The sequence below is a fragment of the Neorhizobium sp. PAMB6630 genome (genome assembly GCF_058242775.1).
Genome location: NZ_CM177836.1, coordinates 1,179,096 through 1,636,270, shown reverse-complemented (window position 1 = coordinate 1,636,270; position 457,175 = coordinate 1,179,096). Strand labels below are relative to the sequence as shown.

The window sequence follows — 457,175 nt, the reverse complement described above, 5'->3', positions numbered from 1 at the left end:
GAGCTGATGGCGGTGCCTGGAGGCGCTGACTGTGCGGCAAACCAGGTGCTCTACAACCTGTCCCGGCGCGGCATCGAATACGATCTCCTGCCGTGGTGCCAGGAACGGGACATCGCGCTAATGGCCTATTCGCCCATCGAGCAGGGCCGCCTTCTGCGCCACCCGGACCTCATCCGCATCGCCAAATCCTATCAGGCGACGCCGGCGCAGGTGGCGCTTGCCTTCGTGCTGGAGCGCGACCGGATGATCGCCATTCCGAAAACCGGCAACCCCGCCCGCGTCGAGGAAAATCTCGGCGCCATCGATCTCGACATCAGCGACGAAGACTGGGAAGCGCTTGACCGCGCCTTCCCGCCGCCGTCGAAAAAACAACCACTCGAAATGCTTTAACGGCTTGAATCAAAACCTGAAGACGCGGATTCGGATTACCCGGAACCCCGCACAACCTCTTGGTTATACTCAAGTCTCCGGCGCAACACCGGAGACCTTTGCACCGAAAAAGATCACATCCCCTGCGCGCCGCGGTTCATCGCGGCAATGCCGGTGCGGCAGACTTCGATGAGGCCGAGCGGCTTCATGATCGCCACGAACTGGTCGATCTTGGAGGATTTTCCGGTGATCTCGAAGATGAAGTGCGACACCGTCGCATCGACCACCTTGGCGTGGAAGGCATCGGCCAGACGCAGGGTTTCGGCGCGATCCTCGCCGGTGCCGGCGATTTTGATCAGCGCCACTTCCCGCTCGATCGGACGCTCCTGACCGAGCTGGCCGGCGCGCACCGTCAAGTCCACGACGCGGTGGACGGGCACGATGCGCTCCAGCTGCGCCTTGATCTGCTCCAGCACGCCCGGCGTGCCATTGGTGACGATGGTGATGCGCGACAGATGCGCCTCATGCTCCGTCTCCGACACCGTCAGGCTCTCGATATTGTAGCCGCGGCCAGAAAACAGGCCGATGACACGCGCCAGCACGCCCGGCTCGTTGGTAACGAGCACGGATAGCGTGTGGCGCTCCTGAAGCGAAGTCTCCGGCGAGATGAAATAAGCCGAGCCGGTGGGTTGTAGGTGTGCGTTCATGGGTAAAATCCTTGTCCTTGTCCCTTTGGCGGCGGATCAGACGAGCTGGCGGCCCTTGGCATCGATGGCGTTGGCGACGGCTTCGTCGGTCGCTTCATCGGGCAGCAGCATCTCGTTATGGGCCTTGCCCGAGGGGATCATCGGGAAGCAGTTGGCGAGGTTGGCGACACGGCAATCAAAGATAACCGGGCCATCCACGGCGATCATGTGAGCGATCTTCTCGTCCAGTTCCTTCGGATCGTCGCAATAGATGCCGGTGGCACCATAGGCTTCGGCCAGCTTGACGAAATCAGGCATGGCTTCCGTATAGGAGTTGGACAGGCGGTTGCCGTGCAGCAGCTGCTGCCACTGGCGCACCATGCCCATATACTGGTTGTTCAGGATGAAGATCTTGACCGGCAGGTTATGCTGGATGGCGCAGGACATTTCCTGGATGCACATCTGGATGGAGGCATCGCCGGCGATGTCGATGACCAATGCTTCCGGATGTGCCACCTGCGCGCCGATGGCCGCCGGCAGGCCGTAACCCATCGTGCCGAGACCGCCCGAGGTCAGCCAATGGTTGGGCGCTTCGAAACCAAAAAACTGCGCCGCCCACATCTGGTGCTGACCAACTTCCGTGGTGATGTAGGTGTCACGGCCCTTCGACGCCTCGTAGAGACGCTGGATGGCGTATTGCGGCATGATGACATCGCTGGAATTGGTGTAGGCGAAGGAATTGCGCGCCCGCCATTTCTTGATGCTGGCATTCCATTCGGCCGTCTGATCCGCGGCAGGCTTTGTCGGCAGCGCCCGCCACAGGCGAACCATGTCTTCCAGCACACGCCCGACATCGCCGACGATCGGGATATCGACGCGGACATTCTTGTTGATCGAGGACGGGTCGATATCGACATGGATCTTGCGCGAGTTCGGCGAAAACGCATTGAGGCGACCGGTGATACGGTCATCGAAGCGCGCGCCGATGCAGACCATGACGTCGCAATCATGCATGGCCATATTGGCCTCGTAGGACCCGTGCATGCCGAGCATGCCCAGCCAATGTTCGCCGGATGCCGGATAGGCACCCAGACCCATCAGCGTCGAGGTGATCGGAATGCCCGACAGCTCCACAAGTTCGCGCAGCAGACGCGAGGCTTCCGGACCGGAATTGATGACACCGCCACCGGTATAGAGAACCGGGCGACGGGCAGACGCCATCAGCTCGACGGCAGCGCGTACCGCATTGAGGTCCGCATCGATATGAGCGCGGTAGCTCTTCTGGGGTACGTGGTCGGCCTTCGGCGTATAGGTGCCCGTGGCAAACTGCACGTCCTTCGGGATATCGACGACAACAGGGCCCGGACGGCCGGTCTGGGCGATACGGAAGGCCTCATGGATGGTGGCTGCCAGTTCGTTGACGTCCTTCACCAGCCAGTTGTGCTTGGTGCAGGGGCGCGTGATGCCGACGGTGTCGCATTCCTGAAAAGCGTCCGAGCCGATCAGCGTGGTCGGAACCTGGCCGGTGAGGCAGACGAGCGGGATGCTGTCCATCAGCGCATCCTGCAGCGGGGTGACCGCGTTGGTGGCACCGGGACCGGACGTGACGAGCATCACGCCAACCTTGCCGGTGGCGCGGGCATAACCTTCGGCGGCATGGCCGGCGCCCTGTTCATGGCGCACGAGGATGTGCTTGATATCGTCCTGCTGGAAGATCTCGTCGTAGATCGGCAGAACGGCGCCGCCCGGATATCCGAACAGATGCTCCACGCCGTTATCCTTCAGGGCCTTCAGAACGATTTCCGCCCCTGTCATCCGATTGTCTGCTGTACCCGTCATGTCCTGGTCCGTTATCTCTTGTGTGTGAAACGAGGCCTTGGGGCCTGATTGAAGGCATAAAAAAAGGCCCCCTGGAGGAGCCTTCGGTAGCGCATGGGTGGCTATCGCCGGATGGTTACACCATCCTGCCCATGCGCCTTCCCACCACGATAAGTGCGTTCGATACGATCATGGGCTGAACTGTTAGCCATAAAATTGCCACCCGTCAACGCAGATGCGCAACAAAACGTCGCCAGCACCTGATAACCGCACGCAAAATCGGCAGGAAAACGGGTGGAAGGGCAACCTCCCGTTAAGCGCCCGCCCGTTAACGTCACCTGCCACGGGCGAAGGCCTGCCAAAGACCCCGATACGACCATTGAAACCATAGACCAATCCTTAAAGGGTCGCACGCTTGCGCCATGACGATCACCAGCACCCGGCCACTGCCCGCGATGACGATCGTCGCGATGGGCTGACGCCCGGAAACCGCTTTCTCGGACGCGTCGTGGCCTGCACCGGCGCCCACGCCACCATTGCCGCCGTGCAGGATGCGGGCTCGACGGAACTTGCCGAGCTTTGGTCTGTGGGCCGCCTGATTTCCATCAGTGTTGGCAAGAACCGTGTCGTCGCGCTCACCTATTCCATGGCAACGGATGCCGGCGGATGGGGCGAAAACCGCCGCAACGAATTCCGCGTCGAGGTGGAGCTGCTCGGCGAAGTGCGCGTAGGCGAGCATGGCGCGGAGAGCTTTTCCACCGGCATTTCCCGTTATCCGCATCTTGGCGCCATCGCCCACCGCATCCGCACCAGCGACCTGAAACGCATCTATGATGCCGGCCAGGCCGACAGCTGCGTGATCGGAACGCTGGCGCAGGACGAGACGATCGATGCGACAATCCATATTCCTTCCATGCTGTCGAAACATTTTGCCATCGTCGGCTCGACCGGCGTCGGCAAATCCACCGCCGTTTCGCTTCTCCTCCACAAGGCCATCGAAGCCGATCCGAAGCTGCGGGTGCTGATCCTCGATCCCCACAACGAATTTGCCGCAGCCTTTCCCGGCAAGGCCGTGGTCATCGATCCCGAAACGCTGGACCTGCCCTTCTGGCTGATGCGACTCGATGAATTTGCCGAAGTGGTGTTTCGCGGCCGCCCGCCGGTGCCGGAAGAACTGGATTTTCTGCGCGACCTGATCCCGGAGGCCAAGCGCGCCTTTCGCGGCAGTGACACCGGTTCGGCACGACGCATCAGCGACAAGGGCACACTGACGGCTGATACGCCGGTGCCTTACCGCATGGCCGATCTTCTCACGTTGATCGACGAACGGATGGGACGGCTCGACGGGCGTGAGGAAAAGCCGGCGCTGCGGGCCCTCAAGGTTCGTCTGCTGTCTGCCATCGGCGATCCCCGCTATCGGTTCCTTTTTTCCAGCAACACGATCAACGACACCATCCTCCAGACCATCGCGCATATATTCCGCATTCCGGGCGATGACCGGCCCATCTCCACCTTCCAGCTGGCCGGCATTCCGTCTGAAGTGGTGAATTCCGTTGCCTCCATTCTCTGCCGCATGGCGTTTGAGCTGGCGCTGTGGAGCGATGGCGCCATCCACATGCTGGTGGTGTGCGAGGAAGCCCATCGTTATGTGCCGGCGGACAGGGAGCTGGGCTTTTTGCCGACCCGGCAGGCGATTGCCCGCATTGCCAAGGAGGGCCGCAAATATGGCGTCTCGCTCGGCATCATCACGCAGCGCCCGGGAGAACTCGACCAGACTATCCTGTCGCAATGTTCCACCGTGTTTGCCATGCGGCTTTCCAACGAACGCGACCAAGAGATCATCCGCTCGGCACTGCCCGATTCGTCCGTCTCCACCACCAGCTTTCTCTCCTCCATTGGCAATGGCGAGGCGATTGCCTTTGGCGAAGCGATCAGCGTGCCGATGCGCATGAAGTTCTCCCGCGTCGCGTCGCACATCCTGCCGCAGGCGCGCGGAGCGGGCGAGCGGGGCAGCGACAAGACGCCCGATACGGTGGACCTGCGCAGTGTGATTGCCCGCATGCGCGCCACCGAGACCGGGCCGGACATTACCGATTTCCAGTCGGACATCCTGAAGCGTAAGGAAAATGATCGGGCGCGTGGCGCTGGCTTCGGCTCTGAGCCATGGTCCGGCGAAGCGGCTGACAGGCCTCTTGAGCCCTATCACCCGGACATGCTGCCCGGCGCACGGGTTGCGCCCTTTGCAGCGGACACACGCCTCATCCGCCGCGGTCTGCCAGAGAAACAGTCTGCCGGCGACGCGCTGCGAGAGACCCGTCTGCACAGACCGCTCACCAGCCGCACTGAAGACTGATAGCCTGGCTTTACGAGATCCGGTTCTATCCGCCGCCTGAAAAACGAAGGCTTACGCGAGCGGATCGAACCGCTGCCAGCTGTCATCCATCTGGTTGCGAAACCAGGTCATCTGGCGCTTGGCATATTGGCGCGTGAGCGCCGAGCCACGCTCGATCACATGGTCACGGCTCATCGTGCCCTCCAAAAGGGCTGCAATCTCGGAAACGCCGATGGCGCGCAGAGCGGGCGCATCGGGCGCTACATTCAAGGAAAGAAGCGCCCTTACCTCGTTAATGGCGCCGGTCGCCAGCATGATCTCGAAACGTTGGTTGATACGCTGGTGCAAGAGGCGCCGCTCCGGCAGGACGACGATTTTCTCCGCCCTGTCAGGATCGATCAACATCGGGCCTCTGGTTTGCTGGAAAGTGGCGATCGACTGGCCGCTGGCAACCACGACCTCAAGCGCCCGCACCACGCGCTGGCCATCGGTGGGTGAAAGCCGGGCGGCCATTGCCGGATCGCGTCGCTGAAGTTCGCCATGCAACGGTTCCGGCCCCTCCTGCAGCAGACGAGTGCGAAACCCCTCGCGGATCTCAGGCGGGATCTCAGGCATATCGGAAAGGCCTCCGGTCAGCGCCTTGAAATAAAGCCCGGTGCCGCCGACAAACACCGGCAGGCGCCCTTCATCGCGCAGGCGCGGCAGCAGGGCTGTGACATCGCGCAACCATTCGCCAGTGGAATAGGCGGCCGTGGCCGGAACATGGCCGTAGAGCAGATGTGGCACATCGCCGGTTTCTTCCGGGCCCGGGCGAGCGGTCAGCACCCGCAGCGTGTCGTAGACCTGCATGCTGTCGGCATTGATGACAACGCCGCCGTGACGCTCAGCCAGCTCAAGCGCAAGCGCCGACTTGCCGCCTGCCGTCGGCCCGGTTATCAGGATAGCCTCGCAATTGTCCCGAAGGTTTTTCATCATGGCTCTCGTTGCCACGCTCATCGCCCATCCGTCAAACCCCGTTCTTGACGGAAAGCTGGGGGAAAGGGCCGCCGAAGCGGTGAATGCCGCTGGTCTCTACTGGCTGGCAGACGGAATTGCCTGCGACGTGGCGCTGAGAAACGAGGCCGAAGCGGCGTCCTCGGAGGCTGCCCTGCGCGCCGCGATCGGCGACATGCCCGTCGATGTCGTGGTGCAGGATGTCGAGACCCGCCGCAAGAAACTGCTGATCGCAGACATGGATTCCACCATGATCGGCCAGGAATGCATCGACGAGCTGGCCGATGTGGTCGGGCTGAAGGACAAGGTCTCTGTCATCACCGCGCGCGCCATGAACGGCGAGATCGCCTTCGAGCCCGCCCTTCGCGAACGGGTGGCGCTCCTGAAGGGGCTGCCAATCAGCGTGGTGGACGAGGTGATCACTAAACGCATCACACTTACCTCCGGCGGGCCGGCGCTGATTGCCACCATGCGCGCCAAAGGCTTTTACACCGCCCTCGTCTCCGGCGGCTTTACCGTCTTTACCAGCCGGATTGCAAAGACGCTGGGGTTTGATGAAAACCGCGCCAATATCCTTCTGGAAAAGGACGGCATCCTCACCGGCGAAGTGGCAGAACCGATCCTCGGCAAACAGGCCAAGGTGGATGCGCTGGAAGATATCTGTGCAACGCTTGGCATTTCCGTGGACGACGCAATGGCCGTTGGCGACGGCGCCAACGATCTCGGCATGATCAACCTTGCCGGCTCAGGCGCTGCCCTCCACGCCAAGCCCGCCGTTGCCGCCGAGGCGAAAATCCGCATCGACCATTCCGACCTTACGGCCCTCCTCTACATCCAGGGTTATCGCAAACACGAGTTCGTCACGCCATGACCGGATCGGAACAGGTCATCGTCATTCTGGAAACACAGCGCCTTCGACTGCGCAACTGGCTGGAGGGCGACCGCGACCTGTTTCGCGAAATCAATTCCGATCCGAAGGTGATGGAGTTTTTTCCGTTTCGCCGCAGCCACGACGAGGCCGATCTGCTGTTTGATCGCGTCAACGCGATGATTCGCGAGGATGGGCTCGGCTTTTACGCGGTGGAACTGAAGGAAAGCGGGGAGGCCATGGGCTTTTGCGGTCTGGCGCCGGCCAACATGCCCGGCATCTTTCCGCCAGAGACCATCGAGATCGGCTGGCGTCTCGCCACCCGCTTCTGGGGCAATGGTTATATAACGGAAGCGGCAAAGGCCCTTATCGAGTACGGGCTGAAAGCCAAGGGGCTTGATGCGATCATTTCCTTTGCCGTTGCCCAAAACCACCGCTCGACGGCGGTGATGAAGCGCATCGGCATGACCCATTGCCCGGAGCTTGATTTCGATAGCCCCCGCGTGCCCGACAGCCACCCGCATCTCAAACGGCATGTGACCTATGCGGCGGTGAAGGACGGGCAAACGCGCTGAAAGAGCCGCCTGCCCGTCACATCAAGCGGATTATTCCAGCGGAAGCGCCACAAAGCGCAGTTCGCCATTGGCGCCGGCCACCATCATATGGGCGTTGCGGCGCCCCTCGCCCTTCAGTTCCTCGATACGCGAGGTGACGTCGCCGGGCGTTGCAACAAAATCCTGGCCGACCTCGACAATCACCTCGCCGGCCTTCAGCCCCTTTTCGGCGGCCACCGATCCTGCCGCGACATCGGTGATAACGACGCCCTCGACGCTTTCGGCAATGCCAAAACTCTTGTGGCGCGCCTCATCCAGCATGGTGATGGTCATGCCGAGCAATTCCGCGGGGTCTTCCGGCTTTGTCTGATCCGGTGTGTCGCTGTTCTTGCCTTCGGCAAGCGCCGGCTTGTCATCCTCGGCCTCCGCTTCGGCGCCGTCTTCCAGCTGTCCAAGCGTCACCTTGATCGTCTGCTCCTTGCCGTCACGCAGCACCAGCACATCGACTTCCTTGCCGACGGGGCTTTCCGCGACGGCCAGCGGCAGGTCGCGCATTTCCTTCACCGGCTTGCCGTCGAAGGTGAGGATCACGTCGCCGGCCTTCAGCACGCCGTTATCGACCGGTCCATCCTTGACGACCCCGGAGATCAGCGCACCGCGCGCGGTATCGAGCCCCAAGCTTTCGGCGATATCATCGGTCACCGGCTGAATGCGCACGCCGAGCCAGCCGCGCCGGGTTTCGCCAAAGTCGATCAGCTGCTGCACGATATTCTGGGCCAGTTCCGTTGGCACCGCAAAGCCGATGCCGATGGAGCCGCCGCTTGGCGAAATGATGGCCGTGTTAATGCCGATGACCTCGCCTTTCATGTTAAACAGCGGGCCGCCGGAATTGCCTTTGTTGATGGCCGCATCCGTCTGGATAAAATTGTCGTAAGGACCGGCATTGATGTTGCGTCCGCGTGCCGAAATGATGCCGACGGTGACGGACCCGCCGAGACCGAAGGGATTGCCGATTGCCATCACCCAGTCGCCGATTCGCATCGTCTTGGAATCGCCGAATCGCACGAATTTGAGCGGCACCTTTGGCTCCACCTTCAACACGGAAAGATCGGTCTTCGTATCGGTGCCGACCAGCTTCGCCTTCAACTTGTTGCCGTTCGGAAAAATCACCTCGATATCATCGGCGCCTTCGATGACGTGGTTGTTGGTGACCACATAACCTGACGCATCGATGACGAAACCGGAGCCCAGCGAATTGACCTTGCGGTTGCTATCCTTCTTGCCCTGTCCGTCGAAGAAATCGTTGAAAAACTCCTGAAACGGCGAGCCTTCCGGAATGACCGGCTGCGGACCTGCCCCGGTTCCGTCCGACTTGACGCTCTGCGATGTGGAAATGTTGACCACCGCATCGAGAAGGCCTTCAGCCAGATCGGCAACCGATGCCGGGCCGCCGGCAACCTTGGCAGATGGCCCGGCGGTGATCGTCGTCTGTGCCATGGCCGGCACGGCGCCCGATGTTCCAGCAAGCGTCAGCGCCATCACGGTCGCCAGGGAATGTCGCAGCGACAATCGAAGGGAGTTCACCATCAGGCATCCTTGAGCGTTAAAAGGGTGGCACTTCGCCAAAAGCATACGGCGGAAAGAGGGCGGTGGAAATTACCTTTTCGTGAGGCTCGCCTCAAGATGGTACCGAACAGGCGGACCATACAGAGAAAGGGGCGACCGAAGCCGCCCCTTTTAGAGTAATCGCCAACGTGCACTTGTCCCGCGTGGGACGCGCTTTCGTCAGTTTGCAGGCGCAGGTGCTGCGGGTGCCGCCGGAGCGCCAGCCGCAGGTGCTGCCGGAACAGCAGGACCCGCTGTCGGACCTGGTCCGCCCACCTGCGGGCTGCTCTGGTTGAAGTAGCGGAAGAACTGCGTATTCGGGCTCAGAACCATGGTCGTGCTCTTGTCGCCAAGCGCTGCCACATAGGCCCGCATCGAGCGATAGAACTCGAAGAAGCCGGGATCACGCGAGAAGGCATCGGCAAAGATGCGGTTCCGCTCGGCATCGCCCTCACCGCGCAGGATTTCCGAATCGCGCTGGGCTTCCGAGACGAATTCGACAACCTGGCGATCGGCAATGGCACGGCGACGCTGGCCCTGCTCGTTACCACGGGCACGGATCAGTTCGGCTTCCGCCAGACGCTCGGCCTTCATGCGCTGATAGGTCTGCTGGGAAACTTCCCGCGTCAGATCTGTGCGACGGATGCGCACGTCGCTGACGTTAAGACCCAGCGATTCGGCCGCGTTCTGCAGGTCGGTACGCACTTCCTGCATCATGGAGGAACGCTCATCGGAAAGAGCCGAGGAGAAATTGCGCAGACCATAGACGCGACGAAGAGCAGCATCGAGACGGGTGCGAAGCCGCGATTCCGCCGATTCGCGGTCACCGGAAACCGCTTCGCGGAAGCGACGTGCATCGGTGATCTTGTAGACGACGAAGGCATCGACTTCGTAGAAGGCGCCGCCGCGAACCTGAACGCGGATGTTATCGAGATCGAAGCGCAACGCGCGGTCTTCGATATACTGGACGCGGTCGGCATCCATGAAGGCAAACGGCATCTTGAAGTAGATACCCGGCTCTGTCTTCACATCCTGGATCTGACCGAAGCGCACGACGATGGCCTGCTGGCGCTCGTTGACCACGAAGACCGAGGAATAGACGAGAAACAGGATAACGCCGAGGCCGATGATAAAGATCGGGAGACGATTCGAACTCATGGGTTGCCTCCCTGCGCCGGAGTGGCTGCATTGTTCTGGCGCATCAGTTCGGTCAGCGGCAGATACGGCACAACACCCTGCTTTTCCTCCACGATGATCTTGTTGGCGTTCTTCAGAACGTTCTCCATCGTTTCCAGGAAGATGCGCTCGCGCGTTACTTCCGGTGCGTTCACATACTGATTGTAGATCGAGATGAAGCGCTGGGCCTCACCGGTCGCTTCGTTCACGACGCGATCCTTGTAGGCGGATGCCTCTTCGCGAACCTGGGCTGCCTGACCGCGTGCCTGACCAAGCTTCTGGTTGGCATACTGGTTGGCTTCCTCGACGAAGCGGTCTTCGTCCTGTTCGGCGCGCTGCACTTCTTCAAACGCATCGGCCACTTCGCGCGGCGGCGCTGCATCTTCGATCGGAACCGCGTTGATGGCGATGCCGGATCCGTAGGTATCCATGGTGCCCTGAATGATGTCGCGCACCTGCGTGGAAATTTCCTCGCGGTTATCGCGGAAAATATCCTGGGCGGGACGACGACCAACCACTTCGCGCATGGCGCTTTCGGCCACCTGCTGCAGGGTTGCCGCCGGGCTTTCGAGGTTAAACAGATAGGCACGCGGATCGTTGACGGTGAAGAGTACCGAGAACTGCACGTTGACGATGTTCTGGTCTCCCGACAGCATCAGGCCTTCGGTGGAATTGGCAACGCCACGCCCGCCAATATTCTGCTGCTGTTCGGTGACCTTAACGATCTCGACGGTCTCAATCGGCCAGAAATGGAAATGCAGGCCAGGACCGGAGATTTCTTCCTTCGGCTTGCCAAAACGCAGTTCGACACCGCGTTCATCCGGCTGCACCGTATAGATGGACTGGATACCGACAAAGGCGAGAATGATCAGGAAAACGATCAGAAACGCGCCGCCGTTGAAACCGCCGGGAATGAGGCCGCGCAAGCGATCCTGACTGCGGCGAATGATATCTTCCAGATCCGGCGGGCCGCCGTTTCCGCCCCCGCCGCCATTGCCACCGCCGCGCGGACGGTTTGGGCCTTGACCCCATGGCCCTTGGTTATTGCCGCCGCCGCCCCCCCAGGGACCGCCGCCATTCTGATTGCTCCAGGGCATCAAAACCTCTTTGTTCGTGTCACTCCCGCCCCGCTTGAAAACCGCGTCAAAAATGCGGCAATCGGGTTATGACCCGTTATAGGGATGGCGGAGGTCGCTTTCAACGCACGGCAGGCTCACATCCGGGTGTTAGGTAACGAAATGTTTCAGTTTGCCGCAGTTCGGCGATGATAGATGGCAAAACGGGTGGGAAAACTGTCTTTTTCGCCTGCGGGCACGACAGTCTCCTCCACCTTGTCGAAGAGAGCCGGATCGATCTCGGGAAAAAATGTGTCGCCATCGTCTATGACGGTTTCGACATGGGTGATGTAGAGCCGGTCCACTACATCCATGGCCTGCGCATAAATCTCGCCGCCACCGATCACGCCAATTTCTTCGGCCCCGGTGGTCGCCGCAATCTCGCCTGCCCTCTGTATGGCCGAATCAAGTGAGGTCACGATCTCCGCTCCCTCTATGACAAGAGCCGCATTGCGCGTTACCACCACATGCGGACGGCCCGGCAGTGGCTTTCCGCCAAAGCTTTCCAAGGTCTTGCGGCCGAGCACCATCGGTTTGCCGAGTGTCATCGTCTTAAAGCGCTTCAGATCCGTCGACAGCTTCCACGGCATGTCGCCATCACGGCCGATGACATTGTTTTCAGAGACAGCCGCAAAAATAGCGATCGGGATGGTGCGTTCCGTCATGCTGTCACCCTGAACTGAATTTTCGAAATCGATTGGCTATCAGACGCTTTGGAAGCGCCGATTCACAAGATCCGCCGTTGAAACAATAGCTTGCGCGGAAGAGCTGTGGCGACCCCTGCAGGACTCGAACCTGCGACCTACTGCTTAGAAGGCAGTTGCTCTATCCAGTTGAGCTAAGGGGCCTGAAAAGGCAACCGCGGCCAGCAGGCCGAAAGCCCTGGCTCAGTGAGTCCAGGGCTGGATGCGGTTGAAGCGGAAATTATCGGTGTAGGAGACGACCTGGCGCGTGGCTTCCTTCGGCGGAATGACCCGGTAATCGATACCGTTGCGCTCGGCGTAGGACTGAGCCTGCTCCAGCGTTTCGAACGTCAGGCGAACCTGCTGGTTCATATCGGATGAGGATGTGTAGCCGAGGACCGGATCGATGCGGCGGGGTTCTTCCTGGTCGAACTCGAGAACCCAGAGATGGGTATTTGCCTTGCCGGATTGCATCGCGGTCTTGGCAGGACGGAAAATCTTGGCCGTCATCGTCTCAACGCTCCCTTTCGCGCCTCTTTTTTACGTCCGTAAACGCTGAAGGCTTCGGTTGTGTTGCAGCGGCTCGTTACCTTTTGCGGAAACGAAAAACCCGCGGCAGCAGGTTTGAAGCGGCACGTCTACGATGCCGTTGGTCGGAGTGGAGAGATTCGAACTCCCGACCCTCTGGTCCCAAACCAGATGCGCTACCAGGCTGCGCTACACTCCGTTCAACGATGTTTGCGGGATACACGGTTCCCCCGTCAGCCGCAACAGCTAAATCGGAAGGAGATGAGGATAACTTGCAGACGGTTACGGAAGATTGCCAATCTGCTTGCTCAACACCTTGTCGCCCTTGTGGATTTTGCGCTTATCAGCCTCACCGCCGTTCAATTCCAGTACATATTTGACCGGCCCTTGCGACGAAATGATCGCCTCCGACAGCGGCACGGCCTGCTCATGGATATGGGTGATGGTGCCGGCATCGTCGATGAACACCATGTCGAGCGGGATGAGCGTATTGCGCATCCACATCGAAATGGCGCGTGCTTCGCCAAAATCAAACAGCATGCCCTCATTGGCCGCCATCTGTTTGCGATACATCAGCCCCTGCTCCCGCTGATCCGGATCAAGCGCCAGCTCCGCCGAGAATTCATGACGCTCGCCGGAGGACGTGACGATCGTCAGCGGCTGCTTGTCAAACCGCATCTGCGCCGATGCAACAGCCGAAAATGCCAAAAGCGCCATCATGGCGCTCGCAGCAAAGGTGGTCAAAACGGCCCGCATCAATGCGCCCTGGAGGCAACGGCTGGCCCATCCGGGTGGATTTCGGCGGCCATCAGCCCCTTGTCACCAGGCCCGAAGCGCACCAGCACCACCTGTCCGGGGCGCAGTTCCGTCAGGCCGTAACGGCGGAGCGTTTCCATGTGGATGAAGATATCCTCTGTGCCCTCGCCGCGCGTCAGGAAACCAAAGCCCTTGGTGCGGTTAAACCATTTGACCAGAGCCCGTTCCAGACCGCTCGTCGCCGTTACCTGCACATGCGTGCGCACCGGCGGCAGCTGCGACGGATGAACCGCCGTCGACTGATCCATGGAGAGGATCCGAAACGTCTGGTAACCACGGTCCCGGCGCTGGATCAGCGCCACGATGCGCGTTCCCTCCAGGATCGTCTGGTATCCATCCCGCCTCAGGCAGGTCACATGCAAAAGCACATCCTGCATGCCGTTATCGGGCACGATGAAGCCGAAGCCCTTTGCCACGTCGAACCATTTCACGACGCCAGTGATTTCGATAAGCTCTACCGGCTCGCCGGCGAGTTCTTCAAAAATCGCTACGCCCTTCGATGACATTCTGTCCGCCATTCTGTCAGCCCCTGGGTTACGCGTCACGGTCGCACGGTTAACTGATTCTGAGAGGATATGTTAACATTGCGCCGTTCGTCCAGCGCAAGACCCTGTCCGCATGTTTCGATTTTCTTTGTAGTGAAGACTCCTTGTCTGAGGCTGACCAGTGCGGCATATCCCGCATGCCGCCGCAGATCCCGTCGGCCAACCGTTCAGGAGGAATTTTTCATGCGTTATCTGCACACCATGGTCCGCATCAAGGACCTTGATGCCTCACTCGATTTTTACACCCGGATCTTCGGTTTGACCGAGGTGCGCCGCATCGAAAACGACAAGGGCCGCTTCACGCTTATATTCCTCGCAGCCGACGAGGATGTCGAAAGCGGCGAGAAGAACAAGGCGCCGCTGCTGGAACTCACCTATAACTGGGATACCGAGGATTATGCCGGCGGCCGCAATTTCGGGCACCTCGCTTATGAAGTCGACAATATCTATGAGACCTGCCAGCGCGTGATGGACATGGGTGTCGTCATCAACCGCCCGCCGCGCGATGGCAACATGGCCTTCATCCGCTCGCCCGACGGTATTTCCATCGAGCTTCTGCAGAAGGGCCCGGCGCTTGAACCTGCCGAACCCTGGGTCTCGATGCCCAATACCGGCAGCTGGTAACCCTTGCCTTGCAAGGCTGGCGCAACCGTTGCGCCAGCCTTCTGCCTCCGCTTCTATAGAGACCAGCATCCGCCACCGTGCCGGATGCCAAGCCTGACGCAGGGTTCATGCGCCATTCTGAAGTTCATATGGGAACAACAGAAGCTGGAATGCGCGAATGGCGAACCTCACTTTGACATCTGCCGCGGATCCTTTGCGCCGCATCGCCCTTGCCGCGCTCCTTGGCGCAGCCACGCTGTCGCTCAGCGGGTGTGTCGGCCTCACCGCAAAGGCAAAGCCTGTCGCCGCAAGCCAACAGCCGAAGACCGCCACAGAGGCCATGGCGCAGGCCGAACGCAGCAAGGCGCCGGCACCCGGCGATTATGTCGATCCGATGGTGGCAGTGGCCGGATCGCCGGCGACCAAACCGAAAAGCCACGCCTATCGGCCACCCTCGCCGCTTGCCGGTGAGCCGGCGGCGCCGGGCGACCCCATGATGCAGATGGCCCAGCTTGCCCCGGAACAGCAGAACCTTGGCGAGGTCATCAACCAGCCAACGACGGTTCAGGCCGGCAATAACAGCATCTTTGCGCTTGCAACGGCGCGCGTGGACGCGGCAAACGCTGCAAGCGGCGCTGCGGCCTATGCTCCCCCCGGCCGAATCAACCCGATGATGGGAAGCGTGTTCAGCGCACGCACCAGCGCAGAGACCGCTCCCCCAGCCCCCGTCACCGCGCGCCAGCCGGCAGCCCAACCGGTCGCCCAGCCGGCAGCCCGCGCCACCGGCACAAGTGCCAAGGATGGCTTGTGGTAGCGCCCGTTCACACCGCCCCCGAAGCCGCGCCCCTCCTTTAACCATTTGATAAGAAACAGCCTTTCGGCCATCCACAATTCTTACTACGCCATCCGATATTTTTGCGGGATTCAGCAAAATGCCGCTTGCACGCACGAAAACTGCCCCCTATAAGGACGCCACCACGAAGCGCACGCGCCCTTCGTCTATCGGTTAGGACACCAGATTTTCATTCTGGGAAGAGGGGTTCGACTCCCCTAGGGCGTGCCACTTCGGGTAATTTCACTACAGTTATGATGATTTGTGACGGCCTGCTCTTCGCGGTCCGCGAGAGCATTGCGCAGATGTTCCGTTATCCGAGCCGGCGCGGATAAAAAGCGTTGGCCTGCCGTCATTTTTCGCTTGCACGGAAAAAATCTGCGTCTATAAGGGCGCCACCACGAAGCGCACGCGCCCTTCGTCTATCGGTTAGGACACCAGATTTTCATTCTGGGAAGAGGGGTTCGACTCCCCTAGGGCGTGCCACTTCTTTTTGAAATCCCCTTCATAACCCGTTGGTTTGGCTGCGATCTTCAGCCTGGTTGCCGTCGTTTGGCGCCTGTTGAAAAATCGCTCGTTCCGTTGAAAAAACAATACGGAAATTGTGATTTTGACGCTTGCATGACAGCCGTCGCCCCCATATAAGGGCGCCACCACGAAGCGCACGCGCCCTTCGTCTATCGGTTAGGACACCAGATTTTCATTCTGGGAAGAGGGGTTCGACTCCCCTAGGGCGTGCCACTTCTCTTTTCATTTTCAGATAACGTGACGTTTCACACTGCCGGGTTTTTCGCGGCGGTAGATGTCGTGCCGCGTTCCCCAATCACATGGCCTTGGCGGCGTCGAGAATGCGCAGCTGCACGCGGCGGCTGCCCTGCCAGTGATCGGCGCCAAGACATCCTGCCACATGCAGCTGACTTCCCCTCGACGATAACAGCAATTGACCAAGCGGCGTTTCGGCGGCGCGAAAGGCGATGGCATCCAGCCGCGTGCCATCCATGGCCTGCAGCGTCGCCTTCACATGAGCCGTGCCGATCAGTCTCGCATCAATGATTCTATGGGCTGGCATGGCAAACACCGGCTGGCTGTGGCCGGATCCATAAGGCCCCGCCTGCTCCATCTGGTCGATCAGCTGAAGTGTTGCACCGGATGCGGCAAGCGCGCCATCGATCTTCAGCATATGGTTGGCCACGAGGTCGGGAATCACGGCACCGGCCACCTGTTCAAAATAGGCCCGCAGGCTGCCGAGCTTCGAGCGCTCCACCGTGAGCCCAGCCGCCATGGCATGCCCGCCGCCCTTCACCAGCAGTCCCTGGTCGACAGCAGCGCGCACCATCTTTCCCATGTCGAAGCCGGGAATGGAGCGGCCGGAGCCTGTGCCGCGACCAGACGAATCAAGCGCGATGGCAAAGGCCGGGCGCTTGAACTTTTCCTTCAGCCGGGCCGCCAAAAGCCCGACAATGCCGGGGTGCCAGTTTTCCCGCGCCGTCACCAGAACGGCAGCGTTTTCGCCGGTGCCGTATTCGGTAATCACTTCCGCTTCGGCCTCGGCCAGCATGGCCGCTTCCATCACCTGGCGTTCGCGGTTCAACTCATCGAGCTTTGCGGCGATCTCATCGGCCTCGGCCGGTTCATCCATGGTCAGCAGACGGCTGCCGAGCGCGGCATCACCTATACGCCCGCCGGCATTGATGCGCGGGCCAACGAGGAAACCGAGATGATAGGGCGTCACCGGCCCGCCAAGTCCCGCCTTGCGAAACAGGGCAGCAAGTCCCGCATTGCCCATGTGACGGGCCGCCAGCAGGCCCTTCACCACATAGGCGCGGTTCAGCCCCTTCAGCGGCACGACATCGCAGACGGTCGCGAGCGCGACGATATCGAGCCAGGCCAGGAGATCGAGCGTCTTTGCGCGGGGATCGCCTCGCTCGCGCAAAAGCCGGGCCGTGGCCACCAGAACGATGAACACAACGCCTGCGGCGCAGAGATGCCCCTGCCCTGAGAGGTCGTCGTTGCGGTTGGGATTGACCAGCGCCAGGCACGGCGGCAGCTGCGGTCCCATCTGGTGATGGTCGATGACCACGACATCGCATTTATCCTCGACGGCCGCCGACAGCGCCTCATGGCTTGTGGAGCCACAATCGACCGTGACGATGAGATTTGCGCCGCCTGCGATCAGCTGGCGGATGGCATTGGCGTTCGGGCCATAACCTTCAAAAATCCGGTCGGGAATGTAGATCTCGGCCTCGACGCCGAAATGATGGAAGAACCGCGCCATCAGCGCCGAAGACGCTGCCCCATCCACATCGTAATCGCCGAAGATCGCCACTTTTTCGCGCCGCGCCACGGCGTCCGCCAAGCGCGCTGCCGCCTTGTCGCAGTCCTTCAGCGTAAACGGCTCCGGCATCAGGCTGCGGATGGTGGGATCGAGAAAGGCCGGCGCTTCGTCCACGCCAACGCCCCTGCCCGCGAGAACGCGCGAAATCAGGTCCGGAATGCCATGAACCTGCGCCATCGCCAGCGCACGGTTCTGCCCGGCCTGATCCAGCCGCGACACCCAGCGCTGGCCGCTTGCCGAGCGTTCCACACCGAGAAACGCCCGCGATACGGGATCGACAGGTTCTGTCATGACAATTTGGCTGGCGGTCGCAGATACATGGCCCGCTTCTACTGCATAAATGCAAAGATCGGTATCAGTTAGCGCAGAAATTTATCGCCGCCCGCCGGCATGAGCGTCTCAACCCTTGCTCAGAGCACGGCCCAGACCGCCGATGCACCCAGGCAGATAGGCCATGACGCAAGCGCCACGGCAACAGCCCAGTTGTGATCGGCTTCCTCACGCGTCAGATCCTCGCCGTCGAGACCTTCTTCCGGCGGCCGGGGCAAAGGTTTGCTCCGACGCAGAATCGTCGCCGTATCAGGCACGACAGGCTGTTTGAAAGACAGAATAGACATCACAGGCGCCTCCCTTCGCTTATGAAGTATCGACGCAGTGTATCCCTAATAATGCCTGTGCGCCAGTCATGGCCCGGCCATGGGCGATTCGCATGAAAAAGGCGCCTCCCTTACGGGGTGCGCCTTTGAAAAGCTCGCAATTTGAACGATGTCAGAAAGCCTTCGGTCGCTCGATGCGGATCACCTGCGGTTCGCTGGCCAGATAACTTTCCGCCTTGATGCCGGCGACGGCCTTGCGGATCGACACTTCCGTCGTCGCGTGGGTGACGAGAATGATGGTCTTTGCGCCGTCTGCCGAGCCGCCATTGGCGCGCTGCACGATCGATTCCAGCGAAATGCCGTTATCGGCCATCTGTGTCGCGACATTGGCAAACACGCCGGTGCGGTCAGATACGGTGAGGCGAATGAAATAACCGCCTTCATGGCTCTGGATCTGCGCCTTGCGATAAGGTGCAAGCGCTGCCGCCGGCGTGCCGAGAACAGGCACACGCTGCGTGCCCGGCTGGCTTTTTGCAATATCGGCGATATCGCCGAGAACGGCAGAGGCCGTCGCATTGCCGCCGGCGCCGGGGCCTACCATCAGCAATTCGCCCAGAATATCCGATTCGATGGCAACGGCATTCGTTACGCCATCCACCTGCGCAATCACGCTGTCATGCGGCACCATGGTCGGGTGAACCCGCTGTTCGATGCCGCTCTCGGTGCGCTGGGCAACGCCGAGAAGCTTGATGCGATACCCGAGGTCGGCGGCCGCATGGATATCCTCGATCGAGATGTTGGAAATGCCTTCGAGATAGATCTCGTCGGCGGCAATCTCTGTGCCGAAGGCAAGCGTCGTCAGGATCGCGAGCTTATGCGCGGTATCATTGCCCTCGATATCGAAGGTCGGATCTGCCTCCGCATAACCAAGACGCTGGGCTTCCTTCAGGCAGGCCTCGAAAGTCAGCCCCTCCTTTTCCATCCGTGTGAGGATGTAATTGCAGGTGCCATTCATGATGCCGTAGACGCGGCTGACGGTATTGCCGGTCAACGATTCGCGCAGTGCCTTGATGACGGGGATACCGCCGGCCACCGCCGCTTCGTAGTTGAGGAGCACGCCCTTTTCTTCGGCGGCCTTGGCAAGTTCAACGCCGGAGCGCGCGAGAAGCGCCTTGTTGGCCGTGACCACATGCAGGCCGCGCGCAAGAGCTGCGCGAACCGAACGATCGGCCGCCCCTTCGGCACCGCCGATCAACTCGACGAAGACATCGATATCGGCCTTTTCCGCCATCTCTTCCGGCGTATCGAACCACTGGACAGCCGAGAGATCGAGGCCGCGGTCACGGGTCTTGTCACGCGCGCTGACGGCTGCAATCGTAATCGGACGCCCGCAGGTGACCGCCAGTTCGTTTGCCCGCATGACAAGGATTTTTGCGAGCGATGCCCCAACGGTGCCCAGACCCGCAATACCGATTTTGAGGGCGTCTGCCATGATCATGTTCCTGAAAAGTCGTTAAACGGGCGGCGCGAACGGCCGCCCTTTATAAAGTGGGTCTCAACGGTGGGCGTTGAGCGAAATGACGTTGTGCATGGTCTCGTCGGCCGTCGACATGAATTTCTTGATGTTGCGGGCGGCCTGGCGGATGCGGTGTTCGTTCTCCACCAGCGCGAGACGCACATATTCGTCGCCCTGTTCGCCAAAGCCGACGCCCGGTGCCACGGCCACATCGGCCTTTTCGACCAGCAGCTTGGAAAATTCGAGCGAACCGAGATGGCGGAACTTTTCCGGAATTTTCGCCCAAGCAAACATGGTGGCCGCCGGCGGCGGAACCTCGAAGCCGGCCTTACCAAAGCTTTCGACCATCACATCGCGGCGGCGCTTGTAGATGGAGCGTACCTCGGCAATGTCGGAACCGTCGCCATTCAGCGCATGGCTTGCCGCCACCTGGATCGGCGTGAAAGCGCCGTAATCGAGATAGGATTTGACCCGCGTCAACGCCGCGATCAGCCGCTCATTGCCAACGGCAAAGCCCATGCGCCAGCCGGGCATGGAAAACGTCTTGGACATCGAGGTGAATTCCACCGTCACGTCGATGGCGCCGGGCACTTCCAGCACGGACGGCGGCGGCTCGCCATCGAAATAGATTTCGGAATAGGCGAGATCCGAGAGCACGATGATCTCGTGCTTCTTGGCGAATGCGATCACGTCCTTGTAGAAATCAAGGCTTGCAACCTTCGCCGTCGGGTTGGACGGATAGTTGATGACGAGCGCGAGCGGCTTCGGGATCGAGTGGCGCACGGCCCGCTCTAGTGGCGCGAAGAAATTGTCGTCAGGTTCGACCGGGATCGAGCGGATCACGCCGCCTGCCATCAGGAAACCGAAGGCATGGATCGGATAGGTCGGATCCGGGCAGAGGATCACGTCACCGGGCGCGGTGATCGCCTGCGCCATGTTGGCAAAACCTTCCTTGGAACCGAGGGTGGCGACGACCTGCGTTTCCGGGTTCAGCTTCACGCCGAAGCGGCGGGCATAATAGGAAGCCTGCGCGCGGCGAAGGCCGGGAATGCCCTTGGAAGAAGAGTAACGGTGCGTGCGCGGGTCCTGCACCACTTCGCACAGCTTGTCGACGATGGCCTTCGGTGTCGGAAGGTCGGGATTGCCCATGCCGAGATCGATAATGTCCGCGCCGCCCGCTCGCGCGCTGGCCTTCAAACGGTTGACCTGTTCGAAAACGTAAGGCGGCAGTCTGCGGACTTTATGAAACTCTTCCATCGCGATCCTCGTGAGGGCATCCAGAGCAGTGAATAGGGGCAAGTATAAGAGGCAAAAGGGGTGCCTCCGATGGTGGTTGCTTTGCGTCCAAAAGGGCCGGAACGCAAGTGCTATTTGCTGATCTGGCTCTGCGTGTCGGCCGCATGATCGGCAGCAAGCTTGCGCAGTTCGGCAATGCGCGCCTGATAATCCGCCTCGGACACCGAACCATTGGCGCGGGCGGCGGCAAGCTTGGTCATCTGCTCCTGCGCCGTGGTGGCATCCGAATCATCGATCTGCTTGTTGGCGGCCGTCAGCGGACCGGCAAAGGTCGGATAGGTTCCGGTATCCTTCTTGGAGAGCGCTTCCGGGCGCGGCGCCTCCCTTGGCCCAACCACCGTTGCCTGCGGCGGGGTGTTGGGAACGCCGTCATCCAGCTTGAAGGAATTGCACCCGACAAGCGCAAGCGGCATCACCGACACACCAAGAAACAAAGGCATCCAACGAAGCCCTCGCGCTAGTTCCACCATTGACGCAACCCTAATCTGCACCAGCATACGGCCTGGACAGGCCGCTATCGCTGGCACTTGTATTCGTTTTCAGGCAGAATGTAAAAACCAAAACAACGATTATAACAGGGTGGAAAAGGGGAGAGAGACACCATGGATACGCGCGAGAAGGCGAGCCGCCCGGAGGGTGGTTCCAAGGGTTTCGATCCGAAATCGTTCGAAGCCTATGTGGTGAAGGATCCCCAGAAGCTTGCGGTCAATCTGGCCAAGGCCGCCGAAAACCTTGGCAAGGCGGCAACCGAATGGCTGGCCCCGCGCGAACGTGGCGAACGGGTGGACACGCTCGACCCGATGACGGACATGATCAAGACCCTGTCCAAGGTCATCGAATACTGGATGTCGGAGCCGCAGCGAACGCTGGAAGCACAGTCCCTCCTCCTCTCCTCCTACATGGGCATCTGGATGAATACGCTGAGCCGGCTGTCCGGCGAGGCCGGACCGGAAGAACCCGACACCCTGCGCAAGGACAAACGTTTTGCCGATCCGGACTGGCGCCAGAACCCGTTTTTCGCCTTCCTGCGTCAGGTCTATCTGGTCACGGCCGAATGGGCGGAAAAGCTGGTGGAGAAGGCGGAAGGGCTTGATGATCATACCCGCCACAAGGCAGCCTTTTACGTGCGCCAGCTGACGGCTGCCCTTTCGCCCGCCAATTTTGCCCTGACCAACCCGGAAGTCTATCGCGAGACCGTGTCCACCGATGGGGCCAATTTCGTGCAGGGCATGAAAATGCTGGCGGAAGACATTGCCGCCGGCCGCGGCGAGTTGCGCCTTCGCCAGACCGACACTCATAAATTCGCGCTCGGCAAGAACCTGGCGCTGACACCGGGCAAGGTGGTGGCGCGCAATGCGATCTGCGAGGTTATCCAGTATTCCCCGACGACGGAGACCGTATTCAAGCGGCCGCTGCTGATCGTGCCGCCATGGATCAACAAGTTCTACATTCTCGATCTCGGTCCGCAGAAGAGTTTTATCAAATGGTGCGTCGACCAGGGGCATACGGTCTTCGTCATTTCCTGGGTCAACCCGGATGAACACCATGCCAGTTTCTCCTGGGAGGATTACAGCGCAGACGGCATCGATTTTGCGCTGTCTGCCGTGGAAAAGGCGGCGGGCGAAAAAGAGATAAATGTCATCGGTTACTGCGTCGGCGGTACGCTTTTGTCGGCAACGCTTGCCGTCCACGCAGCGCGCGGCGACCGGCGCGTGCAGGCGGCGACCTTCTTCACCACGCAGGTAGATTTCACCCATGCGGGCGATTTGAAGGTGTTTGTCGACGAGGAACAGTTGGAAGCGCTGGAGGGCCAGATGAAAGCCGCCGGTTATCTCGCCGGTTCCAAGATGGCGAGCGCCTTCAACATGCTGCGCGCCTCCGAACTGATCTGGCCCTATGTGGTCGGCAATTACCTGAAGGGCCAGGAGCCGACGGCCTTCGACCTTCTTTACTGGAACTCCGATTCGACACGCATGACGGCCGCCAACCACGCTTTCTACCTGCGCAATTGTTACCTCGAAAACCGGTTGAGCAAGGGCGAGATGACACTGTTCGGCAAGACCGTCAGCCTCCAGGACGTCAGCATTCCCATCTATAATCTGGCCGCCCGCGAGGACCATATCGCGCCGGCAAAATCCGTCTTTGCCGGATGCACTTTCTTCGGCGGGCCAGTGGATTTCGTGTTGAGCGGTTCCGGCCATATCGCCGGTGTGGTCAACCCGCCGGACAGGAACAAGTACCAGTACTGGACGAACGGCAAGCCCATCGGCGCGCTGGAGGATTGGGTGGCGACCGCCAAGGAAACGCCCGGTTCCTGGTGGCCGCACTGGCAGGCATGGATGGAGGCACGCGATGCCCGCCGGGTTCCGGCACGGGTGCCGCCGGCCGACAAAACCCTCGGCGATGCCCCCGGCACCTATGTGCTGGTGCGCAGTTGACCGCCAGCCGATGATATTCGATCCCCCGCTCGTGCCTGCCCGGCTTGTCAGCCGCTACAAACGTTTCCTCTTCGACGCCGTGCTGGAGGACGGCACGGCGCTTACCGGCTCCTGCCCGAACACCGGCTCCATGCGTGGCCTGACGACGCCCGGTTCGCGCATCTGGCTGTCGCAACACGACAGCAAGACGCGCAAATACCGCCATATGCTGGAACTGGTGGAGGCCGACGGCACGCTGGTCGGCATCAATACCGGCTTGCCGAACCGATTGGCGGAAGAAGCAATCCGGGCGGGCCTCGTGCCCGGTCTTGCCGGATATGCCAGTCTGAAGCGCGAGCAGCGCTACGGCCAGAATTCACGCATCGATATGCTGCTGCTCGATCCCGCCCGGCCGCCGGCTTATGTGGAGGTGAAGAATGTGCATTTCACCCGCAGCCCAGGCCTTGCCGAGTTTCCCGATACGGTCACCCTTCGCGGCGCAAAACATCTCAACGAACTGGGCGACATGGTGGAGGCCGGATATCGCGCCGTCATGCTCTATGTCGTCCAGCGCAATGATTGCGACCGGCTGCGCATCTGCGAGGATCTCGATCCCGCCTATGCGCTGGCCTTTCGGCGGGCACGCGCCCGCGGTGTGGAGGCTTATGCACTGACCTGCCGCATAGAACCGCAAGGAATTTGGCCGGATCGCGTGATCGCGATGGACGAAGGGGGACAGGCTGTTTAAAAAACGCTGTATTCGAGACGAAAGTGGTTCAATGGTAACTTATATCGAGGCGGCATCGGCGCCGAAAAAGAACACGGGCGCAATCCGGCTTTATGAGCCGGCGACCGATTTTGCCGGCATGCGCAAGGCCTGCCAGCTGACGGCCCGGTGCCTCGATGAGCTGGCGGCCCTCGTCAAGCCCGGCGTGACCACGGCAGCGCTCGATCGTTTCGTGTTCGAATTCGGCATGGATAATGGCGCACTTCCGGCCACCCTCAATTATCGCGGCTATAAATATTCCGTCTGCACCTCGCTCAACCATGTGGTCTGCCACGGCATGCCCGACGACAAGCCGCTGCGCGACGGCGATATCGTCAATATCGACGTCACCTATGTGCTGGATGGCTGGCACGGCGATTCCAGCCGCATGTATCCCGTCGGCCAGGTGAAACGTGCGGCCGAACGGCTGATGGAAGTGACCTATGAATGCCTGATGCGCGGCATCTCAGTGGTGAGGCCCGGCGTGCGCACCGGCGCCATCGGTGAAGCGATCCAGGTCTATGCGGAAGCCGAACGCTGCTCGGTGGTGCGCGATTTCTGCGGCCACGGCGTCGGCCGCCTGTTCCACGACAGCCCGAACATTCTGCATTACGGCCGTGCTGATGAAGGCCCGGAACTGCGCGAGGGCATGATCTTCACCATCGAGCCGATGATCAATCTCGGCAAGCCGCATGTAAAGGTTCTCTCCGATGGCTGGACGGCGGTGACACGCGACCGGTCGCTGTCGGCGCAATACGAACATGCCGTGGGTGTCACGGCCACCGGCTGCGAGATTTTTACCCTGTCTCCCGGTGGTCTCGACAGGCCCGGCCTTCCTCCCCTCAACGGTTGATCGATGAAACACCCGCCCTTGCCGACAGACACTGATATGCCGCAGGTCCCGGCGGGCGGGCCGGAACACGGCGGTGATGCCGCGCCAGACGATCTTTTTACTGACGAGCGCGGCTTCTTTGCCGAACAGGCACAGAAATCCGGCGGCATGAAAAAGGCCGAGCCGGTCAAGGCGGATGACGACAAGCAGGCGCATTACCACGGCCACCGCGAGCGCCTGCGCAGCCGTTACCGCGAACATGGCGACACCGCGCTCGCCGATTACGAAATCCTCGAACTGCTGCTCTTCCGCCTCATCCCGCGCCGCGACACCAAACCGATCGCCAAGGCGCTGATCGACCGTTTTGGCAATCTGGCCGGCGTGTTCGGGGCGCAGACCTCGCTCCTGCAGGAGGTCAAGGGCGTCGGCGAAGCCGTGGCGCTTGACCTGAAGCTGATTGCCTCCGTTGGCCAGCGCATCCTGAAAAGCGAGTTGCGCGGCAAGCAGGTGCTCGCCTCCTGGTCCGCCGTCATCGATTATTGCCATGCCGCCATGGCCTATGAGGCGCGCGAGCAGTTCCGCATTCTTTTCCTCGACAAGCGCAACGCGCTGATTGCCGACGAGGTTCAGGGGCGCGGCACCGTCGATCACACGCCGGTCTATCCGCGCGAGGTGGTGCGGCGGGCGCTGGAACTTTCAGCCACCGCGCTGATCCTCGTCCATAACCATCCCTCCGGTGACCCGACCCCGTCGCGCGCCGATATCGACATGACGAAAACCATCATCGATACGGCAAAGCCGCTCGGCATCACCGTTCACGATCACATCATCATCGGCAAGGATGGCCATGCCAGCCTGAAGGGCCTGCGGCTGATCTGATCAGCCGAAAACCGAGAAAAGGTCAGCGCAGGCCGTCCCGGCCCTCGATCTCATGAGCCTGAAGGCCGCCGATGCGCGCCAGCGGCCGGCCGCTATCGGTCACCGCAACCGCCACCATGATTTCATCGGCGCGCGGGCTGTCGTTCAGCCAAACCTGCATTCCATCGAAATGCGAGCGCACATAGGCGGCATCCTTGTGGCCAAGTGGAATATCAAGGACAGCGCCCGGCCCGCCGCGACGCTTGGAGGATGGCACTAGCGCTGCCCCCTTCTCCACCGCTTCCCGCAGCGGCTTGCCAAGGGCCGGGTGCAAAATGGCAGCCGCATGTTCCAGCTCGCCATTCTCGCCCACCAGCGCTGCCTTGCCATAACTTTCCGCCGCCTGCGGCAGGATGCCGAGCGCCTCCACGCAGCGTTGCCCGAGAAGCCCGCCAAGTTCGGCACCGATCTCGATGAGGTCGCCCAGATCCTCCACGTAACGTCCGGCAAACGGATTGCGGATGACGGCGACGGCTGAGGCTTTTCGCGTCGGCGGAGAGACCGGGCGATCCATCTCGCGGTGCAGTTCCTCGACAAAAACCGCAAGCTTGCGGATTTCGGCTTTCATCGAAGCCCGTCCTCGCCCTTGATCTCTGCGGCCTTCAACCCACCGACGCGGGCATGGATGCGTGCCCCTGTCGTCATGACCAGCACGACCGCCAGTTCGTTGGCGCGCGGACCATCGGGCACGCCGACTTCCATCGCATCGAAATGCGAGCGCACATAGGAAGCGTTGATATGGGTGACCGGCACATCGAGCCTTGTGCCGGGGCCGCCGACCTTTTTGGTGGAGGCAACGATCGCCTTCGCATCTCCCAGCACCTCGCGCATGGCATAACCACCCGGCACATGCCAGAGCGCGCCATGCTCCAGTTCGCCGGCTTGGCCTACAATGGCGCCCTTGCCATAGCCTTCGATCAGCGCCGTATCGCCGCCGAGCACAGTAACCAGCCGTTTCGCCATCTCGACACCCAGTGGTTCGAGATCCTTCATGAAGCCTGCAATCTCTTCGTGATAGCGCCCGGCAAACGGGTTTTCGATAACGGCAATCACGGCAGCCCGCTTCAACGGCACGGCAGCCACCGGCCCGCCCTCGTGAAACACCTCCTCGACGACAATCAGGAACTTGCGGATTTTCGGTTCAGGCATGAGCGTATCTCTCCAGGCGTGCGGAATTGTTTGGCATTTGCGGGCACGGCCCCTCGCCCACGGTGCGAACGCGATTGCGCAGGAAAAGGGCGGCGCGATCAATCAGGCCTTGCGCCCTCAAGTGCTCGGCCATCACTTGCCCCCGGTCAAGCGCCTCGGCAATTTCGGCCTCGTCCAGATCACCGCAGGAGGTGACGACGAGACGATCGCCCAGATCGCTGTCCTCTACGAGGCGATTGGCGGGCGCGCGAACAATAGCGGGATGGCCGGGCAGATCGACGGCATTGGCAATGATGGTGGCGGCGGCATCGGCGGCAGCGGCGGCCTTTGCAAGCACGGTGACAGACGTGGCAATGCCCATGGAAAGGCTGCGCCCGCCCTGCCCCGAGGTTGCAATGCCGCGCACCGGATCACCGGCGCGGATGGTGAAGGTGCCAAGCCCTGCCCCGTCTTCGCGCGCCATGCCGACCCGCCATTCGGCATCGTGATCCAGATTGAGCGCAATATCACCGCCATTGTTGACATAAAGACGTGATGGCCGGTCGCCGGTCGCAAACCCCGAAAGCATCGCCTCCAGCACCTCCTCGGCCACGGCGCCGGCAACGGCTGCCATCGGCGTGATGAAATGCCTCTCCGACAAAGGCGTTACAGCCGCCATCATACGGCGTGCCACCGGCCCCTGCGGCTGAGGGCATCCGGGATAGGCTCTCGCCTTCAGGAGCGGCAGTTCGGCGACGAGGTCTTCCAGAACGCTGGAAAAGCGTACGGCGGCCTTCTGATAGGCCTGCGCCCGCAGAGCGCTTTCCAGTCCGGGCGGGCCACCGGCGACACCGATGACGAGATCAATTGGGCCGTGCTGCAGATGCAGCCGGCCATCGGGTGATCCGTCGAGATAGGCGCCGATTGCTCCGCTCATGACGTTTCGCCCCTTGCCCTAGTGGCCCCAACGGAAATTGCGTTCCGCCGTCGGCCATGCGCCGGCAGAGACGGGTGCGATCTTGCGTTCGGCCAGTTCCAGCGCCTGCTCGATTGGCACGATGGCCTCCATATGGCCGCCCAGCGCCGCGTAATCGGAAAGCCGCATCGTAAACTCGATGGGCGCCACAAGCGCTGGCGTTGGCACATAACCAAAGCTGTTGGACGGCATCTGCGTCACATCGGCCATGACGGTAATGCCGCCGCCCGGCCAGACGGTGGCCGGCGCCCCGCCACAGGAAACATGGGTCAGCGCCTCCTTGACCGAACGCGTCAGCCGCACCGGATTGGTGGTGACACCGGCGCGCAGGCTGCCGCCAGCCCCGCCCATGAACAGCACCGAGACCATGGCCGGCTCGCAGTTTTCCGCAACGATCTCCACCGTCTCGCGCACCGCGGACGGCAGGATGGATTGTGCCACCGGCACGAGATTTTCATCGAGAATATAATAGCCGTATTGCTCACCGGTGGTGGACACCATCAACAGCCGCAAGCCGGGATAGGCGACCTTCGGATCGAAATCGCCCAGGATCGACAGCGGATCGGAAATATTGGTGCCGCCCCATCCGGTACCGGGCTCCGCCACCTGAAAATAGCGTCCCGGTGTCGAGCGCCGGCCCTTGATGCGGATGCCTGTGGGGGCAATGTCGAGGAGCTTCCCGGCCTGGTGTTCGGAGAGGACGCCGGTGATGTGATCATCCACCACCACCACCTCGTCCACCATATCCTGCCATTGTTTTGCAAACATGCCGATGGTGGCCGAACCGCAACCGACGCGCATGCGGCTTTCCTCGACGCCGTTAATGACGGGCGCATGGCCCGCCTGCAGACAGAGCATAGCGCCGCCATCGATCTGCATCTCCACCCGCTCGCTATTGCAAAGCCGCATGAGCGTATCGCAGGTGATGCGGCCTTCCTTTTTGGAGCCGCCGGTCAGGTGATGAACGCCACCGAGCGACAGCATTTGCGAACCATATTCGCCGGTGGTGACATGGCCGACCGGCTCGCCCTCAACCCGCACCATCGCCGTTTCCGGCCCGATGAAACGGTCCGTATCGATCTTCACCTTGGCGCCGCAATAGGAAAAGATGCCCTCGGTAACCACAGTCACCATATCGACGCCATTCTGCTTCTGCGACACGATGAAGGGCGCCGGCTTATAATCCGGATAGGTGGTGCCGGCCCCGACGGCGGTGACGAAGGGCGTTTTTGCGTAAACGAGATCGCCCGACCAGTCTTCGCCGTCTTCACCCTGCAGGAAGGCAACGACCGGACCGCCCGATGTCATCGTCTGCTCGATCACCGTCAGCGGATCGACACGGATCAGTTCGCCAGCGATATTGGCATAACGGTCGCAGGCGCCGGAACGGCCATCGGCGATGTAACACATGACGGGACAGGCATCGCAGCGGATCTTGCCATTCACCGCGCTTTCCACGTGCTGCTTGACCATCTGGCGCTCCCGGCCGGACGCTTTCGCGGCCTTGCCCTGTTCTGTTCCCGCGTGCTTTGGCACATATTGTTTGTATACGAATGAATATCAGCGCAAATTTCAGACCTGTCAAGGCAAGGCCTCACAGCGTCCGGCTCTGCAAAAGGCCGCAACCGGCCCCACAGACGGGCGCCGCCTCGCGGCCATTCCATTGGCAGGCAAACAAGTCTAGCGCCGAAAGCTGATGTCGCAAACGAAATCTGGACGGCTCCGGCACTGGCCTTGAAGCAGCGGTTGCCGCCCGGCAAAGCGCGTTGACAATTCGCCCTTGCGGGATAAACCGGGGGCTTGATCAGGTTCGACGGGGTAACTGCATGGCCGGGGCCAAGAAAAGCGAGAGCGCTTCGCACGCATCCGCGTCCGACATGGAGACTTACAAGGTCGACCAGCAGATCGGCTTTTTCCTGCGGCAGGCAAACCAGCGGCATGTGGCGATCTTTTCGGCTCAGATGGGCGACCGGCTGACGACGACGCAATGGGCAGCGCTGACCAAGCTGCGCGAGATCCAGCCAACCTCCCAGAACCAGCTTGGCCGCGACACCGCCATGGATGTCGCCACCATCAAGGGCGTTGTCGACCGGCTGGTGAAGCGGGGTTATGTCAGCACCGCGCCGGACCCGCAGGACGGGCGCCGGCTGGTGCTGTCCCTGACCGGTGAAGGTGAGGCCGCCATTGCCCGCAACCTGTTGACTGCCGTTGCCGTGACCGAGGAAACGCTGTCGCCGCTCACCTCAGGCGAACGCATGATGCTGATCGAATTGCTGCGCAAGATCTGCTGAACCTCGCGTGAGGTATAGCGCCATCGCTCTTCCCAGGCGGCTTTTTCGCTCCGCGTTTCCCCATTGCGCAGAGCGCGGCGGCGGTCGCGTCATGGCTGCAAAATTCGTTTGCGTGCCAATGATTTCCGGCTATCATCCCTGTCATGGATGCGTACGACAAAAACCAAAACGGGAACGCCGCACTCCTCACCTCCCACCGGGCTGCCCGACGGGCTGACCCTCAAATGGGAACCAAGGGAAGAACTTTGCGCGCATTCCTGCCGAAGAGGCCGGGACAGCATGACGACACAGTCCGTGACGTTGATCATCAACGGCAGGAGCCGGGATTTTGCGCTCTCGCCGGAGACGCCGCTGCTTTATGTGCTGCGCAATGATTGCGGGCTGAACGGCGCGAAATTCGGCTGCGGCCTTGGCGAATGCGGCGCCTGCACCGTGCTTCTGGGCGACCGGCCCATCCGCGCCTGCACCACCCGCATCGGCGCCGTGCGCGGCCGGTCGATCACCACGCTCGAAGGGCTGGCCTCCGGTGGGCTGGATGATGACAGGACGCCGCATCCGGTGCAGCAGGCCTTTTGCGAGATGCAGGCAGCGCAATGCGGTTATTGCCTGAACGGCATGATCATGGCGACCGTCGGACTTCTGCGCAGCAATCCGCAGGCCGATGAAAAGGCGATCCGGGCGGCGCTGCGTCGCCAGCTCTGTCGCTGCGGCACGCATATGGAAATCCTCGCCGCCGTGCGGCTTGCGCGCGACCGGATGGCAGAGGAGACGGCCGAGGCCCCTCCCCGGCTTAAGACCTTGCAATCGCCACCCGCTCCTTTTCATCCGGCACCTGTTGCAGGGGCAGAGGCGGAGGCGTCCGCGCCATGACATCTGTTGCGCCTCCGCATTCCGATCCCGGCACGCTTTGTGAAAAAACCAGCAGCGCCTATCTGGAGGCAGACGACATCCTGCTGGTCACCCGCCCCGGCAGCGGCAACCAGCCGGACATCTATCTGGCCCTGACGGGCGATGGTGCCATCATTGCCTTCAACGGCCATGTGGATCTCGGCACCGGTATCCGCACGGCGCTGGCGCAGATCGTTGCCGAAGAACTGGACGTCGCCTTCGAGCAGGTCACCATGGTTCTCGGCACCACCTCGGCTGCGCCGGACCAGGGGCCGACGATTGCCAGCGAAACCATCCAGATCACCGCCAACCCCTTGCGCCTTGCCGCTGCCAGCGCCCGCCGCCACCTGCTGGCACTGGCCGCCGACCATATGGGATGCCCGCTTGAGGATCTGAGCGTTGAGGCCGGTCTTGTCGGGAACGGTCAAAACACCGTCTCCTATGGCGATCTCGTGCGCGGCCGCCATTGCCGCATCGAGATCGATCCGACAGCCCCGACAAAGCCGGTGGATCAATACCGCATTGTCGGCAAGCCACAGCCGCGCAACGATGTTGCGGCAAAAACCCTGGGTGACTGGACCTATGTGCATGATGTCCGCGTGCCCGGCATGCTGCATGGCCGCGTCATCCGCCCGCCCTATGTGGGTTATGACCATGGCGAAGGTGTCGGAACCAGCCTGATTGCGGTGGATGAGACCTCCATTGCCGGTGTCGAGGGGCTGGTGGCCGTGGTGGCGATCGGCGATTTCGTCGGCGTGGTCGCCACCCGCGAAGAGTTTGCCGCAGAGGCCGCGCGCCGCCTCAAAGTGCAGTGGAAGGTGCCTCCCATCCGGCCCGACCTCAACGATGTCGAGACGGCGCTCAAGAACAATCCCGGAAAGAAGCGCCTGCTGAAGGACGACGGCGATGTGGAGCGGGCGCTTCTCGGTGCCTCGCCCCTCATGCAGCGCACCTATGTCTGGCCCTACCAGATGCATGGCTCCATCGGCCCCTCCTGCGCGGTGGCAGACTGGACGCCAGAAAAACTCGTCGTCTGGTCCGGCACGCAGAACCCGCATTTCATGCGCCGCGATCTTTCCCGGCTGATGGACATGCCCGAGGAGGCCATCGTGGTCGAGCGCCACGAGGCGGCCGGTTGTTACGGCCGCAACTGCGCCGACGACGTGACGGCCGATGCCGCCCTTCTGTCACGCGCCACCGGCCGGCCGGTGCGTGTTCAGCTGACCCGCGAGCAGGAACATGGCTGGGAGCCTAAGGGCGCCGGACAGGTGATCGACGTGCGCGGCGGGCTCGACCTTGAAGGCGGCCCCATCGCCTATGATTTCGAGACGCGGTACCCTTCCAACCTCTCGCCGACGCTGGCCCTCATCCTCACCGGCAAGCTGGCAGCCGTGCCTGATGTGACGGAAATGGGCGACCGCACCGCCATTCCGCCCTATGCCGTCAGTAATATGCGCATTGCCGTGCATGACATGCCGCCGATTGCCCGTGCCAGCTGGTTTCGCGGCGTCTCGGCCATGCCGAACTCCTTTGCCCATGAAAGCTTCTTCGATGAACTGGCGGCCGCTGCCGGCGTCGATCCGGTGGAATACCGGCTGCGCTATCTCACAGACCCCCGCGGCGCGGATCTGGTGCGCGCCGTCACCGAAAAGGCCGGCTGGAAGCCGCGCACCCGCTTCGGCACCGAAGGCAGCGAGGGAGACCTGCTTTACGGGCGCGGTTTTGCCTATGCGCTTTATGTCCACGGAAAATTCCCCGGCACGCCCGCCGCATGGTCCGCCTGGGTGGCCGATGTCGCGGTCAACCGCCGCACCGGCGAGGTCTCCGTCACGCGCGTCACCGTCGGCCAGGATACCGGGCTGATGATCAACCCAGATGGCGTGCGCCACCAGATCCACGGCAATGTCATCCAGTCCGTCAGCCGCGTGCTGAAGGAAGAAGTGCGGTTTACGCAGACGGGCATCGAGAGCCTGGAATGGGGTGGTTATCCCATCCTCACCTTCGAGGAGACGCCTGACATCGACGTGCTGATGATTCCGCGCCCGGATGAGGAACCGCGTGGCGCCGGCGAATCCGCCTCCGTGCCGAGCGCTGCCGCCATCGTCAACGCCGTCTATGATGCGACGGGCCTGCGCTTTCGCGAGCTTCCACTGACGCCGGAGCGCGTGCTGGCCGGCCTACAAGGACGCCAGACACTCGAACACCGGCAGGCCGTGCAGAAAAAGCGCAAGCGGTGGCTGCGGCTCGGCGGTTTCGGGCTTCTTGGTGTCACGGGGTTCGCGGGCCTTGCAGCCGGTAGCCTTGCGGTGATGTCGCCGTGGCGTCCGGCCATCGATGCGATCAAGCGTCCCGATCCGGCGCTGTTTGGCGCGGCAAGCGTCGAGCGCGGCCGGCTGGTGGCGGCGGCCGGCGGCTGTGCCACCTGTCACGCGGATGAGGAAGGTTCAGCACTAGCCGGCGGGCGACGGTTCGACACGCCGTTCGGCACGGTGGTGTCACCAAACATTTCGCCGGACGAACGCCACGGCATCGGCGGCTGGTCCTATCCGGCCTTCGTGCGGGCCATGCGCGACGGCATAAGCCGCGATGGCAGTCATCTTTATCCGGTGCATCCCTATACGTCGTTCACCCATGTCAGCGACGGCGATCTGCAGGATCTCTATGCCTACCTGATGAACACGCCGGCAGCGCCCCAACCCTCGCAGCCATCCAGCTTGCGGTTTCCCTTCAACAACCGCAGCCTGATGGCCGGGTGGAACACGCTTTACCTGAACCGCACCACCATCGATTACGCCCCCGACAAGGGCGAGGCCTGGAACCGGGGCGCCTATCTGGTTGAAGGCCTCGGCCACTGTTCCGCCTGCCACAGCCCGCGCAATGCGCTCGGCGCCGAAGAGACCGGCAAGGCACATCTTTCCGGCGGGTTTGCCGATGGCTGGCAGGCGCCGGCGATCAACGGCGCCTCACCGGGACCGATCGGCTGGACTGTGGATGCGCTTTACGACTATCTGCGCACCGGCCATTCCGCCGATCACGGCAGCGCGGCCGGGCCGATGGCGCTGGTCGTGGGTCAACTCTCGGACTTGCCAGATGCCGATATCCAGGCGATAGCGACCTATCTTGCAAGCCTTCAGCCGCCGGCAGGGGCTGCCCAGACCTTGACAAGGGCGGATGTGATCGCAGCCTCGGAGGCGGCGGCACCGCAGGCAGCTCTTGCTTTTCCCGAGGGAGCGCGGCTGTTTGAAGGCGCCTGCAGCGCCTGTCATGACGGCAAAAGCCAGCTTGCGCATCTCTCGCTCAACAGCACCCTGCATGGCGCAACGCCCGATAACCTGATGCAGGCCGTGCTTGATGGCGTCGAGGCACCGGCAAGCCTTCGCGCACGCCCGGATGCGGACATGGAGGTGATGTCCATGCCGTCCTTCCGCGACAGTTTTGGCGATCGGCAACTGGGTGAACTCGCAGCCTATCTGCGAGCCCGCTTCGCGCCGGGAAAGCCGGCATGGCCGCAAACGTCTGCGAGCGTAGCTGGGATCAGGAGTAGCGCACCCATCGACTGATCCGGTCCTGCCCTGCCCGGCGACGCTGAACGGAAGGCTTCAGGATGTTTTATGGCCTTCGCCTGCCGCATGGCTGCGCGCCACCAGCATGGCAAGCGTTGCAAGGAACAGACAGAAAGCAAAAAAGCTCAGGCCCAGCCAGTGACGCTTTGCCAAATAGGAAACAGCCGCCAGCCAATCCGGCCGCACCTGCGAGGCCGTGTTGAAATTTTCGCGGCTGAAGGCGCAGAGCACGAAGGATGTGCCCGCCAGCACCATGTCATGATCGAGATCGGAGATCAGCGTTCGGGCGGCGTCTTTGGTCTGCGGTAACTGGGACATCCGCTCGACCATTGCCTTCAACCCCGCCATATCCGCATGGGCGCATTCGTTGAACGGGTTATCCTCGTCCGTCAGGCTTCCCGGCACCATGAGCCAGAGACAGTTTGCGGACTGCATCTGGTTGTGCAGCAGAAGCGCCGACAGTTCCGCATCCCCGGATGCTGCCCCGCGCGCCAAAATGACGATCCGGTCGCGGAATGGCGCAATCACCTGCATGGCCGCATGATCGATGGAGGGAATGGCAAAACCGGATTGATCCTCGGGCGCGCCAAAACCATGGGCCCGGGCGGTGTCAGGCGGACCCCATACGCCGAATGCCAAGACCAGCGCCATGCAGAGGCCTCTCATCACCGCCTGCCCTTCCTCACGTCCGCAGCAACCAACCCACCGGAGCGACCGCACCATCCTACGCCTCTTTCGGCGCGACGGACATCTTTTGGCATCGTCTACCTGCTCCGTCCCACGGGCGGCTCCGGTGGTGCCTCCGGTCCCTGCTCCGTGTGTGCGACCACTTTCGCCATCGCTCAAATCCTCGGCGTCGAAAGCAGCCAGAGGCCGAAGGCTGTGTAAAACACCATCAGGGCCGCAAACGGCAGTTCCAGCCAGAACACCCGGCGCTTGGCACGCGCCGTCTCACGCAGGCAATCAAGCATCAGCGCATGGGCGAGAATGACCGCCACGACGTGGCCGAGAGCGATGGCTGCCGTCTGGGTGTTGAAAATCGCCTGCACGCCCTCGAAGGTGAACAGGAAGGAGGTCGTCACATGATGATCCGCCGTGCCGAAAAGATCCCAGCCGCGGGCGAACGGGTCCGATAGCGCCACCATCAGGTTCTGCATTTCCACCAGCACCAGCGTCAGGTAATGCGACAGCTGGAAGGCAACGGAAATCGGGATGATGCTGTAGATCAACCGCCCGGCGACCGGCATCATGGAACGCGTGCCGGAAAGACGGCAGCCGAGAAAGACGCTGCCGAAGAACAGGGCCGAGAGCGCCGCAAAGGCCATGAGAATGCCAAGGCTCGACGACACCATCACGGCGCTGCGGCCCGGAAACTCCAGCGGGTTGACGCCGATGGCAGACAGCCAGACGAAGGTGCGCGAAAACCCGTCGAACGTGACCGTCGACAAGGTCAGCAGGATGAAAGCCATGCCGCTCAAAGGGAGCGGCGGCAGGTCGAACAACTGCTTTCCGGGCCAGCAGAGAAAGACGCGTAACTTTTGTTCAGGCGTGCGGAAAAAGCCGAGGGGCGCAAGCCGGCTGATGAAAAAGAAGGCCAGCGAAAACGGCTCGCCCCGCTGCCGCCATGGCTTTGCACCAAACACCAGCATGGCCAAAAAATTAAAGCACCAGTAGAGGCAAACGGCTGTTGCAAGCCGTGCCGGATCGCTGGGGCTCAAATCCACCAGCTCGAACCAGGCAAAGGCATAAAACTGCACGAGTGCCGGGGCGTAACCGAGACATGCCGGCAGCGGCAGAAGCGCCCGCTCTCCAGCCGGCCGTTTCGTCACGCGCCGCATGAGGTGGAGCGGCCCGCTCCAGGGATTTAGCACCCGCCAGAAATCGCCGAAAAGCCCGTGGGCGATGGTGAGACACACCCACCAGAGCGTCCAGATCACCGCTGGCAGCGGGTTGAGCAGCGGATCGCGGCTGCCAAAAAAACCTGCCAGCACCATCACCGCCATGATCAGGAAGGAGGCAAGGCTGATCCAGGCTCCTGATGGCGCAGCGACGGCTGGAAGCCTTGTTATTCCCCGGTAAAGCCAGCGGGTAAAGCCTTCCGGCATCACGGAAAACAAGAGGAAGGTGATCGCAACGACAAAGGCAGCCCCGGCGAGATAATAGCCCGTCGGCAACAGCAGCACGATACCGCCTTCCGCCCCATGCGCGAAAGCGCTAACCGGCAGGAGGCAGGCAAGAAGAACGGTCAGGCAGCGAGCGGCCGTCTTTATCAGCACATTTCGCCCCTGCCCCATCATCCGCCCTGCCTCGATCTCAATGGCCGACCCCCAGATAGGTCTTGAGGATCGAGGGATCGGCGCGCACCGCCTCGATGTCCATCTCCGCCTTGATTTCCCCGTGGTCCATGAAGGCGATGCGGCTGGCGACCGGCAGCACCGCATCGATGCGCTGCTCCACCAGAAGCACACCGACGCCTTCATCGCGCAGGCGGATCACCACGTCGCGAATGGTTGAGATCATGCTCGGCATCAGCCCTTCCGTCGGCTCGTCCAGCATCAGCACTGATGGTTCGATACAGAGCGCGCGGGCCATGGCCAGCATGGTCTGCTCGCCGCCGGACAGCGTGCCGGAGCGCTGGGAAAACCGTTCGCGAAGGGCCGGGAAATAGGACAGCGCCCGCTCCAGCGCGGCCGGCCTGCTCTTGCGCGTCATCAGCCCGATCTCAAGATTTTCGCGCACGGTCAGCTCGGAAAACAGGCGCCGCCCCTGCGGCACGTATCCGAGACCCGCCATCGGGATGCGGTTGGCGGGCAGGCCCGTCAGATCATGACCACCAAGCGAAATCCGCCCGCGCTTCGGCGGAACGATGCCCATGATCGCTTTCAGCGCGGTGGTTTTGCCGGCACCGTTGCGGCCGAGAAGGCACAAAACCTCGCCGGGGGAAACGGTGATTGAAAAGTCGCGCAGCGCCTGGCTTTGTCCGTAATAGGCATCGAAATTCTCGATCTTCAGCATCATGCCCCCAGATAGGCTTCTTGCACGGCCGCATTGTCGCGGATTTCGGCCGGCGTGCCCTCGGCCAGCAGCTGGCCGCGCGTCAGCACCGAAATCCTGTCGGCAAGCGCCATCACCACCGCCATGTTGTGTTCGATGAGCAGCACCGTGGCGCGTTTGGCAATGGTGCGCACCAGCACCAGAAAATTCTCGATTTCCGCGTCGGATAACCCTTGAGTCGGCTCGTCGAGGATCAGCAGCTTTGGCTGCAGCGCCAGCCCCATGGCGATTTCCAGCAGCCGCTGGTGCCCATAGGCGAGTTCGCCGGCGATCGTCTCCGCCCTGTCGGACAGCCCGACCGCCGCAAGCGCCGAAAGAGTTTCCGCCTCGAAATCAAAGGCCGGCATGCCCCCGCGCTGCATGCGCCCCTGCACCGCCATCCGCACATTATCCGCCACGCTTTTCGTCTGGTAGATATTGGTGATCTGGAACGTGTAGGCGATGCCGCGCTGGACGCGTTTATAGGCCGGCATACGCGTCACATCCTCGCCGGCAAAACGGATGGTGCCGCCGGAGGCTTCGGTGCGACCAGACAAAAGGCTGACAAAGGTGGTCTTGCCGGCCCCGTTCGGGCCGATGATGGCGCGGATCTCGCCTTCGTAAAGCGTGAAATCGACGCCATCGACAGCCTTCACGCCACCGAAATGGCGCTTCAGGCCCGAGGTCACGAGAAGCGGTGTCAAAGAAGCCATGGCGCCCACCTTTCACGGATCGTGCCGAGAATGCCCTTGGGAAACCAGAGGATGACGACGATCAGCACCACGCCGATCACCAGCAGGTAGGCGGATGTGAGTTCGCTGAGCTTGTCGATCATCGCGACCATCAGGAGCACGCCGAGGAGCGGCCCGAGCAGCGTTCCCGCCCCGCCAAGCAGGGTAAACAGCAGCGCTTCGATGGAATACTGGAAGGAGGCGAAGGTGGAGCCGATATAACCGAAGAGCAGCGCATAGGCCGCCCCCGCCGCCCCCGACATCGCGCCCGAGAGAACGAACATTTCGAGCTTTCCGGCAAGCACGTTAAAGCCGAGCATTTCCGTGCGGCCCTCGTTGTCGCGGATGGCGGTTGCCACCCGTCCCCGCGCGCTGGAGAGATAGGCAAACAGCAGCACGAGGCAGAGCGCCAAGAGCCCGAAAGCAAGGTTATAGCGGGTGATGGCGCTGGAGAGGTCGAGCGTTGCCCCGAACAGATGCACGGCGCGTGCCGAGAGAGGCAGCGAAAGCCCCTCCTGGCCATTGGTCCATTCGGCGAAATAGAGCACCATCAGGTAGGCGACCTGCGCAAACATCAGCGTGACGATCATGAAGGACACACGGATCGTGCGCAGCACCACAGCCCCGATGACGAGCGCCAGAAGCGCCGAGGCGAGGACGGCAAAGCCGAAGGCGACCGGCAGGCTCCAGCCAAAATGATAGACGGTCAGGCCTGCGCCATAGAGCCCTGCGGCAAAGAACATGGCATGGCCAAGGCTGAGCAACCCGATATAGCCCAGCAGCGCATTGAAGCCGAGGGCAAAGACGGCGAGCACCATCATGCGCGTTCCCATCAGCACATGATAATCCGGCAGCACGAATTGCAGGACAAACAGCAGAAGCAGAACGGCACCGGTGAGAGCGAGATTGTTGCGATAGGCGGATTTCGTCATCGCGCCGCCTTTCCGAACAGGCCGTTCGGGCGAAACACCAACACCAGCGCCACCAGAAGCGTCGAAACCATCTTGGCAAGCGTCGGCGAAAACATCACCGACAGAATGCCGTCGGACAGCCCGATCAGGATCGCCGCTACCACCGTGCCGGACATGCTGCCGAGCCCGCCGATGATAACGACGATGAAGGAGAGGAGCAGCGGATCGGCCCCCATCAGGTAATGCGCCTGCTGGATCGGCACGACCAGCACGCCGGCCAGCGCTGCAAGCCCGGCACCGGCGGCAAACACGAAGGCCGACACCCGGTCGACGGGAATACCGAAGGCCTGCGCCGTCTCGCGGTCGAACTGGGCCGCCCGCATGATGAGGCCGGCTTTGGTTTTCTGCAGCACGAACCAGATGGCGCTCATGATGACGATGGCAGCTGCGATAACGAACAGCTTGTAGCTGGAATAACCGAACCACGGAAAACGGATGGTGTAATAGAACGGCGGATCGACGGGGCGCGCATCCGGCCCATACACGATCAGCACCGTCTGCTGGAGGATGTAGAGAAGGCCGATGGTGGCAACGATCGTGGCTTCCGGATTATAATCCAGCCGCTTCAGGATCAGCCTTTCGCTCGCAAAGGCAATCGCCCCGACGATAACAGGGCTGATGACGAGCGCCACGGCAAAACCGATGGCCGGATGGCCGGTGACGAGGCTTGCGGCAAACCAGGCGATCACAGCGCCGAGCATGACGAATTCGCCGTGGGCGACATTGACCACCCGCATGACGCCGAAGACCAGCGACAGGCCGGCAGCCGTGATGCACAGCACCGCTGCCTGCACCAGCCCTTCAAGGGTCGCCAGAAAGAGATAAGGCCCAAGAGCCATGGGAAGGCTGCCTTTCCTGCATCAGCCCCCGAAGATGCTTTTCAGCGATCGCCGGGCGCAGTTAACCTTGCCCCGCCGGCCTATGTGCCGGCGGGGTTTGCGTGCAAGCGCAGAGCGCGGATCAGAGAGCCATCTTGGTGTAGTCGGCATCCGTATCGTAAAGGCCGTCCTCGATGGAGGTGCGATGCACCACCTTCAGCTTGCCGCCTTCAACCTTGGAAATGTTCTGCGAGCCAAAAACCTGGTGCGTCTTGCCGTTGAACAGTTTTGCGCCCTGCGGATGTTCGCGGCTTTCGGCAAGCGTGCTGATGGATTCCATCGCCGTCACCAGATCCTTCTTCTGCGCCTCGCCCTTGTAGTTGGAAAGCTCCATGGCCTGCTTCATCACGAAGAGCGTTTCCCAGATGGAGAACATGTGGGAATAGGTCGAAATGTCCTTGCCGTCCTTGACGCTGGCGCCATTGGCATCAACGCCAACCTTTTCGCGGAAGAACTTGTCGAACTCGCTCTGGTTGGCCTGCGCATAACGCGGATAGGCCTCCCAGAAATAGGAGCCTTCGAGGAAACCGAGTTGCGGCGTGGCGAAATCGACACCCTCAAGCGAATCGATGAAGCCAAAGATTTCCGGGCGTTGGCTGCCGAGATAATCGCCAAGTTCCTTGACGAAGGTGAGCACGGCCGGTCCGACCATGACGTGGTAGATCACCTCCGTCGACGGCGGGATCTGCGGGAAATAGCGGGTGAACGAGGTTTCCGTCGGCGGCACGGCGATCTTGCCGACCACTTCGCCGCCTTGCGCCTTGATGGCGGCGGTGAAGAAATCGCGGTGATCATGGCCGAAATTGTAGTCCGGATAGATCATCGTCACCTTTTTGCCAAGCGTGTCACCGATCCATGGCGCCATGGAGGTGACCTGCGAGCGCACGTCGGTAATGCCCGGCTGGAACGTGTAGCGGTTGAGTTTTCCAGCACCCAGAAGGCTTGCCTCCGAGCAGATGAAATAGGGCATCTTCAGCTCGCCGGCGCGGGGTGCAGCGGCCGCCACGACGTTGGAGAACAGGTGCCCGAACACCGCATCCACCTTGTATTGAGAGGCAAACTTTTCGATGACTTCCGTGCCGCGCTTGGGGTCGGTGCCGTCGTCCTCGACGATCAGTTCCACCTGACGGCCATTGATGCCGCCCATTTCGTTGACCACCTTGACGGCAGCCGTTGCGGTGCGCTCGTACCAGCGGCCATAGGAGGCGCCGATGCCGGTGCGGTGGATCGGCGCGCCGAGCTTGATTGTGCCGCTCTGGGCAAAGCCCGGGCGCAGGATGGCAGGACTTGCCAGCAGGGCGGCGGCACCGCCTGCGGTTTTCAGAATATTACGACGCGACAGCGCCAGAAATGTCTTGGAATCCCGATGCATGCTCATTCCCCTTTTTTTATGGATCAATCAGAACAACAAACGGAACTTTGGATAGTCCGCACCCTCCTGCGGACATCCTCATCCCAAAATGCGGTGGCGCGATATGCGGCGCACGATAGCAAAGACCATTGTCCGCACAAGAAAATAATAGGGTCTCCGATTAGCTCTCGGCGTGGACAGCGCGGGCGCAACTCAGCTGCCGAAAACTACTTCAAAATCTCATCGGAGACCAAGGCACGTTGCAAACTTTCGCCTCGTAAATCCATGATCGCACTCAATTCTCGTACTGTCTGGCGCGCCTCGCATCGGTCGCCGGTCCATCCACCGCGCCCTCCCCAGTCAGCACCACGCCGAACAACCGCTCGGCATCTTCCAGCCCATATCGCTGCAACCGGACATCGGTGGCCACAGCCTCGGGATCCCGTTCCATGGCGTTGCCATAACCACCACCGCCCGGCGTCTCAACCCGCACCCGGTCACCTGGTTTCAGCGGAATATCCTGCGCCTTCGACAGGTGCTCCGGCTGCATCGCGACACCGTCGCGCGTCACCGTCACCCGGTTGACCATGCCATCACCGCCGCCGAGTGCTCCCGGCGGGCCGAAACGTCCGTGATCCATCACGAAACTCGCCGTCGCATCGCCGCGCCGCAGCTCGATCTCGTAGTCCAACCCGAAACCGCCACGATGGCGCCCTGCCCCGCCGGAGCCTTCGCGCAGCGCATAACGATGATAGAGAACCGGATATTGCTGCTCCATGATTTCCACCGGCGGCGCCTTGGAAATGCCGATCGTGGAGCAGCCGTTCGCCAGTCCGTCATGATCGGCATTGCCGCCATAACCGCCGCCGGAAATCTGGTACATGACATAGCCCTGCCCCCGTTCCGGATCGAACCCGCCGAGCGCAAAATTGCCGGAACTGCCGGCAGGCGAAGCCGTGACACGATCCGGCAATGCCTCGACCAGTGCTGCAAACACCGCTTCGGCAATGCGCTGGCTGACCTCTGCCGCGCAGCCGGAGACAGGGCGCGGATACTGCGCATCGAGAAACGTACCTTCTGGGCGGATCACGTCCAGCGGCTCAAACGCGCCCGCCGAAATCGGCACATCGGGAAAGATGTGGCGCATGGCGAGGTAGACGGAGGAGAGCGTGGTGGCGAGCACCGAATTCATCGGCCCGCGACACGGCTTGGACGAACCGGTGAAATCGAAGGTGAGTTTGTCGTCTTTTGCCGTGATCGATAGGCGGATTTCGAGCGGTTCGTTCACCACCCCGTCGCTGTCGATATAGGCGGTCGAGCGATAGACACCCTCCGGGATCAGCCGGATATTGGCGCGCATCTGTTCGGCTGCCCGCCGGCGCAGTTCCTCGATCGCCGCCTCCACCACCGCATCGCCATAACGGTCGAGCATCCGCACGAGACGCTTTTCACCGACGAGAAGCGCTGCCGCCTGCGCCTTCACATCGCCGATACGCTGTTCGGAGACGCGGATATTGGAGCAGATGATCGCGTAGATTTCCGTATCCAGAACGCCCTGCTTGAAGAGCCGCACCGGCGGCAGCCGCAGGCCCTCCTGCTCGACGGAGGTGGCCGACGCCGAAAAGCCGCCGGGCACGGCACCGCCGGTATCCGGCCAATGGCCGGTATTCGACAGCCAGCAGAAGATCTTTCCATCGCGATAGACGGGCATGGCAAAACGCACATCCATCAGATGCGTGCCACCGAGATAGGGGTCGTTGACGATATAGATATCGCCCGGCTGCGGCGCTGCGGCCGTGCCGGCGGCAATCATCTCGATCAGCACCCGCGTCGAATATTGCATCGTGCCGACAAACACCGGAAGCCCGGTGGAGCCTTGCGCAATCAGCGCGCCATCGACGGCGGAATAGATGCCGTCGGAGCGGTCATTCGCCTCGGCGATAACGGGCGAGAAGGCGGCACGCGAAAACGACAGGTCCATCTCATCGCACACCTGCTGCAGGCCGGACTGGATAACCGAAAGCGTGATCGGATCGATCTGCATGGGTTTTAGCCTCCGACCGTGATGATGATATTGCCGTCAGGGTCCTGAGAGGCGGTATCGCCGGGCTCGATGAGAATGGTCGTGTCCATCTGCTCGATGATCGCAGGTCCCGCAATCACCGCATCCGCCGGCAGGTGATCGCGCCAGTAGACCGGCGTTTCGACAAAGCCATCAAACCAGACGGAACGGCTGCCGGTTCTTGCATCCCCAAGGGTCGCGCGACGGCCGGCAGCGTCGATCAGCGCGGAGAGATCGATCTCCTCGCGCTCGCCGATCACGGACGTGTTGACGTTGACGAGATTGGCGCGGATCTGTGGAAGCTCGACATGGAAGCGGGCGAAATAGGCTTCTTCGAACCGGCGCTGCAGATCTTCCCGCGTCGGCTCTCCATCGGGAAGCACCACCCGCAGCACATGTGTCTGGCCGATGAACTGCATGTCGACGGACCGGATTTCGCGGATACGCCTGACGCTGACGGCCTCCTTGCCGATGAGCGTTCGCCCCTCGGCGCTCTGGCGCGCAAAGATCGCATGCACCATATCGAGATCGGCGATCGCCAGCGGCCTGTTGACCGTCTGCACGAAATCATGCCGCAGGTCGGCCACCACGCAGCCGAGCGCATTCGTAATGCCCGGCCGCGACGGCACCAGGACTTTGGGAATACCAAGCTCGCGGGCGATGGCCGACGCATGCAGCGGCCCGGCACCGCCGAAGGCAAACAGCGCAAAATCGCGCGGGTCCTCGCCAAGGCTCACCGACACCATGCGCACCGCATCCGACATGCGGGCATTGGCGATGCGGATCACGGCGGCCGCCGCTTCGATCGCATCGAGCCCGAGTGGCTTGCCGATGGTTATGCCAAAGACAGTTTTGACATCCTGAAGGGTGACGCCTCCCGGCACCGTGCTGAGCCGGCCGGGATCAAGACGCCCGAGCAGAAGGTTGGCATCCGAAATCGTCGGTTTTTCACCGCCGCGCCCGTAGCAGATCGGGCCGGGGGTTGCGCCGGCGCTTTCCGGCCCCACTTGCAAAAGCCCCGCCGCCGTGATGCGGGCAATCGAGCCGCCACCGGCGCCGACGGTGCGCACATCCACCATCGGCACATGGATCGGCATGGCATATTCCACCTCGATCTCGTTGGAGACCGTCGGTTCGGCATTTCGGATCAGCGCCACGTCGGTCGAGGTGCCGCCCATGTCATAGGTGATGAGATTACCCATGCCGGCGCGGCGACCGGTATAGGCAGCCGCCATGACGCCCGAGGCGGGGCCGGACATGACCGTCTTTGCCGCCTCGTTGGCCACATGCCGGGCAGAGACCATGCCGCCATTGCCGTTCATGACAAGCACGTCATGCCGGTAACCGCGTGCCGCCAGCGTATCGGCCAGCCGCTCCACATAACGCCGCAGCAACGGCTGCACGGAGGCGTTGACGGCAGCGGTGACGCCCCGCTCATACTCCCGGCTCTCCGACAGAAGTGCATGGCCAAGCGTGATATTGCCGTTCGGCCAGATGTCTTTCGCGATCTCGCCGGCGCGGATCTCGTGGGCGGGATTGGCATAGGCGTGCAGGAAATGGATGACCAGCGCCTCGCACTCCATCTCGATCAGCCGCGTCAGCGCAGCACGAAGCGCATCTTCATCGAGCGCAACCACCACATCGCCGCGCGCGTCCATGCGCTCGGGCACTTCAAGGCGCAGGTCACGCGGAATGATCGGGCGGAAATCGCCCTTCATGCCATAGGCCTGCGGGCGCGTGCGCCGTCCAAGCTCCAGCACGTCGCGAAAACCGTTCGTCGTGATGAAGCCGGTGCGACAGAGCCGGCGCTCCAGCACCGCATTGGTGGTGGTCGTCGTGCCATGCACGATGAGATCGAGGCCAGCGATATCGGCCTCTGCCGCATCGAGCGCATGGATGACGCCAAAAGCCTGGTTGTCGAGCGTCGTCGCGACTTTTGCCAGCCGCACCGTGCCTGCTGTGGCGTCAAAAAGCACGAGATCGGTGAACGTGCCGCCGACATCGATGCCGGCGACAACCGATTGACGTGCAGGCGCAATCCCGGCGTTATCCGCCTGGGGCAAGTGCTGAGACACGGCTGTTCCTCGTATTTTTATTGTTTGTATACGAATGAGTTAAAGCCGGTTTTTGTCGCCTGTCAAGCGGCCATGCAGGCGGGCAAAACGACGAAGGCCGCAGCACCGCCGCGGCCTTCGATTTGTTGACAAACCTGTCTCGCACCACGACGTCATCCTCGGCTTTGTGCCGAGGATCTACTAAGATCTAACAAATCAAACGTTTGCAGATGCTCGGGACAGGCCCGAGCATGACGGAAAAAAGCTGAAAGCCCTTTGTCAGCAGTCTGAAGGCCGCGGCATCGCTGCGGCCTTCAGGTATCGCAGACTGACCGTCGTACTTCAGGCAACCTGCACGAGATGTCCGGCAGAAACTTCGCGGTACTGTCTTTGCGGCGGCTCGAAGCCGACAGGGCGGACGGGGCTCTTCAGCTCGTCATTGGAAATGCCCCGACGAATGCCGCGACGGGCGGGATCGGGCACCGGCACCGCTGCCATCAGCTTTTTCGTGTAAGGGTGCTGCGGGTTTTCGAACACGGCCGCACGGGGACCGATCTCGACGATTTCGCCAAGATACATTACCGCCACGCGATGGCTGACGCGCTCCACCACCGCCATGTCATGGCTGATGAAGAGAAAGGCGAGATCGAGGCTTTCCTGCAGGTCGAGCAGCAGATTGCACACCTGCGCCTTGATCGACACATCGAGCGCCGAAACGCTTTCATCCGCCACGATCACCTTCGGATCGAGCGACAGCGCCCGGGCAATGGCAATACGCTGGCGCTGGCCGCCGGAAAACTCGTGCGGAAAACGCCCCATGATATCGCCGGACAGGCCGACGCGATCGAGCAGATAGGCTGCCTTTTCACGCGCCTCTGCCCTGTTGCCGAGACGATGTTTCAGGAAGGGTTCGGCAATCGCCTGCCCCACGCTCATGCGAGGATTGAGGCTGGAGAACGGATCCTGAAAGATCATCTGGATGCTCTTGCGCATCCGCTGCAATTCCAGCGAGCCGAGACCGCGCACGTTATAACCATCGAGCTGGATCTCGCCTGAGGTCGGCTCGATCAGCCGCATGATCGAGCGGCCGGTGGTGGATTTGCCGCAACCGGATTCACCCACCAGCGACAGCGTTTCGCCCTGACGCAGATCGAAGGAGACGTTTTCAACCGCATGGATCGAACCGGTCTGGCGGCTGAACAGGCCCGAGCGCACCGGAAACCGCGTCACAAGGTTCTTCACCTCGAGGATCGGCTGCTGGGTGGACACGGTTCCCTTGCTTTCGACAGGTGCCACAGAAATCCCGGTCTTGGTGTCGACCACCGGAAAACGCAGGGGCGCTGTGCGGCCTTCCATCGAACCCAGTTTCGGCACCGCCGACAGGAGCGCGCGGGTATAGGGGTGCTCGCCGTGATAAAAAATCTCGGAGGTCGGGCCGGTTTCCACCGCGTCGCCACGGAACATCACCACGGTGCGGTCGGCAATTTCCGCCACCACGCCCATGTCATGCGTGATGAACAGCACGGCCATGCCTTCCTCGTCCTGCAACTCCTTGATGAGGTCGAGGATCTGGCCCTGGATGGTGACGTCAAGCGCCGTTGTCGGCTCGTCGGCGATCAGCAGTTTCGGGCGCGAGGCAAGCGCCATGGCGATCATCACGCGCTGGCGCATGCCGCCGGAAAACTGGTGCGGATATTCGTCGAAACGGGTGTTGGCGTTCGGGATGCGCACCCGCTCCAGCATGCGGATGGTTTCCGCCCGCGCCTGCGTCGCGGTCATGCCCTTGTGGCGCGTCAGCACCTCGGAAATCTGCCGGCCGATGGTGAAGATCGGGTTGAGCGAGGTCATCGGCTCCTGAAAAATCATCGAGACCTCGTTGCCGCGCACCGCCCGCATCTCCTTTTCCGAGAGCGCCAGAAGGTTGCGGCCGTTGAGGATCACTTCCCCCTCGATGCGGCTCGACCCTTCCGCCAGAAGCCGCATGATCGACAGCGACGTGACGCTCTTGCCGGAGCCGGATTCGCCGACGATGGCGAGCGTCTCCCCGGCAGAGACGTCGAAGGACACGTTTCTCACCACCGGTTTCCAGCCACCATCGGCACGGAAGGCGGTGGTGAGATCGCGCACGGAAAGGATCGGTTCTGCGGTCATGACGGGTTCCATGGCGTGGCAAAGGATGCGCTGTCGCGGCCGCTTGCGATGCGTTCGGCCTCGAGGCTTGCGATCTTGCGGTCGATTTCGCTGCGGTCGATCAGGCCATGCGGATTATCCCGCGTCGGCATGGTCTCGGCCACGTGGATGTAGCGCTCCTGCGCGACATCATAGAGCCGCCAGAGTTCTTCGAGCGGATCCGGATGGTCGTCGGCGCGAAGGCTGAGCCAGGCGTAATCCTGATCGCGGTAGATGGTCAGCGCTGCCGACTGCTTGCCGCGTTTGTCGCCGCCGGCCGCTTCGCCCGCCTCCATGGCGCCGAGCAACCGCTCGGCAAAGGGGGCGCTGGCCAGATCCTTGTAGGCGCCAAGCGTCTTTTCGATCACCTGCGGTCCCGCCAGCATATTGCCGGCAACCGATACATTGTCCTCGATGATATGCCCGGCCCAATCGATGCATTTGGTACCGGTGAAGACAGCATTACGGCCGGTTGCATCGATGAGGTGCAACTGCCGCTGCTGGGCGCCGTCGTCGCGCGCCGTCAGCGTCTCGATGATCTCCTGCGGGCTTTTGCCTTGCCCAAGCATGGCAAGCCCATCCGTTCCATAGAGCGGACTCACAAAAGCTTGCGTGGCGACGGCACCGATGCCGCCGCGCATATAGGGAACGGCCGAACCAACGGCAAAGAAGCGGCTGGCAACAGCAATGCCGAGATGGCCGGTTTCAGGATCGCGTGCAACAATGGACCAGGTCATGGCTCAGCGTCCCACGGCATAGGCTTGCATCAGGCGCGGCGTGGCGGCTGCCCGCAGCAATCCATCCGCGTCCCGGCGGGCCGCCGTCAGGCGTCCGACCGTCCAGTTGTCTGCAACCGTCACCTGATGGCCGCGACGGCGAAGGTCTGCAATGGTCGCTTCGCCAAAGCCTGCTTCCACCATGATATGGCCGGGCTCGGACGTGCGCGGATAAAACGAGCCGGGGAAATGCGTCGTATGAAACAGCGGCGCATCGATGGAGGCCTGCAGGTTCTTGCCGTGATGGACATAGCGCAGGAAGAAGGGCAGCTGCCACTGATCCTGTTGGTCGCCGCCGGGCGTGCCGAAGGCGAGCGTCGGGCGGCCCTGATGGAGCGCAAGCGAGGGGGTCAGCGTTGTGCGCGGGCGTTTGCCCGGCGCCAGCGACGTCGGCAGGCCATCCTTCAGCCAGAACATCTGCGCGCGGGAATTCAGCGCAAAACCGAGACCCGGCACGATGGGCGAGGATTGCAGCCAGCCACCTGACGGCGTGGTCGAGACCATGTTGCCCCAGCGGTCGATGACGTCGATATGGACGGTATCGCCCTTCTTTTCGGTGAGATGCGACATGGTGGGTTCATAGACCGCACCCTTGCCGGAAAATTCGGCGAGCATCGCCATGGTCGCGTCACGCTGGTGCTCGTAACCGGGCACCGTGCCCGGGCGCAGTTCCATCGAGGCTTCCGCCCCCATCAGCTTGCGGCGCTCGTTGTTGTAACCGTCCGAGAGAAGCGTGTCCGTCGGGATCTGACTGAATTCTGGATCGCCGTAATAGACCTCGCGGTCGGCATAAGCGAGTTTCATCGCCTCAACGATGTGGTGGACGAAATCCGGGCCGGTCGGGTCCATGGCGGCGAGATCAAAGCCCTTCAGCAGGGCGAGCGACTGCAGCAGCACCGGCCCCTGCCCCCAGGCTGGGGTCTTGGCGACCGTCCAGTCGTGGTAATCAAACGTCTGCGGCGCCTCGATGGTGGCGCTCCAGTTTGCCATGTCGTCGGCGGTCAGCACGCCCTTGTGGCGGATGCCGCTCGCATCCATCACTTCGGCCGTCTTCAGGTAGGTGTCGATGCTTTCAGCAACGAAGCCGCGATAGAAGGCATCGCGGACAGCCTCGACCTGCTCTTCGCGGCCGGATCTCGCTTCCGATTCGGAAATGATCCGCTTCCACGTCTCCGCAAGAACCGGGTTCTTGAAGTTCGAATGTGGCTCGGGCGCGGAACCGCTGGGAAGCCAGGTCTCGTGCGAGGTCGGCCATTCCTTGGCAAAGAAATCCGCCAGCCCCTTGATGGTGGCCGACACGCGCGGCAGCACCGGATGGCCGTGTTCGGCGTAATAGATCGCTGGCTCCAGCACTTCGCGCACGGACATGGTGCCGTAATCGCGCAGCATCAGCATCCAGCCATCGAAGGCGCCGGGAATGACGGTGGAGAGAAGGCCGTCACCCGGGATCAGCTTCAGACCTTCCGAGGTGTAGTGCTCAATGGTTGCGCCAGCTGGTGCCGGTCCCTGCGCGCAGATTACCTCCACCTTGTCGGTCTTCTTCGAGTAGATGATTGCCGGCATATCGCCGCCGGGGCCACAGAGATGCGGCTCAACGATCTGCAGCACGAAGCCGGTGGCAACGGCTGCATCAAAGGCGTTGCCGCCCTTTTCCAGAATGCTCATGCCGACAGCAGAGGCGATCCAGTGGGTGGAGGTGACGACACCGAACGTGCCGAGGATTTCGGGCCGAGTGGTAAAATCAGTCATATCGTTTGCCTTTGCACTCAGTGTTCGCGCGGGTCCAGCGCATCGCGCAGACCATCGCCCAGAAGGTTGAAGCCGATCACCACGAGGAAGATCGCGGCACCCGGCCACATGGCCATCCACGGTGCCTGGGAGAGAAAGTTCTTTGCCACGTTCAGCATGGAGCCCCAGCTGGCGGCCGGCGGCTGCTGGCCAAGGCCAAGGAAGGAGAGGCTCGCTTCGGCGATGATCGCCGTCGCGATGGTCAGCGTTGCCTGCACGATGATCGGTGCCGTCACGTTCGGCAGGATGTAGCGCACCATGATATCCATATGCCCGAGGCCAACCGAGCGGGCGCCCTCGACATATTCCTCCTGCTTGACCGACAGGACCTGTCCACGCGTCAGCCGCACAAAGATCGGCATGGCGGAAAGCCCGATGGCGATCATCGCATTGGTGAGGCTTGGCCCGAGGAAAGCGGCAAGCGCAATCGCCATGATGAGGAAGGGCATGGCGAGCAGCGCTTCGGTGATGCGGGAGATGACGAGATCCACCCAGCCGCCGAAATAACCGGCGAGAATGCCGAAGGGCACGCCGATGCCAACCGCAATCGCCACGGAAAATACGCCCGCCATCAGCGAGGCTTGCGCGCCCCAGATCATGCGCGAAAGAATGTCGCGGCCGAGATCGTCGGTGCCGAGCCAATGCGCGGCAGACGGCGCCTTGCGGATGGCCGACCAGCTTGTCGCCACCGGATCAGGAATGGGCAGGATGGGGGCAGCGGCAGCAAGGATCACGAAAAACAGGATGATGACGAGGCCGGCCAGCGCACTGCGGCTGGATTTCAGCTTTTTCCACGCCCGGCTTTCCTCGCGTTTGCCTGAAAGCGGCGCCTGTTCGATCATGGTCATAGGCTTGCCCTCAGACGCGGATTGAGGAGAACATAGAGAATATCGGCAATCAAGTTCATCAGGATAAAGCCAACGGCGGTACACATGACGACGCCCTGCACGACGGCATAATCGCGGTTGAACACGGCATCGACGATGAGTTTGCCAAAACCTGGAATGGTAAAGATCTGCTCGGTCAGTACGGCGCCTGCCAGCAGTTCGCCAAACAGCAGCGCCGTCAGCGTGATCACAGGCAGCAGCGCATTGCGAAAGCTGTGGCTGAGGATCACTTCCCGCGGCGACAAGCCCTTGGCACGCGCCGTGCGGATATAATCGGCCGAGAGCACGCCGAGCATGGCCGAGCGCGTATGGCGCATCAGGGTTGCGGCAAGAGCGGTGCCCAGCACGAAGGACGGCATGATCATCGTCTGCAGCGAGCGCACCGGATCGACGAAGATCGATTCGAAGCCCGAGGCCGGCAGCCAGCCGAGGTTTACCGAAACGAGAAGGATCAACATGATGCCGAGCCAGAAATTCGGCACCGACAGACCCGACAGCGCAACAAGGCTCGCGACGTAATCCAGCACCGTATTCTTCTTCACCGCCGCCAGAATGCCCATGGGCACGCCGATCACAATGGCAAAGATCATCGACATGATCGCAAGCTGGATGGTGACCGGCAGTTTCTGCGCGATCAGTTCCGTCACCGGCTGGTTGGTGCGCAGCGAAATGCCGAGATCACCTTGCAGGACGCCGCCGATCCAGTGGACATATTGTAGCGGGATCGGGTCGTTCAGGCGGTATTTTTCGCGCAGCAGTTCCAGCACCGCGGGATCACGCTCCTCGCCGGCCATGGCAAGGATGGGATCTCCAGGCAGAAGCTTCTGCAGCGAAAACACGAAGATGGAGATGATCAGCAGAGTCGGGATCGCGACCAGCAGACGTTTTCCGATATAGACAGGCATCAAGGCCATCCTTCACGGGGACAGGGTGGGATGGAGGGCGCCGCAGGCTGAACTCCGCGACGCCCGGAAGGCCGTTCGGCCTCCCTCTTGTCTTCTAAGTCAGGGCGATCAGCCCTTCTTCATGCCGACGAGGCGGATCATGCCATCCGGAGAAGCGGTGAAGCCGGTGACCGACTTTTTCATCGCCCAGATCCACGACTGATGGCCGAGATAGATGATCGGCATGTCGTCGTTGAGGATGACGCTGGCCGCATCATACTTTTCCTTGCGCACGGCTTCATCGGTGGAGGCACGCGCCTCGTTCAGCAGTTCGTCCACCTTCGGGTTGCAATATTTGGTATCGTTGATACCGCCCTTGCAGGTGATGAACTGGTGGATATTGCCATCGGGATCGACCCGGCCCGACCAGTCGGAACGCGACAGCTGGTAATTGCCGCGGGTCTGCTCATCGAGAAGCGTTGCAAATTCGGTCGACTTCAGCTGCACGTCGAAACCGGCTTCCGCCACCATCGACTGCACCACCTGCATCATCTGCTGGGCCACCGGGTTATTGGGGATCTGCATCTCCACGGGCACGCGGTCGAAACCGGCTTCCTTGATGAGCGCCTTTGCCTTGTCCACATCACGCGCCGGCACAGGCAGCGCCTTGTTGAACCACGGGCTGTTCGGCGGGAATGGCTGGTTGCCGCCGACGGCGGTGCCTTCATAAACGATCTGGTTCAGCGCATCGCGGTCGATGGCCAGCGAAAAGGCCTGGCGCAGGCGCTTGTCCTTGCCGAACGGATTGTCGGCGCGCGGGCCGTTGGCAATGTTGGCGTAAAGCGCCATGTAGCCGATGTTGACGACATCGGTATAGGTGAGCTTGCTGTCAGACTTGATGGCGGCCGCATCTGTGGGGGCGACGCGCTCCATGAAATCGAGGTCACCCGATTGCAGGTTGGCAAGGCGCACGGTCGAATCCGGGATCGGCAGGTAGGTGACTTTGTCGATGAAGACATTGTCCTTGTTCCAGTAGTCGGCGAACTTTTCCAAGACGATGCGGTCCTGCTGCACGCGCTCCACGAACTTGAACGGACCGGCGCAGACGGGCTTGGAGCCAAAATTGGCGCCGAGTTCCTTGGCAGCCTTTGGCGAAACGATCATGCCGGCGCGGTCGGAGAGCTGGGCGAGAAGCGTGACGTCAGGCTTTTTCAGGGTGAATTTCACCTCCAGCGGGCCTGATGCCTCGACCTTTTCGACCGACGACAGTTCGCTCTTGCGGCGCGATTCCGGCAGCGTCAGGTTGCGCTCGATGGTGGCAACGACAGCGGCCGCATCCATCGGGGTCTCGTCGTGGAATTTCACGCCCTCGCGCAGCTTCATGGTCAAAACCTTGCCGCCATCAGACCAGGCCCATTCGGTGGCAAGCTGCGGCACGATCTTCAGGTCCGGCGACACATCCACCAGCTTGTCGCACATGGCGGTATAGACGATGCGGCCGACGAAGGTGCGCGACTGCGCGGGGTCCAGCACGTCGGCATCGTCCTGCAGGCCGATCTTCAACTCGACGGCGGCGGCTGGCAGCGCTGTCAGCGCGGTGAAGGCAAGCGCCGTGGTAAGGCGCAGAAAACGGGACATGGTCATTCTCCTCTGATTTTTTGGGTCTGGATTCATGCATTCACGGGTGCCGGCTTGTCTCCGCCGGCTTTCCCAATACCGGGCAAACCGCCCGGGCCTTTTTCAGGACGCAACCTCCAACTCGCCGAGGGCGGCCGCGGGTTCGATGACATCAAGCGAGGTGGCGCGGATCAGCCGCTCCTGCAGCATCAAAAGATGCTGGCGCATGGCTTCACCGGCGCCTGCCGGATCACGGGCTGCAATTGCATCGATAATGCCGGCGTGCTGGGCATAGGCGATGGTGTTGCCGCCATCGGTGCGGGCGCGTTCGCGAATGTTCTGCCAGGCCTCGTTCTGGCGCACGTGATTGATCACGTCGAAAATCGTCAGGAACAGCTGGTTACGGGCGCTCTGGGCGATCTGGCGATGCAGGGCGCCATCCCAAAGCTCGCGCGCATCCGCATCGTCGCTCTCGGTGATTTTTCGCGCCAGTTCACGCATGCGAACCAATTCGGAGGGCTTGGCACGCAGGGCGGCAAGCTGTGCCAGCTGCGGCTCGATGCGCAGGCGCACCTCCATGATCTCCATAAAATCGGTACCGGCAACGATTGCCCCGACATCGCTGGCGAGAGCCTCCGGCCGCTGTCCGACAAAGGTCCCGGAACCCTGCCGCCGCCAGACAGCCCCTTCCGCCTCCAGCACTTCCAGCGCCTGGCGCACCGCACGGCGGCCAATGCCGAGAAGCTCGGACAGGGCGCGCTCAGTCGGCAGCTTGCCATCGGCACCGAAATCGCCGTCGCCAAGCAGGGCGCGCAATTTTTCCAGCGCATAATTGGCATTGTCGAGGGGGGGCTGGGTCGGTACCATTGCGTGAACCAATTTGCTATTGGTTCATCTTCAGGCAAAAAACACCGACAAGTCAAGCCAAAATCTGAGCATGTTTTATTTTGCTTAAATGTTGTGCATCTGCTCACAATATTTTTTGGGAACGTCGCGACCTGAAGAGAAATTGGTCAGATATCGACGTTATCATTTGACCGAAATCATTTGTTGCGCTGCAATAAGCATCTCACCTGAAGACGAGGCACCCCATGTATCAATACGATCTCATCGTTATCGGCAGCGGTCCTGCCGGACGCCGCGCGGCGATCCAGGCCGCCAAGCTCGAGAAAAAGGTTCTCGTCATCGAACAGGGCCGGCGGGTGGGTGGCGTATCCGTTCATACCGGCACGATCCCGTCAAAGACGCTGCGCGAAACCGCGCTCAATCTCACCGGCTGGCGCGAACGTGGCTTTTACGGCCGCTCGTACCGGGTGAAGCAGGAAATCAGCGCCGAAGACCTGCGCCGCCGCCTGCTCATCACGCTCGACCATGAGGTGGAGGTTCTCGAACACCAGTTTGCCCGCAACCGCGTGCAGCAGATGCGCGGCCGCGCCCAGTTCGTCGATCCCCACACGATCGAAGTGGAAAAGGTCGATGGCGAGGTGCTGCGCGTGACGGCCGCTTCCGTGCTGTTGGCCGTGGGTACAAAACCCTATCGCCCCTCCCATATTCCCTTTGACGGCGATGCGGTGATCGACAGCGATGAACTTCTGGAAATCAAGTCCGTGCCGCGTTCTCTGGTCGTGGTCGGCGCCGGCGTCATCGGCATAGAATACGCCACCATCTTCAGCACGCTCGATACGCAGGTCACCGTGGTCGAGCCGCGCGATTCGATGCTCGATTTCATCGACAAGGAAATCGTCGAGGATTTCGCCTACCAGCTGCGCGACCGCAACATGAAGCTGATCTTTGGCCAGACGGTGGAAAAGGTCGAGCGCGAGGACCCGAAAGGCAAATGCCGCGTGACGCTGAAAAGCGGGCGCGTGCTGCAGGCGGAAATGGTGCTGTTTGCCGCAGGCCGCGTCGGCGCCACCAGCACGCTCAACCTCGCCGCCTGCGGGCTTGAGGCCGACAGCCGCGGCCGCCTGAAAGTGGACCCGGATACGTTCCAGACCGCCGTACCGCACATTTATGCCGCAGGCGACGTGGTGGGCTTCCCAAGCCTTGCCTCCACCTCGATGGAACAAGGCCGCATCGCTGCCCGCCATGCGGTGGGCGCGGAGGCCAACGAGCCGCCGCAATATTTCCCCTATGGCATCTATGCCGTTCCGGAAATCTCCACCTGCGGCCTGACGGAAGAAGAAGTCATCCAGCGCGGCATTCCCTATGAAGCCGGCATTGCACATTTTCGCGAGACCTCGCGCGGCCACATCATGGGCCTCGATTCAGGCCTCCTGAAAATGATCTTCTCGCTGAAGACGCGCCGGCTTCTCGGTGTCCACATCGTCGGCGAAGGCGCGACCGAACTGGTGCATATCGGCCAGGCCGTGCTGAACCTCAAAGGCACGGTCGAATATTTCGTCGAAAACACCTTCAACTACCCGACGCTTGCCGAGGCCTACAAGATCGCCGGCCTCGACGCCTGGAACCGCATGGGCGAAGGGCCGAAGGAAGCCCCGGTCGCCACGTCGCAATCGCTTGACCCGGCACCCCCAGCCGACGTCCCGGCACCGGCCAAAAGCGCCTGACGAAATCCACCTGACACAATCAGGCCCCGCCGCCTCCATGAGGCAGCGGGGCTTTTTTTATGTCTTGCCCGCCGGATCGGCATAAAAAAAGCCGCCTCGCAGAACGAGGCGGCCCTTTTGAAGGGAAAAGCCGGCGACAGGCGCCGGCTTTCCGAAATGATTAGCGCGAATAGAATTCGACGACCAGGTTCGGTTCCATGATGACGGCGTAAGGAACGTCCGACAGCGTGGGGACACGAACGAAGGTGGCGACCATCTTGTTGTGGTCGGCATCGATGTAATCGGGAACGTCGCGTTCAGCGAGCGAAACGGCTTCGAGAACCGTGACGAGCTGCTTGGACTTCTGACGCACTTCGATCACGTCGCCAGCCTTGCAGCGGTACGAACCGATGTTGACGCGAACGCCGTTGACCGTGACGTGGCCGTGGTTGACGAACTGGCGAGCAGCAAACACCGTCGGCACGAACTTGGCGCGGTAGACGATGGCGTCCAGACGCGACTCGAGCAAGCCGATCAGGTTTTCGCCGGTATCGCCCTTGCGGCGGTTGGCTTCGTCATAGGTGGCGCGGAACTGCTTCTCGCGGATATCGCCGTAGTAGCCCTTCAGCTTCTGCTTGGCGCGCAGCTGCACGCCGAAGTCGGAAAGCTTGCCCTTGCGGCGCTGGCCGTGCTGGCCGGGGCCGTATTCGCGGCGGTTAACCGGGGACTTCGGACGACCCCAGATATTTTCGCCCATGCGGCGATCGATTTTGTACTTGGATGCAGCGCGCTTGCTCATCGCATTTCCTTTCACAGTTTGTCAGGCCGGACCTTGAGGGGCCAGCCTTCAGGAAACACGCCCTCCTAAGAAGCGCCTCTTTCAAGGTCACCTCTGACAGGTTTCTCACGGAGCGTCCGGAGACAACCACGGGACATGTCGTTGAAACACTGGACATTGCTATCCGGTGCTGGCGCGGTCTTTAGGGGCAAGTCATGAGATTGTCAACATCCGCGGCCGATGCGGGTGGGGACAGGGCTACCTGCGGCTTGGCACCATGCACATGACGGCACGGTGGCAACGAATGACGGAAAAAATTTGTTCCAGCCCTCTTGAACCACAATTTTGCCATCCCCAGATCTTGCCCAGCACCGGGCCCCTCTGACGTGGACTGCCGGATCGACCCGTGATGTCGGTGCTTCATCAATCAACTTGATCCGGCATGGATAAATGTCATGGATTTTCTCTGGGTTGATTTCCAGGGGGCCGCCGTCTGGATGTGGCTCACCTTCCTTTTCATCGTCATCGCTCTTCTTGCACTGGATCTTGGCGTTCTTCACAAGAAGAGCAAGGAGATCGGCATCAAGGAGAGCCTTCTGCTCTCCGGCTTCTATATGACGCTCGGCGTCCTCTTCGGCGGCTTCGTCTGGTACCAGTTCGGCCAGCAGACCGGCCTTGAATATTTGACCGGCTTCGTCATCGAAAAAAGCCTTGCGATGGACAATATCTTCGTCATCGCGATGATCTTTGGCTATTTCTCTATCCCGCGTGAATACCAGCACCGTGTCCTGCTCTGGGGTATCCTCGGTGTCATCGTTCTGCGCGGCATCATGATTGCGGCCGGTGCGGCCGTCGTCGAAAACTATGGCTGGGTTCTTTATCTCTTCGCGGCCTTCCTCATCATCACCGGCATCAAGATGCTGTTTTCCAGCAGCGAGCCTTATGATGTCGAGGCAAACCCGATCCTGAAAGTGCTGCGCAAGCGCCTTCCGATCACCGACCGCCTGCACGGCGAAAAGTTCTTCGTGCGTCAGACGGACGACAAGACCGGCAAGCTGAAGACCTACCTTACCCCGCTGATGCTGGCGCTGATTCTCATCGAATTCGCCGACCTTGTGTTCGCGGTTGATTCGATCCCGGCGATCTTTGCCATCACCACGGACCCGTTCATCGTCTACACCTCCAACATTTTCGCGATCCTTGGCCTGCGTGCCCTCTACTTTGCGCTGGCTGCCCTTATCCACCGCTTCGCCTACCTGAAATATGCGCTGTCGGTCGTCCTGATCTTCATCGGCTCAAAAATCTTCCTTGCGGACATGCTGGGCCTTGCCAAGATCCCGCCGCTGGTGTCGCTGAGTGTCACGATCGCCATCCTCGCCGCCGGTATCTTCGGCTCGCTCTGGGCGACCCGCAACACGCCGGCCACGATCGAAAACGGCAAGGTCGAGGCCGACACGTAAGGCTACCCTGCCCCAGCAAACCGCGCCGCTCACCCCGGCGCGGTTTTTTGTTGCCCAGCGTTCACGGCAAGACGTTCACGCCAAGGCGGATGCGGTCTATAGATTGGGCTCGCTCCCATGCCAAAACAGGATGCCGCCCATGTCTCTTCCCACCGATACCGTTCTTGATCGTTTCCTGCGTTATGTGGTGATCGACACCCAGTCGGATGCGACATCAACCACGCAGCCTTCGACGGAAAAGCAGAAGAACCTCGGCCGCATCCTTGAGCAGGAACTGAAGTTGCTTGGCCTTGAGGACGCGCATCTGGACGAGCACGGCAATGTTTATGCGACCGTTCCCGCCAATACCGATAAAGACGTGCCCGTCATCTGCTTCTGCTCGCACATGGATACGGCACCGGATTTTTCCGGCACCGGCGTGAAGCCGCAGATCGTAAAAAACTATCAGGGCGGCGATATCCGCCTCGTCGGTGACACCACGCAGGTGATCCGGGTTTCCGAGCATCCGGAACTTCAGGCACAGATCGGCCATGACATCGTCACCACCGATGGCACGACGCTTCTCGGGGCCGACGACAAGGCCGGCATTGCCGAGATCATGACGGCCGCGCAGTTTCTTCTCGCCAACCCGCAGGTGAAGCACGGCGCGATAAAACTTCTCTTCACCACCGACGAGGAGATCGGCCGCGGCGCCGACAAGGTGGACCTTCAAAAACTCGGCGCACGTTTTGCCTATACGCTCGACGGCTCGACCATCGGCGAGATCGAGAACGAAACCTTTTCCGCCGATGGCGTGACCATCACCATTTCGGGCGTTGCCATGCATCCGGGCACGGCGAAGGGAAAAATGGAAAACGCCATCAAGATTGCCAGCGCCATCGTCGCGCGTCTGCCGCAGGATCAGGCGCCGGAAACCACCGAGGGCAAGCAGGGTTTTATCCACCCCGTCGGCATCTCGGGCTCGATGGAAGGTGCCAAACTTTCCCTCATCATCCGCGATTTCGAGGATGAGGGCCTTGCCGAAAAGGAAGAGCTTCTGAAGGGGATCACTGAAGAGGTGATGGCCGCCTATCCCGGCTCCACCTACACGTTTTCGGTCAAGGAACAGTATCGCAACATGAAGCGCGTGCTCGACCAGCATCCTGAGATCATGGACAACCTCATCGCAGCCACGCGCCGCGTCGGGCTGGAGCCGAAAATCCACAGCATCCGTGGCGGAACCGATGGTTCGCGCCTCTCCTTCATGGGCCTACCCTGCCCCAACATCTTTACCGGCGGCCATGCCTATCATTCGCCGCTCGAATGGGTGAGTGTTCAGGATATGGAGACGTCGGTGAAGACGATTGTAGAACTGGTGAAGGTCTGGGAAGAGCAGGCGGCCTGAGGACCGCTGGGCAGCCAACGGGCTGCCCGTTTCCGCCAAAAAATTACTCGGCGGCGAACCGGTCGCGCTTCACCGGCTCATCATCCGTCGCATCGGCCATGCCGGGCGCGGTCTGCACGTCGAGATCCGGGAAGGCGACGATGCGTTTGCCGGAGAAATCCGAATGCAAGACGACAAGGCCCTGCTCCTCGAAATAACCGAGCAGCCGGCGCGCGCGCCGTGCCGAATGGGTGCCATAGGCTTTGGCGATGCGCATGTCAGACGGGCAAGGCTCGCCCAGCAGTGCCGCCTTCGCCATCATCAGGAACACGCCCTGCAGATCGTCGGACACGCGGGCCGAGAGATCAAGCGCCGTCTGCCAGCCGGGGCTTTGCGCGGTATCTTCATCGACGCCTGCGCGCGAAATCGCCACGCGGCGGCGAAACTCGCCCATCGCCATCGGCGGTCCCGGCAGGCGGCGCATGCGGGCGCGCACCAGAAATTCCTGGTAGAGAACGGCATCGGTGCGGTAGGCGGCCTGCGGATCGTCGATGATCTCGGACAAAACGGCGGCCATCCGCTCTTCGCGTTCATCGGCAGACAGTTCCGGCTGCGAGGGCCGGCCAGGGTCGGGCGCGACCGGGCTTGCCGCCGGCGTCGAGCGCGACAGTTCGGCCAGAATGTCGGTGGTCGGGCGGGGTGCGGGTGCGGCACGACGCACGATCGGACGGGTAAATTCTTCCGGGTCGGGCGTAAAGATCAGGTCTTCCACATCAGCGACACTATCAGGCAGTGGCATCAGTTTTGGCGAGGACGAACGCGCCGAGGTTTCCACGTCACCGATGACGATCGGCAGCGGCCGGCGCGACAGAGCAGGACCGAGGGCTACAAAATTGCCGCGCTTCAGGTCGCGGAACATTTCCGCCTGCCGGCGATCCATGCCCAAAAGGTCGGCGGCGCGCGCCATGTCGATATCGAGAAAGGTGCGGCCCATCAGGAAGTTGGAGGCTTCGGCGGCCACGTTCTTGGCAAGCTTTGCCAGACGCTGCGTGGCAATCACGCCGGCAAGCCCGCGCTTTCGCCCACGACACATCAGGTTGGTCATTGCCGCAAGCGACATTTTTCGGGCGTCTTCGGAGACATCGCCGCCGACGGAGGGCGCAAACATCTGCGCTTCGTCCACCACCACCAGTACCGGATACCAATGCTCGCGGTCGGCATCGAAAAGCCCGTTCAGGAAGGCGGCAGCGGCACGCATCTGGTCTTCGATATCAAGGCCTTCGAGCGTCAGCACGCAGGAGACGCGGTGCTGGCGGATGCGGGTGGCGATGCCGAGAAGTTCGGCCTCCGTGCGCTCGCCATCGACGACCACATGGCCATATTTGTCGGCGAGCGTGACGAAATCGCCTTCGGGATCGATGATCACCTGCTGCACCCAGGGGGCAGACTGTTCCAGCAGGCGGCGCAGCAGATGCGACTTGCCGGAACCGGAATTGCCCTGCACCAGAAGACGCGTCGCCAGAAGCTCCTCGATATCGAGCTTGGCCGGCTGCCCGCCGGACAGAGTTCCCATATCGATGCCTACCTGCACTGCCGACCTCATCTTATCTGCGGGATGCCCCGCTCATCAAAAAGGGCTTTAGCAAATATTCACCGAGTCGGCGCGCTGAAAGACGTCCCCATCAACAGGCAATTGAAGGATGCGCAATCAGGCCGCGCGCCTGAAGCCGAACGTCAGCAGCCCTGCCCCGATCATCAGCGAACCGCCGGTGCGGTTGACGATGCGCTGCACTTTCGGCTTGCGGATCGTGTCGCGCGCCATCGAGGCGAGGAGACCGTAGAGGGCAGCATTGAGGCTGGCGAGAACCAGAAACGTCGTCTCGAACACCACCATCTGGAAGAAAAGCGGCTGATCGAGTTTCAGGAACTGCGGCAGGAAGGCGACGAAAAACACAATGCTTTTCGGGTTGAGCGCCGTCACCACATAGGTGTGCAGGAAAATCTTCAGCGGCTTTTCGTCCGCCTCCTCGGTCTCGGCAGCCGCCAGCCGTTCCGACACCGGCGCCCGCCACAGCTTGATGCCGAGATAGATCAGATAGGCCGCACCGATCCATTTCAGCCCGGTAAAGAGAAACGACGAGGTGGCGAGAAGCGCGCCAAGGCCCAGCATCGATGCGGTCATGGCGGTGAAATCCCCGAGCGCCACGCCGGCAACCGTTGCCATGGCCACCTTGCGGCCGTGCGACAGCGCATAGGAAATCACCAGCAGGATTGTCGGGCCGGGGATGGCCAGAAGCACCGCGGATGCGGCCACGAAGGCAAGCCAGGTTTCAATCGACATCGTCGTTTCCCTCTCGATGAAACAGCAGCAAGCCACCGCGGCGACAAAAGTGCAAGCCCCTGCTCTTCACTGACATCGGCCACAGTGCGCGCCCCTTGGCGCTCGCACACTCCTGCCGTAAAATGGCAGGAGTGTTTGGAGCATCTGGGGGGCAGGCAGATCGATGGCGCGAACAGACAGGCTTCTCGATCTCCTGCAGATCCTGCGTCGGCACCGGCATCCGGTGAGCGGTGATGTGCTTTCCGAAGAATTAGGTATTTCCATCCGCACGCTCTACCGCGACATCGCCACGCTTCGCGGACAGGGCGCCGATATCCTGGGCGAACCGGGCATGGGCTATGTGCTGAAGCCGGGTTTTCTGCTGCCGCCGCTTATGTTTTCGCAGGACGAACTGGAGGCACTGGTGCTGGGTGTTCGCTGGGTGTCGAAACGAACCGGCGGCGCGCTCGGACAGGCGGCAGACAACGCACTTGCCAAGATCGCCGCCGTTCTGCCGCACGATCTCAGCGACCGGCTGGACGATCACCACCTTTTGGTCGGGCCGGCGCAACAACCCGGCACGGGCATGGAGGCCCTGACCCAGATCCGGCTGGCCATCCGGCGGGAACACACGCTTGCCATCACCTATGAGGATCAGGCCGGTGCTGTGACGCAGCGGGTGGTCTGGCCGTTTGCGCTCGGCTTTTTCGATCATGTGCGGGTGATGATCGCCTGGTGTGAAACGCGCCGAGATTTTCGCCATTTTCGCGCCGACCGCATCATCAGCCTTGAAGAGACAGGACAACGGTATTCACGCCGCAAGCCGGTGCTGCTGAAGGAGTGGCGGGCGTCGCAGGCCATCCCCTGAAATCAGTCAGGTCTCGCCACGACGGGCAAACACTCCTGCCAGTTTCTGTCAGCAGCTCGCGATAGATCCTCCCTCGTCACAACGAAGGAGACAATCATGAAACCCGCCAATTTCGTCCTGCTCTATTCTGCAGATCTGTCGGCAAGTGCTGCATTCTATCAACGCCTACTCGGACATGCCGCCGTCGAGCACTCCGCGACCTTTGCCATGTTCGTCTTGCCCGGTGGCTTCCGGCTTGGCCTCTGGAAGGCCGACTGCGTTTCCCCGAAAACATCCGGACAGACGGGAGCCTCGGAAATCGTCTTTACCTGCGACGGCGATGCCGAAGTCGAAGCGGTTCATGCCGACTGGCGCGCCAAGGGTGTTGCGATCCTGCAGCCGCCGGAAAAGATGGATTTCGGCCACACGTTCACCGCCGAAGATCCCGATGGCCACCGGTTGCGGGTCTATCACGTAGCCGCCAACCCGGCCTGAAGGCCGCCATCCTCAAGGCGCTGCCAGCGGTAGCGTATGTCTGGCGCTCGCTCCTCGTTGTCGCACCCATCGGTCTTTTCCACGATGACAAAGCCGTGTTTTTCATAAAAGCGGCGGGCACGGGTGTTTTGCTGGAAGGTCCAGAGGTCGAGCAGGTCATATTCAGCCTTTGCTTTTGCGAGAAGCGTCTGGCCAATGCCCCGCCCCTGCGCCTCGGGCAGCACATAAAGCTGCTCGACGGAGCCGGCCCGATAGGCAATGACGCCGACGAGGCGACCCGCCTCCTCTGCACCCCAGACATGACAGGTGGCAAACAGATGATCGCGCCAATAGGCGCGGTCTTCCGCCAGCGTGTGAAGGCCGGAAAGTTTTGGCAGTTGTGCATCGAAGGATGTTCGATGCACACGGGCCGCCTCGGCCATGTCGGCAAGGGTCAATGGTCGAAGGGTGATCACGATACTGCCTCCGAATGGATGGGCAGGACGCCCCGGCAGATGGCTGCCGGAGCATCCTCTCCCTTTACCACTTGACCATCCACAGGGGATGGCGCGGCAGCGGCAACCGTTCCCGCTCTTCGGGAAGGCCCATATCGCGGCGCATGCGATTGGAGAGATGACGGGTGCTGTTGATCCGTTCACGTCTCTTCCAGACCACGAGCACAACGGCGCCGAGGAGACGCCACACGCCAACATGCGACAGGAGATCATCGACTTTCGATGACAGGCTTTGTTCAACCAGTGATTGTTTAGTAGACATAGAGGTTCCGCCCCGACGCCATGAGGCCGCCAGGTCCTTTCGAGGTTTGAAAAGACGCGGGCGCTGCAGACGGGGAATCACACGGATTCCTGATGTCGGCAGGTCACGTCATGCAGGTTGGAGAAACGCCAAGCGGCTGGGATTAAAGGCCTTATTAGGCCTGAATGCCGTAATGTAGGTGCAGTCCCGCGACACGCGGGCACAACGTTACGGACACACCGCGAGAGAGGCGCATAAACGTTGAAATGGTATCCATTGGTCGCCTCCCTGAGTTTGAAATTGCGGATGGCGGCAAAATGCCACGGGTCAAAAAGCCAGGCAAGAGCGCAATTGAGAATTGCAGAGATTTACTCATATTTGTTGCGCAAACGCAACAAATGCCCCTTGCACTTCAGGAAAGGCTCAATCCAAAACCCTGCATCAGGCGGCGGGTCGAAAAATCCGGCTTGCCTGAGGTGAAGACGGCAAAATCGCCCTCCTCCGGATGCTCGGCCCCGTCAACGGCCGGCACGAGGCGGCGGGCCTGGCGGGCAATCGCCTCAGCCGGGTCCAGCCAGTCGACCGGCCAGGGGGCGAGACGGCGAAACAGATTGGCCATGAACGGATAATGCGTGCAGGCGAGCACAACGATATCGGTGCGAGCGCCGTCCTTTTCCACGAAACACGGCGCGATCTCCGCCCTGACGGCCGCATCGTCCAGCGCGTCACCGCGAATATAGGCTTCCGCCATGCGTGCGAGGTTTTCCGACCCCACCAGCCGCACATGGCACTGGCTGGCAAAGGACTGGATAAGATCGCGGGTATAGGCGCGCTTCACCGTGCCGGGGGTCGCCAGCACCGATACGAGGCCGGAGCGGGTTCGCTCGGCGGCGGGCTTGATGGCCGGCACGGTGCCGACGAATGTCATTTGCGGAAAGGCGTTTCTGAGCGCTGCACCGGCAAGCGTGAAGGCCGTGTTGCAGGCAATCACGCAGATTTCCGGGTCATAGGTTTTAAGAAGATCGGCAAACAGGGAAAGAATGCGCGCCCGAAGCGCCCCCTCCTCCCAGCCGCCATAAGGAAAACCCGCATCGTCAGCGACATAGATGAAACCGCGCTCCGGCATCAGCACGCGCGCTTCGCGCAGCACCGTCAGGCCACCAATGCCGGAATCAAACACCAGCACGGGTTTTGCCCGCGCGGGCTTTTCAAGCGCCGTTGCCTCACTCGGATGCAGTATCATTCCCGTCATCTGGCCCCTCAGCCGATTGCGGCCCCTTGCCCTTGGCCCAGCGCCGCGTGAACCGGTCGAGCGAGGTAAATGCGCCACGCAGAAGACTGATCTCCGGCTCGGTAAATCCCGGCCGCGACAGCACAGCCCGGAGATTGTCGATCATCTTTGGTTTTTTCGTGAGCGGATGGAAATAATTGCGCGCGTCCAGCGCCTCCTCCACCTGCTCGATCATGCCCAGCAGCTGCGATTTGGTGGCGGGCTTCTGGTCCACCTGCTGGAAAGGTGTCGCTTCCACATCCTCCATGCCGCTTTTCATCCATTCATAGGACATCAAAAGCACGGCCTGGGCGATGTTGAGCGAGGCAAAAGCGGGATTGACCGGGAAAGTGACGATCTCGTCGGAGAGCGCCACTTCCTCGTTCGTCAGGCCCCAGCGTTCGCGCCCGAACAGGATGCCGGTCTTTTCGCCGGCGCCAAACCGGGCGCGCAATGTTGCGGCAGCCGTGACGGGCGCGCGCACGGGCTTGAAGCCGTCGCGGTTGCGGGCCGTTGTCGCATAAACGAAGTTGAGGTCGGCGACGGCCTCTTCCAGCGTTGCAAACACCGTGGTGCCGGCGATCACGTGGTCGGCCTTGGCGGCGGCGGCTTGCGCCTTTTCGCTCGGCCAGCCATCGCGCGGATTGACGAGCCGCAGTTCCGCCAGCCCGAAATTGGCCATGGCGCGCGCCACCATGCCGATATTCTCGCCCAGCTGCGGCTCGACGAGAATGACCGCCGGGCCTTCGGCAAGAAGAATGCGTTCGCTATTGGTGCCTGCCATGGTCGTCCTGTCCGATCATCTAGTCTTGCGGGCGCAATATCGCCCGGGGCCGACAACTGCAAGCCTTAAGCCTTCGTGTCCGCCTTCAGCTGGACAGGCGCGACAGCGTGATGCCGATCATGTCGAGCCCCTGCTTTGCGCCCCGACTGAGGCTCGGCAAATGATCGAGAACCTGCCGGCGCGCCTTGAAGCCCTCGTAGAACGGCTTTGCCCTCACCTCGCGCGCGGACGGCAGCTTGGCGATCAACTCCTCGATCACGGCGCGGTCGCGTTCGGGCATGGCAAATTCCGGCAGCGTCTGGCCACGGGCAAACATGCGCGCCCAGTAGGTGCAGGCCAGAAACACCGCCAGCGTCTGGCGCACATGCCCGGGCTTGGTGACGATGGGCCAGGCAGCTCCGAGCGGGCGGGCAGCATGGGCCAGATCGGCATAAGCGATGTCCAGCCGGCGCGAGCGCTCGATCAGCTCCGGACCCGGCGCGTCATTGCGAGCCGCCGTCAGGAGATCGCCCAGAATGTCGTACCAGCGGGCCAGTGCAAGCTCCAGCGTTTCGCGGGTGCGCGAGGGAAACACCACGAAGGCAACCGCTGTGCCGGCCACCGCCCCGATCAGCGTTTCCTCGACGCGCAACAACAGAAGCTGATGGGTCAGCGTGCCGATCAGGCCATAGATCACGCAGATGACGATCGACAGGAAAAAGGTCATCACGGCATAGGAGGCCTGCAAGGCATAAAAGGCGAGGAAAATACCGATGCCGGCGGCGATAATGCTGCCCGTGAGATCGCCCTGCAGCAGCGAGGCGAGAGCGAGCCCGACGCCGATGCCGGCAAGCGTTCCCGTCGATCTCTGCAGTGCCCGGACTGCCGTATCGCCACGCGATTTGGTGTTGGTAAAAACAAGGAAGGCCGTCAGAACCGCCCAGAACCAGCGCTCGCGCGACAGCATCAGGCCGAACACCATGGCAATGCCGGAGGCGATCGTGATCTGGAGCGCAGCACGCACCAGCGGGTTCTTCAGCGAAAAATCGCGGGGCTGGCGCACCCGGCCTTCGCGCGTCGGCGACAGCGACCGGAACTGGTCGCGGGAACCTTCGGCAATGAGGGCCGCAAAGCGCACCCGCACCCGGTGCAACAGTTCGAAGATGGAAATGGTTTCGCTCAAGTGCCGGTCGGGCGTGTCATCCACGATCCCCGCCCATTCCGCAACCGCCTCTTCCTTGCCTTCCAGCACCGCATGGACAAGACCGAAGGGGGCCGAATTATAGACGCTCAGAACCACCGCACTTTCGGTTGCCAGATGCAGGTCGAAGATCGCCATGGCAATGTCCATGACGTTCTGGTCCGCCTCGTCCAACGTGCCTTCGCCGGTGCGCGGCAACAGCGCCTCGGCCATCAGGGATACTTCCTTCAGCCGCTCCTGCAGTTCCATCAGCTCGGTGCGGTCCTCGTCGAGCGTCACCTGCGCGCGCGCCAGAAGCGCCAGCCGCACCAGGATATCGTTGACGCGCCCCTGCATGGCAATCATCGCCTGCAAAAGGTCGCGGCCGCGATTGTCCGGCAAAAGCAGGGTGCGCACGCCGTGGCCGACCAGCACAGCCACCAGCAGCGCAAGCGCTGCCAGCGGCAGCTCGTCCAGCCCCGGCCGCAGATAGGCGCTGAGGAAATAGGAGGTGAAGGCGAACATGCCGATGGCAAAACCGCGCGGCCCATAAACCCGGGCAAGGCTTGCCACAAACACGATCGCCAGGAAGGCGAAATCCGAGAGGTAGCGGTGATCCTCCAGCGAACTGGCAAGCGCAATGCTGCCAAGGCTCGCAAGCCCGCCGAGAAGCCGCGTTACCAGCTGGCCACGCGGCGTGCGATCCCGCACCGCAACGCCCCCTTCGATGGAGAGGATGATGGCAAGGCCGAAGGCAATCGGCGGCAAGGGAAGCGCAAAACGATGGATGGCGACGAGGGCTGCCACCGAAAGCCCGATGCCGAGTGTCACTCGGCCGCCCATCCGGGCGCGCGACAGGGCCGGATCGATCGAATAGAGCCAGTCGATCAGGGAAATTCTCGATGCCATATCGTCTGTTGTGCCATGTCTTGCGGAAGGGGATGTGACCGAACCCCGCGACCTTGCGTTTTTTATGATCTTGCCAGCGTGCGGCAAGAGGGCCGGGAAAAGCCTATTGCTGCCCCTTGGCCAGGCTCTGCATTTCGGCAAGTACCGAATCACGCTCGTTCTCGGCGACCCGGTGGATATCGTCGATAACAGGCTTTCCGCCTTCCGTTACGACATCGAAATCGACCTCGCTCACCGAATTCTTGATATCCGCCTCGTCGATGCAGGTCCACTGCTTGAAGCGCACCTTGACTTCCGTCATGCCGTCCTTGGCCGGAGCCGGGACGATGGATACCTCTTCGAGCGGACAACCGTCCTGCGAATTGGTCACCACGTCATAACCGAAGGGGTCACCCGGCTCATTGTTTTCCGTGTCATAGGCCGGATGCTTTGAGGCCTCCTTGTAGGCTGCCTGGAACCGCTTGCTGAACAGTTTCGACAGCGGATCCGCATCGAAGATGAACTTCCACCCGGTATCAACGCTCTTCCAGTTGGTCTCGGTGATATCCATCACCTTGCGCACCGGATCGGTGACATCGGCAGCCCCGGCTGGGCCTGAAAGAGCGAGAATAAGAAGAGCGAGCGGTGCGGTCCGCATGTGCGTCATGTCCCTGGCTGGAGGTGCCTGGAGATTATCCGGGCGGGTTGATTTGGCAATGGCAATTGTTCCACCACGGCTTTGCGTTCGGCTGCGGCAATGCTATAGCGCACGAGACTTCCGTCCATCCTATCAGGGGCTTTGTCCCGCACATCGAAGAGGCTGATACATGAACAAGATCAAGGTTGCCAACCCGGTCGTCGATCTCGACGGCGATGAAATGACCCGCATCATCTGGCAGTTCATCAAAGAAAAGCTGATCCTGCCCTACCTTGATCTCGATATCGAATATTATGACCTCTCGGTGGAAAACCGCGATGCCACCAACGACCAGGTGACGGTCGATGCAGCCCACGCCATCAAGAAGCACGGCGTCGGCATCAAGTGCGCCACGATTACCCCTGACGAACAGCGCGTCAAGGAATTCAACCTCAAGGAAATGTGGAAGAGCCCGAACGGCACCATCCGCAACATTCTGGGCGGCGTCATCTTCCGCGAGCCGATCATCTGCAAGAACGTGCCGCGCCTCGTTCCCGGCTGGACGAAGCCCATCGTTGTCGGCCGTCACGCGTTCGGCGACCAGTACAAGGCAACCGATTTCAAGTTCCCCGGCAAGGGCAAGCTGACGATCAAGTTCGTTGGTGAAGATGGCGAAGTCATCGAAAAGGAAGTCTACAACGCGCCGGGCGCAGGCGTCGCCATGGCCATGTACAACCTTGACGAATCGATCCGCGAATTTGCGCGCGCTTCCATGATGTACGGCCTGATGCGCAAGTGGCCGGTTTACCTGTCGACGAAGAACACCATCCTGAAGGCCTATGACGGCCGCTTCAAGGATATCTTCGAAGAAGTCTACCAGGCCGAATTCAAGGCGAAGTTCGAGGAAATCGGCATCGTCTACGAACACCGCCTCATCGACGACATGGTTGCTTCGGCACTCAAGTGGTCCGGCGGTTACGTCTGGGCCTGCAAGAACTACGACGGCGACGTGCAGTCGGATACGGTGGCTCAAGGGTTCGGCTCGCTCGGCCTGATGACCTCGGTTCTCCTGTCGCCGGACGGCCGCACGGTGGAAGCGGAAGCTGCGCATGGCACGGTGACGCGCCACTACCGCCAGCACCAGAAGGGCCAGGAAACCTCGACCAACTCGATCGCCTCGATCTTTGCCTGGACGCGTGGCCTTGCCCACCGCGCCAAGCTGGACGACAACGCGGAACTGGCAAACTTTGCCGCGACGCTCGAAAAGGTCTGCATCGACACGGTTGAATCCGGCTACATGACGAAGGACCTTGCCCTTCTCATCGGCCCCGACCAGCCCTGGCTGTCGACCACCGCCTTCCTCGACAAGGTGGACGAAAACCTGCGCGCCGCCATGGCCGCCTGAGCCATTTCAGGTTCGACACTCTCTGGAACCCGGCCTTGCGCCGGGTTTCTTTTTACCCGACTTTTTCTTGTCACACGCGCATCATGCCGCCAAACTAGGGTCTGTGGGGATTCACAAATCAGCGCGAATGTGATTCACGCTTTGGATGGATCGTTTTGTACTGACAGACGCCCAATGGGCGCAGATAGAACCGCATTGTCTGGGAAAACCTATGGATCCCGGTCGCAGCGGCAGAAACAACCGGCTGTTCATTGAAGCCGTGCTTTGGATTGTGCGCACGGGCAGCCCATGGCGTGACCTGCCCGCTGCGTTTGGCAACTGGAGCACGGCATTCCGTCGGTTTCGCGACTGGCGTGAAGCCGACATTTTCAAACGCATATTCGATGCCCTCTCTGATGAACCGGACATGGAATACGCCATGGTGGATGCCACCATCGTCAAGGTCCACCGACACGGTCAGGGCGCAAAAGGGGGACTCAGAGCCAGGCCATTGGTCGCTCAAAAGGTGGGATGACAACCAAAATCCTGGCACTGACCGATGCTTTAGGCAATTTGGTCCGGTTCGAATTGCTGCCGGGCCATCGCTTCGACACGGTCGGCGTCGCGCCGCTCATCGATGGCATTGAGTTCGGTGCGCTACTTGCAGACAAGGCTTTCGATAGCAACAACATTTTGGCCGATCTCAACGAGCGCGGCGCGAAAATCGTCATCTCGCAACATCCACGTCGATCAGTGCCTCTCCAAATCGACACCGAAATTTACAAATGGCGACACCTGATCGAAAACTTCTTCTGCAAACTCAAAGAGTTCAAGCGCATCGCTATGCGAGCATGTAAAACGGACCAGAGCTTTCAGGCCATGATCTATCTGGCAGCGGCTGTGATCAACTCACGATGAATCCCCACAGTCCCTAGAACATAAAAAGAACAAAGAGAGGAAAACATCCATGGAACTCGTGCTGTACACCAACCCGATGTCACGCGGACGCATTGCGCGCTGGATGCTGGAGGAAACTGGGGAGCCTTACCGCGTCGAGGTGATCGGATACGGCGCCGAGATGAAGGGGCCGCAGTTCCGCGCCATCAATCCGATGGGCAAGGTGCCGGCGCTGACGCATGGCAAGACGGTGGTGACCGAATGCGCAGGGATCATCGCCTATCTCGCCGACGCCTTTCCGCAGGCGGGATTGCTGCCTGAGACGCCGGAGGAGCGCGGCGCTTATTACCGCTGGATGTTTTTTGCCGCCGGCCCGGTCGAGGCAGCCGTGACCAATCGAAATCTCGGCATCGAAGTTCCCGCCGACAAGCGGCGCATGGTGGGCTACGACACCTATGAGACGGTGATGGACACACTGGAAGCACTTCTGTCGCGCACGCCCTATATCACCGGCGACCGCTTCACCGCTGCCGATGTCTATCTCGGCTCGCAGATCAGCTGGGGCCTGCAATTCGGCACGATCGATCGTCGCCCGGCTTTCGCAGACTATGCCGCCCGCGTCGTTAAGCGCCAGGCCTGGAGCCGCGCCAACGATCTGGACAATGCGCTGGCCCGCGACATGGCGCCGCCGGCCGGGACCTGATGCTGCAAGAACCCTCCATCAAGAGACCCTGAGATGAGATTTGGCTACACAATCATCTATGTCCCGGATGTTGCAAAATCGCTGGCCTTTTTCAGCGAAGCCTTCGGCTTTGCCACGCGCTTCCTGCATGGCAGCGGCACCTATGGCGAGTTGCACAGCGGCGAAACCACCATCGCCTTTGCCGCGGATGCACTCGGCGACAGCAATTTTCCCGGTGGTCATGTCTCCGCACATTCCTCGCCAAAACCGCTTGGCATGGAAATCGCGCTGGTGACCGACGATGTCGAGGCCGCTCACGCAAGGGCGCTTGCCTGTGGCGCACAGGAACTTTCGGCACCCACGGAAAAGCCGTGGGGACAGGTGGTCTCCTATCTGCGCTGCCCGGACGGGTTGCTGATCGAGCTTTGCACGCCGGTAGCCTGATCGTGGTGTTCAGGCAATCGATGCATTGCCTTTGCAGTTGGACGGCGGGCCGGCTCGTGATAATGAGCCGGCCATGAACACGACCTCCTTTTCCCCCATTCACGTCATCGGCGGCGGCCTTGCAGGCTCGGAAGCCGCATGGCAGATCGCCGAAGCCGGCGTGCCCGTCGTCCTGCACGAAATGCGCGGCGTGCGCGGCACCGATGCCCACAAGGGTGACGGCCTTGCCGAACTCGTCTGCTCCAATTCGTTCCGCTCCGATGATGCGACGGCCAATGCCGTTGGCGTCATCCATGCGGAAATGCGGCTTGCCGGCTCGCTGATCATGGCTTGCGCCGATCGCCATCAGGTACCGGCCGGCGGCGCGCTGGCCGTCGACCGCGACGGTTTTTCCGATGCCGTGACGGCTGCGATTTCCGGCCATCCGCTGATCACGGTGGTGCGCGAGGAAGTACAGGGCCTGCCGCCAGCCGAATGGGACCTGACGGTCATTGCCACCGGCCCCCTCACCTCGCCGGCACTGGCGGCCGGCATCCAGAACCAGACCGGCAAGGATGCGCTCGCCTTCTTTGATGCCATCGCGCCCATCGTCCACCGCGATTCGATCGACATGGATATCTGCTGGTACCAGTCGCGCTATGACAAGGTCGGCCCCGGCGGTAACGGCAAGGACTACATCAACTGCCCGCTGGACAAGGACCAGTACGATGCCTTCGTTGACGCCCTCATTGCCGGCGACACGGTTGGTTTCAAGGAATGGGAAGGCACGCCCTATTTCGATGGCTGCCTGCCGATTGAAGTCATGGCCGAGCGCGGTCGCGAGACGCTGCGCCATGGGCCTATGAAGCCGATGGGCCTCACCAACGCGCATAACCCGACGGTGAAGGCCTATGCCGTGGTGCAATTGCGCCAGGACAATGCGCTCGGCACGCTCTACAACATGGTCGGTTTCCAGACGAAGCTGAAATATGGCGCGCAGGCGGAAATTTTTCGCATGATCCCCGGCCTGCAGAATGCCGAATTCGCACGGCTCGGCGGTCTGCACCGCAACACCTATATCCACTCGCCGACGCTGCTCGACCAGAGCCTGACGTTGAAGAGCCGACCCGCCTTGCGTTTTGCCGGCCAGATCACCGGCTGCGAAGGTTATGTGGAAAGTGCCGCCATCGGGCTTCTGGCAGGCCGCTTTGCCAGCGCCGAGCGCAAGGGCGAAACGATTTCCGCACCGCCTGCCACCACGGCCCTTGGTGCCCTGCTCAATCACATCACCGGTGGCCATATCGTCTCCGAGGACGAGCCCGGAAAACGCTCCTTCCAGCCGATGAACATCAATTTCGGCCTGTTTCCCGATCTTGCCCCCGGCTCCATCGTGCGCCCGGAAGGCCTGAAGCGTTTTCGCGGCAAGGACAAGACGATCATGAAACGCCAGCTGATGGCGCGCCGGGCGCTTGCCGATTGCGCTGCCTGGCTCGGCAAGCCGGTGCCTGTCGTGGAAGCACCAGTGGTCGAAGAAGAAGACGCTTCGGTCTGAGCCTTGGCGCGGCTACGGATGGCGGGTTAAACAACCCGCCTCAGACGCTGCTTTCCAGCTGCTGCAACTCCGGCGCCACGTAATTGCCGAGGAGCCAGAGCGACACTTCTGCCGCTTCCGCAGCGGTCGAGAAAACAAAACTGTCGTCATGCGCCGGCGCATCGAGAAACTGAAGGTTCAGTCCACGCTCATGATCCAACGGCGTCACCCGCACGCGCCCGGGCTCGATCAGATGGCAGGCGTAATGGGAACGGCGGTTGCGCATGATGCCCGCCTTGTTGTCGTGCAGACGCACGAAGATCGCTGATCCGTCTTCCGTCTCATGCAGGTTGCGAATGGCTTCCGTCGGATAGGCGCGGCCGAATTCGAGGATCGCCATGCTCGGATCATGCCGGTCCGCCTCCTCGCGCTCATTTGCCATGCGCGTTGCGTAATAGGCGATGAGAATGACCAGAAGGCCGATGATCGACCAGGTTGCCAGTGCCACGTTACTCTCCCGATGAGGCGTCACCAGCCCCGCTTAGCCCGCGAGGCTTGTGCGGACGTGACAGGAAGGAGAATGGATCAGATTCTCTTCAAGACAAGTGTGCGCGCCATGCGAAGTTGCCGGCGCCACTGGGCCGGCTGCAGATCGGCTGTCAGCACGCCCGCCTTCAGCTTCACGGCGCGACGCAACACCGGCTCGGCCATCGCAACCGGCAGGAATGCGGCAAGCACCGGCGCCGGAATCCGTCCGGCTCTGCGGGCTTTTTGAAGGTGATCGAGACCAAGACCCGCGAACGCCTCGATGGCATGACCGATGTTCTCAGCCGGCTCCCCCGCCAGAAACCGATCCCGGTTGAGCCCGGTGGCGGATAAAATATCCTGCGGCAGATAGACCTGGCCCCGCCTGATATGGAGCGGCATCAGCAGGAGAAGACCGGCGATGGCCTGCGCCACGCCGGCATGACCGGCGATTTCAGAGCTTGCCATGGCAGAGGGCGCATCAAGGACCAGACCGGCAAGCTGGATCAGTGCCGAGGCCGTTTCGCCAGCATACCCTTCCAGCGCATTTTTATCCGGCATCGGATCGTCGTAGAGGTCGAAGACACGCGCCTCGATCATCGCCAGCAGCACAGGCCGCGGCAGGTGATAACGCTCGACGGTTTCCATGAGGGCTGCGGCAATCGGATTGGCGCTCGCCTCGCCTTTCGCCTCACCGGCCAGGAGATCACGCCACCATTGCAGGCGAATTTCGCCGGCAAGCGGCTGCTGGATGACATCGCGCACACGGGCGATTTCGGCGTGGAAGGCGTAGAGGGCGGCAAGCGGCCCGCGTTTTTCCTCAGGCGACAGAAGGCAGGCGAGATAACGGTCCCGATCCGTCTCGCGCAGTGTCGACAGGCATATATCGAAATGGTCGCTTGGCGCAGACGTCACATCCGGTCTCCGGGCCTTAGAATTGCGCCTGCCTTTGCAGGCAGACCGCTCAGACGGCGATGAGGGCCGCAGCGACGGGCCGCATTTCACCGAGCATGATGTTGTACGTTCTAACCGCCGCTCCGGTTCCCATGGAATCGGAGGAAATGCCCCGCGCCCGGAAGGCCGCCTTCAGCGGTGCCGGCAGCGGGCGCAGATCTTTTCCCGTGCCGACGAGGAGAAACTCCACGCCAGCCTCCTGCAGCACACGTGAAAACGCGTCTGCCGTCAGTGCCGCCCCTTCCTCCATATCCCAGCCATAAACGCCCGAGGGGAGGCAGAGAAGAGATCCGCGATGCGACATGTCGGCAAAGCGGAAACCGCCATTGCCATAGGCATCGATTGGCGCGCGCCCGGGAAAATGGGCATCGCGGATTTCAGGAGGCCGGGCCAAGGATCAGGCGCTCGGCTTGCCGGACGGCAAGCTCTTGTCCGTCTTGGTCTTGCGGTTCTCGTCCGTATCGAAGGTATCGGTGCGAAGCTTGAAGGCAATCAGCACCGGTGCTGCGATATAGATGGACGAGAACGTACCGACAGCCACACCAAACAGCATCGCAAAGGTGAAGGACCGGATGACTTCGCCGCCGAAGATATAAAGCGCAGAGAGCGCGATCATCGTGGTGAGGCCGGTCAGAACCGTGCGCGACAGCGTCTGGTTGATCGAGATATCGATGAGGTCCGACAGTGGCATCTTTTTATAACGCCGCAGGTTTTCGCGCATTCGGTCGTAGACCACCACCGTATCGTTCAACGAATAACCGACAATGGTCAGGATGGCCGCGATACTGGTCAGGTTGAACTCGATCCCTGTCAGCACGAAGAGGCCAAGGGTCAGGATCACGTCGTGCATCGTGGCGATGATGGCGCCGACGGCAAACTGCCATTCGAAGCGGAACCAGATGTAGACGAGGATGAAGAGAAGCGCGATGCCGACGCCGAGCGTTGCCGTATAGGTGAGGTCACTCGAAACCGAGGGGCCGACCACTTCCACGCGGCGGAACTCGTAATCGGCTTCCAGATCGCCGCGGATACGAGCGAGCGCGGACTGCTCGGCATTTTCGCCGCCATCCTGCGCCTGCACACGCACCAGCACATCCTGCGGCGTGCCAAAGCCCTGGGCCTGCACTTCACCGAGGTTCAACTGGTCAAGGCGGGCACGAATATCGGCGATGTTGGCATCGCCCTGGCGGGCCTTCATCTCGATGATGGAACCACCACGGAAGTCGATGCCGAGGTTCATGCCAACGCCGACGAAGCTGACCAAGGCAGCAATGGACAGAGCCGCTGCGGCAAGGAACGTGTAACGGCGGATCGACATGAACGGCAGGCCGCGACCATCAAATACACCGGTGCGGATACCCTTCGGCAGCTGCTTCGGCTTTGCGCGGCGCACCCAGACGGCAAACAGCCAGCTGGTGAAGGTGAAGGCGGTAAAGACGGTCGTGACGATACCAACGGCAAGCGTAACGGCAAAACCACGCACCGGACCGGAGCCGAGATAAAACAGCACCACGGCTGCAATCAGCGTCGTCAGGTTGGCGTCGATAATGGTGGAAAAGGCGCGCTTGAAGCCGCTATCGATGGCCGGCAGCAGGGACCTGCCGCTTTTCACTTCTTCACGAATACGCTCGTAGATCAGCACGTTCGAATCGACCGCCATGCCCATGGTGAGCACGATACCGGCAATACCCGGTAGCGTCAGCGTCGAGCCGATCAGCGACAGGACCGCAAGGATCATCACGATGTTGATGGCAAGTGCCAGATTGGCGAGGAGGCCGAAGAAGCCGTAGAAGGCAAACATGAAGCCGGCAACGGCAACCGCGCCGATCACCGAGGCGACGACGCCGGCGCGGATGGAATCGGCACCGAGGCCCGGACCGACCGTGCGTTCTTCGACAACGGTCAGTGTTGCCGGAAGCGCACCGGCGCGCAGCAGGACGGCAAGGTCATTGGCGCCCTGAACCGAGAAATTGCCGGAAATCTGGCCGGAACCGCCGATAATCGGTTCGCGGATGACAGGCGCCGAGATCACCTGGTCGTCGAGGACGATGGCAAAGGGACGGCCGACATTCTGCTGGGTCGCCTGGGCAAACCGCTGCGAACCACGCGAATCGAAGCGGAAGGTGACGACCGGCTCGTTTGTCTGCTGGTTGAAGCTTGCCTGCGCATCGACAAGGTTTTCACCCGAAACCAGCGCACGACGCTCCACCAGATAGGGCACAGCGGGATCATCGGTCGAATACATGATCTGCGATGTGACGGGCGGGCGGCCGTTCAAAGCCTCCTGCACCGGCATCGTGGTATCGACCATATGGAAGGACAGCTTGGCGGTCTGGTTCAGAAGCGCCTTCAGGCGCTGCGGATCCTGAAGACCCGGCACCTGCACGATGATGCGATCATTGCCCTGGCGCTGGATCAGCGGCTCGGTGGTGCCAAGCTCGTCGACGCGGCGGCGTACCACCTCAATCGACTGCGTGACCGCAGACGACATACGGTAGTCAATGCCGGCATCGGTCAGCGTCAGGCGCAGCTGGCCATCGCCGCTGTCATCCAGCGACAGTTCCGTGATGCTGCCGCCAAAGGTGCCGGCCGAAACGGGCTGAAGCAGCGGCTGCAAGGCATCGCGCGCCGCCTGAAGCTGCGCCACATCCGTCACGCGGACCTGGATCTGCTGGCCGGTGCCATTGAGGCCGGTATAGCGCACATTGGCTTCGCGCAGCACGTTGCGCACGTCGCCAACGATGGTTTCCAGCCGTTCCTTGACGATATCGCTCCGCTCGATCTTGAGCATGATGTGCGATCCGCCCTGAAGGTCGAGACCGAGCGTCACCTTCTTGGTGGGGAACCAGCCGGGGAGCTTTGCCAACTGCTCGCTGCTGAACATGTTCGGGGCTGCGATCAGCAGGCTGACGGCAATCACGAACCAGATGAATAGGGTCTTCCAGCGGGAGAAGTATAGCATTGCGATCTCGATGTTCTGGCAGGGTCAGAGAGGCGTCCGCCTGAAGCGGACGCCGAGCCCGGGTAGACGGTCAGGCCTTCTCGGTCTTGACCGGCTCGCCCTTGACGCGGACTTCAGCCACGTAGGTGCGCAGCACGCGAACCTTGACGTTTTCGGCGATTTCCACTTCCAGTTCCGTATCGTCGATGACCTTGGTCACCTTGCCGGAAATGCCGCCGCCCAGAACGACCTGGTCACCGCGGCGGATGTTCGACAGGGTTTCCTGGCGCTTCTTCAACTGGGCGCGCTGCGGACGGATGAGGAAGAAATACCAGACCACCATCAACGGCGCGAAGAGGAAAAGCATTTCGAGGCCGGAGCCAAATGCAGATGCAGACGGGGCTGCGCCTTCGGCCTGGGCAAATGCTTCAGTAATGAACATCGATAACTCCCGGAATTGGATGACGGAGGTACCCCCGTCTCAAGCCGCCGGAATATAGTTGCGATCAAGGCGAATGCAACAGAAACGAAGGCTCAGGGCGTACCGAATTCAGGCCTCTTACCCTTTCGATGGGGAAAACGCCATGCTACCGCCGAGGAAAAGCGCAAACGCCGCCTGCCCTGACGCTTCCGGCCCGTGCCGCCGTACCAAGGAGATGAAGATGACCGTGGACGCAACTGCCGAACTGATTGCCGAGGTGCGCCGGCTGGCCGATGCGCTGGACCGTCTGGCCGGCCCCGCGCCCGCCGTCAACGACTGGGCCGCGGCCGACTGTTTCGTCTGGGTGCCTGCCAACCGATACCTGCAGCCGGTGGCACGCCCGAACCGGGTGGCGCTTTCCCTCATTCGCGGCGTCGATCACGTGCGCGACATCCTTCATGAAAACACGCTGCGGTTCGCGGAAGGTTATGAGGCCAACAACGTTCTTCTGTGGGGCGCGCGCGGCATGGGAAAATCTTCGCTGGTCAAGGCCGTGCATGCGGATGTGAAGGCTTCGACGGCCGCCGCCCTCAAATTGGTGGAGGTTCACCGGGAAGACATTTCCTCGCTCCCCGCCCTCCTCGACATTCTGAAGGTTTCGGACCAGCGTATCATCGTGTTCTGCGATGACCTCTCCTTCGATCACGACGACACCGCCTACAAGTCGCTGAAGGCGGCACTCGACGGCGGCATCGAGGGGCGTCCGGACAATGTTCTCTTCTACGCCACCTCCAACCGCCGCCATCTGCTTCCGCGCCACATGCTGGAGAACGAGCAGTCGACGGCGATCAACCCATCGGAAGCTGTCGAGGAAAAGGTGTCGCTGTCGGATCGATTCGGCCTCTGGCTCGGCTTCCACAAGTGCAGCCAGGAAGATTATCTCGGCATGATCGATGGTTACGCCAGCCATTTCGATCTGGGTCTGGCGCCTGAGACGCTGCATCACGAGGCGCTGGAATGGGCAACCACCCGCGGCGGTCGGTCGGGCCGTGTCGCCTGGCAATATATCCAGGATCTTGCCGGGCGCCTGCGCAAGCCGCTTCACCGGGCTTAAGCTCCCCCAAAAACGCGCATGAAAAAAGCCCGGACATGCCGGGCTTTCTCCGATCCCCTCGATACGCAAAACAACTGCGAGGGCAATTTTTATCCTTTGGGGCGGTTGAGCCCGTGGTCTTTCCTATTCCAGGAAGGTCATCGGGTTGACCGGCGTTGCATCCTTGCGCACTTCGAAATGCACCTGCGGGCGTTTTGCATCGCCGCTCATGCCTGATGTGGCAAGCGTCTGGCCGCGTTGGATTTTTTGACCGCGCGTCACGTTGATGTTGCCGGCGTGGCCATAGACCGTCACCTTGCCATCGTCGTGGCGAACCAGAACGGTGTTGCCGAGCTGCTTCAGGCCGTTGCCGGCATAGATGACAACGCCGTTTTCAGCCGCCTTGATCGGCGTGCCCTCGGGCACGGAGATGTCGATACCGTCATTGCGGTTGCCATCGACGTTCGAACCGTAGGCGGCAATCACGGCGCCGTTCACCGGCCAGCGGTATTTTTCGATGCCCGTCGCAGACGGTGCCGGCGTGCTGACATCGGCCTTGCTTTCCACGTCGGAAAGGCTCGCGGTCTGGGTCTGTGCCGGCTTTTCCGGTGCCTTGGCGACGGCTGCCTCGCGAGCCGGTACGGACACCGGTTCAATCTTGGCCGGAGCAGCCTGCGGGGCCGATGCCGTCTTCACGGCGTCACCGCCATTGGCGACCTTCAGTGTCTGGCCGATGCGGATGCCGCCATCGGTCAAGCCGTTCTCCGCCTTCAGGCGATCGATCGGCGTGTTGGTGGCGCGGGCGATCTTGGACAGCGTATCGCCGGGCTTGACCACATAGGAGCCCTTCGGCGGAACCGGCTGGCCACCACCAGACGGCGGGGTCAGCTTGCCGGCTTCGGCCTGCATCTTGTCGCGTGAGCTTTGCGCGCCCGGCAGCACGGCAACCTTATCGGCCGGCTCGCGGGACGGCGTCGGCACATTGCCGTCGTTCGGCAGATCGATGGAGCCGGAGGCAGCCCGTGCCGTGTTCGAACGTGCTGCATAGGTGGGGATGACGACCATCTGGCCGGCCGTCAGCTGCCCGCCATTGGCTTTCAGGATTTCCTTTTCCGGCACGCCGTAACGCTGCGACAGGACTGCTGCCGTCTCGCCGGGACGCATGGCGATGCGCGGCGCGTTGACGGTCGACCAGCCGGACGGGGAACCACTCTGGACAGTTTCGCTGGCGGCACGGCGCGATGCAGCAGCAGGTGCCGGCTGCACCATAGCCTGCTGGCGTGAAAGATCTTCGCGGGCCGGCGGCAGGTTGGAACCGCTGTCGCTTGGCGGTGCAAGTTCTGCACGCTGGATGGCAACCGGGGCGGCCGCACGGCGGGCCGGCGACGCACTGGCTGAACCATAACCGCCCTGCTGCGGATAGGCCTGCTGCTGCTGCGGATAGGAAGGCTGCTGGGCATAACCACCGTTCTGCGGTGCGGCAGAGGCCGTATAACCACCGACATCATCCTGCGGCGTCGGTGCCGGACCATAAGCCCCGCCCCCCTGGCGCTGCGGAATGGATGCCGTCGTGATGTCGTCGCTTCCGGGCATCAAGCCTGAGAAACGCGTGGCATCGGAACTGCACCCCGTTGCCGCGCTGGCAAGGAACGCTGCCACGGCGACGCGGACGGCTGACTTTCTCATATTCGATGAATTGTTCAAACGCATGACCCGACCCAAACGACGCAACTAACTTGACGATCATTAAAGCCCGTTAGTCTTACCGTCGGGTTAAGGCGCGGGTCCGTCCTGCATTTTTTTGATAAATTGATAACCATGAATCGGCTTTGACCGATCGGGACACCGCGGGCTGTGGAACAACGCGGCTTAGAGATGCAGCGCGATATGTGAGGCGAGCGGCAGGTAAGGCGCTGGAAACAGGTCTTCGCGCTCGAAGCGGCTACCGGTCTTGGTGAGACGCACCATCATGCAATTTTCGCCATCGGTCATCAGCGGCGCAACCATCGAGCCGCCATGCACCAGCTGTTCGGCATAAAAGCGCGGTATGCTTTCAAACGCGGCGGTGACCAGGATCCGGTCGAACGTGCCCTCTCCCTGCAGTCCGTGCGTGCCGTCTGCCTGACGAATGATGACGTTGCGAAGCCCGAGCGCTTCCATGCGCAACTGGGCGGCCTTCACCAGCGTGCGATAACGCTCGACGGTCAAGACGCGCTCCGCAATGCGCCCGATGACGGCGGCCATGAAACCGCTGCCAGTGCCGATTTCCAGCACCCGGTGGCCGGGTTTCACATGCAGTTGCGCCAGAAGCCGTGCGGCAAGATCCGCCCCTTCCATGAAGGAGCCGCAGTCGATGGGAATGCTGCGGCTGGAATAGGCATCACTGGAAAACTGCGGTGGCACGAACTGGCTGCGCGGCGTCTGCTCGATGGCCGTCAACAGATCAAGATCGGTGATGCCCTGCGCCCTCAGCCGCAGAACCAGCGCCGCAAACCCTTCTTTCTCGATCATCGCGGATTTCAAGCATCCACTCCCAGAGCCTGCAGAACCGCATCGCGCGCGCCATGATCGGTCAGATCGAGCTTCAGCGCGGTCACCGAAATCCTGTTCGCGCTCACCGCATGGATATCGGTGCCCGGTGCGAACTGTCCCGAACGGACCGGGTAACGCAGCCAGAAGTAAGGATTGCCGCGACTGTCCTCACGCTCTTCCACCACCAGGGCGAAATCCGTCCGGCCCTGGCTCGTCACCTCAACGCCGTCCACCTCATCCGGCGGAGAGGCGGGAAAATTGAGGTTGAGAAAGGTGCCGCCCGGAAGGTCTGCCTGCAGAAGCTTGCCGATCAGCGCCGGTGCATGGGTTTCGGCGATTTCCCACGGAATGGTGCGGATCTCGCCGTCACGGCGCACCGCCTGGCTCAGCGACAGCGAGCGGATGCCCTGGATCGTGCCTTCGATGGCGCCGGCAATCGTGCCGGAATAGGTCACGTCGTCGGCGATATTGGAGCCGGCATTCACACCCGACAGGATGAGATCCGGCTTGACGTCCAGCACATGACGGATCCCCATGATGACGCAATCGGTCGGCGTACCACGCACGGCATAATGCCGGTCGGCGATCTTTCGCAGCCGCAGCGGTTCCGACAGCGTCAGCGAATGGGCAAGACCGCTCTGGTCGGTTTCCGGCGCCACGATCCAGACATCGTCGGAAAGAGTGCGGGCGATGCGCTCCAGCACCGCCAGCCCTTCGGCATGAATGCCGTCGTCATTGGTCAGCAGTATCCGCATGGCTTTTGCGTCACGCGCTCCGTTCGATCCGGGTCAGGCCGCCCATGTAGGGAACCAGAACGTCCGGCACCGTCACCGACCCATCGTCATTCAGATAGTTTTCCATGACGGCAATAAGGCAGCGGCCGACAGCCGTGCCCGAACCGTTCAGCGTGTGAACGAATTTCGGCACCTTGTCGTCCTTCACCCGGTAACGGGCGTTCATGCGGCGGCCCTGGAAATCGCCGCAGACCGAGCAGGACGAGATTTCGCGATAGGTGTTCTGCCCCGGAAGCCAGACTTCCAGATCGTAGGTCTTGCGGGCGCTGAACCCCATATCGCCGGTGCAAAGCGCCATGGTGCGGAAATGCAGACCAAGACGTTTCAGCACTTCTTCGGCGCAGGCCGTCATGCGCTCATGTTCGGCAACCGCACTTTCAGCATCGGTGATCGACACGAGTTCGCATTTCCAGAACTGATGCTGGCGCAACATGCCGCGCGTATCGCGACCGGCAGAACCGGCTTCCGAGCGGAACGACGGCGTCAGCGCCGTAAAGCGCAGCGGCAGCTTTTCCTGCTCGAGGATTTCGCCGGACACGAGGTTGGTCAGCGTCACCTCCGCCGTCGGGATCAGCCAGCGGCCATCGGTCGTGCGAAACAGGTCTTCGGCAAATTTCGGCAGCTGGCCGGTGCCATACATCGCCTCGTCGCGCACCATCAGCGGCGAAGACACTTCCGTATAACCGTGCTCGCTGGTGTGGAGATCGATCATGAACTGGCCGAGTGCCCGCTCCAGCTTTGCAAGCTGGCCGGTCAGCACCGTAAATCGCGAGCCGGACAGTTTTGCCGCCCGGTCGAAATCCATCATGCCGAGACCTTCACCGATCTCGAAATGTTCCTTGGCCGGATGGTTCCACAGCGGCTTTTCGCCGGTAACGCGCGCCACCACGTTGTCATGCTCGTCGCGGCCGACGGGCACGTCATCGAAGGGAATGTTGGGCAGGCGCGACAGGACATCGTCCAGCGCTGCGATTGCCTCACGTTCCTGCTGTTCCAGCGCCGGCATCGTGTCCTTGAGGCTTGCGACTTCGGCTTTGAGTTTTTCGGCCAGTTCCGAATTCTTCTGCGCCATGGCGGCGCCGATATCCTTGGAGGCGGCGTTGCGGCGCGACTGCATGTCCTGCAGCTGCTGGATCACCGCGCGACGGGTTTCGTCCAGCGCAATGATGGCCTCAGCCTGCGGCTCGGCACCGCGCTTCTTCAGGGCCTCGTCGAGGCTTTCGGGGTTTTCACGGATCCACTTGATATCGAGCATCGTCGTTCCAGGTCATGAAGTAAGAGTTATGGCCGATGCGATGCGCCCGGCCGAAAGGAAAGTCCGGCCGAGATATCCTGTTCTGCCGGAACGGATCTTCAGGCCTCGTCGGACCGGGACGGTTCTGTCTTGGCGACACCGGACACCGCACCCGTCTCGGCCACAGTCTCTTCGGCGCGCTTGCGCTCGACCAGACGTGCAGCATAGATCGAAATCTCGTAGAGAAGGATTGTCGGCAGTGCAAGACCGATCTGGGACATCGGATCGGGCGGCGTCAGGACCGCGGCCACTACAAAGGCGATGACGATGGCGAACTTGCGCTTTTCGCGCAGCCAGTCGCTGGAGAGAATGCCCACCCGCGCCAGAAGCGTGGTGACCACAGGCAGCTGGAAGACCAGCCCGAAGGACATGACCAGCGTCATGATCAGCGACAGGTATTCCGACACTTTCGGCATCAGCGAGATCGCCACTTCTCCTTCGCCCGGCGCCTGCTGCATGGCGAGGAAAAACCACATCACCATCGGCGTGAAGAAGAAATAGACGAGCGCTGCCCCCATCAGGAAGAGCACCGGCGAAGCAATCAGGAACGGCAGGAAGGCTGCACGCTCATTCTTGTAGAGACCCGGCGCCACGAACTTGTAGAGCTGCGAGGCGATGATCGGGAATGCAATCACCAGCGCGCCGAACATGGCCACCTTCACCTGGGTGAAGAAGAATTCCTGTGGGGCCGTGTAGATCAACTCGGATTTGGCGAGGTCGAGGCCTGCCCAGAGCACCGCCCATTTGTAGGGAATGACCAGCAGGTTGAACAACTGCTTGGCAAAGAAGAAGCAGACCAGAAATGCCAGGAAAAACGCCGCCAGCGACCAGATCAGCCGCGTGCGCAGCTCCACCAGATGCTCGATGAGCGGCTGGGGCTTGTCTTCAATGTCGCCGGTCATGCTTCATCCTTGGATGTTGTCGGTTTTTTGCGAGCCCGCGCAACCGGCTTCGAAGCCGGTGGCTGATCGGCGGCCGGCTCTGCGGCAACGGCTTGCGCGGCCGGCTTTGCCGTGCGCCGTGGCTTTGCGGGCAAAGGCTTCGTTGCATCGAGGATCGGCGCCTCAACCACCTGTGCAGCCGTCTTTCTGGGTGCGCGCGGTTTTTTCACCACTGCCGCAGGAACGGCAGCGGGGCCGGCGGCCGGCGCACTCGTTGCAGGCGCGTTTGCCGAAGGCGTCGTGGTCTGGCTCGGTGTGACTGCAGCAGCGGAAGGGGCCGGTGCAGCGCTGGACACCGGTTGCGCCGGCGTGACAGGCACGATCGGCGGCGTCTCCGGCAAGGACATCGAGGGGGCAGGAATGAGATCCTCGACGGATGTCACGTCCGTGCCCTCAGCCTCGGCGGATTTGGGCACTTCCGTCGCCTTTTGCAGGTCACTGCGGATTTCGTTGCCCATTTCCCGCAGCGGGTTCATCGCCTCGCGCAGCGCATTGGCCGGATTGAAACGCTGGGCGTCAGAAATGGTCTGGCGCACATCGTCCATGTCCGCTTCCCGCAGGGCCTGGTCGAATTGGGTCCGGAAGTCGCCCGCCATCTTGCGCAGGTTGGATGTCATCTTGCCAAATGCCCTGAGCATGGGCGGCAAGTCCTTTGGCCCGACGACAACGATCAGCACGACCGCGATGACAAGCAGTTCTGTCCAGCCGATATCCAGCATTCACTACGCTCCTGGCGGTGCCGCGCCGGTGGCGCGGCTCCGAACGATTATTTCGTTTCTTCGCGCTGGTGATCGACAGTCTTGCCACTGACCGGCGGCGGGGGCGGCGCATCATTGGTATCGTCGTCGGCCATGCCCTTCTTGAAGCTCTTGATGCCCTTGGCAACATCGCCCATCAGGTCAGGAATCTTGCCGCGACCAAAGAAGATAAGCACGATGATCAGAACGATCAGCCAGTGCCAAACACTAAAAGAACCCATGCTACCACTCCATCATTTCGCGTCGCCGTCGATGTAAGACGTTTACGCTTGTTTTTCAAACAACAAAATATCGTCCGGCGCGACCTTTACACTCACGTCTACGAGACCATCCGGCAACTGGTCGGCGCGGATGCGGGCGCGAAGCGGCACATCGAGCCCATCGACGGCCAGCGTCAGAAGCTCGACGACGCCGAGAAAACGCCGGGTGAGAATGCGCGCAGAAAGCCCGTGGCCTTCCCCCGCAACAGAAATCTGCGAAATCCGCACCGCGATATCGACCGCAGCGCCCTCGGAAAGCCCTTTAGCTTCCCGCGTCCCAAGGGGAGTGGCGACTGCGCCATGGCGCACCCTGCCCTCCATCTGGTTGATTTCCGAAAAGAACGCTGCGGCAAACAGCGATTGCGGACGCCGGTAAAGATCCTGCGCGCGCCCCACCTGCACCAGCCGCCCCTGGCTCAGAAGTGCGATGCGATCCCCCATGCGCATGGCTTCTTCTGCATCATGGGTGACGACGATGGCCGTTGCGCGGCTCTGGCGCAGCACATCCAGCGTATCGGCGCGGATCGTATCCTTCAGGCGCGAATCAAGGCCGCTGAACGGTTCGTCCATCAGGAGAACGCCGGGGCGTGGTGCAAGAGCGCGCGCCAGTGCCACTCGCTGCTGTTCGCCGCCGGAAAGCGCATGCGGATATTTTTGTGCGTAATGAGCAAGGCCCACCCGCTCCAGTGCCACCATGGCTTCGGCCCGCGCCTGCGACGCCGGCAGCGCCGTCAGCCCGAATCGCACATTGTCGAGGACGTTCAGATGCGGAAACAGCGCATAGTCCTGGAACATCAGCCCGATGCCGCGCTTTTCCGGCGGCACGAACAGATCGGGGCCGGCAACCGCGCGCCCATCGATGAGGACGCGGCCGGAGACCTGCGCCTCGATGCCGGCGGCAATCCGCAGCAGCGTCGTTTTGCCCGAACCAGAGGGGCCGAGCAGGCAGAGAACCTCCCCCGGCTGCGCCTCGAGCGAGATATCGCGAACCGTTTCCTTGCCGTGGTAGCTGTGGTGGATATTCTCAAACGCAAGGCTGGAGGCAAAGGTCACGCCTGCGGTTCGGCGCACGGCAGGCTGTGCCATGGGGCCTCTCGCGCCATCCTCGGGCGAAACATCACGCATCGGCTGCAGCCCCTGTCATGCAATAGTCCGGCAGGCGCCCATAGCAGCTATTCCTCGTCCCCGCCAGAAGGCGACAAAAGGCCAAGCTCCTCCAGATCGAGCTGGGTGATCGGATCCTCCTCATCGGAGAGATCATCCGCCGACAGGGGGATCGGAATGCGGAAATCCGGGGGAATGCGGCCAGAGAGAAGCCCCGCACCCTTCAATTCCTCAAGCCCCGGCAGGTCGCGGATCTCTTCTAGGCCGAAATGATCGAGAAAACGCGGCGTGGTGCCAAGCGTCACCGGACGGCCGGGCGTACGCCGTCGTCCACGAAAGCGCACCCAGCCCGCCTCCATCAGCACATCCAGCGTTCCCCGCGATGTCTGCACCCCGCGGATTTCCTCGATTTCGGCACGCGTCACCGGCTGGTGATAGGCAATGATGGCAAGCACTTCGAGTGCGGCACGCGACAGCTTGCGCTGTTCGGTATCATCGCGACGTATGACGAAGGAGAGATCGGCTGCCGTGCGAAACGCCCAGCGGTCATCGACGCGGATAAGGTTGACGCCGCGCGGCGCATAAAGCCGCACCAGCTTCGCCATGATCTTACGCAGATCAATACCGCGCGGCAGGCGCTCCAGCAGGTATGACTCGGAGACCGGTTCGGACGAGGCAAAGATCAGCGCCTCTGCCGTGCGTTCTGCCTCGATCTCCAGGCCGGACGTGCCCGCCGCGTTCGGCGTTGGCGAATCAGAATCTGGTGCCGGCGCCTCGGTCAGCACTTCGCCCGCATCGTCCAAAACCTCATGCTCATCCGGTTGCTGCACGCCGCAATCCCCTATTCGCCGGTTTGGTCGTCGGGCGGGCCGCCGGTCGTGCGACCTGTGCCCCGGCGCATATAGATCGGCGCGAACACGCCGTCCTGACGGATCTCCAGCTTGCCCTCGCGCACCAGTTCCAGCGATGCAGCAAAGGCGCTTGCCGTTGCCGTCACCCGGTCGGCGGCCGGTAGGTAATCCATGAGGTAGCGCTGCAGCACCGTCCAGTCGCCGATTTCGCCGAGCATGGAGGTCAGCATCTCGCGCGCTTCCACCAGCGACCACACCTTGCGCCGCTCGATAGTGACCTGCATCACCGCCTGACGCTGGCGCAGATTGGCATAGGCATTGAGGAGATCGTAGAGATTGGCCTCGAAGGCAGCGCCATTGCGCTCCGGGATATGTTCTGGCGCGCCGCGCGCAAAGACGTCGCGGCCGAGGCGATTGCGGTTGACGAGACGGGAGGCTGCCTCGCGCATGGCTTCCAGCCGCTTCAGGCGAAAGGCAAGCGTTGCCGCCATCTCTTCGCCGGTCGGGCCATCTTCCTGGCGCACCTGCTGGGGAATGAGCAACTTGGACTTGAGATAGGCAAGCCATGCCGCCATCACCAGATAATCGGCGGCAAGCTCGATGCGCACCCGGCGGGCGCTTTCGACAAACGAAAGATACTGTTCGGCCAGCGCCAGCACGGAAATGCGGGCCAGATCCACCTTCTGGGTGCGAGCGAGATGCAGCAGAAGATCGAGCGGGCCTTCAAACCCACCGACGTCGATGACCAGCGCCGGATCGCTCAGCGCGCGCGTCTCGTCATCCTTCCAGAGCCTGTCCATGGGAGTGGCAGATTGCGATGTCTCTCCGGCCATGCCCTGCCCCTTCCTGCCCTTCGCTGTGGCAGCCTGCCTCAGGCAACGGCCGTGAGGGCTGCAAATTCCGCGCGGATTGCCTCTTCGCTTGCACCATCGGCCGGCTGGAACGCCGCCTGCACGGCCTTGGCGCGCTCCAGCGACTTGCCCTGTAGATTTGGCACTTCGCGCACCACCTGTTTCATTTCGTCCATCAGGCCGTTGCAATGCAAGACAATATCGCAGCCACCGGCGACAATATCGGCCGCCCGCTCGCCAAGCGTGCCCTTCAGCGCGTTCATCGAGCTGTCGTCGGAGAGAAGCAGTCCGTCAAAACCGATCGATCCACGAATGACCTCCTCGATGACCGTGCGCGAGGTTGTCGCCGGGCGTTCGGCATCGATGGCGGTAAAGACGATATGGGCGCTCATCGCCATCACCTCATCCTTCATGGCGCGGAAGGGCGCAAAATCCTGCGCCTCCAGTTCAGCGCGCGAGGCGGTGACGACAGGCAGGTCATGGTGCGAATCAGCTGTTGCACGGCCATGGCCCGGCACGTGCTTCATGACGGGCAACATGCCGCCAGCCTTCAACCCTTCGGAGGCTGCCGTTCCAAGGGCCGTCACCACGGCGGGATCGCCGCCATAGGAGCGGTTGCCGATGGCAGGCGTTGCCCCCTCCACCAGCACGTCGAGCACCGGCAGGCAGTTGACGTTGATGCCGAGCTTCATGAGATCAAAGGCGTGCAGGCGCGACATCAGCCAGGCGGCACGAAGGCCGGCCGCCTTGTCTGCGGCAAACAGTGCGCCGAGATCGGCCGCCGCCGGATATTTATCCACCATCGGCGGACGGATGCGCTGCACGCGCCCGCCCTCCTGGTCGATCAGCACAGGCGCATCGGGCCGCCCGATCGTGTCGCGCATCGCCGCGACGAGATCGATGATCTGCTGGGGTTCGGCAAGGTTGCGGGCAAAGAGAATGAAGCCCCAGGGGCGTTCGTTCCGGTAGAGCGCGATCTCATCTGCCGTCAGCGCAAGACCTGCACATCCAAGGATCATTGCTTTCGATTGGCTCATGCGGAAGGGTCCTCGGCTGGATGATGTGCAAGCATGGGGGAATGGTTCAGGTGGCGTCAACGTCAAACGGGGCGTTTCCGCCCCGTTCGTGTCTCGATTGCCAGGGTTTGGCGCCCATGATTACCGGGCGATCAGGCAGGTGCCGCCGGCAGCGCGGTAACGTTCGCAGAGCGCTGCGGCCTCGTCCTTGGTGGAGCCGGCGGCAATGCGCACCCGGTAATAGGTGCCCTTGCCGGCAATGTCTGCGCGGGCAATGTCATGGGCCCGCCCGGACACAACGCTTGCAAACTTGCTGGAGATATTTGCGTAGGATTTCTGCGCTTCCGCCTCACTCGGCAGCGATGCCACCTGGATATAGTAGCCACCGGCCCCCGAGGAGGCCGCAGGTGCTGAAGCCGGCGCGGAAGCCTGGATTGGGCGTGCGGCAGCATCGGCAGCGGTCGCCACGACATTCGTCGGCTGGCGCGAGGGCCGAGCCGTCGGAACAGGCGCTGCAAACTGCGGCGCAGGTGTCGTCTCAGACGCTGCTGCGTCCTGCGTGCCGGTGAGCGCGGTCGTTTGTTCCACATCGACGCTTGCCAGCTCGGTGGGTGCCGTACCCTGCGGCTGCGAGATGGGCGTGATGCCTGCCACCGATTTGGGCTCGGCGAGTGCCGGTGATGCAGCAACGGTTTCGGCCCGGACCGGACGTGCCGGCGTCGATGCCTGCGCCGGAACGTCCGACACCTGCTCGACCAGCGTTCCATCCGGACGCACGATCATGGTCTTCACCCGACGTGGCATCACGGCAAGCTGGTCACCGGCCTGCTGGCCGGACTGTGCCGCGGCCTGCTGCGGCAGGAGGCGTGGATCCTGAGTGTCGCCCACCTCCGTCGATGCCGTTTCAGCGCCGTCTTCCTCGCCTTCCATCGGCAGGTTGTCGGGCATCAGCGTCTTCTGCACCACGTCCATCGGCTGCTCGTCGGAGGAAATCAGCGAGGACTGTTTCGGGTCGTTCAGTGCGCCGCCGGCAACACGATCATAAACCGCCTTGTCCTGGTTCGGCACTGTCTTGCCGCCCGGATTTTCAGGCGCAACCTTCACCGCATCCGTATCAGCGGCAATCACCACCGGGGCACCATTGCCGCTGATGCCCGATGTGCCACCGGCATACCAGGCATAGGCGGAAACGCCCGCCACCAGCACGAGACCGGCAACAGAGGCTGGAACGATCCAGCGCGCAGATGTGCGGCGCGGCGCCTCGTAATAGGCCTCCAGATCCTCCTCCCCCTCATCCGGGCCATCGGAACGGCCGGGCTGAATGGGCTGCGACAGCGTGCGGCGGAAATCCTCTTCCAGCGCCCGTTCAAAATCATCGAATTCATTCGCCGTCAGCGGCTGCTGCGGGGCTGGCGCGACGGCGGCTATCGACTGGGCAGCGCTCGGCGTCGCCCGGCTTCTGGGCGTTTCGCGCGTGCCCGCCGGTTGAGCGGTGTGCGTTTCAAACAGCGAAGCCAGTTCCTGATCAAGATGCAGGTCGAAATCCGAATGGACGACGGGGCGCTGCTCCGGCTCATGCACCGGCAAATCCGGCACATTGAGATCAGGAACGCTTTCCAGCATTTCCTCGGTATCGGCAAAAAGTGCGGGGTCGAAGGCATCCGGCGCGACATCCGGAACCGGCGCAGACACCGCTGCGGCACGCGGTGACACGGGCAACGGCTGCTCCGCCATGCCCGCCGCAGAGCGGGAGGACGCCAGGAACGCCGGAACGACGGGACTGACCGACGGTGCGACCGCCTGAGGACGGGCTGCAAACGGGGCGGGCGCAACGGCAGCGGACGGCATTGCCTCGCGCGTGGCGGCCGGGAGTTCGACCGGAGCCGGCGGCCGCGCGGGTGCAGCTGCCGCCGTCGAAGACGGTGCCGGTGCGCGCGGCTCATCGGCCAGAAGGTCAGAAAAATCGAGTTCCAGTTCCTCGAGAGACAGCTCGAAATCGTCCTCGTTCAACAGGTCGAGCGGTGCCGGTTCCTTTTTCGCGGCCGGTGCCATATCCAGGCCATGCGGTGCAAACGCCGGTTCCGCCACGTCAGGCGCTCGCGGCTGCGAAGACCGCGCGGCGTAGTGACCGACGTCGTAAACAGGCTCTTCCTGAGGCGAGAACCGCTCCTTCGGCGCTGCGTTCGAAGGTGCCGATACCGGCTCGAACGTCTGAACGTCAGGCACATCACGGGCGAAATCGGATGGCAGCAATTCCGGATCAAACAGATCGGATCGCGGCTCGGCACCTGCCGGAGCGAGCTGTTCGAACGCAGGCTGTTCGAAGGCAGGCTGCGGGGCGGCACGCATATCCCAACCCGGTTCCTCCCCGGCCATGTCCAACGGCGTCTGTTCGAAACGCGGTTCGGCAGGTGCCGAGGGCGCGGCCGTCATCGGCGGTTCACCCGTGCGTTCCGGCGCGCGGTGGAAATTGGCAAGCGGCATGCGGAAACCCGGCTCGTAAGCCTTCGCCGGCGGGCGCGACGAGGTTTTGCGCGCAACCGGCACCGGCGCTGCCACCAGAGATGTCTCCAGTTCCGAAATCAGATCAAGCTCGAAATTCTCGTCCATCACCGGCTGCGGGACGGAAGGTTCCGGCGCAGCGCGGACGGGATCGGCATCGCGCGAGACACCGTCAAGATCGGACCGATCGGCGCGATCGAAGGCAGGCTCTGCGACACGGTCCGGCTGAACGACGTTGCGGTTCCAGTCGCTTGAACTTTCACTATGCCTGCCTTGCGAAAACGTCGCGTCGGCCGACGGTGCGGGTGAAGCCTGCGGCACTTGGCCGGCATCAAGATCGTCCAGATCGGCAAACGGATCGCGACCGCGTGGCTCTGCTACGCGCGCCGGCTCCGGATAGTCATCCAAAGAATACGACCGACGAGAGTGATCGGCGTCCGGCCTGCGGACATTCGGATTTGCAGCATCGGCAACCGGCGCGCCGAGCGGCAGGTCATCCGAAGGGTCGAGACGGGGCGCCTCGTAACTTTCGAATTCGCGCAGCAATTCGTCTTCAAGATTGAAGGCCGGCTCGTGGCGGATCTGGGAGCCAGGCATTTCCGCCTGCCTCGCATTGGGCTGGAACCTTTGCGAGGGCCGCTCGTCGTAACCGGCAATCCGCGCAAGCTCCGCCAACGGATCGTCATCGGCAAAGAGATCCGGTCCGCTACCACGGCCAAGTGCAACGCTGTTGTCTGCCATACCTTCGTCCACTCACCTACGCTAACACAACCATCTGCCAGCGCATTATGGGGAAATGGTGGCGTGACTATCGCATCTCGTCCGGTGCAGCTGTGCCTGTAATGGACAGCCCGGACTTCAAGACAGAAGCGACGGCACGCACAAGCCCGAGCCTGGCGATGGTGGAGTTTCGGTCGTTATCCTTAACAAACCGTAAGTCAGGGTTGTCTTTGCCCTTATTCCAATGCGCATGGAAGGAACTTGCCAGATCATAAAGGTAAAAAGCAAGCCGATGCGGCTCCTGGGACAGGGCTGCGGCCTCAATCAGGCGCGGATATTCGGCAATTTTGGCAATCAACTGCATTTCCGCCGAATCAGTCACGCCGGAAACGGCAGCCGACAGATCAACTGATTCGATGTCAAGATCCGGGAATGCTTCGTTCGCCTGGCGGAAAATCGACATGCAGCGGGCGTGCGCATACTGCACGTAAAAGACCGGATTTTCCTTGGAGTGTTCGGTCACCTTGGCAAAATCGAAATCCAGCGGCTCGGAGTTCTTCCGGTAAAGCATCATGAAGCGCACGGGATCGCGGCCCACTTCATCCACCACTTCGCGCAGCGTGACGAAATCGCCTGAACGCTTCGACATCTTCACCGGCTCGCCGTCGCGATAGAGCTTCACCAGCTGGCAGAGGAGGACGGTGAGCTTGGCCGAACCGCCGGAGACGGCACGCGCCACGGCTTCCAGCCGCTTGACGTAACCGCCGTGATCGGCGCCGAGCACATAGATCATCTCGTCATAACCGCGATCGAACTTGTCCTTGAAATAGGCAACGTCGGCGGCAAAATAGGTGTAGCTGCCATCCGACTTGATCAGCGGACGGTCGATATCGTCGCCGACTTCGGTCGAGCGGAACAGGGTCTGCTCACGGTCTTCCCAATCTTCCGGCAACTGGCCCTTCGGCGGCGGCAGCGTGCCGCGATAGACATGGCCCTTGAAGGTGAGGTCGTTGATCGCCTGGCGAATGCGGGCAGCACCATCGGCATGCAGCGTGCGTTCCGAATAGAACACGTCGTGCTTTACGTTCAGCGCCTCGAGATCGGAACGGATCATCACCATCATGGCGTCGATGGCGCGGTCCTTGACCAGCGGCATCCATTCTTCCGGCGGCATATTGTGCAGCCGCGTACCAAATTCCTTGGCGAGCGCCTCACCAACCGGCACCAGATAATCGCCGGGATAAAGCCCCGCCGGAATGTCGCCAATGGTTTCACCCAGCGCTTCCCGGTAACGCAGGAAGACGGAGCGGGCGAGCACATCGATCTGCGAACCGGCATCGTTGATGTAATATTCCTTGGCCACTTCGTAGCCGGCAAATTCCATGAGGTTTGCCAGCGCATCGCCAACGACAGCGCCACGGCAATGGCCGACATGCATGGGGCCGGTCGGGTTGGCGGAAACGAACTCGACGTTGACCTTCTTGCCCCCACCCACGCTCGAGCGGCCGTAATCGGTGCCGGCGCGAATAACGGAGGCGAGCAGGCGCTGCCAGTAATTTTGCGAAAGCCGGATATTGATGAAGCCGGGGCCGGCCACCGTCACATCAACGACGTCGGCATCTTCCTTCAGCTTTTCGGCAATCACATCGGCAAGCGCGCGCGGGTTTGTGCCGAGCGGCTTTGCCAGCACCATCGCGGCATTGGTTGCCACGTCGCCATGGCTTGCGTCGCGCGGCGGCTCGATGGTGAGGCGGCTGAAATCGACGAGGTCGCGCTTTTCCCTGATGATGTCGAGGGTCTCGAGGGCGTCTTTGATCCGGACTTCGAAATCAGCGAAAAGGTTCATGGGTGTTTATCCGCGCAAACGACGGCGCAAGCCGTCCAGAGGTTCTGTTGGTGGGGTGCCTAGCCCAATTCGGGGGTATGGTCAAACATCCGGCGGTGGGCTTTCACCGCATAGGTATCGGTCATCCCCGCCAGATAATCGCCCACATGGCGCGCCTTTGCCGCCTCGCCAAGCCCTGCCATGTGGCTCACCCAATAATGGCTCTGCATCTGCGAGGGGTCTGCCATGTAGGCACCGAAAAGGTCGGTGACGATCTGCGCCGCCCCAGCGCGGATCCGCATGATTTCGGGATGGCGATAGATGCGCGAGAACAACAGCTTCTTGATCGCCTTGTCCGTCCTTGCCATCTCGTCGGAGAACGTCGCGACCACCTGATCTGCCGCACGGATATCCCCGACATTTTTCGGGGCAAGCGCATCGAGGCGCGCCTGCGCCACCGAAATCACATCCTCGACCATATGGGTGATCTGCCGGCGCATGATCTCGTTGGCAAAACGCGCCGGCTCCAGAACGGGATATTTTGCCCGGACCTCGGCCATCATGTCGGCAAGGAAAGGCACGTCCTCCAGCATCTCGAAGGTGAGATAACCGGAGCGCAGGCCGTCATCGATATCATGGGTATTGTAGGCGATATCATCAGCAATCGCTGCCACCTGCGCCTCGAGGCTTGCAAAGCTTGCAAGCTCCAGGTCGTTCAGCTCGCAGTAATCGAGGATCGGCTGCGGCACGGGGCCTTTGAGCCCGGTTCCCTCTGCATCCATCAGCGGCCCGTTGTGCTTCACAAGGCCTTCGAGGCTTTCCCAGGTGAGGTTGATGCCGTCGAACTCGGCATAACGGCGCTCCAGCTTGGTGACGATGCGCAGCGACTGGGCATTGTGATCGAAACCGCCATAGGGTTTCAGCATCTCGTCCAGCGCGTCTTCGCCGGTATGGCCAAAGGGCGTGTGACCGAAATCATGCACTAGCGCCACGCCTTCGGCCAGATCCTCATCGATCTTCAGCGCGCGCGCCAGGGCACGGGCAATCTGCGCCACCTCGATCGTATGGGTGAGACGCGTGCGGTAATGATCGCCGTCGACGCCGATGAACACCTGCGTCTTGTGCTTCAGCCGGCGAAATGCGGTCGTATGCACGATGCGGTCGCGGTCACGCTGGAATTCGGACCGGGTCAGGCTGGAGCTTTCGGGAAAAAGGCGGCCGCGTGACGACCAGGGATCGGATGCATAGATGGCGCGTTCGCCGGAGCCAAATCCCAGACTGCGTGTGTCGATCGTCATGCTTAAACCTGTTTTGCACCCAACTTCGTGCCAGAGGTGCGAAGCACCCATTGACGCCTGATTTAACCCTTCATACCTATAGAGCAACAACGGCGCAAAGCCGATGACAGCAATCTCCGGGCCTTGAACCCGGCAGGAAGGCAAAAATCATGACCGAAACCACCGTCACCCTCTCCGAAGCCGCAGCAAAGCGCATCGCCCAGATCGTCAGCGCCGATTCCAACAACAAGGCGCTGCGCGTATCCGTCGAAGGCGGCGGCTGTTCCGGCTTTTCCTACAAGTTCGATCTCACCGACGCCGAGACAGACGACGACGTGGTGGTGGCACGCGGCGAGGCCAAGGTTCTGATCGACAGCATGTCGCTCATCTACATGGCCGGCTCCGAGATCGATTTCGTCGACAACCTGCTCGGCCAGTCGTTCCAGATCAAGAACCCGAATGCGGTGGCAAGCTGCGGCTGCGGCACCAGTTTTTCCATCTGAAGCTTTCAACGGTTGAGGAGAACGGCTTTTGCCGCTTCCCCTCGCCTGTCCATGCGTTAAAAGGAACCGACGAGAGGGACCGACGCATGAAAATCGCCACCTGGAACATCAACGGCATCAAGGCGCGCATCGAGAACCTGTGCCAATGGCTGACCGATTTTTCGCCAGACATCGTCTGCCTGCAGGAAATCAAGTCGGTGGACGAGGGTTTCCCCCGCCTGGAGATCGAAGCGCTCGGTTATCATGTCGAGACGCACGGCCAGAAGGGCTTTAATGGCGTGGCGATCCTCTCGAAGCTCAAGCCGGAAGACGTGATGCGCGGCCTGCCGGGCGATGAGACCGACGAACAGTCGCGTTATATCGAAGCGGTGTTTTCTTGGCCGTCAGGCGTGGTGCGGGTTGCCTCGATCTACCTGCCGAACGGCAATCCCTCGGACGATCCGGTCAAATACCCCTACAAGCTTGCCTGGATGGAGCGCCTGCGCCGCCACGCCGAGCAGCGCCTGACGCTGGAGGAGCCGCTGATCCTGGCCGGCGACTACAATGTCATTCCCGAACCGCACGACTGCTTCGACCCAAAAGTCTGGGCAACTGATGCGCTCTTCCTGCCGCAGACGCGGGCGGCCTTCCGCCGGCTCGAAAATCTCGGCCTGACGGACGCTGTGCGCGCCACCAGCGACCAGACAAAACTCTACACATTCTGGGATTACCAGGCCGGTGCCTGGCAGAAAAACAACGGCATCCGCATCGATCACCTGATGCTGTCGCCGGAAGCCGCCGACCGGCTGACGGCAACGTCGATCGAAAAGACCGTGCGCGCCTGGGAAAAACCTTCAGACCACGTGCCGGTGGTCGGTTATTTCGACTTTACGGCGTAAAATAGCAGCGCAATCGCTGCGCACGCGCCACCGGCTCGTCTTTTGACGTGCCGGGGCAGTCATCTCTGTCTAAACGGTTATTCGTCCCCGCCATTGGCGGCAAACTGCTGTGAGAGAACGATGGCCGTGCGGCGGTCATGTTCACTGGACAGGGAAAACGCATCTTCCTGCAGCTGCTGCATCCAGGGACAATCCTTCTGGGTACAGCGATCAAGCGCTGCGGTGAGGAATGCAAGGCCGCGTACCGTCTGGCCCTCTTCGAACAACACATTACCAAACACCGCCATGGCGCCGGCATGGCCGCTCTTGCGCGCCTGGTTCAGCCACTTCTTGGCCTGCTGCATGTTCGGTGCACCGCCCTCGCCGGCCATGATCATCTTGGCCAGCTGGAACTGCGCCTCGGCAACGCCAAAGGTGGACGCGGCCTGGAAATAGAGCTGGCGGGCCTGCGACAGGTCCACCCGCACCGGCGAACCCGGAATGCCGTGGCGGTAATAATCGGCCAGCGACAGCAGGGCATTAACGAAAAAGCCGGTGTCTTCCGAGCCGGGCTCGACGCCCTGGCTTGCAATCTCGTTGTAGATCTTGAAGGCTTCGAAATCATTCTTCGCCACGCCATCGCCAAAGGCATACATGTTGGCAAGTGCCCAGCGCGACCCCGTGTGCCCCTTTTCGGCGGCATATTTATAGGCCTCGACCGCATCCTGCTTCTGGCCGTTCTTGTAGGCCTTGAAACCGAACTTGAAGAGATCGAAGGGACCGGATTCCTTGCTGACGCCGGCATTGATGTCGAACGCCGCGCAAGGGCTGAAGGCTGTCACCGCCAGCATCAGTCCGGCGGCCCAGGAGCCCATCGAACGGTGGATAATGAGCGGCATGTTCAGACTTCCTTAACCATGCCGGTGTTTGATCGGAGTGTGCGCGAAAGCATCGATTTGGATTTATCTGCCTGATAGGTGTGGCCGCAGATCACAATAAGGGTCATGCACGTACTCCGAACAAACGATCATTGACACCGGTAATCGCGAACCCGGTGCAAGCCGGAAACATCGGCCTTTGCCGTTTCCGGATGTTCAGAGGATAGAACGCGTTTTCGGCAATACTGCGACCCGTTCCTGCAATGTGTGGTGGCACGCGGAGACACCCGGCAGAGCAAGCGCTCGCACTGGCCATCCACGGCATTTCACTGAAGAATTCGCCCATGATACTCCGATATGCGCCCCCGCCCCCGCAGGTCCGCTCTTCTTGTCGGCCCTATCGCTGCTCCTCGTTTGTGGCGGGAAATAGACATTAAGGCCGACGACAATACTACGGATGATTGTCGTAAGAATCTGTTGCCGAATCGTCACAAAACGCGAAAGCAGCACAGTATTCCCGGTAAACGTAAAAAGGCCCGGCGCAAGCACCGGGCCTTGGCGAAAATCGGACAACCTTCAGAAGCGAACCTTGAGGGACGTCGAGATGGCGGCCACCAGATCGTCGTCAAAGCTGTAGCGGATTTCATTGCCGTAGCTTTCTCCACCCAGCGTCACCGGACCGGAAGACCCGCCGGTCAGGACGCCGAGCACGCCGGCAAGGCGGATTTCGACATTCTTGTTCGGCTGGTAGGCAAGGCCTGCACCGACGCTCCAGGTATCCGTCTGCGTGCCAAAACCCTGCGACGTCCCGCGGTCCCAGGTGAGGCTCAGCGCACCGCTCCATTGGTCGTTGAACTTGTGCCCGACGCCGCCGGAGAGCGTCCAGCCATCGCGGAAGCCGAGCGGCAGGTTGGTGATATCATTGGCGGTAGTGCAATTGGTGGTGCTGCCCACCACGCAGAACGGAACCGTCTGCAACTGGCTCCAGTCAACCCATTTTGCCGAACCGAACACCAGCCAGCCGGGCGCCACGCCCGTCTGCACCTTCAACTCCAGCGAATCCGGCATCGCCTGCGATCCGAAGATATTATACACCTGACCATTGACCTGAGACAGGTTCAGCGTGCCGGTGATTTCATCAAACTTCACCTCACTGTTGTAGACGAGGCTGGCCCGGAAGGCATATTCGGGAATTTCATAGGCAAGACCGGCGCGCCAGCCCCAGCCGTCTCCCGCGAGCTTGAGCCGTCCAACGCCATTGCCGAATGATGTGGCAGCATCGGGAACGACGAGACGATCCTTGAACCCCTCGACTTCCTGATAGACACCGCCGCCAATCAACCGCAACTGCCCCGGCCCCATGTCGAAACGGTAGGAGCAGGTTACCGCGTAAGCGTCACTCTCCACCTTGGTTTCGATATTATCGTTGGCGCCGCGCCAATTCGCGCCGGGCTTGGTGTGAGCGCCCCATGGCTGCGAATAGTCCGCCATGCAGTCCACGCTGTCGCCGATGGCAGCCTTGATACCGATACGCGGCACCCAATAGCTTTCGGAATCATCCGCGGTCGTTGTCCCGCCGTTGGCTCCATTGGACCCCAGGCCATTCGCACTGTTGGTATCCTGGACGTTCTTGACCTTGCGCTGCGGCATTACATAGGTGCTTGTTGCTTCCGCTGCGACCGTTGACGGGTCGAACAGAAGATCGATGTTGTAGCCACCGCGCTCCAGCCCCCCTGCTGCAGCTGCTGTGTGCAGAGCGGCGGCCGCAACAGTGGCCAGCACTCCTCTGCAGATCAATTTGCTTGTCATGTGTCTTTCACTCCCCTGCACATATGCAAACAAGCCTAACTGTATGTGTTTGAAAGACAACTTCTCAATTCCATGCCGCACCGCAACACCCCACTTGCCCGATTTACGTAAATTTCCGAGGACAAGGAGCCATAAACCCTTCCAGGCGTATTTTTTTCTACGATTTTTGCGAAAACGCAGGTTTTCCCAGAAGATCATTCTTCATTCTGGCACAAGCGTTGCTGAAAAAACACAAAAGACACAATCTCTCAGCGCAGCTATGGGCGCCCCGACATCGCAGCGTTGCCGCCACCGTCCCAAAACGGAACCGGCCCCGCCTGCAGGACGCTGGCGGGGCCGGATCAGTGCAGTTGATTCGAAACGGGTGTTACCCGGCTTCGTTGATGCGCTGGAGCGCCGTTTCAAGGCTTGCGCGCTGTATGCCCAGTTCCGCCAGCCGCTCGCGTTCGGCAGCAACGACCTCCGGATCGGCATTGGCGACGAATTTCTCGTTACCGAGCTTCTTCTCGCCACGCTCGATGTCGGCCGCCGTCTTGCCCAGTGCCTTTTCGATGCGGGCCCGTTCGGCCGAGAGGTCGATCAGGCTGCCGAGCGGCAGGCAGGCGGTTGCCTCTCCGATCACCACCTGGGCGGCGCCACGCGGAGCCTCTGGCGCAAGCGCAATGCTTTCAACGCGCGCCAGCCGCATGATGGCGGCCTCATGGCGCTGCAGGCGGCCTTCGGTCAGCGCCGTGGCACCCACCACGATCAGCGGCGCCTTCGCCGACGGCGGCACGTTCATTTCCGAACGCGCCGAACGAAGGCCGGTGACGAGATCGACCAGCCAGTTGATTTCGGAGGCAGCGGCTGCATCCTCAAAACCCGGCAGCGGCCAGTCGGCATGGCACAACAATCCGTCGCGCGTCTCACCCTCGCCGGCACTATGTTCCCACAGCTCTTCCGTCATGAATGGCATGAACGGATGCAGCAGCTTGTAGGATTCCTCCAGCACATAGGCGACACAGCCCTGGGCTTCGGCCTTGGCCACTTCGTCTTCGCCGGAGAAGATCGGCTTCAGCAGTTCCAGATACCAGTCACAGACCTGGTTCCACACGAAGCGGTAGAGGCTAACGGCGGCATCGTTGAAACGCTGCGTCTCGATGGCCGTCGTGACCTCGGCAATCGTGGCGGAGAGTTCGGTAAGGATCCAGCGGTTGACCGTCTGGGTGGCGGCCTGCGGCAGGAAGTTCGGATCGCGCTTGACGCCGTTCATCTCGGCAAAGCGCGTGGCGTTCCACAGCTTGGTGCCAAAGTTGCGGTAGCCGGCGATGCGGGCCGGATCAAGCTTCACGTCACGCCCCTGCGCTGCCATGATGGCGAGCGTAAAGCGCAGCGCATCGGCGCCGTATTCGTCGATCAGGTCGAGCGGATCGATGACGTTGCCCTTCGACTTCGACATCTTCTGGCCGGTCTTGTCGCGCACCAGCGCATGCACATAGACCGTGTTGAACGGCTCGACGGGGTTGCCGTCCTCGTCCTTCATGAAGTGCAGGCCCATCATCATCATGCGGGCGACCCAGAAGAAGATGATGTCAAAACCGGTGACGAGCACATTGGTCGGATAATAACGGGCAAGCTCCGGCGTCTGATCGGGCCAGCCGAGCGTCGAGAAGGGCCAGAGCGCCGACGAGAACCAGGTGTCGAGCACGTCCTCGTCACGGATCAGGATTTCGCCGGGCTTGAAGTTTTCCAGCTTCTCCTGCACCCAGGCCTTCCATGGGCCTTCATGTGCCAGGTAATGCTGGATGGCAGCATCGAGGGCTTCTTCCTCGCTCTTTTCAACAAAACACTGACCGTCAGGACCATACCAGGCGGGGATCTGGTGACCCCACCAGAGCTGGCGCGAAATGCACCAGGGCTGGATGTTTTCCATCCATTCGAAATAGGTCTTGTCCCAGTTTTTGGGCACGAACTTGGTGCGGCCTTCGCGCACGGAGGCGATTGCCGGTTCGGCCAGCGTCTTGGCATCGACAAACCACTGGTCGGTCAGCATCGGCTCAATGACGACGTTGGAGCGATCGCCAAAAGGCTGCATGATCTTCTTGTTTTCGACGTAAGGCACGTCATTGCCTTCGGCGTCCTTGACGGTGACGGCAAGGCCTTCGGCATTGATCGCATCAACGATGCGCTTGCGCGCCTCGTAACGGTCGAGACCGCGATACTCTTCCGGAACGAGGTTGATCTCGTCGACTTCCGCTTCGCCGGGCACATCGCCGCTGCGCGCAAACGCCTGCGCCTGCGCAGCGCACGTGGCATAGTCCTCGCCATCGGCGCGCATCTGCGCCTGGCCGTCCATCAGCCGGTAGAGCGGAATGTTGTTGCGCTTGGCGACCTGATAGTCGTTGAAATCATGCGCGCCGGTGATTTTCACCGCGCCCGAGCCAAACGTCGGGTCCGGGTATTCATCGGTGATGATCGGGATCAGACGGCGCTGCGCCTTCGGGCCGACCGGGATTTCACAGAGCTTGCCGATAATGGCGGCATAACGCGCGTCGGAGGGATGGACGGCAACCGCGCCATCGCCCAGCATGGTTTCCGGACGAGTCGTCGCAATCGAGATGTAATTGCGCTCTTCCTGCAGCGTAATCGTTCCGTCCGCATCCTTTTCCACATAGGTGTAGGTTTCGCCGCCGGCGAGCAGATACTTGAAGTGCCACATATGGCCGTCGACTTCGCGGTTTTCCACCTCGATGTCGGAAATCGCCGTTTCAAACTGCGGGTCCCAGTTGACCAGACGCTTGCCGCGATAGATCAGGCCTTGCTTGTAGAGCGTGACAAACACTTCGAGAACCGCCTTGGACAGGCCCTCATCCATGGTGAAGCGTTCGCGCGACCAGTCACAGGAGGCGCCCAAGCGTTTCAGCTGGTTGAAGATCAAGCCGCCCGATTCGTCCTTCCACTCCCAGACCTTGTCGATGAAGGCCTCGCGGCCCATGGCGCGGCGGCCCGGAAGCTGGGCTTCCATCAGCTTGCGCTCCACCACCATCTGCGTTGCGATGCCCGCATGGTCCATGCCCGGCTGCCACAGCACGTCCTTGCCGCGCATGCGCTCGAAGCGCACCATGATGTCCTGCAGCGTGTTGTTCAGCGCATGGCCCATATGCAGCGAGCCCGTCACGTTCGGCGGCGGGATGACGATGGTGAAGGTTTCAGCGTCCGGCTTTGCGTTGGCGCCGGCGCGAAACGCATTGGCCTCGTCCCATGCGGCTGCGATTTTCGGTTCGACGGCGGCGGAATCATAGGTTTTTTCGAGCATTTTCCGACCAGATTTCGAGTTCTCGTTGGCTTGGGTGTAAATAGGACTGGCAAATCCAAGTCAATAAAAAAGGCCGCCTTGAAAAAAGCGGCCCTTTGGAAGCGGTAGCGTTTTGGATCAGCGGCGCGGGCCGCGCGCCACCCGTTCGATCTCTTCGCGCACGAGGCGCTCCACCAGCGTCGGCAGGTTATCATCCAGCCATTCGCGCAACATCGGCTGCAACAGATCGCGCGCCATGTCTTCCACCGACTGGCGCTCGAGACCGTTGAAGATGTCAGCGAGTTCGTTGAACGAGCGAGCCACCTGCGCACCGGCTTCTTCCGACAACAACATGCGATGTGCCGCATCCTCGATCCGCGCCGGCAGCGACGCCGGTTCTTCTTTTACCTCGACCTCGGAAACCTCGGTCATGCGCTGCACCTGCGGCGCCTCTTCAACTGGCCGATCCATTGGCAGAGCAACCGTTTCCACCGCCTGCGGCGCTTCGTCCCTCAACGGGCGCACCTCGGCAACCGGCCGGGGTTCGGGCGCCTGCTGCGCGGCACGTGCCGAAATCGGCTCCGGCACACGTCCGGCTGCAGCGCGAACGCGGGCGGCGACATCGGCAAGCGACAGGCTGCGTTCCGGCTGCGGCGCAGGGGCCGGCGGCGTGGATGTTACGGCCGATTGCGCTTCGGCGGCAAAACGCTGGCGAGTCGCTGCATCAAGCGTCGGGCGAAGCGGGGCCGGTTCAGAATAATTTTGCGAAAATGGCAGACCCGGATCGTTTGCCGCCCTTTGCGGCACAAAGGATGCGTCCATCTCTTCTGAGATATCGATGCTGTCTTCGTCTTCCTCGAAGGAAGATGTTTCGGCAAAGGGCGAAGCCTGCGGGCGGCTCAGCGCCTGGCCTTCGCCAACCGGATCATTGCTTTCGATGATCCGGCGGATCGAAGCCAGGATTTCTTCCATGGAAGGTTCGCGCGCGACACTTGGCTGAGCCATCTTCATCCCCGATTTCGTGATCGACGGCCGTTTCCGGGTTTACAGGGCACGATACCGAGCAAAGAAGAAGGGCCGAATCGGGTTCGAGTGTACGCGATGCGGGTGGCACCCCACAATTGCCGCCCCCGGTCACGCCTGCGCGATGCACAGCTTTCTCAGCCGCGCCGGCCGACCGTGCTAACTCTGCCCTGGCCGCCACAATGCAATCGGCCCGGAAACACAAAGTTTCCGGGCCGAGCATCTGAAAATCGTTGCCCAAAAGGCTCTTAGAAAACGAATTCCTTTGCCTTGCGGAAACCGGGAAGCGGCTTGACCGAGGTGTTGAAGAAGGCGCTTTCGGACACCACGCCGTTTTCCTTGCGGAAGACGCGCGCCGTGGAGGCATTGCCATAACCCACAACCGTGACCAGGCGGCCGCCGTCGCGCAGCTGGGCAAAGAGAGGTTCGCTCACCTGTTCAACGGCACCGTTGATGAAGATGAGATCATAAGGGGCTTCAGCCGCATAACCGGCTTCCATGTCGCCGCTGACGACAACGGCATTGTCGCAGCCGAGCGCCGACAGCGTTTCGGTGGCCTTGGTGGCAAGACCCGCATCGCTTTCGAGCGCAACGACAGCACTTGCCATATTGGAGAGCAGTGCCGTGGCATAACCGGTGCCGCAGCCGACTTCCAGAACCACGTCATCCTTGGTCACGGCGGCAAGCTGCAGGAGTTTTGCCAGCGGCGAGGCTTCCATCAGGTAGCGACCGGGCGCCACTTCGATATCATTGTCGATATAGGCGAGCGCCTTCAGATTTTCCGGCACGAAAGCCTCGCGCGGCACCGTCAGAAAGGCTCGCAGCACGGAATGGGCGGTGACATCGGTGGTGCGCACCTGATTGTCGACCATCTTGATACGTGCTGCTTCAAAATCCATCATCGTCGTTCGCCTCGTGAAAGCGTCTATGTGGTCTTCTCATTACTGGGGGTGCGATTGGCTTTCAAGACCGGCTGTGCGCAAGCGCGGCCAAAAAGCGATGGGCACCCGTCATAAAACCACGGAACAATCCCCGGATCGACCCGTTGGCTCTTCAGAGAAGACCATGAAAGGGAGACAGAGATGCCAACGACACTTCCCAATCCCCCGGTAGACCCGACGGAAGGTCCGCGCGGGCCGACCCCTGCCCCCGGCGTTCCAGACCGGACCCAGGAAAAACCGCCGCTGACACCCGCGCAGGATCCGGGCGATACCAAGAACCCCAACGATCCGACGCTGCAGCCGGCCCTGATGCCGATCGGCGACCCCGCCGGCATGGCGTGAGCAGCGCTCCTGCCAGTTGAGATTTCAAGAAGACCGCCTTTTGCACCGCATGAGGCGGCCATTTTTGTGGCGCGTCAGCGGGTTATCCGCTCCGGGACAAGAAACAGCGCAGCCATAAAAGCGGATCCGGCGGTATCACCGGTCTCTTGTATCAATAATGTTGGAAAAAGGTTGGAGGCCTCGCCCGGAATCGAACCGGGGTGCAAGGATTTGCAGTCCTCTGCGTAACCACTCCGCCACGAGGCCAACCAGATATTAAAAGCGTGTGGTGACGGGCGTTTAGAACGGATCTTAAAACTGTGCAAGTCCTTTCCGTCATGCCGCAAGGATTTTTCAGATGATCCCGCGAAAGAGGGGCGCGTCATTCATTGAGGCAGAGAACGACGCGCGCAGTCGAACGAGACCGGCCTTGCGCATATGCAACCTGAAAACTCCGTCAGACGGCCACCGGCGCCTCGATGGGAGGGTGCGGATCATAACCCGTCACCTCGAAATCCTCGATTCGGTAGCCATCGATGCTGTCGGGTCGTCTCAGAAGCTTCAACTTCGGGAACGGGCGTGGCTCGCGCTTCAGGATGGTTTCGGCAAGTTCGATATGGTTGAGGTAGAGGTGGACATCGCCGCCCACCCAGATCAGCTCATCCGGCACCATGTCCACCTGCTGCGCCACCATCGCGAGAAGGGCGGCCTGCTGGCAGACATTGAAGGGGTTGCCGAGACCGAGATCGTTCGAGCGGACACCGACCATCAGCGACAGCTTTGCCGGCCCCGAGGCATCATCATCCATTCCGCGCACAAAAAACTGGTAGAAGTTGTGGCAGGGGTTTAGGGCCATCTGGCTGAGATCGGCGACATTCCAGGCGTGGAACAGCATACGACGGCTGGTTGGATTGCTGCGCAGCGTCTCGATGACAGTGGAGATCTGATCGTGCTCACGGCCATCGGGACCGAGCCAGCGACGCCATTGCTTGCCGTAGACCGGGCCGAGATCGCCCCAGGCCAGCGCAAACTCCTCGTCCTCAAGCACCTTCGCCTCGAATTCCTGCTGCGAAATCTCGATGCCGGTTGCCTTGCGATATTTATCGAGCGGCCAGTCGGTCCAGATGCGGACATTTTCCTGCAGGAGCGAGCGGATGTTCGTCTGGCCCGTCAGGAACCAGAGCATCTCCTTGACTGCCGTCTTCCAGTAGACACGCTTGGTCGTATAGACCGGGAATGTGCTATCGGACATGTCGAAGCGCATCATCGCACCGAAGGAGGCGAGCGTGCCGACGCCGGTGCGGTCGATGCGTCTGTCGCCTTTGGCAAGCACGCTCTCGACGAGATCGAGATATTGATATTCCGGATGACGCGCCATCTGATCTTCCTTAAGTCTCTGCGCGGCCGTGACGTCCGCTGCGGCGTGCCACACGCCGATCGCGCGGGCTCGACCCGCCTTTCATGGCGGCGATCATAGGGGAATGGTCTGGCTATAGACAGACCCGGCACGGCCACTTTCCCCACCATTCCTTACCAAACGATGGAGACTGCCGCATCCATGCGCCAACCATTGCCGTCTCCCACGGAAACGCTTTGAAAACAAAAGCGGAGCCCCCCTTTTCAGCGCCCCATAAAACACCTATATCACTCGTGCCGGGGCTTGCTCCGGCTATGGCAATAAACTGTCGGTGTAATAAACCTATTGGACCCGGGGGCGGTACCCGGCGCCTCCACCAAAAACCGGCCGAACCATTTCAAATGGGCCGGCTTCTGATGGGGGCGAAATAGGATCGACAAGGGCGTAAAGATCGAACTTTTGCTCGGCATGATACCGCCGTTATCGGGTCACAAGTGTAGTTGCAAATGACAACAACGCTAAGGGTTATGCTCTCGCTGCCTAACGGCGGTGCGGGAAATCCGAACCAAGTCCTCTAGGTTAGCCCCTTGAGGCGGGGTCCGAAGGCACCTGGCAACAGAAGCCTTCACTTTTCCATTTGCCAGTTTTTCGCTATGATCGTCAGTAAGCACACCGCGGGACTTCCGTGTGGCGCGCACCTGTCTTATAACGGGGACGGCAAATCGCCGGAACACGACGAACTTGATTGGAAGAAGGCACCTATGGGGCAGGATCACATCCGTTACGACATTCTGGCGCAGGACGCATTGCGTGGCGTCATCCGTAAGGTTCTGACCGAGGTGGCCGCAACCGGCCGGCTTCCGGGTGATCATCATTTCTTCATCACCTTCCTCACCGGCGCGCCGGGCGTGCGCATCTCGCAGCACCTGAAGACCAAGTATGTCGAGCAGATGACGATCGTCGTCCAGCACCAGTTCTGGGACCTCAAGGTGACCGATACGCAGTTCGAGATCGGCCTGTCCTTCTCCGATACGCCGGAACGTCTGGTCATTCCGTTCAACGCCATCCGTGGCTTCTATGATCCCTCCGTCAATTTCGAACTCGAATTCGAAGTGCCTATGGTCGAGGAAGACGAGACATCGGCGGAAATCACCGCCTATCCGGTGGACGCCACGGCAAAGCCCGCCGCCGAAGGCGACCAGAATACCGGTGAAGAAAAGAAGCCCGCATCGGTGGTGTCGCTCGATTCCTTCCGCAAGAAGCAGTAACCGGTTTCCTATTCAAAAGAGGGCGCCATGAGCGCTGATGTCGTCAACCTTCGCCAGTTTCGAAAAACGAAGGCGCGCTCTGAAAAAGAGCGCCAGGCGGAGCAGAACCGCATCACGTTCGGGCGCACCAAGGACGAAAAGAACCTCACTCGGGCGCTCAATGACAAGGCTGAAAAGAGCCTTGATCAGGGGCGCCTGGAGGCTAAGAACACCGACGGTCCACATGAGGACTAATTTCTGAATTCCAGTCGGATCAATGACTTACACCTTCGGGCGGACTCATTTTCCAAACCTCTTCAACCAATCGATCAGGGACAGCCGGCGTGATCCGCAAACACTCCGCCACGCTGCACGGCCACCGCACCAGCTTTTCGCTGGAGGCCGAATTTTTCGAAGACCTGAAATCCATTGCTGCCGCACGATCCATCAGCCTCGCCGCACTGATTGCCGAAATCGACGATGGGCGGGGGCCGGACAGCAACCTCTCCTCGGCGCTCCGGCTTTACGTGCTGGGCTGGGTGAAGGCCCATGGCGCGCCGACGGCCAGTTCGAATAACTGACTGTTCCTCCCTGACCTGTCATCAAACATTCAGGCCTGCCGCAGAGTCAGTCGCGCTTAAGCCTTCCGCTGAGTCAGCGTCCCACCGTGGCGACAGGCCGGTCAGCCGTCCCGGTATTCACCACCTTTATCGGAACAGGCCGTCGGCAGGCTGCATGTCGAAGACGGGCGGCTGTTGCTGGCGCTGCTGCTCGGCTTCGCGGCGTTGCTTTTGTTCTTCCTCGAGGCGGGCCCGCTCATCGGCTTCGGCCTTTTCACGCGCGAGCCGGCGTTCCTCTTCACGCACCGTATAAAGCGTCACCTCGCGGCGCAGGCGCTGCTTTTCCAGAACACTGGCCTGCAGCGTTTCCACACGCCGGCGCTCGCGCTCGAAGGCGCGCATGGAGAGGAAGTTCGTCATGGCCTCCACGTCGATCGCTTCCTCTGGCGCAGCGAGATCGCCATCATACCGCAAGGTGAGTGCCGGATCGGCACCCGCCAGCGCCTCGTCTCCGACGGCGTAGGACAGCCCGACTTCGCCGGTGAGACTGCTATCGGCAAGATCCATGCGCAACTCGCCGGAAAGTGCCGTGCCCCCGGCCTTTGCCGTGATGTTCTGCGCCCGCAACTGCCCGCCGGTGATGGTGAAGGGAACCGCGACGGCACCGAGAGTGGCGGAGCCTGTATGAATACGACGCTCGACCAGCGGCTGGACTTTTCCGGCCGTCACCTCTCCTTCGATGCGGTCGGCATCGGCCAGAAGACCCGGCATCAGCGAGGCGTTCAGGCTCGGCAGCACCACATCCGACAGCCGGATCGTTCCGGAACCACTGATGGCGGAGAGAAGATCGGCGGGGCTTTTCGCGGTGGCTTCCGCCGCCAGTTCCACACCCATCCTGCCCTGCGCCACGGGCTTGCCAGCCGCTTGCCAGAGCAGGCCGGCGAGATCGGCACCCTCCACCGTCAGGCGCGTCTGGAAAAGACCGACGCCGCCGCTGTGCGACATCGACAGGCGCCCGGCGAGCCGCCCGCCATGCCAGCTGCCGCTTGCATCTTCGAGCGACACCCCACCCGCCTTGCTGGTGAGGCGCCCGGCAAAACCATTGACCGGACCAAGTCCCAGCGTGTTCAGCGTGCGCGTCTTGAGATCAAGAGTGACATCCCAGCCGGCAAAGAGCGGCAGGGCAAATTCTTTCTGCGAGGCAGAACCGGTTTCCGGATTGGTGAGCGGACCATAGACGGTTTCAGCAAGCCAGCCGAGATCGGCGTTGTCGAGCGACAGCGCGCCGGTCACGGTCGGCACCGGCGCGGTGCGGGACAGCATCAACTGCCCGTCCAGCCGGTTGCCGGCCAGCGTACCGGCAAGGCCGCTTACGCCGATGTCTTCGCCGGTGACGGCGACATTTGCCTTCAGATCTGCCGAAAGGCCCATGCCGAACTGCGGCAGGCCGATGCCTGACGTCAGAAGCGTCGGCTCCAGATCCGTGCTTTTCAGCGTCACACCCAGAGATCCCTGCCCGAATTTTTCCGCCGAGAGCGCAATGCGACCGTCTGCCGACAGCGCGGTACGATCCGTCTGGTAAAGCAGTTTGGCAGCGGCCGGCGCCTCGCCATTTGTTTGCAGGGCAAGGGTCAGCCGCGCATCGCCATCGCCTTCGAAGGGCAACGTCTCCAACCCGGCCTGCCCGAGGATCGTGGAGGCTTGCGGGTTTGAGAGCGTCGCATCGAGCTTCAGTTCGGTTGCTGCCGTCAGGTCAAACAGGTTGGGCAAGGCCAGCTGCGCATCGACCGTTGTGCCATTCGTCTCACCGGCGACATGGGCCGAGACCCCGTTCGCCAGCGTCACGTCGGCCGAAAGCTTCGTATCGGCATACCAGGAGGCACTGCGGACGAGCTGCTCCAGCGCCGGGTGGCGCGGAAGCTGCTCACGCATCATGGCCAGAAACGGGCCCGGATCGAAGGCGCTGAAGGTCAGCTGGCCCGTGCCGGTGTAATCGAGGAAGGAGCCTTCCGCCCGGCCCTTGGCCGTCAGCTGTGCGCCGGCGATATCGCCAACGGTCAGCTTTTCCAGCGACAGCGCGCCATCGCCCAGCGTAAAGGCGGTCTCGACGTCATCTGCGGCAATGCCGAGCGCCGTCAGCCGGCCAGCCTTTAGATGGGCGACCAAGCGATGATCCAGCACCTGCTGGCCGGCATCACCACCCGTCAGCAGCGAGGCAAGCGCCCGCAACGCGTCAAAATCGATCTCGTTGCCGGCGAGATCCAGGGTCAGATCCGGCACGGCATCGACTGGCGACTTGCGCTCGACGCGGCCTTTCAGGATGGCAGGGCCGACCGAGAGTTCCAGCGCATTAAACCGCTGGAGGGTCGGCGTCAGGTCGACATCGGCGGAAAAGCCGGCGGTCTTCAGCTGGCGAATGGCCGGGTCCACCTGCCCCTTCAGCCAGTCCGCCAGACCCGATGGCTGGTTGGAGGCAAGAAGCATGGTGCCGACGAAGGACGGACCATCGACAAGCTTCAGCGCCCCTTGCGCTTCCACCCGCGTGCGGCCGGGAAGGATCGCCACGGCATTATCGACATTCCAGCCGGTGCCGGCCGGGCGCATGTTCAGTTCCACATCCCGCACGGTGGTGCCATCGGCAACGATGGCCGGCAGGCGGATGGTGGCGCGGCCCGGCACCTGCGGCACCGGAACACGCGCGGCCATCTCCACGAGTGCGTTCAGACGCCGCTGCGCCGAGGCATGCGGATCGCGGCCCGTCTTGCCGTTCACCAGTTCGCCCGTCAGGCGGTTCACATCCACCTGCTGCCCGTCGGCGGTCAGCAGGAATTCCGGCTTGTCACCGGTATCGAGCGTTGCCTCGCCCGTCACCACATACGGATTGTCGAGCGCACCCACCTCGACCCGGTACTCGGGAATGCGGATGCGGTCGTTTGTCAGCTCGAACTTGCCCTTGGTGCGCGGCGGTGGTGGCGGCTTGATGCCCTTCGGCACCACGGGCTCTACCGGCGCATCCAGGAAGGCCATCGAAAAATCGCCCTTGTAATCGGGCTTGCCGGCGGTCACGGCAAGCGCGCCATCCAGCTGCACTTCGACAGGCTGCACATCCGGGCGCACCTTCATGCGCAAGGGCACGGCACCGGAGACGGCATCGGGCGCGCCGCTCGACAGCGAAAACTGCGCTTCATAACCATCGAGCGTTGCATTGCCATCCGCACGCCAGGGGCCTGCCAGCGATGTCGCCGACATTTTGGCGGTAAGGCCTGTGAGGTGGCGCGTGCGGCCGGTGCCGTCATCGATGAATTCGATCTGGCCGCCCTCGATATGGACATCCTCCAGCACGACATTGCGCGCGGGAATATCCGGCTGGCTGCCACGCGTCCAGTCGAGGCGGCCGTCCTTCAAGAGGCGAATGCGGGCCTTCGGGTGCTCCAAACGCATGTCAAAAATGCGGGCTTCGCCGGAGAGGAAAGGTGCAAGCTCCATATCCATGGAAAACCGCTCGACCTGCACCAGCGGTGTGCCATCGACATCCTGCCCTACCCGGACATCATGCAGGGTGACCGAGGGAAACGGCAGGATGCGGGCATCGACGGCGCCATGGACGGAAACCTTCTTGCCGAGGATATGGCCAGCCTGCTCCTCGAACTCCCGTCGAAAATTCGACCAGTCGACGAAGAACGGCGCCAGCAAGGCCGTAAACAGCGCAATGACCACAAGGCCACCGAGCAACAGCATTATCCGTCCGAGCACCTGTTCATTCTCCTGAGAGCGCCGCCTGACTCAACAGATCCACCGGCCGCTCTAACATTTTGAATCGATTCGTCATTGTCCCGCGCCAGCCAAGCCCGCCTCCTCAGCAAGGCTTAAAACCTTCGCAGCTGCACTCTACCTGATAACCCCAACCGGTTTAAGAACAAAATTCCTGAACAGTCATAAAGCCTTAAGCGCGCCGGATCATGCGCCTTGGCGAAGGATCTTGCCGGGATTGAAGATATTGTGCGGATCAAGGCTGTGCTTGATCGCGCGCATCAGGTGAAGGGCGGAGCCGGCCTCCTGTTCCAGAAACGTCATCTTGCCCTGGCCAATGCCATGTTCGCCGGTGCAGGTGCCGCCCATGGCGAGCGCACGGCGGTTCAGCCTCTCGACAAAAGCTTCCGTGCGCGCGACAGCCTCAGCATCCTTGTCGTCAAACAGGATCAGCACGTGAAAATTACCATCGCCGGCATGCCCGACGATGGGCGCCAGAAAACCGTGTTCGACAATATCGGCATGGGTTTCAGCCACGCATTCTGCGAGCTGGGAAATCGGCACGCAGACATCGGTGGAGAGGCCAGCCAGATGCGGCGCAAGCGCCCGCGAGGCCCAATAGGCATCATGACGCGCCTTCCACAGCTTTGCGCGCTGCTGGGCATCGCCCGTCCACTGGAAATCTTCACCGCCGCATTCGGCGGCAATCATGGCAAACTGTTCCGATTGCAGCGGCACGGTGTCTTCCGTGCCGTGGAACTCGAGAAACAGCGTGGGCTTCTCGGCATAATTCAAGCCGGAATAGGCATTGCAGGCGCGCATCTGCACGGCATCCAGAAGCTCGATGCGGGCGACCGGAATGCCCATCTGGATGGTCATGATCACCGCGTCGCAGGCAGCTTTTACCGTCTCGAAGGCGCAGACCCCGCCGCCGATCTTTTCCGGAATGCCCTGCAGGCGCAGCGTGATCGAGGTGATGATGCCAAGCGTGCCTTCAGACCCGACGAAAAGTCGCGTCAGATCGTAACCGGCCGAGGATTTGCGCGCGCGGGTGCCCGTGACCACCTCCTCGCCATCGGCCGTCACCACGGTGAGCGAGAGAACATTGTCTTTCATCGTGCCGTAGCGCACCGCATTGGTGCCGGAAGCGCGGGTGGCCGTCATGCCGCCGATGGAGGCATTGGCGCCGGGATCAATCGGAAAGAACAGCCCCGTGTCGCGCAGATAGGTGTTCAGCGCCTCGCGCGTCACGCCGGGCTCCACCGTCACGTCGAGATCCTCAGGCGACACGCGCAGCACCTTGTCCATGCGGGTCGTATCGAGCGAAATCCCGCCGGAGGGCGCGTTCACCTGCCCTTCCAGCGAAGAGCCGGTGCCAAAGGCAATGACGGGCACACGGTGAGCGGCGCAAGCCTTCACCACCGTCTTGATATCCTCAACCGATTCGGCAAAAACCACGCCATCCGGCAGTTGCGGCGGCAGATAGGTCGTGGTGTGGGCGTGCTGCTCGCGAAAGGCCTGGCCGGTCTGCAACCGGTCACCAAGGCTCTGCTTCAAAATTCCAAGAACAGCCGCGATGCCCTCTTCATTGCGTGGGCCCGGTTGCGCGTCTCTCATCACCATCGTCATGTCTCCCGATCGGGCCATGTCCGCCCGTCATGTGCTGTAACGCTTGGTACGGGAGCCGTTGGTGGTTGTCCATATCGAAGGCAATTTCGCCTTCGCACTGGTTCCGTTGGCTCGTCGACCTGCACCGGGAGTGGGTGCTCTGGAGATAGCCCGTTTACCGTATCCGCGAAGACAATCAGCGGTGGCGTTGCTGGCGCAAAAGATGACAGCTAATAATTTTTTGCTTTCGAAGGTCGCCACGCGGGGCCTGGTTATCTTGTGCAGATGACAGCATTTTGCTGTGCCAAAGCATTTTTCAAACATGTTTGACCGCACACCCTGGCGCCGAACCGGCCCAGGCTGCCGGATATTGTTCAGGAACGGATGATGAAGTTTACTCAGATCGGGCTGGCCCTCAGCCTTTTTGCGCTTGCCGGATGCCAGACGGTGGACCCCAATTCCCCGCAGGAGCTGAAGAAGGCCGAGTATCAGCGCCTGATGACGGATGCCAACAAGGCAAACTGCAAGCTGCTGCTGCAGTTGAATACCCACCGCGCTCAGCAGAAAAAGGAGCTTGTGACCGACCATCGCTGCGGCGTCATCACCGGAACGAACCCGGCGGGCGGCATCCACCCGGTCAGCTTCGTTCCCGACCTTGCCATCAACGGCATTCCAATCCCCCTTGGCGGCCTGATGAAGCTTGCCGTGCAGATGGACCGCAACGACCGGGAAAACAAGGCGCTTGCAACGGCGCTGCCGGCATGGGCTTCGCAGAACGAGGGCGCCAAGCAGGCCTATCGCCTGCTCTTGTTCTTCAAGTTCACACCTGAGGAAATTGCTACTCTGAAGGATAGTCCCGACTTCAAGGACGCAGCCTACAGGAACGGCGCGAGTATGAAGTTTGCCGAGGCAAATCCTGAGATCGCCAAGGAGATGCGCCAACCCACCTGATGATCGGCTGCCGTAAAGAGCGTCCCGGCCGCCACGCGCGGCCAGGACTACCGGATGCCGGGCTACTCCGCCGCCAGAAGCGGTTTTTCCTCGGCATTGGCGGCCCCCCTATGGGCGCGCTCCAGTTCCTCGTGCAGGCGCTCTTCTTCATGAGAATGCGGCTTGGCGAAGCGGGCAATCAGCAGGTAGGCAACCGGCGTCACATACAGCGTCACCACCGTTGCAAGGCCTAGCCCGCCAACGATGACCCAGCCGAGCGCCACGCGCGCTTCGGCACCGGCACCGGCGGCCAGCACCAGCGGCACGCCACCGAGAATGGTGGCAATCATCGTCATCATGACAGGGCGAAGGCGCAGGCGGCAGGCTTCTTCGATGGCCTGGCGCACAGCAACACCCTGGTCACGCAGCTGATTGGCGAATTCGACGATGAGAATGCCGTTCTTCGCCATCACGCCGACGAGAAGCACAAGGCCGATCTGGCTATAGACGTTGAGCGTCGAGCCCGTGATCACAAGCGCAAAGACGGCGCAAGCCAAGCCGAGCGGCACCGTCGTCATGATGATCAGTGCCGACAGCACGCTTTCAAATTGCGCTGCCAGCACCAGGAAGATGATGGCGATGGCAAAACCGAAGGTGATGGCCATGCCATTGGCGTTTTCACCCAACGTCTTAGCTTCCGCCAAAGGCATAAGGCGAGAACCGTTCGGCAGCAGCGGCTGGGCAAGCCTTGTCACTTCCTCAAGGGCTGCACCGAGAGACACGCCATCGCCGAGGCTTGCCGAGAGCGACACGGACGCCATCTGCTGTTCGCGGTTGAGACGCGGCGAGACCGCTCCTTCCTTCAAGGTCGCGATGGTCGACATCGGCACGACCTTGCCGTCGCCCGTGCGCAGGAAAACGTTTTCCAGATCGGTCGGATCGTTGATCGGCTGCATGGAGGAGATGAGTTTCACCGGCAGCGCCTCGCCATCGACGAAGACATCGACGATGGAGCGTCCTTCGAGCAGCGCCTGCATGGAATTGGAAAGCCCGGTGATATCGATGCCGAGATCGGACGCGCGCTCGCGGTCGATGGAGACAGACAGCTGCGCCTGCGTCGGCTCGTTGTCGAGCCGCGGGGTGACGAAGGACGGGCTTTTCTCCATGGCCTGCACCAGCTGCAGCGCCGCCTGGGTGAGGCTTGCATGATCGGCACCGACCAGCGCCACCTGCAAACCGCTGCCGGCGCCACGAATGCGCAGGCTGTTCGACTGGATGGCAAAACCGCGAAGCGCCGGAACGCGGGCTGCCGCCGCATTGATGTCGCTTGCAATCTCATCCTGGCTGCGGGTGCGCTCTTCCCACGGCGCCAGCGTCATCACCATAAAGCCGGTGTTGGAGGAGCCACCCATGCCGGAAATCGAAAACAGATTACGGATTTCGCCGGAATCGATCAGCGGCTGCAGGTTTTCCTCCACCCGCTGCAACTGGTCCTGCGTATATTCAAGACTGACCCCTTGCGGTGCCGTAGCGCGCATCATCACCATCGAGCGATCCTCGCGCGGTGTCAGCTCGCTGGTGACCAGTCCGAAGGCGACATAGGCGGCGCCCATGATGACGGCGCAGACGGCAATGACCACAACAGGTGCATTCATGCAGAATTGCAATGTGCGGGCATAGGTGGCGGCAAACAGGTTGCCGAAACCGGCCAGCAGACCCTTCGGCTCCACCATCGGTTTTGTCAGCATGCGCGAGGCCAGCATCGGGCAAAGGGTCAGCGCGGTGATCGACGAGAGGCCGACGGCAAGCGCCAGCACGAAACCGAATTCGCGGAACAGGCCACCGAGCTGGCCTGGCAGGAAGGAGAGCGGGATGAAGACGGCGGCAAGGGTGGCGGTTGTTGCGAGAACCGCAAAAAACACTTCCTGCGTACCGAGAATGGCGGCAGCGCGTGGGCCCAACCCCTGCGTTCGCCGCCGCACGATGTTTTCCAGCACCACGATCGCATCGTCCACCACAAGACCGGTTGCGAGAACGATGGCGAGAAGCGTCAGGATGTTGATGGAAAAGCCAACGAGATAGATGGCCGACAGCGTGCCGATGAGGGCAACGGGCATGGTCAGTGCCGGAATGAGCGTGGCGCGCCAGTCCCGCAGGAAGAGGTAAAGCACGGCCACCACGATCAGCGCCGAAAGGCCGAGCGCCAGTTCCACCTCGTGCAGCGCGCCGCGAATGAAGGTGGCATCATCGGAGGTGATGACGATACGGGTGCCCTCCGGCATTGCCGCCTGCAGAGAGGCGACGGCGGCCGCAACGCCTGTCGAAATGTTGAGCGTATTCGACTGGGCCTGGCGGATGATGCCAAGACCCACGCCCTGCACGCCGTTCGAGCGCAGTGTCGTGGTGCCGTCATCCGGACCGAGCGTGACGCTTGCCACGTCGCGCAGGCGGATATTGTCCTTGATCAGCACGTTTTCAAAATCGGCCGGCGTCGACAGGTTTGCCGTGGCGCGCACAACGATATCCTGCGTGCGGCTGGTGAGCGATCCTGCCGGCACGTCGAGTGCTGCACTGGAAAGCGCACCCGACACATCCGCCACCGTCAGCCCGCGGCTTGCAAGCGCTGCCTGATTGATATCGACACGAAAGATCTTCTCCTGGTCGCCGTAAAGCTCGACGTCGGCCACGCCTTCCACGGCCGCCAGCCGGTCGCTGATTTCGTTGTCGACGAGAAGCGTCAGGTCTTCCATGGAGAGCGAGGAGGAGGTGACGGCAAGGCGCATGATCGGCTGCGAATCGGAATCGGCCTTGACGATGCGCGGATCGTCGGCGCTTTCCGGCAGCTGATCGGAAATGCGGCCGATGGCATCGCGCACGTCGTTTGCGGCAACAGCCAGATCCACCGTATCGTTAAATTCCATGGTGACGCGGCTGGCACCGAACTGCGATTCCGACGACAGACCCTTGAGGCCGGAGACGCGCGCCACGGCCCCTTCGATGACCTGGGTCAGTTCCTGGTCCACCGTCTGCGGGGCGGCGCCATCATAGGTCGTGCGCACGGTAATCACCGGCTGGTCGACATCGGGCAGTTCGCGCACCTCAACGCCCACGAGTGCGGCAAGGCCGGCCACAACGATCAGCGTGTTGATGACGGCGGCCAGAATGGGACGGCGCACGAAAAGCGCCGTGAAGGTGGCCTTGGAATCCTCGATCTTCAGGTCTGAATTATCGCTCATTGACGCGCCACCTCCGCCGGCTTCTCACCAGCCCCCTGCAGCCGCACCGGCTGGCCTTCGCGCACGCGCTGCAGGCCTTCGATGACGATCCTGTCTTCCGGTTTCAGATCCGCATTCACCAGCACCATATCAGGATTGCGCTGGATGATGGCAACACGCACCTTGGCAGCCTTGTCGGCCTCGATCTTCCAGACATAGGCGCCTTCGGCATCCCATTGCACCGAAAGCGGATCGACGGCCGGGAAGGTTTCACCCTCAAAGCGCATCGAGACGGCAAAGGACATGCCGGCCCGCAGCACATCAGTCTGGTTATCGATGCGGGCACGCACGCGAATGGTGCGGCTTGCCGCATCCACGCGGTTATCGATGCTTTCCACCTTGCCGGAAAACACCTGTCCGGGACGGCTGATCGAGGTTGCTTCCACCGCCATGCCCGGCGTGATGGCCGTGACGAAGCGCTCCGGTGCCCAGAAATCCACCAGGATTTCCGAACGGTCGTCCAGCGTCACAATGCTGGCCTGGGTGGTGACGTTGTCACCGACATTGATGGCAATGATGCCCGCAATCCCGTCGATGGGCGCGACGATATCGCGGCGGCGCAGGTTGAATTCGGCAGTGCTGACGGCAAGCTTTGCCGATTCCTCGGCAATCTGCGCATCGAGCACGTCAAGCCGGGCGACCGATTGCAGGTTGCGATAGGAGCTGGATTTTTCAACCGCACTGCGCAGCGAGACGCGAGCCTTGTCCAGTTCGATCTTCTGTTCTTCGTCATCGAGACGCGCCAGAACCTCGCCCTTTTTGACCTTCTGGCCGGAGGCGACAAGGATCTCATCAATTGTGCCGCTCGCCTGCGGCATAACAACGACAGACTGGATGGCGGTGCCGCTTCCGATGGCGTTCAAACGGTCGTTGACCTTGTCCATCACAACGGTACGGGTGACGACCAGCGGCGCACGCTGACCACCCGGGCCCCTGCCGCCCTGCCCTGCCTGACCACCTTGGCCACCGGCCCTTGCCGGCTGCGCGCCCGAATCGGAACCGCCATTGTTGCTGCCATTTCCGGACACTCCGGGCTGGACAAACGCCACGGCCTGTTGCGGAACGCCCATACGCACAAGCGCATGCCCGGCATCTGGACTGACGAACAGCCATAGACAGAGACCTGCAAACAGCATGACGAGACTGAGGAGCAATTGCTTCCAGATGCGCATTCGGCACTCCGATGGGGAGGATGAGATCGTACAAGTCAAAGTATCACGTTTAGCAAGGACTTAAGCAATGCCAGATTGCCAACCTTGCCGAATTGTAACCTAACGGATTTTCACGCTGGCGTGAACGGCGCTTCGTCAAATGCCTTGAGGGGCTAACCGGTTGAAAACCTGCCGATCTGCCCGGCTTTTCTCCATCGCTGAGGCGGCAGGCTGGAATAAAAGCAGAACATGCTCTATGGCCATGTTCTTCGCAAATCATTAGATTGGCCTGATGACGAACAGTTTTGACGATATTCCGTTCTTCGACGAAGAGCCGGATCACACGCCACGCCAGAAACCTGCCGCACCGCCTGCCGGAGCAGCAACACCGGCGCCGGGTGGGCTTGGCCTTGCCGCCCGCGCCATGGCCGCGCGTGACCAGCACCGGATGCCCGACTATCTCTCCGGCCTCAACCCGGAACAGCGCGACGCCGTGGAAAGCATGGATGGCCCGGTTCTGGTGCTCGCCGGCGCCGGCACCGGCAAGACGCGGGTGCTGACCACCCGCATCGCCCATATTCTGGCGACCAACCGCGCCTATCCGAGCCAGATCTTGGCCGTCACCTTCACCAACAAGGCAGCGCGCGAGATGAAGGAGCGCATTGGCGTTCTCGTCGGTGGCGCCGTCGAGGGCATGCCGTGGCTCGGCACCTTCCACTCCATCGGCGTCAAGATCCTGCGACGCCATGCGGAACTCGCCGGTCTTCGCTCCGATTTCTCCATTCTCGACACCGATGACGTGATCCGGCTGATCAAGCAACTGATCCAGGCCGAAGGTCTGGATGACAAGCGCTGGCCGGCTCGCCAGTTCGCCGGCATGATCGACACCTGGAAGAACAAAGGCCTGACGCCAAAAGACATTCCCGAGGGCGATGCGCGCGCCTTTGCCAATGGCAAGGGCCGCGAGCTTTACGCCGCCTATCAGGGCCGGTTGAAGACGCTGAATGCCTGCGATTTCGGCGATCTTCTGCTGCACCCGATCGACATTTTTCGCCGCAACCCGGATATCCTGCGCGAGTACCACCAGAAATTCCGCTACATCCTGGTGGACGAGTATCAGGACACCAATACCGCGCAGTATATGTGGCTGAGGCTTCTCGCCCAACGCCCGAAAGACGTGCCGCAAAACGTCTGCTGCGTCGGCGATGACGACCAGTCGATCTATGGCTGGCGCGGCGCGGAGGTGGATAATATCCTGCGCTTCGAGAAAGATTTCCTCGGCGCCAAGGTCATCCGTCTCGAGCGCAATTACCGCTCGACCGAACATATTCTGGGCGCTGCCGGCCATCTGATTGCCCATAATGAAGGCCGCCTCGGCAAGACGCTGTTTACCGAGCGCACCGATCCCGATGACGAAAAGGTGATCGTCCACGCCGCCTGGGATTCGGAAGAGGAGGCGCGTGCCGTCGGCGAAGAGATCGAACAGCTGCAACGCTCCGGTCATGCGCTGAACAACATTGCCATCCTCGTGCGCGCCTCTTTCCAGATGCGCGAATTCGAAGACCGCTTCGTGACGCTTGGCCTCAACTACCGCGTCATCGGCGGCCCGCGCTTTTACGAGCGGCTCGAAATCCGCGATGCGATGGCCTACTTCCGCCTCGTCTGCCAGCCGGCCGACGATCTCGCCTTCGAGCGCATCATCAACACGCCTAAACGCGGCTTGGGTGATACGACGGTGCGCAACCTGCATGATTATGCCCGCGCCCGCGACATTCCGATGCTGTCTGCCGCTGGCGATATCATCGAGACGGACGAATTGAAGCCGAAGGCCCGCAAGGCGCTGTTCGACGTGGTGCAGAGCTTTGCCCGCTGGAGCGAGCGGCTGGAAAACACGCCGCATACCGAGCTTGCCGAGCAGATCCTCGAAGAGTCGGGCTATACCGACATGTGGAAAAACGACAAATCCGCCGAAGGCCCCGGCCGCCTCGACAACCTGAAGGAACTCATCCGCTCGATGGAGGCGTTCGAGAGCATGCGCGGCTTCCTCGAGCATGTCTCGCTGGTAATGGATGTCGAGCAGAACGAAAACCTCGATGCCGTCTCGATCATGACGCTGCATTCGGCCAAGGGGCTGGAATTCGAAACCGTGATCCTGCCCGGCTGGGAAGAAGGCCTGTTTCCGCACCAGCGCGCGCTGGATGAAGGCGGCCGCTCAGGGCTGGAGGAAGAACGCCGCCTTGCCTATGTCGGCATCACCCGCGCAAAACGCCGCTGCCACATCTGGTTCGTTTCCAACCGGCGCATCCACGGGCTCTGGCAATCCACCATGCCCTCGCGCTTCCTCGATGAACTGCCGGCAGCCCACGTGGACGTCGCTGCCGCCGCCGATACCGGTTACGGCGGTTATGGCGGGCGCGGCGGTTATGGCCAATCGCGCTTCGACAAGGCCGAACCCTTCCAGAATTCCTACTCGACACCCGGCTGGAAACGCGCCCAGGCCAACAAGACCGATGCCACCCGCGACAACTGGGGCAGCCGCTCCGGCCATGCGGTGGAGCGCATCGGCTACGGCGAAAGCGGCCCGAAGGCACGCACCATCGATGGCGAACTGGTGGCCAAATCGGTCGCCACCACGCCGTCAAAGTTTACGGTCGGCGACCGCGTCTTCCACATAAAATTCGGCAACGGCCACGTCGCCTGCATCGAAGGCAACAAGCTGACCATCGATTTCGACAAGGCCGGCCAGAAGCGCGTGCTGGATGGGTTTGTGGAGAAGGTCAGCTAACCCTCCCTCGCTTCCCCCGAACTGGCAGAAAAGGACCGCCCGCATGAACCTTGTCGAAAGCGATTTTGTGGAGCTTGCCAAATGGCGCCAGCATCTCCATGCCATGCCGGAAGTCTCTGGCGAGGAGCATGAGACGGCGGCGGAGGTAGTGCGGTTTCTGGAGGGCGTGTCGCCGGACGAGATTTTCACCGGGCTTGGCGGAACGGGCGTTGCTGCTGTTTACAAAGGGGCCGCGGCCGGCCCAAACGTGATGTTTCGCGCCGAACTGGATGCGCTTCCCATCGCGGAATTGTCGAGTGACCTGCCGCATCGCTCCAAGATAGCCGGCAAGGGCCACATGTGCGGCCATGACGGGCATATGGCAACGCTTGCAGCGCTTGCCGTTTCCTTCTCAAAAAAACGCCCGGCCTCCGGCCGCATGATCCTGCTGTTCCAGCCGGCGGAGGAAACCGGAGCGGGTGCCGCGACCGTTCTGGCGGACGAAAAATTCAAAAACCTCACACCGGACTATACGTTTTCGCTGCACAACATGCCGGGCATCCCCTTCGGCAAAAGCTGGATCCGGGCGGGTGCGGCCAATTGCGCCTCCTGCGGGCTAAAGATCAGTTTTACCGGCAAGACGGCGCATGCCTCCATGCCGGAAACCGGTGTCTCGCCGGCCCCGGCCGTCGCGAGCCTCATTCCGGCGCTGACGGACCTGCGCAAGGGCGATATCCGCGATGGCGATCTTGTTCTGGCAACCGTTACGCATGTATCGGTTGGCGAACCCGCCTTCGGCATCGCGCCGGGTTCTGCCGAGCTTTGGGTAACGCTGCGCACGGTGAACGACGATGCGATGGCGGACGTGCGGGAAAAGGCCGAGGCGCTGGCGACGCAGGCGGCCAACGCGCATGGCCTTGCCGTCTCCTTCAGCTATCACGATGAATTTCGCCACTGCATGAACGATGCAGACGCCGTCGAGATGATCCGCGCGGCGCTCGATGCGGAAAATCTGCCGCATGAGGCAGGCGAGACATTTCGGGCTTCGGAGGATTTCGGCCGGTTTGCGGATGTGTCGAAATCGGCGATGTTCTTTCTCGGTGCCGGTGAAAACCATCCGGCCCTGCATAACCCGACCTATGATTTTCCTGACGCGCTGATTCCGATCGGCGCCCGCATCTTCAAGCGGATTGCCGACGATCTTCTCGGTTGAACAGCGCTCGCGACGGCATCAGCTCCACACGAAAATGCCGCAGGCTCTTGCGGGCCTGCGGCATTTTTCGTGAAAACAGGAGATAAGGATCAGCCGTCGTTTTTAAGGTAATCGACCAGCGTGCGGCGGGCCTCACCATCCGCTCCGCCATCCGTCGATGGCGGTGCGCCGCGCGGGTTGATCTTGCGCATAGCGGTTGCCGGGATGCTGCCGTTGTGGCGGTCGACGATGATCATGTGGGTGATTTCGCCGCGCTGGAAGGCTTTGAGGAACCGGTTGTAATCGGCAAAGGCGACGCAGCCGTGCGAATCGCCGCGTGTGCGCAGAAGGTAGCTATGAGCGAGAAGACCGGTGCGGCCGAGCGGTGCCACGCCATCGGTCGGCGTCAGGCGGATCGCAGCCACGCCGTGGAACAGCTGCTCGCGCATGGAGAGCTTGTATGTGCCGGGCGGTGTCGGGCCGCGCATCTTCACATGGGTGAATTTCGGGTTGTCGCGCATCTCGCCGATGCCGGAATGGGCTTCGAGCTTTTCGCCGTTCGGCATGTGAACGACGCCGTTCGTGATGTCATAAACGGCAATCTTGGAGCCGCCGCGGTCGGGCCACGGCACGGCCGGCGTTATGCTCTTCATCGGGTTTTCAGGCCGTGCGAAGGCGAGTGCCTGCGGGGCTTCCTGCTCTTCCTCTTCGGCCTCCTGCGGAGCGCCGGTGCGGCCGGGCTTGACGACAGCACGCTCTGCCGGCTTGGCCATCGCAAGCGCCAGCGCATTGGCCGGCGGCCGGCCGACAGGCAGCGGACCTGCCATCGGCAGGCTGTCGTCCTCATCCGGGCCGATTGCCTGAGCCACGGCAAGTTCCGCCGGGCTCTGCAGGTCAGCCACTTCCACTTCGCCGCCTTCAGCATTGCCGGCGGGCGAAGCATCCCAGGCTGTTTCGGTGGGCGGTGCGATCAGCACGGTGTTTTCGAGCGCCGAAGCAAGCGCGGTTTTCACCGCCTCCCCTTCAGGGCGCTTTTCGGCAAGGCTTGCAAATTTCTTGGCATCTTCCGCCGCCGCCAATGCAACCGAAAGGCTGTCCTTGACGTTATCGGCTGCGGCCCGCGTGGCTGTGAGATGGGCAAAATGCGCATCCTCCAGCCGGGCGGCCTTCGGTGTTGCGCCGGATGAGAGGCGTGAAAATTTCGCAACGCGAATCACGCGCTCGTCCGAGACCGGCGCAGCGAGCGGCTTCAGGTCAAGGGACGCGCGCAGTTGATAGCTGAAATTCGAAGGCTGGATGGAGGCCATGCTGTGCACGGTCGCCAAGGCTGCGATCATCCAGGCACCGACGGCAAGGCCGGTGCCCACCAGCATCGTATATTTCATCAGACCGCGCGAGGCGGGCGTCTTGGCTTGATATCGTGAGGTTCGTGGGACAGATCGCTCCGTCGCAAAAGCCAGTGCCATGATACGCTTCACCCTTTTACCGCTACTCGAACACACGGCACAAAACACCGCACACAAAAGGAGAGACCAACACCGGACCTGTGGCGCAGGCCCACGGTCTCTTCCGAACAGCGATCAGGATGACGAATTATGGTAACCAATGTGTTTACGTGGCCCCCTCTTCAGTACGAAGGCCATTATAAACGGATACGGCCGGAAGTTTAGCGAAAATGCGACAAAGGCGCGGCAAAGCCTCAGATTTGCCGCGCCTTCGCAATTTCCGGTAGAAATTCTATGGTTTATCCATCGTTACCACGCACTTTTACGCGTTCGAAAAAGAACCACGGACGTAAACGAACCCCGATCACATTTCCGGCAAAAGCAGCAATCGCCCAGAGATAACCGTGCAGGCTGCCCGAGGCGATCCCGGAAAAGTAGGCGCCGATATTACATCCGTAAGCGATTCGCGCGCCGTATCCGAGCAGCAGACCACCCACCACTGCGGCAAGGACCGAGCGCAGCGGAATATCCAGCGAGGGGGCAAACTTGCCGGCAAGCGCTGCCGCCAGCATGGCGCCGGCGATAATGCCGAAATCCATGACCGAGGTGACATCGGCAAACACGCTGGATGCCAGCGCCTTGGCATTGCCCGGCGTCTGCCAGTAGGCCCATTGCGCCACATCGATGCCGATCAGTTGCGCGCCCTTGGCGCCCCAGAGCGCAAAGGCCGACGTGATGCCCCAGGGGCGACCGGCAATGGCAAGCGTCGCGAAGTTGAGGAGAACCAGTGCCACGGCACCGGCCACCAGCGGCCAGGGCCCGCGCAGATAACGCTGGAAGCCTGTGCGAACAGGGAGAGGCTCCTGTTCCAGACTGCCGCGCCGGCGCCGTTCCACAACGACGGTGATGGCGGCGATCGCGCCAAAGATCAGCAATGAGACGACAATGCCGCCCAGCGCGCCAAAACTCTGGAAAAGAGCGGTCGGCGGCAGCGACGGCAGGCTTGTCCACCAGTTGAAATGCAGCGTGCCGAGAAGTGAGCCGACAATGAAGAAAAACAGCGTGACCAGCATGCGGGCATTGCCGCCGCCGGCGGTAAACAGTGTGCCCGACGCGCATCCACCGCCAAGCTGCATGCCGACGCCGAACATGAAGGCACCGGCGATGACGCCGAGACCGGCCGGCGAGATGTTGCCGCGCACCTCATGGCCAAACAGCGTTCCGCCTGACAGAACGGGGAAAAACAGGATGACGGCAAGCGCCAGCAGCAGCATCTGCACGCGAAGTCCGCGCCCCCTGCCCTCGGCAATGAACACGCGCCATGCCGACGTGAAACCAAAAGCGGCGTGATACAGCGAAATGCCAAGCGCCCCGCCAATCAGAAACAGTGCGCCCTGCGCCGGGCCATGGGTAAAGCCGAGCGCCAACGTGCCGGCCACCAGCACCAGAAGCGCTGCAAGCCCCGGCGCGCCAAGCGGCGGCAGGTTCGATGCGCGTGGCGCAATCGAAGAGTTTGCGAAAGTCATGACGATCTCCTGAAGGTATGCGCTTGAGATAGGGCGCAAGGCCCGCCGCTTCGAGGAATGTCGTTCCAAGTTCGCCGCAAGCAGCGGAAAGACGTTCCTGCCGAGCGGGAACGACGCTTCTGCGACGACGGTGCTTGATCCGCCGCGTAAGGCTTGGCATCTTGAGCGATCAAAACGCATGGAGACGATCATGAAGGCCCTGCTGCTCATCGATATCCAGAACGGTTTCTGCCCTGGCGGAAACCTGCCCGTGGCGGGGGGAGACCAGATCGTGCCCATCGTCAACCGGCTGATCGAGGAAGGCTCCTATGATCTGGTGGCGGCCTCGCAGGACTGGCATCCGGAACACCACGGCAGCTTTGCCTCGCAGCATCCGGGCAAAAAGCCGTTCGACATGGGCGAACTGTCCGGCAAGCCGCAGGTTCTGTGGCCGGATCACTGCGTGCAGGAAACTCCGGATGCGGAATTTCATCCGGATCTGAATACGGATGCCATCGACTATATTCAGCAGAAGGGCGAAAACCCTGCGGTGGACAGCTATTCGGCCTTTCGCGACAATGATCAGGCGGCCATTACCGGCCTTGCCGGATACCTTCGGGCGCAGCAGGTGAGCGAACTCGACATCTGCGGCCTTGCAACCGATTACTGCGTAAAATTTTCGGCTCTCGATGCCCGCACCATGCTGCCGGATGTGAAGGTGCGCTTCATCGAGGATGCCAGCCGGGGAATCGATCCCGCAGGCGTTGCCGCTGCGATTGCAGAGATGCGTGACAATGGTGTGGTGATCGTCACCAGCGGTGCAATCCTCGCCGACTAAATGCTGCAGCCGGCAGTCACTGGGGGCGGACGTCATCATCCCCAACTGCCGGTTTCAACGAAATGCATGATGGTATCAGTATTCCTGTCTTGTCCCCATTGATGGAGCGCTTTACCAGCGGGGCTCATCAAGGGGACAAGATATGCGCAGCACTTTTTTCCGGCAGGGCGCCAAGGCCGGCATGGTCATCGGGTTTTCCACGATGCCTTTCGGGCTGCTGTTTGGCGCCGTCGCTGTCGATGGCGGCATGACGCCCTTCCAGGCCACGATGATGAGCGGCATCATTTTTGGTGGTGCCAGCCAGCTGGTCGGCGTGCAGATGTTCGGCACACACGTTCCGGCCTGGCTGATCGTGCTGTCGGTTTTTGCGGTGAACTTCCGGCACATTCTATATTCCGCAGCGCTTTCCCCGCATCTGCGTAGCTACTCGCGTCCGGCTCGTCTCAGCGCGTTGTTTTTCCTGACAGACCCCCAGTTTGCGGAAGCCTCCAAACAGGTCGACCAGCACGGCAAGGTCGAGCCCGCCTGGTATTTCGGCATGGCCTTCGTGATCTATGGACTGTGGGTTGCAAGTTCGGCCATCGGCGCCCTGTTCGGGCGGATGGTCGGCAATCCGGCATCGCTGGGCTTCGACGTGCTGCTGCCGGTCTATTTTCTCGGCCTCGTGCTCGGCTTTCGCCGGCGCCCGCTGTTTTCCGCCGTGGTGCCGGTCAGCGCCGTCGCCTCCATCCTTGCCATGCACACGGTCGGATCGCCCTGGCATGTCAGCATCGGTGCGCTGGCCGGCATCATCGCTGCCCTTTTCCTGCACAAACCCGCCGAAAACGCCCGCGACGAGAGGTCCCTCTGATGGAACATCTGACCGATCTCCACACCGCGCTGGTCATTCTGGCGGCAGGCCTTGCGACCTACCTGACCCGGATCGGCGGCCATCTTCTGATCAGCAACATGACGCGGATCCCGCCACGGCTGGAGACGGCGCTGAATGCCGTTCCGGCAGCGGTTCTGACCACGCTTGTGGCACCGGCTTTCTTCGATGGCGGCATCGAGGTGAAGATCGCCATGGTGGTAGCGCTGCTCGTCGGCTTGCGCCATCCGGGCCTGCCGCTGCTGATCGCCGGCTGGGGCGCAGCCATGCTGCTGCGCCACTTCGTCGTTTCCTGATTCTTTCCCGAAGAAGACGTCAGAGCGGCTGCGTGGCCTGCTCCAGCCAAGCTAGGACGTCTGCATCCGAAATGAGCGGCGAGAGCTTTTCACGCACAGTGGCATGGTAGGCATCAAGCCACTGCTGCTCCTCCTCGGTCAGCAGTGCCTTCACCACCAGCCGCCGGTCGATCGGGCACCAAGTCAGCGTCTCAAACCCCATCATCGGCAGATCGCCGCCTTCGATAGGCTGCAGGTCCGTGACAAAAATCAGGTTTTCGATGCGGATACCGAACGAGCCGGGACGATAATAACCGGGTTCGTTGGAGAGGATCATGCCCGGCAGCAGTTCCTGCGTCGAAAGACGGGCGATGCGCTGCGGCCCCTCATGCACGGAAAGATAAGAACCGACGCCATGGCCCGTGCCATGGGCGAAATCGGCGCCGGCCTTCCAGAGCGCGATACGCGCCAGCGGATCGAGATCGCAGCCGCGCGAACCCTTGGGAAAGCGCGCCACGGAAATGGCGATCATGCCCTTCAGCACCAGCGTGAAGAACTTTTTCTGCTCCTCCGGCACGGCACCGATGGCAACCGTGCGGGTAATGTCCGTCGTGCCGTTGATGTATTGCGCGCCGGAATCGATGAGGAAGAGTTCGCCGGGTTCCAGCACCCGGTCCGTTTCGGTCGTCACCCGGTAATGCATGATGGCGCCATGCTCGCCGGCACCGGAAATCGTGTCGAAGGAAATATCCTTCAACGGGTTCTGCAGGCTTTCACCGACACGGGCGCGAAACGCTTCCAGCGCATTGACCGCCCTGATTTCGCTGACGGTTCCCGGTTGCTGGCCATACAGCCAATGCAGGAAGGCCACCATCGCGGCCCCATCCTGCACATGAGCCTCTGCCGAACCACGAAGCTCCACGGCATTCTTGACGGCGCGCGGCAGACGGGCGGGATCCGTCGCCTCGACCACGACGCCGCCGGCATCCTCGATCACCTTTGCCAGCGCGATTGCCGTTGCATCGGCATCGATGAGGATTTTTGCGCCGCCCGTGGCGTAATGCGCCAGCCGTGCCGGAAGCTCCGACGGTTCGAACCGGACAGAAAGCGCATCGAGATGACGGGCCACTTCCGCACCAACCTTTTGCGCTGCGATGAACAGCTCGGCCTTGCCATCATCGAGAATGATGGCGCGGGCCAGAGGATGCGGCGTATGCGGCACGTCGGCACCACGGATGTTGAAGATCCAGGCAATCGACGAGGGATCGGCAATGAGGACAGCGCGGGCACTTTTTTCGACGAGACCCTTGGCGATCATCGCGATCTTTTCAGCGGCGGGCTTGCCGGCATGCATGTCCTGCTGCACGGCAACCGCGCCCATCGGCTCGGACGGACGATCCTGCCAGATGGCATCGAGCGGGTTGTGATCGAGCATGACGAGGCTTCCGCCGCGCGCCGCAAGCGCCGTCGTCAGCCGCTTCACTTCGGCGCCGGCGTGCAGCCAGGGATCGATGCCAAGACGCAGGCCCTTTGGTGCATGGGCGGCAATCCAGCTGTGCGGCGGCTCGCCAACGAGGTCGCCGGGCGTGAAGGTGTCCGCATCGACCTGCTGGACGAGCTGCGTCGTATAACGCCCATCGACAAACACGATGGCCTGCGACCGCAGGATCAGCGCCATGCCGGCCGATCCGGTAAAACCGGTCAGCCACGACAGGCGCTCGGCCGAGGCCGGCACGTATTCGCCCTGGAATTCATCGGCACGCGGCACGAGAAAACCGTCGATCCCGAGGTCATCGAACCGCTCGCGCAGGGTTTTGACGCGCGCCGGGCCGGCAGCAGGGGACGAGGTGGTTTCGAACGACTGGAACATGGATCTACTTTCGATAGGGGCGATTCCGTTTCGGGCGCGATGTTACCCGAAAATTACCGCCGGACCAGATTGCCGCGCAAATGATGCGCAATTGTGCAGGGATGAGGCACTTCTGGCGCCAATCTTCGCAACCTATGCGTCGCAAGCATGACACCCCTGTTGCAGATCCCCTGACTGAACGGCGAAAAAGCGCCTATATCTCCATCATCGTGTGAACGGGAAACCGCCACCAACCCAAAAGGACCGCTGACATGGCCAATTCATTTTTCCGCAATGCTTTCGACCGCGTCATCGCTGCACGCGAGCGCCAGGCAAGCCGTTACGTGAACGGCGCCCTGATGTATCTGGACAACGAAACGCTGGCGACGCTTGGCACCAGCCAGGAAGAACTGCGCCGCAAGGGTGCAACGCGCTACGTGTTCTGATCCACCGCGCATCGGCTTTCCTCCCGGCCGCTGCCTTGCCAGAACACGCATAAAGACCCGCTCGAGCACCTCCCAATCGGCTCGCGGGTCGGATCGGTCTCCTCCAGGCCCGATCCATTCCGAGGCGGCACCTCACGGTGTCGCCTTTTCTTTTGCTTGCGGGCAGGCATGCGTCAGGCGCAATGCTGCACCGCAAAATAACGGGAGCTACGCCCCGTGCCGCAGGTGGATCGTCACCCAGCCGTTGCGCCAGATGGTGCGCACATGGGCAAGGCCTGCACCATTATAGGCGGCAATCACCTTCCAGCGCTGCGAGGCCAGGATCCCCGACAGGATGACATCGCCGCCCGGCGACAGATGCGTTGCAAGCTGCGGCGCCATCTTGATCAGGGGCCGTGCCAGAATATTGGCAATGATGAGGTCGAAAGGCCCATGGCGACGGAAGGCGGACGAATGAAAGCCCGGTGCTGTCTCCAGCGTAATGCCCTGCACGATACCGTTCAGCCGCACGTTTTCAGCCGCCACGCGCACGGCAACCGGATCGATGTCGGTGGCAAGAACCGGAATATTGGCAAGCTTCCTCACACCGATGGCGAGAACGCCGCTGCCGGTGCCGAGATCGAGCGCATTGCGCGGCGGATGCGCCCGCATCACGCGGGCAATGGTTTCCAGGCAGCCTGCCGTGGTGCCGTGATGGCCGGTGCCAAAGGCCTGGCCCGCATCGATTTCGATGGCGAGATCACCGGCTCGTGCCTTGTCGCGATCATGTGACCCATGCACCAGGAACCGCCCGGCGCGCACCGGCTTCAGGCCTTCCAGCGATTTTGCGATCCAGTCGATGTCGGGCAGCACTTCGCGGGTGATTTCGAGACCGGGATATGCCTCGCCGATCGTTTCGGCAAAGCGCCTCAGCACCTCGTCCTCGTCAGCGCGCATCATATAGACGGAAGCTTCCCAGCGGTCGGCTTTTTCGTCCACCTCTGTCGTGCCGATCGCCAGATCCTCCTCGCCGAAGCAAAACGACAGCAGGTCGAGAATGTCTTCCGATTCGCGCTCGGTGACGGTGACGTAGAGGCGGATCTCACTCAAGGTCTGGTTCTTTCTGCAGCTGGCTTCTGGCGGCTGGCATTCTGTGGTCGATCAACACGAAAATCAGCCATGCCACAAAACCTTCCGCCGCATCAAGCAACAGCTTGGATCTTCATGATTGGCATCAGCCCTTGATCAGGTTTTCCAGCTTCTTCGTGGCCGTATCCGGATTTTCACCGTAAGCAATGGTGCCGGCAAAACGCCCGCCATGGTTCAGCAGAAAGACGGATGCGGTGTGATCCATGGTATAGTCGCCGCCCGGATCCTTCTCGTCGACAGGCACCTTGCGGGCATAGACGCGAAAGCCCTTCACAACATCGGCAATCTTGCCCGGATCGCCAGAAATGCCGATGACACGGTCGGTGACGTTGGAGACATAGCGGCCGAGCAGTTCCGGCGGATCGCGCTCGGGATCGACGGTGATGAAATAGGCATTCATCTTGGTGCCATCAGGGTCCACCTGGTGCAGCCAGCCGTTCAGCTCAAACAGCGTGGTCGGGCACACTTCCGGACAATGGGTGAAACCGAAGAACAGCGCCGTCGGCTTGTCCTGAAAGGCTTTTTCGGTGATCGGCTGGCCGTTTTGCGCCACCAGTGTGAAAGGAACGCCAAACGGACCTTCCGCGATATCCTTGTTGGAGCGCGTCACTTCAAGCGTCAGCCAGCCCAATACGGCAGCCATCACGGCGCAGGCGGTCCACAGGGCAATTCGGAGGGTCTTCATGGCAGATGCAGGCTCCCGGCGACATTATGTTCGCTCCTCTTTAAGCCCTGCCCTGCCCGGCTGCAATTCAAGAACGCGTTCAACCACCTCGGCGCGCTGGATTGCCGCAACCGGCAGCGGCCGATGCACCCTCATGCTGCCCCTACATGCACCAGGCAGCAAGGCTTTGCGACATCGCAAGGTAGATGGCAGAGCCATGCATGATCCAACCATAAGCTGCAAAAGCGCAGATGCCGCTCAGAAACACCGCCGAGGCGACCCATAAAGGCAAATATGAAGGATGCTCAGGTAACCGCATGGCAACTTTCTTGACCAACACTGATCCGGTGCGAAGTTCTTACTTGCCATATCAGGATTAGCGAATGTTTAACACCTGTTTGAGACAGTTTTGGTGCGAGTTGACGTAACTGCCGGTGCATGAACGCGCCTTTTCCCGAACCGCATCCAGCATTGTACAGCGTCCTCGTCTTCCCAGCCAGGGCCTCAACAGGAACGAACAGCACTCATGACCAGCACATCCGGCAGCAGGACAATGTCAGTAGGCCAGCGCCTGATGACGCTCGGCGGCGCAGCCTTTATCGGAATGGGAGCGATCGTGACGATCGGCTGGTACCAGCAGGGGCGCGTCGAGACCGGGCTCAACCAGGCCGTGGAGATCAACCGGCAGGTCGAGAATCTAGCCGCGCTGAAATCCGATAGCCTGGAGATGATTCTTGCCGCGATGGATACGATCGTCGACAAGGACGAAGGCAAGGTGCAGCCAGAACGCGTCCAGCTGATCGCCGAGTCAGCCAAGAAACTGGAGGATGGCGCAGCAGACGTCGCAAAACTGGCCGCTCTCGTCGGGCAGCCAAGCCTTTCCGCATCGTTTGCAGGTGACGTGGCAACCGTCGCCAAAGCCATTCAGGTGGACCTGACGAAACTGGTGGAAACGCGCGCTCCGGAGGAGGCCTTCGATGCCATCGACGACGCCATCGACGGCGGCGGCGAAAAGATCACCACGACACTCAGCGAAATCGCCAGGCTCGGCAGCGCCTTTGCAGCCGAAAATATTTCAACGGTGGAGAAAACATCGAGCAACTCGCTCTGGATCCAGTTCATCTGCGGGCTTGTCGCCATGGCCTTTGTCACCGTTCTGCAGATGATCCACGGCGGCGCTATCCGCCGTGGCATCAGAGATCTGAAGGACAGCATGCAGCGCATCGTGGCCGGAGACTGTGAGACGCCGGTACCGGGGCTCGGCGCCAGCGACGAGATCGGCGACATGGCGCGCGCCACCGAAATCTTCCGTCAGGCCAATCTCGACAAGATCCGGCTGGAACAGGAAACGCAGGAAAACCGGGCGCGCACCGAACAGGCCACCCGCGAGCGCGACGCAGTGCAAAAGGCCGATGCCGAAGCGATCAACACCGCAACGCGGGCACTTGCCGCCGCCCTCACCCGCCTTTCGGAAGGCGATCTCAGCGTTGCCATCGACCGCCCCTTCCGCGAGGATCTGGAGCCGGTGCGCGCCGACTTCAACCGGTTGACGGAAAAGCTGCGGATGATCATGACGGAGATTTCCGGCAGTTCCAGTTCCATCCAGGCCAATGCCCAGCAGATGCGCTCTGCCGCAGACGATCTGGCCAAGCGCACCGAACAGCAGGCAGCAGCGCTTGAAGAAACCTCGGCAGCGCTGGAGCAGATTACCCGCACGGTGCGCAACGCAACCGACCGGGCTGAAGGCGCCAGCAAGATGGTGAGCAACGCCAAGGACTTTGCCGAACGTTCCTCGCAGGTGGTGACCGATGCCATGGCCGCCATGGAACGCATCGAAGGCGCCACCGGCGAGATTGGCAAGATCATCAACGTGGTCGAGGAAATCGCCTTCCAGACCAACCTTCTGGCGCTGAATGCCGGCGTTGAAGCCGCGCGTGCGGGTGAAGCCGGCAAGGGTTTTGCCGTCGTTGCCCAGGAAGTGCGCGAGCTTGCCGGGCGCGCATCGGGCGCTGCCAAGGATATCAAGGCGCTCGTCACCCGCTCCAGCGGCGAAGTGCAGACCGGCGTTGCGTTGGTACGCGCCACCGGCGAGGCGCTGCACCGCATCGGCGATGACGTCTTGAAGATCAACGACGACGTCGGGGCCATCGTCACCTCGGCGCGCGAACAGTTCGTCGGCCTGTCGGAAATCAACTCCGCCATCGGCCAGATGGATCAGACCACCCAGAAGAATGCGGCCATGGTGGAGGAAACCAATGCCTCCAGCCATACGCTGGCCAGCGATGCCGAAAACCTGACCCGCCTGATGGGCCAGTTCCGCATCGAAAGCGCGGGGCCGCGCGCTGTCGAGATGACAAGCGCCCCCGCCCAGTCCCGCCCCTCTCCCGCCCGCAACCTGATGAACAGGGTTGCGAGCGCCATCACCAGCAGCAGGCCGGCAGCGGGTTCGCTCGCTGTCGCCACCAAAGAACAATGGGAAGAATTCTAACCATGACGAACGCTATCAAGAAGACCGGCGCCTATCTCGAGATCGTCTCCTTCCACCTCGGCGACCAGGAGTTTTGCATCGACATCATGGCCATCCGCGAAATCCGCGGCTGGGCTCCGGTGACGCCGATGCCGCACACGCCGCCTTACGTGCTCGGCCTCATCAACCTGCGCGGCGCGGTGATCCCGGTCATCGACATGGCCTGCCGTCTCGGCATGAAGATGACCGAGCCGTCTGAGCGTGCAGCGATCATCGTCACCGATATCGCCGGCAAGCTGGTCGGCCTGCTGGTCGAACAGGTGTCGGACATGATGACGATCAAGAGCGAAGACCTGCAGCCGGCGCCGGAAATCATTCCGGAAGCCCAGCGCGCCTTCTGCCGCGGCATCGTGGCGCTGGAAAAGACCATGGTCTGCTTCCTCAACCTCGACACCGTGATTGCCGACGAACTGGCGCAGGCCGCCTGATCCGCAAAAGCGGTTGGCTTGATTCGTCTGGAATGCTGCTGATGGATGGCGATGCCCCGGTCTTTGCGACCGGGGTTTTCGGCGTTATCTCGCCATCACTTCGGTTGGCCCTTCGTCCAGGTGACTGCCTGGTTGAACAGCGGCACCGTGGAAATCGCCATCTTGGCCGAGCCGTCGGTCAGTTCGCGGGTGTGGACGAGGTAGACGAGCGTGTTGTTTTCCTTGTCATAGATCCGGTTGACGACCATCTTTTTCCAGATCAGCGACATGCCCTGCTTGAACACTTCCTCGCCTCCCTTGGAGAGCGAGATATCGCCGATCTCGATCGGCCCGGTCTGGCGGCAGGCGATGGAATTGTTGGAGGGATCCTCGAACCATTTGCCGTTCTTCAGCCGGTCCAGCACGCCGCGATCGAAATAGGTGACGTGGCAGGTGACGCCCTTCACCTTGGGATCGGTCACGGCGTCCACGATGATATCGTTGCCCATCCAGTCGACGCCGACTTCACCGACGACTTCGGCTAAGGATGGAGAGGCCATCAGCGCACCAAAAACGGCGGCGGCGGCAAGAAAAAGAGGGGCGCGCATGAACAAGGTCTCCATCAGGGGATGCTGATCACGAGATAGGCATCAGACGGTCGATTGCAAGACGGCCGCGCGCCGGGCAGACGTTCAGCGCTTGCGCAGCGTGCAGGCCGTATAACCACCGGCATACAGACGCCCGACCGTCATGCCGATGTGGAGTGGAATGTCGCGGGCGTGAGCGGCCCCGACAGTGCGGGCAATAGCAAGCGTGGCCTCGGCGCAGATCGCGGCGTCTTCCGCTGCATTGTGATGCTTGAACCGCAGGCCGAGATGCGCTGCCAGTACATTCAGCTTGTGCGAGGTCAGGTGCGGCCAGACGTTTTTGGCCATCTTGACGCTGCAGAGATAGGAAAGCTCCGGATAGGACTGCCGGTAAAGATCGAGGCAGGCGCGCCAGACGCTGAAATCGAAGGCCGCATTATGGGCAATCATCGTGGCGCCGGCAAAATCGTCGATGAACTCGTCCATCACCTCTGGAAACTCGCCTGCATCCTCCACATGCTCCGGCCGGATACCGTGGACGGCGATGTTGAACGAGGAAAAGCGCATGTCGCGCGGCCGGATCATCCGCTCCTCGACGCGCACCACCCGTCCCTCCTCGATCCAGGCGAGACCGACCGAACAGGCGCTGCCGCGCTGCTCATTGGCGGTTTCGAAATCGATGGCGATGGTTTTCAAGGGCGATGTCCCGGCGGTTGTTGTGCGGATGGTTCTATCCTCCGGTGCTGATTCGGCAAAGCCATCTTGACGACAGGCGAACCGTCTGAGACCTTAAGCCCATGATCAATCTGCGCACCCATCTTGTGATGACCCACACCATCCGCCCTGCAGGGCGTGTGGACGGTCGGCGCATGGCCTGATCAGTCCACACTTCCCTGCCGGTTAAGGCAGGGACCCGTCACATGGCTCTGCCTCGGCTTTTACCAGAACCCGAGAGAGCACGATGCAAGACGAACCACCCGCACAACGACCCAATCCCGATTTCATCATCCGCGCCGCGCGCCCCTCCGATGTCGAGGCGATCACAGCACTTGTGAACCTTCCGGGCTTTCGCCGGGGAACGCTTCGCCTGCCCTATCAGAGTATTGCCGAGACCGCCCGTCGCTTCAGCGATGCCAACCCCAATACACATGGGCTGGTGGCGGAGTTGAACGGGGAAATTGTCGGCGAGATCGGCCTGATGCGGCAGACCGGTCGACGCGCGCATGTGGCCTCCATCGGCATGGGCGTTCATGATGCGCATGCCGGGTGCGGTATCGGCTCGGCGCTGATGGCCGCCGTCATAGATCTTGCCGACAACTGGCTGAACCTGCGCCGACTGGAACTCACCGTCTTCGTGGACAACGAACCGGCGCTGGCGCTCTACCAAAAGTTTGGCTTTGCCGTGGAAGGCACCCACACCGATTTCGCCTTTCGCGATGGGGCGTTTGTGGATGCGTTTGCGATGGCGCGGCTGAAGAAGTGACGCGCAAGCCGCCCCCTCATCGCCTCGCCTTCGCTCGGCACTTCTCCCCGCTGGGGAGAAGACAACCTCAACCGCGGTGGCGCCTCATCGAAACAGGCGACCAAATGGCAGTTGCGCCAGCCGCCCCCTCATCCGCCCTTCGGGCACCTTCTCCCCGAGGGGAGAAGAGAACCGCCATCGCTGCGGCCCCTCAGATGGAAGAGGCTGAAACGTCGTCCCCATCCCGCTTCTCCCCTCGGGGAGAAGATGCCGGCAGGCAGATTAGGGGGCGGCTGGCTACGACGGTCAAATCACTGGGGCTCGCAAACCTCCCTCACCCGCCGATCAGCGCCAGCCACTCATCTTCGTCCATGGTCTGCACACCCAGTTCTGCCGCCTTGGCCAGTTTCGAGCCCGCACCCGGACCGGCAACCAGAATATCGGTTTTCTTCGACACCGAGCCGGCCACCTTGGCGCCAAGGCTTTCGGCGCGGGCCTTGGCCTCGTCGCGGGTGAATTTTTCAAGAGAACCGGTAAACACCACCGTCTTGCCCGCCACGGGACTGTCGGTCGTCACCGGCTGTTCGGCCTCCTGCGGCGTCACTTCCGATAGAAGGCGCCCGATCACCTCGACATTGCGCGACTCCTTGAAGAACTCGACAATGGCGCGTGCCATCACCTCTCCGATGCCTTCGATATTGTTCAAATCCGTCCAGGCATCGCCGGAGAGCGCCGCCGCCTCCTTCATGGCTGCCTCGAAGGCAGAATAGCTGCCATAGGCGCGCGCCAGAAGTTTTGCCGTGGTTTCACCGACATGGCGGATGCCGAGCGCGAAGATGAAGCGGTTGAGCGCAATCCTCCGGCGTTCGTCGATAGCGTCATACAGTTTCCTGACGCTGACCTTGCCGAACCCGTCAATGTTTTCGAGCTTGGTGAGGGTCGAGCCCTCCTGTCGCGCCTTCAGCGTAAAAATATCCGGCGCGGTGCGGATCTGCAGCGCGGGATCTTCTGCTTCAAAGAAGAAATCGATCTGTTTTGCGCCAAGCCCCTCGATATCGAAGGCATTGCGCGAGACGAAATGTTTCAGGTGCTCCTTGGCCTGCGCCGAGCAGGTAAAGCCACCGGTGCAGCGCATGACCGAATCAAGCTTGCCGGTCTTTTCATTGCGTTCGCGCACCGCATGGCTGCCGCAGACCGGGCATTTCGGCTGGAGCACATATTCACGGGCGTCTTCGCTGCGCTTCTCCAGCACCACATCCAGCACCTGCGGGATGACATCACCGGCGCGCTGGACGATCACGGTATCGCCGATGCGGATATCATGGCCTTCCGGGCGAATACGCTCGCCGGAATTGCCGATGCCCTTGATGTAATCCTCGTTATGCAAGGTGGCATTGGTGACGACGACGCCACCGACGGTAATCGGTGTCAGCCGCGCCACCGGCGTCAGCGCACCAGTGCGGCCCACCTGAATGTCGATGGCCTCGACTGTCGTAAACGCTTGTTCGGCGGGAAACTTGTGGGCGGTGGCCCAGCGCGGCGAGCGCGAGCGGAATCCCAGACGCTGCTGCAGGCCAAGCTCGTCCACCTTGTAGACGACGCCATCGATATCATAATCGAGGTCCGGGCGCTGCAGGCCGATCTCGTGGTAATGCGCCAGAATTTCGGCAACCGAGGTCAGCCGCTTCATCAGCGGGTTGATCGGAAAACCCCAGTCGCGAAAGGTTTCCACCATGCCCATCTGGGTGGTGGCCGGCATGTCCGACATCTCTCCCCAGGCATAGGCAAAAAAGCGCAGCTTGCGGCTTGCCGTCACCTTTGCGTCGAGCTGGCGCAGCGAACCCGCCGCCGTGTTGCGCGGGTTGACATAGGTCGGCTTGCCCTGCGCCTCCATCTGCGCATTCAGCGCCAGAAAATCGCTTTTCGCCATATAGACCTCGCCGCGCACTTCCACGATCTCAGGCACGCCCGCCGGCAGCTGCTGGGGAATTTCGGCGATGGTGCGGATATTGGCCGTGACGTTTTCGCCCGTCGTGCCATCGCCGCGGGTGGCAGCGCTCACCATGCGGCCGTTTTCGTAGCGGATCGACATGGAGAGCCCGTCGATCTTCGGCTCGGCGGTAAAGGCAATCGAATCATCCGGCAGGCGGCCGAGGAAACGATAGACCGAGCCGATGAAATCGCCGACATCCTCGTCGGAAAACGTGTTGTCGAGCGACAGCATGGGGCGCGCATGGGTGATCTGCGAAAAGGTCGGCAGCGGGGCTGCCCCCACCTGCAGGCTCGGGCTGTCGGAGCGAACCAGTTCAGGGAAACGTTTTTCGATGGCGTCGTTGCGCCGCTTCAGCGCATCGTAATCGGCGTCGGAAATTTCTGGTGCATCGCCGCCGTGATAGGCAAGGTCATGGCGGGCAATCTCTGCGGCAAGCGTCGCCAGTTCGGCTGCCGCCTGTTCCTCGTTCAACGTCTCCACGGGGTTTTGTTCAACGGGCATGCGCTCTACTCCAACACGGCAAGGCCTGACGATGCGAACATCGTTGCCAAGGCGTTTTACCCGAAAGAGGAGCCGGGCAAAATGGCAAAGCATGCCGATCCACTGCCCGATGCGACAGTTTCAACCGAACCCGCAAATCCCGCAGTCCCTGGTGCTGCGCGACAAAGGCTCAGGCGTTGCCCGACAGCAGCCGGGCGGCGGCAGCCCTTGCCTCATCCGTCACGGACGCACCGGAGAGCATGCGGGCAATCTCTTCGGCGCGGTGTTCCGGTGCCATGGTGGCTACGCGCGTTGCAATCTTGTCGGAGCCGTCGCTGGCCGGCCCCTTGGAGATGAGGAGATGGGTGGCGGCGCGCGCAGCCACCTGCGGCGCGTGGGTGACCGAGAGAACCTGCACGGTCTGGGACAGCCGCTTCAGCCGCTGGCCGATGGCATCGGCGACCGCACCGCCAACGCCGGTGTCGATTTCGTCAAACACCAGCGTCGGGGCAGAACCCCGATCGGCCAGCGCCACCTTAAGGGCCAGGAGGAAGCGAGACAGCTCACCGCCGGAGGCAACCTTCATGATCGGGCCGGGGCGCGTGCCGGGGTTGGTCTGGACGTGAAATTCCACCGTGTCGATGCCGTCTGCCGTCGCATTGTCAGGATCGGCGGTGACATTGACCATAAAACGGGCGCGCTCCAGCTTCAGCGCCGGCAGTTCTGCCATCACCGCCTCTGCCAGTGCGTCGGCTCCGTTGTGGCGCTTTCCCGACAGAGACAGCGCGGCACGATCAAAGTCTGCCTTGGCTGATGTCGCAGCCTTTTCCAGCTGCCCAAGACGCTCTTCGCCGGCATCGAGATCGGCAAGGTCGGCCACCATCTTTTCGGCAAGCGCCGGCAGGTCGGCCACGGCGACGGCATATTTGCGGCTGGCGGCCCTCAGCGCAAACAGGCGTTCTTCAACGCGCTCCAGTTCGCGTGGATCAAACTCCGTGCGGCGAAGGGCTGATTCGGCCTCCATCTGGGCATTGGAAAGGTTGTCGAGGGCAGCATCGAGAAGCTGCACGGTGTCTTCGAGAAGACCCGGCGCCTCGTGGCTCTTGCGCTCCAGACGGCGCACCAGCGAGGCAATCAATGGCACGGGTGAACCATTGCCGTTCAGAAACTCGCAAGCCTCGGAAATGTCGCCGGCGATGCGTTCGGATTTCTGCATGCGCGAGCGGTTTTCCGCCAGTTCCTCTTCCTCGCCGTCGCGGGGGCTAAGGCCCTCCAGTTCCTCGACGGAGGCACGCAGGAAATCGGCCTCGCGGGCGGCCGCTTCGACGCGGGCGCGGTGGGTTTTCAAGGCCCGGTCGGCATCGCGCCATTGCTTGTAGAGGGAGGAGACGGTCGCCACCTCGTCGGTCAGCCCGGTAAAGGCATCGAGCAGCGCGCGGTGGGCATTGATGTCGACCAGCGCCCGGTCATCGTGCTGGCCGTGGATTTCCACCAGAAGCTGGCCGGCCTGTCGCATCATCTGCACGCTGACCGGCTGATCGTTGATGGAGGCTTTGGTGCGGCCGTCGGCCGATTGCATGCGGCGGAAAATCAGGTCGCCGTCATCGTCAAGGCCGTTTTCGCGCAGCATCAGCCGCGCCGGGTGATCCATGCCCACGTCGAAGACGGCGGTCACCTGCCCCTTGTCGAGGCCGTGGCGCACAAGCCCGCCATCGCCGCGCCCACCGAGCGCCAGCGACAGGCTGTCCAGGAGGATGGATTTCCCCGCCCCGGTTTCGCCCGTCAGCACCGAAAGGCCGCTTTCGAACGAAAGGTCCAGCCGCTCGATCAGAACGATATCGCGGATCGACAACTGGCTAAGCATGATGTCCCTTGTTTCAGGCGCCGATCAGCTTGGCACCGGCGCGAGAAATCCACGATCCGCGGTTCTCGCGCGGCTCCAGGCCGCCGCCCTTCAGCAGTTTGAAGCTATCCGCATACCATTGGCTATCCGGATAGTTGTGGCCGAGAACGGCTGCTGCCGTCTGCGCCTCTTCCGTCACGCCCATGGCATAATAGGCTTCGACGAGACGCGCCAGCGCCTCTTCGACCTGATTGGTATTGCCGTAATTTTCCACAACGGTCCGGAAGCGCGTGATGGCCGCCAGATATTCCTTGCGCTCGAGGTAATAACGCCCGACCTGCATTTCCTTGCCGGCGAGCTGGTCGCGGGCAAAGCGGATCTTGGCCTGCGCATCCTCGACATATTCCGACTTCGGGAAATCACGAACCACAACCGACATAGCCTCGATGGTGCGGTTGGACGCCTTCTGATCCTGGGTGACGTCGGAAATCTGCTTGGAATAGGACAGACCGACCAGATACTGCACATAGGCTGTATCTTCCGAGCGCGGATATTGCTTCAGGTAACGATTGCCGGTCTGAACGGCATCATCATAACGCGCCAGGCGATATTTGGTGAAAGTGCTCATGACGAGCGCCTTGCGGCCCCATTCAGAAAACGGGTTCTGCTTTTCGATGGAGTCAAACTTGCGGCTGGCTTCCGCAAGGTTGCCGGCCTTCATGTTGGCCAGGCCCTGATTGTACAGCTGCTCCGGCGGATCGGCATTGAGGCCAAGCTTGGTGATGTCGATGTCCGGGTCCGATTGGCAAGAGGTCACCAGCGTACCCGTTCCCACCAGCAGCAGGGACACGAGCGCAAGGCGTGCGGTGTTCCTCATTCCAACAGACTTCGTCTCAGTCATTCGACACTTCCCGATTGCCACGCGATGTTACATCGACCGCCCGAATTGGCGTTCTAGCCATAAAAGAAGCGGGAGAGCAACGCAATGATGGTGCTTTGACGCATTTTTGTGGCAGCGCCACACCATGTTCCAAAAAGAAAGGCCGCCTGCAGGAGACGGCCTTACAAACAGTGTGCTGATGGTGCTCAACCGGCCCAGGGCGCAAATTCCGCCGTGCTGACGGCGACGAATTCGCGGGCGCGAACCCGCTGGCTGCGCATCGGGGCTTCCACCACTTCATAGGCTGTGGGATCGCTGAGCAGCGCCTTCAGCGCATTGGCGTTCATCTTGTGGCCGCCGCGATAGGAACGGTAGCAGCCGATGAACTGGGCGCCGGCGAGTGCCAGATCGCCCACGGCATCCAGCGTCTTGTGGCGCACGAATTCGTCCGTGTAGCGCAGGCCTTCAATGTTGACGACCGAATCATCGTCGGAAATCACGACGGAATTTTCGAGCGACGAGCCGAGCGCAAAGCCGGCAGCCCAGAGGCGCTCAACATCACGCATGAAGCCGAAGGTGCGGGCGCGCGACAGTTCATCACGGAACACCTTCGCCGTCAGGTCACCCTTCCAGCTCTGGCGGCCGATCAGAGGCGAGTCGAAATCGATCTCCACCTCGAAGCGCGTGCCGTCATAGGGACGGAATTCCGACCAGGAGGCGCCCGAATCGATGCGCACCGGCTTCAGCACGCGGATGTAGCGGCGCTTTTCACCCAGGTTGACGATACCGGCCTGTTCGATAGCGTCGATGAAGGGAAAGGAGGAACCGTCCATGATCGGCATTTCGGCGCCATCGACTTCGACCACCAGATTGTCGAGGCCCAGCGCATACAGTGCGGCCATGACGTGTTCAATGGTGGCAATCGAGCGCGAGAGCGAGGTGCCAAGCACGGTGCAGAGATCGGTATTGCCGACATTGGACGACACTGCGCGATATTCGGCAATAGATCCATCGGCCAGCTGCCGGCTGAACAGGATGCCGGTGCCGGCTTCCGCCGGCTGGAAGGTGATCGAGACCGAGTTGCCAGAATGCACACCGATGCCAGAAAGGGTTACGGGGGCTGCGATTGTGGTTTGGAAACCCAGAAGTCCGATCGTCATGTCTTGTGCCTTCTCATGGCCGACCTCCGCTTTCGGGACGCCGGACCCTTGATGTTTCGTTACGCTTGACGCGTTGAAACCTTGCTTTCTCAATTCTGTACATATGCCGGGTGTGCGACCAAGCCAAATCACTGTTTCTTTCGCATTGTTACGAAGTCAGTGCGTTGATTTACCGATGATTTCGGGGGAGAAAACGGTAAAAGCGCGCCATAGCCCTCTTGATGACCAAGACAAGCTTGACGGCAGGCGTCGCATGTAAATAGAATTGAAAAAATAAATTAAAAATTAGAAATACTGCGGGGAGGCCGCCGTGACTAGAGAATACAAATCTGTTTTCCTGCGTCAACAGGCTTTAGTGCAACGCACAATATTTATCTTTTCTTGTTTATATATGTCATTCGCATATACGGACATCGCGGCGGCCGACGAGATCGCTCACGCATCCCCAAGCCAGACATCATGCGGATCACCGGCCACCACTGTCGCCTTGCCCATCGATAGCGCCGTGCTCAAGGCGTCGGCAAAGGTCGAGGAGCCTTGCGTCGGCGCGGGACGCGAAACCACCCTCTCCTTTTCCGGCGTTGATTTGTCCGGGACAGTCCAGCAATACAGCGAGAAGGGTTACACGCTCATCGGGCGTAACGGGCTGAAGCCGTGCAGCGACGACAGTGACTGTATCCGCGCCATGCGCGAACAGGGCAGTAACCGCATCCTCGTCTATGCCCGCGGCAACACCAATTTAAACCTGTCCGTCGACAATACCGACCGGCCCTTCCGCCTGAAGGCGCTAAAGATCTGCAATCCGGACCGCAATACACCGACGCAGTCGATCATGTTTGTCGGACGACTGGCCAATGGCAGCACGACAGCCTTTGCAGTGACCGTTCGCGGCAATTCCAACCAGGACCAGCTTTTCATGTTTCCGGAAAGCTTTCGCAATCTTGTGTCCGTCAGTTGGTCGCCGAAAAACACCGCCGTCACCGACATCACCCTGGTCAACTGATCCGGCCCTGTCGGCGCATGGACCATCCGTTCACGAAAACGCCCGCGGCTTGAGAAGCGCGGGCGTTTTTCTGTTTGAAGACGGGATGGGGTGAGGCCGGCAGTCCGGCCTCTCCTGTCGATCAGGTGGACTGGCGGCGCAGGAAGGCCGGGATTTCCAGCTGGTCGTCCTCGTGATGGGCGTTCGACGACGGAACCGAACGGCCGTGATCGTCGAGATTACCGCGACGCGGCGCGTAGAGGCTTGCTTCCGGCGACAGCGGGCGACGCTGCTGGGATGCGGCGGCCGGAGCCGACGTCATCTCGGCGGCCACACCCTCTTCATCGTCACGACGGCCGAGCGAGTTGGTGATGCGCTTCAGGAGCCCCATCGGGCCACGCTCTTCGGCTGCATGCGAAACCGGCTGGCTGCGATGCTCGATTTCAGCCTTCAGGACCGGCGGGAAGTCTTCCACGCGGGGCATGCGGACCTGCTCTGCCACATTGCGGATGACCGGAGCGGCCTGTTCGACCGGCTGCGGTGCACGCTGTTGCATCGGCTGCTGATGAACCGGCTGGTGCTGGATCGGGGCCGGCTGGCTCATCACCGGTGCCTGCGGCGCAGGTGCCGAATAGGCAGGGGCTGCATTATAGGCCGGAGCAGGACGGGTTGCGACCGGCTCCACGGGTGCTGGCTGCTGGAACAGACGGCTCTGCGGGCGGAACTCTTCCTGCATGGGGGCGGGAGCGGGCTGCGGCTGCACCGGCTGGGGAGCCGGAGCCGAATGCTGCAGGGTGGCAATCGACAGTTCGCGTTCCATCTGGGCTTCCGCCTGACGGATGGTTTCGGCCACGTGATCAACCGGGGCGGCGGTGCGGGGTGCCTGCGCCATTGCAGGCTGAACTGCGGCCGGAGCCGAAGCAACGGCCGCCGAAGAACGGATAATCGGTTTCGTGGCGGCGCGCATTTCAGCGGAACGCAGGTCGTTTTCGTTCATGGCGCGGTCGATGCCGGTTGCAACAACCGAAACGCGGATGACGCCTTCTAGCGCTTCGTCGAAGGTGGCGCCGAGGATGATGTTGGCGTCAGGATCGACTTCCTCGCGGATGCGGGTTGCCGCTTCGTCCACTTCAAATAGCGTCAGGTCGCGACCGCCGGTGATGGAGATCAGCAGGCCCTGTGCGCCCTTCATCGAGGTTTCGTCAAGCAGCGGGTTGGCAATCGCAGCTTCGGCGGCCTGCATGGCGCGGCCCTGACCGGAGGCTTCACCGGTGCCCATCATCGCGCGGCCCATTTCGCGCATCACGGAGCGAACGTCGGCGAAATCGAGGTTGATGAGACCTTCCTTCACCATCAGATCGGTGATGCAGGCAACGCCCGAATAGAGAACCTGGTCGGCCATGGCGAAGGCATCGGCAAAGGTCGTCTTGTCGTTTGCGATGCGGAACAGGTTCTGGTTCGGAATGACGATCAGCGTATCGACCGACTTCTGCAGTTCCTGGATGCCCATTTCGGCAAGGCGCATGCGGCGCTGGCCTTCGAAGTGGAACGGCTTGGTGACAACGCCGACCGTGAGGATGCCCTTGTTACGGGCAGCCTGTGCGACAACAGGGGCAGCACCGGTGCCGGTGCCGCCGCCCATGCCGGCGGTGACGAAGCACATATGCGTGCCCGACAGGTGGTCGATGATCTCGTCAAGGCATTCTTCCGCTGCGGCCCGGCCGACTTCCGGCTGCGAACCCGCGCCAAGGCCTTCGGTTACCTGCACACCCATCTGGATGATGCGTTCGGCCTTCGCCATCGTGAGCGCCTGGGCATCGGTGTTGGCGACAACGAAATCGACGCCTTCGAGACCCGCAGTGATCATGTTGTTAACGGCGTTGCCGCCGCCACCGCCAACGCCGAAGACGGTGATCCGAGGCTTCAGCTCGGTGATGTCCGGCTTTTGCAGATTGATGGTCATAGTAACCGTTCCTTCTTTCTCTGGCCGCCTCGCCAAGCGGGCCGATTCTCTAAACTGGGCTGACACTCCGTAAAGAGTGTCAGAAACTTTCTTTCAGCCATTGGCCCATACGGGCGATGCGGCTGTTGCCATTGCCAAGCGTGGCGAGAAGTCCGCCCTGCCCCGCATGTGTTTCCATGTCCGCGACCTGCGGATAGATCATCAGACCCACCGCCGTCGAAAAAGCCGGCCCCTTGGCCGCTGTCGGCAGACCCGAAACCCCCATCGGGCGGCCGATACGCACGTTGCGCGCCAAAATGCGGCGGGCCGTTTCCGGCAGGCCGGTCAGCTGGGCTGCACCGCCGGTCAGCACCACACGCTTGCCGACGATCGGGCTGAAGCCGGATTTCTGGATCCGGTCGCGGATCAGTTCCAGCGTTTCTTCAAGACGCGCCCGCACGATGCGGGTGACGAGAGCCCGCGGCACCTGCGTCGGCAGATCGCGGTCGTCCTCGCCAATCGGGGGCACGGAAATCATGTCGCGCTCGTCGGCGGCCGTCGTGATGGCAGAGCCGTGAACGACCTTCATGCGCTCGGCATCTTCGATGCGGGTCGAAAGACCGCGCGCCAGATCCGTCGTCACGTGATGGCCGCCGATGCCGATCGCATCGGTGTGCACGAGCTTGCCCTCGGCAAACACCGAAATCGTCGTGGTGCCGCCACCCATGTCGATGGCCGCACAGCCAAGTTCGACTTCGTCATCGACCAGCGCTGCAAGGCCGCTGGCGTAAGGGGTTGCAACAATGCCCTCGACCGACAGATGCGCGCGGTTGATGCAAAGTTCGAGATTGCGAAGGGCCGCCCGCTCAGCGGTCACCACATGCATGTCGACACCCAAAAGATCGCCGTACATGCCAAGCGGATCGCGGATGCCGCGTTCGCCATCCAGCGAAAAACCCGTCGGCAGCGAGTGAAGCACGGCCCGGTCCTGGCGCACCGACTGGTGGCTGGCGGACGTCAGCACCTTGCGCAGGTCCGTCGCATCCACTTCCTGGCCACCGAGATCGATGGTCGCGGTGTAGACGTCGCTGGTGATTCGCCCGGCCGATACGTTGACGATGAGGCTATCGACAGTGAGGCCCGCCATGCGCTCGGCGGCATCCACGGCCAGCCGCACAACGCTTTCCACCGCATCGAGATCCGAGATCACCCCGGATTTGACGCCGCGCGACCGCTGATGGCCGATGCCGATGATTTCGACGCTATGGGTGCGGTTAGGCAGGATCTGGCTTTCGGCGCGCGGCGTCAGCCGTGCGATCATGCAGACCACCTTGCTCGAACCGATATCGAGGACCGACACGACATGCGAACGCTTGGAAGACAAAGGCTTCAGGCGCGGCAGGCCGAAATTTGAAGAACCGAACAGGCTCACGTCTGACCTCCTGCCTTCTTGAGGGCCTTTGCGCGTGCCTCGACAGCCGAGGCGCGACGTTCCGCAGCGTCCGCCGTGAGGCGGATCGTGGTGCGATCATGAAGACGCAGATCAACCGCTGCGATATCGCGGTTCAAAAGTCCTTGCGACTGCTCGTAGCGGTGAAGCAGGACGAGTGCCTGCTGAATGTCTGATTCCGGCAGTTTGATGACCACGCCGTTATCGAGATGCAGATCCCAGCGACGGCCGGCCACACGCACATAGGCGCGCACCCGGGCCTTCAGCTCCGGCCAGCCGGACATTTCGTCATCGAAGGCGGCTGCCGCTGATTCGGCATCCCGCCCGACGAACAGCGGCAGCGAGGCAAACTTGTTGTCGCGCAGCGGCGCGATCACGCTGCCGTTCTTTTCGATGAGCGACAGTTCGGTGCCATGCTGCCAGATGCCGAAGGCTTCACGCTCCTTGAGCGTGACCTCGATCGTCTTCGGGTAGACCTTGCGCACTTGCGCGTTCTCGACCCAGGGAAGATCGGCAAGCTTGCGGCGTGCCGCTTCAATGTCGAGCGCGACCAGCGAGGTTGCGCCATCAAGGCCCAGCATCTGCAGGATGTCGATTTCCGACGTCTGCACGTTGCCTGAGATCATCACCTTTTCGATGGCAAAGCCGGCAGCTGCCGTCGTCACCTGGGCAAAATCGTCCGCATGACCACCCAGCGACATGCCGTACAGGCCGACCGCGCCGAACAGGACAAAAACGCCGGCCGTGCCGGTGTGGCGGGGAATATGGATGCGCCCGGTGGCCAGGCTCACGCAGAAGCGCACGACGCGGCGCATCGGGCGCGGCAGCACCATACGGTCATCACCGGCCGGATATTGCGACGGGCGCCCGCGGGAAACCGGAGCTTTTTTGCCATTCAGCGCGAACACGAAGCGTCCTCCACCATCCAGCGGACGAGATCACCAAAGGAACGGCCGGCATAGGCGGCCATTTCAGGCACCAGGGAGGTCGGCGTCATGCCCGGCTGGGTGTTCACCTCAAGCCAGACAAGCTCGCCATCCTCGGACAAACGGTCATCGAAGCGGAAATCGGAGCGACTCACACCGCGACACCCCATCGCCTGGTGCGCCTTAAGGGCCAGTGTTTGTACTTTTTGGTAAATATTCGGTAAAATTTGTGCCGGAATGACGTGGGAGGAGCCACCGGCGGCATATTTCGCATCATAATCATAAAAGGCGCCGGAAAGCGGCAACACTTCCGTTACGCCAAGCACTTCATCGCCCATGACACCGCAGGTCAGTTCGCGGCCTGCAATGTAACGCTCGACCATCACCCGGTTGCCATACCGCCAGTCGGAAGAGCCGAGCACCTGCGGCGGATGCGACTGGCCTTCGCGGACAATCACGACGCCGAAGGAGGATCCTTCGCAGACGGGCTTCACCACATAAGGCGGCTGCATCGGATGGTCAGCGCCGATCTCATGGCGATCGAGCACAATGCCTTCAGCAACCGGAATGCCGGCAGCGGCGGCAACAGCCTTGGCGCGGTCCTTGTCCATGGCAAGGGCTGAGGCTAGCACGCCGGAATGGGTATAAGGGATCTGCAAATATTCGAGGATGCCCTGAATGGTGCCATCTTCGCCGTTCGGCCCATGCAGGGCGTTGAAGGCGACATCGGGTTTCAGGTCCGCCAGAACAGCGGCAATATCACGGGCCACATCGACGCGGGTGACGCGGAAGCCTTCAGCCTCCAGCGCGGATGCGCAGGCATTGCCGGACGACAGGCTGACCGGGCGCTCGGAGGAGAGCCCTCCCATCAGAACTGCCACGTGCTTGCCACTCATCAATAGTCCCCCGAGATTGCCTGGGCTTATGCCATCTTGCTTGCGCAGACCTGATTCCTGCGCATCCCGATTAGACACCGGCCATGGTTAATGAATCGTTTACTTTAGTTAACCGCCCCGCCCCTGTGTCCTTCCCGCATCACCCCGCCAAGGTGTCGGCGGGAGGCCCTTTTCAGGCGTTCGGCGCGTGCAAAAGGCTTGGAGCTTTGCAAAAATGTCCGTAAAGGATGCCGAGCCCTCTTAAAAAGAGCTGTCTTTAACTCTCAGTGGACAAGATTATGACGCAAGCGACCTCTCCCGTGTCGCCGTCCGCCGAGCCGTTGGTACCTGCTGCATTGAATTCTCCTGCACGAGTCCTGACGGCCAGCCTGGTCGGCACGACGATCGAATTTTTCGACTTCTATGTTTATGCCACCGCAGCCGTGCTCGTCTTTCCGGCGCTGTTCTTCCCAAACAGCGACCCAATGACCGCACTGCTCGCCTCCTTTGCCACCTTCTCCATCGCGTTTTTCGCACGTCCCTTCGGAGCCGTGGTCTTCGGCCATTTCGGTGACCGCATCGGGCGCAAGACGACGCTGGTCGCCGCCCTTCTGACAATGGGCGTCTCGACCGTCATCATCGGCCTGCTGCCGACCTATGAGCAGATCGGCGTGGTTGCGCCGCTGCTTCTGGCGCTTTGCCGATTCGGCCAGGGGTTTGGCCTTGGCGGCGAGTGGGGTGGCGCTGTGCTGCTGGCCACCGAAAATGCACCGCCCGGTAAGCGCTCCTGGTATGGCATGTTCCCGCAGCTCGGCGCGCCTGTCGGCCTCTTCCTGTCCTCGGGCATCTTCTGGCTGCTGCTGCATGTGATGTCGCAGGAGGCACTGCTAAGCTGGGGCTGGCGCGTGCCATTCATCTCCTCGATCGTGCTGATCGCTATCGGTCTCTGGGTGCGCCTCTCCATCACCGAGACGCCGGCTTTCCAGAAGGCCATCGACAAACATGAGCGGGTCGAGGTGCCGGTGGCGGAGCTTTTCCGCAACCACAAGCGCAGCCTCGTTCTCGGCACCTTCGTGGCGCTGGCCACCTTCGTGCTGTTCTACATCGGCTCGGCTTATCTGCTTTCCTACAACGTCAAGATCCTGAAAATCCCGTTCACGGACGCCTTGGAAGTGCAGCTGCTCGGCTCGATCGTCTTCGGCGCCTTCATTCCGCTCGCCGGCAAGCTTGCCGACCGGGTGGGACGTCGTGAATTGCTGATTGCCGTCACCATCCTCATCGGCCTTTTCTCCTTCCTGCTGCCGACACTGATGACCAGCGGCGAAACCGCGATCTTCATCTTCTCGGCCGCCTCGATGGCGCTGATGGGCGTGACCTATGGCCTGATCGGTACGGCTCTTGCCGCACCCTTCCCGACGGCGGTGCGTTACACCGGCTCGTCCATCACCTTCAACTTTGCCGGCATTTTTGGCGCGTCGCTTGCGCCCTACATCGCCACATGGCTGCAGGCGAATTACGGCATGACCTATGTCGGTTATTACCTTCTGGTCGCCTCGATCATCACGCTCGCCTGCATCCTCCTCTCGGGGAAGGAAGAGGTCTGATCCGGTAGAGTCAGCTCGATACAAAAAAGCCCGCGAAACCATTGGTTTCGCGGGCTTTTGTTTGAATGGTGCTTGCGGTTACTCGCCGGGATGGAGGCGGTTTTTGCGGCGGTTCTGCTGTTCGTTCAGCAACACGGCGCCCCAGCCCAGTCCTGCAATCACGAAAGGCAGGACATAAAGAAAAAACACGGTCGCGGCATTCATGACATCAGCCCTCCAAGAGCACGTCTTGCTGCCAAATGTAATATCACCGACGCCGAAAGCCAAGCGCCTGTCGATATCGCAACAGCAACCGTAATGCCCGGCGAGTTGTTGCCGATCAGACTGCTGACGGGTGCAATGAAACCGGCTGCGACGCTCGCCGTCGACAACCGGTCCAGCGCGTTGGCCAGAAGTTTCGTGCGCTCGTTGTGGATCAACGTCGACATCTCATCCCCCAACGGGCGCTCGCTGCCCTATTCAGCGACAGCCCCCTGGAACGGCCTTACCTCGCGCCCCGGCATGAAAATGCCAAGCCGCTTGATTTCCCATTCCAGCTTGATGCCGGAATTCTCGAACACGCGCTGGCGCACCATCTCGCCGAGATATTCCAGATCGTGGCCGGTGGCATGGCCGATGTTGATCATGAAATTGCAGTGCAGAGACGACATTTGCGCGCCGCCGTTCATCAACCCGCGGCAGCCGGCATCGTCGATCAGTTCCCAGGCGGAATGGCCGTCGGGGTTCTTGAAGGTCGAACCGCCGGTCTTTTCCTTCACCGGCTGCACGGTTTCGCGGTGATGGCGCACGGCATCCATTTCCGAGCGGATCTTGGCGCGGTCGTCCGCATAGCCCTCAAACAGCGCATGGGTGAAGATGAGATCGGCGGGAACGGAGGAATGGCGATAGCTGTAGCCCATGTCGGCCGCCGTCAGCACATGCTTTTCGCCCTTGCGGTCCACCGCATGGACTTCGATCACGCGGGCCGCGGTTTCACCGCCATTGGCCCCGGCGTTCATGCGCAGCGCGCCGCCAATCGAGCCGGGAATGCCATAATAGAAGGCAAAGCCGCCGATGCCATTGTCCATGGCCATGGCCGCGATGTGCTTGTCCGGGCAGATGGCGCCGGCCATGATGCGGTTTTCGCCGGCAAGATCCACCTGGCCAAATCCCTTGGCGGACAGGCGCAGCACGACGCCCGGAATACCGCCATCGCGCACGAGCAGGTTGGAGCCGACGCCGATCACGGTCAGCGGCACTTCCTCCGGCAGAAGCTTCAGGAACGTCACGAGATCGTCGAGATCATGCGGCTGGAACATCAGTTCGGCCAGACCGCCGGCCTGGAACCAGGTGACACGATCCATCGGCGCGTCGGGCGTCAGCCTCCCCCGTATCGCACTTACGCCGTCCCCGAGCGAGGCCAGCAGCTTTTCCCCATTCACCTGTTTCATGCAGACTATCCCGAAATACTTTCTAATTCTCGTGGCAAGGCCGCCGCCCACTGCGTGATATTGCCAGCCCCAAGAAGAACCACGAAATCACCCGGCTTTGCAATGCCGGCGATGATGCCGGCGAGCGCATCCGGGGAGGAAAGATAACGGGCATCGCGGTGACCACCGGCGCGGATGCGCGAAACCAGCGCTTCCGAGTTGACGCCGTCGATCGGATCTTCGCCCGCGGCATAAACAGGCGCCAGCAAAATGCTGTCGGCATCGTTAAAGCAGGTGACGAAATCCTCAAACAGGCTCGCCAACCGGCTGTAGCGATGCGGCTGGTGAACGGCGATGATTCGCCCCTGGCAGCTTTCGCGCGCCGCCTTCAGCACCGCCTTGATTTCCACCGGATGGTGGCCGTAATCATCAAAGACCGAAACACCATTCCAGGTGCCAGTCAGCGTGAAACGGCGCTTGACGCCGGAAAACGCCGCAAGCCCCTTGCGGATATCGGCCTCTGAAATGCCGAGCCGGTTGGCGACGGCAATGGCGGCCGTCGCATTGGAAATGTTGTGGCGACCCGGCATCGGCAGCGTCAGGTCCTTGAAGGAAAACACCCGGCCGGTGCGGCGACGGCGGATTTCCACGTCGAAGATCGACTTGGTGCCTTCCGTGCGGACATTGGAAAAGCGCGCATCCGCCTGCAGGTTTTCGCCATACGTGACGATCTTGCGATCCTCGATCTTGCCGACCAGCGTCTGCACTTCCGGGTGATCGAGGCAGAGAACACCAAAGCCGTAGAAAGGCACGTTCTCGACGAACTGCCGGAAGGCGGCGCGGACGGCATCGAAGCTGCCGTAATGGTCAAGATGTTCCGGGTCGATATTGGTAACGACGGCAACGTCGGCCGGCAGTTTCAGGAAGGTACCGTCCGATTCGTCGGCCTCCACCACCATCCACTCGCCCTCGCCCATGCGGGCATTGGTGCCGTAAGCATTGATGATGCCGCCGTTGATGACAGTGGGATCGAGAGAGCCGGCTTCGAGAAGCGCTGCCACCATCGAAGTGGTCGTGGTCTTGCCATGCGTGCCGCCGATGGCAATCGCATTGCGGAAGCGCATGAGTTCGGCGAGCATTTCGGCACGGCGCACGATCGGCAGCGACTTTTCCCGAGCCGCAATCAGTTCCGGGTTGTTCTTCTTGATGGCGGTGGAGACCACCACCACTTCCGCATCGCCGAGATTATCGGCCTGGTGGCCGACGAAAACCGGAATGCCCTTGTCGCGCAGGCGCTGCACATTGGCGCCGTCCGACTGGTCAGACCCCTGAACACGATGGCCGAGATTGTGCAGCACCTCGGCAATGCCGCTCATGCCGATGCCACCGATGCCGATGAAATGGACCAGGCCGATGGCCTTTGGCATTTTCATGGGCGAACTCCTTTGAATTTCGAAATATCCTGTTTGTCGGCAATAGCCACAACCAGATCGGCGAGCAAGGCCGCCGCATCCGGACGGCTCGAACGGCGCGCGGCCTCTGCCATCCCGGCCATCCGCTCCGGCTCACGCATCGCAGCGGCAATCAGGCCCGACAGCTTTTCCGGCGAAAGTTCCGCCTGCGGCACAACCTCGGCGCCGCCGGCCTTGACGAGCGCTGCGGCATTGGCCGCCTGATCATGGTCGAGCGCATACGGATAGGGTACAAGGATCGCCGGGCGTCCGATGACCGAGATTTCCGAAACAGTAGAGGCGCCGGACCGGCTGATGACGAGATGAGCCGCACCGATGCGATCAGCCATATCGCCAAAGAAGGGCGAGACGTCGGCATCCATCTCCAGCTTTGCCATGCACTGGTCCACCTGCGCCCGGTCTTCCGGCCGGGCCTGCTGGGTGAGCACGATGCGTGCGCGCAAGTCTTCCGGCAACAGGGCAAGGGCCGTCGGGATCGCGCCGGAGAAGAATTTTGCACCCTGGCTTCCGCCGAACACAACCAGCCGGAACGGGTCATTGCCAACGGATGGCACATAGGGTGTGGCGGCTGCCGCCAGCACGGCCGGGCGAACCGGGTTGCCGGTCGTGACAATCTTTGCCGCATGGGGGCCCTCGCCTTGCGGCAGGAATCCGCCGGCAATGGCGACAACGCGCGCGGCCAGCGCCTTGTTGGCGCGCCCCATCACGGCATTCTGCTCATGCACCATGGAGGGAATGCCAAGGCCGGTGGAGGCCAGAAGCGGCGGCACGGTGGGGTAACCGCCAAAACCGACGACGGCGAGCGGCTTCAGCCGCGTCATCAGCCGGCGGGCGGCGCGAAGACCCTTCCAGAGCGTCAGCAGCGCCTTTGCCATGGCAATCGGGTTCTTGGAGGCGAAGGTGGCGGACGGCACCACATGGATCTCGTCAGCCGGAAACGTGCCGGCAAAACGCTCGGCCCGGCTGTCGGTTACAAGATGGACGCTGTAGCCGCGGGCGCGCAGTTCATGCCCCAGCGCTTCGGCCGGAAACAGATGGCCGCCGGTTCCCCCGGCGGCAAGCAGAATGATACCTTTGGTCATGATGGTCTACTCCGCGGGAACGCCGTTCGAAACACGAAACAGGCTGCGTTCCTGGGCCCGTTTTTCCGGGCGATGGCGCGTGAGCGCCAGAATGAAGCCGGCGGTGACGCAGATGGCGATCATCGAGGAGCCGCCGTAGGAGATAAGCGGCAGCGTCATGCCCTTGGCGGGCATCAGCTCGAGGTTCACGCCGATATTAATCATCGACTGGATGCCGATCTGCAGCACGAGGCCGGCCACGGCAAAGCGGTTGAAGTCGTTGCGCTCGCGATAGGCGTGGCTGAGGCCGCGGATGACGATGAAGGCAAAGATCGCCACCAGAACCATGCAGAAGATGATGCCGAACTCTTCGGCTGCCACCGAAAAGATAAAGTCCGTATGGCTGTCCGGCAGGATGCGCTTGACGATGCCCTCGCCCGGCCCCTGGCCGAACCAGTTGCCACGGATGATGGCTTCGCGCGCCGTATCCACCTGGAATGTATCGCCCTCACCGGTCATGAAGCGGTCGATACGGCCGGCGACGTGGGGAAAGATATGGTAGGCGGCAAACAGCCCGCCGACGCCCATGCCGCCGAGCAGCACGATCCACAGCCACGGCATGCCCGCCATAAAGAACATCGAGCCCCAAACGGCGCTGGTGAGAATGGTCTGGCCAAGGTCGGGCTGTGCGACAAGAAGTGCCACCACGATGCCGAAGAGGATCATAGCAAACAGGTTGCCGGGAATTTCCGGCTGGCGCGCATGCTCGGCAAACAGCCAGGCGCAGACGACAACGAAGGACGGCTTCAGGAATTCGGAAGGCTGGATGGAGAGCGGCCCGAGCGAGAACCAGCGGCGGGCGCCCTTGATTTCCACACCGAAGAACAGCGCCAGCACCATCATCGCGATGGAGATGACGAGAATGATGATTGCCGTGCGGCGCACCTGCCGGGGCGTGAGGAACGACAGGCCGATCATCACCGCAAGCGATGGCAGCAAGAACACCGCGTGGCGTTCAACAAAGTGGAAGCTCGGCAGGCCGATGCGCTCGGCAACCGGCGGCGATGCGGCAAAGGACAACATAAAGCCAAGGCCCATCAGCAGCACGAAGGTCGCCAGGAAAAAGCGATCGATCGTCCAGAACCAGTCTGCGAGCGCCCCGCGATCGGCACGACTTACCATGTCACATCCCCTTTTCCGGTTCGACCAGCATCGTTGCGCCGTCGAGTTCTGCGACCAGGGAAACAAAAGCTTCGCCCCGGACCTCGAAATTCTTGAACTGATCGAAACTGGCGCAGGCCGGCGACAGCATGACGGCAGACGCGCCGTTATCGTCTGCGGCGTCCTTTGCTGCATGGGCGACGGCCCGGTCCAGCGTGCCGGAAATCTCGTAAGGAACGGCCTCGCCGAGTGTTGCGGCAAATTCTGCCGCCGCTTCGCCGATCAGGTAAGCCTTCACGATATGCGGAAAAAGTGGCGCGAGGCTTGCGATGCCGCCGGCCTTCGGCAGGCCGCCGGCAATCCAGAAAATGCGGGCGTAGCTGGAGAGCGCCGGTGCGGCGGCTTCCGCATTGGTGGCCTTGGAATCATTGACGAACACCACCTGCCCGCGCCGGGCCACCGGCTGCATGCGGTGTTTCAGGCCGGGGAAGCTTTCAAGGCCGGCCCGGATCTCCTCTTCCGACACGCCAACGGCGCGGCAGGCAGCAATGGCGGCGGCCGCGTTCTGGGCGTTGTGGCTGCCCTTCAGCGTATCGATGGCGGAGAGATCGGCAATCTCGTGGAGAGCACCGGTTTCAGCCGCGATCAGCCGCGCACCCTCGGCATAGATACCATGGGCGACGGCACTGCGCCGCGATATGCGCTGCACGCTCACGCCTGCCCGCTCCACCCGGTCGGCAATCAGCGCCGAATGGCTGTCGTCGATGCCGACGATCGCGGTATCGCTGCCCGCCACCAGCCGCTCCTTAACGTCGGCATAATGCTGCATGGTGCCGTGGCGGTCGAGGTGATCGGGCGTCAAATTGAGAAGGATGCCGGCGCTCGGATTGATCGTCGGCGCCAGGTCGATCTGGTAGGAGGAGCACTCCACCACATAAAAACGCCCAGCCTTCGGCGGATCGAGCGTCAGGATGGCTGTGCCGATATTGCCGCCGAGCTGCGTGTCGCGGCCGCTTTGGGTGAGAATGTGGGCAATCAGCGCCGTCGTAGTGGATTTGCCGTTGGTGCCGGTAATGGCGATAAACGGGCAATCGGGCGCATGGGCCCGACGCTCGCGCACGAAAAGCTCGATATCACCGATGATCTCGACGCCAGCGGTGCGGGCCAGATCCACCGACCAATGCGGTTTTGGATGGGTGAGCGGCACGCCGGGAGCAAGCACCAGGGCTTCCTGCGCTGCCCAGTCGATGGTGCGCAGGTCTGCCGTCAGAAGGCCGGCTTCAGAGGCCTTGGTTACGCTATCAGGATTGTCATCGTAGGCCGTCACCTCGGCGCCACCGGCCTGAAGCGCCTTTGCGGTGGCAAGGCCTGAACCGCCGAGCCCGAAAAGAGCGACCTTTTTGCCGGCAAAGGTGGTGACGGGGATCATGATCTCACCGCAGCTTCAGCGTGGAGAGGCCGAGCATGGCAAGCCCGACGGCGATAATCCAGAAACGAATGACCACCTGGCTTTCCGTCCAGCCGAGCTTTTCGAAATGGTGGTGGATTGGCGCCATAAGGAACACGCGACGGCCGGTCAGCTTGAAGAAACCGACCTGGATGATGACCGACAGCGTTTCCATGACAAAAAGGCCGCAGATAATCGCCATGACGATCTCGTGTTTGGTGGCAACCGCGACCGAGCCGATGAGGCCGCCCAGCGCCAGCGAACCGGTATCGCCCATGAAGATGGCGGCCGGCGGCGCGTTGAACCAGAGGAAGCCGAGCCCTGCCCCGATGACGGCGCCGAGAATGACGGCGAGTTCGCCGGTGCCGGGCACGAAGTTGATCTGCAGGTAATTGGCAAACACCGCATTGCCGGCGAGATAGGCGATGCAGCCGAAGGAGGCCGCCGCAATCATGACAGGCACAATGGCCAGACCATCGAGACCATCGGTCAGGTTCACGGCATTGCCGGCGGCGACGATGACGAAGCCGCCGAACAGCACGAAGAACAGGCCGAGATTGACCACAAGCTCCTTGAAGAACGGAAAGGCGATGGAGGTGCCAAGCACCGAGCCGGGCGGGCTGTTGGCCACGGCAACGCGCATCATGAAATAGACCGCGATGCCGGCGATCAGGAACTCGATGCCAAGACGGGCCTTGCCGGAAAAGCCCTTGTCGGTCTGCTTGGTCACTTTAAGATAGTCATCGTAAAAACCGATGGCGCCGAAGCCGAGCGTGACGAGCAGGGTTGCCACCACATAGACGTTGGAGAGATCCGCCCAGAGCAGCGATCCGCCGACAATGCCGGCCAGAATCATCAGCCCGCCCATGGTCGGCGTTCCCGCTTTCTTGAAATGGGTCTGCGGCCCATCGGCGCGGATCGGCTGGCCCTTGCCCTGGCGGATGCGCAGCGAGGCAATGATCTGCGGCCCGAACATGAAGACAATCAATGCCGAGGTGAACATCGCCGCACCCGTGCGGAAGGTGATGTAGCGAAACAGGTTGAACACCTGGAAGGTGCCCGCAAGCTCGACGAGCCAGATCAGCATGATGTGTCTTTCTTGATGCCGGTCAAAGTTGGCGCTCCGTGTCGGGCAATGCCGGGTAGTTGTCAATAAGTGCGGAGACGATCTTGCCAAAGCCGAGGCCGAGGGAGGATTTCACCATCAGCACATCGCCCGGCATCACGTGGCCCACGACGAAATAGGACAGTTCGGCAGTCGTCGCATGGTATTCGACATGAACGGTGTCGGGGAGCGCGTCACGCAGCGCCACCATTTCCGCGCCCGACAGCCAGACATGCTCGATGCCGGCCGACAGCAGCGAACCGGCGAGATCCTCATGAACGCGGGCGGAAAACTCGCCCATTTCCAGCATATCGCCGAGCACTGCGATACGCCGACCGGCGCCGTGCGGCACGCTTTGCGAAAGAAGCGCAAAGGCGGCCCGCATGGACGCCGGATTGGCGTTATAGCTTTCGTCGATCAGCGTGAGATAGTCCCCGCCGATCGCCAGCTGGTGACGCTCACCGCGGCCCTTGACGGCACGAAGGCCTGCAAGGGCGGCCTTTGCTGCGTCCATGTCGGCCCCGAACAGCGCAACGACGCCGAGTGCCGCCATGGCATTTTCAGCGATATGACGGCCGGGCGCGCCAAGATGCACCTCAATCGTCTCGCCGTTGATCACGGCCCAGATGGTCGAGCCTTCCGCCGTGCCCTCAAAATCGGCGAGGCGGAAATCCGCCTTGGCGTGCTGGCCGAAGGTCAGCATGTTCTGAACCCCGACCTCCAGCGCCCTCTGCTCCAGAAACGGGTATTGTCTGGTGTCGCGGTTGATCAGCGCCACGCCGTTCGGCTCGATCCCCTCGAAGATCTCGGCCTTCGCAGCGGCGATTTCCTCAAGGCTCTTGAAGTGGCCAAGATGGGCCGCCGCAATGGTGGTGATGACGGCCACATGCGGGCGCACCATCTTCACAAGCGGACGGATTTCATCCGGATGGTTCATGCCGATTTCAAAGACGCCGAAATCGGCATCAACAGGCATGCGGGCGAGCGTCAGCGGCACGCCCCAGTGATTGTTGAAGGAAGCAACGGCTGCATGCACCTTGCCGGAGGGGGCCAGAACATTGCGCAGCATTTCCTTGGTCGTGGTCTTGCCGACGGAGCCGGTAACGGCAACGATCTGCGCCCGGCTGCGGGCACGCGCGGCAACGGCCAGCTTGCCAAGGGCTGCCAGCACATCCTCGACGACGATCATCGGAATGGTGAGCCTGCCCATGGCGGGCAGTTTTGCCTCGCTGACGACGATCAGCGACGCGCCATTTGCCACTGCAATCGTTGCAAAATCATGGCCATCCACCCGGTCGCCCTTGATGGCGAAGAAGGCTTCGCCCGGCGTGATCGAGCGGCTGTCGATGGAAATGCCTGTAATGCCCGAGGGGGGCGAGCCAAACGGTCGGCCACCCATGGCAGCCATCATATCCGCGGTATCCCAGAGCCAGGTCAAGCTTGCGTCTCCTCCAGTGCCTTGCGGGTCTCGACGTGATCGGAGAACGGCAGAACCGTCGTGCCGATCGTCTGGCCCTCCTCATGTCCCTTGCCGGCCACGATCAGCGTATCGCCGGCGCGAAGCTCGGCAACGGCATGGCGGATCGCGTCAGCGCGGTCGGCAATTTCGGTCGCCCCCGGCGCTGCGGCCATGATTTCGGCCCGGATCGTGGCCGGCACTTCCGAGCGTGGATTGTCGTCAGTGACGATGACAACATCGGCAAGGCGCGTTGCGATCTCGCCCATGATCGGCCGCTTGCCCTTGTCGCGGTCGCCGCCGCAGCCGAACACGACAATGACGCGGCCGGTGGTGAAGGGCCGCACGGAGGCGAGCACATTGGCGAGCGCATCCGGCTTATGGGCATAATCGACATAGGCCAACGCGCCATTCTTTGCCTGCCCGACCAGTTCCAACCGGCCCGACGCGCCCACGAGCTTTTCAAGTGCTGCCATCGCAAGTTTTGGCGCAACGCCTGTGGAGATGGCAAGGCCTGCGGAGACCAGCGCATTGGCGATCTGGAAATCGCCGGCAAGGGGGATATCCACTTCGAAGATGGCGCCGCCGACATGCACTTCGGCCATCTGCCTGTGGCGGAAATGCTCGACACGCTTCAACGTGATGAAATTGCCGGCGCGGCCGACAGTGCGCACATCATGGCCGGCTTCAGTTGCCACGCGAATGGCTTCGGCGGACCAGGGGTCGTCGGCAAAGATCACGGCCGGACTGCCCTTCGGCAGGAGATCGGCAAACAGCCGCATCTTGGCGGCCATGTAGTCCTCGATCGTCGGATGATAATCCATGTGATCGCGGCCGAGATTGGTAAAGCCGGCAGCAACAAGCTGGACACCGTCAAGGCGATACTGGTCGAGACCGTGGCTGGAGGCTTCCATCGCCGCGTGGGTCACACCCTCGCCGGAGAGTTCGGCCAGCAACTGGTGCAGCGCCACCGGGTCCGGCGTCGTCAGCGATCCGTATTCGTTGCGGGTGGGCGAAATCACGCCGGTCGTGCCGATCTGGGCAGCGGCAAGGCCGGCATGGGCCCAAATCTGGCGGGTAAAGGAGGCAACGGAGGTCTTGCCGGCCGTGCCGGTCACGGCCACCATGGTCTGCGGCTGCGGCCCGTATAGCCGTGCTGCGGCCAGCGCCAGAAAGCGGCGCGCGTTCGAAACCACGATGACGGGAACATCGGCCGCAACAGGCTGGCCGGACACGACAGCAGACGCGCCGCGGGACACAGCATCTGCGATAAAGCCTGCGCCATCGGCCTTGTTTCCGGCAATCGCCACAAACAGCGTGCCCGGCAAAACCTTGCGGCTATCGGCGGTAAGACCCGAAATTTCCACATCGCCCACCGGTCCGGCGAGCACGTCTGAAATCTCCGGAAATTCCCCGCCGGAGAGCTGTCTCAAATTCATCGGTACCCTCTCTCAGCTGCAACCCAAACTCTGGGCTGCGAATCGTCGGGTGCAGTCATTATGGCCTAATAGGACACCAGAGTGGCTGACCCATCTTCCCCGAAAAGCGGTTTTACACCGAGAATTGCGGCGGAACGGCGGATGATTTCCTTCACCATCGGTGCTGCGCTGTTACCGGCGAGCACGGCACGGTCGGTTTCGCTGCGCGGATCGTCGATGAAGGTCAGCACGACATATTGTGGCTTGTCGATCGGAAAGGCCGCCAGGAAGGCGTTGAAGTTGTGGTCGTGGTTGTAACGACCATTGATGACCTTGTCGGCCGTGCCCGTCTTGCCGCCGACGCTGAAACCATCGACGAGCGCGTTCTTGCCCGAGCCTTTGACGCCGTTCCAGCGGAACAGGTAACGCATGTTCTCGCTGGTCTGCGGTCGAATGACGGCCTTTGCCACCTCGTCCGCCTGCTCACGCGTGCGCGGCAGGAAGGTCGGCTCGATCAGGCGCCCGCCATTAACAAGGGCTGCACCGGCAACCGCTGTCTGCAGCGGCGTTGTTGCCACACCGTGGCCGAAGGAGATCGTGATGGAGTTGATCTTCTTCCACTCGCGCGGCTGGCTGGGCATGGCCACTTCCGGCAGTTCCGTCTGCATCTTGGTGAGAAGTCCCATCTTGGTCAGAAAGGCCTTGTGACCGTCGATACCCACGAGATCGGCCATCTTGGCCGTGCCGATATTGGAAGAATACTGGAAGATTTCCGGCACGCTCAGCATGCGGCTCTGGCCGTGAAAGTCCTTGATCGTGTAGCCGCCGATGCGGATCGGATAACGGGCATCGAACATGTCGTTGATCGAGGCCTTGCCGCTGTCGAGCGCCATGGCGAGCGTAAACGACTTGAAGGTCGAGCCCATCTCGAATGTGCCGTTCGACATGCGGTTCAGCCAACCGTCTTCGCTGCCGCCGGCCGGATCGTTCGGATCGAAATCGGGGGCGGACGCCATCGCCAGCACTTCGCCTGTGTTGGCATCGAGCACCACGCCGCCGGCGCCCTTGGCCTTGAACTTGGTGATGTTCGACATCAGCACTTCGCGCAGGATCGCCTGCACGCGCACGTCGATGGACAGATGCACGGGCTCAAGTGGCTGGCTGCTGGTCATGCCAACGGCGGCAAGATCGGCAAGACCCTGGCTGTCGACATAACGCTCCATGCCGGCCACGCCACGGTTGTCGATATTGACGTAACCGACGATATGGGCGGCCGTCGGGCCACCCGGATAAAACCGGCGCTTTTCCGGGCGAAAGCCGATGCCGGGAATGCCGAGTGCCAGGATCTGGCTCTGCTGCTTCGGCGTCAACTGGCGGCGCAGCCACTGGAAGCGCGATTTGGACGACAGCTTGTTGTAGATCTGGCGGCTGTCGATATCCGGCAGAACGGTGCGCAGCTTTTCGATCACCTCGTCGGGATCAACGATCTTGTGCGGCTCGGCAAACAGCGAGACCGTGCGGATGTCGGTCGCCAACACTTCGCCGTTGCGGTCCAAAAGGTCCGGGCGCGAGGCCATCAGCCGGTCGGCCGGCATGATGCTCGACGTCGCCTCGGGCTGCATCGTGCCGTAATAGATGAGTTTGCCGCCAATCACGCAGTACATGATGGCGAAACCGCCAATGATGATGCCGACGCGGGTGCGGGTCTGGCCGTTGCGCCGCTTGCGCACGCCCTCAAAGCTTGGGCCGCGCTGCGAAAAATTGACGCCACGGGCACCGGCGGAAAAATGGGCCCGGCTCTTGAGCACCATGACACGGGAGAGGAAGGACATCAGCGCCTCACCGATCCGGTTGAAATGACATCGACGGAAGAGGCCCCGCGCGGCAGGGGCACGGGAATGTGCGGCTCTGGCTTGGAGGCCTTTGCCTTGTCGACACCCGCAATGGCGGCGGCAACCGCCGGATCATTGCCGGCAATCAGCTGCTCGATGGTGGTTTCCGGCTGCGGCAGCTGCGATTTCGGCATCGGCAGTTCCTTGGGCATGGCAAGCTGCGTCGATTCGGTGGGCACAAGATCGAGTTCCGACTGATAGACGGCGGTCAGCCGGTGCAGGCGGTTCGGCTGCGTCAGCAGCGCCCAGTCGGCCTTCAGAAGATCGATCGTGTCGCGCTCAAGCCGGATTTCCGTCTCGATGCGATGGACCTCCTCCAGCTTCAGTTCGGCGCGGTGCTTGATGCTGTAGGTGACGACGGCGGTTGCCGTCATCACGCCGATCAGGATCAGGTCGAAGCTTCGCAACATGGTCAGGCTCCCAACTTGTCGAGGCTGGCAAGGTCAGGCAGGTCGAAGATGGAAAGGTCGGCTGCTGCGGGCGGAGCGGCCGTGCGGAACGCGGCACGCAGCTTGGCGGAGCGGGCGCGCGGATTGATCTCGGCCTCGGCTTCTGTCGCAGACTGCATGCCCTTGCCGATCGGCTCGAACACGGCAGCCTTTTCCTCGACCATCGGCATGTGGCGCGAGCCGGTGGCGCGGCCGGAACGGTCAGCGAGGAAACGCTTGACGATACGGTCTTCCAGCGAATGGAAGCTGACGATGACGAGACGACCGCCGGGCTTCAGCGCCCGTTCGGCGGCAAACAGCGCGCGCGCAAGTTCGCCCAACTCGTCGTTCACGAAGATACGCAGCGCCTGGAAAACGCGGGTGGCCGGGTGGATCTTGTCCTTGGCCTTGCGCGGATTGACGGTCTCGATGAGGTTGGCAAGGTCACGCGTGGTAACGAAAAGCTCGGACGCACGGCGCTTTTCAATGGCGCGCGAAATGCGCCCGGCCTGCTTTTCTTCCCCCAGAAAACCGAAGATGCGGGCGAGATCGCCGGGTTTTGCCCGGTTGACGACATCAGCCGCTGAGACACCCGACGAGGACATGCGCATATCGAGCGGGCCGTTGCGCTGGAAGGAAAATCCGCGCTCGGCCTCATCGATCTGCATGGAGGAAACGCCGATATCGAGCACGACGCCATCGAGCCCCTCTTCGGGCGCGTGGTCGGCAAGGCGTGAAAAACGGGTTGCGTGCAGCGTCAGGCGGCCATCAAATTCCGTGACCATGCCCTGCCCGGCTGCAATGGCATTGGGATCGCGGTCGAGGGCGACGACATCGGCACCGGTGGACAGGATTGCGCGGGTGTAACCGCCGGCCCCGAAGGTACCATCGAGAATAGTCTTGCCGGGGGCCGGAGCAAGTGCCGATAGCACTTCTCCCAGCATTACCGGAATGTGGCGCATCGGTCCGCCATCGGCCTCGGAAATTCCGTCGCCAGGATTAGCCGCCATTCCGATCCCCTGTCTTATGCAGGACGCGCCGCAAACGTGGCCCGCCCCGCTCTTGCCGCCGCCTGCGCCTCGTGGAACGCCTGCGGCTGCCAAAGCTGAAAATGATCCGAGCGGCCGACGAAGGTTACTTCCGTCGTCACGCCGGTGAAGTCGCGAATAAAATCCGTGACCATCAGCCGGCCTTCCGCATCGAGCCGCATATAGACGCCGCCGCCGTGAACCAGCAGCGACATCGCATTGGCCTCCGGCGAGAACGGGTCCGCCTGGGCGATCTGGCGCTCGTACCGCTCGAGCAAATCCGGACCGCCGACGCTCACCGCCGGAAACACAAGATCCTGGAGACAATAAAGCTCCTGGATATCCCGCTGCGCGAGCACGGCTCGAAACGGCGCAGGCACGGAAACCCGCCCCTTCGCATCGATCCTGTTCGTCGCATTGGACAAGAAGCGGTTCATAACGCCAAACACCCGCCCCATTTATTAGCAGAGCGAAATTACACCCCACATTACGCAAGCCACCGGACACAACCGAGCCGTTCAGACGGAACACATTCCGTCCGGTTCCCCCTTGCGGGAGCGCTCCGAAACTGTCCGATGAAAGGGCACCTATCTGCCCGCTCGCAGTGTGGAGTTGGGATAACATGGGACCATATGGGCGTCAATGGGAAGCCGCCACACCGGACCGTGGCAACCTGAATTATTTATAACCTGTTAAGTTTAACAAAGGGTTAGCGAGAACTTCCCAGAGACCGCCGCAAACACGGCCGGGAGAGGACGGGCAAAGCCGGTTAAGTCGTTGCCATCACGACAACATTTGCAAAAACCCGAGTGCCTGTCAGTATGCGGAGCACAACCCTAACGATATTTAAGGTTTTACCGCACCGCAGCGTTAGCGCAACCAGAAGCACATGCCGAAGCACCGGAGAGCGAAACCGCCCTCCGGTCGCAACGGATTAAAAATGAAATCGCCAGTTGGCCTGTAAGCCGGGTTCTGTATGGCCCCGGTGCAAGCACCGGAACGTGGCAGCCATTCATCTGGGACGGCGTTTACACGCCGCCTCACGCAACCCACCCGGATGACTGGCCCGGAAACAGGCTGTAGTGCCAAGGCACCCGCGTCATCCCTATTCGGTTTTGCTCCCGGTGGGGTTTACCATGCCGGTCCTGTTGCCAGTCCCGCGGTGGGCTCTTACCCCACCCTTTCACCCTTACCCCGCCAGCTCTTGTGCTCAAACCAGAGCACAACAGCAGGCGGGGCGGTTTCCTTTCTGTGGCACTTTCCCTAGGGTCACCCCCGCCGGACGTTATCCGGCACCGTATTTCCGTGGAGCCCGGACTTTCCTCACCCTACCGCCTTTCGGCATTGGTAAAGCGCGGCTGCCCGGCCAACTGGCAGGGGCTCCTTAGACGGTTTGAAAGCCGAATGCCACCGGAAAGACGAAAGCTACTCAGGCAAAATCCGGTGCGAAGGAGACGCCATAGACCTCATCCTCGATCCGGCCCCTGTGGAGCAGTTCGGCACCCAGCCGGCCGATCTCATCGGAACTTTTGGCGGCCGCCCCGCAGCCGCCGGTCAGAACGGCAATTGCCGGGCTCTCCGTATAACCGATGGCGGGATAGCCGCCCGGCGTCTTCGAAACGACGCAGGCGCCCGTCGAGATGCGTGTGGCGTCGATGCCGGGCACCAGTGTTTCGATGATGCCGGCATGATGATCGCGCACGCTATAGCGCCCGCCGGAGCGGAACCAGGCGCGCATATCTTCATCGCGCGTGAGCAGAATGTCGTCGGGATCGCCGCCGATCTTCAGGTAGGTCTTGCCATCGGGATAACGCACCGGCGGCAGCATATAGATGTGGTTGCGGCTGTCGCGCGGCTCGTAGATCAGGGAGGGCATGCCGGCAAACTGCGGCAGTTCCTCGTCGGGGATCTCGAAGAAAGTGACCGTGCGGGCATAAACCGCCATATTGACAGGACGCGCCATGAGATTTTCCGCGATGGAAAAACCACCGGCGGCCACCAGCGCCTTTTCGGCGCGGTAGGTCTTGCCTTCCGCGGTCAACACCACGGCAAGCCCGCCCTCCTCGCGCACAGACACCACCGTCTCGGCGATTTTCCGCGCACCCTGGCGTTCGGCCAGCAGCGACTGCGCAGAGACGAGCGCGCGCGGGTTCACATAACCGGCGTTTGCAGCCTCGAACACCCCGTGGCAGGCCGGCTCGAAACCGAAATAGGGAAAATGCTCGGCAAGGGCTGTATCGTCCATCGAGGCGGTTTCGACGCCGAGCGTTTCGGCGGCCGTCAGGATGCCGTTGATATAGGAATGACCGCTCGCCGGGTCCGGCCCGACCATGAGGCAACCAACGCCGTGATAAAAGCGGATACCGCTGTCGCGTTCAATTTCGCCGTAACGGGCGATGGAGCGGTTGGCGAGGCGCGCCCAGACCGGGTTCGAATCGATGGTACGGGTGATTCGCGCCTCGTCATAATGACTGCCGAAGACGCCCGGATGGTTTTTGGCATCCGCCGGCTCATCCGGGCCGATCAGCGCCACGCCGTCTGTCCACTGCGTCAGGTGGCGAGCGGCTGCTGCCCCCATCATGCCCCGGCCGATGATGATGTATTTGAAGTCCGGCGTCATGATCGCCTCTCGCCTGCCCTGTTGCTTAAAAATCCGTGGCGCACTGATAGCGGTTTGCGCGCCGGTTTAAAGAGGCGAAACGGTCGCAGCAGAAACAGACCTTGTGCAGCGGGCCGGAGACCGCCCGAAAGGATCAGGCGGAAGCGCCGTAACGCGGCAGGTGCGACAGCAGCCGGTGCAGCGTCTCGATGGTCGACATGTCGGCAATGCCATCGACCCTTTCCTGACGGAAATGCCGCTGGAAGGCCTCGACCACCCCTTCGGTCTTTTCGCAGAACTCGCCGGTGATCTCGATGCCGTAACCGTAGAGCGCCAGCATGCCCTGCAGCGCCTCCACCGGCTGGCCGCTTTCACCGCGCTGGAAAAACCGGCCGCTGCGGATCGGGCTCGGCTCGACCCAATGGCCGATGCCGCCACGGAAAAGCCTTTCCCAGGAAAAGTTCTCGCCGGGATCGACCTTGCGCTTCGGCGCGACGTCTGAGTGGCCAAGCACCCGTTCCGGGCGGATTGACCAGCGGGCAGCACAATCGCGGCAGAGCGCAATCACAGCTTCGATCTGTTCGTCGGGATAGGCCGGCAGGCCGCCGGGATGGCCGGCATTGGCGATCTCAATGCCGATGGAGCGGGAATTAATATCCGTCTCGCCGGCCCAGACGCTCTTGCCGGCATGCCAGGCGCGGCGCGCTTCCGGCACCATCTGCACCACGCGACCATCCGGCCAGACGAAATAATGGCTGGAGACCTGGCTTTCGATATTTTTGAGCCACGACACCGCCTGCCCGTGATCAGCCATGCCGGTGTAATGCAGGATGATCATGTCGGGCGCGATACCACCGACGCGTTCGCCATGGTTGGGCGAGGGATCGACCCTTGCGCCTTCGAAATCGGGCACCAGTTTCATGCGGCCTTGCGTTCCCTGGCAATCGCCGCATAGGCAGCGTTCAGGGCTGCCATGCGCTCGTTGGCGGCCGCATGCAGCGCTTCGGGCACGCCGCGCGCAATCAGCTTGTCGGGATGATGTTCGGACACCAGCCGGCGATAACGCTTGCGGATCTCGGCAAAATCATCCTCCGGCGACACGCCGAGGATAAGGTAGGGGTTGCCGCCATCGACTTCCACGTGGCGAGCGAGAATGCGGCGGAAGTGATCCTCGTCGATGTGGAAGATTTCGGCGATGCGGGCCAGGAAATCCAGCTCCTTCTCATGCACCATGCCGTCTGCCTTGGCGATGTGAAAGAGGCCGTCGACGACGTTTTCCAGCATCTGGCAGTTTTGCTCGCCGGATCCGCAAAGGCCCGCAAGCTTTTCGGCGTAGGCCTCGTAACCGGCGACATCCTGGCGCGCGAGATTGTAGAGGCGCGCGACGTTTCGCGCTTCCTCTTCCGGAAAATCAAAAATCTGGCGAAATGCCTCCACTTCGGAGGCAACCACGGCGCCATCGGCCTTTGCCATCTTGGCAGACAGCGCAATGATGGCAACGGAGAAGGACACCTTGCGACGGGTTTCCGGATCGCCTTCGAACAGTGTACGGATGGCCTCCACGACGCGCGACAGCGCATTGTGGGCGGCGTCGCCGACACTGCCCAGCAGTCGCTCCCACAAGTTCGTCAGTTGAAGGCATGCAAAATCTAAAATCATGCTGCACCTGACCAAATTCTGGAACCCTTGGCAAGCGCAAGCCGGCGAAGGTCGGGTTAAACTTTGTTCACCCTTACGGGATTGGTTTGCGCCCGGTTCAGCAAGAAGCCAAAACGTCGCAGTCCGGCACATCTACCGGCCGCAATCCGGGTGACGTGGAACGGCGCCGGCAGCGCCCCTGTTCCTCATCTCATATTTGAACCGATTAAATCCGCAAGCGTTCCAGAAAAGCGGCGAAATGCCGGATTTTCTTGAGAAATTCACTTTACAGCCGCAAAGCTCTGTCGCATCCCTTTGCCAGTTCATGGCAAGGCGCAACGGCGCCAAGGAGGTTCGATGGCCAAGCAGAAAGTGGCAATGCTGACAGCAGGGGGGCTTGCTCCATGCCTGTCATCGGCAGTGGGCGGTTTGATCGAGCGTTATAGCGACATCGCCCCTGAACTGGAGCTTGTCGCCTACCGTTCCGGCTATCAGGGCGTGCTGCTGGGAGATCGAATCGAGATCAACCAGACCATGCGCGAGGGTGCCCATCTTCTTCACCGATATGGCGGCTCGCCGATCGGCAACAGCCGGGTGAAGCTCACCAATGCCGCCGACTGCGTCAAGCGCGGCCTGGTCAAGGAAGGCGAGAACCCGCTGAAGGTTGCCGCCGACCGGCTGGCAGCCGATGGCGTGACCATTCTCCACACGATCGGCGGCGACGATACCAATACGACGGCCGCCGACCTTGCCGCCTATCTCGCTGAAAACGGTTATGACTTGACCGTCGTTGGCCTGCCGAAGACGGTGGACAATGACGTGGTGCCCATCCGCCAATCGCTCGGTGCCTGGACGGCGGCCGAAGTCGGCGCGCATTTCTTCGACCATGTCAGCAACGAGCAGAGTGCGGCCCCGCGCACGCTGGTCATCCATGAGGTGATGGGCCGCCACTGCGGCTGGCTGACGGCGGCCACCGCGCGCGCCTACATCCAGGACACGTGCAACAATGAATATGTCGAAGGCTTCATGATGAACACCCAGATGAAGAACATCGACGGGCTCTACCTACCCGAGATGGCCTTCGACCTGGAAGCGGAAGCCGAGCGTCTGCGCGGCATCATGGATACCTGCGGCTTCGTGACGCTGTTCGTCTCGGAAGGCGCAGGCCTGGAAACCATCGTTGCCGAGCGCGAAGCCTCCGGCGAAAAGGTCAAGCGCGATGCGTTTGGTCACGTGAAGATCGACACGATCAATGTCGGCAACTGGTTCCAGACGCATTTTGCCTCGCTTCTGCATGCGGAACGCTCAATGGTACAGAAATCCGGCTATTACGCCCGCTCGGCACCGGCAAACCAGCAGGACCTGCGCCTCATCCAGGGCATGGTGGATCTGGCCGTCGAAAGCGCGCTGAACGGCATATCCGGCGTGACGGGTCATGACGAAGACCAGAATGGGAAATTGCGCACGATCGAATTCCCGCGTATCAAGGGTGGCAAGCATTTCGATCTCTCCACCCCCTGGTTCGGTGACGTCATGAACTTCATCGGGCAGCCTTTCCGGGCGGCGTGATCGAAACCGTGGCCGGCCCGCGAGGAAAGACCGGTCTTGTGTGGAGATTGATGCGGAGGAGACGACATGAGCATCGAGGCGATCCTGATATTTTCAGTGCTCTGCCTGCTGACGCTATATCTGCCTTCGGCATCCAGCCGTTTTCTGGCGGCCTATACCATTGCTCGCGGCAAACCGCGGGCAATGGCGCTTGTTCCGGCCCAGGCTGCCGGTTCCTTCCTGTCGTTTGCGGCAGGATTTGCGATCTTCCTCTGGCTCTCGGTGTCGCTGCGCAGCATGCATGAAACGCTTGGCTGGGCAGCCTTTGCCTATCTTGCTCTTTATGTCGGCAAGGGCCTGCAGCAGGGCATTCGCCAGCGCGCCGCCGATAACGACAACCTTCGCGAGAAATCTCTTGTGCGTGGCATGGGCCGTTGCCTTATCGCCCAGGTGCGCCCGGGCCTTGCCATCGCCTTTGCCGCACTTCTGGTTCATCTGGCTGATTCGTCGGGGACAACGGAACGGCTGGCGCTTCAGGCCGCTGCGGGTTTTGCCATGGCAGCCATCGCATCTGGTCTGTTGCAGGTGCTGTTTGCCGGGCGCAGCATCCGCAAGATGCGGCTTGTAAGCCTGAAGAACGCGGCCTCCGCCACCCCGCGCACGCGCTTCATCGCGCGCCGCGCCGTCAGCGCCGGTTACCGTCGAATTGCTGCATAAAATCCTCGGGCTTGCCGCAGGCGTTCGGATAAGTTAAGAAATCTTTAGATTTGAGGGGCACTTGCAGGCTGGGACAATCATCTTCGTGAAAGTGAGACCATGGCGATAACCCGAATTTTCGGTTGCAACGCGGTTGTGGCGTTTGCGATTTGCGGGGCTGTTTCCGGCTGCTCGAGCGTGGAAACGGCTTCCAACAAGGCAGCTGACACCACCGAACAGTCTGCGGACGTCGCTTCGGCGGGGGCACCTGCCGCTGAGCAAACAGCAGGACAACAGCCGGCAACCAAGACCGGGCGCATTTCCATTGCCGCTGCAGCGGCGGCTGCGACCGGCGGGCCTGTGGAGGCACCGGCCGGCTCGGTCATGACCGTTGCTGAAAAAGGTGGCCGGGTTCACGCCGTGGCGCTTCCGACCGGCCAATCGGCCATCGCCGCGCAAAACGATGCGGTGCGCGCCGCCCTCGCGCAGGCCTCAGAAATGCCCGTGGTGACGCCGGCGCTCGCCGTGGCTCCCACATCGATGCAGACAACGGGCGCCATGGAAGCCATTAATGTGGCCACCACGACAGCCAACACCATGACGGCCCCGGTTGCGGCATCCCCGCTTTCCAGGTCGCGTCAGGATATCTCGCCTGATCTCCAGACCGCCTCCTTGCGCTCGACACAAAAGCCCGAGGAAAAACATCTCGGCATTCCCGCCGACGTCTCGGAAGGCTACGCCGCCATTCCGACGCCGCGTCCGCGCCCTGCCTCGTCCAGCACCTCTTCGATGCTGGCTTATGCATCGCCTGCCCAGCCACTGTCTTCGGTCTCCAACGATTTCTTCCCGCCGGCGCCCGGTGCTCCCGTGCCGGAAACGGCAGAGGCCAGCACGCCGACGCTGAACAAGCTGATCAAGCGTTATGCCGGCATGTATGGCGTGCCGGAATCTCTCGTCCACCGCGTCGTGCATCGCGAAAGCCGCTACGACCCGAAGGCTTACAACAAGCGCGGTTATTTCGGCCTCATGCAGATCAAGTATTCCACGGCAAAGTCGATGGGATATGGCGGCACGCCGGAAGGCCTGCTCGATGCCGAGACCAATCTGAAATACGCCATCAAATACCTGCGTGGCGCCTGGCTGGTGGCCGATAACGAGCCGGATGACGCAATCGGCCTTTATGCCCGTGGCTATTATTACGATGCCAAGCGCAAGGACATGCTCTACGTCCTGAAATAGGCTGCAGACGGCGTGACCGTTACAGCGCCTCCTGCAATGCCTGAACCAGCGCGCCCGGGCGATATCCTGTTGACGCCGGAGACAGGCCGAGACGCACCACCACCAGCCGTTTTGAAGGAATGACTGTGACGCTCTGACCGTCATGGCCTTGCAGCGCAAACTGGTCGTTCGGCACAGCAGCCCCCTCCCCCGCCCTCCGAGATGCAAGCCATGTCTGCATGCGGGAATAACGCCCGCCGGATGTCGCGTTCGCACGCCACATATCCTCGACCAGATCCGCCGGCAGGATGGTGCGGCCCTGCCAGACACCTTTGTCTGCCAGAAGAAGCCCGAAGCGTGCCCAGTCACGCGCCGTCGCATACAAGTAGGAACTGCCGGCAAAGGTTCCCGACTCGTCCGGTTCAAACACCGCGCTCCCCATCCCCAGCGGCTCAAACAGCGCCTTGCGCGGATAGGCCAGCGCCTGTTCAGCATTGCCCAGTCGGTCCATCCAGATGCGCGACAGAAGCACGGCCGTACCGGAGGAATAGTTGAACTCCGTGCCGGGTTTCGCGGCAAGCGGCAGGCTTGCGGCAAAGCCGGCCATATCCGGCTCCAGAAACAGCATGCGCGTGACATCCGCCACGGTGCCATAGTCCTCGTTGAAGGCAAGACCGCTTTCCATGCCGAGCAGTTGCGCAACGGTGATATTTGCGCGCGCGTCGCCCTTCCATGCGGGAAACAGGTTGTTTTCGTCGAGCGCCATGCGCCCATCGCGCACCAGCGTGGCGATGAGGGCGGCATTCACCGTCTTCGTCATCGACCAGCCAAGGAGAGGCGTCTTCGCATCGAAACCCTTGCCGTAGCGCTCTGCGACGATACGGCCGTCCTTCACCACCACCACGGCCCGCATACCCGGCCCCGTCAGGTCATCGCGCGACAGGATCTCCGAAATATCCGGGCGCGGCGTCACCGTCTCACCTATCGGCCAGAGAGCTTGGGGCTCCGCCGCCGATTCGCGCGCATCAGCTGCCAGATTGACGGCGACAAGGCTTTCAGGCTTTGCGCCATCCGCCAGCACGCTGCACCCGAGCCCTCTACGGTACATCGCCGTCACCGGCGCGATGCCGCCGACAAGTGCTGCATGGACAAGGCCCGCATCTCGCTCGACATTCACCCGCATCAGCCGCAGCAGCGGATTACCGGGCGCCTGCACATCCTCAGACAGCACCTCTGCCGGCTCGCGCCCCGCCAGAAACACGTTCGAGCAGACGATCTTTGCCGCATAACCGCTTCCCACCCGCAACAGAGTGGGCGGCGAGGCTTGAAGCCAGACGAAGCCGGCAACCAGCAACAACGCGAGAAAGACGAGGGAAAGTTTTGCAAGACGAAGCACAAGGCGCATCAGATCGTTCCTGTTGGCGGCGGCGGCATGCCGCCTCCAGCGCACCGCCAGATGTCAAGCCTGGTGCCCAAGTGCGGCGGCATGAGGACACGTCATGAAACTGTAGCAGCAAGCGGCTACAGCCGTTTGACACTCATGACGAGGCAACGGGAATAGAGCATGGCCGAGATTGCACCGGAAGCCGGATTTCTGAAGAATGGAAAGCTGAAGACTGCACTGCTGCAGCACAAGGCATTGTCAAAGAGCGGGCTTTCCGAACGCCTGTTCGGCCTGTTGTTTTCCGGCCTTGTCTATCCGCAGATCTGGGAGGATCCGGATGTCGACATGGCGGGCATGGCGCTGTCTGAGGGCCACAGCATCGTCACCATCGGCTCCGGCGGCTGCAATATGCTGGCTTACCTCTCCCGCTCGCCGCGCTCCATCGACGTGGTGGATCTCAATCCGCACCATATCGCGCTCAACCGCCTGAAGCTTCAAGCCTTTGCCGCCCTTCCCTCGCATGCCGACGTGGTGCGCCTTCTTGCCACGGAAAACGCCGGCACCAACGGGCGCGCCTTCGATCTGTTCATCGCCCCGAAGCTGGATGACAAAACGCGCGCCTACTGGCAGAAACGCAGCCTCACCGGGCGGCGGCGCATTTCCGTTTTCGAACGTAATATCTACCGCACCGGCCTGCTCGGCCGCTTTATCGCTGCCGGCCACCTTTTGGCGCGGATGCATGGCGTAAACCTCACCGAAATGGCGGCCATGGGGTCGCTTCGCGAACAGAGGCAGTTCTTCGATACCCGCATCGCGCCCCTCTTCGACAAGCCGTTGATTCGCTGGCTGACGAGCGCCAAAAGCTCGCTGTTCGGCCTTGGCATTCCGCCGCAGCAATATGACGAGCTGGCAAGCCTTGCGCCGGATGGCTCGATTGCGCCGGTGCTGCGCCAGCGGCTGGAAAAGCTTGCCTGCCATTTTCCGCTGCGCGACAACTATTTCGCCTGGCAGGCCTTTGCCCGCCGCTATGCGCTGCCGCACGAGGGCTCCCTGCCGACCTATCTGAAGGCCGAAAACTACCGCACCATCCGCAACAACGTGTCGCGCGTTGCCGTGCATCATGAAACCTTCACCGACCTTCTGTCGCAAAAGGCCGCCGGCACGGTGGATCGCTATGTGCTTCTGGACGCGCAGGACTGGATGAACGACCGCCAGCTCAACGATCTCTGGGCCGAGATCAGCCGCACCGCCGCGCCGGGCGCCCGCGTCATCTTCCGCACGGCGGCCGAAAAGAGCATCATCGAGGGGCGCCTTTCGCCGGCGCTGCGCGACCAGTGGCATTATCTCGAAGCCCGCTCCGGGGAACTGAACCTTCAGGACCGCTCGGCCATCTATGGCGGCTTCCACATCTATGAGAAAGCGGCATGACGGCGCTGGGCGGGACAGGACCAGGGACAAGAACAGGGCCGACATCCGATCATGCCGCCCGCATGGACCGGATGTATCGCTACCAGCGCCATATCTATGACCTGACGCGCAAATATTACCTTCTCGGCCGCGACCGGGCGATCCGTGACCTTGCGGTGCCGAAGGATGGCACGCTTCTGGAAGTGGGCTGCGGCACGGGCCGCAACCTTCTGCTCGCCCACCGCATCTATCCCCGCGCGCGTCTTTATGGCCTCGATATCTCCAGCGAAATGCTCGCCACCACCCGCGCCAATTTCCGCGGCAAGGCGGCAGAGCCGATGCTGAAGGTGGCGGATGCGACGACGTTTTCGCCCGCCGATTTCGGCACGGATGGTTTCGACCGCATCCTCATTTCCTATGCGCTGTCGATGATCCCCGACTGGCAGGGCGCGCTGACGGCAGCCCTTGGTGCGCTGAAGCCCGGCGGTTCGCTGCACATCGTCGATTTCGGCCAGCAGGAAAACCTGCCCGTCTGGTTTCGCGCATCGCTGCAGGCCTGGCTGTCGCGATTTCATGTGACGCCGCGCGCAGACCTTGCCGAAGCGATCGAGGCCCGCCTTGAGCAGTTCGATGCCGACATGATGTTCGAGACAACGGGCCGTGGTTACGCCTGGCATGCGATCGTCCGTCGCCGCAGCTGAGAGATCCCAAGCGCTTGATTTCACGAATTTCTTAGCGCATGATGATGTTGCCGCGCGTCTGAAACGCTGCGGGCAAATCGTTGGTGCGTAAGGGAATATTTACGCCGACATGGTTATCAGGTCGTTTCGCATCCTTGTTTGCGCCCGATGATTCGGCGTGGCCGACAAGCGATCCGTCCCCTCGGTCATCACGGAAGCGCCATGCCTCGGCTCATCTTTGCCCTTCTTGCGACAGCCGCCCTTGCCACCGGCTGCACCTCGACAAGTTATGATTTCATGTCGACGGCATCGATCTCCAAGCCGAAATTTAAAGACAGCGACCCGCAGGATTTTGGCGTGAACCATCCGGATCGCCATGAGATCCACGGCATAGACGTATCCAAGTGGAATGGCGACATCGACTGGCCAACCGTCAAGCGCGGTGGCGTTTCCTTCGTGTTCATCAAGGCAACCGAAGGCAAGGACCGGGTCGATCCGGCGTTCGAGGCGAACTGGCGCAATGCGGCAGCAGCGGGCCTTGCCCACGCGCCCTACCATTTCTACTATTTCTGCTCGAGCGCCGATGAACAGGCAGACTGGTTCATCGCCAATGTGCCGAAGGCCGCCAGCAGCCTGCCGCCGGTGGTCGATGTGGAATGGAACCATACCTCGAAAACCTGCACCACCCGGCCGGCGCCGGAGACCGTGCGGGCGGAGATGAAGCGCTTCATGGACCGGCTGGAAGCCTATTACGGCAAGCGCCCGATCATCTACACATCGGTCGATTTCCACCGCGACAATCTGGTCGGCGCGTTCCAGGACTATCATTTCTGGGTCCGCTCCGTGGCAGCACATCCCGCCAAGATCTACGAGGCGCGCAAATGGGCCTTCTGGCAATACACCTCCACCGGCATCGTTCCCGGCATCAAGGGCGACACTGATATCAACGTTTTTGCCGGCACGGAAAAGAACTGGCGCAACTGGGTGGCCTCCGTCGGCCCGTAAAACCCATTCGCACTCCCTTTCAGCGTCCGCGAGGCGCCCCTCAGCGACATTCGGAAGCATCGCCATTGACGCCGCATCGTCTTTGCCCATCTTCCGTCACAAATCTCGCCGACATGGGGCATAAGCCCGCCAGAGGAACCTTTCATGCCCTTGCCTTCCGTTCGCCCGATCTCGCTTGCCCTTGCCCTGACGGGGCTTCTCGCCTCCGCAGCCTTTGCCCAGACAGCCTCTCCCCAGCCTGCACCGGTGTGCGGCGGCGACCTGCCGGCCTTCCTGCAGGGCGTGAAGGCTGAAGCGCTCACCATGGGCGTTCCGGCAGAAGCGGCCGACCGGGCGCTGGCCGGTGCCGTGATCGATCCGAAAGTGCTGTCGCGTGACCGGGCGCAAGGCGTGTTCCGCCAGACGTTTCTGGAGTTTTCGCAGCGCACCGTCAGCCAGGCCCGCCTCGACATCGGCCGCCAGAAGATGAAGCAGTATGCCGAAGTGTTTGGGCGGGCCGAGAAGGAATATGGCGTGGCACCCGGCGTCATCACCGCCTTCTGGGCGATGGAAACTGATTTCGGCGCGGTTCAGGGCGATTTCAACACGCGAAATGCGCTCGTCACCCTCTCGCATGATTGCCGCCGTCCGGAACTGTTCCGCCCGCAACTGCTGGCGCTCACGGAGATGGTGCAGCATGGCGATCTCGATCCTGAGAGCAATACCGGCGCCTGGGCCGGCGAAATCGGCCAGGTGCAGATGCTGCCGCGCGACATCATCGAACACGGCGTCGATGGCGATGGCGACGGCCATATCAACGTCAAGACGAGCGCGCCGGACGCCATCCTGACAGCAGCCTCCTTCATCAGGAGCCTCGGTTTCAAGCCGGGCGAGCCGTGGATCCAGGAAGTGGAACTGCCGGAAAGCCTGCCTTACGAGAAAAGCGGCCTTGGCAACGAAATGCCGGCCGCCGAATGGTTCAAGCTCGGCGTAAAACCGCGCGACGGCAACACGTCGTTTGGCGCGCTTCCCGCCGCACTCGTTCTGCCGCAGGGCCGCAAGGGACCGGCATTCATCACCTATCCCAACTTCTCGATCTATCTCTCGTGGAACCAGTCGTTCATCTACACGACGTCGGCGGCCTATTTTGCCACCCGCCTCTCGGGTGCGCCGACTTATGCCAAGGGCAATCCGGAACCGGGCCTCAGCGTCGACGAGATGAAGCTGCTGCAGACGAAGCTCGACGGCATCGGCCATGATGTCGGCAAGATCGACGGCATTCTCGGCTCCGGCACGCGTGTGGCCGTGCAAAAGGCGCAGCAGCGGCTCGGCATGCCCGCCGACGGCTGGCCGACCGCAGCGCTTCTGAATGCGCTTTAAGGCAGACCGGGAATCATCCTTGTCGATGCGAGCAAAACCTCCCGCAGTCTTCCCGGGAGGTTTTTTTTGTGGGGCGTTTTCATGCCCCTGCCGGGCCCTCCCCATCACGCAATGTGACGGTTCTTAACAGCGCGGACAGATTTGTTCACGGATGGTAAACCCTGTTAATTAACGGATTTATCTTTGCATAACAGCGGCTTGTCGCGTGATCTGCCATAAATCCGTCATATGTGTTCCCGCAGTGCAGCACATTATTCGCTTCCCAAGCGTTCAAAAATGCACTTACATCTCAAGTGTTAACGCAAGGAGGCAGACATGGGACACGTACATTCCTTCAATGTCCTTCTCGTCGGTGCAGCGTTTGTGTTCGTGGCATCCATGCTCTTTGTCTGAGCATCGCGACAAAGAATAATCCATGCCACGATTGAGCTGACCGTTTCAGCAGTCGTTTAAGAGACAAATCGGCTTCAAAAATTGGAAGGGCGGATATTTCCGCCCTCGCCTTCGAAGTCCTGGCTCAGGCCGCCGCCCCGGCCTGCGTCTTTTTAGCTTCTTCGTGTTCAGACTGGCCTTGTGCAGACTTTGCTTCTGCAGACATGTTCTTTTCAGACTTGGCATAGCCCAGACGATCGAGCATCGCGCCGGTCAGTGCCGCGCGGTTCATCGTGTAGATGTGGAATTCGCCAAGGCCCCGGCGCATCAGGTCTTCGATCTGTTCGGCGGCCACATCGGCGGCGACCTTGGCGCGGTCCTCCGGCTTGTCGTCCAGCCCTTCAAATCGCGCATCGAGGAACGCCGGCACCGTGGAGCCGCAGCGGCTGGCAAAACGCTTCAGCTGCGACAGGTTCTGGATCGGCATGATGCCGGGAATAACCGGAATGGTGATGCCGGCGGCCCGTACCTGTTCCAGATAGCGTTCAAACACATCGTTATCGAAAAAGAACTGCGTCAGCGCGCGGTCGGCACCAGCATCGGCCTTGCGCTTCAGCATCTCGATATCGCCGGCCACATCAGCGCTTTCCGGATGTTTTTCCGGATAGGCCGAGACGGAAATCTCAAAACCACCGATCTCCTTCAGACCCACCACAAGTTCGGCCGCATTGGCATACCCATCCGGATGCGGCTGATAGGCGGTGCCGATGCCGCTTGCCGGGTCGCCGCGCAAGGCCACGATATGGCGCACGCCAAGCTGGCGCATGTCCTCGATCACCTGATGGGTTTCTGCCCGATCAGCATCGACGCAGGTGAGGTGCGAGGCGGTCGCAAGCCCCATGTCGCGGATCATCCGCCCAACGGTCGAAAAGGTCGGCGCCTTGGTCGTGCCGCCGGCGCCGTAGGTAACGGAGACGAAATCGGGATTGTAGCGGGACAGCTCCTCCACCGTCTGCCAGAGCTGCTCCTCCATCTCCGGCGATTTCGGCGGAAAGAACTCGTAGGAAAGCCGGAACGGCTGGGCCTTGCGGGAGGTGTTTGCAACGTTGGTCATAGCTCGATTTCCGACAGAAGGGATTTGCGGGGGGCAGCAGCCTGGCGCGACTGCCCTTGAGGCGCCTCAGCCTTTAACGCCAGCGGGGCAGAGGCAAGCCAGATGGTGACGGTGAGCGCTGAAGCCGGCTTTTGCTGCTTCGGCTGCAGATCGATGATCTCGCCGACGGCAAGACCAAGCTTCTCCAGCCATTCCGTCACCGTCTGGTGAGAGAAGCCAAGGCGAAGATGCGCGTGCTCATCACGCAGGTAATCAAAGGCATGCGGCGCCAGATCGACGATGACCAGGCGCCCGCCGGGGCGCAGCACGCGGGCAGCTTCCGCAATGGCGCGCTCGGGTTCATCGAGGAAGTGCAGCACCTGGTGAATGGTGATGAGGTCGAAATCACCCGCCTCCAGCGGCAGGTTGAAGATATCGCCATGGCGCACACTCGCCTTCACGATGCCGGCCTTGTCGAGATTGGCGCGGGCAACGGCGAGCATATCGCGGCTGGCATCGATGCCGACAGCGCGCCGGTAACTCTGCTCCAGCAATTGCAAAATCCAGCCGGTGCCTGTGCCGAGATCGAGCAGCGCATCGACATGATCAGGCCCGAGGATCTGAAGCAGTGCTGCTTCCACATCCGCGTCGCTCACATGCAAGCGGCGAAGCTCATCCCATTCGGAGGCGTTGCGGCTGAAATAGGCCTGCGCCCGTTCCGCCCGCGCCCGCTTGACGGTGGCCAACCGTTCGCTGTCGCGCGCAAGGACCGGATCGGCCGCATCGACGGCAGAGAGCAGATTGGTCGCGACAACGGCAGCGCGTCCATCCTGTTTCAGCCGGAAATAGGCCCAGGCGCCTTCCTGGTAACGCTCAATCAGGCCTTCCTCGGTCAAAAGCTTCAGGTGGCGGGAAATGCGCGGTTGGGATTGGCCGAGAATATCGGTAAGGTCGCTCACCGTCAGGTCGCCACCGGCCAACAGCGCCAGAAGGCGAAACCGCGTCGGTTCGCCCGCCGTCTTCAAAATTCCCACCAGACTGTCCAGCGGCAGACCCATTTCAGCATTCCATTCGCGTTCAACACATAAAGATATGTTTATGTGATTTATCGGCGTCTGACAAGCGCAAAGCCGCGGGCCGATAGCAAAAGGGCGGCTCGCGCCGCCCTGATGTCAGGAATGATGAAGCCCGACTTAACAGTCGCCGCTGAGGAACGTTACGCCGCGCGCGACGCACGTGCAGGGGCGCGTTGCGGGTTTGGTGTATCGGCCAGACGAAAGCGCGACAGGAGATCGGACAGTTGCACGCTTTCCTGCGCAAGGCCGGCACCGGCGGCGTTCATTTCCTCCACCATCGCCGCATTGCGCTGCGTGGCCTGGTCCATATGGTTGACGGCAGTGTTGACCTCGGCAAGCCCGGTCGATTGTTCATGGGCTGCCGTTGCGATGGCATCCATGTGGGTATTGATGGTCTGGACCAGTTGCTCGATGGCCGAAAGCCCCTCACCCGTATCGCTGACCAGCTTGACGCCTTCGGAGACGGCCGTGGTAGATTTCGAAATCAGCGACTTGATTTCCTTGGCCGCATTGGCAGACCTCTGGGCAAGCTCACGCACCTCCTGGGCAACGACCGCAAAGCCCTTTCCGGCCTCACCGGCACGGGCCGCTTCCACACCGGCATTCAAGGCGAGAAGGTTTGTCTGGAAGGCGATTTCATCGATGACCGAGATGATCTGGTTGATCTGGCGCGAGGATTCTTCGATCCGCTGCATGGCGGAGACGGCGTTGCGCACCACCGAACCGGATTGATCGGCGCGGGCGCGGGCATCGCGCACCACATCGCGCGCTTCGCTGGTGCGCCGTGATGTTGCCACCACATTGGCGGTGATTTCTTCAAGCGCTGCTGCGGTCTCCTCAAGCGAGGCCGCCTGCTGTTCGGTGCGCTTGGCCAGATTGTCGGAGGCGTCGGAGATTTCCTTGGAGCCATTGGTGACGGTTGCCACCGAGCCGCCGACGCTCACCAGTGCATCGCGCAACTGGCGAACGGAGGTGTTGAAGTCGGCGCGCAGGTTTTCAAACTGCGGCGCAAGCGGCATTTCGATCTCGCAACCCATATCGCCGGCAGCCAGACGGCGAAGGCTGGCGGCAAGCGTGCTGGTCGCCTGGTTGAGACGTTCTTCCGCCTCCGCTTCGGCTTTGGCCTGAACCTGGGCACGCTCAGCCTCCGAACGCTGGCGGCTGCCGACGGCTTCCGCTTCCAGCTGCGCATTGCGGATCGCTGCCTGACGGAAGATTTCCACAGACTGCGCCATGTCACCGATTTCATCGCGGCGGTCGGTATAGGGAATGGCGCGTGCCGTATCGCCGCCCGCAAGCTCGGTCATCGCAGTGCCGATCCGGCGGATGCGAGCCGAAAGGCCGCGAGTGGTCGAAGCGCTGAAGGCGATGACCAGCACGACGAACACGGCAAGACCGCTCACCACGAGCAACATCTGATTGCTGGCCATGGCGAGACGCGTCTGCGTCGCGTCCATCATCATCTGGGCGTTCTCACGGATCAGGCCTGCCACATAGTCACGACGCTTGGCGGTATCGCTGTTCCAGCCATCCAGGGCATCGGGGCTTCCCTTGTAATCCTCGAGCGCCTCCATGGACTTGATCAGGCTGGCAATCCGGCTGCCTTCCGGCGTCTGAAAGAACTCATCGAAACGGGCGATGATCTTGGGCGAGACATGTTCGCGAAAGGGACCGTCATAGGTGCGCACCTGGGTCAGGGCGCCGGACACGCGCATCAGTTCCGATTTGCCGAAACTGGTGCTGCGGATCAGGAACTGGCCCATACGGGCAAGGATCAGGTAACCTTCGTTGACCTTCATCAGCGCGTGATGGCCGCGAATATCGCTGGACAGGGCAAGATCGGTGGTGAGGTTTGCACTGCGCAAGGTGAGCGCCAGACCGGCGGAAGCCACCGGCTGCGCATAACGCAGCGGCAGGATGGGGTCGTTTTCGCCGGCATCCAGCTTCTGGCGATATTCGGGGATACGGGCATAGGTTTCCTGGAGCTTGGCGCGCATGCCCTGCGTGATCGCATCGTTGAAGCCATAGGAAGCGATGACATCCAGCTGGTCGATCATCTGCTTGTAGGTCGCATCGGATTTTTCGCGGACCTTCTGCCTTTCCGGCGCGCTCATCGGCGCCCCCTCAAGCGGCATCATCATCATCAATTCGCCACCGGCCAGGGCGACTTGTGCGAAGGCTTCCGCCCGCTGCAGCTGCGTATAGCTTTCGTAGCTCCTCACACCCAGCACGCCGCCGAGGCCAATGGCCGCCGCAAGCGGAACCAGAGCCAATAAAGACAGAGTTTTTCGAAAAGACAGGTTCCCCAGTGGCGACAATCCACCCTCCTCCGTTCCATCCGCAGGAGTAGCCTCATGCTCACCGGGCAGAAATGATCAGTCGCTACCGTTCATGGCAGTCCTATCGACACGACTATCCCATGGGAGAATTACAAATCCGTATACATACACGGTCTTGGTTCAGAAGATGACAGAAAGTCATAAGTTTATTGATGCCATATTAGGTAATGTATTCCCATCAGAGGCTCCGCCTCACAACAGAATGTAACAATACATAGGAATGGGAAACACTTTCAGCCACGAGACATCAATGCCCAAGCAATGAAAAAGGCCCGTGCATTGCATCGCAATACACGGGCCGTTTGCATTCTCTAACCGACAGGCCAATCGGGCGGCCGGCAGAGATTATGGGACGTGGCAGATCAGCGCGTCAGGCGCTTGTAGGACTGGCTACCGGGGTTCAGCGCATCGGCGCCGAGGCGGCGGATCTTGTCCTGTTCGTAATCTTCGAAGTTGCCTTCGAACCATTCGACATGGCCGTCACCTTCAAAGGCAAGGATGTGCGTCGCCAGACGGTCGAGGAACATGCGATCATGGCTGATGATGATGGCGCAACCGGCGAAGTTTTCGAGCGCGGTTTCAAGCGCGCCGAGCGTTTCGGTATCCAGGTCGTTTGTCGGTTCGTCGAGGAGGAGAACGTTGCCGCCCGCCTTCAGCATCTTGGCCAGATGCACGCGGTTGCGCTGGCCGCCAGAGAGGTTGCCAACCTTCTGCTGCTGGTCACCGCCCTTGAAGTTGAAGGCGCCGCAATAGGCTCTGCTGTTCATGTCGAACTTGCCGAGCTTGATGACTTCGGCACCGCCGGAGATTTCTTCCCAGACGGTCTTTGAACCATCCAGCGCATCGCGGCTCTGGTCGACATAACCGAGATGCACGGTCTCGCCGATGCGGATCGAACCGCCATCCGGCTGTTCCTGGCCGGTGATCATCTTGAACAGCGTCGACTTGCCGGCGCCGTTCGGGCCGATGATGCCGACGATGCCGCCCGGCGGCAGCTTGATCGAGAGGTCGTTGATCAGCGTGCGACCTTCAAAGCCCTTGGTAACGCCTTCAAGCTCGATGACCACCTGGCCGAGACGCTCAGACACGGGGATGATGATCTGCGCATCGCCGGGACGGATGCCTTCGGCCGCATCCACCAGCTGTTCGTAAGCCTTGATACGGGCCTTGGACTTGGCCTGACGGGCCTTCGGGCTCGATGCAATCCATTCCTGTTCGCGCGACAGCGCCTTCTGGCGGCCGGCTTCCTCGCGGTTTTCCTGCTGCATGCGCTTGGCCTTCGCCTGCAGGTAAGCCGAATAATTGCCTTCGTAAGGAATGCCACGGCCACGGTCGAGTTCGAGAATCCAGCCGGTGACATTGTCGAGGAAGTAGCGATCGTGGGTGATCATCATCACGGCGCCGGGATAGGCGCGCAGGTGCTTTTCAAGCCAGCCGATGGTTTCGGCGTCCAGATGGTTGGTCGGTTCGTCGAGCAGCAGCAGGTCCGGCTGCGACAGAAGCAGGCGGCAGAGCGCGATACGGCGACGTTCACCACCGGAGAGAACCGTGACGTCTGCATCCTTCGGCGGGCAGCGCAGGGCTTCCATCGCCATCTCGACCTGCTGTTCCAGATCCCACAGGTTCTGGCTGTCGATGATGTCCTGAAGTTTTGCGCCCTCTTCCGCCGTCTCGTCGGAATAGTTCATCATCAGTTCGTTGTAACGGTCGAGCACGGCCTGCTTGTCGGCGACGCCTTCCATGACATTTTCGAAGGCGTTCTTGGCCGGATCGAGATGCGGTTCCTGCTCGAGGTAGCCGACGGTCGCACCTTCGGCCAGCCAGGCTTCACCGGTAAATTCCTTGTCCTGGCCGGCGATGATGCGCAGCACGGTGGACTTACCAGCACCGTTCGGGCCGAGAATACCGATCTTGGCATCCGGGTAGAAGGACAGGTTGACGTTTTCGAGGATCTTCTTTGCGCCGTAGGCCTTGTTGAGCCCGGACATGTGATAAATAAACTGACGTGCCATAGGAAAATTGCTCCGGCGACTTTTGGGGGTTTGGACGCTATCTAGGCGAAACGGGCCGCCGGAGCAATGCGGCAAGGGGAGGAAGAGTGCATGTTCGAGACAGTAAATCGCCTGAAAAGCCCTTCGGGCGCTGATCTTGCCATGCGCCATGCGCCTGCCGAGGGCATGGCGCGCGCCATTCTTCACATCTGCCACGGGCTTGGCGAACACAGCGGCCGCTATCTCGGCTTTGCCCGTTTCATGGCGGCCCGAGGCTTTCACGTTTATGCCCATGATCATCGCGGCCATGGGGTGACGACCGCACCGGATGCGCCGCAGGGACGGTTTGCCGCAAAGGATGGCGTCGATGCGGTCCTATCCGACGTCAAGGCTGTGAGTGACGCGGCAAAGACTGCCCATCCGGGCCTGCCGGTGCTGCTGTTTGGCCATTCCATGGGCGGGCTGATTGCGCTCAACACAACACTTTCTTATTCCCGCGATTATCAGGCGCTCGCCGTCTGGAACTCCAATTTTGCCGTCGGTGCTGCCGGACGTCTGGCGCAGGTGGTGCTGAAGACAGAGCGGGCGCTGAAGGGTTCTGATGTGCCGAGCCTCATCCTGCCAAAACTCACCTTCGACACCTGGGGCCGCGCCATGCCCGACCATAAGACGCAGGCCGACTGGCTATCGCGCGACCGGGCGGAAGTGGCGGCCTATCTCGCCGATCCGCTCTGCGGCTTTGATATTTCCATCTCGCTATGGCTCGACGTGTTCGCCCTGAGTTTTCGCGGCACCGAACCGGAGCTTCTGGCGCGCCTGAAGAAGGATCTGCCGATCCATCTGGTCGGTGGCGGGCAGGATCCGGCAACCGAGGGCGGCAAGGCGATTTCGTGGCTGTCGCATCGACTGGCCGAGCGCGGCTTTTCGCGGGTGACGAAACGCATCTATCATGACATGCGCCACGAGACGCTGAACGAAATCGGCCGCGAGGCCGCCATGCAGGAATTTGCCGATTGGGCCGAGACGAACCTTTCCAAACCAGCGGCACCTGACGTTGCGGGAATGACCTCATGACTAGATATCAAGTGCCGTGGTTGGGTGGTGGCGGTATGAGGTAGATAGAAAGACGGTGTCTGTTGTGACGCGCGGCCCCCTCACCCCGCCTCCGCTTCGCTCGGCGGACCTCTCCCCGAGGGGAGAGGGGAACCGCGAGCGCTGCGGCCAATCCCTTCTCCCCTCGGGGAGAAGGTGCCCGAAGGGCGGATGAGGGGGAACTGCCAAGGCAACAGCCGTCCTCATGTTGGGACACCAACTGATACCGCAGCATGCGTAAACCGGCGAGAAGACATGACCAGCGAGACCCACAACAAACCACCCCTCGACGGCATCCGCGTCATCGAACTGGCGCGCGTTCTCGCAGGCCCATGGGCAGGCCAGATGCTGGCCGATCTCGGCGCCGACGTGATCAAGGTGGAAAACCCTGAAGGCGGCGACGATACGCGCGGCTGGGGTCCGCCTTTTGTCGAGGGCAAGGACGGCGAAAACCTGTCGGCCGCCTATTACCATTCCACCAATCGCGGCAAGCGCTCCATCGCGGTCGATTTCTCCACGCCGAAGGGTCAGGAGATCGTGCGCCAACTGGTGGCGGACGCCGATGTCTTCATCGAGAATTTCAAACTCGGCGGCTTGAAGAAATACGGCCTCGACTATGACAGCCTGAAGGCGATCAATCCGCGCCTCGTTTACTGCTCCATCACCGGCTTTGGCCAGGACGGCCCCTATGCCAGCCTTGCCGGTTATGACTACATCGTGCAGGGCATGTCCGGCTTCATGTCGGTCACTGGCGCGCCGGATGGCGAACCGATGAAGGCGGGCGTCGCCATCGCCGACATCTTCACCGGCATCTATGCCGTCACCGCCATCCAGGCCGCCCTCATCCACGTCATGAAGACCGGAGAGGGCCAGCAGGTGGACATGGCGCTGCTTGATGTGATGTCGGCGGTGCTTGCCAACCAGAACATGAATTATCTCGTCTCGGGCGCTGCCCCGGTGCGGCTCGGCAATGCCCATCCCAATATCAGCCCTTATGAAGTGGTGCCGGTGGCCGATGGTTATCTGATCTTGGCCGTCGGCAATGACGGCCAGTTCCGCCGCCTCTGCGCCATTCTGGGCATGGACGCCTTTGCCGAAGACCTCAGCCACGCCACCAACAAGGCCCGCGTGGCCAACCGCGACGCCGTGCGCGCGGCCGTTACCGCCGAGACCGTCAAATGGACGAAGGCCGACCTGCTGGCCGCCTGCGGTCAAAATGCCGTGCCGGCCGGCCCGATCAATTCGGTGGCGGAAATGTTTGCCGATCCGCAGATTGTTGCACGCGGCCTGCGCATCGATCTTGAGGCGGCGGACGGCACCAAAATCCCCGGCGTGAGGACGCCCATCGTGCTCTCCAAAACCCCTCTCTCCTATCACAGGCCAAGCCCGGCGCTTGGCGAGCATACCGGTGCGGTGCTTGCAGAACTCGACAGACGACAGAAGGAAAGACAGAACCCATGAAGACCGGCGGTCAACTGATAGTCGAGGCGCTGAAGGCAAACGGCGTGTCCCGCGTGTCCTGCGTTCCCGGCGAAAGCTATCTTGCGGTGCTCGATGCGCTCTATGACAGCGGCATCGAGGTTCTCGTCTGCCGCCAGGAAGGTGGCGCTGCGATGATGGCCGATACCTGGGGGCGCCTCACCGGCGAGCCCGGCATCTGCATGGTCACCCGCGGCCCCGGCGCAACCAACGCGTCCGCCGGCCTGCATGTGGCCATGCAGGATTCCATTCCGATGATCCTGTTCATCGGCCAGGTGCAGCGCGATGCGCGTGAGCGCGAGGCGTTTCAGGAAGTCGAATATCGCCGTGCCTTCACCGAATTTGCCAAATGGGTCGGCGAGATCGACGACGCCCGGCGCATCCCGGAATTCGTCACCCGCGCCTTTGCCGTCGCGACGTCAGGTCGTCCCGGTCCTGTCGTGCTGACGCTGCCGGAAGACATGCTGCGCGATCTGGTGGAAGCGCCGGAAGCCAAGCCCTATACCCGCGTCGAAAGCCATCCGGGTCCGTCGCAGATCGCGGCATTCGAGGCGCTGCTGCGGGAAGCACGCCGGCCGATGTTCATTCTCGGCGGCACGCGCTGGACGGAAGAAGCGGCTGCCGATTTCCGCCATTTCGCCGAACGTTTTCATGTGCCCGTCGGCTGCTCCTTCCGCCGCCAGATGCTGTTTGACCACCTGCACACCTGTTATGCCGGCGATGTCGGCATCGGCATCAACCCGGCGCTGTCGAAGGAAATCAAGGACAGCGACCTGATCGTGCTGCTCGGCAGCCGCATGTCGGAAATGCCGTCGTCAGGTTATACGCTGCTCGACATCCCCTACCCGTCGCAGAAGATCGTGCATGTTTTCCCGGACCCGGAAGAACTCGGCCGTATCTACCGTCCGGATCTTGCCATCTGCGCCGGCCCTGCCGAATTCGTCGCCGCCCTCCGCGATCTCGAACCGCCGGCCTGGCCGGTCTGGGCCGAGCGGAGTGCTGCCATGCACGACGCCTATCTGCGCTGGTCGACGCCGCCGGAAACCGGTCCCGGCGACGTGCAGATGGGTCCGATCATGAACTGGATCGAGGAAAATACGCCAAAGACCGCCATCTTCACCAATGGCGCCGGCAATTACGCCACCTGGCTGCACCGCTTCCACCGCTTCCAGGCGTTCAACACCCAGTCGGCACCAACATCAGGCTCGATGGGTTACGGGCTTCCGGCAGCGGTTGCGGCAAAGCAACTGTTTCCGGAGCGTGAAGTCGTGTGTTTTGCCGGCGATGGATGTTTCATGATGCATGGGCAGGAATTCATCACCGCCGTGCGTTACGGACTGCCGATCATCACCGTGCTCGTCAACAACGGCACCTATGGCACGATCCGCATGCACCAGGAGCGCGATTTCCCCGGCCGCGTCAGCGCAACGGATCTCGTCAATCCCGATTTCGTCGCCTTTGCCGCAGCCTATGGCGGCCACGGCGAGCGGGTGGAAAAGACGGAGGATTTCGGTCCTGCCTTCGAGCGCGCCCGCGCCTCCGGCAAACCCGCCATCATCGAGGTGATGCTGTCGCCGGAAGCGATAACCCCGACCCGCACGCTGAGCCAGATCCGGGGCACACCCATCGCCTGATTCGCTGCATTGACAAGCATCTTCCGCCGCAATAGACCTTTTGAGGTACGTACATCAAATTGATTATTGTACGCATCTCAAAGGTTTTCGGGAGGAAAAACAGATGCAAGCGTTCTCACTCGACCCGCTGTTTACCATCAAGGATGAGGACGGCCTGCGAAGCCTGTTCGAACCGACGCATGATCTCGCCGTCATAAAGTGCCGCAAAACGCTGAGCGACCATGCGAAGGCCTTCATTGGCCGCTCGCCGTTTCTCTGCATCGGCACGCAGAACGCTGATGGACGCGCGGATGTCAGCCCCCGCGGCGATCCCGCTGGTTTCGTCCAGGTGCTGGATGACAAGACGCTGGCGATCCCGGATCGGCCGGGCAACAACCGCCTGGATACGCTCGCCAATATCCTTGGCAATCCAAGCGTCGGCCTGCTGTTCATCATTCCGGGTTTTGAAGACACGTTACGCGTGAACGGGCGCGCTACGCTGACGACGCAGCCGGAGCTGTTGAACCGCATGGAGGTCAACGGTCGGAGTCCCAAACTTGCCATCGTCGTTCACGTCGACGAAATCTTCTTTCACTGCGCCAAGGCTTTCCGGCGGTCGAACCTATGGAACCCCGAGCATTTCCAGGATCGCAGGCAAATGCCTTCGCTCGTCCAGATCATTCTGGAAGAAACGACGGGAGCACCGGAGGGCGAAGCAGAAAAGCGCAAGCTCGATGATGATCTGGAAGAGGCCTACAAAAGATCGCTTTATTAGGAAGGCGGTCTTTGCGTCTGACAAAGCACAGGAACTGACGCTCCGTGATCGGACGTCTTGAACCACAAGCTGGTGTGGCAGTCATCGGGCAGGCCTCATGGCCATCCATGCCATAAATGAAATGGCACCGCAGCCATATGTCTGCGGTGCCATCATCGACGGATCAAATCGGGCTCAGAGAGCAGCCGTTACGATGAATTCGACCTTGTAATCCGGCGTTGCAAGCGGCGCACCGCTGGTGGCGCGGGCCGGCGGGTTTGCCGGGTCGATCCAGCCTTCCCAGACAGCGTTCATTTCAGCGAAATTCGCCATGTCAGAGAGATAGATGATCGTCTGCAGGATCTTTGACTTGTCGGTGCCGGCGAGCGCCAGCAGGCGGTCGACTTCAGCAAGCGCCGACTTCGACTGTTCGGTAACGGACGTGCCCTCACCCACCTGGCCTGCGAGGTAAACGGTGTTGCCGTGAACGACGGCGCCGCTCATGCGCTTGCCGGGTTCGATACGCTTGATGCTCATGGATATGCTCCTCATGTAAATGGGCAGGACTGAAACCGAAAATGGTTTCGGGGAAAAGGATCAGCCGCGGATGTGCAGGCTTTTTTCATAGATCGCGGTCGAGCGGGCGCCCGAACGGCAATAGCCCAGCATGGGGCGCGCAAATTCGTCCAGCGCATCCACCATGCCCTTTACCGCCTCGCCATCGACGCCCATGCGGCCGACCGGCACATAGGCGATATCGAGGCCGAGTTCGCGGGCGCGGGCGGCCACTTCGTCAAAGCTCGGCTGACCGGGCTCTTCCTCGTCGGGACGGTTGCAGACGATGGACTTGAAGCCCAGGGCCTTGATGTCGTCGAGATCGGCAGGCGTGATCTGCCCGGTGACGGAATATTCGTCGTTGATCTGGCGAATGTCCATGGTTTCGGCCTCCAGCGTTCAAACAAGGGCTTTCAATTACGATGCAAGAGGGATGGCGTCAATGAAAAGGCCATGCTTTCAATCTGTAAGAGCCATCCCGGTGATCAGGCAAAGCTGAAGCGCAGCGCGTAATCGACACTCTCGCCGGGCAAGAGCATCTGCAATTCGCCGGACGCCTTCAGCTCATCGCGGCCGACCCAGCGGTGCGACACCGGCTCGATGCCCAGCACATGCGCCGGCGCCTGCTGATTGCGCCAGACCTGCAGATAAGGCAGCGTATCGGTTCTGAATCGCACCTTCAGCGTCGCGCCACTGAGTGAAGCAATGGGGCCGAGCCGAACTTCCGCCCATTCCTCGCCGGCCACCGCAGCCGGCACGCAGAAGACGCCGCCGGGCTCCTCGCCAAAATTCCAGGCGAAACCGCCGCCATCCAGCATCTTGCCGGTCAGATGCACATCGCCGTCAAACAGCCAGGCGCCAATGTTCATGTGGTACATATGCACCTTGGCAAAAGGCGTCGTGCCGACATTGGTGACGCGGTCGGAGAGGCAGACCTCGCCGGTTTCGCCATCGGTGCGCACATGCCGTTCCAGAAGGGCAAGCCCGCCATCGGCCGTCTTCACGGAAACGCGCGCCTTGCATTCGGCATCCTCGCCTTGCGCATCCCAGAACAGGATTTCGGCGCGATTGCCGGAATAGGAGCCGTGCAATGGATATTTGCGGCCCTCGGCATTGCCATCGATCGGCTCGGGGTGGCGGATATGATCCGGCCCGCAGGTAAACAGAAACCCTTCCAGCGAATGGTCGATGCGTGGATCGCCATCATCGGGAATGGCCCGGCCGGGCGCCACATCGGTGCCATTCACGATGCAGCTGCCGATATCGAGCACGCTTGATTCATCCAGGAACAGCTTTGGTCCCCTCGCCGCCACAAATGCTTTCACCGTAACCTCCCTTAGTCATGTCTCAACAATGCGTGACAAACACTCAAAATTAAGTATTCGTTCACCACAAAAGCCAATTCTACCTCACTCGCGTCAAAATTGACCTGTCTGAAGAAGAACCTCGGCTGTCGGGAACGTGTCAGCGCGTGCCGCCGTTATACGTCGTAATCTCGAATCGGTGATATTGTGAAGTCCACATCAGTGTTCAGCCTCAGTTTGGCTCTTCTTCTCTCGCTCCAGTCGGTCGCACCGGCTGCGGCCCAAGGCGCCTATGGCTCCCGCTCGGACACCGTGCTCGTGGCACCGACCGGCGAAATTCTCGACTACATCCCGGAAGCCGGCGACGTGGTGGTGAGCCGCGACCGCATGGGGCGCAAAGTGCTGATCGATCATTTCGGCAATGTCGTGGCAACGGAGATGCGCAGCGATACGTTTCGCGATCCGGTTGCCGGTGGTTATCAGGCACGGCCCCAGCGCGGATATGGCGACGCCTACCCCTCCCAGCCAGCCTATCCTCGCCAGGACGCCTATCCGGCTCAGAATAATGCCGGCTACCGCGATTATCGCCAGTACCGTCCGGGCGAACCCGGGGAAGTGACCGGCTCCATCCCGCGTGACAGTTCGATCGTCCGCCTGCCGCTCGATGCGGATGGCGCCATCGTCGATGACGGGCAGGAAGAGGCCTCGCTGGAGGCACAGCCGATGCCGCAGCCGAGCATCGTGCCGCGCAACGACAAACCCGTGATGGCGATCACCAGCAAGCCGCAGGCGGAAATCACCGCCTTGCAGGTGTTTCTCGACCGCGAAGGCATTTCGCCGGGCGTGATCGACGGCCATCTCGGCGACAACGTCAACAAGGCGATCGCCGCCTGGCAGGAAATGACTGGCGAGACGCTCGACCCGAACAATTCCGAGGACATTCTGCAGCGCCTCTCCTATTCAGGCGGCCTGCCGATCGTCAATTACACCATCACGCCCGCCGATGCCGCCGGTCCCTATGTCGCCTCCATTCCCGATGATTACGCCCACAAGGCGCAGCTGCCGGCCATGTCCTATACCTCGACCACGGAAGCGCTGGCCGAACGTTTCCACATGGACGAAGGTTACCTCAAGGCGCTCAACCCCGGCGTCGATTTCACCATTCCCGGCTCCACCATCAAGGTGGTGAACCCCGGCCAGCCGAAGACCGGCGAAGTGGCGCGCGTGGTGGCCGACAAGGCGAAGAAGCAGGTGTTTGCCTATGGCCCGGACGGCAAGCTGGTGGCCGCCTATCCCGCGACCATCGGTTCGTCCGACACGCCCTCGCCCACCGGCAGCCACACCGTGCAGCGCATCGCGCTCAATCCAGGTTATACGTATAATCCGAAGATCAACTTCAAGCAGGGCGATAACGACCAGATCCTGCAGATCCCGCCCGGCCCCAACGGCCCCGTCGGCACCGTCTGGATTGCGCTCTCCAAACCCACCTACGGCATCCACGGCACACCGGAGCCTTCCAAGATCGGCAAGACCAACAGCCACGGCTGTATCCGTCTGACCAACTGGGATGCGACGGAACTCGCCAAGATGGTCAAGCCCGGCACCGTGGTGGAATTCGTCGACTGAGATCGCACGGTAAACCAGACATCAAAAAGGGCGCCTTTTGCGGGGCGCCCTTTTTCGTTTGCAATGGAATGTCGGGTTTTACGCCGCGTGGCGGCCAAAGCCGATGATGCGGGGCATGCCGGAGCGGACGACGCGGGTGGGCATCAGGCGCTTGACTTCCTCGGCGAGCATTCGGGCGTTTTCGCGCGCCTTGTCGAGGTTGGAGACCTTGGCCGCATCCAGCGTATGCAGCGTGCCGCCGACTTCGAAGAGTTCGCGAAACGCGGTGCGCTCGCCGATCGGGGTGTTCAGCACATTGACGCCACGCTGGGCGAGAAGGCCCTTGATGGCAACCAGTGCGCGGGTGGTGACGACGGGCGTGACGCGGGTCAGCACGACGGAATGGGCAATGGCAAGGCCTGCCTTTTCCTTCATCAGCGCCAGCAGGTCGAGGATCTGGGCGGCCCCCTTGGCGTCCATCGCCGAGCCCTGCACGGGGATCATGACGTGGTCGGAAAGCCCGATGGCCGTGGTCACCAGCGCATCGCGGGCACCGGCGAGATCGACGATGAAATAATCTGTTGTCGACGACATCTCACGCAGGTGACATTGCAGCGAGGCAACCGTGACTTCGGTGATGATGGTGATGTTGCGCACCGAGCCGGACATCTCGTGCCACTGGCTGATCCAGCGCTGCGGATCGGCATCGATCAGGGTGACGCGGTGGCCCTGATGCGCCAGCTCCGTGGCAAGGAGAAGGGCTGCCGTCGTCTTGCCGGCACCGCCTTTGGCATTTGCAAATGAAATCACAGGCATAGTTTGTCCTCGACGGTCATCGAGCCGCATCGCTCAGAAGCGGCACCGCATCACGACATGGTGCCAATGACGGTAACTTTTGCAAAAACAGAGTTAATGAAGCGTAAATTTCAGGGCCATCAATATGACCCTGTATAACTGGGGTTGTGCCGTTTTCACCGACATCAACTCATAAAAAATCCGGGCGAAAGGCCCGGATTTTTCGATTTTCACCAAAAGGAAGCGCTGTTTTCAGAAGCAATCTGCAAAAAGGGTTTTGGTATTTTCCAGCGTCAGCGTCACCGGATTGCCGCCGCAGGACGGGTCTTCGATGGCCATGGCGGAGAGTTCATCGATCCGGTCGGGCTTGATGCCCATGGCAGTCAGGCGTTCCGGCACGTTCAGTTCCGTGCGCAGCGCCAGCACGTAGTCATAAAAACCGTCGAAGCCACCGGCGATGCCGAGATAGGCGGCGGCGCGTTCGATCTTCTGTTCGATGGCCTTGCGGTTGAAACGCAGCACGGCCGGCATCACCACAGCGTTCGTCATGCCGTGGTGGGTGTTGTAGACGGCACCGATCGGGTGCGACAGCGCATGGATGGCGCCGAGCCCCTTCTGGAAGGCAACGGCGCCCATGGCGGCAGCGGCCATCATGTTGGTGCGGGCCTCGATGTCGTTTGCCTCATGATAGGCGCGCGGCAGAAATTCCTTCACCAGACGCATGCCTTCGAGCGCAATGCCGTGGCTCATCGGGTGGAAGAACGGCGAGCAATAGGCTTCCAGGCAATGGGCAAAGGCATCCATGCCGGTGCCGGCGGTGATGGCCTTCGGCATGCCCATGGTGAGTTCCGGATCGCAGATGACGACGCCGGGCAGGAATTTCGGATGGAAGATGATCTTCTTCACATGGGTCTTGGAATTGGTGATGACCGAGGCGCGGCCCACTTCCGAACCGGTGCCGGCCGTGGTCGGCACGGCAACGATGGGCGCGATGCCTTCGCTGTTGGCGCGTGTCCACCAGTCGCCGATATCCTCGAAATCCCAGACCGGCCGCGTCTGGCCAACCATAAAGGCGACGCATTTGCCAAGATCCAGACCCGAGCCGCCGCCGAAGGCCACCACGCCATCATGGCCGCCATCGCGAAAAGCCTTGATGCCGGCTTCCAGATTGATCTCGTTCGGGTTCGGATCCACCTCGGCAAAGATGGCGCGGCCAAGGCCCGCCTCTTCCATCGCCTCCAGCGCCCCTTGCGTGATGGCCATGCTGGCAAGACCACGGTCGGTCACCAGCAGCGGCTTTTTCATGCCGAGCGACTTGCAGGCATCGCCCAGTTCCTTGATGCGCCCGCGGCCAAGCTTGATGGCGGTCGGATAGCTCCAGTTGGCGGTAATGTTCATGGGGTCAGGCTTTCTTGAGGTGATAGGATTTCGGCCGCGTCAGGTTGTGGAAGCCGAGAACGGAGAGCGAGCCGCCACGTCCGGTCTGCTTGACGCCGGTCCAGACGAGGGCCGGATCGAGATAATCGCAGCGGTTCATGAACACGGTGCCGGTTTCGAGATCGGCGCCAAGGCGCGAGGCACGCTCCTCGTCCTTCGTCCAGAGCGAAACGGTGAGGCCATACTGGCAGTCGTTCATCAGGGACAGCGCTTCTTCATCGCTCTTCACCTTCATGATGCCGACGGCCGGACCAAAGGTCTCCTCGCGCATGAATTCCATGGAATGATCGACATCCACGAGCACCTGCGGCATCAGATAGGCGCCGCCATCATCTTGCGGGAACAGCTTTGGATCGACCAGCGCCTTTGCACCTCTCGCTACGGCATCGGCCACCTGCTCGCGCACGGTTTTTGCAAAGCGCACGTTTGCCATAGGTCCAAGCGTGGTGTCCGCATCAAGCGGATTGCCGAGCTTGTAGTTCGATACCCAAGCGACGGATTTTTCGACAAAGGCGTCGTAGAGGCTTTCGTGCACATAGATGCGCTCGATGCCGCAGCAGCACTGGCCGGAATTGAAGGTGGCGCCATCCATCAGCGTGTCGACGGCAGCGTCGAGATCGGCATCCTCCATCACGTAACCCGGATCCTTGCCGCCAAGCTCCAGGCCCATGCCGGTGAAGGTTCCGGCCGCTGCACGCTCCACGGCACGCCCGCCGGCAACCGAGCCGGTGAAGTTGATGAAGTTGAACGAGCCGGCAGCGATCAGCTTTTCAGTCGTTGCATGGTCGAGGAAGAGGTTCTGGAACACATCATCGGGCACGCCGGCTTCGACAAAGGCGCGCACCATGCGCTCGCCGACGAGAAGCGTCTGGGCGGCATGTTTGATGATGACGGTATTGCCCGCCATCAGCGCCGGCGCCACGGTGTTAATGGCCGTCATGTAAGGGTAGTTCCACGGCGCAATGACCAGCACAACACCATGCGGCTCGCGCTCGATACGGCGCGTGAAGGCAGAACTGTCCTCGACAAGGATCGGCGCCAGCGCATCGGCGGCAACGGAGGCGACATAGTTGGAGCGTTCGTTGAAGCCGCGGAACTCACCGCCGTAACGCACCGGCCGGCCCATCATGTGGGCAAGCTCCGGCACCACCTCGTCCACCATCTCGTTCAGCCGGGCGACACCCTTCATCACAAGCTGCACGCGCTCATCCAGCGGGCGTTTGGCCCAGGACTTCTGCGCCTTTTTTGCGCGCGCCACCGCGTCTGCGGCAGGCTCAAGCGCCATCGCCGGCCGCTCGGCATAAACCGAGCCATCGATCGGCGAAATACATTGAATCATCGACATGGTTGTTTCCTGTTATCCAAATCAGCTGGCGAGCCGAGAGACGTTTTACGCCCTCTCGAACCCTCTCGCCACCTCCCAATCCGTCACGCGGCGGTCATATTCTTCCTGTTCCCATTCGGCAGCGCGGACATAATGGTCGATGACGTCTTCGCCAAAAGCTTGCCGCAGCATGGCCGAGGCGCGCAGCTTTTCCGTCGCGTCGCGCAGTGTGCGGGGAATTTCGCGCACGCCCTTGCCGCCATAGGCATCGCCAACGAAAGCCGGTTCCAGTTCCATCTTGTTCTTGATGCCCTCTATGCCGGCGGCCAGCAGCGCTGCCATGGCAAGATACGGATTGAGATCGGAGCCGCCGATCCGGCATTCGATGCGGATGCCCTTGGTGCCGTCACCACACAGGCGAAAACCGGCCGTGCGGTTGTCCATGCTCCAGACGATCTTGGTGGGGGCAAAGGTGCCGGCGACGAAGCGCTTGTAGGAATTGATGTAGGGTGCCAGAAAATAGGTGTACTCCTCGGCATAGGCGAGAAGGCCCGCAATGTAGTGCCGCATGGTCTCGGAAATGCCGTGGTCGGCGTCCTTGTCGAAGAACAGCGGCACCTTGCCATCGGTGCTCCACAGCGACTGGTGGATATGCGAGGAGGAACCGGCTGCCTTGTCATTCCATTTGGCAAGAAAGGTCACAGCCTTGCCCTTGGCCCAGGCAATTTCCTTGCAGGCATTCTTGATGATGACGTGGCGGTCGGCCATGGTCAGCGCTTCGGCGTAGCGCACATTGACTTCCGCCTGGCCGGCAGAGGCTTCGCCCTTGGTGTTTTCGACGGGAACGCCCGCGCCCTGCAGCCCGGTTCGGATCGCCCGCATCACCTCTTCTTCCTTTGTGGTCTGGAAGATGTGGTAATCCTCGTTATAGGCGCTGGAGAGACGCAAGTTCCGGTATCCGGTCTCGCGCGCATGATCAAACGTCTGGTCGAACAGGAAAAATTCAAGCTCCGTTGCCATGAAGGCGGCAAAGCCCAGATCTTCCAGCGCCCGCATCTGCTTTTTCAGGATGGCGCGCGGCGAATGGGGCACTTCCTCATGGGTGTGATGGTCCAGCACGTCGCAGAGCACCAGCGCCGTGCCTTCAAGCCATGGCAGCTTGCGCAGCGTGGCAAGATCCGGCTTCATCGTATAGTCGCCGTAACCCTGCTCCCAGCTGGTGGCCTTGTAGCCGGAGATGGTTTCCATCTCGATGTCGGTGGCCTGCAGGTAATTGCAGCTGTGGGTTTCCTTCCAGGCGCTGTCGACGAAATATTCCGCCTGAAAACGCTTGCCCATCAGGCGTCCCTGCATGTCGATCTGCGCTGCGATGACGGTATCGATCCGTCCGGCGGCCACATCGATCTTCAGATCGTCGAAAGTATAGAGTGAGGTCATGGATGTGTCCGTTTCAAAGAGGGAGCCGCCGCACGGATGCGGCGGCGGATGAAATGAGGCCGCGGTTACGTCACGCCTCTCCGACGGCGGCCTCGGCAGCGGCGATTTCGCTCTTGCGCTTTGCAATGGCATCGCCAATCGGCGGGCCCTGGAAGCGGCGGTTCTCGAAAACGAACCACACCACGGCCGTCAGCACCAGGAAGCCGACGGTAATTTCCAGCGCCCAATCGTTCGGCGGCTGCACGCCGATGAAGAAGATCACGATCATGGCGATGATGGCAAGAACGGCGACCAGCTTGTAGGCGCCGATGCCCATGTTCCACGGCCCCATGGCCGGCCATTTGGCCGTGCCGATGGCGCCAAGACCAAGCGCAATCGGCAGCATGAAGGACAGGAACAGGAAGATCACCGTGCAGGACACCACGATGGAATAGGCGGGCGTTCCGGCAATGGTGATGGCCGAGGTGAACCAGACAAACAGAATCGACAAGACCGATCCCGTCCAGATCGCGGCAACCGGCGTGCGGTATTTCGGGCTGACCTTCGCAAGCTTCGAAGAGGCCGGCAGGCCCTTGTCACGCGAGAAGGCGAAGATCATGCGCGAGAGAGACGTCACGGTCGCCATGCCGCAGAGGAACTGCGAGATGAAGATCAGCACGTAGAGAACCGTCTTCAGCGTCGCATTCACCTGGGTATCCATGGCCCAGAAAAACACGTTCCAGCCCTGCTTTGCCGCCTCTTCCATGCTGGGCAGCATCAGAACGAAGGCGCACAGCATGATATAACCGAAAACGGAGGCCCAGATGACCGAGGAGACCATGCCGCGCGGCACCGATTGGGCAGCCTTCACGGTCTCTTCCGACGTATGAGCAGATGCGTCATAGCCGGTGATCGTGTAGATCGGCAAAAGCAGGCCGAGCAGGAAGGCCATGCCGCCCGAAACGGTCGTTGGCCAGACGAGTGCTGCCCCTTCCGTGCCGGTATAATTGGCGAAGGTGAAGAGGCGCGAAAACTCCCAGCTTGGCGCTGCAAACAGGCACACGGCCGTGAGAATCAGCGCGGTTGCAAAGATCAGATAACCTGAGAAATCGGTAAGCTTTGCCGTCAGCCCGATGCCGAGATGGTTGATCAGCGCCTGCAGCGCGGTAATGGCCGCAACGAACAGGACCCGGTGCATGAGGGTATCCTCGATGCCGAAGGCCGGACCGAAGGCGCCGAAGAAGAAATAGAAGGTGCCGACATTGATGGCACCGAGAACCGTCACGAGGCCAAGCAGGTTCAGCCAGGCAGACAGCCAGCCGGTGAAGCGGTTTCCGAGGATGGAGCCCCAGTGATAAAGCCCGCCGGCGGTCGGATAGGCCGAGCTGATCTGTGCAAGGCCAAGCGCAAAAATGCCGGAAATCAGGCAGCCGAGCGGCCAGCCGATGCCGATTGCCGCACCGCCTGCGCCCGATGTCGCCTGCCCGAGCGAGTTGATACCACCCGAAAGAATGCAGATAATTGAAAATGAAATTGCGAAATTGGAAAAGGAGCTCATGCGACGCTCCAGTTCCTGCGCGTAACCCATGGAATGCAGGATTTGAACATCCTGCTTTTTATCTTTGTCTGTATAAGCGGACATGACATTCCCCTCTCAGCAGATCGGCCGCGTCATTGCGACCGCCCAGTTTCAACCCCCGCGGCCCAAGACCTCGGGCATGCCAACCAACTGCTCCCCTGGATCTTATCTTTGGATGTCGCGAAGGCTTTTCGCCAGCAACTCCGTGAGAAAACCGGCCACGATCCTTTGCCCGGCTTCCGTATCGATCAAATCGTTCCTGACCTCTATCATGACGTTCAGCAGGCCAGCCGGCAGTGCATGCAGGACGAGCGTGTGCGTTACACCGTCGGCCGGGCCATAGGGTTCGTTGCGCTCCACCCGGTAGTGCGCGTTGCCATCCGCGACCGCCAGCATGGCGTCGGCAAGACGGCTGTCCTCGTCATGCAGGATGCCGATTTCGACGGCGCGCGGCGTGCCGTAATAGACCGGCGTGAACGAGTGAACGGTCACCAGAACGGTCGCCTGCCCCCGGGCGTGCCGATCTTTGAGTTCCGCGCCGATCCTGTCGTGGAACGGATAATAGAGCGCCTGCGCCCGCGCGGCCTTTTCCGTCTCCGACAGGTTTTCATTGCCGGGAACACGAAACACTTCACTGACGTCGCGGATGGCCCCCGGCGCACCCGGTGGCCGGTTGCAATCAAACGCGAGGCGCGAAAACCGCTGGTAGATCAGGCAGGCATCAAGCCCTTCCGCCATCAGCCGGGCCACGGCAAGTGCGCCCGGATCCCAGGCGATATGCGAGGAAAGCGCCTCCTGTGACAGCCCGAGCGTTCCCAGCCGCGCCGGCAACCGGCGGGATGCATGTTCGCACACCAGCAGCACGTCACCAACAGCATCCGCCCGCTCGATGGCAACCGGGCTTTCATCCTCGCTGGTCAGAAAATCGGTCGGGGCAAACGTCATCAGGTTTCCGTGCCTGTATCAGACTTCGACAAGAAGAGAATTCTTCAAACACAGTCGGTCGTCAACCACTTCCTGAAAGAATCTTTTCAGTGAGTGGATTGACTCGCCCCACCTGAGGATAGTTTAGTTGCACAAAACCGGCAAAGACCGGGAAGGGAACAAAGAGGTCGTGACATCATCATCGAATACGGTGCTGGATGTGATCCGTCTGCATTACGACGGACTGACGCCGGCCGAGAAAAAGCTCGCCGCAAGTCTCATCGACAACTATCCGATGTCGGGACTGGGCAGCATTACCGTGACGGCCGACAATGCCGGCGTATCCACGCCAACCGTTGCCCGCATGGTGCAGAAACTCGGCTACAAGGGTTACCCGGAATTCCAGGCGCATCTGCACCAGGATCTCGAAGCGACGATATCAAGCCCGATTGCCAAGCATGACCGATGGGCAGCCGGCGCACCGACGGCCCATGTCCTCAATCGCTTTGCCGAGGCCGTCAGCGACAATCTGCGCACCACGCTCTCGAGCATCGATGTCGCAGCCTTTGACGATGCCGCCGATCTGTTGCGCGACGACAAGCGTGCCATCTATTTCGTCGGCGGGCGTATCACCGGGGCGCTGGCCGATTATTTCTTCACCCATATGCAGGTGATCCGGCCAAAAACCACGCTGATCTCGACCAATCGCAGTTCCTGGCCGCAATATCTTCTCAACATGTCCGCCGGCGACGTGCTGGTGATCTTCGATATCCGCCGTTACGAGCAGGAGCTGGCAACGCTTGCCGAGGCAGCAGCGGCCAGCGGCGTGGTGATCATTCTGTTCACCGATGTCTGGGCCTCTCCCGTCGCCCGCCATGCCCGCCACGTGTTCAAGGTGGCCATTGAAGCCCCGTCCGCTTGGGATTCATCCGTCGTCACCCTGTTTACCGTCGAAGCGCTGATCGAGGCGGTACAGAGTGCCACCTGGGAGCGAACCCGCGAACGCATGAATTCGCTGGAGGCTCTGTTCGAACGCAGCCGGCTGTTTCGCCGCCCCGAGCCGAAGGACCGGGGCAAATAACTGAAAAAAGGAGAAAATTCGCGCATCGCATCATAAGCGACGCTTGCGGGATACAAACCGATACTGTCACATGCCATTCATCAACTGCCTCTACTTGTCGCGCCACCAACCAAAACCTTGAGGAGAAAAACGTGATGTCCAAGACCCAACGTATGCTGTCTCTGACGACTGCGATCGTCGTTGCATCGACCAGCTTTGCCTTTGCAGAGCCGAGCGCCGAACTCATCGCTGCCGCCAAGAAAGAAGGCATGCTGACCACCGTTGCCCTTCCGCATGACTGGTGCGGCTACGGCGAAGTCATCGCAGACTTCAAGAAGAAGTATCCGGAAATCACCGTCAACGAACTGAACCCGGACGCCGGTTCGGCCGACGAAGTGGAAGCCATCAAGGCCAACAAGGACAACAAGGGCCCGCAGGCGCCTGACGTCGTGGACGTTGGTCTCGCATTCGGCCCGCAGATGAAGAAGGAAGGCCTTCTTCAGCCGTACAAGGTCTCCACCTGGAGCGAGATCCCCGACAACGTCAAGGATGCCGAAGGCTACTGGTACGGCGACTATTACGGCGTCATGTCGCTGCTGGTGAACAAGGATCTGGTCAAGAACACACCGGCTGACTGGTCGGACCTGAAGAAGCCGGAATATGCCGGTCAGGTCGCTCTTGCCGGTGATCCGCGCGCCTCCAACCAGGCCATTCTCGGTGTTCTCGCTGCCGGCCTCGCAAGCGGCGCAAAGGCTGGCAAGGAAGCCGGCGAAGCCGGTCTCAAATATTTCGGCGAACTGAACAAGGCCGGCAACTTCGTGCCTGTCATCGGCAAGTCGGGCACGCTTGCCCAGGGTGCCACCCCGATCGTCGTGATGTGGGACTATAACGCGCTTGCCGCCAAGGACACGCTGGCCGGCAACCCGCCGGTTGAAGTCGTCGTTCCCGCCTCCGGCGTTCTCGCCGGCGTCTACGTGCAGGGCATTTCCGCCTATGCGCCGCATCCGAACGCTGCAAAGCTGTGGATGGAACACCTCTATTCGGACGCTGGTCAACTTGGCTGGCTGAAGGGCTACTGCCACCCGATCCGCTTCAACGCGATGGCCAAGGCAAACAAGATCCCGAAGGATCTGCTCGACAAGCTGCCGCCGGCTGCTGCCTATGAAAAGGCCTACTTCCCGACGCTCGAAGAAGTCGATGCCAACAAGGCTGCCGTCACCGGCGCCTGGGACAGCGTCGTTGGCGCAAACGTCAAGTAAGACCTGAAATCCGTTGCCCCGGTTGCAAATGCCGGGGCAACGTTGCACTCTTTGAACAATAACCGTTGCCTGAAACAAAAACGGAATTGAGGGGAATGACGTCACCGAACCCACCGACCGGGCCCTTCCCGGCGAGGCGCATGCGCCTGCCTTTCCACTGGCTCGGCATCCTGCCGTTCGCGATCTTTGTGCTGCTTTTCCTCATCATGCCGACGATGAAGATCGTTATCGGCGCGTTCCAGCGGCCGGACGGAAGCTTTACCTTTCAAAATATCGGCAATCTGTTCACGCCGTCGATCCTTGCCGCCTATGGCATCTCGATCCGCATCAGCATGGCATCGGCCTTTTTCGGCTGCCTGATCGGTTTTGGCACCGCTGCCGCCGTTGTGCTCGGCGGCCTGCCGCGCGCCATTCGCGGGCCGCTCATGACGTTTTCCGGGGTCGCCTCAAACTTTGCTGGCGTGCCGCTGGCCTTTGCCTTTCTGGCAACGCTTGGCCCCGTCGGCTTCATCACCGTCTTTCTGCAGACCGAGCTTGGCATCAACCTGCGCATGCTCGGCTTTAACCTCCTCTCCTTCTGGGGGCTGACGCTCACCTATCTCTTCTTCCAGATCCCGCTGATGATCCTCATCATCACGCCGGCGCTTGACGGGTTGAAGAAAGAATGGCGCGAGGCGGCCTCCATCCTCGGCGCCACGAACGCGCAGTATTGGCGCATGGTAGCGCTGCCGATCCTCACGCCCGCGATCCTCGGCACATTTGCCCTTCTTTTCGCCAATGCCTTCGGCGCGGTTGCCACAGCCATCGCACTCACCGGCTCTTCGCTCAGCATCGTTCCGATCCTGCTGTTTGCGCAGATCCGCGGCGACGTGCTGGGTGATCCGCATCTCGGTTATGCGCTGGCCTTCGGCATGATCGCCGTCACCGGCGTTGCCAACACGGTTTACATCTGGCTGCGCGCCCGCAGCGAAAGGTGGATGAAATGAAGCGTTTCTGGGCCTGGGGAGCGTTGATCATCGGCCTCCTCTATTTCATCCTGCCGCTGATCGGCATGACCAACTTTTCGCTGAAAATGCGCCGCGGCGTCTATTCCTTCGATGCCTATGCAAAAGTGCTCGCCGACACGCGTTTCCAGGAAACCTTCACCTATTCGGTCACGCTTGCGCTGCTGACCATTCTCGTCGGCGTGTTCCTTGTTGTGCCCACCGCCTATTGGGTGCGGCTGAAGCTGCCGTTCCTGCGGCCTTACGTGGAATTCGTCACGCTCCTGCCGCTGGTCATTCCGGCCATCGTCGTGGTGTTCGGTTACATCAGGCTTTACAACACATCGAGCTGGCTGCCGCTCACCGGCACTGCACTCGGCACCGATGTGCTGCTGGTGGCCGGTTATACGATGCTTGCCCTTCCCTACATGTACCGCGCGGTCGATACGGGCCTTCGCACCATCGATGTGACGACACTGACGGAAGCGGCACAAAGCCTTGGCGCCGGCTGGTTCACCATCATCACCCGCATCATTCTGCCGAATGTGCTGGTGGCGGTGCTTTCGGGCGCCTTCCTGACCTTTGCCATCGTCATCGGCGAATTCACCATGGCAGCTCTGCTCAACCGGCCGGCCTTCGGGCCCTACATGCAGGTTCTCGGCGCCAACCGTGCCTATGAGCCGGCCGCCCTTGCCGTCATTGCCTTTGCCATCACCTGGGGCTGCCTGGGCCTGATCCAGCTTGTCTCGCGCTTCCAGAAATCCGCGCAGCGCCCGGTTTGAGGACTTTTCATCCATGAGCTTTCTGACACTGACCCATCTGCAAAAGTCCTTCGGTTCCGTGAAGGTCGTGCATGATTTCAACATGACGATCGACAAGGGCGAGTTCGTGTCCTTCCTCGGCCCATCCGGCTGCGGCAAAACGACGGTGCTGCGCATGATCGCCGGCTTCGAGATCCCGACCGGCGGCACCATTGAAATTGCCGGCAAGGACCAGACGCATCTTCGTCCGAACCAGCGCAATATCGGCATGGTGTTCCAGGCCTATGCGCTGTTTCCCAACATGAACGTCTTCGACAATGTCGCCTTCGGCCTGAAGGTCGCGGGCAAACCGAAAAGCGAGATCGAAAGCCGCGTGAAGGAGATGCTGAAGCTCATTCATCTCGAGCACCTGGCCGACCGCTATCCCTACCAGATGTCCGGTGGCCAGCAGCAGCGCGTGGCGCTTGCCCGGGCGCTGGCGCCAAAACCGGAGGTGCTTTTGCTCGATGAGCCGCTCTCGGCGCTCGACGCCAAGATCCGCGTGTCGCTGCGCGAAGAAATCCGCCAGATCCAGCGCCATCTCGGCATCACCACCGTCTTCGTGACCCATGACCAGGAAGAGGCACTGTCGATTTCCGACCGTATCGTCGTGATGAACGGCGGCAAGGCCGACCAGATCGGCACCGCACCGGAGATCTACAACCGCCCGGCAACCCGCTTTGTCGCCAATTTCGTCGGCACGCTGAATGTCATCGAGGCAACGCTTGTTAATGGCGCCACCGGCGTGGTGAAGATCGGTGAAGAACTGGTCAGCCTGCCGCAGCCCGTCAGCGGCAAGGCCGATGGCCAGTCGATCTCGGTCGCCTTCCGGCCGGAAGCCGCGATGGTTGCCGGGCCTTCCACCGGACCGGCGGCGCTGACCGGCACCGTGATGTCATCGAATTTCCTCGGTTCGGTGATGCGCACCAAGGTCGATGTCGGCGGCAACGTCATCTCCTTCGACATTTTCAACCATCCTTCCGCTCTGCGGCCGAAGGCCGGTGAAACCCTGTCGCTGACCCTGCAGAAGGACGGCTTGATGGTGCTGGGCGACTGATCCTCGCCCGCCCTCGATCTGAGGAACCGGGCCATCCGCGTCTTTCCATCCCGTGGCAAATCGGGCTACGGATGGCCGGGATTTGATGAAAGAGGGACGTCAGGATGCGCGCACTTTATTTCGAACGGTTCGGCGAGACACCGAAGGTTGCCACCCTGCCCGATCCCACACCCTCCGACGATGGCGTGGTGATCGCGGTCAAGGCGACGGGGCTATGCCGCAGCGACTGGCACGGCTGGATGGGCCATGACACCGACATCACGCTGCCACATGTGCCCGGCCACGAATTTGCCGGCGTGATTACCGCCACCGGACGCGACGTGCGCCGCTTCAAGGTGGGCGACCGCGTGACCGTGCCATTCGTGTCCGGCTGCGGCCATTGCCATGAATGCCGCTCCGGCAATCAACAGGTCTGCGAAACGCAATTCCAGCCGGGCTTTACCCATTGGGGATCGTTTGCCGAATATGTCGCGATCGATCATGCAGAGCAGAACCTCGTCACGTTACCGGAGGCCATGTCCTATGCGACAGCCGCAAGCCTTGGCTGCCGCTTTGCCACCTCGTTTCGTGCGGTGGTGGATCAGGGGCGGCTGAAGGGTGGCGAGTGGCTGGCGGTTCACGGCTGCGGTGGTGTCGGCCTCTCCGCCATCATGATCGGCCGTGGGCTAGGCGCCCGCGTCATTGCCATCGACATTGCCGAAGACAAGCTGGCGCTGGCGCGTGAACTTGGCGCTGAGATCACGATCAACAGCCACAGCGTGAGCGACGTGGCCGAGGCCGTTCGCGATGCGACCGGCGGCGGCGCGCATGTCTCCGTCGATGCGCTCGGCCATCCGCAGACCTGCTGCAATTCCATCTCCAACCTTCGCCGCCGCGGCCGTCATGTACAGGTGGGCCTGATGCTGGCCGATCACGCCATGCCGCAAATCCCCATGGGGCGGGTGATTGCGCATGAGCTGGAAATCTACGGCAGCCACGGCATGCAGGCCTGGCGCTACGATGCCATGCTCGCCATGATCGAGACGGGGCAGCTTTCGCCGGAAAAGCTGATCGGTCGCCATATCAGCCTCACCGTTGCCGCAGAGGCGCTGCCCGCCATGGACACGTTTCGCGAAAGCGGCATCAGCATCATCGACCGTTTTGAGTAGCATCGCATGACCTATAGCCTCGACGTCATCGCCACCCTCTCCGATGCCGGCAAGCCCGGCCGCCCCAACGAAGACCGTTTTGGCTTCAACCGCACCGCAGCCTTCGTGGTTGATGGCGCGACCGGGCTTGGCGACCGGCAGTTCATGACCGAACATGGCAGCGATGCCGCCTGGATCGCCGAGTACGCATCCCGGCGGCTTGCCGTCGAACTGACCCCGGAAACGGCCGTTGCCGATCTCCTGCGCCGCATCAGCACCGATGCGCGAAAAATCTTCGATGGGACCGCCGGAGAACAACCCCGTTATGCCTGGCCGCTCGCGGCCCTTGCCGGGCTTCGCGTGACGGAGGACGGGCTGGACTTCTTCGGCCTCGGCGACAGTGTCGTTTATCTCCTGCACGACGATGGCCGCGCGGAAACCTTCATCGCGCTGCCCGATGCCTTTGCCCGCGAACAGGCTGCCGCCCGCCGCCATGTGGAGCGCGTCGGCGGCATCGGAGCCTCCGGTGCAGCGCTTGGCGACCCGGAGACGCTTGCGGAACTGCGCCGCAACCGCGAGCGCCAGAACACGCCGGACGGCTGGGTCTGGTCGCTCGGCCTCGTGCCTGATGCCGCCGACCATCTGGTGCGCCACGCCATCCCGCTCCAAGGCGGCGCCACCGCCCTCGTCTGTTCCGACGGCCTAGCCGATCTCGTCAGCCTCTACGGCACCTATGACCCCGCCACCCTCATCCAACGCGCCGCCACCGCCGGCCTTGGCGCGCTGGTCGCAGAGCTTCGCCATCTCGAACGCGAGGTGGACCCAGATGGCCTAAAATATCCGCGCTTTAAGCAGTGCGACGATACGACAGCGAATCTGGTGCGGGTGGAGGCGTGAGCGTGTTTGAAGTGTAGACTTCAGCCCTTTTATTAACGCCATCTCCATGCTATGTATCACGGCACGATACAAAACTGATCGGGTGCAGCGTGATCCGTTCCTTTCGCGATACCCGAACCGAAAGCGTCGCGGCATGGCGGGCGCCGAAGGGATTTCCGGCAGACATCGTGAAGGCTGCGATCCGTAAGCTGACGATAATCAATGCTGCCACAGTGCTGGACGATCTGCGGTCTCCTCCCGGCAACCGTCTGGAAGCGTTGAGAGGCGATAGAGCCGGTCGATACTCGATCCGGATCAACGATCAATGGCGTATCTGTTTTATCTGGAAAGATGGCGGTGCAGATGAGGTTGAGATTGTCGACTATCATTGAGCAAGGCAGCGTTGGAAGGAGGCTTGAGCCATGACGGATATCTTGCCGCCGGTTCATCCAGGCGAAATCCTGCTTGAAGACTATCTTCTGCCACTCGATATGAGCGCTGGCGCGCTGGCAAAGAAGCTCGGCGTGCCCCGCACCCGGATCGAGCGCATCGTCAAGGAAACGGCGCCGGTCACGACGGATACGGCGCTTCGACTGGCAAAGTTCTTCGGCACGTCGCCGGAATTCTGGACGAACCTGCAGGCCAGCTACGATCTCAAGATCGAGGCCGCTCATCTGCGCGAGGAACTTGAGCGGATCGAGCGTTACAAGGCTGCCTGAAGAAGCTGCTCACTGGGCTGGCTTATTCCGCACCTCTCCTTCCCCGGACCGGGGAAGGCAACACTGTCTAACGGTTGACGCCAAGCTGACCGGCTCAGGCCGCCGCATCCTCCTCCACCTCTGCCGATTGCGGCACATAATTCAGCACCGGCCCCAACCAGCGTTCGATTTCTTCCACGGCCATGCCCTTGCGGCGGGAATAGTCTTCCACCTGGTCGCGCTCGACCTTGGCGACGCCGAAATAATAGCTGTCGGGGTGGCCGATATAGAGGCCGGAAACGGAGGAGCCGGGCCACATGGCAAAGCTTTCCGTCAAAACCACGCCGGTCGTGTCTTCTGCCTTCAAAAGATCAAACAGCGTGCGCTTTTCCGTGTGGTCGGGCTGGGCGGGATAACCGGGTGCCGGACGGATGCCGGCATAGGTTTCCGAGATCATGTCTTCGGGCGAAAGCGTTTCGCCGGCGGCATAACCCCAGTAGTCGCGGCGCACCTGTTCGTGCATGCGCTCGGCAAAGGCTTCGGCAAAACGGTCGGCCAGCGCCTTGACGAGGATGGACGAATAGTCGTCGTTGGCGCGTTCGAAACGTTCGGCAATCGCCACTTCCTCGATACCCGCCGTCACCACGAAACCGCCGACATAATCGGCCTTGCCGCTGTCAACCGGTGCGACGAAATCGGAGAGCGCCACGTTCGGTCGCCCATCCCGCTTGGAAAGCTGCTGACGCAGGGTGAAGAAGGTTGCCAGCTCCTCTTTCCGGCTGTCGTCGGTGTAGAGGCGGATATCGTCGCCCACCGCATTGGCCGGCCAGAAACCGATGACGGCGCGCGGGCGGAACCACTTTTCCTCGACGATCTTTTTCAGCATCGCCTGCGCATCGGCATAAAGCTGGCGCGCCGCCTCGCCCTGTTTCTCGTCCTGCAGAATGGCGGGATAACGACCCTTCAGTTCCCAGGTCTGGAAAAAAGGCGTCCAGTCGATATAGGGAACGAGGTTTTCCAGCGCGTAATCCTCGAAAACCTTCGTGCCGAGGAAGGAGGGTGCCTTCGGTTCAAAGGCTGCCCAATCCACCTTCTGCGCATTGGCGCGGGCGCGCGCGATCGGCAGGCGGATCTTGTCGGCTTCCGAACGGGCATGGGCGGCGGCCACCTTGGCATATTCGGCGCGGATGTTTTCCACGTAATCGGTGCGGCCGCCTTCGGCGAGAAGGTTCGACACGACGCCGACAGCGCGGCTGGCATCGGTCACATAAATCGCCTGACCGGCATTGTATTTCGGATGGATTTTCACGGCCGTGTGGACGCGGCTGGTGGTAGCGCCACCGATCAGCAGCGGAATGTCAAAGCCCTGCCGCTCCATTTCAGAGGCGACATGCACCATTTCATCAAGCGACGGCGTGATGAGGCCCGACAGACCGATGACATCGACCTTTTCGGCAATCGCCGTCTCGAGGATCTTTGTGGCGGGCACCATGACGCCGAGATCGATGATCTCGTAATTGTTGCAGGCGAGCACGACGCCAACGATGTTCTTGCCGATATCGTGGACGTCGCCCTTCACGGTTGCCATCAGCACCTTGCCGGCGGATTTGCGCTGCTCGCCGCCGTTCAGGCGCTTTTCCTCTTCCATGTAGGGCAAAAGCACAGCCACCGCCTGCTTCATCACGCGGGCGGATTTGACCACCTGCGGCAGGAACATCTTTCCGGAGCCGAAGAGATCGCCGACGACATTCATGCCGGCCATCAGAGGCCCTTCGATGACATGCAGCGGACGGTCCGCCTCAAGACGAGCCTCTTCGGTATCGGCGTCGATATAGTCGGTGATGCCGTTCACCAGCGCATGTTCGAGACGCTTGGCGACCGGCCATTCGCGCCAGGTCAGATCCTGCGCCTTGGCTTCTTTGCCGGCCGCACCGCGATAGCGTTCGGCAACCGTCAGCAGCCGTTCCGTGCCATCGGGCCGGCGGTTCAGCACCACGTCCTCGCAGGCCTCGCGCAACTCCGCATCAATGTTTTCGTAGATCGCCAGCTGACCGGCGTTGACGATGCCCATGTCCATGCCGGCCTGGATGCAGTGATAGAGGAACACCGCATGCATGGCCTCGCGCACCGGCTCATTGCCGCGGAACGAGAAGGAGAGGTTCGACACGCCGCCGGAGATGTGAACGAGCGGCATTTCCTTGCGGATCGTGCGCGTCGCCTCGATGAAATCGACGCCGTAATTGTTGTGTTCCTCGATACCGGTCGCGACAGCAAAGATGTTCGGATCGAAGATGATGTCCTCAGGCGGAAAACCCGCCTCTTCGGTCAGGATCTTGTAGGCGCGGCGGCAGATCTGCACCTTGCGCTCATAGGTATCCGCCTGCCCCTGCTCGTCGAACGCCATCACGACGACGGCGGCGCCATAACGGCGGATCAGCTGGCCCTGGCGGACAAAATTCTCCTCGCCTTCCTTCAGCGAGATGGAATTCACCACCGACTTACCCTGCACGCATTTAAGGCCGGCCTCGATGATCTCGAACTTGGATGAGTCGATCATCACGGGCACGCGGGCGATATCGGGTTCTGCGGCGATGAGGTTCAAAAACTCAACCATGGCGCGGCCGGAATCGATCAGGCCCTCGTCCATGTTGATGTCGATGATCTGCGCGCCGTTTTCCACCTGGTCGCGGGCAACGGCGAGTGCGGCGGTATAATCGGCCGCCGTAATGAGCTTGCGGAATTTTGCCGAGCCGGTGACATTGGTGCGCTCGCCGACGTTGACGAAGGGAATGTCCTTGGTCAGCGTGAACGGCTCAAGCCCCGACAGCGACATGAAGGAACGGCGCTCCGGCACCTTACGCGGCTCGAAGGACGAAACGGCTTCGGCAATCGCCTCGATATGCTCGGGCGTCGAGCCGCAGCAGCCGCCGATGACGTTGATCAGGCCCTCGCGGGCAAATTCCTTGACCTGGCGGGCCATGTCATCCGGCGACTGGTCGTACTGGCCGAATTCGTTGGGCAGGCCGGCATTCGGATAGGCGCAGACAAACGTATCGGCAATGGCCGAGACTTCCTGCAGATGCGGCAGCATGGCATCGGCGCCGAGCGCGCAGTTGAAGCCGATGGTGAAGGGCTTTGCGTGGCTCACCGAATTCCAGAAGGCCGTCGGTGTCTGGCCAGACAGCGTGCGGCCGGAGAGGTCGGTGATCGTGCCCGAGATCATCACCGGCAGGCGGATGCCCTTTTCCTTAAAACGTTCCTCGCAGGCAAAGATCGCCGCCTTGGCGTTCAGCGTATCGAAAATCGTCTCGATCAGGATGAGGTCGGCGCCGCCATCGATCAGGCCGTCGATCTGCTCGGCATAAGCCAAGCGCAGATCGTCGAAGGACACGGCGCGATAACCGGGATTGTTCACATCAGGCGAAATGGAGGCGGTGCGGTTGGTCGGGCCGATGGCGCCGGCGACAAAACGGCGCTTGCCATCCTCGCGCATGGCCCGCTCGATGGCGCGGCGCACCACCTGCGCGCCTTCCTTGTTGAGATCGTAGACAGCGCCTTCCATTTGGTAATCCGCCTGCGCGATGCGGGTGGAGGAGAAGGTGTTGGTCTCGATGATATCGGCACCGGCCTTGGCATAACGATAATGGATATCCTCGATGGCCTGCGGCTGGGTGAGGATCAGAAGGTCGTTATTGCCCTGCTGGTGGCAGGCGCAGCCGAGAAAACGATCGCCGCGGAAATGGTCCTCGTCAAACCCCAGCCCCTGGATCTGCGTGCCCATGGCGCCGTCGAGAATGAGAATGCGTTCGCGCGCGGCCTTGGCCAGCGCCTCGAAAATGTCCCCGCCGTTGCGTTGCGCACCTTCGGCACCGAAGAGATGATCGAACATGGGCGCTTTCCTCCAGCCTGAATTTTATCGTTCCGTTTAATCACATAAAGATATCTTTATGTCAATGTGAAGCAAGAAGAACACGATACGCCGCAGCCTTCTTCAAAATTGCGAACCCGGCGGCCGAAACAGCCATTGAACCCCGATGGCATTGGCACCGAATCCAGCTCAGCCTTCATGGTTTCATCATGACAGACGAGCGGGCGGACGGTATAGAAAATTCCGGTTCCATCCCGTCCAGTTTCACACGTCGTCGTTTCGGAGTCCTTATGATCGCAGCCGGAAAACTGAGCCCCTATTGGGCAGATCGCCCCTATCACCGTCACTGGCTGCTGGCCGAGGCGGAAGGCCTGATGGATTTTTTCCAAGCCCGGGCCATCAACCCGAAGGGTGGCTTTTATGACCTCGACCGGGCGGGCGCGCCGCTTTCCACCGATAATCCGGCCCGTGGCATTCATGCCAGCGCCCGCATGGTGCATTGTTTTGCCATTGCCGATCTCCTCGGCCGGCCCGGTGCCGCCGACGTGGTCGATCACGGCATGCGCTACCTCTGGGAAAAGCACCGCGACGTAAAGAACGGCGGTTATTTCTGGCAGGCGAACGATGAGGGCGCTGCAGACGCCTCCAAGCAGGGGTATGGCCACGCCTTCGTGCTGCTCGCCGCCTCCTCCGCCAAGGTCATCGGCCATCCGCTGGCCGACCGGATGCTTGCCGATATCACCGAGGTGATCGAGACGAAATTCTGGGAAGAGCGCCACGGCGCGATTGCCGAAGAGTTTTCAGAAGACTGGCAGCCCGTCGCCGGTTATCGCGGCCAGAACTCCAACATGCACCTCACCGAAAGCCTGATGGCCGCCTTCGAGGCAACGGGTGAAAGCCATTACCTCAAGAAGGCCGAGCGGATCGCCGACCTCCTGATCAATCGCCGCGCCCGCGAAGAAGGGTTTCGCGTCGCCGAGCACTTTTCCGAGGAATGGGTGGTCGACCGCAGCTATTACCACCCGAACGAGATGTTCCGCCCGGCCGGCACCACGCCCGGCCACTGGCTGGAATGGGCCCGCCTCCTCCTCCAGCTTTATACGCTGGGCGGCAAGGCGCATGCCTGGATGCCGGAAGCGGCAACCGCGCTGTTCGAACGTTCGATGACGCTCGGCTGGGACGCGGACAAAGGCGGCTTCTTCTACACGCTCGACTGGCAGGATGTGCCGGAAAAGAAGAGCAAGCTGTGGTGGCCGATGTGCGAGGCAGCGGGTGCCGCCCACTTCCTCAACGCCCATGTCGGTGGCAGCTTCCACGAAGACAGCTACCGCCGCATCTGGTCTGTCATCGAGAAGAGTTTCATCGACCGCGACCACGGCGGCTGGTTTGAGGAACTGACGGAAGATCTCGTGCCCGCCAACACGCTGTTTCCCGGCAAGGGCGATATCTACCACGCCTTCCAGGCCTGCCTCATTCCGCTGTTTCCAGCGGACGGCAGCCTGACCAAGGTGATCCAGGAAAACGGCGCAAAGCTCTGACGACAAGAGAGCCATCGGTTTTAAGACCGGTGGCTCTACCTCTCCTCAGCCACTCTCTTATTCAGCAGCATCGCGCATCTTGCGGTGCAGCAGCCAGGCGTTTTTGGCGAGGCGAAAACAGAATGCTGCGGCAGGCACGCCGGAGAGGTTCAACACCGTCTCATACATGTTTTCCGCACCAAGCTTGGCAACCGCCTTCTGCGACCTGATGTTCGTTGGTGCGATGTGGAACCAGACTTCGTCGTACTGCTCGAATGCATGGTCGAGCATCAGCCGCTTCAGCTCGAAATTTGTCGGCCCACCCCAATATTCGTGGTTGATGAAGGTATAGCCAATCGACAGGCTGTCCTCCCGGTCCGGGGCAGGATAATAACGCGAGCAGCCGATAATGGTATTCTTTGCCCGATCAATCACGGCAACGGTGCTGCCACTTTCCAGCAACAGCCCGAAATAGGGTTCGAACTTTTCACGCGTGTAACGGTCGCTGGCGGGATGGCCGGCCCAGACGGCGGGGTGTCCGGCTGCGGCAAACAGGCCGTCCCAGTCCTCTGACGTCAGCGGCCGGATGGCAATCGTCTTGCCTTCAAGGGTCGGTTGCGGATCAAAACCCTGCCTGAACATCAATGGATCTGCCTTTCCGGATCAAAAAGAACCTCCCGCCAAAGGGCTGGCGAAAGGTGCGTTCGGTTCAGCGGCGGATTTCGCCCACGAGATCGCGGATGCGTTTCGCCAGCTGGTCGTAGTCATAAGGCTTGGTGATGAGGCTTGCCTTGTGCAGGCCTTCCGAGCCCGGCACATGCATGTCGCCGGTCGCAAAGATCACCGGCAGCGTTGGATGGGTTTCGCGCATGCGGTGAAGCAGATCGAGACCGTTCATGTCAGGAAGGTGAACATCGGTGACGAGAATATCGATGGCAGCGCCATCGACGGCATCGAGTGCTTCCTTGGCATTTCCGGCCTCCACCACCGTCATGCCGAAATCCTGCAGGTAATCGGCGGTGGAAATGCGGATCAGCGCCTCGTCCTCGCACAGGAGAACGCGAATGGAGGGCGGCGGGCCGCCTGTTTCACCGCTGCCGGTCGTCGTTGCCGTTTCCATCTGCGGCGCTCGCTCCTTTGCCTTGTCGAGCAGCATGCGGATCTTTCGCGCCAGCGTTTCACGCGCATAAGGCTTGCTCAGAAGATTGACGCCCGGATCCAGCCGGCCGCCGTGGACAATGGAGTTTTCCGTATAACCCGAGGTGAACAGCACCTCGATATCGGGGCGCCGCTCCTTGGCCTTGCGCGCCAACTCGCTGCTTTTCAAGCGCCCGGGCATCACCACGTCGGTAAACAAGAGGTCGATCGATACGCCGCTTTCGATGATAGCAAGACCGCTATCCGCATCGCGGGCCTTCAGCACCTTGTAGCCAAGCTCGGAGAGGAGGCTGACAGTGATATCGCGCACCGCCTCGTCATCCTCCACGACGAGAATGGTTTCGCTGCCGCCGGCAACGCTGCCGCCGACTTCTTCCGTCAGGATATCCTCGGCTTCCATGGAGCGCGGCAGATAGATACGCACCGTCGTGCCGCTGCCAAGCTCGCTGTAGATATTGATATGGCCGCCGGACTGTTTGACGAACCCATAGACCATGGACAGACCGAGGCCGGTGCCCTTGCCTTCCGGCTTGGTGGTAAAGAAGGGATCAAACGCCCGGGCCAGCACTTCTGCCGGCATGCCCGAGCCGGTATCGCTGACGGCGAGCATGACATATTGTCCCGCCACCACGTCGAAGGCGTTCTGGGCATAATGGTCGTCGAGATAGGCATTGCCCAGCTCGATGGTGAGGCGCCCTCGCCCGTCCATGGCATCGCGCGCATTGATGGCAAGGTTGAGCAGCGCGTTTTCAACGTTGGACGGATCGACCTGCGTGTTCCACAACCCACCGCCGACAATCGTGTCGATCTCGATGGCCTCGCCAAGACTGCGGCGGATGAGATGGTCCATCTCGCGCACCAGCCGGCCGAGATTGACGACCTTGGGCGCCAGCGGCTGGCGCCTGCCGAAAGAGAGCAGCTGCGAGGCAAGCCGCGCCCCGCGCGACGCGCCCGACAACGCGCTGCCAAGGCGCCGCTCGGCCGCCTCGTTGCCTGTGATATCCTTGGCCAGAAGCTGGAGATTGCCGGTGATGACCTGCAGAAGATTGTTGAAGTCATGCGCGATGCCGCCGGCCAGATTGCCGATGGCTTCCATCTTCTGGCTCTGGCGCAGAACTTCCTGGGTCTTCACAAGTTCGGCCGTGCGCTCTTCCACCCGGCCTTCCAGCGTGGTGGCAAGGTCTTCTAACCGGCTGACGGTTTTTTTCTGCTCCTCGATATCGGTATTGGTGCCGACCCAACGCACGATGTCGCCGCCCGCGTTGCGGATGGGAACGGCACGGCTGATGAACCAGCGGAAACCATCATCCTTGCAGAGCAGCCGCATCTCCGCGTTGAAATCGGCACCGGAGCCGACCACTGCCATCCAGGCTTTGCGGATCGGATCAATATCGTCAGGGTGGAGGCATTCCCTCATCTGGGGCAGCCCGTCCTCGCCCTCGCATTTGGCAAGATACCGGCGCATGGCAAGGTTGGCCCATTCCAGTTCGCCGCCGGCAGTGGCCGTCCAGACGTGGTTCGGCAGCGATTGCGCCAGCGTGCGAAAACGATCTTCGCTCTCCTGCGCCGCATCCTGCGCCCGCTTCAGCTGCGTGACATCATGGCCCTGCACGAAAATGCCGGTGACGGTTCCCTCTGCATCTCTGAGAGGCTGGTAGATGAAATCGAGAAACAGTTCTTCCGTCCCGTGGCCGGCGCGGTGAAGGCTGAGGCGCGCGCCGTGGGCACTATAGGCCTCGCCGCTGCCATACACCTGATCGAGAAGCTCGTAGAACCCCTGGCCTTCGATATCCGGAAGCGCCTCCCTGACCGGCCGACCGATGAGATTGCCGCGCCCGACCAGTGTCTGGTAGGAGGCGTTGGCGATCTCAAACACATGGTCCGGCCCACGCAGCACCGCCATGAAACCCGGCGCCTGCTCAAACAGTCCGCGCAGATATTCACGCTCCTGCCCGAGCGCCAGGTTTTCGCCCTGTACCGCATCGGCGCGGCGCATCACGTCGGTCTCGGTGCGCCAATCCGACGGCGCCGACACAGATTGGCGAAGGCGATGCAATTCGCTCACATCCACCGTATGCTGCAAGATCAGCCGTACATTGCCGGCTTCGCCGAGGATCGGCGTATGGGTGGCGCTCCAGAAGCGCTCCTCCATCGTGCCGTCGAGGTTGGCAATCGGATAAGGGATCAGCGGCAGGTGATCCACCTGCCCTGTCGCCAGCACCTTGTCAAAAGACTGGCGCAACATGCGACCACTGTTCGATTGCGGATCGCTGGGAAACACATCGAACATCTTGCGCCCGAGAAGCGCCTCGCGCGTTTTCATCGTCGTCGCAAGATAGGCATCGTTCATGCCCACCATGACGAGGTCAGGATCGAGGATCACATACGGATTTGGAGACAGATTAAATAAGTGATCGAGATCGGACGCAGAAAGCCCAGTCCGTCGAAACATGCCATTTCCCCACGCCGCACCAATTGATCGGCGAAGATATAGGACATTGAGTGTGCAAGACAATGATGCACAATCATCTTTCGGCGCATCATTGGTAGCCGAGAGAGACAGTTTTAGCGGGCCTTGCCCTCGACGTCTCGATCAGTGAAAGACGGGCGCCTGATCTGCAGCAAGGCGATGCGCCGCCATCAGATCCTGCGTATAGGACGCACGCATCCGCAAGGACACCTCTTCCGACTGATCCTTGCGAAAACGGGCGGGGAAAAGGCCATCGGCAAACGTGCCCGTCGCTTCACCCGTCGCCTCACCGGCATTGCCGGGTCTGCGATGACCATCAAAAAACCTGAACATCATCCTTCGCCCTCCTCAACAGCCTCACAACGCCAACGGCGATCCCACGTTCCATGATGATTGCGATATATTAAAAATGCGCCATGCAAGCTGCGGCAAGGATGGAGTGGGCTCGGCAACAACCGCAACTTGTCCACAGGATGCGGAGCCGGCTGAACGAGGTGCCGGAACAAACCGGGACAAATGGAAAACGATTTTGTTCCTCTTCAACGCTTGTCCACAGGTTATCCACAGATCGCACAAGGAAGGTGAAAGCGGCAAAGCCCGCCGCGGCAACGGTTGCACACGCGATCGGCAGGGACCTGTGCAAAGCGTCCTCTGGTTTTGCACAGCGTTTTCGACAGGCGCATAAAATCTCTGCCGGACATGCCGGTGATATTCTTTTGTCGCAATCTATCGGCAGGGTATCTCCACAACGAGGAGGACGACCGATGGAAACAGATCTGACAATCAGCGAGGTGGCCGCTGACCCACTGATTGCGATGATGATCGAGGCGGACGGCGTGTCGATCGAAGAGCTGAAGGTGCTGCTGCATAAGACGGCGAAAATCGAAGTGGAGCGCCTGCGGTTACGCCTGCACGAGAGGCAGGCCGCCGACTTCTACGAGCGCCTTGATGAGAAAGCGCGGACAGAGGAAACCTCGCCGCAACGCGAGACCTACGCCTGAGGCCGAACACGTTCGTTTTCACGAGGGGAACCGTCAGTCCATTCTAGTGTGTCAGGGTTTCATCCGGCAGGCCCACCACATCCGAGAGCCGAACCAGCGTGACGCCCCGGCGCTTCAGGGCAAGTATACCGCGCGCCACCCCCTCACCCGCCGCATGGGTCGGCTGGTTGATGTGCGCCAGCACCACATCGCCGTCGCGTGCGGTGGAAATCCGTTTTTCGGCCAAGGCCGCACCCAGCAATGATCCCCCATCACCGTTCACCGAATAACCGGCAATACGAAACCCCATCGTATGGATGAGATCCATCGCCGAGGCATCGTATTTGGCCGTCGATCCACGAAACCAGTGTGGCGCTGCAAACCCCGCCGCCTGCATGGCGCTGGCACCACCGGCCACTTCCTGTTCGACCGCCTGTGGTGAGCCGGCAGTCGCAATGCCATAGATCGACATCGGCACATCGACCGCCGGCACATGGTTTTCCCCGTGGTTCTCCAGTTCGAACTGCTCTGGATGCGCGCGCAGGATGGCCACCGTCTGCGGATTGTGACGCAGCCAGCGCGCCGTGACGAAAATCGTCGCCGGTATCTTTTCGGAAACCAGAACCGACAGGATCCGCTGGTCGGCCTCGCCCATGCAGGCATCGAACGTCAGTGCCACGCGTATTTTGCCCTTTTCATCCGATCCGGGCAGGCGAAGCGCCGGCTCAAGGAGTTTTGGCGCATGCGTTGCAGGCGAAGGCTCCAGCGCAACGGCCGGAGCAGCGGCAAGGCCCGAGAGGAGAAGAAGGGAAACGGAGAGAAACAGACGCAGCATGTGATGGGCACCAATGATCTGGCGCTGCCATAACTCAGCCTGTCTCGAAAGGCCAGCGCCCAGCCATCACCCCTGAATGTACCAAATTGACACACACAACAAAGGACAGTTGGGCAAGCGGTGGTGGTCCCCGCCAAGCAGGCGCGCTCTGCACTGGATTGCCCTTCCGTGACGTGTCAGACGGCAGGCAATACAGTCGCTGCAGGCGAGTTACGGAAGTGACGCATGATGCGCCGAAGGGGCGTGCCGAGGCAGACCATCGGACACAAACGGGATGATCAGGGCAGGATGCCAGGAGGCGCCGTGTTATCGCCGGAGGAACGGCAGATGTCGCGGTAAATCGTCCATTTCGCACCGCACCAACCGGCCAAACATTCGGCAGGCAAGAAGCGTTGGACATCCGGTCAGGCCGTTGCAACGTCACCAAAGCGGTGCTCGGGCAACGAAAACCCTACAATCTCGAATTGAGAGGTCAAAAAAATAAGCTTGAGAAAAGCGAATGCTACGCTATTTCCCCGCCCCAGCCTGACCGAATGGCCCAGCCGGCACTTTTCTTTTTAAAAGAGAACTGACACACTATCCCCATTGATTTTGGACGGGGACCCAATCATGCGAACAGAAACAGAATTTCTTTGCGCTTCAGCAAGCGCACTTTCAACTTCCGCATTGCTGACATCGCTGATCAGCAGTCTCGTGCAGAAGAACATCCTGTCGCACGACGACGAAAAGGCAATCTACCTTAACGCCATGGACACGCTCGACGAGAATGCCGGCGATGATCCGCAGGGGATTTTTGAACTGGCCCGCGACCTGATCGAAGATCAGATCCCTGTCGGCAACCCACCCCCCTCGGGCGAACCTGTCACCCTGACGCTGGTCAGCGCTAAAGGCTGAGACGCCGTTTGGTGTGCCAGCTTGTGACATGATCCGAAACGTTATGCAAGAGGCTCGCGGTTTTTCCACCGCGAGCCGTTTCATTTCTGGACTGCCTTATATGCGCGGGATCAGACTGCAGGAACTGCGGTCAGAACTCTGACCACTCTTCCTTTTTCAGGGCATTGGAGCCACTGACCTGCGGGGCGCGATAACGTTGGCGTTCAGCCGAGGCAACCGGCCTTGACCCCGCCTTTGGCGCCGGGCGATCTACTGCGCGCCCCCCAAGCACGAAGCGGGCAAGAAGGTCACGCAGTGCCGCCGTCTCATGGGCGAGCGCCCCGCTCGATGCGTTGGATTCTTCCACCATCGCCGCGTTCTGCTGCGTCATCTGGTCCATCTGGTTGATGGCCGAGTTCACCTCCGCAAGCGCAACCGACTGCTCCTTGGCAGCGTTGGCAATGGCTTCGATGCGTTCATTGACGGCGGCGATATTGCCTTCGATGGCCTTCAGCGCCTCACCGGTTTCGCTGACGAGGCGCACGCCGCTTTCCACCTCGTTGGAGGAGTTCTGGATCAGCCCCTTGATCTCCTTGGCAGCGGCCGCCGAGCGCTGGGCCAGTTCGCGCACTTCCTGGGCAACGACGGCAAAACCCTTGCCGGCTTCACCGGCACGCGCGGCTTCCACGCCGGCATTCAGCGCCAGAAGGTTGGTCTGGAAGGCGATCTCGTCGATCACGCCGATAATGTTGGAAATCTGTGCGGATGAACTTTCGATGCGCGCCATGGCGCTCACCGCATCCGCAACCACACGGGCTGACTTGACGGCACCGCTATTGGCTGTGGCCGCGGCCGCCATCGCCTCGTCCGCCCGCTGCGAGGAATGGGTGACATTGGTGGTGATTTCATCAAGCGCTGCTGCCGTTTCCTCCAGCGACGCCGCCTGCTGTTCCGTGCGCTTGGAGAGGTCCTGGGCACTGCGGCTGATTTCCATCGTGCCGGTATCGATCTCCTGCGTCGATTGCGACACCGCCAGAAGCGTGGTGCTCAACTGGCTGAGAGCATCGTTGAAATTGTGGCGCAGGGCTTCGAAGTCGGGCGCGAAAGGCCGTTCGATCTGACAGGTCAGGTCACCGGTCGCAAGCTTCGTCAAGCCATCGCCGATCATGGTGACGGCGTTGATGCGCTCCGTCACGTCTGTTGCAAACTTGACAATCTTCGAGACCTTGCCGTTGACGTCCCTGATCGGATTATAGGAGGCGTTGATGACCACCACCTTGCCGCCCTTGCCGATGCGGGTAAATTCCTGAACCTGGAAGATACCGGCATTCAGGTCTTCCCAGAATTTCGTGTAAGCCGGGCTTGCCGCGTAATCCTGAGCAACGAACAGGCTATGATGGCGCCCCTGCACTTCCTCCATGCGATAGCCGAGAATAGTGAGGAAGTTGTCGTTGGCGCTGACAACGTGCCCCTGGGGGGTGAACTCGATGATGCCCTGCACGCGGCTGATGGCATCCATCTGGTTCTGGTAGTCGAGATTGAGCAGCCGTGCCTTTGCATCGAACCACTCGACGGCGAAGCCAACAACACGGGCGCCTTCCTTGAGCGGTGTCACGGTGAGATCGAAGGCGCGCTGGCCAATCCAGATGGTCGCCTTGTGGACCGTCTGCAGGCGCGCCAACATATCGCGCTGGTGGCGCGGGTTCTTGTGGAAGACATCGATATTACTGCCGACAAGGGTGCTGACGCTGAATGCCGGCAGTTCCTTCTTGAGGTCGCTTTCCGCTTCTTTGAGGAGGCCCCGCACCGCCTCGTTCATGTAGCGGATGTTCAACTGTGCATCTGCAATCATGATATTGGCGGAGACGCCATCGAGCGCCTTCAATTTGGCCCGCCCGCTTCTGCCCATTAAATCCAGCATCCCGTTCCCCATTTGATGCACCAACGGAACCTGCAGGACCAGCCGTCGATGATAGCGATGTCGCCTCGAAAGAAGTCGCTTCATTCGATTGCTTCAAGGGAGTTTCCATTTCTGGATTAAAGTAGAATTTAATAAAGACACCCCGAAAATAACGATTGATTTCTTGTAGATCCCTTTATTGGCACCATCGGCATCATCATCTCAGGGATACCGTCGGTGGACGACATTTTTCCCGCCCCCAATCGACAACCGCGGGCCCTGCATTTATATCCCGAATGCAGATACATACCGAATCCCGCCAGAAAGATGCCTGATGACACCCAATTTCCTGCTGATCGACGCGGAGAAGGATTTTGAAGTCCTGAAAGCGGCGGCCTCGCTCGTGCGCGTACAGATCCTCAAGGCATTGCATGAAACAGGCGGCCTGAACGTCAATGAAATTGCCGAAAAGCTGGCGCTCCCGCAATCGACCGTCTCGGCAAGCGTTGCAGCGCTTGAAGCCGCCGGCCTCTTGCGCACAGAGACGAAAAAGGCCCGCAAAGGCAGCCAGAAGATCTGCTTTGCCACCTGCGACGAGTTGATCATCTCCTTCCACAAGCCGGAAAAAGCCTCCGAGTCCAACCGCATCACCGTTGCCATGCCGCTGGGTCTCTACACCCAAAGCTCCGTCACCGGGCCGTGCGGCATCTGTTCACCCGACGGCATTATCGGCCTCCTCGACGTGCCCGACACGTTCATGGACCCGGAACGCATGAAGGCCGCCCTTCTCTGGTTCACCTCGGGTTATGTGGAGTACCAGTTCCCCAACAATGCCAAGATCCAGGGAAGGACGATCACCGAGATGGAATTTGCCATGGAGGTCAGTTCCGAAGTGCCGGGCACGCACAGCAACTGGCCCTCCGACATCACGCTTTCCGTCAACGGCATGGAGCTTGGCGACTGGACCTCGCCCGGCGATTTCGGCGACAAGCGCGGCACCTACACACCCGACTGGTGGAAGCTCTCCGGCTCGCAATATGGCATGTTGAAAACCTGGCGGATCACCGAGGAAGGCTCGTTTGTCGATGGCAACCGGATTTCCGGTATCACCTTGAAAGACCTTGCCCTTTCTGATCACCGCTCGATCCGCCTGCGCATCGAGGTGAAGGCAGAGGCACGCCATCCGGGCGGGCTCAACATCTTTGGGCGCGGCTTTGGCAATTACGACCAGGACATTCTGCTGCGCCTGCGAACCGCTGGCTGACACGCGCACAACCGCGCCAGCACCTTTTCCAAAAGTATGATTTCTTGCGTTGACAAGGCCCTCTTCTCCCGCCAATAATATCACAAAATAAAGTTCGTATCCATATTTTAGATACAAACTGTCTCGGGAGGAGACCCCATGAAAACGCGTATTTCCGTCCACCGGGATTTCCGGATTGGGCGCATCGACGATCGCCTGTATTCTGCGTTCATCGAACATATGGGCCGCGCCATCTATGGCGGCATCTATGAGCCCGGCCACCCCAATGCGGATGAAAACGGTTTTCGCAAGGACGTGCTGCAGTTCGTCCGGGACCTCAAAATCCCGGCCATCCGGTATCCCGGCGGCAATTTCGTTTCCGCCTATCGCTGGGAAGATGGGATCGGCCCGCGGGACCAGCGGCCGGTGCGGCTCGACCTTGCCTGGCGCTCCAAGGAAACCAACCAGGTCGGCATCAACGAGTTTGCGACGTGGGCGCAGATGGCCGGCATTGACATGATGCTCGCGGTCAATCTCGGCTCGCGCGGTCTGGATGACGCCCGCAACTTCCTCGAATATGTCAATTTCCCCGGCGGCACCGCCTGGAGCGACCTGCGCCAGAGCCATGGCGCTAACGCCCATGGCGTGAAGATGTGGTGCCTCGGCAACGAGATGGACGGCCCCTGGCAGATCGGCCACAAGACGGCTGTCGAATATGGCCGCCTTGCCAACGAGACGGCAAAAGCCTTCAAAGGGTTCGACCCCACCATCGAGGCTATCGTCTGCGGCAGCTCCAACGACCGCATGCCGACCTACCCCGAATGGGAACGCGAGGTGCTGGAAGAGTGCTATGAGAATGTCGACCACATTTCGCTGCACAAATATTTCGGCAATACCAGCCACGACACGCTGAACTATTTCGGCAAGATCGAGGAAACCGGCCGTTACATCCAGACGATCGGCGGCGTCATCGATTACGTGAAGGCCAAGAAGCGCGCCACCAACGACGTCCATATCTGCTTTGACGAATGGAACGTCTGGTACCACATTCGCGAGGAAGACGGCCGCCGGATCAAATCCTGGGACTGGCCGGAAGCGCCGGCGCTGCTGGAGGAAACCTATAATTTCGAGGATGCGCTCTTTGTTGCGGGCCTCCTCAATGAGTTCATCCGCCGTTCCGACCGCGTGCGCATTGCCTGCATCGCGCAGCTCGTCAACGTGATCGCCCCGATCCGTGCCGAAAAGAACGGTCCTGCCTGGCGCCAGACGATCTATTACCCCTACCAGTTCGCCTCCCTTTACGGACGCGGCGACGCGCTGAACATTGCGGTGGATTGCCCGACCTATGATTGCGCAACCGCCGACGACGTCAAATATCTCGACGTGGCCGGTGTGCACAATGTCGAGGAAGGCATGGTGACCCTCTTCGTGCTGAACCGTCACCTGACGGAATCAGCCGATCTGGAGGTTCAGCTGACCGGCTTTACTGGAACAAGCCTCTCGCTCCACATCGCCTATGAAGGTCATGACCTGCGCACCGGCAATGGCCCGGACCAGCCGGACCGCGTTGTGCCCGGCCCCGGCAAGGGTCTTGGCGTGGAGGACGGGGCACTTAAAGGGTCCGTCGCGCCGCTGTCCTACCACGTCATACGCCTCAGCGTTCAGTGAGGCGGGGATGGGTGTCCGTCTGACCAGCGTCGCCAAATCGTTCGGATCGTTCCGGGCGATCGAGGATGTCTCCATGGAGATCCCGACCGGCAGCTTTGCCGTGTTCGTCGGCCCGTCGGGATGCGGAAAATCCACCCTGCTGCGCATGATCGCGGGGCTGGAGGAAACGAGCGGCGGCCAGATCGCCATCGATGAGCGGGACGTGACGGCCGTGGAGCCTGCCGACAGGCAGGTGGCCATGGTGTTTCAGAACTATGCGCTTTATCCGCATCTCACCGTGTTTGAAAACATGGCCTTCAGCCTGCGGCTGGCGCGCCGCCCGAAGGACGAGGTAAATGCCCGCGTCGGCGCTGCCGCCCGCATCCTGCAACTGGAGGAGCACCTGCAGAAAAAGCCCTCGCAGATGTCGGGTGGGCAACGCCAGCGGGTCGCCATCGGTCGCGCCATCGTGCGCCAGCCAAAAGTGTTTCTGTTCGACGAGCCGCTGTCCAATCTCGATGCGGAACTGCGCGTGCAGATGCGGCTGGAACTGACGCGCCTGCATCGGCAACTCGGCGCCACGATGATCTACGTGACGCATGATCAGGTGGAGGCGATGACGCTCGCCGACCACATCTTCGTTTTGAAGAACGGCCACCTGCAGCAGGCCGGTCCGCCCCTCGTGCTTTACGATGACCCGGACAATCGTTTCGTGGCGGGCTTCATCGGCTCGCCGGCGATGAACTTTTTGGGCGCCCGGATTACCGCCCGCACCGGTTCGCGCGTGACGCTTTCGGTGGAAGGCAGCGACCACCCGTTCGAGGCGGAGATGGCGGATGCAAGCGCCATCGGCAGCGCAGTGGAGATCGGCATCCGCCCCGAACACCTGCGCATCGGGTCCGCACCGGGTCTTTCTGTCACGGTGGATGTGGCCGAGGAACTGGGCGACGTATCCTATCTCTATACCCGCACCGCCAGCGGCAAGGAACTTGTGGTGCAGCGACAGGGATCGCGCGACCGCCTCGACGGTACGCTGGTACACCTGTCGGCAGATCCAAAACATGTGCTGGTCTTTAATGGTGAAGGCCGGCGGCTGCGCTAAAACGCGGGGAGGCGTTTTTCGCAGTGCCTGAGGCGCCCGCGACAATAGCGGGCGATGAAGACAAACCTGGGAGGAGTGATGATGATGAGACTGATCAAGAGCCTGTTGCTGGGCACCGTGCTCGGCCTTGCCGCGCTGCCGGCCGCCGCGCAGCAAGATATCATCTGGTGGGATTTTCTCTCCGGCGGCGACGGCGTGCGCATGAAGGCGCTGATCGATGCCTTCAACAAGGAACATCCCGATATCCGCATTCGCGGCACGACGCTCGAATGGGGCGTGCCCTTCTACACCAAGGTGCGCACGGCTTCCGCCGTCGGCGAAGGCCCTGATGTGATGACCTACCACCTGTCACGCGCCACGCTTGGCATCGAGGAAAAGGTGCTGAGCCCGATCACCGATGCCGACCTTGCCAATGCCGGCCTGAAGAAGGAAGATTTCTTCGAAGCGCCGATCAAGGCGGCAACCCAGGACGGCAAACTTTATGCCGTGCCCTTCGATATCCACGCGCTGATCCTCTATTACAATGCCGACCTGCTGAAGGGCTCGCCCTATATCGATGGCAACGGCAAGCTCACCGGCATCAAGACGCTGGAGGATTTCAACAAGGCGCTCGTCTGGTTGAAGGAAAAGGGCGTGCCCACCCCCCTCACCTATCAGTCCGGTGGCGATGGTGGCGTCTGGCGCGTGTTTTATACGCTGCTGTCGCAACAGGGCGGCGAGTTTGTGACCAATGGCAAGGTGCTCGATGGCGACAATGCCGCAAAGGCCGCCAAAGCCATCGACACGATGAGCGCCTGGCGCGAAAAGGGCCTTTCGCCGGAACAGGCGGAATACGAGGCTTCGGTCGCGCTGTTTTCTGCCGGCAAATCTGCCTTCCAGCTGAACGGCGTGTGGGAAGTGCCGACCTTCAAGGATCTGGAAAAGAGCGGCAAGCTGGGCTTCAAATGGGGTGCTGTGGAAGTGCCGCCGTTCATGGGCAAGCGCGCCACCTGGGCCGATTCCCATGCCTTTGCCATTCCCAATGAAGGCGACAAGACGGTATCCGGCGAAAAACGCGCTGCCGTGATGAAAGCCATCGGCTGGATGGAAAAACACGCGATCGGCTGGGCCGATGCCGGCCATATCCCGGCTTACAAGGCCGTGACCGAAGGCGCCGACTACAAGGCCATGCAACCGAACGCCACCTATGCAACGCTTGCGGAAGCTGCCGCCTTTGATCCCCAGACCCGCATCACCGGCGTTGCCTCTCCCGCCTATGACGCTGCCCTTAACGTCATCGCGCCGGCTATCCAGGGCTATATGAGCGGAACCGATGCCGTGGAGCAGATCAAGCTCGAGCTTCAGGACAAGCTGAAGTGACGGGCGGCCCTGCGGCTTCCCTTCGCAGCCGCAGGGCCATTTTTTCCACGCAACCGCACACGCCAGAACCGGCGGCCAGGAGATTTGCCCATGGCGATGATCGAGAACCGGCGGAAAAAATCCCTCGTCGCGCTGGCGATGGTGACCCCGTTCATTGTGACCTTCACGATCTTCTTCCTCTACCCGATGCTGAAGATGATCCAGCTGAGCTTTACCGATGCGCCGCTGATCGGCAGCGGCCAGTGGATCGGCTTTGACAATTACACCAAGCTGCTCAGCGACCGGCTGTTTACCATCTCGCTGAAGAACAACGCCTATTTCGTCGCCCTGACTGTCATCCCCACCACCGCCATCGCCCTTTTGATCGCGCTTGGCATCAGCCGCCTGTCGGGTGCGCGCCAGACGGTGGTGATGGCGCTGTTTTTCATGCCCTATGTGCTGCCGGTCTCGGTGGTGACCGAAATCTGGGCCTGGATGCTCGACCTGCAGTTCGGGATTCTGCAGCCGCTAATCGCGCTCATCTCGGGAAAACCGGTTGCGGTGTTCAAGAACCCCTACTGGGTCATGCCATCGGTGGCCGTCGTTACGATATGGTGGACGAACGGGTTCAACGTGCTGCTGTTTCTGGCCGGATTGCGCAATGTACCGGCTGAGCTTTACGAGGCCGCATCCCTCGATGGCGCCACCACCTGGCAAAAGTTTTCCCGCATCACCTGGCCGCTGCTGTGGCCGGTCACGGCGCTGGTGCTAACGCTGCAGCTCATCCTGCAGCTGAAGATCTTTGACCAGATCTATCTCTTAAGCGGCGGCGGCCCGTTCAACTCGTCCTATGTGCTGCTGCTGAAGGTCTATCGTGAGGCCTTCCAGTCCAACAATGGCGGTTATGCCTCTGCGGTCGCAACCGTGGTCTTCCTGCTGATCGTCATCATTTCCGTCCTGCAATTCCAACTGCTGCGCATCAGGAGGAACAGATGAGCCAGATCCAGAGCCAGCCCCAGGTGCGGCGCCCCGCCAAGAGCCTGCCGCGGCGCATTGAAAACGCGGTCCTTTCGGTGCTGACGCTTGCAGCCGCCCTTGTGTGGATCTTTCCGCTCTACTGGACACTGGTGACCTCGATCCGCTCGGACGAGAACGTCGCCGGCAATACCTCGCTTCTGCCGGACGAATTTCGCCTGAAGGCCTATGTCGACGCCATTCTCAACACGCGGCTTCTGACCTGGTATTTCAATTCCGTCGGCACGGCGGTCATCGTCACTGTGCTGGTGCTGTTCATCTCGGTGCTCTGCGCCTATGCGCTGTCGCAGATCCGCTTTCCCGGCCGCGGCCTTCTTTATGGCGTCGTGCTGGCAAGCTTCATGGTGCCGGCGCAGACACTGGTCGTGACGCAATTCATCCTGATGAAGGATTTGAACCTCATCAACACCTGGGCCGGCATCATCCTGCCGCAGCTGATCGCGCCCGTGGTGATCATCGTCTACAAACAGTTCTTCGACAGCGTGCCGAAGGAAATGCGCGAGGCCGTGGTTCTCGATGGCGGCGGCGAATTCACCATTCTCTTCAGGGTCTTCCTGCCGCTCAACTGGGGCATCACCACAGCCCTTGCCATCGTCACCTTCATCGGCGTGTGGAACGCCTTCTTCTGGCCGTTCCTCGTGGTCACCTCGGAAAACATGATGACCATCCCCGTCGGCATCACCCAGGTCAACGACGCCTTCGGCGTCGCCTACGCCCGCCTGATGGCCGTCGCCATGCTCGCCGCCCTCCCCGTCATCATCGCCTACATCATTTTTCAACGCCGCGTGACCGAAGCGATCATGATTTCATCGGGGGTGAAGGGGTGAGATGTGGTGGGCCCGGAGGGTCTGCGAAGAATAAGCGTTGTCAGACTATTACGAAACTGGTTAGCCAGTTTTGTTCTCATATCGTTCTAGGCGCTTGGCTAACCGCCGACGCTTTGGTCTGCTGAGATTACCCCACAGCCGCGGTTGTTATGCTTGCGGCCAAACGCACCGAGAGCGGGATTTGTCGAAAGCATTTTTGCGGGCAGCACTCGCGGCGGCCGACATTGCCCTTGACCCTGCAAATACGAGCCAGTCGAGCAGCATCATAGTTACCCTGCAGTTGGGTGTCCCACGTTTTGTGGATGTTTTCGTCGCTAGAATGATACCACGCTGGGCAACCCGGACAAGCGCCTCGAACACATGTTTGAGCGGCCGCCAAATTTGATCCGGGTTCGATTCAGGGCGAGGCCTCTCCAGCGAGAAGAAGCCCTGCGATGGAGGTCGATACAGCCCTAGCGGACGCGCAAAAGCCCAAGGCAGGCAGGCCTTAGTTGGAGGACCGCAGTTCACTCGGAAAGTGCTACACGCGTGGCGCGATATGGCAATGAGGACACAAAATGATACTAGGCGGTGCGATGATAAGTTCAAGATTTCCTATGCGACAGACGCTTCCGGATCAACGGCTACTTGAATAGGATAAAATCAATCCGATCTTTAGGACTTGCCATGCAAAATGGGCCGATCTAAAACTGGCCAAAACGCTAGGTGTGTAATGCTTCAAAATGCCATAACTCTCCAGCTTGCTTGGTTTACCACGGGGGCGGAAAGCCCTCCACCTCTTCGATTGTTCAGCGAGATGTTCGGCCGTGAACCAGATGCATTTCAGAAGCTTCAGCCCCCGCAGGTCCCTTTTCCGATAACGGTTCAAGCTTTTATTCAGGACGGCGTCGAACACAAGCTTCAATCCCACTCCGGAAGGGTGGACTACATTATTTCTGGTGTGCAGCAAGCTCCGGAAATTCCGCTGCTTCCGCTCGCTCCAGACGCGCATCTGGAGCAGGCGCTAGAGATCGCGAGACGAGGATTTGAACTTATTGGTAACATCAACCGCGCTGCAGTGATTGTGACGCTCGCCAAGAAGGTTGAATCTCTCCGTGCTGGGGCCGATTTTTTTACTGGACTGTTTGATGGGAGAGTCAATTTTGAGGATCAAACTGACCTGCAATTTCAGATGAATTCCAGGCTCCATGGGGCTTACGGAAAGACTGCTGTTAATCGTCTGACTAGGTGGACATGCGACAGTGTTCAATTCCAGCAGATTATAAACCTTTCTGGCTCCCGTGGGGCGACCATAAATAGCGACCTTGTAGAGCTTTTCTATCTTAACTATATGGTAGACGTGAATACGGTGCCGTCATCCGACGTGTATCAGCCCTCTGAACATGAAGCTTTATTCAAGGCGCTAGCAAATCGTGCGTTAGAGTTGACTCGGATCTCAAGAATTCAGGATGTAGAACATGTTGGTTGAGTGGAAGGTCGACGTCTACAAAACGGCTGGCTCTGTAGCTATATCCCCTGTGGTGAACAGCGAGACGTCACGCGACTTTAATGTCTCCACGGTTAACATGTTCAAACCAATTTTCCGATCTATAGATCGTAACGCCAATGTCGTAGTGAACTCAAACGCTATAGCAGAGCTAGCTCGGTCAGCTACCTATGCAGGATTGTTTGGTGCTCTTAATGAGTTGCATCAACTGGGCGATGAAGATCCTGCCGCAATTGATGAAGACACCTTTGATAAGGCAAACATAGTTCTTTCATTGCTTGCCTCACGGCAAGCCGATCCTCCCAAAATATTCTCTCATGGTGGCGATGCTGCAGTATTCACCTGGACAGATCACGGCGGAATGAAGTACATCACTGTAAGCGATGGTTGCGCCGTTTTCGCGCGGCGAGACAGGGGAGCAAAGCCTTTCACAGTTGGTGTCGCCGACATGAGCGAATCCAATTCGGTAGAACTTTTTCCTTCCTTCGGGGTGATCCGTGACGGCTCCAGCACAAATTCTGTCCGCTGAAGAAGTCGTTGCCCGATGTGCAATTCAGCCGCGCTTTCTGAAAGACAAGCGGTTCCATCATGCTGCCTTGCTCGAATTCAGGAAGGTCAAGGGGACATCTGACTATGTCACCTCGACGGCTTGGCGCAAGCTACTTCCCACGGAGGAGGACGTCCACGCTTATGGCTGCAGGAGTGCTGCGTTCTCAAATGCCAATAAGCCAGAGCCGCCTACCCCTATGGAGGGCGCTGCCCACTACATGGGCTTCTACGACCTCGCGGTAAAGGATGGCATTGACGAGGCAAATGAAGTTTACGATGTGCGCGTAGAGCAGATCGTAGAGAACGGCGAAGAAGCGCATTGTCATGTGGTTTTGACCGAGCTGCCTGCTCTGACGAAGGAGCAGCAGAAAATGAAGGGCGCTCGAAGGTCCGATATTTTCTTAGGCATTTGGTCAAAAATGAGGGGGCCATCACGCCATGTGTGTGAGTGCGACCTGGAATACCACGACCAGCTGCTGGCTCTAGTACTCAACCCGCCCAATACGGCAGATGATGATTTAGACGACGGAATCCTCCTTGAGGCTCCCGTACAGAAGTAGAGGCGACAGTTTTGGCAATCTCTGCGCTACATTGGCTTGTGCATGCTCTTCGAACTATAAATTTTGCGAGTGGGTATTAAGCCTTTCCATGCTCCTACTTTGTGCCTGGAGGGTGAGTGCGACTCAGTTTAGTGCCCCTTCCTCAGTCCATAGTTCCTTGGTCCCACGCCTAGCTCAAGTTGTAGCAGCATAAGTCCAAGGTGAAGGGCTGTCCACACGGGTGTATTCAATTTAATCCCTCTTAGGCGGCCTTGTCAGTAAACACAAGGCTCGGAATTCGCCGGACGGCGCCCCTCTTGGACGTCTATGTTTATCCGCTGGCTCCAACCCCAAGAAGAGGATTGGGTGGCAAAATGCGGCAGATAAGCAGGATGCTCCGACTACCGCGCCGCCTTGGTCATCACCCATTCATTCGTCCCGACATTCCCGCAGTTGCGGCACCTTAGCTTCAACCGGATCTCCTCAAGCGGCTTTCTGGACCCAAACCGCCTCTCCAGCGCACGACGATCAACACCCCCGCTCCTCCCGCATCTGCTGCACACCGCCTGCAGCACATACCATTCCGGCACGGTCTCAAAGGTCGCCGGCCTGTCAAAGACAATACGGCTGTAATCGTCAGGCCGAAGGTTGATCCCGCGCCGGTGCTTCATGTTCTTCTTTTGTTCTAATATTGACGGCCAGTCAATCGCCGCACGTCAAATCAGCGGCAGGTTTGCAATCGACGGCTGCCTGCCGTCCATGATGATCACCTCCCCCACCTCTTTGCCAGCGCCACCCCGGATCGAGTAGGTGAGCGCCGCCTGCGCCATCGGATAGCGGCCAAAAATCTCCCGAACCTCCGGCGTGTCGTTCAACGAAATCATGAAGCGCCCTTTGATCGACGCCAGGCGCTCGGCCATCTCGGCAAAGTCATCCCGGCTGAAGACGTTCTTCCCATAGTCGTTCTCGCAGCCGTAGTATGGCGGATCGAGATAGAACATGGTGCCGGCGCGGTCATAGCGGTCGATGAACTTACGCCAGTCCAGGCATTCGATAACGACGCCGGAAAGCCGTTCATGGACTTCCTCGAGGATAGGCGCCAGGCGCGTGAGGTTGAAGCGGGCGCCGCCTGTTGTATCGACGCCAAAGGTGCGACCGGTGATCTTTCCGCCGAAGGCAAGCTTCTGCAGATAGAGAAACCGGGATGCCCGTTCCAGGTCGGTGAGCGTGCTGGGATCAAGGGACGCCAGGCGCTCGAACTCGCGCCTGGACGTGATCTGGAATTTGAGCACATCCATGAGCTGGGGATAGTGCCGCTGCAGGATACGGAACAGCGTGGTGACATCACCGGACACGTCGTTGATGACTTCGGCGCGCGGCACAAGCCGGCGACGGAAGAACACGCCGCCCATTCCGGTGAAGGGTTCGGCATAGAGATCGTGGGGGATTTGTTCGAGCATCGAGGCGATCCGCGCCGCGAGCTGCTTCTTGCCACCGAGATAGGCAGCGGGAGGAGAGACAGGGCGGACCTCGGAAAAGTGAAAACTATCTTGCATTGTGTACGACCATATTTTCTGACAAACCGCCCCGGCCTGCGCAGGCAGCGGGTGCGGCAATGATCGCTAGAGATTGTCGAGCGGGGTATGACGCCAATCGGAACCCGCTGTTGCAGCCATGATGGCTGCGACCACCCGTGCCCGGGCGGCAGACCTTGGCCGGAAGGGAAAACCCTTCCGGCCATACATGTTGTTTGAAAAGGCTTGATTCGATCGCCTAAGTTTCGTCGCGCCGGATCGTCCGGCGCAGTTCGCGCTCCAGGCGCAACTCTTCCCGGATGCGGCCCAACTCCATTCCAAGGACTTCCTGCGCACGCGCCGAACGTTCTGCAATCTCGGCCGCCCTGTGCAGTTCTGCCGTATGATCATCTATGGCATTCGTCGCCCGGTTAAGCGCGGTTGGATCGACAATCACGGCGGCCACCTGCGCTGCGGCCGGTGAGGTGGCCGGCGACGTGCGCGCCCCCTGCATCAGGCCGAGGTGGCGAACGGCAAAGATGACTGCGATCGTTGCGCCGAATGTCATGAGAGCAAGTGGCGGCAGATTAGCCAGTTGTTCCATTGCGAATTTCCCCTTGATCGCGGGCTGCGCGATGAATGTTGATCAGCTCGCCAAGGGCAAACAGCGGGTAGACGGCAAGCCAGGTGCTGGCGACGTCGGAGGAGGCAAATCCATAGGAGATGCCCGACCAGATGACGCAGCCGATGGCGGCCGAGAGCTGGCGGATCTGCGGTGTCACCCGTTCGCGGGCACCGTTGATGACCAGGCCAATGATGCGCAAGCATCCGATCAGCAGCATCGACCAGCCAAGGCAATCTTCTGAGGGGACCAGATCCCGAAACGCCCAGAACTGCGGCTGGTTGAACGTCTCGGCCGGCAACAGCAGCACCCAGCCGAACATGATCATGTGGCCGGCCATCATCCATTCCATCATGCGCGGACCGAACCTGTGGCGAATGCGGATCCAGATGCCGGGACCGAGGTAACCGTCAGTCATGGCGCCTCCTCCCGGTGGCTGGCGCACTCGGCCTTTGACCAGACCGCGCCGGCACAGAGGCCGACGATGGTGCGGTCGATCTTGCGTTGATCGGCCGGCGTTGCCCCACGCGCACCGATGAGATCAATTCCGACCACGCGTCTCACCCCCGCGACACTTGCCGGCGCCGTAGTCCCACAGGCCGTGAGCGCAAGTGTCGAAACGAGAGCGAGCATCATCGGCATTGTCACCCGCTGCATTGTCCTGCCTTTCGATAGAGATACGCGCGTCATTGCCGGCCTGTTTCCAGAACCAGATCCCGAAGGCGCCAAGGATTGAGAGAGCGGCCAAGAAGGTCGTGATTTTGACGGTCGCCGGCATGTCACACCTCGACCGTTTTTCCGCGCCAGGTGTTGAAGCGCCGGGCGATCACATCGCGGTTGCGATAGGCGACGGTGGCAAGGGCAATGACCACAGCGCCTGCCGCGATCCACGCCCAGGGCAGGCCCGCCGCCCAGGCCGCAACCGCCGTCCCCGCCCCGCTGCTCCCGGCGTTCGTCAGCGCCTCGCGGGCGGCCGACGCATCGCGCCGAAGCTGCGAAAGCGTTGCCGGCCCGATGATGCCATCGGCGACCAGGTGCGGATGCGCCCGCTGATAGGCAATGACGGCGGCCTTGGTCTGTTCGCCCATCCAGCCGTCGATGGCACCGGGATTGAGGCCGGCGGCCGTCAGCAGTTCCTGCGCTTCACGAACGACAGGATCTTGCCCGGCCGGTTTGGTCTCGGTTGCCGTGCGCGGCGCTCCCTCCGGCAGTGCGCCAGAGACGCCGGTATAGATGCCGGCCGAAAACAGCAGCGCTTCCTCTTTACGCCGACGCACCAGGCCGGGAAGCTTTTGTCCGCCCGCCGTGTTGTAATGGCTCGCAAGATAATCGGCCGCCGCCTTCAGCTTGCCGGCCCGCCAAAGCTTTGCCCAGCTCCATTTCATGGCGCCGACGCCAAGATTGAAGCAGGCGGAGGCGGCCGCATCGAGCTGGTACTGCGTGCGATCGTCAGGGCTGTTTGCGACAACAGCCGGCACGAACTCCGAGGCCATGACGGCATCGAGGATGGCGTCAGACTGTGCGGCGGTGATTTTGGTCTTGCCGGGGATGAGCTTGGTGATGCCGATCCTGGCCAGCTCACGTCGGCAGCTTTCGCTGCCCATCGTAAAGCCGGTGCCAATGGTCGGGATCTTACGACTATCGAGATAGCAGGTGAGCGGATTGCCTTCGAGCAGGCGCACGAAAGCCCTCCCCGGTGCGGAGATTGCAGTCACTGGCACGGATGCCTCCTGGATTATGATTGAGATTTACGCGCAAAGGCGCGTGGGGTGGATTTAGACATCGATCGCGTTCAACTTGATCGGTTTGAAATAGAGATCCCGCCTATGGACAACCGTTGCGAGTTGCCGTTACTTGCCATGGTTCAGTTTTGGGGGATTTATGAGAAAAATCATCATTATACTTGCCGCTTCTGCGGTGAGCCTATCTGCGTGCGCGAGGCGTCCAGATGCGATTGTCCCGGTCGATATTCCGATGGCCGCTTATCAACACCAGGATTGTGGCGCGCTTGCTCAAGAATACATGAAAGAGCAGACGAACTTAGCCGCTTTGTCAAAGCAGCAGAACGATGCAGCTACCGGAGACGCGTTCGGCGTCTTCCTCATTGGTGTTCCGATGTCGAGCACCTTTGGAGGCGATAAGGAAGGTGCCGTCGCCGTATCAAAAGGCAAGCTTCAGTCGATTGACAACAACATGAAGGCCAAGGGCTGCAACGCACCCCCACCCGCCGCCAAGAAATCCTAGTTTAGGGAGAAGCTATCGGCCAGTTGATGGCCGGTAGCTTAACCAAAATTTCCTCGACAGTCGGTTGCGGGCGTTCTCCCGCCTCGACCCTTGCCAGCTCGTCATAGGCAAAGGCCCAGACGCTATCGCGCCAGGCGATGAAGGCTTGCGCCTCGGCCGCCCAGCGCGGGTTTGTGGAGTTGGCATAGGAGGCGAGGCTACTGCCGCTGTCGTAGCGCCTGACTTGCGCCACCTGATCAACAACCGCCTGAATGGCCAAGCGGTAATCGTCGATGGCAATCGCCGGCGGATTGAACGGCGGGATGACATGCCCTTCCGCTTCCCACTGCGCAATCAATTGGCGGTGGCGGTTCGTCATGTCGTCAGGCACAGTCATGCGCTGTCCGTCGATGACTGCTTCAATGAAGCCGGACTGAGTGTAGCCGTGAACTTCCATGATTAAAGCTCCGCTTCGAGGCCATATACGCGATTGTAGACAGCACAAGTGCCGGTGGCGCTTGAGTTCCAGATGCATGTTGTGTGTTGCGAGGTGACGGAAACGTCAATGATCGAAACAGAAACAGACGTGCCTGCTGCTACCAAAATAGCACTGGGCGTAGTCCGCATTGACGTTTTGTGGGGCACCGTCGTTTGTAGTTGCTGCCCGACAGTTCCTGCTTGCAACGCAAACTGAAACTGGAGGGTTTGATAGTAGCGCTGACAAAGGACAGTTTCCATCACAGCATGGCGCGCTGCAAAGTCGCCGAGATACCCCTTCTCGAACTGCATCAGCGACAACGTGCCGGCATTCCATTCCACCGTAACATTTGCAGAACCGTCGCATGTGGCAGAGACGGTGCCCGCAGCACCATAGTTCCCGTTGTTGATGCGCCCTCGTGCCGTCCCGACCCACCACAAAATATAGGTGCCAGCCTCGCCCGAGAAGGCAGCCGCCTCAATCACCTGCTGAAGAGATCCGGCGGTGATGTTGAACATCGTCACGCCATTGGCCGTGGAAAAGCTATAGGTGCAACCATTGGCGCCAGCCTTGAACCGGTCATGGCCATAGGCGCCGGGGGCAAGCGTCACCGTGCCGGCGACGCCACGCTGATTGACAACGCCAAGCGGGTTGATGATCTTGTTGCGCATGCCTGCCAGCGGGTCATAACCGGCGTTCGCGGCCAGCTGCTTTTTTTGAGCAGTCGTCAGAGCTTGGGCTGCGTCCGATCGCATCAGGCCAGATACCGGCACGCCGCTGTCTGCGATCTGCTTGCCATCTGTGCCGGCAAAGGATGCGATGCGCCCCACCACCGATGCGGAGGGGCCGACCACATCACCGGTTCCCGTGCCGTCCTTCCCCTTTGGCAATGACAGATCGAGCCGCACGGTGTCGGCATCCACCTGCACCGCGTTGACGGATGCCGGCTGGCCAGAGGGCAAGGTGGTGACGGGTCCGAAGGTCAGTTCCGTCAGTGGTCCGGCAAGCCCCTGGACACCAGAGACGTAAAACGGCGCGCTCCAGTCGGCCGCAGTCGCTGATCTCTTGGTATAGAAGGCCGAGCGGTTATTGCCGATATTGGCGACCAGAACCCGAAACCCTTTCGCCGCGCCATCATAGGCCGCGCGATCGGCAAGGGCAGACACTTCCGCATCGAACTTGACCGCCTGAATAAGATCATCCTTGGCGATCGTGCCAAAGACGCCAGGACCCATGGCAATCGGGATCTGCTCATCATCGAGCTGCAGCGCCGCAAGGCTGGTCAGGTTGCCGCTCGACAGGCTGGCAAACAACCGGCGCATGGCATCGATGGCGATGATCTGCGGATTGGTCAGCTCGACCTTGTAGGGTGCCGCCTCCTGCGATGGACCCGGCCAGGGATCAGACAGCGTCAACGTCGTATTGCTATCGACGCTTTCGATGAGGATGGGACGGCCGACATGAATGCCGAATTTGTCGCCGGCCTTAATCGGCGATAGCCCACCCTCTTGCGTCAGCCAACCGGTTCCAACGCCGGTGACGGTGCGCTCGCCTTGCACGACCGAGGCCGTGCCGGTGCTGTAATAGGCAGATCCTGCCATCACGCTTCCCCCTCGCCCCAGTTGGCGCCTTCACTGGTGCCTTCATTGGCACCTTCGGTGCGCAGCAGCTTCAGATCGGCCTCAAGGCCGGTGATGGTCTCGGAGAGTTTTCTGTTTTCCTCGGACGCCACGCGAAGCGATTGCGCCAGGAAGAGATTGCGCTGCTTGAAAAACTCTTCACGCGCAGCGGCTTCCTGCAGGGCGACCAGCGGATCGACCTGCATGCTATTGCCAGATGTCATTGGGTTACCTCTTGTAGGCTTGAGCGCAGATGGCCCGCCCCGAAATCTTGAGCGCACCTGTTGTGTTGACGTTGAGGGAGAAGGTGGTTGTCGCGCGTCTACTGGGCGGATCAACGCGGTAAAAGCGTGTGACCGCGCCGGATACGCGGTTGGAGCCATCCGAGCCATCGACCGTGAACTGTTCCAGCACCACGCCATCCGTGTCGTTTCTGACAATGCAGGAGGTGTAGTTTCCACCAGTTGCAAAGAACGTTATGTCCACCCGCACGCGCGGCGATCCCACCCCATGGTTGAGCGTGACGGTGGTTTCACCGAACTCCACAGCGGTGACAGCACCGGCCGCGATATTCGACGTGCCCACCACCAGATCGCCGATATACGCATTGGAGATATCGACATTGCCGAGCTTGGCCGACAAGGCGTCCAGGCTGTTGACCTTGACCTGGTCGAGAGTGAGCACCCCATTTTGAAACACGAAGGGCCGGGCAATGGTGGCGTCGTCGTCGCTCACCATGACCACCTGCCCTGCCCGCATGATGATGCGCGAGGGCGAAGCGGGATTGGCCGGCACATCCATGAGGAAGGATGCCGCCCGGTACTGCCCATCGTTGACAGCAGCCACCACCCCATATCGCGCCGCATAACCAGCAGGTGTTGCCACCGCTGACCAGGCCACGTTGATGCTGGCATTGTTGCCGCCGAGCGCCGCACTCAAACTCTGGACGCGGCCACTCAGTGCGGCATTGGCATTGGCGACAATCTCGATATCGTCACTCAGCTGCGCAGTCGCCGCCCCGAAACTCACCTCAAGCGTTTCCAGCCGGGTGGCAACGGCTTGTGTGGCCGTCAAGCCCACCTCGATCTTCTCACGGTATTCCGCCCGTGCCGATCCCAACGACACCGACAGCTCGCGGCGGATTTCTTGGGACTGCGTAAAAGCCTGCGTGGACAATTCCATCTGGCCGGCAATCAGGCCGTTGATGGCATCCTTTGCCGTTCTGACGCCATCGCGCAGCCAGCCGAGCGCACCGTCGATGCCGGTGAGATCGATATCGACATACACATCCTTATCCGTGAGCAGGATATTCGGCGTCGTGACTGGAATGAAGCCCGACCACAGCACCGGTCTTTCCCCGCGCGGGATATAGCGGGCACGCACCACGTAATCTTCCAGGGGCAAGAGCCCTTGGGAGATCAGCAGCGACCCCGCCTGCGGTTGATCGGTGCGGCCGTCATGGACACGGTCGAGGCTTGCCTGCAGGCGCACCTCGTATTCGATGCCGATCACGTCATCGAGGCGACCACCGGAATTATCCCAGGTGAGGCGAATGGCCGGCCGACGATCGCGGCCGACACTGTCTTTCACCGTCGCCGGTTCCGCATACCAATCGACCATGGCCTGTGGTGCCGGGCGAATAACCCCGACCGCACCATCGACCGGCGGCTTGAACTCCTGCGACGACGTCCAGCCATGGTCGGCCGGATCGACTTCGGTGATATCGATCATCACATCGAGGTTGCCGCGATCGACAGCGCCATCGAGCCGCATCAGCTTGTTCACATAGCCATTGCGTTCCGATGTCCAGGAAAACACCGCGCAGGGCGTGGCATAGGCCCAGAACTTTGGCGGCAGCACAATCGTGTGCCGGCGAAACCGCCTTGCCTCCTCCAACGCCGACTTCATCAGGCGCTGCACCTGTTCGGCATAGGGCACAAACGTCAGTTCGACATCGGCCATCAGACGGCGGTTGCCGTCATCGGCTTCAAGATCCGGCCGGTAAAGCGGCGGTGCCGTTTTAACCACCCAGCCATCGGCCGGCGACGGATAGGTGGCCGAGACACCGTTGATGGTATCGGCAAGGCCGAGGAAGGGCGTGAACTCCTGTTCTTCCGTCGAGAGGATATCGTCGTCGGTAAAGGCGATCACCGGTGCATCCGGTGCCCCGCAATGCAGCGTATAGACACCACCGACTTCCGAGATCTTGCCGTGGCATGCTGTCAGCAGTGCTTCGAGCGCCGAGGTCAGCGGCGCCTGCACCTGTACTTCGCCACCGCTTCGGAAGGTGGCGACGATGCCGCCGGCCTCCTGAATGCCGGCGCGGTTCTTGTTGATCTGGGCAATCCAGTTGGCGGCTGGCAGCCGAGCGGCTGGCATGTTCTGCAGGCCGTAGAACCATTGACCGTTGAAACTGAGGCCGCGCAGGAGATTGTAGATCTGCACGGCGGGCAGAAAGTCGCCATCACCGCCCCAGGTGGCGGGATCGGCAAAACGCTGCGGACCGTCGCCGCCGACCGTGCTGTCGCGCGAGGGATCGTAAAGGCGCAGACCATCGACCACGAACTTGAAGGACGGCACGCCGCTGAACATGTTCTGCGACACGCGCGCGGTAACGATCACATAAGCGACCCCTCGCCCGATGCGATCCGGGTTCCACCAGCGGTTATTGTTGGAAGCCGAGTTGAACAGAAAGCCATCGGCCGTGGTCTGTGTGCCGTCGTAGAATTTAACCCAGAGGCAATCGGGATATTCGTTGATCGCATAACCACGCTCGGAGAGAGCCCCGAGCGTTACCTTCTCGCCGTTTACCCACACGTCTGCCAAACCGCGCACGGGCAGATCAGACACAGGGATGACCTGCGTGAGAAAAGCGTTCGGGGTATCGCCATCGCGGCCCCAGGTGTTGACCCAGGCAAGCGAGCCCGCCGTCATGGCACGGCCGAGGAGGAAGGACCGGGAGAGATCCCCGCCGCCCTGCAGCGTGCCGTTCATGGAAAACGTCGGTTCCTGCGGTTTGCCGGCCAGCGACTGCGCCAGCAGGCTGGTGCCAAGGCCCACGGCCGCCTTGAGGACAAAGGAGCCAATCGCACCAAGGCCGCCGATAAAGGTCGAGACAGCCGAGATCGCACCGCTGATCAAGGCAGCAGCGCCGGAGAAAATAGCCATCGATTTTCCTGAAGGATTTAAGCGCCGCTAAAGCGGTTTTGCGAAATGGGTTTCGATCGGCGCATAACCGCGCCGCTCAAAGATCCGCGAAACGTCATTGCTGGCGAGTGACGCCATGCCGGCCGAGCTGCAGCCGAGGGAACGTGCCCAGGCCTCGTAGGCATCGAGCATGGCAAGCCCCAATCGGCCGCGGACTTTTGGGGAGACAAACCAGACGGTTTCCTTGGCAATGCGCCCGGCGCCAAACGGATGTTCATAGGCAACGGCCAGGAGGATGCCGCAAGCCGGTTCCCCAGCCACCAGAACACAGGCCATTGAAGAAGCCAGGTGCTGGCGAAACAGCCGGTCGGCATAGGACGCCTGAAACGGAAAACTGAAGGCGGCCGCCGCATGGCTTTCGCGCAGGAGCGCCACCACGCGGTCGCGGTCTTCTGGGCAGGCAAGGCGAACCGTCATCAGAACAGGCCTAAAAACTTCTTGCGCTTCTTCTGGGTGGGCACGACGCCCTTTTCCGAGCCCCAGAAGAATTCCCATTCGGTCACCGTGTCGGCATCCTGATAGAACATGTCACCGGCCTGGCGCAGGATCTGCGTGGCATGGCTGCGGGTGGCGGGATTGGAGCGGGTCATCTCCTGCGTATGGCTGGCGCAGGTCATGGTCACAGAGCCCACCTCGTTCTCGGAAGGCGTCTTGATCACGATCTGGTCTATGACGCCGACAAAGCGGCATTCAGCCGGCGCCACCATCTGGCGCGTGTCGGGACTGAACAGGCCGCGATAGATCTCGACGCGGCCCTGTTTGCAATCGTACTGGCGAACAAGCGTCTGGACGTGTTCGCTCACCTGCGACATGCGGATGGTGATGTTCTGGGCCGATAGGTTGGCAACGAGCGGAATATCATCGACGCCGACAAGCGTTCCAGATCCATACCAGTCGCGCGTCACCGGGATACCGGTATCGGGATGAATGACGGCGGCCGAGATATTGCCGACATCCGACCAGACGCCATCGGTGACAGGTGCGCCGGTTGCCCGGTCGCGCACGACGAACCAGATGAAGTCACGGGCCACCAGCTCGCGCGCCTCAAGGGCCGCAAGGTTCTCAGCAGATATAGAACGCATGGATGTTATCTTGCCTCGATAGCCTGGAAACTGATCGCCCCTCGCCCCGTGCCGAGATCGGCCGACGACGAGACAGAGCCCGGAACAATCGTCATCAGACAGGCGGGTTGTTTGACGGTGACGGCAACAGGTGCCGCAACACCTGGCCAGAGATGCGGGCGGATCTCGAATTGCGGCGAAACGCCATTCGCATCAACCACCGCCGCTTCAACGACCTGGTGCAAATCCTTCTCCCCGATCTGGAGATAATCCCCGATCGAGAACCGGTAGCCGGCTGGAAAGCCGGAGACCGAGACCGCCTTGCGATTGGCGGCCATGGTGGCGATGGAACCGGCGCCGGTAAAGGCGTCCCCGGTCGGCCATGATCCATTGGGATAGGCAATCGGAAACCACCGCATCTTCGGGAAGGCCCGAAACGTCTTCAGGCCGTTTTCCAATGTGGTCAGCCGGGCGCGCCAGTGATCCAGTTCGTTCGGCTTCAAGCTGCGGGATTGGGCCGACAGTCGCCACAATGGCGACCCGAAATCCTTCACCACGGTTCGACCGCCGGCCGTGCGTGATTGCTCCTGGCGCCACAGAAGCTCGAAATCCGTGGTGAAGCCGGGAAGGCTTGCCAGGAAGGATTTGTCGAGCGGATAGGTGATGGTCATGGGGGGTGGCTCTGTGTTCGGTGGGTAAAGGGGGGCGCTTGCGCAGAGCGGCGAATGATGCGCTCTTGGGTGAATCCAAAAGCGGTTATTCGGTGCGCCAGTACAGGCAGCACCAGATTGGGGAGAGGCGGAGCGCCTAGCCTTCATACCTACTAGACTTTGTCGCTCATCGCTCTTGGCTAACGGTGGCGTTGCCAACGCGACCTGCAATCAAGCTATGTACAGCGGTGGCATGTGCCATCGTCAGGGCCATCAAATAAGCCCGTCGACAACGACGCCATTTTAAGATTGTGTTCCGTTCCGAGAGGCTTGCCATAGCAACCAGCAAGCGTGAGCGACGCGGACATTTCAATGATCGCCAAAGTTATTTTACTTATTGATAAAATACACTTTTATTAACGAATAATGAATCAAATTCGATTGAAAATAACCATATTATTGATATAAAATTCTTAAAACTAATAATATCGGGTGTATATATGTTTAAAAAAATAAGAATTTCTCTGGTGTTCCCGGTTTGTGTTATTGCTACCTCTTGCAATCCTTTCAGCCTTAAGAATAATATTCAAGGAAAGTGGGTCAGCCCCATGTGGACGTACTCACAAGAGCCGATCTACGCTGATTTTCAGTCAGACGGCACGTTGACGTTCCTTACATCCTTTGGGCCGCACGAGGGTACATGGAAAATCTTGGACAACGGACAGTTGAAGGTGACGTACAGCTCCGGCAGCAGCAAAACCTGCAAGGCTTCGGTCAGCGGTTCCAAGTTAACCATCGAGCCTCCGGCCTGCATGACGTGGCAGGAGATGGGCAATAGCATAACTCTTGACAAGGAGTAAAAAACAGAATGCGTAGCCTTCTTCCTATTGTCACAGCTGCAAGCGCCCTGCTGATTGCCTCTGGCTGCGAACAGAAAGACGACCAAGTTATCGGCAGATGGGTTGTCGCTGGTCGGACACTTGACATTACAAACGATGGCAAATTCACCGTCTTGGAAGACGGCAAAGAGAACACCGGAACGTGGGAACGGTTCGGGCCCGACCTGTATTTTACCATGGGTGGCCAGCAGACAAACTGTGCCCTCACAAGAGATCTGAAGAACCAGCTGGTACTCAGCGTTAGGGACGATTCAAAACCTGAGAAATGCAAATTCCCGTCACCATACTGGCGAGTAGATCTTCCTGTCGAAAAACGTGCTGCTTCATTGGTTGCCTTCACCTGTGAGACCAAGGGCCAACGCATAGGTCAGATGCCATACACTTCTAAGTTCAGGATCGAGGCTGATAAGACCGACAGGCTCACCTGCTTCGGCAAGACCGGCGACGGCTGCCAGGTGGTATGGTTTGCCAACGCCGTCGCAGATAACCACTTTTCGATGATGGTGACATGGGGAGATGGCACAGGCGACTCGTTTGATGTTCAAACAAACCAACTAGGCAAGCTGGAACTGAGGCAGTCGTCTTCGAAATCATGCCGAGTCTCCGCTGGCATGCTCATGTGCGAGTTCAGCAGCTATACGCCCGTTGGAACGTGCGAGAAGGCCGCACCATAATCGGCTAAAACAGATTAAACGCTCCTGTCACGCCAGATAGTTTCATCATTTGCTGTCAGCCCATCCGGAACCGGCATCTCTAGGAGCCGCTCACCGCAACTTCACATTCTTGCCCGGTGCCTCCCGCACGGTCGTGAGGATGGTCGCCTTGAGGTCTCGCTGCGTTCGCTTCAGACTTTCATCGATCCGCTTGACCGCCTCGACGTCGGCGCCACGGGCATCGATCACAGGTGCGAAGGTCATGCTCATGGCCCCGGATGACGCCCGCATCTGCGACATGTCCGGAAGTTTCGGCATGGAGGGCACGCGCGGGACGATCTTGCCGTTTTGATCCGGCACGAACAGTTCCGGGCGGTTTTCCCCGACCACATACGGCTGTCCCTTACGCACCGGCCCGCCTGTTGCCCGGAACATGTTGCCGAGACCAGAAAACAGACTGCCAAACATTCCACCGCCCGAACCGCCCGAGGCCGGCTTGAACAGTAAGCATTCGCCGAGGACCGCAGGTCAGCTTTTCTTGCGCGATCGGCGCTTCCACTTTGCGGCTAGAGCCTCGACGTTTTTGCGGAGATTGGCGGCGTCGACATCGCCCGGATCGTAGTGTGCGTGGCCCCACCATTCGACAAGTTCGTGGTGACGCTCATGGTTGGTGTCCGCAATGGCTTCGCGGAACTCTTGATAGCCCCAGGGACCGCCGACATCCTCCGGTGGACACCGTCCGACAACCTCGAGAAGGAATGGATCTTCGAAGCCGGCGGTCGCCGGAAAGATCTTTTCGATTTTCACAGAGTGCGTCCAGCCGTCGCCGAAGTCATAGAGATACTTGAATGACTTCGCGCCAATATCTTCGATGGCAGCAAGAAGCGTTTCCTTGCGTGCATCGATGGGACCACCAAAGCCGTCATCAGGCAGGCCGAAGCCGATGTCACGGATCCTGAACTCATACAGATGGCTGTTGGTCCAGCCGAAGGCCTCCTGAAGGATCTCATGAAGCCGGTCCAGCCGAATGCGGAATGGCACGACAACGCGGCGCATCACCAAGGGGTCAACGTCATCGAGCGTGACCTTCAAGCGAACGAGAGGACCAGCCATCAGGCCGCCTGCCTCAGTGGCGATGTTGCGGTTTTCCGCCAATTCCAGGGGAGAAGCTCATCAAGACGGCTGGCTGGATGATCGGCGATGCGGGCGAGAACATCGGCAAGCCAGGCCTGTGGGTCAATGCGGTTCATCTTCGCGGTGACGATCAGGCTGTACATGGACGCCGCCCGCTGCCCCCCTCGATCGGACCCGGCAAATAGCCAGGCTTTTCGTCCGAGCGCCACACCGCGCAGAGAGCGCTCCGCGCAATTGTTCGACAGGCAGATACGGCCGTCGTCCAGGAAGCGGGTGAAGGATTCCCAGCGGTTCAGCATATAGTCAAATGCCTTTGCCAAGTCATTGTCGCGCGGCAACCTGGCGCGGTGTTCGCGTATCCATATCTCCATGTCGTCAATCAGCGGTTTTGACAACTGCTGGCGGATTGCTTTTCTCTCATCGGGAGTGCGGCCATTGATATGGCGTTCGATTTCGAACAAAGCGTCGATCCGCTGCACCATGTTCAAGGCGACCGGCGAGATGACGGCGGCACTTTTACCCTGCGCTTTTCGGCGCGCGTTGGCCTCCAGATCGGCTTGCGCAAAGAATGGTCGCCTGGCATGCGCCCAACACGCTGCCTCATGAATCGGGCCCGGACTTCGATCAGGAAGATAAAGCTGGCCATAGCCCGTATAGGCATCCGCCTGAAGGATACCGCTATAGTTGGCCAGATGCGCCTGTGGATGTTCGCCGGCCCGGTCCCGGGAATAATAGAACATCGCCGACGGAGGCGCCGTACCGCCAAACGGAGCATCATCCTTGACGTAGCTCCATATCCGACCGGTAACGGTTTTGCCGAGAGCCAGAACCGGCACGGTCGTGTCATCACCGTGGATCCGTTCAGACGCGAACGTATGGCTTTCAATCCGCCGCACCAGCGGATCCAGGACCTGGCAGCACGTGCCAATCGCGTCTGCCGCAGTCGACAGACTGATTGGCACACCTTCCAGGGCAAAACGTTCGACCTGGCGATTGAGCGGAATGTGCTGGCCAAACTTGTCGCACAACATCATCGCCAAAAGGCTCGGACCAGCCCACCCTCTCGGTATGACATGGAAGGGTGCAGGTGCCTGGCTGATCTTCTCGCAGTCACGGCAGGTGAACTTTTCCCGAACGGTCTGAATGATCTTCCAACTCCGCGGTACGCTCTCCATCGTTTCGGTAATGTCTTCGCCGAGCTTGCGAAGCCGTTCACCGCCACAGCAGTTGCAGGCAACCGGGCCTGGCACGACAAAACGCTCACGCGGCAGATGTTCCGGGAATGGCTTCTTGACCGGCCGCTTGCGCGTAAAGCCGGTGACCGCAATCGCCGCCGCCGCAACGGCCATCTCGGCAGCAAGCTCATCTTCGGTCGCCGTCGCTTCGGCGTCCTCAAGCATCAGCTCCATCTGAGCAATCAGCCGCGCCGTCCGTTCCGACTTCTGACCGCGCAGTTCCCGTTGCAGCTTTTCGATATAGACTTTCTGGCGAAGAATGATGGCCTGATCATCGGCTTCCTTGGCCTTGGCAACAGCCAATTCGGCCAAAGCGGTAGCTCGTTCCAACCGCGCAATCGCCAGCTCTGCCTCCAGGGCAGCAGCATGATCACGGGGATTTTCCGAGCCGGTTTCCATGCTCGAAGTGAATCATAAAACCACTGATTTGTATAGCTTTTCCTGGCGCCCCGCTCGCAAATCCCGCCCCAAAAGACACTATCCAGCGCTCGTCGGCCGCCATGTCTGCTGCGGGTTCCGCCAGTCAATTCCCTCAAGCAAATAGGACATCTGGCCAGCCGTCAGCGCAATAGCTCCACCCTGCGTCGCCGGCCAAATGAAACGGCCGCGCTCGAGCCGCTTTGCGTATAGCGAAAGCCCAAATCCGTCATGCCAAAGAGCCTTGATCAGCCGGCCGCTTTTCCCGCGGAAGACAAAAACGTCACCCTTGAACGGATCACGACCCAAACCTTCCTGCACGATCAGAGCAAGGCCGTGCATTCCCTTGCGCATATCGCAATGGCCGCTCGCAATCCAAACCCGCACGCTCGAACTGATCGGGATCATTTGAGCGCACGCATCACGGCTGCAGCAAGATCACAAGGCGCCCCGGACGCAATCCTCACCTTGATACCGTTCGCAAAGTCCACAACGATGGTTGTCGCACAACCATCGCCGTTGCCAGGAACGTCCAGGACAGTTGCCGGCACGAAAGCGGGCTCATCTTTCAAAGACAGCGCTTGGCGCCGCCACGTGTAGAGCAGCCCCGTCGAAACATCAAAACGACGCGCTACTGCCGAGACATTTGCCCCCGGAGCAAATGCTGCCTCCACAATCTCCCGCCGTTCATCCGGTGACCAACGACGACGTCGTTCTTGACCCGTCAGCAAAATGGCCTGTGCCATCGTTCCTCATTGCGCTCTTAAGTTCACTCTCAAGAGCGCAAAATCACGATATCACCAAAAACTCGCAAGGCGGTCCACGCCGGAGGGATACCTTGAACAGCGAATCAAAGGCACTGCTGAGCAGCATGTTGCCGAGCTGCTGAGCGAGATTGGCAAGTGCATCCCCTAAGCTCTTTGCCCCCGTGATCGCATCGAGCGTATTGCTCTTGAAGTTGTCGTAGAACTCGCGGGCGGCATCGTCGGTGCGGTCCTGCGCTTCGGAAACTTGCCGCAGGATATCGGCCTGACGTGCATAGGCATCCGAGGCTTCATCGATCTTTTGGCGCTGTTCACTGGAAAGCTGAATGCTTTCCAGATCCGTTGCCCCCTTGCGGCGTGCCTCCTCGCGTAGATCGGCAAGCGCCGACTGTTCGAGGTCGAGTGCCAGGCGCCGCTTTTCCTGTTCACGGTAAGACTGGCCGACGATGTTCTGCTCTTCGATCAATGCCGCCGTGCGGTCACGGATCGCCTGAATATCGCCGTCAAACCGGCTGTCGGCCGTTGGCTTTATCGAGCTGGAGCCCGAGCGCCCGGATTTGTTACGACCTTCGGATGCCGCGACATTCGCCGCCGCCTGCGCCTTGATCTGGTCTTCCGGCAGAAACCCTCCCTTTTCCGTGAGATCCTTGCGGATCGAGGCGATTTCCTTCTCGATCGCCAACTGTTCACGGCTCAAGCCGTTCTGGCGCTGGGCCTCTTCCGAATAGGCCTTGCCGATCCGCAGCATCTCCTCGCCTTGCGCGCGAGAGGCCGCATACTGTTTGTAGCCAGCAATCTGTTGTTCCGAGAGCGCCGAGCCTGTGGTGCCCGCCAATTCCGCACGGGCGGCCTTGGCGCCTTCAACAACCTCGTTGAGACGATCGAGCAGCGGTGCGAATGCATCCGCCACCCCCTGAAAATCCGGGTTCGAATTTGCCAACGCATAAAGCGCGTTTTTGGCACCGGCTGCGCTGACGCTGCCATTGTCGAGACCGGCCTTCAGCGCTTTAAGCTGGGCGAGCTGCTCGGGCGAGATCGTCTCGCGATCGACATTCCTGAACAGGTTGTCGAACAGGTCCGAAACCGCCGTTGAAGCCTCAGCCGCCGCATCGCTCGTGGCAGTCACTTCCTTGCGCAGTTTGTTGACCAGGACCGCGTTGATACGGTCGCCGGCATCTTCCGTCTTCTGGGCAGCTTCGTTTGCCGCCTCGCCCATGCGCTTCAGGCGCTCCTCGAACAGAGCCGCCCCTTCACTGGCTTCCGTGGAGCCCGAATAAAACAGCGCCAAGGCACCGACAGCCGTGGCACCGATCACCGCGCCAATCGGACCTGCGGCGACGGTGAGACCGCTCATGGCCGTTGCCAGACCTGCAATGGTGCCCGCGGCACGAATGGCGGCAACAAACCGAAAGACGGCCGTGGTGGCGAGCCCAAGGCTTGCGATCATGCCCGCGATGGAACGGCCGACCAGGGCGCCGGCAATGATCGCCGCGACCTTCAGCACCACATCTGCCGTCTGCTCGAAATTGTCAGCGAGCGCATTAAGACCTGCGACCAGGCGCGCGCTGGCGCCAAGGCTTTCGTCGGTCTGGCCGATGTATCTGGTGAAGGCGTTGTTCACCTTTGTCATGCCCTGCTCGATGGTCTGCGTGGCATTGGCGGCCATGGCCTGAATGCTGGGCAGTCCCTTGAGGAAGGCCTGAAAGAACTGCTGTCCAGACACCTTGCCGTCGTTGACCAGCTCTTTCAGCTTGGACACCGATCCGCCGGCCTCATCAAGACCATTGGCAACCGCCATCAGGATCGGCCGCGCACCTTCGTTGATCGAGTTGAATTCTTCCGCCTGCACCCGCGTTTGTCCGAGCAGCTGCCCGAGCTGGGTCAGCGCGCCGGATGCTTCCGCGGCACTCTTGCCCTCGACCTTCAGCGCCGTAGCAACGCCGTCCGAGAATTTGAGAAGATCGCCCTGGCTTGCGCCCAGCACATCGGACGCCTGTGACGCCTTGCCGAAGAGGTCTGCCAGCGCCCCGATCGGTGCGGCATTGTCCTGTGCCGACTGATACAGCCGATCGAGAACCGCCGTCTGATTGTCGCCAACCACGCCGGCCACTGCCAGGCTGTTCTTTGCCGTCGTCCAGGCATCGGCGTATCGCTGGACGGCATCGACAGAAAGGGCCGCGCCAATGCCGAGCAGCGGCGTTGCAAGGCTATGGGCCATGTTGCGGCCGATATTGTCCAGGCGCTTGTTCGTCGCAAGCCACGTCGTCTCGACCTTGCGCGCCGTTTGCGCCGTGACGCCGTTGACCTTCTGCAGATCCTTCATGAAGGGGTTGAGCTCCATGCGCATGACAGCGCGAAGCTCATCAAGGGTGACGGCCATGATGGGTCCTGATCGGGTTTAAGGGGCACTTGCGAGCAATGCATTGAAACCACCGAGACTGGCGTTCTCAGCTTCGAATGCAGCCCAGAAGCACTTTAAGGGAAAACCTAGTTGTGAGATGATCCCAGATACATTTGAGGGGAAATCAATGCCAGGCGCTGACACAAACATACCGGACAAGAGCACTTCGAAGCATGTTCAGCTCGAAAGATACCTAGCCTTCGGTTTCGGCGTGATTTTTATATTCACGATGCTGTCGATATCAATAATGATACCTGACCCATCTTCATTTCAGTACAAAGTTTTTTTGGTAGTTCTATCTCTTGCCGCTGCGGGATTTGCTACAACAATACCCGGATTTCTTGTTGTCGAAGTAAACAAATATATTAAAGCAGGCGGCGCAATAGCTGTGTTCGTTGTTTCATATTACTCCAGCCCCGCCTACCTCAGCATCATCACTGGTGACAACGGATGGAAACGCCAATCTGTGTCGTACAGCACCACGCAACCGCCGGGGTTTAGAGTACATGTATTCAGCCAAGGGCACATCAACGTCCTGGACGACAGCATGCGGATTTTTGCAAACGAAATCGAGTTTTCTTATCCTGTTGCACTGAACGGCGTGCAAAAAGATTTCATAGATAAAATTCTCGTCACTCTGAACTGCGAGGAAGAAACCCCTCAAGGCAGGCAGTCAAAATACAAAGCCAGAAGCAATTCATATGAAGTCGACAGAAATATTGATGTTGGCGAGGTCGTAAATATCAAAAATATCGACTTCGAAATCAAGAAGGTCGAAGGGATAAACCTCTCTGTGTGCAATATACAGTTCACGCTGTATTCCGGCAGCAAAGAAAACGGCAGTGGCTTTGTATGGGGGGCGCCAGCTCCCGGATTATTTCAGTGAGGAAGTCGCAGGATCAATGTGAATGCGTCGGATTTTTCTACAACTGTCTACCGTGACAATGGGGTTTTCAGCGAAATATCTCATCTAATCCGCCTAGCACCCCTCGCCACCCTACCCCGCCAACCTCCTCAACATCTCCTGATGCTCCTCAAAGCTCGGCGCCTCCGGCACCTCTTCCGCGCCATTGGCCTTGGCATAGCCATCGGCACAGGCGGCAAACGCCCATAACATCATGCTATCCACCTCAGACGGCGCAAACCCCATGATGGCGCCGAGCCCATAGAAGTCCGAGAAGACCAGGCGCCCGTCGCCCTCGTCTTCCCGGTCTACAGCTTTCCCGGCCGCTCGCCCTCCGGGGCAGTCAGCGCATGATGCAGAATGGCCGCCGCGATCCCGACATTGTCGACCAGCGGAGATCGCGCGATATCATCGACATAGCGGGTGACCATGCCAAAGGCGTCGGTCGGCGTCATGCCGGCGCCAATCAGCCCGAGGCGAATGGTCTCGCGAACATCCTCGACGCGCCAATCACCGCCAATGCCGCGCAACAGCGCATAGGCATTGAAGTCCGCCAGAAAGTCCGGATCGGAGGCGCCCAGCGGATAATTCTCCGGGTCCGGCCGCCTGCCATTGGCGGCCTGCGGCTGCGACGACATGAGGCGCGCAAGAATGGTGGCGGGTCCGGCATTGCAGGCGAGCTGCAGCTCCTGCAGCTGGCCGATGGCGAGGCGAAAGGCCATGCTTTTGCCAGCGAATGGAAGGGCGAGTGGCGCGCTCATGCCGCACCGACCCAGACCACTTCACCGTCAGACTGCAGGGCGATCGTGCAAGACACATAACCCTTGCCCTCCTTGGCAAGCCCGAGCGATGTGATGACGTAGCGTCCGGCGTAATGGCCGCCGCCCTGCGCTGCCGGCAGATCGATCAGCACGCGCGCATCGATGGGTTCACCAGAAAGCTGCTGATCGCGCAGGCGACCATAACTCATCGGGTCCATGGTGCCGGCGCCATTGATGCTGGCAGAGAGCGTATCGACCGAGCGCAGCACCCAGCCCGGCGCATCGGGGTTTTGGCAATTGGGGTCGGTGGCATCGGTGGTGGTCGCCTCGACGGTAAAATCCTGCGAGGTGTTGATGGTGCAGGCATGCGAGAAGGCCTGCGGATTGGCGCCGTCGCCAAACTGCACCAATAGCTTTTTAGTCGTCGCCATGACGATGGTCTCCATGATCGGGATTGTTTGATGAGGGTTTCAGTCAGTCAGTCTGCCGGCTGGGTCTCAACCGACAGTTCAAGGCGCGCGCGGCGGGTGACGCCATCGGGATCGCGGCTGAATGTGATGTTTTCGACGCGCATGCGATCGAGGACGTGGCCGGCAAGCGCAAGGTCCTGTTCGTGCAGGCCCATACGCAGTACGCCTGCAATGCGCTTGGCTTCAGGATAGCCGATGGCCCGCGACCAGACGTTGAGATTGATGAAGGTGGTCGAGCGGTCAAAACACTCTTCATCGATCGGCACGAGCTGCCCGTCGGCGATCGAGATATAAGGAAAGTCTGCACCGGTATCGGCAATGCGGTCACTTGCTGACGGCACATCATCGTAGACGCGGCCGGCGACTGCATCGCGCGTCAGCTCGGCCACGCGCGCTACCAGGGCCACCTGAATGGCAAGGCTTGGATCGCTCATCCCTTGCCCGCCGTCTTCAGCGCCCGGCGAACGGCCGCCCGAACCCGCACCCTGGCCTTTTTCTTGCGCACCCGGATGGCCGGCAGGAAGAACGGATTGGCGGGCATGTCCTCAGTCCCGAACTCCTGACCCAGCGCATAGTCATAGGTCGGGGGATTACCCTTTTCCGAATTGCGCACCGGCTTTGTGGTCGCTGCACCGCCAGCCCTGATAACCACGCCGATTTCCGGGTCTGGCAAGGGCTTGGAGCGGATGGTGCCGGCAAGTGTCAGATCATCCTTTGGCACAAGCGACCGCTGCAACATGTTGATTTCGCGTGCCTGGAGCATCAGCTCGGCTTTGGCGCGTTTGCGCACCTCTGCCGGGATCCGCTCCAGGCGCCGGCGCATCTTTTCCAGACCAATAAACTTCATGAGGCAACCCCGCTGATGACTGTGAGAAAGACGCAATGCGGATGGGTGACGGCATCCACCTCACGGATCGCGTAGACCGTGCCGCGCCTGACATCGCGGAGCTGCCAATCCGTGCCGATGGTTTTGGACAAAACATCCTTGCGCAGGCGCACTTTGAGGATGGCGCGGCCCTGCAGGCGTTCGGCCACGACCGCCTCGCTACCGCCGGCATAGAGGAAGGCCGCCCGGCGCTGGAACTGCTCGACAAAGTCGGAGCGATAATTGCCAGCGCCATCATTCAAACGCTGGCGTTTGTCCAAAGCGACCCGCTCTTTCAGACTGCCAGCATCAATCATCACCGCCTGCCTTTGGCGCCGATCGCGGCGCCCTCACCGTCACGGCAGCCTTTGCGGCAAGCGCCTGGTCGGCACACTCGCGTTTGACGGTGTAGGTTTCACCGGACTTGTAAGCGATGGTCACGCCGAACACGGGCGGCCGGTAATCAAAATCTCTGAGGAACCGGACACGGGCCATGGTCGCTCCTATCGATAGATGCGGTAAGGCTGCAAAAGCGCATCCACCGCAAAGGGGAGAGTGACAGCGCTCTGGCCGATCACCACGGCCTCGCGGTTCCGGTACCAGTGCGCCACGAGAAGCAGGATCGCAAAGCGGATGGGTTCCGGCACATTCGCCACCCAGACCGCCGGCATGCCCTCAGTCTTGGCGCAACCGACCCGGTAGCGAATGATGACCCGCTGATTGCGCCCGGAGACAAATGGCCAGGCGCCGGACAAGGGATAAACCCCACCCGCATCGATCTCGTATTCGGCAGGCGGGATCGTGTCGAAGTTCTCTGCACCTACCCGAACCCGGATAGACACCAACTCCAGCACCGGGCTGAACGGCAGGTGGATGTAGCCGTCCGCATCGGAATGGAAGTCTTCCATGGCATATTCGAGCGTCTGTATCCCGAGCGCCCGTCCAAGCCAGCCGGTTGGACCGTCAATCCATGTCGTCGCGGCCAGGATCAGCCCCGCGACATAGGCCTCGTCTTCCTCTGGCAATTCGGCCAGGTGCCGGCGGGCATCTTCCAGCGTGACGATCGGCACAGGCGGTTCAACGACCCTGAGATCGGCCGCCATTACTTTTTGCCCTTGGCTTCGAGCTGCTTTTCCAGATCCGCGATACGAGCGGTTTTGTCGGCCAGCTCAGATCGCAGGGTTTCGAGCTCGCCCGCCTGAGAGCCCTTGGCCGCCGCCCTCTCCTGTTCGGCCGCCTGTCGTTGTGCATTCCGTTCGGCTTCTGCTTTGGCCTCGGCCTTCGCGTCATAAACGACAAAATTGCCCTTCTGCAAAAGCGCCTTGCCCATGCGGTCATCGACCGTGATCACCTCGCCCCGGCGCACATTACCGTATTCGCCATACGAGCTGCGTTTCGCTTTGATTTCCATGTGGGTTCTCCATTGGCGATCAGGCGGGCAGCGCGGTGCTGCCCGCCGTCATAAGCCGGTCGTGGTTGATCAGGCGGCAAGCGCCGTGGTGAAGTCGCCAGCGACCAGGGCCTTCGGACGCTTGACGGCAAGCGCCAGGCGCTTTTCGGCGCGGACGGTCAGCATGTTCTTCACAAAGTTGTCGCGGTCTTCCGAGGAGATGGCGACTTCGGTATCCATGCGGTCCCAGACTTTGGCGGCCATTTTGAAGGCGCCCGCCAAAAACTCATCCTGCGCCATCGCCTGCGTGGAGATCACAGGACGGCCCCAGAGCTGGGGACCGAGCATCTGAATGATGGTGGCAAACAGATAGCGGTTCTCGCCATCCTTGGTGAGCTCGATATCGGCCCAGTCGATCGGGTTGAGCACGATGCCATCGGCGGGATATTCGGCCAAGGACGCCTGAAGCAGCGCCAGGCGCAGCACATCGATCTTCGTCTTTGCCGCAACCGTGATGCCGGCGGGCTCGGCATAGTCGGTTGCCTGCGGCACCAGACCATGCAGGTTCTGGCCGAGACCGTCACCCTTCAGGATCTGCGCTTCCTCGACAAAATCGAGACCATACCGCAGCTCGCCATCGATCTCGCTCTGCAGCTGGGGAATGTCATCCATGGCCTGGCGCGACACCGGCACCCAATGGGCAATGGTGCGCACCGGCGCATCGGCCGGCTCATAGGTGTAATTGGATTCCGGTTTCAGCGCCCCTTCGGCAACTGCGGCTGCCGCATTGACCCGCGCCACCATGCGGGCAAACTCGATGCTGTTCGAGGTCGTGGTGCCCACCTGCAGAAGCTGACGGATAAAGAACTGCCGGCGCGGCATGCCGACAATTTCCGTGTCCCGCTGCGGGGTAATGAGCGCGCCGGCCGAGCCGACCGAGGTGGTGATCGCATTCTGCACCGAGACATTGACCGTGCCCTTGGCGCCGGCCTCGACAAAGGCTTTTACATTGGCATGGTCGCCGACCATCTGGCCAAGCGATTTCGGCTCATCCTGCGCGGCTCCACGGCGCGAGGCCAGCCGCTGTTCCAGATCGGTGTTGCGGGTCGAAAGCTGCTCGACCTTTTCCGTCAGCCTGTTCTGTGTCTCAGCAAGCTTTGCCTGATCAGACAAAAGCTTGTCGGCCTTCTGCTTGATTTCGTCGGAAACGGAGCCGGCGGACTTCGCCTGGCGAAGGGCTTCTTCGGCGGTCTGTTTGACGCCGTCGGAGACTTCCTTCAGCGAGGCCTTCACGTCGGCCAGCAGCTTCTCGACATTGGCCTCGTTGCGCACCGAGCCGATGATGCCTGAAGGAAGCGCGGTCATCAGCAGGGATGCGGGGAACGAAGGCATATGGGCTTTGCGCAAGTGAGCGGGATGGGCGCCAACCGCCATGACCATGGCCATCGCGGGCGGGTGGTTGGAGACGACGGAAGCGAGATGCCCGACCAGGTCGGATGCAGGCATGGCAAAAAAGGCGGTGGCGATCACGGCAAGCGCGATCGCTCCGCAAAGAGCGAAGAGTTTCATGGGGGTTTCCTCTGGTCCGGTCTGTTAGACGGACGTTTTGAAGGTGTTGAGCGTGGATTTGAGGAGATCGTTGATCTCCGACAGAACGGCAGCGTCGTGCATGCCGGTTGAGGCAGCGCCAGGCATGCCCCCTTTTAAAGCCGCAATCAGATCGCGCCGCTCGGAGCGCGGCACGTTCAATTGCGCAAGAAGATCATCAACGCGGTGGGCTGCGACCCGCGTTTTCGCAGCGGCCGAGTTTTGTGGCGAGGCGGCAATTTCATCGGAGGATAAAAGCGCATCGGCCAAACCCTTTTCGACGGCCTCTGCCCCGCCGATCCATGTTTCCCGATCGAGCATTTTTGCGACGTCTTTGGCATCCATGCCCGATCGCGCCACATAGATATCGACGGCGGCCGCATCGAACGGTTCAAGGAAGTCTGCGACTTCGCGCAACTGGTGACGGTCGCCTTCAGCCACGACCCAGGCATTGTGGATCATCAGGAAACCGGCGCGGGCGATCTGCACCTCATCGGCTGCCATCGCAATGACAGAAGCGGCCGAGGCGGCAACGCCCAGGATCTTCACCGTCACTTTCGCCTTGTGTTCGCGAAGCGTGTTGTAGATCGCCAGGCCCTCAAAATAATTGCCGCCGGGCGAGTTGATGTTGACGACGACATCGCGGTCGCCAATCGCGCGAAGGGCGCCGGCAATGCGTTTGGCCGTCACCCCCTCACCCCAGGCGTCATTGCCGATTACATCGAGAACCGAGATCGTGTTTTCGACGGTCTCAGCCGTGCCGGCGGCTTGGCGGATATCGGGGTTCCAGTTGCTGAAGGCGCGTGCCGTCACTTTCGAATGCAGACCAGGGCGAATGCCGACGGCAGCATGTGGGAGAATACGAAGGGTCATGCGGCCACCTTGTCTGTTTCGCCTTGCAGCCAGGCGCGCATCGCCGCGCGGGCTGTATTGCCATCACTTGAGGTCCCAAGCGCAGAAAGCGGCGCAAGGTTTGTCTGTGCTGTCAGCTCATCCCCGCCATCAACACGGGGAAGGTTGAGCTTTGCCCGGCCTTCGTTTCGCGTCATCAGGCCGTTTTGCGTCATCACCGACAGGAATGAGGCCTTGGCGGCACTGTCCATCTGCAACAGCGCCTCGCGGTTGAACTCGGCATAACGACGCCGATTGCCGCTTGGCCGGATGAGCTGCTTCTTGATCCGCGCCTCGATACGATCACAAAGCGGATCGATGCCCAGCGTCAGCCAGGCAAGCAGGATCTGCTCGACGCCCGAACCCCACATCGTCTGTCCTTGCGCGGCGTGCCCGATGATGATGGGCGGCATGCCGAACCACCGGCACATTTCCTCGACCGAGAAGCGGTGGTTTTCCAGCATCTGCGCATCAACAGGCGATAGCGAGAGACGGTCATATTTGAGACCGGCTTCCAGGATCATCAGCTTGCCGGCATTGGAGGAGCCGACGAACCGGCTCATGATCCCTTCAAGATCTGCCCGCTGTTTCGGATCAAGAATCTTTTCCGACGACAGGATGCCGCTGGCCTGCAAACCCTTGCCAAACAGCCGGCCGGCCGCCTCGTCAATGGCGATCGCCGACCCAAACGTCTGCGACCCGAACTGGATCGGAGAGAGGCCCACATCACCGCCAAAACCAAAGCCTTTCAGGTGAAAGACCTTTTCCCGTGGCAGGATTTCGCTTTTGCCGCGATCTATGACGTTGAACTTCAGCACGCCCTCGGCATCGCGGAACGGGTGGCAATGGGTGCTGGGCATTGGCTGCAGCGCGCTCAGCCGCGTGCCGATCTCGACCTTTTCCGCATAGGCATTACCCGTCGTCATCAGCCACGCCACCATGGTTTCCCAAAATTCCAGCGGGGTCTGATCTTCGTTGGGGCTTTCGCACAGGACATCGACCAGGGCGTCGTCGGCCTCGACCTTTATCCGGCTATTGTCGCCGCGCTTCTCGTAGATCGACAAAGGCAGGCAGGACACCGCCTGCGCTGTCAGCCGCACACAGGCCCAGACGGTGGCAAGCTGCATGGCCGTGTTAAGCGTCACAGTCTTGCCGGCATGATTGCTGGTCCCAAAGGCGGCCGCCCATCCGGCGCTGTCCTTCAGGCTCAAGCGCCTTTCCTTGGCAACCAGCTCCTCGCGCGTCACGTTGGATGGCGCGGAGGCAAGACCTCGTTTTTTCTTGTTCGCCATCAAAGACCTACCATCACGGGGTTGGAGAGGAAGTCGTCGAGGTTTTCCTCGGGACGTTGGCGGCAGAGAGCAATGCCCACAGACATCGCCGTCGAGACCATGCCGTCGATACGCCCAAAGGCGTTTTCCTTGTCGAACATGCGGTGGCCGGTTCGGTTTTCCGCGTAGACGACACTTGCCGCGCAAAGATCGAGCATCGGATTGGGATCGATCTCCATGCGCTGCTCGTAAAGCGCGTTTTCGAACATGTTGATGCTGTGCGGCATCCAGAGATAAAGCTCCTGCTCGCCCTCTGGCGCGTCTCTGTCCCGGTCGATGATCCGCTTCTGGAAGCCCTGCGGATGGATGGTGATCGGCAGGGACACGCCATCGCCAGACAGATGCTCCTGCAGCTGTTCCAGCCCGTATTGGTCACCACCGATTTCGAGCGGCGCATAGATCGCGCAAAGCCGTGCAATCGCTTCAGCGAGCCACGAGTATTTGAGCCGCTGGCCAGGCACTGCCTCGATATGCTCCTGGTCGACCCACAGCTCATAGGGCGCCTGGTCGGTATTGGCGCGATCCTTCAGCGTATCCGCGGGCGTCCAGAACCATGTCCTTGACGCAAGCCGCTCGGCATCTTTTGTGGCATCGAGAACCCAAGTCAGTGTGAACGCGGTAAAGTCGCGCGTTCGCGACAGATCGAGCCCGCCATAGCAGGGATAGCCACCGGCAATCAGCGCGGCGAGATCCAAGTCCTTGCGACAGGCGACCCATGCCTCCCGCTTGATTGCGGCATTGACCGATTGCGTCCATTCGCAAAAGTGCAGCCGGGCAATGCCGTTGCGCTTGCCCGGCATCTGGCGCGCCTGCTTGACGACGCCTTCGAGATATTCCGTGGTGACGGTGACATCGAGGAGCGGATTGGCCTTCACCCAGCACGCGGGATCCTGTTCCCAATCGTCGCCCTCATCCAGCGAACAGACAAACGACAGCGTCGTGTCGTCCTCGATAATGCCGGCTGCCACCTTCACTGCATGTTCATGCTCTTCCCAGCACACCGATTTGCGGTCGGAGCCGGAATTGGTCGCCATGACCAGGAGCGGTTGCCGGCGGAATTTAAAACCGCGCTCCAGCATTTCCATGACGTCGCGGTTGGGATGTTCATGCACCTCATCGCAGAGCGCACAGGACGGACGCGGACCCGATTGCGCTGCGTCTGACGAGATCGGCTTAAAAAACCGCTTGTCGCCCTTGGTGCTGATATAGGTGAGCTGCCAGACCGGATCGATGCCGGAGGGCTTGATGCGTTTGGCCAGTTCCGGCGACTGGTCGCGCATGGCAACCGCGTCTCGGAAGAGAACCTGCGCCTGGTCCTTTTTGGCAGCGGCGGCATAAACCTCGGCGCGCGGCTCGCCGTCTGCCACCATCATCGCAATGCCGATACCGGCAAGCAACGGTGACTTGCCGTTGCCCTTGCCCTCTTCGTCATAAAAGCGACGGAACCGGCGAAGGCCAGTTGCTGCCCATTTCCAGCCAAACAGCGAACCGACACGAAACGCCTGGCTGGGATGCAGCTTGAACGGCCGGCCCTCGAACTGGCCACCATTCAGGCGAAGCTTGTCATGGAACCATTTTATACGCTTTTTGGCTTCTTCCAGATCCCAGACGAGGCCACGATCCGGGCCGTCGCGAAGATCGAGCAGATGGCGCCGGCAGGTGTTGCGCACATGCGGTCCGGCAATGACGACACCGCGAAGCACGTCAGCGGCCCAGGCAGTCACCGGATCGTCTTCGTAGGAAGTTTCCGGGATCTCGACGTCAATCGAACCCTTCATTGTCTGTGAAGCTGAAGCCAAGTTGCCCGCCTGCCTGCAATCCGCGTTCAGCCGATGGCGTCATGCCAAAATCGCTGGCAAGCGCCCGGATCTGCCGCCATGTCTCGTTGAGCTGCCCGACCTCCGGGCGGCTTTTCTGCTGCTTGCCGTTGCGGGTTTCGGTTTCATAGGTTTCGCCATTGTCATGGATATCGACCCGCAGCCGCTCATGGCGCTCGACCGTCCAGCACAGCTGTTCGAACATGAAGACATTCGTGTCGTTCAGCCGGTTCTTGCGCGGATCGCACAACGACGGCGAAAGCCGGTCCCAGATGACAGAGACCGTAAACGGCAGGCCCTCCGGCTTCAGCTCGCGCGCCCGCTGAAGCGCTCGCGCCTCAAAATTGACGCCGCGCCCCTCGTCTTCGGTCAGCGGCACAACGTTTTCGGTCAAAGGCTTTCGGCCCTTCATGGATTAGTCCCTCTCAAATCAGTGGCTTTTTGCCTCCAATTCCCGCTCCCTGCGAAGAAAGGGTGGGAGCCGGTGTGCGGCAAAGAGGGCTTTTGACTTTTGACCCGCCCCCCTCATCGGTTCGCCGGGTGACGCGGATCGATCGGCCAGCCATCGGCACCGGCTGCCACGGAAAAACCGCGATGTTCTTCCGCCTGCTTCGTCGCATCGTGGTGGGTGGCACACAGCGACTGGAATGGCCCGCCCCAGAACTTTTGCGGGTTGCCATTGTGGCGCTCGACGTGGTCGCAGACGGTGGCCACGGTGATCTTGCCCTGAAGCCGGCACATGCGGCACAGCGGCTCGATGGTCAGCTGGTGCTTGCGGGTCTTGCGCCAGCGCGCCAGGCCATACCAGCCCCGCCATGCCCTCGCCTTGTCTGATCGTTGATCGCGCATAACCCTAAAACGAAAAAAGCGACCCCGAGGGATCGCCTTTTTGAATTCCGTTTGGATCGCAACAGATGGGATCTGGACATAGCTTGCGCACCGGCCCTGAAGCGGTCTCTCGAAGCTGAGAGCGTCAGGGTGGGGGCTGACCGGTGTACCGACCTCGGGATTTCTCCCCGCGTGTTACTGCGTGTTCAGAGGCTCACTTCAGGATCATCAGCGTGTCCGTCGTCGCTTATAGTCACACAGATTCGAGGATTGCAAGAGGCACGACCATCGCAACGGTGCGGCCCATCATCGAGAATTCGACCACCGCATCCCCGATCGTACCCGACGGTGCTGTCACCACAGTCCCCTCAATCCCGCCGAACGGTCCCTCGGCAATCGTCACCTTCTGGCCCTTTCGAACGGCAAGGCCAGGACGATCATAATCATACCCGCCGCTTTCCGCCTTTTGCCTGTAGCGCTTGATGAACTCGGCATTGATCGGGGCCGGCGCCTCCCAACCACCGAGCACGCCGATGACATGCTCGACGGTGTTCAGACCCGCCATCGCCGTGGCTGACGGCACACAGCGCACCAGCGTGTAACCGATGAGAACAGGGATATCAGCCGGCGGAATGACACGGCCGCGACGACGATATTCCGGCCCCTTGCGCGTCGGCACCATCGCCTCGATATCGAGGGCCTCAAGCGCTGCCTCCACAGCCTTCTCCCGACCCGTCATCACCCGAAGGCAAATCCAGCGGGCATGGTCGGGATAGACGGCGGCAATGCGACGGCCGGCCATGCCGAGCCAGCGCTTGTGGCCGGCCTGGCGATCGGCAATGCGCTGGAGTTTGACCAGACCGCTCGGCGAGACGTCGTTCTCCAGGGGGTTGGGCTTAAACTGGATCATCGGTGCGGCCCTCGCGAATGGATGACAGGAAACTGGCAAGTGCTGCCTCGACGGCGGCGGTGAGATCCTCGGCCTCTGCATCGACCGCGGGGAAATAGACCCATTCCGGCGCGTATTCGATGAACGGCCAGCCGCGGGCCTCATGCAGCGCCTTCCAGGCCGCAAACACCGCACTGTCGCGGTGAACAGGGCGGAAGTCCGCCACCTGTGGCAAGATACCGAGCGAGGTGGTGAAGGGCTCGCGACGGCGGGCAAGATCGCGCATGGCGTTGACCAGCGGCCAGCCATTGTCGCGCCGCTTGTCGTGCATCAGCTGGTCACGGGAGATCATCCCCTTGGCAATCCGCGTCTCGTCAAAAGCCGTGATGTGGATCGGGCCTGTCGGGTCTTTCGACAGCGTCTCAAGCCGCGTTCCCATCCAGAGCTTCCCGCAGGGTTTTGCGACGCCATGGGTCTTTTCGGGGATGCCGAGCAGGTGTTCGGGCAGATCACGCCAATGGCGGTTTTTGAGATAAACCGCCGCTGCCATCAGGTCGGAAGGCTTGGCGAAGCGCAGATAGGCCGGTGTGTGTTCGATGCATTCGCCGCGCTCTTCTGGCGAAAGGGCAAACCAGGCATTGCGAGCAAAATCCACATCGCCCTTCCTCCAGGTCGCAAACCACAGCGTGAACGCATGCTCGCTTCTCTTCCGATCAGCCCGTCGCAAAGCTCCCTCCTCCGCGCCGGCATTTTGGCCGGCAGTTGGAGAGTTATTTGGATAGTTAGCTGGAAGTATCTTATCTTGGTGGAGCTCCTCCACCACCTTCAGGTCGTCATTTCCACCACCTTCGCGAACCATTTCCACCACCTTCCCCCCGCAAGGCGGTGGAGCTGCTCCACCACCTTCAAGGGTCCGGCAGGTGTTCGAACGTGGTGGAACTCCTCCACCACCTTCATGGCCGTCACAAGGTGCCGGCTCGCCGGTGAGGTCACGACCAGGCCAGCGCGCCACATACTCGTTGCGCTTCCATTTCTGCCCGCGAAAGCCGTGCTGGCCGACTTCGATCCAGCCGGCGCCTTCCGCGATCTCCAGGTGCTTCAGCACGGTTTTCTTGTCGAGGCCGGTCAGCTCCACAAGCTCGGAGATCGGCGGATAGCAGGAGCCACCCGTCGCATCCATCTTCAGGCCGAGCGTGTGCAGCACCAGCCGCGTGATCGGCGGCAGGCCAGACTTGCCCACCGCATGCCGCCATGACCATGCGCGCGACGTTGCGCCGTGATCGGGTTCCATCACCACACGCCTCCCGTCTCAGCCTTGCCGCGAAGATATGACCGCGCCGTTTCGACGCCCGACACGATGGCCGCCGGCAATTCGCCATCGGCCATGCGCGTCGCGTTGATCGCGGCAAACTCGACATCGAGCGCATCGACGCCGCGCGCAAACTGGGCCGCCGCCAAAATCCGGCGAATGGTGCAGTAGTCCCGAAACAGGATGCCCTTCGGCGCCCGCAGCAGCCAATCGGCCCGCTCGGCATCCGACCGGCAATCCATCAGGATTTCCAAAATCGGCGTGATATCACTCATCGGCAGATCTCCCGCTCGACCTTGCGCGCCAGCGCCCGATAGGCGTCCATCTGCTTGCTCAGATCCGCATGCGCCTGGCGTTGAGCGGCAGTCGCCTGCTCGGCCGCCGCACACGTCGCGGCAAAGGCCCGGAAGATTTTCTCCAGGTGTTCGGTTTCGCCCAGGAACTGGTCATAGAGCGGGTTGGAGCCGGCAGGTCCAAAGAACTGGTCACGCACCTGCACCACCCAATCACGGGGCACGCCCAAATCCTTGGCAACCGCTGCATCCGTCCACGGCGCCCGGTAGGCATCGCGGCCATAGACCTCATCGAGCTTGTCGTTGATGATGCGGCGATCCTCGCGGCCCATTTCGCGCGGCTTGTCGGCCATCGCAGCTGAAGTCGTCATGGTTTTGGGTCCCTTGCGTTTGGCGGGCGTCGCATGCTTGCGGCAAAAATCCGTCTGCGGATTGCCACCGACCACCCAGCCCTTGTTCTCAAAATGTTGAACCGCCGCACCCGGCGCATCAGTGTTGACCCCGGTCGCAACCGGGAAATAGGCAAGGCCACCGCAGTGAGCGCAGGTGATGCGCATCGCCTTGGTGGCCTGATTGGTGCCGAACGGGATGGAAACTTCCGGAAAGACGCGAATGCTCATCGGCACCCCCGCTGTACCCAAGTCTCAAAATCAGCCCGCAGCTGGATGAAGGCGCCTTGCGCCTGTCCTTGAGTGTTCAGCTGGCTTTTGCTGGTGATCCTCAAAAGCGCCTTCAGCACCGTGTCGGCGTGTTCGTTGGTATGGATCACCCGGCTGGCGTCCTTGCGCTCGAGGAAGCGGTGGAACTCGGGTTTTGCCAGGAGCATCGCGGCATTGGCGGCAAAGTCGCCGGCCTTGAGTTTCCGAGGTTCGGGCTTGGATTGGCGCTGCAGTTCGTTGAACGCGATGACGGCGCGCTGGCGAAGTGCCAGGAACAGGCACACGTGTTCGAGCGCGCCGCTGATCAGTTCGATTTCGTCGGCAAGAGCGCCGTCGTGGATCGTGCAAAGCTTGGCGTCGTCGCCGGTGGAGCGCCTGGTGGTGATATGGATCTCCCGCGCCTCGGCGGTGATCGACCACTGGTCACGCCCGCAACGCTCGGCAATGTCGGCCAAGCGTGCCAGTCGTGCCCGCTCCTGGTCGCGGGCGGTCTGGGCGGGACTGTTTGCCAGTTGCGATGAAGCGGCCCGGCTCATCGGCCACCTCCGACCACGCTCAATCCCAGCTTCTGGCCGCCGCGTGCCTTTACCCCGGCAAGTGCCCGGCGCAGTTCCGCAAGGCCCGCCTCAAGCTCGGCCGCATCGCGATCCATCTTCGTCGCCTCGGCCGGCGTCACCACCATGTCCGAGATCGCAACCGCCCCGCCCGAGATCAGGTCGCCGGCCTTGCGCACCATGTCGGAATAAGCCGCCACAACGCATTGCTCGACAATCCGCTCACTATCCGGGTCCGACAGGCGGCGGCCATTCAGCTCAGCCATCGCAGATGTGACCACCGGCACGCCGCATTCGCTTTCCAGCGCATAGACCGCATGCAGCGGCATCAGCTCCGGGTCGGTGGCGTTGTTCATCCGGCCGATGTGGCTCTTCGAGATCGACGACACCTGTGCTGCCCGCTCGATACCGCCGACCAGCCGGATAAGATCCCGTTGGGCCGCCTTGATGCGGTGAAACCATGCGTTTGAAATCATGAGACAAAACCTTTCCCACGCCGGGAATGACCCAGCGTTTTTCCCATGGTGGGAAGTGACCAAAATTGTGAGATTGAAGCGGTTACGACCCTAAAGGAGGCCCGCATGGAAAATGAAAAATACCCGCGCCGGGAAAGACCAAGTCAATCGAACCGGCGCGGGTCGCAGCAGGCCGGGAGGAGTGGCCGCGCGAAGGGGATGATGGGGGAGCGGTCATTCGGGGATCGCTTTCACCCCGTAAACATCCGGTCGCAGATCGTGTCTGGAAATCCCCGTGATCCGCTCGAAATCAAGGGCGCGTGCTGCCGGTACGCGAGACCAGCGATAAAGCGACGTGTGTTTGATCCCCAGCTCACGAGCGAGGGACACTACACCACCGGCCTGCTCGGCCCCTTTGCGAACGATTTCAATCATGGTCGCAAAGGTAGTTTAAACCTACATTTTATGTCAAGCGTCTTGGTAGGTGCATTTTGGTAGGCATTGGCTACAACAGTAGCATGAAAACACTTGGGGAAAGAATCCGATACGCGCGTAAGGCGCGAGGACTCGTGCAGCAGCAGGTGGCCTCCCACCTCGGCATAGCGCGCGTGAACATCACCCAGTGGGAAGCCGACCAGACAAAGCCCGAAGCCAAACGACTGCCGGAGCTTGCAACGCTTCTAGGCGTAACGGAGAGCTGGCTACTCAGCAGATCCGGAGAAGATCCACAGCCTACCAAAGCAGGCAAGCAAGCCGATAAACCCGTTAGCCGGATCATTCCAGGCCAACAGCTTATCAGCCCTGAAAAGATGCCCGTATATGCCGCCGCACAAGGCGGAGACGGACACGTTATCGTATCGTTCGATGCTGTGGATTACGTGAAACGGCCGGCAGAACTGGAAAGCGTCCGCGGTGGCTACGGCCTGCTTGTGGCAGGCGATTCGATGGTTCCGGCATTCCGGGGAGGCGACATGGCGCTGGTAAACCCTCACCTTCCGCCGTCTCGCGAAAAGAACGTTATCCTCTACCATACCCCGCCTCATGGCGGGGATGTTGAAGCGATCATCAAGCAGCTCAACGGCTGGAATGACCGCGAATGGCACCTGCAGCAATGGAATCCATTCAAAGAATTCACTGAATTCCGGCAGGAATGGCCGATTTGCCATCGCGTAGTCGGTCGTTACGACGCCCGCTAACCGGCAGCCATCTCCAAAAGCTCAGCAGGCACGTCACCGTGCTTTGCGACAACCACAGCGTCATCCCACTCACCGGTGGTCGGGTCACCATTGCGGGAAAACGCCACTACGCTGGCGCTCGTTTTGGCCATCCTCTCCGCCAGGATCTTGCAGTGATTGAGATCACGAGCCTGCCTCGCCTGGTCAGGGATTAGCATGCCCTTGTTCCCTTGCTGAAATGTCTGAACGACAAAGTACGTGGCCATAGCAATCTCCTTGTTCATGATACGTTCTCATATACCATTCATCCGAAAGGAGAAGTCCAGCATTTTGTGACGTAGGCTTTACCTACATATTGTCGTTGACATTGTAGGTAGGAAATGGCTACCGTGAGCAGCAGTCCCTAGAATGGGGCACTCGTACTCCCAGCCTGGAAACGGCTCGGAGAAGCTAGCGTGGCGTTGGTTCTCAAGACCTGCTGCCGTCATCGCCGAGGTCTACTTCCGTGAGGGTGATCTGAATGAATAACAAAAACACATTTTTGACTTGCTGCCCTACCCGAACACCCTCATCACAAGCAAGCGTGAGGGAGGCGGACTTATCACCAAATTCGCCCAGCCTCGTTACCGATCGGTCGCCACAAGCACGTGCCAATCCCTCGGCACGCTCATACGACGACGCCACGTCGCCGGCAAGCCAGGCGCACGGCAGCAGAACCCAACCACCCGCAACGAATGTGAGGGTGAACCGCATGACTAAATTAGTTAGACATGCCCGTCATACCGGCTTCGTTAATAAGAGTGGTGAGAGCCGTCACCAGCTGAGCAGGAGCAAATGGCTTTTGAAGCAGCACACTACCCGGTACACCTTGGGCTCGCCATTGTTCAGCGCTGTCACCCGTCATGTAGATCACCGGGATCATTGGCGCAAGTTCTCTTGCTCGCCTCGCCACATCCCAGCCAGTGTCTTTGCCTGGCATTCTAATGTCCGTGAGCAAAGCTCGAAAGCGCGCCGCGTCCAACTCCAGCTCGGATATCGCTTTCTGCGCTGTCGTGACCAAAACAGGTTCGAAACCCGCGTCACTCAAGGTATCGACGAGCAGAATACCTATAAGTGTTTCGTCCTCTGCAATAAGAATAAGCTGTTTCGGGACTGCTTCCACTTAAATGACCCCTATAAATCGCGCACAAATGCAGCAAAACCGTTCCATGTAGTGCCGCTCTTCACTCTGACTAGGGTTCAGCTGCAGGCAGCAATCCAAAATCCAGACGCAGGCCTCTCACCCACGCCCCAACCGAGGGCGGGTGGAGACTTTACTTTGGGTCCAATCGCCAACTGGGAGACAGACAATGGCGCTGCGCGCTGATCCCCTCTCCTACGCTCCACGAGGCTTGAGCCGCGAAGAGGCGGCGCGGTACGTCGGAGTAGGCAGCACAAAATTCGACGAGATGGTCAACGATCGCCGCATGCCGAAGCCTAAACGCATTGATGGCCGGGTGTTGTGGGACAGGATCGCGCTTGATGCAGCATTCAGCGATCTGCCGGATGAAGGCGGGAACCCGATCGATGCACTATTGTCACGCCGCGACAGACGCGCATAGATTGCGGAATGACAAACGAGTTTGACAAGCGACCGTATCTTTCAAGTTTTCGAGACCGCCACGGCGCTATCCGTTGGCGATTTCGCCGTGCCGGGAAAACCATATCGATACTTGGGGAACCGGGCGAGCCCGAGTTTGAAGAGCGGTATCTCGCTGCGGTCGAAGGCCGGGAGCCTCGGAAGGTTGCCCCCATTCCCATGCCTGGAGCCACCCCGCCGGAAAGCTTCAAGGCAGCATGGCGTAAGGTACTTCGCTCCCCGGAATGGCTTGGCTATGATCCAGCCACCCACATGAAGAACGCCAAGCTAGCAGATGTCTTTCTGTCGCTGCCCATTATTGAAGACGACCCAACCGTCTGGGGGGACATGCGCGTCCGCGATATGAAGCGCCGGCACGTGAAAGACATCCTGGCACGCTTCAGCGCTACACCACACAAGGCGAAGCATCTACTGGTGACGATTCGGAAGATGATCACGGTCGCGCTTGACGAGGAATGGATCGAGACCGACCCCACCTGGAAGCTCAGCTATCGGCCGGAATACAAGGGCTGGCGCGCCTGGACAGACGCGGAGCGGGAAATGTTCGAAAGGCGCTGGCCAATCGGCACCACTCCTCGGACAGCCTACGGCCTCGCCCTATGGCTTGGGAACCGTCGGTCCGACGTAGCCCGCGTGAAGTGGTCGTGGTTCGACTTTCGTCGGAACACCGTGACTTTTGAAACAAAGAAGGGGGAGAAGCAGCTTGTGCTCCCGCTCACGCCAATGCTGCGCGACATACTGGAACCGCTGGATAGATCTACAGAGTATGTCCTCGTCACGGCCTATGGAAAACAGTTTTCGGAAAAATCCCTAACTGGACGCATGCGGGATTGGACCGCAAGCGCTGGTATGCCCTCTGGCTGCACCATGCACGGACTGCGTAAAACCCTGGGGAAAATGCTGGCGGAAACAGGCGCCTCGACGCGTCAGCTCATGGAAACACTCGGACACGACGATATTTCCCATGCAGAACTGTACAGCCGGGCTGCAGAGCAAGAGCGCTTGGCAAAGGACGGCATGAGCCGTGTTACAAGAAGATATCAGATCAAAAAGCCACGCGGCTAGCTCGCTTCGTGATCGTTGCGGACCGCCAATTCATGGGCAGACAGCTTAAGCATGACCGGCGACAGATCTCTGGCGCCGGGCGCTAGCGCCGATGGCTGGTGCTTATCGCAAAGCCTGCCGATCACCTGATGATAAGGATATTTTACGGACACTACAGCGAACGTTCTCACCGCCTTGAGCCGTTGATACCTTACGCGCAAGCTGATCGGAGATGCGGACTGCGTTGCCAATTTACCGCGTGGGAGGCGGCTACTAATGAGGATCTTAAGGTGCTCGAAATGGGTGATCTTATTGCCTTTCTTCGCGGGCAATGAATAGGATCACAATTCCATCACTTGTTTCACTTTTCCCGCGTGGTAACGCTTATTAGTAAAGTGCCTACAAGTGTGCAGTTTACAAATTTTTTAGGTTAGATAGTTCATCGACGGAGAAGGAATGGCGCTCAGAAAGCATCTCGACTGGTTATTGGAGGGTGTTGCGAGCTGGAACATGCGCCGACAGCATACCCATTTCATCCCGAATTTACGGGGCGCAGAACTTACCGCGCTCGACCTTCAAGGCATAAACTTACGAGGAGCTGTTTTGGCTAAGGCCAGCATGCGGGGATGCGACTTAAGCCACGCAAGCCTTCTTGGTGCTGATCTTCACAGCACCAATCTAAGCGACGCAAATCTCGATTTTGCCAGATTGTCAGGCGCAATTCTCATTAAAACGAACTTGCGGCGGACGTCCCTCACCCACACCTTTTTTGATGGCTGCGACATGCGCAGGGCGGATCTGCGCAGCGTCGACTTGACGACAGGTTATTTCCGTAAGGCAAATCTTGAGGGTGCAAATCTTCTCGATGCACATATAAAATCTGCTACTGAAAAAAATACCGGTTTGGAGGGGGCAGACGGACTAGCACAGTCTCAGATCGATGACATGGTTGGCGATACTGGAGTTGTTCTTCCGTACCATCTAAAGCATCCTTCCCACTGGAGTTCATGGGAGGCCCCGCCTTCACAAGACGGGAAAGACGACGCCGGCGATAATCGCTCCCTGACGACAGGTTCGCCCTCCACAGGAATTGTTTTCATCTCGTACTCCAATCTCGATACAGATATTGCAGAAAAGCTTCGGTCCACTCTGATAGACTCCGGCCTAAGTTGTTGGTGGGACAAGGATCTAAGACCTGGAACAGAATGGCGGCGACGTATTCGGGAAAGACTGCAGACATCCGATGTGATTCTGACACTCTGGACACAGAACAGCGTAAAGTCGAAGGCAGTTATCGAAGAGGCCTCGTTCGCGCAGCGTGAAGAAAAATTCGTCCATGCCAAATTGGCCGATGTCGAATTACCTTATGGCTTTTTGGAGACCCAATATGCAGACCTGAGAGGATGGACAGGCACCGCTGATCACCCAGGAGTCCGCAATCTAATCCAAGCCATCGAAGACAAGATGACGCCGCCTAGCTCAGAGGAGATAGACAGGCGGTTAGCGGCTTCGGCTCCCATGGCTACTATCATTGAAAATAATCGAATAACGGCCAAGGATAGCCCTCCAAACGCGTCCCCTCCCTACCCCGACCCTGATGATCTGGAAGCACGACTTCACGCGCAGGAAGTACAAGCTCGGAAAATCCTGAAGGCACTGGAGGTTCTTGACAACAACCTCGGGGAAGGGGTTCGTCTCGAAGTTCAGCATTACATAGATCAAGTGAGTTCGCGCCCTGCCTCATGGTACGCGATGTCAGACAGTATTGGCGATCTTCGGTACTACTTGGATCTCGATGACGAGATCAGTTGGCCCGGAAATACCGAAAATAGCTTGGAAACGCTTTGTCGAAACCATGAAGCAATGCGTCCTCGCATCCAGCCTATACAGCCGATCCCAGGTGCAGCAGATTCTCCGCTACCTCCACCGCTTCTCAATTCCACGCCGTTAACGGACGGGGCACTAAAAAACCTCACGCAAGCTACTGAAGACGTATTTGAGGGAGCCGCTGCGAAGGAAGTGTTTGATAGAACCGCAGTTCGAGCGGCAAATTATCTAGTAGTAGAGATCGATGATGCGCGCAAAATATCAGCATCCAGTTCGAGCGCTGAAGAACGAAAACAACAAAAGCTGCGAAAAAGCATCACATCATTGGCGGGCTTCGTGGGCTCATCGTTAAAGAGCCTGGCGCTTGGAATTTCGGTCAATGCATTTACTTCTTCCGAAGCAGCAACCGTATTAAGCATTCAGATGAAAAAATTGTATGAGATACTACGGGCGTTTTTCGGATGAAGAATTACAAAACATGGCTGCAACACCAAAATAATCCACGTTTTACTGCTTAACCCCCGACAGTAATTAATTCTATAATATTCGTTTCGACTCCCCTGAACTGCTCCCAGCCGCTATTTCATAATTTCTCATCGCTTTGCGCGGTAGGTGATCGGTTGCCTGACCCCTTTAATGATTAATTCCTGTCCGCGGCAGACAATCTAAGACCGAACTCCGCCGCCAAGCCGCACGTCTTTTCTGCAAGAGCGTAGAAATTTGCTTGGGTGTTGAAACCATTTTGGAAATCCCTTTGAAGAGCATCTTATACCGCTTCAGATTTCGGGAATTCCAATTCTAAGTACCAAAATCTCAAAAAAATCCGCGTCAAGCCACATCGGCTAACCCTCTGGCTAACAGACCGGGCTAACCGCCCTTTAAAGCATTGATTTTAATGAAATTTGGTGGGCCCGGAGGGACTCGAACCCCCAACCAAGCGGTTATGAGCCGCCGGCTCTAACCATTGAGCTACAGGCCCCAAAACCTTCGGCAGAAGGCGGGCCCGCGTGCAATGGTTCATGCGGGCCGCTTAGAAGTTCGGCTCTAGCGTAAAATGCGCAAAGCTACAAGCCGTTGCCGTATTGGCTTCACATTCTACGGGCACCTGTGGTGGTTGAGGCAGGGATTGTCGCAAAGGTTGTGGCAATCTCAGCTTGAAATACCGAAAACCCATTGCGGAGGATATTCATGCCGGGCTTGTTGATGCGTTCCAGACGGCTTTGCCTTTCCACTCTTATTGTCACGGCAGGGATTGCCGTGGCCTCTGTCGGGCAGGCGCAAACACCGCCACCGCCGCCACCTGCGCATCAGCCGATGATCAGCGTTACCGGCGAAGGCCGGGCTGCCCTTGCGCCTGACATGGCGATGTTATCTCTGACCGTGACGCGCACGGCCGAAACGGCGGATGCAGCGCTTGCGGCCAACAATGCCGCCATGCGCGAGGTCATGGCTGCGCTGAAGCAGGATGGCGTTGCCGAGCGCGATATCCAGACCAGCGATTTCTCGATTTTCCCCCGTTACAGCCAGCAGGAACGTTCCGGCCAGAATGGCGACGGCGGCAATGTCGACGAGGTGCCGCGGATCATCGGTTACCAGGTCAGCAACGGGCTTTCCGTGCGCGTGCGCGATCTTGGCAAGCTCGGCGGCCTGATCGATCGCTCGGTGAAACTCGGCGTCAACCAGGGCGGCCAGATCAGCTTTACCAATGACGATCCGAAGGCAGCCATGGAAGAGGCGCGCCGCAAGGCTGTCGCCGATGCCATGGAAAAGGCAAGGACATTGGCTGAGGCTGCCGGCACAAAACTCGGCCCCGTCGTCTCCATCGCCGAAAACGGAATGCGGCCGGAACCGGTGCCGATGATGCGCATGGCGATGGCCAAGGAAGCCGATTCCGTTCCCGTCTCCGGCGGCGAAAACAGCTATACGGTCATGGTCGAGATGCGCTTCGAGATTGCGCGCTGACGTTTGACAGAGCCTGCAGGCATGGACGCGATGCCTGCAGGCTCTCTGCGCCCTCGCCACGGCGTCCGGGCAGCCAGTTTCCGGGAGAACCGTCGGAAGTGGCGGCCGATGGCACCGGTGCTATCGCGCCCGGCGCGCATAAATTTTCATGGGCTGAGAAAATGCGCTTTGCGGCCTGAGATCGCCCTCTGACGACCGACGCAGAACGGCATCAAGTTCTGTACAGACCGGCGATTTTGGGAAATGCCGGGTGGCCATCAAAATTGGCGAGAACATCCAAAAGAATGCCCACGGCCTGCGCTCCGGCTTGCGCATGTATGGCTGGCTGCGCCTGGCGCTCATCAGACACGTCACCGGCCCACGAGGTCTTTCGGACCGGCGGATGCCGCATCATGGCAACTTGCATACAGGGCTTCAGGCAAGACAACGAAAGCCGCCGCTCAAATGCTAGGGGGCGTGAGCGACGGCCTCATCCGTCCATTGGGCTAATGGAGCGGATTTCAGGATGGGGCAAGGGCGGGGTTAGCGGCGGATGACCGGGCAGCCGCGTTGGTTGGCAAACACGATGCGGTCACGGCCGCGACGATCAAAACCGGACACCACCACCACGCGGCGGTTCATGTCGACCACGCGGGCACGGCGAAGGCCCATGCGGGCGGCCTTGTCCTCGGCGTGCCAGGGGGCGCAGCCGGCACGGCGATCGGGGCCGCGACCGTGGTGGCGCGGGCCACCGCGATCGTCGCCGCGCCATTGTACCTCGACCCTCATGCCATTATCGGCAGCGGATGCCGTTGCAAGCGGTGCGGCAAAGCCGGACACGGCGATCAGAACGGCAAGGCCGGCCTTGGCAAAAAGCTGTTTCATGGTGTGGTCCTCCAATTATGCGATGCGCCACAGAAGGCGTTGGAGGCAAATCTAGTGCGGTGGACCTGAACGGCTTCCGAAGCTGCCATTCATTCGGCATTCAGCAACTGAAACGCTTAACGCGAAAGATGCAGCACCACCTCGCGCCGGTGCGGCCGGTCGCGATGCTCGAACAGATAAATGCCCTGCCAGGTGCCAAGCGCCAGCCGGCCGCCCATGATCGGGATGCCGAGAGACACCGCCGTCAGCGCAGATTTCACATGCGCCGGCATGTCATCCGGGCCTTCCGTGGTGTGAACCATCCAGCGCATGGAAGGATCATCGCTCGGCGGCACAAGACGCTCAAAGAAGCCGTTCAGGTCTTCGCGCACATCCGGGTCGGCATTTTCCTGCACCAGCAGCGAACAGGAGGTGTGGCGCACGAACAGCGTCAAAAGCCCCTCCTCCATTCCGGCATCGCGGACAAAAGCCTCCACCTGCCGGGTGAATTCAAAAAGCCCCTGCCCGCGCGTTTCGATCCGGAGGATGGTCTGTGGCATGGTGCTTCTCCTTGAGGTTTTTGCGTGGCATCAGGCGCCGGGCAGCCGGCGGCGCGGCCAGTCCTGCGGCGGCACCTCTTTTCCCAGGCGGTAGCTGAAGGAGGTAACGCGCATGGTCTTCATGTCGACGGTGCAGCGGAAGCTCACATCAAACCAGCGCCCGCCGCTGCGAAAAGCGCCGCCATCGGCGTTCAGCGTGCCGTTGCGAATGAACCCGCCGGAGGGGCCATAGGGCACGACGAAATCCGCCGGCGTCTCCGGGCGCGCGCGCGACACCTGTTCTGCCACTTCAAAGCTGCAGATCTGCGTCAGGCGGCGGTTGGGAGACAGTTTCCCCAGCGCCGATCGGAGCGCCGGGTTTTCCAGCCGTGCTGCAGAAAGCAGCGTTTCTGCCTTTTCCATGGCGCCGCCGGGCCTCTGCGATGGCTCGGATGCGGCCACAGCCTGCACCGGGCGCGGCGTCGGCACCGGCACGACCTGAGGCGCATCAGCAAGCGCGGAGGACACTGCGGCGGCAGGCTCTCCCGGGCCGGGGCCTGCCAGATCCGCCTCCGGCAGCGTCACGTTCTCCGGAAGCGGCGTGCCCGCCTCTTCCGGTTTCTGGTCTTCCGGCAGCGGCTCTTCCGGCTTCTGGTCTTCCGGCTTCTGGTTCACATCATCCGGGCTGTCAGGCGGTGGCGGGGCGGCCGTCGCATCCGGTTGTGGCGCGGCAGGGTCCGCCGGCGGAGCGCCGGGCGTCTCGGCCACGTCAGGGGCGGCCGGCTTATCCTGTGTCGGTTGCTCCGGCACCACGGGGGCGGCCTCCATCAGGGCCGCCTCATCCGCCTTCGGCGCCGTCTCGCCGGATTGGTCAGCTCGCTCAGGCGCATCGGCAGGCGGCGGTGGCGGGGCGGCAATCATCGTTGCGGGCGGTGGCGGGGCCTGTTCTTCGGCGGTTGCGGACGGCTTGTCGGCGGCAGGTGGCGGCTCGGCAGCTGGCGGCGCCTTGGCCTCCTCTTTCTCCACCGGCTCGGGTGCCGGAGGAACGATCTCTACCGAGACCGTCTCTTCAGGTGGTTGTTCCAGTTCCAATGCCGGAAGCGGAATGAGAAACACGGCAAGAAGCGACAGGTGCAGCAGAGCCGAGGCCGCCGCCAGGCCCCAGCCGCTGCGCACCCGTCGCGCCGGCTCGGCGATCGGCGAGCCTATGTCGGAAACATCCTGCATCATGTGCCATGTAAGCCGGAAAGGTCGTCGTATCGAGAGGTCGATGTGCGGCAAACCCCATTTAATTACACTTTATGCCCCCGGGGTCACGGCCGTGGTGCTGCCACCGGTTCCCCGAACGTGACGAAAACGGTCTTTCGGGCCAATGCCACAAATCTTCAAATCTCTGTTTTTGGGCCGAAAAATGCCTTGGAAGGCAGGCGTGGCTCATGCATGCTAGGGTAAGCGATCATAAATCGACCACACCGTGAACGAGATGGCTGGATCTGCGTTACCCGGATGCAGTGTGCTCTGACAAAGCCATGGACAAAGAGGCCCGGCGGGCCGAATTTGCCGCGTGGACAAGAGGTGCGGTCGACCATGAATGTCTTGAAAGGGGGGAACCATCATCGGTAAATATGCATGGCCGACCATCGGCATCGCCGCTGTCGCCGTTTCCATCTGGCTCCTGTTCAAGGAGTTGCGCGGGCTTTCCATCGATGAGCTTGGCGCAAGTCTTTCCGCCATACCCTATACGCACTGGTTCCTGTGTGCCGGCAGCGCCATCCTCGCCTATCTGGCACTTGCGGGATATGATGCACTGGCGCTCAGCTACCTGAGGCATCGGGTCAATTTCCTCTTCATCACTCTCACCTCGTTCACCACCTATGCGCTGTCGCACAATCTTGGCGCATCGGTCCTGTCCGGATCGGTCATTCGCTACCGGGCCTATTCCTCCAAGGGTATGTCCGGGATCGAAATCGGCCAGCTGATTGCGTTCTGCTCGTTCACCTTTGCGCTCGGCACCATCCTGCTCACCGGCCTCGTTCTGACGTTCGAGCCATCGGTCGGCGAACGCTTCATCAACCTGCCGGCAACCGATACGTTGCGCTTGGTGGGCATATGCCTGCTGGTTGCGGTGGCAGCTTATGTCTATGGCAGCTGGAAGCAGTTCCGCCCGCTGACCATCGGGCCGGTCAAGATCTATTATCCGCAGCTGAAAACCGTTTTCCTGCAGCTTCTCATCGGGCCGCTCGAAATCATGGGCGCTGCCGCCATCATCTATTTCGCCCTGCCGGAGGCTGGAAATCCCGGCTATTTCGTCGTGCTCGGTATTTTCCTCCTGTCGTTTTCCGCAGCGCTTCTGTCCAGCGCACCGGGAGGGCTCGGCGTGCTGGAACTGCTCTTCGTCAACGGGCTCTCGGAAATGCGCGATGCCGACGTGCTGGCCGCGCTGCTGGTGTTCCGACTGCTCTATCTCCTCATCCCGCTTGCGCTATCGATTGCCGTGGTGCTGAGTTTCGAACGGCGGCGGATGCGGGAGACGGCGTGAGGTTTTTTGACTGCGGGAGGCGGGTAATCGGCGCCGATCCGTCGACGTCAGGACAGCAAAATGGCGGCGTGTCCCTGTGCTTTCAAAAGCCTCACAGCCTCCTTGTCGAATGACGCGAACGTCTCGCCGCCCAGCCACCGCCCTTCATGAGCGATAACGCCATCGGCAAAATCACCTCCGGCGGCTAAAAGCGCAAGACCTGCCTCCACGGAGGGCAGATTGGTGGCGACATTCTCAGTATCAAGAAGCGCGCGAATAGCAGAAGCGATGTTCAGGCGTGAAACGCCGTAACTTCGCGACAACACCCACGCCAGTTCACAGAAAGACTGAAGCGTTATCGCGACCAGTTCCGCCGATGCCAGAAGTTCTGCGGCAGCTTTGGTCTGGACCGGGTCGTCGGCCACCACGACCCGCACCAAAAGATTGGTATCGGCGTTGATCCTCATCCCCTGCCCGCCTCGGCACCGGCCGTGGCTATCGCTTCATTCAATTCCTCAAGCGTCAGAACCCGGCCATTCGTCTGATCCTTGAGAAGTCCGTGCAGGTCCCGGAAGGTCCTTTTGCCCACTGCAGCCCTCAACTGCGCGCGTCCATCCGGCAGAAGGTCTATCTCGATCTTCTCCCCCGGCTGAATGCCAAGATGCTGCAGCACTTCCTTGCGGAAGGTTACCTGTCCTCGAGCGGTTACTGTCAGTGTGGTCATGAAGCAGTTCCTATTGCCACCCGCAAGGTAAGGGAAATCTGCATTATTTCAAGAGGTGCTACCCCGCATTAAGATCAGGCTACACCGGACGCATAAAAAAACCGGCTGGATCGCTCCAGCCGGTTTCTTTTGTCAGATTGCTTTCGAAGATCAGCTATCCAGGAACGAGCGCAGCTTGCGGCTGCGGCTCGGGTGCTTCAGCTTGCGCAGTGCCTTCGCCTCGATCTGGCGGATACGTTCGCGGGTGACCGAGAACTGCTGGCCGACTTCTTCGAGCGTATGGTCGGTGTTCATGCCGATGCCGAAGCGCATGCGCAGGACGCGCTCTTCACGCGGCGTGAGCGAGGCCAGAACCCGGGTCGTCGTTTCGCGAAGGTTCGCCTGGATGGCGGCGTCGATCGGCAGAAGCGCGTTCTTGTCCTCGATGAAATCGCCCAGATGCGAATCTTCCTCGTCACCCACAGGGGTCTCGAGCGAGATTGGCTCCTTGGCGATCTTCAGGACCTTGCGGACCTTTTCGAGCGGCATGGCAAGCTTTTCGGCCAGTTCTTCCGGCGTCGGCTCGCGGCCGATTTCGTGCAGCATCTGGCGCGAGGTACGCACGATCTTGTTGATCGTCTCGATCATATGGACCGGGATACGGATCGTGCGGGCCTGGTCGGCGATCGAACGGGTGATCGCCTGACGGATCCACCAGGTCGCGTAGGTCGAGAACTTGTAACCGCGACGATACTCGAACTTGTCGACCGCCTTCATCAGGCCGATATTGCCTTCCTGGATGAGATCGAGGAACTGCAGGCCGCGGTTCGTGTATTTCTTGGCGATGGAGATGACGAGACGCAGGTTTGCCTCGACCATTTCCTTCTTGGCGATACGCGCCTCGCGCTCGCCCTTCTGCACCATATGCACGATACGGCGGAATTCGGTGACGGAAATGCCGGTTTCCGTGGCGAGATTCTGGATCTCCTGGCGGATATCGCGAATGGTCTGGTTTTCAGCGCGGGCAAATTCCTTCCAGCCGCGAGCGGACAGGTTGGAGATCGACTTCATCCAGTGCGGATCAAGCTCGGCACCCTGATACTGTTCCAGGAACGAATCGCGCTTGACGCCGTAGGATTCGGCGAGACGCAGCAGGCGGCCCTCGTTCTGCACGAGGCGCTTGTTGATGTCGTAAAGCTGCTCGACAAGGCTGTCGATGCGGTTCTGGTTGAGCGACAGCGATTTTACCGCCGTGATCAACTGATCCTTCAGCTCCTTGTAGCGACGTTCCTGGCCGGTCGACAGCGTGCCGGTGCAGGACAGGCGGGCCTCAACCTGCTGGTCCTGCAGCTTGCGCAGCTTCTTATAGGTGTCGGCGATCGTGTCGAGCGTCTCCATCACCTGCGGGCGCAGTTCCGCTTCCATGGCGGCAAGCGAAAGGCTCGACTCGTCGTCGTCCTCCTCTTCCTCTTCCATGGCGGGCATATCGCCGCCGACATTGGTGATGTCGTCTTCAGACGAACGCGGGCGGCGGGTCTTTTCCTTTTCCTCGGCAGCCTTGCGGTCTGCCTCGATCTTTTCCGGGCTCTGGAACTGCGGGGCAGCCTTGGCCTCGGGGCCGGAATAGGTGGTTTCGAGATCGATGATCTCGCGCAGCAGCGTCGTGCCTTCGTTCAACTCGTCGCGCCAGATGATCAGCGCCTGAAACGTCAGCGGGCTCTCGCAGAGACCGGCGATCATGGTTTCGCGGCCGGCCTCGATGCGCTTGGCGATGGCGATTTCGCCTTCGCGCGACAGAAGCTCGACGGAACCCATCTCGCGCAGGTACATGCGCACGGGGTCGTCGGTGCGGTCGGTCGGTTCTTTCTTTTTCGCGGTCGCGACGGCCGTGCTGCCGGTGGGAGCAAGCTCTCCGCCTTCGCTTTCGGCCTCTTCGTCATTGTTGTCGTCTTCAGCGGCCGCCGGTTCTTCGGCTTCCTCGTCTTCCACGACATTAATGCCCATGTCGGAGAGCATCGCCATGGTATCTTCGATCTGCTCGGACGTCACCTCTTCGGAGGGAAGCACGGCATTCAGCTCGTCCATCGTGACATAGCCACGCTTCTTGGCGAGCTTGATCATCTTTTTGACCGCGTCGTCGGAAAGATCGAGAAGCGGACCGTCGGTGGCGCCGTCGCGTTCGTTTTCAGCTTCTTCGTTTTCTTTGACTTTTGTTGCCATGTATTCGTCTTTCCTTGGACGTCATTCGCGGCGTTTACACATCGCCGTCCGCAACGCAGCTAAATGCAGCGACGCGAATCGCAATCAATCACGTATCGGGTGGACATTTAATTCCCGCTTAACCGGGATCGTGTTCCGCCCCTCAAGCATCGTTTTGCACTCATGCCAACGATCCTTGTTCTCGCGGCCCGCACGCCTCGTTTCGTCCTTTTACGTCTGGAACGGTGATTCCCACAATTTTACTTCCCGTCAAGCCTTTCCACAGGCAAAGCGCAGTTAAAAGTGGAAAAAGAGGAATTGTTGCGGGCTCCCCGCACTCCTGTCACTCGGTTTGCAAGATATCTAGTGATGCGCACGCCAAAGACAAGAGCCGCCCCTTCCATTAATTAGCAGGTCCCATTCGCCGACACAACCAAAGCGCGATCAGCTGCCGTGGCCGACGGCTGCACCTTTCACGCGTCCGGACATCACGCCGAAGCCATCGATGATGGCCTCCTGATTTTCCATCCGCACGATTTCAAGTTGTACCTCCGATAGCGCGCGCAGCAGCGGCTCGATATTATCCTCGTCGCCAGCTTCCGTGGCAGCCGAAATCTCGCGTTCCAGCTCCATCTTCTGGAACCGCAGTGCCTTGGTGCGCTTGTGCAGCGACAGCGCCTGGCGGTAACCTTCGCGCGCATCTTCAGGCGCTGCCTGCTGGGTGGCGATCCAGAGCCTGGCATTGCGCACCTGCAGGTCAAGCGCCGTTACCAGCGGCTCAAACCCTTGCGCCGACAGACGCTCCATCAGATATTCGCGCGAGAGGTTGGCGCCGGCTGTCGCCGCTGCCGGCAACATGGCCGACCAGAAGCGCTGCAGATCACGGTTTTCGAAGTCGATCGCGGCGATCTCGTCATATTCATCAAGCAGAAGCTGCGGGTGATTGACGATGGTGATGGCAAGAACCACCTCGCGCAGCGCCGGCAGATCCTGATAACCGCGCACGAGGCCGGAACGCGCCAGCCTGTCGGACACGCCGACGCTGCGGCCCGCGCCGCTAAAACCCTGGCCCTGCCCGCCACGGCCACCGGCACCGCCCTGCCCCCGGCCCTGCTGGTTGCCACGGCCGGAAAAGCCGCCCTGATCGGAATAACCCTGGCGGTTATCGCGCCCGGCTCTCACCGGCGCAAAAAAGGTGTTCAACCGGTCGCGCATATCCTGCTGGTAATGGCGGCGCACGTTTTCATCGGCAATGACAGACACGATCTGCTTCAGCCGCGCCTCCAGCTCGGCGCGTTTTTCCGGCGTGTCGAACTGACCGTTGCCGGCCTCGCGCATCCAGATCATCTCGGCAAGCGGCCGGGCCTGCTGCATGACGGCATCGAACGGCGCACGGCCTTCGTGGCGCACGAGATCATCGGGGTCCTTGCCGTCAGGCAGAAGTGCAAAGCGCACCGTGCGGCCGGGCTTGATATGGGGCAGCGCCAGATCGGCAGCACGGCTTGCCGCGCGCATGCCCGCACCATCACCATCGAAGCAGAGCACCGGCTGCGGCGTCATGCGCCACAGCAGTTCCAACTGGTTTTCAGTGAGCGCCGTGCCGAGCGGCGCCACGGCATTTTCGACGCCCGCCTGGTGCAGCGCGATCACGTCCATATACCCTTCAACGGCAATGATCGTCGTGCTTTCGTCATCGCGCCCCTTGGCAAGCGCCTGCGAGGCTTTTCGGGCACGGACGAAATTATAGAGCACATTGCCCTTGTGGAAGAGTTCCGTCTCGTTGGAATTCAGATATTTCGCCGGCGCATCCGGCGCCATGGCGCGTCCGCCGAAGGCAATCACCTTTTCGCGCGATGAGAGGATCGGAAACATGATGCGGTCGCGGAACCGGTCGTAGGAGACGGCAATGCCCTCGCCATGCACCACAAGGCCGCAAGCCTCGATCTGGTCCTTCGGGATGCCTTTGCCGGCCAGATATTCCTTTAGCGCACTGCGGCTTTCCGGCGCATAACCAAGGCGGAACGTCTCGATGGTACGGCCCGTCAGGCCGCGGTCCCGCAGGTAAGCACGCGCCTTGGCACCGCCTGATGTCTGCAACTGGTCCTGAAAGAAAACCGTTGCCAGCTCCATCACGTCGAGAAGCGTCGAACGTTCCTTCTCGCGCCGCTCCGCCTGCACATCCGGCTGCGGCATGGCAACGCCTGCCATATCCGCCAGTTGCTGCACGGCTTCGGGAAAACTTAAGCCCTCGATCTCCTGCATGAAGCGGAAGTGATCGCCCGACACACCGCAGCCAAAACAATGGTAGCGCCCCTTGCGGTCTTCGCAGTGGAAGCTCGGGCTTTTTTCGCCATGGAACGGGCAGCAAGCCCAGTAATCGCCGCGTGGCACATTGGTCTTCTTGCGATCCCACGTCACTCGACGGCCGATCACGGCCGAAATCGGCACGCGATCACGTATCTCGTCGAGAAATGTATTGGAAAAGCGCATCGCCACCCTCAAGAACCAATCTTCATATAGGCATGTCGGCGCGCTGACGCCACAGCTGCCTGAGCTTGCACCCGCTATTCACAGGGTACGCGCAAGTACCAATAAAAAAATCCCTCAATTGCAGGTCCGGTTGCGTCAAATTTAAGGCAGCGCGTGCACTGCAAAAATTACGTTTTTGTAATTTGAATTTGGCGCTGCACAGGCTCTTAGTGTGCTCGTGACTTCCTGACGTCCCACTCTCTCAACAGGAAGATCTACGCAGAAAAGGTGTGTATTCCCCCCATAACGCACACCTTTGGCACCGCCATCCTGCCCCCCCGGATGCGGTGCATGTCCAGGCGTCAGAGGCAGGACTTCCCCCAGTCCTGCCTCGCTTGCCCGAAAAAGGCTTTTCCCGATCAACAAAATGAACACGGCGCTTCGACGTCTCAAGAAGCATCAATCTGGCGAATCAATGCGGTGCTGCGCCATTTCGTGGCCGAACAGAAACGCAAAGGCGGCTGACGGCATCTCTTGCCGCAGGCGCCCGTTTAACCGATGACCTGAAGCGATAAACCTATTTCAGCAGATCCTTGACGATGGCCGATGCCTTGGCGAAATCCATCTGGCCGGCATAACGCTCCTTCAGAACGCTGATGCACTTGCCCATGTCACGCAGCCCTTGCGCGCCGATTTCGGCAATCACACCCTTGCAGGCTTCGAGCACCTGATCATCGGACATCTGCTCGGGCATGAAGCCGCGGATGATGGTGATTTCCTCGCGCTCCTGCTCGGCCAGTTCCTCGCGGCCGCCTTCGGAATAGATCTTGGCCGATTCCTCGCGCTGCTTGATCATCTTCTGCAGGATCTGCAGAATGTCGTCGTCGCTCACCGGATCCTTGCCGAGGCCACGGTTGGCGATATCGCGATCCTTGATGGCCGTCTGGATCAGACGGACGGTGGACAGCCGGCGGGCTTCCTTCGCCTTCATCGCGTCCTTCATTGCGTTGGAAAGCTTGTCGCGCATCATCTTGTTCTTCTCCTTGGGAAAAGCTGTGTTTGACTTTCAAACCGGCCGCTTTACCCGTGTCTTTCGCGCCGCCGTCATAGACGAGACCGGCAAGAGGATCAATCAGCGCCTTTTGAACCTTGACATCAGAACGGGATAAATCCACCTGACGCAAGGTGGCGCGATTGACCACCTCGACCGCTTCCGTTATTTTCCGGCACCTGCACGAGATTAAAAACCAGAGCCCAAGCGCGAAAACATTTCGCGCGCCCTTTTACCGCGACCATAGATGGCCCTAGTGCCCAGCTGCTTCAAGTGGCCGGGCAACGGGCGGAGACGAACCGACATGACAGAGACAGCACCCTGGACCTCCCGTAAGCCCACGGCCCTCCTCGTCCTCGCCGACGGAACGGTGATCGAGGGACATGGCGTCGGCGCCACCGGCAAGGTAACGGCAGAAGTCTGCTTCAACACGGCGCTCACCGGCTATGAGGAAATCCTGACGGACCCCTCCTATCTCGGCCAGATCGTCACCTTCACCTTCCCGCATATCGGCAATATCGGCACCAATGAAGAAGACATCGAAGACCTGACGCCGGCGGCTCGCCGCGGCGCTGTCGGCGTTATCTTCAAGGCCGATATCACCGAGCCGTCGAATTACCGCGCCTCGCGCCACCTGAACGATTGGCTGGCCTCGCGCGGCATCATCGGCCTGTCGGGCATCGACACGCGCGCGCTGACGGCCTGGATCCGCGAAAACGGTGCGCCGAACGCCGTCATCGCCCATGATCCGAACGGCGTCTTCGACATCGAGGCGCTGAAGGCGGAAGCCCGGGCCTGGAGCGGCCTTGTCGGTCTTGATCTTGCCAAGGAAGCAACCTCCGGCCAATCGTCGCAGTGGAGCCAGACGCCTTGGGTGTGGAACGAAGGTTATGGCGAAATGTCGCCGGAAGATGCCAAGTACCACATCGTCTGCGTCGATTACGGCGTCAAGCGCAACATCCTGCGCCTGTTTGCAGGCCTCGACTGCAAGGTGACGGTGGTTCCGGCTGCAACGTCTGCCGAAGACATCATGGCGCTGAACCCCGATGGCGTATTCCTGTCGAACGGCCCGGGCGATCCGGCAGCCACCGGCGAATATGCCGTGCCTGTGATCCGCGAGATCATTAAGAGCGAGACGCCGACCTTCGGCATCTGCCTTGGCCACCAGATGCTGGGTCTGGCACTCGGCGCCAAGACCGAAAAGATGCACCAGGGCCATCACGGCGGCAACCACCCGGTCAAGGATCACACGACCGGCAAGGTGGAAATCGTCTCCATGAACCACGGTTTTGCCGTCTCGTCGGACTCGCTGCCTGCAGGCGTCGAGGAAACCCATGTCTCGCTGTTTGACGGCAGCAATTGCGGCCTGCGCCTCACCGACAAGCCGGTGTTTTCCGTGCAGCATCACCCGGAAGCATCACCGGGGCCGCAGGACAGCCATTACCTCTTCCGCCGCTTCCTCAACATGGTGCGCGAGAAGAAGGGCGAACCGGCACTTGCTGAACGCTGATCGGTCCAGACCATCCACGATACAATTGACGGCCCGCCCTTACCGGCGGGCCGTTTGCTGTTTCAGAACTGGTGGCGGCGGACCAGAAGCCAGAACCGCACGCAGAGCATGACCGCAGCGGCGGCAAGCCCCAGCACGAAGCCAATCCAGATACCGATGCCCCGCCATTCGAAGACGAAGCCGAGAAGCCAGGCGCAGAAGAAGCCGATCGGCCAGTAGGCAATGAGCGCCAGCACCATGGGGATCGTCGTGTCCTTGTGGCTGCGCAGCAGACCGGCGGCCACCGCCTGCAATCCATCGAACATCTGGAAGGCGCCGGCCGCCACGATCAGCGGCACCGCCAGCATCAGCACTTCACGCGCATCCGGCTGGGTCATGTCGAGAAACAGGCCGCCGAGCATGGCCGGCGCCACGGCAAACAACAGGCCACCCATCATGGAAATGGCAAGACCGATCAGCAGCACGGAAAGCGCTGCCCGGCGCACCCCAAGCTGATCGCCGCGACCATAGGCGACGCCGACACGCACGGTTGCCACCTGCGCCAGCCCCAGCGGGATCATGAAGGCGATGGAGGCAAGCTGCAGCGCAATGCCGTGGGCGGCAAGCTCCTCCTTGCCAAGCAGGCCCATCAGCAGGGAAGCGGCGGTAAACAGCCCTGCCTCGGCCAGAATCGTAAAACTGATCGGCAGGCCAAGCCCCAGGATTTCACGAAACGCTGCCCAATCCGGCCGCCAGAAGCGCACGAAGATTTCGTAGGCGCGGGTCTGCGGACGGTTTTCCACATAAGCGACCATCAGCGCAAACCCGACGACGTTGACGCTGAAGGAGGCAATGGCTGCGCCGTTCAGCCCCATAGCCGGCAGGCCGAAGCGCCCGAAGATCAGGCCGTAGTCCAGCACGATGTTGACGGCAAACATGCCAAGCGTCACGTAAAGCAGCACGCTTCCCCGCTCCAGCGCACCGACGAAGGAGCGCATCACCATCAACAGCAGCGCCGGGAACATGCCCCATTGCAGGATGCGCAGATAGCCTTGCGCCAGCGCTGCAATATCCGGCTCCTGACCCAGCCGCAGCAGAAGCGGTTCCGAAAACCACAGGATCGGCGCCGTCAGCGCCCCATAGGCAATCACCACCCACATGCCCATGCGCACCGAACGGCGTGCCCGCACCGCATCACCGCGACCGATCGCCTGCGCCACCAGCGGCACCACCGCACTGGCAAAACCGCTGCCGAAGATGAACACGATGAAAAACACCTGGCTGGACAGAACCACGGCGGCAAGCTCAGTCGTGCCGAGCCAGCCGACCATCACCACGTCGGTGGTGTTGATCGCCATCTGCGCCAGTTGCGCGCCCACAAAGGGAAGCCCAAGGGCCACGGTCGCCCGCACATGCCCGGACCAGGAATTGTCCGAAACCTGCGCTTCGGGCGCGGCTGAAAGGGTTGCCATGTCACCAAACTCCAAAACGAAAAAAGCCGCTGCCCCATTTTCGGGCAGACGGCATAAGAAATGATCTAGCCACTGCCCGGCCGAGAGGCAAGGCGAATGCGCCAGACAGCAGAACAATTGTCGCAACCCATCAGCAATCGTGATGGATCGACAGCGTTTGGAAATGCCTTCTGTCTCAGGTGTTGCGCCGATGATCCGTCTTGAGAAACTCGACAAAGGCTTTCAGCGGCTGCGGCATGTGGCGGCGGCTGTTGTAATAGAGAAAGGGACCGGAAAAGCTCTGCGTCCAGTCCTCAAGCACCGGCACCAGTGCTCCGGAGGCAAAGGCCGGCGCCACAAACTCCTCGAAGGTGAAGATGATGCCGAAGCCGCGGCTCGCAAGCGCCACCTCCAGCGAAGTGGTTTCGGCAATCAGCCGGGCGGGCGGCAGGATGGTGAATTCGCGCCCCTCCTCCTCAAAACTCCACGCCAGCACGCGGCCACTCGAAAAACGGTGCAGGATACATTGGTGCGCCAGCAGATCCTGCGGATGCTTCGGCGCCCCATGCTGGGCAAGATAGGATGGCGCTGCAGCGCCGACATAACGCTGCACGCGCGGGCCGATCGGCACGGCGATCATGTCCGCCTGCAAGGCTTCCTCATAACGCACACCGGCATCGAAGCCCTCGCCGTTGATATCGATCAGCGCGTCGTTGGTCGCGACTTCCAGCGTGATGCCGGGGTAAAGCGCGAGGAACCGGGCTGCAATATCCGGCAGTACGGCATGGGCAACAATGCCGGGCACGTTCAGCCTCAGGCGCCCGACCGGCGTGTCGCGCACGCTGTTAATGTCATCCAGCGCCGCCTCGATTTCGAGAAGACCGGGCTTCAACCTTTGCAGCAACCGCTCGCCGGCTTCCGTCAGGCTGACGCTGCGGGTGGTGCGGTTGAGCAGGCGAACCCCGAGCCGCGCCTCCAGCCGCCGCAGCGCCTCCGACAGCGACGAGGCAGACACACCGCGCAGCTTTGCGGCGGCGCGAAAACTCTGGTTCTGCGCAACCGCTGCAAACGCATCGAGTTCGGCAAGGGGAAGATCGGCCATTGTGCATATATCCGAACAGGGTGTGCGCGTTGCGACGGATTATCGCACAGAAGTCTGTCGGGTAAAAGATCGTCAGCCGCATAGTCACGGCCTTGAGAAAGAGGAATTCGCGATGAAGACACGTCAGCTTGGAGAAACCGGCCCGCAGGTTTCGGCCCTTGGCCTTGGCTGCATGGGCATGTCCGACATGTACGGGCCAACCGACCGCGCAGAAAGCATCGCCACCATCCATGCCGCCATCGATGCCGGCGTCACGCTGCTCGATACCGGCGATTTCTACGGCATGGGCCATAACGAGATGCTGATCGGCGAAGCCCTGAAAGAGACGTCGCGGGAAAAAGTGCAGCTCAGCGTCAAGTTTGGCGCTCAGCGCGGACCGGATGGCAGCTGGATCGGTTACGATACTCGCCCATCAGCGGTAAAGACCGCCCTTGCCTACACGCTGAAACGCCTTGGCGTCGATTACATCGACATCTACCGCCCTGCCCGGCTCGATCCGAATGTGCCGATCGAGGATACGATTGGCGCCATCGCCGAGATGGTTCAGGCCGGTTACGTACGCCACATCGGCCTGTCGGAGGTGGGTGCCGATACCATCCGCCGCGCCGCCGCCGTCCATCCGATCGTCGATCTCCAGATCGAATATTCGCTGATCTCGCGCGGCCTGGAAGACAAGATCCTGCCGGTGACGCGGGAACTCGGCATCAGCATCACGGCTTACGGCGTGCTGTCACGCGGTCTGATCAGCGGCCACTGGCAGAAGGCGCGAGAGGCGCAGGGCCGCGATTTTCGCATCATGAGCCCACGCTTCCAGGAGGGCAATCTGGAGCAGAACCTTGCGCTTGTGGATGCCTTGCGCGCGATTGCCGAAGCGCGCGGCGTCACTGTCGCCCAGATCGCCATTGCCTGGGTGGCGCAGCAGGGCGATGACATCGTGCCCCTCGTCGGTGCCCGCCGCCGCGATCGCCTTACCGAATCGCTTGGGGCGCTGGATGTGGTGCTGAGCAGCGAGGACCTTGCCGCCATCGAACAGGCGGTGCCGAAAGATGCTGCCGCAGGCTCCCGGTATGCTGAAGCGCAGATGGCCCACCTCGACAGCGAACATTGACCTCTTGGCCTTGAGGCCGCGCTCTGTGCGGCCTCAACCGTCAGTCAGCTACGGGCATAATCATACTGGCCGCCCTTTGCCAGCGCCCGCTGATAGGCGGGCCTCGCGCGGATCGCCTCCATGTAGCGGCGCACGGCAGAGACATCGCCCATCGCTTCCATCCGTGTCATGCCGGCTTCGACGGGAAAGCTCATGGCAATGTCGGCGGCGGAAAATTCGGCGCCGGCAAACCAGCCGCCGCGGACAAGCTCGGCGTTCCAGAAGGCGAGATGATCGGCAAGCTGCGGATCAACAAGCTTTTTCTGCACGCCCGTTGCGATGAGGGAAGCGACGGGGCGCAGGAAAAACGGCAGCTGACCCGGCAGGCGCAGGAAGATCAGCTTCAGCAGCAGAAGCGGCATGGCAGACCCTTCGGCGTAATGCAGCCAGTAGGTATAACGGAGCGCCGCATCGCTTCCCGCTGCGGGCTTCAGGTTTTTGCCCGCCCCATAGGTCTCGACCAGATATTCGATGATCGCGCCGCTTTCGGCAACCACGCGACCACCATCCTCGATGACCGGCGATTTGCCGAGCGGATGCACAGCCTTCAGGCTTTCCGGTGCGCGCATATCCGGCGCACGGTGATAGGTCTTTACCGCATATTCCAGCCCCAGTTCCTCCAGTAGCCAGAGAATGCGATGGGCGCGGGAATTATCGAGATAATGAAGGGTAATCATGGTTAACTCATAATCAAAAATGCCGGCTGGGCAACACGGTCGCGACCCTAGCGCATGCCGGAAGAATGAAAAAGTGGACCCGGCGGGGAAAACACCGTCCGCCTGATGATTCGAGGCTGTCGGTGTCGAGTCGCTCCCGAATTCTTGCGTCTCGCTGCGGATCAAAGAAACCGATAGCCGACGCACAGGAAGACTAATCCCTGCAAGCCACCCCATCGTAGGCTCGAAAACAAAGACGGGACTGAACAAGCAGTCCAGTCAGTTTGTTGACAAACCTGTCTCCCACCTCGACGTCATCCTCGGCCTTGTGCCGAGGATCTACTAAGATCCGATAAAATCAAAGGTTTGTAGATGCTCGGGACAGGCCCGAGCATGACGGAAGCAAGCTGAAAGTCCTTTGTCAGCAGTCTGACGGGACTGAACAAGCAGTCCAGTCTTTCGCCATTTCCGAGCGAATGCAGCCGAGGCTGCTAAAGCTGCTGGTAGCTCGGCGCGAACGTGTCGCAGGCTTCCATGTCACCGCTGGTAAAGCCTTTGCGGAACCAGCTCACCCGCTGGGCAGAGGTGCCATGATTGAAGGCATCGGGCACCACATACCCTTGAGAGCGTTTCTGCAGCGTATCGTCGCCAATCTGTTGTGCGGCGTTCAACGCCTCTTCCAGATCGCCCTGTTCGAGAATGCCGCGTTGCTGCGTGGATTTTCCCCATACGCCGGCAAAACAATCCGCCTGCAGTTCCACCCGCACCGACATACGGTTGGCATCCGCCTCGCTCATCGAGCCGCGCATCTGGTTGAACTTCGGCAGCACACCGGTCAGGTTCTGCACGTGATGACCCACCTCGTGCGCGATCACATAGGCTTCGGCGAAATCGCCGGACGCACCGAACTTGCCGGACAGCTCGCGAAAGAAGCCGGTGTCGAGATAGACCTTGCGGTCGCCCGGGCAGTAGAACGGACCCGTCGCAGAAGACGCCGATCCGCAGGCCGATCGAACGCCACCGGAAAACAGCACCATGGTCGGTTCTTCGTACCGCTCGCCGGCTCTCTGGAAAATGCCGTTCCAGGTGTCTTCCGTTTCTGCCAGAACCGTGCGCACGAAGGCCGTCATCTCGTCATTTTGCGCCGAGCGAGGCTCTGCCTGCTGCTGGGTACCGGACGATCCGCCGTCCGATCCGATATCCCCGCCTGACAGCAAGGTCAGCGGATTGATGCCGAGCATGAAGCAGACGATCACGATGAAGATGAGCCCGCCGATGCCGCCGCCGCGCGCACCGCCGCCGCCGATGGGGATTCTAAATCCCCTCCCGCCAGACGAGCCTCCGCCCGCGCCGCGCTGATCCTCGATATTGTCCGATTGACGACGCCCCCGCCATTGCATGGCTTTATCCTTATGTGTGTTTCTGCCGCCTGAACGCAGTTGGGAGGACGCAGGTTCCTTTGCCTTGCTCACGCGGCCGGTGGATCACCGACACCTTATGAAACTGCAAGGCGCAGGGCACCCCAGAATGTCAGACAGCGGATTTGTGCAAGGCCTGGCAAGCACCGCTGGCGCACCACCGCGGCCGGTGCTGTTTCCATCTGTAGATTTCAAAGATTGGGGGTTCCTTCCAGGCCAACACTCCCCTATAAGCCGCTTCTAGCCTGAAAAATCATTCTTGTGCCCGACCGGTGATCCACTCATCCGGCCGGTTTTTCGCGCAGGAAAAAATAAGCGGAAAGACGATATGCCCAAGCGCCAAGATATCAAGTCCATCCTCATCATTGGCGCGGGGCCAATCGTCATCGGCCAGGCCTGCGAATTCGACTATTCCGGAACGCAAGCCGTCAAGGCGCTAAAGGAAGAGGGTTACCGGGTCATCCTGGTCAACTCCAACCCCGCCACGATCATGACCGATCCGGGTCTGGCCGATGCCACCTATGTCGAGCCGATCACGCCGGAAGTCGTCGCCAAGATCATCGCCAAGGAACGTCCGGACGCGCTTCTTCCCACCATGGGCGGCCAGACGGCATTGAACACGGCGCTTTCGCTGAAGCGGATGGGCGTGCTGGATCGCTACAACGTCGAAATGATCGGCGCAAAGCCCGCCGCCATCGACATGGCCGAAGACCGCGCCCTTTTCCGCGAAGCCATGAAGCGCATCGGCCTTGAAACGCCGAAATCCATGCTGGCCAATGCCACCGACATCAAGGACACCGACCGCAAGAGCCATGAGGCCGAGCGCGCCAAGCTGCGCGAGACGCTGTCGGGTGCCGATCTCGACACGGCGCTGGACGAGCTGGAAAATCAGTGGAACCTTGGGGAAACCGACCGCAAGCAGCGTTATATCAGCCATGCCATGGCGATTGCCGCCCAGGCCATCGACGTTGTCGGCCTGCCCGCCATCATCCGCCCCTCCTTCACCATGGGCGGCACCGGCGGTGGCATTGCCTATAACCGTTCGGAATTCTTCGAAATCATCGGCTCCGGCCTCGATGCTTCTCCGACCACCGAAGTGCTGATCGAAGAATCGGTTCTCGGCTGGAAGGAGTATGAAATGGAAGTGGTCCGCGACAAGGCGGACAATTGCATCATCATCTGCTCCATCGAAAACATCGATCCGATGGGCGTCCACACCGGCGACAGTATCACCGTCGCGCCGGCGCTGACGCTGACGGACAAGGAATACCAGATGATGCGCAACGCCTCGATTGCGGTGCTGCGCGAGATCGGCGTCGAAACAGGCGGCTCGAACGTGCAGTTCGCCGTCAACCCGGCCGATGGCCGCCTCGTCGTCATCGAAATGAACCCGCGCGTCTCGCGTTCGTCCGCTCTCGCATCGAAGGCTACCGGCTTCCCCATCGCCAAGGTCGCGGCAAAGCTTGCCGTCGGTTATACGCTGGACGAACTGGACAACGACATCACCGGCGGTGCAACGCCCGCCTCGTTCGAACCGTCGATCGATTATGTCGTCACGAAAATCCCGCGCTTTGCCTTTGAAAAATTCCCCGGTGCCGAACCGACGCTGACGACGGCGATGAAATCGGTCGGCGAAGTCATGGCCATCGGACGCACCTTTGCCGAATCGCTGCAGAAGGCGCTGCGCGGCCTCGAAACGGGCCTGACCGGCCTCGACGAGATCGAGATCCCCGGCATGGAAGCCGGCGAAGGCTCCAAGAACGCCATCCGCGCCGCCATCGGCACGCCGACGCCGGACCGCTTGCGCATGGTGGCGCAGGCGCTGCGTTTCGGCCTCAGCGAAGCCGAAGTGCATGAAGGCTGCAAGATTGACCCCTGGTTCATCGCCCAGTTGAAGGCGATCGTCGACATGGAAGCGCGCGTGCGCGAACACGGCCTGCCGAAGGATGCGGAAAACCTGCGCACGCTGAAGGCCATGGGCTTTTCCGATGCCCGTCTCGCCAGCCTCTCCGGCAAGCGCCCGAAGGAAGTGGCCGAACTGCGCAACAGCCTGAACGTTCGTCCCGTGTTCAAGCGCATCGATACCTGCGCTGCCGAATTCGCATCGCCGACCGCCTACATGTATTCGACCTATGAGACGCCCTTCGTCGGCGAATTGCGCTCGGAAGCGGAAATCTCCGACCGCAAGAAGGTGGTCATCCTCGGCGGTGGCCCGAACCGCATCGGCCAGGGCATCGAGTTCGATTATTGCTGCTGCCATGCCGCCTTCGCGCTGAAGGATGCGGGCTTTGAAGCGATCATGATCAACTGCAACCCGGAAACCGTCTCCACCGACTACGACACCTCCGACCGCCTCTATTTCGAGCCGCTGACGGCCGAAGACGTGATCGAGATCCTGCGCGCGGAACAGGAAAAGGGTGAAGTGGTCGGCGTCATCGTGCAGTTCGGCGGCCAGACGCCGCTGAAGCTTGCCGAAGCCTTGGAAAAGAACGGCATCCCGATCCTCGGCACTGCCCCCGACATGATCGATCTGGCCGAAGACCGCGACCGGTTCCAGAAGCTTCTGATGAAGCTCGACCTCAACCAGCCGAACAACGGCATCGCCTATTCCGTCGAACAGGCCCGCCTTGTCGCCTCGGAAATCGGCTTCCCGCTCGTCGTGCGCCCGTCTTATGTTCTGGGTGGCCGTGCCATGCAGATCATCCACAATGAAAGCATGCTGCAGAGCTACCTGCTGGATACCGTTCCGGGTCTCGTGCCCGAGGATATCAAGCAGCGTTATCCCAACGACAAGACCGGCCAGATCAACACGCTTCTCGGCAAGAACCCGCTGCTCTTCGACAGCTACCTGACGAATGCCGTGGAAGTGGACGTCGATGCCCTTTGCGATGGCGAAAACGTCTTCGTTTCCGGCATCATGGAGCATATCGAGGAAGCCGGCATTCACTCCGGCGACAGCGCCTGCTCGCTGCCGTCGCGCTCGCTCTCCAATGAGACGCTCGACGAGTTGGAACGCCAGACGGCGGCCATGGCGCGTGCGCTCAACGTCGGCGGCCTGATGAACGTGCAATATGCCATCAAGGACGGCGTGATCTACGTGCTCGAAGTCAACCCGCGCGCCTCGCGCACGGTGCCCTTCGTCGCAAAAACCATCGGTGCGCCGATTGCCAAGATCGCCGCCCGCATCATGACCGGCGAAAAGCTGGACGATGCCATTGCCGCCTACGGCGCCAAGCCCGATCCGCGCAACCTGAAGCACATCGCGGTGAAGGAAGCCGTCTTCCCATTTGCCCGCTTCCCCGGCGTCGATACGCTGCTTGGCCCGGAAATGCGCTCGACCGGCGAAGTGATCGGCCTCGACACCAATTTCGCGCTGGCTTTTGCCAAGAGCCAGCTCGGCGCCAGCGTCGAACTGCCGCGCGATGGCACCGTGTTCGTCTCCGTGCGTGACGAAGACAAGGAACGCGTTCTGCCGGCGATCAGGCTGCTGGTGGAAATCGGCTTCAAGGTTATGGCAACCGGCGGCACCGCGCGTTTCCTTGCCGAAAAGGGCATCGAAGCCACCAAGATCAACAAGGTTCTGGAGGGACGTCCGCATATCGAGGATGCCATCCGCAACCGCCAGGTTCAGCTCGTCATCAACACGACGGATAGCAACAAGGCGATCTCGGATTCCAAGTCGCTTCGCCGCGCAACGCTGATGCAGAAGGTGCCCTATTACACCACGATGGCCGGAGCTCTTGCCGCTGCCGAAGCCATCCAGGCGCTGAAGAAGGGCCAGCTGGAAGTGCGCCCGCTGCAGAGCTATTTCTGAGGGCAATCTCCAGTAGCCGGTACAGTCCTGCAGCCAAAGAACGAGGCGGCCTTCGCGGGCCGCCTCACTTTTTGACAAACCCCCGACGCACCTTCTCAAGGGGTGAGATTCACGGAACGTCTCAGAATCGAATAGCGAACGGACCGGAATTAAAATGGCTTCAGCAAAGGCAAGAGGACTTTGTCAGCAGTCTGAGGCCGCCTTCGCGGGCCGCCTTTTATCTTGGCAAGACAAACCCGGCGGGCAGGCTCTCCAGCCCGGCCCTTCCGTTACACCAAACGTTCATCCGTAAATTGCGCCGTCTCCTTGATACCCCAAAGAGCCTGATACAGGGGACGGGGCTTGTCCTGCAGAAAGAGCTTGCCGTCTTCCAGACGCCGGGTGGGGATGGCCTGTCGGTCGATGGCGCCTTCGAGCGTCATGGCGAGGTCCCTGGCGAATGTTCGGTCATCGAAATACCAAGAATGGGTCCAGTAGGAGCCATCGCCGTCAGCCGGAGGCTTGAGCGTCAGGAAATGATCCCCGCACCCAACGTTGACGACCTTCGACTGTCCGTCGTCGGTCACCCCGACGCGACCGGCGCGCGCGGCGGCACCAAGCCTCTTTGCATTCGAGACGGCAAGGGCGGCATCATAGGGAGTGGAGTAATTCGTAAAACGCATGATGCGGCGAAACATCGGATTGCTCCAGTCGCTTGCGGCCGACAGGCTGTGTGACGATACATCGCCGCTGATGAAGGCCACCTGGCCGACCCGCCAGTCGTCTCTATAAAGGAGACCGTTCTTTTCGGCTTGGACAAATGCTTCCATGACCACATAGGCGCCGGCCGAATGCGCCAGCACGTGGACATTGGTTTTGCATTTATCCTTCTGCCCCCGGTTAAGCAGCTTGATGCCCTTGCTTACCACTTCGGAGGCGACACTGGCGCCATCGCGGCGGTCTTCGTAATAGTTCAGAACCTGATTAGCACTGGGCCAGTCAAACGATATGATTTCGCCACGCCAGCCTTCTGCGCGCAAATTTTGCCGGAGGCGACGCATTCGAGACAGAACCGCTTCAATCGTGTTGTTGTATCCATGCACAAAGATCAGGACATCCCCGGACGGGCTGATCGAAAGAGGATTTTCATCCCCGTCTGCAAGCCCTTGAACTTCACTGACCCAAGTGGAGGGTGAGGTGACAATATGAGACGGATCGTAGACCGGCTTGTCTCGAGGAACCTTGATATACCGAACCGGTCCCGGCTCACTGTTGAAGTGGTCTTTACTGAGACCTCTTGCGCACATCAAATAATCAAAGGCCACATCCTACCTCCGTTCAATTTAATGATCCAACTTCATATCGAAATATACAACAATAACAAAAAATTAAAAATTAAATACTTATTATTTTTTGTTTATATTGAAAAAACTGAAATACCAATTTGAATTTTCTGAAAATTCATTGATGAAAGACGGGGTGCTGTAGCGAAGCTCGCGGTTGCGCCAAGGGCCAGCGTCGAACTGCCGCGCGATGGCACCGTGTTCGTCTCCGTGCGTGACGAAGACAAGGAACGCGTCCTGCCGGCGATCAGGCTGCTGGTAGAAATCGGCTTCAAGGTTATGGCAACCGGCGGCACCGCGCGTTTCCTTGCCGAAAAGGGCATCGAAGCCACCAAGATCAACAAGGTTCTGGAGGGACGTCCGCATATCGAGGATGCCATCCGCAACCGTCAGGTTCAGCTCGTCATCAACACGACGGACAGCAACAAGGCGATCTCGGATTCCAAGTCGCTGCGCCGCGCAACGCTGATGCAGAAGGCGCCCTATTACACCACGATGGCCGGAGCCCTTGCCGCTGCCGAAGCCATCCAGGCCCTGAAGAAGGGCCAGCTGGAAGTGCGCCCGCTGCAGAGCTATTTCTGACAGTCTGCCTCGCCAACTGAGCACCTCAGCCGGAATCGGATGACGCCGGCAGCAATACAGCCGGTATTAATACAGGAAGGGCGGTCTTGGCCGCCCTTCCACGTTTTCGGATCTTCTTTCCGGCACAACGGCCCGCTTCGGCCGCCGTCTCCGCCCCTGCCCCCTTGCGTGGCCTCGACGGGCGTGATCGGCGGTCGGGATGTGCCGAAGACAAGAGAGCGTTCTACATCGTCATTGGTCCGCCGTGCGGATCAGCCTTCACGCTGCCTTGCTCAGCGGCTCCTGGCCGGCGCCGATCTTGGAGATCGTCTGGCGCACCTGGTGCCATTCGCCGGTCAGCCCGGTGCGGTACTGGTAGATGATCTCGCCGCTCGAAAAATCGGGTTCGAGAAGAACGATCGCGGAGTAGTTCTCCGGAATGACCGGCCCGACACCGGCGCCGGCAGGCCAGACTATTTCCGGCCAGCCTGTCAGGTCCAGACGAATTTTCGAACCGGGCCCCATCACGGTTGCATAAATCAGGTTTCCCGTCACATGCGACGACACGCTGAGGGGCGGGTTGACCGCCTGCGTCACTTCCGAATGCCCCGTGACAGTGCTTTTCGGCGTGTAAACCGTCAGGTTGAGCGTATTGATCGGGGCACCCGGGGGGCCTTCCGAACGCAGTGGCAAATAGAACAGCCCGACTTTCTGAACACTTTCAATGGCCATGAAACATCCTCCCTTTTTGATGACTGGTGAATCCGAATATTGATCTCCTCTAAATCAACCCTCGGACGCATTTATAATGCGCTCACCTGCATAGGATGCAACCATAAGATTTCAGGGATTTTGTAAGCCTGAAGTAAATTTCCGCTGATCACGAAGCAAAATACCGCTCTATACAATCAGCTGAACTGTTCGTTTACAGGCATTCTCCGATCATGCTCCTCAGCTCTTGTTGGAAAAGCTGTCTTTCCCGGTTCTGGACCTCCCCGTCCGGCAGACGCAGCAGATAGGACGGATGGACAGTGGTGAGCAGACGGCGGTCTTTGCCCATGGTCATCAACTTCCCCCGCACTTCCGACAAGCGCCGCCGTTCGCCGGTGAGCGAAAAATAGGCCGTGGCGCCCATTGCCACGATCAGCTTTGGCGCGACCAGATCGATCTCCTGCTTCAACCACCAGCGGCACTGGACAATCTCTGCCTCGTTCGGTTTCTGGTGAATGCGCCTTTTGCCGCGCGGCTCGTATTTGAAGTGTTTGACGGCGTTGGTGACGTAGAGGGTTTTGCGATCGACGCCGATCTCCGACAGAGTGCTGTCAAACAGCTTTCCGGCTGGGCCGATGAAGGCACGCCCCGCCAGATCTTCGTGATCGCCCGGCTGCTCGCCGACCACCATCACAGCGGCATTGGATGGCCCCTCGCCAAAAACCGTTTGCGTGGCCTTGCAATGCAGCGCACAGCGCGTGCATCCCTCCGCTTGCCGGCGAAGGGCGGAAAGCGTGCCGGGAGGCGCTACCACCTCCGCCCCGGAACCTGATGCGGCCAATGCCCGCTCGCGCAGCCGTTCATGAAACACCGGCGGCTGGGATGCGGCCCTTTCTGCCATCTCCTTCACCTTTTCCTCGGCATTGGCGATCAGCCCGGGAATGAGCGAGGCCTCCGGCAGGTTCTTCCAGTATTTTTTTGGCATTTCCGCCGTCATCGCCTTCACCTTCAACCGGGCGGGATTGAAGATATTGGCGTAATAGACCCGCCACAGGTCATCGGCGGCATCCTGATGCTCAAGCTTCGGCGCCGGTTCATCCGAAACGACGAGACCTTCACCATTAAAGGCGGCCGATCCCTTAGGCGTTGCAATCAGCCAGTCCATGTCGGCAAAACGACGGGCAAAGAACGGTGCGGTGCGGGAGACGATAAAGTGGTCTGGCTCGAACCAGGCGACGAAGGAACGGCGCGGCCCACCGCCCGCCGGCACTTCCTTGAACCGCACGAAGGCCTTCATCTTGTGGCTGTCGCGGCGCACGGATTTTTCCAGCTTCAGCGCCTCGATCACATCGGCATCGGAGACGATCTCCAGAAGCCTTCGTTCTTCGCGCAGCCTCCAGAGCAGGCGATAGAGAAGTGCAAAACGCGACGGTTGTGTGTGGCACACAACCGATTGCGCCAAAGCCAAAAAAGCCGCCGGCACGGCCACCACCTTGGCCGGGGCGGCTGACGGTTCTGGAATTGCGGCCTCGGCGGTTTCCGGCAACAGCGTCGCCTCGCCCGCCAGCCGCCAATCCACCGCCTGCGGCTCTATGTCGGCCTGCAGGAGGGCGCGCGCCGCATCGCGCCATTCGGCAAAATCGCCGCGGCCTTTCAGGAAAACCGTGCGCATCAGAACAGCGCCAGTTGTTGCGGCTGCGGCGCAAACATGGCGCGCAGGTCCGTGCGGTCGATCAGCCGGTGCGGCGTCCAGCCCTCGGCGACGATGAAGGGCTGCACCTTGCGCAGCGATACCGACAGCCGCCCGAGATCCTCCAGCCGCAACCGGCGCTGCCGGCGCGAGGACAGGATGGAGCGCACCGTCTTGGTGCCGAAACCCGGCACGCGCAGCAGCATTTCCTTTGGCGCCTTGTTGACGTCGACAGGGAATTGGTCACGATTACCGAGCGCCCAGGCGAGCTTTGGATCGAGATCAAGGTCGAGATTGCCATCAATAGTCGACGCTGTGATTTCGCCGATGTCGAAGCCATAGAAACGATAGAGCCAATCCGCCTGATAAAGCCGGTGTTCGCGCATCAGCGGCGGTTTGATCAGCGGCAGTTTCGACGAGGCATCCGGAATGGGGCTGAAGGCGGAATAATAGACGCGCTTCAGGCCGTAACTGCCGTAAAGCCGGGCGCTGGTGCCGAGGATCGTTGCGTCGCTTGCGCCATCGGCGCCGACGATCATCTGCGTGCTCTGGCCCGCGGGAACAAACGTGCGCCGGCGTTTTGTCTGCAAGGTCGGCTCGGAGGCTTCCTCGATCTTCAGCCGCAGATCGCCCATGGCGCGGCGGATGCCGGCCGGCTTCTTTTCCGGCGCAAACTGGCTGATGCCGTGGTCCGTCGGCAGTTCCACATTGATGGAGAGACGGTCGGCATAAAGCCCGGCCTCCGCAATCAGCCCGGGCGAGGCTTCGGGAATGGTCTTCAGATGAATATAACCGCGAAACTTGTGGACGGTGCGCAGTTCTCGCGCCACCCGCACCATTTCTTCCATCGTGTGATCGGAGGAGCGGATGATACCCGAGGATAAAAACAGGCCCTCGATATAATTGCGCCGGTAAAATTCGAGCGTCAGCCAGATCACCTCGTCCGGCGTGAACCGCGCCCGCTCGACATTGCTGGAGGAGCGGTTGATGCAATAGACGCAGTCATAGATGCAGAAATTGGTGAGCAGGATTTTCAGAAGCGAAATGCATCGCCCGTCCGGCGCATAGGCGTGGCAGATTCCAGAGCCTTCCGTGGAGCCCAATCCACCGGTGCCTCCCGAATGGCGTTTCGTGGTGCCGCTCGAGGCGCAGGACGCATCGTATTTGGCAGCGTCGGAGAGAATGGCGAGACGTTCTTTCAGCGACTTCTTCATTAGTATGTTCACTATATGTTCTTTTCCCTGTCGTCAAGACCGGTGCCGAAATGACGCGCCCCTTTCCCTCCACGGCTGGCGCCCTATTTCGAATTTGCTGGCAATTGTTGTAGTGATTCTGTTATAGTTGCCGAAATTAGAGCTTTCACACGGTTCCGGGGATACCCTCCGGGACCTGTTTCTTTTTGTGGCCGCGGGTAGCGGCCATGAGACTGAGGGTTAAGGAAAATGGTTGATAAGGTCCCGATGACTCCATCCGGTTTCACCAAGCTGCAGGAAGAACTGCGCTGGCGCCAACAGGAGGAACGTCCTCGCATCATCGAGGCCATTTCGGAAGCACGCGCCCATGGCGACCTTTCGGAAAATGCCGAATACCACGCCGCCAAGGAAGCGCAGAGCCACAATGAAGGCCGCGTGACCGAGTTGGAAGACCTGACGGCCCGCGCCGAGGTGATCGACCTCAGCAAGATGTCGGGATCCAAGATCAAGTTCGGCGCCACGGTAAAGCTCATCGACGAGGATACGGACGAGGAAAAGATCTACCAGATCGTCGGCGACCAGGAAGCCGACGTGAAGGAAGGCCGCATCTCTATCTCTTCACCGATCGCCCGCGCACTGATCGGCAAGGAAGCCGGCGACAGCATTGAAGTGGTCGCCCCCGGCGGCTCGAAGGCTTACGAGATCCTCGCGGTCAACTGGGGCTGATCCGGCAAAGCAGGCGTTCGCCGTGCCCCCTTCCCTGCAACAGGTCGAGGTGATCGCCCCGCACTTCAAGCGAAGGCTGTCGGGCGTCACCTCCACCGTGATCCAGCTTGTTCCGGTGCAGAACCGTCTCGGCCAGAAGGTTGTCACCTTCGGGCCGGGCCTGCCGTCTTTTCTGCCGGCAATGTCGGCCGGCGAACTGACGCAGCTCTGGACGCCGCCCGACGGCCGCCGCCACCGGATCTGGCATGCACGGCGCAATATCGAAATGCTTCCGGGCATTTTTCTGCGCGATGTCTGCCGCATGCCGCTAAAACTCCTCTTCACCTCCGCCTCGCAGCGCAAGCATTCCCGCTGGACGAAGGGGCTGATTGCCCGCATGGACCAGGTGATTGCGGTGTGCCAGAAAACCGCCTCCTACCTGGAGCGGGACAGCACCGTCATTCTGCACGGCATTGACTTAAATCGCTTTTCGCCTGCTGCAGACAAGGCCGCAGCAAAGGCAGGCTTGGGGCTTGATCCGCAAAAACACTATGTCGGCTGCTTCGGCCGGGTGCGCCACCAGAAAGGCACCGATCTTTTCGTCGATGCGATGATCCGTCTTCTGCCGGATCATCCCGACTGGAACGCCGTGATTGCCGGACGCGCCACGGCCAAACACATCGCCTTCGAGGATGATATGAAAGCCCGCGTCGCGGCTGCTGGCCTTGCCGACCGCATCTTGTTTGTCGGCGAGCACACCAATATCAACGACTGGTATCGCGGGCTGGACCTCTTCGTCGCCCCCCAGCGCTGGGAAGGCTTTGGGTTGACGCCGCTCGAGGCCATGGCCAGCGGCGTACCTGTTATTGCCGCCGATGTCGGCGCCTTTGCCGAACTCATTCTCGATGGCGTGACCGGCCGCATGGTGGAGCGCGGTGTCCTCGACAGTTTTGTCGGGGGTATCGAACCTTTCCTTGCCGCGCCTTCCCTCTGCCATCAGCAGGGGTTCGCAGCGCTTGCCCATGTCACCGAGAACTTTTCCATCGAACGCGAGGCAAAGGCCATCGGCGCCGTTTACAGCGCGCTGCTGGATGCCCGATAAGGCCACATTTTTCATGACGATCTATGTCATCAACCTTGATCGGGCAAAAGAGCGCATGGCGCGCATGCAGGCTTTGCTTGGCGAACGCGGCCTTGCCTTTGAGCGCATCGAAGCGGTGGACGGGAAAACGCTTTCACCGGAAACACTGGCCGCCTGGTCAACCCGCCATCCTGATGGCAGCCTGGTTCTGTCGGTCGGGGAAGTCGGCATTCTGCTGAGCCAGCGCGAAGCGTGGCGACGGATTGCCGAAAGCGGCGTGCCCGGCGTCATCTTCGAAGATGACATCCATCTGGCACCGGGAGTTGAAAAGCTTCTCGCCGATCTCTCCTGGCTTCCCGCAGTGGCCGATATCGTCAAGATCGAAACCACCGGCCGGACGATTGCCGTCTCGCGCAAAAACCTTGACGTTGCGGGCTTATCGCTTGCCGCGCTGCGCAGCGCCCATCTGGGAGCTGCCGGCTACATCGTCACGCCGAAGGCGGCGCGCCTGCTGCTCGAGGCCATCGGCAAAAGCCACCGCGCCGTCGACCACCTGATCTTCGATCCCGTCTCGCCGCTGTTTTCACAGCTCAAAATCTACCAGACGATCCCGGCGCTTTGCATCCAGGACCAGTTTGTCACGACGCAGCCGCTTGGCCTTGGCGGCGAGATCGTGCGCGCCTGGGCGCTGGAAAAAAAGAAGCAGAAGAAAACCCTTCTGCAGAAGGCCGCACGCGAGATCGGCAGGCTTGCCGAACAGGCGCGCTTTGCGATTGCCGGGTTGCCGTTCAACCCGCTGACAGACCGCCGGAACGTGAAGGTTCTGCTCGCGCCAGACCGTGATCGGTAGCGCAGGCGGCGAGCAGCGGCACAATCACACTTCCACCAATCCCAGCTTCTTCACCTGGCGGATGGTCAGCATGGTGCGCACCGTATCGACGTGCTCATTGGCGGCGAGCACCTCGATGACGAAATCCTGGAAGTTGGTGAGGTTTTCGGCCGTGCAGCGCAGGAGGAAATCGCTGTCGCCGGACACCATCCAGGCTTCGCGCACGATGGTCCAGCCTTGCGCCAGCGCCGCAAAGGCCTTCAAATTGCTTTCCGACTGGTGCTTCAGCCCGACAAGGCAGAAGGCGACGAGGTCATAACCAAGCCGCGGGCCATTGAGGATAGCTGCATATCCCTCGATGATACCCGCTTCCTCCAGCTTACGCACCCGGCGCAGGCAAGGAGGCGCCGAGATGCCGACGCGCTCGGCAAGCTCGACATTGGTCATGCGACCGTCGCGCTGAAGTTCGCGCAGAATTTTAATATCGATGGCATCAAGTTCGGCTTTAAGCACGGACAACCCCTGTCGTTTTGCGGCTTGGTATTAGCCAAAGGCGCAGCGAACGCAAGGATTTCACGCAACATTATGTCCTCAGTGCGCATCAATCTTTCGATGCTTGCGTCAGTTGGCGCGCGCAAAGAGATCCAGATAAGCGTCGGTGACGGCTTTTCTTGAAAACTGCGCCTCCAGCGTTTGCTGCCCTCCAGAGGACAGCTGTCCGGCAAGGGTCCTGCTTGCCATGATCTGCCGGATGGCCGCGGCAAAGCCCTCGACATCGCCGATATCGACGAGCAGACCGTTGTCGCCGTCGCGCATGAACCACGAGGGCCCTTCCGAGCGGCTGGAAATGGCCGGCACATTCTGCGCCCAGGCTTCCAGCACCACATTGCCGAGAGGCTCATGCGCGGACGGCATGACCAGCGTATCGGCAGCCGCCAGAAACGGGCGCGTGTCTTCCTGCCAGCCAATGAAGCGGGTGCGCGCAGCAATGCCCAGCACTTGCGCCTGCTGTTTCAGCGCATTGGCCTCCTCGCCATCGCCGCAGAGCCAGAGATAGGCACCGGGCACGCGGGCCATGGCGGCGATCAGCGTGTCAAACCCCTTGCGCTTGACGAACCGGCCCATCGCCATCACCACGAAAGCATCCTCCGGCGTATCAAGGAGGGCGCGCTGAAGTGGTTCCACCCGTATTTGCGAGGTGAAATTGGAAATCACCTCCACCCCGCCCGTCCAGCCGAGATTGTCGCGCACATGGCGCGCGATGCCCGGCGTGTTGCACACGAGGATATCGACATTCCTGAACTCCTTCAGGCGATCGGGATAGTCACCGAGCCGACAGATCCGCACGGGCCCCTTGACCGCCGGCATCAGCTTGCTGGCGCGCGGCATCCACGCCATGATGGCCGCCGGCTTTTCCCTGCGCACCAGGCGCCTGACGCTGTAGGGCAGGATGACCCGGCCGAGTGTGCGGCTGCGAAAATCATGTTCGATGATGCGCGCCTGCTGTTCGATCTCGGCGCGCCAGCGGCGGTTGCGCCGGATGATGGCGGTCTGTTGAAGCCCCCGCTCCTCGAATGCCCGAACCAGATGAACGAAAAATCTCTCGGCACCGCCATCGGTGCCAAAATGAAAATGCGTAATTTTCATGCGCTCTCAAAGCACCGCAGGGGTTTTCGGATTTCTCCTGCACGCCCCGCCCCCGCCGGTATCTTCCCCTCAATTGTCGTGGATCCACTCTCGCCAGCTGCGAAAGAAAGTCCCGCCTTACGCAACCCAAGGTCGGGAGGCAAGAGTCAAGCAGGGATAGGCTGGAAAACACGGCGCACGGGCGGCAGCGGCTCCGCGCATATTGGCAGGCGAAAAACACCCTGACTGCACATAGCGGATTGCCATGGCGAATGCGCGCAGCCAGCAGCACCGACATCCGAGCGAAAAATCTGTGCGGAGAGCCGGAAACAAAGGCCTTTGCGGCATCATTATTGTGCGTAAAGGCGCCAGTCCGCCGTTCAACGCAGGGCTGCCCTTGAATTGAGGCATGGAACGTTCATAAATGGAGGACTTAAAGGCGCACCGGCCGGGAACCGCCTGATGGTCCTGTGTTCCGCTTGCTCGCGCCAATGCCGCTCTTCGAAAGGAAACCATCCATGTCTGCCCGTCACACGCAGGTTCTCATTATCGGCTCCGGGCCTGCCGGCTATACGGCGGCAATCTATGCCGCGCGCGCCATGCTGAAACCCGTGCTGATTGCCGGCATGGAACAGGGCGGCCAGTTGATGATCACCACGGATGTGGAAAACTATCCGGGTTTTGCCGATCCGATCCAGGGGCCGTTCCTCATGGAGCAGATGCTGAAGCAGGCCCATCACGTCGGCACCGAGATCATCAACGACCTGGTGACCGAGGTGGAACTGTCCACCCGTCCCTTCGTGGTGAAGACCGATTCCGGTCAGGTGTGGACGGCCGATACGCTGATCATCGCCACCGGCGCCAAGGCAAAATGGCTCGGCATCGAAAGCGAACAGCACTTTCAGGGGTTTGGTGTCTCGGCCTGCGCCACCTGTGATGGTTTCTTCTATCGCAACCGTGATGTCATCGTCGTCGGCGGCGGCAATTCGGCGGTTGAAGAGGCGCTTTACCTGTCGAATATCGCCAAGTCCGTCACCGTCGTGCATCGCCGCGACAGTTTCCGCTCGGAAAAGATCCTGCGCGAACGCCTGATGCAGCGCCCGAATGTCGAAGTGTTGTGGAACACGGAAGTGGCCGAAATCACCGGCGATGCCGCAAAGCCGCCGATGCCGCCTTCGGTGACGGGCGTAAAACTGCGCAATACCTTGACCGGCGCGATCACCGAACGGCCGATCCATGGCGTGTTCGTGGCCATCGGCCATGCGCCGGCAACCGAACTGTTTAAGGGCAAGGTCAGGCTGAAGGAGAACGGCTACATGTGGACGGCCCCGGATTCGACGGCGACCGACGTGCCCGGCGTGTTTGCCGCCGGCGACGTGACGGACGATACGTTCCGCCAGGCGATTACCGCCGCGGGGCTCGGCTGCATGGCAGCGCTTGAGGCCGAACGTTACCTTGCGGGCATCCTGCCGCTCGCCGAAGCGGCAGAGTAGAGATGGTCGTGCCGCTCGATTGGGACAAGTTGCGCATTTTTCACGCGGCCGCCGAAGCCGGTTCCTTCACCCATGCCGCCGACAAGCTGCATCTGTCGCAATCGGCGATCAGCCGGCAGGTGAGCGCGCTGGAGCAGGATGTCGGGGTCAAGCTGTTTCACCGCCACGCGCGCGGCCTGATCCTCACCGAGCAAGGCGAACTTCTCTATCGCACCGCCCATGACGTGCTGCTGAAGCTCGAAACGGTGAAGATGCAGCTGACGGAGACGACGGAAAAGCCGAGCGGCAAGCTGCGCGTAACGACGACGGTCGGTCTCGGCCAGGGCTGGCTCACCGACAAGGTGCAGGAATTCCTCCAGCTCTATCCGGAAATGGCCATCCAGCTGATCCTCGACAACGAGGAACTGGATGTGAACATGCGCCACGCCGATTGCGCCATCCGCCTGCGCCAGCCGCAGCAATCCGACCTTATCCAGCGCAAGCTGTTTACCGTGCACATGCACGTTTACGCAGCACCCTCCTATATCAACCGGTTTGGCGAACCGCAGACGATCGAGGATCTCGACGATCACCGAATCATCACCTTCGGGGAGCCTGCCCCCAATTACTTGCTGGATGTGAACTGGCTGGAATATGCCGGCCGCAATTCGGACAATCCGCGCCTGCCGCACCTGCAGATCAACAGCCAGACCTCGATCAAGCGGGCCTGCCTGCTGGGAATCGGCATCGCCGTGCTGCCGGATTACATCGTCGGACGCGATCCGGGACTCATCCAGCTTGCCATCAATGCCGACATTCCCTCGTTCGACACGTATTTCTGTTACCCCGACGAGATGAAAAACGCTGCCAAACTGAAGGTGTTTCGTGACTTTATCGTCGCCAAGGCCAGAAACTGGAACTTCTGAAAAACGTCACGGGCAAAACAGCGCCAACGCAACCGGCTGTCAAAATCACGCATTTCCAAAGGCTTGGGCGTGGGAACCTACAATTGACGACAGCTCAATAGCTAACCCTTGCAACGAACGCATGGCTGGCCTGCACAAAAACCGATTGTTCGCTGCACAATAAAGAACCATATCGCACACAGCTGATGCACATGGTGGCTTTTCCTCCCAGTTCCACCGCAGCAGCTGTTCCCCTCTGGAGGTTATTTGACCTTCACAATTTAAAGGGCCCTGGAGAAATCCGGTGGCCCTCTTTTTTTAACTGTGCCTTGCCCATGTCAGCGGAAATATCAGCCGGCAGCGCGGCACAGCACTTGCTTCTGTAAGACCCCACCCCCATATTGATGACAGTTGGCGCCACTTGGTAACATCCCCTCGTTGCCCGCGCCGGCTGTTCCCCTCTGGAGGTTTTTAAACCTTCATAACTTTGGGCCTCGGAGCAATCCGGCGGCCCATTTTTTTTGGCGGCCGATCCCCTTCCCCTCTTTAAATCGGAAAATATCGATCCATATATCGGTCATGGACGATATAAGAGATCAGGCCATGGACCGCACCGAAATCCTCAAAGCCCTGTCGCATCCGGTGCGCCTCGAGTTTCTCGAATGGCTGCGCCAGCCGGAGGCGCATTTTTCCTCGCAAGCGCATCCGCTCGACATGGGCATTTGCGCCAACCAGTTCGAAAAGCGCTGCGGCCTGTCGCAGTCCACCGTGTCCGCCCATCTGGCGACCCTTGAAAAAGCCGGTCTCGTGAAGATCACCAAGGTCGGTCAGTGGACCTTCTACCATCGCGACGAAGACATGATCCGCGCCTTCGTCTCCCATCTTGGCGACACGCTTTAAGCGCCCGTCGCCCGGCTCCTCCTCCCAAGCCCAATACGCAAAAGGAATTCTCATGCCGACACTCTTTGACACCGTCACCTTCGGGGACCTTACCCTCAAGAACCGCATCGTCATGGCGCCGCTCACGCGCAACCGCTCGCCGAAGGCGATCCCGAACGATTTGAACGTCGTTTATTACGAACAGCGCGCCACCGCCGGCCTCATCGTGTCCGAGGGCACTGCCGTGACCCAGCAGGGCCAGGGTTATGCGGATGTTCCCGGCCTTTATCTGCCGGAAGCGCTGGAAGGCTGGAAGAAGATCACCGATGCCGTGCATTCGCGCGGCGGCAAGATCGTGGCCCAGCTCTGGCATGTCGGTCGTATCTCGCATGTGTCGCTGCAGCCGGGCGGCGCGGCACCTGTCGCACCGTCTGCGATCGCCGCGAAGTCGAAGACCTATATCCTGAACGAAGATGGCAGCGGCGGATTTGCCGAAACCTCCGAACCGCGCGCACTCGAGCTTTCCGAACTTCCAGGCATTGCCGATGATTTCGCCAAGGCTGCCCGCGCTGCTGTCGATGCCGGCTTTGACGGCGTGGAAATCCACGGCGCCAACGGTTACCTGCTCGACCAGTTCCTGAAGGACGGCGCCAACAAGCGCACGGACGCCTATGGCGGCTCGATCGAAAACCGCATCCGCCTGACGCTGGAAGTGGTCGATGCTGTCGTGAACGCCATCGGCGCCGGCAAGACGGGCATTCGGCTTTCGCCGACGACGCCTGCCAACGATGTCAGCGACAGCGATCCGCAGGCGGTGTTCAACACGCTGGTCAAGGCGCTTGCCTCCCGCAACCTCGCCTTCATCCATGTGATCGAAGGTGCAACCGGCGGCCCGCGCGACCACCAGTATGAAGGCACCAGCTTCGATTACGCAGCCTTCAAGGCAACCTATGTCGATGCCGGCGGCAAGGGCGCCTGGATGCTGAACAACGGTTATTCGGCCGAGACGGCAGAAGAGGCCGTCGCCAGCGGCAAGGCCGACCTCGTATCCTTCGGCAAGCCGTTCATTGCCAATCCGGACCTCGTGCGCCGCATCAAGGATGGCGCGGCCTGGAACGACATCAACCCGCAGACGCTCTACGGCGGCGGCGCGGAAGGTTATACCGACTATCCGACGCTGGAAGCAGCCGAATAATCCTGATCGCTTGCGAGGCCCGCACATGGCGGGCCTCGTTTTTATCGGGGACGAGCTGAACAAAACGCCCGTGGCTAGCGGGGCAAGGCGGTCTTGGGTATCGTTTTCCCGCCACTGCCGAACACCGGCCCAGCCTGCGGTTCAAGGCATTTGAGCGAAATGAGCGTTTCGCGGATCGCCGTATCGAGCGGTGTGTGCGGCTCAAAACCCAGAAATGCGCGAAGCTTCCCGTTCGACATTCGAACCGGTGTTGCCCACAGATACCGCATTTCCCAAAGCTCCCGGAACAGCGGCACGACCGGGCGTGCCATGCCCACGAGCCACCAGGGGAACCTGTGCTGGCGCGGCGTGCGCCCGGTCACACGCGCAATGGCACCAATCAACCGCTCGCCATCCTCATCCCAGACACCATCCATGTGAAAGACAGCAAAAGGCGGCAGACGGCTTGCCTGCCCCAGAAGCCGCACCATGGTTTCGGCCACATCCGGCAGATAGGCCCACTGATGGCCAATGCTCCGCGCTGCCGGTCGGATGACACGGGTGACAGGCCGGCCGGGCCGGACCAGACCTTGCGAAAACCAGCTGCTTGCGGCCCCCGGCCCAAAAAAGTCTCCCGCCCGCACGATCAGCACCGGCACGCCGTCTTCTGCTGCGCGGTGCAACCGTTGCTCAAGCTCGGCACGAATGGCACCCTTGGCCGTCAACGGGTTCTGCGGACTGTCTTCGCCAAGAATTGGAAAGGCGCCCGGCCCGAAATTGTAAACCGTGCCGGGCAGAAGAATGCGCGCGCCGCAGGTCTTTGCCGCAGCAATCGTATTATCGATCATCGGCAGAACCAGCTTACCCCAGTCGCGGTAGCCGGGGGGATTGACCGCATGCACGATAACCTGCGCCCCTTTCGACGCCTCCAGCACGTCGCCACCGTTCATGGCATCTCCCGTTACCCATTGAAATGACGGTTCGCTCGGCGCAACGGACAGCGCTTTGCGATGCAGCGCACGCACATGCCATCCGTCCGCGACCAGACGGCGGCCGACGCTTCCGCCGATACCTCCGGTGGCGCCGAGGACAAGCGCAATGGGTTTTGCAACAAGGGTGGTGGAGGCGTTCTCGGCTACGTGGGAAACAGTCATTGGAAACTCCTTCGGTCTGACGGACTGGAGTATCCTGTGCCTTGGCGCTATATGAAATTGGCGATAAGCTTATGGTGTCTATTCAAAAATGAATGAGCCGGACTGGAATCTCTACCGAACGCTGCTGGCTGTTCTGGAAACCGGGTCCCTCTCGGCGGCTGCACGCACGCTCGGGCTGACGCAACCGACCGTCGGGCGCCATATCGATGAACTGGAGCAGGCGCTGGGTCATGCGCTGTTCACGCGCTCGCAACAGGGCTTGCGCCCCACCGATGCGGCGCAAGCGTTGCGCCCCTATGCGGAAAGCCTCTCCACCACGGCTGCGGCACTGCTGCGCGAGGCATCGAGCGCCATCGGCGCTGTGGAAGGCGTGGTGCGCATCAGCGCCAGTGATGTGATCGGTGTGGAGGTTCTACCGCCGATCCTGGCGCAGTTGCAGGCGGCCTATCCGCGGCTGTCCGTGGAGTTATCCCTGTCCGACACGCTGCAAGATCTTTTGCGGCGCGAGGCAGACATTGCCGTGCGCATGACAAAACCGCAGCAGGATGCACTGGTGGCCCGCCATATCGGAACGATCGAACTTGGACTTCACGCAGCCCGCAGCTACCTGGATCGCAAGGGCAGTCCAGCGGATCTCAAGGCGTTGACGCAGCATCACATGGTCGGTTTTGACCACGAGACGGCTTTTATCCGGGCCAGCATCGAAAGCATCCGGCAACAGGCGCCGGACTTTCCGCAAAACCTTCACTGGACCTACCGCACCGACAGTAACCTTGCCCAGCTTTCGGCAATCCGCGCGGGAGCGGGCATCGGCATCTGCCAGGTCAAGCTGGCGCAACGGCAGCCGCACCTTGTGCGGCTTCTGCCGGATTTTTCCCTGTCGCTCGACACCTGGGTCGCCATGCACGAAAACCTCAGGCAATCGCCCCGTTGCAGAGCAGTGTTCGATGCGCTCTGCGAAGGGCTGATCGATTATGTGCGAGGCGTCTGACAGCGTCAGCGCGCCCGGTCGCCATCAGGCTCCATATCTTCCACTTCGGCTTCCGGCCGGTCGCCGCCATCGCTGTATTCGACATGCCAGATGCCGGCTGCATCCTGCCAGCTGATCTCTTCGGCATCGCCGCCCACCTGCTGTTCGGCAGCCACAATACGCGCGGCCTGCAAGGCGTCCGAATGGGTGGCGAATGTCTCGGAATAGACGTCGCCCAGCCGGTAGGCCCAGCCGCCATCGTGTTGAACGACCTTGTAAACGACCTTCGTCATGGTTTTCCTCCTGAGTTTCTGTTCTTCTTGAAACAATGTCCAAGCGGCAAATGGCCGAGCGCCCTCGCGGTTCCCTAAAAGGATTTTCACGGGGCGAAGACCTGCATGGGCGGCGCAGCTTGAACCTTGCAGCCACCGCCATAGATTGCGCCTGAGTGGCCGGGAGTACAAGCGCACATGACATCACTGGTAAAGCAGGAAAAATTTCTCCTGGTCGCTCTGTTCGTGGCGATTGCCGCCTATCTGACGGAACATGCGGTGCTGGAGGCGGGAAAGCTTGTCTCGCTCATTGCCGCCGCAGCGCTGATCGGTGTCATCGTCCTTGTCTCCACCCGGGTTGCCCATCATGCCGAGATCCTCGCGCACAAGGTGGGAGATCCCTATGGCACCATGATCCTGACGCTGTCGGCCGTGGCGGTCGAGGTGATCATTCTGGCGATCCTGATGAGTTCCGAAAGCTCGCCGACGCTGGTGCGCGACACGATCTATTCCGCCGTGATGATCGACATCAACGGCATTCTCGGTCTTGCAGCCCTGCTGGGTGGCCTCCGCCACGGCGAGCAGCCCTATAACGACAATTCCGGCAAGACCTATGGCGTGATGATCCTGACCGCCATGGGCATATCGATGATCGTGCCGGAATTCGTGCCGGCCGACCGCTGGCATTATTATTCCGCCTTCACCATCTGCGCGATGATTGCTCTCTACGGGCTTTTCCTCAGAATGCAGGTGGGGCCGCACAGCTATTTCTTCAGCTACAGCTATCCGCGCGCTAAGCCATCGGCAGACCCTCAGCACCCCGAGCAGGAGCACAGCGAGAGTTCGACCACGCGCTCGATCGTGATCATCCTCATCGGCGTCGTGCTGATCGGAGCGCTCGCCGAGTTCATGTCCGCCTTCATCAATACCGGGCTTGAGGGCAGCGGCGCGCCACCCGCGCTGATGGCGGTGATCGTTGCCTCCATTTCGGCAGCTCCGGAAATCCTAACGGCGCTCCGGGCAGCCCTTCGCAACCGCATGCAGGCGGTGGTCAATATCGCCATGGGCGCCTCGCTCTCCACCGTCATCCTCACCGTGCCTGTGATGGAAGCGATTGCGCTTTATACGGGCCAGCCCTTCATCATGGCGATGACGCCCGTGCAGACCGTGATGGTGACGATCACGCTGATTGCGGCGGCCATCAACCTCAATGATGGCGAAACGAACGCCATCGAGGGAATGACACATTTCGTGCTGTTCGCCACCTTCCTGATGCTGACCATGCTCGGACTTTAAATTGTTATTTCAGGCGCTTAGGATCCAAAGCCGACTCAACCTGACAGGCACCTGATTCAACCTGCGAACCCGCCTGATCAAATGCGGATAAAGCAAACTTGAACGTCACTTGTGCGGTCATTTCTCCCAGCCACCCTACATGGTGAGCGAGGGTGCCACGATGATTGCGTCGCTGGCGCACGCTTTGCAAACTGGGAGAAGACCATGAAATCGTTCAGCCTTCTGATCGCCGGATCGATCCTTGCCGGCGCTGCCGCCCTGCCCGCTTATGCGCAAGGGCAGCCTGCGGAAACCAAACCGCCCAATGCTCCGAGCCAGGAACCGCAGTTTAAAGGCCAGACACGCGCCTCTCAGCCTGCAGCCATGGCTCAGATCAAAACGGAAACGGTGGCTGAGGGACTGCCGCATCTCTGGGCGATGGAGTTCCTGCCGGACGGGCGCATGCTGGTGACCGCCAAACAGGGCGCCATGCATATCGTCAACAACGGCAAGGCAGGGCCTGCGATTGCCGGCGTGCCAAAAGTGCTGGCAGGCGGCCAGGGCGGACTGCTCGATGTGGCGCTTGCGCCCGACTATGAAAGCTCGGCGAAAATCTTCTTCTCGTTTTCCGAGGAACGTGAGGATGGCAATGGCACGTCTGTCGCTTCCGCGCGGCTCGTGCCCGATGACCAAGGCGGAGGCAGGCTGGAAGATCTCACGGTGATCTTCCGCCAGATGCCCGGTTATGACGGCAACAAGCATTTCGGATCGCGCCTCGCCTTCGGAACCAATGGCGAACTTTACGTGACCGTCGGCGAACGCTCCGACAGCGAACCGCGCGTGCAGGCGCAGGATCTCGACAGCGGCCTCGGGAAGGTGTTCCGCATCACTCAGGAAGGCAAGGCGCTACCGGATAACCCCTTCGTCGGCCAGCAGAATGCTCTGCCGGAAATCTGGTCGCTCGGCCATCGCAATGTACAGTCCTCGACAGTGGATAACGAAGGACGTTTCTGGCTGGTAGAGCACGGCCCGCGGGGCGGCGACGAGTTGAACCGTCCGGAAGCGGGCAAAAACTACGGCTGGCCGGAAGTCACTTACGGCATCGAATATAGCGGCGCGCCGGTTGGCAAGGGCATCACCCAGATGGCCCAAACCGAACAGCCGGTCTATTATTGGGATCCTGTCATCGCCCCCTCCGGCATGGCCTTTTACGATGGCGACGCCATCCCCGAATGGAAAGGCGCCTTCCTCGTCGGCGGACTGGTCAGCCAGGGCGTCGTCGTGCTGCACATGGAAAACGACCGGGTGAAGCATGAGGAACGCGTGCCGCTCAATGCCCGCATCCGCGATGTCAAGGTTGGCCCCGATGGTGCCGTTTATGCCGTCACCGAACAACGCGGCGGCGGTCAGTCCACAATCATCAGGCTGACGAAGGCTTAAATACTTGCTTGCTGGCGTTTCGGTATGCCGATCAGAGCCGGAACGCCAGCGGGTGATCGACAAGCGCCCGGTCGATGGTAACGAGTTGCAGGTTTTCGACTTGCGCCTGGGCAAGAAGCAATCGGTCGAAAGGATCGCGTGTTGGAGGCTCGGGCTGGGCGACGGTGAGGACGTGTTCAACCTCGATACGCAAGATTGTCAGGCCTGCCTGTTGAAGACTGAACTGCATACGTTCAACAGGAACGCCTGGGTCTAGCTTGCCGAGACGCGTTTTTATCGCGACTTCCCACAGGCTGGCGACGCTGACCACACCCACGAAATCGGCAGCGGAAACCAGCCTCGCCAGCCAGGGAAAGCGCTCATAAACGTCGGCCCGCAGGATGGCGAGGATGATATGCGTGTCGAGGAGATATCGCCTGCTCAAGGCAGAGGCCGCAGAAGAAAATCCTCGGGCAACGGATCATCGAAATCATCCGCAATATACGGAAAAGGATCTTCTACACCGAGTGCCTTCAGGTGTGCATGAAGAGCATCCAGATCGATCCCGCCCTTCTTCTGGGTCGCACCCTCACGTGGCACCAGATCGAACACCGGCTTGCCGTTGCGGGTCACGGTCACGGTTTCGCCTTTCTCGACATCCTGTGCGAGTTCGTCAAAACGATCCTGAGCTTCGCGAATGGAGACGGTTTTCATGGTGAAAATGTACGCTTGGAGCGTGAAATCGTCAACAAGGACCCTCAATGACAAAAAGGCCCGCCATAACTGGCGAGCCCTTCGATAAATGCTGACAGCCGTGCTTACTTGCAGGCGTTGCAGAAGCGCTGGATGCGGCGGCAGGCTTCTTCCAGCAGGTCTTCCGAGGTGGCGTAGGAGATGCGGAAGTTGGGGCCAAGGCCGAATGCCGAGCCGTGGACGACGGCGACGCCTTCGGTTTCCAGAAGTTCGGTGACGAAATCCTCGTCCGACTCGATAACCTTGCCCGAGGGCGCGGTCTTGCCGATCAGCCCCTTGCAGGACGGATAGACGTAGAAGGCGCCTTCCGGGTTCGGGCAGGAAATGCCCTTGGCCTGGTTCAACATGGAGACGACGAGATCACGACGGCCTTCGAAGATCGCCTTGTTCTTTTCCACAAAATCCTGCGGACCGTTGAGCGCTTCCACGGCGGCCCACTGGGCAATCGAGGAGGCGCCCGAGGTCTGCTGGCCCTGGATCATGTCCATGGCTTTGATGAGTTCCAGCGGGCCGGCTGCATAACCGATACGCCAGCCGGTCATCGCATAGGCCTTGGACACGCCGTTCATGGTCAGCGTGCGGTCATAAAGCTTCGGCTCCACTTCAACCGGCGTTGCGAACTTGAAATCGCCGAAGGTCAGGTGCTCGTACATGTCGTCGGTGAGAACCCAGACATGCGGATACTTGACCAGCACATCGGTCAGCGCCTTCAGCTCGTCATGGCTATAGGCAGCGCCGGACGGGTTGGAGGGTGAGTTGAAGATGAACCACTTGGTCTTGTCGGTGATCGCCTTTTCGAGATCGGCCGGCTGGAGCTTGAAGTTGTTTTCCTGCGTGGCAGAGACGATAACGGGCGTGCCACCGCACAGTGCCACCATTTCCGGGTAGGATACCCAGTAAGGCGCCGGAATGATCACTTCGTCGCCGGCGTTCAGCGTTGCCATGAAGGCGTTGAACAGGATCTGCTTGCCACCGGTGCCAACAATGGTCTGGGCTGCGGTGTAATCGAGATTGTTCTCGCGCTTGAACTTCTTGGCGATGGCTTCGCGCAGCTGCGGAATGCCCGAAACCGGCGTGTACTTCGTTTCGCCGCGGTTGATCGCGTCGATGGCGGCCTGCTTGACATTATCAGGCGTATCGAAATCCGGTTCGCCGGCACCAAGCCCGATCACGTCGCGGCCCTTGGCTTTCAGTTCGCGGGCTTTCTGCGAAACGGCAATGGTGGCGGACGGCTTTACGCGGGAAAGTGCATCGGCAAGAAAGGCCATGATGATAATGTCCTGAAGCTGTTAAAAACGGCAGGCCGGCTCGGCTTTGCCGTCAGGTTCTATGTCGAAGAAAGCCGCCTGTTTCAAGGCCGAAAAGCCGGCACGTGCGTCTTTCTTGCCACGCGCGGCAAAACACGAATTCGCGTGTTATTTCAACGGCGGCAACCGGCACTATCCGCACCTTGCGATGCCTTGCCCGTAACGCCTTGTTTTCGCCACAATAATTGCCGCCAACTGCCGCAATCCCGTCGTTGTGACGTCGCTTTCCAGAGGTCTTCTCACCTTATCGACGACGCCTTGAGAGGACTGCCCCATGTTTCTGGACGACGAAGAGGCCACGGCCCGCATCCGGACACGCCGCCTGAGCGGCAGTTTGTGGGTTGCCGTGACGGCCCTTGCGGCCTGCGTGCTGATGATGCTGGCGCTGGTCGGCACGGCCAGTGCGCAGGACATTTCCTCCCTGTCGCAGGTGGTCACCCCGCAGCTTCTCCTGCAAAGCGATGCCGCCGGCGATCAGCGGCTTATTTTCGGCGCGCTGACGCTGGTCTTCTGCGTGGCGGCAGCGGGGCTCTGGAGGCTGAGTTTTCGCGGACTGGCTGCAAGCCAAAGCACCAAGGCCGACGGCCGCCGCATCCATCATTCCTGAGGCTTCATTGCCACCTTGCCGAATCGCCTGCATCGAAAAGCTTGAGCCTGCCGTTACCACCTGATAGGCAGCCGCCGTGGCGAAACCCGCGCCCGGCTTAACCTTTCACGGATTTCGACATGACGCGCTTGCAGGCGAACCTGGTGCTTCTTCTTGCGGCCGCCATCTGGGGCGGCGGGTTCGTGGCGCAATCGACAGCCATGGCAAGCATCGGCCCCTTCTGGTTCGTCGGCCTCAGATTTGCCATCGCAGCGCTTGCCGTCCTGCCGTTTGCAATCATCGAAGCACGGCGGATCGGCCACAGACCACACCGCCGCGACATGGCAGACTTCCTGCTTGTCGGGCTTGCGCTTTTTGGCGGTGCCATCACCCAGCAGATCGGCCTGCAAACGACCACCGTCACCAATTCAAGCTTCCTGACCGGCCTCTACGTCGTCTTCGTACCGGTCATCTCCATCCTCATCTTCCGGCGATATCCGCACTGGATCATCTGGCCCGTGGCGCTGATGGCCCTTTTCGGCATCTTCCTGCTCGGCGGCGGCGATGTGGCTTCTGTCTCCACCGGCGATCTCTGGAGCATCACCTGCGCCGGCTTCTGGGGCCTGCAGATCGTGCTGGCCGGCCATTTCGTCAGCCGGTCGCAGCGACCGCTGGCGCTGTCTGCAACGCAATTTGCCGTCTGCGCGGTTGCAGCGCTTGCCATCGGCATTTTCGTCGAACCGGTGTCGCTTGAGGCAATCTCCGGATCGCTTGCGGAAATTCTTTATGTCGGCCTGATTTCCTCAGGGCTTGCCTTCGTGCTGCAGGTGATTGGCCAGCGTTATACGACGGCGCCACAGGCGGCGATCGTCCTGTCGTCGGAGGCCCTGTTCGGCGCCTTTTTCGGTGCTTTGCTTCTGGGCGAAGCACTGCCGCCCATCGGCTATCTCGGCTGCGGACTGATCTTTGCCGCCATGCTGATCGTTGAGCTGGTGCCGGAACTTTTGAAGCGGCGAGGCATCGCCCGCAGCGCGCCGGATAGCGCTGCACCATCCCCCTTCGAGAGCTGATTCGCCACCGGCGACGCCGTTGAAGTTGCGGGCTTTTCGCCCTTGCCGCAATCGCACGCCATAATTTCCGACGCCGGCGAAACAGGCGTTCGGTGTTGCCCATTCGCGTCAGAAAACTTTTTCTTGCCAATTTGCGTCAAACGCAGCACTCTGTGTTGGTTCGGGCAATTTGCGAGCATGGGAAGAGCTATAATGAAGCGTTTCGGAAGCGCCAAAACTTCCGGGCGGGGGATGCAGCAAGGATCATGATGATCTTTTCTTTGTCTCACGCGGTAAATACGGGCCCCTTTCCTCAATTTTCGAAATGCCTGCCGCCTGCCCTTCTTGGGCAAATATCGTGATGCTGTCCGCCGCTGAACACGGACAGAGGAAAAAGGACCTGATGCATGGCCGAAACTGGCACTGTAAAATTCTTCAATACCGACAAGGGCTTCGGCTTTATCAAGCCTGACAATGGCGGAGCAGATATCTTTGTCCATATCTCCGCGGTACAGGCTTCGGGCCTGTCCGGACTTTCAGAAAACCAGAAAGTAAGCTTCGACACGGAACCGGATCGTCGCGGCAAAGGCCCCAAGGCAGTTAATCTGCAGATTGCCGGCTAAGTCTCGTTACGGTTTTTTACTTCGAGTTGAAGCCCGGCAGGAATGCCGGGTTTTTTTGTACTTGTTCTGCATGCCGGAGATCCGGCGGGAATTGCGCCGCCGGAATGAGATCCGGCGGGCTCAAAAAAATCAGCGCTTGGCGCCGTCGTCCTTGCCAGCGCCTAAAGTGGGCTACGTGCGCGGCGCCCCGATGCCCTGCAGAAAGGGATTGCTGCGGCGCTCATCGCCGATCCGGCTGCCGGGACCATGGCCGCAGATAAATCCCATTTCGTCGCCGAGCGGCAGAACCTTGTCGCGAATACTGTCGAGCAATTGCTGGTGGTTGCCGCCCGGCAGATCGGTGCGACCGATAGAGCCGTTAAACAGAACATCGCCCATGATGGTGAAATTCATGTCGCGGTTGACGAATATCACATGACCCGGCGCATGGCCCGGGCAATGCAGCACCTCGAACCGGTGATCGCCGAGCGCCACCACATCGCCCTCGTTCAGAAACTGGTCGGGAACCAGCTTGCGCGCCGGAACGGTGTAACCAAAGGCCGCACCGCGTGTATCGAGAACGTCGAGCAGCGGCTTGTCGTCGGCATGCGGGCCAATGACCGAAGCGCCGGTCTTCTCGCGAAGCTCATCGGCGCCGCCGGCATGGTCGATATGACCGTGGGTGATCCAGATTTCCGAAATCGTCACGCCCTGCTGCGCGGCAACCTCGATGATACGATCGACATCGCCGCCCGGATCGATCACGACGCCTTGGCGGGTGTCGGCGTCAAAAAGAAGCGTGCAGTTCTGCTGGAAGGGGGTAACCGGAATGATACCGGCTTGAAGCATGCCCATGAAGCCTCGTCAGGTTGGTGATGAAGGAAGACCCACTATACCCGCCTTGCCTTCCCCGGCCACCCGGCAAAATCAATCCGAAACGGAATAGCGGCTTTCGGCACCAATGGACGGGGCAAGGCAGGCACTGGCGACGAGCAGGCTTGCTACGGCAAATTTCAGCGCGAAAACGGTGACGAGAACCGGACGCAGCGGATGCGAGAGGGACATTTTGCCCGGCGTCTGCACAGGGCCGTCGATTGTGGATAAGCTCATGTTATAATTCCTGTTTCCCTGTGCCTCGCAACGGGCATGGGCGACAAAGGTTCCGCGCTCAGGCAACTGAAATTCTCTTTCGGCGGCACTTGCGTCTTCTTTGTGGCCGACAAAGCGCAAGAACACGATAATGCACAATGTTTGCGTGGGGATGATGAGCCTTGCTCCTGCACATTGATGTTGATTGTTGAAGCACTTCGCGCTTTATCAAATCAGCATGAAACACGTCGCGGTTGGCGGACAGCACGGTTTGGCCTTGAGGCTGCGCTTGCCCTGCCCGCCGCACAGCCGCTTGAAGAGGAACGCCTGGTGCCACCGGTCTCGTCTGGGAAAGCCCTCAAAAAGGTCCAGCCGCCGATGCCTGCTGTCGATGAAAGCAAGATCGACTTCGAAACCATCGAGCTGTTTTTCTTTGCCTATCGCGATTTCATTTCCGATCCCGATGCGATCCTTGAAAAGATCGGCATGGGGCGGGCCCACCACCGCGTGGTCTATTTCGTCTGCCGGCAGCCGGGCATGATGGTGACGGACCTCTTGGATACGCTGCAGATTACCAAGCAGAGCCTGGCGCGGGTGCTGAAGCAGTTGATCGACAGCGGTTATATTCGCCAGATGGCGGGTGCCAAGGATCGCCGGCAGCGGCGTCTCTATCCAACGCTTGCCGGGCGCGAACTGGCGCTTGCCCTGTCGGAGCCGCAATCGAGCCGCATATCCTCGGCGCTTTCCGAACTGACGCCCGAACAGCGCGAGGGCGTCATCCATTTTCTGCGCTCCATGCGCGGGCGGGCCGAAGGGCTCACACCTGTCGAAAACGAGGTCGATTGAACATGGGGAACAACCCGGTATCGCCGCTGGACGATGCGGCCCACCTGCTGGTGGTGGACGACGACACCCGCATCCGCGACCTTTTGCACCGCTACCTGCGGGAGCAGGGTTTTCGCGTCACCGGCGCAAGCGATGCGGCCGAAGCCCGGCGCAAGCTGGAGGGGCTGGAGTTTGACCTCATCATCCTCGACGTGATGATGCCGGGCGAAACCGGCATCTCGCTCACCCAGTCGTTGCGCGACAAGCGGGCCATCCCGATCATTCTTTTGACCGCACGGGCTGAGGCCGAATCGCGCATCGAGGGGCTGCAGGCCGGCGCCGACGACTATCTGCCAAAACCGTTCGACCCGCGCGAACTGGTGCTGCGCATCAACAATATCCTGCGCCGCAACAGCAATCCGGATACGCCGAAGATCGACCAGGTGATGTTTGGCCCGTTTACCTTTTCGATTGCCAAGAAAGAGCTGCGACGGGCGGCCGAAACCATTCGCCTGACCGACCGCGAGCAGGAGATCATGCTGCTGTTTGCGCTGCGCGCCGGCGACACCATTCCCCGCCACGAGTTGATCGGCGACGATGCGGAAGTGGGCGAGCGCACCATCGACGTGCAGATCAACCGGCTGCGCCGCAAGATCGAGGACGATCCGGCAAACCCCATCTATCTTCAAACCGTGCGCGGCATCGGGTACCGTCTGAGCATCGATTGAGGTCGCAGCCTTCAAGGGCTGCCCGCAACAGGCGGCCGCAGCGCCGGCCGAGAGAGACAGGATGGCGATTTTCGACAGGATCGGGCGCGATATCGGCAGGGTAAAGCCGCCGGGCTGGACCTTGCTCGGCCGTTGGCTGAAGCGGCGCATGCCAACCGGCCTTTACCTGCGCTCGGTGCTAATCGTCATCATTCCGATGCTTCTGCTGCAGACCGTGGTGGCTGCCGTCTTCATGGAGCGCCACTGGCGGCTGGTGACCGAGCGTCTGTCGCAGGCCGTCACCCGGGATATTGCCGCCATCATCGAGGTCATCCGTACCTATCCGCCGCCGGAGGACAATTATCAGCAGATCATCCGCATCGCGCGTGAAACGCTGTCCCTGAATATATCCATTGAGCCGGGCGGCCAGCTGCCCCCGCCGCGCTCAAAACCGTTCTTCTCGATCCTCGACGATATTCTTGCCGACCAGATCAACCAGCAGATCCGCCTGCCCTTCTGGATCGATACCGTGGGCGACAGCCGGCTTGTGGAAATCCGCATCCAGCTCGGCGACAAGGTTCTGCGCGTCTTTACCATCCGCAACCAGACCTATGCGTCGAACACCCACATCTTCCTCGTCTGGATGTTCGGCACCTCGCTGCTGCTGATCGGCATTTCCATCCTGTTCCTGCGCGGCCAGATCCGCCCGATCCTGGCACTGGCGGATGCCGCCGAAAGTTTTGGCAAGGGGCAGAAGATGCCCGCCCCCTTCGTGCCGCGTGGCGCTGACGAGATCCGCCGTGCCGGCATCGCCTTCATCCAGATGCGCGAGCGCATCGAGCGCCAGATGGAGCAGCGCACCGCCATGCTGACCGGCATCAGCCATGACCTGCGCACCATCCTCACCCGCTTCAAGCTGCAGCTGGCGCTCGCCGGCGACAATCCGGATCTTGCCGGCATGGGCACCGATGTCGATGACATGCAGAGCATGCTGGAGGGGTATCTCGCCTTTGCCCGCAACGAGGCAGCGGAGGATTTTGGCGAGCTGAAGCTCAGCGAACTTCTCGAAAAGATGCGCGCCGATTTCGAACTGCATGGCAAGACGATGACGTTTCGCGTCGAGGGCGAGGATCTTTTGTCGGTGCGTCCCGGCGCCTTCATGCGGCTGGTCGGAAACCTCGCCTCCAATGCCCGCCGTTATGCCAACAGCCTGCATGTGGAAGCCCGCCACAATTCCAAATGGTTGACACTGACGTTTGACGACGACGGCCCCGGCATTCCCGAACAATCCCGCGAGGATGTGTTCAAGCCCTTCTACCGGCTGGACGAAGCGCGTAATCTCGATGCTTCCGGCACCGGCCTTGGCCTTGCAATTGCCCGCGATATCGCCCGCGCCCATGGCGGCAACGTGACGCTGGGGGACAGCCCTTCGGGTGGATTGCGTGCGGTGGTACGGGTGCCGGCGTAAAACGTAGGAGAGATTGTTGTCCCGTCAGACGGTCGATTTACCGCTGCGTATGATGTGACGGCGAATTTGCCGTCTCACATCATCTTCATGCCGTTCGGCACCGGACGTTCCACAGCGGTCAGCACGATATCGCCGTTTTCATCGGCAAAACCGAGCGTCAGCACTTCGGAGCGGACGGGGCCGATCTGGCGCGGCGGGAAATTGACGACGCCGAGCACCTGGCGGCCGATCAGCGTGTCCGGCGTATAATGCACGGTGATCTGGGCGGACGAGCGTTTCAGACCGATCTCGGGACCGAAATCGATTTTCAGCTTGTAGGCGGGCTTGCGCGCTTCTGGAAACTCTTCCGCCTCGACAATGGTGCCGACACGGATATCGACCTTTTCGAAATCGCCCCAGGTGATCTCGTCAGCCATATTGAACTCCCACAGAAATCAGCGTCCCAGTTCCTCGGCGCGGTCGCGCGCGGCCTTGAGTGCCGCATCAAACAGCGGCTGCATGCCATCATCGGCCATCAGCACGGCCAAAGCTGCAGCCGTCGTGCCTCCGGGCGATGTCACGTTCTGGCGAAGCCGCGCGGCCTCCTCGGTCGAGCGGTTCAGCAATTCGCCGGCACCTGACACGGTTTCACGCGCAAGCCGCATGGCGAGGTCCGCCGGCAAGCCCAGCTTGCGCCCGGCTTCCGCCATGCATTCCACCAGATAAAAGACATAGGCCGGGCCGCTGCCGGACACGGCGGTGACTGCATCGATATCGCTTTCGCGCTCCACCCACTCGACCGGGCCGCTGACCTTCAACAGGTCATGCACGGCCTTGCGCTGCGCCTCCGACACCTTGTCATTACCATAGGCGCCCGTGACGCCACGGCCGATCATCGCCGGCGTGTTGGGCATGGCGCGCACCATGGCGCCATCGCCAAGATGGCTTTGCAGGAAGGCAAGCGTCTTGCCGGCTGCCACCGAAACGACAACCGTATCCGGCCCGACAAGCGATGCAAGCTGCGGCAGAACGGCTTCCATCACCTGTGGCTTTACGGCGAGAAACAGGATGCCGGCCGTTACGCCATCCGGCGCCATCGTTTCATGGCGAGCGCCGGCATTGTTGATCTCGGCCTTCATCGCCTCCGACGGGCCCGGATCGATGACCAGCACCGATGCGCCGGGCACGCCGTTCTTCAGCCAGCCAGACAGCATGGCGCCGCCCATATTCCCCGCACCGACCAGAACCACCAGCGGCGACGAGACTTCAGAGACAGAAGCCGACATCAGCACTCACCCATGGTCTCAAACAGAACCGCATCCATGGCGGCCTTGGCTTCCATGCCGGACCAGACGACGAACTGGAAGGCCTGATAATAGGTTTCGCAGGCTTCGAGCGCGCTTGAGAGAAGCACCTCGACCTGCTGGTTGTTGGGTTCGGCACCACCGGCCAGAAGCAGCGACTGGCGGAAGATCACCACGTCTTCCTGGCGCCAGAGATCGAAATGGCCCATCAGCACCTGCCCGTTGACATGCGAGAGCAGCCGGATCACCTCGTTGGCGCGCTGATCGGAGACCTTGAGGTCAAAGGCGCAAGCCAGATGCAGCGCCTCGAACTCTTCCATCCACGAAAAGGACACGTGATAATCGGTCCAGTGGCCGGCGACCGTCATGGCGATTTCGTCTTCGCCCGACCGCTCGAACGTCCAGTCATTGGAGTCTGCGACGAACTCGATCATATCAACCGGGTTCGAATGACGTTCAATCTGCATCTCTAAGAGGCTCATACGGCACCTTCTCAACCGGAATGATAGCGACATGCGTGTTTGCTTTGAGAAACACGAGGGATGAACGCGGACACTGACCCGGAAAACCAAACTCTTCGATGATCGTCCCGCCGGCCGAAACGGGAAGGCTCATGGAAAAGAGCCTGCGGATCGTTCGGTCGTCGTTTCGAATCATCATTTAAAATCAGTGTATAGGGAGCGAGTCCCAGCACCAGCCCCCGCACCCCGTTTTTGCGGGGACGACTCACATCGACGCTTCGTTCGGGAGATCAGCCACGGCGGTTAAACGACTCTGCGGGCAGAGTTTTTCGGCTGTGTCCACAGGCTGTAAAAATCCCGGGACAAACTTTTTAGGAAAGCCGTCAAGCCCAAAAAGAAAACGCGGCGCCTCGTTTTGGAAGCACCGCGTGGTATTGCCGTAGAATAGGGTAAATATCAGCTGTTGCTTGCGGCAAGCTTTGCTTCGAGCGCCTCAAGACGAGCCTTCAGCGCATCGTTTTCGTCTCGTGCCTTGATGGCCATTTCGCGCACCACGTCGAATTCCTCACGGCGAACGAGATCCATATTGTTGAGGAACCGTTCTGCCTGTGCCTGGAAAGCGGTTTCCACTTCGCGCCGCACGCCCTGGGCCGCACCTGCGGCATCGGTCATCAGTCGCGCGAATTCATCCATCATGCGGTTCGTTCCGGTCGACATTGCCTCGATCTCCCGTTGATGCGCCGCAGCGCGGCGACCTGTCTGTTAACTCCTGACGAGGTAGGGTGTGGCCTGCCTCCTTGCAAGGAGATTCGCGCCCCTTGCCGCAATTCGTCCCACTTCACGCTCGAAGAGGATGGGCAGGAAGCGTTGGCCTTGGGAGGCATTCCTTTTTGCAAAACCTTGAGGCAACAGCACCCGAATTCTTCTATTGCGGTGGTTTTGTTATGTTTTTCGAGCGTATCGTTCGGTCCGGAAATCAGTTAGGCCTTGACCGGTCGAGGGCGGAAAGTCATGTTCCCGCCCGATACGGCACATCGGCCGAGGGATATTAAACCTTGTATTCACCATCATCTTTCCTCGCCATCATGCCATTTCCGAATATCGATCCGATTGCGTTTTCCATCGGCCCGCTTTCGGTTCACTGGTATGGACTGGCTTATGTCGCCGGCATTTTCCTCGGCTGGTTTTATGCGCGCGCGCTGGTGTCGCGGCCCGATCTCTGGCCGGCGGGCATGGCGCCGACGACGAAGGAAAAGCTCGACGATTTCCTCGTCTGGGTGGCAGCCGGCATCGTGCTCGGCGGCCGCATCGGCTATATCCTGTTTTACGACCTGCCCGCCGTCGTTGAAAATCCCATCCGCGCGCTGCAGATCTGGAACGGCGGCATGTCCTTCCATGGCGGGCTGATCGGCACGACGATCGCGATGATCCTGTTTGCCCGCCGCAACGGCATTGCCGTCTGGAGCCTGTTTGATCTGGTGGCAACGGTTGCCCCCTTCGGCCTGTTCTTCGGCCGCATCGCCAATTTCATCAATGGCGAACTGTGGGGCCGCATCAGCAATGTGCCCTGGGCTGTGGTCTTCCCGACCGGCGGACCCTTTGCCCGCCACCCGAGCCAGCTTTATGAAGCGCTACTTGAGGGAATCGTGTTATTGATCATTCTCAGATTGATGACGCATGGCCTGAAGGCGCTCAGAACCCCCGGCGTCGTCTGCGGCGTTTTCGTCTGCGGCTACGCATTGTCGCGCATTTTCGTCGAATTCTTCCGCGAGCCGGATCCACAGCTCGGTTATCTCGCCTTCGGCTGGCTGACCATGGGCATGGTCCTTTCGGTTCCGATGCTGCTGATCGGCGTTGTTTCCATCTGGCGCGGCCGCCGTGCCGCCGCACATATCTGACGCGAGGACGAGGCTTCCGTGACCACGCCACTTGCAGACAAGATCAAGAACCTTATCCGGGCAAACGGCCCGATCAGCGTAACCGACTATTTCGCCCTTTGCCTGGCAGATCCCGACCATGGCTATTATCGCACACGCGAGCCCTTCGGCCGCAATGGCGATTTTGTCACAGCCCCCGAGATCAGCCAGTTGTTCGGCGAGATGCTTGGCATCTTCATGGTGCATGCCTGGCAGCAGCACGGCAAACCGACGCCGGTCAACCTCGTGGAAATCGGCCCCGGCCGCGGCACGATGATGCTCGACATGCTGCGCGTCATCGCGAAATTGGCGCCGGCGCTGCATGAGGCGCTGAGCGTTCATCTGGTGGAGACCAGTGATCGCCTGCGCGGTGTGCAGCGTGTCACGCTCGAAGCCTATTCCGCCAAGATCACCTGGCATTGGGCTTTTGAGGACGTACCCGGCGGATTTACGCTGATTGCCGCAAACGAACTGTTCGACGCCATCCCGATCCGCCAGTTCGTCAAGACACCGACCGGTTTTCGCGAACGTATGGTCGGCCTCGACGCGGACGGTGGCCTGTCGTTCGGCATCGGCATGGCCACGCTTGATCCGGCCCTCCTGCCCTCCTCTCACGGTTCGGAACGCGACGGCGCGATCTTTGAGATATCTCCCGCCCGCCAGGCGGTGATGAGCACGCTCTGCGACCGCCTGAAACGGGATGGCGGCACCGCCGTCATTATCGACTACGGTCACATGGTGACAAATTTCGGCGACACGCTGCAGGCTGTGCTGCGCCACGATTTTGACCCGCCGCTTGCCCATCCCGGCGATGCGGACCTGACGAGCCACGTCGATTTCGAGGATCTGGCGCGCATTGCACGTAGCACCGGCATCCGCATCAACGGTTGCCTGCATCAGGGCGACTTCCTCTACGGGCTTGGACTTGGCGAACGGGCGGCAAAGCTGGCCCGCGGCAAAAGCGAGGCAGAACAGCGCGCGATCGGCGTTTCCGTCGATCGTCTCGCCAATGCCGGCGAAGGCCGGATGGGCGAGTTGTTCAAGGTCATGGCCGTCTCCAGTCCCGCCGTGACGCTTGCGCCGTTCCGCCCTGTCCGCGACTGACGCGGCCGCTCCACGGTTGACATCGCGCCGGCCCCCGGTCCACATTCCGCTTCGAAAACGAAGCAGCCGGGCGCCCGCGACACTGCGCCCTGCCGGCGCACCGCACATCCTTCACCTCCCAGAGACGGACAGATTTCAAGCCCATGCAGGATCCAACGCCGATCGAGAGCCCCTTGCTGGCTCGATGCACCCACGATGGCATTCGCCACGGGTTTTTCACGCGCCAGGGCGGCGTGTCGAAGGGCATCTACGAAGGCTTGAATGTCGGGCTCGGCTCGCGTGACATGCGCGACGACGTGGTGGAAAACCGGCGCCGGGTGGCTGCCTATTTCGGCCAGCCGCTGGAGCGCCTTGCCACCGTCAACCAGGTCCACTCTCCTGATGTTATCACCGTTGATGCCGCTTATGCCGACGAGCGCCCGAATGCCGATGCGCTGGTGACGGCAACGCCGGGCGTGGTGCTGGGCGTGCTTGCCGCCGATTGCGGCCCCATCCTGTTTGCTGATCCGAAAAACCGGGTGATTGGCGCTGCCCATGCCGGCTGGAAGGGCGCGCTTTTTGGCGTTGCCGAAAACACCATTGCCGCCATGATCGCGCTCGGCGCCGAACGCCAGAACATCCAGGCCTGCCTCGGCCCCTCGATTGCCAAGGCAAGTTATGAGGTCGGCCCGGAATTTTTTGCGCGGTTCATGGATGAAGATCAGCGCTTTGCCGCCTTCTTCTCGCCCTCGCAAAGGGCCGGGCATTATCAGTTCGATCTTCCGGGGCTGACCACAGAGCGCCTGCGCGAGGCCGGCATTACAGCGGAAAACCTCGATATGGACACCTATCCCGATTCTGAGCGCTTCTTTTCCTATCGCCGCACCACCCATGCCGGCGAGCCGGACTACGGGCGCCAGATATCGGCCATCGCAATCATGGAGGAATAACATGGCTCTGCATTTCGAACGCAGCGAATATGCCGCCCGGCTGGAGCGCCTGACTGGCGCCATGCAGGCGGAAAAGCTCGATGCCATGCTGCTGTTTGCCCAGGAAAGCATGTACTGGCTGACAGGCTATGACACCTTCGGCTACTGTTTCTTCCAGTGCCTGGTGGTGAAGGCCGATGGCACGATGTCGCTGATCACCCGCTCGGCGGACCTGCGCCAGGCGCGCCATACCTCCATCCTCGAGAACATCCACATCTGGGTCGACCGGGTGAATGCCGATCCGACGGTGGACCTCAAAAACCTGCTCTCCGAGATGGACCTGCTCGGCTGCCGCATCGGCGTGGAATATGACACACATGGCATGACCGGCCGCGTCGCCCGTCTCCTCGACAATCAATTGTCCACGTTCGGCGATATCATCGATGCCTCCCATGTGGTGAGCCGCCTGCGGCTGGTAAAAAGTGCCGCCGAGATCGCCTATGTGGAGCGGGCAGCCGTGCTGGCTGACGATGCGCTGGATGCCGCTCTTCCCCTGATCACGGCCGGCGGCAGCGAGGCGGATATCCTGGCGGCCATGCAGGGTGCGGTGTTCTCAGGCGGCGGTGATTACCCCGCCAACGAATTTATCATCGGTTCAGGCGCCGACGCGCTGCTCTGCCGCTACAAGGCGGGCCGCCGGACCCTGGATGCCCAGGATCAGCTGACCCTGGAATGGGCGGGTGCCAGTGCGCATTACCACGCCGCCATGATGCGCACCGTGCTGATCGGCGAACCAACCACCCGCCATCGCGAATTGTACAATGCCTGCCGCGAAACGATCCTCGCAATCGAGGAAGTCTTGCGGCCGGGCCACACATTCGGCGACGTCTTCGACACCCATGCCCGCATCATCGATGAGCGTGGCCTGACGAGACACCGCCTCAACGCCTGCGGTTATTCGCTCGGGGCGCGCTTCTCGCCTTCCTGGATGGAACACCAGATGTTCCACCTCGGCAATCCGCAGGAAATCCTGCCGGATATGTCGCTCTTCGTGCACATGATCATCATGGATTCCGACAGCGGTGCCGCCATGACCCTCGGGCACACTTACCTCACCACACAAGAAGCGCCAAAAACACTCTCCCGGCACAGTCTCGACATGCTTGCCCGTTAAATAAAAATCCACAGAATTACAGTAATACAAAGAGTATAATATGATAAAATATTGACTCCACCGAAACAGCTCCCCTAAAGATGATCATTCAGTACACGGAATGGGGGCACGGGCATGGGGCAATTGCAACGGATTGGACCGCGGCTTGTCGCGGTAACGATGACGTTGCTATGCGCCGGCTGCAGCGATTCCTACCGTATGGCGCCACGCGCCGATGTGGGACAGCAGTCCTATGGACGCTATACCTCCACGCGGGGGAGCAGCGCCGACCGGCGCGCCACCCCGACCTATCGCAATGGGACCCGCCCGACCTATTCCAGCCAGGCCTATCGCAATCCCCGCACCTATAGCCGCTACGACGGCGTCGCGACCGGAGGTGTTCCCGCTTATAATGGGTACGCACCGAACTGGAACGCGCCGGCCAATGCGGGACCTTACAACGCGCCAAACAGCTATGTGGCGCCAAACGGGTATGGGGCGCCCAACGGCTACACGAATGGCTGGAACGCCGCGCCGGCCCAGACCTATCCTCCTCAGACCTATCCGCCGCAAACCTATCCGCAGCCCGCCTATCCACCGCCCGCCTATCCACCGCAAGGCTATCCGCAGCAAGGTTATCCGCAGCCGGTCTATCCGCAGCAGGCCTATCCGCAGCCTGTTTATCCGGGACAGGCCTATCCGGCACCGACCTATCCGGCCTCAATCTACCAACCTTTTCCGGCTCCGGCCTATCCGCCCTACCCGCAACCAACCTATCCGCCGCGGCCAGCCTCCTACGCCAACCCGCCTTATGGCGCCGTCACCCCCTATGACGGCGGATCCGCCTATCCGAACAGCGGCGACAATGGCGGATATAGCAGCCGGCCACTCTCGCAGGCGGCGCCCCTGGAGGATGAGGGCAGCAGGCTGGATGAAGGAAGGCTGTCAACCTCGAGCACACCCGCCTTGCGCACCGCCGGCAACATAACAGCGCCGCGCACCGTGCAGAGCGCCCCCCTGCCGCCGCCTGCCCAGAGGAAGAGTTATACGGCGCCCACCCCGGCGCGGGCAGCGCCTCAAACGCTGGAAGCACAGGCCCGTGCCGTCGACCAGGGCCGGCGTTCGCCGGCTGCGTCCGCACCGCTCCCCCAAAGACGTCCGTCGGTTGCCGCCAGCAAGCGCTCGACCACTCCGGAAAAACCGAAGGCGGCTCCCACCCGGCAATCGACCTCTCGGCCAGTCAATGAGGCGGCCTCACTTAGGCCCGTCAGGAGCGATACGATCCGTTTCCTGCCGATCATCGGGGCACCTGCAACGATTGTCACGCCATTGTCGCGCCACCTGGCAAATGCGGCGCGGGCCAGTGGCATCGTCATCAAGGCGGCAAATGTCGACAATGGCAGCCATTTCCTCAAAGGTTATCTTGCGACCTTTCGCAGTGGCGACGGCGTGACCGTCTCCTATGTCTGGGACGTGCTGGACAAAACCGGAGAGCGCCTGCACCGCATCCAGGGAAAACAGGACATTGCCTATGCCGGCGGCGATCTCTGGGCTGCCGTACCCGGCAGAACCCTCCAGACGATTGCGCAGGACACGATCGCCGCCTACCGGCGATGGCAGGGTGCGCAAACAAGCTGAATGGAGCAGGATCCGGCCCCAACTTCACGCACCGTTCACAAAAAATGGGTGATGGCGGTCGTTCAGTCTTGCATTCGAGTGCAGCAACGGTAAAAGGCCCGCATCCAGCGTGACAACAGGCGGACCCCAATGAAGGTTTTCGCAGGGAATTCGAACCGGCATCTTGCCGACGCGATCTGTTCCTATCTTAATGTGCCTCTTGGCAAAGCCACCGTCAAACGGTTCGCAGACCAGGAAATTTTCGTCGAGATCCAGGAGAACGTGCGTGGCGAAGATATCTTCGTCGTGCAACCCACCTCGTTCCCGGCCAATGACCACCTGATGGAACTGCTGATCATGATTGACGCCTTTCGCCGGTCGTCGGCGCGGCGCATCACCGCAGTGCTTCCCTATTTCGGTTATGCCCGCCAGGACCGCAAGGCCGGCCCACGCACGCCGATCTCGGCCAAGCTGGTGGCAAATCTGATCACAGAAGCCGGTGCCGACCGCGTGATGACGCTCGACCTGCATGCCGATCAGATCCAAGGCTTCTTCGATATCCCGACAGACAACCTCTACGCCGTGCCGATCCTCGCCCGTGACGTGAAGGAAAACTACGACCTCAACAACGTGATGGTCGTCTCCCCAGACGTCGGCGGCGTGGTGCGCGCCCGCGCGCTTGCCAAGCGCCTTGGCTGCCAGCTGGCCATCGTCGACAAGCGGCGCGAGCGCGCCGGCGAATCCGAAGTGATGAACGTCATCGGCGATGTCACCGGCAAGGACTGTCTGCTGATCGATGACATCGTCGATTCCGGCGGCACGCTGTGCAATGCAGCCGAAGCCCTTTTGAAGAACGGCGCAACCAGCGTCACTGCCTATATAACGCACGGCGTTCTCTCCGGTGGCGCGGTGGCCCGTGTCTCGTCGTCAAAGCTGCGAGAACTGGTGATCACCGACAGCATCCAGCCGACGACGGCCGTCCAGTCCGCGCCCAATATCCGCGTCGTCTCGACCGCAGCCCTGCTCGGCGAAGCGATCAATCGCACCGCACTCGAACAATCCGTTTCCAGCCTGTTCGATTGATCGCAAGGCTTACCATTCCGACGACCGACGCCGTCCCCAGGGGCGGCGTTTTCGTTTGTATAAGACGCGGATTGAAGTGGAAATGGCCGCAGGACAAGGCTTTTGCTTGCCAGCCTGCCCCACTTGGTCTATAGGCCCCTCGTCCGCGTAGACACCCTTGGAGGCAACGCGGATGAAGCGCATCGGACGATGCCCTTCTGATCCGTCGCAGAGCGTAAGCACAGCAGACGGGTTCTCCAAATAACCTCGAAAGGATATGCCATGAGCCACGCATCTTATGAGCTCAAGGCCGAGGCGCGCGAACGGGTTGGTAAGGGGTCCTCCCGTGAACTTCGCCGCAACGGTTTGATTCCCGCTGTCATCTATGGTGACAAGCAGGCCCCGATTTCCATCGCTCTGTCCACCAATGAGGTGACGAAGCGCATCCACGCCGGCGGTTTCATGACCACCGTCGCTTCCATCGTGCTCAACGGCGAAAAGATCTCCGTTCTGCCGAAGGATTACCAGCTTGATCCGGTGCGCGATTTCACCATGCACGTGGATTTCCTGCGCGTTTCCGCAGACAGCCAGGTCACCGTTGACGTTCCGGTCCACTTCATCAACGAAGAAAAGTCCGGCATCAAGATCGGCGGCGTGCTGAACATCGTTCGCCACACCGTTGAAATGGATTGCCCGGCCAACGACATTCCGGAATTCATCACCGTCGATCTCGACGGCTTCCAGATCGGCGACAGCATCCACATCTCGGCCGTCAAGCTGCCGAAGGGCGCAACGCCGACGATCACCGATCGCGATTTCACCATCGCTACGATCGTTGCTCCGGCTGGCGGCACGACCGAAGAAGAAGCGACTGCCGAATAAGCTTTACGCTGATCAGCATTCTTTGAACCCGCTTCCGGCAACGGAGGCGGGTTTTTCTATTCCGCTTCACAAGCTTTGCCGCAAAAACCCCATGTTTATCTGTCGATAAGCTGAAGGATACCATGCATCGTGCAGCAAAGATCCGTCTCCGCCGGCAAAAGGGCTGGCAAGAGGTTGACAGCCGCATTGCGGTTTCTGCCAATCGGGTTTTAATATTGCTTAAGGAAAGAGTGGAACGATGCCCGCTCGACAGGCATGATCTCAAGATAAAGAAAATAGCGGGAGCCCTGGTCTGAGCTGATGCGTCACTCCGTAGAGAGCCGTTTCATTGCGATTATATCCGGCGCTCTCCTGATCGTCGTCGCGCCGCTGTTTACGCTTTTCCTCGCCCTGTCTTCGCAGCAGGCGACGCAGAGCCTGAAGGAGCGCGTCGACATTCGCCTGCAGGCCAATGCACAGGCGCTCAGCAAGCCGCTCTGGGATCTGGATCTCGACAGCATTCGTATGATCACGGCAACGCTGATCGGCGAACCGGGCATTCGGGTCGTGCAGGTCAGCGATACGCTGGGCAAGCTCGACGTTACCGAAAGCAATCTGCGGGGCAGCGGCGAACGCCTCGACAAGACGATGCAGGCGATCCAGTACCGCTCGACAGACGGGCTGCACGACGTCGGCACGCTCACCATCTATTACAACAAGGTCGGGCTTTTTTCGGCGCTCAACGCCATGGAACTCGCCTTCATTTCCATCTTCATGCTGGCAATTTTGACGGTCTTCGTCACGGCTATCTTCGGCAATCGCATCATGGTCATCCGCCCGCTGATGCGACTGACGGCGGCCATCGAGGCCACGCGCCGGCTTGGCTCGCGCCACCATGTCGACTGGCGCTCCACCGACGAGATGGGGCGGCTGGCGCAAAGCTTCAACGAAATGCAGACCCAGTTGGAACGCGAGGAGCGCGAGTTGAAGCGCGCCCACCAGCAGACCACCGAAACCTATAACCTGACGCCTGCCATGCTGTTTTCGCTCAACAGCGACGACATGATCTGGGCCGTCAGCGATTATTGGCTGCTGGCCACAGACTATGCGCGTAAGGACGTTCTGGGCCATCCCTTCATCGACCTCATCGTTCCTGCCGACCGCATGCGCTACCGGGCGCGCAAGCAGCAGGTGCGCACGAGCGGCAGCGCCTGCGAGATAACCGTGGGCTTTCTCTGTGCTGACGGACGCGTCATGGATGTGCTGATCCTCGAGACGGAACTGCACACCTCCGGCAGCGATCAGCCGACCTCGCTCAGCGTGATGACCGACGTGACCGAACTGAAGCAATCGGAACAGCGCAACAAGCGCCAGGCGATATCCGATCACCTGACCGGACTTTTGAATCGCCAGGGGTTCGAGGCCGTTCTGGACGAGAAGATTGCCGAAGCCGACACCGCCGGATCGCAGATCGCCTGCCTGTTCATCGACCTCGACCGCTTCAAGTCCATCAACGACACGCTCGGCCATACGGCGGGCGATAGCGTTCTGTGCCAGTTTGCCAGGCGCATCACGCCGCTGATCCAGGTGGACGACATCGCCTCGCGTCTTGGCGGCGACGAATTCGCGCTACTGATCACCGGCCACGGTGCCGAAGAGCGGGCAAACGCGATATGCCAGAAGATCGTCGACCTGTTCGACGTGCCGTTTCAGGCAGATGGCACGGCCGTGCGCCTCAGCGCCAGCATCGGCCTTGCCTTTTATCCGCGCCATGCCCAGCTTGCCGCAGAACTGCTGCAGAAGGCCGACATGGCGATGTATACCCGCAAGCGCGACGGCAAGAACGGTGCCGTCATCTATAACGAAGCCATTCTGGATCGGGCGCGCGAACGGGCCGAGATCGAAAGCGACATCACCGTTGCCCTGGCTGCAAACTGGTTCGAATCGCACTTCCAGCCGATCGTCGATGTCGCGACCCGCCGCATTGTCGGTTTCGAGGCACTGATGCGTCTTCGCCATCCGCGCAAGGGCCTGCTCTCGCCCTCCAGCATTATCGAAGTGGCCGAGGAGACCGGTTCGATCAACCAGATCGGCAACCTCGTGCTGGAAGACGCACTGTCCAACCTGGCGCGCATTTCAGCCCTTCCCGGCATGGATAAAACCTATGTGGCGGTGAATTTTTCGCCCTTGCAGTTCGAGCCAAGCCTTCCCGCGCGACTGGCAGCACTGGTTTCCCGCCACAATATCATGCCGCACCGGCTGGTGGTCGAAATCACCGAGGCCGTGCTGATGCATGACGATCCGAAGGTGCGCAAGATCCTCGATGAAATCCACGCCTTCGGTTGCCGCATCGCGCTTGATGATTTTGGCACGGGCTATTCCTCGCTGAGTTACATGAGCCGCTTCCCGGTCGATATCGTCAAGATCGACCAGTCCTTCATCCGCTCCATCGGCGCCGATGCCTCCGAAGTCGGGCAGAAGAACCGCATGCTGGTGGAAGGCATCAGCGCCATATCGCACAAGATGAACTGCACGGTGATTGCAGAAGGCGTGGAAACCCGCCGGCAGCACGAGCTTTTGAAGCAGATCGGCGTCGATTGCGCGCAAGGATTTCTGTTTTCCCTGCCCCGCAGTATCGAGGACCTGATGGCTGATCTTTCAAGCTCTGCAGCACCACTGGAAAGCCTGACAGGATGAGTTCATACTGAAAGATCAAGCGGGTTCGGGGGAAGCGGCATGAAGTGTCTGATTGCAATCTTCTGCATGCTGGCCGGTCCGGTCTCGGCCGCAAGCCTGACCTTTACCACCGAATCCTATCCGCCCTTCAGCTTTCTCGGCCCGGACGACGTGCCGCGCGGTGCAGGCGTGGAACAGGTCAACGGAATCATGAAGGGCATCGGTTCCGATATGACCTATAAGATCGAGGTTCTGCCCTGGGCGCGGGCACTGGCACTGGCCGAAACGCAGCCGGATCATTGCGTCTTTGCCACGGCGCGCACGGCGGAGCGGGAAAACCGGTTCCAATGGGTCGGCCCCCTGCACATCGACCGCAACGTACTGGTGAAGCGCGCCGGCAGCCCCGTTCATGCGCCAACCCTTGAGGCGGCCAAGGCCTACCGCATCGGAACCCAACGCGAAGACTATACGCAGGAAATCCTGCGCCGGAAGGGTTTTACAGAAATCGACCTCAGCGCAAGCTTTGACCTCACCCTTGCAAAATTGCTCGGAGGACGCATCGACATGATGCCGATGTCAGACGGCGTGGTGCGCAAATTGCTGAAGGAGGGACAGCCGATCGAGCCGGTTGTCGCTCTGTCACTGCAGCAATTGTCTATTGCCTGCAACAAAAGTGTCTCGGGCACGCTGATCGAGCGCATGCAGGCATCACTCGACCGCTTGAATGACAATGGCACGCGCGACAAGATCTACCGCGCCTATGGCCTAACGCCCGTGCGGTGACCCCCGCCACACCATCCGACGCCGAAGGGACGAGGGACTGAAGCAGGGGCCAGGAATTTCCCAAAAATACTTGACTCCAGGCCCGTTTCGCGGTCCCAGACGCGCAGTGTAATGGCCACCGGTTTCAACGGCCACCCTGTTCAACGGCCAGCGCGTCGAGGAAACGTCACATGTTCATCATCGCCGGCCTCGGCAATCCGGGCGCCAAATATTCCGGCAATCGCCACAATATCGGGTTCATGGCGGTTGATGCCATCCAGCGCCGTCAGGGATTTGCCCCGTGGTCGAAGAAGTTCAAGGCAGAAATTTCCGAAGGCGAACTGGGCGCGGAAAAGGTGCTGCTGATCAAGCCGCAGACCTTCATGAACCTGTCCGGCGAGGCCGTCGGCGAGGCCATGCGCTTCTACAAGCTTCAGCCACAGGACATTATTGCCATCTATGACGAACTGGATCTCGTGCCCGGCAAGGCGCGGATCAAGACGGGCGGCGGCCATGGCGGGCACAATGGCGTCAAATCGCTCGATGCCCATTGCGGGCGCGAATATCGCCGTCTGCGGCTCGGCATCGGCCATCCCGGCTCCAAGGAGCAGGTGCAGAACCATGTGCTCGGCGATTTCGCCAAGGTCGACCGCGTCTGGCTCGATCCGCTGCTCGAGGCACTCGCCGACAATGCCGACATGCTGGTGAAGGGCGAGGATTCGCAGCTGATGAACAAGCTGGCGCTGGCCGTCGGCGCCAAACCGGACGACGAGCCGAAAAAGGCAAAGGCGCCGGAAAAGCCGGGTGGCGGCCAGTCGCATATTCGCGCTGCCCGCAATTTTGCCCAGCCAAAAGCGCTGCCGACATCAGGTCCGATGGCCGACATGCTGAAGAAAATGTTTGGCCCGAAGGACAAGGATTGATGACGGGAGGCGCGCAGCTATCGATCCGCCCCGCCGGTCCGCACGACCTTGCATCGCTGCTTGCCCTTTACCGTGAGCTTAATCCCGCAGATCCCCAGGTCTCGCCGCAGACCGCGCACGCACGCTACCATGCGATGCTGTCGCATCCGGGCCTCCACGTCTTTCTCGGGCTGTCGGCGGATGTTGCCGTATCAACGGCGACGCTGCTGGTGATCCCCAACCTGACGCGAAACGCCCGTCCCTATGGGCTGATCGAAAATGTCGTGACGCTTTCTGCCTCTCGCGGCAAGGGTTATGCCCGCGCCGTCATCCGTCACGCGGTGGCGCATGCTTTTGCCGCAGACTGCTACAAGGTCATGCTGTTGACCGGGCGCCAGAGACCCGAGGTGCATCGTTTTTACGAAAGCTGCGGTTTTGCGCAGAACAAGGCCGGCTTTCAGATCCGCAACGACTGACCGAGGGCCGGCATGCTGTTACTCCTGACAGCAGAACACGACGGGTATCAAAAACACCCCACAACGCAGGCTTTGCGTAAACTTCATGCGTATAAATTGCTGCCATGCAGCATCCTGTCGCGATAATCCTTGAAGTCTCGCCAATATAGCTTATGTTGAAGGCATACGTTTACAGCCTTTTCGGCTACCTGATCATCCTTGCCTCCTAGGCTGCTTGGCGACCCACAGATTTTGCGAACGTTCCAGAACTTCAGCCCGAGCGGCTGGAGTGCGCCAGCAAATCCATTTCTTGCGCGCCACACCCGGATTTCAAGGATATTATCATGATGCAATCACCCCGTACCGCAGCCACGCTTCTGTTTGCCCGCCCTGAGGCAGATGCCGGCTCCAATGCCGCCAAGCTTCAGGCCCTGCGCAGCAGCCAGGCGCTTCGGCTGCGCGAACGCAAGATGACCGAAAAGCAGGAGCGCCTGGACAAAAGGGCGTCGCACCTGCAACCCACCGGCTGACCCGTTTCGCCGGTTTTCAAGAAGACGACCCAACCCCGATTGAAGGCCCTTTGACGGCCGCAGGATATATTGACGTGGCAAACATCGACTATAACGCAAGCGCCGGGCTTTATCCGTGCAAGACCAACAAGCGCACCACCCGCGTGCGCTACAGACGTTTCGACACCGTGGCCGAAGCCGTGCGCTTTGCCATCGAGGACATGCCCGACGTGCAGTTGCGCGGTTGCGTGCTGGAAGTGGACGAGACCCGTTTCGACGGCAACGGCATCCGCCGCCTTTATGACGCGCAGGATTACCCGCTGCTGCGCCGCGCTTGACGGTTCGTGTCACGGATGCGGGCGGTCATCGACGCATCCGCCCGGCGCCGCAAGAGAGTGCGGATGACCGGGAGACAATAATCGAATGACGATATTTTCCGTTCGCCACATCACCGAATATGTCTACAAGCGGCCGGTCGCCTTCGGGCAGCACCGACTGATGTTTCGGCCACGCGACAGTTTTGACCAGACGCTGCTCAGTTCCGATCTCGCCATCCATCCGCCGCCGCAATCGGTGCGCTGGATCCATGATGTGTTCGGCAATTGCGTGGCGCTGGTTTCGTTTTCCGGCCGGGCCAAAAAGCTTCGGTTCGAAACCAATATCCGTCTGGAGCATTCAGAGCAGGTGGCGCTCGACCTGCAGATCGACGACGAGGCCCTCACCTATCCGTTTGCCTATGATCCGGAAGAGGCGCCGGATCTGGAGCGCGTCACTGCGCGGCATTTTCCCGATCCCGACGACAGTCTCGGCCGCTTTGCCCGCCAATTCCTGCGGCCGGGCCAGCCGACCGAAACCGGGCATGTGCTGATGACGCTCTGTTATGCCATCCACGAAAGTTTCACCTATGCGCGCCGGCACGAACACGGCACGCAGACACCGCTTGAGACACTGTCGCTGCGCCGTGGCACCTGCCGCGACTTTGCGCTGCTGATGATGGAGGCGGCCCGCGCGCTCGGCATGGCAGCGCGTTTCGTCACCGGTTATATCTACGTGCCCGACCGCGATGGCTCGACCACGCTCGGCGGCGGATCGACACACGCGTGGTGTCAGGTGTACCTGCCCGGCGCCGGATGGGTGGAGTTCGATCCGACCAATGGCATTGTCGGCAATCGCGATCTCATCCGCGTCGGCGTGGCGCGCGATCCACGCCAGGCCGTGCCACTTTCCGGCAGTTACGACGGCGAAGCTTCCGATTTCGACGACATGGTGGTGCAGATCAACGTGACGACAGAACAAAACGACAGACGACTGACCGGCTGAACGGAACAACAAGCACCGAACGCCGTTGCTCGCATGACTTTCCTCCCTCCTCGCTCAAGGATATCGATCCATGAAAATTCGCGCGGGCTTTCGCCTGAGCTACGAATGCCCGCAGGACACGGCCATGCTGCTGGTTCTCAACATTCACCCTTCGCGCCGGGCGGACCTTTTTGGCGAGCAGACGCTGAGTTTCGACCGGCCGATCGAGGCCCGTGGTTATATCGACGGGTTCGGCAATGCCTGCAGCCGCATCGTGGCACCGGCCGGCGTGACCACGATCACCACCGATTTCGAGATCTATGACGGCGGCCTTGCCGATCCCATTCCGGAAAATGCCTACCAGCACGAGATCAAGGATCTGCCGGACGAGGTTCTGGTCTTCCTGCTCGGCAGCCGTTACTGCGACACGGACCGCCTGGCCGATTTTGCCTGGAAGACTTTTTCCGACACGCCGATGGGCTGGCCGCGCGTGAAGGCGATCCTCGACTTCACCCATAACCACATCACCTTCGACTACCAAAAGGCCGATCCGCTACGCACAGCCTTTGGCGGTTTCACCGATCGCACCGGCGTGTGCCGCGATTTCGCGCATCTTGCCGTCACATTGTGCCGCTGCATGAACATTCCCGCGCGCTACTGCACCGGCTATCTCGGCGATATCGGCGTTCCCACGGATGTGAACCCGATGGATTTCAGCGCCTGGTTCCAGGTCTATCTCGGCGGAAGCTGGCACACGGTGGATGCGCGCCATAACAAGCCCCGCATCGGCCGCATCCTGATGGCAACCGGCCGTGACGCGACCGACGTGGCGCTGACGACGGCCTTTGGCCCGGCCATCCTCAAGCATTTCGAAGTCATCACCGACGAAATCCCCGCACAGACGATGTGACGGGCACAGCTCGGGCAGCCATCGCAGCGGGATCCCTTCCGTTTGCGATGGCTTTCCGGATCACTCTTCCGGCTCGGCCTTGAACATCAGCGGAAAGCCCGCCTCCTTGGCAAGATCCATCGCCTCGGAGACCTTTGTCTCGGCAATATCCTTGGCGCAGACGACGACGACGCAGGAGCCGAGCTTATGCGCGGTCATCATCACCCGGTGGCCGGCATCTTCCCCGATACGGAAAACAACCTTCAGCACCAGCGTGACGAATTCGCGCGGCGTATAATCGTCGTTGAAGAGAATGACCTTGTAGAGCTTGGGGCGCTCCAGCTTCGTTGTGCTCTTCGGCTTGAGTGTGGTTCCGTTCGCCATGGCGGCGGGCCTCCTGTGTCACCTGAGGTGGTGCAGCCGGGATTTGATGTGAAGGATCATTCGCGCGCGTGCAACGGTATCGCACCGCGTCGTTCTTGAAAATAGGAAGAGTCTCGGCCCGCAGCAAGTGGCCAGGTGCTTTCAATGGCCGGAAACACGGCGGAATGGCAAGGCGCCCTTGACCCCATGCCGCGTTTCCCCCATAGCCAGACTAAATCGAAATCAAGGACAGGTGGAACCCTTATGGGCTTCAAGTGCGGTATCGTGGGCCTGCCGAATGTCGGCAAATCCACCCTCTTCAACGCGCTGACCAAGACGGCGGCAGCGCAGGCGGCAAACTATCCCTTCTGCACCATCGAGCCGAACACCGGCGAAGTGGCGGTTCCGGATCCGCGCATGCAGAAGCTTGCATCCGTTGCAGGCTCCAAGGAAATCATCCCCACCCGCATTTCCTTCGTGGATATCGCGGGCCTGGTGCGCGGCGCCTCCAAGGGCGAAGGTCTCGGCAACAAGTTCCTCGCCAACATCCGCGAAGTGGATGCCGTAGTGCATGTGCTGCGCTGCTTCGAAGATGATGACATCACCCATGTCGAAGGCCGCATCAACCCGGTCGGCGATGCCGAGACGATCGAGACCGAGCTGATGCTCGCCGACCTCGAGAGCCTTGAGCGCCGCGTCGATCAGACCCGCAAGCGCGCCTCTTCGAAGGACAAGGATTCGCTTGCCCAACTGCCGATCATGGAAGCCGTCGTCAAACTCTTGAACGAGGGCAAGCCCGCCCGCCTTCTCTTGACCACGCTTGCCGCCGACGAGATCGAGATCCTGAAGGGTCTGAACCTTCTGACCTCGCACCCGGTTCTCTACGTCTGCAACGTGGCGGAAGCCGATGCGGTCGATGGCAATGCCCATACCAAGGCTGTGGCCGAGATGGCCAAGTCGCAAGGCGCGGAATGCGTTATCATTTCGGCGGCCATCGAATCGGAAGTGGCGCAGCTGCCGGAGGAAGAGTCCAAGGAATTCCTCTCGGCTCTCGGCCTTGAGGAAGCCGGTCTCGACCGCCTGATCCGCGCCGGCTATAACCTGCTTCACCTGATCACGTACTTTACCGTCGGGCCGAAGGAAACGCGGGCCTGGACCATCGTGCGCGGCACCAAGGCACCGGCGGCTGCCGGCGTCATCCATACGGATTTTGAACGCGGCTTCATCCGCGCCTTCACCATCGCCTATGACGACTACATCGCCTACAAGGGCGAAGTGGGCGCCAAGGAAGCCGGCAAGGGCCGCGACGAAGGCAAGGAATATGTCGTGCAGGATGGCGACGTCATCCACTTCCGCTTCAACACCTAAAGGCGTTCTCGCTTTTCTCAACACCACTGCCGCCCCTCGCCCGGGCGGCAGTTTTCGTTTGGACCTGCCGTTGACGTAAACTGCTTGGAATGACCGGCACATGCGCTATGGTTGCTGCATCAGCGTGAATGGGAAGAGCAATGCTGCATTTTGAGGATTTTCATGAGGGGCGGACCTTTCCGCTCGGGCCACGCACGGTTTCGGCAGGAGAGATCATCGAGTTTGCGCGCGAATTCGATCCGCAGCCGATGCATCTTTCCGAAGAAGCCGGAAAGGCGAGCATCCTCGGCGGGCTTGCCGCCTCCGGCTGGCACACCGCAGCCCTGCAGATGCGCATGATCGTCGATAGCTATATCGGCAATTCCACCTGCCAGGGCGCACCCGGCGTCGATGTTATGGACTGGAAAAAGCCGGTATTGGCAGGCGATACGCTGAGCGGCAAAGGCCTCGTACTGGAGGCGCGTCCGCTAAAATCCCGTCCCGGCATTGGTCTGGTGCGCATGCGCACGGAACTGGAAAACCAGCGCGGCGAGACGGTCTGTGTTGCCGAGCAGGTCATCATGTTTGCCATGCACGCCAAAGGGGAGACTGCCGCATGAGGCTTGCAGAACTTTATCCTGTCGGCACCCGCGTCGAGACCGGCACGCTGGAATTCTTGGCCGAAGACATCATCCGTTATGCGGAAAAATTCGACCCGCAGCCCTTTCACATGGATGCGGAAGCGGCCAAATCCTACGTGTTCGGCGCGCTCTGCGCCTCCGGCTGGCATACCTGCGCCGGCTGGATGAAAATGCTTCTCGCCCATTTTGCCGAAGAGTTTCCGCGCCTCGCGCAACAGGGCCTGCAGCCGCCGAAACTTGGGCCCTCGCCCGGCTTTCGCAAGCTGCAATGGCTGCGCCCGGTTTATGCCGGAGACCGCATCACCTATTCGGTGACGCTGACGGACACACGCGAGCTTGCCTCGCGCCCCGGCACCTGGCTGAACTCGACCCTCAACGAGGGCGTGAATCAGAACGGCGAAACCGTGCTGCGGTTTGAAAGCAGCGTGCTCGACTTTGCCTGAGAGGCTTCGCCCCCGGAACTTCGGAAAAGATGGGGGACTTCAGGCAGACCGCGTTCTGCCTCTCAGCGGGTTGCGATGACGGCGACACCGGCGCCGACCAAGGCGGCTCCTGCCCCCCGGTTGATCCGCTGCACCACACGCGGGCTGCGCATCAGCGTGCGCGCCCGCCGGGCGAGCATCACATGGCCGCCGATCACCACGGCCTCGACGAGCAGGATGACCAGCGCAAGACTTGCCGCCTGAGAAACCGTCAGGTTCGGGCCAACGACATTCGGCAGAAGCGCGATATAAAACAGCGGCATTTTCGGATTGCCAAGGTTAAGCACGATCCCGGCGAGAAAGCCGCGCCGGAGATCACCGGCATGGGCAATGGCCTTTTCCTGCGGTACGCGCGCGGGCGACGTCCACATGCGGATGCCCATCCAGATGAGATAGGCAGCGCCCGCATAACGCAACACCGTCATGCCAAAGCCCATCTCGCCCGCTGCGGCAGAGAGGCCGAAGGCGGCGAGAAACAGAAAAATCAAAATGCCGGTGACCGTCCCCAGCCCATAAGCGATGCCGGAGGCCGCACCACTATGCACGGTGCGCGCCAGGATCGTCATATTGTCCGGGCCGGGACTGGCGGCAAACACAAAAAATGTCGCCCCGAAGGCGATCAGCGTATGAAGATCCATCGTCGTTCCCCGGCTTGTTATACACCGAGGCTACGCCTGACATGGGAGCCGCACAAGGCCCGACGATCGTTATCAATGACCGTCGAAGGAAACCAGCGTGCGCACCTCGACGCCGAGCGCCTCCAGCTTCTGGCGGCCGCCGAGTTCCGGCAAATCGATGACGAAGCAGGCAGATACCACATCCGCACCCAGCTGGCGCAGCAGCTTGACGGCGCCTTCGGCGGTGCCCCCGGTGGCAATCAGGTCGTCGCAGAGGATCACCTTGTCGCCGGGTTTGACCGCATCCACATGCATTTCCATCTCGTCCGTGCCGTATTCCAGGCTGTAGGCCATGCGCACCGTCTGGTGCGGCAGCTTACCCTTCTTGCGGATCGGCACGAAGCCGGAGGACAGCTGGTGGGCCATGGCGCCGCCGAGGATGAAACCGCGCGCCTCGATGCCCGCGACCTGATCGACGGCAAGCCCGGCATAGGGCCGCACCAGTTCGTCCACCGCCTGACGGAAAGCCGTGGCATTGCCGAGCAGCGTCGTGATGTCGCGAAAGATGATCCCCGGCTTCGGATAATCATGAATGGCGCGGATGGCGGTGGCGAGCGTCGTTGCAATATCGGACATCGGATCTTCCGCTGAGTGTCTATGGGTAAAACATATGCCGGGACTTCATGAAAAAGGCGGCCGAAGCCGCCTTTCTAGTCATCCGGAGCGATAAGCTCAATGTTCCTTGCGGGCGTAAACCGACTTCTTCGTGAGATAGATGAGGATGGAGAAGATCGCCAGGAACACCATGACCATGAAGCCGGTGCGCTTGCGTTCTTCCAGATGCGGCTCTGCGGCAAACATCAGGAAGGCGGCCACATCCCGCGAATACTGATCCAGCGTCTGCGGTGCGCCATCGTCATAGGTCACCTGGCCATCCGACAGCGGCGGCGCCATGGCAAGCGCTGCGGACGCGATGAAGTATGGGTTGTAATGCGTGCCCGGAGCCACTTCGACGCCGGCCGGCGGTTCCTGGTAACCGGTCAGCAGGGCGTGGATATAGTCCGGCCCGCCTTCCTGATACTGGGTGAAGATATCGAAGACGAACTGCGGGAAACCGCGGGTGACGCCACGGGCCTTGGCCAGCAGCGACATGTCGGGCGGTGCCGCCCCGCCATTGGCGGCCGCTGCTGCCTGTTCGTTCGGGAACGGCGACGGGAAATGGTCCGAAGGCACAGCCTTGCGGGTGAACATCTCGCCGGCATCGTTCGGCCCGTCCTGCACTTCGTGCGTAGCGGCAAACGCCTTCACCTGCGCGTCCGAATACCCAAGGTTCTCCAGCGTGCGGAAGGAGACAAGGTTCATCGAATGGCAGGCGGAACAGACTTCGGTATAGACCTTCAGGCCACGCTGCAGTTGGCCCTTGTCATAGTGCCCGAAGGGACCGGCAAAACTCCAGTCCATCTCCTGCGGCTTGTGGATCGGGTAATGCGGCGTGCCGCCTTCGGCATGTGCACCTTCCTCCGCAGCGGCCGCACCGGATGCAAGACCGGCGACCAGAGCCAGGGACAGGAGGCTTTTGACAAGCATTTTCATCGTATTCGTCCTCTCGGTCACAGGCGTCATGCGCGCATGTCGGCGGTCACGGTGCCGTTCTTCTGCAGAACTGCCTCCGTGATCGAGTTGGGGATGCGCCGCGGCGTCTCGAAAAGCCCGAGAAGCGGCATGATGACGAGGAAGAAGCCGAAATAATACACGGTGCCGGCCTGCGACAGCGCGACATAGATGCCTTCCGCCGGCATCGCACCCAGCCAGCCGAGAAGGATGGCGTTGATGACGAAGAGCCAGAAGAACAGCTTGTACCAGGGACGATAAACGGCCGAGCGAACCTTGGACGTATCGAGCCAGGGCAGGAAGAACAACACGATGATGGCGCCGAACATGACGAGAACGCCACCCAGCTTGGAATCGATCGGGCCGATATTAAAGGTAATGGCGCGCAGCATGGCGTAGAACGGCAGGTAATACCATTCCGGCACGATATGGGCCGGCGTCTTCAACGGGTTTGCCATGATGTAGTTATCCGGGTGACCCAGATAATTCGGCATGTAGAAGACGAACCAGGCATAGGCCATCAGGAAGAGCGCAACGCCAAAGGCATCCTTCAGGGTCGCGTAGGGCGTGAAGGGAACCGTATCGGTCTTGGTCTTCACCTCGATGCCGGTCGGGTTCGTCTGGCCGGTTACGTGCAGCGCCCAGATATGCAGGACCACCACGCCTGCGATCATGAAGGGCAGGAGGTAATGCAGCGAGAAGAAGCGGTTGAGCGTCGGCTGGTCAACGGCAAAGCCGCCGAGCAGGAACTGCTGGATCCATTCGCCGACCAGCGGGAACGCCGAGAAGAAGCCGGTGATGACGGTGGCGCCCCAGAAGGACATCTGGCCCCAGGGAAGCACGTAGCCCATGAAGCCGGTTGCCATCATCAGGAGATAGATGACGACGCCGAGGATCCAGAGGATTTCGCGCGGTGCCTTGTAGGAGCCGTAATAGAGGCCGCGGGCAATGTGAAGATAGACGGCGATAAAGAAGAACGAAGCGCCGTTGGCATGCATGTAGCGCAACAGCCAGCCGTGGTTCACGTCGCGCATGATCTTTTCAACGGAGTTGAAGGCGACCGTCGTTTCGGCGGCGTAATGCATGGCCAGAACCACGCCCGTGAGGATCTGCACGATCAGCATCACGGAAAGCATGGCGCCGAACGTATAGGCGTAGTTGAGATTGCGCGGCACCGGATAGGCGACGAAGCTGTCATACATCATGCGCGGCAGGGGTAGCCGCGAATCGATCCACTTTTCGATGCCCGTGGAAGGCTGGTAACTGGAATGCCCACTCATGCTGTGTCCCCTCACCCGATCCGGATCACGGTATCGGTCGCAAATGTAAACGTCGGAATGGCCAGGTTCTGAGGCGCCGGGCCTTTACGAATGCGGCCCGCAGTATCGTAATGCGAGCCATGGCAGGGACAGAACCACCCGCCGAAATCCCCGGACTGGCCGAGCGGAACACAGCCGAGATGGGTGCAGGAACCAATCATCACGATCCAGTTTTCCTTGCCTTCACCGGCGGAGCGGTCGACATCGGTCGCCTGCGCGTCAGGTGCGATATTGGCGTTGCGTGCAACCGGGTCCTTGAGGTCACCCAGCGCCACAGCCTTGCCTTCGGCAATTTCCTGTTCGGTGCGGTTGCGGATGAAGACCGGCTTGCCGCGCCACTTGACGGTGAGCGACATGCCAGGCTCGACGCTCGACACGTCCACCTCGATGGAGGCAAGCGCCAGTGTCGATGCGTCCGGGCGCATCTGGTCGATGAATGGCCAGGCCACAGCCGCGGCACCCACGGCACCCGCCATGCCGGTCGTCAGATAAAGGAAATCGCGGCGAGTGGGCTCGCCCACGCTTCCGCTATTCGTGTCGTGCTCGCTCACGGTCAAACCATCCTCTGCGCAGAAATTTCGTAAAATTGCATGGCCCCTCGCCCCGTCGGAATCCAATTCGGACACAATTGGACTCTATTCTCCCCGTGCGATTTCTATGCGTGATCTCACAATAAGTCCAGTGTCGGCAACAGGATATGGGCACATTGTCGCGGGCATGACATCCGCCAATAAAGCCATGCGTGCATCCGTGCCACACCCGCGCGTTGCGTCTTTCCCCCGCCACCCCTGAAGCCCGCCGAAAACAGATGTGCGCAGCGTTGCGCCGTTTGTTGCAGCGCACAAAGGCCCGTGATATGGCAGCTTATCCTGCCGGTACGCAATGGAACCCCATGCGCCATCACCTGTCTTTCAGTATTTCATTGATTACAGCGCTTGTTCTGCTGCTGATCACGACGCGATTTGTCACTGATATCTTTCTTGTTACGATTTTTCATAACCTGCATCTGCATCTGGCCATCATTGCAGTCCTTTCGGTCTCGGTTGCACTGCTCATCCGCTTCAACATCTTTGGCGTGATCGTGCTTTTCGCCGCAATCGGCATGAGTGTACATGGCTACATGCTGTCGCAGCGTTATGCGGTGGATCTCTCGCAAGCGCCGGGCCAGACATTCCGGCTTCTGTCGTTCAATGTGCTCGGCACAAATTTCGAGCACGCTGCAGACATCGTTGACGAAATCATCGCGTCGAAAGCCGATGTGGTCAATATCATGGAAGCCCACGGGCTCACGTCGGACCTGCCGCGGCTCTTTGCGGTCTATCCCTACCGGATTGGCTGCGGCGAGCAGACCAAAAGCTGCGACCTGATGATGCTGTCGCGATATCCGATGAAGAACGGCACGATCCAGAGTCTCAGCCAGTTCGCCTACCACCGTTTCATCACGGCCCGGATCCAGTTGCCGGGGGGCGAGGTCAATGTCGCCGCGATCCACCTGACCAAACCTTACTTCGACGACTATCACGAAGAAGAACTGCAAGGTGCTGCGCGCATGTTTGGCCGGCTCACCGGCCCGCTGATCCTGTCGGGTGATTTCAATGCCTCGAGCATTTCGCCCGACATGCTGGAGTTTCTCAAGCAGACCGGCCTGAAGGCTGCAACGCGCCAGCCGGCGACATGGCCGATCATTGCGGGATCATGGGGCGTGCCCATCGATCACATTTATATCCGCGCGCCGCTGGTCTTTCGCCATATCCAGCGCATCGCCGACAATCACGGTTCGAACCATTATGGGCTCGTCGCAGATCTCGGGGTTCCAGCCCCCTGAACGACGCCTGTGGTTCAGGCATCCCTATCGATGAAACCGCCGGACTGGCGCGCCCAAAGCTCCGAATAAAGCCCGCCGGAGGCGACAAGCTCGGCGTGCGTTCCCTCTTCCACGATGCGGCCCTTGTCCATGACGATCAGCCGGTCGAGCGCTGCGATCGTGGACAGGCGATGGGCGATGGCAAGCACCGTCTTGCCCTTCATCAGCTCGTCGAGGTTGGACTGGATGGCCGCCTCCACTTCCGAATCAAGCGCTGACGTCGCCTCGTCCAGCACCAGGATCGGCGCATCCTTCAGCATGACGCGGGCAATGGCGATGCGCTGGCGCTGACCGCCGGACAGTTTGACGCCGCGCTCGCCGACATGGGCGTCAAATCCCTTGCGGCCGCGCTGATCCTCGAGTGAGAGGATGAAGTCGTCCGCTTCGGCCCGGCGTGCGGCCGCCAGCAGCAATTCATCCGTCGCGCCGGGACGGCCGAAAAGGATGTTGTCGCGGATGGAACGGTGCAACAGCGAAGTATCCTGGGTCACCATGCCGATCTGCTGGCGCAGCGTCTCCTGCCGCACCTTGGCGATATCCTGCCCGTCGATCAGGATGCGCCCGGCCTCCACGTCGTAGAAGCGCAAAAGCAGGTTGACGAGCGTGGATTTGCCGGCCCCTGAACGGCCAACAATGCCGACCTTTTCGCCCGGCCGGATGACAAGGTTCATCCGGTCTATAACGCCGGACGCACGGCCATAATGAAAGCTGACATTGTCGAAACGGATTTCCGGCTGGCGCACGACCAGCGCCGGCGCATCCGGCACATCGGTCAAGGACACCGGCTGCGAGATCAGTTCAGCGGCATTCTGCACCGTGCCGAAATTGCGCATGATGCCGTTGAACTGCGTCATCAGGCGGCCGAGCAGGAAATTCAGCCTCAGCACCAGCGCCAGCGTGAACGCCACGGCACCTGAGCTGATGCGCCCATCCAGCCAGAGATGGATGCAGAGCGCTGCCATGCTGGTGATCATCACGCCGGACAAAAGCGCCATCGATGCGCGCACACCGGTGATGAAGCGGGTGAACATCATGGTGGAGGCCTGGAACGTGTCAAAACCTTCGCGCATGTAGCGATCGTTCACCTCGTCGCGGCCGAACAGCCGCAGCGTCTGGATATTGCTATAGGCATCCACCATGCGCCCGGACAGCATGGAGGCGGCTTCCGCCGTTTCGCGCGAGTGAAAACGGATGCGCGGCACGAAATAACGCGCCAGAAACGAGAAGATTCCGACCCAGACCAGCACGATGACGGCAAGCCGCCAGTCGAGACCGCCAATCAGCGCCAGCATGGACACCGAATAGATACCGACGAACCAGACGCTTTCCATAAGCGAGGTGACGAGATCTCCCGTCGCCTGCCCGCCGGACCAGACCTTTGTGACGATGCGGCCGGCAAAATCGTTCTGGAAGAAGGACAGCGACTGGCGCGCCACGTGCTGGTAGGCCTGCCAGCGCACCATATTGTAGAAGCCCGGCGTGATCACCTGCTGGTCGACCAGTGCCGTCAGCATGGTCACCAGAAAGCGCACGCCGGCAATCAGCACCAGCATGCCGGCCAGTTCACTGCCATGGGCCGACAAAAGCCCGGCCCAGCCGGCGGCGCGGTCGATGCTTGAGAGAATATCCACCAGCCGTCCGACGAACCAGAAGAGTGCTGCCTCGATGGCTGCCGTCAGGCCGCCCAGCACCAGCATCATCAGGAACGGCGTCCTTGCCTGGCGCACATAGAACCAGATGAAGGCGAAGGTCGCTCGCGGCGGCTGCAGATCCGCCCTTTGGGCGAAGGGCCGGATGCGGGTCTCGAAAAAACGGAACAGGGCGTCGATCATGCCCTTGGGTATAGGCCGTTTCGCGCCCGCAGCAAGACACACACCGCCTTAAATATTGGCAATGATGCCGGTCCGCTACCGCGTCTGGCGGCCGTAAAGCGCCTCGTAATGGCGGTCTGTCGGCAGGCGCCCGGAGACCGTGGTGGTCATCAGCGTATCGTCGCCGCGAAATTCCGCGCGCTGGAGGGCCAGACGGGCGTTGTCGTACAGTTGCGCCGGGGTCACCGCTCCAAAGGCGCTGGCGGCACCAAGCCGGCACTGGACATTCGGCAGGTCGGGGATGCGCTTGCGGGCAAGGCGCACGGTGGTTTCCAGAATGCGCCCGATCCGCCGGCCAAGATCTGTCAGGGACAGGTCGTCGGTGAAGGTGACGAGCATGCCCAACTCGTCCATCTGGATCCAGGAGGCCAATTCCTCCTTGCTCATCAGCCGGCCGGCCTGCTGGCCAAGCGTATCGAGGAGAAAATCACGCGCACCGGTCATCGCCGGCCGCTGATAGGCTTCAAGGCCCTTCAGGCGACAGAGCAGCAGGCTTGACCCATCAAGCTGGTTGCCATCCGTCGTCATCGCCTTCATCCGGCCCATCAGGACGGCGCGGCCGGCAAGACCGTGAACCAGAGGGGCCGCCGCAACCGGGCGGGACACGTCCAAGGCGCCGGCATCTGATCCTGCTGCCCCTGCCCCTGTCGCTCCCCCGGCCCCGGCAAAATCCAGAGCGCCGGCCAGAGACGGGGTGGCGGTGGATGAAAGCGACAAAGCCGGAGCCGGCCTTGTGGAGAGAGGTCCGGCCCAGTCGTCCAGCGCCTGCATCACCTGCCTTGTAGCTTCAAGCTCTGCGGCGCACGCATCAGTCACCGCCTTCAGCACATGGGCAAGCTGCGCTGGCGACAGTGCGGGAGAGGCCTGCAGCAATGTCGCCGCCTTTTCGATTTTCTGCAGGCTGCCGCTCACCGTCTCGTCGACTGCCGATAGGATGGCGCGCAACTCCGTTGCGGCATCGAACAGCGACAAGGCAGCGGTCAGGCGCTGGCCGGTCTGAAAATGTTGCGGCAGGAAATCACGCGCCATGGCGGCCCATTCCTGCGGATCGATCGGGCGGGGAAGCAGTGCGAAACGGCGCTTGATCTCCGGTCGCTCGCCCTCGATGAGGAGCGTCATCAGCTCGAAATTGACAGGGCTGAGGTCCAGCCCGAGGCGCAAGAGAAGAGCAACGGCCTGACGACCGTTGGCGTTCGGATCAGGCTGCATGCTGGTGATGATGGACATCGCGCATTCTCCCGGATCAACAGGAGATCATCCTAAACCAAAAGCCAATCCAAGCCTTTAAGCGGTGTGGTAAATGCATTACCAATGCATATCGGGCCGATTGCCGGGCCGGCGTGACCGGCCCGGTGTCTGTCCCGGGTTGGATGGCCGCATTTACTCGGCCGCCGCTTCCGCCTTGTCATCGGCATCGTCGCCCAGAAAGCCGCCCGACTGGCGGTTCCACAGGTCGGCGTAGATGCCGCCCTTTTCGACCAGTTCCGTATGCGTCCCCATTTCAACGATCTGGCCGGCATCAAGCACGATCAGCCGGTCCATCTGCGTCAGCGTCGACAGGCGGTGGGCAATGGCAATCACCGTCTTGTCCTCGATCAGCTTGAACAGGCTTTCCTGGATCGCAGCCTCCACTTCCGAATCGAGTGCGGAGGTTGCCTCGTCCAGCACCAGGATCGGCGCGTCCTTCAGGAAGACGCGGGCAATCGCGATACGCTGGCGCTGGCCGCCGGAGAGCTTGACGCCGCGTTCGCCGACATGCGCATCAAGGCCTGCGCGCCCCTGCTGGTCGGCAAGGCCCAAGATGAAATCCCAGGCATTGGCGCGTTTGGCAGCCTCGATGATCTCCGCATCGGTCGCATCCGGGCGACCATAGGCGATGTTATCGCGGATCGAGCGGTGCAGCAGCGAGGTATCCTGCGTCACCACGCCCACCAGCGCGCGCAGACTGTCCTGCGCCACATGCGAGATGTCCTGCCCATCGATGAGGATGTGGCCCTTCTCCAGCTCGTAGAAGCGCAGAAGAAGGTTCATCAGCGTCGTTTTGCCGGCGCCGGAGCGCCCGACAAGGCCCACCTTCTCGCCCGCATGGATGGAGAGCGAAAAGTTTTCGATAACACCCTTCTGCTTGCCGTAATGGAAGCGCACGCCGTCATAAACGATGGCGCCCTTCTGCGCCGACAACGGCTTTGCCGCCGGACGGTCGATGATCTCGTGCGGCTTCGTCATCATGCCGAGGCCGTCATAAACCGTGCCGATGTTTTCAAACAGCGCGGCGACTTCCCACATGATCCACTGCGACATGCCGTTGATGCGCATGGCAAGGCCGATGGCGACGGCAATCGCCCCGACGCTGACGCTGCCCTCCAGCCAGAACCAGATGCCGAGCGAGGCGACGAAGAACTGCACAAAGGCATTGTTGATATCGACGCAGATATTCAGAAGCGAAATCTGGCGCATCTGCCGGTGAACGGAAACGAGGAAGGCGTCCATGCCCTCCTTGGCATAGGTTTCCTCGCGCCCCGCATGGGAGAACAGCTTGACGGTGGCGATATTGGTATAGCTGTCGACGATGCGGCCGGTCATCATCGAGCGGGCGTCGGCCTGCTCGCTTGAAAGCTTGCGCAGCTTGGGAATGAAGGTGCGCAGGATGAGGCCGTAGATCACGATCCACAGCACCAGCGGCACGCCGAGGCGCCAGTCAACGGAGGCGACCAGCGCCAGCATCGAGACGAAGAAGCTCACCGCATAAACGAAAACGTCGATGATCTTGATCGCCGCATCGCGCACGGCAAGCGAGGTCTGCATGACCTTCGTTGAGACGCGGCCGGCGAATTCGTTGGCAAAAAAGGTCATCGAATGACGCAGCAGGAAGCGGTGCATCTGCCAGCGTGCGATCATCGGAAAATTGCCGGCCAGCACCTGATGCATCGTCACCGTATGCATCAGGCCCGCGAGCGGCAGACCGACCAGAAGAAGTGCTGCCATCATGGCAAGCCGCCCGCCCTCCTGCGCCAAAAAAGTGGTGCGGTCGGCATTGCTCAGCCAGTCGACGATATTGCCGAGGAACTGGTAGAGCAGCACTTCGGCCACCGCAATCACCATCGAGCAGGTGCCAAGCAGCAAAAGCCACGGCCAGACGGGCTTTGTATAGTGCCAGCAGAATGCAAAAAGCCCCTTGGGCGGCAGGCCGGGTTCGCCGGCGGGATAGGGGTTAACGCGACTTTCGAACCAGGCAAACATGATAGGCTCCGTCAATCGGACTGCCGCGGCGACCGCGCAACGTCGATACGCGGGGGTCAAAAGGGCCGGCACACGGCAAAGTTCAAATGGCAAGGCCAGCTATGACCTTGAAAACGACAGGTGGGAAAAGATGGCTTGCGAGAACCGCGGACGCCTAGGCCAGAAGCAGAAAGATCTGCGGTCGGAAGCGCAAAAACACGGTCATTTCCATGGAGGCCTCCTTTGGCTGGCGTTGAAGATGATCAGCACTTACCAGTAAAGAAAAAATTTGAAAAGCCGGAATCTGCAGAGGTCGGCCACAAGTGGATGCCGTGACGGTTGCGTGACAGGCCCGGGGGTGAAATAGCCTTGGCTGTCCAACCGCACCACAGGCCGCCTCATGACCTTGCTTCGCATCGCGCTTTACCAGCCGGATATTCCCGGCAATACCGGCACCATCCTGCGTCTTGCCGCCTGCCTTGGCCTTGGCGTCGATATCATCGAGCCAGCGGGCTTCGTGCTCTCGGACAAGAACCTGCGTCGCGCCGGCATGGATTATCTGGCAAGCGTGACGATGACGCGCCATGTCAACTGGTCGGCCTTCAATGCCTGGAGACTGTCTGAAAACCGCAGGCTGGTGCTCGCGTCCACCAAGGCCGCCACGCGTTACACCGATTTTCTCTTTGCCGACAACGACGTGCTGCTGTTTGGCCGCGAAAGTGCCGGCGTGCCCGAGGCGGTCCATGATGTGTGCGATGCACGGCTGATCATTCCGATGATCGAGGGCCAGCGGTCGATCAATGTGGCGATCTCGGCTGCGATGATCACCGGCGAGGCCATGCGGCAAATTGGCTGGAACGGCTGATACAGCTCGAAGTAGTATTGGCGAAGTCCGGTATCTGTGCGAAGCTTATGTTCGAGAATGCATATTCAGAACACTCGCCAGCCTCGGAGAGACCGCATGTTCCCATCCGCATTCACCCATTCCATCACCCAGTTTGCCCGCACACTCAGCCTTCCGGAACGAATACAGCATTCGCCGTTGCGCAATCTGTCGCTGGAAAGCCTGCGCCGGCGCAACACCACGCTGGACGCGCTGTTCTACGACGTCAAAACGGTGACGGCCGAAGAAGCCTTTTATATCAGCAGTTGTCTTGCAGCCGAAGGCGCCATCCTCATCGTGCCGCCGACCGGCGGGGCACCGCTCAAGCTCTGCGACACGATTGACGACTACCTCATGGGTGGCGGCGAGGCGATCGATACGCTGGCGGTGGCCGGCGTCGGCTCGTCGGCGCTCGGTTCTGCCGCCTTTGCCCGCAACATCGCCGATGCCATCGAAAAGCCGGTGGCCGTGGTTGTCTCCGGCTACGGGATTGCCGACGTGATGACAGAGGCGCTCGGGGGTTATTTTCTCTTCGGTTATCTCAACGGCTTTCGCCACAGGTTCGAGCAGCTGGACGAGTTCTTCGGGAGGCCGCAATTTGGCGTGGCGCCCAAGCTTAGCCTCGAAAAGCTGGCGGAGGCGAGCCTCGACACCCAGACGGTCGGTGCGCTGCTGGCCCATCCGCGCCTGTCCTTCAACCTGATCCTTGGCCATTCCAAGGGCAATCTCGTTATTTCGGAAGCGCTTTACCGGTTGGCGCACGCGGATGCAGCCGCTGCAAATGTGCTTGCCGCGCGGGCGCGCATCGTCACCATCAGTGCGCGCATCGCCATGCCGCGCCCCTTCCGCGACGTCATCGACGTGATGGGCGAATGGGACTGGTTTGGCGAAATCAATTCGCGACACGCCATCCCGGTGGATGAAGTGGTGCCGCAGGCCGGCCACCACACCAATACGGAATTGCCGAACCACCTGCCGGTGACGGAAATCCTGCGCAAGGTCCTGGCCGGCACCGCGGCACACACGAAAGCGAAGGCAAAGGACCAGATTGCACCGCCTCTGGCGGATGCGACGATCCTGACCTTGCCTGTCCTGGCCGTCGCTCCCGCCACCATGCCGGAGCCTTTGCCCGAACCCTTGCCTGAACCGGAAACCGCAGCCGAAACGATCCCTCAGGAAGCGGCTGAAGCCGAACCACTGCCGACATCCCTGACGGATCTTCTCGCTGCCCACGTCCTCGCCGAAGAAGCCGCAAGCCCGCAGCCCGCGCAATTGCCGGAAAGTCCGGCCGAGCCGCTGGAAGCCGTGGCGGAGATCGAGGAAATGCCGCCGGAGCTTGCGCTGGTGGATCTGCCGGAGGCGCCCGAAGAACCCGCGGCCGCACAACAGCTGGACCCGGAAGAGGTTACGGCGCCTGTTACCGCGTCCGCAGACATCGCCATGGCGCCTCCAGAACCCGCAGCGGCACCCGTTCCTGCTATGAACGCGGCGCCGGAACCGGAGGCCGAGACCATTGCTGTCGCCGCCCCCGCACCACCTGTGCCCCCCTCCCCCAAGGGCCCGAAGCCAACGGTTGTTGCCAAGGCAAAACCGCGTCGCCGGCGCTAACCGATCTCGGCCGGACGTCATCGCCACGCGCGTCCGGGACAGTCGGACGCGGGCGGAGATGACTGCATCCGCCGCACTCCCGTGGTGCTGCGCTTGGTCAGGATGCGTCACGGCCGCTGCTTGAAAACACTCTGCCTCAAAATGAAAGTGCCGACGGCGGACCCCGTCGGCACTTTCATCCTGGCGCGGCGCCTCGACAGACAAGGGAAGCAGTCGAGAGCCACGGCCTGAAGTTCGACAGCACGGCGGCGTGGCCGCCGGCCTGATCAGGCAAACAGCATCATGGTTTTCGCCATCGATGCATTGGTGATGTTGAGCCCTATCGTCTGCAACTGCTGCTGCACGCCCTGCGCGGACAGTCGCGCCGCCTGCTCTTCCATGTCGGTATCCACCATGCGGCCGATGCCGATCTGCGTGATATCCTGCAGACTCTTCAGAAAATCGACATTGGAGGAGATACGACTGCTGGTTGCGCCGATCTCGGAGCCGCCATCGATCATGCTGGCCATCATGCTGTTGACCGCCGATATCATGCCGTCGATCTCGTCAGGCGTGGTGTCCTTCGACACGCCGATCTCGCGGGCACCGGCAGCATTCGGCACGTCGGAGCCGGCATCGAGCAAATAATAATCATAGGCCGCACCCGACTGGGAAATCCCCGGATAGGCGCGGGTCAGGAGGCCGTCGGTCGCATCACCCTTGGCCACAAGCGTCGAGCTTGCCTTGTCGAAATCGAGGACGTTGACCGAGACATCGCCATTGCCATCGCTGGTGACCGAACCGACCATGCTTTCCACCTTCGGCCGCTCGCCGGCTGCGGTCTTCAGCCAGTTCTGGCCGTTGAATGAACTGCTGTCGATCACGGTGGTCAGTTGCTCTTTCAGCTGGCTGATCTCGGAATTGACCGCATCCCTATCGACGCCCGGGCTCTTTGCAAGGATCAGCTTCGACTGGATCTGCGACATGATGTCGGTTGCGGCCGCCATGCCAACGGCTGCCGTATCGGCAATCGCTGCGGAAAAGGCCTGTGCATCCTCGGCGCTCGACAGCGACAGGTTGCTGGATTTCATCGTGGTTGCGATTGACCAGTAGGCGGCGTTGTCTGCGGCGCGATTGACATCGCGGCCGGAGGCCACACGGGTCGTCGTCTCGGTCACGGCCCGGCTGGTGCCGCCGAGCAGGGAAAGCGCCGATGAGGCTGTGGCATTGATGGACGACGAATACATCGTTTCTCCGCTGTGTCAGGTCTACCGCCGACCGGTCAGGATCAGGCATATCGACACATCTAGCAGCAAAAGTTTTGCGGTTCTGTTTAACCAGCCGTTATAATTTTAGCGTTTTCGGGAATACGCAAGAACATCAATCAGCAGTTGGCAGCCGGCGCATGGTAAACTCGATGCAATCGCCTTCCAGCTGGCGCCAGCTTTCCACCTCGGTCCAATAGGCAGCCTTCGGGAAACTGTCGAACCACTCGCGGGCTTTCCGGCGCGCTTCCTCGCGGGAGAGACGATAGGTTTCCCGCACGAAATGGCCCTGCTGCTGGCCGGCCATTTCCTGCCGGTGCCGGTTGATCCTGCGCTTCAAGCCGTCAAGCGGCGGGGATTTCGCCATGCGCGTCACCTCGGGGCTTTCACGAGCCATACCTTGGGTTGCCACTTAAGATAGCGCGGGAGAGCAGGCTTTGCGAGTCGATTCTCCCAGGAACTCAATCGCAAGGGCGGCTCTCCTTGATGCGGCCAAACTTGCGCGGTTGCTTTCGGGCAAGGCGCCGGGTTAAGTCCGGCGTCATCATGCGCTGCGGGCAGCCGCGCGTTCGGCCGCACGGCAAGAAGGAAAAACCGCCATGGAAAGACCGCACATTCCGCTCGGCCTGCCTGACGATATCGAAGGCAAGAAGCTCGAGGCGCGCGCCTGGTTCGAGCAGTTGCGCGACACGATCTGCCGGAGTTTCGAGGCTCTGGAAGACGAACTGTCCGGCCAGTTGAGCGATCGCACTCCCGGCCGCTTCCAACCCAAAGACTGGCTGCGCGAGGCGGGCGAAGGCGGCGGCGGTCGCATGTCGATGATGCAAGGCCGCGTGTTCGAAAAAGTCGGCGTCCACACGTCGACCGTGCATGGCGAATTTTCCGAGGAATTCCGCAAGCAGATGCCGGGTGCGGCCGAAGATCCGCGCTTCTGGGCTTCTGGCATTTCGCTGATTGCCCATCCGGTCAATCCCAACGTGCCGGCCGTCCACATGAACACCCGCATGGTGGTGACCACCAGCCAGTGGTTCGGCGGCGGTGCGGACCTGACGCCGGTGCTCGACCGGCGCCGCACCCAGGAAGATCCCGATACCCTCGCCTTTCACAAGGCCATGGAACGGGCCTGCCAAGCCCATGACGGCGTTGCCGATTACGAGCGCTACAAGGCCTGGTGCGAGGAGTATTTCTTCCTAAAACACCGCAACGAGGCCCGCGGCATCGGCGGCATCTTTTTCGACTACCTGTATCCTGAGGAGCAAAAAGGCGGCTGGCAGGCCAATTTCGCCTTCGTCCAAGATGTCGGGCGCGCATTTGCCGCCATCTATCCCGAGATCGTGCGCGCCAATTTCAACCGGGAGTGGACAGAGGCCGACCGCGAGGAGCAGCTGGTGCGCCGCGGCCGTTATGTGGAGTTCAACCTGCTCTACGACCGCGGAACGATCTTCGGGCTGAAGACCGGCGGCAACGTGGAATCCATCTTGTCCTCGATGCCACCGATGGTGCGCTGGCCTTGATGGGAGCGGACACGTAAACCCTTGAGCGATTGCCCAGGCCCCAGCCAAATGCCTGATTCGCAGCAACATTTGCCGATTAATTAAGGAATCGTGAATTGACAAATCCGACGGGTCCTTCATCCTGCAGGTGCTAGCTTTTGCTGGACTGCATCGGAGGAGGATCGCATGCCTGGATTGCACAGCGTCGTCACACCGCGGAAGGCCGAACAGGCCCGCCCCATCGATACCCCCGAAATGATCGATCGCATGGCTGCAGATTTGCGGGCCCGCAGCGATACGGATCTGCCGCATTCATTCTATGTGGAACAGGTTCGTCGACAGCTGGCCGGACGCAGTGCTGCCAACACGCAAACGGACACAAAAACCGACAAGACGCACGGGCCGGCGAGCACACGCCCAGGCCAGGCCCATGCGTCCGTTTTCCATTCCTGGGCGTTTTCCGATTAGGATTGAGGACCGGCGGCCTGCCAGCTGGGTGGTGTCAACAACCCAGCTGGCTTGTTGTCCGCGTCTTGCCTGCGGATGTTGCGGACAAACCGGCAAACCGGATGCAACACCATAGCTCGCACGCGAATGGAACGTCGGGCTGATTTCTCCGTTGGGTCCAAAGGACGGTCGCGGCACGCTGCGCCCGCCGGGAACCCAAGGAGGACATCATGAGACTGTTTGAATGCGGCACGCTGGTTCCGGGTTGTGATTGGCATACCCGCGCCGACGAAGATGCGGAAGTCGTGCGCCGCGCCGTCGATCACCTTCGCACCATCCACGGTGAAACGGTGATCCGCGAAACCATGGTCGACAATATCAAGGCGCGCATCCGCAGTAGTAATCCTGTGGAGGCCTCTGCCGCCATGTCGCCGGAGTAATATGTCCGACCCCCGGGAGGGAGCATCCTGTGGGAGCAGCGATGTGTTCCTCTTGAAAGGGCGGCGCATCGCCTCTGAGACAAGTCCCCTCCCACAAGGGGGAGGGCCTAACCCGACCGCGCGCTTTTATGCAGGAACGGGACGCTTGCCCCGTCGCATCTCTCCCTTGTGGAGGGACCGAAGGGCGGGGCGAGACCCCGGTCGGCCCAACCCGGCAGAGAGGGTCTTATTTCAAATGCGATAGCCCTGCTTGAAAGCGGTCAGGATCCGGCGTCGACCTTTTCCTTCAGCCGGGTGGCAAGGGCTGCCCGGTCCAGCGTGAAATTGCGCTCAACCCACAGGGTTTCAAGCTCGGACAGCAATTGGCCGATGCGCGGGCCGGCTGGTACGCCCAGCGCCATGGCATCTGCTCCATTCAGCGGGAACTTCGGCTTTTCAAACTTTTCGGCCCGCTTCAAAAGCGCCGACCAGCGGGCGGCCTTCAATAGCTCGTCGTCATTTGACTGGGCTGCGTGGCGCGCGCTGGCCAGCGAAAGCTTGAGCCGCATCAGAAGCCCCGCCTTGCCGTTGCGGTACAGCAGGCGGTCGAGCGCCGTTTCCGCGAGATCGACGGCCGGCACCGGCGAGCGGGCCCAGTCCACCAGCCGTTCCGCCTCGGCATTCGACAGTCTCCAACGCTTGGCCAAAACCTCCAGCCGCTCGGGATCGGGCGGCACGATGGCGGCAAGACGCAGCAGCGCATCCGGCGCCCAACCGAGGGACTGTTCGGCCGCGACCAGACCGTGGATGGCATCAATGCCCCATTTTTCGCTTTCCGGAAGCACCGCGGCGAGCACACCCGTGGTACGCATCCACAACAGCGCACGTGACGGATCAGGCGCCGACAACAGCTTTTTCATCTCCGCCCAGATACGTTCCGCCGAGAGCCCGCCCAGGCGATCCTTGGCCTTGGCGGACGCGCGCAGGCCATCCGCATCCGGCCGGCCGGACCCGTAATACGCAAAGAAGCGGAAGAAGCGCAGCACGCGCAGATAATCCTCGGCAATGCGGGTCTCGGCATCGCCGATGAAACGCAGCGTGCGCGTCGGAATATCCTTCAGGCCGTCGATGAGATCGATCACCGTGCCGTCTGCCGTCACGTAAAGCGCATTGATGGTGAAATCGCGCCGCTCGGCGTCGGCCTGCCAGTCGGTGCCGAAGGAAACTTCGGCGTGGCGGCCATCGGTTTCGATGTCGCGGCGCAGCGTCGTCACCTCGAAGGGCCGGCCTTCGATGACGAGCGTCACCGTGCCATGCGCAAGGCCTGTCGGCACCGCCTTGATGCCGTCTGCCTTGGCGCGCTCCATCACCGCCTGCGGCAGAAGCGTGGTGGCGAAATCGAGATCGCTGATGGCCTCGCCCATCAACGCGTTGCGCACGGCACCACCGACCACCCGGCCCTCGCCGCCATCGGCATTCAACAGGGAAAACACCCGCTGCACGACGGGATCGGTCAGCCACGGCGCGCCCTTGAGGGACGCAGCACCCGGGTTTGCTCCGGTAAGGTTCGTCATGCGTATAACCTTTCGTACAGCGTGCGCAGAATGCCCGCGGTAATGCCCCAGATATTCCACTCGCCATAGGGCATTTCATAGAAGTGGCGAAGCGTGCCGTTCCATTCGCGGCTGCCGCGATTGTGGTTGGCCGGGTCCATGAGGAAGGAAAGCGGCACCTCGAACACGCGGTCCACTTCTGTCGGGTTGGGCGTCAGTTGAAAGCCGCGCTCCACCACCGACAGCACCGGCGTGATGCGAAAACCGGTCGCCGCAAAATAATCCGGCAGGCGGCCGACGGGCTCCACGAAGGAACGCGACAGGCCGATCTCCTCTTCCGCCTCGCGAAGCGCTGCCACCTCGACGCTGCCATCTTCCGGATCGACCGCACCGCCTGGAAAGGCGATCTGGCCGGAATGTTTGCGCAGCGTCGCTGTGCGTTTCGTCAGGATCACCTTCGCGCCATCGGCATCATTCACGACAGGCACCAGCACGGCGGCATCTTTTAGCGTGATGCCTTCCAGATGCGTGACGATATCGGGGTTGAGCAGGTGGTCGCCATGCTCGCGCGCGGCGTCTGCGATGGGGCTACCGCTCTGGTTTTGCGCGCGCCTTCGAAATTCAGCCGCCGAATAAAAGGCCGGATTGATCAGGGCATGGCTCATTGCGACAGCTGGTCCAGTTCGTCGGCGGGCATCACGGGAAAGATTTTTCCGCCGGAGCGCAACGCAAACATCGGTACGCCCTCCACGTCGATCACCTCTCCCCGCTCCACCAGGTCATACATGACGGCGCGCGATACCAGCGCTTCCAGCCGCCCGCGCACGAGGAGATACGGCTTCAACTGGCGTTTCTCGCCCTCGATCACAAAGCGCAGCGGATGTTCTGCCCCCGCCTCCACCACATCGCCAACTTGCGTGCGGAAGGTCAGCAGCGGTTCGCCGTCCCGCTCGGTCGCTGTCATTTCAACGGCAATGAAATGCGCATCCTCGACGCGGATGCCGACCTTTTCCACAGGCGTGACGAGATAGGTGCGGCCGTCCTCATCCTTGCGCAAAACGGTGGAAAACAGCCGCTCCAAAGCCTGCCGGCCGATGGGCGTTCCCATGTAGAACCAGGTGCCATCGGCGCGGATTTCCATGTCGAGATCGCCACAGAATGGCGGGTTCCAGCGCTCCACCGGCGGCAGGCCGCGCACGGAGCCATCGCTGCGGCTTCCCACCTCGTCTGCGGCGCGCGCAATCATCGCGGCCAGTCCGTCCGCATCCTCTGCGGTATTAATCGTTTCACCTGCCATAATTTCAGTCATGGTTCCGGTTTAAGGGTCGTGTCACGAGATAGTCATTCATAACGTTCTTGTCAGCCGCCGCCACGCGAATAAGTTGGATGGAACGGACCGCTCGCTAAACCAGACGCGATTCGACAAAGCCGGCAGGACGCCGGGCCAAAGCCTGATGGAGACCGACATGGGCGTGATGACTTCCACCGACACTCCCCTCGATGAGAAGGCAATGGTCGCTGCCGCCGAAAGGGCATTGTCCGATATTGCCGCTGTGCGCGCAGAAGTCTCCAAGGTCATTTTTGGTCAGGAACAGGTGGTGGAAAACACACTTGTCGCCGTGCTCTCCGGCGGCCATGCGCTGCTGGTCGGCGTGCCGGGCCTTGCAAAGACCAAGCTGGTGACGACGCTCGGCACGGTGCTGGGCCTCGATGCCAACCGCATCCAGTTCACGCCGGACCTGATGCCATCGGATATTCTCGGCACCGAAGTGATGGACCAGGACGAAAACGGCCGTCGCTCCTTCCGCTTCGTCAAGGGCCCCGTCTTCGGGCAGCTGCTGATGGCCGACGAGATCAACCGCGCAAGCCCGCGCACGCAATCGGCGCTGCTGCAGTCCATGCAGGAATATCACATCACGGTGGCCGGCCAGCGTTATGACCTGCCCGCCCCCTTCCATGTGCTCGCCACCCAGAACCCGCTGGAACAGGAAGGCACCTATCCGCTGCCGGAAGCCCAGCTGGACCGGTTCCTGCTTCAGGTGGACGTGCTTTATCCGGAACTCGCCGCCGAACGGCAGATCCTGCTCGACACGACAGGCACGTCGGAGGCCAAGGCCCGTGCCGTCATCGATGCGCCGCGCCTCATGGAAATCCAGTCGCTCATCCGCCAGATGCCGGTGAGCGATACGGTGGTGGATGCGATCCTGTCCTTGGTGCGCTCGGCGCGTCCCGGTCAGGGCAACACCATGACCGACCGCCATGTGGCCTGGGGTCCCGGCCCGCGTGCCGGCCAGGCGCTGATGCTGTGTGCCCGCGCCCGCGCACTTTACGAAGGGCGGCTGGCGCCGTCCATCGATGATATCCATGCGCTGGCCGAACCCATTCTCCAGCACCGCATGGCGCTGACATTTTCCGCCCGCGCCGAAGGCATGTCGGTTCGCGACGTGATCGACGGGCTGGTCAAGCAGGCACGCGGCTAACCGGCCGCTGCCGCCAAGGCGAAACAGAAGCAAGGACCAGGCGTGGCATCCATTGGCCAGATCGTTCCGCAGACCCCCGGCAATGACGTGCTGGCGCGCGCAAGACAGCGCGCCGCCCTCGTGCCGGATTGCATGGTCGAGGCACGCCGCATCGCCAACACGGTGATTGCCGGCTGGCATGGCCGGCGCAAACGCGGCATCGGCGAAAATTTCTGGCAGTTCCGTCCCTATAGCGAAGGCGAAAGCCTCGCCCGCATCGACTGGCGCCGCTCCGCCCGCGACGATCATACCTATGTGCGCGATCTCGAATGGGAAGCGGCCCACACCGTCTGGCTCTGGGCCGACATGTCGCCGTCGATGATGTATAAATCGACGCTCGGTTCGGTCTCCAAGGAAAGCCGCGCGCTGGTGCTGATGCTGGCGCTCGCCGAAATTCTTGCCCGCTCCGGGGAGCGCATCGGATGCCCCGGCGTGATGGAGCCGATTTCGGCCCGCAATGCCGCAGAACGGCTGGCGACCGCCATCATGCATGCACCGCTTGCTGAGGGGCTGCCCGATACGGGCATGATCCGCGGTGCAAGCGACATCGTGCTGATCGGCGATTTTCTCGACGATGCCGACCGCATCATGGAACGTATCACGCCACTCTCTCGCCGCAACCTGCGCGGCCATGTGGTGGAAATCGCCGATCCCGCGGAAGAGACCTTTCCCTATAGCGGGCGCACCGAATTCACCGATCCGGAAACCGGCGAGAAGCTGACGTCGGGACGGGCGGAAACGCTGCGCGAGGATTACCAGCGCGCTTATCTCGCGCGGCGGGAAAACCTTGGCCAGTCGCTGCGCCGGCTCGGCTGGAGCTTTTCCTTCCACCGCACCGATCATCTGGCATCAGAGGCGCTGGTGGCCGTGCATGGTTATCTCTCCGGCAATCCGCCGCGCGTGGGTGGAGCCCGCTGATGGGAGCTTTTGCCTTTGCAACGCCTGTCATCCTCACCGCACTCATCGTGCTCCCCGCCATCTGGTGGCTGCTGCGGCTGACGCCGCCACGCCCGAAGGCGGAAGTGTTTCCGCCGCTTGCCATTCTGGCAACGGTTCTGAAACGGCAGGAAACCCCTTCGAAAAGCCCGTGGTGGCTGACGCTGCTGCGCATGCTGATGGCAGCCGCCATCATTCTTGCCATTGCCAATCCCGTACTCAATCCGCGCAACGGCACGCTCTCCAGCGCAGGCCCGCTGGTGCTCTTCGTCGATAACAGCTGGTCGACGGCGGAAGACTGGGAACGGCGCGTCGAAACCGCAGACATGCTGATCGGCGATGCCGATGCGGCGGATATTCCCGTATCCATCGTCTTTACCGCCGATCCCACGCATGACGCCGTGCCTGGAAGTGCGGCCGCCGCGCGCGAAAAACTCGGCGCGGCGCAACCAAGGCCACAGGTGCCGCAGCGGGCGTCGGCTGCCGAAGCGGTTGTGGAGGCGCTCAACGGCTCACGCCCCGGTACCGTCGCATTTTTGTCGGATGGTGTGTCTGCACCTGATGATGGAGACATGATGGCTGATCTGGCAAGCCTTTCGCCCGCTGACATCAGGCTGATCGAGGGCAATGGCGAAGGTGCCGTGGCCCTGACGGGTGCGACCAATACCGCAAACGCCATGGCCATCACCGCAGCCCGCCTCAGCCGCGACGCCCCCGCACGCTACACCGTTAATGCGCTCGACCCGCAGGGGCGCTCGCTTGCCACGGCCAATATCGATTTTGCGGCAGGTTCCGTGACCGCAAGTGCCGAATTGTCCGCCCCCTTCGAACTGCGCAATGATTTTGCCCGCATCGCCATCGAGGGCAAGGCAACCGCCGGGGCCACGCATCTGCTGGACGACGGCTTCAAGCGCCGGCGCGTCGCACTTCTGTCCGGCGACAGCGGCAATGACATGCAGCCGCTGCTGCTGCCGCTTTATTACATCAGCCGGGCGCTTCAGCCTTATGCCGATATCATCGAGCCGCGCAGCGCCGATCTTTCCGTCTCGCTGCCGGAGATCCTCGCCGGAAACCCGTCTGCCATCATCATGGCCGATATCGGCCGTCTGCCGGCCGATACCTATGAGCCGCTGCAACGGTGGATCGCGCGCGGTGGCGTTCTAATCCGCTTTGCAGGACCCCGTCTTGCGGCCGCCCCTGCCGACGATCCGCTGGTGCCTGTCATGCTGCGCCGTGGCGAACGGGCGCTCGGCGGCGCGCTCTCCTGGGCAGAACCGCAGCCGCTGGCGGATTTTCCGAATTTCGGCCCGTTCGCCGGCATGCCGCGCGCCGACGATGTACGGGTCAACCGTCAGGTTCTGGCCGAGCCGACGCCGGATCTGGCGGAGCGCACCTGGGCAAGCCTTGCCGATGGCACGCCGCTTGTGACGACACGGCAGGTGGAAGCCGGCCGCATCGTGCTCTTTCACGTCAGCGCCGAAGCGACCTGGTCGAACCTGCCGCTCTCTGGCAATTTCGTTGAAATGCTGCGCCGCCTCGTGCAGACGGCCCGCGCCGGGGGCGCGCAAACGGCAACGCAGGCGGGCGCCGCTGCCGTGGCGCTGCCGCCGTACCGACTTCTCACCGCCGATGGCATCATGACCGCCGAAACCGGCGCTGCAAAACCGATCACGCCGACACCGGGTCAGACGCCGGTCGCAAGCCTTGACCATCCGCCGGGGCTTTACGGCTCGGAAGACGGCTTTACCGCCGTCAATCTTCTGCCAGCAGGCGCACGCCTCGATCCGGTGAATGTCTCCGCCGCCGAGGGATTGACGATCACCCGCGACAGCCTGATCGGGCGCGAGGCGGTGTCCCTGCGCCCTGCCCTCTTCACCCTCGCCCTCCTGCTTCTCCTTCTCGATGGCGTGATCGTGCTGGTGATGAACGGTGGCTTTTCGCAGAGAGTCGCTCGCGCCGGGCGCAGCACGGCTGCCCTTCTGCTTCTGGCGCTCCTGCCGTTTGCCACCCTGCCAAGCGAAAGCCGGGCACAGGATGCCAAACCCGGCGACGCACAGGCGCTGGAGCGGCTGGACACAACGCATCTTGCCTATGTCATCACAGGCGAAAGCGATGTCGACAGGATCTCCGAACAGGGGCTTGAGGGCCTCAGCCAATTCCTCACCTACCGCACGACGCTGGAACCCGGCGCGCCTGTCGGTCTGGATATCACCAAGGACGAGCTATCCTTCTACCCGATCATCTACTGGCCGATTTCCGCCTCTGCGCCGATGCCGACTGCCGCCGCCATCTCCCGCATCGACGCCTATATGCGCAATGGCGGCACCGTGCTGTTTGATACGCGCGACCAGTTCACCTCGCTCGATAGCGGTGGCACCAGTGCCAATGGCCAGCGGTTGCAGGAGATCTTGGCCAATATCGACATTCCGCCGCTCGAGCCGACGCCGGAAGACCACGTGCTGACGCGCGCCTTCTATCTTCTGACGAATTTTCCCGGTCGTTATGCTGGAAGCCCGCTCTGGGTGGAAGCGCGTCAGGATGCGCGAAATTCCGGCAGCCAGTTGTCCTCCTCCGGCGATGGCGTGACGCCGCTCCTGATCACCGGCAATGATTTTGCCGGCGCCTGGGCGATCGACGCCAATGGTGCGCCGGTTCTGCCGACCGTGCCGCCGGATGATATGCAGCGCGAATATGCCTACCGCGCCGGCGTGAACATCATGATGTATATGCTGACCGGCAACTACAAGGCCGACCAGGTGCATGTGCCGGCACTCCTCGAACGGCTTGGCCAATAGGAGCGCGCGCCCATGAATCTTGAGTTCGCCCCCTTCCTGCCACTAGCTGTTCTTACAGCCCTTGGCGTATTTGCCGCGATCCTCGTTGTTCTCTCGCTGTGGCGTGGTCTTCGCGGATCGCTGCTGCGTGGCCTTGCGCTTGCCGCTCTTCTGCTGGCGCTCTCCAACCCGACGCTGACGCAGGAAGACCGCGAGCCGCTGTCGACAGTCGTTCCCATCGTTGTCGACCGCTCGCAGAGCCAGGATACGGCTGAGCGCCGCACGCAGACCGACGAGGCGCTGGCCCAGTTGCGCGACCGTTTTTCGCGCTTTCCGCAGATCGAGACGCGTATCGTCGAGGTGAAAGACGACGAGACCTCCGATACGCCCTCAACGCGCCTGTTCACCGCCCTCTCCTCCGCCATTTCCGACGTGCCGCCGGCCCGCATCGGGGCGGCCGTTTTCTTGACCGACGGGCAGATCCATGACCTGCCGGGCCCCAACACCGATCTCGGCTTCAATGCGCCGGTCCACGGCCTGATCACCGGCCGCGCCGATGAATTCGACCGGCGTGTCGAGGTGGTCAGGGCACCGCGTTTCGGCATCGTCGGCGAAGAGCAGGACATGACGCTGCGGGTCTTCGATGACGGGCGCACGCAAGGCGGTGTCGCCCCGGTGACGGTGCGCATGAACGGCGAGGTGATCGCCACGCTTCAGGCCACCCCCGGCACGCCCATTCCCTTCCGCTTCACCGTGCCGCGCGGCGGCAACAATGTGATGGAATTTTCCGTCGCTGAACTTCCCGGCGAAGTCACCACCGCCAACAACCGCGCCGTCCACGTGATCGACGGCATTCGCCAGAACCTTCGCGTGCTGCTCGTTTCCGGCGAGCCGCATGCGGGCGAACGGGCCTGGCGCAACCTTTTGAAATCCGACGCCTCGGTCGATCTCGTCCACTTCACCATCTTGCGGCCACCGGAAAAGCAGGATGGAACGCCGATCAACGAGCTGTCGCTGATTGCCTTTCCGACACGCGAGCTGTTTGTCGAAAAGATCAACGATTTCGACCTGATCATCTTTGATCGCTACCAGCATCGCAACGTGCTGCCGATCCTCTATTACGATTACATCGCGCAATATGTGGAAAAGGGCGGCGCGCTGCTGATTGCCGCCGGCCCCGAACATGCAGGCCCGGATTCCATCGCCTCGACGCCGCTTTCTACCGTCCTTCCGGCGGCGCCAACAGGCGAAATCCACAACGCCCCGTTTTTCCCGCGCCTGTCGGAGCTTGGCAAAAAACATCCCGTGACCCGTGGCCTCGATGGCGCAAGTACCGAGCCGCCCACCTGGGGCCGCTGGTTCCGCTCCATCGACGTGACGCAGCCGCAAGGCGAGACGGTCATGCAGGGCGACGGAAACCGCCCGCTGCTTGTGCTGAACCGCGAGGGCGAAGGCCGGGTGGCCATGCTGCTTTCCGATCAGGGCTGGCTCTGGGCGCGTGGGTTTGAAGGCGGCGGGCCGCATGTGGCGCTTTACCGGCGCATTGCCCACTGGCTGATGAAGGAACCGGAACTGGAGGAAGAAGCGCTGACATCACGCGCCATCGGCCGCACGCTGGAAGCAACGCGCCAGACCATCGGCGACGATCCAGGACCGGCCACGATCAAATATCCGTCCGGCCGTACCGAGACCGTGCCGTTTACCGCAGCCGGCCCCGGTCTCTACCGCATCGAGCAGCGGATGAACGAGATCGGCCTGTTCGAGGTGAGCAATGGCGCGTTTTCGACGCTTGTGCATATCGGCAGCGTCGATGCGCCGGAGTTCAAGGCAATGGTGTCCACCACCGAGACGCTTGCGCCCTACGCGCAGGCAACACGCGGGCTGGTGGCGCGGGTCGAGAACGGATCGGGCGTCACTCTTCCCGGCATCCTGCCGGTGCGCGGTGCCGTGCGCATCAACGATCCGGACCGGATGGTGATCCGGCTGACCGATGAAACCGTGCTTCGCGGCATCGATACGACGCCGCTGTTTGCCGGCTTTGCCGGCCTTGCCGCCCTGCTTCTGGCAGTGTCTGCCATGTGGTGGCGCGAAGGACGCTAAGGGACGACGACAGGCTGGCTGTTTTCGGTTACAGCCGCCCTCGGCACCCCGGTGGAGACAAAAAAGGACCTTAAATGCTGACTGTTCTTGAGGTGACGGACAGCCTTTCGTCGGATGACGAAAAGGCAGTGCGCGATCCGCTCGTCGCCTACAATATCGCACGTTTCGGCAAGAGCGACCGACGTGATCTTGCTATTCTCCTGCGCAATACGTCCGGCGCCGTCGAAGGTGGGCTCACCGGTTACACGGCCCGCGGCTGGCTTTACGTGCAGATGCTGTTCATTCCCGAAGAGCTTCGGGGACAGGGGCTTTCGCAGCGCCTGCTTGCCATGGCGGAAACCGAGGCGCAGACACGCGGCTGCATCGGCGCCTATCTCGACACCATGAACCCGGATGCCCGCACGGTGTATGAAAAAGCCGGATATCACCCGCTCGGTATGTTGGAGCATCTTGATGGTGGCCATATGATCACCTGGCTATGCAAGCGCTTTTAAAGCCTTCGGAGACTATCGATGCCGCAGACTGACAATGGCTGGTCTCAATCCGCCGCCGCCTGGACGACATCGCAGGGCGGTGACGGCGATTTCAGCCGGCAATTCGTGCTTGACCCCGCCATCGACGCGCTGCTTGAGGGCCGGCGTTTTCAGCGCGCGCCGGATGTCGGCTGCGGCGAAGGCCGGTTTTGCCGACGGCTCAAGGAAAAGCAGGGCATTCCAGACGTGACCGGCATCGATCCGACGCTGCCGCTGCTGAAAACCGCGCGGATGCGCGATCCCGATGGCGATTATCGGCAGGCGATGGCCGAGGCACTGCCCTTCGAGGATGACAGTTTCGATCTGGTCGTCAGTTATCTCACCCTGATCGATATCGCCGAGATCGAGAGGGCAATCGCGGAGATCGCCCGCGTCACGGCACCGGGAGGCAGCGTGCTGATTGCCAATCTCAACCCGTTCATCACCGCCTGCGGCGGGGCCGCCTGGATGCGCGATGGCAATGGCCGAAAGCTACATGTGAAGGTGGATCGATACCTGGAAGACCATGCCGACTGGCAGGAATGGCGCGGCATCCGCATCCTGAATTATCACCGGCCAATGAGCCGCTACATGACGCTGCTGCTCGCAGCCGGGCTGCAACTGGTATCCTTTGCGGAACCGCCGGCGATCGGCGGGCCGCAGGAGGCACGCGATTCCTATAACCGCGTGCCCTATGCGCATCTGATGGAATGGAAAAAGCCCTGAGGCCTATTCGGCAGCCGCTGCCAGCGCCATCGGCTGCCAGTCCTGCCAGGCGATGACGCCCTTCAGGCGCTTATGCACGTCATCGCCCATGGGCACCACCAGTACGCGGCCGGGGTCGACAGGGCCGGGAAAGGTCAGCGCGCCGTAGGACACTTTTTCAAAGCCGAGCGGCATGTAATAGGGGGGATCACCGACGAGGATCACCGCCTGCGAACCCTTGCGCCGTGCCGCCTCGATGGCGATGCGCACCAGTTCGCGCCCGATGCCGCGGTTCTTGTGCGAAGGGCGCACGGCCAGCGGCCCGAGCAGATGGGCATCCACGTCGCCGGCTTTCACCGCCGTCATGCGCACGGAACCGATGGTTTCGCCATCGTCGGCGCAGATGAAGGACAGCGACCGGTCATGCGGCCCCTGCTCGCGGATGCGGGCGGCAGCCTTGGTAAACCGGCCGGGACCAAAGGCCTCGGCATTGATCAGGTCGATGATGGCATCGTGGGAGGTGTCTTCAGTGAGGTAGACGAGGTCATGCTTGTTCATGATCAGCTAAAACCGGATAACGGACAGGACAAAGGAAGAGCGGCAGCACCCTTGGGCGCAGTGCAGGCTTTTCAGCGTCGTCGAAGTGTCCGGACCTGGATCATGAGATGATTTTTTCCTCGTTCGGCAAAGGGCATTATCAGCATTTTTTTGGGTCGTCCATGGAAAATCCGCCGGCGAAACACACTGTCACCCTCTGCGGCCTCGCATTTGCGGGCATTGGCTGCCAGAATGCAACAAAACCGGGAAGCCCGGTCAAAAGATCTGGAAGGAAACATCATGGGCATGCTCGTGGACGGCGTCTGGAAGGACGTCTGGTACGATACCAAATCCACAGGAGGCCAGTTCAAGCGCTCCGAATCGCAGTTTCGCAATTTCGTGACCGCCGATGGCGCGGCAGGACCAACCGGCAAGGCCGGTTTCAAGGCAGAAGCCGGACGTTATCACCTCTATGTGTCGCTCGCCTGCCCCTGGGCGCACCGCACGCTGATCTTTCGCCGGCTGAAAAAGCTGGAGGATCTGATTTGGGTTTCCGTTGTCCATCCGCTGATGCTGGCCAAGGGCTGGGAATTCAACCCTGAGGACGATGCGGCAGCGACGCCCGACCACCTCTTCGGCTCGGAGGCGCTGTATCAGGTCTATCTGAAAGCCGATCCGCATTACAGCGGTCGCGTCACGGTGCCCGTGCTCTTTGACAAGCACCTGCAGACGGTGGTCTCCAACGAATCCGCCGACATCATCCGCATGATGAACAGTGCCTTCGACGGCCTCACCGGCTCCACGGACGATTTTTATCCGCAGGCCCTTCGCGAAGACATCGATGCGCTCAATGCTGTCGTCTATGACACCGTCAACAACGGCGTCTACAAGGCCGGTTTTGCCACCACGCAGGACGCTTACGAGGGCGCGGTCAAGGCACTGTTTGCCACGCTGGACGCGCTGGAAACACGGCTGTCAACGCAACGGTATCTCGTCGGCAATCGGCTGACCGAAGCCGATATCAGGCTCTTCACGACGCTCGTGCGTTTCGATGCCGTTTATGTCGGCCACTTCAAGTGCAACATCCGCCGCATCGCCGATTACCCGAACCTGTCGGCTTACCTGCGCGACCTCTACCAGCATCCAGGCGTGCGCGAGACGGTGAATTTCTCGCACATCAAGAACCACTATTACCGCAGCCACGCGACGATCAACCCGACCGGCATCGTGCCCGTTGGCCCGGAGCTTGATCTGGATGCACCCCACGGGCGCGATACGCTCGGCGTTGCAGGCTGATCACCCGAACGGGAGGCGGCATCCTACCAGATATCAGCCTTCTGCGCCTCGCCGCTCAGTTCGCGAAGCCGCGCAAGCGTTGCGGTCGTGACCTTGTCCGGCAGCGCGTCGAGTGCGAAAAAACCGCATTCGACGATTTCCCGGTCCGCCGGGCGCGGCGCCGTCTGGCGCACATTGACCCGGTAGAACACCACATGGTCACGCCGGCTTGCGCCACGGTTCTGGTAGACATGGAAAAGCTCCGGTGCCCCCAGAATTTCCAGATTGCCTTCCTCGCGCAATTCCTTGGCAAGCGCTGCCGGCACCGTTTCGCCCCGCTCCACGCCGCCACCCGGCATATACCAACCGGGCACATAGGAATGGCGCACCAGAAAAACGCGGCCTTCTTCATCGAAACAGGCGGCTCTGACGCCAAGCGTCATGCCGCGCGTCACGGCAAACACCTTGTGCATCATGAACACCATAAGCCTGGTGCCGAAATTTGAAATTTCCGGAATGCCTTTACCGCTCATTGCCACCTTCCTGCCGACATGCCTTGCCCGCAGGGGTCCTTGGCTCTATGTCTCGACCCATGTTCAAGTTTGCGCATATCTCCGACATTCATCTGGGACCGCTTCCGCGTCTGACGCTGCGTGAACTGGCATCGAAACGCATCACCGGCTTTGTGAACTGGCACCGCAATCGTCGCAAGCACCTTCTGGTCAACACACTGGATCTGCTGCTGTCCGACATGCGGCTGAAGCAGCCCGATCACCTGATGATCACCGGCGATCTGGTCAATCTTGCGACATCGATCGAAATCCGGCTGGCCGGCGAATGGCTGCGTAGCATCGGCGAGCCATTGGAAACCACCGTCGTGCCCGGCAATCACGATGCTTATGTGCCCGGTGCCCATGATCGTTCGGTGCGTGAATGGTATCCGTTCATTGCCGGTGATGGCGCGCCGGAAGACTGGCCGGACGAGGAGCATGTGTTTCCGACCTATCGCCAGCGCGGCCCCATCGCCATCATCGGCTGCTCCACCTCCAATGCCACATTACCCTTTTCGGCCGGCGGCTTTTTCAGCGCGCGTCAGGCCCGCGAGACGGCAAACCTTTTGAACCGCGCCAAGGATGAGGGCCTGTTTCGCGTCGTGATGATCCATCACCCGCCGGTGCGGGGGGCCGCTCCCTCGCACAAGCGCATGATCGGCATCCGCCGGTTTGCCGCAGCGCTCTCCGTTGGCGGTGCAGAACTTGTGCTGCATGGCCACACCCATCTCAACACGGTCTATCAGCTGAAAACGCATCATGGTTCTGTGCCTGTGGTTGGCATCGCGTCGGCATCGCAGGGGCCCGGCGGCCATAAACCGCCCGCCGCCTATAATCTGTTTTCGCTCACCGGCGAGCCCGGCGCATGGAACCTTGCCTGCGATCGTTATGGCCTCACCCAGGCCGCCGATGCCATTGCGCTGGAAAAGCGCCATATTTTCTACGGAAATCCGCCGGACCTTTCGCTGCCTCCCGCAATTGAGGCACAATTCTGAGACAGCCTGGGGAAAGCCCGATCTGATTTGTTCCAGTCACCTAATGAAAGATCTTACCATCCAGCATTCAGGCCAGCGGTTCTCATGAGCGATAAAAACCCAAAGACGGATATCAGACGCGACCTGGTGGGCTTTCTGCCGCAGATCCGTCGTTTTGCCATGGCGCTGACCGGGGACGCCTCCGGGATCGACCAGCTGGTGGTGAAGGCCTGTGAAGAGGCGGTGGCCAAATCGCATCTGCGGCGCGGCGACCAGCGGCTGGATCTCTGGGTATTCACACTGATGCGCGTGCTGTGGAACAACGGCGCCTTTGCGCAAGGGCCCGGCAATGGCGACAAGCCGCAGGCCGGAGGTCTTCCCGAAGTGGGTTTTTCCAGCCATCCCGTGCTCGACAGCCTGCCCCACACCAGCGCACCTGTTTATCTGCTCTGCGCGGTAGAAGGTTTGAGTTACGCAGAGACGGCCGCCGTCATGGGCATCACGCCGGATGCGGTCGCCGTGCGCATGCTGTTATCCCGCCGGGAGCTGGCGGCACAGAAATCCCACGCCAGCGAACGCAGGGCCTGATGGATGGAAAGCCTTCGCAACGCCCCACTGGACATGCGCATTTCCGCCCTTCTCGATAACGAGATCAGCGAGCCCGAACGGATTGAACTGGAAGCGCTATTGGCCGCCGATCCCCAGGCTCGCGCGCTGAACGACATGCTGCGCAAAGCCGATGACGAAGCCCGCCTTGCCTTCAAGACCATGCTGAAGGAACCGGTGTCGCTTGATCTGGTGCGCTCGATCAAGACCGCAACACCGCCGCGACGTGCCGTGCGCCTGCCACAGGCGCGCCGCCCCCGCTGGCACCTGCGCCCCTCCTTCAGCCTCGTCTGCGCCGCCTCGCTGCTGATGTTCGGCTTTGGCACCGCTGCCGGATACATGGTGGCCGGGCGCCCGCATATGGTGACCTATGGCGACATGGCCGGTGATCCCGTGCGCGCCTGGCTGGACGATGTCGCCTCCTATTACCGGCTTTATTCCCGCCAGACCCGGCATCTCGTGGAAGTGCCGGCAAGCGAATCGGCCCATATCGTCGACTGGCTGATGGCAACGACCGGCGTCTCCTTCCGTATCCCGAACCTTGCTTCGGATAATCTCGACTTCGTCGGTGCCCGCCTGTTTTCAGCCGGCGGCCGTCCGGTTGGGCAACTGGTCTATCGCAACCGCGAGGGCGAGGTCATTGCGGTGTCCTTTACCAAGCTGATTGCGCCGCAGAGCCAGCAGCCAGACGCCCCGCCGCTTCGCCAGACCATCCGCGACGACATCGGCCTCGTCACCTGGCAGGGCCTGCAGGCAAGTTACGTCGTGACCGGCCCCTCCTCCGACGCCGAACTCGACACGCTTGCGGCGAAGATCGCCGGGATCATCTGATACGCTCACGCACTCGACGGGCGCAAATTCTATCGGGCAAAACGCCGGGCGCCGGCCACGCAGAGCACGACACCGAGCGTGACCACCAGCATCATCGGGCTCACCGGCTCATGCAGCAAAAGGCCGGCGAGAAGCAGGCCGAAGAATGGCTGCAGAAGCTGCAGCTGACCGACAGCGGCAATGCCGCCAAGTGCCAGTCCGCGATACCAGAAGACAAAACCGATCAGCATGCTGAACACCGAGACATAGGCAAGTCCGGCCCAGGCGCTGATGCTCACGGCAGACCAATCCGCCGGAAGGCTCGTCAGCGTGATTGCCAGCATCAGCGGCAGCGCAAGGACCAGCGCCCAGGAAATGACCTGCCAGCCGCCGAGCCGCCGCGAGAGCCGCGCGCCTTCCGCATATCCAAGCCCGCAAACGAGGATGGCCGCCAGCATCAGCAGGTCGCCGGCAAGTGTGCCGGCCCCGCCTGACACCAGCGCAAAGCCGGCAACGGCGGCACTTCCGAGCCCTGAAAACAGCCAGAACAGCGGCTTTGGCTGCTCACCCCCGCGCAGCACGCCAAATAGCGCGGTTGCCAGCGGCAGAAGACCGATGAAGACAATCGAGTGGGCAGACGTGATGGTTTTCAGCGCAAGCGCCGTCAGGAGCGGAAACCCCACCACAACGCCAGCGGCAATCACGGCAAGCGAAAGAAGATCGGCGCGCGCCGGGCGCGCCTCGCGCAGGCCCTTCAAGAGGAGTGCTGCCAAAACAGCGGCAATGACGGCGCGCGCCGAGGTGAGAAACAAAGGAGACAGATCCGCCACCGCCACGCGCGTTGCCGGAAGCGATCCGCTGAAGATCACCACGCCGGCAAGGCCGCACATCCATCCATCCACTGACGCTTTCATTGTCCCTCACTTGTCTGATCTTGCAAAGCAGGTCGTTTCCCGTTTCCACGGCTACCATATGCCAGAGCCGCTTTACGCCACTGCACTTGCCAGAGACAGCAACAGAGGCATACAATTTATCCAAACTGTACTGATGACAATGGAAATACAGGCGAGACATCAATGACCCGCAACCCCGCCGGGACACGCACAAAGGACGTCATGACGTCCATCCGCTCGCGGATCGGCAGCCGGGCGCTTCTGCCCGGCGACCGCCTGCCTTCGGTGCGTGCGCTTGCCGAGACGATGAAGGTGTCGGCCACCACGGTGGTGGAAGCCTATGACCGGCTGGTGGCCGAAGGCCTGATCCGGGCTCGGCGTGGCGCAGGGTTTTTCGTGGCGGAAAACACCACGCCGCCGCTTGCCCTTGCCCGCGCGGCAACGCCGCAGGCACGCGCCATCGATCCGTTCTGGGTGTCGCGGCAATCGCTCGATGCAGCGGGCGACGTGGCAAAGGCCGGCTGCGGCTGGCTTCCCGCCCATTGGATGCCGCAGGAGGCCATTTCCCGCGCCATGCGCCATCTTGCCCGCGCCGATCCTGCCCTGCTGTTCGACTACGGTGAGACGCGCGGCTCCGCCACGCTGCGCCGCCTGCTGTTGTCGCGGCTGGCCGACCAGGGCATTGCCGCCGGCCTTGATCAGGTTCTGCTCACGGCAACAGGCACGCAGGCGCTGGACCTTGTCTGCCGTTTCCTCCTGCGTCCCGGCGATACGGTGCTGATCGACGATCCCTGTTATTTCAATTTTCGCGCCCTTTTACAGGTGCATCAGGTCAAAGTGGTGAGCGTGGCCTACCTTGCCGACGGGCCGGATCTTGCCGCCTTCGAGGCCGTGCTTGTGGCGGAAAAACCGCGCCTCTACATCACCAATTCCGGGCTGCATAACCCGACGGGCGCGACCGTTTCCCCACAGACAGCCCACCGCCTGCTGAACCTTGCCGGCCAGCATGGCATCACTGTCATCGAAGACGATATCTTTGGCGATTTCCAGCCGGAGGCCGGTGCCACGCTTGCAGCGCTGGACGGCTTGAAACAGGTCATCCGGATCGGCAGCTTTTCAAAGACGCTCTCGGCCTCCATCCGCTGCGGTTACATCTTTGCCCGCCCCGACTGGATCGAGGGGCTGGCCGATCTTCAGGTTGCCACCAATTTCGGCGGACCAAGCCCGGTTTCGGCAGAGATCGTCGCTCATGTTCTCTCCGGCGGCAGCTACCGCAAGCACATGGAGGAATTGCGCCGAAAGCTTTCCCATGCGCGGCGCGATGTGAGCGAACGTCTGGCGCGGCTCGGTATCGAACCTGTTCTGACCCCACGCGGCGGCTTTTACCTCTGGTGCCGTTTGCCGGATGGCGCAGACTCTGCAAGTCTTGCGCAAAAGGCGCTGGCGTCAGGCGTCGTTCTGGCCCCGGGCAATGTGTTCAGCCTCAGCCAGACGGCAGGCGATAGGATGCGCTTTAACGTGGCGCAGATGCAGGACCCGCGCATCGACCAGGTGCTGGCAGAGGCCTTATCACAGACTTGCTGAAGGCGCCTTTCGAAGGATGCCGCTTGCCCGCGCCACGCAAAAACGCCCGGGCTTGCGCACCGGGCGTTCTGTTATCGGAAATGATGACCGCGATTACCGGCTGGCGATCACCCGGTTTGCCGCAGACACGATGGCCTCCAGCGAGGCCGCAACGATATTGGTGTTGATGCCGACACCGAACAGCTTGCCGCCGGCATGCTCCACCTCGACATAGGCGATGGCCGATGCGTTGGACCCATGCTGCAGGGAGTGCTCGGAATAATCGGCAACCGACAGTTCGGTGCCGAGATAGGTCGAGAGCGCATTGATGAAGCCATCGATCGGGCCGGTGCCCTTGCCCTCGATGCGCTTCACTTCACCATTGTCAGTGATCTCGGCGGAGACGACACGCACACCCTTGTGCTCCATGCCGGCCGGGTATGTCTGGTGGTCGACGAACTTGATGCGCGCGCTCGGCTGCTCGACATAATGCTGGAGGAAACGTTCGTGGATGCGCCTTGACGGCAGCTCCACACCCTCTTCATCGGTGATGCGCTGGATCTCCTCACGGAACTCCACCTGCAGGTTGCGCGGCAGGTTGATGCCGTAATCCTGCGAGAGGATATAGGCGATGCCGCCCTTGCCCGACTGCGAGTTGATGCGGATGATCGCCTCGTAGGTGCGCCCGACATCCTGCGGGTCGATCGGCAGGTACGGCACTTCCCAGACCGGCGAATTCGCCGTCTTGATCGACTTCATGCCCTTGTTGATGGCATCCTGGTGCGAGCCGGAAAAGGCAGTGTAGACCAGTTCGCCGACGTAAGGGTGACGCTCGGGGATGACCATCTCGTTGGAATATTCGTAGACGGCCTTGATGCGCTCGATATCGGAGCAATCCAGCTCGGGATCGACCCCTTGCGTGAACATGTTGAGCGCCAGCGTGACGACATCGACATTGCCGGTGCGCTCGCCATTGCCGAACAGCGTGCCTTCCACGCGGTCGGCGCCGGCCATCAGGCCGAGTTCGGTCGCAGCGATGCCGGTGCCGCGGTCGTTGTGCGGATGCAGGGATACGATGATGTTTTCGCGGTTGTCCAGGTTGCGGCACATCCACTCGATCTGGTCGGCATAGACGTTGGGCGTCGCCATCTCGACGGTGGAGGGCAGGTTGAGGATCAGCTTGTTTTCGGCCGTCGGGCGAATTTCGGCCGTTACGGCATTGCAGATTTCCAGCGCAACCTCGAGTTCGGTGCCGGTAAAGCTTTCCGGCGAATATTCGAAGCGATAACCGCCGCCAGCCTTTTCAGCCATGTCCATGATCATCTTGGCCGCATCGACCGCGATCTGCTTGATGCCGGGCACGTCTTTCGCAAACACCACGCGGCGCTGCAATTCCGACGTCGAGTTGTAGAAATGGATGATCGGCTTGTGGGCGCCTTCCAGCGCCTCGAACGTGCGGGTGATCAGTTCGGGCCGGCACTGCACCAGAACCTGCAGCGACACGTCTTCCGGCACGCCGCCTTCTTCCACGCACCAGCGGGCAAAGTCGAAATCGGTCTGTGAGGCTGACGGAAAGCCGATCTCGATTTCCTTGAAACCCATGTCCAAGAGCAGCTTGAACATGCGGGCCTTGCGATCATGCCCCATCGGGTTGACCAGCGACTGGTTGCCGTCGCGCAGATCCACCGAACACCAGATCGGCGCCTTGTCGATGATCTTGGAGGGCCAGGTGCGGTCGGGGATCTGGATCTGCGGATAGGCGCGGTATTTGCGCGATGCGTCGGGCATGCCCTTGATGCCGGAAGCGGTCACGGCGGTAGCGGAATTCTTGGCGTCCATGGTTCTTCTCCTTCGCGTCCAGCGTCGGCGCTTGTGCCTCAAGGCTGTTACAGCGCCGTGACGATGGATCAAGGCCTCATCAGAGGCTTTTGGTCTACAAATCGGGGAATTTCTGCGAGGAGCTTTGAGCCGACGGGCGCTTACGGCCGCCGGGCGCTCCTCAACGGACCCGGCAACCGCGGATAAGGCCGAGGAGAAGAAGCGAGTTTGGCACCGACGCGACAAAGCCGGCCGCAGGGCGGGCCGTCATTTCAGTCGCAGCAATAGATGTGCCGTTAATCGTCATGGGAACTTGATAGCGCGGGAAAGAGAGGAGTGCAAGCGGGTTATTCGGCGGCATCTTTCCGCTGGTCTTCCAGCTTTTCCGTCAGCCAGCTTTCCACAAGAGCGTCGCGCGAAAGCCCAAGCTCTTTGGCACGCCTCTCCAGCCGCAGCAGTGTTCCGCGCTTCACGGCAACCGTCATCTCCACCGGCTCCAGATTGGGGCGCGTCGCCTTGCTCCAGTCGACATAGGCACTGACATCCTCGCCATCGTCGAACTTCCGGTCAAATTCCTCAGCGGTTATTTTCTGCATAACGAAGCCTTTCCGCCAATCTGGCGCGCCTCACCGATATGATCCGGACGGCATTCCCGCGCATCGTATAGACACCGGTCCAAAGTTTCTCGCCGATGCGGCCAACGGTGATCCGCCGCAACTCAAGATCATGGCTTGCATCGGCATCAACACGAAAATCATCATACCACAAAGATTGCGCCTCCACGAAATCGATTCCGTGCTTGGCCTTGTTCATGTCGCTTTTTGCCGGATCGAATTCGAATTTCATCCGGCCATGAGATCACAACCAGCCGGAGAAATCGAGCGCGTTACCCCTTGGTCGCCACCCGCTTCAACCCCAGCATCACGGCCCCGGCAATCAGCCCCCAGAAGGCGCCGGAAACACCGGCGAAGGCAAGGCCGGAAGCGGTGACGAGGAAGGTGATGGCGGCGGCCTCGCGGGTTTCGGCATCGCGAAAGGCGGCCTGGGCGGAATTGGAAAAGGCGCCGATGAGGGCAAGGCCCGCCACGGCCTGCAACAGGATCGGCGGCGAGAGCGCAACGAAGGCGATGATGGCAGACGCCAGAAGCCCAAGCAGGATATAACCGACGCCGCCGATCAGCGCCGACCAGTAACGCCGCTTCGGATCGGCATGCGATTCTTCGCCGGCGCACATAGCTGCCGTAATGGCAGCCAGATTGACCGGCACCGCACCGAACAGGGCGGCCACAACCGAAAACAGGCCGGTGGACACAAACAGGTGGCTCGGCGCCGGCTCATAACCGTTGACCTTCAGGATGGCGATGCCCGGAATGTTCTGCGAGGCCATGGTGACAATGAACAGCGGCACGGCAACCGAGATGAAGGCATGCAGGCCGAAGACGGGCGCCACGACGATCAGGTCCGGGTGAATGGCGCCACCCAGCCGCGCAAACACATCCGGCGGCAGATCCACGCCAAAAACCAGTACGCCGACGAAGGCCGCCAGCGCCGCCGGCACCGCCCAGAGACGTTTCCAGATCACCACGATCATCCAGGCCGCCACGATCGGCAGGCCAAGCAGCGGGTTGAAGGCGATGGCCTTGACCGGGGCAAGACAGAGATTGACGAGAATTCCGGCAAGCATGGCATTGGCAAGCGGTGCCGGGATCATCCGCACGGCCTTGCCGAGCGGCGAAAACAGCCCTGAGAGCACAATGAGGCCCGCTGCCATGACGAAGGCGCCGACGGCTGCGGGAAAGCCGCCCTCGATGACGCCGATGCCGGTGAGAAGTGCTGCCCCGGGCGTCGACCAGGCAATGCTGATCGGCATGCGTTTCCAGATTGGCAGGATGATGCCGAGCAAGCCCATCAGCAGCGACAGCGCCAGAAGGGCAGACGCCACTTCCGGCGGTGTGGCCCCCATGGCCGTCAGCCCCTGCATGATGACGGCAAAGGAACTGATGAAACCGACAAATGCGACCAGAAGCCCCATGATCAGAGCCTGGACGGAAAAATCTTTCAGCATGCTGGAAACCCGGATAGGAGGCGAAAATGCCTGCCGTTTGAGAACCAGAATGGCGCCGGCTTGGCAAGCCGAAACGCCGGCAAATCGGTTCTTGCCCTGCCCCGGCAAAACCTCCGCGGACCGCCCGCCATGCGCTCGACGGGACCGAATTGCCTCCAGTCGGACCTTCCTGCTGCGGAAAAACGGTAAATTGTGGCAGAGTTTCCCCCTTGCCGCTTGCCTATGACAACGGTTTTGCCTACCTCGCGGACCTTGGTTTTATGAACGCGTGAGGAACAGGCCGTGATCCAGACGCCTTATTATCTGATCGACAAGTCGAAGCTTCTGCGCAACATGGAGAAGATCGCGACCTTGCGCGAACTTTCCGGCGCCAAGGCTCTGCTCGCGCTGAAGTGCTTTGCCACCTGGGGCGTGTTCGATTTCATGCGCGACTACATGGACGGCACGACCTCGTCCTCGCTCAACGAAGTGCGCCTCGGCCATGAGCGTTTTGGCAAGGAAACGCATGCCTATTCCGTCGCCTATGCCGATTACGAGATCGACGAGGTTGTTTCGCATGCCGACAAGATCATCTTCAACTCGATCGGTCAGTTGACGCGGTATGCGGACAAGGCGTCGGGCATCACGCGTGGCCTGCGCCTCAATCCCGGCGTCTCCTCCTCCACCTTCGATCTTGCCGATCCCGCCCGCCCCTTCTCGCGGCTTGGCGAATGGGATGTGAAACAGGTCGAGCCGGTGATGGATCTCGTTTCCGGCTTCATGATCCACAACAATTGCGAAAACGGCGATTTCGACCTGTTTGACCGGATGCTGGGCGAGATCGAGCAAAAATTTTCGCCGCTTCTGAAAAAGGCGGAATGGGTGAGCCTCGGCGGCGGCATTCATTTCACCGGCGACGATTATCCGCTGGAACAGTTTGCCGAACGGCTGAAGCGGTTTTCGGGCGAGTATGGCGTACAGGTCTATCTGGAGCCCGGCGAGGCCTCGATCACCAAGTCCACGACGCTGGAAGTCTCTGTGCTCGACACGCTTTATAACGGCAAGAAGCTAGCCATCGTCGATTCGTCCGTGGAAGCCCATATGCTCGACCTTCTCATCTACCGCGAAAGCGCCAAGATGAGCCCCAATGACGGCCCGCACCGCATCATGATCTGCGGCAAGTCATGCCTCGCCGGAGATATCTTTGGCGAATTCAATTTCGACCATGACCTGAAGGTTGGCGACCGGATTTCGATCCAGGACGCCGCCGGTTATACCATGGTCAAGAAGAACTGGTTTAACGGCGTGCAAATGCCGTCAATCGCCATCCGCGAACTGGATGGCAGCATCAGGACGGTCCGTGAGTTTGACTACACGGACTACGAACACAGCCTTTCCTAAGGCTTCTGACGATTGGACACGAAGGAGTTAGTCCTCATCATGAAAAAGAACGTTCTCATCATCGGCGCCGGTGGCGTCGCTCAGGTCGTTGCGCACAAATGTGCGCAGAACAACGACGTGCTGGGTGATATCCACATCGCCTCGCGCACCAAATCCAAATGCGACGCCATCATCGCTTCGGTTCACGAAAAGAAGGCGATGAAGCAGGCGGGCGTGCTGGAAGCACACGCGCTCGACGCGCTGGATATCGAGGCCACCAAGGCGCTGATCGAAAAGCTCGGCGTGGAAATCGTCATCAATGTCGGCACCGCCTTCTTGAACATGTCGGTTCTGCGCGCCTGCATGGATACGGGCGTCGCCTATATCGATACGGCCATCCATGAAGAGCCGAACAAGATCTGCGAAACACCGCCGTGGTACGGAAACTACGAGTGGAAGCGCGCCGAAGAATGCGCGGAAAAGGGCATTACCGCCATTCTGGGCGCCGGTTTCGATCCGGGCGTGGTCAACGCCTATGCCAAGCTTGCCAAGGATGAATATCTCGACAAGGTCACCGACGTCGATATCGTCGACATCAATGCCGGCAGCCATGGCAAATATTTCGCCACAAATTTTGATCCGGAAATCAATTTCCGCGAGTTCACCGGCGTCGTCTATTCCTGGCAGGGCGGCGAATGGAAGGTCAACAAGATGTTCGAGATCGGCAGGGATTACGACCTGCCGGTTGTCGGCACGCGCCGCGCCTATCTCTGCGGCCATGACGAGGTGCATTCACTGGCGAAAAACATGGACGGCGCCGACGTGCGCTTCTGGATGGGCTTTGGCGATCACTATATCAACGTCTTCACCGTTCTGAAGTCGATCGGCCTTCTCTCCGAACAGCCGGTCAAGCTTGCCGACGGTTCCGAAGTCGTGCCGCTGAAGGTCGTAAAAGCCTGCCTGCCGGACCCCTCTTCGCTTGCCCCCGAATACGAAGGCAAGACCTGCATCGGTGATTACGTCAAGGGTTTTAAGGACGGCAAGGAAAAGACCGTCTTCATCTACAACGTCGCCGACCACAAAGAAGCCTATAACGAAGTGGGCAGCCAGGGTATCTCCTACACCGCCGGCGTTCCCCCGGTTGCCGCCGCCATGCTGGTGGCCACAGGCGAATGGGACGTGAAGAAGATGGCAAACGTCGAAGAACTGCCGCCCAAGCCCTTCATCAACCTCCTGAACAAGATCGGCCTGCCGACACGCATTCAGGACGAAGACGGCGACCGGGCTGTGGAGTTTTAAGCCAAATTTTGGCCAGATGAAAATCATGAACCCGCTGGAGAGATCCGGCGGTTTTTTGTTTGGGATCAATACAAGCCGTCACCCTCGGGCTTGTCCCAAGGGTCTGCTGTCGCCACGATTGCCAGCGACGTCACACGTTATCAAGCCACGGCAGATGCTCGGCACAAGGCCGAGCATGACGGAAGAACAGGCAGACCCGTAACCCTTGCGCCGAAGGCAAAGTCACTCCCCTCAAATATAAAGCGGTGCCATCCTTCGCCAGGCGCCGGCGCGGTGGGCGCGGCCGGTCCAGAGGTGGAGGCGGTGGTCGATGCCTTTTTCGGCAAGCAGGCGGCTCAGGTGAAAATTGTTGTCGAGGAAGGGGTCGGCGTCGCCGATGGTGAGCACGATCTCCATCTGGCGCAAGCGCTCCAGGCGCCAGTCACTGCCAAGGCCGGGCAGGAAATGGGTCGGCGTGTGGAAATAGACTTCTTCGTCGTAATAGCCGTCCATGAGATCGCCAAAGCAGTCGACCTTCAGCGTCAGGTCATAACGTCCGGAAAAGGCCACCAGCTTGCGAAAGAGATGCGGGTGGCGCAGCGCAAGGCTTGTGGCCTGATAGGCGCCAAGACTGCAGCCGTGTGCAATCGTGCAGTCATGCGCGTTTTTCGCCGCCATCAGCGGCATGACCTCGTTCAACACATAATCTTCGAAGGCTGCGTGGCGGCGAATGCGCTCGGCCGGATGGCGGCGCGGGTCGTAGAAGCTTTCACTCGCCAGCCCCTCGATGCAGAACAGCTGCAACTGCCCTGCCCTCACCTTGTCCCCCAGACTTTCGACCACGCCCAGTTGCTCATATTCGAAAAACCGGCCCTCGCGGGTCGGAAACATCAGAACCTTTGCGCCGGCATGGCCGAAAACGAGAAGCTCCATATCCCGGTGGAGCCTTGGACTGTACCAGCGCACATATTCCCTGTTCATGGAACCTCGAAAAACCGCCGGATCTTCTGCGACAGCAGAGCATGTTGCGCTGCAGAATCAGGATAATCGAAGTGGCCGGCGTCGAGAATGAAAGTTTCGTTAAATTTTGATGGCGGAAGGGCATTGGCGATGGAGAACTGGCACGGCGGGGCAACGGCCGGATCAAACCGTGCCACCGCCACCAGCACCGGCGCGGTGATGCGTGTGGCAGCGGTTGCGGCATCGAAAAGCCGCAGCGTGGCATCCACCTGCGGATGCCGCTTGCGATAGATCTGCACGGCCGCCGCGCTGCCCGTTGTCGGCAACGTCAGCCAGAGCGGCCGGTTGCCAAAGGTCGGCACTTCCAGAAAACCGCGATCGATGCGCGGATCGAACGGCATGGCGAGCGCACCAAGGCCGCCGCCAAAACTGATGCCGCTATAACCGATGCGGCCGGCGAGATCCGGATGCAGCGCAAGCAGTGCCGAGACGGCAATCCACAAATCCTCGACGCAGCCGCCGATCACGTATTTTTCCGGCTTATCGATATCGTGCAGCACATGCCAGTGCGATTGCGGCGAGATCGGCGGATGCGGGCTTTTCGACAGGCCGCGAAAGCAGGGAAAAACCAGGACCGCATCCCGCACCGGAAAATCGAAATCCGGCGCCTCGCGCCCGCCATAACCATGGCCGACGACGATACCCCGGCGGACTTTTTCACGCGCCGGCGTCAAAATCCAGCCACCGATCCGCCCGCCATCCGTCGAGGTGTAGAACAGTTCTTCCACGCGAAAGTCCGGATGGGACAGTGGGCTTGGACGACGCCTTGGCGCTGCCTGCACGGCCAGCGCGCGCGCATACCGGACCTGCCAGAAGGCATCAAAACCGGCAGGCGCTTGCGGAGCCTTCAAAGCAAGAAGCTCTTCCAGCGAAAGGCCGTAGGTGGGATCAAAGGCGAAGGGATGGACTGTCGGGATGCTCATGGATGCGGTTGTTTCGCGAAATGCCGCCGGCCACAAGACAAAAAGGGCGGGAAACGGCAGCAAATTTCTGAAAAAGACGCGCTTTTCTGTGGGCAAGCCCCGGCGTACACAGCGTCACGCAACGGGCTGTTTTCTGCCATCTGGAGGGCAGATTGGACAGAGGTGAGTGGCCTCGGCTGGACCTCCCCTGGGCAGACCTGCGGCGCGTTTGCCGGTCATAGTCCTCGATTGCCGCCGACGATACATGCGCAAGTCCTTGAATACGTTTCACATTACAACCCATTACCAAGCGATGCAGCTTTTACGCTGCATTGCAGCAAAGGCCGAAATGGCCTAGTTTTTCCTCGGGGCTGCGGATCAAGGCGCGCATGGAGCATCCATGCCAGATCGAGGATTGCAGATGGATCAGACACCAACTCTTGGACCTTCACCGACCTCTCGCAAGCAACCGAAGGATCTTGAAACCATTGCCCGCAGCGGCGGCGTCTTGCGTCGCATGGCGGCCCGCGTTCCGACCTACCTTGCCGATCTCCGGGAAAATCCCGCCTGGCTTGCAATGTTTCTTCTGGCCCGCACAATGCCGGCCCGGCGTGCCCACTGGCTGACGGCAAGAAAAGTGGCAGACACCGCCTCCCAGCCCTCGATGTTCGGCAATATTTCGCCGCGCATGGCAGCCGAGGCACTGAGGCGCGATGGCATCTTTACCGGGCTGACGCTTCCGGCGGAAATGACCAAAGAGATCGCCCAATTCGCCACGACCACGCCCTGCTTTGGCAATTTCGACCGAAAGCTTGAGTTTCTGGCACCGGAGCATGACAAGGCGGAGGCACGGTTTGGCCGTTCGCTGCTGAGCGGCCACCATTTCGAGCGTATCCTGCAATGCCCGGCCGCCCTTGCCGTGCAGCAGGATCCGCTGCTGATTGCCATTGCACGCCATTATCTCGGCGGCGAGGCACAATTGATCACCACCCGCACCTGGTGGAGTTTTCCCACCAAGGCGGCCTCGGAGGCGGATCTCAACAAGGCGTCCTTCAAGTTTCATTTCGATCTCGATGACTGGCGCATGCTGAAATTCTTCTTCTACCTGTCGGATGTGGACGATGAGGCCGGCCCGCATGTCTTCGTGCGCACAAGCCACCGCAGGCGCCGGCTGAAACACCAGTTGACCCTCCTGGTCGGGCATCCCTCCGAAGAGGTGCTGTCCTTTTATGGTCAAGACAGTGCCACAACGCTGACCGGCCCGGCCGGCTTCGGTTTTGTCGAAGATCCATTCGGCTTTCACATGGGCACACTTGCCAAGACAAAACCGCGGCTGATGATGGAAGTGGGCTTTGGCATCTCCAAACCCTCACGGCGTCGTTATCACGGCGAACCCATCGTGCGCTGAGCCTTCAAGGGCCGCACGGCCTTGCGCCAGAACGACAAAACCCGCCGGCATCACACCGGCGGGTTTTGTTATTCAGACAAGGGCGAGAAAACCTCAGCCGATTTCCGACTGGCTTTCGACGATCTTCGACACCAGGCCGTAGCCCACGGCGTCTTCGGCAGACAGCCAGTAATCACGGTCGATGTCCTTGGCGATCTTTTCTTCCGTCTGGCCCGTGGCCTTGGAGAAGATCTTGATCAGGCGATGGTTCATCTTGATGATTTCGCGGGCCTGGATCTCGATGTCGGAGGCCATGCCGCGGGTGCCGCCAGAGGGTTGGTGCAGCAGGAAGCGGGTGTTGGGCAGGCAAATGCGGCGTTCTCTCGGAACCGACACATAGATCAGCGCGCCGGCGGAGGCGACCCAGCCAGTGCCGATGATCCAGACCTTCGGCTTGATGAACTTGATCATGTCATGGATGGAATCACCCGATTCGACATGGCCGCCGGGGGAGTTCACATAGATGCGGATGTCTTCGTCGCTGGCGGCGGCCAGCGCCACAAGCTGCGTGCACACCTTCTGCGCCAGTTCCTGGGTAATGCCGCCATAGATGAAGATCGAACGCGACTTGAAAAGGTTCGCCTCCGTTTCCTTGCCGAGCGCCAATTCCTTCGTCTTGTCGTCGTCGTTCTCATCAAGCATCGAGCAGTCTCCAGTGTGGATTTCCTAACCCCGGACATAATGCGTTCGTCGTCACAAAACAATGCGCCAAACGCCAGGAGCGCATCGTAAGGTGAATCCGGTCTTCGTCATTTTGCGGATGGACAGATTTTTAGGCACTGCCTAATCTTGTCGCGATGGCATCGCGGCGGGCTCCCACCGTCTTCGCTGCCAAAATCCGTTCAAGGGGAACTTGTCATGTTGAAACGTCTCACGGTGACCGCAGGTGCTTTTGCCGCCGCCGCCGCACCTGCCTTCGCCCATCTCGATCCGCTGGCGCATGGATCCATTGCCGCTGGACTGTCGCATCCGCTGTTTGGCGCAGACCATGTGCTGGCCATGGTGGCGGTTGGTCTGTGGGCAGCGCAGATTGCCTCCGTGCCGGGCCGCAAGGCAGCCCTCGCCATCGTGCCGGCAACCTTTGTTGCCACCATGGCGGCCGGTTTTGCGCTGGCGCTCGCCGGCGTCCAGCTTCCCTTTGTCGAGCCGGGCATCTTGGCCTCGGTCATCGGGCTTGGCCTGCTTGTTGCCATGGCCGTGCGTCTTCCGGTGGCAATGTCGGCGGCCATCGTTGCCGTGTTTGCACTGTTCCACGGCCATGCCCACGGGGCGGAACTGGGGGCTGCCGGCGCGTGGAAATTCGGCGTCGGTTTTGTCATTTCCACTGCTTTCCTGCATGCGGCCGGCATTGCCATCGGCCTTGCAGCCGGGCGGGCAGCGCCGGTGCTGACACGGATTGCCGGCGGCCTCACCGCCCTTGCCGGCCTGTCGCTGGTGTTTGGCTGAGACCACGTCTCAATTCCCTGCGTTCGGGGGAGCACAAGTCCCCCGAAACTTACGGCGATTTAACAATCGCCGCTGCTGAAAAAGCCCGAATCCAGCCCCATTTCCTCCTCATGGGCTGCCGCTTGGCCCGCCACACGAGGAGACGACCATGTCACCGGAAGAACGCCAACTGCTGAGCGCATTGTTCGACCGCATCCGCACTGCCACCGCCACGCCGCGCGACCCGGAAGCGGAACGCCTTATTGCCGATGCGCTGAGAGCAGAGCCCGCCGCGCCCTATTACCTGGCGCAGGCCGTCATCGTGCAGGAAAAAGGGCTGGAAGCGGCCTCCGCGCATATTACCGAGCTTGAGGCACGCATTCGCCAGCTTGAAGCTGCTCCGGCGCAGGAGCCGCCACAGGGCCGCGGCGGGTTTCTCGATTCGATCTTCGGCTCCGGCCGCGCGCCGCAGCAGGCCGCACGTCCAGCGCCGGCTGCCGGCCCCTGGGGCAGCGCCCCGTCGGCAGGGCCTGCCCAGCAGCCCACGCCGTTTGGCCAGCAGGGCGGTTATGCACAGGCACCCGCTTATCAGCCGCAACAGGGATATGCACCCCAGCAGGGTTATCAACCGCAGCAGCCGGCCGGCCCCTGGTCTTCCGGCGGTCGTCCCGGCATGGGCGGCGGGTTCCTCACTGGCGCGCTTGGCACGGCGGCTGGCGTTGCCGGCGGCATGCTGCTCGCCAATTCGCTGAGCGGCATTTTCAGCAACCACATGTCCGGCCTTGGCCTTGGAAATCCCGCCGCCGAAGGTCTGGCCGGCGCCCCGATCGAGGAAACCGTCATCAACAACTATTATGGTGATGCGCCGTCAGCCCCTATCGACGCCAATGACGTGCCGGACACTTCCGCCGACGACAACATCCAGCAGGCCGACAGCAGTTGGAGCGGTGACGATAGCGATTTCGACACGAGCGACGACAGCGATTTCGCGTAATTTTTTGATGCTACGGGCAGCGCCAAGCAAAAGCCCCTCATCCGGCTGCGTCCTGCGGACTCTTCTCCCCGCCTGTGGGGAGAAGGAGGATGGAGATGCGTGGCGCCCCCCCCGGCAAGCCAGAGTGAGGGGCAACTTCCAGACACCCGTCGCAGCTGGCTGCACCCCGGCCCTTCGCTTTGGCTTAAGGGCGTTCGCTGCTCAAATCGCTCCACTGGAGCGATCTGCCGGCTTCGCCGTCGCTGCTGGCTGCGCCCCGGCCCTTCGCTTTAGCTCAGGGCGTTCGCTGCTCAAATCGCTCCACTGGAGCGATTTGCCGGCTAAAGCCGTCGCAGCTCACCCACGTCCGCGATAGGTGGGAACGCCTTGGTCGGGCAGCCACACACCCTGCGGCAGGTCGCCGGTCTGCCAGAACACGTCGATCGGGATGCCGCCGCGCGGATACCAGTAGGCGCCGATGCGCAGCCATTTCGGATCGAGAAGCTCCACGATGCGGCGCGCGATATAGACCGAGCAATCCTCATGGAAGGCACCGTGGTTGCGGAAGGACTGCAGGAACAGTTTGAGCGATTTCGATTCGACCAGAAAGCTATTCGGAATGTAATCGATGACGATATGGGCGAAATCCGGCTGGCCGGTCATCGGGCAGAGCGACGTAAATTCCGGCGCAGTAAAGCGCACGACATAATCGGTGCCGGCATTGCTGTTGGGTACTTTTTCCAGAACAGCCTGTTCCGGGCTTTGCGGTGCATCCACCTTCTGGCCGAGCTGCGACAGCCCGCTGACATCCGTCATGCTCATTGTTCGTGACCTTCTACCTGAACTTTCAAACCATGTGCCCGCTCGCCTTCGGGCTCCACGTGGATGGCGAGAGAGGCGCCGGGAATAGCCTCTTTGATCGCATCTTCCAAGCGGTCGCAGATGGCATGCGCCTCGACAACCGTCATCGCAGCCGGCACCACCAGATGGAAATCGATGAAGGCGACCGCGCCGGCGCGGCGGGTGCGCAGATCATGCACGTCGAGCACGCCGGCCGAATGGGCGGTAATGGCCGCCTTGATCGCCGCTTCCTCTTCCGGCTCCACAGCCCGGTCCATCAGCCCGCCCACCGAATGGGAAATGACCTTGCCGCCCTGGTAGAGAATGTTGATGCCGACGATGATGGCAAGCAGCGGATCAAGGATCGCATAACCCGTGAGGATGGCCAGAACCAGACCGATCAGAACGCCGATGGACGTCACCACATCCGACATGATGTGATGGCCGTCCGCCTTCAGCGCCGGCGAGCGGTGGCTGGTGCCGATGCGGATGAGAAGTGTTGCCCAGGCCGCGTTGATGACGCCGGCCAACCCGTTGATGGCAAGCCCCAGCACCGGGGCATCCGGCAGGCGCGGCTCGACCAGTCCACCCCAGGCCTCTTTGACGATCAGAAGGGCGGCAACGATAATCAGCACGCCCTCGATGACCGCTGAAATATATTCTGCCTTGTGGTGGCCAAACTGGTGGTCATCATCGGCCGGGCGTTGCGCGTAGCGGATGACGAAATAGGCGATGAAGGCTGCCGTGACATTGACCGAACTTTCCAGCCCGTCCGACAAAAGCGCCACCGACCCGGTGACCCACCAGGCCAGCATCTTCAGGCCCATGACGCCGATAGCGAGCGGGATCCCCCACAGCGCCAGGCGCTGAACCAGTGCGTTCTTCGTGTCGGTCATCGTCTTTCCATGCGTCTGCGAATGAGTTGCAAGTGCCCTGAAACGGCGAAACCGCCGGAGCGCAACATAGCGCCCGGCGGTTTCGAATTGGTGGCGTCTATGACGAAGATTGCAGCGAATGTCAAAGCCTGTTCGGCGAAAAGGCATCACGACGAAAGAACGTTGGCGGCCACACAGAGGGCGCTAAACGGCCAACATTTAACGCCTCTCCGCCACCGAATGCATTTCGGGAAAGACAATCACATGCAATAATCTAACAAATGAATGAGATTGGAAATGACAATTGAACCATCTTTTACGTCTATGACTGCCAAGTTGAAGATTGTGTACTTGGCACTGGTGGATCCCGAAGCATTTATAGAAGAGGAAAAACGTGACACGGCGCGGCGGAATTCAAGCGCCGACGCAACAAGGATAGATAGCGGCGTCCACAAGATCCGTCATGGATTGTGCTCCGCGTTCAAGTGTTGCGCGTTGTCTTTGACAGGTGGTGCGGCGGCAGGGTTAGGCGCGAGATCTGTTTGGGGTGTATCCAGTAGCCCAGCTATCGGAATCATCGTTCTCGGAACCTCAATTCTGCTTTGGGCTTCCTTGGCTCTCCAAGGCTGGAACATTCAGACATTTGACGGATTCACGCTCTCCGAACGCCTAAACCAGTGGATATTCCGTGGATTGTATTGCCTCGGAACCCTACTGATAACCGCCGGCAGTGTCTGGAGCCTCCCTTGACTCGGGAGAGGCGCCAAGCGGCACCTCTCCCACACCATATTCCTAAGCCGCCTTTTCCTTCACCCGCTTGGCGAGCTTTTCCACCACATTCTCGATCATCCGCATGCCGGCGTCACCGCCGAGCGTCATGATGGATTCCGGGTGGAACTGCACGGCGGCGACGGGCTCCCTGGCGTGTTCAATGCCCATGATCGTGCCATCCTCGCTTTCGGCGGTGATGATGAAATCCTGCGGCAGGGTTTTGGGATCGGCAAAGATCGAGTGGTAACGTCCCACGGTGACTTCGCGGCCAAGGCCTTCAAACACTGTCCCGGCTTCCAGCACGCGGATGCGCGAGGGTTTTCCGTGCATGGGCACGGCAAGCTGACGCAACTCGCCGCCATAGGCTTCGGCGAGCGCCTGAAGGCCAAGGCATACACCGAAGATCGGCAGGTTCTTGGCCCGCGCGGCCTTGATGGTGGCCTTGCAGTCAAAATCCTTGGGGCTGCCCGGTCCAGGCGACAGAACCACCAGATCCGGCTTGATCCGGTCATAGATTTCGGCTGCCACCGGCGAGCGCACGGTGGAGACCTCGGCTCCCGTCTGGCGGAAATAGTTGGCGAGCGTGTGGACAAAACTGTCCTCATGATCGACCAGCAGGATCTTCACCCCCTGGCCAACCTTCTGGACATCACGTCCGACCTTGGCCGTATTGCCGGCACGCGCATCGCGGATGGCGGAAATCATGGCGGATGCCTTCAGTTCGGTTTCGGCTTCTTCTTCCTGCGGGTCGCTGTCGTTCAGAAGCGTTGCACCGGCGCGCACTTCGGCAATGCCATCCTTGATACGAATGGTGCGCAGCGTCAGCCCCGTGTTCATGTTGCCATCGAAACCGACCATACCGATGGCCCCGCCATACCACGCGCGCGGGCTCTTTTCATGGCTTTCGACAAAACGCATCGCCCAGAGTTTTGGCGCACCGGTGACGGTAACGGCCCAGGCGTGGCTGAGGAAAGCGTCAAACGCATCCATGTCCGGACGCAGCCGGCCCTCGATATGGTCGACCGTGTGGATGAGGCGCGAATACATCTCGATCTGGCGCCGGCCGATGACCTTGACCGAACCCGGCTCGCACACACGGCTCTTGTCATTGCGGTCGACGTCCGAGCACATGGTCAGCTCGCTCTCGTCCTTCTTGGAATTCAGGAGCTTCAGGATCTGCTCCGAATCGGAGATCGCATCCTCGCCGCGACGGATGGTGCCGGATATCGGGCAGGTCTCGATGCGCCGGCCAGATACACGCACGAACATTTCCGGCGAGGCGCCAACCAGATATTCCTGATGGCCGAGATTGATGAAAAAGGAATAGGGCGACGGATTGATGGCCTTCAGACGATTGGAAATCTGCGAGGGTTTGCTGTCGCAGCGCTCCATGAATTTTTGGCCGGGCACGACTTCAAAAAGGTCGCCGCGGCGAAAGCTTTCCTTGGCCTTCACCACCAGTTCGGCATATTCGCCGGGACGGTGATCGCCCTTTGGCGGAATTTTATCAGTGGTGCGGAAGGGATCGGGCGCGATCTCCTGATCCTTGCCGACGGTCGTCGTTTCCCCGCGCGAAAAATCGTAGCGATCGATCCACGCTTTTGCCGCGTGATGGTCCACAACAAGGATTTCGTCAGGCAGAAACAGCACCATGTCGCGCTGGTCGTCCGGGCGGGCAAGCTTCAGGTCGATACTGTCGAACTGGAAGGCAAGATCGTAGCCGAAGGCACCGAACAAGCCGATTGCCGAATCCGCATCCGAATGGAAAAGATCGACCACGGCGCGCAAGACGGTAAACACCGTCGGCATTTTCGAGCGCTCTTCCTCGGTAAAGGCGCGCGTCGGCGGGTTTACGGTCAGATCCAGCCGGCGAAGGGAGCGCTCACCCAGCGTCAGTTCGCTTTCGGCAGCCAGCCGTTCGGCAATGAAATCGAGGAGAACTTCGCCGCGCCCGTTATAGGCCTCGATCCACACCTTGCGGCCGAAGGAGGAGAGACCCAGCGGCGGGTCGACAATGGCCGTATCCCAGCGGGTATAACGGCCCGGATATTCGTAATTGGAGGAAAACACGGCCCCGCGCCGCTCGTCCAGCTTGTCGACATAGCTGGAAATCGCATCGGCATAGGGCGCCGGCCGGCGTTTGCGGCTGACCGTGATGCCACCGCGGGTCTCATAAACCTCGGAGCCATCGTCTTCGATAATCGTTACCATGCAACACCTCTCCATTATCCTCTGATCCGGACCTGGAAGGCGCTCTTAAGACAAAAAAAGCCGCCTCGAGGTTCGGGCGGCTTTGTCTTGTCTCAGAACATGAGTGGTCAAGGCCGCGTTTTAGCGAGCCCACCACCAGATAGCCATGATCATCGACGTTTTCATGCGCATGGTGATACCGCGTCATCCCGCGTCCCGCAAGCCCCCTGCGCGTTTTCAGACCAGACCGGTTGCACCGCGGCAGGCTGACCAGATTAGCGTTTAAATAATAAATCCATGTTTTAGTTACTTCGAAATTAAACGGTTGCCACGGGGGCGTCGCGGCCGGATATCAGCATGTTCGGGGTCTTACGGATGAAGATAACAATCTCTCGGTTTCTTGTCGTCTTCGGCTGCACGCTGATGGCCAGCTTCTGCCTTGCTGTGGGCACGCTGTTGTATTCTCTGCAACAGTTGAAGATCGAGGGGCCGCAGTATGAGCGGATTGTCGACGCCAAGGATCTGGTCGCCGATATTCTTCCGCCGCCGATGTTTCTGGTGGAGGCCTATCTCACCGCCATCGAGACCGCCCGGCATCCGGAGGAGACCGATGCCAATATTGTCGTCCTGCAAAAGTTGCGCCAGGACAGCGAGACGCGTCTTGCCGTCTGGGCTGGCAAGGACTTGCCCGACGAGATCCGCACACAGATCGAAACGAAGCTGAAGCCGGCCACAGACGCGTTCTGGGACATGCTGTTTCGCCGTATGGTGCCGCAGTTCAACCTGGCAAAAGCGGACGGACGCGACATCAACCTTGTGCCCCTTCGCCGGCTGTTCCTCGAGCAGCGTGCAGCCGTCGTGACGCTGGTGGGCCTGTCGGAAACCTATATGGCCACGGTTGAAAGCCATTCGAAGGCGCTCGACACCACCTTTCGCATGCTCGCCTACGGTGCCTGTCTGTTTGCCATCACCTCGCTTTTCGGGGGGCTGACGCTGTTCCGGCGGATGGCCGTCAGCCCGATGCGCGATATCGGCCGTTTCATGACGGCGCTTGCTGCGGGCGACTATCAGAGCCCGGTGCCGCACAGCAATCGTCAGGACGAGGTGGGCGAAATGGCCAAGGCGGTTGCACATTTCCGCACGGCCGCGCTGGACAAGCAGGCGCTGGAGGCAGAGGCCAGCCAGCAATCAAACCGCGCCGCAGCCGAGCGCGCCCAACAGCTGGCAAGCGAGGTGGAACGGGCCGCAACGTTGAAGAAGGTGATCGATGATCTCGGCGCCGGTCTCGACCGGCTGTCGAAATTCAACATTCATGTGACGCTCGACGACCCCTTCCATGCCGAATTCGAGGTGCTGCGCGAAAACTTCAACCGCTCGCTGGCCGTTTTCCAGCAGACCATGAAGCGGGTGCTCGGCAAGGCCGACGAGATCCGCGCCAATTCCGAAAGCCTCGATGGCTCCGCCGACGATCTCGCACGCCGCACGGAACAGCAGGCGGCCGCACTCGAGGAAACCGCCGCAGCGCTGGACCAGATCACCACCAAGGTTGCCACCTCCAGCAGCCTCACCCGCAACACGCTGGTCAAGAGCACCCATGCGCGCGAGAACGTCGAGCGATCCTCACAGATCGTGCGCGAGGCGATTGCCGCCATGGAGCGCATCGAGGATGCCTCGCAGCAGATCGCTTCGATTACCGGCGTGATCGATGAGATCGCTTTCCAGACCAATCTTCTGGCGCTGAATGCCGGAGTGGAAGCCGCACGCGCCGGCGAGGCCGGCAAGGGCTTTGCCGTGGTGGCGCAGGAAGTGCGCGCACTGGCGCAACGCTCGGCCGCGGCAGCCCATGAGATCAACAGCCTGATTGCCCGTTCGGCCACCGCCGTTGCCGGCGGCGTTGATCTCGTCAGCCGCACCGGTCAGGCATTGACCGAAATCCAGAGCGACATCGCTTCGATCGCGGGCGATGTCGATACCATCGCGCAAGGGGCATTCGAGCAGGCCGACGTGCTGCAGGCGATCAATTCCTCCGTCAACCAGATGGACCAGATCACCCAGCAGAATGCCGCCATGGTGGAGGAAATGAATGCCGCCACCCATTCGTTGACCGAGGAAGTGGGGGACATGGTACATCTGGTCGGCCAGTTCATTCGTAATGACCGGCAGGGATCACAAACCAGCCGCGCCGCCTGAGGCATGCCGGAAGACTGCGATGCGTGACCGCCTCGACAGGCGATGAGACCAAAAGCCCGCTCGCGCGTTGTCGTTGCCAGAACGGCACGAGGAGCGGGTGGAATGATGCAGCGAATATTGGTCCTGGCGGCGGCAAGCCTGATCCTGATGGGCATGGACCTACCGGAAAACGGTCCGCGCCCCGACGTGAAGCCGCCCGTGTCCGAACAGACAGACGTTCAGGCGAAAAATCCGGCCGCCGACACACCAAAGGCGGCCGTGGAAACTCCCAGCCAACCGGCGGACATTCCCGTTCCAGCGGCAAAACCCGATGAAATCAAAGGCGACCAGCCCGAAAGCGACGCCGCCCCCTCCAGATCCGAGACTGGCAAACCCGGTACTGACAAGCCCGCAGCGGAGAAGCCGGATGATGCATCCGGCACAGCCAAGGACGCCGCGCGGGACGACCCCAAGGAAGACGACAAGAAGCAAGACGACAAGAAGGACGAGGCCTCCCCTGCCCCGCCGCCCATCGTCAAGGAAGATCCGCAAAAGCTCGAGGCCTGCCTGAGAGACCTGAAGGCGCTGGGGGCTGAGTTCGAAAGCTTGCCCCCGGTCACCGACGAGCAGAACGGCTGCGGCATCGAAAAGCCGATTGCGCTATCGCAGGTGCTGCCGGGCATTCCGCTTTCCGACAAGACGCCGATGCGCTGCGAGGCGGCGCTCTCGCTTGCCCGCTGGATGAAGGATCTGGTGGAACCCAGCCTCAAGACCGCGCTGCCGGAGCGGCGTATTGTCGGGATCAGCAACGCATCGAGCTATGTCTGCCGGCTGCGCAACCACGCAGAAACCGGCAAGATTTCCGAGCATGCCCGCGGCAACGCCATCGATATCGCCGGCTTCAAGCTGGACAATGGCGAAACGATCGCCATGACGCCGAAAGAGGAGGATTCGACAATGACCGGCGCCTTCCAGCGCACGGCCACCGCCGGCGCCTGCCTCTATTTCACCACCGTGCTTTCCCCCGGCAGCGACGCCACCCACCAGGACCACCTGCATCTCGACGTCATGGAGCGCAAGGGCGTCTATCGGTATTGCCGGTGAGGGACTACTTCGACGTGCCGCCACCGAGAAACATCAGTTTGCCCAAGCTGACCAACAGGTAGGCCACAGAAACCGAAGCCACCACAATGATAATCATCGCGCCGAAATTAGACGGCTCGATCCAAGCGATTGCGGCAATCGCCAACAAGATGCCAAGGGCACCCGGCGCGCCAAGCTTAAGAAGATCCTGGATATTCATGACTTCACCTTGAAGGACTGCTCGAGGAGCAGCCCGTATTTATCGACGATCCTGCGGACCGCCACCCGCAGTTTTTCGACCGTAAAGCCGTCGTTCCAAATCTCCGGGTCTGCTTCTATATCTTCAACCCAAGCAATCATGATCTGGATCGCCTGGTCATAGTTTTGAACATCGGAAAGATCTGCCACGAGCACGACTGCGTCCGGCTGGTCAAGCGCAGTGGTTGGAGCCCATGCAAGCATGTAGGGACCGGTGCCAGCGACATCCTCCCCCTGAAACCGCGCACGGCGCAGGTAATCCAGCGACAGGGAAAGATTGTAGTTGGCGGTTGCTGTCTTGCATTTATCCACAGCGTCAAGGCTGGTCAGCCGGCCGACCACCTCCTCACTGGCGACGGGCCACACAGTCACCATCTGACTTGCCGTCGGAAAATCGGGAGGCGCTGCCGGGATCGCGTTCACGTAAGCCCGGCATATGTCGGAAAACCTCTTTTCATCCGAGGCATCCGGCATGGATTTGAACGCTACGATTCCGTATGCGGCATAATTGGCCGGAGGGAACTGCCCCGGCCCCGCAAAGAGTCTGGTAGCCCGCCCGGTAATAGAAAAAGTGCCCGATACCGGGGCCGGGGCCGGAAGGATCGTCCCTGATGGCGGACTGGCAGGAGATGGAGGCGGTGGTGGCGCGGACAGCGTTCCGAAGTCAGCATAAGGCCGCACCATGAAACCAGGCATATTATGGTTTCGCCTGAGAATCTCCTCAAGCGTCTCTCCATGAGCCGATCCAGCCGAAACCAGTACAGCGGCAAGAACCAATGCAATTGCGCGCATGATGACCCCCCACCAAATAATCAAGAAGAATACCTAGCAAGAAATCAACTTAAAAGCGAATCAATCAGCATTTCAGACAAGTTGTTTTTAGAACAACCCCTCAATATAACCCGCCTCGTTCAGCGCAATACGCTCAGCCGAGGGTGAGCGCGGCAGGCCGGGCATGGTGCGGATTTCGCCGGTGATCGCCACCACGAAACCGGCGCCGGCCGAGAGGCGGACTTCGCGTACGCTCACCGTATGGCCTGTGGGCGCGCCAAGACGTTCGGGATCGGTGGAGAAGGAATATTGCGTCTTGGCGATGCAGACCGGCAGGTGACCGTAACCTTCCTCCTCAAAGCGGCGCAATTGTTCGCGCACGGCAGGTTCTGCGGTCACGTCGCCGGCGCGATAGATTTCGCGTGCCACCGTTTCGATCTTGTCCATCAGGGCTAAGTCATCGGCGTAGAGCGACTTGAAATCGGCCGTGCCGGCGTCGGCGATTTCCACCACGCGCCGGGCGAGATCCTCGATGCCGGCGGAACCATCGGCCCAGTGGCGGCAGAGGATGGCCTCGACGCCATGCGTGGCGGCATAGGCCTTGACGGCGGCCACTTCGCTCTCGCTGTCGGAGGAGAAATGGTTGATGGCGACGACCACAGGCACGCCGAATTTCTTGATGTTTTCAATGTGACGGCCAAGGTTGACGCAACCGCGCTGCAACGCCTCGACATTCTCAGTCCCGAGATCCGATTTCGCCACGCCGCCGTTCATTTTCAAGGCGCGCACCGTTGCGACGATGACAGCGGCAGCGGGTTGAAGACCGGCCTTGCGGCACTTGATGTCGAAGAATTTTTCAGCCCCGAGATCGGCACCGAAGCCGGCTTCCGTCACCACGTAATCGGCAAGTTTCAGCGCCGTGCGGGTCGCCACCACCGAATTGCAGCCATGAGCGATGTTGGCAAACGGGCCGCCATGCACGAAGGCCGGGTTGTTTTCCAGCGTCTGCACGAGGTTCGGCTGCATCGCATCCTTCAGCAGCACGGCCATGGCGCCATCGGCCTTCAGGTCACGCGCAAACACCGGCGTGCGGTCGCGGCGATACCCGACGATGATGGCGCCAAGACGCTGTTCCAGATCGTGCAGATCGGAGGCTAGGCAGAGGATCGCCATGATTTCGGAGGCGACGGTAATGTCAAAACCGCTTTCGCGCGGAAAGCCGTTGGAGACGCCGCCGAGCGGGCCAACGATCTGGCGCAGCGCCCGGTCGTTCATATCCATCACGCGCCGCCAGGTGATGCGGCGCAGATCAAGATCCAGCGCATTGCCCCAGTAGATGTGGTTGTCGAGCATGGCGGCAAGCAGATTATGCGCCGAGGTGATGGCGTGGAAATCGCCGGTGAAATGGAGGTTGATATCCTCCATCGGCACGACCTGCGCATAACCGCCGCCGGCCGCGCCACCTTTTACCCCGAAACAGGGGCCGAGCGAGGGTTCGCGCACGCAGATGATGGCGCGTTTGCCGATGCGGTTGAGGCCATCGCCAAGACCAACGGTGGTGGTCGTCTTGCCTTCGCCCGCCGGCGTCGGGTTGATGGCGGTGACGAGGATCAGCTTGCCATCCGGCCTGCCAGCCTGCGCGGCGATGAAAGAGGCGGAAAGCTTTGCCTTGTCATGACCGTAGGGAACCAGATCCTCCGCGGGAATGCCAAGCTTGGCGCCGATCTCAAAGATCGGCTTCTTGGTGGCGGCTCTGGCGATATCGATATCGGACGGCACGGTTCCCATTCATTCCTCGCTCTTACACCTTGCAGGGTGGCGCCTTCATTAGCGCATCGCGATCCCGGCTGGAATGGCCAGAGCCTCGTGATCGAAGGTGACGAACAGAAAAGGCGGCGCGAAGGTATCGCGCCGCCTCAGCTGATGCAGGGGACTGGAGGTCAGAAACGCTGCGTCAGCGAAATCTTGAAGCTGCGGCCGGGCTCCGAATAGAAGGCATTGTTGGTCGCACCGCTGGTCTGGCGGATGGTGGTGTAGTCGTAATAGGTACGGTCGAACACGTTGTAGATACCGGCATTAAAGCGCAGACCCTTCACCTGTTCCGGCTCCCACCAGGCGGTCAAATCGACAAGGCCGTAACCGGCAGCGCGCGAATAGGTGGTCTGGTCGACCTTGCCATTGTCATGCGATCCGGCAACGCCGGTCAGATCGACGCCGACACCCCAGAAGCTCGTATCGTAACCGATGCTTGCCACCACCTTCATCGGCGCAACGGAGGCAAGGTTCTTGTAGCTGTCGAGGTTTTTGCCGGTGGATGCCGTAAAGCCACCGCCAAGGCGCAGGCCGCTGTCGAAGGTCTTGTGGGCGGAAAGTTCCAGGCCGTAGATCTCGGCGCGGGCAACGTTCATGTATTGGGAGATGCCGCCCTGCGGATAATCGGAGACAGACAGGCCGATGGCGCTGGCTTCGGCAGCGCTGAGGCTGCGCGTGTCGATGAAATTCTTGTAGCGGTTATAGAAGAGGTTCACGCGACCGCCGAATTCCTCGTCGCCAAGGTTTGCACCCACTTCAAAGCCATGGCTGGTCTCGGTTTCCAGATCGGCATTGCCGCGCCGCAGATAGGTGCCCGGACCGCCGAACGAGCTATACAACTCGCCGGCAGACGGTGCCCGGAAACCCATCGCCCATTGGCCAAACAGCTCAACCTTCGGGGCGAGTTCATATTCCAGCCTTAGTTTGGGGGAGAGGCCGGCATCCTCGAACCCATCGGGCAGCCCGGGATTGCTGGCATTGCTGGCGAAGGCATCCGTCATCTTCGGGTCATGCTTCACCCAGTCGAACCGCACGCCGGGCGTCAGCTTGAAGCCGCTTTCACCCATTGAAATTTCGTCATCGAGATAAAGGCCGATGCGGTTGCTATCCACCTTTGGCGTATCGGCCTGATTGGTGTGAAGATTGCTGCAGGCGGTAAAGCCGGTCGGATAGCTGCCATTGGCAAGCGGCGCCGGGCAATTGTCGTAACCGGCGGAATATTGCTCGATCGTGCTGGTGGCGAGATCGAAGCCGAAGGTGAAGCGGTGGTTGGTGGCGCCGAGATCCACATCCTTCTGCAACGAACCAATCAGACCGAACGTGCTTTCCTCGTTGGAATTGGCGCGCCCGATCGGGCCGGTCACGGACGTCGTGCGATAGCCGGTATAGCCGTCCATCGTGCGGGTCTTCATCCAGTAGAGCGAGGCCCAGGCATTGTCGATAATGCTGTCGTCGCTCTCGCTTTCGAACTTGTAGTCCAGCGAGACGCGGTCGCGCTCGTTTTCCTTGTTATTGGTGTAGTCTCCGGGACGATAATTGCCGGTCAGCGTCTGCGTGCTTCTCATGTCGGTATCGCGGTCCTTGCGATACCGTTCGCCCGTGATGCCGATGGTGTGGCCGCCTTCCAACTCCTGGCGCAGCTTGACGAGAAAGTTGTGCTGGTCGAAGTCGGACGGGTTGGCTTCGGTGCGCGTCGCGCCGTAACCGCCGGTCGTGCCGTTCGTCTCGCGCTCATGGCCCTTGCGATAGCTGCCCTGGAACAGCATCGAGGTATTGTCGATCTTCTTGGCGACAGCGGCCGAGCCTTCCCAGCTCTTGTCGGTGCTGTCATAGGTGGACTTCAAGAGCACGCCCCAGTCACGCCCCTCGCCGATCAGATCCTGCGGCTCAAGCGTGCGGTAGGCGATAACACCGCCCAACGCGCCCGCGCCGGCGCGGCTGGAATCAGCCCCACGCATGACATCCACCGCTGACAGCGACGAGAAACTGAACGTATCGACGCCACCGGTCGCGCTGCGGGTTGGATCGTTGAAATAGGGGATCGGGATACCGTCGATGGTGGAAAGCACCCGGTTGCCCTCGAGGCCGCGGATGTTGACGGCACCGGTCGTGCGGTTGAACGTCACGCCCGGTTCGGCAACACGGCCGAGATCTTCCAGATTGGTGATCTGCTTGTCTTCAAGCTTGGCGCGGGTGGTTTCTGTGGTGAGTGGGCTGTCAGTCGCACTGCCCTTGGCCGCCGCCGCGACCCGCTCGCCCTTCACCGAGATCCTTTGAAGCACGGTGGTATCGGAGGCTGCATTTTCCGCAGAAACGGCGGCCTCCTGTGCGATGGCTGGAAGAGCCAGCGCAAGGAGCGACAGACCTGTGCAGGCAAGAAGAGAAACGCGCAAGCGGTTTAGCATGAAAACCTTTCCCAGCCCCCAAGCAACAGCGCGCACAAAATCGCGGCCGCGCAAGGAGCGACGTTCAATACTGAAGATGAATAGACCGGCGACGCAGAAGCGCCTTATCCATGCCGAATAAAAAACATGATCCTGTTTGTCAACATTAAACATGACTCTGTGGATCATGTTTTAGTTGATCAAACCGTGTCAATTCCGACACAAGCTCAGAATTTCCAGGACGGGGTCGGAAAATTCACTGGCAAAACCTCGCGAGCGCACTAAACGCTGCACAGCCGTTCAACAAAGACCGCACGCCTTCAAAAGGGTATTTAAGACGATCGTAAGCACTTTTAGTTGTAAATTCTAATATTCGAAAACGGCTCTGGCTCCGGGACTTGAATTGTAATACTTGTCAATCCGACAGAAATATTGTCGCACTTAAAAATCGCAAAATGAATGATCACCCTTGAACGCCAATCGCATATCAGCATGGCTTTATCCTCGGCCGATACTCGCGCCGAAGTGGTCACAGCATTGTCGCACATCACCAGACAGTTCGGTTTCCGCTACTTTACGCTGGCCAATGCACCCGTTTCCACGGACATGCTGTTAGAACCGCTGATCGTCGAAAGCACGCTTCCACAGGCCTATATTCGCGCCTTTGACCAGAATCGCTTTCTGCAAAGCTCTCCATTGGTGCCGCTGCTGAAGACCATGATCCTGCCACTCTGTTGGAATTGCGAGCCCGTTCCTGCGGAGGACTGTAGGCCCGAGATTCCGGATACGCTGCGGCATCTTCTGAAGGCCCATGACACGTGCGCGGGCGTTGTCATGCCACTGCACTCGGGCGACGGCTCCAGCTATATCATCCAACTGGAGGGCTCCCGCCCGCTTCTGACGCTCCCCGAACTCAACGAAGTGGGTATGCTGCTTCTGCAGGCCTTCACGATCTATGACCGGCTGCGCCGGCAGGAGCCGGCGACGATAAAACTGCTGACGGTGCGCGAACTGGAAGTGTTGCGTTGGACATCACAAGGCAAGACATCCTCCGAAATCGCGAGTATCCTGTCTTTGTCCGATCACACGATCAACGCCTATCTCAACAAGGCGATCAAGAAACTCGATTGCGTTAACCGGACCCAGCTGGTTGCCAAGGCCATACGCCTGCGGCTGATCAGCTAGATCGCGGAACCGTCGCATTCATGGAGTCTGACAGTTTGCTTCAACCTATTGTCGCGAATGACATTCCTGCCTTCGGTGAGGAGACTTTTGGTCTCAGCGCGCAAGACACCCTGCACCTTTTCATGCAATTCAACCGGACCGGCTTCTGGCGGTTCGAGATCGACACCGGGCACCTGTTCGGCTGCAGCCAGGCCAGTGCCATTTTCGGCATGGCCGCCACCGATGGTCCGCTTGACGTGGTGGCGCTTACCGCACGCATCCATCCGGACGATCTGGCCGTGGCGATGGAGGGTCATGAAGCGGCAGCCGCCCGCCGTGTCGCCATCCACAAGACCTATCGGGTGGTTTCGCAGGGCAACAGCTACAAGTTATGCTGCTCCGTTGGCCGTTTTCGCGCAAAGGAAGGCAGCGGCGGGGATATCGTCGGCATCACTTTCGAGATGCCACCCACTTACGGCGACCTTCGCATGATTGCTGCATCCGACCCTCGATAGGCCCCGTGCGCCTCCGGCTGCCACGCCCCAGCGGTACGGCCCGCCCCGTGTGACACGTGTTGCAAACAAGGAGCAGCGCTTCACGGCTCTGCCCCTTGTCCTTGCGTTACCGATCGAGAACGGCGCGGATTTCCACGAGGTTCGAGCGGGTGCGCAGGATGTAAAAACCCATGGTCGCGAGATGGGTCGGCATGATCCAGCCATCTTCCCGGCCATTGGAGATGATAGCCGGCTGGATCCGCAGCGCCGACTGGAACTGCGACAGAGTATCGGCCCAGAGCGGCGCCAGATTGCGCTCGCGCACCACCTGGTCGAAATCGGCGCGGGCAGCCGCAAGCACGGCATAATAACCATAGAGCTGGCCATAGGCGAACCAGAAACGGTCGTCGGCGCGCGTATCGAACCAGCCGCCATTGTGGTTTTCCGAACGTTCCCGGAGGATCGCCGAGGTGGAACCAAGATCGTTTGCGATGCGATCGACAAACTGCACGAGGTTATCGGCGCGGGTATCGAAAATCGCGTTGCAGGCCGCCAGATCCGTGTTGAACTGGCGCAGGCTCTTGATGGCCGAGCGGTAATAGCTCGGGGTCGGCGTTTTGAAGCCGAACGGGTTAAGGCCGAAATACCACGAGAACTCATCGAACTGCAGGTTGCCGCGCGCATCCTGAAGATCGCCGTTGATGCCCGATGTGCCGCGCACGCGCCCGAGCGAATCGACCAGTTCTGCCGAGGTGCGCCGCACCGCCTGGTTCACGCCGCGCTGAAAACTTGCCTTGTTGTCGAGGAAAGGCGTGTTGTCCCAGTCCATGCCGAAAAAGCCCGCCCGATAGAGCAGCATGGAGGAAATCCAGGCGTTTTCGTTGACATTCATGTCGGTGAGGTCAGCCGCAACCTCAACGATGGCCGAGGTCTGGCACTGGCGCGGTGCGGCCACAGGCGTTGTCGTGGCGCTGCCTGCCGTGGCAGGCGAAGGGCTTGCGGCCGGAACGGCGGCCGGCAGTTCCTGTCCGGCAGAACGCTGGCGCTCCGCCAGATGGTAGCGATCGACGAAGTTCGGATCAAAACCGGTCCACACCTGCGTCTGCCAGATGAAATAACCATAAAGGGCAACAAGCCCCAGAAGAAACACGCCAAGCGGTGCCTTGATCATCAGGCTGCGGCCGCCGTACCAGCCATGCGCCGCCATGAAGGGCCATGCCATCCAGGCAAACAGTAGCCGGAAGCTGCGCTTCAAGGCATTGAGGAACCGGCTCAAAAACGCAGCGATCATGCATGGATCTCCTTTATCGGCCTTCAGGTAGGGATGAGACCGCCCCTTGTCGAGCACCACCGAAGCGATGATGATAAACCTCGGCGAGATGCGCCCGACGAGCATCGATGCTTCTTGCCGAGAGACGGCTGGCCTTCCACTGCTGTAGATAGGGTTCGAGAGCAGGCAGATCGCGTTCGATGTCTGCGAGAAGCGTGCCATCGACGCCGGCGACCAGCAGAACGAAAGCCTCAGTCTCGACCGTCAGCAGGTTGCGCAGGATGTTGCAGCTTGCCGTCATGTCGATGACGAGATCGATCAGATCATGCGTCAGTTCCTGCCAGCCGGCAAAGAGCACGGGATCCCGTTTCGCCGCCGCCTTCTTGTCGCCGGCCTCTCTGAGGGTATCGGCAAACGCCTCGCAAGGCGGCAGGACATCATCGAGGAAAAGCTTTTGCGCCTGGAGAACGGAGAGGAGACCCGCACTATCACCCGCGAGCTGCCATGCCTGCGTTGCAAAGATGAGCGGCGCCACAGGCTCCTGCAAGGCCTCGCTGCGACGACTGAAAAGACGCAAAAGTGGCGCACGGCGCGGCTTGGCCACCGGCATGAGATAAGGTGCAGACAGACGCCGGATGGCGGTTGCAAGATCGGCCAGCCGATGCGCCGCCTGCCCCTCAGCCACCCGAAAACGCACGCCAAGCGCTGCCAACCTCTCCTCCAGCCCGTCAAGCCGGGCGCGGTCGATCAGTGCTGGTTTTCCCGCGGGAGCCTGGAGATCGGCCATCATCGCGGTCAGCGCGTCGCGGATCTCGCCCATCGCAGAGCCTGTATCGTCACCGTGACGTCCCTGTGCGCCCTCCGTCATGCTGCCACTCCCGAGCCGTGCCGCCGGGCGCATCTCTTGCTTCCGCGTCCCGGCACGCCATCACGCATACACGCGATTATGTCATGAATTAACAACCGATTTTGAAAAACGCCGCAGTCCCTGTGAAACAGGCGCGGTAAAATGGACGCTGGCAGGCCGCCGCGACAACGCCACGACGGGCAATCACGCCGGCTATAACGGCAGCAGCCCTGCCCTGATCAGAGGCCGAGCTTGGCAATCTCGGCATCCAGCCGGTCGCGGGTCTTCTTGGCCATCTTCGCCGTCTTGATGGCCTCGAGGTTGGCGGGCGTGCCATCACCGGCCACGATCAACGCCACCATGCCCATGCCCCAGTGCGGCGTGCATTTCACCACATAGGCGCCTTCCTTTTCGATGGTCACGACAAGTTCCTGGTTCATCTTGCCCTTGAACTCGGCAACACCTTCCGGCAGCAGTTCCTTGACGGCTGCCGCATCGTGGCCCTTGTCGACGGGCACGAAGTGGACCGTGTCACCAACGGCCACCTTGATGGCTGCGGGCTCGAACACCATGGCTTCGCCATCGGCACCCTTGTTCAGCATTTTCACTTCAATGTCGGCGGCAAGCGCTGCCGAAGACAAAAGAGCAAGACCGAGCGCTGCAAAGCCCGTTCTGGTGAGGAAGGTTTTCATCGGTAAATCTCCTTGGCGCGCCGTGCGACCTTTCACAAGGCCCATGCCACATCCTGTGTTCGTTGCGGACCTGCTCATACGCCCTTGCGCATGGCCGGGATTTGACCGAGGTCAAAACACATTTCTGCCATTTTGTCGCAAATAGCCCCTATTGCGCGCCGCGATCCGGCGCGCTTGCTTGCGCAACAGGGATATTGATAATGGCGGGGAACAAAAAAGAAGGAGCCACCATGCGCGCAACATCGCTGAAATTCACGCTCGCCGCCTCGATTGCCGCGATCGTCTCGAGCCAGGCCTTGGCTGCCGATCCGGCAAGCTGTAGCGCCGTCCGCTTCTCGGATGTCGGCTGGACCGACATTACCGCCACCACGGCGACGGCTTCGGTCGTGCTGGAGGCGCTCGGCTACAAGCCGCAGGTGCAGGTCCTGTCGGTGCCGGTCACCTACCAGTCGCTGAAGAACAAGGATATCGACGTTTTCCTCGGCAACTGGATGCCGACGCAGGAAAATGACGTGCGTCCTTTCCTCGACGACAAGTCGGTGGAATCTTTTGGTCCGAACCTCGTTGGCGCCAAATATACGCTGGCAACCAATGCCAAGGGCGCCGAACTTGGCATCAAGGACTTCAAGGATCTCGCCGCCCATTCCAAGGATCTCGAGGGCAAGATCTACGGCATCGAGCCGGGCAATGATGGCAACCGCCTGATCCTCGACATGGTGGACAAGGACACCTTTGGCCTGAAGGGTTTTGAGGTGGTTGAATCCTCCGAGCAGGGCATGCTGGCGCAGGTCGCCCGCGCCGACCGTTCCGGCAAGCCGGTTGTGTTCCTCGGCTGGGAACCGCATCCGATGAACAGCAACTTCAAGCTGACTTACCTCACCGGCGGCGACGACATCTTTGGACCGAATTTTGGTGGCGCCAGCGTGTTCACCAATGTGCGCGCCGGCTTCACCAAGGATTGCCCGAATGCCGGCACCTTCATCACCAATCTCAAGTTCTCGTTGCCGATGGAAAACGAGATCATGGGCAAGATCCTGAACGATGGCGAGGATCCGCAGAAGGCGGCAGCCGCCTGGCTGAAGGCCAATCCGGCCGCCGTGACACCCTGGCTTGCCAATGTCACCACGCTTGACGGCAAGGACGGCCTTGCGGCAGTCAAAAGCAAGCTCGGCCTCTGAGGCTTTCTGTCCGCCCGGCAAAAGCCTTTCCAAGCGGTGGCCAAAACTGCCGCAGACCAAGGCCCGGGCGGCAATTCCGATGTGTTCATCCGTTGCCCGGAGACCATCCGGGAACGGAGTTCGCCGAAAGGCCGGCCGCCTTGACCCTGCGGCCCGCCCTTCCCGCCGAAACCTGACCCGCACTGGAAGAAGCCCTTGGAAATTCTGACCGACCACCGTATTCCGATTGGGATGTGGGCCAAAAACGCCGTGGACTGGCTGACGCTGAATGGCGCCTGGTTCTTCGACTGGCTCTCCTCCGTCCTGTCGAGCGTGATCGACGGCCTGCTGTTCGTGCTGCAATGGCCCCATCCGCTGGCCATCGTTTTCGCCTTCACCGCCCTCTCCTGGTTTTTGCGCCGCTCTGTCGGCATTGCCCTCTTTACCTGTCTCGGGCTGCTCCTCATCATCAACCAGGGATACTGGAAGGAAACCACGGAAACGCTGGCGCTCGTCGTGGCCTCTGCTGCCGTCAGCATGGCGATCGGCGTGCCGCTCGGCATCGCCGCTGCCAGACGCCCCTGGCTTTACGAGGTCATGCGCCCGGTGCTCGACCTCATGCAGACCATCCCGACCTTCGTCTACCTCATTCCGGCGCTGATCCTCTTCGGGCTCGGCATGGTGCCCGGCCTGATTGCCACCGTGATCTTTGCCATCCCGGCTCCCATCCGCCTTACCCGGCTCGGCATTGTCTCGACACCGGATGCGCTGACGGAAGCGGCGATGGCCTTCGGTGCCACGCCCTCGCAGGTTCTGCGAAAGGTGGAACTGCCGTTTGCCATGCCGCAGATCATGGCGGGGCTGACCCAGACGATCATGCTGTCACTGTCGATGGTGGTGATTGCAGCGCTTGTCGGCGCCTCCGGCCTTGGCGTTCCCGTCGTGCGCGCGCTCAACACCGTCAACATTGCCCGCGGTTTCGAGGCGGGCCTCTGCATCGTTATCCTCGCAATCATTCTCGACCGGATGTTCCGCACCGACGCAGGAGAAGGCGCATGAGCGACGCGATCATATTTGGCGGAGTCGATATCGTTTTCGGCGACCGGCCCGAACGGGCGCTCACCCTGATGGACCAGGGTCGTTCGCGTGATGAAGTGAGTGCAGAAACGGGACTGGTGCTGGGCGTCTCCAATGCCTCGCTGACGATCAAGCAGGGCGAGATTCTTGTTCTGATGGGGCTTTCGGGGTCCGGCAAGTCGACGCTTCTACGAGCCGTGAACGGGCTTGCCCCCGTCGTGCGCGGCAGCGTGACAGTGCAGAGCGCCAAGGGCCCGATCGATCCTTACCGGGCCTCGGCAAAAACCCTGCGCGATCTTCGCATGCACACCGTCTCCATGGTCTTCCAGCAGTTCGGGCTTTTGCCCTGGCGCACCGTTTCCGACAATGTCGGCTTTGGGCTGGAGCTTGCCGGCGTGCCCGAGGGGGAACGCAAAAAACGTGTGGCCGAGCAGCTGGAACTGGTCAACCTCTCGAGCTGGGGCGAGCGCAAGGTGGGCGAACTCTCCGGCGGCATGCAGCAGCGTGTCGGCCTTGCCCGCGCCTTTGCCACCGGCGCGCCGATCCTCTTGATGGACGAGCCGTTTTCGGCGCTCGATCCGCTGATCCGCACCCGGCTGCAGGATGAACTCCTGGAATTCCAGAGCCGGCTGAAAAAAACCATCCTCTTCGTCAGCCACGATCTGGATGAGGCCTTCCGCATCGGCAACCGCATCGCCATCATGGAAGGCGGGCGCATCATCCAGTGCGGCACGCCGCAGCAGATCGTGCAGGCGCCCGCCGACCAGTATGTCGCGGATTTCGTGCAGAACATGAACCCGATCAACATGCTGACAGCAGGCGACATCATGCGCGCGGGCGCCGCCGCCACCCAGTCACCCGTCACGGCCACGGCGCGCGCCGAAACGCCGCTTGTCGATATCCTCGACGCCATGACCCGTCAACCGGGCGTCGTTGGCATCGTCGATAACGGCACTGTCATCGGCACCATCGGGGCAGACGATGTCATTGCCGGCCTCACCCGCCACCGGCGCCGCGAGGTCTAGGGCGTGGCGGACAAGCCTTCGGTCTTGCGCGAAACAGACGAGGCAGCGCTTCACCAGGCGCGCTGCCTCATCAGGGCAGCGCGTACCGTATCGCTTGGTGTGCTGGATCCGGAAACCGGTTTCCCGGCCGTCAGCCGGGCGCTGGTGGCAACCGATTTCGACTGCGTGCCGATCATTCTCGTCTCGCAACTCTCAAGCCACACGAAAAGCCTTTTGTCCGACCAGCGCTGCTCGCTTCTCGCCGGCGAACCCGGCAAGGGTGATCCGCTTGCCCATCCGCGCATCACCGTGATGTGCCGGGCAGAGGCGGTGGCGCGCGACAGTGACCATCATCGCCTCCTGCGCACCCGCTTTCTCCACCGGCATCCGAAGGCGGCACTTTATATCGACTTTCCCGATTTCCTGTTTTTCCGCCTCGTGCCGCAGACGGCTTCGCTTAATGGCGGCTTCGGACGCGCCTATGCGATCAAGGGCACGTCGCTGTTCCTCGCTCCCCCGCAGGATATGGCGGGGGACATGACGGACTGGCTTGTTCTTCAGGAAAATATTATAATGGAACATAGCGATGTGAGTCGGCTCGCCGCCGCGGCAGGAGGGCGAGAACAGGCAAAATATCGCCTTTGCGGCGTGGATCCGGCCGGTTTTGACCTGATCGGCGCCGGGAATGGTTTGCGTTACGAATTTTCGTCCCTCTGCCGTACCGTTACGGAAGCGGATGGCGAAATTCGTATAATACTTAAAGCTGTATAACGACTACGTAAAATTTAGGGATATACAATCCTGCCAAAAACTTGCTAGATTTCTGACACATTGTTACCAGCCACGGCCGGTTACGATTGCTAGGGGACGACTGAGGAACAAAGAGATGATGCCACTCACTGAGCATTCGGCTGCAGCAGCAAATTTGTTGTCTGCAATGGCCAATCCGAAACGGCTTATGATTTTATGCTGCCTGGTCAAGGGCGAGGTTGCCGTGGGGGCGCTGGCGACGAAGGTCGGTCTCAGCCAGTCCGCCCTGTCGCAGCATCTTTCCAAACTGCGCGCGCAGAAGCTGGTCAACACGCGCCGCGATGCGCAGACGATCTATTATTCCAGCTCGGCCGAATCGGTGATGAAAGTTCTCGAAACGCTCGAGACCCTTTATTGCGAGCCCGAGCCGGCTAAATCTGCGGCCTGATGACAGCGCTGACATCCGGCTGAAAAAGATCAAAAAAGGCGGGGAGCCGGGCAAAAATTTTGCTCCCCTGCCGTTGTTGCGCGCGTTTTATCGGCCGCGCTCTTTCGCCTCGATGGTAGAGTTTCGGCCATTGCGCCCGCCTTTCCGTGACCGACGACAGACCATCAAATTTATGCCGTGGGAGACCAAGCTTGCGCCTGCAAACGCGGCTTGACGGCGGTGACGCGCTTGGTAACTTGGGCGCAGTGTCGCCAGTGGCCAGAGGGCTGCCGGCCGGGTACTGGCCCCCGCTCTGACAGGCCATGGAGATCATGATGTCGAACCGCCTGAATACCGCCCCCAACGACTTGCGGGCGTTCTGGATGCCTTTTACGGCGAACCGCCAGTTCAAGAAAGAACCGCGCCTGTTCGTCGGTGCCAAGGACATGCATTACACGACGCATGACGGCCGTCAGGTGCTGGACGCGACGGCGGGCCTGTGGTGTGTCAACGCCGGTCACTGCCGCCCGAAAATCACCGAGGCCATCCGCGAACAGGCCGGTGAACTCGATTATGCGCCGGCCTTCCAGCTTGGCCACCCGAAGGCTTTCGAACTGGCAAACCGTCTGGTCGATATCGCGCCTGATGGGCTCGACCATGTTCTCTACACCAATTCCGGTTCCGAATCGGTCGATACGGCACTGAAGGTTGCCATCGCCTACCATCGCGCCAAGGGCAACGGCGCGAAGTTCCGGTTGATCGGGCGCGAGCGCGGTTATCACGGCGTTAATTTCGGCGGCATTTCGGTGGGCGGCATCGTCTCCAACCGAAAAATGTTCGGCACGCTTTTGACAGGCGTCGACCATATGCCGCACACGCACCTGCCCGGCCAGAATACGTTTACCCGCGGCGAGCCCGAAGTGGGCGGCGATCTCGCAACCGAACTGGAACGCATCGTCACCCTGCATGACGCCTCCACCGTTGCCGCCGTGATCGTCGAACCGGTTGCAGGCTCCACCGGCGTTCTCATTCCGCCGAAGGGTTATCTGCAGAAGCTGCGCGACATCTGCACCAAGCATGGCATCCTGTTGATCTTCGATGAGGTCATCACCGGTTACGGCCGTCTCGGCACGCCGTTCGCCTCGCAGTATTTCGGTGTGAAGCCGGATATCATGGTCACCGCCAAGGGCCTGACCAATGGCGTCATCCCGATGGGCGCCGTGTTCGTCACCGCCGAAATCCATGATGCCTTCATGAACGGCCCGGAACACATGATCGAGTTCTTCCACGGCTATACCTATTCCGGCAACCCGATCGCGTCCGCCGCAGCGCTTGCCACGCTCGACACCTACAAGGAAGAAGGCCTGTTCGAACGCGCCGCCGACATCGCCTCCTATTGGGAAGACGGCCTGCATTCGCTGAAGGATTGCAAGAACGTCATCGACATCCGCAATCTCGGCCTCATCGGCGCCATCGAACTCGATCCTATCGCCGGCGAGCCGACCAAACGCGCCTTCAACGCCTTCCTGAAGGCTTATGACGATGGCCTGCTGATCCGCACCACCGGCGACATCATTGCCATGTCGCCGCCGCTGATCGTCGAGAAACACCATATCGACGAAATCTTCGGCAAGCTGCGCGAGATCATCAACAACAATATCTGAGGCTTGACCTCAAAGCAGAACGCCGCATGATTTTTTCACGCGGCGTCAGACTGCTGACAAAGGGCTTTCAGCTTCCTTCCGTCATGCTCGGGCCTGTCCCGAGCATCTACACGTTTGATTTTATTGGATCTTAGTAGATCCTCGGCACAAGGCCGAGGATGACGTCGCGGTGGGAGACAGGTTTGTCAACAAACTGACGCCGCGTGATTTTTCACGCGGCGTTTTCGGTGTGAGACAGGACAGCCTGTTCAAGAATTTTCTCTGGCGAGGCGAAAATGGTAATTTCGAGAACCGGAGCGGAGCGTACTTAATGTACGTGAGCACCGGAAGCGCAGAAATTGCCATTTGCAGCCCGCCAGAGGGAATTATGGAATAGGCTGTCAGAGCCAGCCGCGACGCTTGAAGTAATAAAACGGCAGCGCGGCGGAGGCGACCATCAGCAGAACCGCCCAAGGGTATCCCAGAGACCAGTTCAGCTCCGGCATCATGGCAAAGTTCATGCCGTAGACGGATGCGACCAGCGTCGGCGGCAGGAAGACCACCGAGGCGACGGTGAAGATCTTGATGATCTGGTTCTGTTCGAGATTGATCAGGCCAAGCGTCGCATCCAGCAGGAAATTGATCTTGCCGTTCAAAAACGTGGCGTGGTCACCAAGCGACAGGGCATCGCGCTGCAGAAGCTTCACCATCTGGCGCGTTTCCTTGCTCGGCTTGCGCTGCGGGCTTTCCAGCGCTGCGTGATAGGCCACAAGCCGGGAAATGCTGACGAGGCTTTCGCGCACGCTGCTCAGAAAATCGCCCTTCTGGCCGAGCTGATCGATCAGCGATTGCAGATCCTGTGTCTTCTTGCTGACAGTTCCGGACTTGCCACGAAACACTTCGCGCGAAATGCCATCGATCTCGTTGCCGATCCGCTCCAGCACATCCGCCAGCCGGTCGATGATCGCCTCGATCAGGCCCAGCATGATCTCGTCGCCGCCGCCATAGGTCTGGCCGTTGGAGCGCAGGGCACGGTTGCAGAAGATCGTGAAGGGTTTTGGTTCGGCATGGCGCACCGTCACCAGCGTCGGCCCCTTCAGCACGAAGGTAACAGGCGTTTTCATCGGCTCCTCGCCATCCAGCTTGGTCAGCGCCGTCATGGTCATGAACTCGGCGCCGTCCTCCTGATACAGGCGGGCGGACAGCTCGATCTCCTCCATCTCGTCGCGTGTCGGCAGGAGAATGCCAAGCTCGGCCTGCACCCGTGCGGTTTCCTCCAGCGACGGGGAAATCAGGTCGAACCACACAGGCTGAGGTGCCGGGGTCGCGTCCGGGGGCGTGATGTCGGATGGAACTGCGGGGTTTGCATCGCGCAGGATCAGGCGGTCAGCATCGCGTCCATAGATACGCAGCATGAGTGGCTCCTTCGGGGCTTTTAAAAACCCGTTCCGGAGCGGATGCAGCATCCTTACCGGCGGGTCTCAGTCTTTGATGTCGACAATCGACTGTCGGGGTCCATGATCGGGGTCCTTGGATGGGATGAATTGCTCATCACACCTTTCCCATGGCCCCGTTTTTGCAGTGCGTCAAGCCAAAATGAGACGAAGGTTTTCGAGTAGGGAACCCCCGAGCGAAAAGGGCCAAACATCATTTCGGATCATGGCCTTGCAGCGCTGTCCACCACCCGTCAAAGGCAGCGTCTGGGGACTGTGCGGGCTTTTGCGTTCCAATGCGGGCCAAGGCCGGATAGACTGGCTGGAACAAAGCAATCGGAGTGTGACAAGCCATGAGCCATCTGGAAAACCGCATCGATCAGGGCACCGGACGGGTGAAGGCCGATATCGTCCTGAAGGGTGGCCGCTTCTTCGATCTGGTGACCGGCGAACTGGTGGCTTCCGATATTGCGCTTTGCGGTGATACCATCGTCGGCACCTGCGAAGCCTACGAGGGCGTCGAGGAAATCGACATTTCCGGCAAAATCGTCGTGCCGGGCTTCATCGATACGCATCTGCATATCGAAAGCTCGCTGGTGACGCCGCACGAGTTCGACCGCTGCGTGCTGCCTTATGGCGTTACAACCGTGATCTGCGATCCGCACGAGATCGCCAATGTCATCGGCACGGAGGGCATCCAGTTCTTCCTCGATTCGGCCGAGCAGACGATCATGGATATCCGCGTGCAGCTTTCCTCCTGCGTGCCGGCCACGCATCTGGAAACCGCCGGCGCCGATCTGCCGATCGAACGCCTGCTGCCGTTTCGCGACCATCCAAAGGTCATCGGCCTTGCCGAGTTCATGAATTTCCCGGGTGTGATCCACAAGGATCCGATCTGCATGGCCAAGCTCGAAGCCTTCCAGGGCGGCCATATCGATGGCCATGCACCGCTGCTCCTCGGCCATGGCCTCAACGGTTACCTCTCCGCCGGCATCCGCACCGAACATGAGGCCACAAGCGCCGAAGAGGCGATGGAAAAAATCCGCAAAGGCATGCATATCCTGGTGCGCGAAGGCTCCGTATCGAAGGACCTGCACGCGCTGATGCCGATCATTACCGAGCGCCTGTCGCCTTATCTCGCACTCTGCACCGATGACCGAAACCCGCTCGACATCGCCGAGGAAGGCCATCTGGATTTCATGATCCGTACCGCCATCGCCCATGGTGTGGAGCCGCTGGCGATTTACCGCGCCGCCTCCATTTCCGCCGCCCGCGCCTTCGGTCTTCGCGACCGCGGCCTTGTGGCCCCCGGCTGGCGGGCGGATCTGGTGGTGGTCGACAGTCTTGAAAACTGCAAGGCCGAGATGGTGTTTTCAGCCGGCCGCCGCGTCACGGCTGAACTGTTTGCGACCCGCCTGCCCGTCGAACCGGTCGGGCTCGACAGCGTCAAGGCACGCATCGTCAAGGCGGCGGATTTCGCCGTGCCGGTAAAGACCGAAGAACAACCTGTCATCGGCGTGCTGCCGGGAAAGATCATCACCGAACACCGCCGTTACCGCCTGCCCTCCTCCGGCAACCAGACGACGGTCGATCTTGCAAACGACATCATCAAGGTCGCCGTCATCGAGCGGCATGGCAAGAACGGCAACCATGCCAACGGCTTCGTGCAGGGGTTCGGGTTGAAGAAGGGCGCCATCGCCTCCACCGTCGGCCATGACAGCCACAATATCTGCGTCGTCGGCGTCAGCGAAGACGACATGGCGCTGGCGGCCAACCGGCTGTCAGACATCCGCGGCGGCTTCGTCGTTGTCGAGGATGGCAAGGTGACCGGCGAGATCGCGCTGCCGCTTGCCGGCCTGATGAGCCTTGAGCCTTATGAGAGCGTGCGCGACACACTGACGGACCTGCGCAAGGCGGCCTACGCGCTCGGCACCACGCTTGCAGAACCGTTTCTGCAGGTGGCTTTCCTGCCGCTGCCGGTCATTCCGCATCTCAAGATTTCCGACAAGGGCATGGTGGACGTGGACAAGTTCATGCTTCTGGCATAGGCCGCGACCGTCACGGCGGGTCGCTTATTGCGGTCCGCGTTCCCTATCCGGCGTCAGCGCATGAGCCACGGCTTCGGCCGCGGATGTGGCCGTCGTCTTGATCGCCTGGGTAATGGCTTCCACATGCGCCACCTGCCGGTGAAACTCATCCAGCGCGCGGCCGCGCAGCACGGTGCCGGCCGGCATCTGCGCCTTGGTCGGGTCCTCATAGGTATTGCCGACGCGCAGTTCGTAATAAAGATGCGGGCCGGTGGAAAGGCCGGTGGAGCCGACATAAGCAATCACCTGCCCTTGAGCGACACGCTGGCCGACCTTCAGGTCCTTCGGCGTTCCATCGATATGGGCATAGGTGGTTTCATAACCGCCATCGTGGCGGATGCGTACGAACTTGCCATACCCGTCTTCCCAGGAAATCTTCTCCACCACGCCATCGCCGGCGGCAACGATGGGGGACCCCTTGGGCGCCCTGAAATCCACGCCGTTGTGAAACTTCTTCACCTGCAGGATGGGATGAACGCGCCAGCCGAAACCATCGCCCTGCTGGCCGGCAGAGACCGGCTTGTGCATCAGGCTCTTGGAGACGGAGCGGCCTTCATGATCGAAAAACTCGGTCTGTCCGTCCTCAGTGGATTGATAACGATAGAAATGCCGCTCTGTCTCGCCCTCATGCAGGGTGATCGAAACCAGTTCATCGCCACCGTCCTCGCCCTTGCGGAACACCACGTCAAGGATGGGCATGTCATCGGATTTCGACCAGCGGATATTGTTGGCCTTCAACAGTTCCACCACCTGCAGGCCGACCGTGGAGGGCACCTTGCCGCGCGCGAGATGGTCTGCAAGCTTTGGATAAGCCGACGCGGCCCGGCCAAGATCCCGCGCCTCCTGCGGGCGCGGCGCAGGTTTTGTGGCGGCCGAGGCTTCACCCGCCGCAGCCTCGGCCACCAGCCGGTCATAGAGATGACGTTCGGCCGTCGTGCGGAAATGACCGCTATCGAGGCGGGCAAGCAGCCTTTCGCCCTTGCGGGGCGAGACATGGCGGGCAAAAACGATCTGCGTATCCCCGGTGGCGGTATCCTCGACGAGCATATCCAGCTCCTCGCCGGGCTTGACGCTGTCAGTGCCAAGCTCGCGGGCAAGACTTGCAAACTCGGCCTCCGGCACGTCAACGGCGCCTTCGATATTGCGCAGCGGCTCTTCGCGCGCCGGCAGCGATACCAGCCGGCGGATTTTCGAGGCTGGCTTCAACGGCGCGGCAATGCTGACATTGATCGGTTCACCCCGCACAGGAACAGGCCGGGCCGACTTGGCAACCCGTGTCGATTTTGGTGCAGGGGCCGCAACCAGCGCGGTCTCGCTTGCCGGTGGCCGTATCACCAGATCGAATGGATCGGCGTGGGAGGGCTGCTCCTGGTAGGCCTGAAGGGGACCTGCTTTGGCCTGATCCGCGTCTTCGGCAAGATCGAGCGACACATCGAAATAGGCGGAGCGGGCAAAGGATCCGTCGCTCATCCGCTCGATGAGGTCGAGCTTCGGTGTCTCGGCCAAAACCGGCATCCACACCCTGCCCTGTTTCGGCGTGCTGACCGGCTGGCGGCGCGGCGCTCTCCAGACGACCGATTTCGGCGGGAAAGCAGCACTTGCCGTGGCAAAGACCATACATTCGCCGAGCAGGCAGATGGACGCGACGGCCAGCAGCACAAGCGCCAGCGTGATGCGCCAATGGCTGACAAACGAAAACCGGATGACGGTATGCGCGGGATGGATGACACCAAACCCATCCGCCTGCGTAGATGCGCGCAGTGCCGAGACCGCCATTCGCCAATGCCCTCGTGAAACCCGTGACGCGACGTTATCAGGTTCCATGGCGAAAATGTGTCGCGGCAGATTTTACGTGCCGCTTCCAACAGGCAAAGCAGGCTTTGACCCGCTTCAGTCGCGCATCAAAACCATGCCGGCATGGTAGAGCACGTCCTTGCGGAATTCGCCATCGGCGGTGAAGCCCGTATCGTCCTTGTAGGCAATGTGGTCGCCGTTGATTTCGTAACGGCCCTGGTAGGCCCCTTCACGATTGCCGCGGGCCTCCACATAACGCCCGTTCGGCAAAAGCGCATGGCGCACATGGCCATCCTGGGTGACCCAGAGGCCCGTATATCGGTGAGACGCCATCGTGATCTCCTTGTCGGATTGTGTGAAAAGGGGCGGCCGGCGACCCAAATTGCCGCCGGCGCTTTGAAACGGGCTCAGCCGTTCATATATCTGCGACGCAGGTCCTTATCCCGCCGCCGTGCGACGGATCTGCGATAGGTCTGCCTCGACCGATCCAGCCAATCCATCAACCATGTCACCGGGCTTTCAAGCAGCCGCTGGAAATTGCGCATTTCCGTCTCCTTTCTTCGGGATAACCGTTTGTTCGTGTCTTGCAGGACCGAATATGGCGGAGACAGAGCCCGGGGCGGTAGATCAGGACTCCGCCATGATTGCACAAAAATCCGGAAGTTCGCCGAAGGCTCTTTCCGGAAAACGAGCGGGCTGGTAGGTGTGAAATCACAGAACGCGCGGCAAGGCGCGGGAATTGCGGGATTATCGGATAAGAAGATGATGCACCGACTGAACGATCTGGCAGCCCTTATTGCACAACACACCGATAGCGAAGGCATGGTGGCGACGGCCATCCCGCGCCTGTCGCTGGTGCGGCTCTCCAGGGAAACCGAACCGGCACCCGGCGTGCAGCAACCATCGCTCTGCATCATCGCGCAGGGCACGAAGCAGGTTCTGCTGGCCGAAGAAGTGTTCGAATACGGCCCGGCGCGCCACCTGATCGCCTCTGCCGACCTGCCGATTACCGGACAGGTGATCGAGGCGACAGCGGAAAAACCCTATCTCAGTCTGCGGCTTGACCTGGATCTGACCGCCCTCAGCGCCATGATGATGGAGGTGATGCCGAAAGCCCCTGTCGGCCAGGCCTTCCCGCCCTATACAAAAAGCTGCGGCAAGGCGCTCTGCCTCGGACGCAGCGATCCGCAGCTTCTCGATGCCGCCGTTCGGCTGGTGCGCTTGCTCGATACGCCGGAGGATATTCCGTTTCTGGCACCGCTTGCCGAACGCGAACTGCTCTACCGGCTGATGCGCGGTGACCAGGGCGAGAAACTGCGGCGCATGCTGATGCCGGAAAGCCGGCTTTCGCAGGTCAATCGCGCCATCGCCTGGATCCGCCAGAATTTCGACAAGCCGTTCAGCGTCGAACGGGTGGCCGAGGAAGCACGCATGAGCACGTCCTCGCTCCACGAGCACTTTCGCGAAGTGACCGCCATGAGCCCGCTGCAATACCAGAAACAGCTTCGGCTTCAGGAGGCGCGTCGGCTGATTCTCTCGGAAGCGCTGGATGCGGCAAGTGCTGCCCACCGCGTCGGTTATGACAGTCCCTCGCAGTTCAGCCGCGAATATCGACGCCTGTTTGGCGCGCCGCCCATTCAGGACGTATCACGCCTGAAGACGGAGCCGGCGCGTTATGCGCCGGCCTCCGCGTGAGTGAACGTCAGAGCCTTGCGCAGAACACGTCGAGCGCGCCAAGCTTTACGACCGCGTCCGTGACCGCCGGATCGTAACCGGGCATCGGCTGCGGCGTGCAGCCGGTCATGGCCGCCGGCAGCGGGAAATCCAGCGGCGCGCGCGTGAGATTGAACACGAAGAGCAGCCGCTCGCCGGCCTTTTCACGCACAAAGGCCAGAAGATCCGCCTTGGTTTCGAGGAAGGTCATGTCGCCATCCAGCAGCACCGGATGCTGCTTGCGGAAGGCAAGCGTGCGGCGATAGTGGTTCAGCACGGAGTTTTCGTCATTCTCCTGCCCGTTGACGGCAAGCGTCTGATGCTCTGAAGGCACCGGCAGCCAGGCCTTGTTGCCCTCACTGAAACCGGCGAGCGGCTTGTCGACATCCCAGACCATCGGCGTGCGGCATCCGTCGCGGCCCTTGAAGGCCGGCCAGAAGCGGATGCCGTAGGGGTCACGCAGATCCTCAAAGGCAAGCTCGGCTTCCGGCAAGCCCAGTTCCTCACCCTGATAGAGGCAGATGGAGCCGCGAAGCGTCGACAGCACACTGATCGCCAGCTTTGCCACCGCTTCCCGCTCACCGGCATTTTCCATGAAACGTGTCACATGGCGCACCACGTCATGATTGGAAAACGCCCAGCAGACCCAGCCGTTGGTGACGATTTCCTGGCACTTCGACACCACGCCGCGAATATGTTCTGCAGTGAACCGTGGGCTGAGCAGGTCGAACGTATAACACATGTGCAGCTTGTCATTGCCGCTGGTATAGATGGCAAGTGTCGTCAGCGACCGATCGCCATCGCCGACTTCACCGACCGTCGTGCGGCAATCGTATTCGTCGAGCAGCGCGCGCAGGCGCTTCAGGAACTCGATGTTTTCCGGCTGGCTCTTGTCATAGAGGTGGTGCTGCATCGAATAAGGATTGGTGTCTGTTTCCAGCCCGGTCGAATGCGGGTCGTAGACCATTGGCGGATTGTTGCGCAGCTGTTGGTCGTGGAAATAGTAGTTGACGGTATCGAGGCGAAACCCGTGGACGCCGCGGTCCAGCCAGAATTTCACCGTGCCCAGCATCGCATCCTGCACATCCGGATTGTGAAAATTGAGATCCGGCTGCGAGCCGAGGAAATTGTGCATGTAATATTGCTTGCGCACGCCATCCCATTCCCAGCCGGGACCGCCGAAGATGGAGAGCCAGTTGTTGGGTGCCGTACCATCCGGCTTCGGATCGGCCCAGATGTACCAGTCGGCGCGCGGATTGCTGCGGCTCGACCGGCTCTCGACAAACCAGGGATGCTGGTCGGACGTGTGGGAAATGACCTGGTCAATGATGACCTTGAGGCCGAGGCGTTCGCATTCGGCCATCATGGCATCGAAATCGGCAAGCGTTCCGAACATCGGATCGACATTGCAATAGTCAGCCACGTCATAGCCCATATCGGCCATGGGCGAGGTGAAGAAGGGCGACAGCCAGATCCCGTCGACGCCGAGCGAGGCGATATACGGCAGACGCGCGGTAATGCCCTTGATATCCCCGATACCATCGCCCGTCGTATCCTGAAACGACCGCGGGTAGACCTGATAGATCACCGCGCCGCGCCACCAGTTCGCATCGCCCTTCTGTGCCGTTAGCATCGCCATTTGCGTCTTTCACTCCTTCGATGTCCTGTTCACCGACAACCTAGTCGCCTTATTTGAAAAGACAAAGGGCGACGCGCCTCAGAAAGACAAAGAACCGTGTCAAACCCGTGGCTTCGCACACGCCCGGCTCTTGCCTTGGTCGCCTCTTCAGCCTATTGCCGAACAGTGTCATGGAGGGAATGGGATGGCAAAGCGGGTTCTTTCGATCGGCGAATGCATGGTGGAACTGGCCCAGGCCGGCCAGGGACTTTTGCGCAAGGGCTTTGCCGGCGACACGTTCAACACCGCCTGGTACCTGCGCGCCGCCCTTCCTGAGGACTGGCAGGTGGATTATCTGACCGGCCTTGGCGACGACCCGCTGTCGGATGAAATGCTCGCCTTCATGGAAAAGGCACACATCGGAACCGGGGCCATTCGCCGGATACCGGGGCGCACGCCCGGCCTCTATCTCATCACACTGAAGGATGGCGAACGGACGTTCAGCTACTGGCGCGATACGTCGGCGGCAAAACTTCTGGCCGACGACGCCGACCACCTGAGGCAGGCAATCGAAAGCGCCGACCTTATCTATTTCTCCGGCATCACGCTTGCGATCCTTGGAGCATCTGGGGCTGAAACCCTGCTTTCGGAACTGCGCCGCGCACGCGCTGCCGGAAAAACGGTGGCATTCGACCCGAACATCCGCCCGCGTCTCTGGAGCGACCGCCTTCGCATGCTCGACACGATCAGCGCCGGCGCCCGCGCCGCCTCCATCGTGCTGCCAAGCTTTGACGATGAAGCGGCCCATTTCGACGATGCCAATGTGGCTGCCACCATTGAGCGCTACCGCTCTCTCGGCGCCGAAACCATCGTGGTGAAAAACGGCGCGCAGGGCGCAACGGTGGCGGAAGGCGAGCAGACGGTGTTCGTGCCAGCCATCACGCCGGAAAAGCTGGTGGACACAACAAGCGCCGGCGACAGTTTCAACGCCGGTTTCCTGGCAAAACTGATGACCGGCGCATCCAGCGCCGAATCAGCCGCCCACGGCGCCGCCATCGCCTCCGTCGTCATCGGCCACCACGGCGCACTGATCGACCACGCACTCCTGCCGGAGTGACCTGACATTCCCCTGTAACAAATCTGGTCGATAGAAACCGCAGAGACGCCCGCAACGCGCGAGTCTGATCGCGCATCGGCACAAGGGGCCTGCGCAGGACATGACCAAGATCACCATCGTCACCGACGCCTGGTATCCGCAGGTAAACGGCGTTGTGCGCTCCATCGAAAACACCAATCGCGAACTGACGCGCATGGGCATCGAGGTATCGATGATCACGCCGCAGGAGTTTACAAGCGTTCCCTGCCCCACCTATCCGGAAATCCGGCTATCGGTCGCAAGTTATGCGGCCGTTGCCCGCGCCATCGAAAAATTCGGGCCGACATCGGTGCATATCGCAACCGAGGGACCGCTCGGACTTCTCGCCCGCCGCTGGTGCCTCAAAAACAACCTGCCATTTTCCACCAGTTACCACACCCGTTTTCCTGAATATGTGGCGGCGCGTTTTCCTGTGCCGATCCGCTGGCTGCGCGCCTTCGTGCGCTGGTTCCACAATGCCGGCAATGGCTGCATGGTGGCGACCGCAAGCCTTGAGCGGGAATTGTCAAAGCTCGGCCTCAAAAACCTGCTGCGCTGGAGCCGCGGCATAGACCAGGCGCAGTTTCACCCGATGCCGCAGGAAGCAACCCCGTTTGGCCTGCCCCGCCCGATCTTCATGACGGTAAGCCGCATTGCGGTGGAAAAGAACCTGCCGGCCTTCCTCGATCTCGACCTGCCGGGTTCCAAGGTGGTTGTCGGTGACGGGCCGGAGCGCGAGGAGTTGCAGCGGCGTTATCCGCATGTGCTGTTTACCGGCATGAAGACGGGTGAAGACCTTGCGCGCGCCTATGCGCAGGCGGATGTTTTTGTGTTTTCCTCAAAGACCGACACCTTTGGAAATACGATCCTCGAAGCGCTCGCCAGCGGCGTGCCGGTGGCGGCCTTTCCGGTGACGGGGCCGATCGACATTATTGCCGAAGGCAGTGGCGCCGGTGCTCTCAACGACGACCTGCGCCTCGCCTGCCTGGAGGCGCTCGATTGCCCGCGTGAAAACGCACGGCGGCTGGCGCGCGATTTCACCTGGGAAGCCGCGTCAAAACAGTTCCTCAACAATGTGCTGATCGCGCAAGGGCGCAAGCGCCTGCCGCTGCCACGCAACGGGTTTCGCGCCCTGCCCTCTTGAGCCAGAAGAGATCAGCGCTTCTTGCGCTTGTTCTCGAACGGGTTTTCCGAAGCACGCAGGTGAATGCGGATCGGAACGCCCGGCATGGCGAAATCGGCGCGCAGGCCGTTCGTGAGATAACGCAGGTAGGATTCCGGCACCGAATCAGGACGCGTGCAGGAAATCATGAAGGCCGGCGGGCGGGCTTTCACCTGCGTCATGTATTTGAGCTTCAGGCGACGGCCGGACACGGCCGGTGGCGGATGCTGGACCTGCACCGTATCCAGCCAGCGGTTGAGCTTGGCTGTCGAAATGCGCTTGTTCCACACCATATCGGTGTCGATGATGTTCTGCATCAGCTTTTCGAGGCCGTAACCGGTCTGGCCAGACATCGGCACGGCGCGGATGCCACGCGCCTGCGGCAAAAGCCGCTCGGTCTTTTCGCGAAGCTCCGCCAGCAGCGCCTGCGTATCTTCCACCAGATCCCACTTGTTGAAGGCGAGCACGGCGGCGCGGCCTTCGCGCAGCACCAGATCGACGATCTGCAGGTCCTGTTTTTCGAACGGGATCGTGGCATCGAACACGATAACCACGGTTTCGGCAAAGCGGATGGCGCGCAGCGCATCGGCAACCGACAGCTTTTCGAGCTTTTCCTGCACGCGGGCCTTGCGGCGCATGCCGGCGGTGTCGAACATCTTGATGGTGCGACCGCGCCAGTCCCATTCGACGGAAATGCTGTCGCGGGTAATGCCGGCTTCCGGGCCGGTCAGCAGCCGGTCTTCGCCGAGGAAGCGGTTAATCAGCGTCGATTTTCCGGCATTCGGGCGCCCGACGATCGCCACGCGCAGAGGCTTCGTTTCGTCATAAGCCGGCTCGAACTCGTCGTCGATGTCTTCACCATCGGCGGACAGGCCGCGCAGATCGACATTGGTTTCGGCTTCGTCATCCTCGTCGCCAAACGCCATTTCCGGGCCAATGGCCTCGACGATGGCATCGCGCAAGTCGATCATGCCCTGGCCGTGTTCGGCCGAAATCGGCACGGGATCGCCAAGGCCGAGCGTGAAGGCATCGTAGAAACCGCCATCGGAGCCGCGCGCTTCGGATTTGTTAGCCACGAGCACGACAGGCTTGCCGCGACGGCGCAGCATTTCGCCCAGCGTCTGGTCAACCTGTGTGAGGCCGGATTTGGCATCGACCACGAAGAGCGACAGATCCGCCTCGTCGATGGCTGCTTCCGTCTGGGCGCGCATGCGGCCCTGCAACGTCTCGGGGCCGGCCTCTTCAAGGCCAGCGGTATCGATGATGGTGAAACGCAGGTCGATGAGCTTTGCATCACCCGGACGACGGTCGCGGGTAACGCCCGGCGTATCATCCACCAGCGCAAGCTTCTTGCCCACCAGCCGGTTGAACAGCGTGGACTTGCCGACATTCGGACGCCCGACGATGGCGACTGTGAAGCTCATGGGTGGATCCCTTTCCGGGCTTTGTCTTGTTGTTTTGTCTTAAATCGTGTCGTGTTGGTTCAGGCAGCCTTGCCGGTTGCCGCAATCGTATCGAGCATGATCTGGGCGCGGTTGGCAATATTGCGCGGCGATTGCGCGTCGCCTGCAATCTGCTGGAACCATTCCTTGGCTTTCGCCATATCGCCGGCCTTGTAAGCGGCAAGGCCAAGCGCCTCGCGCGCCGAGTGGCGCAGCGCATGGCCGGGCGTTGCCATGACTTCCACCTGCTCCGAGACCTGATCATAGGTTCCGCCATCGATCAGCAGCCAGCCGGCGCGCACGCGCGCCACGTCGCGGATGACTTCAGGTACGCTATTATCCTTGGCAACCGCATCAAAGGCGGAAACGGCACCGGCCACATCGCCTTTTTCAGACAGAAGCGTTGCCGAGCGCAGGCGCGCCAGCACCGGATAAGAACCGCTGCCGTCTTTTTCAAGCGCCGCAAAGGCTGCAATTGCCTCGTCCGGCTTGTTGGCCTTGGCAAGGTTCAGCGCTGCCAGGAACTGATCGCCATACTGCGAGGAATTATGGCTGTGCCAGTATTCATAACCGCGATATCCGGCCGTGCCGACCAAGATCAGAACAGCCACGCCCATGATGACATAACGGAACCGCTTCCAGGCACCGCTGAACTGCTCGGAACGCAGCTCGTCGTTGACTTCGCGGATAAAGCTGTCGTTGTCCTGTACCATGCCAAACTCCGGCCGAACGGCGGCCCTTCAACTCGAAAGCCTGCCTTCTAACCTATTTTTCCCGGGATGTAAGGGGTGGATTGCAACGTCACGCGCAGAGTTGATGCCTCTTTCTTCCAACGATTGCCGCATTCGCTCAGCAGAAGACGCAATTTGCATTGCCAGACAGGTTTTCATCTTGCCGATTTCTGACCGCCCCAAAGCCAGTCCATGCCTTCGTCCCGTTGCAACGCTTGCCAGCCTGCTTCTTTCGGTCTCGCTCGTTTTCGCCGGGGAAAAGCCGAAGCAGCTGGTGATGATTTCCTTCGATGGCGCCGGCAACAATGCGCTCTGGGAGAAAAGCCGCGCGATGGCAAAACGGGTGAACGCGCATTTCACCTATTTCCTCTCCTGCACGCTGGTCATCGATCGCGCCCGGGCAAAAACCTATCAGGGGCCGGGGCAGAAGGCCGGGCGCTCGAATATCGGCTTTGCCCAGACGGCGGACGAGGCGCGCACGCGGCTCGACCACATCTGGAACGCTCATCTGGAAGGCCATGAAATCGCCAGCCACACCTGCGGCCATTTTGACGGGCGGCAGTGGTCGAGCGCGGAGTGGCGGGAGGAAATGACAAACTTCCGCTCGGTGCTCACCTCCGCCTGGAGCGATCTTGATGCCGGCGACCGCGAACCGGAGGGCTGGCGGCCCTTCATTGCCGGCATAAAAGGGTTTCGCGCGCCTTATCTGTCAACCAGTGAGCCGCTGAACGAGGCGGAACAAGCCCAAGGTTTTGCCTATGATGCCAGCGGCGTGACCAAGGGCCCCATGCTGCCGCGCCGTGAAAACGGCGTCGTCAATTTTGGCCTGCCGCTCATTCCGGAAGGGCCGGAACAGCGCAACATCATCGCCATGGACTATAACCTCTTCATCCGCCATTCCGCCGGCGTCGAAAACCCCAGCCGCTCGGCGGAGTTCGAGGAGCGCGCCTACCAGGCTTTTCGCAAGGCGTTTGATGCGCAATACGCGGGCGAGCGCATTCCTCTGCAACTCGGCTTTCATTTCGTGCTGATGAACGGCGGCGCCTATTGGCGGGCGCTCGACCGGCTCGCCGCGGAAATCTGCCCCATGCAAGATGTCGCCTGCGTCACCTATGGCGAGGCGATGGCAGCACTTCAGAAGGCTGATCCGGCGGCTGCACCCGGACACGCCGAACGGGATGCATCGGGGCTCTAACGCCCAGAAAAAACCGCACCGGTTTCCCGATGCGGTTTAAAGGGTTGTTGTGCCGTCAAAGGCTTGCCCCTCAATAAGGACGGTCCGCCTCGATCTCGCCGCCCTCGGCCTCGCGCTTCAGGTAACGCTGATCGATTTCCGGCAGCGGCTTGTCATCGATGGCGGCTTCAAAGGCTTTGAGGCGCTTGTGGATGGACAGAAGCTCGATGATGGTTGACCAGTAGCTGACAAGATACTGGAAGCTGTTGGTGACTTCGCCAAATGCCGTGGCGATCTGCTGCCAGAGGCCCATGGTGATCCGGCCGGCAACGACCGTCGGGATGAGGATCACAGTCAGGAAGATTGCATCGAGCTGGCCGTAACCGAAGCGGGCGATGTTGAAATACGTATAGTGCCAGTACATGCGGAAATAGTTTTTCCGCACATTCGTGAAGAGTTCGCGCACGGTAACGGGCTGGGCACGATCGGCATGGTCTTCGCCATAGACCAGCTCTTTTCGGAAGGCTGCCTCGACGCGCTGATTGCGGAAATTCAAGCCAGGAAGCTTGATTCCGGCAATCATCAGAAGTGCTGTTCCGAACAGAGACCAGCCGATGGCCAGCCAGAACAGCGCATGCGGCACGACGCCGAGGATCGGCAATTCGCTGACATGTTCAGACATGCGAAACAGGATCGGCAAAAAGACGACCAGCGTCATCACGGAGTTGATCAGCGCGACGCCGAGCCCTTCCAGGATATTGGCAAACCGCATCGTGTCTTCCTGCACACGCTGCGAGGCGCCTTCGATGTGACGCAACTTGTCCCACTTCGACAGGTAAAAATCGTTCATCGCCTGGCGCCAGCGAAAGACATAGTGGCTGGTAAAAAACGCCGTCACGACGGAAAGCGTCACACCGACCATGCCGATTTCGAGAAACCGCAGTTGCAACGCATAGAGCTGACCTGCCGTGACCGTGCCATCGCCATTCAGCGCCTTTTGGAACAGGTCGAAGAAAGGTCCGCGCCAGTTGTTGAGGGCGACCGAGATCTGCACACTGAAATAGGCAATGAAGATGATGAAGGCCGAGCCCCAGACCGACCAGTTAAGCCAGGGATGGCCGCGGGCGATCACTTTCCAGGCCAGACCGAACAGACCGACGAAGATGGTGAAATAGAGATAGAACCAAAGATTGTCGGAGGTGAAGAAGAACCCGAGACCCACCGGCGGGGTCTGCCCTTCAGCCAAAGGCGGCAGGCCGATGGCGGCACCGACCTGCGGGCCCACCGTATACCAGACGAGGATACAGACCAGCGTCCAGAGCGCGGCCGAGGTGAAAAACAGCTTGGGTTTGGGAAAGAAGGAATGGAACACGGAAACGAACTTCCCTTGATGCGGATCTGGCACTGATGCTGCCAGCTGTGGACGGCGAAACTATGCCAGTTCACAAGGGGCGGCAATGGCGCCCGTGGAATGTGGAGGAAATGTAAGAGTTGAGGCGACAAACCTTGCTGTGGCGTGTCACACGAGTGGAGCAACCGAAAATTGTAAACCGACATATTGGTCGGAATTATGGGTTCTGAATACAAAAATTAACGCTATAGCAATCGCAAAACATGACACTGTGACGCATTCACGGGCCTGATGATCAGGCTTTTTCCGCGCCATGGCTTCGCTCATTTGATATGTCCGACCACTTCCGACGCGGGGAAGAAACGGATCGCCCCCTCCCATGAGGTGTTGATTTGTCTTTCTTGAAGAATACTCCCATTCGAACCAAAATCTTGTCACTGGTCGCCTCGATCGGCATTGTCGGCATCGCCGGCATCGGCCTGATGGCAAACAGTTACCATGACAGCGACGTGCAGTATTCTGCGTTTATGACCGAAGACATGGTCTCGGCCATGGAGATGTTCCGGTCGACCACCTCGCTCGTCGCCTCCACCAATGCCGCCTACCAGATGGCCTCGCTGGACGCCGAGACGGTGTCGCGCCTCAATCCGATGGACGATTTCAGCGAGGGTGAGGCCACGCTTTTTCGCCGTCTGGAGCGGGCCAAGTCGCTGACGCCTGAGAATGCGACGGATATCGATCGCTTTGCCGGCAGCGCCCGCGCAATCTACCTCGAGCTGCACAAGGCCGTTACCCTTGCAAACCAAGGCAAACAGGCGGAAGCAAAAGCCGTTCTCGTCAATATCAACCCCGACATCCGGTCCTGGCGCAATAATTTGCGCGATTCCAACAATGCCACTCTGAAGTCGCTGAACGACGCCTCCGCCGGTCTGTCGAGCCGCACCCAATCGACAATTCTGACGACGCTTCTTGCCATTGGCCTGCTGTTTACCGCCATTTTTTCCGTATCGCTACTGGTGGCCTCCCGCGGCATCATCCAGCCGATAAGCCGGCTTCGCGCCCGGATGATAACGCTTGCCGATGGCAAGACGGATGAGGCGATCGATGGTCTCGACCGGCGTGACGAAGTGGGCCAGATGGCCGCCGCCGTTGCCGTATTCCGCGACAATGCGATCGAGCGCCATCGTCTGGCGCAGGAAGCGGATTCCACGCGCAGCCTGTCTGAAAAGGAGCGCATCGAACGCGATGCCGAGCGCGCCAAGGAAGCCGCCGAGGTGAAGTTTGCCGTAGACAACCTGGCAGCCGGTCTTTCGCACCTGTCCGATGGCGATGTGACCTACCGCATCCATGACGGCTTTGCCGAAACGCTGGACCAGGTCCGGCACGATTTCAACCGCTCGGCAGACAAGCTGCAATCGACGCTGGTACAGGTCGCGGAAAATGCCCGCGGCATCGATGCCGGTGCCAACGAGATCAAGGCGGCAGCCGACGATCTGGCAAAACGCACCGAACAGCAGGCAGCCTCTGTGGAGGAAACAGCCGCAGCTCTCGAGCAGATCACCACCACGGTTCGCGATTCCACCCGTCGCGCGCAGGAGGCCGGCCAGCTTGTGGCGCGTACCCGCACAGGGGCTGAAACGTCAGGCGAAATCGTGCGCCGTGCGGTGATTGCCATGGGCAAGATCGAAACCTCGTCCAGCGAGATTTCCAACATCATCGGCGTCATCGACGAAATCGCCTTCCAGACGAACCTGCTTGCGCTGAATGCCGGTGTCGAAGCGGCGCGTGCCGGGGAAGCCGGCAAGGGCTTTGCCGTGGTTGCGCAGGAAGTGCGTGAACTGGCGCAGCGCTCGGCAAAGGCTGCCAAGGAGATCAAGGCGCTGATCAACACGTCGAACACCCAGGTTGCCGAAGGTGTGAACCTCGTCGGCGAGACCGGCAAGGCCCTGCAGACGATTGTCGCGGAGGTGCAGGAGATCAACCAGCACGTCAGCGCCATCGTCGATTCGGCGCAGGAACAGTCGTCCGGACTCCAGCAGATCAATACGGCCGTCAACCAGATGGACCAGGACACGCAAAAGAACGCTGCGATGGTGGAGGAATCCACCGCCGCAAGTCACAGCTTGGCGCGCGAAGTATCCTCGCTCAACCAGTTGCTGACGCAGTTCAAGCTGCAGGGCGCCGGCATGGCAAACGCCGTGGCAACACCCACGCCGGCACGCGCAAGCCATGCGCCAGCTCCCTCGCCGGCGCGCGCCCTTGGCCGCAAGCTTGCCGGCGCATTTTCCGGCAATGCCGCCGTTGCGGTGTCGCAGGAAAGCTGGACCGAGTTCTGATCGTTCCGACACCCTTGCCAGACCGGCGGATAACTGACCGGCCTGGCATCGAGCGGACCGTTAAGAGATAAACCAAAGGGGACGCGGCAAAGGCTCGCGTCCCTTAATTTTTAGCAATTCACCGACCGGCGCGCAAAGCCGGATCGATGGCCACCGGCAGCACCAGCAACCCGGAGAGCAGCAGCACCAGGGCCGCAATCACGGATGCCAGCGTAAAACTGCCGCTCCACTCAGCCGCCCAGCCGGCCACCAGGGGCCCAACGGTCTGCCCGATACCAAAGGCGACCGTCATGAAGGCAAGCGCCCGGCGCGGGCTCTGTGGCGCAAGTTGTCTTGCAATCTGCAGGCCATAGGCCGTCACCGTCATGAAGGTCAGGCCGAGCAGCAGCCCGCCGATCAGCGTTCCCGTCATCGGGGCAAGCCCGACAGAGGCAAACACGCCGATCGCTTCGATGCAAAGACAGGCCAGATAGATCCAGGCCATTCCAAACCGCGCAACCCCGCCGCGCCAGACGAAGAGCGACAAGGCCGCCGCCGTTCCCGTGACGAACCAGGCGGAAAATTCCACCACCGGGCCCGCTGCCGCAAGCCGGGCAATTGTAACGAGGAAGGTTGCGGTCACCACGTAACCAAAACCGAAAAGGCCATAGGATGCCGTCAGCAGGACCAGTGGCCGTGTCCAGGCGATCGGGGGTTCCGCAACCGCACCATGGCCCGCAACAGGGCGCGGCAGGAAACGGGCGATCAGAAAAGTGGCCGTAGCCACCAACAACGCGCCGGCCAGCCAGTTCCAGCGCCAGCCATGCGCGCCATCACCGGCAAGCCCATTGATGAGGAAGGCGACGAGAGCCGAAGATGCAATGCCAACGCCTACACCGCCGAAATGCAGGGCCTGCACTTCCACCCTGCCTGCCGCATAGGGCAGCACGACCGAGGATGTGAAAATCATCGCAAGTGCGCTGGCCATGCCCGCCAGGAATCGGATCAGGATAAACAGCGGAACCGATGACGTAACAGCCATCGCCGCCAGCAGAAGTGCTGTCGAAAACAGCCCTGCAAGAGCAACTGCGCGTTCACGCCCTGCCGCCCAGCCATAGGCCGACAGCATGGCGCCGACGAGGTAACCGGCAAAATTACCGGCCGCGATCAGCCCGGCATCGGCGGCCGACAACGGCAGGCCGCTCATCATGCCCGGAAGCACTGGCGTATAGAAAAATCGGCCAAACCCCATGGCGGCGGCCATGGCAAGGCCGCCGGCAAGACCGGCCATGACGGGATTGACGTTCTTGTCTTCTGCCAACATCAAGCCTCTATCGCAGCATTGATGCGTTGCGACAAACGCGCATTTTGCATCGCATCAATTAGTTTTGCTGATGGCCCTGAAGCACCGGCCGCTCATGCCGGTCGAACTGGCTTGGGCGACAAAGGTGGTGCGGCCAGCCGCAATCGACACGCTCAATCGGCAAGCGTCAGGATCAGCGGCCCGTTGCGGGTGACGACGATGGTGTGTTCGAACTGCACGGTCGGTGCCTTGGGATCGCCGTAAAGCGTCCAGGGATCGCCATTGCCAGCGTCTTCGGCCCAGTTGGCACCCAGCGACAGGAAGGGTTCGACGGTAAACACCATTCCCTCCTCCATCACGCGGCTTTCGTCGGCATCGGGCCAGGTCGGCACTTCCGTCGGCTCCTCATGCAGGGAGCGGCCAACGCCGTGGCTGGCGAGGTTGGTGATCAGCGTATAGCGGTTCTTGGCGGCAAAGGTGCCGATGGCATTGCCGATGCTGGCAATCGGCTTGCCGGTCTTCACCTGCTGAAGGCCGGTCCACAAGGCGCGACGGCCATCGCGCACCAGCCGTTCGATGTCGCGCTTGACCGGCGGCACGGCAAAGGATGAGCCGGTATCGCCGAAAAACCCGTCCTTGACGGCCGACACATCGATGTTGACGAGATCACCGGCACGGATAACCCGTTCGCCCGGAATACCGTGCGCCACTTCCTCATTGACACTGATGCAGGTGGCGCCGGGAAACTGGTAGCAGAATTCCGGCGCAGACTGCGCGCCGGCATCCTCCAGCACCTTTCGCCCGATGAGATCGAGTTCGGCCGTGGTAATGCCCGGTTCCAGCGCTTTCGCCATGGTGTTGACGGTGTGCGCGCAAAGACGGCCAATCGCTTTCAGCTTGTCGAGTTCGGTCTCATTGGAAACGATCATGCCATGTTTTCCCGGGCAGCTTTTTCAGGCCGCCGGTTTCGCGCCATCCTGCGCAGGCGTCAACGCTTTTCTGACCAGCGGCGCCACCTTGGTGCCAAACAGCTCGATGCCGCGCATGATCTGCTCATGCGGCATCAGGCCGATGGCCATCTGGATCAGCAGGCGGTCATTGCCAAAAACCTTGTGGGCAGCCACGATCTTTTCCGCCACGGATTCCGGATCGCCGACGAAGAGATTGCCGGGCGCGGAGCGGGCGCGGTCATACTGGGCACGGTTGGTGGGGCCCCAGCCACGCTCGCGGCCGATGCGGTCCATCACGGCGGCCTGCGGACCGTAGAACTGGTCGGCGGCCGCTTCAGTCGTATCGGCAATGAAGCCATGCACGTTGATGCTCGTCTTCAGCTTTGTGGCATCCTGACCGGCGCGGCGGGCCGATTCGCGGTAAAGCTCGAAGAAGGGCGCAAAACGCGCGTATTCGCCACCGATGATGGCGATGGCGAGCGGCAGGCCCATGGCGCCGGCGCGCGCCACCGATTGCGGTGTGCCGCCCACGGCAATCCACACCGGCAGCTTTTGCTGAAGCGGGCGCGGATAAACGCCGCGCCGGTTGATCGGCGCGCGCAACTCGCCCGCCCATTCGACGATCTCGTTGTCGCGCAGCGTTAAAAGCAGGTCGAGCTTTTCGGTAAACAGCCGGTCGTAATCGTTGAGGTCATAACCGAACAGCGGATAGGATTCGATGAAGGATCCGCGCCCCGCCATGATCTCGGCGCGGCCATTCGACAGAAGATCGACGGTGGCAAACTGCTGAAAAACCCGGATCGGATCATCCGAACTCAGAACGGAGACCGCGCTCGTCAGGCGGATGTTTTTCGTTTTTACGGCAGCGGCGGCCAGAACGGTCGAGGGCGAGGACACGGCATAATCGGGACGGTGATGTTCACCGAGGCCAAAAACGTCGAGGCCCACCTGATCGGCAAGCTCGATTTCCTCCAGCAGATGTTTGAGGCGCACGGCGGCATCTGCGCCGCGGCTGCCGCTTGCAATAGCCGGATCGACGTCCGCGAAGGTGTAAAGACCAAGTTCCATCGTGATATCCATGATTTGCGTTTGAACCCTAGATAGAAAGGCGGCCGCTAAACTCAAAGGCGAAAGTTTCGACGGCGGGCGTCTAAAATCTGGATGGCAGGCAGAAGGAAAAGACTCTTCGCTCAGGCACTTGGCGCAGAAGACGGACTCAACTTCCAAAGCACCTCATCGGAGAATCTCAAAAAGCCGAGAAAAATCAATATATTCGGAAGCACTGCACCAATACGCGGCGGCATCCTGCTGAAATGAAAAGGAAAGTCGTGATTGACCAAGCGGCGTCGACCTGTGAAACACTGTGTCAACCGATGCCCGTGCTGGATGGCTGGCATTGTGATGGCGTGGGGATATAGTCACGATATCAAAGCCCCTCGAGAAGGACCTCCCATGGCCGATCTTTCCAGCTTCCCCATCACCCGCCGCTGGCCGGCACAGAATTTTGATATCCTGCAGCTTTATTCGACGCCGACGCCAAACGGCGTGAAGGTCTCGATCATGCTGGAGGAAACCGCCCTCCCCTATGAGCCGCATTTCATCAATATCGGCCAGAACGAGACATGGGGCGAGGAATTCCTGTCGCTCAACCCGAACGGCAAGATCCCGGCGATCCTCGACCCGAACGGTCCCGACGGCAAGCCGCTGGCGCTGTTTGAATCCGGCGCCATCCTCATCTATTTGGCGGATAAGACCGGCCAGTTCCTGCCGACGGATGCCGCTGCGCGCTACGAGACCATCCAGTGGGTGATGTTCCAGATGGGCGGCATCGGCCCGATGTTCGGCCAGCTCGGCTTTTTCCACAAGTTTGCCGGCAAGGATTATGAAGACAAGCGCCCGCGTGACCGTTACCTCAACGAAACCAAGCGGCTGCTGGGCGTTCTCGAACAGCGCCTGACAGGCCGCGACTTCATCATGGGCGACGACTATACGATTGCAGATATCGCGATCGTCGGTTGGATCCGGGCGCTGACGGGCTTTTACGGCGCCGGCGACCTCGTCGGTTTCGATACACTCACCGCCTTGCCCGCCTGGTTTGAACGGGTGATGGCGCGGCCTGCCGTGCAGCGCGGCGTCGAAATTCCCGCGCGCCCCTGATCCTCAACGGACGCCCTCTCGCTCATCTCTGCGGCGGCGCATCCGCCGCAGAGGCAAAACCCGAACACCTGTCATCAACCCTTTGTGAGGTTCTGCTCACAAGGGTTGATCCCTGCATTAACCTTTCGCTAATCCTCCTCGCTTTCAATCGCACGCTGTTACGCCCGACGAAATTTCCCGTCCGGGATGTTCCATTCTGCCATTTTTGAGGAGTATCCGATGTCCAGCAAGACATACGCCCTTGCCGTTTCCGCCGTCCTGATGTCCGCGCTGGCCGCCAGCGCCCAGCCAACCAGGGTCAAGCAATTCGATGCATGGGGTGTGTATTCCTATGGTAGCGGCAATGCGAAGCGATGCTACGCGCTATCCGTTCCGACATCGCAGCAGCCGGCCAGCGTCAATCATGGCGAAAACTTTTTCCTCGTCGCACCACAGGCGGGCGCCTCCAACCTGATGCCGCAGGCCATCATGGGTTATGGACTGAAGGCGGATTCGCGCGTTTCGCTATCGGTCGGTTCCGAAAATTTCACCCTTGTGCCAAAGGAAAATGCCGCATGGGTGCGTGACCCGGCGCGTGAACCAGTGCTGGTTCGCGCCATGCGCGGTGGCAGCGACATGACGTTGAAGGCGGTGTCTGCCCGCGGCACCAACACCACCTATACCTATTCCTTGCGCGGCATTACGGCAGCGCTCAACGAAGTCAGCCGCTGCCGGTAAATCAAGACAACCGGGTAGTCCTGCGCAAGGCACCATCCGGTTGAAACAGCCGTTGCCAGCCCTCCCCGTTTGCGCATACCTTGCCTCTTGCGGTGCAACAGAACACGCGCATGGGGGAGAGCAGGCATGGAAAGAACCGTCGTCATCACCGGATCCACAAGCGGCATCGGGCTTGGCATTGCCCGCGCCTTTGCACGCGACGGCGCGAATGTGGTGATCAACGGTTTCGGCAGAGCCGACGAGATCGAGGCGGCGCGTGCCGAACTCGAAACACTGGGGTCCGGCCGCGCCCTCTATCACGGCGCCGACATGACGAAGCCGGACGAGATTTCCGACCTCATCGCAACGGCAAAAGATGCCTTTGGCGGCGTGGATGTTCTCGTCAACAATGCCGGCATCCAGCATGTGGCAAAGATCGAGGATTTCCCGGTGGAGAAATGGGATCAGCTGATCGCCATCCTGCTATCCTCGGCCTTCCACACGATGCGCAACACCATTCCGCTGATGAAGGCGGCCGGCAAAGGGCGCATCATCAATGTGGCCTCGGCGCACGCGCTTGTTGCATCGCCGTACAAATCTGCTTATGTGGCTGCCAAGCACGGCATTCTTGGCCTCACCAAGACTGCCGCACTGGAATTGGCCGAATTCGGCATTACAGTGAACGCCATCTGCCCCGGCTACGTGCTGACGCCCCTCGTGGAGAAACAGATCCCCGATACGGCGCGCGAACGTGGTATCTCGGAAGAGGCGGTCAAGACGGACGTCATGCTCCGTTTGCAGGCGACGAAGCAATTCGTCAGCATCGAAGAGGTTGCGGCCACCGCCCTCTATCTCGCCAGCGACGCCGCACGACAGATCACCGGAACCCATATCTCCATCGATGGCGGCTGGACCGCCCAATAACGACCGCAGGGGCACGCATGACATCAGCCATCCGCTTCATTCTGAACGGCGACGAGATTGTGCTGGGGGATTTTCACCCCACCGAGACGCTGCTCGATTATCTTCGTCTCAGAAAGCGGCTGACCGGCACGAAGGAAGGCTGCGCGGAAGGCGATTGCGGCGCCTGCACGGTGCTCGTCGGGCGCCTGATCGGCGGCGCGCTGCGTTATGAAAGCGTCAATGCCTGCATTCGGTTCCTCGGCTCCCTGCACGGAACCCATGTGGTGACGGTGGAGCACCTGGCGGCCAAGGACGGCAAACTGCACCCGGTACAGCAGGCGATGGTGGACTGTCATGGCTCGCAATGCGGTTTCTGCACGCCGGGCTTCGTGATGTCGCTCTATGGCCTCTGGATGGCCAACGGCGAGCCGAACCGCGAAGAAATCGAGCAGGCGCTGCAAGGCAATCTCTGTCGCTGCACGGGCTACGAGCCCATCGTGAAAGCTGCCGAACAGGTGGCGGCGGAACGCCCGAGCGCGCTGTTTGACCCGATCGAGCGTGACCGCGCCGAGGTGATGGCAAAACTCTGGACCATCCGCGCCACGTCCGACACCATCACTGTCACCAAGGGTAATGATCGCGCCATCATCCCCGGCACGCTGTCGGCCCTTGCCGACACACTGGCCCGCGAGCCGCAGGCGACGGTGGTGGCCGGCGGCACCGATGTCGGGCTCTGGGTCACCAAGCAGATGCGCAAACTCGATCCGGTCGTCTTCATCAACCAGCTGACCGATCTGCAGACGATCACCGAGGACGAAACCGGCATCACGCTCGGCGCCGGCGTCACCTATGCCCATGCGCTGAACGCACTTGACCTTGCCTATCCAGCCCTTGGCCGGCTGATCGACCGCATCGGCGGTGCGCAGGTGCGCAACATGGGCACGGTTGGCGGCAATATCGCCAACGGTTCGCCCATTGGCGACATGCCGCCGGCGCTGATTGCGCTTGGTGCAACCGTCACGCTGCGCTCGGCCACGGGCTCGCGCACGTTGCCGCTTGAGGATTATTTCATCGAATACGGCCGGCAGGATCGCCAGCCCGGCGAATTCGTGGAAAAAATCTTTGTGCCGGCCCTGCATGAGGATGCGTTCTACGCCGTCTACAAGATCTCCAAGCGCCGTGACGAGGATATTTCGGCGCTCTGCGGCGCGTTCACCATCACCCTTGACGGCGAAGGCTGCGTGGATACCTGCCGCATCGCCTTCGGCGGAATGGCGGGCACGCCGAAGCGCGCCACTTCAGTGGAAGCCGCCCTTCTTGGCCAGCCATGGAGCTGGAATGCGGTCGCCTTCGCGCAGGATGCCTTCGCCGAGGATTACCAGCCGCTGTCGGACTGGCGCGCCAGTGCCGAATACCGTGCGCTGACCGCGCGCAACCTGCTTACCCGCTTCTTCCTGGAAACCGCTGGCCAGCCGCAGGAACTGAAGCGGTTCGACGTGGTGGAGGAGGCGTGAGGGTGGGCGCATATTTTCTGACCTCTGCCCATGCGGCCCCCTCACCCCGCCTCCACTACGCTCGGCGGACCTCTCCCCGAGGGGAGAGGGGAACGGCAGCGTTGCGGCACCCCCCTTCTCCCCTCGGGGAGAAGGTGCCCGAAGGGCGGATGAGGGGGCGGCACCGCCACCCAGCAATTGCGAAATATAGCGTCATCGAAGGAACCCGCTGATGGACAACACCACCTTCGAAGCAAAAACCACCATCAACGGCCCGATGCACGCCTCGCTGCGGCACGATTCCGCCCACAAGCATGTGACGGGAACGGCCGAATATATCGACGACATGCCGGAACCGGCGGGAACGCTGCATGCGGCACTTGGCATGGCGGACCGGGCGCATGCGGATATCCTGTCCATCGATCTCTCCGCAGTCAGATCCGCCCCCGGCGTGGTGGCGGTGCTGACGGCAGACGACATTCCTGGTGTCAACGACGTCTCCTCCAACGGCAGCCATGACGAGCCGCTGCTCGCCACCGACAAGATCGAATTCCACGGCCAGCCGATCTTCGTCGTGATCGGCGAAAGCCGCGAGGCGGCACGTCGTGCGGCACGGCTTGCCAAGATCGAATACCGCGATCTGCCGCACTGGACGGATATCGAGGGCGCGCTTGCCAATGGTGCGCCGATGGTCGTGTCTCCGATGACACTGAAGCGCGGCGAACCGGAAACCGAGATCAACACACCGCCGCTGCGTATCCAGAACCACATGGTGATCGGCGGGCAGGAGCATTTTTATCTCGAAAGCCAGATTGCGCTCGCCATTCCCGGCGAAGACGAGGACGTGACCGTCTGGTCGTCCACCCAGCACCCGACCGAAGTGCAGCACATGGTGGCGCATGTGCTGGCCTGCGCCAACCATGCCGTCACCGTCAACACGCGGCGCATGGGCGGCGGGTTCGGCGGCAAGGAAACGCAGGGCAACCACTTTGCCTGCCTCGCCGCCGTTGCCGCCAAGAAGCTCAACCGCTCCGTCAAATTCCGGCCCGACCGCGACGAGGACATGGCGGTGACCGGCAAGCGCCATGATTTCCGCGTCGATTACGATCTCGCCTTCGACGAGGAAGGCCGCATCCACGCGGTGGATGCCACCTTTGCGGCACGCTGCGGGTTTTCCTCGGATCTCTCCGGCCCCGTCACCGACCGCGCGCTGTTCCACGCCGATTCCAGCTATTTTTATCCGCATGTGCATCTGACCTCGAAGCCCTTGAAGACGCATACCTGTTCCAACACCGCCTTTCGCGGTTTCGGCGGTCCGCAAGGGCTGCTCGGCGGCGAGCGTTTCATCGAGGAAATCGCCTATGCGGTGGGCAAGGACCCGCTGGATGTGCGCAAGCTGAATTTTTATGGAGAGCCCGGCTCCGGGCGCACGCTCACCCCCTATCACCAGGAGGTCGAGGACAATGTGATCCTGCGCGTGGTGGAGGAGCTGGAAGCCTCCAGCGATTACCGCGCGCGGCGTCAGGCGATCATCGATTTTAATGCGACAAGCCCTGTCATCCGCAAGGGCATCGCGCTGACGCCGGTGAAATTCGGCATTTCCTTCACCATGACCGCCTTCAACCAGGCGGGAGCCCTCGTGCATGTCTATTCGGATGGCTCGATCCATCTGAACCACGGTGGCACCGAGATGGGCCAGGGGCTTTATACCAAGGTGGCGCAGGTGGTGGCCGATGCCTTCAACGTCGATATAGAGCGGATAAAAATCACCGCGACGACGACAGGCAAGGTGCCCAATACCTCTGCCACCGCCGCCTCCTCCGGCTCGGATTTGAACGGTATGGCGGCCTATGATGCCGCGCGCCAGATCAGGGAAAGGCTTGTCGATTTCGCCTGCCGCAAATGGCAGGTGACGGTGGCGGACGTGGAATTCCTGCCCAACCGCGTACGGGTCGGCACCGAAACGCTGTCCTTCGATCAACTGGTGAAGGCCGCCTATTTCGACCGGGTGCAACTCTCTGCCGCCGGTTTTTACAAGACGCCCAAAATCCACTGGGATCGCGCGGCCGGCCGCGGCCGGCCCTTCTATTATTACGCCTATGGCGCCGCCTGCTCGGAAGTCTCCATCGATACGCTGACCGGCGAATACATGATGGAGCGCACCGACATCCTGCATGATGTCGGCCGCTCGTTGAACCCGATCATCGATATCGGCCAGGTGGAAGGCGCCTTCGTGCAGGGCATGGGCTGGCTGACGACGGAGGAATTGTGGTGGGATGCCAAGGGCAGGCTTCGTACGCACGCCCCCTCCACCTACAAGATCCCGCTTGCCTCCGACCGGCCAAAGATCTTCAACGTCAAGCTTGCCGAATGGTCGGAAAACCGTGAGCCCACCATCGGCCGCTCCAAGGCCGTCGGCGAACCGCCGTTCATGCTGGCGATCTCGGTGTTGGAAGCGATTTCCATGGCGGTGGCTTCCGTGGCCGATTACAGCGTCTGCCCCAGGCTCGATGCCCCCGCAACGCCCGAGCGCGTGCTGATGGCGGTGGAGAGGCTGAAGTCGTTGTAGAGTGTGACCCCGGCCGAACAAGCGCCCTATCGGATAGCTGCTGCAATCGATAATATATAACCGTGATGAGATGCGGCCGGAGACAAGACGCAGTGAAGGAATTTCCCAAAGACGGTGGCCAGATGGGACAGGCGATCCGCGTGTTCGACTGGTCCCGCACAGGGATGGATGGAATTGACGCCTGGCCTCAGTCGCTGCGCGCCATCGTGCAGATGATGGTGCAGCAGGGCCATGCGATCTGCCTGTTCTGGGGTCCTGACCTCAACATGCTCTACAACGATGCCTATCGGCCGTTTCTCGGCGCGAAGGAGGCGGGTGCGCTTGGCCAGCCGTTTCACAGCATCTGGTCCGACGTCTGGGACGACGTAAAACCGCTGGTGGATCAGGCGCTCGCCGGCAAGAGCACCTATATGGAAAACATGCGCCTCATGATGACGCGCAACGGCTATCCGGAGGAAACCTTCTGGACCTTTTCCTATAGCCCACTTTACGATGACGACGGGCTTGTTCGTGGATTGATCAACGTGGCGGTCGACACCACACCTCTGATCAAGAGCCAACGCGAGCAGGAAATGCTGCGGCGGGAACTGGTGCATCGGGTGAAGAACACCATGGCGGTGACAACAGCCGTTGTCAGCGCCACCATGCGCCACGCCCAGACGCTGGAAGAAGCGCGCCTGACGCTTGGAAACCGTGTGGCAGCCCTTGGCAAGGCGCAAAGCCTTATCCACCAATCGGAAAACGACGCGCTGATCGACGCGGTTGTGACCGAAAGCATGGCAGCCCATGTGGATGATCCCGCACGCATCCGCATCTCCGGTCCGGAAGTTCGCGTTTCGCCGCAGCAAGCCGTTGGCCTGTCTCTTGCCGTCTATGAACTCGCCACCAATGCGCTGAAATATGGCGCTCTGTCCAATGGCAGCGGAACCATCGATATCATCTGGTCGGCCGGCGCGGACAATGCCTTTCGGTTTACCTGGCACGAAAACGGCGGACCGCCGGTTTCTGCCCCCACACGTCGCGGCTTCGGCTCCCGCCTCACCGACCAGATCGTCGCCAACTATTTTTCCGGAACCGGCGCGACGACCTACGACCCGGACGGGCTGAGGTTCGAACTGGTCGGCGTTTTCCGCCAGGGCGACGATGTCTGAAGCCGGGCTAGAACTGTTTCTCAACAGGTATTCCGCTTGTGTCTGCGTGACGATCCGCCAGGCCAAGGGATCGACGCCGCGTGAGGCAGGCGCCATCATGCTGGTTGCCCCCACCGCAAGCTGGGGCACGATCGGCGGTGGACAGCTGGAATTCATGGCGATCGACAATGCGCGACGTGTCATCGACGGCGAGGGTCAAAGCGAGATGGACATTCCGCTCGGTCCCGACATCGGCCAGTGCTGCGGCGGGCGCACATTGCTGAGTTTCGAGACGGTAACGCCACAGATGGCCGCTAACCTTCGGGCACGCGCTGCCGCAGAGTCTGCCGCCTTCCCCGGAGTCATGCTGTTCGGCGCCGGCCATGTCGGACAGGCGCTGGCGCGCGCGCTGGAACCCCTCCCCTTTTCTGTCACGGTGGTGGAGACACGTGCCGAGGCGCTGGAGGATCTGCCCGAGGGCATAAAAACCCGCCATGTTGCCATGCCGGAAGCGCTGGTGAAAAACCTTGCCCCCGGCAGCGCCGTCCTCATCCTCACCCACGATCACGCACTGGATTTTCTGATTGCTCGCGAGGCGCTGGCCCGGGCGGACCTGCCTTATATCGGCATGATCGGTTCGGCCACCAAACGCGCAACGTTCCGAAACTGGCTGGCGCGGGAAACGGACGGTGCCCTCTCCGCCGATCGGCTCATCCTGCCCATCGGCGGCACAACGGTGCGTGACAAGCGCCCGGCCGTCATCGCAGCGCTGGTGGCCGCCGAATTGCTTGCCGTTTATGCAAGCCTCCCCGGTACGCGCTCATAACGACCGGCGCAGCATGGCATCGCGGGCAGCGTCGAAGGCGGTCTTGTGAGGCAAACCGTGACGCGTCTGGCGCCCATCGCAAAACCCGATGTCCTGCAACTGCGACACCGGCATCTCCTCCAGATGAAGCGCATTGCTGCGTGGCCTGCTTTTTCCGCCAAGCCACACGCCGATCTGGCGCCAGATATCAAGCAGCAGTGCCGGGCGGACGATACCTCTAATTTCGTGCAAACTCATGGACTTGCTCCCTCTATCCTGTCGAGCGAATTGTCTTTAGGATGCGACAAAAGAGGGCGAGGATCCAATCGAAGCTTCGTCTGCACGGATCAAGAGGATTGATGCATTGAAGATGTCAAAACAGTTCCCGCTGAATGCCTTGCGGGTGTTCGAGGCTGTGGCGCGCCACCTGAGCTTTACCAAGGCCGGCGAAGAACTCGGCCTGACACAGACGGCGGTGAGCTATCAGGTGAAACTGCTGGAGGACACGCTGGGTGAGGTGCTGTTCCTGCGCCAGCCGCGCCGGATCCAGCTGACGGATGCCGGACAACGGCTGGCGCCCAAGGTGTCGGAGAGTTTCGAGCTTCTGCGTGAGGCGATGAACGATCTCAGCCAGACGGCCGAGGGCACGCTCACCATCCATGCCACGGCAACCTTTGCCTCGCAGTGGCTGGCACGCCATCTCGGGGTGTTCCAGCTGCAAAATCCAGGCATCGCCGTGCGCTTGGAAACATCGCAGGAGGTCATCGATTTTTCAAAGACGCAAGCCGACCTTGCCATCCGCACCGGCAAGGGGCACTGGCCCGGCCTGACGGCGCATTTTGCCATGCGCAATCATTTCACTCCCATGCTGAGCCCACAGCTGGCCGACAGTATCGGCGGCATCCGTGAGCCGCTGGACCTGTTGAAACTCAGGATCATCGATCCGAGCGACCCGTGGTGGCGGATCTGGTTTAATGCCGCCGGTTATCCGGATGCGGATCTGGCGCGGTATCCGCGCAGCAAGCTCGGCGCACAATCCTTCGAGGCGGCCGCCGCCGTTGCCGGCCATGGCGTTGCCATTCTGCGCCCGGAATTTTATCCGGAGGAAGTGGCGATGGGGCGCCTGATCCAGCCGTTCGATCTCACCTGCGAGGACGGATCGCATTACTGGCTGGTCTATCCCGAGGCGCGCCGCAATTCCGGCAAGGTGCGTGCGTTCCGCGCGTTCCTCAAAAAGGCGCTGCCGGGTTTTGATGCCAACCCTTCTGATAGCAGGACGTGAGCCGGTGTTGAGGTTAAAGCGGCGGCAGCTTTGCCGTGCGGATGCGTTCCCACAGATCGTCCTCTCGTGTCGGCAGCGGTTGCGGCGGCGCCGACACGTCAAGGCGCAGTGCATCCGTGAGATCGCTGACATGCACTGGTGCGCGCCGGCTGCGGTGCGGCAAGTGCCGTTTCAGCCAAGCCAGGAACGCGCCTCTCCATCCGGCAGAACCTTTGGTCCAGACCGCCATGATCGTCTCCAAATTTTAAGAATTATTTGATGTCTGGCTCGACAGATGAGCCCCTATCCAGTCACATACCACCCGTTTCCTGCGCCATACCAATTCAAACGAACGGGCAAGACAGAAAGAGAGCTTATCGGTGAAACTGTCACGCAAGGTGCCGCTCAACGCAGTCAGGGTGTTCGAGGCCGTGGCAAGGCTCGGCAGCTTCACCAGAGCGGGCGAAGAACTGGGCATGACGCAAACGGCGGTCAGCTACCAGATCAGGCTTCTGGAAGACCATGTCGGCGAGATGCTGTTCATCCGCCAGGCGCGGCGCAGCATTCTCACGGCAACCGGCGAGCGCATGCTGCCGAAAATCTCGGAAGCCTTTGGACTTTTGACCGATGCGCTGGCCGACGCGCGGGAACAGGCAGACGGCATTCTGGAAATCCGCTCCACGCCAACCTTTGCATCGCACTGGCTCGCCCGCCATATCGGCGCCTTCCAGCTTCAGCATCCGGGGCTTGCGGTGCGTATCCTCAGGGTGGACAAGCCGGTCGATTTTGGTACCGACAATGCCGATGTCGTCATTTGGCGGGGCGAGCGGCCGCCGGCGGATGTGGAGGCGCATGAACTGTTTCGACTGCACTATGCACCCATGCTGAGCCCGAAGCTGGCCGAAACAATCGGCGGCGTGACAACCCCGGCGGATCTTCTGAAACTGCCGCTGATCGGCGGCAGCAGCAAATGGTGGGGGATCTGGTTCCGGTCGAACGGCATCGACACCCCCCTGCCCGGCACGATCACGATCGATGCCGACGGCGCGCTGGATCTGGAAGGCAGCGCCGCCATTGCCGGTCACGGCGTGGCGCTGCTGAGCCCGTTTCTTCACCGCGAGGAACTGGAGGCCGGCCGCCTAATTATGCCGTTCGACATTTTCAAGAAGGACGACAGAACCTACTGGCTCATCTCGCCGAAAAGCCGGCGCAGATCGGCCAAGGTCGTGGCCTTCCGTCAATGGATGACAGACACCCTGCCGTCCTGGATGTCACCCGGTCAATAGGCCATGTCGGGGGCATAAAAACAGCGCAACGTATCCTCGTCGGGATAAAGACAGAGATGATACTCCTCGTCTCCGCTGCGGCGGGTCTGGCTCTGCGGCACGCTGAAATCGTGGCGCCTTGTCACCAGCCGGTGTTCGCCGGGACGCAGCGAAATCTCATAACCTTGAGGGGTCACCCGAACGTTCTTCGTCGAGATCATCTGGCAATCGCCATTGTGCTCGTTGCCATTGCAACAGAAGGCTTCATATTTCCAACCGGTCAGCGCCTCGTGGGCGAACAGGCTGGACGGGAACGCAGACGCAACCACCACCAGTATCGGAATGCTTCGCATGAGCTTAGTCTCCGTTGATGTGTGCATGTCATCGTCGGTGAACGCGCCACGGTTGCCTTCACCGGCTGCCTTGCAAACATCATATTAGCGCATAAGCATGCATCGGCTAATCCGCATTTATCGCAATGCACAATTCGCAGTCGCCGACAGCCTGGCACCAGCCCCGCTGATTGCGACTTTGCGTGGGAAGCACCTGTTGCAGCGCACCCTTTCCCCTTCCCTTCGGCACAAAATTTTCGCACAGTATCTGGCCGGGGAACAGGAAGGGATTCTGGAATGTACGAATATGCCATCGCCTGGGAATGGCTGAGCTTTGCCGCGCGCTGGCTGCATGTGATCACGGCCATTGCCTGGATCGGCTCGTCCTTCTATTTCATCGCGCTCGATCTCGGGCTGGTCAAACGCGCGCATCTGCCGGCCGGCGCCTATGGCGAGGAATGGCAGGTGCATGGCGGTGGTTTTTACCACATCCAGAAATATCTTGTGGCGCCCGCCTCGATGCCGGAGCACCTGACCTGGTTCAAGTGGGAAAGTTATGCCACCTGGATGTCCGGTTTCCTGATGCTCGCCATCGTTTATTATGGCGGCGCGGATCTCTTCCTCATCGACCACAGCCTTCTGGAACTGGCCCCCTGGCAGGCGATCTGTCTCTCCATCGCCTCGCTGTCGGTCGGCTGGATCATTTATGACCAGCTCTGCAAATCGCCCATCGGCAACAATACCTGGGGCCTGATGGCGCTCCTCTATGTCGTGTTGGTCGCCATGGCCTGGGGTTATACGCAGGTCTTTACCGGCCGCGCCGCCTTCCTGCATCTCGGCGCGTTTACCGCCACCATCATGTCAGCCAACGTCTTCTTCATCATCATTCCCAACCAGAAGATCGTCGTTGCCGACCTGATTGCCGGGCGCACGCCCGACCCGAAATACGGACGCATCGCCAAGCAGCGCTCGCTGCACAACAATTATCTGACGTTGCCCGTCATTTTCTTCATGCTGTCAAACCATTATCCGCTGGCCTTTGGCACGCAGTTTAACTGGGTGATCGCAGCACTGGTGTTTCTGATGGGCGTCACCATCCGCCACTGGTTCAACACCACGCATGCCCGCAAGGGAAAACCCACCTGGACGTGGCTCGTCACGGTGATCCTGTTTATCCTGATCATGTGGCTGTCGACCGTGCCAAAAGTGCTGACGGGTGAAACGGAGGTTTCGCTCTCTCCCATCCAGCAGAAGTTTGCGAGCGACGTGCATTTCGCCTCCGCCCGCGATGTGGTGCAGGGCCGCTGCGCCATGTGCCATGCGGCAGAGCCGGTCTGGGACGGCATCACCTTTGCGCCGAAAGGCGTGAAATTCGAAACGGATGGCGAGATCGCAGCCCATGCCCATGAGATCTACATTCAGGCCGGCCGCAGCCATGCCATGCCGCCCGGCAATATCACAGCCATCACGCCGGAGGAGCGCAAGCTTCTGACCGCTTGGTATGAAAGCGCCACGGGCGCCACCGGAGCCACACGATAATGACATGCCTTCTCCTGCGCGGCCGCCTTCTGTCCTTCCACCGCGCGCCCGAAAGCCTCACCGATACCGCAAGCTACTTTTACGAGGAGGATGGCGGACTGCTGATCGAGGATGGCCGGATCGTGAAGGCCGGCGCCTATCGCGACGTGAAGGCTGTCGCTCCTGAAACCGCCGAGGAGGTGGACCACCGCCCGCACCTCATCCTGCCCGGCCTTATCGACACCCATGTGCATTTTCCGCAGATGCAGGTGATTGCCTCCTACGCCGCAAACCTGCTCGAATGGCTGAACACCTACACATTCCCGGAGGAATGCCGCTTCGTGGAAACCGCCCATGCGGCACGCATCGCCACGCATTTCTACGACGAATTCCTGCGCCAGGGCACCACCACCGCCGTCGCCTATTGCTCCGTCCACAAGACGTCTGCCGACGCCTTTTTTGCCGAGGCCATGCGCCGCAACATGCTGATGGTGGGCGGCAAGGTGATGATGGACCGCAACGCCCCGCAGGGCCTGCTCGACACCGCCCAGCTTGGTTATGACGAAACCCGCGCCGTGATCGAGGAATGGCACGGCAAGGGCCGAAACCATGTGGCGATCACACCGCGTTTTGCGATCACCTCCACGCCGGAGCAGATGAGCGCCGCGCAGGCGCTGGCGCAAGAATTTCCAGACCTGCACATCCAGACACATCTGTCAGAAAACCACGACGAGATCCGCTACACCTGCGAACTGTATCCCGACGCGACCGACTACACCGACATCTATGCCCGCTACGGTCTTCTCGGCAAAAAGACCCTTCTTGGCCATGCCATCCATCTGTCGGAGCGGGAGGCCGATGTGCTGGCAGACACCGGATCGGTGGCGGTGCATTGCCCGACCTCAAACCTCTTTCTCGGCTCCGGCCTCTTTCCGCTGAAGGCACTCGCGCGGCGGCAAAAGCCGGTGCGCATCGGGGTGGCCACAGATATCGGCGGCGGCTCCAGCTATTCCATGCTGAAGACGCTGGACGAAGCCTACAAGATCCAGCAGCTGCTCGGTGAGCGCCTGAACCCGCTCGACAGTTTTTATCACATGACCCGTGGCAATGCCGAGGCGCTGTCGCTCGCCGACCGGATCGGCACGCTGGAAGAAGGCACAGACGCCGATCTGGTGGTCCTTGATGCCGCAGCAACACCCGCTATGAAACTGCGCATGGAAACGGTAAACACCCTGCCGGAGGAGCTTTTCCTGCTGCAGACGCTGGGGGATGACCGCAGCGTGGTAGAGACCTATGTGGCGGGACGGGCGATGAAGAGCGGGCTTGTTGCACCCACTATGGGGGCGTGATATTTTCGCAATGAGAATAATCTCTCGCCGTACGTTGAGATTGTTTGCAGAAAGCCCACAGGGCCAGAAGGGTGGCAATGCCCTGAAAGCCGGACTGGACGCCTGGTATCACGAAGTCAGCAAAGCCAATTGGCGAACGTCTGCCGACATCAAGAAGCGTTATGCGCATGCGAGCATCATCAACTCGGAACGGGTCGTCTTCAATGTCAAAGGCAATGACTATCGGCTGATTGCCGCTGTGGATTTCATACGAGGCACGGTTTGGATCAAATGGATCGGCACACATCGCGACTATGACGATATCAATGCCGCAACGGTGGAACATGATTGAGTTAAGGCCTATCCATAGCGAAGACGATTACAACGATGCCATGGCGCTGCTCAAGACACTGTGGGGAGCGGAAGCCGGCACACCTGAAGGTGACAAGCTTGATGTGCTTGTGACGTTGATCGACGCCTATGAGAGCGCGCACCATCCGATCGACCTCCCCGATCCGATCGACGCGATCTTGTTTCGGATCGAGCAACAGGATCTGACGCTGAAAGACCTTGTTCCGATTTTGGGTAATCCTGGCAGGGTGTCCGAAATTCTCAGTCGTAAACACCCTTTGTCGTTGGAAATGATCCGCCGGCTGCATGCAGAACTCAATATACCGGCCGAAGTGTTGATCCAACCGATCCGACCCGCACAAGACGCCGCCTGACAGACGGGCGTCATCTCTCATCCTTCAATTGGAGCTTACGCGCCAGCCAGCGATGTTGTCCGACATCGCGATTCCGGGCTGTCGCCTAAGCTTCGGTGACGCTTCAATGAAGTCTCGGCTAGTGAGTGTTTTTTGTCTGGCGACAGGGCACCGATATGCTAGTCCTCTTCTGATAAATCGGAGGAGAATACCGCACCCATGTCCAAGCCGCTGACCATCGCCGACCTCAAAAATCTCGCTCGCCGCCGCGTGCCAAAGATGTTCTTCGATTATGCCGATAGCGGCTCGTGGACGGAGGGCACCTACCGGGCAAACGAGCAGGATTTTGCAGCGATCAAGCTGCGCCAGCGGGTGCTGGTGGACATGACGAACCGCTCGCTGAAAAGCGAGATGATCGGCCAGCCGGTTTCCATGCCGGTGGCGCTGTCGCCGACGGGGCTGACCGGCATGCAGCATGCCGATGGCGAGATGTTGGCGGCAAAGGCTGCGGAAGAGTTTGGCGTACCCTTCACGCTGTCGACCATGAGCATCTGCTCGATCGAGGATGTCGCCTCGGTCACCACAAAACCCTTCTGGTTCCAGCTTTATGTGATGAAGGACCGTACCTTCATCGAGAACCTGATCGAGCGGGCCAAGGATGCCGGTTGCTCGGCGCTTGTCGTCACGGCCGACCTGCAGATTCTTGGCCAGCGCCACAAGGATTTGCGCAACGGCCTTTCCGCACCACCGAAATTCACGCCCAAACACATCTGGCAGATGGCAACTCGGCCCAAATGGTGCCTGGACATGGCCCGCACCAAACGCCACGGTTTTGGCAATATCGTCGGCCACGCCAAAAATGTCTCGGATCTCTCCTCGCTCAGCGTCTGGACGGCGGAACAGTTCGATCCGCGTCTCTCCTGGGCCGATATTGCCTGGATCAAGGAGCGCTGGCAGGGCAAGCTGATCATCAAGGGCATTCTGGACGAGGAAGACGCGCGCGCGGCCGCCGATACCGGCGCTGACGCCATCATCATCTCCAACCACGGCGGCCGCCAGCTGGATGGCGCACCGTCTGCCATCAGCATGCTGCCGAAAATCGTCGAAGCCGTCGGCGACCGCATCGAAGTGCATCTCGACAGCGGCATCCGCTCCGGCCAGGACGTGCTGAAGGCCGTCGCTCTCGGCGCCAAGGGCACCTATATCGGCCGCCCCTTCCTCTACGGCCTCGGCGCCATGGGGAAAGAAGGCGTGGAACTTGCGCTCAACATCATCGCTAAGGAGATGGACATCACCATGGCACTCTGCGGCAAGCGGGACATCAAGGCCGTGGACAAGGGTATTATTGCGCACTCGCCGTATTAGGGGCGATATAGCTGAATCAGCCGCGACTTGATTTTCACGTCGCGGCTGAGATCGATCAGTGTCAGCGTTTCTTACGAATGCGTAGTAAATAGCCGAAAAACCTCACAATATGCCTCGAGTAGTCGAGGGAATTATGAAGATCATCGAAGGCTGAATCCGGCAAAAGATCCAGCCATCTGCAAACAGAAATTGCTATAAATACGGCGCAAGCTAACGCGAGCATTAGCATATTCTTCATTGGACGTGCCCTTTGAGGGGTCGGTGCTAGCGGCACGTCCTGCGCCTGTTAACTTATATATAGCTTATCCCCGCCGATTCGCAAAATTCAATTTCACGCCAACCACCCCGTTGCCAGACCGGCTGCCCAATCGGGGCGGCCGTTTTCGTCTGCGACACGCGACTGCGCCATGTTGTCATAACGCACCAGGCGAAAACTGACGGTCCAGCCGGCATCGCCCGTTTCACAGATAGCATAGGAGGCCATCGGCGTGCCGGCCTCGACGCGGTGATAGACAGGGGCATCGTCTTCATAGGCCGGACAGCCGACGCTGCCGGGATTGACGATCAACCGGCCATCCGAAAGCTGGACCGCGCGCGGAAGATGCGAATGGCCGCAAAGGATCAGCGACTGCGCAATGCCCTCCGCGCGTGCCTCGATCTCGGCCCGCGGGCGCAGATGCACGGCGCCGTCCGGCGAGACCGTCTCCAGCCAATAGATGTTATCGTCCTCAGGCGTTGCATGGCAGAGATAGACATCGCGATGCCAGGTGAGCGACACGGGCAGGCTCTTCAGCCATTCCAGATGTTCGGGCAAAAGCAGATCGTAGGCTGAAGCATCCGAGGCATGCATATCGGCGCGCGGCTGTTCGAGAAGGTAACGGTCATGGTTGCCGCGCACTGTGGGAAGATCGAGCGACATCAAGAGGTCGGCCACACGATCCGCTTCCAGCGGCCCTGAAAAACAGTCGCCCAGGTTGACGATGGCATTGGTGGCAATTCCCTGTGCGCCGATATCAAGCAGCACGGCCTCAAGGGCTGCACAATTGCCATGAATATCGGCGATGGCGGCAAAACGCATCACTGGTCAGCTCCCGCGATAGGTGGAATAGCCATAGGGCGAGATCAGAAGCGGCACATGGTAATGCCCCGCCTCATCGGCGATGCCGAAGCGGATGGGGATCACGTCGAGAAAGGCCGGTTCCGCCAGCGGCGCCTGCACCTTGCGCAGGTAATCGCCGGCATAAAACACCAGCTCGTAGATGCCGACCTTAAAGTCTACGCCGATCAGAATGGGTCCGCCCTCCACCCGGCCATCGCCGTTTGTCACGACCGTCTTCAGAAGCGAGCGGCTTTCGCCGTTCAATCGGAAGAGGTCGATACGCAGCCCTTCCGCCGGGGTGCCGAGGGCCGTGTCGAGAACATGCGTGGTCAATCCGGTCATGAGTGTGGCTCGCTGATGAAAAAAGGCTGATCGAAAAAGAATTCTTCCAGATTGTTGCCCGGGCCGTCGCGATCGACAACCAGAAAGTCGCTGGCGGCCACGATCGTCATCAGGGGATGGTGCCAGACATTAGCCCGGTAGTTCACGCCCTGATCGCCGCGCGCCAGAAAAGCCTGCGGCGTGCCTGGCCGCCCGCCCTCATCCTCTGACACCACGACAAGATAAGGCCTTCCGGAAAGCGGCGAAAAGCTCTGGCTGCCAAAGGGATGGCGCTCCATCATGGAGATGGCATAGGGAAAGCTGCGCGGCTGGCCGCGAAAGATGTTGAGGATGACGCGGGCCCCCTCGCCCAGTGCTTCCGCGGCCCCCAGCGCATGAAACCGCTCGGTATTGCCGCCATTGATGTGTCTCATGGTGGCCGGATCGGCCTCGATCACATCCCCAAACGGCAAGAAGGCATCGCGCGTCAGCGCACGGACAGGAAGCATCGTCGGCATCTAAAATCATTCACCCTGGGCATGGATCTGGCGCAGCATGCGCAGTTGGAAAAGAAGGTCGGGAACGGCCTTGGTCGCCGTCATCCACACCGTATCGAGATTGATACTGAGGTATCCGTGGGCGATGCGATTGCGCATGCCGCGCATTTCCACCCACGCCATCTCGGGATGGTCTGCGGCGAAATCCGGATAGACATCGGCCAGTTGCGTGGCCGCCTCGCCGATGATGAGAAGATTCATCCCCACCGCACGTTGCGTCAGAACGTCCTCAAGAAACCCGTCCTTGGACATGCCGGCGATAAACTGGCCGATCTCGTCGCACGCCCGCGTCATTTCCTCCAGATACACGATCAGGCGCGGGCGCGTCATACGGGCCTTGCTTCCTGCAGCACCTGCGCACGAATGCGCTGTGGGAAATCTCCGGGTGTCAGAAGATGGATTTCGGCGCCCTGCAAGGCATTCTGCAAATCGACCAGCAGTCCGCCCAGATCAAACAGCGTCGTATCCTCCAGCGGGTCGACCAGAATATCGAGATCGCTGCCCTCGCCGTCTTCGCCGCGCGCAACGGAGCCGAAGACGCGCGGGTTTTCAGCCTTGCGTTTTGTCACAAGGCGACGAATGACGTCGCGGTTCCTCTCCAGCACTTCCGATGGGCGCATGGAAACACTCCTTCTGCACCGACAACTATAAGCGACGTTGCCTTGGCGGCAAAGCGATCTTCACGGATCCGGCAGCAGGCTTTCGAGCCGCAGCAGCGCGATGCGCTCCACCTGGCCGCACGCGGTCTCGAACTCGGCCGCGCGGCTGTTGCCGATACGGGCCTCGAAGGCTGCCAGAATGTCGTGTCTGTTCAGCCCCTTCACGGCGATGATAAAGGGAAAGCCGAATTTTTCGACATAGGCGGTATTCAGTTCGGTAAAACGCGCATGCTCTTGCAGGCTTAAGCGATCAAGGCCGGCACCGGCCTGTTCTTTGGCGCTGTCCTCGGTCAGTCCGCCTGCCACCGCAAGCTTGCCGGCAAGATCGGGATGCGCGCGTAGAACGGAGAGCTTTTCCTCGGCATCCGCCGTTCGAAACACGGCCACCATCGCAGCATGGACGCGATCGACGTTCAAATGGTCACCGAGCACCATGCCGTCGTCATAGGCGCGCTCGGCAATAAACGGCGAATGTTCGAAAACACCCCCGAAGCGTTCGACAAAATCTTCTCGCGTGATCATCAGATCGTTTCCGGTTTGTGGTGCTCGTGCCAGTGGCGCGCAATCTCGATGCGTTTCGGGATCCACACCTTTTCGTGGGAGAGCACATATTCCATGAAGCGTTTGA

At 61.0% G+C, this 457,175-nt stretch carries 424 protein-coding genes, 7 tRNA genes, 2 other RNA genes and 4 pseudogenes (2 of these 437 cut by a window edge); 181 read left to right on the top strand and 256 right to left on the bottom strand.

All coding sequences use genetic code 11. From position 1 onward, the window contains the following. Positions 1-390, top strand: partial view of an aldo/keto reductase gene (locus tag AC4CWF_RS07730; protein WP_491284614.1) — the 3' end only. 456 nt of this gene lie to the left of the window's left edge; only the last 390 of its 846 coding nucleotides appear in the window; its start codon lies beyond the left edge, outside the window; its stop codon occupies positions 388-390. 113 nt (positions 391-503) lie between these two features. Here AC4CWF_RS07730 and ilvN read toward each other — a convergent pair whose 3' ends face one another. Beyond that, positions 504-1,076, bottom strand: coding sequence for an acetolactate synthase small subunit (ilvN, locus tag AC4CWF_RS07725; protein ID WP_491284612.1), 573 nt, complete (start codon positions 1,074-1,076; stop codon positions 504-506). A gap of 36 nt (positions 1,077-1,112) precedes the next feature. Continuing rightward, entirely contained in the window at positions 1,113-2,870 is a 1,758-nt protein-coding gene (locus tag AC4CWF_RS07720) for an acetolactate synthase 3 large subunit (protein ID WP_491285278.1), read from the bottom strand. Between the two features lie 418 nt (positions 2,871-3,288). Here AC4CWF_RS07720 and AC4CWF_RS07715 point away from each other — a divergent pair, with 418 nt between their 5' ends. Further along, positions 3,289-5,226 (top strand): ATP-binding protein, encoded by a 1,938-nt coding sequence (locus AC4CWF_RS07715; RefSeq protein WP_491284610.1) that lies wholly within the window; start codon positions 3,289-3,291, stop codon positions 5,224-5,226. A 51-nt stretch (positions 5,227-5,277) separates the two neighbouring features. Here the strand turns inward: AC4CWF_RS07715 and miaA are convergent, their stop codons facing one another. Beyond that, the gene (gene miaA, locus AC4CWF_RS07710) at positions 5,278-6,180 is read right to left on the bottom strand and encodes a tRNA (adenosine(37)-N6)-dimethylallyltransferase MiaA (RefSeq protein ID WP_491284608.1); all 903 of its coding nucleotides are present in this window, start codon (positions 6,178-6,180) and stop codon (positions 5,278-5,280) included. Here miaA and serB point away from each other — a divergent pair. Both serB and AC4CWF_RS07700 read left to right on the top strand, forming a co-directional pair. After that, entirely contained in the window at positions 6,179-7,069 is an 891-nt protein-coding gene (gene serB, locus AC4CWF_RS07705; RefSeq protein WP_491284606.1) for a phosphoserine phosphatase SerB, read from the top strand. The genes miaA and serB overlap by 2 nt on opposite strands. A gap of 17 nt (positions 7,070-7,086) precedes the next feature. Next, complete coding sequence (locus AC4CWF_RS07700; RefSeq protein WP_491285276.1) at positions 7,087-7,641, top strand: GNAT family N-acetyltransferase; 555 nt, start codon at positions 7,087-7,089, stop codon at positions 7,639-7,641. Between the two features lie 30 nt (positions 7,642-7,671). Here AC4CWF_RS07700 and AC4CWF_RS07695 read toward each other — a convergent pair whose 3' ends face one another. The 9 genes from AC4CWF_RS07695 to AC4CWF_RS07655 all read right to left on the bottom strand — a co-directional run bounded on the left by AC4CWF_RS07695 (position 7,672) and on the right by AC4CWF_RS07655 (position 14,061). After that, positions 7,672-9,159, bottom strand: a complete 1,488-nt coding sequence (locus AC4CWF_RS07695; RefSeq protein WP_491285274.1) for a DegQ family serine endoprotease — start codon at positions 9,157-9,159, stop codon at positions 7,672-7,674. A 246-nt stretch (positions 9,160-9,405) separates the two neighbouring features. Next, the gene (gene hflC, locus AC4CWF_RS07690) at positions 9,406-10,383 is read right to left on the bottom strand and encodes a protease modulator HflC (RefSeq protein ID WP_491284604.1); all 978 of its coding nucleotides are present in this window, start codon (positions 10,381-10,383) and stop codon (positions 9,406-9,408) included. Continuing rightward, entirely contained in the window at positions 10,380-11,498 is a 1,119-nt protein-coding gene (gene hflK / locus AC4CWF_RS07685) for an FtsH protease activity modulator HflK (RefSeq protein ID WP_491284602.1), read from the bottom strand. The genes hflC and hflK overlap by 4 nt, the downstream gene beginning before the upstream one ends. A 146-nt stretch (positions 11,499-11,644) precedes the next feature. Next, positions 11,645-12,181, bottom strand: a complete 537-nt coding sequence (locus AC4CWF_RS07680) for a dihydrofolate reductase (protein ID WP_491284600.1) — start codon at positions 12,179-12,181, stop codon at positions 11,645-11,647. 106 nt (positions 12,182-12,287) lie between these two features. Next, positions 12,288-12,364: transfer RNA gene (locus AC4CWF_RS07675), tRNA-Arg, on the bottom strand. 39 nt (positions 12,365-12,403) lie between these two features. Further along, positions 12,404-12,709 carry an ETC complex I subunit gene (locus tag AC4CWF_RS07670; RefSeq protein WP_491284598.1) on the bottom strand — a complete coding sequence of 102 codons (306 nt, stop codon included), beginning with the start codon at positions 12,707-12,709 and terminating at the stop codon, positions 12,404-12,406. A 140-nt stretch (positions 12,710-12,849) separates the two neighbouring features. Then, positions 12,850-12,926: transfer RNA gene (locus AC4CWF_RS07665), tRNA-Pro, on the bottom strand. Positions 12,927-13,009: 83 nt separating this feature from the next. Continuing rightward, entirely contained in the window at positions 13,010-13,483 is a 474-nt protein-coding gene (locus AC4CWF_RS07660) for a DUF192 domain-containing protein (protein ID WP_491284596.1), read from the bottom strand. Continuing rightward, positions 13,483-14,061: a cold-shock protein gene (locus AC4CWF_RS07655; protein ID WP_491284594.1), complete on the bottom strand. Its 579-nt coding sequence runs from the start codon at positions 14,059-14,061 to the stop codon at positions 13,483-13,485. Before AC4CWF_RS07655 ends, AC4CWF_RS07660 begins: the two co-directional genes overlap by 1 nt. Positions 14,062-14,271: 210 nt before the next feature. Between AC4CWF_RS07655 and gloA the strand changes: the two genes are divergently transcribed. From gloA to AC4CWF_RS07630, 5 genes are all read left to right on the top strand, one after another. Continuing rightward, complete coding sequence (gene gloA, locus AC4CWF_RS07650) at positions 14,272-14,712, top strand: lactoylglutathione lyase (protein WP_491284593.1); 441 nt, start codon at positions 14,272-14,274, stop codon at positions 14,710-14,712. 157 nt (positions 14,713-14,869) lie between these two features. Beyond that, positions 14,870-15,505 carry a hypothetical protein gene (locus AC4CWF_RS07645; RefSeq protein WP_491284591.1) on the top strand — a complete coding sequence of 212 codons (636 nt, stop codon included), beginning with the start codon at positions 14,870-14,872 and terminating at the stop codon, positions 15,503-15,505. A gap of 174 nt (positions 15,506-15,679) precedes the next feature. Beyond that, a tRNA-Glu gene (locus AC4CWF_RS07640) sits at positions 15,680-15,754 on the top strand. A gap of 180 nt (positions 15,755-15,934) precedes the next feature. Then, positions 15,935-16,009: transfer RNA gene (locus AC4CWF_RS07635), tRNA-Glu, on the top strand. A 180-nt stretch (positions 16,010-16,189) separates the two neighbouring features. Further along, positions 16,190-16,264 (top strand) — tRNA-Glu (locus tag AC4CWF_RS07630). 82 nt (positions 16,265-16,346) lie between these two features. Here the strand turns inward: AC4CWF_RS07630 and recJ are convergent. From recJ to AC4CWF_RS07605, 5 genes are all read right to left on the bottom strand, one after another. Next, a complete protein-coding gene (recJ, locus tag AC4CWF_RS07625; protein WP_491284590.1) occupies positions 16,347-18,149 on the bottom strand; it encodes a single-stranded-DNA-specific exonuclease RecJ in 1,803 nt (600 codons plus the stop codon). 119 nt (positions 18,150-18,268) lie between these two features. Continuing rightward, the gene (locus AC4CWF_RS07620) at positions 18,269-18,475 is read right to left on the bottom strand and encodes a hypothetical protein (protein WP_491284589.1); all 207 of its coding nucleotides are present in this window, start codon (positions 18,473-18,475) and stop codon (positions 18,269-18,271) included. Between the two features lie 151 nt (positions 18,476-18,626). Next, positions 18,627-19,946 carry a homoserine dehydrogenase gene (locus AC4CWF_RS07615; protein WP_491284588.1) on the bottom strand — a complete coding sequence of 440 codons (1,320 nt, stop codon included), beginning with the start codon at positions 19,944-19,946 and terminating at the stop codon, positions 18,627-18,629. 63 nt (positions 19,947-20,009) lie between these two features. Continuing rightward, positions 20,010-21,227: an LL-diaminopimelate aminotransferase gene (locus AC4CWF_RS07610; RefSeq protein ID WP_491284586.1), complete on the bottom strand. Its 1,218-nt coding sequence runs from the start codon at positions 21,225-21,227 to the stop codon at positions 20,010-20,012. 110 nt (positions 21,228-21,337) lie between these two features. Continuing rightward, positions 21,338-21,706: a hypothetical protein gene (locus AC4CWF_RS07605; RefSeq protein ID WP_491284585.1), complete on the bottom strand. Its 369-nt coding sequence runs from the start codon at positions 21,704-21,706 to the stop codon at positions 21,338-21,340. Positions 21,707-21,868: 162 nt separating this feature from the next. On the opposite strand from AC4CWF_RS07605, the gene AC4CWF_RS07600 reads away from it, so the two are divergent. Genes AC4CWF_RS07600 through radC form a run of 4 tightly spaced genes read left to right on the top strand, consistent with a single transcriptional unit; the run spans position 21,869 to position 26,160 of the window. Continuing rightward, the gene (locus tag AC4CWF_RS07600) at positions 21,869-23,704 is read left to right on the top strand and encodes a PHA/PHB synthase family protein (protein WP_491284584.1); all 1,836 of its coding nucleotides are present in this window, start codon (positions 21,869-21,871) and stop codon (positions 23,702-23,704) included. Between the two features lie 10 nt (positions 23,705-23,714). Next, entirely contained in the window at positions 23,715-24,431 is a 717-nt protein-coding gene (gene sfsA, locus AC4CWF_RS07595) for a DNA/RNA nuclease SfsA (RefSeq protein ID WP_491284581.1), read from the top strand. Positions 24,432-24,462: 31 nt separating this feature from the next. Then, entirely contained in the window at positions 24,463-25,302 is an 840-nt protein-coding gene (gene map, locus AC4CWF_RS07590; RefSeq protein ID WP_491284580.1) for a type I methionyl aminopeptidase, read from the top strand. A 36-nt stretch (positions 25,303-25,338) separates the two neighbouring features. After that, positions 25,339-26,160 (top strand): RadC family protein, encoded by an 822-nt coding sequence (radC, locus tag AC4CWF_RS07585; protein ID WP_491284578.1) that lies wholly within the window; start codon positions 25,339-25,341, stop codon positions 26,158-26,160. A 22-nt stretch (positions 26,161-26,182) separates the two neighbouring features. On the opposite strand, the gene AC4CWF_RS07580 is transcribed toward radC, so the two are convergent. Genes AC4CWF_RS07580 through AC4CWF_RS07565 form a run of 4 tightly spaced genes read right to left on the bottom strand, consistent with a single transcriptional unit; the run spans position 26,183 to position 29,776 of the window. Continuing rightward, positions 26,183-26,767, bottom strand: coding sequence for an amino acid synthesis family protein (locus AC4CWF_RS07580; protein WP_491284576.1), 585 nt, complete (start codon positions 26,765-26,767; stop codon positions 26,183-26,185). Then, positions 26,764-27,348 carry an amino acid synthesis family protein gene (locus AC4CWF_RS07575; RefSeq protein ID WP_491284574.1) on the bottom strand — a complete coding sequence of 195 codons (585 nt, stop codon included), beginning with the start codon at positions 27,346-27,348 and terminating at the stop codon, positions 26,764-26,766. The genes AC4CWF_RS07580 and AC4CWF_RS07575 overlap by 4 nt, the downstream gene beginning before the upstream one ends. Beyond that, positions 27,341-28,264: a UPF0280 family protein gene (locus tag AC4CWF_RS07570; protein ID WP_491284572.1), complete on the bottom strand. Its 924-nt coding sequence runs from the start codon at positions 28,262-28,264 to the stop codon at positions 27,341-27,343. Before AC4CWF_RS07570 ends, AC4CWF_RS07575 begins: the two co-directional genes overlap by 8 nt. An 18-nt stretch (positions 28,265-28,282) precedes the next feature. Next, positions 28,283-29,776: a 6-hydroxynicotinate reductase gene (locus tag AC4CWF_RS07565; RefSeq protein ID WP_491284570.1), complete on the bottom strand. Its 1,494-nt coding sequence runs from the start codon at positions 29,774-29,776 to the stop codon at positions 28,283-28,285. 404 nt (positions 29,777-30,180) lie between these two features. On the opposite strand from AC4CWF_RS07565, the gene AC4CWF_RS07560 reads away from it, so the two are divergent. From AC4CWF_RS07560 to AC4CWF_RS07550, 3 genes are all read left to right on the top strand, one after another. Next, entirely contained in the window at positions 30,181-30,594 is a 414-nt protein-coding gene (locus AC4CWF_RS07560; RefSeq protein ID WP_491285272.1) for a MarR family winged helix-turn-helix transcriptional regulator, read from the top strand. Between the two features lie 279 nt (positions 30,595-30,873). After that, positions 30,874-31,464 (top strand): (2Fe-2S)-binding protein, encoded by a 591-nt coding sequence (locus tag AC4CWF_RS07555; protein ID WP_491284568.1) that lies wholly within the window; start codon positions 30,874-30,876, stop codon positions 31,462-31,464. Further along, complete coding sequence (locus AC4CWF_RS07550; protein ID WP_491284566.1) at positions 31,461-35,042, top strand: molybdopterin cofactor-binding domain-containing protein; 3,582 nt, start codon at positions 31,461-31,463, stop codon at positions 35,040-35,042. Before AC4CWF_RS07555 ends, AC4CWF_RS07550 begins: the two co-directional genes overlap by 4 nt. 39 nt (positions 35,043-35,081) lie before the next feature. Here AC4CWF_RS07550 and AC4CWF_RS07545 read toward each other — a convergent pair whose 3' ends face one another. The 16 genes from AC4CWF_RS07545 to AC4CWF_RS07470 all read right to left on the bottom strand — a co-directional run bounded on the left by AC4CWF_RS07545 (position 35,082) and on the right by AC4CWF_RS07470 (position 55,113). After that, on the bottom strand, positions 35,082-35,696 hold the full coding sequence (locus AC4CWF_RS07545; protein ID WP_491284564.1) for a hypothetical protein: 615 nt from the start codon (positions 35,694-35,696) through the stop codon (positions 35,082-35,084). Positions 35,697-35,887: 191 nt separating this feature from the next. After that, on the bottom strand, positions 35,888-37,321 hold the full coding sequence (locus AC4CWF_RS07540) for a hypothetical protein (RefSeq protein WP_491284562.1): 1,434 nt from the start codon (positions 37,319-37,321) through the stop codon (positions 35,888-35,890). Between the two features lie 37 nt (positions 37,322-37,358). After that, the gene (locus AC4CWF_RS07535) at positions 37,359-38,063 is read right to left on the bottom strand and encodes an ABC transporter ATP-binding protein (RefSeq protein WP_491284560.1); all 705 of its coding nucleotides are present in this window, start codon (positions 38,061-38,063) and stop codon (positions 37,359-37,361) included. Further along, positions 38,060-38,782, bottom strand: coding sequence for an ABC transporter ATP-binding protein (locus AC4CWF_RS07530; RefSeq protein WP_491285270.1), 723 nt, complete (start codon positions 38,780-38,782; stop codon positions 38,060-38,062). The genes AC4CWF_RS07535 and AC4CWF_RS07530 overlap by 4 nt, the downstream gene beginning before the upstream one ends. Beyond that, positions 38,779-39,741: a branched-chain amino acid ABC transporter permease gene (locus AC4CWF_RS07525; RefSeq protein WP_491284558.1), complete on the bottom strand. Its 963-nt coding sequence runs from the start codon at positions 39,739-39,741 to the stop codon at positions 38,779-38,781. Before AC4CWF_RS07525 ends, AC4CWF_RS07530 begins: the two co-directional genes overlap by 4 nt. Next, positions 39,738-40,619, bottom strand: coding sequence for a branched-chain amino acid ABC transporter permease (locus AC4CWF_RS07520; RefSeq protein WP_491284556.1), 882 nt, complete (start codon positions 40,617-40,619; stop codon positions 39,738-39,740). The genes AC4CWF_RS07525 and AC4CWF_RS07520 overlap by 4 nt, the downstream gene beginning before the upstream one ends. Before the next feature lie 121 nt (positions 40,620-40,740). Beyond that, the gene (locus tag AC4CWF_RS07515; protein ID WP_491284554.1) at positions 40,741-42,030 is read right to left on the bottom strand and encodes an ABC transporter substrate-binding protein; all 1,290 of its coding nucleotides are present in this window, start codon (positions 42,028-42,030) and stop codon (positions 40,741-40,743) included. A gap of 274 nt (positions 42,031-42,304) precedes the next feature. Continuing rightward, the gene (locus AC4CWF_RS07510; RefSeq protein WP_491284552.1) at positions 42,305-44,053 is read right to left on the bottom strand and encodes a hydantoinase B/oxoprolinase family protein; all 1,749 of its coding nucleotides are present in this window, start codon (positions 44,051-44,053) and stop codon (positions 42,305-42,307) included. A gap of 5 nt (positions 44,054-44,058) precedes the next feature. After that, positions 44,059-46,146, bottom strand: a complete 2,088-nt coding sequence (locus AC4CWF_RS07505; protein ID WP_491284550.1) for a hydantoinase/oxoprolinase family protein — start codon at positions 46,144-46,146, stop codon at positions 44,059-44,061. A gap of 321 nt (positions 46,147-46,467) precedes the next feature. After that, complete coding sequence (locus AC4CWF_RS07500; protein WP_491284548.1) at positions 46,468-48,276, bottom strand: ABC transporter ATP-binding protein; 1,809 nt, start codon at positions 48,274-48,276, stop codon at positions 46,468-46,470. Then, on the bottom strand, positions 48,273-49,031 hold the full coding sequence (locus tag AC4CWF_RS07495) for a DUF1028 domain-containing protein (RefSeq protein ID WP_491284546.1): 759 nt from the start codon (positions 49,029-49,031) through the stop codon (positions 48,273-48,275). The genes AC4CWF_RS07500 and AC4CWF_RS07495 overlap by 4 nt, the downstream gene beginning before the upstream one ends. 3 nt (positions 49,032-49,034) lie before the next feature. Further along, a complete protein-coding gene (locus AC4CWF_RS07490) occupies positions 49,035-50,819 on the bottom strand; it encodes a gamma-glutamyltransferase family protein (RefSeq protein WP_491284543.1) in 1,785 nt (594 codons plus the stop codon). Positions 50,820-50,836: 17 nt separating this feature from the next. Further along, positions 50,837-51,706 (bottom strand): ABC transporter permease, encoded by an 870-nt coding sequence (locus AC4CWF_RS07485; protein WP_491284541.1) that lies wholly within the window; start codon positions 51,704-51,706, stop codon positions 50,837-50,839. Further along, a complete protein-coding gene (locus AC4CWF_RS07480; protein WP_491284539.1) occupies positions 51,703-52,650 on the bottom strand; it encodes an ABC transporter permease in 948 nt (315 codons plus the stop codon). Before AC4CWF_RS07480 ends, AC4CWF_RS07485 begins: the two co-directional genes overlap by 4 nt. Positions 52,651-52,758: 108 nt before the next feature. Beyond that, entirely contained in the window at positions 52,759-54,267 is a 1,509-nt protein-coding gene (locus tag AC4CWF_RS07475) for an ABC transporter substrate-binding protein (RefSeq protein ID WP_491284537.1), read from the bottom strand. 102 nt (positions 54,268-54,369) lie between these two features. Then, a complete protein-coding gene (locus AC4CWF_RS07470; protein ID WP_491284535.1) occupies positions 54,370-55,113 on the bottom strand; it encodes a FadR/GntR family transcriptional regulator in 744 nt (247 codons plus the stop codon). A 224-nt stretch (positions 55,114-55,337) separates the two neighbouring features. Between AC4CWF_RS07470 and sthA the strand changes: the two genes are divergently transcribed. After that, positions 55,338-56,816, top strand: a complete 1,479-nt coding sequence (gene sthA, locus AC4CWF_RS07465) for a Si-specific NAD(P)(+) transhydrogenase (RefSeq protein ID WP_491284533.1) — start codon at positions 55,338-55,340, stop codon at positions 56,814-56,816. A gap of 160 nt (positions 56,817-56,976) precedes the next feature. Here the strand turns inward: sthA and rpsD are convergent, their stop codons facing one another. Beyond that, positions 56,977-57,594 (bottom strand): 30S ribosomal protein S4, encoded by a 618-nt coding sequence (gene rpsD, locus AC4CWF_RS07460; protein WP_491284531.1) that lies wholly within the window; start codon positions 57,592-57,594, stop codon positions 56,977-56,979. A 434-nt stretch (positions 57,595-58,028) separates the two neighbouring features. Between rpsD and AC4CWF_RS07455 the strand changes: the two genes are divergently transcribed. Both AC4CWF_RS07455 and pepT read left to right on the top strand, forming a co-directional pair. Then, positions 58,029-59,033, top strand: a complete 1,005-nt coding sequence (locus tag AC4CWF_RS07455; protein WP_491284529.1) for a TerC family protein — start codon at positions 58,029-58,031, stop codon at positions 59,031-59,033. Between the two features lie 139 nt (positions 59,034-59,172). Further along, positions 59,173-60,417 carry a peptidase T gene (gene pepT, locus AC4CWF_RS07450; RefSeq protein ID WP_491284527.1) on the top strand — a complete coding sequence of 415 codons (1,245 nt, stop codon included), beginning with the start codon at positions 59,173-59,175 and terminating at the stop codon, positions 60,415-60,417. 43 nt (positions 60,418-60,460) lie between these two features. Here the strand turns inward: pepT and AC4CWF_RS07445 are convergent, their stop codons facing one another. Both AC4CWF_RS07445 and AC4CWF_RS07440 read right to left on the bottom strand, forming a co-directional pair. Then, positions 60,461-61,987: a helicase HerA domain-containing protein gene (locus AC4CWF_RS07445; protein WP_491284525.1), complete on the bottom strand. Its 1,527-nt coding sequence runs from the start codon at positions 61,985-61,987 to the stop codon at positions 60,461-60,463. Positions 61,988-62,104: 117 nt separating this feature from the next. Further along, a complete protein-coding gene (locus AC4CWF_RS07440; protein WP_491284523.1) occupies positions 62,105-62,737 on the bottom strand; it encodes a LysE family translocator in 633 nt (210 codons plus the stop codon). A gap of 163 nt (positions 62,738-62,900) precedes the next feature. Here AC4CWF_RS07440 and AC4CWF_RS07435 point away from each other — a divergent pair, with 163 nt between their 5' ends. Together AC4CWF_RS07435 and AC4CWF_RS07430 are read left to right on the top strand one after the other, a co-directional pair. After that, positions 62,901-63,584 (top strand): helix-turn-helix transcriptional regulator, encoded by a 684-nt coding sequence (locus tag AC4CWF_RS07435; RefSeq protein WP_491284521.1) that lies wholly within the window; start codon positions 62,901-62,903, stop codon positions 63,582-63,584. Between the two features lie 96 nt (positions 63,585-63,680). Then, complete coding sequence (locus tag AC4CWF_RS07430) at positions 63,681-64,058, top strand: VOC family protein (RefSeq protein WP_491284519.1); 378 nt, start codon at positions 63,681-63,683, stop codon at positions 64,056-64,058. Here AC4CWF_RS07430 and AC4CWF_RS07425 read toward each other — a convergent pair. The 6 genes from AC4CWF_RS07425 to AC4CWF_RS07400 all read right to left on the bottom strand — a co-directional run bounded on the left by AC4CWF_RS07425 (position 64,034) and on the right by AC4CWF_RS07400 (position 69,552). Continuing rightward, complete coding sequence (locus AC4CWF_RS07425; RefSeq protein WP_491284517.1) at positions 64,034-64,513, bottom strand: GNAT family N-acetyltransferase; 480 nt, start codon at positions 64,511-64,513, stop codon at positions 64,034-64,036. The two genes, AC4CWF_RS07430 and AC4CWF_RS07425, sit on opposite strands and share 25 nt — an antisense overlap. Before the next feature lie 64 nt (positions 64,514-64,577). After that, positions 64,578-64,814, bottom strand: a complete 237-nt coding sequence (locus AC4CWF_RS07420; RefSeq protein WP_491284515.1) for a DUF1127 domain-containing protein — start codon at positions 64,812-64,814, stop codon at positions 64,578-64,580. A 391-nt stretch (positions 64,815-65,205) separates the two neighbouring features. Further along, the gene (gene murI / locus AC4CWF_RS07415) at positions 65,206-66,045 is read right to left on the bottom strand and encodes a glutamate racemase (RefSeq protein WP_491284513.1); all 840 of its coding nucleotides are present in this window, start codon (positions 66,043-66,045) and stop codon (positions 65,206-65,208) included. After that, positions 66,017-66,847 (bottom strand): RNA methyltransferase, encoded by an 831-nt coding sequence (locus AC4CWF_RS07410; RefSeq protein WP_491284511.1) that lies wholly within the window; start codon positions 66,845-66,847, stop codon positions 66,017-66,019. The genes murI and AC4CWF_RS07410 overlap by 29 nt, the downstream gene beginning before the upstream one ends. 85 nt (positions 66,848-66,932) lie before the next feature. Continuing rightward, positions 66,933-68,915, bottom strand: a complete 1,983-nt coding sequence (locus tag AC4CWF_RS07405) for an FUSC family protein (RefSeq protein ID WP_491284509.1) — start codon at positions 68,913-68,915, stop codon at positions 66,933-66,935. A 103-nt stretch (positions 68,916-69,018) separates the two neighbouring features. Further along, complete coding sequence (locus AC4CWF_RS07400; protein ID WP_491284507.1) at positions 69,019-69,552, bottom strand: hypothetical protein; 534 nt, start codon at positions 69,550-69,552, stop codon at positions 69,019-69,021. 169 nt (positions 69,553-69,721) lie between these two features. Here AC4CWF_RS07400 and AC4CWF_RS07395 point away from each other — a divergent pair, with 169 nt between their 5' ends. The 5 genes from AC4CWF_RS07395 (at position 69,722) to trmFO (ending at position 74,469) form a co-directional block, all read left to right on the top strand. Next, the gene (locus AC4CWF_RS07395) at positions 69,722-70,936 is read left to right on the top strand and encodes an NADP-dependent isocitrate dehydrogenase (protein ID WP_491284505.1); all 1,215 of its coding nucleotides are present in this window, start codon (positions 69,722-69,724) and stop codon (positions 70,934-70,936) included. A 145-nt stretch (positions 70,937-71,081) separates the two neighbouring features. Continuing rightward, positions 71,082-71,833 (top strand): IS5 family transposase gene (locus AC4CWF_RS07390; RefSeq protein WP_491283882.1). Its coding sequence is split into 2 segments (ribosomal slippage): positions 71,082-71,412 and positions 71,412-71,833, totalling 753 coding nucleotides; the frame shifts between segments, so codons are not numbered across the junction. A gap of 49 nt (positions 71,834-71,882) precedes the next feature. After that, positions 71,883-72,515 carry a glutathione S-transferase family protein gene (locus tag AC4CWF_RS07385; protein WP_491284503.1) on the top strand — a complete coding sequence of 211 codons (633 nt, stop codon included), beginning with the start codon at positions 71,883-71,885 and terminating at the stop codon, positions 72,513-72,515. Positions 72,516-72,548: 33 nt separating this feature from the next. Beyond that, positions 72,549-72,938, top strand: a complete 390-nt coding sequence (locus AC4CWF_RS07380) for a VOC family protein (RefSeq protein WP_491284501.1) — start codon at positions 72,549-72,551, stop codon at positions 72,936-72,938. 73 nt (positions 72,939-73,011) lie between these two features. Next, complete coding sequence (gene trmFO / locus AC4CWF_RS07375; RefSeq protein WP_491284499.1) at positions 73,012-74,469, top strand: methylenetetrahydrofolate--tRNA-(uracil(54)-C(5))-methyltransferase (FADH(2)-oxidizing) TrmFO; 1,458 nt, start codon at positions 73,012-73,014, stop codon at positions 74,467-74,469. 40 nt (positions 74,470-74,509) lie between these two features. Here trmFO and AC4CWF_RS07370 read toward each other — a convergent pair whose 3' ends face one another. The 5 genes from AC4CWF_RS07370 to yajC form a co-directional block, all read right to left on the bottom strand. Then, on the bottom strand, positions 74,510-74,956 hold the full coding sequence (locus tag AC4CWF_RS07370; protein WP_491284497.1) for a hypothetical protein: 447 nt from the start codon (positions 74,954-74,956) through the stop codon (positions 74,510-74,512). Between the two features lie 77 nt (positions 74,957-75,033). After that, the gene (locus AC4CWF_RS07365) at positions 75,034-75,888 is read right to left on the bottom strand and encodes a phytoene/squalene synthase family protein (protein ID WP_491284495.1); all 855 of its coding nucleotides are present in this window, start codon (positions 75,886-75,888) and stop codon (positions 75,034-75,036) included. Positions 75,889-75,937: 49 nt separating this feature from the next. After that, positions 75,938-76,321, bottom strand: coding sequence for an Mth938-like domain-containing protein (locus tag AC4CWF_RS07360; protein WP_491284494.1), 384 nt, complete (start codon positions 76,319-76,321; stop codon positions 75,938-75,940). 3 nt (positions 76,322-76,324) lie between these two features. Continuing rightward, positions 76,325-78,889: a protein translocase subunit SecDF gene (gene secDF / locus AC4CWF_RS07355; protein WP_491284492.1), complete on the bottom strand. Its 2,565-nt coding sequence runs from the start codon at positions 78,887-78,889 to the stop codon at positions 76,325-76,327. A 70-nt stretch (positions 78,890-78,959) separates the two neighbouring features. After that, positions 78,960-79,310, bottom strand: a complete 351-nt coding sequence (gene yajC, locus AC4CWF_RS07350; protein WP_491284490.1) for a preprotein translocase subunit YajC — start codon at positions 79,308-79,310, stop codon at positions 78,960-78,962. 220 nt (positions 79,311-79,530) lie between these two features. Between yajC and AC4CWF_RS07345 the strand changes: the two genes are divergently transcribed. Then, the gene (locus AC4CWF_RS07345) at positions 79,531-80,403 is read left to right on the top strand and encodes an ATP-binding protein (protein WP_491284488.1); all 873 of its coding nucleotides are present in this window, start codon (positions 79,531-79,533) and stop codon (positions 80,401-80,403) included. A gap of 123 nt (positions 80,404-80,526) precedes the next feature. On the opposite strand, the gene AC4CWF_RS07340 is transcribed toward AC4CWF_RS07345, so the two are convergent. The 14 genes from AC4CWF_RS07340 to AC4CWF_RS07275 form a co-directional block, all read right to left on the bottom strand. Continuing rightward, positions 80,527-82,068 carry a peptidoglycan DD-metalloendopeptidase family protein gene (locus AC4CWF_RS07340; protein WP_491284486.1) on the bottom strand — a complete coding sequence of 514 codons (1,542 nt, stop codon included), beginning with the start codon at positions 82,066-82,068 and terminating at the stop codon, positions 80,527-80,529. Positions 82,069-82,251: 183 nt separating this feature from the next. Then, entirely contained in the window at positions 82,252-82,893 is a 642-nt protein-coding gene (locus tag AC4CWF_RS07335) for a protein-L-isoaspartate(D-aspartate) O-methyltransferase (protein WP_491284485.1), read from the bottom strand. A gap of 8 nt (positions 82,894-82,901) precedes the next feature. Beyond that, complete coding sequence (gene surE / locus AC4CWF_RS07330) at positions 82,902-83,669, bottom strand: 5'/3'-nucleotidase SurE (RefSeq protein WP_491284483.1); 768 nt, start codon at positions 83,667-83,669, stop codon at positions 82,902-82,904. A gap of 10 nt (positions 83,670-83,679) precedes the next feature. Then, on the bottom strand, positions 83,680-84,963 hold the full coding sequence (gene serS / locus AC4CWF_RS07325; protein WP_491284481.1) for a serine--tRNA ligase: 1,284 nt from the start codon (positions 84,961-84,963) through the stop codon (positions 83,680-83,682). 98 nt (positions 84,964-85,061) lie between these two features. Further along, positions 85,062-85,904, bottom strand: a complete 843-nt coding sequence (tatC, locus tag AC4CWF_RS07320; RefSeq protein WP_491284479.1) for a twin-arginine translocase subunit TatC — start codon at positions 85,902-85,904, stop codon at positions 85,062-85,064. Then, positions 85,901-86,662, bottom strand: a complete 762-nt coding sequence (tatB, locus tag AC4CWF_RS07315) for a Sec-independent protein translocase protein TatB (protein WP_491284477.1) — start codon at positions 86,660-86,662, stop codon at positions 85,901-85,903. Before tatB ends, tatC begins: the two co-directional genes overlap by 4 nt. Before the next feature lie 47 nt (positions 86,663-86,709). Further along, positions 86,710-86,922, bottom strand: a complete 213-nt coding sequence (locus AC4CWF_RS07310; protein WP_491284475.1) for a twin-arginine translocase TatA/TatE family subunit — start codon at positions 86,920-86,922, stop codon at positions 86,710-86,712. A gap of 42 nt (positions 86,923-86,964) precedes the next feature. Further along, positions 86,965-88,047 carry an ABC transporter ATP-binding protein gene (locus AC4CWF_RS07305; protein WP_491284474.1) on the bottom strand — a complete coding sequence of 361 codons (1,083 nt, stop codon included), beginning with the start codon at positions 88,045-88,047 and terminating at the stop codon, positions 86,965-86,967. An 86-nt stretch (positions 88,048-88,133) separates the two neighbouring features. After that, positions 88,134-88,784, bottom strand: a complete 651-nt coding sequence (scpB, locus tag AC4CWF_RS07300; protein WP_491285268.1) for an SMC-Scp complex subunit ScpB — start codon at positions 88,782-88,784, stop codon at positions 88,134-88,136. Between the two features lie 122 nt (positions 88,785-88,906). Beyond that, entirely contained in the window at positions 88,907-89,749 is an 843-nt protein-coding gene (locus AC4CWF_RS07295) for a segregation and condensation protein A (protein WP_491284473.1), read from the bottom strand. Between the two features lie 38 nt (positions 89,750-89,787). Further along, positions 89,788-90,804 carry a beta-N-acetylhexosaminidase gene (gene nagZ, locus AC4CWF_RS07290; protein ID WP_491284472.1) on the bottom strand — a complete coding sequence of 339 codons (1,017 nt, stop codon included), beginning with the start codon at positions 90,802-90,804 and terminating at the stop codon, positions 89,788-89,790. Between the two features lie 120 nt (positions 90,805-90,924). Beyond that, positions 90,925-94,026: an SPOR domain-containing protein gene (locus AC4CWF_RS07285; protein ID WP_491284471.1), complete on the bottom strand. Its 3,102-nt coding sequence runs from the start codon at positions 94,024-94,026 to the stop codon at positions 90,925-90,927. A 67-nt stretch (positions 94,027-94,093) separates the two neighbouring features. Next, positions 94,094-95,851: an arginine--tRNA ligase gene (gene argS / locus AC4CWF_RS07280; RefSeq protein ID WP_491284470.1), complete on the bottom strand. Its 1,758-nt coding sequence runs from the start codon at positions 95,849-95,851 to the stop codon at positions 94,094-94,096. Between the two features lie 59 nt (positions 95,852-95,910). Beyond that, positions 95,911-97,128, bottom strand: coding sequence for a deoxyguanosinetriphosphate triphosphohydrolase (locus AC4CWF_RS07275; protein ID WP_491284469.1), 1,218 nt, complete (start codon positions 97,126-97,128; stop codon positions 95,911-95,913). A gap of 149 nt (positions 97,129-97,277) precedes the next feature. Between AC4CWF_RS07275 and erpA the strand changes: the two genes are divergently transcribed. After that, complete coding sequence (gene erpA, locus AC4CWF_RS07270; protein ID WP_491284468.1) at positions 97,278-97,610, top strand: iron-sulfur cluster insertion protein ErpA; 333 nt, start codon at positions 97,278-97,280, stop codon at positions 97,608-97,610. 86 nt (positions 97,611-97,696) lie between these two features. Then, positions 97,697-98,488, top strand: coding sequence for an exodeoxyribonuclease III (xth, locus tag AC4CWF_RS07265; RefSeq protein WP_491284467.1), 792 nt, complete (start codon positions 97,697-97,699; stop codon positions 98,486-98,488). A 77-nt stretch (positions 98,489-98,565) separates the two neighbouring features. Here xth and exoR read toward each other — a convergent pair whose 3' ends face one another. The 5 genes from exoR to AC4CWF_RS07240 form a co-directional block, all read right to left on the bottom strand. Continuing rightward, on the bottom strand, positions 98,566-99,342 hold the full coding sequence (exoR, locus tag AC4CWF_RS07260) for an exopolysaccharide production regulator ExoR (RefSeq protein WP_491285266.1): 777 nt from the start codon (positions 99,340-99,342) through the stop codon (positions 98,566-98,568). Positions 99,343-99,921: 579 nt separating this feature from the next. Further along, positions 99,922-101,154 carry an OmpP1/FadL family transporter gene (locus AC4CWF_RS07255; protein ID WP_491285264.1) on the bottom strand — a complete coding sequence of 411 codons (1,233 nt, stop codon included), beginning with the start codon at positions 101,152-101,154 and terminating at the stop codon, positions 99,922-99,924. Between the two features lie 367 nt (positions 101,155-101,521). Continuing rightward, complete coding sequence (locus AC4CWF_RS07250) at positions 101,522-104,449, bottom strand: valine--tRNA ligase (protein ID WP_491284465.1); 2,928 nt, start codon at positions 104,447-104,449, stop codon at positions 101,522-101,524. Between the two features lie 117 nt (positions 104,450-104,566). Beyond that, on the bottom strand, positions 104,567-105,433 hold the full coding sequence (locus tag AC4CWF_RS07245) for a PopZ family protein (protein WP_491284463.1): 867 nt from the start codon (positions 105,431-105,433) through the stop codon (positions 104,567-104,569). A gap of 266 nt (positions 105,434-105,699) precedes the next feature. Beyond that, entirely contained in the window at positions 105,700-106,350 is a 651-nt protein-coding gene (locus AC4CWF_RS07240; protein ID WP_491285262.1) for a protein-L-isoaspartate O-methyltransferase family protein, read from the bottom strand. Between the two features lie 183 nt (positions 106,351-106,533). On the opposite strand from AC4CWF_RS07240, the gene AC4CWF_RS07235 reads away from it, so the two are divergent. Beyond that, entirely contained in the window at positions 106,534-106,734 is a 201-nt protein-coding gene (locus AC4CWF_RS07235; protein WP_491284462.1) for a hypothetical protein, read from the top strand. 172 nt (positions 106,735-106,906) lie between these two features. Here the strand turns inward: AC4CWF_RS07235 and AC4CWF_RS07230 are convergent. Beyond that, positions 106,907-106,980, bottom strand: a tRNA-Cys gene (locus tag AC4CWF_RS07230). A 190-nt stretch (positions 106,981-107,170) separates the two neighbouring features. Beyond that, positions 107,171-108,091 (bottom strand): thymidylate synthase, encoded by a 921-nt coding sequence (gene thyA, locus AC4CWF_RS07225; protein ID WP_491284461.1) that lies wholly within the window; start codon positions 108,089-108,091, stop codon positions 107,171-107,173. A 235-nt stretch (positions 108,092-108,326) separates the two neighbouring features. On the opposite strand from thyA, the gene ssrA reads away from it, so the two are divergent. From ssrA to AC4CWF_RS07205, 4 genes are all read left to right on the top strand, one after another. Further along, positions 108,327-108,700, top strand: a transfer-messenger RNA (tmRNA) gene (gene ssrA, locus AC4CWF_RS07220). 131 nt (positions 108,701-108,831) lie between these two features. Then, positions 108,832-109,338 (top strand): SspB family protein, encoded by a 507-nt coding sequence (locus AC4CWF_RS07215; protein WP_491284459.1) that lies wholly within the window; start codon positions 108,832-108,834, stop codon positions 109,336-109,338. Positions 109,339-109,365: 27 nt separating this feature from the next. Next, positions 109,366-109,572: a DUF4169 family protein gene (locus AC4CWF_RS07210; protein ID WP_491284457.1), complete on the top strand. Its 207-nt coding sequence runs from the start codon at positions 109,366-109,368 to the stop codon at positions 109,570-109,572. 89 nt (positions 109,573-109,661) lie between these two features. Next, on the top strand, positions 109,662-109,898 hold the full coding sequence (locus AC4CWF_RS07205) for a ribbon-helix-helix domain-containing protein (protein ID WP_491284455.1): 237 nt from the start codon (positions 109,662-109,664) through the stop codon (positions 109,896-109,898). 126 nt (positions 109,899-110,024) lie between these two features. On the opposite strand, the gene AC4CWF_RS07200 is transcribed toward AC4CWF_RS07205, so the two are convergent. Together AC4CWF_RS07200 and AC4CWF_RS07195 are read right to left on the bottom strand one after the other, a co-directional pair. Then, entirely contained in the window at positions 110,025-113,630 is a 3,606-nt protein-coding gene (locus AC4CWF_RS07200) for an AsmA family protein (RefSeq protein WP_491284453.1), read from the bottom strand. Between the two features lie 204 nt (positions 113,631-113,834). Further along, positions 113,835-115,250: an FAD-binding oxidoreductase gene (locus AC4CWF_RS07195; RefSeq protein WP_491284451.1), complete on the bottom strand. Its 1,416-nt coding sequence runs from the start codon at positions 115,248-115,250 to the stop codon at positions 113,835-113,837. 369 nt (positions 115,251-115,619) lie between these two features. Here AC4CWF_RS07195 and AC4CWF_RS07190 point away from each other — a divergent pair, with 369 nt between their 5' ends. Then, positions 115,620-116,186 carry a hypothetical protein gene (locus AC4CWF_RS07190; protein ID WP_491284449.1) on the top strand — a complete coding sequence of 189 codons (567 nt, stop codon included), beginning with the start codon at positions 115,620-115,622 and terminating at the stop codon, positions 116,184-116,186. A gap of 62 nt (positions 116,187-116,248) precedes the next feature. Here the strand turns inward: AC4CWF_RS07190 and AC4CWF_RS07185 are convergent, their stop codons facing one another. Then, positions 116,249-119,401 carry an efflux RND transporter permease subunit gene (locus AC4CWF_RS07185; RefSeq protein ID WP_491284447.1) on the bottom strand — a complete coding sequence of 1,051 codons (3,153 nt, stop codon included), beginning with the start codon at positions 119,399-119,401 and terminating at the stop codon, positions 116,249-116,251. After that, positions 119,398-120,612: an efflux RND transporter periplasmic adaptor subunit gene (locus AC4CWF_RS07180; protein ID WP_491284445.1), complete on the bottom strand. Its 1,215-nt coding sequence runs from the start codon at positions 120,610-120,612 to the stop codon at positions 119,398-119,400. Before AC4CWF_RS07180 ends, AC4CWF_RS07185 begins: the two co-directional genes overlap by 4 nt. A gap of 271 nt (positions 120,613-120,883) precedes the next feature. Between AC4CWF_RS07180 and AC4CWF_RS07175 the strand changes: the two genes are divergently transcribed. Beyond that, positions 120,884-123,376 (top strand): ATP-dependent helicase, encoded by a 2,493-nt coding sequence (locus AC4CWF_RS07175; protein WP_491284443.1) that lies wholly within the window; start codon positions 120,884-120,886, stop codon positions 123,374-123,376. Between the two features lie 43 nt (positions 123,377-123,419). Next, positions 123,420-124,568: an amidohydrolase gene (locus AC4CWF_RS07170; RefSeq protein WP_491284441.1), complete on the top strand. Its 1,149-nt coding sequence runs from the start codon at positions 123,420-123,422 to the stop codon at positions 124,566-124,568. Positions 124,569-124,657: 89 nt separating this feature from the next. Here AC4CWF_RS07170 and AC4CWF_RS07165 read toward each other — a convergent pair whose 3' ends face one another. Continuing rightward, the gene (locus AC4CWF_RS07165; protein ID WP_491284439.1) at positions 124,658-125,932 is read right to left on the bottom strand and encodes a DUF2778 domain-containing protein; all 1,275 of its coding nucleotides are present in this window, start codon (positions 125,930-125,932) and stop codon (positions 124,658-124,660) included. Between the two features lie 359 nt (positions 125,933-126,291). After that, positions 126,292-127,518, bottom strand: coding sequence for a YeeE/YedE family protein (locus AC4CWF_RS07160; RefSeq protein WP_491284437.1), 1,227 nt, complete (start codon positions 127,516-127,518; stop codon positions 126,292-126,294). A 190-nt stretch (positions 127,519-127,708) separates the two neighbouring features. Here AC4CWF_RS07160 and pncA point away from each other — a divergent pair, with 190 nt between their 5' ends. The 3 genes from pncA (at position 127,709) to AC4CWF_RS07145 (ending at position 129,499) form a co-directional block, all read left to right on the top strand. Further along, positions 127,709-128,335, top strand: a complete 627-nt coding sequence (pncA, locus tag AC4CWF_RS07155; protein ID WP_491284435.1) for a bifunctional nicotinamidase/pyrazinamidase — start codon at positions 127,709-127,711, stop codon at positions 128,333-128,335. Between the two features lie 142 nt (positions 128,336-128,477). Beyond that, positions 128,478-129,185: an AzlC family ABC transporter permease gene (locus AC4CWF_RS07150; protein ID WP_491284433.1), complete on the top strand. Its 708-nt coding sequence runs from the start codon at positions 128,478-128,480 to the stop codon at positions 129,183-129,185. Further along, positions 129,185-129,499 carry an AzlD family protein gene (locus AC4CWF_RS07145; protein ID WP_491284431.1) on the top strand — a complete coding sequence of 105 codons (315 nt, stop codon included), beginning with the start codon at positions 129,185-129,187 and terminating at the stop codon, positions 129,497-129,499. Before AC4CWF_RS07150 ends, AC4CWF_RS07145 begins: the two co-directional genes overlap by 1 nt. Before the next feature lie 19 nt (positions 129,500-129,518). On the opposite strand, the gene AC4CWF_RS07140 is transcribed toward AC4CWF_RS07145, so the two are convergent. Then, positions 129,519-131,348 carry an aminopeptidase P family protein gene (locus tag AC4CWF_RS07140; protein ID WP_491284429.1) on the bottom strand — a complete coding sequence of 610 codons (1,830 nt, stop codon included), beginning with the start codon at positions 131,346-131,348 and terminating at the stop codon, positions 129,519-129,521. Positions 131,349-131,599: 251 nt separating this feature from the next. On the opposite strand from AC4CWF_RS07140, the gene AC4CWF_RS07135 reads away from it, so the two are divergent. Continuing rightward, positions 131,600-131,773 carry a hypothetical protein gene (locus AC4CWF_RS07135; RefSeq protein WP_491284427.1) on the top strand — a complete coding sequence of 58 codons (174 nt, stop codon included), beginning with the start codon at positions 131,600-131,602 and terminating at the stop codon, positions 131,771-131,773. Between the two features lie 207 nt (positions 131,774-131,980). On the opposite strand, the gene AC4CWF_RS07130 is transcribed toward AC4CWF_RS07135, so the two are convergent. Together AC4CWF_RS07130 and AC4CWF_RS07125 are read right to left on the bottom strand one after the other, a co-directional pair. Then, positions 131,981-132,862 carry a 50S ribosomal protein L11 methyltransferase gene (locus AC4CWF_RS07130; RefSeq protein WP_491284425.1) on the bottom strand — a complete coding sequence of 294 codons (882 nt, stop codon included), beginning with the start codon at positions 132,860-132,862 and terminating at the stop codon, positions 131,981-131,983. Between the two features lie 124 nt (positions 132,863-132,986). Continuing rightward, the gene (locus AC4CWF_RS07125; RefSeq protein WP_491284422.1) at positions 132,987-133,586 is read right to left on the bottom strand and encodes an SCO family protein; all 600 of its coding nucleotides are present in this window, start codon (positions 133,584-133,586) and stop codon (positions 132,987-132,989) included. 505 nt (positions 133,587-134,091) lie between these two features. On the opposite strand from AC4CWF_RS07125, the gene AC4CWF_RS07120 reads away from it, so the two are divergent. Then, a complete protein-coding gene (locus tag AC4CWF_RS07120) occupies positions 134,092-136,053 on the top strand; it encodes a methyl-accepting chemotaxis protein (protein WP_491284420.1) in 1,962 nt (653 codons plus the stop codon). A 2-nt stretch (positions 136,054-136,055) separates the two neighbouring features. Continuing rightward, positions 136,056-136,520, top strand: coding sequence for a chemotaxis protein CheW (locus tag AC4CWF_RS07115; RefSeq protein ID WP_210104599.1), 465 nt, complete (start codon positions 136,056-136,058; stop codon positions 136,518-136,520). Between the two features lie 95 nt (positions 136,521-136,615). Here AC4CWF_RS07115 and AC4CWF_RS07110 read toward each other — a convergent pair whose 3' ends face one another. Beyond that, positions 136,616-137,059, bottom strand: a complete 444-nt coding sequence (locus AC4CWF_RS07110) for a CreA family protein (protein WP_491285259.1) — start codon at positions 137,057-137,059, stop codon at positions 136,616-136,618. A gap of 132 nt (positions 137,060-137,191) precedes the next feature. Next, entirely contained in the window at positions 137,192-137,782 is a 591-nt protein-coding gene (locus tag AC4CWF_RS07105; protein ID WP_491284419.1) for a 3'-5' exonuclease, read from the bottom strand. 265 nt (positions 137,783-138,047) lie between these two features. Between AC4CWF_RS07105 and AC4CWF_RS07100 the strand changes: the two genes are divergently transcribed. Beyond that, positions 138,048-138,569 (top strand): GNAT family N-acetyltransferase, encoded by a 522-nt coding sequence (locus AC4CWF_RS07100; protein WP_491284418.1) that lies wholly within the window; start codon positions 138,048-138,050, stop codon positions 138,567-138,569. A gap of 73 nt (positions 138,570-138,642) precedes the next feature. Here the strand turns inward: AC4CWF_RS07100 and AC4CWF_RS07095 are convergent. The 5 genes and pseudogenes from AC4CWF_RS07095 to lpxC all read right to left on the bottom strand — a co-directional run. Continuing rightward, positions 138,643-138,759: pseudogene (locus AC4CWF_RS07095) on the bottom strand (endonuclease domain-containing protein); the annotation flags it as partial. A gap of 123 nt (positions 138,760-138,882) precedes the next feature. Continuing rightward, positions 138,883-141,042 (bottom strand): NAD-dependent DNA ligase LigA, encoded by a 2,160-nt coding sequence (gene ligA / locus AC4CWF_RS07090; RefSeq protein ID WP_491284417.1) that lies wholly within the window; start codon positions 141,040-141,042, stop codon positions 138,883-138,885. Positions 141,043-141,211: 169 nt separating this feature from the next. Further along, complete coding sequence (gene recN, locus AC4CWF_RS07085; protein WP_491284416.1) at positions 141,212-142,885, bottom strand: DNA repair protein RecN; 1,674 nt, start codon at positions 142,883-142,885, stop codon at positions 141,212-141,214. A gap of 13 nt (positions 142,886-142,898) precedes the next feature. Next, positions 142,899-143,741 (bottom strand): outer membrane protein assembly factor BamD, encoded by an 843-nt coding sequence (locus tag AC4CWF_RS07080; protein ID WP_491284415.1) that lies wholly within the window; start codon positions 143,739-143,741, stop codon positions 142,899-142,901. A 209-nt stretch (positions 143,742-143,950) separates the two neighbouring features. Next, positions 143,951-144,904 (bottom strand): UDP-3-O-acyl-N-acetylglucosamine deacetylase, encoded by a 954-nt coding sequence (gene lpxC, locus AC4CWF_RS07075; protein ID WP_491284414.1) that lies wholly within the window; start codon positions 144,902-144,904, stop codon positions 143,951-143,953. A gap of 391 nt (positions 144,905-145,295) precedes the next feature. Between lpxC and AC4CWF_RS07070 the strand changes: the two genes are divergently transcribed. Next, positions 145,296-145,907, top strand: coding sequence for a hypothetical protein (locus AC4CWF_RS07070; RefSeq protein ID WP_491284413.1), 612 nt, complete (start codon positions 145,296-145,298; stop codon positions 145,905-145,907). Positions 145,908-146,028: 121 nt separating this feature from the next. On the opposite strand, the gene ftsZ is transcribed toward AC4CWF_RS07070, so the two are convergent. The 4 genes from ftsZ to AC4CWF_RS07050 all read right to left on the bottom strand — a co-directional run bounded on the left by ftsZ (position 146,029) and on the right by AC4CWF_RS07050 (position 151,100). Next, a complete protein-coding gene (gene ftsZ, locus AC4CWF_RS07065; RefSeq protein WP_491284412.1) occupies positions 146,029-147,849 on the bottom strand; it encodes a cell division protein FtsZ in 1,821 nt (606 codons plus the stop codon). A 79-nt stretch (positions 147,850-147,928) separates the two neighbouring features. Beyond that, positions 147,929-149,260: a cell division protein FtsA gene (ftsA, locus tag AC4CWF_RS07060; RefSeq protein ID WP_491284411.1), complete on the bottom strand. Its 1,332-nt coding sequence runs from the start codon at positions 149,258-149,260 to the stop codon at positions 147,929-147,931. Beyond that, the gene (locus AC4CWF_RS07055) at positions 149,257-150,186 is read right to left on the bottom strand and encodes a cell division protein FtsQ/DivIB (RefSeq protein WP_491284410.1); all 930 of its coding nucleotides are present in this window, start codon (positions 150,184-150,186) and stop codon (positions 149,257-149,259) included. The genes ftsA and AC4CWF_RS07055 overlap by 4 nt, the downstream gene beginning before the upstream one ends. Continuing rightward, positions 150,174-151,100, bottom strand: a complete 927-nt coding sequence (locus AC4CWF_RS07050) for a D-alanine--D-alanine ligase (RefSeq protein WP_491284409.1) — start codon at positions 151,098-151,100, stop codon at positions 150,174-150,176. The genes AC4CWF_RS07055 and AC4CWF_RS07050 overlap by 13 nt, the downstream gene beginning before the upstream one ends. A gap of 278 nt (positions 151,101-151,378) precedes the next feature. On the opposite strand from AC4CWF_RS07050, the gene AC4CWF_RS07045 reads away from it, so the two are divergent. Further along, positions 151,379-152,683 carry an MFS transporter gene (locus tag AC4CWF_RS07045; protein ID WP_491284408.1) on the top strand — a complete coding sequence of 435 codons (1,305 nt, stop codon included), beginning with the start codon at positions 151,379-151,381 and terminating at the stop codon, positions 152,681-152,683. A 78-nt stretch (positions 152,684-152,761) separates the two neighbouring features. On the opposite strand, the gene AC4CWF_RS07040 is transcribed toward AC4CWF_RS07045, so the two are convergent. The 18 genes from AC4CWF_RS07040 to AC4CWF_RS06955 all read right to left on the bottom strand — a co-directional run bounded on the left by AC4CWF_RS07040 (position 152,762) and on the right by AC4CWF_RS06955 (position 170,818). Next, complete coding sequence (locus AC4CWF_RS07040; protein WP_491284407.1) at positions 152,762-152,887, bottom strand: hypothetical protein; 126 nt, start codon at positions 152,885-152,887, stop codon at positions 152,762-152,764. Next, positions 152,884-153,111 carry a hypothetical protein gene (locus tag AC4CWF_RS07035; RefSeq protein ID WP_491284406.1) on the bottom strand — a complete coding sequence of 76 codons (228 nt, stop codon included), beginning with the start codon at positions 153,109-153,111 and terminating at the stop codon, positions 152,884-152,886. Before AC4CWF_RS07035 ends, AC4CWF_RS07040 begins: the two co-directional genes overlap by 4 nt. A gap of 27 nt (positions 153,112-153,138) precedes the next feature. Next, on the bottom strand, positions 153,139-154,113 hold the full coding sequence (murB, locus tag AC4CWF_RS07030) for a UDP-N-acetylmuramate dehydrogenase (RefSeq protein WP_491284405.1): 975 nt from the start codon (positions 154,111-154,113) through the stop codon (positions 153,139-153,141). A 5-nt stretch (positions 154,114-154,118) separates the two neighbouring features. After that, a complete protein-coding gene (murC, locus tag AC4CWF_RS07025; RefSeq protein ID WP_491284404.1) occupies positions 154,119-155,525 on the bottom strand; it encodes a UDP-N-acetylmuramate--L-alanine ligase in 1,407 nt (468 codons plus the stop codon). Continuing rightward, positions 155,522-156,646, bottom strand: coding sequence for an undecaprenyldiphospho-muramoylpentapeptide beta-N-acetylglucosaminyltransferase (gene murG, locus AC4CWF_RS07020; RefSeq protein ID WP_491284403.1), 1,125 nt, complete (start codon positions 156,644-156,646; stop codon positions 155,522-155,524). The genes murC and murG overlap by 4 nt, the downstream gene beginning before the upstream one ends. A gap of 6 nt (positions 156,647-156,652) precedes the next feature. Then, positions 156,653-157,807 (bottom strand): putative lipid II flippase FtsW, encoded by a 1,155-nt coding sequence (gene ftsW, locus AC4CWF_RS07015; RefSeq protein WP_491284402.1) that lies wholly within the window; start codon positions 157,805-157,807, stop codon positions 156,653-156,655. A 1-nt stretch (position 157,808) separates the two neighbouring features. Further along, complete coding sequence (murD, locus tag AC4CWF_RS07010) at positions 157,809-159,215, bottom strand: UDP-N-acetylmuramoyl-L-alanine--D-glutamate ligase (RefSeq protein ID WP_491284401.1); 1,407 nt, start codon at positions 159,213-159,215, stop codon at positions 157,809-157,811. A 4-nt stretch (positions 159,216-159,219) separates the two neighbouring features. Next, on the bottom strand, positions 159,220-160,320 hold the full coding sequence (mraY, locus tag AC4CWF_RS07005; protein WP_491284400.1) for a phospho-N-acetylmuramoyl-pentapeptide-transferase: 1,101 nt from the start codon (positions 160,318-160,320) through the stop codon (positions 159,220-159,222). Positions 160,321-160,342: 22 nt separating this feature from the next. Then, entirely contained in the window at positions 160,343-161,776 is a 1,434-nt protein-coding gene (locus AC4CWF_RS07000; RefSeq protein ID WP_491284399.1) for a UDP-N-acetylmuramoylalanyl-D-glutamyl-2,6-diaminopimelate--D-alanyl-D-alanine ligase, read from the bottom strand. Further along, positions 161,773-163,233, bottom strand: a complete 1,461-nt coding sequence (locus tag AC4CWF_RS06995) for a UDP-N-acetylmuramoyl-L-alanyl-D-glutamate--2,6-diaminopimelate ligase (RefSeq protein ID WP_491284398.1) — start codon at positions 163,231-163,233, stop codon at positions 161,773-161,775. Before AC4CWF_RS06995 ends, AC4CWF_RS07000 begins: the two co-directional genes overlap by 4 nt. Before the next feature lie 65 nt (positions 163,234-163,298). Then, a complete protein-coding gene (locus tag AC4CWF_RS06990; RefSeq protein ID WP_491284397.1) occupies positions 163,299-165,044 on the bottom strand; it encodes a peptidoglycan D,D-transpeptidase FtsI family protein in 1,746 nt (581 codons plus the stop codon). After that, entirely contained in the window at positions 165,044-165,514 is a 471-nt protein-coding gene (gene ftsL, locus AC4CWF_RS06985; protein ID WP_491284396.1) for a cell division protein FtsL, read from the bottom strand. Before ftsL ends, AC4CWF_RS06990 begins: the two co-directional genes overlap by 1 nt. 2 nt (positions 165,515-165,516) lie before the next feature. Continuing rightward, a complete protein-coding gene (rsmH, locus tag AC4CWF_RS06980) occupies positions 165,517-166,542 on the bottom strand; it encodes a 16S rRNA (cytosine(1402)-N(4))-methyltransferase RsmH (protein WP_491284395.1) in 1,026 nt (341 codons plus the stop codon). A gap of 14 nt (positions 166,543-166,556) precedes the next feature. Beyond that, positions 166,557-166,997 (bottom strand): division/cell wall cluster transcriptional repressor MraZ, encoded by a 441-nt coding sequence (mraZ, locus tag AC4CWF_RS06975; RefSeq protein ID WP_491284394.1) that lies wholly within the window; start codon positions 166,995-166,997, stop codon positions 166,557-166,559. 508 nt (positions 166,998-167,505) lie between these two features. Continuing rightward, positions 167,506-167,934, bottom strand: an RNA gene (gene rnpB / locus AC4CWF_RS06970) — RNase P RNA component class A. A 55-nt stretch (positions 167,935-167,989) separates the two neighbouring features. Next, on the bottom strand, positions 167,990-169,180 hold the full coding sequence (locus AC4CWF_RS06965; protein ID WP_491284393.1) for an NAD(P)/FAD-dependent oxidoreductase: 1,191 nt from the start codon (positions 169,178-169,180) through the stop codon (positions 167,990-167,992). 133 nt (positions 169,181-169,313) lie between these two features. Beyond that, entirely contained in the window at positions 169,314-170,081 is a 768-nt protein-coding gene (locus tag AC4CWF_RS06960) for an N-acetylmuramoyl-L-alanine amidase (RefSeq protein WP_491284392.1), read from the bottom strand. Next, on the bottom strand, positions 170,078-170,818 hold the full coding sequence (locus AC4CWF_RS06955; RefSeq protein WP_491284391.1) for a tellurite resistance TerB family protein: 741 nt from the start codon (positions 170,816-170,818) through the stop codon (positions 170,078-170,080). Before AC4CWF_RS06955 ends, AC4CWF_RS06960 begins: the two co-directional genes overlap by 4 nt. Before the next feature lie 336 nt (positions 170,819-171,154). Here AC4CWF_RS06955 and AC4CWF_RS06950 point away from each other — a divergent pair, with 336 nt between their 5' ends. The 3 genes from AC4CWF_RS06950 (at position 171,155) to AC4CWF_RS06940 (ending at position 174,280) form a co-directional block, all read left to right on the top strand. Then, positions 171,155-172,366: a pyrophosphate--fructose-6-phosphate 1-phosphotransferase gene (locus AC4CWF_RS06950; RefSeq protein WP_491284390.1), complete on the top strand. Its 1,212-nt coding sequence runs from the start codon at positions 171,155-171,157 to the stop codon at positions 172,364-172,366. 66 nt (positions 172,367-172,432) lie between these two features. Next, positions 172,433-173,062, top strand: coding sequence for a hypothetical protein (locus AC4CWF_RS06945; protein WP_491284389.1), 630 nt, complete (start codon positions 172,433-172,435; stop codon positions 173,060-173,062). A gap of 99 nt (positions 173,063-173,161) precedes the next feature. Further along, positions 173,162-174,280 carry a transglycosylase SLT domain-containing protein gene (locus AC4CWF_RS06940; RefSeq protein WP_491284388.1) on the top strand — a complete coding sequence of 373 codons (1,119 nt, stop codon included), beginning with the start codon at positions 173,162-173,164 and terminating at the stop codon, positions 174,278-174,280. A 19-nt stretch (positions 174,281-174,299) separates the two neighbouring features. On the opposite strand, the gene AC4CWF_RS06935 is transcribed toward AC4CWF_RS06940, so the two are convergent. Next, a complete protein-coding gene (locus AC4CWF_RS06935; protein WP_491284387.1) occupies positions 174,300-175,664 on the bottom strand; it encodes a serine hydrolase domain-containing protein in 1,365 nt (454 codons plus the stop codon). Positions 175,665-175,823: 159 nt separating this feature from the next. Here AC4CWF_RS06935 and AC4CWF_RS06930 point away from each other — a divergent pair, with 159 nt between their 5' ends. The 4 genes from AC4CWF_RS06930 (at position 175,824) to AC4CWF_RS06915 (ending at position 180,094) form a co-directional block, all read left to right on the top strand. After that, on the top strand, positions 175,824-177,071 hold the full coding sequence (locus AC4CWF_RS06930) for a BtaA family protein (protein ID WP_491284386.1): 1,248 nt from the start codon (positions 175,824-175,826) through the stop codon (positions 177,069-177,071). Next, positions 177,068-177,751 carry a class I SAM-dependent methyltransferase gene (locus AC4CWF_RS06925; protein WP_491284385.1) on the top strand — a complete coding sequence of 228 codons (684 nt, stop codon included), beginning with the start codon at positions 177,068-177,070 and terminating at the stop codon, positions 177,749-177,751. The genes AC4CWF_RS06930 and AC4CWF_RS06925 overlap by 4 nt, the downstream gene beginning before the upstream one ends. Positions 177,752-177,952: 201 nt before the next feature. Continuing rightward, positions 177,953-178,735, top strand: a complete 783-nt coding sequence (locus tag AC4CWF_RS06920) for a glycoside hydrolase family 25 protein (RefSeq protein WP_491284384.1) — start codon at positions 177,953-177,955, stop codon at positions 178,733-178,735. 144 nt (positions 178,736-178,879) lie between these two features. After that, complete coding sequence (locus AC4CWF_RS06915; protein WP_491284383.1) at positions 178,880-180,094, top strand: lytic murein transglycosylase; 1,215 nt, start codon at positions 178,880-178,882, stop codon at positions 180,092-180,094. A gap of 517 nt (positions 180,095-180,611) precedes the next feature. On the opposite strand, the gene metF is transcribed toward AC4CWF_RS06915, so the two are convergent. The 4 genes from metF to ettA all read right to left on the bottom strand — a co-directional run bounded on the left by metF (position 180,612) and on the right by ettA (position 186,986). Next, positions 180,612-181,580 (bottom strand): methylenetetrahydrofolate reductase [NAD(P)H], encoded by a 969-nt coding sequence (metF, locus tag AC4CWF_RS06910; RefSeq protein ID WP_491284382.1) that lies wholly within the window; start codon positions 181,578-181,580, stop codon positions 180,612-180,614. Further along, on the bottom strand, positions 181,577-182,617 hold the full coding sequence (locus AC4CWF_RS06905) for an ArsR/SmtB family transcription factor (RefSeq protein WP_491284381.1): 1,041 nt from the start codon (positions 182,615-182,617) through the stop codon (positions 181,577-181,579). Before AC4CWF_RS06905 ends, metF begins: the two co-directional genes overlap by 4 nt. 158 nt (positions 182,618-182,775) lie before the next feature. After that, on the bottom strand, positions 182,776-184,953 hold the full coding sequence (locus tag AC4CWF_RS06900; protein ID WP_491284380.1) for a methyl-accepting chemotaxis protein: 2,178 nt from the start codon (positions 184,951-184,953) through the stop codon (positions 182,776-182,778). 383 nt (positions 184,954-185,336) lie between these two features. Beyond that, on the bottom strand, positions 185,337-186,986 hold the full coding sequence (gene ettA / locus AC4CWF_RS06895; protein ID WP_491284379.1) for an energy-dependent translational throttle protein EttA: 1,650 nt from the start codon (positions 186,984-186,986) through the stop codon (positions 185,337-185,339). Between the two features lie 90 nt (positions 186,987-187,076). Here ettA and AC4CWF_RS06890 point away from each other — a divergent pair, with 90 nt between their 5' ends. The 5 genes and pseudogenes from AC4CWF_RS06890 (at position 187,077) to AC4CWF_RS06870 (ending at position 191,924) form a co-directional block, all read left to right on the top strand. Beyond that, positions 187,077-188,039, top strand: a complete 963-nt coding sequence (locus AC4CWF_RS06890; protein WP_491284378.1) for an alpha/beta fold hydrolase — start codon at positions 187,077-187,079, stop codon at positions 188,037-188,039. A gap of 113 nt (positions 188,040-188,152) precedes the next feature. Beyond that, positions 188,153-188,236: pseudogene (locus AC4CWF_RS06885) on the top strand (endonuclease domain-containing protein); the annotation flags it as partial. 76 nt (positions 188,237-188,312) lie between these two features. Then, a complete protein-coding gene (gene caiB, locus AC4CWF_RS06880; protein ID WP_491284377.1) occupies positions 188,313-189,518 on the top strand; it encodes a succinate--glutarate CoA-transferase in 1,206 nt (401 codons plus the stop codon). Next, positions 189,515-191,170, top strand: a complete 1,656-nt coding sequence (locus AC4CWF_RS06875) for a thiamine pyrophosphate-binding protein (RefSeq protein WP_491284376.1) — start codon at positions 189,515-189,517, stop codon at positions 191,168-191,170. Before caiB ends, AC4CWF_RS06875 begins: the two co-directional genes overlap by 4 nt. Positions 191,171-191,273: 103 nt before the next feature. Then, a complete protein-coding gene (locus AC4CWF_RS06870; RefSeq protein WP_491284375.1) occupies positions 191,274-191,924 on the top strand; it encodes a pyridoxamine 5'-phosphate oxidase family protein in 651 nt (216 codons plus the stop codon). A gap of 174 nt (positions 191,925-192,098) precedes the next feature. Here the strand turns inward: AC4CWF_RS06870 and AC4CWF_RS06865 are convergent, their stop codons facing one another. The 3 genes from AC4CWF_RS06865 to AC4CWF_RS06855 form a co-directional block, all read right to left on the bottom strand. Next, positions 192,099-192,440: a RidA family protein gene (locus tag AC4CWF_RS06865; RefSeq protein WP_491284374.1), complete on the bottom strand. Its 342-nt coding sequence runs from the start codon at positions 192,438-192,440 to the stop codon at positions 192,099-192,101. A gap of 60 nt (positions 192,441-192,500) precedes the next feature. Beyond that, positions 192,501-192,839 carry a protein tyrosine phosphatase family protein gene (locus tag AC4CWF_RS06860; protein ID WP_491284373.1) on the bottom strand — a complete coding sequence of 113 codons (339 nt, stop codon included), beginning with the start codon at positions 192,837-192,839 and terminating at the stop codon, positions 192,501-192,503. Between the two features lie 104 nt (positions 192,840-192,943). Then, positions 192,944-193,783 (bottom strand): DUF4432 family protein, encoded by an 840-nt coding sequence (locus AC4CWF_RS06855; protein ID WP_491284372.1) that lies wholly within the window; start codon positions 193,781-193,783, stop codon positions 192,944-192,946. Positions 193,784-193,969: 186 nt separating this feature from the next. Here AC4CWF_RS06855 and AC4CWF_RS06850 point away from each other — a divergent pair, with 186 nt between their 5' ends. Beyond that, entirely contained in the window at positions 193,970-195,388 is a 1,419-nt protein-coding gene (locus AC4CWF_RS06850) for a L,D-transpeptidase (RefSeq protein ID WP_491284371.1), read from the top strand. A gap of 78 nt (positions 195,389-195,466) precedes the next feature. On the opposite strand, the gene AC4CWF_RS06845 is transcribed toward AC4CWF_RS06850, so the two are convergent. From AC4CWF_RS06845 to AC4CWF_RS06820, 6 genes are all read right to left on the bottom strand, one after another. Next, positions 195,467-196,183, bottom strand: a complete 717-nt coding sequence (locus AC4CWF_RS06845; RefSeq protein WP_491284370.1) for an AAA family ATPase — start codon at positions 196,181-196,183, stop codon at positions 195,467-195,469. Between the two features lie 231 nt (positions 196,184-196,414). After that, positions 196,415-197,560 carry an iron-containing alcohol dehydrogenase gene (locus tag AC4CWF_RS06840; protein WP_491284369.1) on the bottom strand — a complete coding sequence of 382 codons (1,146 nt, stop codon included), beginning with the start codon at positions 197,558-197,560 and terminating at the stop codon, positions 196,415-196,417. Between the two features lie 4 nt (positions 197,561-197,564). Further along, positions 197,565-198,944 carry an aldehyde dehydrogenase family protein gene (locus tag AC4CWF_RS06835; RefSeq protein ID WP_491284368.1) on the bottom strand — a complete coding sequence of 460 codons (1,380 nt, stop codon included), beginning with the start codon at positions 198,942-198,944 and terminating at the stop codon, positions 197,565-197,567. Between the two features lie 45 nt (positions 198,945-198,989). Then, complete coding sequence (locus AC4CWF_RS06830; protein WP_491284367.1) at positions 198,990-200,360, bottom strand: glutamine synthetase family protein; 1,371 nt, start codon at positions 200,358-200,360, stop codon at positions 198,990-198,992. Between the two features lie 70 nt (positions 200,361-200,430). After that, a complete protein-coding gene (locus tag AC4CWF_RS06825) occupies positions 200,431-201,981 on the bottom strand; it encodes an amino acid permease (RefSeq protein WP_491284366.1) in 1,551 nt (516 codons plus the stop codon). A 102-nt stretch (positions 201,982-202,083) separates the two neighbouring features. Further along, positions 202,084-202,863, bottom strand: a complete 780-nt coding sequence (locus AC4CWF_RS06820) for an N-formylglutamate amidohydrolase (RefSeq protein ID WP_491284365.1) — start codon at positions 202,861-202,863, stop codon at positions 202,084-202,086. Positions 202,864-203,032: 169 nt separating this feature from the next. On the opposite strand from AC4CWF_RS06820, the gene AC4CWF_RS06815 reads away from it, so the two are divergent. The 9 genes from AC4CWF_RS06815 (at position 203,033) to AC4CWF_RS06775 (ending at position 210,723) form a co-directional block, all read left to right on the top strand. After that, positions 203,033-203,923, top strand: coding sequence for a MurR/RpiR family transcriptional regulator (locus tag AC4CWF_RS06815; protein WP_491284364.1), 891 nt, complete (start codon positions 203,033-203,035; stop codon positions 203,921-203,923). Between the two features lie 134 nt (positions 203,924-204,057). After that, positions 204,058-205,161, top strand: a complete 1,104-nt coding sequence (locus AC4CWF_RS06810) for an ABC transporter substrate-binding protein (protein ID WP_491284363.1) — start codon at positions 204,058-204,060, stop codon at positions 205,159-205,161. Positions 205,162-205,256: 95 nt separating this feature from the next. Then, positions 205,257-206,147, top strand: a complete 891-nt coding sequence (locus tag AC4CWF_RS06805) for an ABC transporter permease (RefSeq protein ID WP_491284362.1) — start codon at positions 205,257-205,259, stop codon at positions 206,145-206,147. Further along, a complete protein-coding gene (locus AC4CWF_RS06800; protein WP_491284361.1) occupies positions 206,144-206,926 on the top strand; it encodes an ABC transporter permease in 783 nt (260 codons plus the stop codon). The genes AC4CWF_RS06805 and AC4CWF_RS06800 overlap by 4 nt, the downstream gene beginning before the upstream one ends. A gap of 13 nt (positions 206,927-206,939) precedes the next feature. Further along, positions 206,940-208,001, top strand: a complete 1,062-nt coding sequence (locus AC4CWF_RS06795; RefSeq protein WP_491284360.1) for an ABC transporter ATP-binding protein — start codon at positions 206,940-206,942, stop codon at positions 207,999-208,001. 104 nt (positions 208,002-208,105) lie between these two features. After that, on the top strand, positions 208,106-209,149 hold the full coding sequence (locus AC4CWF_RS06790; protein ID WP_491284359.1) for a zinc-dependent alcohol dehydrogenase family protein: 1,044 nt from the start codon (positions 208,106-208,108) through the stop codon (positions 209,147-209,149). Positions 209,150-209,155: 6 nt separating this feature from the next. Then, positions 209,156-210,025 (top strand): protein phosphatase 2C domain-containing protein, encoded by an 870-nt coding sequence (locus AC4CWF_RS06785; protein WP_491284358.1) that lies wholly within the window; start codon positions 209,156-209,158, stop codon positions 210,023-210,025. A gap of 89 nt (positions 210,026-210,114) precedes the next feature. Continuing rightward, on the top strand, positions 210,115-210,396 hold the full coding sequence (locus AC4CWF_RS06780) for a type II toxin-antitoxin system RelE/ParE family toxin (protein ID WP_491284357.1): 282 nt from the start codon (positions 210,115-210,117) through the stop codon (positions 210,394-210,396). A gap of 30 nt (positions 210,397-210,426) precedes the next feature. Continuing rightward, positions 210,427-210,723, top strand: coding sequence for a HigA family addiction module antitoxin (locus AC4CWF_RS06775; protein ID WP_491284356.1), 297 nt, complete (start codon positions 210,427-210,429; stop codon positions 210,721-210,723). A 94-nt stretch (positions 210,724-210,817) separates the two neighbouring features. Here AC4CWF_RS06775 and metH read toward each other — a convergent pair whose 3' ends face one another. Continuing rightward, on the bottom strand, positions 210,818-214,591 hold the full coding sequence (gene metH, locus AC4CWF_RS06770) for a methionine synthase (protein WP_491284355.1): 3,774 nt from the start codon (positions 214,589-214,591) through the stop codon (positions 210,818-210,820). Positions 214,592-214,860: 269 nt separating this feature from the next. On the opposite strand from metH, the gene AC4CWF_RS06765 reads away from it, so the two are divergent. Beyond that, on the top strand, positions 214,861-216,108 hold the full coding sequence (locus tag AC4CWF_RS06765; protein WP_491284354.1) for an AGE family epimerase/isomerase: 1,248 nt from the start codon (positions 214,861-214,863) through the stop codon (positions 216,106-216,108). A gap of 57 nt (positions 216,109-216,165) precedes the next feature. On the opposite strand, the gene AC4CWF_RS06760 is transcribed toward AC4CWF_RS06765, so the two are convergent. The 3 genes from AC4CWF_RS06760 to AC4CWF_RS06750 form a co-directional block, all read right to left on the bottom strand. Then, a complete protein-coding gene (locus AC4CWF_RS06760; protein WP_491284353.1) occupies positions 216,166-216,729 on the bottom strand; it encodes a GNAT family N-acetyltransferase in 564 nt (187 codons plus the stop codon). A 67-nt stretch (positions 216,730-216,796) separates the two neighbouring features. Beyond that, the gene (locus tag AC4CWF_RS06755; RefSeq protein WP_491284352.1) at positions 216,797-219,697 is read right to left on the bottom strand and encodes a hybrid sensor histidine kinase/response regulator; all 2,901 of its coding nucleotides are present in this window, start codon (positions 219,695-219,697) and stop codon (positions 216,797-216,799) included. Between the two features lie 141 nt (positions 219,698-219,838). After that, positions 219,839-220,051 (bottom strand): hypothetical protein, encoded by a 213-nt coding sequence (locus AC4CWF_RS06750; RefSeq protein ID WP_491284351.1) that lies wholly within the window; start codon positions 220,049-220,051, stop codon positions 219,839-219,841. A 428-nt stretch (positions 220,052-220,479) separates the two neighbouring features. On the opposite strand from AC4CWF_RS06750, the gene AC4CWF_RS06745 reads away from it, so the two are divergent. Then, positions 220,480-220,716 carry a hypothetical protein gene (locus tag AC4CWF_RS06745; RefSeq protein WP_491284350.1) on the top strand — a complete coding sequence of 79 codons (237 nt, stop codon included), beginning with the start codon at positions 220,480-220,482 and terminating at the stop codon, positions 220,714-220,716. Between the two features lie 43 nt (positions 220,717-220,759). On the opposite strand, the gene AC4CWF_RS06740 is transcribed toward AC4CWF_RS06745, so the two are convergent. Continuing rightward, a complete protein-coding gene (locus AC4CWF_RS06740) occupies positions 220,760-221,530 on the bottom strand; it encodes a polysaccharide deacetylase family protein (protein ID WP_491284349.1) in 771 nt (256 codons plus the stop codon). Between the two features lie 693 nt (positions 221,531-222,223). On the opposite strand from AC4CWF_RS06740, the gene AC4CWF_RS06735 reads away from it, so the two are divergent. Next, positions 222,224-222,424: a hypothetical protein gene (locus tag AC4CWF_RS06735; protein WP_491284348.1), complete on the top strand. Its 201-nt coding sequence runs from the start codon at positions 222,224-222,226 to the stop codon at positions 222,422-222,424. 130 nt (positions 222,425-222,554) lie between these two features. Here AC4CWF_RS06735 and AC4CWF_RS06730 read toward each other — a convergent pair whose 3' ends face one another. Then, complete coding sequence (locus tag AC4CWF_RS06730) at positions 222,555-224,324, bottom strand: methyl-accepting chemotaxis protein (protein WP_491284347.1); 1,770 nt, start codon at positions 224,322-224,324, stop codon at positions 222,555-222,557. Between the two features lie 313 nt (positions 224,325-224,637). Between AC4CWF_RS06730 and AC4CWF_RS06725 the strand changes: the two genes are divergently transcribed. The 9 genes from AC4CWF_RS06725 to AC4CWF_RS06685 all read left to right on the top strand — a co-directional run bounded on the left by AC4CWF_RS06725 (position 224,638) and on the right by AC4CWF_RS06685 (position 234,090). After that, on the top strand, positions 224,638-225,567 hold the full coding sequence (locus AC4CWF_RS06725; protein WP_491284346.1) for an ArsR/SmtB family transcription factor: 930 nt from the start codon (positions 224,638-224,640) through the stop codon (positions 225,565-225,567). 138 nt (positions 225,568-225,705) lie between these two features. Beyond that, complete coding sequence (arfA, locus tag AC4CWF_RS06720) at positions 225,706-227,214, top strand: arabinosylfuranosidase ArfA (protein ID WP_491284345.1); 1,509 nt, start codon at positions 225,706-225,708, stop codon at positions 227,212-227,214. Positions 227,215-227,221: 7 nt separating this feature from the next. Next, on the top strand, positions 227,222-228,295 hold the full coding sequence (locus AC4CWF_RS06715; RefSeq protein ID WP_491284344.1) for an ABC transporter ATP-binding protein: 1,074 nt from the start codon (positions 227,222-227,224) through the stop codon (positions 228,293-228,295). A gap of 84 nt (positions 228,296-228,379) precedes the next feature. Further along, entirely contained in the window at positions 228,380-229,654 is a 1,275-nt protein-coding gene (locus AC4CWF_RS06710; RefSeq protein ID WP_491285255.1) for an extracellular solute-binding protein, read from the top strand. Positions 229,655-229,744: 90 nt separating this feature from the next. Continuing rightward, positions 229,745-230,629 (top strand): carbohydrate ABC transporter permease, encoded by an 885-nt coding sequence (locus AC4CWF_RS06705; protein ID WP_491284343.1) that lies wholly within the window; start codon positions 229,745-229,747, stop codon positions 230,627-230,629. Continuing rightward, a complete protein-coding gene (locus AC4CWF_RS06700; RefSeq protein ID WP_491284342.1) occupies positions 230,626-231,495 on the top strand; it encodes a carbohydrate ABC transporter permease in 870 nt (289 codons plus the stop codon). Before AC4CWF_RS06705 ends, AC4CWF_RS06700 begins: the two co-directional genes overlap by 4 nt. A gap of 712 nt (positions 231,496-232,207) precedes the next feature. After that, a complete protein-coding gene (locus AC4CWF_RS06695) occupies positions 232,208-232,963 on the top strand; it encodes a hypothetical protein (protein WP_491284341.1) in 756 nt (251 codons plus the stop codon). Then, complete coding sequence (locus AC4CWF_RS06690) at positions 232,953-233,510, top strand: hypothetical protein (RefSeq protein WP_491284340.1); 558 nt, start codon at positions 232,953-232,955, stop codon at positions 233,508-233,510. The genes AC4CWF_RS06695 and AC4CWF_RS06690 overlap by 11 nt, the downstream gene beginning before the upstream one ends. After that, the gene (locus AC4CWF_RS06685) at positions 233,479-234,090 is read left to right on the top strand and encodes a hypothetical protein (RefSeq protein ID WP_491284339.1); all 612 of its coding nucleotides are present in this window, start codon (positions 233,479-233,481) and stop codon (positions 234,088-234,090) included. The genes AC4CWF_RS06690 and AC4CWF_RS06685 overlap by 32 nt, the downstream gene beginning before the upstream one ends. 695 nt (positions 234,091-234,785) lie before the next feature. Here AC4CWF_RS06685 and AC4CWF_RS06680 read toward each other — a convergent pair. The 5 genes from AC4CWF_RS06680 to AC4CWF_RS06660 all read right to left on the bottom strand — a co-directional run bounded on the left by AC4CWF_RS06680 (position 234,786) and on the right by AC4CWF_RS06660 (position 237,926). Next, positions 234,786-235,625 carry a DNA adenine methylase gene (locus tag AC4CWF_RS06680; RefSeq protein WP_491285253.1) on the bottom strand — a complete coding sequence of 280 codons (840 nt, stop codon included), beginning with the start codon at positions 235,623-235,625 and terminating at the stop codon, positions 234,786-234,788. 217 nt (positions 235,626-235,842) lie between these two features. Beyond that, positions 235,843-236,187, bottom strand: coding sequence for a hypothetical protein (locus AC4CWF_RS06675; protein WP_491284338.1), 345 nt, complete (start codon positions 236,185-236,187; stop codon positions 235,843-235,845). Beyond that, positions 236,171-236,623 carry a hypothetical protein gene (locus AC4CWF_RS06670; protein WP_491284337.1) on the bottom strand — a complete coding sequence of 151 codons (453 nt, stop codon included), beginning with the start codon at positions 236,621-236,623 and terminating at the stop codon, positions 236,171-236,173. Before AC4CWF_RS06670 ends, AC4CWF_RS06675 begins: the two co-directional genes overlap by 17 nt. Then, positions 236,620-236,862 carry a hypothetical protein gene (locus AC4CWF_RS06665; RefSeq protein ID WP_491284336.1) on the bottom strand — a complete coding sequence of 81 codons (243 nt, stop codon included), beginning with the start codon at positions 236,860-236,862 and terminating at the stop codon, positions 236,620-236,622. The genes AC4CWF_RS06670 and AC4CWF_RS06665 overlap by 4 nt, the downstream gene beginning before the upstream one ends. A gap of 122 nt (positions 236,863-236,984) precedes the next feature. After that, complete coding sequence (locus AC4CWF_RS06660; RefSeq protein ID WP_491284335.1) at positions 236,985-237,926, bottom strand: glycoside hydrolase family protein; 942 nt, start codon at positions 237,924-237,926, stop codon at positions 236,985-236,987. A 160-nt stretch (positions 237,927-238,086) separates the two neighbouring features. On the opposite strand from AC4CWF_RS06660, the gene AC4CWF_RS06655 reads away from it, so the two are divergent. After that, on the top strand, positions 238,087-238,449 hold the full coding sequence (locus tag AC4CWF_RS06655) for a hypothetical protein (protein ID WP_491284334.1): 363 nt from the start codon (positions 238,087-238,089) through the stop codon (positions 238,447-238,449). Position 238,450: 1 nt separating this feature from the next. On the opposite strand, the gene AC4CWF_RS06650 is transcribed toward AC4CWF_RS06655, so the two are convergent. From AC4CWF_RS06650 to AC4CWF_RS06620, 7 genes are read right to left on the bottom strand one after another with little or no spacing between them, the layout of a single operon-like run. Further along, the gene (locus AC4CWF_RS06650) at positions 238,451-238,885 is read right to left on the bottom strand and encodes a hypothetical protein (RefSeq protein WP_491284333.1); all 435 of its coding nucleotides are present in this window, start codon (positions 238,883-238,885) and stop codon (positions 238,451-238,453) included. A 2-nt stretch (positions 238,886-238,887) separates the two neighbouring features. Further along, the gene (locus AC4CWF_RS06645; RefSeq protein ID WP_491284332.1) at positions 238,888-240,507 is read right to left on the bottom strand and encodes a hypothetical protein; all 1,620 of its coding nucleotides are present in this window, start codon (positions 240,505-240,507) and stop codon (positions 238,888-238,890) included. Further along, positions 240,507-240,749 (bottom strand): hypothetical protein, encoded by a 243-nt coding sequence (locus AC4CWF_RS06640; protein ID WP_491284331.1) that lies wholly within the window; start codon positions 240,747-240,749, stop codon positions 240,507-240,509. Before AC4CWF_RS06640 ends, AC4CWF_RS06645 begins: the two co-directional genes overlap by 1 nt. Before the next feature lie 4 nt (positions 240,750-240,753). Further along, positions 240,754-243,693, bottom strand: coding sequence for a phage tail protein (locus AC4CWF_RS06635; protein ID WP_491284330.1), 2,940 nt, complete (start codon positions 243,691-243,693; stop codon positions 240,754-240,756). 27 nt (positions 243,694-243,720) lie between these two features. Beyond that, entirely contained in the window at positions 243,721-244,149 is a 429-nt protein-coding gene (locus AC4CWF_RS06630) for a GNAT family N-acetyltransferase (protein WP_491284329.1), read from the bottom strand. Continuing rightward, on the bottom strand, positions 244,149-244,814 hold the full coding sequence (locus tag AC4CWF_RS06625; RefSeq protein WP_491284328.1) for a hypothetical protein: 666 nt from the start codon (positions 244,812-244,814) through the stop codon (positions 244,149-244,151). The genes AC4CWF_RS06630 and AC4CWF_RS06625 overlap by 1 nt, the downstream gene beginning before the upstream one ends. Before the next feature lie 5 nt (positions 244,815-244,819). After that, the gene (locus AC4CWF_RS06620; RefSeq protein ID WP_491284327.1) at positions 244,820-245,464 is read right to left on the bottom strand and encodes a hypothetical protein; all 645 of its coding nucleotides are present in this window, start codon (positions 245,462-245,464) and stop codon (positions 244,820-244,822) included. An 847-nt stretch (positions 245,465-246,311) separates the two neighbouring features. Here AC4CWF_RS06620 and AC4CWF_RS06615 point away from each other — a divergent pair. Beyond that, a complete protein-coding gene (locus AC4CWF_RS06615; RefSeq protein ID WP_491284326.1) occupies positions 246,312-247,016 on the top strand; it encodes a hypothetical protein in 705 nt (234 codons plus the stop codon). A 90-nt stretch (positions 247,017-247,106) separates the two neighbouring features. Here AC4CWF_RS06615 and AC4CWF_RS06610 read toward each other — a convergent pair whose 3' ends face one another. The 6 genes from AC4CWF_RS06610 to AC4CWF_RS06585 form a co-directional block, all read right to left on the bottom strand. Then, complete coding sequence (locus tag AC4CWF_RS06610; RefSeq protein WP_491284325.1) at positions 247,107-247,463, bottom strand: hypothetical protein; 357 nt, start codon at positions 247,461-247,463, stop codon at positions 247,107-247,109. Between the two features lie 60 nt (positions 247,464-247,523). After that, entirely contained in the window at positions 247,524-248,108 is a 585-nt protein-coding gene (locus tag AC4CWF_RS06605; protein ID WP_491281691.1) for a plasmid pRiA4b ORF-3 family protein, read from the bottom strand. After that, complete coding sequence (gene tnpC, locus AC4CWF_RS06600; RefSeq protein WP_491281692.1) at positions 248,108-249,763, bottom strand: IS66 family transposase; 1,656 nt, start codon at positions 249,761-249,763, stop codon at positions 248,108-248,110. Before tnpC ends, AC4CWF_RS06605 begins: the two co-directional genes overlap by 1 nt. A 78-nt stretch (positions 249,764-249,841) precedes the next feature. Continuing rightward, positions 249,842-250,189: an IS66 family insertion sequence element accessory protein TnpB gene (tnpB, locus tag AC4CWF_RS06595; RefSeq protein ID WP_491281693.1), complete on the bottom strand. Its 348-nt coding sequence runs from the start codon at positions 250,187-250,189 to the stop codon at positions 249,842-249,844. Beyond that, a complete protein-coding gene (gene tnpA / locus AC4CWF_RS06590; RefSeq protein WP_491281694.1) occupies positions 250,186-250,527 on the bottom strand; it encodes an IS66-like element accessory protein TnpA in 342 nt (113 codons plus the stop codon). The genes tnpB and tnpA overlap by 4 nt, the downstream gene beginning before the upstream one ends. 43 nt (positions 250,528-250,570) lie before the next feature. Further along, on the bottom strand, positions 250,571-252,925 hold the full coding sequence (locus AC4CWF_RS06585) for a tape measure protein (protein WP_491284324.1): 2,355 nt from the start codon (positions 252,923-252,925) through the stop codon (positions 250,571-250,573). A 148-nt stretch (positions 252,926-253,073) separates the two neighbouring features. Between AC4CWF_RS06585 and AC4CWF_RS06580 the strand changes: the two genes are divergently transcribed. Then, a complete protein-coding gene (locus tag AC4CWF_RS06580) occupies positions 253,074-253,832 on the top strand; it encodes a hypothetical protein (RefSeq protein WP_491284323.1) in 759 nt (252 codons plus the stop codon). 111 nt (positions 253,833-253,943) lie between these two features. Here AC4CWF_RS06580 and AC4CWF_RS06575 read toward each other — a convergent pair whose 3' ends face one another. The 22 genes from AC4CWF_RS06575 to AC4CWF_RS06470 all read right to left on the bottom strand — a co-directional run bounded on the left by AC4CWF_RS06575 (position 253,944) and on the right by AC4CWF_RS06470 (position 268,384). After that, positions 253,944-254,066 (bottom strand): hypothetical protein, encoded by a 123-nt coding sequence (locus AC4CWF_RS06575; RefSeq protein WP_491284322.1) that lies wholly within the window; start codon positions 254,064-254,066, stop codon positions 253,944-253,946. A 92-nt stretch (positions 254,067-254,158) separates the two neighbouring features. Continuing rightward, positions 254,159-254,572 carry a gene transfer agent family protein gene (locus AC4CWF_RS06570; RefSeq protein ID WP_491284321.1) on the bottom strand — a complete coding sequence of 138 codons (414 nt, stop codon included), beginning with the start codon at positions 254,570-254,572 and terminating at the stop codon, positions 254,159-254,161. A 35-nt stretch (positions 254,573-254,607) separates the two neighbouring features. Next, on the bottom strand, positions 254,608-255,042 hold the full coding sequence (locus tag AC4CWF_RS06565) for a phage tail tube protein (RefSeq protein ID WP_491284320.1): 435 nt from the start codon (positions 255,040-255,042) through the stop codon (positions 254,608-254,610). Between the two features lie 47 nt (positions 255,043-255,089). Continuing rightward, positions 255,090-255,515 (bottom strand): DUF3168 domain-containing protein, encoded by a 426-nt coding sequence (locus AC4CWF_RS06560; protein WP_491284319.1) that lies wholly within the window; start codon positions 255,513-255,515, stop codon positions 255,090-255,092. Next, on the bottom strand, positions 255,512-255,928 hold the full coding sequence (locus AC4CWF_RS06555) for an HK97-gp10 family putative phage morphogenesis protein (protein WP_491284318.1): 417 nt from the start codon (positions 255,926-255,928) through the stop codon (positions 255,512-255,514). Before AC4CWF_RS06555 ends, AC4CWF_RS06560 begins: the two co-directional genes overlap by 4 nt. Then, positions 255,925-256,263 (bottom strand): phage head completion protein, encoded by a 339-nt coding sequence (locus AC4CWF_RS06550; RefSeq protein WP_491284317.1) that lies wholly within the window; start codon positions 256,261-256,263, stop codon positions 255,925-255,927. The genes AC4CWF_RS06555 and AC4CWF_RS06550 overlap by 4 nt, the downstream gene beginning before the upstream one ends. Further along, on the bottom strand, positions 256,256-256,441 hold the full coding sequence (locus AC4CWF_RS06545) for a hypothetical protein (RefSeq protein ID WP_491284316.1): 186 nt from the start codon (positions 256,439-256,441) through the stop codon (positions 256,256-256,258). The genes AC4CWF_RS06550 and AC4CWF_RS06545 overlap by 8 nt, the downstream gene beginning before the upstream one ends. A gap of 8 nt (positions 256,442-256,449) precedes the next feature. Continuing rightward, positions 256,450-257,049, bottom strand: coding sequence for a head-tail connector protein (locus tag AC4CWF_RS06540; RefSeq protein ID WP_491284315.1), 600 nt, complete (start codon positions 257,047-257,049; stop codon positions 256,450-256,452). Next, a complete protein-coding gene (locus AC4CWF_RS06535) occupies positions 257,049-257,357 on the bottom strand; it encodes a DUF7302 family protein (RefSeq protein ID WP_491284314.1) in 309 nt (102 codons plus the stop codon). The genes AC4CWF_RS06540 and AC4CWF_RS06535 overlap by 1 nt, the downstream gene beginning before the upstream one ends. Before the next feature lie 69 nt (positions 257,358-257,426). Next, complete coding sequence (locus tag AC4CWF_RS06530) at positions 257,427-258,905, bottom strand: phage major capsid protein (protein ID WP_491284313.1); 1,479 nt, start codon at positions 258,903-258,905, stop codon at positions 257,427-257,429. Between the two features lie 24 nt (positions 258,906-258,929). Continuing rightward, positions 258,930-259,796 (bottom strand): head maturation protease, ClpP-related, encoded by an 867-nt coding sequence (locus AC4CWF_RS06525; RefSeq protein WP_491284312.1) that lies wholly within the window; start codon positions 259,794-259,796, stop codon positions 258,930-258,932. Beyond that, the gene (locus AC4CWF_RS06520) at positions 259,793-261,106 is read right to left on the bottom strand and encodes a phage portal protein (protein ID WP_491284311.1); all 1,314 of its coding nucleotides are present in this window, start codon (positions 261,104-261,106) and stop codon (positions 259,793-259,795) included. The genes AC4CWF_RS06525 and AC4CWF_RS06520 overlap by 4 nt, the downstream gene beginning before the upstream one ends. Next, on the bottom strand, positions 261,106-262,923 hold the full coding sequence (locus tag AC4CWF_RS06515; RefSeq protein ID WP_491284310.1) for a terminase large subunit: 1,818 nt from the start codon (positions 262,921-262,923) through the stop codon (positions 261,106-261,108). The genes AC4CWF_RS06520 and AC4CWF_RS06515 overlap by 1 nt, the downstream gene beginning before the upstream one ends. Beyond that, positions 262,907-263,374 carry a P27 family phage terminase small subunit gene (locus AC4CWF_RS06510; RefSeq protein WP_491284309.1) on the bottom strand — a complete coding sequence of 156 codons (468 nt, stop codon included), beginning with the start codon at positions 263,372-263,374 and terminating at the stop codon, positions 262,907-262,909. The genes AC4CWF_RS06515 and AC4CWF_RS06510 overlap by 17 nt, the downstream gene beginning before the upstream one ends. A gap of 113 nt (positions 263,375-263,487) precedes the next feature. Continuing rightward, entirely contained in the window at positions 263,488-263,811 is a 324-nt protein-coding gene (locus AC4CWF_RS06505; RefSeq protein ID WP_491284308.1) for an HNH endonuclease, read from the bottom strand. Between the two features lie 232 nt (positions 263,812-264,043). After that, positions 264,044-264,700 carry a transcription termination/antitermination protein NusG gene (gene nusG / locus AC4CWF_RS06500; RefSeq protein ID WP_491284307.1) on the bottom strand — a complete coding sequence of 219 codons (657 nt, stop codon included), beginning with the start codon at positions 264,698-264,700 and terminating at the stop codon, positions 264,044-264,046. Next, positions 264,687-265,970, bottom strand: coding sequence for a helix-turn-helix domain-containing protein (locus AC4CWF_RS06495; protein ID WP_491284306.1), 1,284 nt, complete (start codon positions 265,968-265,970; stop codon positions 264,687-264,689). Before AC4CWF_RS06495 ends, nusG begins: the two co-directional genes overlap by 14 nt. Continuing rightward, positions 265,970-266,263: a hypothetical protein gene (locus AC4CWF_RS06490; RefSeq protein WP_491284305.1), complete on the bottom strand. Its 294-nt coding sequence runs from the start codon at positions 266,261-266,263 to the stop codon at positions 265,970-265,972. The genes AC4CWF_RS06495 and AC4CWF_RS06490 overlap by 1 nt, the downstream gene beginning before the upstream one ends. Further along, complete coding sequence (locus AC4CWF_RS06485) at positions 266,260-266,901, bottom strand: hypothetical protein (RefSeq protein ID WP_491284304.1); 642 nt, start codon at positions 266,899-266,901, stop codon at positions 266,260-266,262. Before AC4CWF_RS06485 ends, AC4CWF_RS06490 begins: the two co-directional genes overlap by 4 nt. Continuing rightward, complete coding sequence (locus AC4CWF_RS06480; protein WP_491284303.1) at positions 266,898-267,476, bottom strand: hypothetical protein; 579 nt, start codon at positions 267,474-267,476, stop codon at positions 266,898-266,900. The genes AC4CWF_RS06485 and AC4CWF_RS06480 overlap by 4 nt, the downstream gene beginning before the upstream one ends. Beyond that, entirely contained in the window at positions 267,473-267,970 is a 498-nt protein-coding gene (locus tag AC4CWF_RS06475) for a hypothetical protein (protein ID WP_491284302.1), read from the bottom strand. Before AC4CWF_RS06475 ends, AC4CWF_RS06480 begins: the two co-directional genes overlap by 4 nt. Positions 267,971-268,183: 213 nt before the next feature. Next, entirely contained in the window at positions 268,184-268,384 is a 201-nt protein-coding gene (locus AC4CWF_RS06470; RefSeq protein WP_491284301.1) for a transcriptional regulator, read from the bottom strand. An 83-nt stretch (positions 268,385-268,467) separates the two neighbouring features. Here AC4CWF_RS06470 and AC4CWF_RS06465 point away from each other — a divergent pair, with 83 nt between their 5' ends. Beyond that, positions 268,468-269,145 carry an XRE family transcriptional regulator gene (locus AC4CWF_RS06465; RefSeq protein WP_491284300.1) on the top strand — a complete coding sequence of 226 codons (678 nt, stop codon included), beginning with the start codon at positions 268,468-268,470 and terminating at the stop codon, positions 269,143-269,145. Here AC4CWF_RS06465 and AC4CWF_RS06460 read toward each other — a convergent pair. Next, positions 269,142-269,408, bottom strand: a complete 267-nt coding sequence (locus tag AC4CWF_RS06460) for a hypothetical protein (RefSeq protein WP_491284299.1) — start codon at positions 269,406-269,408, stop codon at positions 269,142-269,144. The genes AC4CWF_RS06465 and AC4CWF_RS06460 overlap by 4 nt on opposite strands. A 476-nt stretch (positions 269,409-269,884) precedes the next feature. Then, a complete protein-coding gene (locus AC4CWF_RS06455; protein WP_491284298.1) occupies positions 269,885-270,286 on the bottom strand; it encodes a response regulator in 402 nt (133 codons plus the stop codon). 187 nt (positions 270,287-270,473) lie between these two features. On the opposite strand from AC4CWF_RS06455, the gene AC4CWF_RS06450 reads away from it, so the two are divergent. The 3 genes from AC4CWF_RS06450 to AC4CWF_RS06440 all read left to right on the top strand — a co-directional run bounded on the left by AC4CWF_RS06450 (position 270,474) and on the right by AC4CWF_RS06440 (position 274,099). Continuing rightward, positions 270,474-270,725 carry a hypothetical protein gene (locus tag AC4CWF_RS06450; protein WP_491284297.1) on the top strand — a complete coding sequence of 84 codons (252 nt, stop codon included), beginning with the start codon at positions 270,474-270,476 and terminating at the stop codon, positions 270,723-270,725. An 8-nt stretch (positions 270,726-270,733) separates the two neighbouring features. Further along, positions 270,734-271,828, top strand: coding sequence for a tyrosine-type recombinase/integrase (locus AC4CWF_RS06445; protein ID WP_491284296.1), 1,095 nt, complete (start codon positions 270,734-270,736; stop codon positions 271,826-271,828). 435 nt (positions 271,829-272,263) lie between these two features. Further along, positions 272,264-274,099 carry a toll/interleukin-1 receptor domain-containing protein gene (locus tag AC4CWF_RS06440; RefSeq protein WP_491284295.1) on the top strand — a complete coding sequence of 612 codons (1,836 nt, stop codon included), beginning with the start codon at positions 272,264-272,266 and terminating at the stop codon, positions 274,097-274,099. Between the two features lie 438 nt (positions 274,100-274,537). Here AC4CWF_RS06440 and AC4CWF_RS06435 read toward each other — a convergent pair. Then, a tRNA-Ile gene (locus tag AC4CWF_RS06435) sits at positions 274,538-274,613 on the bottom strand. Between the two features lie 209 nt (positions 274,614-274,822). Between AC4CWF_RS06435 and AC4CWF_RS06430 the strand changes: the two genes are divergently transcribed. Then, the gene (locus AC4CWF_RS06430) at positions 274,823-275,596 is read left to right on the top strand and encodes an SIMPL domain-containing protein (protein ID WP_491284294.1); all 774 of its coding nucleotides are present in this window, start codon (positions 274,823-274,825) and stop codon (positions 275,594-275,596) included. A gap of 522 nt (positions 275,597-276,118) precedes the next feature. On the opposite strand, the gene AC4CWF_RS06425 is transcribed toward AC4CWF_RS06430, so the two are convergent. The 3 genes from AC4CWF_RS06425 to AC4CWF_RS06415 form a co-directional block, all read right to left on the bottom strand. After that, entirely contained in the window at positions 276,119-276,460 is a 342-nt protein-coding gene (locus tag AC4CWF_RS06425; RefSeq protein ID WP_491284293.1) for a hypothetical protein, read from the bottom strand. Positions 276,461-276,576: 116 nt separating this feature from the next. Continuing rightward, a complete protein-coding gene (locus AC4CWF_RS06420) occupies positions 276,577-276,999 on the bottom strand; it encodes a secondary thiamine-phosphate synthase enzyme YjbQ (RefSeq protein ID WP_491284292.1) in 423 nt (140 codons plus the stop codon). Positions 277,000-277,029: 30 nt separating this feature from the next. Beyond that, a complete protein-coding gene (locus AC4CWF_RS06415; RefSeq protein WP_491284291.1) occupies positions 277,030-278,208 on the bottom strand; it encodes a DUF930 domain-containing protein in 1,179 nt (392 codons plus the stop codon). 382 nt (positions 278,209-278,590) lie between these two features. Between AC4CWF_RS06415 and AC4CWF_RS06410 the strand changes: the two genes are divergently transcribed. After that, positions 278,591-279,517 carry a lysylphosphatidylglycerol synthase transmembrane domain-containing protein gene (locus tag AC4CWF_RS06410; protein ID WP_491285251.1) on the top strand — a complete coding sequence of 309 codons (927 nt, stop codon included), beginning with the start codon at positions 278,591-278,593 and terminating at the stop codon, positions 279,515-279,517. A 47-nt stretch (positions 279,518-279,564) separates the two neighbouring features. On the opposite strand, the gene AC4CWF_RS06405 is transcribed toward AC4CWF_RS06410, so the two are convergent. From AC4CWF_RS06405 to dnaG, 4 genes are all read right to left on the bottom strand, one after another. Next, positions 279,565-279,963: a type II toxin-antitoxin system VapC family toxin gene (locus AC4CWF_RS06405; RefSeq protein WP_491284290.1), complete on the bottom strand. Its 399-nt coding sequence runs from the start codon at positions 279,961-279,963 to the stop codon at positions 279,565-279,567. Beyond that, positions 279,960-280,220: an AbrB/MazE/SpoVT family DNA-binding domain-containing protein gene (locus AC4CWF_RS06400; protein WP_491284289.1), complete on the bottom strand. Its 261-nt coding sequence runs from the start codon at positions 280,218-280,220 to the stop codon at positions 279,960-279,962. The genes AC4CWF_RS06405 and AC4CWF_RS06400 overlap by 4 nt, the downstream gene beginning before the upstream one ends. A 150-nt stretch (positions 280,221-280,370) precedes the next feature. Further along, entirely contained in the window at positions 280,371-282,419 is a 2,049-nt protein-coding gene (rpoD, locus tag AC4CWF_RS06395) for an RNA polymerase sigma factor RpoD (protein WP_491284288.1), read from the bottom strand. A 423-nt stretch (positions 282,420-282,842) separates the two neighbouring features. Further along, positions 282,843-284,888, bottom strand: coding sequence for a DNA primase (dnaG, locus tag AC4CWF_RS06390; RefSeq protein ID WP_491284287.1), 2,046 nt, complete (start codon positions 284,886-284,888; stop codon positions 282,843-282,845). A 330-nt stretch (positions 284,889-285,218) separates the two neighbouring features. Between dnaG and AC4CWF_RS06385 the strand changes: the two genes are divergently transcribed. Next, positions 285,219-285,392 (top strand): hypothetical protein, encoded by a 174-nt coding sequence (locus AC4CWF_RS06385; RefSeq protein WP_491284286.1) that lies wholly within the window; start codon positions 285,219-285,221, stop codon positions 285,390-285,392. Between the two features lie 52 nt (positions 285,393-285,444). On the opposite strand, the gene AC4CWF_RS06380 is transcribed toward AC4CWF_RS06385, so the two are convergent. Next, positions 285,445-285,894: a GatB/YqeY domain-containing protein gene (locus tag AC4CWF_RS06380; protein WP_491285249.1), complete on the bottom strand. Its 450-nt coding sequence runs from the start codon at positions 285,892-285,894 to the stop codon at positions 285,445-285,447. A 328-nt stretch (positions 285,895-286,222) separates the two neighbouring features. On the opposite strand from AC4CWF_RS06380, the gene carA reads away from it, so the two are divergent. After that, on the top strand, positions 286,223-287,428 hold the full coding sequence (gene carA / locus AC4CWF_RS06375) for a glutamine-hydrolyzing carbamoyl-phosphate synthase small subunit (RefSeq protein ID WP_491284285.1): 1,206 nt from the start codon (positions 286,223-286,225) through the stop codon (positions 287,426-287,428). 62 nt (positions 287,429-287,490) lie between these two features. Here carA and AC4CWF_RS06370 read toward each other — a convergent pair whose 3' ends face one another. Next, entirely contained in the window at positions 287,491-288,879 is a 1,389-nt protein-coding gene (locus AC4CWF_RS06370) for an MATE family efflux transporter (RefSeq protein ID WP_491284284.1), read from the bottom strand. Between the two features lie 175 nt (positions 288,880-289,054). Beyond that, positions 289,055-289,960: a LysR family transcriptional regulator gene (locus AC4CWF_RS06365; RefSeq protein WP_491284283.1), complete on the bottom strand. Its 906-nt coding sequence runs from the start codon at positions 289,958-289,960 to the stop codon at positions 289,055-289,057. A gap of 112 nt (positions 289,961-290,072) precedes the next feature. Here AC4CWF_RS06365 and AC4CWF_RS06360 point away from each other — a divergent pair, with 112 nt between their 5' ends. Then, on the top strand, positions 290,073-291,068 hold the full coding sequence (locus tag AC4CWF_RS06360) for an aldo/keto reductase (protein WP_491284282.1): 996 nt from the start codon (positions 290,073-290,075) through the stop codon (positions 291,066-291,068). Between the two features lie 44 nt (positions 291,069-291,112). Here the strand turns inward: AC4CWF_RS06360 and AC4CWF_RS06355 are convergent, their stop codons facing one another. Further along, on the bottom strand, positions 291,113-291,784 hold the full coding sequence (locus tag AC4CWF_RS06355) for a glutathione S-transferase family protein (protein ID WP_491284281.1): 672 nt from the start codon (positions 291,782-291,784) through the stop codon (positions 291,113-291,115). A 470-nt stretch (positions 291,785-292,254) separates the two neighbouring features. Beyond that, a complete protein-coding gene (gene ypfJ / locus AC4CWF_RS06350) occupies positions 292,255-293,163 on the bottom strand; it encodes a KPN_02809 family neutral zinc metallopeptidase (protein ID WP_491284280.1) in 909 nt (302 codons plus the stop codon). 346 nt (positions 293,164-293,509) lie between these two features. Between ypfJ and carB the strand changes: the two genes are divergently transcribed. Further along, positions 293,510-296,995, top strand: a complete 3,486-nt coding sequence (gene carB / locus AC4CWF_RS06345; protein WP_491284279.1) for a carbamoyl-phosphate synthase large subunit — start codon at positions 293,510-293,512, stop codon at positions 296,993-296,995. Between the two features lie 269 nt (positions 296,996-297,264). Here carB and AC4CWF_RS06340 read toward each other — a convergent pair whose 3' ends face one another. Further along, on the bottom strand, positions 297,265-298,299 hold the full coding sequence (locus AC4CWF_RS06340; RefSeq protein ID WP_491284278.1) for an alpha/beta hydrolase: 1,035 nt from the start codon (positions 298,297-298,299) through the stop codon (positions 297,265-297,267). Positions 298,300-298,485: 186 nt separating this feature from the next. Between AC4CWF_RS06340 and AC4CWF_RS06335 the strand changes: the two are divergent. Beyond that, a pseudogene (locus AC4CWF_RS06335) lies at positions 298,486-298,899 on the top strand (carbamoyl-phosphate synthase large subunit); the annotation flags it as partial. 258 nt (positions 298,900-299,157) lie between these two features. Here the strand turns inward: AC4CWF_RS06335 and AC4CWF_RS06330 are convergent. From AC4CWF_RS06330 to AC4CWF_RS06320, 3 genes are all read right to left on the bottom strand, one after another. Continuing rightward, positions 299,158-299,610, bottom strand: a complete 453-nt coding sequence (locus AC4CWF_RS06330) for a DUF1842 domain-containing protein (RefSeq protein WP_491284277.1) — start codon at positions 299,608-299,610, stop codon at positions 299,158-299,160. Between the two features lie 193 nt (positions 299,611-299,803). Beyond that, positions 299,804-301,261: a UdgX family uracil-DNA binding protein gene (locus AC4CWF_RS06325; RefSeq protein ID WP_491284276.1), complete on the bottom strand. Its 1,458-nt coding sequence runs from the start codon at positions 301,259-301,261 to the stop codon at positions 299,804-299,806. Next, on the bottom strand, positions 301,261-302,493 hold the full coding sequence (locus tag AC4CWF_RS06320; protein ID WP_491285247.1) for a putative DNA modification/repair radical SAM protein: 1,233 nt from the start codon (positions 302,491-302,493) through the stop codon (positions 301,261-301,263). The genes AC4CWF_RS06325 and AC4CWF_RS06320 overlap by 1 nt, the downstream gene beginning before the upstream one ends. 228 nt (positions 302,494-302,721) lie before the next feature. On the opposite strand from AC4CWF_RS06320, the gene greA reads away from it, so the two are divergent. The 3 genes from greA to AC4CWF_RS06305 are packed head-to-tail and all read left to right on the top strand — an operon-like array spanning position 302,722 to position 305,108. Then, positions 302,722-303,198: a transcription elongation factor GreA gene (gene greA, locus AC4CWF_RS06315; RefSeq protein WP_491284275.1), complete on the top strand. Its 477-nt coding sequence runs from the start codon at positions 302,722-302,724 to the stop codon at positions 303,196-303,198. Positions 303,199-303,220: 22 nt separating this feature from the next. Next, a complete protein-coding gene (locus AC4CWF_RS06310) occupies positions 303,221-304,279 on the top strand; it encodes a glycosyltransferase family 4 protein (protein ID WP_491284274.1) in 1,059 nt (352 codons plus the stop codon). Between the two features lie 13 nt (positions 304,280-304,292). Next, the gene (locus AC4CWF_RS06305) at positions 304,293-305,108 is read left to right on the top strand and encodes a glycosyltransferase family 25 protein (RefSeq protein WP_491284273.1); all 816 of its coding nucleotides are present in this window, start codon (positions 304,293-304,295) and stop codon (positions 305,106-305,108) included. 24 nt (positions 305,109-305,132) lie between these two features. On the opposite strand, the gene AC4CWF_RS06300 is transcribed toward AC4CWF_RS06305, so the two are convergent. Further along, on the bottom strand, positions 305,133-305,600 hold the full coding sequence (locus AC4CWF_RS06300; protein WP_210104473.1) for an Lrp/AsnC family transcriptional regulator: 468 nt from the start codon (positions 305,598-305,600) through the stop codon (positions 305,133-305,135). A gap of 108 nt (positions 305,601-305,708) precedes the next feature. After that, entirely contained in the window at positions 305,709-306,734 is a 1,026-nt protein-coding gene (locus tag AC4CWF_RS06295; RefSeq protein ID WP_491284272.1) for a glycosyltransferase, read from the bottom strand. A gap of 497 nt (positions 306,735-307,231) precedes the next feature. On the opposite strand from AC4CWF_RS06295, the gene trxB reads away from it, so the two are divergent. The 4 genes from trxB (at position 307,232) to AC4CWF_RS06275 (ending at position 311,164) form a co-directional block, all read left to right on the top strand. After that, positions 307,232-308,206 (top strand): thioredoxin-disulfide reductase, encoded by a 975-nt coding sequence (trxB, locus tag AC4CWF_RS06290; RefSeq protein WP_491284271.1) that lies wholly within the window; start codon positions 307,232-307,234, stop codon positions 308,204-308,206. A gap of 8 nt (positions 308,207-308,214) precedes the next feature. Then, entirely contained in the window at positions 308,215-309,111 is an 897-nt protein-coding gene (locus AC4CWF_RS06285) for a LysR family transcriptional regulator VtlR (RefSeq protein ID WP_377296595.1), read from the top strand. A gap of 582 nt (positions 309,112-309,693) precedes the next feature. Further along, a complete protein-coding gene (locus tag AC4CWF_RS06280) occupies positions 309,694-309,990 on the top strand; it encodes an ArsR/SmtB family transcription factor (RefSeq protein ID WP_491284270.1) in 297 nt (98 codons plus the stop codon). Between the two features lie 52 nt (positions 309,991-310,042). Next, entirely contained in the window at positions 310,043-311,164 is a 1,122-nt protein-coding gene (locus tag AC4CWF_RS06275; protein WP_491284269.1) for an alkene reductase, read from the top strand. A gap of 74 nt (positions 311,165-311,238) precedes the next feature. On the opposite strand, the gene AC4CWF_RS06270 is transcribed toward AC4CWF_RS06275, so the two are convergent. Then, positions 311,239-312,297 (bottom strand): NAD(P)H-binding protein, encoded by a 1,059-nt coding sequence (locus AC4CWF_RS06270; protein ID WP_491284268.1) that lies wholly within the window; start codon positions 312,295-312,297, stop codon positions 311,239-311,241. Positions 312,298-312,385: 88 nt separating this feature from the next. On the opposite strand from AC4CWF_RS06270, the gene AC4CWF_RS06265 reads away from it, so the two are divergent. Next, positions 312,386-313,288: a LysR family transcriptional regulator gene (locus AC4CWF_RS06265; protein WP_491284267.1), complete on the top strand. Its 903-nt coding sequence runs from the start codon at positions 312,386-312,388 to the stop codon at positions 313,286-313,288. 5 nt (positions 313,289-313,293) lie between these two features. Here AC4CWF_RS06265 and AC4CWF_RS06260 read toward each other — a convergent pair whose 3' ends face one another. Next, positions 313,294-313,560 (bottom strand): DUF2188 domain-containing protein, encoded by a 267-nt coding sequence (locus AC4CWF_RS06260; protein WP_491284266.1) that lies wholly within the window; start codon positions 313,558-313,560, stop codon positions 313,294-313,296. Positions 313,561-313,737: 177 nt separating this feature from the next. Between AC4CWF_RS06260 and AC4CWF_RS06255 the strand changes: the two genes are divergently transcribed. Together AC4CWF_RS06255 and AC4CWF_RS06250 are read left to right on the top strand one after the other, a co-directional pair. Next, on the top strand, positions 313,738-314,835 hold the full coding sequence (locus AC4CWF_RS06255) for a calcium:cation antiporter (RefSeq protein ID WP_491284265.1): 1,098 nt from the start codon (positions 313,738-313,740) through the stop codon (positions 314,833-314,835). 204 nt (positions 314,836-315,039) lie between these two features. Beyond that, positions 315,040-316,254, top strand: a complete 1,215-nt coding sequence (locus AC4CWF_RS06250; protein ID WP_491284264.1) for a PQQ-dependent sugar dehydrogenase — start codon at positions 315,040-315,042, stop codon at positions 316,252-316,254. A 31-nt stretch (positions 316,255-316,285) separates the two neighbouring features. Here the strand turns inward: AC4CWF_RS06250 and AC4CWF_RS06245 are convergent, their stop codons facing one another. The 3 genes from AC4CWF_RS06245 to AC4CWF_RS06235 form a co-directional block, all read right to left on the bottom strand. After that, positions 316,286-316,678, bottom strand: coding sequence for a type II toxin-antitoxin system VapC family toxin (locus AC4CWF_RS06245; RefSeq protein WP_491284263.1), 393 nt, complete (start codon positions 316,676-316,678; stop codon positions 316,286-316,288). Further along, complete coding sequence (locus tag AC4CWF_RS06240; protein ID WP_491284262.1) at positions 316,675-316,947, bottom strand: type II toxin-antitoxin system Phd/YefM family antitoxin; 273 nt, start codon at positions 316,945-316,947, stop codon at positions 316,675-316,677. The genes AC4CWF_RS06245 and AC4CWF_RS06240 overlap by 4 nt, the downstream gene beginning before the upstream one ends. A 104-nt stretch (positions 316,948-317,051) precedes the next feature. Continuing rightward, on the bottom strand, positions 317,052-318,254 hold the full coding sequence (locus AC4CWF_RS06235) for a pyridoxal phosphate-dependent aminotransferase (RefSeq protein ID WP_491284261.1): 1,203 nt from the start codon (positions 318,252-318,254) through the stop codon (positions 317,052-317,054). Between the two features lie 313 nt (positions 318,255-318,567). On the opposite strand from AC4CWF_RS06235, the gene AC4CWF_RS06230 reads away from it, so the two are divergent. The 3 genes from AC4CWF_RS06230 to AC4CWF_RS06220 all read left to right on the top strand — a co-directional run bounded on the left by AC4CWF_RS06230 (position 318,568) and on the right by AC4CWF_RS06220 (position 320,551). After that, positions 318,568-318,900, top strand: a complete 333-nt coding sequence (locus AC4CWF_RS06230) for a hypothetical protein (RefSeq protein ID WP_491284260.1) — start codon at positions 318,568-318,570, stop codon at positions 318,898-318,900. Between the two features lie 119 nt (positions 318,901-319,019). Further along, positions 319,020-319,949, top strand: coding sequence for a DMT family transporter (locus AC4CWF_RS06225; protein ID WP_491284259.1), 930 nt, complete (start codon positions 319,020-319,022; stop codon positions 319,947-319,949). A gap of 386 nt (positions 319,950-320,335) precedes the next feature. Continuing rightward, complete coding sequence (locus tag AC4CWF_RS06220; RefSeq protein WP_003494703.1) at positions 320,336-320,551, top strand: cold-shock protein; 216 nt, start codon at positions 320,336-320,338, stop codon at positions 320,549-320,551. A 171-nt stretch (positions 320,552-320,722) separates the two neighbouring features. Here the strand turns inward: AC4CWF_RS06220 and AC4CWF_RS06215 are convergent, their stop codons facing one another. Together AC4CWF_RS06215 and AC4CWF_RS06210 are read right to left on the bottom strand one after the other, a co-directional pair. Then, positions 320,723-321,385, bottom strand: coding sequence for an MBL fold metallo-hydrolase (locus AC4CWF_RS06215; protein ID WP_491284258.1), 663 nt, complete (start codon positions 321,383-321,385; stop codon positions 320,723-320,725). Between the two features lie 72 nt (positions 321,386-321,457). After that, complete coding sequence (locus AC4CWF_RS06210) at positions 321,458-321,640, bottom strand: hypothetical protein (protein ID WP_491284257.1); 183 nt, start codon at positions 321,638-321,640, stop codon at positions 321,458-321,460. Positions 321,641-321,997: 357 nt separating this feature from the next. Here AC4CWF_RS06210 and AC4CWF_RS06205 point away from each other — a divergent pair, with 357 nt between their 5' ends. From AC4CWF_RS06205 to AC4CWF_RS06195, 3 genes are all read left to right on the top strand, one after another. Then, positions 321,998-322,465 (top strand): MarR family winged helix-turn-helix transcriptional regulator, encoded by a 468-nt coding sequence (locus tag AC4CWF_RS06205; protein ID WP_491284256.1) that lies wholly within the window; start codon positions 321,998-322,000, stop codon positions 322,463-322,465. Positions 322,466-322,467: 2 nt separating this feature from the next. Then, positions 322,468-323,172 carry a response regulator gene (locus AC4CWF_RS06200; RefSeq protein WP_491284255.1) on the top strand — a complete coding sequence of 235 codons (705 nt, stop codon included), beginning with the start codon at positions 322,468-322,470 and terminating at the stop codon, positions 323,170-323,172. Between the two features lie 61 nt (positions 323,173-323,233). Further along, the gene (locus tag AC4CWF_RS06195; protein ID WP_491284254.1) at positions 323,234-324,619 is read left to right on the top strand and encodes an ATP-binding protein; all 1,386 of its coding nucleotides are present in this window, start codon (positions 323,234-323,236) and stop codon (positions 324,617-324,619) included. 74 nt (positions 324,620-324,693) lie between these two features. Here the strand turns inward: AC4CWF_RS06195 and AC4CWF_RS06190 are convergent, their stop codons facing one another. From AC4CWF_RS06190 to AC4CWF_RS06175, 4 genes are all read right to left on the bottom strand, one after another. Further along, positions 324,694-325,035 (bottom strand): tRNA-binding protein, encoded by a 342-nt coding sequence (locus AC4CWF_RS06190; protein ID WP_491284253.1) that lies wholly within the window; start codon positions 325,033-325,035, stop codon positions 324,694-324,696. Positions 325,036-325,053: 18 nt separating this feature from the next. Then, positions 325,054-325,884, bottom strand: coding sequence for a pyrroline-5-carboxylate reductase (gene proC, locus AC4CWF_RS06185; protein ID WP_491284252.1), 831 nt, complete (start codon positions 325,882-325,884; stop codon positions 325,054-325,056). After that, positions 325,884-326,384: a type III secretion system chaperone family protein gene (locus AC4CWF_RS06180; RefSeq protein ID WP_491284251.1), complete on the bottom strand. Its 501-nt coding sequence runs from the start codon at positions 326,382-326,384 to the stop codon at positions 325,884-325,886. The genes proC and AC4CWF_RS06180 overlap by 1 nt, the downstream gene beginning before the upstream one ends. Before the next feature lie 435 nt (positions 326,385-326,819). Continuing rightward, entirely contained in the window at positions 326,820-327,080 is a 261-nt protein-coding gene (locus AC4CWF_RS06175) for an accessory factor UbiK family protein (RefSeq protein WP_491284250.1), read from the bottom strand. 338 nt (positions 327,081-327,418) lie between these two features. Between AC4CWF_RS06175 and lgt the strand changes: the two genes are divergently transcribed. The 15 genes from lgt (at position 327,419) to AC4CWF_RS06100 (ending at position 342,497) form a co-directional block, all read left to right on the top strand. Then, complete coding sequence (lgt, locus tag AC4CWF_RS06170) at positions 327,419-328,261, top strand: prolipoprotein diacylglyceryl transferase (RefSeq protein ID WP_491284249.1); 843 nt, start codon at positions 327,419-327,421, stop codon at positions 328,259-328,261. 18 nt (positions 328,262-328,279) lie between these two features. Then, positions 328,280-329,383, top strand: a complete 1,104-nt coding sequence (locus AC4CWF_RS06165; protein ID WP_491284248.1) for a class I SAM-dependent methyltransferase — start codon at positions 328,280-328,282, stop codon at positions 329,381-329,383. Between the two features lie 143 nt (positions 329,384-329,526). Further along, entirely contained in the window at positions 329,527-330,312 is a 786-nt protein-coding gene (gene pgeF / locus AC4CWF_RS06160; protein ID WP_491284247.1) for a peptidoglycan editing factor PgeF, read from the top strand. Position 330,313: 1 nt separating this feature from the next. Then, a complete protein-coding gene (locus AC4CWF_RS06155; protein ID WP_491284246.1) occupies positions 330,314-331,465 on the top strand; it encodes a M24 family metallopeptidase in 1,152 nt (383 codons plus the stop codon). Between the two features lie 159 nt (positions 331,466-331,624). Next, positions 331,625-333,082 (top strand): hypothetical protein, encoded by a 1,458-nt coding sequence (locus AC4CWF_RS06150; RefSeq protein ID WP_491284245.1) that lies wholly within the window; start codon positions 331,625-331,627, stop codon positions 333,080-333,082. Positions 333,083-333,211: 129 nt separating this feature from the next. Continuing rightward, positions 333,212-334,144 (top strand): ribose-phosphate pyrophosphokinase, encoded by a 933-nt coding sequence (locus AC4CWF_RS06145; protein WP_491284244.1) that lies wholly within the window; start codon positions 333,212-333,214, stop codon positions 334,142-334,144. Between the two features lie 261 nt (positions 334,145-334,405). Continuing rightward, positions 334,406-335,005 carry a 50S ribosomal protein L25/general stress protein Ctc gene (locus AC4CWF_RS06140; RefSeq protein ID WP_491284243.1) on the top strand — a complete coding sequence of 200 codons (600 nt, stop codon included), beginning with the start codon at positions 334,406-334,408 and terminating at the stop codon, positions 335,003-335,005. A 300-nt stretch (positions 335,006-335,305) separates the two neighbouring features. After that, complete coding sequence (locus tag AC4CWF_RS06135) at positions 335,306-337,681, top strand: putative bifunctional diguanylate cyclase/phosphodiesterase (protein ID WP_491284242.1); 2,376 nt, start codon at positions 335,306-335,308, stop codon at positions 337,679-337,681. 39 nt (positions 337,682-337,720) lie between these two features. After that, complete coding sequence (locus AC4CWF_RS06130; RefSeq protein ID WP_491284241.1) at positions 337,721-338,443, top strand: substrate-binding periplasmic protein; 723 nt, start codon at positions 337,721-337,723, stop codon at positions 338,441-338,443. 170 nt (positions 338,444-338,613) lie between these two features. Then, complete coding sequence (gene pth, locus AC4CWF_RS06125; protein ID WP_491284240.1) at positions 338,614-339,345, top strand: aminoacyl-tRNA hydrolase; 732 nt, start codon at positions 338,614-338,616, stop codon at positions 339,343-339,345. Next, positions 339,345-339,800 carry a GNAT family N-acetyltransferase gene (locus AC4CWF_RS06120; RefSeq protein ID WP_491284239.1) on the top strand — a complete coding sequence of 152 codons (456 nt, stop codon included), beginning with the start codon at positions 339,345-339,347 and terminating at the stop codon, positions 339,798-339,800. Before pth ends, AC4CWF_RS06120 begins: the two co-directional genes overlap by 1 nt. Positions 339,801-340,123: 323 nt before the next feature. Beyond that, complete coding sequence (locus AC4CWF_RS06115) at positions 340,124-340,309, top strand: hypothetical protein (RefSeq protein ID WP_491284238.1); 186 nt, start codon at positions 340,124-340,126, stop codon at positions 340,307-340,309. A gap of 74 nt (positions 340,310-340,383) precedes the next feature. After that, a complete protein-coding gene (locus tag AC4CWF_RS06110; RefSeq protein WP_491284237.1) occupies positions 340,384-340,626 on the top strand; it encodes a hypothetical protein in 243 nt (80 codons plus the stop codon). Between the two features lie 85 nt (positions 340,627-340,711). Beyond that, complete coding sequence (locus tag AC4CWF_RS06105) at positions 340,712-341,608, top strand: transglutaminase family protein (RefSeq protein WP_491284236.1); 897 nt, start codon at positions 340,712-340,714, stop codon at positions 341,606-341,608. 70 nt (positions 341,609-341,678) lie between these two features. Then, a complete protein-coding gene (locus AC4CWF_RS06100) occupies positions 341,679-342,497 on the top strand; it encodes a transglutaminase-like domain-containing protein (protein ID WP_491284235.1) in 819 nt (272 codons plus the stop codon). Between the two features lie 60 nt (positions 342,498-342,557). Here the strand turns inward: AC4CWF_RS06100 and clpS are convergent, their stop codons facing one another. Next, entirely contained in the window at positions 342,558-342,860 is a 303-nt protein-coding gene (gene clpS / locus AC4CWF_RS06095) for an ATP-dependent Clp protease adapter ClpS (RefSeq protein ID WP_491284234.1), read from the bottom strand. 243 nt (positions 342,861-343,103) lie between these two features. Between clpS and ychF the strand changes: the two genes are divergently transcribed. The 3 genes from ychF (at position 343,104) to AC4CWF_RS06080 (ending at position 345,270) form a co-directional block, all read left to right on the top strand. Next, complete coding sequence (gene ychF, locus AC4CWF_RS06090; protein WP_491284233.1) at positions 343,104-344,207, top strand: redox-regulated ATPase YchF; 1,104 nt, start codon at positions 343,104-343,106, stop codon at positions 344,205-344,207. A gap of 140 nt (positions 344,208-344,347) precedes the next feature. Further along, positions 344,348-344,806 (top strand): MaoC family dehydratase, encoded by a 459-nt coding sequence (locus AC4CWF_RS06085; RefSeq protein ID WP_491284232.1) that lies wholly within the window; start codon positions 344,348-344,350, stop codon positions 344,804-344,806. Continuing rightward, positions 344,803-345,270: a MaoC family dehydratase gene (locus tag AC4CWF_RS06080; RefSeq protein WP_491284231.1), complete on the top strand. Its 468-nt coding sequence runs from the start codon at positions 344,803-344,805 to the stop codon at positions 345,268-345,270. Before AC4CWF_RS06085 ends, AC4CWF_RS06080 begins: the two co-directional genes overlap by 4 nt. Positions 345,271-345,332: 62 nt before the next feature. Here AC4CWF_RS06080 and AC4CWF_RS06075 read toward each other — a convergent pair whose 3' ends face one another. From AC4CWF_RS06075 to petA, 5 genes are all read right to left on the bottom strand, one after another. After that, on the bottom strand, positions 345,333-345,947 hold the full coding sequence (locus AC4CWF_RS06075) for a LysE family translocator (RefSeq protein ID WP_491284230.1): 615 nt from the start codon (positions 345,945-345,947) through the stop codon (positions 345,333-345,335). 72 nt (positions 345,948-346,019) lie between these two features. Next, entirely contained in the window at positions 346,020-346,562 is a 543-nt protein-coding gene (locus tag AC4CWF_RS06070; RefSeq protein WP_491284229.1) for an adenine phosphoribosyltransferase, read from the bottom strand. Between the two features lie 96 nt (positions 346,563-346,658). After that, positions 346,659-347,519 carry a cytochrome c1 gene (locus tag AC4CWF_RS06065; RefSeq protein ID WP_491284228.1) on the bottom strand — a complete coding sequence of 287 codons (861 nt, stop codon included), beginning with the start codon at positions 347,517-347,519 and terminating at the stop codon, positions 346,659-346,661. Positions 347,520-347,545: 26 nt separating this feature from the next. Further along, on the bottom strand, positions 347,546-348,817 hold the full coding sequence (locus AC4CWF_RS06060) for a cytochrome b (protein ID WP_491284227.1): 1,272 nt from the start codon (positions 348,815-348,817) through the stop codon (positions 347,546-347,548). Positions 348,818-348,828: 11 nt separating this feature from the next. Continuing rightward, entirely contained in the window at positions 348,829-349,407 is a 579-nt protein-coding gene (gene petA / locus AC4CWF_RS06055; RefSeq protein WP_491284226.1) for a ubiquinol-cytochrome c reductase iron-sulfur subunit, read from the bottom strand. A 305-nt stretch (positions 349,408-349,712) separates the two neighbouring features. On the opposite strand from petA, the gene AC4CWF_RS06050 reads away from it, so the two are divergent. After that, the gene (locus tag AC4CWF_RS06050; RefSeq protein ID WP_491284225.1) at positions 349,713-350,681 is read left to right on the top strand and encodes an endonuclease/exonuclease/phosphatase family protein; all 969 of its coding nucleotides are present in this window, start codon (positions 349,713-349,715) and stop codon (positions 350,679-350,681) included. A 14-nt stretch (positions 350,682-350,695) separates the two neighbouring features. On the opposite strand, the gene AC4CWF_RS06045 is transcribed toward AC4CWF_RS06050, so the two are convergent. From AC4CWF_RS06045 to AC4CWF_RS06035, 3 genes are all read right to left on the bottom strand, one after another. Then, on the bottom strand, positions 350,696-352,552 hold the full coding sequence (locus AC4CWF_RS06045) for an ABC transporter ATP-binding protein (protein ID WP_491284224.1): 1,857 nt from the start codon (positions 352,550-352,552) through the stop codon (positions 350,696-350,698). Between the two features lie 75 nt (positions 352,553-352,627). Beyond that, on the bottom strand, positions 352,628-353,818 hold the full coding sequence (locus AC4CWF_RS06040; protein WP_491284223.1) for a hypothetical protein: 1,191 nt from the start codon (positions 353,816-353,818) through the stop codon (positions 352,628-352,630). Positions 353,819-353,971: 153 nt separating this feature from the next. Beyond that, positions 353,972-355,831, bottom strand: coding sequence for an ABC transporter ATP-binding protein (locus AC4CWF_RS06035; protein WP_491284222.1), 1,860 nt, complete (start codon positions 355,829-355,831; stop codon positions 353,972-353,974). Between the two features lie 379 nt (positions 355,832-356,210). On the opposite strand from AC4CWF_RS06035, the gene AC4CWF_RS06030 reads away from it, so the two are divergent. Together AC4CWF_RS06030 and AC4CWF_RS06025 are read left to right on the top strand one after the other, a co-directional pair. Continuing rightward, positions 356,211-356,675, top strand: coding sequence for a tRNA (cytidine(34)-2'-O)-methyltransferase (locus AC4CWF_RS06030; protein ID WP_491284221.1), 465 nt, complete (start codon positions 356,211-356,213; stop codon positions 356,673-356,675). 96 nt (positions 356,676-356,771) lie between these two features. Next, on the top strand, positions 356,772-358,301 hold the full coding sequence (locus AC4CWF_RS06025; RefSeq protein ID WP_491284220.1) for a hypothetical protein: 1,530 nt from the start codon (positions 356,772-356,774) through the stop codon (positions 358,299-358,301). A gap of 266 nt (positions 358,302-358,567) precedes the next feature. Here AC4CWF_RS06025 and AC4CWF_RS06020 read toward each other — a convergent pair whose 3' ends face one another. After that, positions 358,568-359,527: a flagellin N-terminal helical domain-containing protein gene (locus AC4CWF_RS06020; protein WP_491284219.1), complete on the bottom strand. Its 960-nt coding sequence runs from the start codon at positions 359,525-359,527 to the stop codon at positions 358,568-358,570. Positions 359,528-359,660: 133 nt separating this feature from the next. Continuing rightward, entirely contained in the window at positions 359,661-359,912 is a 252-nt protein-coding gene (locus AC4CWF_RS06015; protein ID WP_491284218.1) for a hypothetical protein, read from the bottom strand. A 232-nt stretch (positions 359,913-360,144) separates the two neighbouring features. On the opposite strand from AC4CWF_RS06015, the gene hemF reads away from it, so the two are divergent. The 3 genes from hemF (at position 360,145) to AC4CWF_RS06000 (ending at position 361,925) form a co-directional block, all read left to right on the top strand. Further along, on the top strand, positions 360,145-361,059 hold the full coding sequence (gene hemF / locus AC4CWF_RS06010) for an oxygen-dependent coproporphyrinogen oxidase (RefSeq protein WP_491284217.1): 915 nt from the start codon (positions 360,145-360,147) through the stop codon (positions 361,057-361,059). Positions 361,060-361,224: 165 nt separating this feature from the next. Next, positions 361,225-361,506, top strand: coding sequence for a hypothetical protein (locus tag AC4CWF_RS06005; protein WP_491284216.1), 282 nt, complete (start codon positions 361,225-361,227; stop codon positions 361,504-361,506). A gap of 209 nt (positions 361,507-361,715) precedes the next feature. Then, positions 361,716-361,925 carry a DUF1059 domain-containing protein gene (locus AC4CWF_RS06000; protein WP_491284215.1) on the top strand — a complete coding sequence of 70 codons (210 nt, stop codon included), beginning with the start codon at positions 361,716-361,718 and terminating at the stop codon, positions 361,923-361,925. Positions 361,926-362,185: 260 nt separating this feature from the next. Here the strand turns inward: AC4CWF_RS06000 and AC4CWF_RS05995 are convergent, their stop codons facing one another. Genes AC4CWF_RS05995 through AC4CWF_RS05985 form a run of 3 tightly spaced genes read right to left on the bottom strand, consistent with a single transcriptional unit; the run spans position 362,186 to position 364,754 of the window. After that, positions 362,186-363,478 carry a CCA tRNA nucleotidyltransferase gene (locus AC4CWF_RS05995; RefSeq protein ID WP_491284214.1) on the bottom strand — a complete coding sequence of 431 codons (1,293 nt, stop codon included), beginning with the start codon at positions 363,476-363,478 and terminating at the stop codon, positions 362,186-362,188. Next, complete coding sequence (locus AC4CWF_RS05990) at positions 363,475-364,122, bottom strand: CoA pyrophosphatase (protein ID WP_491284213.1); 648 nt, start codon at positions 364,120-364,122, stop codon at positions 363,475-363,477. The genes AC4CWF_RS05995 and AC4CWF_RS05990 overlap by 4 nt, the downstream gene beginning before the upstream one ends. Further along, the gene (locus tag AC4CWF_RS05985) at positions 364,119-364,754 is read right to left on the bottom strand and encodes a DUF1285 domain-containing protein (protein WP_491285245.1); all 636 of its coding nucleotides are present in this window, start codon (positions 364,752-364,754) and stop codon (positions 364,119-364,121) included. The genes AC4CWF_RS05990 and AC4CWF_RS05985 overlap by 4 nt, the downstream gene beginning before the upstream one ends. A gap of 169 nt (positions 364,755-364,923) precedes the next feature. Between AC4CWF_RS05985 and AC4CWF_RS05980 the strand changes: the two genes are divergently transcribed. From AC4CWF_RS05980 to AC4CWF_RS05955, 6 genes are all read left to right on the top strand, one after another. Further along, the gene (locus tag AC4CWF_RS05980) at positions 364,924-365,937 is read left to right on the top strand and encodes an AAA family ATPase (RefSeq protein ID WP_491284212.1); all 1,014 of its coding nucleotides are present in this window, start codon (positions 364,924-364,926) and stop codon (positions 365,935-365,937) included. 42 nt (positions 365,938-365,979) lie between these two features. Next, positions 365,980-366,894, top strand: a complete 915-nt coding sequence (locus tag AC4CWF_RS05975) for a DUF58 domain-containing protein (protein ID WP_491284211.1) — start codon at positions 365,980-365,982, stop codon at positions 366,892-366,894. Beyond that, positions 366,894-369,707, top strand: coding sequence for a DUF4159 domain-containing protein (locus AC4CWF_RS05970; protein WP_491284210.1), 2,814 nt, complete (start codon positions 366,894-366,896; stop codon positions 369,705-369,707). The genes AC4CWF_RS05975 and AC4CWF_RS05970 overlap by 1 nt, the downstream gene beginning before the upstream one ends. A gap of 12 nt (positions 369,708-369,719) precedes the next feature. Then, positions 369,720-371,786: a hypothetical protein gene (locus tag AC4CWF_RS05965; protein WP_491284209.1), complete on the top strand. Its 2,067-nt coding sequence runs from the start codon at positions 369,720-369,722 to the stop codon at positions 371,784-371,786. A 74-nt stretch (positions 371,787-371,860) separates the two neighbouring features. After that, positions 371,861-372,280, top strand: a complete 420-nt coding sequence (locus tag AC4CWF_RS05960) for a GNAT family N-acetyltransferase (RefSeq protein WP_491284208.1) — start codon at positions 371,861-371,863, stop codon at positions 372,278-372,280. A gap of 18 nt (positions 372,281-372,298) precedes the next feature. Beyond that, entirely contained in the window at positions 372,299-373,024 is a 726-nt protein-coding gene (locus tag AC4CWF_RS05955) for a class I SAM-dependent methyltransferase (protein WP_491284207.1), read from the top strand. 3 nt (positions 373,025-373,027) lie between these two features. Here AC4CWF_RS05955 and AC4CWF_RS05950 read toward each other — a convergent pair whose 3' ends face one another. After that, complete coding sequence (locus AC4CWF_RS05950) at positions 373,028-373,561, bottom strand: GNAT family N-acetyltransferase (protein WP_491284206.1); 534 nt, start codon at positions 373,559-373,561, stop codon at positions 373,028-373,030. Between the two features lie 279 nt (positions 373,562-373,840). Here AC4CWF_RS05950 and AC4CWF_RS05945 point away from each other — a divergent pair, with 279 nt between their 5' ends. Then, complete coding sequence (locus AC4CWF_RS05945) at positions 373,841-374,836, top strand: glutathione S-transferase family protein (RefSeq protein ID WP_491284205.1); 996 nt, start codon at positions 373,841-373,843, stop codon at positions 374,834-374,836. A gap of 23 nt (positions 374,837-374,859) precedes the next feature. Here the strand turns inward: AC4CWF_RS05945 and AC4CWF_RS05940 are convergent, their stop codons facing one another. Further along, positions 374,860-375,348 carry an NUDIX domain-containing protein gene (locus AC4CWF_RS05940; protein WP_491284204.1) on the bottom strand — a complete coding sequence of 163 codons (489 nt, stop codon included), beginning with the start codon at positions 375,346-375,348 and terminating at the stop codon, positions 374,860-374,862. A gap of 59 nt (positions 375,349-375,407) precedes the next feature. Here AC4CWF_RS05940 and AC4CWF_RS05935 point away from each other — a divergent pair, with 59 nt between their 5' ends. The 3 genes from AC4CWF_RS05935 (at position 375,408) to AC4CWF_RS05925 (ending at position 377,777) form a co-directional block, all read left to right on the top strand. After that, positions 375,408-376,361 (top strand): metallophosphoesterase family protein, encoded by a 954-nt coding sequence (locus AC4CWF_RS05935; protein ID WP_491285243.1) that lies wholly within the window; start codon positions 375,408-375,410, stop codon positions 376,359-376,361. Between the two features lie 84 nt (positions 376,362-376,445). Continuing rightward, complete coding sequence (locus AC4CWF_RS05930; protein WP_491284203.1) at positions 376,446-376,928, top strand: sigma factor-like helix-turn-helix DNA-binding protein; 483 nt, start codon at positions 376,446-376,448, stop codon at positions 376,926-376,928. Between the two features lie 3 nt (positions 376,929-376,931). Then, positions 376,932-377,777, top strand: a complete 846-nt coding sequence (locus AC4CWF_RS05925; protein ID WP_491284202.1) for an anti-sigma factor family protein — start codon at positions 376,932-376,934, stop codon at positions 377,775-377,777. Positions 377,778-377,806: 29 nt separating this feature from the next. On the opposite strand, the gene AC4CWF_RS05920 is transcribed toward AC4CWF_RS05925, so the two are convergent. Continuing rightward, a complete protein-coding gene (locus AC4CWF_RS05920) occupies positions 377,807-378,670 on the bottom strand; it encodes a DMT family transporter (RefSeq protein ID WP_491284201.1) in 864 nt (287 codons plus the stop codon). A gap of 162 nt (positions 378,671-378,832) precedes the next feature. On the opposite strand from AC4CWF_RS05920, the gene AC4CWF_RS05915 reads away from it, so the two are divergent. After that, entirely contained in the window at positions 378,833-380,233 is a 1,401-nt protein-coding gene (locus AC4CWF_RS05915) for an aminotransferase-like domain-containing protein (protein ID WP_491284200.1), read from the top strand. Between the two features lie 93 nt (positions 380,234-380,326). On the opposite strand, the gene leuA is transcribed toward AC4CWF_RS05915, so the two are convergent. From leuA to AC4CWF_RS05895, 4 genes are all read right to left on the bottom strand, one after another. Next, positions 380,327-382,051, bottom strand: coding sequence for a 2-isopropylmalate synthase (gene leuA, locus AC4CWF_RS05910; RefSeq protein WP_491284199.1), 1,725 nt, complete (start codon positions 382,049-382,051; stop codon positions 380,327-380,329). Positions 382,052-382,377: 326 nt separating this feature from the next. Then, positions 382,378-382,626 carry a type II toxin-antitoxin system BrnA family antitoxin gene (gene brnA, locus AC4CWF_RS05905; RefSeq protein WP_491284198.1) on the bottom strand — a complete coding sequence of 83 codons (249 nt, stop codon included), beginning with the start codon at positions 382,624-382,626 and terminating at the stop codon, positions 382,378-382,380. Continuing rightward, the gene (locus AC4CWF_RS05900) at positions 382,607-382,876 is read right to left on the bottom strand and encodes a BrnT family toxin (RefSeq protein WP_491284197.1); all 270 of its coding nucleotides are present in this window, start codon (positions 382,874-382,876) and stop codon (positions 382,607-382,609) included. The genes brnA and AC4CWF_RS05900 overlap by 20 nt, the downstream gene beginning before the upstream one ends. Positions 382,877-382,916: 40 nt before the next feature. Beyond that, the gene (locus AC4CWF_RS05895) at positions 382,917-384,095 is read right to left on the bottom strand and encodes a benzoate/H(+) symporter BenE family transporter (protein WP_491284196.1); all 1,179 of its coding nucleotides are present in this window, start codon (positions 384,093-384,095) and stop codon (positions 382,917-382,919) included. Between the two features lie 282 nt (positions 384,096-384,377). Between AC4CWF_RS05895 and AC4CWF_RS05890 the strand changes: the two genes are divergently transcribed. Together AC4CWF_RS05890 and AC4CWF_RS05885 are read left to right on the top strand one after the other, a co-directional pair. Next, complete coding sequence (locus AC4CWF_RS05890; protein WP_491284195.1) at positions 384,378-385,475, top strand: carboxynorspermidine decarboxylase; 1,098 nt, start codon at positions 384,378-384,380, stop codon at positions 385,473-385,475. A gap of 39 nt (positions 385,476-385,514) precedes the next feature. Continuing rightward, a complete protein-coding gene (locus tag AC4CWF_RS05885; protein ID WP_491284194.1) occupies positions 385,515-386,753 on the top strand; it encodes a saccharopine dehydrogenase family protein in 1,239 nt (412 codons plus the stop codon). Positions 386,754-386,984: 231 nt separating this feature from the next. On the opposite strand, the gene AC4CWF_RS05880 is transcribed toward AC4CWF_RS05885, so the two are convergent. Both AC4CWF_RS05880 and AC4CWF_RS05875 read right to left on the bottom strand, forming a co-directional pair. Next, the gene (locus AC4CWF_RS05880; RefSeq protein ID WP_491284193.1) at positions 386,985-387,713 is read right to left on the bottom strand and encodes an esterase family protein; all 729 of its coding nucleotides are present in this window, start codon (positions 387,711-387,713) and stop codon (positions 386,985-386,987) included. After that, positions 387,710-388,675 (bottom strand): acetylxylan esterase, encoded by a 966-nt coding sequence (locus AC4CWF_RS05875; protein ID WP_491284192.1) that lies wholly within the window; start codon positions 388,673-388,675, stop codon positions 387,710-387,712. Before AC4CWF_RS05875 ends, AC4CWF_RS05880 begins: the two co-directional genes overlap by 4 nt. A 400-nt stretch (positions 388,676-389,075) precedes the next feature. Here AC4CWF_RS05875 and AC4CWF_RS05870 point away from each other — a divergent pair, with 400 nt between their 5' ends. Beyond that, the gene (locus tag AC4CWF_RS05870; RefSeq protein ID WP_491284191.1) at positions 389,076-390,062 is read left to right on the top strand and encodes a phytanoyl-CoA dioxygenase family protein; all 987 of its coding nucleotides are present in this window, start codon (positions 389,076-389,078) and stop codon (positions 390,060-390,062) included. 93 nt (positions 390,063-390,155) lie between these two features. Here AC4CWF_RS05870 and AC4CWF_RS05865 read toward each other — a convergent pair whose 3' ends face one another. Beyond that, complete coding sequence (locus AC4CWF_RS05865) at positions 390,156-390,743, bottom strand: ATP-dependent Clp protease proteolytic subunit (RefSeq protein WP_491284190.1); 588 nt, start codon at positions 390,741-390,743, stop codon at positions 390,156-390,158. A gap of 216 nt (positions 390,744-390,959) precedes the next feature. Here AC4CWF_RS05865 and AC4CWF_RS05860 point away from each other — a divergent pair, with 216 nt between their 5' ends. Continuing rightward, positions 390,960-391,547: a HupE/UreJ family protein gene (locus AC4CWF_RS05860; RefSeq protein WP_491284189.1), complete on the top strand. Its 588-nt coding sequence runs from the start codon at positions 390,960-390,962 to the stop codon at positions 391,545-391,547. 148 nt (positions 391,548-391,695) lie between these two features. Beyond that, positions 391,696-392,520, top strand: a complete 825-nt coding sequence (locus tag AC4CWF_RS05855) for a DUF2076 domain-containing protein (protein WP_491284188.1) — start codon at positions 391,696-391,698, stop codon at positions 392,518-392,520. Positions 392,521-392,856: 336 nt separating this feature from the next. On the opposite strand, the gene queF is transcribed toward AC4CWF_RS05855, so the two are convergent. The 3 genes from queF to AC4CWF_RS05840 form a co-directional block, all read right to left on the bottom strand. Then, the gene (gene queF / locus AC4CWF_RS05850) at positions 392,857-393,321 is read right to left on the bottom strand and encodes a preQ(1) synthase (protein ID WP_491284187.1); all 465 of its coding nucleotides are present in this window, start codon (positions 393,319-393,321) and stop codon (positions 392,857-392,859) included. Continuing rightward, entirely contained in the window at positions 393,318-394,235 is a 918-nt protein-coding gene (locus AC4CWF_RS05845; protein WP_491284186.1) for a cation diffusion facilitator family transporter, read from the bottom strand. Before AC4CWF_RS05845 ends, queF begins: the two co-directional genes overlap by 4 nt. Positions 394,236-395,006: 771 nt before the next feature. Next, a complete protein-coding gene (locus AC4CWF_RS05840; RefSeq protein WP_491284185.1) occupies positions 395,007-397,196 on the bottom strand; it encodes an anthranilate synthase in 2,190 nt (729 codons plus the stop codon). Positions 397,197-397,550: 354 nt separating this feature from the next. Between AC4CWF_RS05840 and AC4CWF_RS05835 the strand changes: the two genes are divergently transcribed. Both AC4CWF_RS05835 and AC4CWF_RS05830 read left to right on the top strand, forming a co-directional pair. Next, on the top strand, positions 397,551-399,365 hold the full coding sequence (locus AC4CWF_RS05835) for a methyl-accepting chemotaxis protein (RefSeq protein ID WP_491284184.1): 1,815 nt from the start codon (positions 397,551-397,553) through the stop codon (positions 399,363-399,365). A 102-nt stretch (positions 399,366-399,467) separates the two neighbouring features. Further along, positions 399,468-400,448 (top strand): extensin-like domain-containing protein, encoded by a 981-nt coding sequence (locus tag AC4CWF_RS05830; RefSeq protein ID WP_491284183.1) that lies wholly within the window; start codon positions 399,468-399,470, stop codon positions 400,446-400,448. Between the two features lie 4 nt (positions 400,449-400,452). On the opposite strand, the gene AC4CWF_RS05825 is transcribed toward AC4CWF_RS05830, so the two are convergent. The 4 genes from AC4CWF_RS05825 to AC4CWF_RS05810 form a co-directional block, all read right to left on the bottom strand. After that, complete coding sequence (locus AC4CWF_RS05825; protein ID WP_491284182.1) at positions 400,453-400,647, bottom strand: hypothetical protein; 195 nt, start codon at positions 400,645-400,647, stop codon at positions 400,453-400,455. After that, complete coding sequence (locus AC4CWF_RS05820; RefSeq protein ID WP_491284181.1) at positions 400,644-401,477, bottom strand: hypothetical protein; 834 nt, start codon at positions 401,475-401,477, stop codon at positions 400,644-400,646. Before AC4CWF_RS05820 ends, AC4CWF_RS05825 begins: the two co-directional genes overlap by 4 nt. Positions 401,478-401,564: 87 nt before the next feature. After that, complete coding sequence (locus AC4CWF_RS05815; protein WP_491284180.1) at positions 401,565-403,244, bottom strand: formate--tetrahydrofolate ligase; 1,680 nt, start codon at positions 403,242-403,244, stop codon at positions 401,565-401,567. 152 nt (positions 403,245-403,396) lie between these two features. After that, positions 403,397-405,673: a TonB-dependent hemoglobin/transferrin/lactoferrin family receptor gene (locus tag AC4CWF_RS05810; RefSeq protein WP_491284179.1), complete on the bottom strand. Its 2,277-nt coding sequence runs from the start codon at positions 405,671-405,673 to the stop codon at positions 403,397-403,399. A gap of 471 nt (positions 405,674-406,144) precedes the next feature. On the opposite strand from AC4CWF_RS05810, the gene AC4CWF_RS05805 reads away from it, so the two are divergent. Further along, positions 406,145-406,837 (top strand): helix-turn-helix transcriptional regulator, encoded by a 693-nt coding sequence (locus AC4CWF_RS05805; RefSeq protein ID WP_491284178.1) that lies wholly within the window; start codon positions 406,145-406,147, stop codon positions 406,835-406,837. 122 nt (positions 406,838-406,959) lie between these two features. Next, complete coding sequence (locus tag AC4CWF_RS05800) at positions 406,960-407,331, top strand: PAS domain-containing protein (RefSeq protein WP_491284177.1); 372 nt, start codon at positions 406,960-406,962, stop codon at positions 407,329-407,331. Positions 407,332-407,437: 106 nt separating this feature from the next. Here AC4CWF_RS05800 and AC4CWF_RS05795 read toward each other — a convergent pair whose 3' ends face one another. The 3 genes from AC4CWF_RS05795 to AC4CWF_RS05785 all read right to left on the bottom strand — a co-directional run bounded on the left by AC4CWF_RS05795 (position 407,438) and on the right by AC4CWF_RS05785 (position 410,119). Next, a complete protein-coding gene (locus AC4CWF_RS05795) occupies positions 407,438-408,601 on the bottom strand; it encodes a DUF2333 family protein (RefSeq protein WP_491284176.1) in 1,164 nt (387 codons plus the stop codon). A 13-nt stretch (positions 408,602-408,614) separates the two neighbouring features. Continuing rightward, positions 408,615-409,448: a hypothetical protein gene (locus tag AC4CWF_RS05790; RefSeq protein WP_491284175.1), complete on the bottom strand. Its 834-nt coding sequence runs from the start codon at positions 409,446-409,448 to the stop codon at positions 408,615-408,617. Positions 409,449-409,666: 218 nt separating this feature from the next. After that, positions 409,667-410,119, bottom strand: a complete 453-nt coding sequence (locus AC4CWF_RS05785; protein ID WP_491284174.1) for a pseudoazurin — start codon at positions 410,117-410,119, stop codon at positions 409,667-409,669. A gap of 230 nt (positions 410,120-410,349) precedes the next feature. Between AC4CWF_RS05785 and AC4CWF_RS05780 the strand changes: the two genes are divergently transcribed. The 6 genes from AC4CWF_RS05780 to aptA all read left to right on the top strand — a co-directional run bounded on the left by AC4CWF_RS05780 (position 410,350) and on the right by aptA (position 416,198). Next, entirely contained in the window at positions 410,350-411,297 is a 948-nt protein-coding gene (locus AC4CWF_RS05780; RefSeq protein ID WP_491284173.1) for a choline ABC transporter substrate-binding protein, read from the top strand. Between the two features lie 231 nt (positions 411,298-411,528). Continuing rightward, positions 411,529-412,335, top strand: a complete 807-nt coding sequence (gene choW / locus AC4CWF_RS05775) for a choline ABC transporter permease subunit (protein WP_491285241.1) — start codon at positions 411,529-411,531, stop codon at positions 412,333-412,335. After that, positions 412,332-413,378 carry a choline ABC transporter ATP-binding protein gene (gene choV, locus AC4CWF_RS05770; RefSeq protein ID WP_491284172.1) on the top strand — a complete coding sequence of 349 codons (1,047 nt, stop codon included), beginning with the start codon at positions 412,332-412,334 and terminating at the stop codon, positions 413,376-413,378. The genes choW and choV overlap by 4 nt, the downstream gene beginning before the upstream one ends. A gap of 3 nt (positions 413,379-413,381) precedes the next feature. Next, on the top strand, positions 413,382-414,128 hold the full coding sequence (locus AC4CWF_RS05765) for a HugZ family pyridoxamine 5'-phosphate oxidase (protein WP_491284171.1): 747 nt from the start codon (positions 413,382-413,384) through the stop codon (positions 414,126-414,128). Between the two features lie 115 nt (positions 414,129-414,243). Beyond that, positions 414,244-414,555, top strand: a complete 312-nt coding sequence (locus AC4CWF_RS05760; protein WP_491284170.1) for an ArsR/SmtB family transcription factor — start codon at positions 414,244-414,246, stop codon at positions 414,553-414,555. A 314-nt stretch (positions 414,556-414,869) separates the two neighbouring features. Beyond that, positions 414,870-416,198 (top strand): omega-aminotransferase AptA, encoded by a 1,329-nt coding sequence (aptA, locus tag AC4CWF_RS05755; RefSeq protein ID WP_491285239.1) that lies wholly within the window; start codon positions 414,870-414,872, stop codon positions 416,196-416,198. Between the two features lie 380 nt (positions 416,199-416,578). Here aptA and corA read toward each other — a convergent pair whose 3' ends face one another. Beyond that, positions 416,579-417,592, bottom strand: coding sequence for a magnesium/cobalt transporter CorA (gene corA / locus AC4CWF_RS05750; RefSeq protein WP_491284169.1), 1,014 nt, complete (start codon positions 417,590-417,592; stop codon positions 416,579-416,581). Between the two features lie 371 nt (positions 417,593-417,963). Between corA and ade the strand changes: the two genes are divergently transcribed. Beyond that, complete coding sequence (gene ade, locus AC4CWF_RS05745) at positions 417,964-419,658, top strand: adenine deaminase (protein WP_491284168.1); 1,695 nt, start codon at positions 417,964-417,966, stop codon at positions 419,656-419,658. 24 nt (positions 419,659-419,682) lie between these two features. Here ade and AC4CWF_RS05740 read toward each other — a convergent pair whose 3' ends face one another. Continuing rightward, complete coding sequence (locus AC4CWF_RS05740) at positions 419,683-421,473, bottom strand: M23 family metallopeptidase (protein WP_491284167.1); 1,791 nt, start codon at positions 421,471-421,473, stop codon at positions 419,683-419,685. A 114-nt stretch (positions 421,474-421,587) separates the two neighbouring features. After that, positions 421,588-421,824, bottom strand: a complete 237-nt coding sequence (locus AC4CWF_RS05735; RefSeq protein ID WP_491284166.1) for an Atu4866 domain-containing protein — start codon at positions 421,822-421,824, stop codon at positions 421,588-421,590. A gap of 429 nt (positions 421,825-422,253) precedes the next feature. Between AC4CWF_RS05735 and AC4CWF_RS05730 the strand changes: the two genes are divergently transcribed. Next, positions 422,254-423,186, top strand: coding sequence for an AraC family transcriptional regulator (locus tag AC4CWF_RS05730; protein WP_491284165.1), 933 nt, complete (start codon positions 422,254-422,256; stop codon positions 423,184-423,186). A 7-nt stretch (positions 423,187-423,193) separates the two neighbouring features. On the opposite strand, the gene bglA is transcribed toward AC4CWF_RS05730, so the two are convergent. After that, positions 423,194-424,837, bottom strand: a complete 1,644-nt coding sequence (bglA, locus tag AC4CWF_RS05725) for a beta-galactosidase BglA (RefSeq protein WP_491285237.1) — start codon at positions 424,835-424,837, stop codon at positions 423,194-423,196. 190 nt (positions 424,838-425,027) lie between these two features. On the opposite strand from bglA, the gene AC4CWF_RS05720 reads away from it, so the two are divergent. Both AC4CWF_RS05720 and AC4CWF_RS05715 read left to right on the top strand, forming a co-directional pair. Further along, entirely contained in the window at positions 425,028-425,939 is a 912-nt protein-coding gene (locus AC4CWF_RS05720; protein WP_491284164.1) for a sugar kinase, read from the top strand. A gap of 100 nt (positions 425,940-426,039) precedes the next feature. After that, complete coding sequence (locus tag AC4CWF_RS05715) at positions 426,040-427,101, top strand: glycosyltransferase family 4 protein (RefSeq protein ID WP_491284163.1); 1,062 nt, start codon at positions 426,040-426,042, stop codon at positions 427,099-427,101. An 11-nt stretch (positions 427,102-427,112) separates the two neighbouring features. Here AC4CWF_RS05715 and der read toward each other — a convergent pair whose 3' ends face one another. Further along, a complete protein-coding gene (gene der, locus AC4CWF_RS05710) occupies positions 427,113-428,543 on the bottom strand; it encodes a ribosome biogenesis GTPase Der (protein WP_491284162.1) in 1,431 nt (476 codons plus the stop codon). Between the two features lie 59 nt (positions 428,544-428,602). Further along, positions 428,603-429,274, bottom strand: coding sequence for a tetratricopeptide repeat protein (locus tag AC4CWF_RS05705; protein ID WP_491284161.1), 672 nt, complete (start codon positions 429,272-429,274; stop codon positions 428,603-428,605). Between the two features lie 178 nt (positions 429,275-429,452). On the opposite strand from AC4CWF_RS05705, the gene AC4CWF_RS05700 reads away from it, so the two are divergent. Beyond that, positions 429,453-430,487, top strand: coding sequence for a polysaccharide deacetylase family protein (locus tag AC4CWF_RS05700; protein WP_491284160.1), 1,035 nt, complete (start codon positions 429,453-429,455; stop codon positions 430,485-430,487). Positions 430,488-430,557: 70 nt separating this feature from the next. Here the strand turns inward: AC4CWF_RS05700 and sbmA are convergent, their stop codons facing one another. Beyond that, positions 430,558-431,838: a peptide antibiotic transporter SbmA gene (gene sbmA, locus AC4CWF_RS05695; protein WP_491284159.1), complete on the bottom strand. Its 1,281-nt coding sequence runs from the start codon at positions 431,836-431,838 to the stop codon at positions 430,558-430,560. A gap of 371 nt (positions 431,839-432,209) precedes the next feature. Between sbmA and AC4CWF_RS05690 the strand changes: the two genes are divergently transcribed. Beyond that, complete coding sequence (locus AC4CWF_RS05690; RefSeq protein ID WP_491284158.1) at positions 432,210-434,153, top strand: methyl-accepting chemotaxis protein; 1,944 nt, start codon at positions 432,210-432,212, stop codon at positions 434,151-434,153. 118 nt (positions 434,154-434,271) lie between these two features. Here the strand turns inward: AC4CWF_RS05690 and AC4CWF_RS05685 are convergent, their stop codons facing one another. The 3 genes from AC4CWF_RS05685 to AC4CWF_RS05675 form a co-directional block, all read right to left on the bottom strand. Continuing rightward, entirely contained in the window at positions 434,272-435,456 is a 1,185-nt protein-coding gene (locus AC4CWF_RS05685; protein ID WP_491284157.1) for a YbfB/YjiJ family MFS transporter, read from the bottom strand. 152 nt (positions 435,457-435,608) lie between these two features. Further along, complete coding sequence (map, locus tag AC4CWF_RS05680) at positions 435,609-436,364, bottom strand: type I methionyl aminopeptidase (RefSeq protein WP_491284156.1); 756 nt, start codon at positions 436,362-436,364, stop codon at positions 435,609-435,611. Positions 436,365-436,388: 24 nt separating this feature from the next. Then, entirely contained in the window at positions 436,389-437,453 is a 1,065-nt protein-coding gene (locus tag AC4CWF_RS05675; RefSeq protein WP_491284155.1) for an LLM class flavin-dependent oxidoreductase, read from the bottom strand. A gap of 384 nt (positions 437,454-437,837) precedes the next feature. On the opposite strand from AC4CWF_RS05675, the gene AC4CWF_RS05670 reads away from it, so the two are divergent. The 8 genes and pseudogenes from AC4CWF_RS05670 (at position 437,838) to xdhC (ending at position 446,159) form a co-directional block, all read left to right on the top strand. Next, positions 437,838-438,542, top strand: coding sequence for a glutathione binding-like protein (locus tag AC4CWF_RS05670; protein ID WP_491284154.1), 705 nt, complete (start codon positions 437,838-437,840; stop codon positions 438,540-438,542). A gap of 219 nt (positions 438,543-438,761) precedes the next feature. After that, positions 438,762-439,259 carry an invasion associated locus B family protein gene (locus AC4CWF_RS05665; RefSeq protein WP_491284153.1) on the top strand — a complete coding sequence of 166 codons (498 nt, stop codon included), beginning with the start codon at positions 438,762-438,764 and terminating at the stop codon, positions 439,257-439,259. Positions 439,260-439,385: 126 nt separating this feature from the next. Continuing rightward, entirely contained in the window at positions 439,386-440,162 is a 777-nt protein-coding gene (locus tag AC4CWF_RS05660; protein ID WP_491284152.1) for a 3-hydroxybutyrate dehydrogenase, read from the top strand. Between the two features lie 17 nt (positions 440,163-440,179). After that, positions 440,180-441,655 carry a xanthine dehydrogenase small subunit gene (gene xdhA / locus AC4CWF_RS05655; protein WP_491284151.1) on the top strand — a complete coding sequence of 492 codons (1,476 nt, stop codon included), beginning with the start codon at positions 440,180-440,182 and terminating at the stop codon, positions 441,653-441,655. A gap of 10 nt (positions 441,656-441,665) precedes the next feature. Continuing rightward, positions 441,666-441,815 (top strand): annotated as a pseudogene (locus tag AC4CWF_RS05650) (endonuclease domain-containing protein); the annotation flags it as partial. A 51-nt stretch (positions 441,816-441,866) separates the two neighbouring features. Further along, a complete protein-coding gene (xdhB, locus tag AC4CWF_RS05645) occupies positions 441,867-444,203 on the top strand; it encodes a xanthine dehydrogenase molybdopterin binding subunit (protein ID WP_491284150.1) in 2,337 nt (778 codons plus the stop codon). 92 nt (positions 444,204-444,295) lie between these two features. Further along, entirely contained in the window at positions 444,296-445,354 is a 1,059-nt protein-coding gene (locus AC4CWF_RS05640) for a sensor histidine kinase (RefSeq protein WP_491284149.1), read from the top strand. Continuing rightward, complete coding sequence (gene xdhC, locus AC4CWF_RS05635) at positions 445,347-446,159, top strand: xanthine dehydrogenase accessory protein XdhC (protein ID WP_491284148.1); 813 nt, start codon at positions 445,347-445,349, stop codon at positions 446,157-446,159. Before AC4CWF_RS05640 ends, xdhC begins: the two co-directional genes overlap by 8 nt. On the opposite strand, the gene AC4CWF_RS05630 is transcribed toward xdhC, so the two are convergent. Beyond that, positions 446,154-446,396 (bottom strand): hypothetical protein, encoded by a 243-nt coding sequence (locus AC4CWF_RS05630; protein WP_491284147.1) that lies wholly within the window; start codon positions 446,394-446,396, stop codon positions 446,154-446,156. The two genes, xdhC and AC4CWF_RS05630, sit on opposite strands and share 6 nt — an antisense overlap. A gap of 112 nt (positions 446,397-446,508) precedes the next feature. Between AC4CWF_RS05630 and AC4CWF_RS05625 the strand changes: the two genes are divergently transcribed. Beyond that, complete coding sequence (locus tag AC4CWF_RS05625) at positions 446,509-447,420, top strand: LysR substrate-binding domain-containing protein (RefSeq protein ID WP_491285235.1); 912 nt, start codon at positions 446,509-446,511, stop codon at positions 447,418-447,420. A gap of 13 nt (positions 447,421-447,433) precedes the next feature. On the opposite strand, the gene AC4CWF_RS05620 is transcribed toward AC4CWF_RS05625, so the two are convergent. Continuing rightward, the gene (locus AC4CWF_RS05620; RefSeq protein ID WP_491284146.1) at positions 447,434-447,649 is read right to left on the bottom strand and encodes a hypothetical protein; all 216 of its coding nucleotides are present in this window, start codon (positions 447,647-447,649) and stop codon (positions 447,434-447,436) included. A 130-nt stretch (positions 447,650-447,779) separates the two neighbouring features. Between AC4CWF_RS05620 and AC4CWF_RS05615 the strand changes: the two genes are divergently transcribed. After that, positions 447,780-448,685, top strand: a complete 906-nt coding sequence (locus AC4CWF_RS05615) for a LysR substrate-binding domain-containing protein (protein ID WP_491284145.1) — start codon at positions 447,780-447,782, stop codon at positions 448,683-448,685. Here AC4CWF_RS05615 and AC4CWF_RS05610 read toward each other — a convergent pair. After that, positions 448,679-449,017, bottom strand: coding sequence for a hypothetical protein (locus tag AC4CWF_RS05610; RefSeq protein ID WP_491284144.1), 339 nt, complete (start codon positions 449,015-449,017; stop codon positions 448,679-448,681). The two genes, AC4CWF_RS05615 and AC4CWF_RS05610, sit on opposite strands and share 7 nt — an antisense overlap. A 276-nt stretch (positions 449,018-449,293) precedes the next feature. Between AC4CWF_RS05610 and puuD the strand changes: the two genes are divergently transcribed. The 5 genes from puuD (at position 449,294) to AC4CWF_RS05585 (ending at position 453,911) form a co-directional block, all read left to right on the top strand. Next, a complete protein-coding gene (puuD, locus tag AC4CWF_RS05605; protein WP_491284143.1) occupies positions 449,294-450,535 on the top strand; it encodes a urate hydroxylase PuuD in 1,242 nt (413 codons plus the stop codon). After that, a complete protein-coding gene (gene guaD / locus AC4CWF_RS05600) occupies positions 450,535-451,863 on the top strand; it encodes a guanine deaminase (RefSeq protein WP_491284142.1) in 1,329 nt (442 codons plus the stop codon). Before puuD ends, guaD begins: the two co-directional genes overlap by 1 nt. A gap of 10 nt (positions 451,864-451,873) precedes the next feature. Further along, positions 451,874-452,194 (top strand): type II toxin-antitoxin system HigB family toxin, encoded by a 321-nt coding sequence (locus tag AC4CWF_RS05595; protein WP_491284141.1) that lies wholly within the window; start codon positions 451,874-451,876, stop codon positions 452,192-452,194. Between the two features lie 40 nt (positions 452,195-452,234). Further along, complete coding sequence (locus AC4CWF_RS05590) at positions 452,235-452,567, top strand: helix-turn-helix domain-containing protein (RefSeq protein WP_491284140.1); 333 nt, start codon at positions 452,235-452,237, stop codon at positions 452,565-452,567. 198 nt (positions 452,568-452,765) lie between these two features. Next, the gene (locus tag AC4CWF_RS05585) at positions 452,766-453,911 is read left to right on the top strand and encodes an alpha-hydroxy acid oxidase (protein WP_491284139.1); all 1,146 of its coding nucleotides are present in this window, start codon (positions 452,766-452,768) and stop codon (positions 453,909-453,911) included. A gap of 331 nt (positions 453,912-454,242) precedes the next feature. Here AC4CWF_RS05585 and AC4CWF_RS05580 read toward each other — a convergent pair whose 3' ends face one another. The 7 genes in view from AC4CWF_RS05580 to puuE are tightly spaced (at most 60 nt apart) and all read right to left on the bottom strand, a layout consistent with a single transcriptional unit that may run on beyond the window. Continuing rightward, complete coding sequence (locus AC4CWF_RS05580; protein ID WP_491285233.1) at positions 454,243-454,989, bottom strand: metallophosphoesterase family protein; 747 nt, start codon at positions 454,987-454,989, stop codon at positions 454,243-454,245. A 6-nt stretch (positions 454,990-454,995) separates the two neighbouring features. Then, positions 454,996-455,352 (bottom strand): hydroxyisourate hydrolase, encoded by a 357-nt coding sequence (gene uraH, locus AC4CWF_RS05575; protein WP_491284138.1) that lies wholly within the window; start codon positions 455,350-455,352, stop codon positions 454,996-454,998. After that, positions 455,349-455,849 carry an ureidoglycolate lyase gene (locus tag AC4CWF_RS05570; protein ID WP_491284137.1) on the bottom strand — a complete coding sequence of 167 codons (501 nt, stop codon included), beginning with the start codon at positions 455,847-455,849 and terminating at the stop codon, positions 455,349-455,351. Before AC4CWF_RS05570 ends, uraH begins: the two co-directional genes overlap by 4 nt. Before the next feature lie 6 nt (positions 455,850-455,855). After that, on the bottom strand, positions 455,856-456,218 hold the full coding sequence (locus AC4CWF_RS05565) for a HepT-like ribonuclease domain-containing protein (protein WP_491284136.1): 363 nt from the start codon (positions 456,216-456,218) through the stop codon (positions 455,856-455,858). Next, positions 456,215-456,508, bottom strand: a complete 294-nt coding sequence (locus AC4CWF_RS05560) for a nucleotidyltransferase family protein (protein WP_491284135.1) — start codon at positions 456,506-456,508, stop codon at positions 456,215-456,217. The genes AC4CWF_RS05565 and AC4CWF_RS05560 overlap by 4 nt, the downstream gene beginning before the upstream one ends. Before the next feature lie 60 nt (positions 456,509-456,568). Beyond that, on the bottom strand, positions 456,569-457,069 hold the full coding sequence (gene uraD, locus AC4CWF_RS05555; protein ID WP_491284134.1) for a 2-oxo-4-hydroxy-4-carboxy-5-ureidoimidazoline decarboxylase: 501 nt from the start codon (positions 457,067-457,069) through the stop codon (positions 456,569-456,571). Then, positions 457,069-457,175 carry the final stretch of an allantoinase PuuE gene (gene puuE, locus AC4CWF_RS05550; RefSeq protein ID WP_491284133.1) on the bottom strand. The gene runs 820 nt beyond the window's last position, so 107 of the gene's 927 nt are visible here — the last part of the coding sequence; its start codon lies off the right edge, out of view — the gene reads right to left on this strand; it ends in the stop codon at positions 457,069-457,071. Before puuE ends, uraD begins: the two co-directional genes overlap by 1 nt.

Bases quoted from the DNA above. Each gene is read 5' to 3' on its own strand.
- ilvN (WP_491284612.1), bottom strand. From the start codon at position 1,076: ATGAACGCACACCTACAACCCACCGGCTCGGCTTATTTCATCTCGCCG.
- AC4CWF_RS07720 (WP_491285278.1), bottom strand. From the start codon at position 2,870: ATGACAGGGGCGGAAATCGTTCTGAAGGCCCTGAAGGATAACGGCGTG.
- serB (WP_491284606.1), top strand. From the start codon at position 6,179: ATGGCTCTCGTTGCCACGCTCATCGCCCATCCGTCAAACCCCGTTCTT.
- miaA (WP_491284608.1), bottom strand. From the start codon at position 6,180: ATGATGAAAAACCTTCGGGACAATTGCGAGGCTATCCTGATAACCGGG.
- AC4CWF_RS07695 (WP_491285274.1), bottom strand. From the start codon at position 9,159: ATGGCGCTGACGCTTGCTGGAACATCGGGCGCCGTGCCGGCCATGGCA.
- hflC (WP_491284604.1), bottom strand. From the start codon at position 10,383: ATGAGTTCGAATCGTCTCCCGATCTTTATCATCGGCCTCGGCGTTATC.
- hflK (WP_491284602.1), bottom strand. From the start codon at position 11,498: ATGCCCTGGAGCAATCAGAATGGCGGCGGTCCCTGGGGGGGCGGCGGC.
- AC4CWF_RS07680 (WP_491284600.1), bottom strand. From the start codon at position 12,181: ATGACGGAACGCACCATCCCGATCGCTATTTTTGCGGCTGTCTCTGAA.
- AC4CWF_RS07670 (WP_491284598.1), bottom strand. From the start codon at position 12,709: ATGACGGCCAAGATTTTCCGTCCTGCCAAGACCGCGATGCAATCCGGC.
- AC4CWF_RS07660 (WP_491284596.1), bottom strand. From the start codon at position 13,483: ATGCGGGCCGTTTTGACCACCTTTGCTGCGAGCGCCATGATGGCGCTT.
- AC4CWF_RS07655 (WP_491284594.1), bottom strand. From the start codon at position 14,061: ATGGCGGACAGAATGTCATCGAAGGGCGTAGCGATTTTTGAAGAACTC.
- gloA (WP_491284593.1), top strand. From the start codon at position 14,272: ATGCGTTATCTGCACACCATGGTCCGCATCAAGGACCTTGATGCCTCA.
- AC4CWF_RS07645 (WP_491284591.1), top strand. From the start codon at position 14,870: ATGGCGAACCTCACTTTGACATCTGCCGCGGATCCTTTGCGCCGCATC.
- recJ (WP_491284590.1), bottom strand. From the start codon at position 18,149: ATGACAGAACCTGTCGATCCCGTATCGCGGGCGTTTCTCGGTGTGGAA.
- AC4CWF_RS07620 (WP_491284589.1), bottom strand. From the start codon at position 18,475: ATGTCTATTCTGTCTTTCAAACAGCCTGTCGTGCCTGATACGGCGACG.
- AC4CWF_RS07615 (WP_491284588.1), bottom strand. From the start codon at position 19,946: ATGGCAGACGCCCTCAAAATCGGTATTGCGGGTCTGGGCACCGTTGGG.
- AC4CWF_RS07610 (WP_491284586.1), bottom strand. From the start codon at position 21,227: ATGGAAGAGTTTCATAAAGTCCGCAGACTGCCGCCTTACGTTTTCGAA.
- AC4CWF_RS07605 (WP_491284585.1), bottom strand. From the start codon at position 21,706: ATGCCTTTGTTTCTTGGTGTGTCGGTGATGCCGCTTGCGCTTGTCGGG.
- AC4CWF_RS07600 (WP_491284584.1), top strand. From the start codon at position 21,869: ATGGATACGCGCGAGAAGGCGAGCCGCCCGGAGGGTGGTTCCAAGGGT.
- sfsA (WP_491284581.1), top strand. From the start codon at position 23,715: ATGATATTCGATCCCCCGCTCGTGCCTGCCCGGCTTGTCAGCCGCTAC.
- map (WP_491284580.1), top strand. From the start codon at position 24,463: ATGGTAACTTATATCGAGGCGGCATCGGCGCCGAAAAAGAACACGGGC.
- radC (WP_491284578.1), top strand. From the start codon at position 25,339: ATGCCGCAGGTCCCGGCGGGCGGGCCGGAACACGGCGGTGATGCCGCG.
- AC4CWF_RS07580 (WP_491284576.1), bottom strand. From the start codon at position 26,767: ATGAAAGCCGAAATCCGCAAGCTTGCGGTTTTTGTCGAGGAACTGCAC.
- AC4CWF_RS07575 (WP_491284574.1), bottom strand. From the start codon at position 27,348: ATGCCTGAACCGAAAATCCGCAAGTTCCTGATTGTCGTCGAGGAGGTG.
- AC4CWF_RS07570 (WP_491284572.1), bottom strand. From the start codon at position 28,264: ATGAGCGGAGCAATCGGCGCCTATCTCGACGGATCACCCGATGGCCGG.
- AC4CWF_RS07565 (WP_491284570.1), bottom strand. From the start codon at position 29,776: ATGGTCAAGCAGCACGTGGAAAGCGCGGTGAATGGCAAGATCCGCTGC.
- AC4CWF_RS07560 (WP_491285272.1), top strand. From the start codon at position 30,181: ATGGAGACTTACAAGGTCGACCAGCAGATCGGCTTTTTCCTGCGGCAG.
- AC4CWF_RS07555 (WP_491284568.1), top strand. From the start codon at position 30,874: ATGACGACACAGTCCGTGACGTTGATCATCAACGGCAGGAGCCGGGAT.
- AC4CWF_RS07550 (WP_491284566.1), top strand. From the start codon at position 31,461: ATGACATCTGTTGCGCCTCCGCATTCCGATCCCGGCACGCTTTGTGAA.
- AC4CWF_RS07545 (WP_491284564.1), bottom strand. From the start codon at position 35,696: ATGGCGCTGGTCTTGGCATTCGGCGTATGGGGTCCGCCTGACACCGCC.
- AC4CWF_RS07535 (WP_491284560.1), bottom strand. From the start codon at position 38,063: ATGATGCTGAAGATCGAGAATTTCGATGCCTATTACGGACAAAGCCAG.
- AC4CWF_RS07525 (WP_491284558.1), bottom strand. From the start codon at position 39,741: ATGACGAAATCCGCCTATCGCAACAATCTCGCTCTCACCGGTGCCGTT.
- AC4CWF_RS07520 (WP_491284556.1), bottom strand. From the start codon at position 40,619: ATGGCTCTTGGGCCTTATCTCTTTCTGGCGACCCTTGAAGGGCTGGTG.
- AC4CWF_RS07515 (WP_491284554.1), bottom strand. From the start codon at position 42,030: ATGCATCGGGATTCCAAGACATTTCTGGCGCTGTCGCGTCGTAATATT.
- AC4CWF_RS07510 (WP_491284552.1), bottom strand. From the start codon at position 44,053: ATGCAGATCGATCCGATCACGCTTTCGGTTATCCAGTCCGGCCTGCAG.
- AC4CWF_RS07500 (WP_491284548.1), bottom strand. From the start codon at position 48,276: ATGACCGCAGAACCGATCCTTTCCGTGCGCGATCTCACCACCGCCTTC.
- AC4CWF_RS07495 (WP_491284546.1), bottom strand. From the start codon at position 49,031: ATGACCTGGTCCATTGTTGCACGCGATCCTGAAACCGGCCATCTCGGC.
- AC4CWF_RS07490 (WP_491284543.1), bottom strand. From the start codon at position 50,819: ATGACTGATTTTACCACTCGGCCCGAAATCCTCGGCACGTTCGGTGTC.
- AC4CWF_RS07485 (WP_491284541.1), bottom strand. From the start codon at position 51,706: ATGACCATGATCGAACAGGCGCCGCTTTCAGGCAAACGCGAGGAAAGC.
- AC4CWF_RS07480 (WP_491284539.1), bottom strand. From the start codon at position 52,650: ATGCCTGTCTATATCGGAAAACGTCTGCTGGTCGCGATCCCGACTCTG.
- AC4CWF_RS07475 (WP_491284537.1), bottom strand. From the start codon at position 54,267: ATGTCCCGTTTTCTGCGCCTTACCACGGCGCTTGCCTTCACCGCGCTG.
- AC4CWF_RS07470 (WP_491284535.1), bottom strand. From the start codon at position 55,113: ATGGTACCGACCCAGCCCCCCCTCGACAATGCCAATTATGCGCTGGAA.
- sthA (WP_491284533.1), top strand. From the start codon at position 55,338: ATGTATCAATACGATCTCATCGTTATCGGCAGCGGTCCTGCCGGACGC.
- rpsD (WP_491284531.1), bottom strand. From the start codon at position 57,594: ATGAGCAAGCGCGCTGCATCCAAGTACAAAATCGATCGCCGCATGGGC.
- AC4CWF_RS07455 (WP_491284529.1), top strand. From the start codon at position 58,029: ATGGATTTTCTCTGGGTTGATTTCCAGGGGGCCGCCGTCTGGATGTGG.
- pepT (WP_491284527.1), top strand. From the start codon at position 59,173: ATGTCTCTTCCCACCGATACCGTTCTTGATCGTTTCCTGCGTTATGTG.
- AC4CWF_RS07440 (WP_491284523.1), bottom strand. From the start codon at position 62,737: ATGTCGATTGAAACCTGGCTTGCCTTCGTGGCCGCATCCGCGGTGCTT.
- AC4CWF_RS07435 (WP_491284521.1), top strand. From the start codon at position 62,901: ATGGCGCGAACAGACAGGCTTCTCGATCTCCTGCAGATCCTGCGTCGG.
- AC4CWF_RS07430 (WP_491284519.1), top strand. From the start codon at position 63,681: ATGAAACCCGCCAATTTCGTCCTGCTCTATTCTGCAGATCTGTCGGCA.
- AC4CWF_RS07420 (WP_491284515.1), bottom strand. From the start codon at position 64,814: ATGTCTACTAAACAATCACTGGTTGAACAAAGCCTGTCATCGAAAGTC.
- murI (WP_491284513.1), bottom strand. From the start codon at position 66,045: ATGACGGGAATGATACTGCATCCGAGTGAGGCAACGGCGCTTGAAAAG.
- AC4CWF_RS07410 (WP_491284511.1), bottom strand. From the start codon at position 66,847: ATGGCAGGCACCAATAGCGAACGCATTCTTCTTGCCGAAGGCCCGGCG.
- AC4CWF_RS07405 (WP_491284509.1), bottom strand. From the start codon at position 68,915: ATGGCATCGAGAATTTCCCTGATCGACTGGCTCTATTCGATCGATCCG.
- AC4CWF_RS07400 (WP_491284507.1), bottom strand. From the start codon at position 69,552: ATGCGGACCGCACCGCTCGCTCTTCTTATTCTCGCTCTTTCAGGCCCA.
- AC4CWF_RS07395 (WP_491284505.1), top strand. From the start codon at position 69,722: ATGAACAAGATCAAGGTTGCCAACCCGGTCGTCGATCTCGACGGCGAT.
- AC4CWF_RS07385 (WP_491284503.1), top strand. From the start codon at position 71,883: ATGGAACTCGTGCTGTACACCAACCCGATGTCACGCGGACGCATTGCG.
- AC4CWF_RS07380 (WP_491284501.1), top strand. From the start codon at position 72,549: ATGAGATTTGGCTACACAATCATCTATGTCCCGGATGTTGCAAAATCG.
- trmFO (WP_491284499.1), top strand. From the start codon at position 73,012: ATGAACACGACCTCCTTTTCCCCCATTCACGTCATCGGCGGCGGCCTT.
- secDF (WP_491284492.1), bottom strand. From the start codon at position 78,889: ATGCTATACTTCTCCCGCTGGAAGACCCTATTCATCTGGTTCGTGATT.
- yajC (WP_491284490.1), bottom strand. From the start codon at position 79,310: ATGTTCATTACTGAAGCATTTGCCCAGGCCGAAGGCGCAGCCCCGTCT.
- AC4CWF_RS07345 (WP_491284488.1), top strand. From the start codon at position 79,531: ATGACCGTGGACGCAACTGCCGAACTGATTGCCGAGGTGCGCCGGCTG.
- AC4CWF_RS07340 (WP_491284486.1), bottom strand. From the start codon at position 82,068: ATGAGAAAGTCAGCCGTCCGCGTCGCCGTGGCAGCGTTCCTTGCCAGC.
- AC4CWF_RS07335 (WP_491284485.1), bottom strand. From the start codon at position 82,893: ATGATCGAGAAAGAAGGGTTTGCGGCGCTGGTTCTGCGGCTGAGGGCG.
- surE (WP_491284483.1), bottom strand. From the start codon at position 83,669: ATGCGGATACTGCTGACCAATGACGACGGCATTCATGCCGAAGGGCTG.
- serS (WP_491284481.1), bottom strand. From the start codon at position 84,963: ATGCTCGATATCAAGTGGATCCGTGAAAACCCCGAAAGCCTCGACGAG.
- tatC (WP_491284479.1), bottom strand. From the start codon at position 85,904: ATGACCGGCGACATTGAAGACAAGCCCCAGCCGCTCATCGAGCATCTG.
- tatB (WP_491284477.1), bottom strand. From the start codon at position 86,662: ATGCTGGATATCGGCTGGACAGAACTGCTTGTCATCGCGGTCGTGCTG.
- AC4CWF_RS07310 (WP_491284475.1), bottom strand. From the start codon at position 86,922: ATGGGTTCTTTTAGTGTTTGGCACTGGCTGATCGTTCTGATCATCGTG.
- AC4CWF_RS07305 (WP_491284474.1), bottom strand. From the start codon at position 88,047: ATGGCACAGCCTGCCGTGCGCCGAACCGCAGGCGTGACCTTTGCCTCC.
- AC4CWF_RS07295 (WP_491284473.1), bottom strand. From the start codon at position 89,749: ATGGCCGGAGAGACATCGCAATCTGCCACTCCCATGGACAGGCTCTGG.
- nagZ (WP_491284472.1), bottom strand. From the start codon at position 90,804: ATGAGCCAATCGAAAGCAATGATCCTTGGATGTGCAGGTCTTGCGCTG.
- AC4CWF_RS07285 (WP_491284471.1), bottom strand. From the start codon at position 94,026: ATGGCAGACAACAGCGTTGCACTTGGCCGTGGTAGCGGACCGGATCTC.
- argS (WP_491284470.1), bottom strand. From the start codon at position 95,851: ATGAACCTTTTCGCTGATTTCGAAGTCCGGATCAAAGACGCCCTCGAG.
- AC4CWF_RS07275 (WP_491284469.1), bottom strand. From the start codon at position 97,128: ATGACGATCGACACACGCAGTCTGGGATTTGGCTCCGGCGAACGCGCC.
- erpA (WP_491284468.1), top strand. From the start codon at position 97,278: ATGACCGAAACCACCGTCACCCTCTCCGAAGCCGCAGCAAAGCGCATC.
- xth (WP_491284467.1), top strand. From the start codon at position 97,697: ATGAAAATCGCCACCTGGAACATCAACGGCATCAAGGCGCGCATCGAG.
- exoR (WP_491285266.1), bottom strand. From the start codon at position 99,342: ATGGGCTCCTGGGCCGCCGGACTGATGCTGGCGGTGACAGCCTTCAGC.
- AC4CWF_RS07255 (WP_491285264.1), bottom strand. From the start codon at position 101,154: ATGACAAGCAAATTGATCTGCAGAGGAGTGCTGGCCACTGTTGCGGCC.
- AC4CWF_RS07250 (WP_491284465.1), bottom strand. From the start codon at position 104,449: ATGCTCGAAAAAACCTATGATTCCGCCGCCGTCGAACCGAAAATCGCA.
- AC4CWF_RS07245 (WP_491284463.1), bottom strand. From the start codon at position 105,433: ATGGCTCAGCCAAGTGTCGCGCGCGAACCTTCCATGGAAGAAATCCTG.
- AC4CWF_RS07240 (WP_491285262.1), bottom strand. From the start codon at position 106,350: ATGGATTTTGAAGCAGCACGTATCAAGATGGTCGACAATCAGGTGCGC.
- AC4CWF_RS07235 (WP_491284462.1), top strand. From the start codon at position 106,534: ATGCCAACGACACTTCCCAATCCCCCGGTAGACCCGACGGAAGGTCCG.
- thyA (WP_491284461.1), bottom strand. From the start codon at position 108,091: ATGGCGCGTCATCCGGAATATCAATATCTCGATCTCGTCGAGAGCGTG.
- AC4CWF_RS07215 (WP_491284459.1), top strand. From the start codon at position 108,832: ATGGGGCAGGATCACATCCGTTACGACATTCTGGCGCAGGACGCATTG.
- AC4CWF_RS07210 (WP_491284457.1), top strand. From the start codon at position 109,366: ATGAGCGCTGATGTCGTCAACCTTCGCCAGTTTCGAAAAACGAAGGCG.
- AC4CWF_RS07195 (WP_491284451.1), bottom strand. From the start codon at position 115,250: ATGGTGATGAGAGACGCGCAACCGGGCCCACGCAATGAAGAGGGCATC.
- AC4CWF_RS07190 (WP_491284449.1), top strand. From the start codon at position 115,620: ATGATGAAGTTTACTCAGATCGGGCTGGCCCTCAGCCTTTTTGCGCTT.
- AC4CWF_RS07185 (WP_491284447.1), bottom strand. From the start codon at position 119,401: ATGAGCGATAATTCAGACCTGAAGATCGAGGATTCCAAGGCCACCTTC.
- AC4CWF_RS07180 (WP_491284445.1), bottom strand. From the start codon at position 120,612: ATGCGCATCTGGAAGCAATTGCTCCTCAGTCTCGTCATGCTGTTTGCA.
- AC4CWF_RS07175 (WP_491284443.1), top strand. From the start codon at position 120,884: ATGACGAACAGTTTTGACGATATTCCGTTCTTCGACGAAGAGCCGGAT.
- AC4CWF_RS07170 (WP_491284441.1), top strand. From the start codon at position 123,420: ATGAACCTTGTCGAAAGCGATTTTGTGGAGCTTGCCAAATGGCGCCAG.
- AC4CWF_RS07165 (WP_491284439.1), bottom strand. From the start codon at position 125,932: ATGAAATATACGATGCTGGTGGGCACCGGCCTTGCCGTCGGTGCCTGG.
- AC4CWF_RS07160 (WP_491284437.1), bottom strand. From the start codon at position 127,518: ATGACTTTCGCAAACTCTTCGATTGCGCCACGCGCATCGAACCTGCCG.
- pncA (WP_491284435.1), top strand. From the start codon at position 127,709: ATGAAGGCCCTGCTGCTCATCGATATCCAGAACGGTTTCTGCCCTGGC.
- AC4CWF_RS07150 (WP_491284433.1), top strand. From the start codon at position 128,478: ATGCGCAGCACTTTTTTCCGGCAGGGCGCCAAGGCCGGCATGGTCATC.
- AC4CWF_RS07145 (WP_491284431.1), top strand. From the start codon at position 129,185: ATGGAACATCTGACCGATCTCCACACCGCGCTGGTCATTCTGGCGGCA.
- AC4CWF_RS07140 (WP_491284429.1), bottom strand. From the start codon at position 131,348: ATGTTCCAGTCGTTCGAAACCACCTCGTCCCCTGCTGCCGGCCCGGCG.
- AC4CWF_RS07135 (WP_491284427.1), top strand. From the start codon at position 131,600: ATGGCCAATTCATTTTTCCGCAATGCTTTCGACCGCGTCATCGCTGCA.
- AC4CWF_RS07125 (WP_491284422.1), bottom strand. From the start codon at position 133,586: ATGAAGACCCTCCGAATTGCCCTGTGGACCGCCTGCGCCGTGATGGCT.
- AC4CWF_RS07120 (WP_491284420.1), top strand. From the start codon at position 134,092: ATGACCAGCACATCCGGCAGCAGGACAATGTCAGTAGGCCAGCGCCTG.
- AC4CWF_RS07115 (WP_210104599.1), top strand. From the start codon at position 136,056: ATGACGAACGCTATCAAGAAGACCGGCGCCTATCTCGAGATCGTCTCC.
- AC4CWF_RS07110 (WP_491285259.1), bottom strand. From the start codon at position 137,059: ATGGCCTCTCCATCCTTAGCCGAAGTCGTCGGTGAAGTCGGCGTCGAC.
- AC4CWF_RS07100 (WP_491284418.1), top strand. From the start codon at position 138,048: ATGCAAGACGAACCACCCGCACAACGACCCAATCCCGATTTCATCATC.
- ligA (WP_491284417.1), bottom strand. From the start codon at position 141,042: ATGCCCGTTGAACAAAACCCCGTGGAGACGTTGAACGAGGAACAGGCG.
- recN (WP_491284416.1), bottom strand. From the start codon at position 142,885: ATGCTTAGCCAGTTGTCGATCCGCGATATCGTTCTGATCGAGCGGCTG.
- AC4CWF_RS07080 (WP_491284415.1), bottom strand. From the start codon at position 143,741: ATGAGGAACACCGCACGCCTTGCGCTCGTGTCCCTGCTGCTGGTGGGA.
- lpxC (WP_491284414.1), bottom strand. From the start codon at position 144,904: ATGACGATCGGACTTCTGGGTTTCCAAACCACAATCGCAGCCCCCGTA.
- AC4CWF_RS07070 (WP_491284413.1), top strand. From the start codon at position 145,296: ATGTCATTCGCATATACGGACATCGCGGCGGCCGACGAGATCGCTCAC.
- ftsZ (WP_491284412.1), bottom strand. From the start codon at position 147,849: ATGACCATCAATCTGCAAAAGCCGGACATCACCGAGCTGAAGCCTCGG.
- AC4CWF_RS07050 (WP_491284409.1), bottom strand. From the start codon at position 151,100: ATGAGTGGCAAGCACGTGGCAGTTCTGATGGGAGGGCTCTCCTCCGAG.
- AC4CWF_RS07045 (WP_491284408.1), top strand. From the start codon at position 151,379: ATGACGCAAGCGACCTCTCCCGTGTCGCCGTCCGCCGAGCCGTTGGTA.
- AC4CWF_RS07040 (WP_491284407.1), bottom strand. From the start codon at position 152,887: ATGAATGCCGCGACCGTGTTTTTTCTTTATGTCCTGCCTTTCGTGATT.
- AC4CWF_RS07035 (WP_491284406.1), bottom strand. From the start codon at position 153,111: ATGTCGACGTTGATCCACAACGAGCGCACGAAACTTCTGGCCAACGCG.
- murB (WP_491284405.1), bottom strand. From the start codon at position 154,113: ATGAAACAGGTGAATGGGGAAAAGCTGCTGGCCTCGCTCGGGGACGGC.
- murC (WP_491284404.1), bottom strand. From the start codon at position 155,525: ATGAAAATGCCAAAGGCCATCGGCCTGGTCCATTTCATCGGCATCGGT.
- murG (WP_491284403.1), bottom strand. From the start codon at position 156,646: ATGACCAAAGGTATCATTCTGCTTGCCGCCGGGGGAACCGGCGGCCAT.
- ftsW (WP_491284402.1), bottom strand. From the start codon at position 157,807: ATGGTAAGTCGTGCCGATCGCGGGGCGCTCGCAGACTGGTTCTGGACG.
- murD (WP_491284401.1), bottom strand. From the start codon at position 159,215: ATGATCCCCGTCACCACCTTTGCCGGCAAAAAGGTCGCTCTTTTCGGG.
- mraY (WP_491284400.1), bottom strand. From the start codon at position 160,320: ATGCTGATCTGGCTCGTCGAGCTTGCGGGCACCTTCCAGGTGTTCAAC.
- AC4CWF_RS06995 (WP_491284398.1), bottom strand. From the start codon at position 163,233: ATGAATTTGAGACAGCTCTCCGGCGGGGAATTTCCGGAGATTTCAGAC.
- AC4CWF_RS06990 (WP_491284397.1), bottom strand. From the start codon at position 165,044: ATGTCCTTCCTCTCCCGTGTCATGGTGCTCAAGAGCCGGGCCCATTTT.
- ftsL (WP_491284396.1), bottom strand. From the start codon at position 165,514: ATGTTGCGAAGCTTCGACCTGATCCTGATCGGCGTGATGACGGCAACC.
- rsmH (WP_491284395.1), bottom strand. From the start codon at position 166,542: ATGGCGGCTAATCCTGGCGACGGAATTTCCGAGGCCGATGGCGGACCG.
- mraZ (WP_491284394.1), bottom strand. From the start codon at position 166,997: ATGAACCGCTTCTTGTCCAATGCGACGAACAGGATCGATGCGAAGGGG.
- AC4CWF_RS06965 (WP_491284393.1), bottom strand. From the start codon at position 169,180: ATGACGCCGGACTTCAAATACATCATCATCGGCCGGGGCATGATGGGG.
- AC4CWF_RS06960 (WP_491284392.1), bottom strand. From the start codon at position 170,081: ATGAAACTGGTGCCCGATTTCGAAGGCGCAAGGGTCGATCCCTCGCCC.
- AC4CWF_RS06955 (WP_491284391.1), bottom strand. From the start codon at position 170,818: ATGATTTTAGATTTTGCATGCCTTCAACTGACGAACTTGTGGGAGCGA.
- AC4CWF_RS06950 (WP_491284390.1), top strand. From the start codon at position 171,155: ATGGCCAAGCAGAAAGTGGCAATGCTGACAGCAGGGGGGCTTGCTCCA.
- AC4CWF_RS06945 (WP_491284389.1), top strand. From the start codon at position 172,433: ATGAGCATCGAGGCGATCCTGATATTTTCAGTGCTCTGCCTGCTGACG.
- AC4CWF_RS06940 (WP_491284388.1), top strand. From the start codon at position 173,162: ATGGCGATAACCCGAATTTTCGGTTGCAACGCGGTTGTGGCGTTTGCG.
- AC4CWF_RS06935 (WP_491284387.1), bottom strand. From the start codon at position 175,664: ATGCGCCTTGTGCTTCGTCTTGCAAAACTTTCCCTCGTCTTTCTCGCG.
- AC4CWF_RS06930 (WP_491284386.1), top strand. From the start codon at position 175,824: ATGGCCGAGATTGCACCGGAAGCCGGATTTCTGAAGAATGGAAAGCTG.
- AC4CWF_RS06925 (WP_491284385.1), top strand. From the start codon at position 177,068: ATGACGGCGCTGGGCGGGACAGGACCAGGGACAAGAACAGGGCCGACA.
- AC4CWF_RS06920 (WP_491284384.1), top strand. From the start codon at position 177,953: ATGCCTCGGCTCATCTTTGCCCTTCTTGCGACAGCCGCCCTTGCCACC.
- AC4CWF_RS06915 (WP_491284383.1), top strand. From the start codon at position 178,880: ATGCCCTTGCCTTCCGTTCGCCCGATCTCGCTTGCCCTTGCCCTGACG.
- metF (WP_491284382.1), bottom strand. From the start codon at position 181,580: ATGACCAACGTTGCAAACACCTCCCGCAAGGCCCAGCCGTTCCGGCTT.
- AC4CWF_RS06905 (WP_491284381.1), bottom strand. From the start codon at position 182,617: ATGGGTCTGCCGCTGGACAGTCTGGTGGGAATTTTGAAGACGGCGGGC.
- ettA (WP_491284379.1), bottom strand. From the start codon at position 186,986: ATGGCACGTCAGTTTATTTATCACATGTCCGGGCTCAACAAGGCCTAC.
- AC4CWF_RS06890 (WP_491284378.1), top strand. From the start codon at position 187,077: ATGTTCGAGACAGTAAATCGCCTGAAAAGCCCTTCGGGCGCTGATCTT.
- caiB (WP_491284377.1), top strand. From the start codon at position 188,313: ATGACCAGCGAGACCCACAACAAACCACCCCTCGACGGCATCCGCGTC.
- AC4CWF_RS06875 (WP_491284376.1), top strand. From the start codon at position 189,515: ATGAAGACCGGCGGTCAACTGATAGTCGAGGCGCTGAAGGCAAACGGC.
- AC4CWF_RS06870 (WP_491284375.1), top strand. From the start codon at position 191,274: ATGCAAGCGTTCTCACTCGACCCGCTGTTTACCATCAAGGATGAGGAC.
- AC4CWF_RS06865 (WP_491284374.1), bottom strand. From the start codon at position 192,440: ATGAGCATCAAGCGTATCGAACCCGGCAAGCGCATGAGCGGCGCCGTC.
- AC4CWF_RS06860 (WP_491284373.1), bottom strand. From the start codon at position 192,839: ATGGACATTCGCCAGATCAACGACGAATATTCCGTCACCGGGCAGATC.
- AC4CWF_RS06845 (WP_491284370.1), bottom strand. From the start codon at position 196,183: ATGCCTGTGATTTCATTTGCAAATGCCAAAGGCGGTGCCGGCAAGACG.
- AC4CWF_RS06840 (WP_491284369.1), bottom strand. From the start codon at position 197,560: ATGAACATTACCGCCAACTGGAGCTATCCGACCGCCATCAAGCTTGGC.
- AC4CWF_RS06835 (WP_491284368.1), bottom strand. From the start codon at position 198,944: ATGTCGATGATTCAATGTATTTCGCCGATCGATGGCTCGGTTTATGCC.
- AC4CWF_RS06830 (WP_491284367.1), bottom strand. From the start codon at position 200,360: ATGACCTCACTCTATACTTTCGACGATCTGAAGATCGATGTGGCCGCC.
- AC4CWF_RS06825 (WP_491284366.1), bottom strand. From the start codon at position 201,981: ATGTCCGCTTATACAGACAAAGATAAAAAGCAGGATGTTCAAATCCTG.
- AC4CWF_RS06820 (WP_491284365.1), bottom strand. From the start codon at position 202,863: ATGACGTTTGCCCCGACCGATTTTCTGACCAGCGAGGATGAAAGCCCG.
- AC4CWF_RS06810 (WP_491284363.1), top strand. From the start codon at position 204,058: ATGTCCAAGACCCAACGTATGCTGTCTCTGACGACTGCGATCGTCGTT.
- AC4CWF_RS06805 (WP_491284362.1), top strand. From the start codon at position 205,257: ATGACGTCACCGAACCCACCGACCGGGCCCTTCCCGGCGAGGCGCATG.
- AC4CWF_RS06800 (WP_491284361.1), top strand. From the start codon at position 206,144: ATGAAGCGTTTCTGGGCCTGGGGAGCGTTGATCATCGGCCTCCTCTAT.
- AC4CWF_RS06795 (WP_491284360.1), top strand. From the start codon at position 206,940: ATGAGCTTTCTGACACTGACCCATCTGCAAAAGTCCTTCGGTTCCGTG.
- AC4CWF_RS06790 (WP_491284359.1), top strand. From the start codon at position 208,106: ATGCGCGCACTTTATTTCGAACGGTTCGGCGAGACACCGAAGGTTGCC.
- AC4CWF_RS06785 (WP_491284358.1), top strand. From the start codon at position 209,156: ATGACCTATAGCCTCGACGTCATCGCCACCCTCTCCGATGCCGGCAAG.
- AC4CWF_RS06775 (WP_491284356.1), top strand. From the start codon at position 210,427: ATGACGGATATCTTGCCGCCGGTTCATCCAGGCGAAATCCTGCTTGAA.
- metH (WP_491284355.1), bottom strand. From the start codon at position 214,591: ATGTTCGATCATCTCTTCGGTGCCGAAGGTGCGCAACGCAACGGCGGG.
- AC4CWF_RS06765 (WP_491284354.1), top strand. From the start codon at position 214,861: ATGATCGCAGCCGGAAAACTGAGCCCCTATTGGGCAGATCGCCCCTAT.
- AC4CWF_RS06760 (WP_491284353.1), bottom strand. From the start codon at position 216,729: ATGTTCAGGCAGGGTTTTGATCCGCAACCGACCCTTGAAGGCAAGACG.
- AC4CWF_RS06755 (WP_491284352.1), bottom strand. From the start codon at position 219,697: ATGTTTCGACGGACTGGGCTTTCTGCGTCCGATCTCGATCACTTATTT.
- AC4CWF_RS06750 (WP_491284351.1), bottom strand. From the start codon at position 220,051: ATGATGTTCAGGTTTTTTGATGGTCATCGCAGACCCGGCAATGCCGGT.
- AC4CWF_RS06745 (WP_491284350.1), top strand. From the start codon at position 220,480: ATGGAAACAGATCTGACAATCAGCGAGGTGGCCGCTGACCCACTGATT.
- AC4CWF_RS06740 (WP_491284349.1), bottom strand. From the start codon at position 221,530: ATGCTGCGTCTGTTTCTCTCCGTTTCCCTTCTTCTCCTCTCGGGCCTT.
- AC4CWF_RS06730 (WP_491284347.1), bottom strand. From the start codon at position 224,324: ATGCTGGATTTAATGGGCAGAAGCGGGCGGGCCAAATTGAAGGCGCTC.
- AC4CWF_RS06725 (WP_491284346.1), top strand. From the start codon at position 224,638: ATGACACCCAATTTCCTGCTGATCGACGCGGAGAAGGATTTTGAAGTC.
- arfA (WP_491284345.1), top strand. From the start codon at position 225,706: ATGAAAACGCGTATTTCCGTCCACCGGGATTTCCGGATTGGGCGCATC.
- AC4CWF_RS06715 (WP_491284344.1), top strand. From the start codon at position 227,222: ATGGGTGTCCGTCTGACCAGCGTCGCCAAATCGTTCGGATCGTTCCGG.
- AC4CWF_RS06710 (WP_491285255.1), top strand. From the start codon at position 228,380: ATGAGACTGATCAAGAGCCTGTTGCTGGGCACCGTGCTCGGCCTTGCC.
- AC4CWF_RS06705 (WP_491284343.1), top strand. From the start codon at position 229,745: ATGGCGATGATCGAGAACCGGCGGAAAAAATCCCTCGTCGCGCTGGCG.
- AC4CWF_RS06700 (WP_491284342.1), top strand. From the start codon at position 230,626: ATGAGCCAGATCCAGAGCCAGCCCCAGGTGCGGCGCCCCGCCAAGAGC.
- AC4CWF_RS06695 (WP_491284341.1), top strand. From the start codon at position 232,208: ATGCTTCAAAATGCCATAACTCTCCAGCTTGCTTGGTTTACCACGGGG.
- AC4CWF_RS06690 (WP_491284340.1), top strand. From the start codon at position 232,953: ATGTTGGTTGAGTGGAAGGTCGACGTCTACAAAACGGCTGGCTCTGTA.
- AC4CWF_RS06680 (WP_491285253.1), bottom strand. From the start codon at position 235,625: ATGCAAGATAGTTTTCACTTTTCCGAGGTCCGCCCTGTCTCTCCTCCC.
- AC4CWF_RS06675 (WP_491284338.1), bottom strand. From the start codon at position 236,187: ATGGAACAACTGGCTAATCTGCCGCCACTTGCTCTCATGACATTCGGC.
- AC4CWF_RS06670 (WP_491284337.1), bottom strand. From the start codon at position 236,623: ATGACTGACGGTTACCTCGGTCCCGGCATCTGGATCCGCATTCGCCAC.
- AC4CWF_RS06665 (WP_491284336.1), bottom strand. From the start codon at position 236,862: ATGCAGCGGGTGACAATGCCGATGATGCTCGCTCTCGTTTCGACACTT.
- AC4CWF_RS06655 (WP_491284334.1), top strand. From the start codon at position 238,087: ATGAGAAAAATCATCATTATACTTGCCGCTTCTGCGGTGAGCCTATCT.
- AC4CWF_RS06650 (WP_491284333.1), bottom strand. From the start codon at position 238,885: ATGGAAGTTCACGGCTACACTCAGTCCGGCTTCATTGAAGCAGTCATC.
- AC4CWF_RS06645 (WP_491284332.1), bottom strand. From the start codon at position 240,507: ATGGCAGGATCTGCCTATTACAGCACCGGCACGGCCTCGGTCGTGCAA.
- AC4CWF_RS06640 (WP_491284331.1), bottom strand. From the start codon at position 240,749: ATGACATCTGGCAATAGCATGCAGGTCGATCCGCTGGTCGCCCTGCAG.
- AC4CWF_RS06635 (WP_491284330.1), bottom strand. From the start codon at position 243,693: ATGGCTATTTTCTCCGGCGCTGCTGCCTTGATCAGCGGTGCGATCTCG.
- AC4CWF_RS06630 (WP_491284329.1), bottom strand. From the start codon at position 244,149: ATGACGGTTCGCCTTGCCTGCCCAGAAGACCGCGACCGCGTGGTGGCG.
- AC4CWF_RS06625 (WP_491284328.1), bottom strand. From the start codon at position 244,814: ATGCGTTCTATATCTGCTGAGAACCTTGCGGCCCTTGAGGCGCGCGAG.
- AC4CWF_RS06620 (WP_491284327.1), bottom strand. From the start codon at position 245,464: ATGACCATCACCTATCCGCTCGACAAATCCTTCCTGGCAAGCCTTCCC.
- AC4CWF_RS06615 (WP_491284326.1), top strand. From the start codon at position 246,312: ATGCGTAGCCTTCTTCCTATTGTCACAGCTGCAAGCGCCCTGCTGATT.
- AC4CWF_RS06610 (WP_491284325.1), bottom strand. From the start codon at position 247,463: ATGTTTGGCAGTCTGTTTTCTGGTCTCGGCAACATGTTCCGGGCAACA.
- AC4CWF_RS06605 (WP_491281691.1), bottom strand. From the start codon at position 248,108: ATGGCTGGTCCTCTCGTTCGCTTGAAGGTCACGCTCGATGACGTTGAC.
- tnpC (WP_491281692.1), bottom strand. From the start codon at position 249,763: ATGGAAACCGGCTCGGAAAATCCCCGTGATCATGCTGCTGCCCTGGAG.
- tnpB (WP_491281693.1), bottom strand. From the start codon at position 250,189: ATGATCCCGATCAGTTCGAGCGTGCGGGTTTGGATTGCGAGCGGCCAT.
- tnpA (WP_491281694.1), bottom strand. From the start codon at position 250,527: ATGGCACAGGCCATTTTGCTGACGGGTCAAGAACGACGTCGTCGTTGG.
- AC4CWF_RS06585 (WP_491284324.1), bottom strand. From the start codon at position 252,925: ATGGCCGTCACCCTTGATGAGCTTCGCGCTGTCATGCGCATGGAGCTC.
- AC4CWF_RS06580 (WP_491284323.1), top strand. From the start codon at position 253,074: ATGCCAGGCGCTGACACAAACATACCGGACAAGAGCACTTCGAAGCAT.
- AC4CWF_RS06575 (WP_491284322.1), bottom strand. From the start codon at position 254,066: ATGATGTTATGGGCGTTTGCCGCCTGTGCCGATGGCTATGCCAAGGCC.
- AC4CWF_RS06570 (WP_491284321.1), bottom strand. From the start codon at position 254,572: ATGGCCTTTCGCCTCGCCATCGGCCAGCTGCAGGAGCTGCAGCTCGCC.
- AC4CWF_RS06565 (WP_491284320.1), bottom strand. From the start codon at position 255,042: ATGGCGACGACTAAAAAGCTATTGGTGCAGTTTGGCGACGGCGCCAAT.
- AC4CWF_RS06560 (WP_491284319.1), bottom strand. From the start codon at position 255,515: ATGAGCGATCCAAGCCTTGCCATTCAGGTGGCCCTGGTAGCGCGCGTG.
- AC4CWF_RS06555 (WP_491284318.1), bottom strand. From the start codon at position 255,928: ATGAAGTTTATTGGTCTGGAAAAGATGCGCCGGCGCCTGGAGCGGATC.
- AC4CWF_RS06550 (WP_491284317.1), bottom strand. From the start codon at position 256,263: ATGATTGATGCTGGCAGTCTGAAAGAGCGGGTCGCTTTGGACAAACGC.
- AC4CWF_RS06545 (WP_491284316.1), bottom strand. From the start codon at position 256,441: ATGGCCCGTGTCCGGTTCCTCAGAGATTTTGATTACCGGCCGCCCGTG.
- AC4CWF_RS06540 (WP_491284315.1), bottom strand. From the start codon at position 257,049: ATGGCGGCCGATCTCAGGGTCGTTGAACCGCCTGTGCCGATCGTCACG.
- AC4CWF_RS06535 (WP_491284314.1), bottom strand. From the start codon at position 257,357: ATGGAAATCAAAGCGAAACGCAGCTCGTATGGCGAATACGGTAATGTG.
- AC4CWF_RS06530 (WP_491284313.1), bottom strand. From the start codon at position 258,905: ATGAAACTCTTCGCTCTTTGCGGAGCGATCGCGCTTGCCGTGATCGCC.
- AC4CWF_RS06525 (WP_491284312.1), bottom strand. From the start codon at position 259,796: ATGACCCTTCGTATTCTCCCACATGCTGCCGTCGGCATTCGCCCTGGT.
- AC4CWF_RS06520 (WP_491284311.1), bottom strand. From the start codon at position 261,106: ATGGCGAACAAGAAAAAACGAGGTCTTGCCTCCGCGCCATCCAACGTG.
- AC4CWF_RS06515 (WP_491284310.1), bottom strand. From the start codon at position 262,923: ATGAAGGGTTCGATTGACGTCGAGATCCCGGAAACTTCCTACGAAGAC.
- AC4CWF_RS06510 (WP_491284309.1), bottom strand. From the start codon at position 263,374: ATGAAGGGCCGAAAGCCTTTGACCGAAAACGTTGTGCCGCTGACCGAA.
- AC4CWF_RS06505 (WP_491284308.1), bottom strand. From the start codon at position 263,811: ATGCGCGATCAACGATCAGACAAGGCGAGGGCATGGCGGGGCTGGTAT.
- nusG (WP_491284307.1), bottom strand. From the start codon at position 264,700: ATGATCCAGTTTAAGCCCAACCCCCTGGAGAACGACGTCTCGCCGAGC.
- AC4CWF_RS06495 (WP_491284306.1), bottom strand. From the start codon at position 265,970: ATGGAACCCGATCACGGCGCAACGTCGCGCGCATGGTCATGGCGGCAT.
- AC4CWF_RS06490 (WP_491284305.1), bottom strand. From the start codon at position 266,263: ATGAGTGATATCACGCCGATTTTGGAAATCCTGATGGATTGCCGGTCG.
- AC4CWF_RS06485 (WP_491284304.1), bottom strand. From the start codon at position 266,901: ATGAGCATTCGCGTCTTTCCGGAAGTTTCCATCCCGTTCGGCACCAAT.
- AC4CWF_RS06480 (WP_491284303.1), bottom strand. From the start codon at position 267,476: ATGAGCCGGGCCGCTTCATCGCAACTGGCAAACAGTCCCGCCCAGACC.
- AC4CWF_RS06475 (WP_491284302.1), bottom strand. From the start codon at position 267,970: ATGATTTCAAACGCATGGTTTCACCGCATCAAGGCGGCCCAACGGGAT.
- AC4CWF_RS06470 (WP_491284301.1), bottom strand. From the start codon at position 268,384: ATGATTGAAATCGTTCGCAAAGGGGCCGAGCAGGCCGGTGGTGTAGTG.
- AC4CWF_RS06465 (WP_491284300.1), top strand. From the start codon at position 268,468: ATGAAAACACTTGGGGAAAGAATCCGATACGCGCGTAAGGCGCGAGGA.
- AC4CWF_RS06460 (WP_491284299.1), bottom strand. From the start codon at position 269,408: ATGAACAAGGAGATTGCTATGGCCACGTACTTTGTCGTTCAGACATTT.
- AC4CWF_RS06450 (WP_491284297.1), top strand. From the start codon at position 270,474: ATGGCGCTGCGCGCTGATCCCCTCTCCTACGCTCCACGAGGCTTGAGC.
- AC4CWF_RS06445 (WP_491284296.1), top strand. From the start codon at position 270,734: ATGACAAACGAGTTTGACAAGCGACCGTATCTTTCAAGTTTTCGAGAC.
- AC4CWF_RS06440 (WP_491284295.1), top strand. From the start codon at position 272,264: ATGGCGCTCAGAAAGCATCTCGACTGGTTATTGGAGGGTGTTGCGAGC.
- AC4CWF_RS06430 (WP_491284294.1), top strand. From the start codon at position 274,823: ATGCCGGGCTTGTTGATGCGTTCCAGACGGCTTTGCCTTTCCACTCTT.
- AC4CWF_RS06425 (WP_491284293.1), bottom strand. From the start codon at position 276,460: ATGAAACAGCTTTTTGCCAAGGCCGGCCTTGCCGTTCTGATCGCCGTG.
- AC4CWF_RS06420 (WP_491284292.1), bottom strand. From the start codon at position 276,999: ATGCCACAGACCATCCTCCGGATCGAAACGCGCGGGCAGGGGCTTTTT.
- AC4CWF_RS06415 (WP_491284291.1), bottom strand. From the start codon at position 278,208: ATGATGCAGGATGTTTCCGACATAGGCTCGCCGATCGCCGAGCCGGCG.
- AC4CWF_RS06405 (WP_491284290.1), bottom strand. From the start codon at position 279,963: ATGAGGATCAACGCCGATACCAATCTTTTGGTGCGGGTCGTGGTGGCC.
- AC4CWF_RS06400 (WP_491284289.1), bottom strand. From the start codon at position 280,220: ATGACCACACTGACAGTAACCGCTCGAGGACAGGTAACCTTCCGCAAG.
- rpoD (WP_491284288.1), bottom strand. From the start codon at position 282,419: ATGGCAACAAAAGTCAAAGAAAACGAAGAAGCTGAAAACGAACGCGAC.
- dnaG (WP_491284287.1), bottom strand. From the start codon at position 284,888: ATGCGCTTTTCCAATACATTTCTCGACGAGATACGTGATCGCGTGCCG.
- AC4CWF_RS06385 (WP_491284286.1), top strand. From the start codon at position 285,219: ATGTCCAGGCGTCAGAGGCAGGACTTCCCCCAGTCCTGCCTCGCTTGC.
- AC4CWF_RS06380 (WP_491285249.1), bottom strand. From the start codon at position 285,894: ATGCGCGACAAGCTTTCCAACGCAATGAAGGACGCGATGAAGGCGAAG.
- carA (WP_491284285.1), top strand. From the start codon at position 286,223: ATGACAGAGACAGCACCCTGGACCTCCCGTAAGCCCACGGCCCTCCTC.
- AC4CWF_RS06370 (WP_491284284.1), bottom strand. From the start codon at position 288,879: ATGGCAACCCTTTCAGCCGCGCCCGAAGCGCAGGTTTCGGACAATTCC.
- AC4CWF_RS06365 (WP_491284283.1), bottom strand. From the start codon at position 289,960: ATGGCCGATCTTCCCCTTGCCGAACTCGATGCGTTTGCAGCGGTTGCG.
- AC4CWF_RS06360 (WP_491284282.1), top strand. From the start codon at position 290,073: ATGAAGACACGTCAGCTTGGAGAAACCGGCCCGCAGGTTTCGGCCCTT.
- AC4CWF_RS06355 (WP_491284281.1), bottom strand. From the start codon at position 291,784: ATGATTACCCTTCATTATCTCGATAATTCCCGCGCCCATCGCATTCTC.
- ypfJ (WP_491284280.1), bottom strand. From the start codon at position 293,163: ATGCAATGGCGGGGGCGTCGTCAATCGGACAATATCGAGGATCAGCGC.
- carB (WP_491284279.1), top strand. From the start codon at position 293,510: ATGCCCAAGCGCCAAGATATCAAGTCCATCCTCATCATTGGCGCGGGG.
- AC4CWF_RS06330 (WP_491284277.1), bottom strand. From the start codon at position 299,610: ATGGCCATTGAAAGTGTTCAGAAAGTCGGGCTGTTCTATTTGCCACTG.
- AC4CWF_RS06325 (WP_491284276.1), bottom strand. From the start codon at position 301,261: ATGCGCACGGTTTTCCTGAAAGGCCGCGGCGATTTTGCCGAATGGCGC.
- AC4CWF_RS06320 (WP_491285247.1), bottom strand. From the start codon at position 302,493: ATGAAGAAGTCGCTGAAAGAACGTCTCGCCATTCTCTCCGACGCTGCC.
- greA (WP_491284275.1), top strand. From the start codon at position 302,722: ATGGTTGATAAGGTCCCGATGACTCCATCCGGTTTCACCAAGCTGCAG.
- AC4CWF_RS06305 (WP_491284273.1), top strand. From the start codon at position 304,293: ATGACGATCTATGTCATCAACCTTGATCGGGCAAAAGAGCGCATGGCG.
- AC4CWF_RS06295 (WP_491284272.1), bottom strand. From the start codon at position 306,734: ATGAAAATTACGCATTTTCATTTTGGCACCGATGGCGGTGCCGAGAGA.
- trxB (WP_491284271.1), top strand. From the start codon at position 307,232: ATGTCTGCCCGTCACACGCAGGTTCTCATTATCGGCTCCGGGCCTGCC.
- AC4CWF_RS06280 (WP_491284270.1), top strand. From the start codon at position 309,694: ATGGACCGCACCGAAATCCTCAAAGCCCTGTCGCATCCGGTGCGCCTC.
- AC4CWF_RS06275 (WP_491284269.1), top strand. From the start codon at position 310,043: ATGCCGACACTCTTTGACACCGTCACCTTCGGGGACCTTACCCTCAAG.
- AC4CWF_RS06270 (WP_491284268.1), bottom strand. From the start codon at position 312,297: ATGACTGTTTCCCACGTAGCCGAGAACGCCTCCACCACCCTTGTTGCA.
- AC4CWF_RS06265 (WP_491284267.1), top strand. From the start codon at position 312,386: ATGAATGAGCCGGACTGGAATCTCTACCGAACGCTGCTGGCTGTTCTG.
- AC4CWF_RS06260 (WP_491284266.1), bottom strand. From the start codon at position 313,560: ATGACGAAGGTCGTTTACAAGGTCGTTCAACACGATGGCGGCTGGGCC.
- AC4CWF_RS06255 (WP_491284265.1), top strand. From the start codon at position 313,738: ATGACATCACTGGTAAAGCAGGAAAAATTTCTCCTGGTCGCTCTGTTC.
- AC4CWF_RS06250 (WP_491284264.1), top strand. From the start codon at position 315,040: ATGAAATCGTTCAGCCTTCTGATCGCCGGATCGATCCTTGCCGGCGCT.
- AC4CWF_RS06240 (WP_491284262.1), bottom strand. From the start codon at position 316,947: ATGAAAACCGTCTCCATTCGCGAAGCTCAGGATCGTTTTGACGAACTC.
- AC4CWF_RS06235 (WP_491284261.1), bottom strand. From the start codon at position 318,254: ATGGCCTTTCTTGCCGATGCACTTTCCCGCGTAAAGCCGTCCGCCACC.
- AC4CWF_RS06230 (WP_491284260.1), top strand. From the start codon at position 318,568: ATGTTTCTGGACGACGAAGAGGCCACGGCCCGCATCCGGACACGCCGC.
- AC4CWF_RS06225 (WP_491284259.1), top strand. From the start codon at position 319,020: ATGACGCGCTTGCAGGCGAACCTGGTGCTTCTTCTTGCGGCCGCCATC.
- AC4CWF_RS06220 (WP_003494703.1), top strand. From the start codon at position 320,336: ATGGCCGAAACTGGCACTGTAAAATTCTTCAATACCGACAAGGGCTTC.
- AC4CWF_RS06215 (WP_491284258.1), bottom strand. From the start codon at position 321,385: ATGGGCATGCTTCAAGCCGGTATCATTCCGGTTACCCCCTTCCAGCAG.
- AC4CWF_RS06210 (WP_491284257.1), bottom strand. From the start codon at position 321,640: ATGAGCTTATCCACAATCGACGGCCCTGTGCAGACGCCGGGCAAAATG.
- AC4CWF_RS06205 (WP_491284256.1), top strand. From the start codon at position 321,998: ATGCCTGCTGTCGATGAAAGCAAGATCGACTTCGAAACCATCGAGCTG.
- AC4CWF_RS06200 (WP_491284255.1), top strand. From the start codon at position 322,468: ATGGGGAACAACCCGGTATCGCCGCTGGACGATGCGGCCCACCTGCTG.
- AC4CWF_RS06195 (WP_491284254.1), top strand. From the start codon at position 323,234: ATGGCGATTTTCGACAGGATCGGGCGCGATATCGGCAGGGTAAAGCCG.
- AC4CWF_RS06190 (WP_491284253.1), bottom strand. From the start codon at position 325,035: ATGGCTGACGAGATCACCTGGGGCGATTTCGAAAAGGTCGATATCCGT.
- proC (WP_491284252.1), bottom strand. From the start codon at position 325,884: ATGTCGGCTTCTGTCTCTGAAGTCTCGTCGCCGCTGGTGGTTCTGGTC.
- AC4CWF_RS06180 (WP_491284251.1), bottom strand. From the start codon at position 326,384: ATGAGCCTCTTAGAGATGCAGATTGAACGTCATTCGAACCCGGTTGAT.
- AC4CWF_RS06175 (WP_491284250.1), bottom strand. From the start codon at position 327,080: ATGTCGACCGGAACGAACCGCATGATGGATGAATTCGCGCGACTGATG.
- pgeF (WP_491284247.1), top strand. From the start codon at position 329,527: ATGCAGGATCCAACGCCGATCGAGAGCCCCTTGCTGGCTCGATGCACC.
- AC4CWF_RS06155 (WP_491284246.1), top strand. From the start codon at position 330,314: ATGGCTCTGCATTTCGAACGCAGCGAATATGCCGCCCGGCTGGAGCGC.
- AC4CWF_RS06150 (WP_491284245.1), top strand. From the start codon at position 331,625: ATGACGTTGCTATGCGCCGGCTGCAGCGATTCCTACCGTATGGCGCCA.
- AC4CWF_RS06145 (WP_491284244.1), top strand. From the start codon at position 333,212: ATGAAGGTTTTCGCAGGGAATTCGAACCGGCATCTTGCCGACGCGATC.
- AC4CWF_RS06140 (WP_491284243.1), top strand. From the start codon at position 334,406: ATGAGCCACGCATCTTATGAGCTCAAGGCCGAGGCGCGCGAACGGGTT.
- AC4CWF_RS06135 (WP_491284242.1), top strand. From the start codon at position 335,306: ATGCGTCACTCCGTAGAGAGCCGTTTCATTGCGATTATATCCGGCGCT.
- AC4CWF_RS06130 (WP_491284241.1), top strand. From the start codon at position 337,721: ATGAAGTGTCTGATTGCAATCTTCTGCATGCTGGCCGGTCCGGTCTCG.
- pth (WP_491284240.1), top strand. From the start codon at position 338,614: ATGTTCATCATCGCCGGCCTCGGCAATCCGGGCGCCAAATATTCCGGC.
- AC4CWF_RS06120 (WP_491284239.1), top strand. From the start codon at position 339,345: ATGACGGGAGGCGCGCAGCTATCGATCCGCCCCGCCGGTCCGCACGAC.
- AC4CWF_RS06115 (WP_491284238.1), top strand. From the start codon at position 340,124: ATGATGCAATCACCCCGTACCGCAGCCACGCTTCTGTTTGCCCGCCCT.
- AC4CWF_RS06105 (WP_491284236.1), top strand. From the start codon at position 340,712: ATGACGATATTTTCCGTTCGCCACATCACCGAATATGTCTACAAGCGG.
- AC4CWF_RS06100 (WP_491284235.1), top strand. From the start codon at position 341,679: ATGAAAATTCGCGCGGGCTTTCGCCTGAGCTACGAATGCCCGCAGGAC.
- clpS (WP_491284234.1), bottom strand. From the start codon at position 342,860: ATGGCGAACGGAACCACACTCAAGCCGAAGAGCACAACGAAGCTGGAG.
- ychF (WP_491284233.1), top strand. From the start codon at position 343,104: ATGGGCTTCAAGTGCGGTATCGTGGGCCTGCCGAATGTCGGCAAATCC.
- AC4CWF_RS06085 (WP_491284232.1), top strand. From the start codon at position 344,348: ATGCTGCATTTTGAGGATTTTCATGAGGGGCGGACCTTTCCGCTCGGG.
- AC4CWF_RS06080 (WP_491284231.1), top strand. From the start codon at position 344,803: ATGAGGCTTGCAGAACTTTATCCTGTCGGCACCCGCGTCGAGACCGGC.
- AC4CWF_RS06075 (WP_491284230.1), bottom strand. From the start codon at position 345,947: ATGGATCTTCATACGCTGATCGCCTTCGGGGCGACATTTTTTGTGTTT.
- AC4CWF_RS06070 (WP_491284229.1), bottom strand. From the start codon at position 346,562: ATGTCCGATATTGCAACGACGCTCGCCACCGCCATCCGCGCCATTCAT.
- AC4CWF_RS06065 (WP_491284228.1), bottom strand. From the start codon at position 347,519: ATGAAAATGCTTGTCAAAAGCCTCCTGTCCCTGGCTCTGGTCGCCGGT.
- AC4CWF_RS06060 (WP_491284227.1), bottom strand. From the start codon at position 348,817: ATGAGTGGGCATTCCAGTTACCAGCCTTCCACGGGCATCGAAAAGTGG.
- AC4CWF_RS06050 (WP_491284225.1), top strand. From the start codon at position 349,713: ATGGCAGCTTATCCTGCCGGTACGCAATGGAACCCCATGCGCCATCAC.
- AC4CWF_RS06045 (WP_491284224.1), bottom strand. From the start codon at position 352,552: ATGATCGACGCCCTGTTCCGTTTTTTCGAGACCCGCATCCGGCCCTTC.
- AC4CWF_RS06040 (WP_491284223.1), bottom strand. From the start codon at position 353,818: ATGTCCATCATCACCAGCATGCAGCCTGATCCGAACGCCAACGGTCGT.
- AC4CWF_RS06035 (WP_491284222.1), bottom strand. From the start codon at position 355,831: ATGTTTGCCTGGTTCGAAAGTCGCGTTAACCCCTATCCCGCCGGCGAA.
- AC4CWF_RS06030 (WP_491284221.1), top strand. From the start codon at position 356,211: ATGACCTTGCTTCGCATCGCGCTTTACCAGCCGGATATTCCCGGCAAT.
- AC4CWF_RS06025 (WP_491284220.1), top strand. From the start codon at position 356,772: ATGTTCCCATCCGCATTCACCCATTCCATCACCCAGTTTGCCCGCACA.
- AC4CWF_RS06020 (WP_491284219.1), bottom strand. From the start codon at position 359,527: ATGTATTCGTCGTCCATCAATGCCACAGCCTCATCGGCGCTTTCCCTG.
- AC4CWF_RS06015 (WP_491284218.1), bottom strand. From the start codon at position 359,912: ATGGCGAAATCCCCGCCGCTTGACGGCTTGAAGCGCAGGATCAACCGG.
- hemF (WP_491284217.1), top strand. From the start codon at position 360,145: ATGGAAAGACCGCACATTCCGCTCGGCCTGCCTGACGATATCGAAGGC.
- AC4CWF_RS06005 (WP_491284216.1), top strand. From the start codon at position 361,225: ATGCCTGGATTGCACAGCGTCGTCACACCGCGGAAGGCCGAACAGGCC.
- AC4CWF_RS06000 (WP_491284215.1), top strand. From the start codon at position 361,716: ATGAGACTGTTTGAATGCGGCACGCTGGTTCCGGGTTGTGATTGGCAT.
- AC4CWF_RS05995 (WP_491284214.1), bottom strand. From the start codon at position 363,478: ATGACGAACCTTACCGGAGCAAACCCGGGTGCTGCGTCCCTCAAGGGC.
- AC4CWF_RS05990 (WP_491284213.1), bottom strand. From the start codon at position 364,122: ATGAGCCATGCCCTGATCAATCCGGCCTTTTATTCGGCGGCTGAATTT.
- AC4CWF_RS05985 (WP_491285245.1), bottom strand. From the start codon at position 364,754: ATGGCAGGTGAAACGATTAATACCGCAGAGGATGCGGACGGACTGGCC.
- AC4CWF_RS05980 (WP_491284212.1), top strand. From the start codon at position 364,924: ATGGGCGTGATGACTTCCACCGACACTCCCCTCGATGAGAAGGCAATG.
- AC4CWF_RS05970 (WP_491284210.1), top strand. From the start codon at position 366,894: ATGGGAGCTTTTGCCTTTGCAACGCCTGTCATCCTCACCGCACTCATC.
- AC4CWF_RS05965 (WP_491284209.1), top strand. From the start codon at position 369,720: ATGAATCTTGAGTTCGCCCCCTTCCTGCCACTAGCTGTTCTTACAGCC.
- AC4CWF_RS05960 (WP_491284208.1), top strand. From the start codon at position 371,861: ATGCTGACTGTTCTTGAGGTGACGGACAGCCTTTCGTCGGATGACGAA.
- AC4CWF_RS05955 (WP_491284207.1), top strand. From the start codon at position 372,299: ATGCCGCAGACTGACAATGGCTGGTCTCAATCCGCCGCCGCCTGGACG.
- AC4CWF_RS05950 (WP_491284206.1), bottom strand. From the start codon at position 373,561: ATGAACAAGCATGACCTCGTCTACCTCACTGAAGACACCTCCCACGAT.
- AC4CWF_RS05945 (WP_491284205.1), top strand. From the start codon at position 373,841: ATGGGCATGCTCGTGGACGGCGTCTGGAAGGACGTCTGGTACGATACC.
- AC4CWF_RS05940 (WP_491284204.1), bottom strand. From the start codon at position 375,348: ATGAGCGGTAAAGGCATTCCGGAAATTTCAAATTTCGGCACCAGGCTT.
- AC4CWF_RS05935 (WP_491285243.1), top strand. From the start codon at position 375,408: ATGTTCAAGTTTGCGCATATCTCCGACATTCATCTGGGACCGCTTCCG.
- AC4CWF_RS05930 (WP_491284203.1), top strand. From the start codon at position 376,446: ATGAGCGATAAAAACCCAAAGACGGATATCAGACGCGACCTGGTGGGC.
- AC4CWF_RS05925 (WP_491284202.1), top strand. From the start codon at position 376,932: ATGGAAAGCCTTCGCAACGCCCCACTGGACATGCGCATTTCCGCCCTT.
- AC4CWF_RS05920 (WP_491284201.1), bottom strand. From the start codon at position 378,670: ATGAAAGCGTCAGTGGATGGATGGATGTGCGGCCTTGCCGGCGTGGTG.
- AC4CWF_RS05915 (WP_491284200.1), top strand. From the start codon at position 378,833: ATGACCCGCAACCCCGCCGGGACACGCACAAAGGACGTCATGACGTCC.
- leuA (WP_491284199.1), bottom strand. From the start codon at position 382,051: ATGGACGCCAAGAATTCCGCTACCGCCGTGACCGCTTCCGGCATCAAG.
- brnA (WP_491284198.1), bottom strand. From the start codon at position 382,626: ATGCAGAAAATAACCGCTGAGGAATTTGACCGGAAGTTCGACGATGGC.
- AC4CWF_RS05900 (WP_491284197.1), bottom strand. From the start codon at position 382,876: ATGAAATTCGAATTCGATCCGGCAAAAAGCGACATGAACAAGGCCAAG.
- AC4CWF_RS05895 (WP_491284196.1), bottom strand. From the start codon at position 384,095: ATGCTGAAAGATTTTTCCGTCCAGGCTCTGATCATGGGGCTTCTGGTC.
- AC4CWF_RS05885 (WP_491284194.1), top strand. From the start codon at position 385,515: ATGAAAAAGAACGTTCTCATCATCGGCGCCGGTGGCGTCGCTCAGGTC.
- AC4CWF_RS05880 (WP_491284193.1), bottom strand. From the start codon at position 387,713: ATGAACAGGGAATATGTGCGCTGGTACAGTCCAAGGCTCCACCGGGAT.
- AC4CWF_RS05875 (WP_491284192.1), bottom strand. From the start codon at position 388,675: ATGAGCATCCCGACAGTCCATCCCTTCGCCTTTGATCCCACCTACGGC.
- AC4CWF_RS05870 (WP_491284191.1), top strand. From the start codon at position 389,076: ATGGATCAGACACCAACTCTTGGACCTTCACCGACCTCTCGCAAGCAA.
- AC4CWF_RS05865 (WP_491284190.1), bottom strand. From the start codon at position 390,743: ATGCTTGATGAGAACGACGACGACAAGACGAAGGAATTGGCGCTCGGC.
- AC4CWF_RS05860 (WP_491284189.1), top strand. From the start codon at position 390,960: ATGTTGAAACGTCTCACGGTGACCGCAGGTGCTTTTGCCGCCGCCGCC.
- AC4CWF_RS05855 (WP_491284188.1), top strand. From the start codon at position 391,696: ATGTCACCGGAAGAACGCCAACTGCTGAGCGCATTGTTCGACCGCATC.
- queF (WP_491284187.1), bottom strand. From the start codon at position 393,321: ATGAGCATGACGGATGTCAGCGGGCTGTCGCAGCTCGGCCAGAAGGTG.
- AC4CWF_RS05845 (WP_491284186.1), bottom strand. From the start codon at position 394,235: ATGACCGACACGAAGAACGCACTGGTTCAGCGCCTGGCGCTGTGGGGG.
- AC4CWF_RS05840 (WP_491284185.1), bottom strand. From the start codon at position 397,196: ATGGTAACGATTATCGAAGACGATGGCTCCGAGGTTTATGAGACCCGC.
- AC4CWF_RS05835 (WP_491284184.1), top strand. From the start codon at position 397,551: ATGAAGATAACAATCTCTCGGTTTCTTGTCGTCTTCGGCTGCACGCTG.
- AC4CWF_RS05830 (WP_491284183.1), top strand. From the start codon at position 399,468: ATGATGCAGCGAATATTGGTCCTGGCGGCGGCAAGCCTGATCCTGATG.
- AC4CWF_RS05825 (WP_491284182.1), bottom strand. From the start codon at position 400,647: ATGAATATCCAGGATCTTCTTAAGCTTGGCGCGCCGGGTGCCCTTGGC.
- AC4CWF_RS05820 (WP_491284181.1), bottom strand. From the start codon at position 401,477: ATGCGCGCAATTGCATTGGTTCTTGCCGCTGTACTGGTTTCGGCTGGA.
- AC4CWF_RS05815 (WP_491284180.1), bottom strand. From the start codon at position 403,244: ATGGGAACCGTGCCGTCCGATATCGATATCGCCAGAGCCGCCACCAAG.
- AC4CWF_RS05810 (WP_491284179.1), bottom strand. From the start codon at position 405,673: ATGCTAAACCGCTTGCGCGTTTCTCTTCTTGCCTGCACAGGTCTGTCG.
- AC4CWF_RS05805 (WP_491284178.1), top strand. From the start codon at position 406,145: ATGGCTTTATCCTCGGCCGATACTCGCGCCGAAGTGGTCACAGCATTG.
- AC4CWF_RS05800 (WP_491284177.1), top strand. From the start codon at position 406,960: ATGCAATTCAACCGGACCGGCTTCTGGCGGTTCGAGATCGACACCGGG.
- AC4CWF_RS05795 (WP_491284176.1), bottom strand. From the start codon at position 408,601: ATGATCGCTGCGTTTTTGAGCCGGTTCCTCAATGCCTTGAAGCGCAGC.
- AC4CWF_RS05790 (WP_491284175.1), bottom strand. From the start codon at position 409,448: ATGACGGAGGGCGCACAGGGACGTCACGGTGACGATACAGGCTCTGCG.
- AC4CWF_RS05785 (WP_491284174.1), bottom strand. From the start codon at position 410,119: ATGAAAACCTTCCTCACCAGAACGGGCTTTGCAGCGCTCGGTCTTGCT.
- AC4CWF_RS05780 (WP_491284173.1), top strand. From the start codon at position 410,350: ATGCGCGCAACATCGCTGAAATTCACGCTCGCCGCCTCGATTGCCGCG.
- choW (WP_491285241.1), top strand. From the start codon at position 411,529: ATGTGGGCCAAAAACGCCGTGGACTGGCTGACGCTGAATGGCGCCTGG.
- choV (WP_491284172.1), top strand. From the start codon at position 412,332: ATGAGCGACGCGATCATATTTGGCGGAGTCGATATCGTTTTCGGCGAC.
- AC4CWF_RS05760 (WP_491284170.1), top strand. From the start codon at position 414,244: ATGATGCCACTCACTGAGCATTCGGCTGCAGCAGCAAATTTGTTGTCT.
- aptA (WP_491285239.1), top strand. From the start codon at position 414,870: ATGTCGAACCGCCTGAATACCGCCCCCAACGACTTGCGGGCGTTCTGG.
- corA (WP_491284169.1), bottom strand. From the start codon at position 417,592: ATGCTGCGTATCTATGGACGCGATGCTGACCGCCTGATCCTGCGCGAT.
- ade (WP_491284168.1), top strand. From the start codon at position 417,964: ATGAGCCATCTGGAAAACCGCATCGATCAGGGCACCGGACGGGTGAAG.
- AC4CWF_RS05740 (WP_491284167.1), bottom strand. From the start codon at position 421,473: ATGGCGGTCTCGGCACTGCGCGCATCTACGCAGGCGGATGGGTTTGGT.
- AC4CWF_RS05735 (WP_491284166.1), bottom strand. From the start codon at position 421,824: ATGGCGTCTCACCGATATACGGGCCTCTGGGTCACCCAGGATGGCCAT.
- AC4CWF_RS05730 (WP_491284165.1), top strand. From the start codon at position 422,254: ATGATGCACCGACTGAACGATCTGGCAGCCCTTATTGCACAACACACC.
- bglA (WP_491285237.1), bottom strand. From the start codon at position 424,837: ATGCTAACGGCACAGAAGGGCGATGCGAACTGGTGGCGCGGCGCGGTG.
- AC4CWF_RS05720 (WP_491284164.1), top strand. From the start codon at position 425,028: ATGGCAAAGCGGGTTCTTTCGATCGGCGAATGCATGGTGGAACTGGCC.
- AC4CWF_RS05715 (WP_491284163.1), top strand. From the start codon at position 426,040: ATGACCAAGATCACCATCGTCACCGACGCCTGGTATCCGCAGGTAAAC.
- der (WP_491284162.1), bottom strand. From the start codon at position 428,543: ATGAGCTTCACAGTCGCCATCGTCGGGCGTCCGAATGTCGGCAAGTCC.
- AC4CWF_RS05705 (WP_491284161.1), bottom strand. From the start codon at position 429,274: ATGGTACAGGACAACGACAGCTTTATCCGCGAAGTCAACGACGAGCTG.
- AC4CWF_RS05685 (WP_491284157.1), bottom strand. From the start codon at position 435,456: ATGTTGGCAGAAGACAAGAACGTCAATCCCGTCATGGCCGGTCTTGCC.
- map (WP_491284156.1), bottom strand. From the start codon at position 436,364: ATGATCGTTTCCAATGAGACCGAACTCGACAAGCTGAAAGCGATTGGC.
- AC4CWF_RS05675 (WP_491284155.1), bottom strand. From the start codon at position 437,453: ATGGAACTTGGTCTTTACACCTTCGCGGACGTCGATCCGGCTATTGCA.
- AC4CWF_RS05670 (WP_491284154.1), top strand. From the start codon at position 437,838: ATGGCCGATCTTTCCAGCTTCCCCATCACCCGCCGCTGGCCGGCACAG.
- AC4CWF_RS05665 (WP_491284153.1), top strand. From the start codon at position 438,762: ATGTCCAGCAAGACATACGCCCTTGCCGTTTCCGCCGTCCTGATGTCC.
- AC4CWF_RS05660 (WP_491284152.1), top strand. From the start codon at position 439,386: ATGGAAAGAACCGTCGTCATCACCGGATCCACAAGCGGCATCGGGCTT.
- xdhA (WP_491284151.1), top strand. From the start codon at position 440,180: ATGACATCAGCCATCCGCTTCATTCTGAACGGCGACGAGATTGTGCTG.
- xdhB (WP_491284150.1), top strand. From the start codon at position 441,867: ATGGACAACACCACCTTCGAAGCAAAAACCACCATCAACGGCCCGATG.
- xdhC (WP_491284148.1), top strand. From the start codon at position 445,347: ATGTCTGAAGCCGGGCTAGAACTGTTTCTCAACAGGTATTCCGCTTGT.
- AC4CWF_RS05630 (WP_491284147.1), bottom strand. From the start codon at position 446,396: ATGAGTTTGCACGAAATTAGAGGTATCGTCCGCCCGGCACTGCTGCTT.
- AC4CWF_RS05625 (WP_491285235.1), top strand. From the start codon at position 446,509: ATGTCAAAACAGTTCCCGCTGAATGCCTTGCGGGTGTTCGAGGCTGTG.
- AC4CWF_RS05620 (WP_491284146.1), bottom strand. From the start codon at position 447,649: ATGGCGGTCTGGACCAAAGGTTCTGCCGGATGGAGAGGCGCGTTCCTG.
- AC4CWF_RS05610 (WP_491284144.1), bottom strand. From the start codon at position 449,017: ATGCGAAGCATTCCGATACTGGTGGTGGTTGCGTCTGCGTTCCCGTCC.
- puuD (WP_491284143.1), top strand. From the start codon at position 449,294: ATGTACGAATATGCCATCGCCTGGGAATGGCTGAGCTTTGCCGCGCGC.
- guaD (WP_491284142.1), top strand. From the start codon at position 450,535: ATGACATGCCTTCTCCTGCGCGGCCGCCTTCTGTCCTTCCACCGCGCG.
- AC4CWF_RS05595 (WP_491284141.1), top strand. From the start codon at position 451,874: ATGAGAATAATCTCTCGCCGTACGTTGAGATTGTTTGCAGAAAGCCCA.
- AC4CWF_RS05590 (WP_491284140.1), top strand. From the start codon at position 452,235: ATGGCGCTGCTCAAGACACTGTGGGGAGCGGAAGCCGGCACACCTGAA.
- AC4CWF_RS05585 (WP_491284139.1), top strand. From the start codon at position 452,766: ATGTCCAAGCCGCTGACCATCGCCGACCTCAAAAATCTCGCTCGCCGC.
- AC4CWF_RS05580 (WP_491285233.1), bottom strand. From the start codon at position 454,989: ATGCGTTTTGCCGCCATCGCCGATATTCATGGCAATTGTGCAGCCCTT.
- uraH (WP_491284138.1), bottom strand. From the start codon at position 455,352: ATGACCGGATTGACCACGCATGTTCTCGACACGGCCCTCGGCACCCCG.
- AC4CWF_RS05570 (WP_491284137.1), bottom strand. From the start codon at position 455,849: ATGCCGACGATGCTTCCTGTCCGTGCGCTGACGCGCGATGCCTTCTTG.
- AC4CWF_RS05565 (WP_491284136.1), bottom strand. From the start codon at position 456,218: ATGACGCGCCCGCGCCTGATCGTGTATCTGGAGGAAATGACGCGGGCG.
- AC4CWF_RS05560 (WP_491284135.1), bottom strand. From the start codon at position 456,508: ATGCGCCCATCGGAAGTGCTGGAGAGGAACCGCGACGTCATTCGTCGC.
- uraD (WP_491284134.1), bottom strand. From the start codon at position 457,069: ATGATCACGCGAGAAGATTTTGTCGAACGCTTCGGGGGTGTTTTCGAA.